The 456,367-nt window shown below is 71.0% G+C and carries 412 protein-coding genes, 2 tRNA genes, 2 pseudogenes and 2 riboswitches (2 of these 418 only partly in view); of the genes and pseudogenes, 248 read left to right on the top strand and 168 right to left on the bottom strand.

Annotated features, from left to right (window positions below; translation table 11 throughout):
• The 4 genes from ABZ098_RS02630 to ABZ098_RS02615 all read left to right on the top strand — a co-directional run.
• Nucleotides 1-590, top strand: the 3' portion of a protein-coding gene (locus ABZ098_RS02630; protein WP_356586472.1) for an ABC transporter permease subunit. 319 nt of this gene lie to the left of the window's left edge; the window shows 590 of its 909 coding nt (coding positions 320-909); the start codon falls outside the window, past its left edge; the stop codon is at nt 588-590.
• Nucleotides 591-782: 192 nt separating this feature from the next.
• Nucleotides 783-2,444: a glycoside hydrolase family 13 protein gene (locus ABZ098_RS02625; protein ID WP_356587601.1), complete on the top strand. Its 1,662-nt coding sequence runs from the start codon at nt 783-785 to the stop codon at nt 2,442-2,444.
• Between the two features lie 130 nt (nt 2,445-2,574).
• Nucleotides 2,575-3,141 (top strand): dihydrofolate reductase family protein, encoded by a 567-nt coding sequence (locus ABZ098_RS02620; protein ID WP_356586470.1) that lies wholly within the window; start codon nt 2,575-2,577, stop codon nt 3,139-3,141.
• Between the two features lie 157 nt (nt 3,142-3,298).
• Entirely contained in the window at nt 3,299-4,642 is a 1,344-nt protein-coding gene (locus ABZ098_RS02615; protein ID WP_356587599.1) for an alpha-amylase family protein, read from the top strand.
• Here the strand turns inward: ABZ098_RS02615 and ABZ098_RS02610 are convergent.
• The gene (locus ABZ098_RS02610) at nt 4,618-4,986 is read right to left on the bottom strand and encodes a hypothetical protein (protein WP_356586468.1); all 369 of its coding nucleotides are present in this window, start codon (nt 4,984-4,986) and stop codon (nt 4,618-4,620) included. The genes ABZ098_RS02615 and ABZ098_RS02610 overlap by 25 nt on opposite strands.
• A gap of 170 nt (nt 4,987-5,156) precedes the next feature.
• Between ABZ098_RS02610 and pulA the strand changes: the two genes are divergently transcribed.
• The 3 genes from pulA (at nt 5,157) to ABZ098_RS02595 (ending at nt 12,635) form a co-directional block, all read left to right on the top strand.
• Nucleotides 5,157-10,559, top strand: a complete 5,403-nt coding sequence (pulA, locus tag ABZ098_RS02605) for a pullulanase-type alpha-1,6-glucosidase (RefSeq protein WP_356586466.1) — start codon at nt 5,157-5,159, stop codon at nt 10,557-10,559.
• A gap of 74 nt (nt 10,560-10,633) precedes the next feature.
• A complete protein-coding gene (locus tag ABZ098_RS02600; RefSeq protein WP_356586464.1) occupies nt 10,634-12,253 on the top strand; it encodes a SpoIIE family protein phosphatase in 1,620 nt (539 codons plus the stop codon).
• Between the two features lie 28 nt (nt 12,254-12,281).
• Entirely contained in the window at nt 12,282-12,635 is a 354-nt protein-coding gene (locus ABZ098_RS02595) for an isomerase (RefSeq protein ID WP_356586462.1), read from the top strand.
• Here ABZ098_RS02595 and ABZ098_RS02590 read toward each other — a convergent pair.
• From ABZ098_RS02590 to ABZ098_RS02580, 3 genes are all read right to left on the bottom strand, one after another.
• A complete protein-coding gene (locus ABZ098_RS02590; RefSeq protein WP_356586460.1) occupies nt 12,632-13,321 on the bottom strand; it encodes a TetR/AcrR family transcriptional regulator in 690 nt (229 codons plus the stop codon). The genes ABZ098_RS02595 and ABZ098_RS02590 overlap by 4 nt on opposite strands.
• Before the next feature lie 95 nt (nt 13,322-13,416).
• On the bottom strand, nt 13,417-15,339 hold the full coding sequence (locus tag ABZ098_RS02585) for a hypothetical protein (protein WP_356586458.1): 1,923 nt from the start codon (nt 15,337-15,339) through the stop codon (nt 13,417-13,419).
• A gap of 49 nt (nt 15,340-15,388) precedes the next feature.
• Entirely contained in the window at nt 15,389-15,916 is a 528-nt protein-coding gene (locus ABZ098_RS02580; RefSeq protein ID WP_356587597.1) for a tetratricopeptide repeat protein, read from the bottom strand.
• Between the two features lie 112 nt (nt 15,917-16,028).
• Here ABZ098_RS02580 and ABZ098_RS02575 point away from each other — a divergent pair, with 112 nt between their 5' ends.
• Nucleotides 16,029-16,463 (top strand): hypothetical protein, encoded by a 435-nt coding sequence (locus tag ABZ098_RS02575; RefSeq protein WP_356586456.1) that lies wholly within the window; start codon nt 16,029-16,031, stop codon nt 16,461-16,463.
• 59 nt (nt 16,464-16,522) lie between these two features.
• Here ABZ098_RS02575 and ABZ098_RS02570 read toward each other — a convergent pair whose 3' ends face one another.
• The 3 genes from ABZ098_RS02570 to ABZ098_RS02560 all read right to left on the bottom strand — a co-directional run bounded on the left by ABZ098_RS02570 (nt 16,523) and on the right by ABZ098_RS02560 (nt 20,208).
• Nucleotides 16,523-18,106 (bottom strand): DUF1996 domain-containing protein, encoded by a 1,584-nt coding sequence (locus ABZ098_RS02570; protein ID WP_356586454.1) that lies wholly within the window; start codon nt 18,104-18,106, stop codon nt 16,523-16,525.
• A 183-nt stretch (nt 18,107-18,289) separates the two neighbouring features.
• Nucleotides 18,290-18,943, bottom strand: a complete 654-nt coding sequence (locus tag ABZ098_RS02565) for a response regulator transcription factor (RefSeq protein WP_356586452.1) — start codon at nt 18,941-18,943, stop codon at nt 18,290-18,292.
• On the bottom strand, nt 18,934-20,208 hold the full coding sequence (locus ABZ098_RS02560; RefSeq protein ID WP_356586450.1) for a sensor domain-containing protein: 1,275 nt from the start codon (nt 20,206-20,208) through the stop codon (nt 18,934-18,936). Before ABZ098_RS02560 ends, ABZ098_RS02565 begins: the two co-directional genes overlap by 10 nt.
• A gap of 257 nt (nt 20,209-20,465) precedes the next feature.
• On the opposite strand from ABZ098_RS02560, the gene glnII reads away from it, so the two are divergent.
• From glnII to ABZ098_RS02540, 4 genes are all read left to right on the top strand, one after another.
• A complete protein-coding gene (gene glnII, locus ABZ098_RS02555) occupies nt 20,466-21,494 on the top strand; it encodes a glutamine synthetase (protein ID WP_356586448.1) in 1,029 nt (342 codons plus the stop codon).
• A gap of 87 nt (nt 21,495-21,581) precedes the next feature.
• Nucleotides 21,582-22,535 (top strand): hypothetical protein, encoded by a 954-nt coding sequence (locus ABZ098_RS02550; protein WP_356586446.1) that lies wholly within the window; start codon nt 21,582-21,584, stop codon nt 22,533-22,535.
• A 288-nt stretch (nt 22,536-22,823) separates the two neighbouring features.
• Entirely contained in the window at nt 22,824-23,378 is a 555-nt protein-coding gene (locus ABZ098_RS02545) for a winged helix-turn-helix domain-containing protein (protein WP_356586444.1), read from the top strand.
• 64 nt (nt 23,379-23,442) lie between these two features.
• Entirely contained in the window at nt 23,443-24,450 is a 1,008-nt protein-coding gene (locus tag ABZ098_RS02540) for an NAD-dependent epimerase/dehydratase family protein (RefSeq protein ID WP_356586442.1), read from the top strand.
• Between the two features lie 27 nt (nt 24,451-24,477).
• Here the strand turns inward: ABZ098_RS02540 and ABZ098_RS02535 are convergent, their stop codons facing one another.
• Nucleotides 24,478-24,927, bottom strand: a complete 450-nt coding sequence (locus ABZ098_RS02535) for a MarR family transcriptional regulator (protein ID WP_356586440.1) — start codon at nt 24,925-24,927, stop codon at nt 24,478-24,480.
• 65 nt (nt 24,928-24,992) lie between these two features.
• Here ABZ098_RS02535 and ABZ098_RS02530 point away from each other — a divergent pair, with 65 nt between their 5' ends.
• Complete coding sequence (locus ABZ098_RS02530) at nt 24,993-25,862, top strand: alpha/beta fold hydrolase (RefSeq protein ID WP_356586438.1); 870 nt, start codon at nt 24,993-24,995, stop codon at nt 25,860-25,862.
• 2 nt (nt 25,863-25,864) lie between these two features.
• On the opposite strand, the gene ABZ098_RS02525 is transcribed toward ABZ098_RS02530, so the two are convergent.
• Nucleotides 25,865-26,539, bottom strand: coding sequence for a hypothetical protein (locus ABZ098_RS02525; RefSeq protein WP_356586436.1), 675 nt, complete (start codon nt 26,537-26,539; stop codon nt 25,865-25,867).
• Between the two features lie 107 nt (nt 26,540-26,646).
• Entirely contained in the window at nt 26,647-27,009 is a 363-nt protein-coding gene (locus ABZ098_RS02520) for an arsenate reductase family protein (protein WP_356586434.1), read from the bottom strand.
• Between the two features lie 164 nt (nt 27,010-27,173).
• On the opposite strand from ABZ098_RS02520, the gene ABZ098_RS02515 reads away from it, so the two are divergent.
• Nucleotides 27,174-27,488 carry a hypothetical protein gene (locus ABZ098_RS02515; RefSeq protein WP_356586433.1) on the top strand — a complete coding sequence of 105 codons (315 nt, stop codon included), beginning with the start codon at nt 27,174-27,176 and terminating at the stop codon, nt 27,486-27,488.
• A 48-nt stretch (nt 27,489-27,536) separates the two neighbouring features.
• Here ABZ098_RS02515 and ABZ098_RS02510 read toward each other — a convergent pair whose 3' ends face one another.
• Both ABZ098_RS02510 and ABZ098_RS02505 read right to left on the bottom strand, forming a co-directional pair.
• Entirely contained in the window at nt 27,537-28,730 is a 1,194-nt protein-coding gene (locus ABZ098_RS02510) for a winged helix DNA-binding domain-containing protein (RefSeq protein WP_356586431.1), read from the bottom strand.
• Between the two features lie 386 nt (nt 28,731-29,116).
• Complete coding sequence (locus ABZ098_RS02505) at nt 29,117-30,811, bottom strand: alpha/beta fold hydrolase (protein WP_356586429.1); 1,695 nt, start codon at nt 30,809-30,811, stop codon at nt 29,117-29,119.
• 104 nt (nt 30,812-30,915) lie between these two features.
• Between ABZ098_RS02505 and ABZ098_RS02500 the strand changes: the two genes are divergently transcribed.
• Nucleotides 30,916-31,215 carry a hypothetical protein gene (locus tag ABZ098_RS02500; protein WP_356586427.1) on the top strand — a complete coding sequence of 100 codons (300 nt, stop codon included), beginning with the start codon at nt 30,916-30,918 and terminating at the stop codon, nt 31,213-31,215.
• Nucleotides 31,216-31,239: 24 nt separating this feature from the next.
• On the opposite strand, the gene ABZ098_RS02495 is transcribed toward ABZ098_RS02500, so the two are convergent.
• From ABZ098_RS02495 to glnA, 4 genes are all read right to left on the bottom strand, one after another.
• On the bottom strand, nt 31,240-31,824 hold the full coding sequence (locus ABZ098_RS02495; RefSeq protein ID WP_356586425.1) for a hypothetical protein: 585 nt from the start codon (nt 31,822-31,824) through the stop codon (nt 31,240-31,242).
• Nucleotides 31,825-31,826: 2 nt separating this feature from the next.
• Nucleotides 31,827-32,744, bottom strand: a complete 918-nt coding sequence (gene htpX, locus ABZ098_RS02490; RefSeq protein WP_356586423.1) for a zinc metalloprotease HtpX — start codon at nt 32,742-32,744, stop codon at nt 31,827-31,829.
• Between the two features lie 210 nt (nt 32,745-32,954).
• Nucleotides 32,955-33,209, bottom strand: a complete 255-nt coding sequence (locus ABZ098_RS02485) for a hypothetical protein (protein ID WP_356586421.1) — start codon at nt 33,207-33,209, stop codon at nt 32,955-32,957.
• Between the two features lie 111 nt (nt 33,210-33,320).
• Nucleotides 33,321-34,730, bottom strand: coding sequence for a type I glutamate--ammonia ligase (glnA, locus tag ABZ098_RS02480; RefSeq protein WP_356586419.1), 1,410 nt, complete (start codon nt 34,728-34,730; stop codon nt 33,321-33,323).
• A gap of 200 nt (nt 34,731-34,930) precedes the next feature.
• On the opposite strand from glnA, the gene ABZ098_RS02475 reads away from it, so the two are divergent.
• Both ABZ098_RS02475 and ABZ098_RS02470 read left to right on the top strand, forming a co-directional pair.
• Nucleotides 34,931-35,401: an RDD family protein gene (locus ABZ098_RS02475; RefSeq protein WP_356586417.1), complete on the top strand. Its 471-nt coding sequence runs from the start codon at nt 34,931-34,933 to the stop codon at nt 35,399-35,401.
• A 162-nt stretch (nt 35,402-35,563) separates the two neighbouring features.
• Entirely contained in the window at nt 35,564-36,814 is a 1,251-nt protein-coding gene (locus tag ABZ098_RS02470; protein ID WP_356586415.1) for a lipase family protein, read from the top strand.
• 84 nt (nt 36,815-36,898) lie between these two features.
• On the opposite strand, the gene ABZ098_RS02465 is transcribed toward ABZ098_RS02470, so the two are convergent.
• From ABZ098_RS02465 to lipB, 4 genes are all read right to left on the bottom strand, one after another.
• Nucleotides 36,899-37,600, bottom strand: a complete 702-nt coding sequence (locus ABZ098_RS02465) for a DUF4191 domain-containing protein (protein WP_356586413.1) — start codon at nt 37,598-37,600, stop codon at nt 36,899-36,901.
• Nucleotides 37,601-37,666: 66 nt separating this feature from the next.
• A complete protein-coding gene (locus tag ABZ098_RS02460; RefSeq protein WP_355738052.1) occupies nt 37,667-37,867 on the bottom strand; it encodes a hypothetical protein in 201 nt (66 codons plus the stop codon).
• Between the two features lie 266 nt (nt 37,868-38,133).
• A complete protein-coding gene (lipA, locus tag ABZ098_RS02455; protein ID WP_356586411.1) occupies nt 38,134-39,099 on the bottom strand; it encodes a lipoyl synthase in 966 nt (321 codons plus the stop codon).
• 73 nt (nt 39,100-39,172) lie between these two features.
• Nucleotides 39,173-39,973 (bottom strand): lipoyl(octanoyl) transferase LipB, encoded by an 801-nt coding sequence (lipB, locus tag ABZ098_RS02450; RefSeq protein WP_356586409.1) that lies wholly within the window; start codon nt 39,971-39,973, stop codon nt 39,173-39,175.
• Between the two features lie 245 nt (nt 39,974-40,218).
• On the opposite strand from lipB, the gene ABZ098_RS02445 reads away from it, so the two are divergent.
• A complete protein-coding gene (locus ABZ098_RS02445; protein ID WP_356586407.1) occupies nt 40,219-41,655 on the top strand; it encodes a regulator in 1,437 nt (478 codons plus the stop codon).
• Nucleotides 41,656-41,755: 100 nt separating this feature from the next.
• On the opposite strand, the gene ABZ098_RS02440 is transcribed toward ABZ098_RS02445, so the two are convergent.
• Nucleotides 41,756-43,180, bottom strand: coding sequence for an NAD(P)/FAD-dependent oxidoreductase (locus ABZ098_RS02440; RefSeq protein ID WP_356586405.1), 1,425 nt, complete (start codon nt 43,178-43,180; stop codon nt 41,756-41,758).
• Between the two features lie 239 nt (nt 43,181-43,419).
• Nucleotides 43,420-44,313 carry a TIGR01777 family oxidoreductase gene (locus ABZ098_RS02435; protein WP_356586403.1) on the bottom strand — a complete coding sequence of 298 codons (894 nt, stop codon included), beginning with the start codon at nt 44,311-44,313 and terminating at the stop codon, nt 43,420-43,422.
• A 71-nt stretch (nt 44,314-44,384) separates the two neighbouring features.
• Between ABZ098_RS02435 and ABZ098_RS02430 the strand changes: the two genes are divergently transcribed.
• Together ABZ098_RS02430 and ABZ098_RS02425 are read left to right on the top strand one after the other, a co-directional pair.
• Nucleotides 44,385-44,873 (top strand): GNAT family N-acetyltransferase, encoded by a 489-nt coding sequence (locus ABZ098_RS02430; protein ID WP_356586401.1) that lies wholly within the window; start codon nt 44,385-44,387, stop codon nt 44,871-44,873.
• Between the two features lie 333 nt (nt 44,874-45,206).
• Nucleotides 45,207-46,435: pseudogene (locus ABZ098_RS02425) on the top strand (RNA-guided endonuclease TnpB family protein).
• A gap of 56 nt (nt 46,436-46,491) precedes the next feature.
• On the opposite strand, the gene ABZ098_RS02420 reads toward ABZ098_RS02425, so the two are convergent.
• The gene (locus ABZ098_RS02420) at nt 46,492-47,676 is read right to left on the bottom strand and encodes a MarP family serine protease (protein ID WP_356586399.1); all 1,185 of its coding nucleotides are present in this window, start codon (nt 47,674-47,676) and stop codon (nt 46,492-46,494) included.
• 1,652 nt (nt 47,677-49,328) lie between these two features.
• Between ABZ098_RS02420 and ABZ098_RS02415 the strand changes: the two genes are divergently transcribed.
• Nucleotides 49,329-50,150, top strand: a complete 822-nt coding sequence (locus ABZ098_RS02415; protein ID WP_356587595.1) for a peptidoglycan recognition protein — start codon at nt 49,329-49,331, stop codon at nt 50,148-50,150.
• Between the two features lie 22 nt (nt 50,151-50,172).
• On the opposite strand, the gene ABZ098_RS02410 is transcribed toward ABZ098_RS02415, so the two are convergent.
• Nucleotides 50,173-51,300 (bottom strand): peptidoglycan bridge formation glycyltransferase FemA/FemB family protein, encoded by a 1,128-nt coding sequence (locus tag ABZ098_RS02410; RefSeq protein WP_356586397.1) that lies wholly within the window; start codon nt 51,298-51,300, stop codon nt 50,173-50,175.
• Between the two features lie 159 nt (nt 51,301-51,459).
• Between ABZ098_RS02410 and ABZ098_RS02405 the strand changes: the two genes are divergently transcribed.
• Nucleotides 51,460-51,705, top strand: a complete 246-nt coding sequence (locus ABZ098_RS02405; protein WP_356586395.1) for a hypothetical protein — start codon at nt 51,460-51,462, stop codon at nt 51,703-51,705.
• Nucleotides 51,706-51,953: 248 nt separating this feature from the next.
• Here the strand turns inward: ABZ098_RS02405 and ABZ098_RS02400 are convergent, their stop codons facing one another.
• The 4 genes from ABZ098_RS02400 to ABZ098_RS02385 form a co-directional block, all read right to left on the bottom strand.
• Nucleotides 51,954-52,472 (bottom strand): DUF4240 domain-containing protein, encoded by a 519-nt coding sequence (locus ABZ098_RS02400; RefSeq protein ID WP_356587593.1) that lies wholly within the window; start codon nt 52,470-52,472, stop codon nt 51,954-51,956.
• Nucleotides 52,473-52,528: 56 nt separating this feature from the next.
• On the bottom strand, nt 52,529-53,503 hold the full coding sequence (locus ABZ098_RS02395) for a YafY family protein (RefSeq protein WP_356586393.1): 975 nt from the start codon (nt 53,501-53,503) through the stop codon (nt 52,529-52,531).
• A 93-nt stretch (nt 53,504-53,596) separates the two neighbouring features.
• Nucleotides 53,597-56,299 (bottom strand): pyruvate dehydrogenase (acetyl-transferring), homodimeric type, encoded by a 2,703-nt coding sequence (gene aceE, locus ABZ098_RS02390; protein ID WP_356586391.1) that lies wholly within the window; start codon nt 56,297-56,299, stop codon nt 53,597-53,599.
• Between the two features lie 234 nt (nt 56,300-56,533).
• On the bottom strand, nt 56,534-57,157 hold the full coding sequence (locus tag ABZ098_RS02385; RefSeq protein WP_053851708.1) for a GntR family transcriptional regulator: 624 nt from the start codon (nt 57,155-57,157) through the stop codon (nt 56,534-56,536).
• Between the two features lie 214 nt (nt 57,158-57,371).
• Between ABZ098_RS02385 and ABZ098_RS02380 the strand changes: the two genes are divergently transcribed.
• Nucleotides 57,372-58,037: a hypothetical protein gene (locus tag ABZ098_RS02380; protein ID WP_356586389.1), complete on the top strand. Its 666-nt coding sequence runs from the start codon at nt 57,372-57,374 to the stop codon at nt 58,035-58,037.
• A 58-nt stretch (nt 58,038-58,095) separates the two neighbouring features.
• Here ABZ098_RS02380 and sucB read toward each other — a convergent pair whose 3' ends face one another.
• The 3 genes from sucB to ABZ098_RS02365 all read right to left on the bottom strand — a co-directional run bounded on the left by sucB (nt 58,096) and on the right by ABZ098_RS02365 (nt 63,199).
• Nucleotides 58,096-59,898 (bottom strand): 2-oxoglutarate dehydrogenase, E2 component, dihydrolipoamide succinyltransferase, encoded by a 1,803-nt coding sequence (sucB, locus tag ABZ098_RS02375; RefSeq protein WP_356586387.1) that lies wholly within the window; start codon nt 59,896-59,898, stop codon nt 58,096-58,098.
• 73 nt (nt 59,899-59,971) lie between these two features.
• Nucleotides 59,972-61,360 carry a dihydrolipoyl dehydrogenase gene (gene lpdA / locus ABZ098_RS02370; RefSeq protein WP_356586385.1) on the bottom strand — a complete coding sequence of 463 codons (1,389 nt, stop codon included), beginning with the start codon at nt 61,358-61,360 and terminating at the stop codon, nt 59,972-59,974.
• A gap of 312 nt (nt 61,361-61,672) precedes the next feature.
• Nucleotides 61,673-63,199: a leucyl aminopeptidase gene (locus ABZ098_RS02365; protein WP_356586383.1), complete on the bottom strand. Its 1,527-nt coding sequence runs from the start codon at nt 63,197-63,199 to the stop codon at nt 61,673-61,675.
• Nucleotides 63,200-63,393: 194 nt separating this feature from the next.
• On the opposite strand from ABZ098_RS02365, the gene ABZ098_RS02360 reads away from it, so the two are divergent.
• Complete coding sequence (locus ABZ098_RS02360) at nt 63,394-64,173, top strand: endo alpha-1,4 polygalactosaminidase (RefSeq protein WP_356586381.1); 780 nt, start codon at nt 63,394-63,396, stop codon at nt 64,171-64,173.
• Here the strand turns inward: ABZ098_RS02360 and ABZ098_RS02355 are convergent.
• Nucleotides 64,170-64,952 (bottom strand): adenosylcobinamide-GDP ribazoletransferase, encoded by a 783-nt coding sequence (locus tag ABZ098_RS02355; protein WP_356587591.1) that lies wholly within the window; start codon nt 64,950-64,952, stop codon nt 64,170-64,172. The genes ABZ098_RS02360 and ABZ098_RS02355 overlap by 4 nt on opposite strands.
• A gap of 73 nt (nt 64,953-65,025) precedes the next feature.
• Here ABZ098_RS02355 and ABZ098_RS02350 point away from each other — a divergent pair, with 73 nt between their 5' ends.
• Nucleotides 65,026-65,781, top strand: a complete 756-nt coding sequence (locus ABZ098_RS02350; protein ID WP_356586379.1) for a hypothetical protein — start codon at nt 65,026-65,028, stop codon at nt 65,779-65,781.
• 257 nt (nt 65,782-66,038) lie between these two features.
• On the opposite strand, the gene ABZ098_RS02345 is transcribed toward ABZ098_RS02350, so the two are convergent.
• The 3 genes from ABZ098_RS02345 to cobT form a co-directional block, all read right to left on the bottom strand.
• On the bottom strand, nt 66,039-66,734 hold the full coding sequence (locus tag ABZ098_RS02345; protein WP_356586377.1) for a hypothetical protein: 696 nt from the start codon (nt 66,732-66,734) through the stop codon (nt 66,039-66,041).
• Nucleotides 66,735-66,758: 24 nt separating this feature from the next.
• A complete protein-coding gene (locus ABZ098_RS02340; protein WP_356586375.1) occupies nt 66,759-68,519 on the bottom strand; it encodes a phosphatidylglycerol lysyltransferase domain-containing protein in 1,761 nt (586 codons plus the stop codon).
• An 86-nt stretch (nt 68,520-68,605) separates the two neighbouring features.
• On the bottom strand, nt 68,606-69,688 hold the full coding sequence (cobT, locus tag ABZ098_RS02335) for a nicotinate-nucleotide--dimethylbenzimidazole phosphoribosyltransferase (protein WP_356586373.1): 1,083 nt from the start codon (nt 69,686-69,688) through the stop codon (nt 68,606-68,608).
• A 126-nt stretch (nt 69,689-69,814) separates the two neighbouring features.
• Between cobT and ABZ098_RS02330 the strand changes: the two genes are divergently transcribed.
• A complete protein-coding gene (locus tag ABZ098_RS02330) occupies nt 69,815-70,423 on the top strand; it encodes a MarR family transcriptional regulator (protein WP_356586371.1) in 609 nt (202 codons plus the stop codon).
• Here the strand turns inward: ABZ098_RS02330 and ABZ098_RS02325 are convergent.
• On the bottom strand, nt 70,412-71,614 hold the full coding sequence (locus ABZ098_RS02325; RefSeq protein WP_356586369.1) for a bifunctional adenosylcobinamide kinase/adenosylcobinamide-phosphate guanylyltransferase: 1,203 nt from the start codon (nt 71,612-71,614) through the stop codon (nt 70,412-70,414). The genes ABZ098_RS02330 and ABZ098_RS02325 overlap by 12 nt on opposite strands.
• A 151-nt stretch (nt 71,615-71,765) precedes the next feature.
• Between ABZ098_RS02325 and ABZ098_RS02320 the strand changes: the two genes are divergently transcribed.
• On the top strand, nt 71,766-71,981 hold the full coding sequence (locus tag ABZ098_RS02320) for a hypothetical protein (RefSeq protein ID WP_123988673.1): 216 nt from the start codon (nt 71,766-71,768) through the stop codon (nt 71,979-71,981).
• 43 nt (nt 71,982-72,024) lie between these two features.
• On the opposite strand, the gene ABZ098_RS02315 is transcribed toward ABZ098_RS02320, so the two are convergent.
• From ABZ098_RS02315 to ABZ098_RS02305, 3 genes are all read right to left on the bottom strand, one after another.
• Nucleotides 72,025-73,098 carry a trypsin-like peptidase domain-containing protein gene (locus ABZ098_RS02315; RefSeq protein WP_356586367.1) on the bottom strand — a complete coding sequence of 358 codons (1,074 nt, stop codon included), beginning with the start codon at nt 73,096-73,098 and terminating at the stop codon, nt 72,025-72,027.
• Nucleotides 73,099-73,197: 99 nt separating this feature from the next.
• Entirely contained in the window at nt 73,198-73,899 is a 702-nt protein-coding gene (locus ABZ098_RS02310; protein WP_356586365.1) for a methyltransferase domain-containing protein, read from the bottom strand.
• Nucleotides 73,900-73,982: 83 nt separating this feature from the next.
• Nucleotides 73,983-74,660 carry a DUF3043 domain-containing protein gene (locus tag ABZ098_RS02305; RefSeq protein ID WP_356586363.1) on the bottom strand — a complete coding sequence of 226 codons (678 nt, stop codon included), beginning with the start codon at nt 74,658-74,660 and terminating at the stop codon, nt 73,983-73,985.
• Between the two features lie 218 nt (nt 74,661-74,878).
• Between ABZ098_RS02305 and ABZ098_RS02300 the strand changes: the two genes are divergently transcribed.
• A complete protein-coding gene (locus tag ABZ098_RS02300) occupies nt 74,879-75,658 on the top strand; it encodes a PspA/IM30 family protein (protein ID WP_356586361.1) in 780 nt (259 codons plus the stop codon).
• A 22-nt stretch (nt 75,659-75,680) separates the two neighbouring features.
• A complete protein-coding gene (locus ABZ098_RS02295; protein WP_356586359.1) occupies nt 75,681-75,959 on the top strand; it encodes a hypothetical protein in 279 nt (92 codons plus the stop codon).
• Nucleotides 75,960-76,157: 198 nt separating this feature from the next.
• On the opposite strand, the pseudogene ABZ098_RS02290 reads toward ABZ098_RS02295, so the two are convergent.
• A pseudogene (locus ABZ098_RS02290) lies at nt 76,158-76,321 on the bottom strand (SAM-dependent methyltransferase); the annotation flags it as partial.
• A gap of 119 nt (nt 76,322-76,440) precedes the next feature.
• Between ABZ098_RS02290 and ABZ098_RS02285 the strand changes: the two are divergent.
• The 5 genes from ABZ098_RS02285 (at nt 76,441) to ABZ098_RS02265 (ending at nt 82,370) form a co-directional block, all read left to right on the top strand.
• Nucleotides 76,441-77,673 carry a histidine kinase gene (locus ABZ098_RS02285; protein WP_356586357.1) on the top strand — a complete coding sequence of 411 codons (1,233 nt, stop codon included), beginning with the start codon at nt 76,441-76,443 and terminating at the stop codon, nt 77,671-77,673.
• Complete coding sequence (locus tag ABZ098_RS02280) at nt 77,670-78,347, top strand: response regulator transcription factor (protein ID WP_356586355.1); 678 nt, start codon at nt 77,670-77,672, stop codon at nt 78,345-78,347. Before ABZ098_RS02285 ends, ABZ098_RS02280 begins: the two co-directional genes overlap by 4 nt.
• Before the next feature lie 124 nt (nt 78,348-78,471).
• Nucleotides 78,472-78,897: a YciI family protein gene (locus tag ABZ098_RS02275; protein WP_123988666.1), complete on the top strand. Its 426-nt coding sequence runs from the start codon at nt 78,472-78,474 to the stop codon at nt 78,895-78,897.
• Entirely contained in the window at nt 78,890-80,035 is a 1,146-nt protein-coding gene (locus ABZ098_RS02270) for a DUF6596 domain-containing protein (protein ID WP_356586353.1), read from the top strand. Before ABZ098_RS02275 ends, ABZ098_RS02270 begins: the two co-directional genes overlap by 8 nt.
• A 94-nt stretch (nt 80,036-80,129) precedes the next feature.
• Nucleotides 80,130-82,370: a serine/threonine-protein kinase gene (locus ABZ098_RS02265; protein WP_356586351.1), complete on the top strand. Its 2,241-nt coding sequence runs from the start codon at nt 80,130-80,132 to the stop codon at nt 82,368-82,370.
• 18 nt (nt 82,371-82,388) lie between these two features.
• Here the strand turns inward: ABZ098_RS02265 and nadA are convergent, their stop codons facing one another.
• Nucleotides 82,389-83,573, bottom strand: a complete 1,185-nt coding sequence (gene nadA / locus ABZ098_RS02260; RefSeq protein ID WP_356586349.1) for a quinolinate synthase NadA — start codon at nt 83,571-83,573, stop codon at nt 82,389-82,391.
• 265 nt (nt 83,574-83,838) lie between these two features.
• Here nadA and ABZ098_RS02255 point away from each other — a divergent pair, with 265 nt between their 5' ends.
• Nucleotides 83,839-84,195, top strand: coding sequence for an iron-sulfur cluster assembly accessory protein (locus ABZ098_RS02255; RefSeq protein ID WP_020137379.1), 357 nt, complete (start codon nt 83,839-83,841; stop codon nt 84,193-84,195).
• Nucleotides 84,196-84,275: 80 nt separating this feature from the next.
• Here the strand turns inward: ABZ098_RS02255 and ABZ098_RS02250 are convergent, their stop codons facing one another.
• Both ABZ098_RS02250 and ABZ098_RS02245 read right to left on the bottom strand, forming a co-directional pair.
• Nucleotides 84,276-86,351: a hypothetical protein gene (locus ABZ098_RS02250; protein ID WP_356586347.1), complete on the bottom strand. Its 2,076-nt coding sequence runs from the start codon at nt 86,349-86,351 to the stop codon at nt 84,276-84,278.
• A 190-nt stretch (nt 86,352-86,541) separates the two neighbouring features.
• Entirely contained in the window at nt 86,542-86,751 is a 210-nt protein-coding gene (locus ABZ098_RS02245; protein WP_356586345.1) for a hypothetical protein, read from the bottom strand.
• A gap of 151 nt (nt 86,752-86,902) precedes the next feature.
• On the opposite strand from ABZ098_RS02245, the gene ABZ098_RS02240 reads away from it, so the two are divergent.
• The gene (locus ABZ098_RS02240) at nt 86,903-87,877 is read left to right on the top strand and encodes a carbohydrate kinase family protein (RefSeq protein ID WP_356586343.1); all 975 of its coding nucleotides are present in this window, start codon (nt 86,903-86,905) and stop codon (nt 87,875-87,877) included.
• A gap of 4 nt (nt 87,878-87,881) precedes the next feature.
• On the opposite strand, the gene ABZ098_RS02235 is transcribed toward ABZ098_RS02240, so the two are convergent.
• Entirely contained in the window at nt 87,882-89,243 is a 1,362-nt protein-coding gene (locus tag ABZ098_RS02235; protein WP_356586341.1) for an aminotransferase class V-fold PLP-dependent enzyme, read from the bottom strand.
• Between the two features lie 244 nt (nt 89,244-89,487).
• Here ABZ098_RS02235 and coxB point away from each other — a divergent pair, with 244 nt between their 5' ends.
• The 4 genes from coxB to ABZ098_RS02215 all read left to right on the top strand — a co-directional run bounded on the left by coxB (nt 89,488) and on the right by ABZ098_RS02215 (nt 93,975).
• Nucleotides 89,488-90,447, top strand: coding sequence for a cytochrome c oxidase subunit II (coxB, locus tag ABZ098_RS02230; RefSeq protein ID WP_356586339.1), 960 nt, complete (start codon nt 89,488-89,490; stop codon nt 90,445-90,447).
• A complete protein-coding gene (gene ctaD, locus ABZ098_RS02225) occupies nt 90,444-92,186 on the top strand; it encodes a cytochrome c oxidase subunit I (RefSeq protein WP_125188267.1) in 1,743 nt (580 codons plus the stop codon). Before coxB ends, ctaD begins: the two co-directional genes overlap by 4 nt.
• Nucleotides 92,183-92,581: a cytochrome c oxidase subunit 4 gene (locus tag ABZ098_RS02220; RefSeq protein WP_356586337.1), complete on the top strand. Its 399-nt coding sequence runs from the start codon at nt 92,183-92,185 to the stop codon at nt 92,579-92,581. The genes ctaD and ABZ098_RS02220 overlap by 4 nt, the downstream gene beginning before the upstream one ends.
• A 131-nt stretch (nt 92,582-92,712) precedes the next feature.
• Nucleotides 92,713-93,975 (top strand): Ig-like domain-containing protein, encoded by a 1,263-nt coding sequence (locus tag ABZ098_RS02215; protein WP_356586335.1) that lies wholly within the window; start codon nt 92,713-92,715, stop codon nt 93,973-93,975.
• A gap of 77 nt (nt 93,976-94,052) precedes the next feature.
• Here ABZ098_RS02215 and ABZ098_RS02210 read toward each other — a convergent pair whose 3' ends face one another.
• Nucleotides 94,053-94,454: a hypothetical protein gene (locus tag ABZ098_RS02210; RefSeq protein WP_356586333.1), complete on the bottom strand. Its 402-nt coding sequence runs from the start codon at nt 94,452-94,454 to the stop codon at nt 94,053-94,055.
• Nucleotides 94,455-94,599: 145 nt separating this feature from the next.
• Here ABZ098_RS02210 and ABZ098_RS02205 point away from each other — a divergent pair, with 145 nt between their 5' ends.
• The 7 genes from ABZ098_RS02205 to ABZ098_RS02175 all read left to right on the top strand — a co-directional run bounded on the left by ABZ098_RS02205 (nt 94,600) and on the right by ABZ098_RS02175 (nt 103,931).
• Entirely contained in the window at nt 94,600-95,220 is a 621-nt protein-coding gene (locus ABZ098_RS02205; RefSeq protein ID WP_123988654.1) for a heme-copper oxidase subunit III, read from the top strand.
• Nucleotides 95,221-95,280: 60 nt separating this feature from the next.
• A complete protein-coding gene (locus tag ABZ098_RS02200; RefSeq protein ID WP_356586331.1) occupies nt 95,281-96,090 on the top strand; it encodes a c-type cytochrome in 810 nt (269 codons plus the stop codon).
• The gene (locus ABZ098_RS02195; protein WP_356586329.1) at nt 96,087-97,142 is read left to right on the top strand and encodes a Rieske 2Fe-2S domain-containing protein; all 1,056 of its coding nucleotides are present in this window, start codon (nt 96,087-96,089) and stop codon (nt 97,140-97,142) included. The genes ABZ098_RS02200 and ABZ098_RS02195 overlap by 4 nt, the downstream gene beginning before the upstream one ends.
• Complete coding sequence (locus ABZ098_RS02190) at nt 97,139-98,776, top strand: cytochrome bc complex cytochrome b subunit (protein WP_356586327.1); 1,638 nt, start codon at nt 97,139-97,141, stop codon at nt 98,774-98,776. The genes ABZ098_RS02195 and ABZ098_RS02190 overlap by 4 nt, the downstream gene beginning before the upstream one ends.
• A 195-nt stretch (nt 98,777-98,971) precedes the next feature.
• Nucleotides 98,972-100,036, top strand: a complete 1,065-nt coding sequence (gene trpD, locus ABZ098_RS02185; RefSeq protein WP_356586325.1) for an anthranilate phosphoribosyltransferase — start codon at nt 98,972-98,974, stop codon at nt 100,034-100,036.
• A 76-nt stretch (nt 100,037-100,112) separates the two neighbouring features.
• A riboswitch (SAM riboswitch) is annotated at nt 100,113-100,229 on the top strand.
• A 130-nt stretch (nt 100,230-100,359) separates the two neighbouring features.
• Entirely contained in the window at nt 100,360-101,721 is a 1,362-nt protein-coding gene (locus ABZ098_RS02180; RefSeq protein ID WP_356586323.1) for an aminotransferase class V-fold PLP-dependent enzyme, read from the top strand.
• Between the two features lie 68 nt (nt 101,722-101,789).
• On the top strand, nt 101,790-103,931 hold the full coding sequence (locus ABZ098_RS02175; RefSeq protein ID WP_356586321.1) for a serine/threonine-protein kinase: 2,142 nt from the start codon (nt 101,790-101,792) through the stop codon (nt 103,929-103,931).
• Nucleotides 103,932-103,961: 30 nt separating this feature from the next.
• Here ABZ098_RS02175 and ABZ098_RS02170 read toward each other — a convergent pair whose 3' ends face one another.
• Both ABZ098_RS02170 and ABZ098_RS02165 read right to left on the bottom strand, forming a co-directional pair.
• Nucleotides 103,962-104,243 carry an Lrp/AsnC ligand binding domain-containing protein gene (locus tag ABZ098_RS02170; RefSeq protein ID WP_007381475.1) on the bottom strand — a complete coding sequence of 94 codons (282 nt, stop codon included), beginning with the start codon at nt 104,241-104,243 and terminating at the stop codon, nt 103,962-103,964.
• Nucleotides 104,240-104,980, bottom strand: a complete 741-nt coding sequence (locus ABZ098_RS02165; protein ID WP_356586319.1) for a rhomboid family intramembrane serine protease — start codon at nt 104,978-104,980, stop codon at nt 104,240-104,242. Before ABZ098_RS02165 ends, ABZ098_RS02170 begins: the two co-directional genes overlap by 4 nt.
• A 171-nt stretch (nt 104,981-105,151) precedes the next feature.
• On the opposite strand from ABZ098_RS02165, the gene ABZ098_RS02160 reads away from it, so the two are divergent.
• From ABZ098_RS02160 to ABZ098_RS02140, 5 genes are all read left to right on the top strand, one after another.
• Complete coding sequence (locus tag ABZ098_RS02160) at nt 105,152-105,391, top strand: hypothetical protein (protein ID WP_123988646.1); 240 nt, start codon at nt 105,152-105,154, stop codon at nt 105,389-105,391.
• 35 nt (nt 105,392-105,426) lie between these two features.
• A complete protein-coding gene (locus ABZ098_RS02155) occupies nt 105,427-106,773 on the top strand; it encodes an NYN domain-containing protein (protein ID WP_356586317.1) in 1,347 nt (448 codons plus the stop codon).
• Nucleotides 106,774-107,132: 359 nt separating this feature from the next.
• Nucleotides 107,133-108,167 (top strand): NlpC/P60 family protein, encoded by a 1,035-nt coding sequence (locus tag ABZ098_RS02150; protein ID WP_356586315.1) that lies wholly within the window; start codon nt 107,133-107,135, stop codon nt 108,165-108,167.
• A 240-nt stretch (nt 108,168-108,407) separates the two neighbouring features.
• Complete coding sequence (locus tag ABZ098_RS02145) at nt 108,408-109,424, top strand: NlpC/P60 family protein (RefSeq protein ID WP_356586313.1); 1,017 nt, start codon at nt 108,408-108,410, stop codon at nt 109,422-109,424.
• 33 nt (nt 109,425-109,457) lie between these two features.
• Nucleotides 109,458-110,651, top strand: a complete 1,194-nt coding sequence (locus tag ABZ098_RS02140) for a hypothetical protein (RefSeq protein ID WP_356586311.1) — start codon at nt 109,458-109,460, stop codon at nt 110,649-110,651.
• Nucleotides 110,652-110,700: 49 nt separating this feature from the next.
• Here ABZ098_RS02140 and ABZ098_RS02135 read toward each other — a convergent pair whose 3' ends face one another.
• Nucleotides 110,701-111,231 (bottom strand): PadR family transcriptional regulator, encoded by a 531-nt coding sequence (locus tag ABZ098_RS02135; protein WP_356586309.1) that lies wholly within the window; start codon nt 111,229-111,231, stop codon nt 110,701-110,703.
• A gap of 87 nt (nt 111,232-111,318) precedes the next feature.
• Here ABZ098_RS02135 and ABZ098_RS02130 point away from each other — a divergent pair, with 87 nt between their 5' ends.
• The gene (locus ABZ098_RS02130) at nt 111,319-112,632 is read left to right on the top strand and encodes an MATE family efflux transporter (protein WP_356586307.1); all 1,314 of its coding nucleotides are present in this window, start codon (nt 111,319-111,321) and stop codon (nt 112,630-112,632) included.
• A 302-nt stretch (nt 112,633-112,934) separates the two neighbouring features.
• On the opposite strand, the gene ABZ098_RS02125 is transcribed toward ABZ098_RS02130, so the two are convergent.
• A complete protein-coding gene (locus tag ABZ098_RS02125) occupies nt 112,935-114,176 on the bottom strand; it encodes a glycosyltransferase 87 family protein (RefSeq protein WP_356586305.1) in 1,242 nt (413 codons plus the stop codon).
• A gap of 120 nt (nt 114,177-114,296) precedes the next feature.
• Between ABZ098_RS02125 and ABZ098_RS02120 the strand changes: the two genes are divergently transcribed.
• Nucleotides 114,297-115,439: a glycosyltransferase family 4 protein gene (locus ABZ098_RS02120; protein WP_356586303.1), complete on the top strand. Its 1,143-nt coding sequence runs from the start codon at nt 114,297-114,299 to the stop codon at nt 115,437-115,439.
• A gap of 83 nt (nt 115,440-115,522) precedes the next feature.
• Nucleotides 115,523-117,103: a GMC oxidoreductase gene (locus ABZ098_RS02115; RefSeq protein ID WP_356586301.1), complete on the top strand. Its 1,581-nt coding sequence runs from the start codon at nt 115,523-115,525 to the stop codon at nt 117,101-117,103.
• Between the two features lie 19 nt (nt 117,104-117,122).
• Here the strand turns inward: ABZ098_RS02115 and ABZ098_RS02110 are convergent, their stop codons facing one another.
• Nucleotides 117,123-118,919 (bottom strand): AMP-dependent synthetase/ligase, encoded by a 1,797-nt coding sequence (locus ABZ098_RS02110; RefSeq protein WP_356586299.1) that lies wholly within the window; start codon nt 118,917-118,919, stop codon nt 117,123-117,125.
• A gap of 338 nt (nt 118,920-119,257) precedes the next feature.
• Here ABZ098_RS02110 and ABZ098_RS02105 point away from each other — a divergent pair, with 338 nt between their 5' ends.
• From ABZ098_RS02105 to ABZ098_RS02080, 6 genes are all read left to right on the top strand, one after another.
• Nucleotides 119,258-120,013 (top strand): metallophosphoesterase, encoded by a 756-nt coding sequence (locus ABZ098_RS02105; protein ID WP_356587589.1) that lies wholly within the window; start codon nt 119,258-119,260, stop codon nt 120,011-120,013.
• An 83-nt stretch (nt 120,014-120,096) separates the two neighbouring features.
• On the top strand, nt 120,097-120,537 hold the full coding sequence (locus tag ABZ098_RS02100) for an SRPBCC family protein (protein WP_053849311.1): 441 nt from the start codon (nt 120,097-120,099) through the stop codon (nt 120,535-120,537).
• A gap of 130 nt (nt 120,538-120,667) precedes the next feature.
• Nucleotides 120,668-121,825 (top strand): ArsA-related P-loop ATPase, encoded by a 1,158-nt coding sequence (locus ABZ098_RS02095; protein ID WP_356586297.1) that lies wholly within the window; start codon nt 120,668-120,670, stop codon nt 121,823-121,825.
• A 57-nt stretch (nt 121,826-121,882) separates the two neighbouring features.
• Nucleotides 121,883-122,365: a DUF5304 domain-containing protein gene (locus tag ABZ098_RS02090; protein ID WP_356586295.1), complete on the top strand. Its 483-nt coding sequence runs from the start codon at nt 121,883-121,885 to the stop codon at nt 122,363-122,365.
• A gap of 67 nt (nt 122,366-122,432) precedes the next feature.
• Nucleotides 122,433-123,386, top strand: a complete 954-nt coding sequence (locus ABZ098_RS02085) for an ROK family glucokinase (protein WP_007381458.1) — start codon at nt 122,433-122,435, stop codon at nt 123,384-123,386.
• Between the two features lie 67 nt (nt 123,387-123,453).
• A complete protein-coding gene (locus ABZ098_RS02080; protein ID WP_356586293.1) occupies nt 123,454-124,161 on the top strand; it encodes an endonuclease/exonuclease/phosphatase family protein in 708 nt (235 codons plus the stop codon).
• On the opposite strand, the gene ABZ098_RS02075 is transcribed toward ABZ098_RS02080, so the two are convergent.
• Nucleotides 124,158-124,748: a hypothetical protein gene (locus ABZ098_RS02075; RefSeq protein ID WP_356586291.1), complete on the bottom strand. Its 591-nt coding sequence runs from the start codon at nt 124,746-124,748 to the stop codon at nt 124,158-124,160. The two genes, ABZ098_RS02080 and ABZ098_RS02075, sit on opposite strands and share 4 nt — an antisense overlap.
• Complete coding sequence (locus ABZ098_RS02070; protein WP_356586289.1) at nt 124,741-125,520, bottom strand: alpha/beta fold hydrolase; 780 nt, start codon at nt 125,518-125,520, stop codon at nt 124,741-124,743. The genes ABZ098_RS02075 and ABZ098_RS02070 overlap by 8 nt, the downstream gene beginning before the upstream one ends.
• A 144-nt stretch (nt 125,521-125,664) precedes the next feature.
• Here ABZ098_RS02070 and ABZ098_RS02065 point away from each other — a divergent pair, with 144 nt between their 5' ends.
• From ABZ098_RS02065 to ABZ098_RS02045, 5 genes are all read left to right on the top strand, one after another.
• A complete protein-coding gene (locus ABZ098_RS02065) occupies nt 125,665-126,399 on the top strand; it encodes a lysophospholipid acyltransferase family protein (protein ID WP_356586287.1) in 735 nt (244 codons plus the stop codon).
• A 38-nt stretch (nt 126,400-126,437) separates the two neighbouring features.
• Nucleotides 126,438-127,664 carry a DUF5931 domain-containing protein gene (locus ABZ098_RS02060; protein ID WP_356586285.1) on the top strand — a complete coding sequence of 409 codons (1,227 nt, stop codon included), beginning with the start codon at nt 126,438-126,440 and terminating at the stop codon, nt 127,662-127,664.
• A complete protein-coding gene (locus ABZ098_RS02055; RefSeq protein ID WP_356586283.1) occupies nt 127,661-128,335 on the top strand; it encodes a response regulator transcription factor in 675 nt (224 codons plus the stop codon). The genes ABZ098_RS02060 and ABZ098_RS02055 overlap by 4 nt, the downstream gene beginning before the upstream one ends.
• 53 nt (nt 128,336-128,388) lie before the next feature.
• Entirely contained in the window at nt 128,389-129,417 is a 1,029-nt protein-coding gene (locus ABZ098_RS02050; protein WP_356586281.1) for a 6-phosphofructokinase, read from the top strand.
• A gap of 72 nt (nt 129,418-129,489) precedes the next feature.
• A complete protein-coding gene (locus tag ABZ098_RS02045; protein ID WP_356586279.1) occupies nt 129,490-130,485 on the top strand; it encodes a 2-hydroxyacid dehydrogenase in 996 nt (331 codons plus the stop codon).
• Here ABZ098_RS02045 and ABZ098_RS02040 read toward each other — a convergent pair.
• Nucleotides 130,437-132,317, bottom strand: a complete 1,881-nt coding sequence (locus ABZ098_RS02040; protein ID WP_356586277.1) for an anthranilate synthase family protein — start codon at nt 132,315-132,317, stop codon at nt 130,437-130,439. The two genes, ABZ098_RS02045 and ABZ098_RS02040, sit on opposite strands and share 49 nt — an antisense overlap.
• A 101-nt stretch (nt 132,318-132,418) precedes the next feature.
• Nucleotides 132,419-132,475, bottom strand: a complete 57-nt coding sequence (locus tag ABZ098_RS02035) for a trp operon leader peptide (protein ID WP_071528813.1) — start codon at nt 132,473-132,475, stop codon at nt 132,419-132,421.
• A 96-nt stretch (nt 132,476-132,571) separates the two neighbouring features.
• Between ABZ098_RS02035 and ABZ098_RS02030 the strand changes: the two genes are divergently transcribed.
• Together ABZ098_RS02030 and ABZ098_RS02025 are read left to right on the top strand one after the other, a co-directional pair.
• Nucleotides 132,572-133,924, top strand: coding sequence for a class II 3-deoxy-7-phosphoheptulonate synthase (locus ABZ098_RS02030; protein ID WP_037719500.1), 1,353 nt, complete (start codon nt 132,572-132,574; stop codon nt 133,922-133,924).
• Between the two features lie 122 nt (nt 133,925-134,046).
• Nucleotides 134,047-134,265: a (2Fe-2S)-binding protein gene (locus tag ABZ098_RS02025; RefSeq protein WP_356586275.1), complete on the top strand. Its 219-nt coding sequence runs from the start codon at nt 134,047-134,049 to the stop codon at nt 134,263-134,265.
• Here the strand turns inward: ABZ098_RS02025 and bfr are convergent.
• Nucleotides 134,262-134,741: a bacterioferritin gene (gene bfr, locus ABZ098_RS02020; RefSeq protein ID WP_007381448.1), complete on the bottom strand. Its 480-nt coding sequence runs from the start codon at nt 134,739-134,741 to the stop codon at nt 134,262-134,264. The two genes, ABZ098_RS02025 and bfr, sit on opposite strands and share 4 nt — an antisense overlap.
• Before the next feature lie 177 nt (nt 134,742-134,918).
• Here bfr and ABZ098_RS02015 point away from each other — a divergent pair, with 177 nt between their 5' ends.
• Nucleotides 134,919-135,551, top strand: coding sequence for a sulfite oxidase-like oxidoreductase (locus tag ABZ098_RS02015; RefSeq protein ID WP_356586273.1), 633 nt, complete (start codon nt 134,919-134,921; stop codon nt 135,549-135,551).
• A 3-nt stretch (nt 135,552-135,554) separates the two neighbouring features.
• Here ABZ098_RS02015 and ABZ098_RS02010 read toward each other — a convergent pair whose 3' ends face one another.
• The 6 genes from ABZ098_RS02010 to thiO form a co-directional block, all read right to left on the bottom strand.
• Entirely contained in the window at nt 135,555-136,007 is a 453-nt protein-coding gene (locus ABZ098_RS02010; protein WP_356586271.1) for a DUF4396 domain-containing protein, read from the bottom strand.
• Nucleotides 136,008-136,090: 83 nt separating this feature from the next.
• Nucleotides 136,091-136,954 carry a deoxyribonuclease IV gene (locus ABZ098_RS02005; RefSeq protein WP_356586269.1) on the bottom strand — a complete coding sequence of 288 codons (864 nt, stop codon included), beginning with the start codon at nt 136,952-136,954 and terminating at the stop codon, nt 136,091-136,093.
• Between the two features lie 129 nt (nt 136,955-137,083).
• Complete coding sequence (gene pknB, locus ABZ098_RS02000; protein ID WP_356586267.1) at nt 137,084-139,021, bottom strand: Stk1 family PASTA domain-containing Ser/Thr kinase; 1,938 nt, start codon at nt 139,019-139,021, stop codon at nt 137,084-137,086.
• 146 nt (nt 139,022-139,167) lie between these two features.
• On the bottom strand, nt 139,168-139,965 hold the full coding sequence (locus ABZ098_RS01995) for a thiazole synthase (protein ID WP_356586265.1): 798 nt from the start codon (nt 139,963-139,965) through the stop codon (nt 139,168-139,170).
• A gap of 3 nt (nt 139,966-139,968) precedes the next feature.
• On the bottom strand, nt 139,969-140,169 hold the full coding sequence (gene thiS, locus ABZ098_RS01990) for a sulfur carrier protein ThiS (RefSeq protein ID WP_053846839.1): 201 nt from the start codon (nt 140,167-140,169) through the stop codon (nt 139,969-139,971).
• Entirely contained in the window at nt 140,166-141,323 is a 1,158-nt protein-coding gene (gene thiO, locus ABZ098_RS01985) for a glycine oxidase ThiO (protein WP_356586263.1), read from the bottom strand. The genes thiS and thiO overlap by 4 nt, the downstream gene beginning before the upstream one ends.
• Nucleotides 141,321-141,432, bottom strand: a riboswitch (TPP riboswitch). (Overlaps the previous gene by 3 nt.)
• A 52-nt stretch (nt 141,433-141,484) precedes the next feature.
• Between thiO and ABZ098_RS01980 the strand changes: the two genes are divergently transcribed.
• From ABZ098_RS01980 to ABZ098_RS01955, 6 genes are all read left to right on the top strand, one after another.
• The gene (locus ABZ098_RS01980) at nt 141,485-141,835 is read left to right on the top strand and encodes a hypothetical protein (protein ID WP_356586261.1); all 351 of its coding nucleotides are present in this window, start codon (nt 141,485-141,487) and stop codon (nt 141,833-141,835) included.
• Nucleotides 141,836-141,867: 32 nt separating this feature from the next.
• The gene (locus ABZ098_RS01975; RefSeq protein ID WP_356586259.1) at nt 141,868-143,082 is read left to right on the top strand and encodes an FAD-dependent oxidoreductase; all 1,215 of its coding nucleotides are present in this window, start codon (nt 141,868-141,870) and stop codon (nt 143,080-143,082) included.
• Nucleotides 143,083-143,973: 891 nt separating this feature from the next.
• Complete coding sequence (locus ABZ098_RS01970; RefSeq protein ID WP_037719469.1) at nt 143,974-144,345, top strand: Rv2175c family DNA-binding protein; 372 nt, start codon at nt 143,974-143,976, stop codon at nt 144,343-144,345.
• A gap of 95 nt (nt 144,346-144,440) precedes the next feature.
• Nucleotides 144,441-145,091: a thiamine phosphate synthase gene (gene thiE, locus ABZ098_RS01965; protein ID WP_356586257.1), complete on the top strand. Its 651-nt coding sequence runs from the start codon at nt 144,441-144,443 to the stop codon at nt 145,089-145,091.
• Nucleotides 145,092-145,214: 123 nt separating this feature from the next.
• Entirely contained in the window at nt 145,215-146,138 is a 924-nt protein-coding gene (gene metF, locus ABZ098_RS01960) for a methylenetetrahydrofolate reductase [NAD(P)H] (protein ID WP_356586255.1), read from the top strand.
• Between the two features lie 56 nt (nt 146,139-146,194).
• Entirely contained in the window at nt 146,195-147,169 is a 975-nt protein-coding gene (locus tag ABZ098_RS01955; RefSeq protein ID WP_356586253.1) for a hypothetical protein, read from the top strand.
• 18 nt (nt 147,170-147,187) lie between these two features.
• Here ABZ098_RS01955 and ABZ098_RS01950 read toward each other — a convergent pair whose 3' ends face one another.
• The 5 genes from ABZ098_RS01950 to ABZ098_RS01930 form a co-directional block, all read right to left on the bottom strand.
• Nucleotides 147,188-148,690 (bottom strand): NAD(P)/FAD-dependent oxidoreductase, encoded by a 1,503-nt coding sequence (locus ABZ098_RS01950; protein ID WP_356586252.1) that lies wholly within the window; start codon nt 148,688-148,690, stop codon nt 147,188-147,190.
• Between the two features lie 280 nt (nt 148,691-148,970).
• On the bottom strand, nt 148,971-149,585 hold the full coding sequence (locus ABZ098_RS01945) for a DUF4126 domain-containing protein (RefSeq protein WP_356586250.1): 615 nt from the start codon (nt 149,583-149,585) through the stop codon (nt 148,971-148,973).
• 384 nt (nt 149,586-149,969) lie between these two features.
• Nucleotides 149,970-150,602, bottom strand: a complete 633-nt coding sequence (locus tag ABZ098_RS01940) for a TetR/AcrR family transcriptional regulator (protein ID WP_053848170.1) — start codon at nt 150,600-150,602, stop codon at nt 149,970-149,972.
• Nucleotides 150,603-150,649: 47 nt separating this feature from the next.
• Nucleotides 150,650-152,734, bottom strand: coding sequence for a YhgE/Pip domain-containing protein (locus tag ABZ098_RS01935; RefSeq protein WP_356586248.1), 2,085 nt, complete (start codon nt 152,732-152,734; stop codon nt 150,650-150,652).
• Nucleotides 152,706-153,461, bottom strand: coding sequence for an ATP-binding cassette domain-containing protein (locus ABZ098_RS01930; protein ID WP_356586246.1), 756 nt, complete (start codon nt 153,459-153,461; stop codon nt 152,706-152,708). Before ABZ098_RS01930 ends, ABZ098_RS01935 begins: the two co-directional genes overlap by 29 nt.
• Nucleotides 153,462-153,641: 180 nt before the next feature.
• On the opposite strand from ABZ098_RS01930, the gene ABZ098_RS01925 reads away from it, so the two are divergent.
• From ABZ098_RS01925 to ABZ098_RS01915, 3 genes are all read left to right on the top strand, one after another.
• Nucleotides 153,642-154,217, top strand: coding sequence for an SAV_6107 family HEPN domain-containing protein (locus ABZ098_RS01925; protein ID WP_356586244.1), 576 nt, complete (start codon nt 153,642-153,644; stop codon nt 154,215-154,217).
• A 197-nt stretch (nt 154,218-154,414) separates the two neighbouring features.
• Nucleotides 154,415-155,185, top strand: coding sequence for a methyltransferase (locus ABZ098_RS01920; RefSeq protein WP_356586242.1), 771 nt, complete (start codon nt 154,415-154,417; stop codon nt 155,183-155,185).
• A gap of 277 nt (nt 155,186-155,462) precedes the next feature.
• Nucleotides 155,463-155,858, top strand: coding sequence for a DUF3040 domain-containing protein (locus tag ABZ098_RS01915; RefSeq protein WP_053846972.1), 396 nt, complete (start codon nt 155,463-155,465; stop codon nt 155,856-155,858).
• A gap of 184 nt (nt 155,859-156,042) precedes the next feature.
• Here the strand turns inward: ABZ098_RS01915 and ABZ098_RS01910 are convergent, their stop codons facing one another.
• The 4 genes from ABZ098_RS01910 to ABZ098_RS01895 form a co-directional block, all read right to left on the bottom strand.
• A complete protein-coding gene (locus ABZ098_RS01910) occupies nt 156,043-158,451 on the bottom strand; it encodes a DUF3488 and transglutaminase-like domain-containing protein (RefSeq protein ID WP_356586240.1) in 2,409 nt (802 codons plus the stop codon).
• Nucleotides 158,451-159,818, bottom strand: a complete 1,368-nt coding sequence (locus ABZ098_RS01905) for a DUF58 domain-containing protein (protein WP_356586238.1) — start codon at nt 159,816-159,818, stop codon at nt 158,451-158,453. Before ABZ098_RS01905 ends, ABZ098_RS01910 begins: the two co-directional genes overlap by 1 nt.
• Nucleotides 159,818-160,852: a MoxR family ATPase gene (locus ABZ098_RS01900; protein ID WP_356586236.1), complete on the bottom strand. Its 1,035-nt coding sequence runs from the start codon at nt 160,850-160,852 to the stop codon at nt 159,818-159,820. Before ABZ098_RS01900 ends, ABZ098_RS01905 begins: the two co-directional genes overlap by 1 nt.
• A 236-nt stretch (nt 160,853-161,088) precedes the next feature.
• Nucleotides 161,089-161,631 carry a carbonic anhydrase gene (locus tag ABZ098_RS01895; protein WP_356586234.1) on the bottom strand — a complete coding sequence of 181 codons (543 nt, stop codon included), beginning with the start codon at nt 161,629-161,631 and terminating at the stop codon, nt 161,089-161,091.
• 418 nt (nt 161,632-162,049) lie between these two features.
• On the opposite strand from ABZ098_RS01895, the gene rsmH reads away from it, so the two are divergent.
• The 16 genes from rsmH to ABZ098_RS01815 all read left to right on the top strand — a co-directional run bounded on the left by rsmH (nt 162,050) and on the right by ABZ098_RS01815 (nt 179,846).
• On the top strand, nt 162,050-163,006 hold the full coding sequence (gene rsmH / locus ABZ098_RS01890) for a 16S rRNA (cytosine(1402)-N(4))-methyltransferase RsmH (RefSeq protein ID WP_356586232.1): 957 nt from the start codon (nt 162,050-162,052) through the stop codon (nt 163,004-163,006).
• 51 nt (nt 163,007-163,057) lie between these two features.
• Nucleotides 163,058-163,642 carry a hypothetical protein gene (locus tag ABZ098_RS01885; protein ID WP_356586230.1) on the top strand — a complete coding sequence of 195 codons (585 nt, stop codon included), beginning with the start codon at nt 163,058-163,060 and terminating at the stop codon, nt 163,640-163,642.
• A 5-nt stretch (nt 163,643-163,647) separates the two neighbouring features.
• A complete protein-coding gene (locus ABZ098_RS01880) occupies nt 163,648-165,624 on the top strand; it encodes a penicillin-binding transpeptidase domain-containing protein (protein ID WP_356586228.1) in 1,977 nt (658 codons plus the stop codon).
• Between the two features lie 221 nt (nt 165,625-165,845).
• On the top strand, nt 165,846-167,375 hold the full coding sequence (locus ABZ098_RS01875) for a UDP-N-acetylmuramoyl-L-alanyl-D-glutamate--2,6-diaminopimelate ligase (protein ID WP_356587587.1): 1,530 nt from the start codon (nt 165,846-165,848) through the stop codon (nt 167,373-167,375).
• Nucleotides 167,376-167,379: 4 nt separating this feature from the next.
• Nucleotides 167,380-168,780: a UDP-N-acetylmuramoyl-tripeptide--D-alanyl-D-alanine ligase gene (gene murF, locus ABZ098_RS01870; RefSeq protein ID WP_356586226.1), complete on the top strand. Its 1,401-nt coding sequence runs from the start codon at nt 167,380-167,382 to the stop codon at nt 168,778-168,780.
• Nucleotides 168,777-169,850 (top strand): phospho-N-acetylmuramoyl-pentapeptide-transferase, encoded by a 1,074-nt coding sequence (gene mraY, locus ABZ098_RS01865; protein ID WP_356586224.1) that lies wholly within the window; start codon nt 168,777-168,779, stop codon nt 169,848-169,850. The genes murF and mraY overlap by 4 nt, the downstream gene beginning before the upstream one ends.
• Nucleotides 169,832-171,265, top strand: a complete 1,434-nt coding sequence (gene murD / locus ABZ098_RS01860) for a UDP-N-acetylmuramoyl-L-alanine--D-glutamate ligase (protein WP_356586222.1) — start codon at nt 169,832-169,834, stop codon at nt 171,263-171,265. The genes mraY and murD overlap by 19 nt, the downstream gene beginning before the upstream one ends.
• Before the next feature lie 20 nt (nt 171,266-171,285).
• Nucleotides 171,286-172,647 carry a putative lipid II flippase FtsW gene (ftsW, locus tag ABZ098_RS01855; RefSeq protein WP_356586220.1) on the top strand — a complete coding sequence of 454 codons (1,362 nt, stop codon included), beginning with the start codon at nt 171,286-171,288 and terminating at the stop codon, nt 172,645-172,647.
• Between the two features lie 6 nt (nt 172,648-172,653).
• Nucleotides 172,654-173,748 carry an undecaprenyldiphospho-muramoylpentapeptide beta-N-acetylglucosaminyltransferase gene (gene murG, locus ABZ098_RS01850; protein WP_356586218.1) on the top strand — a complete coding sequence of 365 codons (1,095 nt, stop codon included), beginning with the start codon at nt 172,654-172,656 and terminating at the stop codon, nt 173,746-173,748.
• A 19-nt stretch (nt 173,749-173,767) separates the two neighbouring features.
• Nucleotides 173,768-174,562, top strand: coding sequence for an FtsQ-type POTRA domain-containing protein (locus ABZ098_RS01845; RefSeq protein ID WP_356586217.1), 795 nt, complete (start codon nt 173,768-173,770; stop codon nt 174,560-174,562).
• A 287-nt stretch (nt 174,563-174,849) separates the two neighbouring features.
• Nucleotides 174,850-176,046 (top strand): cell division protein FtsZ, encoded by a 1,197-nt coding sequence (gene ftsZ / locus ABZ098_RS01840; RefSeq protein WP_356586215.1) that lies wholly within the window; start codon nt 174,850-174,852, stop codon nt 176,044-176,046.
• Nucleotides 176,043-176,771 (top strand): peptidoglycan editing factor PgeF, encoded by a 729-nt coding sequence (gene pgeF / locus ABZ098_RS01835; RefSeq protein WP_356586213.1) that lies wholly within the window; start codon nt 176,043-176,045, stop codon nt 176,769-176,771. The genes ftsZ and pgeF overlap by 4 nt, the downstream gene beginning before the upstream one ends.
• Nucleotides 176,772-176,777: 6 nt before the next feature.
• Nucleotides 176,778-177,497 carry a YggS family pyridoxal phosphate-dependent enzyme gene (locus ABZ098_RS01830; protein WP_356586211.1) on the top strand — a complete coding sequence of 240 codons (720 nt, stop codon included), beginning with the start codon at nt 176,778-176,780 and terminating at the stop codon, nt 177,495-177,497.
• Nucleotides 177,498-177,625: 128 nt separating this feature from the next.
• Nucleotides 177,626-178,267 carry a cell division protein SepF gene (sepF, locus tag ABZ098_RS01825; RefSeq protein WP_007381413.1) on the top strand — a complete coding sequence of 214 codons (642 nt, stop codon included), beginning with the start codon at nt 177,626-177,628 and terminating at the stop codon, nt 178,265-178,267.
• Between the two features lie 51 nt (nt 178,268-178,318).
• A complete protein-coding gene (locus ABZ098_RS01820; RefSeq protein ID WP_356586209.1) occupies nt 178,319-178,609 on the top strand; it encodes a YggT family protein in 291 nt (96 codons plus the stop codon).
• 52 nt (nt 178,610-178,661) lie between these two features.
• Nucleotides 178,662-179,846: a DivIVA domain-containing protein gene (locus ABZ098_RS01815; RefSeq protein WP_356586207.1), complete on the top strand. Its 1,185-nt coding sequence runs from the start codon at nt 178,662-178,664 to the stop codon at nt 179,844-179,846.
• A 163-nt stretch (nt 179,847-180,009) separates the two neighbouring features.
• On the opposite strand, the gene ileS is transcribed toward ABZ098_RS01815, so the two are convergent.
• Complete coding sequence (gene ileS, locus ABZ098_RS01810) at nt 180,010-183,141, bottom strand: isoleucine--tRNA ligase (RefSeq protein WP_356586205.1); 3,132 nt, start codon at nt 183,139-183,141, stop codon at nt 180,010-180,012.
• A gap of 590 nt (nt 183,142-183,731) precedes the next feature.
• On the opposite strand from ileS, the gene ABZ098_RS01805 reads away from it, so the two are divergent.
• The 6 genes from ABZ098_RS01805 (at nt 183,732) to ABZ098_RS01780 (ending at nt 189,637) form a co-directional block, all read left to right on the top strand.
• Nucleotides 183,732-185,069: a TraR/DksA C4-type zinc finger protein gene (locus ABZ098_RS01805; protein WP_356586203.1), complete on the top strand. Its 1,338-nt coding sequence runs from the start codon at nt 183,732-183,734 to the stop codon at nt 185,067-185,069.
• Nucleotides 185,070-185,130: 61 nt separating this feature from the next.
• Nucleotides 185,131-185,706, top strand: coding sequence for a signal peptidase II (gene lspA / locus ABZ098_RS01800; RefSeq protein WP_356586201.1), 576 nt, complete (start codon nt 185,131-185,133; stop codon nt 185,704-185,706).
• A 58-nt stretch (nt 185,707-185,764) separates the two neighbouring features.
• Complete coding sequence (locus ABZ098_RS01795) at nt 185,765-186,709, top strand: RluA family pseudouridine synthase (protein WP_356586200.1); 945 nt, start codon at nt 185,765-185,767, stop codon at nt 186,707-186,709.
• Nucleotides 186,706-187,176, top strand: a complete 471-nt coding sequence (locus ABZ098_RS01790; RefSeq protein ID WP_356586198.1) for a GNAT family N-acetyltransferase — start codon at nt 186,706-186,708, stop codon at nt 187,174-187,176. Before ABZ098_RS01795 ends, ABZ098_RS01790 begins: the two co-directional genes overlap by 4 nt.
• A gap of 92 nt (nt 187,177-187,268) precedes the next feature.
• Entirely contained in the window at nt 187,269-188,843 is a 1,575-nt protein-coding gene (locus ABZ098_RS01785) for a Na+/H+ antiporter (protein ID WP_356586196.1), read from the top strand.
• A 53-nt stretch (nt 188,844-188,896) separates the two neighbouring features.
• Nucleotides 188,897-189,637: an SDR family oxidoreductase gene (locus ABZ098_RS01780; protein WP_356586194.1), complete on the top strand. Its 741-nt coding sequence runs from the start codon at nt 188,897-188,899 to the stop codon at nt 189,635-189,637.
• Between the two features lie 131 nt (nt 189,638-189,768).
• Here ABZ098_RS01780 and ABZ098_RS01775 read toward each other — a convergent pair whose 3' ends face one another.
• The gene (locus ABZ098_RS01775; protein WP_356586192.1) at nt 189,769-190,899 is read right to left on the bottom strand and encodes a mechanosensitive ion channel domain-containing protein; all 1,131 of its coding nucleotides are present in this window, start codon (nt 190,897-190,899) and stop codon (nt 189,769-189,771) included.
• 119 nt (nt 190,900-191,018) lie between these two features.
• On the opposite strand from ABZ098_RS01775, the gene ABZ098_RS01770 reads away from it, so the two are divergent.
• On the top strand, nt 191,019-191,588 hold the full coding sequence (locus ABZ098_RS01770) for a dienelactone hydrolase family protein (protein ID WP_356586190.1): 570 nt from the start codon (nt 191,019-191,021) through the stop codon (nt 191,586-191,588).
• Here ABZ098_RS01770 and ABZ098_RS01765 read toward each other — a convergent pair.
• The 4 genes from ABZ098_RS01765 to ABZ098_RS01750 form a co-directional block, all read right to left on the bottom strand.
• Nucleotides 191,585-193,240, bottom strand: a complete 1,656-nt coding sequence (locus ABZ098_RS01765) for an alkaline phosphatase D family protein (protein ID WP_356586188.1) — start codon at nt 193,238-193,240, stop codon at nt 191,585-191,587. The two genes, ABZ098_RS01770 and ABZ098_RS01765, sit on opposite strands and share 4 nt — an antisense overlap.
• Nucleotides 193,241-193,324: 84 nt before the next feature.
• Nucleotides 193,325-194,140: a thioredoxin domain-containing protein gene (locus ABZ098_RS01760; protein ID WP_356586186.1), complete on the bottom strand. Its 816-nt coding sequence runs from the start codon at nt 194,138-194,140 to the stop codon at nt 193,325-193,327.
• Nucleotides 194,141-194,226: 86 nt separating this feature from the next.
• Nucleotides 194,227-194,919, bottom strand: coding sequence for a hypothetical protein (locus ABZ098_RS01755; protein WP_356586185.1), 693 nt, complete (start codon nt 194,917-194,919; stop codon nt 194,227-194,229).
• A gap of 91 nt (nt 194,920-195,010) precedes the next feature.
• A complete protein-coding gene (locus ABZ098_RS01750) occupies nt 195,011-196,336 on the bottom strand; it encodes a DUF2252 domain-containing protein (RefSeq protein ID WP_356586184.1) in 1,326 nt (441 codons plus the stop codon).
• Between the two features lie 201 nt (nt 196,337-196,537).
• Between ABZ098_RS01750 and dnaE the strand changes: the two genes are divergently transcribed.
• Complete coding sequence (gene dnaE, locus ABZ098_RS01745) at nt 196,538-200,077, top strand: DNA polymerase III subunit alpha (RefSeq protein WP_356586182.1); 3,540 nt, start codon at nt 196,538-196,540, stop codon at nt 200,075-200,077.
• A 104-nt stretch (nt 200,078-200,181) separates the two neighbouring features.
• Here dnaE and ABZ098_RS01740 read toward each other — a convergent pair whose 3' ends face one another.
• Nucleotides 200,182-200,346 (bottom strand): hypothetical protein, encoded by a 165-nt coding sequence (locus ABZ098_RS01740; RefSeq protein WP_356586180.1) that lies wholly within the window; start codon nt 200,344-200,346, stop codon nt 200,182-200,184.
• A gap of 220 nt (nt 200,347-200,566) precedes the next feature.
• Between ABZ098_RS01740 and ABZ098_RS01735 the strand changes: the two genes are divergently transcribed.
• The 4 genes from ABZ098_RS01735 (at nt 200,567) to ABZ098_RS01720 (ending at nt 204,472) form a co-directional block, all read left to right on the top strand.
• Nucleotides 200,567-201,784 (top strand): NYN domain-containing protein, encoded by a 1,218-nt coding sequence (locus ABZ098_RS01735; protein ID WP_356586178.1) that lies wholly within the window; start codon nt 200,567-200,569, stop codon nt 201,782-201,784.
• A gap of 106 nt (nt 201,785-201,890) precedes the next feature.
• Nucleotides 201,891-202,865 carry an ABC transporter ATP-binding protein gene (locus ABZ098_RS01730; RefSeq protein WP_356586177.1) on the top strand — a complete coding sequence of 325 codons (975 nt, stop codon included), beginning with the start codon at nt 201,891-201,893 and terminating at the stop codon, nt 202,863-202,865.
• 73 nt (nt 202,866-202,938) lie between these two features.
• Nucleotides 202,939-203,763 carry an ABC transporter permease gene (locus ABZ098_RS01725; protein WP_356586175.1) on the top strand — a complete coding sequence of 275 codons (825 nt, stop codon included), beginning with the start codon at nt 202,939-202,941 and terminating at the stop codon, nt 203,761-203,763.
• A 34-nt stretch (nt 203,764-203,797) separates the two neighbouring features.
• Nucleotides 203,798-204,472, top strand: coding sequence for an AAA family ATPase (locus tag ABZ098_RS01720; RefSeq protein WP_356586173.1), 675 nt, complete (start codon nt 203,798-203,800; stop codon nt 204,470-204,472).
• Between the two features lie 151 nt (nt 204,473-204,623).
• On the opposite strand, the gene ybaK is transcribed toward ABZ098_RS01720, so the two are convergent.
• The 4 genes from ybaK to ABZ098_RS01700 form a co-directional block, all read right to left on the bottom strand.
• Nucleotides 204,624-205,127 carry a Cys-tRNA(Pro) deacylase gene (ybaK, locus tag ABZ098_RS01715; RefSeq protein WP_356586171.1) on the bottom strand — a complete coding sequence of 168 codons (504 nt, stop codon included), beginning with the start codon at nt 205,125-205,127 and terminating at the stop codon, nt 204,624-204,626.
• 17 nt (nt 205,128-205,144) lie between these two features.
• Entirely contained in the window at nt 205,145-205,885 is a 741-nt protein-coding gene (locus ABZ098_RS01710; RefSeq protein ID WP_356586169.1) for an LON peptidase substrate-binding domain-containing protein, read from the bottom strand.
• A gap of 11 nt (nt 205,886-205,896) precedes the next feature.
• Nucleotides 205,897-206,907, bottom strand: coding sequence for a hypothetical protein (locus tag ABZ098_RS01705; RefSeq protein ID WP_356586167.1), 1,011 nt, complete (start codon nt 206,905-206,907; stop codon nt 205,897-205,899).
• Nucleotides 206,908-207,070: 163 nt separating this feature from the next.
• Complete coding sequence (locus ABZ098_RS01700) at nt 207,071-208,657, bottom strand: oxidoreductase (protein ID WP_356586165.1); 1,587 nt, start codon at nt 208,655-208,657, stop codon at nt 207,071-207,073.
• Nucleotides 208,658-208,815: 158 nt separating this feature from the next.
• Here ABZ098_RS01700 and hisD point away from each other — a divergent pair, with 158 nt between their 5' ends.
• The 10 genes from hisD (at nt 208,816) to ABZ098_RS01650 (ending at nt 216,515) form a co-directional block, all read left to right on the top strand.
• Entirely contained in the window at nt 208,816-210,141 is a 1,326-nt protein-coding gene (gene hisD, locus ABZ098_RS01695; protein WP_356586163.1) for a histidinol dehydrogenase, read from the top strand.
• Nucleotides 210,138-211,256: a histidinol-phosphate transaminase gene (locus tag ABZ098_RS01690; protein ID WP_356586161.1), complete on the top strand. Its 1,119-nt coding sequence runs from the start codon at nt 210,138-210,140 to the stop codon at nt 211,254-211,256. Before hisD ends, ABZ098_RS01690 begins: the two co-directional genes overlap by 4 nt.
• On the top strand, nt 211,253-211,846 hold the full coding sequence (hisB, locus tag ABZ098_RS01685; protein ID WP_020137489.1) for an imidazoleglycerol-phosphate dehydratase HisB: 594 nt from the start codon (nt 211,253-211,255) through the stop codon (nt 211,844-211,846). Before ABZ098_RS01690 ends, hisB begins: the two co-directional genes overlap by 4 nt.
• The gene (locus tag ABZ098_RS01680; protein ID WP_053850463.1) at nt 211,843-212,007 is read left to right on the top strand and encodes a hypothetical protein; all 165 of its coding nucleotides are present in this window, start codon (nt 211,843-211,845) and stop codon (nt 212,005-212,007) included. Before hisB ends, ABZ098_RS01680 begins: the two co-directional genes overlap by 4 nt.
• The gene (gene hisH / locus ABZ098_RS01675) at nt 211,998-212,645 is read left to right on the top strand and encodes an imidazole glycerol phosphate synthase subunit HisH (RefSeq protein WP_356586159.1); all 648 of its coding nucleotides are present in this window, start codon (nt 211,998-212,000) and stop codon (nt 212,643-212,645) included. Before ABZ098_RS01680 ends, hisH begins: the two co-directional genes overlap by 10 nt.
• Nucleotides 212,645-213,382 (top strand): bifunctional 1-(5-phosphoribosyl)-5-((5-phosphoribosylamino)methylideneamino)imidazole-4-carboxamide isomerase/phosphoribosylanthranilate isomerase PriA, encoded by a 738-nt coding sequence (priA, locus tag ABZ098_RS01670; RefSeq protein ID WP_356586157.1) that lies wholly within the window; start codon nt 212,645-212,647, stop codon nt 213,380-213,382. Before hisH ends, priA begins: the two co-directional genes overlap by 1 nt.
• On the top strand, nt 213,379-213,777 hold the full coding sequence (locus tag ABZ098_RS01665) for a RidA family protein (RefSeq protein WP_356586155.1): 399 nt from the start codon (nt 213,379-213,381) through the stop codon (nt 213,775-213,777). Before priA ends, ABZ098_RS01665 begins: the two co-directional genes overlap by 4 nt.
• Entirely contained in the window at nt 213,774-214,529 is a 756-nt protein-coding gene (gene hisF, locus ABZ098_RS01660; RefSeq protein ID WP_356586153.1) for an imidazole glycerol phosphate synthase subunit HisF, read from the top strand. Before ABZ098_RS01665 ends, hisF begins: the two co-directional genes overlap by 4 nt.
• A gap of 74 nt (nt 214,530-214,603) precedes the next feature.
• Entirely contained in the window at nt 214,604-215,191 is a 588-nt protein-coding gene (locus tag ABZ098_RS01655; RefSeq protein WP_356586151.1) for a helix-turn-helix domain-containing protein, read from the top strand.
• 70 nt (nt 215,192-215,261) lie between these two features.
• Complete coding sequence (locus tag ABZ098_RS01650) at nt 215,262-216,515, top strand: MFS transporter (RefSeq protein WP_356586149.1); 1,254 nt, start codon at nt 215,262-215,264, stop codon at nt 216,513-216,515.
• 4 nt (nt 216,516-216,519) lie between these two features.
• Here ABZ098_RS01650 and ABZ098_RS01645 read toward each other — a convergent pair whose 3' ends face one another.
• A complete protein-coding gene (locus ABZ098_RS01645; protein WP_356586147.1) occupies nt 216,520-217,155 on the bottom strand; it encodes a TIGR03085 family metal-binding protein in 636 nt (211 codons plus the stop codon).
• 83 nt (nt 217,156-217,238) lie between these two features.
• Here ABZ098_RS01645 and hisI point away from each other — a divergent pair, with 83 nt between their 5' ends.
• The 10 genes from hisI (at nt 217,239) to lgt (ending at nt 226,078) form a co-directional block, all read left to right on the top strand.
• Nucleotides 217,239-217,634: a phosphoribosyl-AMP cyclohydrolase gene (gene hisI / locus ABZ098_RS01640; protein WP_356586145.1), complete on the top strand. Its 396-nt coding sequence runs from the start codon at nt 217,239-217,241 to the stop codon at nt 217,632-217,634.
• An 11-nt stretch (nt 217,635-217,645) separates the two neighbouring features.
• On the top strand, nt 217,646-219,124 hold the full coding sequence (locus tag ABZ098_RS01635; protein WP_356586143.1) for an anthranilate synthase component I: 1,479 nt from the start codon (nt 217,646-217,648) through the stop codon (nt 219,122-219,124).
• Nucleotides 219,125-219,175: 51 nt separating this feature from the next.
• Nucleotides 219,176-219,817: a TIGR02234 family membrane protein gene (locus ABZ098_RS01630; protein ID WP_356586141.1), complete on the top strand. Its 642-nt coding sequence runs from the start codon at nt 219,176-219,178 to the stop codon at nt 219,815-219,817.
• Nucleotides 219,818-220,006: 189 nt separating this feature from the next.
• Nucleotides 220,007-220,255, top strand: coding sequence for an HGxxPAAW family protein (locus tag ABZ098_RS01625; RefSeq protein ID WP_356586139.1), 249 nt, complete (start codon nt 220,007-220,009; stop codon nt 220,253-220,255).
• A gap of 79 nt (nt 220,256-220,334) precedes the next feature.
• On the top strand, nt 220,335-220,775 hold the full coding sequence (locus ABZ098_RS01620; RefSeq protein ID WP_356586137.1) for a DUF2752 domain-containing protein: 441 nt from the start codon (nt 220,335-220,337) through the stop codon (nt 220,773-220,775).
• A gap of 138 nt (nt 220,776-220,913) precedes the next feature.
• Nucleotides 220,914-221,723: an indole-3-glycerol phosphate synthase TrpC gene (trpC, locus tag ABZ098_RS01615; RefSeq protein WP_031048148.1), complete on the top strand. Its 810-nt coding sequence runs from the start codon at nt 220,914-220,916 to the stop codon at nt 221,721-221,723.
• Nucleotides 221,724-222,047: 324 nt separating this feature from the next.
• On the top strand, nt 222,048-223,334 hold the full coding sequence (trpB, locus tag ABZ098_RS01610) for a tryptophan synthase subunit beta (protein ID WP_356586135.1): 1,287 nt from the start codon (nt 222,048-222,050) through the stop codon (nt 223,332-223,334).
• Nucleotides 223,331-224,149 carry a tryptophan synthase subunit alpha gene (gene trpA / locus ABZ098_RS01605; RefSeq protein WP_356586133.1) on the top strand — a complete coding sequence of 273 codons (819 nt, stop codon included), beginning with the start codon at nt 223,331-223,333 and terminating at the stop codon, nt 224,147-224,149. Before trpB ends, trpA begins: the two co-directional genes overlap by 4 nt.
• A 104-nt stretch (nt 224,150-224,253) precedes the next feature.
• Nucleotides 224,254-225,027 (top strand): thioredoxin domain-containing protein, encoded by a 774-nt coding sequence (locus ABZ098_RS01600; RefSeq protein ID WP_356586131.1) that lies wholly within the window; start codon nt 224,254-224,256, stop codon nt 225,025-225,027.
• Between the two features lie 82 nt (nt 225,028-225,109).
• A complete protein-coding gene (gene lgt / locus ABZ098_RS01595; RefSeq protein WP_356586129.1) occupies nt 225,110-226,078 on the top strand; it encodes a prolipoprotein diacylglyceryl transferase in 969 nt (322 codons plus the stop codon).
• A 57-nt stretch (nt 226,079-226,135) separates the two neighbouring features.
• Here lgt and ABZ098_RS01590 read toward each other — a convergent pair whose 3' ends face one another.
• Genes ABZ098_RS01590 through ABZ098_RS01560 form a run of 7 tightly spaced genes read right to left on the bottom strand, consistent with a single transcriptional unit; the run spans nt 226,136 to nt 233,977 of the window.
• Nucleotides 226,136-226,969: a CoA ester lyase gene (locus ABZ098_RS01590; RefSeq protein ID WP_356586127.1), complete on the bottom strand. Its 834-nt coding sequence runs from the start codon at nt 226,967-226,969 to the stop codon at nt 226,136-226,138.
• Nucleotides 226,966-228,156, bottom strand: coding sequence for a CoA transferase (locus tag ABZ098_RS01585; RefSeq protein ID WP_356586125.1), 1,191 nt, complete (start codon nt 228,154-228,156; stop codon nt 226,966-226,968). Before ABZ098_RS01585 ends, ABZ098_RS01590 begins: the two co-directional genes overlap by 4 nt.
• Nucleotides 228,153-229,046, bottom strand: coding sequence for a ribokinase (rbsK, locus tag ABZ098_RS01580; protein ID WP_356586123.1), 894 nt, complete (start codon nt 229,044-229,046; stop codon nt 228,153-228,155). The genes ABZ098_RS01585 and rbsK overlap by 4 nt, the downstream gene beginning before the upstream one ends.
• Complete coding sequence (locus ABZ098_RS01575; protein ID WP_356586121.1) at nt 229,043-230,401, bottom strand: ADP-ribosylglycohydrolase family protein; 1,359 nt, start codon at nt 230,399-230,401, stop codon at nt 229,043-229,045. The genes rbsK and ABZ098_RS01575 overlap by 4 nt, the downstream gene beginning before the upstream one ends.
• A complete protein-coding gene (locus ABZ098_RS01570; RefSeq protein WP_356586119.1) occupies nt 230,389-231,567 on the bottom strand; it encodes an ADP-ribosylglycohydrolase family protein in 1,179 nt (392 codons plus the stop codon). Before ABZ098_RS01570 ends, ABZ098_RS01575 begins: the two co-directional genes overlap by 13 nt.
• Before the next feature lie 8 nt (nt 231,568-231,575).
• Nucleotides 231,576-232,883, bottom strand: coding sequence for an ADP-ribosylglycohydrolase family protein (locus ABZ098_RS01565; RefSeq protein WP_356586117.1), 1,308 nt, complete (start codon nt 232,881-232,883; stop codon nt 231,576-231,578).
• Entirely contained in the window at nt 232,880-233,977 is a 1,098-nt protein-coding gene (locus tag ABZ098_RS01560; RefSeq protein WP_356586115.1) for an ADP-ribosylglycohydrolase family protein, read from the bottom strand. The genes ABZ098_RS01565 and ABZ098_RS01560 overlap by 4 nt, the downstream gene beginning before the upstream one ends.
• Before the next feature lie 284 nt (nt 233,978-234,261).
• On the opposite strand from ABZ098_RS01560, the gene ABZ098_RS01555 reads away from it, so the two are divergent.
• The 3 genes from ABZ098_RS01555 to ABZ098_RS01545 all read left to right on the top strand — a co-directional run bounded on the left by ABZ098_RS01555 (nt 234,262) and on the right by ABZ098_RS01545 (nt 241,423).
• Nucleotides 234,262-234,993: a VIT1/CCC1 transporter family protein gene (locus tag ABZ098_RS01555; protein ID WP_280894300.1), complete on the top strand. Its 732-nt coding sequence runs from the start codon at nt 234,262-234,264 to the stop codon at nt 234,991-234,993.
• Nucleotides 234,994-235,371: 378 nt separating this feature from the next.
• Nucleotides 235,372-239,970, top strand: a complete 4,599-nt coding sequence (gene gltB, locus ABZ098_RS01550; protein ID WP_356586113.1) for a glutamate synthase large subunit — start codon at nt 235,372-235,374, stop codon at nt 239,968-239,970.
• Nucleotides 239,963-241,423 (top strand): glutamate synthase subunit beta, encoded by a 1,461-nt coding sequence (locus ABZ098_RS01545; RefSeq protein WP_356586111.1) that lies wholly within the window; start codon nt 239,963-239,965, stop codon nt 241,421-241,423. The genes gltB and ABZ098_RS01545 overlap by 8 nt, the downstream gene beginning before the upstream one ends.
• 115 nt (nt 241,424-241,538) lie before the next feature.
• On the opposite strand, the gene ABZ098_RS01540 is transcribed toward ABZ098_RS01545, so the two are convergent.
• A complete protein-coding gene (locus ABZ098_RS01540) occupies nt 241,539-242,468 on the bottom strand; it encodes a chitosanase (RefSeq protein ID WP_356586109.1) in 930 nt (309 codons plus the stop codon).
• Complete coding sequence (locus tag ABZ098_RS01535) at nt 242,465-243,382, bottom strand: rhomboid family intramembrane serine protease (protein WP_356586107.1); 918 nt, start codon at nt 243,380-243,382, stop codon at nt 242,465-242,467. Before ABZ098_RS01535 ends, ABZ098_RS01540 begins: the two co-directional genes overlap by 4 nt.
• A gap of 178 nt (nt 243,383-243,560) precedes the next feature.
• On the opposite strand from ABZ098_RS01535, the gene ABZ098_RS01530 reads away from it, so the two are divergent.
• Nucleotides 243,561-245,198, top strand: a complete 1,638-nt coding sequence (locus ABZ098_RS01530) for a cytochrome bc complex cytochrome b subunit (RefSeq protein WP_356586105.1) — start codon at nt 243,561-243,563, stop codon at nt 245,196-245,198.
• Here the strand turns inward: ABZ098_RS01530 and ABZ098_RS01525 are convergent.
• Together ABZ098_RS01525 and ABZ098_RS01520 are read right to left on the bottom strand one after the other, a co-directional pair.
• On the bottom strand, nt 245,173-246,132 hold the full coding sequence (locus ABZ098_RS01525; protein WP_356586103.1) for an acyl-CoA dehydrogenase family protein: 960 nt from the start codon (nt 246,130-246,132) through the stop codon (nt 245,173-245,175). The two genes, ABZ098_RS01530 and ABZ098_RS01525, sit on opposite strands and share 26 nt — an antisense overlap.
• Nucleotides 246,132-247,262, bottom strand: coding sequence for an acyl-CoA dehydrogenase family protein (locus tag ABZ098_RS01520; RefSeq protein ID WP_356586101.1), 1,131 nt, complete (start codon nt 247,260-247,262; stop codon nt 246,132-246,134). The genes ABZ098_RS01525 and ABZ098_RS01520 overlap by 1 nt, the downstream gene beginning before the upstream one ends.
• 48 nt (nt 247,263-247,310) lie before the next feature.
• Here ABZ098_RS01520 and ABZ098_RS01515 point away from each other — a divergent pair, with 48 nt between their 5' ends.
• The 3 genes from ABZ098_RS01515 to ABZ098_RS01505 are packed head-to-tail and all read left to right on the top strand — an operon-like array spanning nt 247,311 to nt 249,908.
• Nucleotides 247,311-248,096 (top strand): SDR family oxidoreductase, encoded by a 786-nt coding sequence (locus ABZ098_RS01515; RefSeq protein WP_356586099.1) that lies wholly within the window; start codon nt 247,311-247,313, stop codon nt 248,094-248,096.
• 13 nt (nt 248,097-248,109) lie between these two features.
• Nucleotides 248,110-248,724, top strand: a complete 615-nt coding sequence (locus tag ABZ098_RS01510) for a TetR/AcrR family transcriptional regulator (RefSeq protein ID WP_356586097.1) — start codon at nt 248,110-248,112, stop codon at nt 248,722-248,724.
• Between the two features lie 26 nt (nt 248,725-248,750).
• A complete protein-coding gene (locus ABZ098_RS01505; protein ID WP_356586095.1) occupies nt 248,751-249,908 on the top strand; it encodes an acetyl-CoA C-acetyltransferase in 1,158 nt (385 codons plus the stop codon).
• A 173-nt stretch (nt 249,909-250,081) separates the two neighbouring features.
• On the opposite strand, the gene ABZ098_RS01500 is transcribed toward ABZ098_RS01505, so the two are convergent.
• The 4 genes from ABZ098_RS01500 to ABZ098_RS01485 are packed head-to-tail and all read right to left on the bottom strand — an operon-like array spanning nt 250,082 to nt 253,389.
• Nucleotides 250,082-251,131 (bottom strand): nitronate monooxygenase, encoded by a 1,050-nt coding sequence (locus tag ABZ098_RS01500; protein ID WP_356586093.1) that lies wholly within the window; start codon nt 251,129-251,131, stop codon nt 250,082-250,084.
• Nucleotides 251,131-251,847, bottom strand: coding sequence for a CoA-transferase (locus ABZ098_RS01495; protein WP_356586091.1), 717 nt, complete (start codon nt 251,845-251,847; stop codon nt 251,131-251,133). The genes ABZ098_RS01500 and ABZ098_RS01495 overlap by 1 nt, the downstream gene beginning before the upstream one ends.
• Nucleotides 251,828-252,649 (bottom strand): CoA-transferase, encoded by an 822-nt coding sequence (locus ABZ098_RS01490; RefSeq protein WP_356586089.1) that lies wholly within the window; start codon nt 252,647-252,649, stop codon nt 251,828-251,830. The genes ABZ098_RS01495 and ABZ098_RS01490 overlap by 20 nt, the downstream gene beginning before the upstream one ends.
• A complete protein-coding gene (locus ABZ098_RS01485; protein ID WP_356586087.1) occupies nt 252,646-253,389 on the bottom strand; it encodes an enoyl-CoA hydratase family protein in 744 nt (247 codons plus the stop codon). The genes ABZ098_RS01490 and ABZ098_RS01485 overlap by 4 nt, the downstream gene beginning before the upstream one ends.
• Nucleotides 253,390-253,443: 54 nt before the next feature.
• Here ABZ098_RS01485 and ABZ098_RS01480 point away from each other — a divergent pair, with 54 nt between their 5' ends.
• A complete protein-coding gene (locus ABZ098_RS01480) occupies nt 253,444-254,184 on the top strand; it encodes an SDR family oxidoreductase (protein ID WP_356586085.1) in 741 nt (246 codons plus the stop codon).
• A 1-nt stretch (nt 254,185) separates the two neighbouring features.
• Nucleotides 254,186-255,091, top strand: coding sequence for an SDR family oxidoreductase (locus ABZ098_RS01475; protein WP_356586083.1), 906 nt, complete (start codon nt 254,186-254,188; stop codon nt 255,089-255,091).
• A 49-nt stretch (nt 255,092-255,140) separates the two neighbouring features.
• Here ABZ098_RS01475 and ABZ098_RS01470 read toward each other — a convergent pair whose 3' ends face one another.
• The gene (locus ABZ098_RS01470) at nt 255,141-256,025 is read right to left on the bottom strand and encodes a hypothetical protein (protein WP_356586081.1); all 885 of its coding nucleotides are present in this window, start codon (nt 256,023-256,025) and stop codon (nt 255,141-255,143) included.
• A gap of 37 nt (nt 256,026-256,062) precedes the next feature.
• Nucleotides 256,063-257,832, bottom strand: coding sequence for a beta-galactosidase family protein (locus tag ABZ098_RS01465; protein WP_356586079.1), 1,770 nt, complete (start codon nt 257,830-257,832; stop codon nt 256,063-256,065).
• 84 nt (nt 257,833-257,916) lie between these two features.
• Here ABZ098_RS01465 and ABZ098_RS01460 point away from each other — a divergent pair, with 84 nt between their 5' ends.
• The 7 genes from ABZ098_RS01460 (at nt 257,917) to ABZ098_RS01430 (ending at nt 266,810) form a co-directional block, all read left to right on the top strand.
• Nucleotides 257,917-258,789 (top strand): AraC family transcriptional regulator, encoded by an 873-nt coding sequence (locus ABZ098_RS01460; RefSeq protein WP_356586077.1) that lies wholly within the window; start codon nt 257,917-257,919, stop codon nt 258,787-258,789.
• Between the two features lie 194 nt (nt 258,790-258,983).
• Nucleotides 258,984-259,334 (top strand): chorismate mutase, encoded by a 351-nt coding sequence (locus ABZ098_RS01455; RefSeq protein ID WP_356586075.1) that lies wholly within the window; start codon nt 258,984-258,986, stop codon nt 259,332-259,334.
• Nucleotides 259,335-259,471: 137 nt separating this feature from the next.
• Nucleotides 259,472-260,077 (top strand): response regulator, encoded by a 606-nt coding sequence (locus tag ABZ098_RS01450; protein WP_356586073.1) that lies wholly within the window; start codon nt 259,472-259,474, stop codon nt 260,075-260,077.
• A gap of 56 nt (nt 260,078-260,133) precedes the next feature.
• Nucleotides 260,134-262,620, top strand: a complete 2,487-nt coding sequence (gene pepN / locus ABZ098_RS01445; protein WP_356586071.1) for an aminopeptidase N — start codon at nt 260,134-260,136, stop codon at nt 262,618-262,620.
• Nucleotides 262,621-262,736: 116 nt separating this feature from the next.
• Nucleotides 262,737-264,131, top strand: coding sequence for an aminotransferase class V-fold PLP-dependent enzyme (locus ABZ098_RS01440; protein ID WP_356586069.1), 1,395 nt, complete (start codon nt 262,737-262,739; stop codon nt 264,129-264,131).
• Nucleotides 264,128-265,552 carry a SidA/IucD/PvdA family monooxygenase gene (locus tag ABZ098_RS01435; RefSeq protein ID WP_356586067.1) on the top strand — a complete coding sequence of 475 codons (1,425 nt, stop codon included), beginning with the start codon at nt 264,128-264,130 and terminating at the stop codon, nt 265,550-265,552. The genes ABZ098_RS01440 and ABZ098_RS01435 overlap by 4 nt, the downstream gene beginning before the upstream one ends.
• Nucleotides 265,553-265,661: 109 nt before the next feature.
• Entirely contained in the window at nt 265,662-266,810 is a 1,149-nt protein-coding gene (locus ABZ098_RS01430; RefSeq protein ID WP_356586065.1) for a GDSL-type esterase/lipase family protein, read from the top strand.
• Here ABZ098_RS01430 and ABZ098_RS01425 read toward each other — a convergent pair.
• A complete protein-coding gene (locus ABZ098_RS01425) occupies nt 266,807-268,606 on the bottom strand; it encodes a 5'-nucleotidase C-terminal domain-containing protein (RefSeq protein ID WP_356586063.1) in 1,800 nt (599 codons plus the stop codon). The genes ABZ098_RS01430 and ABZ098_RS01425 overlap by 4 nt on opposite strands.
• Before the next feature lie 152 nt (nt 268,607-268,758).
• Between ABZ098_RS01425 and ABZ098_RS01420 the strand changes: the two genes are divergently transcribed.
• Together ABZ098_RS01420 and pyk are read left to right on the top strand one after the other, a co-directional pair.
• Entirely contained in the window at nt 268,759-269,457 is a 699-nt protein-coding gene (locus ABZ098_RS01420) for an SIMPL domain-containing protein (protein ID WP_356586061.1), read from the top strand.
• Nucleotides 269,458-269,602: 145 nt separating this feature from the next.
• Nucleotides 269,603-271,039, top strand: a complete 1,437-nt coding sequence (gene pyk, locus ABZ098_RS01415; RefSeq protein WP_356586059.1) for a pyruvate kinase — start codon at nt 269,603-269,605, stop codon at nt 271,037-271,039.
• A 6-nt stretch (nt 271,040-271,045) separates the two neighbouring features.
• Here pyk and ABZ098_RS01410 read toward each other — a convergent pair whose 3' ends face one another.
• Both ABZ098_RS01410 and ABZ098_RS01405 read right to left on the bottom strand, forming a co-directional pair.
• Nucleotides 271,046-271,792 carry a helix-turn-helix domain-containing protein gene (locus ABZ098_RS01410; RefSeq protein WP_356586057.1) on the bottom strand — a complete coding sequence of 249 codons (747 nt, stop codon included), beginning with the start codon at nt 271,790-271,792 and terminating at the stop codon, nt 271,046-271,048.
• 105 nt (nt 271,793-271,897) lie between these two features.
• Nucleotides 271,898-271,970: transfer RNA gene (locus tag ABZ098_RS01405), tRNA-Leu, on the bottom strand.
• Nucleotides 271,971-272,073: 103 nt separating this feature from the next.
• Here ABZ098_RS01405 and ABZ098_RS01400 point away from each other — a divergent pair.
• Nucleotides 272,074-272,730, top strand: coding sequence for a response regulator (locus ABZ098_RS01400; RefSeq protein ID WP_031041938.1), 657 nt, complete (start codon nt 272,074-272,076; stop codon nt 272,728-272,730).
• A gap of 73 nt (nt 272,731-272,803) precedes the next feature.
• Here ABZ098_RS01400 and ABZ098_RS01395 read toward each other — a convergent pair whose 3' ends face one another.
• From ABZ098_RS01395 to ABZ098_RS01360, 8 genes are all read right to left on the bottom strand, one after another.
• Nucleotides 272,804-273,520, bottom strand: a complete 717-nt coding sequence (locus tag ABZ098_RS01395; RefSeq protein WP_356586055.1) for an ABC transporter ATP-binding protein — start codon at nt 273,518-273,520, stop codon at nt 272,804-272,806.
• Nucleotides 273,517-274,365, bottom strand: coding sequence for an ABC transporter ATP-binding protein (locus ABZ098_RS01390; protein WP_356587585.1), 849 nt, complete (start codon nt 274,363-274,365; stop codon nt 273,517-273,519). The genes ABZ098_RS01395 and ABZ098_RS01390 overlap by 4 nt, the downstream gene beginning before the upstream one ends.
• Nucleotides 274,366-274,370: 5 nt before the next feature.
• Nucleotides 274,371-276,140, bottom strand: a complete 1,770-nt coding sequence (locus tag ABZ098_RS01385) for a branched-chain amino acid ABC transporter permease (protein ID WP_356586053.1) — start codon at nt 276,138-276,140, stop codon at nt 274,371-274,373.
• A 5-nt stretch (nt 276,141-276,145) separates the two neighbouring features.
• Nucleotides 276,146-277,075: a branched-chain amino acid ABC transporter permease gene (locus tag ABZ098_RS01380; protein ID WP_356586051.1), complete on the bottom strand. Its 930-nt coding sequence runs from the start codon at nt 277,073-277,075 to the stop codon at nt 276,146-276,148.
• A 132-nt stretch (nt 277,076-277,207) separates the two neighbouring features.
• Nucleotides 277,208-278,434: a branched-chain amino acid ABC transporter substrate-binding protein gene (locus ABZ098_RS01375; protein WP_356587583.1), complete on the bottom strand. Its 1,227-nt coding sequence runs from the start codon at nt 278,432-278,434 to the stop codon at nt 277,208-277,210.
• Between the two features lie 226 nt (nt 278,435-278,660).
• The gene (locus ABZ098_RS01370) at nt 278,661-279,347 is read right to left on the bottom strand and encodes a hypothetical protein (protein WP_356586049.1); all 687 of its coding nucleotides are present in this window, start codon (nt 279,345-279,347) and stop codon (nt 278,661-278,663) included.
• Between the two features lie 478 nt (nt 279,348-279,825).
• Nucleotides 279,826-280,287, bottom strand: coding sequence for a hotdog fold thioesterase (locus ABZ098_RS01365; protein ID WP_356586047.1), 462 nt, complete (start codon nt 280,285-280,287; stop codon nt 279,826-279,828).
• Nucleotides 280,288-280,341: 54 nt separating this feature from the next.
• Nucleotides 280,342-282,621, bottom strand: a complete 2,280-nt coding sequence (locus ABZ098_RS01360; RefSeq protein ID WP_356586045.1) for an FdhF/YdeP family oxidoreductase — start codon at nt 282,619-282,621, stop codon at nt 280,342-280,344.
• Nucleotides 282,622-282,789: 168 nt separating this feature from the next.
• Here ABZ098_RS01360 and polA point away from each other — a divergent pair, with 168 nt between their 5' ends.
• Nucleotides 282,790-285,516, top strand: a complete 2,727-nt coding sequence (gene polA / locus ABZ098_RS01355; protein WP_356586043.1) for a DNA polymerase I — start codon at nt 282,790-282,792, stop codon at nt 285,514-285,516.
• Between the two features lie 918 nt (nt 285,517-286,434).
• Here polA and ABZ098_RS01350 read toward each other — a convergent pair.
• Nucleotides 286,435-287,280, bottom strand: coding sequence for a DUF4184 family protein (locus ABZ098_RS01350; RefSeq protein ID WP_356586041.1), 846 nt, complete (start codon nt 287,278-287,280; stop codon nt 286,435-286,437).
• A 308-nt stretch (nt 287,281-287,588) separates the two neighbouring features.
• On the opposite strand from ABZ098_RS01350, the gene ABZ098_RS01345 reads away from it, so the two are divergent.
• The 3 genes from ABZ098_RS01345 (at nt 287,589) to ABZ098_RS01335 (ending at nt 290,626) form a co-directional block, all read left to right on the top strand.
• Entirely contained in the window at nt 287,589-289,340 is a 1,752-nt protein-coding gene (locus ABZ098_RS01345) for a lytic murein transglycosylase (RefSeq protein ID WP_356586039.1), read from the top strand.
• A gap of 146 nt (nt 289,341-289,486) precedes the next feature.
• Nucleotides 289,487-289,621 carry an SPW_0924 family protein gene (locus tag ABZ098_RS01340; RefSeq protein ID WP_107405601.1) on the top strand — a complete coding sequence of 45 codons (135 nt, stop codon included), beginning with the start codon at nt 289,487-289,489 and terminating at the stop codon, nt 289,619-289,621.
• Nucleotides 289,622-289,642: 21 nt separating this feature from the next.
• Nucleotides 289,643-290,626 carry a DUF3068 domain-containing protein gene (locus ABZ098_RS01335; RefSeq protein ID WP_356586037.1) on the top strand — a complete coding sequence of 328 codons (984 nt, stop codon included), beginning with the start codon at nt 289,643-289,645 and terminating at the stop codon, nt 290,624-290,626.
• On the opposite strand, the gene hrpB is transcribed toward ABZ098_RS01335, so the two are convergent.
• On the bottom strand, nt 290,616-293,090 hold the full coding sequence (hrpB, locus tag ABZ098_RS01330; RefSeq protein ID WP_356586036.1) for an ATP-dependent helicase HrpB: 2,475 nt from the start codon (nt 293,088-293,090) through the stop codon (nt 290,616-290,618). The two genes, ABZ098_RS01335 and hrpB, sit on opposite strands and share 11 nt — an antisense overlap.
• A gap of 39 nt (nt 293,091-293,129) precedes the next feature.
• The gene (locus ABZ098_RS01325; RefSeq protein WP_356586034.1) at nt 293,130-294,053 is read right to left on the bottom strand and encodes a class I SAM-dependent methyltransferase; all 924 of its coding nucleotides are present in this window, start codon (nt 294,051-294,053) and stop codon (nt 293,130-293,132) included.
• 302 nt (nt 294,054-294,355) lie between these two features.
• Here ABZ098_RS01325 and rpsA point away from each other — a divergent pair, with 302 nt between their 5' ends.
• From rpsA to ABZ098_RS01305, 4 genes are all read left to right on the top strand, one after another.
• Nucleotides 294,356-295,861 carry a 30S ribosomal protein S1 gene (gene rpsA, locus ABZ098_RS01320; RefSeq protein ID WP_356586032.1) on the top strand — a complete coding sequence of 502 codons (1,506 nt, stop codon included), beginning with the start codon at nt 294,356-294,358 and terminating at the stop codon, nt 295,859-295,861.
• 235 nt (nt 295,862-296,096) lie between these two features.
• The gene (locus ABZ098_RS01315) at nt 296,097-297,035 is read left to right on the top strand and encodes a PAC2 family protein (protein WP_356586030.1); all 939 of its coding nucleotides are present in this window, start codon (nt 296,097-296,099) and stop codon (nt 297,033-297,035) included.
• Nucleotides 297,036-297,063: 28 nt separating this feature from the next.
• Nucleotides 297,064-297,672 (top strand): dephospho-CoA kinase, encoded by a 609-nt coding sequence (gene coaE, locus ABZ098_RS01310; RefSeq protein ID WP_356586028.1) that lies wholly within the window; start codon nt 297,064-297,066, stop codon nt 297,670-297,672.
• Nucleotides 297,673-297,722: 50 nt separating this feature from the next.
• Nucleotides 297,723-298,103: a tetratricopeptide repeat protein gene (locus tag ABZ098_RS01305; protein ID WP_356586026.1), complete on the top strand. Its 381-nt coding sequence runs from the start codon at nt 297,723-297,725 to the stop codon at nt 298,101-298,103.
• 22 nt (nt 298,104-298,125) lie between these two features.
• Here the strand turns inward: ABZ098_RS01305 and ABZ098_RS01300 are convergent, their stop codons facing one another.
• Nucleotides 298,126-298,392, bottom strand: a complete 267-nt coding sequence (locus ABZ098_RS01300) for a DUF6343 family protein (RefSeq protein ID WP_356586024.1) — start codon at nt 298,390-298,392, stop codon at nt 298,126-298,128.
• A 75-nt stretch (nt 298,393-298,467) separates the two neighbouring features.
• Between ABZ098_RS01300 and ABZ098_RS01295 the strand changes: the two genes are divergently transcribed.
• Nucleotides 298,468-299,367 carry an acyltransferase domain-containing protein gene (locus ABZ098_RS01295; RefSeq protein WP_356586022.1) on the top strand — a complete coding sequence of 300 codons (900 nt, stop codon included), beginning with the start codon at nt 298,468-298,470 and terminating at the stop codon, nt 299,365-299,367.
• A gap of 189 nt (nt 299,368-299,556) precedes the next feature.
• The gene (locus ABZ098_RS01290) at nt 299,557-300,024 is read left to right on the top strand and encodes a DoxX family protein (RefSeq protein WP_356586020.1); all 468 of its coding nucleotides are present in this window, start codon (nt 299,557-299,559) and stop codon (nt 300,022-300,024) included.
• A gap of 188 nt (nt 300,025-300,212) precedes the next feature.
• On the opposite strand, the gene ABZ098_RS01285 is transcribed toward ABZ098_RS01290, so the two are convergent.
• Entirely contained in the window at nt 300,213-300,971 is a 759-nt protein-coding gene (locus tag ABZ098_RS01285) for an RNA-binding S4 domain-containing protein (RefSeq protein WP_356586018.1), read from the bottom strand.
• A 108-nt stretch (nt 300,972-301,079) separates the two neighbouring features.
• On the opposite strand from ABZ098_RS01285, the gene ABZ098_RS01280 reads away from it, so the two are divergent.
• Both ABZ098_RS01280 and pip read left to right on the top strand, forming a co-directional pair.
• The gene (locus ABZ098_RS01280; RefSeq protein WP_356586016.1) at nt 301,080-301,784 is read left to right on the top strand and encodes a uracil-DNA glycosylase; all 705 of its coding nucleotides are present in this window, start codon (nt 301,080-301,082) and stop codon (nt 301,782-301,784) included.
• Between the two features lie 43 nt (nt 301,785-301,827).
• The gene (pip, locus tag ABZ098_RS01275; protein ID WP_356586014.1) at nt 301,828-302,844 is read left to right on the top strand and encodes a prolyl aminopeptidase; all 1,017 of its coding nucleotides are present in this window, start codon (nt 301,828-301,830) and stop codon (nt 302,842-302,844) included.
• Here the strand turns inward: pip and ABZ098_RS01270 are convergent.
• Entirely contained in the window at nt 302,793-303,461 is a 669-nt protein-coding gene (locus ABZ098_RS01270) for a GntR family transcriptional regulator (protein WP_356586012.1), read from the bottom strand. The two genes, pip and ABZ098_RS01270, sit on opposite strands and share 52 nt — an antisense overlap.
• Nucleotides 303,462-303,656: 195 nt before the next feature.
• On the opposite strand from ABZ098_RS01270, the gene ABZ098_RS01265 reads away from it, so the two are divergent.
• Both ABZ098_RS01265 and ABZ098_RS01260 read left to right on the top strand, forming a co-directional pair.
• Nucleotides 303,657-305,129 (top strand): NCS1 family nucleobase:cation symporter-1, encoded by a 1,473-nt coding sequence (locus ABZ098_RS01265; RefSeq protein WP_356586010.1) that lies wholly within the window; start codon nt 303,657-303,659, stop codon nt 305,127-305,129.
• 2 nt (nt 305,130-305,131) lie between these two features.
• A complete protein-coding gene (locus ABZ098_RS01260; protein ID WP_356586008.1) occupies nt 305,132-305,851 on the top strand; it encodes an aspartate/glutamate racemase family protein in 720 nt (239 codons plus the stop codon).
• Nucleotides 305,852-305,862: 11 nt separating this feature from the next.
• Here ABZ098_RS01260 and ABZ098_RS01255 read toward each other — a convergent pair whose 3' ends face one another.
• Genes ABZ098_RS01255 through ABZ098_RS01245 form a run of 3 tightly spaced genes read right to left on the bottom strand, consistent with a single transcriptional unit; the run spans nt 305,863 to nt 307,438 of the window.
• Nucleotides 305,863-306,318, bottom strand: coding sequence for a GNAT family N-acetyltransferase (locus tag ABZ098_RS01255; protein ID WP_356586007.1), 456 nt, complete (start codon nt 306,316-306,318; stop codon nt 305,863-305,865).
• Nucleotides 306,315-306,737 carry a RidA family protein gene (locus tag ABZ098_RS01250; RefSeq protein ID WP_356586005.1) on the bottom strand — a complete coding sequence of 141 codons (423 nt, stop codon included), beginning with the start codon at nt 306,735-306,737 and terminating at the stop codon, nt 306,315-306,317. Before ABZ098_RS01250 ends, ABZ098_RS01255 begins: the two co-directional genes overlap by 4 nt.
• Nucleotides 306,734-307,438: a hypothetical protein gene (locus ABZ098_RS01245; RefSeq protein WP_356586004.1), complete on the bottom strand. Its 705-nt coding sequence runs from the start codon at nt 307,436-307,438 to the stop codon at nt 306,734-306,736. Before ABZ098_RS01245 ends, ABZ098_RS01250 begins: the two co-directional genes overlap by 4 nt.
• A gap of 141 nt (nt 307,439-307,579) precedes the next feature.
• On the opposite strand from ABZ098_RS01245, the gene ABZ098_RS01240 reads away from it, so the two are divergent.
• Together ABZ098_RS01240 and ABZ098_RS01235 are read left to right on the top strand one after the other, a co-directional pair.
• Nucleotides 307,580-308,344 (top strand): nucleotidyltransferase domain-containing protein, encoded by a 765-nt coding sequence (locus ABZ098_RS01240; protein ID WP_356586002.1) that lies wholly within the window; start codon nt 307,580-307,582, stop codon nt 308,342-308,344.
• 199 nt (nt 308,345-308,543) lie between these two features.
• Entirely contained in the window at nt 308,544-310,469 is a 1,926-nt protein-coding gene (locus tag ABZ098_RS01235; RefSeq protein WP_356586000.1) for an FUSC family protein, read from the top strand.
• Nucleotides 310,470-310,472: 3 nt separating this feature from the next.
• On the opposite strand, the gene ABZ098_RS01230 is transcribed toward ABZ098_RS01235, so the two are convergent.
• A complete protein-coding gene (locus ABZ098_RS01230; protein WP_356585998.1) occupies nt 310,473-311,453 on the bottom strand; it encodes an endonuclease/exonuclease/phosphatase family protein in 981 nt (326 codons plus the stop codon).
• A gap of 136 nt (nt 311,454-311,589) precedes the next feature.
• Between ABZ098_RS01230 and ABZ098_RS01225 the strand changes: the two genes are divergently transcribed.
• From ABZ098_RS01225 to ABZ098_RS01210, 4 genes are all read left to right on the top strand, one after another.
• Nucleotides 311,590-312,942, top strand: coding sequence for an amidohydrolase (locus ABZ098_RS01225; protein WP_356585996.1), 1,353 nt, complete (start codon nt 311,590-311,592; stop codon nt 312,940-312,942).
• A 119-nt stretch (nt 312,943-313,061) separates the two neighbouring features.
• Entirely contained in the window at nt 313,062-313,277 is a 216-nt protein-coding gene (locus ABZ098_RS01220; RefSeq protein WP_356585994.1) for a hypothetical protein, read from the top strand.
• A 612-nt stretch (nt 313,278-313,889) separates the two neighbouring features.
• The gene (locus ABZ098_RS01215; RefSeq protein ID WP_356585992.1) at nt 313,890-314,579 is read left to right on the top strand and encodes a DUF899 domain-containing protein; all 690 of its coding nucleotides are present in this window, start codon (nt 313,890-313,892) and stop codon (nt 314,577-314,579) included.
• A 172-nt stretch (nt 314,580-314,751) separates the two neighbouring features.
• Nucleotides 314,752-314,937 carry a hypothetical protein gene (locus tag ABZ098_RS01210; RefSeq protein WP_356585990.1) on the top strand — a complete coding sequence of 62 codons (186 nt, stop codon included), beginning with the start codon at nt 314,752-314,754 and terminating at the stop codon, nt 314,935-314,937.
• 2 nt (nt 314,938-314,939) lie between these two features.
• Here ABZ098_RS01210 and ABZ098_RS01205 read toward each other — a convergent pair whose 3' ends face one another.
• The 3 genes from ABZ098_RS01205 to ABZ098_RS01195 form a co-directional block, all read right to left on the bottom strand.
• Entirely contained in the window at nt 314,940-316,886 is a 1,947-nt protein-coding gene (locus ABZ098_RS01205; protein WP_356585988.1) for an ABC transporter ATP-binding protein, read from the bottom strand.
• Between the two features lie 264 nt (nt 316,887-317,150).
• The gene (locus tag ABZ098_RS01200) at nt 317,151-317,597 is read right to left on the bottom strand and encodes a hypothetical protein (protein WP_356585986.1); all 447 of its coding nucleotides are present in this window, start codon (nt 317,595-317,597) and stop codon (nt 317,151-317,153) included.
• Nucleotides 317,588-318,250, bottom strand: a complete 663-nt coding sequence (locus tag ABZ098_RS01195; protein ID WP_356585984.1) for an ATP-binding protein — start codon at nt 318,248-318,250, stop codon at nt 317,588-317,590. The genes ABZ098_RS01200 and ABZ098_RS01195 overlap by 10 nt, the downstream gene beginning before the upstream one ends.
• 267 nt (nt 318,251-318,517) lie before the next feature.
• Here ABZ098_RS01195 and ABZ098_RS01190 point away from each other — a divergent pair, with 267 nt between their 5' ends.
• Together ABZ098_RS01190 and ABZ098_RS01185 are read left to right on the top strand one after the other, a co-directional pair.
• Nucleotides 318,518-319,378 (top strand): helix-turn-helix transcriptional regulator, encoded by an 861-nt coding sequence (locus tag ABZ098_RS01190; RefSeq protein WP_355745540.1) that lies wholly within the window; start codon nt 318,518-318,520, stop codon nt 319,376-319,378.
• On the top strand, nt 319,379-319,633 hold the full coding sequence (locus tag ABZ098_RS01185; protein ID WP_007381290.1) for a DUF397 domain-containing protein: 255 nt from the start codon (nt 319,379-319,381) through the stop codon (nt 319,631-319,633).
• A 165-nt stretch (nt 319,634-319,798) separates the two neighbouring features.
• Here the strand turns inward: ABZ098_RS01185 and ABZ098_RS01180 are convergent, their stop codons facing one another.
• The gene (locus ABZ098_RS01180; RefSeq protein ID WP_356585982.1) at nt 319,799-321,304 is read right to left on the bottom strand and encodes a PLP-dependent aminotransferase family protein; all 1,506 of its coding nucleotides are present in this window, start codon (nt 321,302-321,304) and stop codon (nt 319,799-319,801) included.
• A gap of 46 nt (nt 321,305-321,350) precedes the next feature.
• Here ABZ098_RS01180 and ABZ098_RS01175 point away from each other — a divergent pair, with 46 nt between their 5' ends.
• A complete protein-coding gene (locus ABZ098_RS01175) occupies nt 321,351-321,830 on the top strand; it encodes a carboxymuconolactone decarboxylase family protein (protein ID WP_356585980.1) in 480 nt (159 codons plus the stop codon).
• Between the two features lie 182 nt (nt 321,831-322,012).
• Here the strand turns inward: ABZ098_RS01175 and ABZ098_RS01170 are convergent, their stop codons facing one another.
• The 3 genes from ABZ098_RS01170 to ABZ098_RS01160 form a co-directional block, all read right to left on the bottom strand.
• Nucleotides 322,013-323,500: a glutamate synthase subunit beta gene (locus ABZ098_RS01170; protein WP_356585978.1), complete on the bottom strand. Its 1,488-nt coding sequence runs from the start codon at nt 323,498-323,500 to the stop codon at nt 322,013-322,015.
• A 173-nt stretch (nt 323,501-323,673) separates the two neighbouring features.
• On the bottom strand, nt 323,674-324,153 hold the full coding sequence (locus tag ABZ098_RS01165) for an anthrone oxygenase family protein (protein ID WP_356585976.1): 480 nt from the start codon (nt 324,151-324,153) through the stop codon (nt 323,674-323,676).
• A 429-nt stretch (nt 324,154-324,582) separates the two neighbouring features.
• Complete coding sequence (locus ABZ098_RS01160; RefSeq protein ID WP_356585975.1) at nt 324,583-325,290, bottom strand: DUF2293 domain-containing protein; 708 nt, start codon at nt 325,288-325,290, stop codon at nt 324,583-324,585.
• Between the two features lie 260 nt (nt 325,291-325,550).
• Here ABZ098_RS01160 and ABZ098_RS01155 point away from each other — a divergent pair, with 260 nt between their 5' ends.
• Nucleotides 325,551-326,183, top strand: coding sequence for a uridine kinase (locus ABZ098_RS01155; protein WP_356585973.1), 633 nt, complete (start codon nt 325,551-325,553; stop codon nt 326,181-326,183).
• A gap of 160 nt (nt 326,184-326,343) precedes the next feature.
• Nucleotides 326,344-326,775: a CBS domain-containing protein gene (locus tag ABZ098_RS01150; protein ID WP_356585971.1), complete on the top strand. Its 432-nt coding sequence runs from the start codon at nt 326,344-326,346 to the stop codon at nt 326,773-326,775.
• A gap of 34 nt (nt 326,776-326,809) precedes the next feature.
• On the opposite strand, the gene ABZ098_RS01145 is transcribed toward ABZ098_RS01150, so the two are convergent.
• The gene (locus ABZ098_RS01145; RefSeq protein WP_356585970.1) at nt 326,810-327,937 is read right to left on the bottom strand and encodes a magnesium and cobalt transport protein CorA; all 1,128 of its coding nucleotides are present in this window, start codon (nt 327,935-327,937) and stop codon (nt 326,810-326,812) included.
• Between the two features lie 241 nt (nt 327,938-328,178).
• On the opposite strand from ABZ098_RS01145, the gene ABZ098_RS01140 reads away from it, so the two are divergent.
• The gene (locus ABZ098_RS01140) at nt 328,179-328,973 is read left to right on the top strand and encodes a methyltransferase domain-containing protein (RefSeq protein ID WP_356585968.1); all 795 of its coding nucleotides are present in this window, start codon (nt 328,179-328,181) and stop codon (nt 328,971-328,973) included.
• Between the two features lie 414 nt (nt 328,974-329,387).
• Here ABZ098_RS01140 and ABZ098_RS01135 read toward each other — a convergent pair whose 3' ends face one another.
• Both ABZ098_RS01135 and ABZ098_RS01130 read right to left on the bottom strand, forming a co-directional pair.
• Nucleotides 329,388-330,329, bottom strand: a complete 942-nt coding sequence (locus ABZ098_RS01135; RefSeq protein WP_356585966.1) for a sugar kinase — start codon at nt 330,327-330,329, stop codon at nt 329,388-329,390.
• Nucleotides 330,326-331,234 carry a pseudouridine-5'-phosphate glycosidase gene (locus ABZ098_RS01130; protein ID WP_356585964.1) on the bottom strand — a complete coding sequence of 303 codons (909 nt, stop codon included), beginning with the start codon at nt 331,232-331,234 and terminating at the stop codon, nt 330,326-330,328. The genes ABZ098_RS01135 and ABZ098_RS01130 overlap by 4 nt, the downstream gene beginning before the upstream one ends.
• A gap of 99 nt (nt 331,235-331,333) precedes the next feature.
• Between ABZ098_RS01130 and ABZ098_RS01125 the strand changes: the two genes are divergently transcribed.
• Nucleotides 331,334-331,762 carry a VOC family protein gene (locus ABZ098_RS01125; RefSeq protein WP_356585962.1) on the top strand — a complete coding sequence of 143 codons (429 nt, stop codon included), beginning with the start codon at nt 331,334-331,336 and terminating at the stop codon, nt 331,760-331,762.
• A 322-nt stretch (nt 331,763-332,084) separates the two neighbouring features.
• Here the strand turns inward: ABZ098_RS01125 and ABZ098_RS01120 are convergent, their stop codons facing one another.
• Together ABZ098_RS01120 and ABZ098_RS01115 are read right to left on the bottom strand one after the other, a co-directional pair.
• On the bottom strand, nt 332,085-332,639 hold the full coding sequence (locus ABZ098_RS01120) for a methylated-DNA--[protein]-cysteine S-methyltransferase (protein WP_356585961.1): 555 nt from the start codon (nt 332,637-332,639) through the stop codon (nt 332,085-332,087).
• 52 nt (nt 332,640-332,691) lie between these two features.
• Nucleotides 332,692-333,561: a glycerophosphodiester phosphodiesterase family protein gene (locus tag ABZ098_RS01115; protein WP_356585959.1), complete on the bottom strand. Its 870-nt coding sequence runs from the start codon at nt 333,559-333,561 to the stop codon at nt 332,692-332,694.
• Nucleotides 333,562-333,841: 280 nt separating this feature from the next.
• Between ABZ098_RS01115 and ABZ098_RS01110 the strand changes: the two genes are divergently transcribed.
• The 7 genes from ABZ098_RS01110 (at nt 333,842) to ABZ098_RS01080 (ending at nt 343,488) form a co-directional block, all read left to right on the top strand.
• A complete protein-coding gene (locus ABZ098_RS01110) occupies nt 333,842-334,711 on the top strand; it encodes an MHYT domain-containing protein (protein ID WP_356585957.1) in 870 nt (289 codons plus the stop codon).
• 929 nt (nt 334,712-335,640) lie between these two features.
• Nucleotides 335,641-337,776 carry an excinuclease ABC subunit UvrB gene (gene uvrB / locus ABZ098_RS01105; protein WP_356585955.1) on the top strand — a complete coding sequence of 712 codons (2,136 nt, stop codon included), beginning with the start codon at nt 335,641-335,643 and terminating at the stop codon, nt 337,774-337,776.
• 133 nt (nt 337,777-337,909) lie between these two features.
• The gene (locus tag ABZ098_RS01100; protein ID WP_356585953.1) at nt 337,910-338,488 is read left to right on the top strand and encodes a TerD family protein; all 579 of its coding nucleotides are present in this window, start codon (nt 337,910-337,912) and stop codon (nt 338,486-338,488) included.
• 52 nt (nt 338,489-338,540) lie between these two features.
• The gene (locus ABZ098_RS01095; protein WP_356585951.1) at nt 338,541-340,679 is read left to right on the top strand and encodes a TerD family protein; all 2,139 of its coding nucleotides are present in this window, start codon (nt 338,541-338,543) and stop codon (nt 340,677-340,679) included.
• A gap of 239 nt (nt 340,680-340,918) precedes the next feature.
• Nucleotides 340,919-341,908: a TerC/Alx family metal homeostasis membrane protein gene (locus ABZ098_RS01090; RefSeq protein WP_356585949.1), complete on the top strand. Its 990-nt coding sequence runs from the start codon at nt 340,919-340,921 to the stop codon at nt 341,906-341,908.
• 131 nt (nt 341,909-342,039) lie between these two features.
• Nucleotides 342,040-342,342, top strand: a complete 303-nt coding sequence (locus tag ABZ098_RS01085) for a hypothetical protein (protein ID WP_356585948.1) — start codon at nt 342,040-342,042, stop codon at nt 342,340-342,342.
• Between the two features lie 45 nt (nt 342,343-342,387).
• A complete protein-coding gene (locus tag ABZ098_RS01080; protein ID WP_356585946.1) occupies nt 342,388-343,488 on the top strand; it encodes an ionic transporter y4hA in 1,101 nt (366 codons plus the stop codon).
• Here the strand turns inward: ABZ098_RS01080 and ABZ098_RS01075 are convergent.
• Both ABZ098_RS01075 and ABZ098_RS01070 read right to left on the bottom strand, forming a co-directional pair.
• Nucleotides 343,478-344,797, bottom strand: coding sequence for an MFS transporter (locus ABZ098_RS01075; RefSeq protein ID WP_356585944.1), 1,320 nt, complete (start codon nt 344,795-344,797; stop codon nt 343,478-343,480). The two genes, ABZ098_RS01080 and ABZ098_RS01075, sit on opposite strands and share 11 nt — an antisense overlap.
• 62 nt (nt 344,798-344,859) lie before the next feature.
• Nucleotides 344,860-345,906, bottom strand: a complete 1,047-nt coding sequence (locus ABZ098_RS01070) for a S66 peptidase family protein (protein WP_356585942.1) — start codon at nt 345,904-345,906, stop codon at nt 344,860-344,862.
• 84 nt (nt 345,907-345,990) lie between these two features.
• Between ABZ098_RS01070 and aroQ the strand changes: the two genes are divergently transcribed.
• Nucleotides 345,991-346,464, top strand: a complete 474-nt coding sequence (gene aroQ / locus ABZ098_RS01065) for a type II 3-dehydroquinate dehydratase (RefSeq protein WP_356585940.1) — start codon at nt 345,991-345,993, stop codon at nt 346,462-346,464.
• A 74-nt stretch (nt 346,465-346,538) separates the two neighbouring features.
• On the opposite strand, the gene ABZ098_RS01060 is transcribed toward aroQ, so the two are convergent.
• The 5 genes from ABZ098_RS01060 to ABZ098_RS01040 all read right to left on the bottom strand — a co-directional run bounded on the left by ABZ098_RS01060 (nt 346,539) and on the right by ABZ098_RS01040 (nt 350,720).
• Entirely contained in the window at nt 346,539-347,297 is a 759-nt protein-coding gene (locus ABZ098_RS01060) for an amino acid ABC transporter ATP-binding protein (RefSeq protein WP_356585938.1), read from the bottom strand.
• Complete coding sequence (locus ABZ098_RS01055) at nt 347,294-348,184, bottom strand: amino acid ABC transporter permease (protein WP_356585936.1); 891 nt, start codon at nt 348,182-348,184, stop codon at nt 347,294-347,296. The genes ABZ098_RS01060 and ABZ098_RS01055 overlap by 4 nt, the downstream gene beginning before the upstream one ends.
• Nucleotides 348,181-349,065 carry an ABC transporter substrate-binding protein gene (locus ABZ098_RS01050; protein WP_356585934.1) on the bottom strand — a complete coding sequence of 295 codons (885 nt, stop codon included), beginning with the start codon at nt 349,063-349,065 and terminating at the stop codon, nt 348,181-348,183. Before ABZ098_RS01050 ends, ABZ098_RS01055 begins: the two co-directional genes overlap by 4 nt.
• Nucleotides 349,066-349,367: 302 nt before the next feature.
• The gene (locus tag ABZ098_RS01045; protein ID WP_356585932.1) at nt 349,368-350,024 is read right to left on the bottom strand and encodes an MBL fold metallo-hydrolase; all 657 of its coding nucleotides are present in this window, start codon (nt 350,022-350,024) and stop codon (nt 349,368-349,370) included.
• Between the two features lie 9 nt (nt 350,025-350,033).
• Nucleotides 350,034-350,720: a maleylpyruvate isomerase family mycothiol-dependent enzyme gene (locus tag ABZ098_RS01040; RefSeq protein ID WP_356585930.1), complete on the bottom strand. Its 687-nt coding sequence runs from the start codon at nt 350,718-350,720 to the stop codon at nt 350,034-350,036.
• 228 nt (nt 350,721-350,948) lie between these two features.
• Between ABZ098_RS01040 and uvrA the strand changes: the two genes are divergently transcribed.
• Nucleotides 350,949-353,987, top strand: a complete 3,039-nt coding sequence (gene uvrA, locus ABZ098_RS01035; RefSeq protein ID WP_356585926.1) for an excinuclease ABC subunit UvrA — start codon at nt 350,949-350,951, stop codon at nt 353,985-353,987.
• Nucleotides 353,988-354,055: 68 nt separating this feature from the next.
• Here the strand turns inward: uvrA and ABZ098_RS01030 are convergent, their stop codons facing one another.
• The 4 genes from ABZ098_RS01030 to ABZ098_RS01015 form a co-directional block, all read right to left on the bottom strand.
• On the bottom strand, nt 354,056-354,967 hold the full coding sequence (locus ABZ098_RS01030; RefSeq protein ID WP_356585924.1) for a carbohydrate kinase: 912 nt from the start codon (nt 354,965-354,967) through the stop codon (nt 354,056-354,058).
• A gap of 101 nt (nt 354,968-355,068) precedes the next feature.
• Nucleotides 355,069-356,352, bottom strand: a complete 1,284-nt coding sequence (locus ABZ098_RS01025; RefSeq protein WP_356585922.1) for a LacI family DNA-binding transcriptional regulator — start codon at nt 356,350-356,352, stop codon at nt 355,069-355,071.
• 138 nt (nt 356,353-356,490) lie between these two features.
• Entirely contained in the window at nt 356,491-357,447 is a 957-nt protein-coding gene (locus ABZ098_RS01020; protein WP_356585920.1) for a hypothetical protein, read from the bottom strand.
• 404 nt (nt 357,448-357,851) lie between these two features.
• Nucleotides 357,852-358,478 (bottom strand): maleylpyruvate isomerase N-terminal domain-containing protein, encoded by a 627-nt coding sequence (locus ABZ098_RS01015; RefSeq protein WP_356585918.1) that lies wholly within the window; start codon nt 358,476-358,478, stop codon nt 357,852-357,854.
• An 84-nt stretch (nt 358,479-358,562) separates the two neighbouring features.
• Here ABZ098_RS01015 and uvrC point away from each other — a divergent pair, with 84 nt between their 5' ends.
• The 11 genes from uvrC to pgi all read left to right on the top strand — a co-directional run bounded on the left by uvrC (nt 358,563) and on the right by pgi (nt 373,085).
• Nucleotides 358,563-360,719, top strand: a complete 2,157-nt coding sequence (gene uvrC, locus ABZ098_RS01010) for an excinuclease ABC subunit UvrC (RefSeq protein WP_356585916.1) — start codon at nt 358,563-358,565, stop codon at nt 360,717-360,719.
• A complete protein-coding gene (rapZ, locus tag ABZ098_RS01005; protein WP_356585914.1) occupies nt 360,716-361,675 on the top strand; it encodes an RNase adapter RapZ in 960 nt (319 codons plus the stop codon). The genes uvrC and rapZ overlap by 4 nt, the downstream gene beginning before the upstream one ends.
• Nucleotides 361,672-362,739 (top strand): uridine diphosphate-N-acetylglucosamine-binding protein YvcK, encoded by a 1,068-nt coding sequence (gene yvcK, locus ABZ098_RS01000; protein WP_356585912.1) that lies wholly within the window; start codon nt 361,672-361,674, stop codon nt 362,737-362,739. The genes rapZ and yvcK overlap by 4 nt, the downstream gene beginning before the upstream one ends.
• The gene (gene whiA / locus ABZ098_RS00995) at nt 362,730-363,719 is read left to right on the top strand and encodes a DNA-binding protein WhiA (RefSeq protein WP_356585910.1); all 990 of its coding nucleotides are present in this window, start codon (nt 362,730-362,732) and stop codon (nt 363,717-363,719) included. Before yvcK ends, whiA begins: the two co-directional genes overlap by 10 nt.
• 146 nt (nt 363,720-363,865) lie before the next feature.
• Nucleotides 363,866-366,817 (top strand): M14 family zinc carboxypeptidase, encoded by a 2,952-nt coding sequence (locus ABZ098_RS00990; RefSeq protein WP_356585908.1) that lies wholly within the window; start codon nt 363,866-363,868, stop codon nt 366,815-366,817.
• Nucleotides 366,818-367,030: 213 nt separating this feature from the next.
• The gene (gene gap, locus ABZ098_RS00985) at nt 367,031-368,038 is read left to right on the top strand and encodes a type I glyceraldehyde-3-phosphate dehydrogenase (protein ID WP_356585906.1); all 1,008 of its coding nucleotides are present in this window, start codon (nt 367,031-367,033) and stop codon (nt 368,036-368,038) included.
• 122 nt (nt 368,039-368,160) lie between these two features.
• Complete coding sequence (locus ABZ098_RS00980; protein WP_356585904.1) at nt 368,161-369,372, top strand: phosphoglycerate kinase; 1,212 nt, start codon at nt 368,161-368,163, stop codon at nt 369,370-369,372.
• A gap of 6 nt (nt 369,373-369,378) precedes the next feature.
• Complete coding sequence (gene tpiA, locus ABZ098_RS00975; protein ID WP_356585902.1) at nt 369,379-370,155, top strand: triose-phosphate isomerase; 777 nt, start codon at nt 369,379-369,381, stop codon at nt 370,153-370,155.
• A gap of 103 nt (nt 370,156-370,258) precedes the next feature.
• Nucleotides 370,259-370,489 carry a preprotein translocase subunit SecG gene (gene secG, locus ABZ098_RS00970; RefSeq protein WP_053847429.1) on the top strand — a complete coding sequence of 77 codons (231 nt, stop codon included), beginning with the start codon at nt 370,259-370,261 and terminating at the stop codon, nt 370,487-370,489.
• Between the two features lie 214 nt (nt 370,490-370,703).
• Nucleotides 370,704-371,039, top strand: a complete 336-nt coding sequence (locus ABZ098_RS00965; RefSeq protein ID WP_003957010.1) for an RNA polymerase-binding protein RbpA — start codon at nt 370,704-370,706, stop codon at nt 371,037-371,039.
• A gap of 390 nt (nt 371,040-371,429) precedes the next feature.
• A complete protein-coding gene (gene pgi / locus ABZ098_RS00960; RefSeq protein ID WP_356585900.1) occupies nt 371,430-373,085 on the top strand; it encodes a glucose-6-phosphate isomerase in 1,656 nt (551 codons plus the stop codon).
• A gap of 66 nt (nt 373,086-373,151) precedes the next feature.
• On the opposite strand, the gene pgl is transcribed toward pgi, so the two are convergent.
• Genes pgl through tkt form a run of 5 tightly spaced genes read right to left on the bottom strand, consistent with a single transcriptional unit; the run spans nt 373,152 to nt 379,813 of the window.
• Nucleotides 373,152-373,934, bottom strand: a complete 783-nt coding sequence (gene pgl / locus ABZ098_RS00955) for a 6-phosphogluconolactonase (protein ID WP_356585899.1) — start codon at nt 373,932-373,934, stop codon at nt 373,152-373,154.
• Nucleotides 373,931-375,049 carry a glucose-6-phosphate dehydrogenase assembly protein OpcA gene (gene opcA / locus ABZ098_RS00950; RefSeq protein WP_356585897.1) on the bottom strand — a complete coding sequence of 373 codons (1,119 nt, stop codon included), beginning with the start codon at nt 375,047-375,049 and terminating at the stop codon, nt 373,931-373,933. The genes pgl and opcA overlap by 4 nt, the downstream gene beginning before the upstream one ends.
• A complete protein-coding gene (zwf, locus tag ABZ098_RS00945; RefSeq protein WP_356585895.1) occupies nt 375,046-376,569 on the bottom strand; it encodes a glucose-6-phosphate dehydrogenase in 1,524 nt (507 codons plus the stop codon). Before zwf ends, opcA begins: the two co-directional genes overlap by 4 nt.
• A gap of 4 nt (nt 376,570-376,573) precedes the next feature.
• Nucleotides 376,574-377,692 carry a transaldolase gene (tal, locus tag ABZ098_RS00940; protein ID WP_356585893.1) on the bottom strand — a complete coding sequence of 373 codons (1,119 nt, stop codon included), beginning with the start codon at nt 377,690-377,692 and terminating at the stop codon, nt 376,574-376,576.
• A 33-nt stretch (nt 377,693-377,725) separates the two neighbouring features.
• Entirely contained in the window at nt 377,726-379,813 is a 2,088-nt protein-coding gene (gene tkt / locus ABZ098_RS00935) for a transketolase (protein ID WP_356585891.1), read from the bottom strand.
• A gap of 355 nt (nt 379,814-380,168) precedes the next feature.
• Between tkt and ABZ098_RS00930 the strand changes: the two genes are divergently transcribed.
• The 4 genes from ABZ098_RS00930 (at nt 380,169) to ABZ098_RS00915 (ending at nt 383,546) form a co-directional block, all read left to right on the top strand.
• Complete coding sequence (locus ABZ098_RS00930) at nt 380,169-381,122, top strand: heme o synthase (RefSeq protein WP_356585889.1); 954 nt, start codon at nt 380,169-380,171, stop codon at nt 381,120-381,122.
• A 44-nt stretch (nt 381,123-381,166) separates the two neighbouring features.
• On the top strand, nt 381,167-381,499 hold the full coding sequence (locus ABZ098_RS00925) for a hypothetical protein (protein WP_356585887.1): 333 nt from the start codon (nt 381,167-381,169) through the stop codon (nt 381,497-381,499).
• Nucleotides 381,500-381,707: 208 nt separating this feature from the next.
• Nucleotides 381,708-382,814, top strand: a complete 1,107-nt coding sequence (locus ABZ098_RS00920; RefSeq protein WP_356585885.1) for an amidohydrolase family protein — start codon at nt 381,708-381,710, stop codon at nt 382,812-382,814.
• Between the two features lie 18 nt (nt 382,815-382,832).
• A complete protein-coding gene (locus ABZ098_RS00915) occupies nt 382,833-383,546 on the top strand; it encodes a nucleotidyltransferase domain-containing protein (protein ID WP_356585883.1) in 714 nt (237 codons plus the stop codon).
• Here the strand turns inward: ABZ098_RS00915 and ABZ098_RS00910 are convergent.
• From ABZ098_RS00910 to ABZ098_RS00895, 4 genes are read right to left on the bottom strand one after another with little or no spacing between them, the layout of a single operon-like run.
• A complete protein-coding gene (locus ABZ098_RS00910) occupies nt 383,504-384,523 on the bottom strand; it encodes a COX15/CtaA family protein (RefSeq protein WP_356585881.1) in 1,020 nt (339 codons plus the stop codon). The two genes, ABZ098_RS00915 and ABZ098_RS00910, sit on opposite strands and share 43 nt — an antisense overlap.
• 47 nt (nt 384,524-384,570) lie before the next feature.
• On the bottom strand, nt 384,571-385,341 hold the full coding sequence (locus ABZ098_RS00905) for an ABC transporter permease (protein WP_356585879.1): 771 nt from the start codon (nt 385,339-385,341) through the stop codon (nt 384,571-384,573).
• Entirely contained in the window at nt 385,338-386,261 is a 924-nt protein-coding gene (locus tag ABZ098_RS00900; protein WP_356585877.1) for an ABC transporter ATP-binding protein, read from the bottom strand. The genes ABZ098_RS00905 and ABZ098_RS00900 overlap by 4 nt, the downstream gene beginning before the upstream one ends.
• Before the next feature lie 10 nt (nt 386,262-386,271).
• Nucleotides 386,272-387,141 (bottom strand): AAC(3) family N-acetyltransferase, encoded by an 870-nt coding sequence (locus ABZ098_RS00895; protein WP_356585875.1) that lies wholly within the window; start codon nt 387,139-387,141, stop codon nt 386,272-386,274.
• Between the two features lie 161 nt (nt 387,142-387,302).
• Between ABZ098_RS00895 and ABZ098_RS00890 the strand changes: the two genes are divergently transcribed.
• Genes ABZ098_RS00890 through ABZ098_RS00855 form a run of 8 tightly spaced genes read left to right on the top strand, consistent with a single transcriptional unit; the run spans nt 387,303 to nt 393,859 of the window.
• Nucleotides 387,303-388,046, top strand: coding sequence for a metalloregulator ArsR/SmtB family transcription factor (locus ABZ098_RS00890; protein WP_356585873.1), 744 nt, complete (start codon nt 387,303-387,305; stop codon nt 388,044-388,046).
• The gene (gene sufB, locus ABZ098_RS00885) at nt 388,043-389,464 is read left to right on the top strand and encodes a Fe-S cluster assembly protein SufB (RefSeq protein WP_125190079.1); all 1,422 of its coding nucleotides are present in this window, start codon (nt 388,043-388,045) and stop codon (nt 389,462-389,464) included. The genes ABZ098_RS00890 and sufB overlap by 4 nt, the downstream gene beginning before the upstream one ends.
• A 54-nt stretch (nt 389,465-389,518) precedes the next feature.
• Nucleotides 389,519-390,700 carry a Fe-S cluster assembly protein SufD gene (sufD, locus tag ABZ098_RS00880; protein WP_356585871.1) on the top strand — a complete coding sequence of 394 codons (1,182 nt, stop codon included), beginning with the start codon at nt 389,519-389,521 and terminating at the stop codon, nt 390,698-390,700.
• Nucleotides 390,700-391,017 (top strand): non-heme iron oxygenase ferredoxin subunit, encoded by a 318-nt coding sequence (locus tag ABZ098_RS00875; protein ID WP_356585869.1) that lies wholly within the window; start codon nt 390,700-390,702, stop codon nt 391,015-391,017. Before sufD ends, ABZ098_RS00875 begins: the two co-directional genes overlap by 1 nt.
• A 7-nt stretch (nt 391,018-391,024) precedes the next feature.
• Entirely contained in the window at nt 391,025-391,789 is a 765-nt protein-coding gene (gene sufC, locus ABZ098_RS00870) for a Fe-S cluster assembly ATPase SufC (RefSeq protein ID WP_356585867.1), read from the top strand.
• The gene (locus tag ABZ098_RS00865; RefSeq protein WP_356585865.1) at nt 391,786-393,042 is read left to right on the top strand and encodes a cysteine desulfurase; all 1,257 of its coding nucleotides are present in this window, start codon (nt 391,786-391,788) and stop codon (nt 393,040-393,042) included. The genes sufC and ABZ098_RS00865 overlap by 4 nt, the downstream gene beginning before the upstream one ends.
• Nucleotides 393,043-393,059: 17 nt before the next feature.
• The gene (sufU, locus tag ABZ098_RS00860) at nt 393,060-393,530 is read left to right on the top strand and encodes a Fe-S cluster assembly sulfur transfer protein SufU (RefSeq protein WP_356585863.1); all 471 of its coding nucleotides are present in this window, start codon (nt 393,060-393,062) and stop codon (nt 393,528-393,530) included.
• Entirely contained in the window at nt 393,527-393,859 is a 333-nt protein-coding gene (locus ABZ098_RS00855) for a metal-sulfur cluster assembly factor (protein ID WP_028809645.1), read from the top strand. Before sufU ends, ABZ098_RS00855 begins: the two co-directional genes overlap by 4 nt.
• 67 nt (nt 393,860-393,926) lie before the next feature.
• Here ABZ098_RS00855 and ABZ098_RS00850 read toward each other — a convergent pair whose 3' ends face one another.
• On the bottom strand, nt 393,927-394,745 hold the full coding sequence (locus ABZ098_RS00850; RefSeq protein WP_356585861.1) for an AbfB domain-containing protein: 819 nt from the start codon (nt 394,743-394,745) through the stop codon (nt 393,927-393,929).
• Between the two features lie 256 nt (nt 394,746-395,001).
• Here ABZ098_RS00850 and ABZ098_RS00845 point away from each other — a divergent pair, with 256 nt between their 5' ends.
• The 6 genes from ABZ098_RS00845 to ABZ098_RS00820 all read left to right on the top strand — a co-directional run bounded on the left by ABZ098_RS00845 (nt 395,002) and on the right by ABZ098_RS00820 (nt 399,266).
• Complete coding sequence (locus tag ABZ098_RS00845; protein ID WP_356585859.1) at nt 395,002-395,322, top strand: multidrug efflux SMR transporter; 321 nt, start codon at nt 395,002-395,004, stop codon at nt 395,320-395,322.
• The gene (locus ABZ098_RS00840) at nt 395,322-395,858 is read left to right on the top strand and encodes a TetR family transcriptional regulator (protein WP_356585857.1); all 537 of its coding nucleotides are present in this window, start codon (nt 395,322-395,324) and stop codon (nt 395,856-395,858) included. The genes ABZ098_RS00845 and ABZ098_RS00840 overlap by 1 nt, the downstream gene beginning before the upstream one ends.
• 152 nt (nt 395,859-396,010) lie before the next feature.
• Nucleotides 396,011-397,000 carry a 2,3,4,5-tetrahydropyridine-2,6-dicarboxylate N-succinyltransferase gene (gene dapD, locus ABZ098_RS00835; protein ID WP_356585855.1) on the top strand — a complete coding sequence of 330 codons (990 nt, stop codon included), beginning with the start codon at nt 396,011-396,013 and terminating at the stop codon, nt 396,998-397,000.
• 124 nt (nt 397,001-397,124) lie between these two features.
• Nucleotides 397,125-397,334, top strand: coding sequence for a hypothetical protein (locus ABZ098_RS00830; RefSeq protein ID WP_356587581.1), 210 nt, complete (start codon nt 397,125-397,127; stop codon nt 397,332-397,334).
• A 145-nt stretch (nt 397,335-397,479) separates the two neighbouring features.
• Nucleotides 397,480-398,049 (top strand): SigE family RNA polymerase sigma factor, encoded by a 570-nt coding sequence (locus tag ABZ098_RS00825; protein WP_356585853.1) that lies wholly within the window; start codon nt 397,480-397,482, stop codon nt 398,047-398,049.
• Nucleotides 398,046-399,266 (top strand): WD40 repeat domain-containing protein, encoded by a 1,221-nt coding sequence (locus ABZ098_RS00820; protein ID WP_356585851.1) that lies wholly within the window; start codon nt 398,046-398,048, stop codon nt 399,264-399,266. Before ABZ098_RS00825 ends, ABZ098_RS00820 begins: the two co-directional genes overlap by 4 nt.
• Here ABZ098_RS00820 and dapA read toward each other — a convergent pair whose 3' ends face one another.
• A complete protein-coding gene (dapA, locus tag ABZ098_RS00815; RefSeq protein ID WP_356585849.1) occupies nt 399,267-400,160 on the bottom strand; it encodes a 4-hydroxy-tetrahydrodipicolinate synthase in 894 nt (297 codons plus the stop codon). It abuts the gene before it with no gap.
• Between the two features lie 152 nt (nt 400,161-400,312).
• On the opposite strand from dapA, the gene ABZ098_RS00810 reads away from it, so the two are divergent.
• The 4 genes from ABZ098_RS00810 to ABZ098_RS00795 are packed head-to-tail and all read left to right on the top strand — an operon-like array spanning nt 400,313 to nt 402,106.
• Nucleotides 400,313-400,441 carry a hypothetical protein gene (locus ABZ098_RS00810; RefSeq protein ID WP_256122893.1) on the top strand — a complete coding sequence of 43 codons (129 nt, stop codon included), beginning with the start codon at nt 400,313-400,315 and terminating at the stop codon, nt 400,439-400,441.
• Entirely contained in the window at nt 400,438-401,133 is a 696-nt protein-coding gene (locus ABZ098_RS00805) for a hypothetical protein (protein WP_356585848.1), read from the top strand. Before ABZ098_RS00810 ends, ABZ098_RS00805 begins: the two co-directional genes overlap by 4 nt.
• A 53-nt stretch (nt 401,134-401,186) precedes the next feature.
• Nucleotides 401,187-401,606 carry a phage holin family protein gene (locus tag ABZ098_RS00800; RefSeq protein WP_356585846.1) on the top strand — a complete coding sequence of 140 codons (420 nt, stop codon included), beginning with the start codon at nt 401,187-401,189 and terminating at the stop codon, nt 401,604-401,606.
• Nucleotides 401,603-402,106, top strand: a complete 504-nt coding sequence (locus ABZ098_RS00795; RefSeq protein WP_356585844.1) for a DUF3618 domain-containing protein — start codon at nt 401,603-401,605, stop codon at nt 402,104-402,106. The genes ABZ098_RS00800 and ABZ098_RS00795 overlap by 4 nt, the downstream gene beginning before the upstream one ends.
• A 130-nt stretch (nt 402,107-402,236) precedes the next feature.
• Here the strand turns inward: ABZ098_RS00795 and ABZ098_RS00790 are convergent, their stop codons facing one another.
• Nucleotides 402,237-403,223 (bottom strand): YihY/virulence factor BrkB family protein, encoded by a 987-nt coding sequence (locus ABZ098_RS00790; protein WP_356587579.1) that lies wholly within the window; start codon nt 403,221-403,223, stop codon nt 402,237-402,239.
• A gap of 116 nt (nt 403,224-403,339) precedes the next feature.
• Here ABZ098_RS00790 and ABZ098_RS00785 point away from each other — a divergent pair, with 116 nt between their 5' ends.
• The 3 genes from ABZ098_RS00785 (at nt 403,340) to ABZ098_RS00775 (ending at nt 405,438) form a co-directional block, all read left to right on the top strand.
• Complete coding sequence (locus ABZ098_RS00785) at nt 403,340-404,041, top strand: antibiotic biosynthesis monooxygenase family protein (protein ID WP_356585843.1); 702 nt, start codon at nt 403,340-403,342, stop codon at nt 404,039-404,041.
• A gap of 62 nt (nt 404,042-404,103) precedes the next feature.
• Nucleotides 404,104-404,700, top strand: a complete 597-nt coding sequence (locus ABZ098_RS00780; protein ID WP_356585841.1) for a helix-turn-helix domain-containing protein — start codon at nt 404,104-404,106, stop codon at nt 404,698-404,700.
• Nucleotides 404,701-404,703: 3 nt separating this feature from the next.
• Complete coding sequence (locus tag ABZ098_RS00775) at nt 404,704-405,438, top strand: SRPBCC domain-containing protein (protein WP_356585839.1); 735 nt, start codon at nt 404,704-404,706, stop codon at nt 405,436-405,438.
• A gap of 22 nt (nt 405,439-405,460) precedes the next feature.
• On the opposite strand, the gene ABZ098_RS00770 is transcribed toward ABZ098_RS00775, so the two are convergent.
• Nucleotides 405,461-407,293 (bottom strand): endonuclease/exonuclease/phosphatase family protein, encoded by a 1,833-nt coding sequence (locus ABZ098_RS00770; RefSeq protein WP_356585837.1) that lies wholly within the window; start codon nt 407,291-407,293, stop codon nt 405,461-405,463.
• Nucleotides 407,294-407,585: 292 nt separating this feature from the next.
• Here ABZ098_RS00770 and ABZ098_RS00765 point away from each other — a divergent pair, with 292 nt between their 5' ends.
• The 6 genes from ABZ098_RS00765 (at nt 407,586) to ABZ098_RS00740 (ending at nt 414,499) form a co-directional block, all read left to right on the top strand.
• Entirely contained in the window at nt 407,586-409,010 is a 1,425-nt protein-coding gene (locus ABZ098_RS00765) for a hypothetical protein (protein WP_356585835.1), read from the top strand.
• Nucleotides 409,011-409,219: 209 nt separating this feature from the next.
• The gene (locus ABZ098_RS00760) at nt 409,220-410,680 is read left to right on the top strand and encodes an alkaline phosphatase PhoX (RefSeq protein ID WP_356585833.1); all 1,461 of its coding nucleotides are present in this window, start codon (nt 409,220-409,222) and stop codon (nt 410,678-410,680) included.
• A gap of 47 nt (nt 410,681-410,727) precedes the next feature.
• Nucleotides 410,728-410,797 (top strand) — tRNA-Met (locus ABZ098_RS00755).
• 334 nt (nt 410,798-411,131) lie between these two features.
• Nucleotides 411,132-412,712, top strand: a complete 1,581-nt coding sequence (locus ABZ098_RS00750; RefSeq protein ID WP_356585831.1) for a TROVE domain-containing protein — start codon at nt 411,132-411,134, stop codon at nt 412,710-412,712.
• 84 nt (nt 412,713-412,796) lie between these two features.
• Nucleotides 412,797-413,444, top strand: a complete 648-nt coding sequence (locus tag ABZ098_RS00745; protein ID WP_356585829.1) for a GntR family transcriptional regulator — start codon at nt 412,797-412,799, stop codon at nt 413,442-413,444.
• A gap of 38 nt (nt 413,445-413,482) precedes the next feature.
• Nucleotides 413,483-414,499, top strand: coding sequence for a 1-aminocyclopropane-1-carboxylate deaminase (locus tag ABZ098_RS00740; protein WP_356585827.1), 1,017 nt, complete (start codon nt 413,483-413,485; stop codon nt 414,497-414,499).
• Nucleotides 414,500-414,619: 120 nt separating this feature from the next.
• On the opposite strand, the gene ABZ098_RS00735 is transcribed toward ABZ098_RS00740, so the two are convergent.
• The 7 genes from ABZ098_RS00735 to ABZ098_RS00705 all read right to left on the bottom strand — a co-directional run bounded on the left by ABZ098_RS00735 (nt 414,620) and on the right by ABZ098_RS00705 (nt 422,022).
• Entirely contained in the window at nt 414,620-415,849 is a 1,230-nt protein-coding gene (locus tag ABZ098_RS00735) for a TerD family protein (protein WP_356587577.1), read from the bottom strand.
• A 59-nt stretch (nt 415,850-415,908) separates the two neighbouring features.
• Nucleotides 415,909-416,898, bottom strand: coding sequence for a zinc-dependent alcohol dehydrogenase family protein (locus tag ABZ098_RS00730; protein WP_356585825.1), 990 nt, complete (start codon nt 416,896-416,898; stop codon nt 415,909-415,911).
• The gene (locus ABZ098_RS00725) at nt 416,895-417,752 is read right to left on the bottom strand and encodes a carbohydrate ABC transporter permease (RefSeq protein ID WP_356585823.1); all 858 of its coding nucleotides are present in this window, start codon (nt 417,750-417,752) and stop codon (nt 416,895-416,897) included. The genes ABZ098_RS00730 and ABZ098_RS00725 overlap by 4 nt, the downstream gene beginning before the upstream one ends.
• Nucleotides 417,749-418,687 carry a sugar ABC transporter permease gene (locus tag ABZ098_RS00720; protein ID WP_356585821.1) on the bottom strand — a complete coding sequence of 313 codons (939 nt, stop codon included), beginning with the start codon at nt 418,685-418,687 and terminating at the stop codon, nt 417,749-417,751. The genes ABZ098_RS00725 and ABZ098_RS00720 overlap by 4 nt, the downstream gene beginning before the upstream one ends.
• A complete protein-coding gene (locus tag ABZ098_RS00715) occupies nt 418,684-420,057 on the bottom strand; it encodes a sugar ABC transporter substrate-binding protein (RefSeq protein WP_356585819.1) in 1,374 nt (457 codons plus the stop codon). The genes ABZ098_RS00720 and ABZ098_RS00715 overlap by 4 nt, the downstream gene beginning before the upstream one ends.
• 78 nt (nt 420,058-420,135) lie before the next feature.
• Nucleotides 420,136-420,903 carry a DeoR/GlpR family DNA-binding transcription regulator gene (locus ABZ098_RS00710; protein WP_356585817.1) on the bottom strand — a complete coding sequence of 256 codons (768 nt, stop codon included), beginning with the start codon at nt 420,901-420,903 and terminating at the stop codon, nt 420,136-420,138.
• A 309-nt stretch (nt 420,904-421,212) separates the two neighbouring features.
• Complete coding sequence (locus tag ABZ098_RS00705) at nt 421,213-422,022, bottom strand: NAD(P)-dependent oxidoreductase (RefSeq protein WP_356585815.1); 810 nt, start codon at nt 422,020-422,022, stop codon at nt 421,213-421,215.
• 151 nt (nt 422,023-422,173) lie between these two features.
• On the opposite strand from ABZ098_RS00705, the gene ABZ098_RS00700 reads away from it, so the two are divergent.
• Nucleotides 422,174-423,118 (top strand): 5-dehydro-4-deoxyglucarate dehydratase, encoded by a 945-nt coding sequence (locus ABZ098_RS00700; RefSeq protein ID WP_356585813.1) that lies wholly within the window; start codon nt 422,174-422,176, stop codon nt 423,116-423,118.
• Nucleotides 423,115-424,275, top strand: a complete 1,161-nt coding sequence (locus ABZ098_RS00695) for a hypothetical protein (protein WP_356585811.1) — start codon at nt 423,115-423,117, stop codon at nt 424,273-424,275. Before ABZ098_RS00700 ends, ABZ098_RS00695 begins: the two co-directional genes overlap by 4 nt.
• On the opposite strand, the gene ABZ098_RS00690 is transcribed toward ABZ098_RS00695, so the two are convergent.
• Nucleotides 424,212-425,414: an MFS transporter gene (locus ABZ098_RS00690; RefSeq protein WP_356585809.1), complete on the bottom strand. Its 1,203-nt coding sequence runs from the start codon at nt 425,412-425,414 to the stop codon at nt 424,212-424,214. The genes ABZ098_RS00695 and ABZ098_RS00690 overlap by 64 nt on opposite strands.
• 134 nt (nt 425,415-425,548) lie before the next feature.
• On the opposite strand from ABZ098_RS00690, the gene ABZ098_RS00685 reads away from it, so the two are divergent.
• From ABZ098_RS00685 to ABZ098_RS00585, 21 genes are all read left to right on the top strand, one after another.
• Nucleotides 425,549-426,133: a TIGR03086 family metal-binding protein gene (locus ABZ098_RS00685; protein WP_356585807.1), complete on the top strand. Its 585-nt coding sequence runs from the start codon at nt 425,549-425,551 to the stop codon at nt 426,131-426,133.
• A 448-nt stretch (nt 426,134-426,581) separates the two neighbouring features.
• The gene (locus ABZ098_RS00680) at nt 426,582-427,337 is read left to right on the top strand and encodes an MBL fold metallo-hydrolase (RefSeq protein WP_356585805.1); all 756 of its coding nucleotides are present in this window, start codon (nt 426,582-426,584) and stop codon (nt 427,335-427,337) included.
• A gap of 161 nt (nt 427,338-427,498) precedes the next feature.
• Entirely contained in the window at nt 427,499-428,155 is a 657-nt protein-coding gene (locus tag ABZ098_RS00675; RefSeq protein WP_356585803.1) for a GntR family transcriptional regulator, read from the top strand.
• Nucleotides 428,152-429,063 carry a dihydrodipicolinate synthase family protein gene (locus tag ABZ098_RS00670; protein WP_356585801.1) on the top strand — a complete coding sequence of 304 codons (912 nt, stop codon included), beginning with the start codon at nt 428,152-428,154 and terminating at the stop codon, nt 429,061-429,063. Before ABZ098_RS00675 ends, ABZ098_RS00670 begins: the two co-directional genes overlap by 4 nt.
• On the top strand, nt 429,060-430,790 hold the full coding sequence (gene araD, locus ABZ098_RS00665) for an L-arabinonate dehydratase (protein WP_356585799.1): 1,731 nt from the start codon (nt 429,060-429,062) through the stop codon (nt 430,788-430,790). The genes ABZ098_RS00670 and araD overlap by 4 nt, the downstream gene beginning before the upstream one ends.
• A 167-nt stretch (nt 430,791-430,957) precedes the next feature.
• Nucleotides 430,958-431,893 carry a sugar ABC transporter permease gene (locus tag ABZ098_RS00660; RefSeq protein ID WP_355751587.1) on the top strand — a complete coding sequence of 312 codons (936 nt, stop codon included), beginning with the start codon at nt 430,958-430,960 and terminating at the stop codon, nt 431,891-431,893.
• Nucleotides 431,890-432,786 (top strand): carbohydrate ABC transporter permease, encoded by an 897-nt coding sequence (locus ABZ098_RS00655; protein ID WP_356585797.1) that lies wholly within the window; start codon nt 431,890-431,892, stop codon nt 432,784-432,786. The genes ABZ098_RS00660 and ABZ098_RS00655 overlap by 4 nt, the downstream gene beginning before the upstream one ends.
• Entirely contained in the window at nt 432,783-433,013 is a 231-nt protein-coding gene (locus ABZ098_RS00650) for a hypothetical protein (RefSeq protein WP_356585795.1), read from the top strand. Before ABZ098_RS00655 ends, ABZ098_RS00650 begins: the two co-directional genes overlap by 4 nt.
• On the top strand, nt 433,010-434,293 hold the full coding sequence (locus ABZ098_RS00645; RefSeq protein WP_356585793.1) for a pectate lyase: 1,284 nt from the start codon (nt 433,010-433,012) through the stop codon (nt 434,291-434,293). Before ABZ098_RS00650 ends, ABZ098_RS00645 begins: the two co-directional genes overlap by 4 nt.
• Nucleotides 434,290-435,480 (top strand): Gfo/Idh/MocA family oxidoreductase, encoded by a 1,191-nt coding sequence (locus tag ABZ098_RS00640; protein WP_356585791.1) that lies wholly within the window; start codon nt 434,290-434,292, stop codon nt 435,478-435,480. Before ABZ098_RS00645 ends, ABZ098_RS00640 begins: the two co-directional genes overlap by 4 nt.
• Nucleotides 435,477-436,322, top strand: coding sequence for a PmoA family protein (locus ABZ098_RS00635; RefSeq protein ID WP_356585789.1), 846 nt, complete (start codon nt 435,477-435,479; stop codon nt 436,320-436,322). The genes ABZ098_RS00640 and ABZ098_RS00635 overlap by 4 nt, the downstream gene beginning before the upstream one ends.
• Nucleotides 436,319-437,848 (top strand): family 43 glycosylhydrolase, encoded by a 1,530-nt coding sequence (locus ABZ098_RS00630; RefSeq protein ID WP_356585787.1) that lies wholly within the window; start codon nt 436,319-436,321, stop codon nt 437,846-437,848. The genes ABZ098_RS00635 and ABZ098_RS00630 overlap by 4 nt, the downstream gene beginning before the upstream one ends.
• A gap of 33 nt (nt 437,849-437,881) precedes the next feature.
• A complete protein-coding gene (locus tag ABZ098_RS00625) occupies nt 437,882-439,876 on the top strand; it encodes a pectinesterase family protein (RefSeq protein ID WP_356585785.1) in 1,995 nt (664 codons plus the stop codon).
• Nucleotides 439,877-439,932: 56 nt separating this feature from the next.
• Entirely contained in the window at nt 439,933-441,276 is a 1,344-nt protein-coding gene (locus tag ABZ098_RS00620; RefSeq protein WP_356585783.1) for a sugar ABC transporter substrate-binding protein, read from the top strand.
• A gap of 94 nt (nt 441,277-441,370) precedes the next feature.
• The gene (locus ABZ098_RS00615; RefSeq protein WP_356585781.1) at nt 441,371-442,171 is read left to right on the top strand and encodes a rhamnogalacturonan acetylesterase; all 801 of its coding nucleotides are present in this window, start codon (nt 441,371-441,373) and stop codon (nt 442,169-442,171) included.
• A gap of 35 nt (nt 442,172-442,206) precedes the next feature.
• Nucleotides 442,207-443,526 carry a pectate lyase gene (locus ABZ098_RS00610; RefSeq protein WP_356585779.1) on the top strand — a complete coding sequence of 440 codons (1,320 nt, stop codon included), beginning with the start codon at nt 442,207-442,209 and terminating at the stop codon, nt 443,524-443,526.
• 111 nt (nt 443,527-443,637) lie between these two features.
• Complete coding sequence (locus ABZ098_RS00605) at nt 443,638-444,768, top strand: pectinesterase family protein (protein ID WP_356585777.1); 1,131 nt, start codon at nt 443,638-443,640, stop codon at nt 444,766-444,768.
• Nucleotides 444,768-445,799: a pectinesterase family protein gene (locus tag ABZ098_RS00600; RefSeq protein WP_356585775.1), complete on the top strand. Its 1,032-nt coding sequence runs from the start codon at nt 444,768-444,770 to the stop codon at nt 445,797-445,799. Before ABZ098_RS00605 ends, ABZ098_RS00600 begins: the two co-directional genes overlap by 1 nt.
• On the top strand, nt 445,786-446,943 hold the full coding sequence (locus ABZ098_RS00595) for an alpha/beta fold hydrolase (RefSeq protein WP_356585773.1): 1,158 nt from the start codon (nt 445,786-445,788) through the stop codon (nt 446,941-446,943). Before ABZ098_RS00600 ends, ABZ098_RS00595 begins: the two co-directional genes overlap by 14 nt.
• 37 nt (nt 446,944-446,980) lie before the next feature.
• Nucleotides 446,981-448,093: a chondroitinase-B domain-containing protein gene (locus ABZ098_RS00590; RefSeq protein ID WP_356585771.1), complete on the top strand. Its 1,113-nt coding sequence runs from the start codon at nt 446,981-446,983 to the stop codon at nt 448,091-448,093.
• 77 nt (nt 448,094-448,170) lie between these two features.
• Complete coding sequence (locus ABZ098_RS00585) at nt 448,171-448,968, top strand: HAD family acid phosphatase (RefSeq protein ID WP_356585769.1); 798 nt, start codon at nt 448,171-448,173, stop codon at nt 448,966-448,968.
• On the opposite strand, the gene ABZ098_RS00580 is transcribed toward ABZ098_RS00585, so the two are convergent.
• Complete coding sequence (locus tag ABZ098_RS00580) at nt 448,965-451,163, bottom strand: family 43 glycosylhydrolase (RefSeq protein WP_356585767.1); 2,199 nt, start codon at nt 451,161-451,163, stop codon at nt 448,965-448,967. The two genes, ABZ098_RS00585 and ABZ098_RS00580, sit on opposite strands and share 4 nt — an antisense overlap.
• A 205-nt stretch (nt 451,164-451,368) precedes the next feature.
• Here ABZ098_RS00580 and ABZ098_RS00575 point away from each other — a divergent pair, with 205 nt between their 5' ends.
• Nucleotides 451,369-452,523: a right-handed parallel beta-helix repeat-containing protein gene (locus ABZ098_RS00575; RefSeq protein WP_356585765.1), complete on the top strand. Its 1,155-nt coding sequence runs from the start codon at nt 451,369-451,371 to the stop codon at nt 452,521-452,523.
• Between the two features lie 330 nt (nt 452,524-452,853).
• Here ABZ098_RS00575 and ABZ098_RS00570 read toward each other — a convergent pair whose 3' ends face one another.
• Nucleotides 452,854-453,708: a hypothetical protein gene (locus tag ABZ098_RS00570; protein WP_356585763.1), complete on the bottom strand. Its 855-nt coding sequence runs from the start codon at nt 453,706-453,708 to the stop codon at nt 452,854-452,856.
• Nucleotides 453,705-454,271, bottom strand: a complete 567-nt coding sequence (locus tag ABZ098_RS00565) for a SigE family RNA polymerase sigma factor (RefSeq protein ID WP_356585761.1) — start codon at nt 454,269-454,271, stop codon at nt 453,705-453,707. The genes ABZ098_RS00570 and ABZ098_RS00565 overlap by 4 nt, the downstream gene beginning before the upstream one ends.
• A 236-nt stretch (nt 454,272-454,507) precedes the next feature.
• On the opposite strand from ABZ098_RS00565, the gene ABZ098_RS00560 reads away from it, so the two are divergent.
• Entirely contained in the window at nt 454,508-455,911 is a 1,404-nt protein-coding gene (locus tag ABZ098_RS00560; RefSeq protein ID WP_356585759.1) for an NCS2 family permease, read from the top strand.
• Between the two features lie 13 nt (nt 455,912-455,924).
• On the opposite strand, the gene ABZ098_RS00555 is transcribed toward ABZ098_RS00560, so the two are convergent.
• A protein-coding gene (locus tag ABZ098_RS00555) for a penicillin-binding transpeptidase domain-containing protein (RefSeq protein ID WP_356585757.1) crosses the window boundary here: on the bottom strand, nt 455,925-456,367 show its 3' portion. 1,009 nt of this gene lie beyond the right edge of the window; the window shows 443 of its 1,452 coding nt (coding positions 1,010-1,452); its start codon lies beyond the right edge, outside the window; it ends in the stop codon at nt 455,925-455,927.

Raw genomic sequence — 456,367 nt, 5'->3', positions numbered from 1 at the left:
CGGTGATCGGCGTGCTGATCGCCGCGACCACCGGGTACGCGGTGTCCCGGATGCGCTTTCCGGGCTACCGCAAGTTCATGTGGGTGCTCCTGGTCACGCAGATGTTCCCGGTGGCCGTCCTCATGGTGCCGATGTACCAGATGCTCTCGGACCTCCAGCTCATCGACACCTACCTCGGACTCGTCCTCGTGTACTGCTCGACGGCGGTGCCGTACTGTGCCTGGCTGCTGAAGGGTTACTTCGACACCATCCCGTTCGAGATCGACGAGGCCGGACGCGTCGACGGGCTGACCCCCTTCGGCACGTTCGCGCGGCTGATCCTGCCGCTCGCCAAGCCGGGCCTCGCGGTCGCCGCGTTCTACAGCTTCCTCACCGCGTTCGGTGAGGTCGCGTTCGCCTCGACGTTCATGCTGTCCGACACGAAGTACACCTTCGCGGTGGGGCTGCAGAGCTTCGTGAGCGAGCACGACGCGCAGCGGAACCTGATGGCCGCGACGGCGGTGCTGATCGCGATACCGGTGTCGGCGTTCTTCTACCTCGTGCAGAAGAACCTTGTCACTGGGCTTACCGCCGGTGGCACCAAGGGGTAAGAACCGGCCGTTCTGTGGCTGCGGCTTTCGTCGTGGCTGGTCGCGCAGTTCCCCGCGCCCCTTGTGGGGGCAGGGCCCCACACCCCCAAGACCCGAGGCGGCCGTGGTCTCCATCCGACCCCGCTGTGACCACGGCCGCCTCGCCACCCTCATACCTTTGACCTGATGAACCCGTTACGTACCAAGGACGCCATGAGCCAGCAGCACTCCGCCCTCGCCCCGGCCCCCCACTCCGCCGAAGCCAAGCGCAGCGACTGGTGGCGGGACGCGGTGATCTACCAGGTCTATCCGCGCAGCTTCGCCGACAGCAACGGTGACGGCATGGGTGACCTGGAGGGCATCCGCACCCGACTGCCGTACCTGCGCGACCTCGGCGTGGACGCCGTGTGGCTCAGCCCCTTCTACGCCTCCCCGCAGGCCGACGCCGGCTACGACGTCGCCGACTACCGGGCCGTGGACCCCATGTTCGGCAACCTCCTGGACGCCGACGCGCTGATCCGGGACGCCCGCGAACTCGGGCTGCGCATCATCGTCGACCTGGTCCCCAACCACTCCTCCGACCAGCACGAGTGGTTCAAGCGGGCGGTCGCCGAAGGCCCGGGCTCACCGCTCAGGGACCGCTACCACTTCCGCCCCGGCAAGGGCGAGAACGGCGAACTCCCGCCCAACGACTGGGAGTCCATCTTCGGCGGCCCCGCCTGGACCCGCGTCGAGGACGGCGAGTGGTACCTCCACCTCTTCGCCCCCGAGCAGCCCGACTTCAACTGGGACCACCCGGCCGTCGGCGACGAGTTCCGCTCCATCCTGCGCTTCTGGCTGGACATGGGCGTGGACGGCTTCCGCATCGACGTGGCACACGGCCTGGTGAAGGCGGAAGGCCTTCCCGACCTGGGATCCCACGATCAGGTGAAGCTGCTGGGCAACGATGTCATGCCGTTCTTCGACCAGGACGGCGTCCACGAGATCTACCGCCAGTGGCGACTGATCCTCGACGAGTACTCCGGCGAACGCATCTTCGTCGCCGAGGCCTGGACCCCGACCATCGAACGCACCGCGAACTACGTCCGGCCCGACGAGCTGCACCAGGCGTTCAACTTCCAGTACCTGAGCACCGCCTGGGACGCCGAGGAACTGCGCGAGGTCATCGACCGCACCCTGGAGGCGATGCGCCCGGTCGGCGCCCCGGCCACCTGGGTGCTCTCCAACCACGACGTCACCCGCCACGCCACCCGCTTCGCCAACCCGCCCGGCCTCGGCACCCAGATCCGCACGGCCGGGGACCGGGAGCTGGGGTTGCGCCGCGCCCGCGCCGCCACGCTGCTCATGCTGGCGCTGCCCGGATCGGCGTACATCTACCAGGGCGAGGAGCTCGGCCTCCCGGACGTCGTCGACCTGTCCGACGAGGTCCGCCAGGACCCGGCGTACTTCCGGGGCGCCGGCCAGGACGGCTTCCGCGACGGCTGCCGGGTGCCGATCCCGTGGACGCGCGAGGGATCGTCGTACGGCTTCGGCGCGGGCGGCAGCTGGCTGCCCCAGCCGGCGGACTGGGCGGAGCTGAGCGTGGAGGCGCAGACCGGCGACCCCGACTCCACCCTGGAGCTCTACCGCACGGCGATCGCCGTCCGCCGCGCCCAGCCCGACCTGGGCGCCGGCGACGCGGTCGAGTGGCTGCGGGCACCCGAGGGCGTCCTCGCCTTCCGACGCGGCGAGTTCGTCTGCGTCGCCAACACCGGTGGCGAATCGGTGACGACTCCGGCGTACGGCCGCCTGCTGCTCGCCAGCGGTGAGGTCGCCGAGGTCGACGGGGACGCGAAGGTGCCGGCCGACACGACCGTGTGGTGGACGACGGCCTGAGCGCACAGCGGAATCACCGGGCCCCCGCGAAGGCCCGGTGATTTCTCCGTCGGGCGTGTCGATCGAAGGGATCCGCGTTCGACGCTTGGGTGAAAGGGCGCGCACAGCGCCCCGCACCCGAGGAGAGACCATGCAGATCCGCGCCCGCCTGAGCATGAGCGCCGACGGCTACGTGACCACCCCGAGCGGCTGGCCCGCGCTGACCGCCGACCCCGCGTTCGTCCCCGGTCAGAGCCACGGCATCCGGGAGTTCCTGGCCGACTGCGAGGCCGCCCTCATGGGCCGCACGACCTTCGAGCCGGCCCTGACCAACAGCCGCTGGCCGTGGCCCGACCTCGACGTGTTCGTCCTCGGCTCGCACCGCCCGGACGGCACCCCGGACCACGTCACCACCGACAGCGACCCGGTCCGCCTGCTGGAGAAGCTGCGCGCGGCCAACCGGGGCGGCGACGTCCACCTCGTCGGCGGCCCGCGCACGATCGGCACCTTCCACGCGCTCGGCGCGCTCGACCGCCTCGAACTGGTCGTGCTGCCCCTGCTGTTCGGCGGCGGCACCCAGCTGACCCCGGCGCTCGGCCCTGAGACCGGACTGACCTTCCTGAGCCAGCGCGCCCTGCCGGGAGGGGCGGTGGAGATCGTCTACTCCTGCGAGGGCCGTCGCGGCGACCTGCCGGGCAGGCCCGCCGAGCAAGTGTGAAAGTACTTGCCGTTGCTTTCACGGCTATTGCTGTAAACATTTCAACAGCGGTACGTTCTCGCCGGCGCCCGGCAAAGAGGCCGGGCCGTCACGTAAGGAGAACCCCCACGTGATACCGAGAAGGTCCGCAAGGGCAACCACGACCGCCGCGGCGACCGTGCTCGCCGCCACGGTCGCCGTCCTGACCCCCACCGCCGCCCAGGCCGCCCCGCCGGGCGGCAAGGACGTCACCGCAGTCCTCTTCGAGTGGAACTTCGCCTCCGTCGCCAAGGAGTGCACCCGAACCCTCGGCCCCGCCGGATACGGCTACGTCCAGGTCTCCCCGCCCGCCGAGCACATCCCGGGCTCGCAGTGGTGGACCTCCTACCAGCCGGTCAGCTACAAGATCGCGGGCCGGCTCGGGGACCGCAGTGCCTTCCAGTACATGGTGAACACCTGCCACGCGGCCGGGGTGAAGGTCGTCGTCGACACCGTCATCAACCACATGGCCGCGGGCAGCGGCACCGGCACCGGCGGATCGTCGTACACGAAGTACGACTACCCCGGCCTGTACTCCTCCTTCGACTTCGACGACTGCACGTCCCAGGTCACCAACTACCAGGACCGCTGGAACGTCCAGCACTGCGAGCTGGTCGGCCTGGCCGACCTCGACACGGGTGAGTCGTACGTCCGCGGCGCGATCGCCGGGTACATGAACGACCTGCTCACCCTCGGCGTCGACGGCTTCCGCATCGACGCGGCCAAGCACATCGACAGCGCCGACCTCGCCAACATCAAGTCCCGGCTGAACAACCCGTCGGTGTACTGGAAGCAGGAGGTCATCCACGGCAGCGGGGAGGCCGTCCAGCCCACCGAGTACACCGGCAACGGGGACGTCCAGGAGTTCCGTTACGCCTACGACCTCAAGCGGGTCTTCAACAACGAGAACCTCGCCTACCTGAAGAACTACGGCGAGGGCTGGGGCTACCTGAACAGCTCGGTGGCCGGCGTCTTCGTCGACAACCACGACACCGAGCGCAACGGATCGACCCTCAACTACAAGGACGGCGCCAACTACACGCTGGCCCACGTCTTCATGCTCGCCTGGCCCTACGGCGCTCCCGACATCAACTCCGGGTACGAGTTCTCCGACACGGACGCCGGTCCGCCCAACAGCGGTGCGGTCAATGCCTGTTGGCAGGACGGCTGGAAGTGCCAGCACGCCTGGCCGGAGATCCTGCGCATGGTCGCCTTCCGCAACGCGACCCGCGGTGAGCCGGTCACCAACTGGTGGGACAACGGGGGCGACGCGATCGCGTTCGGGCGCGGCGCCAAGGGGTACGTCGCCATCAACCACGAGTCGAGCAGCCTGAGTCGGACCTACCAGACCTCGCTGCCCGCCGGGACGTACTGCAACGTGCAGAACAACACGAGCGTGACGGTCGGCTCCAACGGCCAGTTCACCGCCACCCTCGGCGCCAACACGGCGCTGGCGATCTACGCGGGCAAGTCCAGCTGCTGAACCACCCCCGACGGCCCCTGTTCCGGCTGTTCGCGCCGGCGCAGGGGCGGTCGTCCGAGTATCTCGATGTACACGATCCGCCCGTGCACGACGTCGAGGATCAGATCGCCCGACGGAGGCAGCAGCGGCACACAGCGATGTCCCGGACCGTACGGCTGTCCCTGCGGATGCTCCGCGGTCCGGATGCTCTGGCAGAAGTCGTCCCCGCAGCCGCACTCGCCGACCAGCCGGACGTCCCGCACGCAGATGGCCAACTCGCGTTCCCCCTCCGCTTCCAGGAGGGCGACCAGTTCGTCGATCAGTTCCGGGTGGACTTCGCGCACCAAGGGAGGTTCCTGCTCCATGCGCGGGAAGGTAGTCGTGTGCCCGCTCCTGAGGCCACCAATTAGGAGCGGTCCGCGGTTCGTGAAAGTTCTTTCCGTCTGTTTCAGGACTCTTGCTGTAAGCCTTACGGCGGCGATACGGTCACGCGGGGTCGGACCCACAGAGCCGTCATCGCAAGGAGTCCACGTCAGTGATACCGAGATGGCCGGTGCCGTCGAGGCGCCGCACCACACACGCCGGACGGATCGCCGCGGTCACCGTCACCGCGCTGGCCGCGGCGCTCGTCCAGCCGCTGTCCGCCCGGGCGGACACCCCGCCGCCACCGCCCTCCGACGCGAAACTCGCCGCGGAACCGGCCCGGCACGACGACACCCGTGAGCAGTTCTACTTCGTCCTGCCGGACCGCTTCGCCAACGGCGACCCGAAGAACGACAGGGGCGGTCTCACCGGCACCCGCCTCACCACCGGCTACGACCCCACCGACAAGGGCTTCTACCAGGGCGGCGACCTCAAGGGCCTGACCAAGCGGCTCGACTACATCAAGGGCCTCGGCACCACCTCCATCTGGATGGCCCCGATCTTCAAGAACCGGCCCGTCCAGGGCACGGGGGCCGACGCCTCGGCCGGCTACCACGGCTACTGGATCACGGACTTCACCCAGGTCGACCCGCACTTCGGCACCAACAAGGACCTGGAGACCCTGATCTCCAAGGCCCACGCCAAGGGCATGAAGGTCTTCTTCGACGTCATCACCAACCACACCGCCGACGTCGTCGACTACGAGGAGAAATCCTACGACTACCTTTCCAAGGGCGCCTTCCCGTACCTGACGAAGGACGGCGAGCCCTTCGACGACGCGGACTACGCGTCCGGTGACCGGAAGTTCCCGGCGGTCGACGCCGACTCCTTCCCGCGCACCCCCACCGTCACTTCGCGGAGCAAGGTCCCCTCCTGGCTCAACGACCCGACGATGTACCACAACCGCGGCGACTCGACCTACGCCGGCGAGTCCACGACCTACGGCGACTTCTCCGGCCTCGACGACCTGTGGACCGAGCGCCCCGAGGTCGTCTCCGGCATGGAGAGGATCTACCAGCGCTGGGTCCGCGACTTCGACATCGACGGCTTCCGGATCGACACCGTGAAGCACGTGAACATGGAGTTCTGGACCCAGTGGGCCACGGCCCTCGACGCCTACGCCGCCCAGCACGGCCGGAAGAACTTCTTCATGTTCGGTGAGGTGTACTCCGCGGACACGGCCGTCACCGCGCCGTACGTCACCCAGGGCCGCCTCGACGCCACGCTGGACTTCCCCTTCCAGGAGGCCGCCCGGCAGTACGCCTCCCAGGGTGGCAGTGCACAGAAGCTCGCCTCCGTCTTCGGTGACGACTACAAGTACACGACCGACAAGGCCAACGCCTACGAGCAGGTCACCTTCCTCGGCAACCACGACATGGGCCGCGTCGGGTACTTCCTGAACCAGGACAACCCGAAGGCCACCGACGCCGAACTCCTCGCCAAGGACGAGCTCGCCAACGAGCTGATGTTCCTCAGCCGAGGCAACCCCGTCGTCTACTACGGCGACGAGCAGGGCTTCACGGGCGCGGGCGGCGACAAGGACGCCCGCCAGACGATGTTCGCGTCCCGGACGGCCGACTACCTCGACGACGACGAGATCGGCACCGACCGCACCCACGCGAGCGACGCGTACGACACGAGCGCCCCGCTGTACCGGCGGATCGCCGAACTGGCCGAGCTCCGCAGGGCCAACCCCGCGCTGACCGACGGCGTCCAGCAGGAGCGGTACGCGGCCGATGGGGCCGGGGTCTACGCCTTCTCCCGCACCGACGCCAGGAGCGGCCAGGAGTACGTCGTCGCCTTCAACAACGCGGGCGAGGCCAAGTCGGCGACGTTCGCGACCGGATCGCCGGACATGACGTTCTCCGGCATCTACGGGACGTCCGCGAAGGCGGCCTCCGGCGCCGACAAGAAGATCACCGTCACCGTCCCCGCCGGCTCCGCGATCGTCCTCAAGGCGGCGGGCAGGCTCGCCGCTCCCGCCACCAAGCCCGCCCTCACCCTCAAGGCCCCGGCCGCCGGCGCCACCGGCACCGTCGAGGTCACCGCAGACGTGGACGGCGGACAGCTCAACCGGGTCGTCTTCGCGGCCCAGGTCGGCAACGGCAAGTGGCGCACGCTGGGCTCCGCCGACCACGCCCCCTACAAGGTCACGCAGACCATCGCCAAGGACGTACCGGCCGGAACCGCCCTGCGCTACAAGGCGGTGGTGATCGACTCGGCCGGCCGCACGGCCAGTGCCACCGCCTCCTCGGAGACCGGCACCCCGCCCGCCGAGGAGACGCCCACCGCCTCGTCCCGCGACTACGCGGTCGTCCACTACAAGCGCACCGACGGCGACTACGCCGACTGGGGCCTGTACGCCTGGGGAGACCTCGCCGACGGCGAGTCCACCACCTGGCCCGACAGCCACCCCTTCGTCGGCCGGGACGCCTACGGCGCCTTCGCCTACGTCAAGCTGAAGCCCGGTGCCTCGAACGTCGGCTTCCTCGTCATCGACAAGGACGGCGACAAGGACGTCTCCACCGACCGCACGATCGACGTCACCAAGACCGGCGAGGTGTGGATCGAGCAGGGCAAGGACGCCGTACGGACCGACCGGCCCGACTACCCGGCGCAGGACAGGACCAAGGCGGTCGTCCACTACCACCGCGCCGACGGGAACTACGACGGCTGGGGTCTGCACGTCTGGACGGGGGCCGCGCAGCCCACCGACTGGTCGAAGCCGCTGGAGCCGGTGCGGACCGACGCCTTCGGCGCGGTGTTCGAGGTGCCCCTCAACGACGGTGCCACGAGCCTCAGTTACATCATCCACAGGGGCGACGAGAAGGACCTGCCCACCGACCAGTCCCTGGACCTCACGGCGAACGGCCACGAGGTGTGGCTGCTGAACGGCCAGGAGAAGTACCTGCTCCCGCAGCCCGCCGGGTCGGCCGCCGCGCTCGACCTGACCACCTCCAAGGCGGTCTGGATCGACCGGGACACGGTCGCCTGGAACGGCTCGGAGGCCGCCGCCTCCACCCAGTTGCTGTACTCCCACGACGGCTCGATCGCCGTCCAGGGGGGCGCGCTGACCAGCGACGACGAGCGATGGCTGCGGCTCACCAAGACCGCCCTCACCGACGCCCAGAAGGCGAGGTTCCCGCATCTGAAGGACTACACGGCCTGGTCCGTGGACCCACGTGACCGCGACCGCGTCCGCCAAGCCCTCAGCGGCCAGCTCGTCGCCTCCCAACGGGCCGCGAACGGCGCCGTGCTGTCGGCGACGGGCGTCCAGATCGCGGGCGTGCTCGACGACCTGTACCCGAAGGCGACGAAGGCCGACCTCGGCCCCACGTTCGACAAGGGGCGCCCGACGCTCGCGGTCTGGGCTCCGACCGCGCAGTCGGTGAAGCTGGAACTCGGCGGCTCCACGGTCGCCATGAAACGCGACTCCACCACCGGCGTCTGGTCCGTCACCGGCCCCGGGTCCTGGAAGGGCAAGCCCTACCGGTACGTCGTGAAGGTCTGGGCGCCCAGCGTCGGGAAAGTGGTGACCAACAAGGTCACCGACCCCTACTCGCTCGCCCTCACCACCGATTCCGAGCGCAGCCTGGTCGTCGACCTGGACGACAGGTCCCTCGCGCCGGGCGGCTGGACGACGTACACCAAGCCGAAGGCCGTGCCCCTCAAGGACGCCGAGATCCAGGAGCTGCACATCCGGGACTTCTCGGTGGCGGACAAGACTGTGCCCGCCGAGGACCGTGGCACCTACCGGGCCTTCACCGACAAGGACAGCGACGGCTCGAAGCACTTGCGCGAGCTCGCGAAGTCGGGGACGAGTTACGTGCACCTCCTTCCCGCCTTCGACATCGCCACCATCCCCGAACGCCGGGAGGACCAAGCGACCCCCGACTGCGAGCTCGCCTCCTACCCGGCCGACTCCGACCGGCAGCAGGAGTGCGTCGCGAAGACCGCCGCGAAGGACGCCTACAACTGGGGCTACGACCCGTACCACTACACGGTCCCGGAGGGCTCGTACGCGACCGACCCGGACGGCACCGGCCGCACCGTCGAGTTCCGGAAGATGGTCAGGTCCCTCAACGACGACGGTCTGAGGGTCGTCATGGACGTCGTCTACAACCACACCGCGGCGAGCGGACAGGCGTCCACGAGCGTGCTCGACCGGATCGTCCCCGGCTACTACCAGCGGCTCCTCGCCGACGGCTCGGTCGCCAACAGCACGTGCTGCGCCAACACGGCCACCGAGAACGCCATGATGGGCAAGCTGGTCGTCGACTCGATCGTCACCTGGGCCAGGGAGTACAAGGTCGACGGTTTCCGCTTCGACCTCATGGGCCACCACCCCAAGGCCAACATCCTGGCCGTCCGCAAGGCCCTCGACGCACTGACCCTCAAGAAGGACGGCGTCGACGGCAAGAAGATCATCCTCTACGGCGAGGGCTGGAACTTCGGCGAGGTCGCCGACGACGCCCGCTTCGTGCAGGCCACGCAGAAGAACATGGCCGGCACCGGGATCGCGACCTTCTCCGACCGCGCCCGTGACGCCGTACGCGGCGGCGGCCCCTTCGACGAGGACCCCGGCGTCCAGGGCTTCGCGTCCGGGCTGTACACCGACCCCAACTCCAGCAAGAACAACGGCACTCCCGAGGAGCAGAAGGCCCGCCTCCTGCACTACCAGGACCTCATCAAGGTGGGTCTGTCCGGCAACCTCGCGCGGTACCGCTTCACCGACACCGCCGGCAAGGAGGTCACCGGCGCCCAGGTCGACTACAACGGGCAGCCCGCCGGATACGCGGACGCGCCCGGCGACGCCCTCGCCTACGCCGACGCGCACGACAACGAGTCGCTGTTCGACGCGCTGACGTACAAGCTGCCCGCGGACACCAGCGCCTCCGACCGGGCCCGGATGCAGGTCCTCGCCATGGCCACGGCAGCGCTCTCGCAGGGACCGGCGCTCTCCCAGGCGGGCACCGACCTGCTGCGCTCCAAGTCCCTGGATCGCAACTCCTTCGACAGCGGCGACTGGTTCAACGCGATCCACTGGAACTGCCAGGACGGCAACGGCTTCGGCCGCGGACTGCCCATGGCGGCCGACAACGCGTCCAAGTGGCCGTACGCGAAGCCCCTGCTGGGCTCGGTGAAGGTCGGCTGCGCGCAGATCCAGGGGGCGTCGGCCGCGTACCAGGACCTGCTGAGGATCCGTACGACGGAGAAGGCGTTCTCGCTCGGCACGGCGGACCAGGTGCAGTCCCGGCTGTCCTTCCCGCTGTCCGGGAAGGACGAGACACCCGGCGTGATCACGATGGAACTCGGTGACCTGGTCGTCGTCTTCAACGCGACACCGACAGCACAGGACCAGCGGATCGGCACCCTCGCCGGAAGCACCTACCGGCTGCACCCCGTGCAGGCGGCGGGGGCGGACTCTACCGTCAAGCGGGCGTCCTACGAGAAGGATTCCGGTACGTTCGCCGTCCCGGCACGGACCGTGGCCGTTTTCGTGCGCCATCCATAGCTCAACGCATTACCTTGGTGGAGCAGACCCCGAACCCCGGTCTGCTCCACCGGTGTTGCCCGGAGGGGTGACGGATGGACGCACAAGGCAAGCTGACCGGCACGACCGTGATGGTCGTGGACGACGTGGAGGCCAGCCGGTACGCCGTGGGCACCGTGCTGAGCCGTGCCGGGCACCGGGTCGTTCCGGTCGCCACCGGCGGCGAGGCCCTCGCTGAACTCGACACCCGGCTGCTCAAGGGCACCCTGCCGGACGTGGCGCTCGTCGACGTCGGGCTGCCCGACATGAGCGGCTTCGACCTGTGCCGGCTGTTCAAGGAGCGCCCGCACACGGCCGGGATGCCCGTGGTGCACTTCTCGGCCGCGACCTCGCCCCCGGCCGACTTCTGCCAGGGCCTGGACGCGGGTGTCGAGGCCTATCTGAAGGTGCCCGCCGAGCCCCTGGAGATCGAGGCGGTGGTCCGGGCCGCCGTACGCAACGCGCAACTGCGGGCCGGTGACCGGGCGCTCGTACGACGGCTCACCCTGCTCTCCGAGACCATCGTCACCATCCAGTCGGCGCGCACCCTCCAGGAACTGTCCGACGCGGCCGCCGAAGGCGTCTCACGGCTCACCGGCACCCCCGCCGCGGTCTTCGTCCTCGACCAGGACGACCAGCTCTACCGCGGTCTGTCCCGCGACCGCATCCGCGTGGCGCTGCCCGACGAGGACGCCGACCGGGCCGTCGCGGGGCTGCTGCGCCGGCTCACCCGGGGGCAGGACGGGGTGCAGCTCACCACCGTGCCGGCGCCGCTGTGGCCCGCCGGGTTCTTCCGGCCCGGTGTCGAGCACGACGCCCGACTCGCGTTCGTCGTCACCCAGGACGGCCGCGCCCCGGTGTGCCTGGCCGCGCCCGCGCGCGGGATGCGCAGGGTGGGTCTGGAGGGCGAGGCCCTGCTGGCCCAGCTCGCGCAGGCCACCGCGCTGGCCGCCGAGCCGCTGCTCATGTACAAGGTCGAGCGGCACGTCGCCCTCACCCTCCAGCACAGCTTCCTGCCCCAGCCGCACCGGCTGCCCGACCTGCCGGGCATCGACGTCGTGGTCCGCTACGTCCCCGCCTCCCGGCAGACCGAGATCGGCGGCGACTTCTACGCCGCGCTGCGCGTGGACGAGGGCGTGCTGACCGCGGTCGGCGATGTCGTCGGGCACTCGCTGGACGCGGCGACCGTCATGGTCGAGCTCCGGCACGCGCTGCGCGCCTACGCCGTCGACGAGAGCGACCCGGCCGTGCTGGCCGAGCGCCTGGACCGGACCCTGCGGCGCTACCACCCCGACACCACGGCCACCGTCTGCCTGGCCCTGATCGACCCCGGCACCGGACGCACCCGGATCGCCAACGCCGGTCACATCCCGCCCCTGATCGTCCGCGACAACGGCACCGCCGACTACGCCGAGGCGGCCGGCCCGCTGCTCGGGGTCGGCCTGCCCCACCCGCCGGCCACCGAGCTGATCCTCGAACCCACCGACCGGCTCCTCATGGTCACCGACGGTCTCATCGAGACCCGGGGCACCGACCTGACGGCCTCCCTGGAACAGCTGCGCGCGGCCTCATCGGGCGCCCTGCCAGGACTGGACGCGCTGTGCGACACCCTCCTGGACACCTTCGGCCACGACCGGGAGGACGACATCGCGATGCTGGCGCTGCGGCTAGGGTGACGTGTGTCGCCCTAGCACAGGAGTGCCCATGCCGCAGATCACCATCGAACGCTCCCCGCGTCTCGACCACGTCGACTGGGAGGAGTTCGCCCTGGCGCTGCACCCGATCGTCGTCGAGACGGCGGCCGCGAAGCTCGAGGCGTGCAAGACCCGGGTGCTGCGCACCGAGGACGAGGCGGTCGGCGGCGAGAAGGAGCACCACGCGATCGTGAACGTCTCGGTCGCGCTGCTCGCCGGACGGTCCGAGGAGACCAAGGCGAAGCTGACCGAGGCCGTCGTGGAGCTGCTGCGCAAGCACGTCGGGCCCGTGGACGGCCTCAGCGTGCACCTCTCCGCCGAGGTGCGCGACCTGGACGTCTCCTACACCAAGGCCGTGCTCTAGGAGGCCAGCGTGATCAGCCGGGCCGCCAGGTCGGTGAACGGGCCGTCGTGGGGCTCGTCCTTGAGCATGTGGCGCAGCAGCGCGGTCATCTCCTCGTCGTAGGCCGCGCTCACGGCGGCCAGCGCGGCGAAGTCGTGCACGAGCTGGATCTCCAGTTCGGCACGCGGGATACGGCGGCCGTCCAGCCAGATCAGGGCCGTCGACTCGACGAGCGAGATCCAGGAGCGGATGAGCAGTTCCAGTCGCGCGGGCGGGTCCGTCACCCGCAGATGCGACAGGATCTGCTCGTAGGCGACCTGCCGTACGGAGTCGATGAGCGCGTTCGTCGCCGACGAGCCGACCGCCGGGCCGCCGCGCATCAACGCCGAGAAACCCGGGCCGTGTTCGTCCACGAAGTCGAAGAACCGCCGCATCACCCGCAGCAGTCGGCCGCCCAGCGACCCCTCGTGCGGCTCCTCGAACCGGCTCGCCAGATCCTGGGCCGCCCGCTTCAACGCGGCCTCGTACAGGCTGAGTTTGCCGGGGAAGTAGTGGTAGACCAGCGGTCGTGAGATACCGGCCGCCGACGCTATCTCGTCGATGGACACCTCGTCGGGCGAGCGGCGGGCGAACAGTTCGAGGGCGACGCCGATCAACTGCTGACGCCGTTCCTCGACTCCCATTCTTCGACGGACCCCGGTTGTCATACGAACACCTTACCGATCGAATCCGGCCTGGAACGGGCCGGTTCGACCAGCGGTGTTCACATCTCCGGCACCGGTCGGCCACTCAGGACGCGGCGCTACCGGAGCCCGCTGACCGTCCGCCCGTCCTCCAGGGTCCCCTTCAGCTCGGCCTGGGCCCCCTGCCGCGTCCGTACGGCCAGCAGGTGGCCCTGGGCGGAACCGGTCACCCCGCCCGTCGCGCTGATCGACGACGTCCCGCGGTTCCCCGCGGCCAGCAGGTACCAGGAGCCGGCCCCCGACTTCCACAGCACCCCGGCCAGCACCTGCGGATCCTTCGCCCCGCACGCCGGCACGTTCTCGGCCTTCGCCGCGACCGCCCCGTACGTCGAGCCCGGCGTGTGGAACTGGGCCAGCACCCGCTCCCCGCCGCCCTGCCAGGTCTCGGCGCGGGTGCACACCCAGTCCGCCGAGCCGCTCGCGTCGGGCAGCTGCTGCGAGGCGTAGGTCCAGGCGTTCACCTCGCGCACGCCCGAGGAGCGCATCGCCCCGAGCGAGCAGGCGTACGGCGCCCAGGCGCGCAGCGCCCCCGCTCCGGACGCGTCCTTCACGGACCCCGGGCGGCCGGTGGTGAGGCGGGCCGGGACCAGTTCGCCGAGGTCGGTCAGCAGCCGGGTGCCGGAGGCGTCCGTCACCTGGAGCACGTTCCAGGAGGTGCAGGCGCCGCTCTGCGCGGGGCCCGCCATCGGCGCGGTGGCCCCGCCGGTCAGCGGGAGGTCCATGGCGCCGGAGCCCGGCTTCAGCAGGTCCCGCTCGGCCGCCTTCGTCACCCAAGGGGCCGTCAGATAGCGGATGTTGCCGTCGGCCCGGCCCAGCACGACCGCGCTCGCCCCGGCCCGGTCCGCGCCGTCGACCCGGGCGAAGTCGAGGGCGGCGCCCGTGGTGCCGTCCCGCGGCTCGGCGTAGCGGGCGATGCGCAGACCGTCGTAGAGGAGCACCACGCGCGCGTTGTCGACGGTCCCGGCGTACAGGAGCTGCGGGGGGCCGGAGGGGCCGCCCGAGGGGGTGCCGGGGGTCGCGGAGACCTGGACGCTCTCGCCGGGGCGGGCCCAGACGGCGAGGGCGCGGCGCAGCAGGGCGCTGTCGCCGGTGAGGTCGCCGCGCGCGGGCCACACGGAGAAGTCGGTGCGCGCCGAGGACTCCCACGCGGCGGCCGGGACCTTGAGCAGCAGGGCCGGGTTCAGGGCGGCCTGGGCGGCGGGGTTCTGCGCGTAGGGGGGCGCGGCGGCGCCGTCGGGGCCCCAGCCGTCGCCGGGCATGCCGAGCAGCGCCCCGCACACGGCGACGGCCGCGGCGGCGGCGAGCGCGGCCTTCATGTGCTGCCTGCGCCGCATCAGGTCGGTGGGGCGGGCCTGGAGCGAGCAGGGGTCGAACTCGGGGGAGTCGAGGAGGGCGTACCGGTCCTCGGCACCGGCGGCCTCGTCGAGCGCCGCGTCCACGTCGGCCACGCCCGCCGCCGTCAGCAGCTCACGTACGTCACCGTCGGGCAGCTTCTCCAGGCCGCGCAGGACGTAGGCGGCGCGGGCCGCGCCGGACATGGCCGACAGGCGCTGGTCCAGGGCGAGTTCGTCGGCGCCGCCGGAGCGCGGGAAGAGCCTGAGGCCCCACACCTGGGGGAGCAGCGGCGGGAGCTGGGCGCGCTTGGGCCACGCCCTGCGCCTGAGCGGCAGACCGGCCTCCAGCGCCGTGCGCACCACCTGGAGGCGGACGAAGGCGTAGCCGGGGTCGCCCTCGCGGCCGGCCGACTGGGCCGGGATCACGGGCGTCGCCGTCCGGCCCCGCGGCAGGGCACGCTGGGTGAGGGCGTGCGCGGTCAGGACCCGCCGGCCCCGGCCCAGGCCCGGCGGCAGTACCAGATAGGCCAGCCGGACCAGCCGGGGGTAGTGCTCGACGAGCGCGGCCTCGGCCTGCTCGACATCGACGACGGGCTCGGCGGAGCCGGAACCGGGTGCGGGGCGCGGGGCGACATCCTGTGACTGCACGTTCAGCAGAACGAGCGAATCGGCAGTTGGTCACCGCCGCCCGGGTGAGTCAGCGCTCCGGGTCGACCAGTGCGCGCGCGTAGTTGGCCATCGACCGCTGGTAGCGCGGGAGATGGGGGGCGAGTGCGCCCAGGACCAGTGAGAGGCCCTCGCGGTCCCGGCCGAGGCTGGACAGGCACAGCGCGAGCGTGGCGCGTACCGCGTCGTCCAACTCGTCGGAGCGGGCGTCCAGTTCGGGTGTGAGCAGCTTGACGCCCTCCTCCGCCTGTCCGATGTTCCGCAGCGAACTGGACAGCTGGATCTTGGCGCGCCGGCCCTTGTACGGGCTTTCCCGGCTGAGCCCCTTCGCGAGCGCCTCCCGGTACAGTGGGGCCGCCTTGTCGGAGTGGCCCGTCGAGTCCCAGGCGCAGGCCCGCTCGAAGAGACCGAGCGGACTGCCCTGCGGCAGCTCGGCCACCAGCGCGTCGATCACGGCCCGGAACTCCTCCGCCCGCTCTTCCGGATACTCGTCGAAGGTGGCCCAGGCGGCCTCGACCCGCTTTTCCCAGTCGTCGTTCACCGGCACACTTTCGCACAGCCGTACCCGTGACGGCACCAGGAATTGAGCGTCCCGCGCTCCACAGCCGTATGGGGGGAGACGGACCCCCGCCGGGGCCCGTCCGACGTGACCCCCGTGACCGGAGGAACAGATGAGGTTGACCCGACCGATGCTCGCGCTGACCGGCGCGGCCGCGGTGCTGGCGCTGGCGGGCTGCGGATCCGGCGGTGACGCGAAGGCCGCCGCGGTGCCGCCGGCGGCCACCGGCAGCCTGGAGCACCTGGCCGCCGAGGTGAAGTGCACGCCCGACATCCAGATCGACGCCGACGAACTGCGCCAGGCCGTGTGCAAGAAGGCCAAGGACGCCGACGGCAAGTTCATCCTCGCCACCTTCGCCACCGACCGCGGTCAGCGCGAGTGGATCAACGGGGCCAAGGACTACGGCGGTCACTTCCTGGTCGGCCGCAAATGGGTCGCCGTCGGTGACACCACCAAGACGGTGACCGGGCTGCGCGAGACGCTCGGCGGGGACATCGAGGAGGGCACGGACCACTCGAAGATGGGCGCCACGCACTCGGCCCACTGAGGACGCGGACACACGAAAGCCGGCGGTGAGGAATCCTCACCGCCGGCTTTCTCAGTGCGTCACTGGCAGTTCTTGCCGGTGTTGATGCAGTTGACCATCTTGTTCATCGTGTTCTTGGAGAAGAAGTTGATGAAGTCGTTGTGGTCGGTGATCGGCTTGTGCAGGTTCTCCGGGAAGGTGTCCACCGCGTAGGGGTTGACGACCGTGCCGTTCTGCAGCTTCGGGGCCGGGACGTTGTAGACGAGCCGGACCTGGAGCTGGGGGATCGCCTTGAACCCGTTGGCGCAGCTGCCGTCCGCCTGGACGAAGGCCACGTGCGTGCGGTGGTTGGCGCTGTCGATGTTCTGACCGTCCCAGCAGCTCTGGAAGTTGGTCGTGCGCACCACCTGGCTGCCCTGCGGGCAGATCGGGTACTTGTCCTTGAGCTGCACCTTGTTCTCGAAGCCGGTGCAGCTCCAGTTCACGTTCGCGTTGGCGTTGCCGTTGACGAAGGCCTTCGCGTCACCGGTGATGATGCGCAGGGCCGTCGGCATCGCGACGACGTTGCCCTTCTTGTTGCCGACGAACTTCAGCTGGGCCTGGGCCGGCTGGAGGATCTTGCCGACGTTGCCCTCCTTGCCGCCGCCGTCGTTGTTCTGGTCGAAGTCCTGCTGACCGTTCTGCAGACGCAGCACCGGCCAGAAGTACGAGGACTTGTCGCCCTGGTTCTGGCAGGTGGTCGAGGCTCCCGCCAGCTCCTGGTCGCTCGCGAACGCGTCGTTGTTCTGGTTGCCGACGTAGTCGTGCAGGTGGTGGGCGCCGTTGGCGACACCCGGGGCGACGATCACGTTGTCCGTGTTGTGGTTGTCGTTCCCGTTGGTGCCGCACTTGGTGGTGAAGGTGCCGCGCGAGCCCGAGTTGCCGTTGGCCGGGAGGCCGTTCTGGCCCACACCGAGCTGGGCGTTGCCCTGGACCTTGGTGATGTCCACGAAGTCGGCCGCGACCGGGCCGTTGCCGCCCTGGCCGCCGTTGCCCTGCTGCTGGCCGCCGTTCTGCTGGCCGCCGTTCTGCTGGCCGCCGCCCTGCTGCTGACCACCGTTCTGCTGCTGGCCACCACCCTGCTGCTGGCCACCGTTCTGCTGCTGGCCGCCCTGCTGCTGGCCACCGGCCCCGCCGGCGTTCGTCTGCGCGTTCTGCGTCGTGCAGGCGGCCAACTGGCTGAGCGAGGTGTTGAACTGACCCCCGACCCGCTGGATGTCGATGCGGATCCGGTCGATCGTGGCCGCCCGCTTCTCCTTCAGGGGACCGACGATGGCGTTCTGGACGAAGCCCGGGTCACCCGCCTGGGCCTGTCGCGTCGAGGCGAGCCTGGCGTAGGCCTCGGTGATCTGCTTGTCCAGGTTGGCCAGCTCCGTGGCCACCCCCTGACGCGCGTTCTGAGGCACGTTCGTCAGCTTCTGACCGACGTCGGGGCACGAGATGGTCGCCACCTGCGCGGCGGCTGCCTTGGTCTGGTTCTGCGACCAGCCGTTGTTGTTGGACTCGTGCGCCGAGGCGTAGAAGTTCGCCCAGATCAGCCCGCCCCCACCGAGCGCTAGGGCCGCCGACGCGGCTATGGCCTTGTTGGCCATCGACGAGCGGCGTTTACGTGTATTGCGTCCCATGGAACTCCTCTGACTTCCTTTTTCGGGGCTATCGAGGCGCCCGACAGGAGTGAAGCGGCGCCATCCCATACGCATGGCGCCCCACGGGTGTTCAGCCACCCCACAAACAAATCAGAGGTTTGCCGGTCCTCGGGGCGGCAACAGTCCCCTGAGCAGCGGGAGTTACGGAAAAAGAGGGTCTGCTCACCGGCCCCGGTCCAGGAACGCGAGCACCGCCAGAACGCGGCGATTGTCGTCGTCCGACACCTCAAGACCCAGTTTGGCGAAGATGTTGGCGGTGTGTTTGGCGATCGCCCGTTCCGTGACGACGAGCTTGCCGGCGATCGCCGCGTTCGACCGCCCCTGCGCCATCAGTTCGAGCACCTCCCGCTCGCGGGGCGTGATCCGGGCCAGCGGCTGGTCGTCGGCGGCCCGCCGGGTCAGCAACTGCTGGATCACCTGCGGGTCCATCGCCGTGCCGCCCGCCGCGACCCGCCGTACGGCGTCCACGAACTGCTCGGCGTCGAACACCCGGTCCTTGAGCAGGTACCCGATCCCGCCGGTGCCGTCGGCGAGCAGCTCGCGCGCGTAGAGCTGCTCCACGTGCTGGGAGAGCACCAGCACCGGCAGCCCGGGTCTGTCCCGGCGGGCGTTCAGCGCGCACTGGAGCCCCTCGTCGGTGTGCGTCGGCGGCAGCCGTACGTCGACCACCGCGATGTCCGGTTCCAGCTCGGCCAGCGCGCGGGTCAGCTCGGGCCCGCTCTCGACGGCCGCGGCGATCTCGAAACCGTGCGCCTCCAGGAGTCGTACGAGGCCGTCGCGCAGCAGGAAGAGGTCTTCGGCGAGGACTACGCGCAAGGGATCTCCATGGTCACCATGGTGGGACCGCCCGCGGGGGAGCTGACGGCCAGGACGCCGTCGAATGTACCGAGTCGTCGCTCGACTCCGGCCAGTCCCGAACCGGCCGCGATCGCCGCGCCGCCGCGGCCGTTGTCGGTGACGGTGATCCGCAGCATGCCGGCCCCTTCCCTCACGTGATGCAGGTCGATCCAGATCCGGTCGGCGTTCGCGTGCTTGACCGCGTTGGTGAGCGCCTCGCTGACGGCGAAGTAGGCGGCGGACTCCACGGGGGCCTCCGCACGGCCCGGGAGGTCCACGCTCACCTCCGTCGGGATCGGCATCCTGAGCGCCAGCGCCCTGACCGCGTCGCCCAGTCCGCGCTCCGCCAGCACCGGCGGATGGATGCCGCGCACCAGGTCGCGCAGTTCGGCGAGCGCGTCCACCGAGGACTGGCGGGCCTGCGCGAGGAGCCGCCTGGCCTGCGCGGGGTCCTTGTCGAGCAGCACCTCGATGGTGCCGAGGTCCATGCCCATGGCGACCAGGCGGGCCTGCGCCCCGTCGTGCAGGTCCCGCTCGATGCGCCGCAGTTCGGCGGCTGAGGTGTCCACCGCGTCCCGCCGGGTCTCGGTGAGCACGCGGACCCGCTCGGCCAACTCGCCCTGTCCGGCGCCCAGTACGGTCCGGGTGAGCCGGAAATGGAGGGTCAGCACGCGCGGCGCGAGCGAGGCGAGGGCGAGCAGGGCGACACCCAGGGCGCCGGCGAGGAGCGCGGAGGCCTGGTCGGTGACGTGCACGAAGCCGTACCAGTAGCCGCCGTCCAGCTCCGAGAACGGACGCCACAGCCCGGCCGCGATCGCGAGCCCCTCCAGCGGGTAGAGGACGAGCACGGCCGGCAGCAGGGCGGTGACGAACCCCGCCGTCATGTCCACCGGCAGCCAGCGCAGGTCCCGCCAGGTCGCCGGGTCGCGCAGCATCCCGAAGGTGCGCGTCCAGGGGTTGGCGCTCTCGGGTGCCGGCCGGTACGCCGACGGGATCCGCACCCCGGCCCACTCGGCCGCCAGGACCCGCCGCCAGTCCGCGAAGGCCCGCACCCCCGTCAGCACCCACGGGGTCGTGACCAGCCCGACGCCGATCGGCACGAGTGCGATCGACACCACGGCCAGCGTGAAACCGAGCACCGCCCCCGGCAGCGTCACCAGCGCCAGTGCGAGCCCCCGCACGGCCGCGAGCCCCGTGGCCCGCACCCTCGTACTCCTGCTGCCGTCCCGCGTCTCGATGGTCATACGGTCAGTCTGGTCGAGAGGGAGACAGGGGTCACTGGGGCTGGCCGCCCGGCCCGGGGGTGGCGCCAGGTACACCCCCTCACCGCGCTCACACCGTGAATCGCGCCACAGCACCACCAGGTAACACGGGGTTCACATTCGAGCAATGACCGGGAAATCGCCTGTTGACAGGCTCGCGGGCATCAAGTGGTGGCGTTTCAGTGCCGCAGCGCCGCAGCACCCGCAGTGCGTAGACACATCCCCGAAGGAAGTGGCCCGTGACCTTCAAGGCTGAGTACATCTGGATCGACGGCACCCAGCCGACGGCCAAGCTCCGTTCCAAGACGAAGATCCTGGCGGACGACGCCAAGGGCGCGGAGCTGCCGATCTGGGGCTTCGACGGGTCCTCCACGAACCAGGCCGAGGGCCACTCCTCGGACCGTGTCCTCAAGCCGGTCTTCTCCTGCCCCGACCCGATCCGCGGCGGCGACGACATCCTCGTCCTGTGCGAGGTCCTCAACATCGACATGACGCCGCACGAGTCCAACACCCGTGCCGCGCTCGCCGAGGTCGCCGAGAAGTTCGCCGCCCAGGAGCCGATCTTCGGCATCGAGCAGGAGTACACGTTCTTCAAGGACGGCTACCCCCTCGGCTTCCCCAAGGGCGGCTTCCCGGCCCCGCAGGGCGGCTACTACTGCGGTGTCGGCGCCGACGAGATCTTCGGCCGTGACGTCGTGGAGGCGCACCTGGAGAACTGCCTCAAGGCGGGCCTCGCGATCTCCGGCATCAACGCCGAGGTCATGCCCGGCCAGTGGGAGTTCCAGGTCGGCCCGGTCTCCCCGCTGGAGGTCTCCGACCACCTGTGGGTGGCCCGCTGGCTGCTCTACCGCACCGCCGAGGACTTCGGCATCGCCGCGACCCTGGACCCGAAGCCGGTCAAGGGCGACTGGAACGGCGCGGGCGCGCACACCAACTTCTCCACCAAGGCGATGCGCGAGGGCTACGACGCGATCATCACCGCCGCCGAGTCGCTTGGCGAGGGCTCCAAGCCGCTCGACCACGTCAAGAACTACGGCGCCGGCATCGACGACCGCCTGACCGGCCTGCACGAGACCGCCCCGTGGAACGAGTACTCCTACGGCGTCTCCAACCGCGGCGCCTCGGTCCGTATCCCGTGGCAGGTCGAGAAGGACGGCAAGGGCTACATCGAGGACCGCCGCCCGAACGCCAACGTCGACCCGTACGTCGTGACGCGTCTGCTCGTCGACACCTGCTGCTCCGCCCTGGAGAAGGCCGGCCAGGTCTGATCCCCACCGCTTGGTCCCGAGGGGCGCCCACCGGCCACGGTGGGCGCCCCTCGGCGCGTTGTCAGTGGCGCCTGGCATGGTGGGGACATGGAGATCGACGGGGGCCTGGCCGTCAAGGCCGAGACGGAGTACGGCGACACGCTTATCGGGGTGAGCGAGCAGGAGCTGCGGGAGCTGGTGCACCGCATCGGAGAGAGCGGCGACCGCTGGCTGGTGCTCCAGCGGATCCCCGACCGCCCGGACGTGTTCGCGCAGGTGTGGCACGAGAGCGGTGGGGTCTACCAGCTGGAGCACCGGGAGAGCCGCGACGGCTTCTTCGGTACGGAACCCACGCATCCGGACATCGTCGCCGACGCGCTGGTCGGATGGGCCCGCGCGGAGGCGGGCTGGGACGAGGCGTTCGCCTGGACGCCGGTCGAGGTCGATCCGCCCGAGGACGTGCCCGAACTCCCCGACCAGGTGCGCGAGGAGGTCGAGGCACACGTCCGCGAGCAGCTGCGGTGCGGCTACGACACCCGCTCGACACTCGCCCGGTCAGCCGAGGAGTGGATCGCCGACGCCGATACCGATACCGACGCCGGTGACGGTGCCGACAGGCGGCCGGTGTCCGCGGCCCAGGCCCGCCTGCTCGTCGACCGGCTCTGGCTGGAGCGCCTCGCCGAACAGGAGACCTGGGAGGGCACGACCGACCCCGAGCGGCTCACCCGCGCCTTCCGGGCGCTGAACACACGGGGGGTCACCGCCCGCGAGAACTTCACCTGCTGCCGTACCTGCGGCACCGCCGAGATCGGAGCGGAGCGGGCCGAGGGCGACCGCGGTTTCGTGTACTTCCACACCCAGTGCACCGAGAGCGCCGCCGCCGGACAGGGACTCACGCTGCTGTACGGCGGTTTCGACGGATCCGCCGACACCACGGCCGCCGTCGGCCACGAGGTCGTCGACGCCCTCAGCGCGGCCGGTCTGTCCACGCAGTGGGACGGCGATCCGGGCAAGGCGATCGAGGTCAGGCCCCTGATTTGGCACAGACGCCTGGTGGGCTGAGGCACGCCACGCCGATTTCACGCCAAGGAAGTGTCCGAGCAGTGAGAGGAGGCTCCTGTTGTCGGCCGGTGTCTGCTTCAATGAGCTCATGGCCAGCTACCGGAAGTGCAGCGCGACGGGTCGCCATGACCTCGAGCCCTTCTGGCCTTCCCGTCAGCACCACGACTTCGACCGGGTGTGTTGTCGCGCGATGAACGCGCCGGCCCTCTAAAGCCGTACACCCCGGCCTTCGGCCAGCGCGCGGACGCACGTCTCCCGACGACCCTCTCGCGCGAAAGAGCTGACCTCATGGCGACCACTCGTTCCCTTTCCACCGCCACCCTCCCCACCCCGTCCGAGAACGGCGCACGGCACCGGCTCCGAGCCGTCGGCCCGGACGAGGTCCCGTACATGGCGGAGTTCCTCCCGCCGGGCGCCACCTGGCTGCCCGCCCCCCAGCACACCCTGCCCACCCTTCCGGGCCAGCCCCCGATGATCGGCTACCTGGTGCTCGTCCCGGCCGACCAGCACCCGCCGTTCCCGCAGGAGCCGGCGGTCGCGGACGCCGACGACCCTCTCGTACGGATCGACACCGTGCAGCGCACCGCCGAGGTGAACGGCCGCGACCTCGACCTCACCTACCTGGAGTTCGAGCTGCTGGCCCACCTGGTGCAGAACCCCCACCGGGTCCACACCCGCGACCAGTTGGTCACCACGGTCTGGGGCTACGGCCACGTGGGCGACGGCCGTACCGTCGACGTCCACATCGCCCGGCTGCGCCGCAAGCTGGGCGCGGAGTTCCGGGGCGCGATCCAGACCGTACGGCGGGTCGGCTACAAGTACACCCCGCCGACCGGCGGTTGAGACCGCGTCTGCCCTCGGCAGAGCGAGGTTCCCCCGGGCCGCCCCGGCGGGCACAGTCACCGGCATGAGACTTCTTCTGCTGGGCGGTACGGAGTTCGTCGGCCGGGCCGTCGCCGAGGCGGCCCTGGCACACGGATGGGACGTGACCGCCTTCCACCGTGGTCGGCACGCGCCCGTGGCCGGGGTGCGGTCGCTGCACGGCGACCGCACCGCGCCCGACGGACTCACCGCCCTCGCGGAAGGGGGCGAGTGGGACCTCGTCGTCGACACCTGGTCGGCGGCGCCCCGCGCGGTCCGGGACACGGCACGGCTGCTGCGGGACCGCGCCGACCGGTACGCGTACGTGTCGAGTCGCTCGGTGTACGCCTGGCCGCAGCCGCCCGGGTTCGACGAGCAGGCCCCGGTGGTCGAGGGGGCCTTCGCCGACGCGGACCAGACCGACTACGCCCGGGACAAGCGCGGCGGTGAACTCGCCGTCCTGGACGCCTTCGGCACCGACCGCTCCCTGCTCGCCCGGGCCGGGCTGATCCTCGGCCCGTACGAGAACATCGGCCGGTTGCCGTGGTGGCTGGGCCGAATCGCCCGCGGCGGCCCGGTCCTCGCGCCGGGGCCACGGGACCTGCCCCTCCAGTACGTCGACGTCCGGGACCTGGCGGAGTGGGTGCTGGAGGCCCATGTGACCGGCAGGAGCGGCCCGTACAACCTGGTGAGCCCACCGGGCCACACCACCATGGGTGAACTCCTCGACGCCTGTGTGGCCGTGACCGGCTCGGACGCGGAACTGCGCTGGACCGACCCGGACATCGTCCTCGACGCGGGCATCGCCCCGTGGACCGGTCTGCCGGTGTGGGTCCCACCGGACACCGACCTGCACACCACGCTCCACGACGGGGACACCTCCCGGGCCGCCGCGGCGGGGCTGCGCTGCCGTCCGGTCACCGAGACGGTCGCCGACACCTGGCGCTGGATGGGGGAGATCGGCGGGGTGGCACCGCAGCGCCCGGACCGGCCGGTGGTCGGCGTCGACCCGGAGACGGAGGCGAAGGCACTGGCGGCCGGAGCACACGGCTGAGGAACAGGAGGCGGACGGTGCGGGGGGTCAGGCCTGCTCGGCCGCCGCGTCCCGCACCCCCGCCAAGAACCCCCGGATCGCCGCCCGTTCCCGCTCGTCGTACCCCTGGAGCAGTTCCACCGTCCGCCCGATCAGCGGTCCGAAGAAGGCCTGTCCCAGCTCCACCGCCCGTTCGTCCACCTCGACGACCACCTTGCGCCGGTCCTCCCGCCCCCGCACCCGTCGCACATGACCGGCCCGCTCCAGCCGGTCCAGCAGCGAGGTCGTCCCGGCCGAGTTGAGCCCGAGCTCCGCGCCGAGCCGTCCCGCCGTCATCTCCTCGCCCGCGCGGGAGGCGTCCATCAGGGCGATCAGGGCGCGCACGTCCGTCTGATGCATGGCGTTGCGCTGCGCGAACCGGGCGCTGTGCAGGCCGAGTTCGACGGTCACCGCGCGCAGCAGATGGACGATCTCCATCTCGGGCCCCTGGGACGGCATGCGAACCCTCCAGTATTGTCTCGCTCATCGAGTATCTTGCTGATCGAGATAATACGGGAGGATCGATGGGCAGGTACGACAACGACGCGTTCGAGGCCGCCTACGACAAGGTCATGGCCAAGTGGCCCGCCGACCGGGAGGCGTTGCGGGTGCCCACCCCCTTCGGCACGACGTACGTCAACGCGTGCGGCCCGGCCGACGCGCCCCCGCTCGTCCTGCTGCCGGGCGGCGGCGGAGCGACCTCCGCTTCCTGGTACGCCCAGGCCGCCCACCTCGCCCGCACCCGCCGGGTCCTCGCCGTCGACCTGGTCGGCGCCCCGGGTCGCAGCACACCGGCCGCCGACCGTCACCCCCGTACGGTCGCCGACCTGGCCGTCTGGCTCGACGCCCTCCTCGACGGACTCGGCGTCACCCGGGCCGACTTCGGCGGACACTCCTACGGCGCCTGGATCGCCCTGCACCACGCCCTGCGCGCCCCCGAGCGGGTGCGCCGCCTGTTCCTCCTGGACCCGACCCAGTGCTTCGCCGGGTTCAAGGCGGCGTACCTGCTGCACGCCCTGCCGATGCTGCTGCGCCCCACGCCGGCCCGGGTCCGCGCCTTCCTGGACTGGGAGACCGGGGGAGCGGACGCCCTGGACCCCGACTGGCTGCGCCTCCAGGAGGCCGCCGCCGGTTTCCCCGCCGCCCGGCCGGTCACCGGTCCGCGCCCGGCCCCGGACGCGCTGCGCGCCCTGAACACGCCGGTCCTGCTGCTCGTGGCCGCGAACAGCAGGACCCATGACGACGCGTACGAGGTGACGGCCCAAGCCGGCGAACTGCTGCCGCGGGCGGAGATCGACGTGGTCCCCGGCGTCTCCCACCATGCGCTACCGCAGTCCGCACCTCCCGAACTGGCCTGCCGTCTCAGTGAGTTCCTGGGCGAACGTCCCGGATAGCCTCACCCCACCTTCTCGATCAGGGCCCGGCGGATGAGGAACTTGCCGGGCTCCCTCACCTGTTCGAAGGCCGCGTTGTTGAGCAGGGCACAGCTCCCGGAGACCGAAGTGACCTCCACCGTCGTGGACTTGTTGTTGTCCAGGTTGGTGACCTTCAGCTTCGTGCCGGCCGGGAACTGGTTGCTGGACGCGGCGGGCGCACCGGCCTCGCCGGACAGCGTGACGGTCGAGCCGTTGCACACCTGCTGCCCGGAGGCGGCGTTCCCCGCGGGCGGGGCCTGGGAAGCGGCGGGTGCCGACGGGGAGGCGGCGGGTGCCGAAGGGGACGCGGCCTGCGGAGGCTGTCCCGCGCCGGTCTGGGAGCCCTGAGCCGACTCCCCGACCACGCAACCGGACGCTTCCTGCTGCACATTGATCTGCGCGATCACCGCTTCCCGGTTGGCGATCCGGGCCGCCGACTGCGCGTCGGGTGCGGCCCGTTGCCCCTCGATGAACCGCTGGTTGTTGCCGAGCGCGGTGGCGAGGCCCTGGCAGACCGTCGACTCCGCCGCCGTCTGCGGACTCTGCGAGGCGTTCGAGGTGCCGGCCATCGCGAAGGCCCCGCCTCCCGCCACCGCCGCCGCGCTCACCAGCAGCGCGACCTTCTTCTTCGTACTGAGCGTTCTCCTGCGCGACATCCGCGCCTCCTGAGAGCTAGGGGAGCGTACGCCGCTATGTACGAGATACCGAACGAGGTTGCTCAGCGGTCGCGGGAGTCAGGTGACGTAACCTGCGTCACACTCCGCTATTTCCTGGACAGAGCTTCCTGTACGGCGTCATCGGTGCGGGCGACCAGCGCCGAGCCGTCGTCCGCGGTGATGATGGGCCGCTGGATGAGCTTGGGGTGTGCGGCGAGCGCGGCGATCCAGCGCTCGCGTGAAGTGTCGTCCCGGGCCCACTCCTTGAGGCCGAGCTCCTTGGCGGCGGCCTCCTGGGTGCGGGTGATGTCCCACGGTTCGAGGCCGAGCCGGTCGAGCACCTCGCGGATCTCGTCCTCGCTCGGGACGTCCTCCAGATAGCGGCGGACGGTGTACTCGGCACCCTCCGCGTCGAGCAGGCTGATCGCGCTGCGGCACTTCGAACAGGCCGGATTGATCCAGATCTCCATGGCACCCACGGTACGCGAAAACCCGTCTTCCACCTGCGTCACAGCACCCCCGAAAGCCCTTGTGGCCAGGGGCTTTTGTCAGTGGCGGGCGGTAGAATAAAACCAGTGTTCGAGGGCGTCGCCGGGGTCCCGGCGGCCGTCCTTACCGCGACAGGAGGATGCCTGTGCCCGCTGCCGCACTGAAGCCGAAGCCGTTGCCCACCCAGTCCACCGCGAAGCACCCCGTGCTGCTCGACCTGCCCTACACCCCCGTGGAGAAGCGCCCGTTGCCGCCGGGCCGCCCCCGCGAATGGTATGTCACCCACAACCGCCGCCTGAAGGCGATGCGGCTCGCGATCGCCCTGCTCGACTCCGGCGTCTACGTGCCGAACCAGGCCCGCAACGAGACGATCCGGGACACCGCGGAGATGATCGGCGTCCACCCACCGTCGGACACCACGTGCCACATGGTGCGGGCGCTGATGCGCTACGCGCGGTAAGCCGTGGCACCGGGCGCCCTCTTCCACGTGGGGGCGCCCGGAGTCCGGTCAGCCCGCGGGTTCGGCCAGTTCCTTCTCCAACGGCGTCCGGAACCGGGGCCGCACCCGTGTCGCCCCCACCCACTCCCGCAACCGCGCGGCCTCCACCGCGATGGCCGCCTCCGCCTCGCGCCCCACGCCCTCCGTGTCCAGCAGCCGCCAGACGATCTCCCCGTCCGGGCGCTGCCCCCAACCGCCCACCACCCGCCCGTCCCACCACACCGTCGGCCCCACGTTGCCGCTGCGGTCGAACAGGGCGGGTCGCAGAGCGGGCGCCAGATACCAGTCCCGCTGCTGCCAGCCCATCGCCGTCGGATCGAGTCCGGGCAGCAGCGCGGCCCAGGGCTCGACGGGCTCCGCGACGGGGCCGGCGTCCCCCTCGACGACGTAGGCCGGGCCCTCGTCGACGGTCACCCGCACCGCGCGGATCGCGGTGAGCGCGCGGCGCACGTCGGTCACCTTCCAGCCCGTCCACCACTTCAGGTCCGCCTCCGTGGCCGGCCCGCACACCGCGAGCCAGCGCCGCAGCAACTCCGCCTGGGCGCCGGCCGCGTCGAGCTCGGGATGCGGTGGTGCCACCGCCCAGCGGAACTGCGAGGACATCCAGGTGCCGAGCGGCCGCCCGCGGACCACCTTGCCCTCCACGCCGAGCACCTTCAGCAGGCGGCTCGCCACGGTGTGGACGCCCTCGTAGCTCTTCCCGGCCGCGTACACGAACTGCTCCCGCAGCCGCGGCTCGTCCTCGGCGAGCTCCGTCGCCGTCGCCTGCCCGCGCCGGGCGAGCGCGGCCAGCGCCGACTCCTCGACCTCCTTCAGCCAGGCGGCGTCCGGGGCACCGGCCCTCGCCATGTCCGCGAGGAGCTTGGCCCGTTCCCGCGCGGCGACCGTGAGACCGGTCGAGGCGTGCACGACCGCCGTGAGCCCGGTCGGGAACGCGAACACGGTGTGCCTCATCCCGTGCATCCGCACCAGGGACCGGTCCTCGTACAACGCCCGCTCGGTCTCGGCGACGGTCCGGGCGGGATCCGTGAGCCGCGCGCCGATGGCCAGGTAGACGGTCGCGGGATCGCTCCCGTGCAGCGCGACCAGAGCGTCGGCCACCTCCTCCGGGCTCCCCACGCGAGCCGTCCCGGCCAACTGCTGCCGCAACGCCAGCCGAGCCCGCCGCTCGCTCACCCCGATGTACCGCTCCCCGTCACCCATGGGCCCATCTTGACGCAGCCCACTGACAACGCGCCCCTCAAGGGCGCGGGGAACGGCGCGACCGGCCACGATGGCGGCACGGACGACAGCAGGCCTGCCATCACCCGATCGCCGTACCCCACATGCGCACCCCCCACCCGGGCCCTTCACTGCGATCAGGAGGGACGGCCACACGGGGGCCCGGAGGCGGACATGACGCAAAGGCAGGGCGCATGAACAGCCCCGGCACGGCAGCTGCCCCCGCCGCCCGGACCGCGTCCGACCACGCGGCCCTGTGCGCCGCCATCGCGGCAGGCGTCGTCAGGGCGGCCCCGGGGGAGTGAGCCCGGGCCCGCTCCTCGCCGGCCCGCCGCCGGTCACCCGTACCGCTCGCCTGTCGTTGCCCGTCACCCGTACCGTTTCAGCAACTCCCGCACATAGGACTCCAGGCGCCCGCTCAGCACCTCCGGGGTCAGCTCGGTCCGTCCGAGTTCGCGCCACGGTCCGGCGAGCTTGGCCGCGTCGGGGCAGTAGGCGAGCGCGTCGAGGAGACGCCAGTACAGGTGGTCCGGTCCGTCCGCGAGCCGCTGCCCGCCGTGCGCCTCGTACCGCTGCCGGAAGGCGAGGCCGTGTTCCGGTCCGTGCAGCAGGGCGAGGGCCGTGGAGCAGTGGGCGACGTCCAGGTCGGCGGGCCCCCAGGAGGTCTCCACCCAGTCGACCACCCCGCTGATGCGCAGCTCGGCGCCCGCCCCGGTGAACAGCACGTTCCCGGGGTGGAAGTCCCGGTGCAGGAAGCGGCCCTCGTACGGCGCAGGGTCCCGGCGGATGACGTCCACGGCCCGTTCCCACAGCGGGCCCCGCACTCCTCGCACCTTCTCCGGCGAGGTCCACGCCTGGTAGGTGCGCGGCCGTTCCACCGGAACCACCCGGTGGATCCTCACGAGTTGCTCCGCCAGCAGGTCCAGCCGCCGTTCGAGATCCTCCTCGTCGACGCGCACCCGCCCGGGCAGCCGGGACATCAACAGCGAGGGATGGTCGCAGTGTTCGGCCGTGGCGTCGACGGCGACGAGCCGCGGAGCCGGAACGCCTCCGGTGTCGGTGTCGGTCTCGGCCAGCAGCGTCAGGATCGACGCCTCGCGGCCCAGCAGCCCGGGGGCGTGGTGCCGGAAGAAGGGTTTCACGAACGACCGCAGGACGAGTTCGGTGCCGTCGTCGAGGGTGAGCCGTCGCATCTGGGAGCTCCAGCCACCGGACAGAAAACCCGAGTCGGCGACCGAACGGCCCTCGGGGAGTTGCTTGGCCACCCAGCCGTGTGTCGCCGTCCACCCCCGGTCGCCCAGGCCGGCGAGCAGGGCGGCGACCAACTCCCGCCGCTCCTCCGCGTGATCCCGCAGCCGACGACCCAACTGGTGATCTGCTGCGGGCAGTTCGAGACGTGTGAACTGGGACCGGCAGGCCAGCGCCTCCTGGACGGCCTCGGTCACCTCCGGCGGGATCACCGCGTCCGTGCCCGGTACGACGAGCACCGCCCGGCCCTCGTATGCCCGCAGCACCTCCAGTGCCGGCGACCGCCGCCAGCTCCCCGGCCGCCGGATGATCTCGCTGAACTCCCCGTCTCCGTGCCCGAACGGCACGTCCCAGGCCTCGGCCGCGTACACGGCGGGCGCGCACAGTCCCAGCGCCACCACCCGCTCGCCGTAGTGCCGGGCGAGGTCCGCCACCGTCTGCCCGCTCATGCTGAACCCGACCAGCACCAGCGGCCCGTCCTGCGGAACACGGGCGTCGATCACGGCGACCGCCTGCTCGAACCGGCGCCGCAGGCTCAACTCGGCCAGTTCCCCCGAACTCTCGCCGTGCCCCGAGAAGTCGAAGGCGAGCGCGCGACAGCCGTGCGCCACGAACTCGTCGAGCAGCGGCAGGAGTCGCTCCTTGCTGCCGCGGCCGGCTCCGTGCAGCAGTACGGCGGTCGGGGGCGCGGCGACGCCAGGGCCGCTCGGGTCGGTCGAGCCGCTCGGGCCGCTCGGGTCACCAGGGTCGTTCGGGCCGCCGTACTCGCCGCGAAGGCGCTCACCGGCGTGTTCCTGCGTGAAGGGCTCGGGCATCCGTCAACTCCAGAGTGCGGGGAAAAGCTGCGCGCAGGGCAGGCATCAGCACGCCGCTCCGGGACTAGTCTTCTACACCACACCCACGCACACGGAGGCCCGTCATGGGCACCATCGTCCTTTCCGGGACCGTCGTCCTGGTGATCCTGGGCTTCGGGAACCACACCTGGTGGCTCGTCGCCGTAGCCCTGCTCTTCGTGTACATGCAGTACGGCCGGGGCGGTGCCTCGGCGTCCTCTTCGGGCGGCTCCTCGGGCGGTTCGTCCGGCGCCGGTTCGGGGGCCGTGCCCGGCAGCTACCGGGCGTACCGCGCCCGCCGGGACAAGCAGGCCAAGTGGGACCGCCGTTACCGCCGCGAGCGTCCCCTGGAGTCCCGTCGGCAGGCGCGGGAGAGAAAGGGCTAGGGCTGCGCGGGAGCGAGGCCGGGCTCAGAGACCGGGTGCGCCCCACAGCGGGAACCAGCGGTTCAGGTCCTGCTCGATCCGCAGATCGTTCGTGAGCGCGGCCTTCACCCGCAGTTCCAGCGCGTTGTCGCGGCGCTGTCCCTCGCCGGGCAGCGGCGCGAAGGGGTAGAAGGTGCCGCGCTTGTACAGGTAGACCAGAGCGAGCGAACGGCCCCCGGTGTCCTGGAACCCGGCGAGCGAGCACAGCAGTTGCGGCCCGAAGCCGTTGACCTCCATCGAACTGTTCACCGCGTGCAGGTCGTTGACGAGCTGGGGGAGCTGCTCAGGTGCGCGCTCGGAGACCAGCCAGGAGTAGCCGAACTCGTCCCTGGTGAGGCGCACCGGGGGGCCGTCCCGTTCGGCGTCCGCGTCCAGCAGGGCCTGGACCTCCCGGTGCGTCTGCTCGAAGGCAGCGCCCTCGACGGTGGCGAAGCACACCGCCCCGCGTCCAGTCGGCGTGAGGGAGGCGGCCGCCTCCAGGGTGACGGCCGCCGACGGCAGCGCGAAGAGCTGGTCGAGATCGGGCGCGACGGGCTTCGTGCGCCCGAGCAGGATGTCCAGCAAGCCCATCCTCAGCCCGCCTTCCCGGGCTCCACGGGCTCACCCAACTCCGCCGAGATCCGCCCCAGCTGCTCCAGCCGCTGCTCCAGGGACGGGTGGGTCGAGAAGATCCGCTCGATGCCGGGCTCCTTGCCGGTGGCCGGGGTGAAGTAGAAGGCGTTGAAGGCCTGGGCGGTGCGCAGGTCCTTGGTGGGGATGCGGGCCAGCTCCCCGGAGACCTTGGTGAGCGCGGAGGCGAGGGCCGAGGGACGGCCGGTGAGGTGGGCCGCGGCCCGGTCCGCCGCCAGCTCCCGGTACCGGGACAGCGCCCTGATCAGCAGGAAGCTGAGCGTGTACACGGCCGCCGAGACGCCCATCACGGCGGCGAAGATCACGGCGGTGTTCTGGTCCTTCCGCCCCCCGAAGATCTGGCTGTAGAAGGCGAACCGCACGATCAGCCCGGCGATCACGCCCAGGAACGAGGCGACGGTGATCACGGCGACGTCCTTGTGCGCCACGTGCGACAACTCGTGCGCGAGCACGCCCTCCAGCTCGGCGGGCTCCAGCCGCCGCAGCAGCCCCGTGGTCACACACACCACGGCGTTGTCCGGGTTCCGCCCGGTGGCGAAGGCGTTCGGCATGTCCATCGTGGACACCGCGATCACGGGCTTGGGCATGTCCGCGATGGCGCACAGCCGGTCGACCACGGCGTGCAGTTCGGGATACTCCTCCCGCCCCACGACCCGCCCCCGCATCGCGAACATGGCGATCTTGTCGGAGAACCAGAACTGCGCCACGAACATGAGGGCGATCAGCCCCACGACCATCAGCCAGGACTTCAGCAACACGATCAGCACGGCGACGAAGGCCACGTACAGCAGCCCGAGCAGGAACATCGTGACCGTCATCCGCACGGTCAGCCGCCGGTCGCTCCGAAAACGACTCCGCATCTGCACCACCCCGCAGTCAGGCACTCGCCCCACCGTTCAGTGTGCACCTGTCCCCACCCATGAAGCGGTCCCGATCAGCCCTAGGACCAGCAAAGGCTCAGCTCGACCCAGACAGCCGGGTCGGACGGGTCGGGCATGGCTTCCCCCAGGGCGACCCCCGCCGCGAGGCGCACCGCTGCCCACGTCCCGTTCCAGACGCTGCCGCGCACGCTAGTACGGACGGAAGTCGGCGTATCCCAGCAGCAGGATGATCACCGCCACGGTCCCCAGGACGATCGCCGTCGACCGCCAGGACGAGTGGCGCGGCGCCCTCGGCCCAGGATCGGCACGGAACGGCTGCGGCTTCGGCGGGTTCTCCTTCCAACGGGCGGCCAGCATCCGGGCCCGCGCCGAGGGCTCCTTGTACTCGGCCCCGTCGGCCCACTTGATGTCGAACTCCCGCCCCATGTCGTCCTGTTCGGGCATCCCCGCATCCCCCGTCGTCTCCTGTCGAACAGTCGTGCAGGAAACGATACGACGGCGCCCCCACCCCTGGACAACAGGAGTGAGGGCGCCGCCGTACGGCCTACGCGTCGATCACACGTCGAAGTACAGCTCGAACTCGTGCGGGTGCGGACGCAGCTGCAGCGGGGCGATCTCGTTCGTCCGCTTGAAGTCGATCCACGTCTCGATCAGGTCCGGCGTGAAGACGTCGCCCTGGAGGAGGAACTCGTGGTCGGCCTCGAGGGAGTTGAGGACCGCCGGGAGGGAGGTCGGGACCTGGGCGACGTTCGCGTGCTCCTCGGGAGCCAGCTCGTACAGGTCCTTGTCGATCGGCTCGGCCGGCTCGATCTTGTTCTTGATGCCGTCCAGGCCCGCGAGGAGCAGCGCCGAGAAGGCGAGGTACGGGTTGCCGGAGGAGTCGGGCGCGCGGAACTCGACGCGCTTGGCCTTCGGGTTGGAGCCCGTGATCGGGATACGCATGGCCGCGGAGCGGTTGCGCTGCGAGTACACCAGGTTGATCGGCGCCTCGAAGCCCGGCACCAGACGGTGGTAGGAGTTCACCGTCGGGTTGGTGAAGGCCAGCAGCGACGGAGCGTGCTTGAGGATGCCGCCGATGTAGTAGCGGGCGGTGTCCGACAGGCCCGCGTAACCGGCCTCGTCGTAGAAGAGGGGCTGGCCGCCGGCCCACAGGGACTGGTGGACGTGCATGCCCGAGCCGTTGTCACCGAAGATCGGCTTCGGCATGAAGGTCGCGGTCTTGCCGTTGCGCCAGGCCACGTTCTTCACGATGTACTTGAAGAGCTGGAGGTCGTCGGCCGCGGCGAGCAGCGTGTTGAACTTGTAGTTGATCTCGGCCTGGCCGGCGGTGCCCACCTCGTGGTGCTGACGCTCGACCTGGAGGCCGGAGGCGGCCAGCTGCAGGGAGATCTCCGCACGCAGGTCGGCGAAGTGGTCGACCGGCGGAGTCGGGAAGTAACCGCCCTTGTAGCGGACCTTGTAACCACGGTTGTTCTCGACCGCGCCGGTGTTCCAGGCGCCGGCCTCGGAGTCGATGTGGTAGAAGCTCTCGTTCGCCGAGGTGGCGAAGCGCACCGAGTCGAAGACGTAGAACTCGGCCTCGGGGCCGAAGTACGCGGTGTCGGCGATGCCCGTCGACGCGAGGTACGCCTCGGCCTTCTTCGCCACGTTCCGCGGGTCACGGCTGTACTGCTCGCCGGTGATCGGGTCGTGGATGAAGAAGTTGATGTTCAGCGTCTTGTCGCGGCGGAAGGGGTCGACCCGGGCGGTCGACAGGTCCGCGCGCAGCGCCATGTCGGACTCGTGGATGGCCTGGAAGCCGCGGATCGACGAGCCGTCGAACGCGAGCTCCTCGTCCGGGTCGAACGCCTCGACGGGCAGCGTGAAGTGCTGCATGACGCCCGGCAGGTCGCAGAAGCGGACGTCGACGAACTTGACGTCCTCGTCCGCGATGAACTTCTTGGCCTCGTCGGCGTTCTGGAACATCCAGCTCCTCCTACTCCCGACCGTTCCTGGACCGGGGTGGTAGTTCGTTCGTGCGGCCAGTGCGGTGGCACACGCTGTCCACGACCCTAGGGACGGGTGGTTTCTCGGGCGTGACCCATTTGTTTCGCACAAGTTAACCGGACATCGTGGGCCCGGCCCCACCTGTCCGTATCCCGAAACGCTGGCAGTACCGTGGACGCGTGGACAAGAGGGATGCAATCGGATCGTGGCTCTCCGGCCCCCGCGCGGCCGCCGAGGATGCCGGTGTCGACTTCGGATACCGCGGACAGCAGCTCGGCCTGCCGGAGGAGGGACCGGGGTCGATCGCCCGGCCCGGACGACGGCTGGGCGCACTCGCCGTGGACTGGGCGATGAGCGTCCTGATTGCATCCCAGCTCATCACGCAGAGCTACGGCGATCCCGCGACCTCGAACTGGGCCCTGCTGGTGTTCTTCCTGATGGGAGCCCTCACCGTCGGCACCATCGGCTTCACCCCGGGCAAGCGTCTGTTCGGCCTGCGTGTGGTCGCCCTGGAGACGGGCCGCGTCAGCCCCGCACGCGCCCTGCTGCGCACGGTCCTGCTCTGCCTCGCCGTCCCGGCCCTGATCTGGGACCGCGACGGCCGGGGCCTGCACGACCGGCTGGCGAAGACGGTCGAGGTACGGATCTGACGAGGCGCCTCGTCCTGGTGGTGTCCTGAGAGCCGCTTTGTCGTGTCCTGACAGCCGCGGGCGTGAACATGCGCGGCGGCTGACTATGGGGCGGTAGGTCCGGGCTCCTAGCGTCTGGCACCCAGTGCAACCTCCCCCGTTGCGAAGGGACGCGCCGGACCGATGAAGAGATCCGCCCTGGTCACCGCTCTCACCACCGCCGCCCTGCTGGGCGGCGTCCTGGTCTCCCAGGCCCCCGCCGCGGAGCGCGCGGCCGCCTGCACCGCCGCCGACGCCGACATCTACACACCCCCCGCCACCGCCCCGGCCACCCCGGGCACCGTGCTGGCCTGCCGTTCCGTCACGTTGAGCCAGGTGCCGGGCACCATCGCCATGTCCGCCTGGAAGGTCCTCTACAGCTCCACCGACAACCAAGGCCGTCCCGTCGCCGTATCCGGGACCCTCGCGGTCCCCACGGCGCCCTGGACCGGCCCCGGCACCCGCCCGGTCGTAGCCTTCCACCCCGGCACCCTCGGCCTCGGCCCCCAGTGCGCGTTCTCCAAGCAGCTCGCCGGGGCCTACCAGGACGAGTACGAGGGCGACAACATCGCGGCCCTGCTCAGAGCCGGGTACGCCGTCGCCGCCACCGACGGTCCCGGCTACCTCGACGGCCAGACGCACCGCTACGTCGCCGGCACCGACTCCGGCCACGCCCTGCTCGACATCGCCCGCGCCGCCCCCGCCGTGCCGGGCAGCGGTCTGTCCCGGCAGGCCCGTGTCGGCCTGTGGGGTTACTCCGAGGGAGGTGCGGCCAGCCTGTGGGCGGCCCAGCTGGCGGCGGGCTACGCACCCGAGCTCGACGTGGTCGGGGACGCCTCGGGCGGCGTCCCCGGTGACCTGAAGCAGGTGGCGGCCGGGCTCGACGGCAGCGCCTTCTCAGGCTTCCTCGCCGACGCGGCCATCGGCGTCCAGGCCGCCTACCCCGCCCTGCCCCTCGACCCGCTCCTCAACGACCAGGGCCGGGAGGCCGTGAAGACCGCCAAGTCCGTGTGCCTGGTCGGCACCGTCACCGCCCTCGCGGGCAAGAGCCTCAAGGACTTCACCACGGCCGGGCTCACCCTCGACCAGCTCTACCAGCAGCGCGGCAGCGACGGCCGCACCTGGGGCCAGGTCCTGGACGCCCAGAAACTCGGCGTGAACCTCGGGGCCCACCGGATCGACTTCCCGGTCCTCCAGTACCGCGGCGCCCTCGACGAGGTCATTCCCACCGCCACCGAGGACGCCGTCCGCGCCGCCTACTGCGCGGCCGGAGTGAAGACCGGCTGGAAGATCTACCCCGGCGACCATCTGCTCACCGACAACCAGGCCGTCGGCGACGTCGTCTCGTGGCTCGGCGACCGCTTCGCGGGCCGGCCCGCCCGGAGCGACTGCTGATCGGCCCCGGACCACCGTTGATCCGATACGACGATGGGGGCGCCCGGCATCACACCGGGCGCCCCCATCGTCGTAGGAGCGAGATCAGCGGGCCTTGCCGCCGCCCTTCGGCAGCTTCATGCCCTTCGGCATCGGGCCCTTCGGCAACGGCATGTTGCTCATCAGGTCGCCCAGCGCCCGCAGCCGGTCGTTGGTGGCGGTCACCTGGGGGCCGGTCAGCACCCGCGGCAGCTTGAGCATCGTGGTCCGCACCTTCTTGAGGGGGACCTGGCCCTCGCCCGTGCCGACGACGATGTCGTGCACCGGCACGTCCGCGACGATGCGGTTCATCTTCTTCTTCTCGGCGGCCAGCAGGCCCTTGACCCGGTTCGGGTTGCCCTCGGCGACCAGGACGATGCCGGCCTTGCCGACGGCCCGGTGCACCACGTCCTGGCTGCGGTTCATCGCCACCGCGGGGGTGGTCGTCCAGCCCCGGCCGATGTTGTCCAGAACGGCCGCGGCGGCACCCGGCTGGCCCTCCATCTGCCCGAACGCGGCCCGCTCGGCCCGGCGCCCGAACACGATCGCCGTCCCGAGGAAGGCGAGCAGGAAGCCCAGGATGCCGAGGTAGACCGGGTGGCCGATCAGGAGACCGATGGCGAGAAAAACGCCGAGGATGAGGATGAAGACACCCGCGAGTACCAGGCCGATCTTCTTGTCGGCCTTGCGGGTCATCTTGTACGTCAGGGCGATCTGCTTCAGTCGCCCGGGGTTAGCGGCATCCGCCGCACTGTCACTTCTCGCCATGCCCCGAAGTCTACGTGGCCCCGCAGGCGCCGACGACGGCAGTGTCCGCCCCTCGAAAGGCGGGCTTCAGGAGCTGATGGTGAAGGTCTGGTCCAGGACGCGCTGCGCCTCGACCCGGTCCTTGGCGCGGCGGCGGTCCTCCAGGACGGAGGTCCAGGCGTTGCGCCGGGCGGTGCGCTGACCGCTGCTCAGGAGCAGCGACTCGACGGCACGCAGTGCAGTGGAGAACGACGGGATGGCGGTGGCGCGAACCGGCGCGGCCTGCATGATGGGGGTCCCCCTCGGGATGGCGGCTCTGGTGAGTGGTGCACAGGGTGTACAACGAGCGTCACTGAATGGTGTTACCAGCGCGTGACTGACCGGTCAAACGCGCATGAAGCCTTGATGCGCCGCCCGAAAACACGGACGCGGCCCCGATGACCCCCCTATCTGCGGGGATGTCCGGGACCGCGTCAATCGGCCACTACCGAGCGGTAGTTGCTTGTGCTCGGATTCACACGTTTGGCGTGGCACTCCGTGCCATCAGGAGCCGCTCAGACGGCCTGCGAGGCGACGTAGGAACCACGCTTCTCTACGGCCATCTGGTAGAGCCGGCCCGCCCGATAGGAGGACCGGACCAGCGGGCCCGACATCACACCGGAGAAGCCGATCCGCTCGGCCTCCTCCTTCAGCTCCACGAACTCCTGCGGCTTGACCCAGCGCTCCACGGGGTGGTGGCGCACCGACGGGCGCAGGTACTGCGTGATGGTGACGAGCTCGCAGCCCGCGTCGTGCAGCTGCTGGAGCGCCTCGCTGACCTCCTCGCGGGTCTCGCCCATGCCGAGGATCAGGTTGGACTTGGTCACCAGGCCGAAGTCACGGGCCTCGGTGATGACCTTCAGGGAGCGCTCGTAACGGAAGCCGGGGCGGATGCGCTTGAAGATCCGCGGGACCGTCTCGACGTTGTGCGCGAAGACCTCGGGGCGGGACTCGAAGACCTGCTGGAGCAGCTCCGGCACGGCGTTGAAGTCGGGGGCGAGCAGCTCGACCTTGGTGCGGCCGGCCTCGCGGCCCGCGGTCTGCTCGTGGATCTGGCGGACCGTCTCGGCGTACAGCCAGGCGCCGCCGTCCTCCAGGTCGTCGCGGGCGACGCCGGTGATGGTGGCGTAGTTCAGGTCCATGGTGACCACGGACTCGCCGACGCGGCGCGGCTCGTCACGGTCGAGCGCCTCGGGCTTGCCGGTGTCGATCTGGCAGAAGTCGCAGCGCCGGGTGCACTGGTCGCCACCGATGAGGAAGGTCGCCTCGCGGTCCTCCCAGCACTCGTAGATGTTGGGACAGCCGGCTTCCTGGCACACCGTGTGCAGACCCTCGCTCTTCACGAGCTTCTGCATCGCGGTGTACTCGGGACCCATTTTCGCCCGGGTCTTGATCCACTCGGGCTTGCGCTCGATGGGGGTCTGAGCGTTGCGGACCTCCAGGCGCAGCATCTTGCGTCCGTCGGGTGCGACTGCGGACACGACCGGCTCCCTAGCGTTGATTCTTCGGCGTGCTCAAGGGTACGCCCGTGGATTTGAAAGTCCGCTGCCCGTCTCAGGCCGCAGGTGTCTTCTCGATCACCCTCGGCTTGAGGTCCGCGTTCTCCAGTACGTCCTTCAGGTGCCGCTCGACGACCGGCAGGACCTCGTCGATGGTCACGTCCCGGCCGAGTTCGTCCGCGAGGGAGGCGACCCCCGCGTCACGGATGCCGCAGGGGATGATGCGGTCGAACCACTTGTTGTCCGGGTTCACGTTGAACGAGAAGCCGTGCATCGTCACGCCCTTGGCCACCCGGATGCCGATCGCCGCGATCTTGCGGTCCTCGCGGCGCTGGCCGGCGTTGGAGGGGGCGTACTCCGGCCCGTTCATGCGCGGGTCGAACTCCTCGTCCGTCAGCCGGGGGTCGAAGTCCAGGGAGAGACCGCCGAGGGACGGCCGCTGCTCGACCGGGTCGCCGAGCACCCAGACGCCGCTGCGGCCCTCGACCCGGGTGGTCTCCAGGCCGAACTCCGCGCAGGTGCGGATCAGGGCCTCCTCCAGCCGCCGTACGTGCGCCACCACGTCCACCGGACGCGGGAGCTTCTGGATCGGGTAGCCCACCAGCTGGCCCGGCCCGTGCCAGGTGATCTTGCCGCCGCGGTCGACGTCGATGACGGGAGTGCCGTCGAGGGGGCGTTCGTTGTCCGCGGTGCGCCGGCCCGCCGTATAGACAGGGGGGTGTTCGAGCAGCAGGACCGTGTCGGGGACCTCGTCCTCGAACCGCGCCGCGTGCACCCGGCGCTGCTCGTCCCAGGCCACCTGGTACTCGACCGCGTCCGCACCGAACCCCATGCGGACGAACCGCAACCCACTCACGGCAAGCGCCTCCCTAGAAGGTCGTAAGGCACGAAGGGTGCCTGTGCCACTGTACGTCCGGCCCGCGGACGTCAGCCCTGGGGGCAATCCTCACACGATCGGATGAACGAGCGTCGAAGTGTGCGATCGCCTGCTCACTCTCCGCTACATTCGCGCCGTTCGCAGAGGCCATAAGGGCTGCTCACAGGCAATCCGGGCACCACGTGACCACGTGACGGCCCGAAAGGCAGGAGACCGCACCGCAGATGACGGAACGACCCGCGCAGCGCACTCCCAACCGACAGCTCGCCGCGCTCATCGCAGAAGCGGGGTTCTCCAACGCGGGTCTCGCCCGACGCGTGGACCAGCTCGGTCTCGAACACGGGCTGGATCTCAGATACGACAAGACCTCCGTGACCCGCTGGCTGCGCGGACAGCAGCCCCGGGGCACCACACCCGCCCTCATCGCCGAGGTCTTCACCCGCCGGCTCGGACGCCGGCTCTCCGCGCAGGACCTCGGCCTCGACGCCTGCGCGCCCGTCTACGCGGGACTGGAGTTCGCCGCCGGTCCCGAGGAGGCCGTCGACATCGTCAGCGGCCTGTGGCGCAAGGACTCCGGCAGCCACGCCGAACTGCGCAAGATCGCCTTCACACCGGCCGGGCTGGTCGTACCCAGCCGTGACTGGCTGATCGGCCGCCCCGACGACCGGGTCGCCCGCGGCGAACCGCCCCTGCGGGTCCCGCCCCAGGGGCGCCCGGTGGTGCCCCGGCAGCGCGGCCAGGCCGAGCGCGGGCCCGGCCAGAAGGTCACCGGGGGCGACATCGCGGCCCTCGGCTCGGTCGGCGACCTCTTCCGCACCCTCGACGACCAGTACGGCGGCGGGCACGCCCGGCAGGCCCTGGTCCGCTACCTGGAGCACGAGTGCGAGCCGATGCTGCGCGGCACCTACGGCGAGACGACCGGACGCAGACTCTTCGCCGCCGCGGCCGACCTCACCCGACTCGCGGGCTGGACGTCGTACGACATCGCGGCGCACGGGCTCGCGCAGCGGTACTTCGTGCAGGCGCTGCGGCTCGCGCAGGCCGCGGGGGACCGGGCGTACGGGGCGTACGTGCTGGTGACGATGAGCAGGCAGGCCGTGTACCTGGGGCACGGCCGGGAGGCGATCCAGCTCGCGCGTGTGGCCCAGCAGGGTGTCGGCACGACGGCGCCGCCGGTCGTGCAGGCGCTGCTGCACTCGGCCGAGGCGCGCGGGCACGGAGTGCTGGGGGAGGTGCGGGCCTGCACGGCGTCACTGGTCCGCGCGGAACGGGCCCTGGAGGCGGCGCGTCCCGGCGACGAGGTGCCGCACTGGGCACGGTTCTTCGACGAGGCGCAGCTCGCGGACGAGTTCGGGCACTGCCACCGGGATCTGCAGCAGTTCCGGGCGGCGGCGCAGCACGCCGAGCGCTCGCTTCAGTTGCGCGCGCCGGCGTACGCGCGGAGCCGGCTGTTCTGCCGGGTGGTGCTGGCCTCTGCGAGGCTGGGGCTGGGGGAGTTGGACCAGGCGTGCGCCCTGGCCGCGGAGGCCGCCGGGCAGGCGGCCGAGATGCGGTCGGTGCGGGCGGTGGAGTATGTGCGGGACTTCGAGCGGCGGTTGGAGCCCTATAAGGACGCGGCGCCGGTTCGGGGTTACCGGGACAAGGTGGCTGCGCTGGGGTGAGCCGCCTCGCCGTAACTCCGCACCGCCGTAAGCCGACCCCGACATGCGTCGCTGGCTTGTCGCGCAGTTCCCCGCGCCCCTGAGGGGGCGCGGGTTGCCGTCAAGCTGCCTGGGCTGTGGGAGCCGGGTCTGCGCGATGCATTGAACCTGCCGCTCCCAGGTCTTTCAGGATTGCCGTCGTCGCCCGGTGTGCCGAATGCAGTGCCCCCTGCACCGTGCTGGTGTCCCGGTGGTCGCCGCAGACGTACAGGCCGGCCAGCAGGCGGACCGGGCGGCGCAGGTCGTGCGGGGCGGGCATGGCCGGGACCGCCTCCCGGGTGTGGTGGACCGCGAGGGTCTCCCAGCGGTGCGTCGACGTGCCGTAGAGGCGGGACAGGTGGGTGCGGACGGCCGCGTCCAGGTCCGACGGGGGCTCGCCCAGGACCGTCGACGACACCAGCGCCCGTCCCGCCAGGGCCCGGCTCGGGTCGACCTCGCTGATCACCGCCGTGTGGGCCACCGGGCCGCCCCGGTCGGCGTCCAGCAGCAGCGCGGAACCCGTGCGGGGCGGGTCGTCCGTGGTGTGGTGGACCACCGTCACCGGGTGGAAGTCCGGCACCCGCAGCCCCGGCAGCAGCTCCGCCGCGGCCCGCGCGTCCGTCGCCAGCAGCACCGCCCGGCACCGGATCTCGCCGTGCCCGGCCGTGGTCACCGAGGTGGTCGCCACGGACGTGACCCGCACCCCCGTGTGCACGGTCCCGGCCGGCAGCGTCCGCGCGAGCAGCTCCGGCAGCGTCTCTGCGCCCCCCTCCGGCACACACAGCCGCCCGCCCGCGAAGGCCCGCAGCGCGAGGTCGGCGCACCGGCTGGACGTCGTCAGCGCCGGGTCGCACAGCAGCGCGGCGAGCAGCGGGCGCAGGAAGCCGTCGATCGTGCGCGCGGGCAGTCCCCGGGCCGTGAGCGCCTGCATGGCGGGCAGTTCGGGGCGGGCGAGGAGGCGTTCGACGGGCACGTTGGCGAGCCGGGTGAGGGCGGCACCGAGCCGGGCCTGATCGACGGCACCGCCGAGCGGGGTGGCCCCGCGGGGAACCCGGGACACGGTCCCCTGACCGGCACCGGGCAGCACCCGGAACGCGGCCCGCCGGGACGCGGCCACCAGCCCCGGCCCCGGCACCCCCCGAGGGGCGCTCGCCAGGGCGCGCACCGCGCGCAGTGCGCCCCTCGCGCTACGGGCGCCCGCCGGAGCGTCCACCCGGTGGTGCCGTCCGTCGCCGTGCAGCAGGACCCCCGGCGCGAACGGGCGCAGTACGAGCCCGTCGAGGCCGGGAGTCAGGCGCAGTTCGGGATACGCCGTGGACAGCAACTGGCCGATCCGGTCGAGCCGGAAGCCGTCGACCTTCTCGGTCGACATGCGGCCGCCCACACCGGGGGCGGCCTCCAACACCGCGACGGTCACTCCTTGACTGGTCAGCCGATGCGCCGCGGAGAGTCCGGCGACCCCGGCTCCCACGATCACGACGTCCGCCTGGTACGCGGGCTCAAGCACGTGCCCCTCCTCGAGGTTGCGCGGCCGGTGGAGACGTCATGCCCCCAACAGGCTCCGGGGATACCCGAGTTCGGGTCGAGGGTAGGGCCGTGATCGGTCAGGAACAGTCGCGCATCGACAGGGCACGGTCGCACACCGGTCGCATGTCGTCACAGACGGCGATGTGGCGGACGGCCGCCGCGCGGCGCCCATGTGACGGACGGTCACGTCAGAGATGTCTGCGGACGGCCGGGGAAGCCTCACGCCGCCCGGATCGCCCCGTCGATGTCCGGGAACGCGAACGTGAACCCCGACTCCAGCAGCCGGGTCGGCCGCACCCGCGCGCTGCCGAGCACGTCCCCGGCCATCTCGCCGAGCACGGCCCGCAGGACCGGCGCGGGGACGGCGAAGAGCGTCGGCCGGTGCAGCACACGGCCCATGGCCTCGGTGATCTCACGGTTCGTCAGGGGCTCCGGGGCGGTCAGGTTGAACGGCCCGGACAGCCCGTCGGTCTCCAGCAGGTGGCGGATCGCGGCGACCTCGTCGTGCAGCGCGATGAACGACCAGTACTGCCCTCCGTCGCCCATCCGCCCGCCGAGCCCGGCCTGGAACAGCGGGAACAGCCTGCCCCAGGCCCCGCCACCGCGGCCGACCACCAGGCCGGTGCGGGTGAACGCGGTCCGTACGCCCGCCTCCTGCGCCGGCGCGGCCGCCCCCTCCCACTCCACGCACAGCTCGGGCAGGAACCCCTCCCCGGCGGGCGAGCTCTCGTCGACGACCCGGTCACCGGTCTCGCCGTAGTAGCCCATGGCGCTGCCGTTCACGAAGACCTTCGGCGGCTCGTCCAGGGAGGCGACGGCCCGGGCGAGGGCGGCCGTGCCGTTGACCCGGCTGTCGTGGATCCGCTTCTTGTACGCCTCGGTCCAGCGCCGCGAACCGACCCCCGCCCCGGCGAGGTTGACCACGGCGTCGCACCCTGCGAGCCCGGCCGTGTCGACCCGCCCGGCCTCGGGATCCCAGCGCACCTCGGTCCCGTCCCGGGGCTCCCGGCGCACCAGGCGCACCACCTCGTGCCCGTCCGCGGCGAGGGACCGCACCAGGGCCGAGCCGATCAGTCCGGAGGCCCCGGCCACCGCGATTCTTGAACGTTGCATGACTTCATCCTGCCTGGTGGGTGCGTAAGAGCGATGTCTGGTTCCGGTACCCCGGTCGTAGGCTGACGGTCATGTCCGAGCTGTCCATACGCCTCGCCCTCCCTGACGACGAAGAGGAACTGGCCCGTCTCGACCGTGCCGAATGGTCGCCCCTGCACGAGGTCCTGCCCGAACAGGGGCCGCCCTACCGGCCGTTCTTCGACGAGCGGCACCTCCCCGACGACTGTCTGGTCGCCGAGGCGGACCGCCGCATCCTCGGGTACGTCCGTCTCGGTTTCCCGACCGGGCTCGGCGCGAACGCCCATGTGCGGCAGATCCAGGGCTTCGTCGTCAGCGCCCGGGCGCGTGGGCGCGGTGTCGGCCGGGCCCTGGTCCGCGCGGTCACCGAGGAGGCCCGCCGCCGGGGCGCCCGCCGCCTCACCCTGCGCGTCCTCGGCCACAACACGCCGGCCCGCCGGCTCTACGAGTCCGAGGGTTTCGCCGTCGAGGGCGTGCTGCCGGAGGAGTTCCTGCTGGCGGGGGAGTACGTGGACGACGTGCTCATGGGGCGCCGTCTCTGAGAACCTGGTCGGCCGCGGCGGTCGTACGGCGTCGGCGCACCACCAGGTAGAGCGCGACCCCCGCCACGAGCAGCGAGATCAGGAAGAACACGGGCACGGGAACCTCCGGAAAGACGAAAGGGACCGCCTCTCATCATCGGGGAAGGTGTAGCGCTACCGAATTTCATTCGCGGTGCGTCGGGCTTCAACCCGGTGGCGACGCGAGTGTCGTGATTGCGGTGTGGAGGGTCACGGTGTGGTTTCGGCGGAGCCGAACACTGCGGCCCCAGGGGGTTAGGCGAGGAACACGTGTTCCCGGCGACGTCGAGTGGTGTGTGTTCGTACGATCGCCGAATGCAGCTTCGGTACGCTTTCCGCCTGTACCCGGAGCCCGGTCAACGTGCTGCGTTGGCCAGGGCGTTCGGGTGTGCGCGGGTCGTGTTCAACGATGCGGTTCGCGCACGGGAGGACGCCCGCACCGCGGGCCTGCCGTTCCCGAGCGCGGCCGAGCTGTCGAAACGGCTGATCACCCAGGCCCGGCACACGGTTGAGCGTTGCTGGCTGGGCGAGGTCTCCTCGGTGGTGCTGCAGCAGTCTTTGCGGGATGTGGATGCCGCGTACCGGAACTTCTTCGCCTCTCTCAAAGGCGATCGCAAGGGGAAGCGGGTGGGTGCTCCGCGTTTCAGGTCGCGCAAGGACGCTCGGCAGTCGATCCGGTTCACCGCCAACGCCCGCTGGAAGATCACGAGGACGGGGCGGCTGGCCCTGCCGAAGATCGGCGAGGTGAAGATGAAGTGGTCCCGGGTCCTGCCCGCCGCGCCCTCCAGTGTGACGGTGATTCAGGACGCGGCGGGACGGTACTTCGCCTCGTTCGTCATCGACACCGACCCTGCGACGGACCGGGCGCGCTGGGATGAGCCGGAGCCTGGCAGCGCCGTCGGCATCGACCTGGGACTCACCCACTTCGCCGTCCTCTCCGACGGCACGAAGATCGACTCGCCGCGGTTTCTGCGCCGCGCGGAGAAGAAGCTGAAGAAGCCCAGCGGGAGCTGTCCCGAAAGCAGAAGGGATCGAAGAACCGGGCCAAAGCCCGGCTGAAGGTCGCCCGCGCCCACGCGGGCGTGACGGACGCGCGCAAGGAGTTCCATCACCAACTCTCCACCCAGCTGATCCGCGAGAACCAAGCGGTCGCGGTGGAGGACCTGGCGGTATCCGGACTCGCACGCACCCGGCTGGCCAAGAGCGTCCACGACGCGGGCTGGGCGCAGTTCGTGGCCATGCTGCAGTACAAGTCGCAGCGGTACGGACGGACCTTCGTCAGGATCGGCCGGTTCGAGCCCACCAGCCAGACGTGCTCCACCTGCGGCCACCGCGACGGGCCCAAACCCCTGCACGTACGGGAATGGATCTGCCCTGCCTGCAACACCGTCCACGACCGTGACCACAATGCCGCGATCAACGTCAAACAGGCCGCCGGACTGGCGGCATCAGCCTGCGGAGCGCCGGTAAGACCAGAACCCGTTCTGGCGCAGCGCGAAGAAACAGGAAGCCACGGAACCCTCACCCGAACCTGTGCCGCGTAGGAGCACAGCAACAGGTGAGGACGGCCGGAATCCCGGGCTTCAACCCGAGGAGCATGTCAAGACGTGACCAGCTCGCCCGTGTCCACCGGTGACGTGGCGTCCGCCGCCTTCTCGGCGTCGCCGGCGACCTCGGCGGCGGTCAGGACGTACCCCGTCTCGTCGTCGGAGGTGGAGCGGGCGAAGACCACGCCGTAGACCTTCCCCGAGGTGGTGAGCAGGGGGCCGCCGGAGTTGCCGGGGCGCACGGTCGAGCGGATCGAGTAGATCTCGCGGGTGACGGTGGCGTCGTTGTAGATGTTCTGCCCGGTCGCCTTGACCCGGCCCGCGACCGTGGCCGCCTGGAGATTCAGGTCGCCGTCCTGCGGATAGCCCGCGACCACCGCGGAGTCGCCCCGCGAGGCGCCGTCGTCGAAACGCAGCACGGGGGCGCGGAGATCGGGGACGTACAGCACGGCCACGTCCCGGTCCGGATCGAACAGCACCACGCGTGCCTCGTACACCTGCCCGACCCCGCCGATCCGGACGCTGGGCTCGTCGATGCCGGCCACCACGTGGGCGTTGGTCATCACGTGCTGCGGCGCGTACACGAAGCCGCTGCCCTCACGGCCCTGGGTGCCGGAAGCGCCCTCGATCTTGACGGTGCTGAGCTTGGCGGCGTCGGTGGCGGCGGCGGTGACGCTGTCTCCGGTGGGCTTCGCGACCTCGGCCGTCGACTCGTTCTCGAACGGGTTGAAGACCTGCGGGAAGCCCGCCTCGGTGAGCGCGGAGGTGGCCCGGGAGAACCAGGACGGCGTGGTCTCCGGCATGGAGTCCTGGACGGCGCCGAGCAGACGGGAGTCCCGGATGGCCGTGGTGACCAGCGGGGACGAGGACGCACCGAGCACACTGGCTGCGACCCACGCCACGATCAGCACCGCCACGGAGTTGGCCACGGCCCCGCCGACCCCGTCGGCCACCCTCAGCGGTCCCTCGTCCAGCTCCCGGCGCAGCCTGAGCGCCAGGCGGCCCGCCAGCTCGTGCCCCACGGCGGCCGGGACCAGCACGGTCAGCACCGCGGTCACCGTCGCGGCCGTGCTCCCCGGTGTCACCAGGTCCATCATCCACGGCAGCACCCACACGCCCACGACCGCGCCGCCGACGAAACCGGCGAACGAGACGCAGCCGGCCACCAGGCCGCGCCGGTAGCCGGAGGCCGCATAAGCGGCGATCACCAGCAACAGCAGGATGTCGAGCACGTCCACGGAGCCGCCCTTCTCTCTCGGAACCTTCAGTACGCAGGCGAGGCGTCCAGTGATCAGCTACGCGCACGCGTGGCACAGGGAACCGGCCACGCGTGCGTGCACCTGGAAAAACGTCGCGGACCAGGACGATGGTTCCACCGGGTGGCACAGCACACATCGCGGGCGCGGCGGATCCGTCCCACAGTGGGACCATGCGTGTCCGAAGAGCCCGGGGAATACGAAGGCGCCGCCCGACCCGCATACGCCACGCGAGCGGAACAGTCCTCGCCCTGCTGCACCGACTTCCCCGCAAACCCCGCAAGCGACCGCCCCCGGCCGGTCCTACGGCCCGCGCTCCACACGTCCCCGACGCCCCCGCCCCGTCGGCGTCCGCCAGACCCACGGTTCCCGTTGCAGAGGGTGCTCAGGGAGCTGCGGCTGGGCCGAACGCGACCAGTCCTGCCGCCGCCGAGCAGGAGGCGTCCGCCGGGCATACGGTCCCTGCCGGGCCAGAGACCTCTGCCCCAACCGGGGCGCCTTCCGGCCCTTCGCAATCCGGTGAGCTTGGGGTCACTGCCGCTGGGGGCGATGCGTCTGCCGGGTCGGGGGTCCCGTCTCGCGCTGCTGGGGGTGATGTCTCTGCTGGGTCGGGGGTCCCGTCCCGTGCTGCTGGGGGTGATGTCTCTGCTGGGTCGGGGGTCCCGTCTCGCGCTGCTGGGGGTGATGTCTCTGCTGGGTCGGGGGTCCCGTCTCGCGCTGCTGGGGGTGATGTCTCTGCTGGGTCGGGGGTCCCGTCCCGTGCTGCTGGGGCTGATGCTTCCGCCGGGCCCGGAATCCCCTCTCGCCTCGCCGGAGCTGATGCCGTTAGCGGACCTACAGCCCCCTCCGGCCCCGCTGGGGGTGATGCCTCTGCCGGGTCCGGGGTCCCGTCTCGCGCTGCTGGGGGTGATGCCTCCGCCGGGTCTGGCGTCTCGTCCTCCCTCGCCGGGGCTGATGTCTCCGCCCGACCTTGGGCACGGTCCCGACCCTGGGGCCGACGCCTCCGCCGGACCCAGGGCTCCCTCCCGCCCCGCGGGGCTGATGCCTCTGCCGGGCCTGTGGTCCCGTCCCACCCCGCCGGCCCCGACACCCCTGCCGGGACTGTGGCCCCTTCCCGCCCCGCCGGGCCCGGCGCCCCCGTCGGCCCCGACGCCCCTGCCGGGCCCGTTGCCCCTTCCCGCCCCGCCGGGGCTGTCTCGGCCGGGCCTCGGGTCCCGTCCCGCCCCGCCGGGCCCGACGCCCCTGCCGGCCCCGACACCCCTCCCGGGCCCATGGCCCCCTCCCGCCCCGACGGGGCTGTCTCTGCCGGGCCTGGGGTCCCGTCCCGCCTCTCTCGGGGTGATGTCTCCGCCGGACTAGGGGGTCCCTTCCGCCCCTGGGGCCGGCTCCTCCGCTCTGCCCGGAACGCCCTCCCGCCCCGCGCCGACGCCTCCCCCGGAGCCCCCTCCCACCCAGCCGGGGTAACGCCTTCCGGGGGATCTGCCGCCTCCGCCGGGGCTTCCGCTTCCGCCGGGCTCACCGAGCCTGCCGCACTGAGCGACAAGCAACTGTCCGAACCGATCGCCGGGGCCGAGGCCGAGCAGAGCTCCCCACCCACGGCCCCCGTCCGCCCCCCTGCCCCCGCTCGCCCCGCGATCCCCTCACCCCCAGCCCGGGCCCGGACCCGCCCGCGGGTGTCCCGGGCCGGGCGGATACTGGTCGGCTGTCTTCCCGGGCTCGCCGTCGTTGTCGGGCTCGTGCTGTGCGTCAAGGGGGTGGAGCGTGCCGTTGACGGCAGGTCTGCCGGGGCCGTCGCGGCGGCACGGGAGGGAACAGTGACCGTGACGCCGGGCGCGGCCAGGCCGCACATCGTGGCCAGGGCGGTGTGGGCCCTGGGCGGTGAGGGGAACACCGCCGCCCGTACCCCGCCGCCCCCGCGCTACGACGACAAGGTGCTCGCCGTCTTCGTGCACCACACCGACTCGCCCAACGACTACGACTGCGCGGACACGCCCCGCATCATCCGCTACCTCGCCGCAGGCCAGACCGGCGCCCGGGACTGGGACGACATCGGCTACAACTTCCTCGTCGACCGCTGCGGCACCATCTACGAGGGCCGTGCGGGCGGTGTCGACCGTCCCGTCACCGGCGCCCACACCCTGGGCTTCAACCACCGCACCGCGGGCATCGCCGCCCTGGGTACCTTCACCGCCTCAGTCCCCGTCCCCCGGGCGATGACCGACGCGATCGCCGCCCTGGCCGCCTGGAAACTCGGCCTCGCCGACATCGACCCGCGCACCACCGTCCGGCTCACCTCCAGCAACAGCCTCAGCCGCTACAAAGCCGGCACCACCGCCGCGCTCCCCGCCCTCGCGGCCCACGGCGACGCCTACATGACGACCTGCCCCGGCGCCGCCCTCGAAGCCCGGCTGCCGGAGATCAGGGAGAGGGCGGCCCGCCTCCAGGGCAGGACGTGACCCACCGACCGCCCCGCCCGGGTCACCTGCGGCCGAGATACATCCCCAACGCCCGCTGCAACACCCGCCCTTGAAGCCCCACCGGCCGTTCCCACTCGCCCAGGTACTCCACGACCCGGCCCCCCGCACCCGTCTTGAAGCGGAGCCGGCCCAGCAGACGGCCCTCGCCGAGGGAGGGGGTGACGGAACGCAGGTCGTACGTCGTGGCCCCGGCCGCCCGCGCGTCGCACAGCATCCGCCACAGCAGCGCGCTGCTGGGCCGCACCTCCCGCCCCCGGCGACCGGACGCGGCGTAGGAGTGCCAGACCCGGGAGCCGACGTTGATCATCAGCGCGGCGGAGAGCACCTCGCCGTCGTACTCGGCGAGATAGAGCCGCAAGCGGTCGGGATCCTCGGCGTTCAGGGCCTCCCACATGCGCCGGAAGTAGGCGGGTGGGCGGGCCCGGAAGCCGTCGTGGGCGGCGGTCGCGGTGTAGAGGCGGTAGAAGTCGGGCAGATCGGCGGCCGTGCCCCAGGAGACCCGGACTCCCGCCGACTCGGCCGTGCGCAGGGCCTGTTCGAAGTGCGGTGCGAGGGCCTCGCGCAGTTCGTCCACCGAGCGGCCCGCCAGCGGGATCTGACAGCCGTACCGCGGCTGCCCCGGGCCGAAGCCGCTGTCCTCGTCCGCCGCGCACCGCCGCCACCCCAGCCCGCGCAGCCGCTCCCCGGCGTCCAGCGCGAACCCGTCGACGCCGGTCGCGGGCAGCTCGCGCACGTGGTGGACCTCGGGGTCGGCCATGCCCGCCGTGACCGTCCCGGCGTCCCAGTGCCGGACGACTACGGGGGGCCCGATGCGCACCGAGAACGCCCCGCGCTTCTCCAGGTGGGCGACCAGGGGATCCAGCAGGCGCTCGGGACGCGGGCCCAGCCAGTCGATCGTGGGCCCGTCGGGGAGGTAGGCGAGACAGCGCCGGGTGCCGGGCAGCGGCCGGTACAGGACGAGCGCCGTCGCGGTCAGCGTCCCGTCCTCGAACCAGCCGACGCTCTCCGCCAGCCAGTCGGGCTTCACACCGGCCCACTCGGGGATCTGGAGATGGCTCGCGTCGGGGTGCAGCCGCAGGTGGGCGAGATGTTCCTCGCGCGTGATCTCGCGCACGTACGGGCCGGTCATGGGCGGGGTGCTCCTGTTCGGGGCGGCCACGGTACGCCGGGAGTGACGGCAGGGGTCAAGAGCCCGAGCCCTCACAGGTTCCTCGTAGGCGGCTCACGGACCATGCCGAAACAGCCGCCCTATCGTCAGGCACACGCACTGACTGGAGGTGGGGAAGACATGAACAGCAGTCACATGAACACCAGAAGCGCCACGGAGAAGGCCGGCGGCTGGATCCGGACCGCCCGCGGCCCCTGGGCGGTCGTCTGCGCCGTCGCGGCCGTGCTCCTCGGCCCGGCCGCCGTCACCGCCTCCGCGCTCGACCAGGCCAACGCGGCCCCCATGCACCACGCGGTGAAGGCCGACCGGACGCAGGCGTACATCCCGGCGGACACCACCCGGCGCAGGGCCACGCCGGCGGCCTGAGGCACACGGCGGCCGGGGCCCGTCTTGCGGATCAGGACGGCCTGGAGGGACGGGCCTTCCGGCCGAGCCGAGCGGGGTCTGGTGCCTGCGGCTGCAAGGCGGAGGAGGGCGACGACGCGACGGGGCCCTCCCGCGCGAGGCTGTTCGAGCGCGGGGGAGTCGGCAACCGACGACAACGCGGCTGGGGCACCCCGCTGGGGGAGTGCGTGCCGGACCCCGCCACGCCGAGCTGATCCGAAAGCCAGGCCTTAGCCCCGGAACCGCTCCCACAGCTTGGGATACCGCTCCGCCAGCACCCGGTCGCTCTCCAGGTCGACCGGCGCGCCCAACGGCTCGGAAGGCGCGGGCGGGATGCCCAGATCGGGAGCGACGGTACCGGTGAGCTGCTCGTAGGCCTCGTCGGCCGCGTAGCCCAGTTCCTCGCCGTCGCCGTCGATCTCCTCGTCGAAGTCGGCCAGCAGGCCGGCGAGCGAGTCGGGGTCGTGCACACCGCCCTCGTACACCTCGCGGCCCTGGCCGATCAGCCAGCACCGGAAGAAGTCGAAGGCGTCGTCGCTCGCCCCGTCCAGCAGGATCCAGGCCGCACCCCAAAGGTCCCAGGTGTACGCGCGGTTGAAGCGGGCCTCGAAGTGACGGGCGAAGTCGAGGACCATCTCCGGGTCCAGCCCGAGCAGCCGGTCCACGAGCAGGTCGGCCTGTTCCTCCGGGTCGCCCTCGGCGGCCTCGCGGGTGGCGTCCACCAGCTCCCAGAACTCCGTCTCGTCCATCACGGGTCCAGCATCGTGCCTGGAGGGGTGGGGCGCACGTGGAGTGCGGCGGATTGTTATGTCCCGTACAGGCGGCCCAGCCGTCTCGCGTCGTCGGCGAACCGCGCCCGCAGACTCTCCGGAGCCAGCACTTCCACCTCCGGACCGAGCCCCGCCAACTGCGTGTGGGCGACCTCCTCGGACTCCACGGGGAGCGTCACGGTCAGCCATCCGTCCTCGTGGGCCGCTCGCGCGGACGCCAGCGCCTCCCGCGCGGACGCCGGATCGACGACGTACGGAAGTCGCCGCACCCCGTCCCCGGACAGCCGTACGACGACCTCGGCGCGCAGGATCGAGCGCGCGAACCGCTCGGCCTGCTCCTCCCAGAAGCCGGGCAGGTCGAACTCCTCGTCGCGCGCGAAACGGCCCTCGCCAGCCGTCACCGCGGTGAAACGGTCGATCCGGTACACCCGGAAGGAACCGCCGTCCGGGACCCGCGCGCACAGGTACCAGACGCCCGCCTTGAGCACGAGCCCGTGCGGCTCCAGCTCCCGCTCCACCTCGCCCTCCCGGCCGCGGTAGCGCGCGGTGACCGGCCTGTCGTCCCACACCGCGCCGGCGACTGCGGGCAGCAGGTCCGGGGACTTGGGCTCGGTGAACCAGTTGGGCGCGTCGAGATGGAAGCGCTGGGCGGCCGTACGGGAGGCGTCGCTGAGGGAGGGGAGCAGCGCGGCGGACACCTTCAGCCGGGCGGCGGAGGCGGCGTCCTCCAGCCCCATCTCACGCAGCGCCCCCGGCACACCGGACAGGAACAGCGCCTCGGCCTCGCCGCGGGCCAGGCCGGTCAGCCGGGTCCGGTACCCGCCGATCAGTCGGTACCCCCCGGCCCGCCCCCGGTCGGCGTACACCGGCACCCCCGCCTCCGACAGCGCCTGCGCGTCCCGGGTCACCGTCCGCTCCGACACCTCCAGCTCCCGCGCCAGCTCGGCGGCGGTCATGGAGGGCCGGGACTGGAGCAACAGCACCATCTTGATGAGCCGGGCAGCACGCATACGGCCATGATGCCGGGGCCCACTGACAGCGAAGGGGCACGGCAGCAGCCGTACCCCTTCACGGAATGAATCGAAGCGCCGAAGCTCAGACCCTCACAGCCCGTACTTCTCCCGGGCTTCCTTCACCGCCGTCGCCTTCACCTCACCGCGCCGGGCGAGCTGAGCCAGGGCCGCGACCACGACGGACTCCGCGTCGACGCCGAAGTGGCGGCGGGCGCCCTCGCGGGTGTCGGAGAGGCCGAAGCCGTCCGCGCCGAGCGAGGACCAGTCCTGCTCGACCCACTGCGCGATCTGGTCGGGGACCTGGCGCATGTAGTCGGAGACCGCGAGCACCGGGCCCTCGGCACCGTGCAGCGTCTGGCGGACGTACGGGATGCGCTCCTCGCCGCGCAGCAGACCGGCGTCGGCCTCCAGCGCGTCACGGCGGAGTTCCGACCAGGACGTCGCGGACCACACGTCGGACGCCACGCCCCACTCCTCGGCCAGCATCCGCTGCGCCTTGAGGACCCAGTGGATCGCGGTGCCGGAGCCCAGGAGCTGGATGCGGGGGGCGTTCGCGGCCGGGGCGAGGCCCGCGGACTCCGCGGTGTTGAAGCGGTACAGGCCCTTGACGATGCCCTCGTCGATGCCGGGAGCGGACGGCTTGGCGGGCTGCGGGAGCGGCTCGTTGTAGACCGTCAGGTAGTAGAAGACGTTCTGGTCCTCGCCGGGGGCGGCCTCGCCGTACATGCGGCGGATGCCGTCGCGCACGATCGTGGCGACCTCGTAGGCGAACGCCGGGTCGTACGTCAGCGCCGCCGGGTTCGTCGCCGCGATCACCGGCGAGTGACCGTCGGCGTGCTGGAGGCCCTCGCCCGTCAGTGTCGTACGGCCCGCCGTGGCGCCGACGAGGAAGCCGCGGCCGAGCTGGTCGCCGAGCTGCCACATCTGGTCGGCCGTGCGCTGCCAGCCGAACATCGAGTAGAAGATGTAGAACGGGATCATCGCCTCGCCGTGCGTCGCGTACGACGTCGAAGCGGCGATGAAGTCGGCCATCGAACCGGCCTCGGTGATCCCCTCGTTGAGGATCTGGCCGTTCTGGGCCTCCTTGTAGTACATGAGCTGGTCGCGGTCGACCGGCTCGTACGTCTGGCCCTTGGGCGAGTAGATCCCGAGGGACGGGAAGAGGCTCTCCATGCCGAAGGTGCGCGCCTCGTCGGGGACGATCGGCACCCAGCGCTTGCCGGTCTCCTTGTCGCGGACCAGGTCCTTGATGAGCCGGACGAAGGCCATCGTGGTCGCGACGTTCTGCGAACCGGAGCCCTTGTCGAAGGCGGCGAAGGCCTTCTCCGCGGGGGCCGGCAGCGGGGCGACCGGGTGGACGCGGCGGGCCGGGGCCGGTCCGCCGAGGGCCGCGCGGCGCTCCTGGAGGTAGCGCACCTCGGGGGAGTCGGCGCCCGGGTGGCCGTAGGGGACCACGCCGTCGACGAAGTCGCTGTCCTTGATGGGCAGTTCGAGGAGGTCGCGCATGGTCTTGAACTCGTCCACCGAGAGCTTCTTCATCTGGTGGTTGGCGTTCTTCGACGCGAAGCCCTCACCGAGGGTGTGGCCCTTGACCGTCTGGGCCAGGATCACGGTCGGCGCACCCTTGAACTCGACGGCGGCCTTGTAGGCGGCGTACACCTTGCGCGCCTCGTGGCCACCGCGGGAGAGGTGGAAGCACTCGAGGATCTTGTCGTCGGACAGCAGTTTCGCCATCTCGACGAGCGCCGGGTCCTTGCCGAAGAAGTCCTGGCGGATGTAGGCGGCGTCCCGCGTCTGGTACGTCTGCACCTGCGCGTCGGGTACCTCGCGCAGCCGTCGTACGAGCGCGCCGGTGGTGTCGAGCTGGAAGAGCTCGTCCCAGGCGTTGCCCCACAGGGACTTGACGACGTTCCAGCCGGCGCCGCGGAACTGGGCCTCCAGCTCCTGCACGATCTTGAAGTTCGCGCGGACCGGGCCGTCGAGGCGCTGGAGGTTGCAGTTGATGACGAAGGTGAGGTTGTCGAGGCCCTCGCGCGAAGCCAGTGCGAGTGCCGCGGTCGACTCCGGCTCGTCCATCTCGCCGTCGCCGAGGAAGGCCCAGACGTGGGAGTCGGAGACGTCCTTGATGCCGCGGGCCGTCAGGTAGCGGTTGAAGCGCGCCTGGTAGATCGCGGAGAGCGGGCCGAGGCCCATGGAGACCGTCGGGAACTCCCACAGCCAGGGCAGGCGGCGGGGGTGCGGGTACGACGGGAGGCCGTCGCCGCCCGACTCGCGGCGGAAGTGGTCGAGGTGGTGCTCGGTCAGCCGGCCGTCGAGGAAGGCGCGGGCGTAGATGCCGGGGGAGGCGTGGCCCTGGATGTAGAGCTGGTCGCCGGACCCGTCGGCCTCCTTGCCCTTGAAGAAGTGGTTGAAGCCGGTCTCGTAGAGCCAGGCCGCGGAGGCGAAGGTGGCGATGTGGCCGCCGACGCCGTATTTGGCGCCGCGGGTGACCATCGCGGCCGCGTTCCAGCGGTTCCACGCGGTGATACGGGCTTCCATCTCCGGGTCACCGGGCAGGCCCGGCTCGGCGGAGGTGGGGATGGTGTTGACGTAGTCCGTCTCGAGGAGCTTCGGCAGCGCGATGCCGTTGCCCTCCGCCCTCTCCAGCGTGCGGCGCATCAGGTACGCGGCACGGTGCGGGCCGGCCGCCTTGGCGACCGCGTCCAGGGAGGCCTGCCATTCGGCGGTCTCCTCGGGGTCCCGGTCGGGGAGCTGGTCGAGCTCGCTCGGCTGGATGGCGTTGGGGTCGGTCATGTCGCCGCCTTCCTCAGTCGAAGGGGGGTGCCCTTGGTCTTTGGCAGGACAGGGCAGTGGGGCCTCGGTAGAAGCCCGTCGGCGACTCTAACTCCCTGATCGATGATCGATCAAAGCATTCAGGGTAAAACTTCTCGATCACGAGAAAGTCGGCACTCGGTGCCTCCGCGGCAGGCACGCCGTGCCGACTTCAGGATGTGTTTTCGCAGGTGAGCGTGGGTGTGCTCGACTGCGTCAGGCCCGCGGCGCGCATCCCAGGACGTGCGCCTTCACGATCTCCGGGATCCGCGGGTCCCGGCGCTTGAAGGCGGCGACCAGCTCCTCGTGCTCCTCCGCGTACGACTGCTGGACCGTCCCCAGCCAGCGGATCGACAGGGCGGTGAACACCTCGATGCCCAGGCCCTCCCAGGTGTGCAGCAGCACCGAGTTGCCGGCCGCCCGCACCAGTTCGCGGTGGAAACCCACCGTGTGCCGCACCTGCCCGGTGCCGTCGGAGTCCCGGTCCGCCTCGTACAGCGCGGCGACGTGCGGCTCCAGGGCCGAGCAGTCCTGCGCCAGCTTCTCCGCCGCCAGCTCGGCCGCGATCGCCTCCAGACCGGCCCGGACCGGGTAGCTCTCCTCCAGGTCGGCCGCCGTCAGGTTCCGCACCCGTACGCCCTTGTTCGGCGCGGACTCGATCAGCCGCAGCGACTCCAGCTCGCGCAGCGCCTCCCGCACCGGCGTCTGGCTGACCTCCAGCTCGGTCGCGATACGACGCTCCACGATCCGCTCGCCCGGCTGCCAGCGCCCGCTGACGATCCCCTCCACGATGTGCTCGCGGATCTGTTCGCGCAGCGAGTGGACGACGGGCGCGGTCATGAGAGCTCCTTAAGGGCGTTTGACGTAAAGACAATAAGGCCGAGGGCCCGTCCGGGAGGGGCGCACGGGGGCGCTTTCATGCAGGTGAGACGAGGCTTACACGCTCCCAGCCGCACGCCTTCTGTCAAGACACGGAACCCCGCGGCTTCCCGGTGTGTCGCGTTGGTCAGGGGGTTCCCACGCGGGGCGCCCCATCGCACCACAGGGGGACGGCATGCACATCGGGGGACGACGGGGACTGGCCGTGGCGGCCGTGATCGGCGCGGTCGTCGGCGTGGCGGGCTGCGGACAGCCGGCCGCACGGGCGACGGCGGAGACGACACCGACCAGCACCGCAGCGATCACGGGGATGGCGGGCGCGGCGGCCGTGAGCAGGGGAGCCGCCTGCGTGTTCGTCAAACCCGACGGCGCCCAGAGGTTCGGGCACGTCGGCTGGGGCTTCAAGGTCCCGGGCACCGCTCGCTGGGTCTACGGCGCCGTCGAGAATCCCAGCGGAAAGCTGTACACCCCGCCGGGCGGCGACATCGGAGCCTGGCACGCGGAGGGGTCGTACGACCGCATGCTCGGTGAGATGTCCACGGACGCGCACTATCCCGGGACGTCGGAGCACCCGTACACCCGCTACCGCTGCACGAAGTCCTCGACCTACGACGTGAGGCGGGCCCGGAACATGATCCGTACGGTCGAGGCGCGCGGGTTCCTCGTCGGCGTGGACCCGAGGACCGGCAAGCTCACCTCGCGGGACTGCCTCGACGCCACCTACGACGTCCTGAAGGCGTACCGCACCAAGCACCTCACGCCCGCGCCCGAGCTGTCCGTCCCCAACGTGTGGGTGGAAGAGCTGTGGGGCTGGTCGGACCGGACGCTGACTCCCCGGTGATCACACGCCGGTGCCCCCGCCCGGAAACCGGACGGGGGCACCGTACGAGCGACGTGCCTTACAGGCCGAGTTCGACCTCGAACTCGCCCGCCTCCAGGATCGCCTTGACCGCGGTCAGGTAACGGGCCGCGTCGGCGCCGTCCACCAGACGGTGGTCGTAGGAGAGGGTCAGGTAGGTCATGTCGCGGACGCCGATGACCGTGCCCTCCTCGGTCTCGATGACAGCCGGACGCTTGACCGTGGCACCGATGCCGAGGATCGCGACCTGGCCCGGCGGCACGATGATCGTGTCGAAGAGCGCACCGCGCGAACCGGTGTTGGAGATGGTGAAGGTCGCGCCGGACAGCTCGTCGGGCGTGATCTTGTTGGCGCGGACCTTGCCCGCGAGCTCCGCCGTGGCCTTGGCGATGCCGGCGATGTTGAGGTCGCCCGCGTGCTTGATGACCGGGGTCATCAGGCCCTTCTCGGAGTCCACCGCGATACCGATGTTCTCGGTGTCGAAGTAGGTGATCGTGCCTTCGCCCTCGTTGATCTTGGCGTTGATCGGCGCGTGCGCCTTCAGCGCCTGGGCCGCGGCCTTGACGAAGAACGGCATCGGGGAGAGCTTGACGCCCTCACGGGCCGCGAACGCGTCCTTGGCGCGGGCGCGCAGCTTCATCAGACGGGTGACGTCGACCTCGACGACCGAGGACAGCTGCGCCTGCTCGTGCAGCGCCTTGACCATGTTGTCGCCGATGACCTTGCGGATGCGCGGCATCTTGACGGTCTGGCCACGCAGCGGAGAGGCCTCCAGCGACGGAGCCTTCTTCGCGGCGGCGGCCGGGGCGGCGGCAGCGGCCGGAGCCGGAGCAGCGGCGGCGGCCTTCGCGGCCTCGGCGGCGGCGACGACGTCCTGCTTGCGGATACGGCCGCCGACGCCGGTGCCCTTGACGCCGGCCAGGTCGACGCCGTTCTCGGCGGCGAGCTTGCGCACCAGCGGGGTCACGTAGGCGCCGTCGTCACCGGAGGTCGCGGCGGGAGCCGGGGCCGGGGTGACCGGGGCGGGCGCCGGAGCCGGGGCGGAGGGCGCCGGGTCGGGAGCCGGAGCCGTCTGCTGCTGCGGAGCCGGGGCCGAGGGCGCCTGCGGGGCCGGAGCCGGAGCGGGCGCCGGAGCCGCGGGAGCGGGTGCCGGAGCCGGGGCCTCGGCAGCCGGGGCCGGGGCGGGAGCGGCGGGGGCCGGGGCAGCGGCCGGAGCCGCACCCGGGGCACCGATGACGGCGAGCTTGGCGCCGACCTCGGCGGTCTCGTCCTCGCCGACCACGATCTCCAGCAGCACACCGGCGGCGGGCGACGGGATCTCGGTGTCGACCTTGTCGGTGGAGACCTCGAGCAGGGGCTCGTCCTCCGCGACCTCCTCGCCGACCTCCTTCAGCCACCGGGTGACGGTGCCCTCGGTGACGGACTCGCCGAGCGCGGGCAGGACGACGTCCGTGCCCTCGGCGCTGCCGCCGCCGGAAGCGGCCTCGGCGGTGGGAGCGGGCGCCGGGGCGGCCTGCTCGGTGGACGGCGCGGCCGCGGCCGGCTCGGGGGCGGGCTCGGCGACCGGCTCGGCGGCCGGGGCCTGCTCGGCGGCCGGGGCGCCCGTGCCGTCGTCGATCACGGCCAGCTCGGCGCCGACCTCGACCGTCTCGTCCTCGGCGACCTTGATGGAGGCCAGGACGCCGGCGGCGGGGGAGGGGATCTCGGTGTCGACCTTGTCGGTGGAGACCTCGAGCAGCGGCTCGTCGGCCTCTACGCGCTCACCCTCGGCCTTCAGCCAGCGGGTGACGGTGCCCTCGGTGACGCTCTCGCCGAGCGCCGGAAGGGTTACGGAAACCGCCATGGTTTCGGTTGCTCCTAACGAATTGCGGAAGTCTGTGTCGTCGCTGCGACGGAGTCGCTTCTCGACCGAGGGATCAGTCGTGCGAGTGCAGCGGCTTGCCCGCCAGGGCCAGGTGGGCCTCGCCGAGCGCCTCGCTCTGCGTCGGGTGGGCGTGGATGAGCTGGGCGACCTCGGCCGGCAGCGCTTCCCAGTTGTAGATCAGCTGGGCCTCGCCGACCTGCTCGCCCATGCGGTCGCCGACCATGTGGACGCCGACCACGGCACCGTCCTTCACCTGGACGAGCTTGATCTCGCCCGAGGTGTTGAGGATCTTGCTCTTGCCGTTGCCCGCCAGGTTGTACTTCAGAGCGACGACCTTGTCCGCGCCGTAGATCTCCTTGGCCTTGGCCTCGGTGATGCCCACGGAGGCGACCTCGGGGTGGCAGTACGTCACCCGCGGGACACCGTCGTAGTCGATCGGAACGGTCTTCAGACCGGCCAGACGCTCCGCCACCAGGATGCCCTCGGCGAAGCCGACGTGCGCGAGCTGGAGCGTGGGGACCAGGTCACCGACGGCGGAGATGGTGGGGACGTTGGTGCGCATGTACTCGTCGACCAGGACGTAGCCGCGGTCCATCGCGACGCCCTGCTCCTCGTAGCCGAGACCGGCGGAGACGGGCCCGCGGCCGACGGCCACCAGCAGCACCTCGGCCTCGAACTCCTTGCCGTCGGCGAGGGTGACCTTGACGCCGTCCTGGGTGTACTCGGCCTTCTGGAAGAAGGTGCCGAGGTTGAACTTGATCCCGCGCTTGCGGAACGCGCGCTCCAGAAGCTTGGAGGAGTTCTCGTCCTCGACCGGGACGAGGTGCTTGAGGCCCTCGATGACGGTCACGTCGGAACCGAAGGACTTCCACGCGGAGGCGAACTCGACGCCGATGACACCGCCGCCCAGGATGATCGCGGACTTCGGCACGCGGTCCAGGACGAGGGCGTGGTCGGAGGAGATGATCCGGTTGCCGTCGATCTCCAGGCCCGGCAGCGACTTCGGCACGGAGCCGGTCGCGAGCAGGATGTGGCGGCCCTGGACGCGCTGGCCGTTGACATCGACGGAGGTCGGCGACGACAGCCGGCCCTCACCCTCGATGTAGTGGACCTTCCGGGAGGCGACGAGCCCCTGGAGGCCCTTGTAGAGGCCGGCGATCACGCCGTCCTTGTACTTGTGCACCCCGGCGATGTCGATGCCCTCGAAGGAGGCCTTCACACCGAACTGCTCGCTCTCGCGGGCCTGGTCGGCGATCTCGCCCGCGTGCAGCAGGGCCTTGGTGGGGATGCATCCCCGGTGCAGGCAGGTACCGCCGACCTTGTCCTTCTCGATCAGGGCGACGTCAAGCCCCAGCTGCGCCCCGCGCAGGGCCGCGGCGTAACCGCCACTACCACCGCCGAGGATCACTAGGTCGAAAACGGTGCTGGCGTCGTTCGCCACGTCACGTCCTCCATGCATGTGCGCCGTACGCCGGTCTCCAGTGACCGGGCGGCGGCTGGTGTCCGGCCGCTCTTTCTTCGGCCCTGTGTGGGGGCCCTGTCCTGCCGAGCCCCATCTTCGCACTTGTCGGCACCGAACGAGACGCCGGGCCGGGGTGTGAGACACCACACGCTCACATGAGAAGGCAGGCCCCGGTGAGACTTTCGACAGGGGGCCCGGTGAGACACGCGAGGGGCGCGGGGAACTGCGCGACGAGCCACGACGGGCCGGCAGCCGCCCACGCCCCTCAGGAGCCGAGCTACTGGGTGACCGTCAGCCCAGGTCACCCGACGCGGTCAGCTCGGCGAGCCGCACCAGCGTGCGCACCGCCGACCCCGTACCGCCCTTGGGCGTGTACCCGAACGGCCCCCCGTCGTTGAACGCCGGCCCCGCGATGTCGAGGTGCGCCCACGGGATGCCCTCGCCCACGAACTCCCGCAGGAAGAGCCCGGCGACCAGTCCGCCGCCCATCCGCTCACCCATGTTCGCGATGTCGGCGGTGGGGGAGTCCATCCCCTTGCGCAGGTGCTCGGGCAGCGGCATGGGCCACGCGGGCTCCCCGACCTCCTCGGCGGCCTCGTGCACCGCCGTGCGGAACGCGTCGTCGTTGGCCATGATCCCGAACGTCCGGCTGCCGAGGGCGAGCATCATCGCCCCGGTCAGCGTCGCCACGTCCACGATCGCGTCCGGCTTCTCCGCCGAGGCCGCCCACAGGGCGTCCGCGAGCACCAGCCGGCCCTCGGCGTCGGTGTTGAGCACCTCCACCGTCTTGCCGCTGTACATCCGCAGCACGTCACCGGGGCGCGTCGCGGACCCCGACGGCATGTTCTCGGCCAGCGCCAGCCACCCGGTCACGTTGACCTCGAGGCCCAGCCGTGCGGCCGAGACCACGGCCGCGAACACCGCCGCCGCGCCGCTCATGTCGCACTTCATCGTCTCGTTGTGGCCCGCCGGCTTCAGCGAGATGCCGCCCGAGTCGTAGGTGATGCCCTTGCCGACCAGCGCGAGGTGCTTCTTGGCCTTGGACGAGGTGTACGACAGCTTCACCAGCCGCGGCCCCGACGCCGACCCGGCGCCGACGCCCAGGATGCCGCCGTAGCCGCCCTTCTCCAGGGCCTTCACGTCGAGCACCTGCACCTTGAGGCCGTGCTCCTTGCCCGCCGTCTGCACGATCGCGGCGAAGGCCTCGGGGTTCAGGTCGTTCGGCGGCATGTTGATGAGGTCGCGCGCGCGGTTGAGCTCCTCGGAGACCGCGACGGCCCGGGCGAGCGCGGCCTTGTACTTGGCGTCCCGCGGCTTGCCGCCCAGCAGAGCGGCCTCGGCCAGCGGCGCCTTGCCGTTCTTCGCCTTGGGGTCCTTGCCGTTCTCCTTGTAGGCGTCGAAGGAGTACGCGCCGAGCAGCACGCCCTCGGCGACCGCGCCGAGGTCGGCGGCGTCGGCCAGCGGGAGGGCGAACGCGGCCTTCTTCGCGCCGGACAGCGCGCGGGCGGCGACACCGGCCGCCTTGCGCAGTGCCTCCGGGGCGAAGGAGGAGTCCTTCTCGGGCTCGCCGCCCAGGCCGACCGCCACCACGAGCGGGGCCTTGAGGCCGGAGGGCGCGGGCAGCTTCGTCACCTCGCCCTCGGCGCCGGAGGCACCGAGCGTCTCCAGGACACCGGCGAGCCTGCCGTCGTAGGCCTTGTCCACGGATTCGGCGCCCGGAGCCACGACCGGGCCCTTCGCGCCCTTGGCGACACCGATCACGATCGCGTCGGCCCGCAGGCCGGGCGCCGCGGAGGTGCTGAGAGTCAGAGCAGTCACGGTGGTGAGTTCTCGCTTCCGATGAGAAGTTCGCTTCTGGTCGAGCGGGTGGGTCGACCGGGCCCGACGGCCGACCCTATTTCGTGTCCGAACACGGGTCCCGATCGGGGCCTTCACCCCTGTCGGCGACCACCCGGGAAGAGCCTACGCTCGGGTCGGCCGCCGCTCGTTCCGCACGCCCTGGAGCCCACCCCTTGAAGCGCCCTCTCCTGCTCGTCGCCCTGCTGCTCCTGGTGGCCGGATGCTCGACCGCTCCCGACTCCCCTCCGGCCGACGCCCGTTGGCGGCCGAGCCCCGGCACCGCCTGGCAGTGGCAGCTGACCGGCCGCGTCGACACGTCCGTGGACGTCCCGGTGTACGACATCGACGGCTTCGACCAGTCGAAGGCCGTGGTGTCCTCGCTGCACGACAAGGGCCGCAAGGTCATCTGCTACCTCTCCACGGGCGCGTGGGAGGACTGGCGGCCCGACGCAGACAGGTTCCCCGAGTCGGTGATCGGGCGCGGCAACGGCTGGGAGGGGGAGCGCTGGCTCGACATCCGCGCCACGGACGTCCTGGAACCTCTCATGGCGGAGCGCCTCGACATGTGCCGTGAGAAGGGCTTCGACGCGGTGGAGCCGGACAACATGGACGGCTACAAGAACCGCACGGGCTTCCGGCTGACGGCGGCGGACCAGCTCCGCTACAACCGCCTGATCGCGGAACTGGCCCACGACCGCGGCATGTCCGTCGGCCTGAAGAACGACCTCGACCAGATCCCGGAACTGGTCGGCGACTTCGACTTCGCGGTCAACGAGCAGTGCGCGCAGTACGAAGAGTGCGGGGACATGAAGCCGTTCATCGCGGCGGACAAGGCCGTCCTGCACGTCGAGTACGAGCTCCCCACCAGCCGCTTCTGCGCCGAGTCCCGGCGTCTGAAGCTGAGTTCGATGCTGAAGAAGTACGAGCTCGGCGCGTGGCGCGAGGCCTGCTAGAAGTTCAGCGACAGGACCACCAGGGCTGTCGTCGCCGCCGTCTCCGCCAGCCCTCCGAACACGTCCCCGGTCACCCCGCCGAAGCGGCGCGTGCAGTGCCGCAGGAGGACCTCGGCCACACCCACGGCGGCGGCGACCGCGAGGACCGCGCGGACGACGTCGTACGACCCGAGGAGCGCCCCCGCCCCGGCCGCGCCCAGCGACACGGCGGCGGCCAACAGTACCGCGCCCCGCACCGGGACGACCCCCGCCACCGCGGCCCCCAGCCCCTCCGGCCGGGCCGGCGGGACTCCCGCGCGGGCCGCCACCGTCAGGGCCAGGCGCGCGGCCGTCGCGGAGACCACCGCCGCCACCGCGCCCCGCGCCCACGAGTCGTCGTAGGTCTGCGACAGCGCGGCCACCTGGGCGAGGAGCACGAGGACGAGCGCGATGACCCCGAACGGGCCGATGTCCGACTGCTTCATGATCCGCAGGGCGTCCTCGGCGGGCTTGCCGCTGCCCAGGCCGTCGGCGGTGTCCGCGAGGCCGTCGAGGTGCAGGCCCCGCGTGAGGACGGCCGGTACGGCCACCGTGGCGACCGCGGCGAGCAGCGCGGAGGCCCCCAGGGACAGGAGCAGGAGACCCACCGCCGCGGACCCGCACCCCAGCGCCACCCCGACCAGCGGAGCGCACAGCATTCCGCCGCGTGCCGCCTCCCTGTCCCAGCGGGTCACCTTCACGGGGAGCACGCTGAGGGTGCCGAAGGCGAAGCGGAGGCCGTCGAGCGGGGGCGGGGTCATGGACACGTCGGCAGGGTAGCCCGGACGCCGTAGCCGCCGGGCGGCCCACCCCTTCCGACCGGACACTGGGTCCATGGGCCACTGGCTGCACCGCAACATCGTCGAACCCGGCAAGCTGCCGCTGCTCCTCGCCCTGACCGCGTTCGTGCTCACCTTCGTGATCACCCGGGTCATCACCCGGCTCATCCGGGCGGGCAAGGGGCCCTTCGGCAACGTCAGTTCCGGGGGCGTGCACATCCACCACGTGGTGCCGGGCGTCGTCCTCACCGTGATCGGCGGTTTCGGCGCGGTCGCGAGCGGGCGGCACGGTTTCGGGGCGGGGCTGTGCGCGGTCGTCTTCGGGATGGGCGCGGGGCTGGTGCTCGACGAGTTCGCGCTGATCCTGCACCTCGACGACGTGTACTGGAGCGAGGAGGGCCGCAAGAGCGTCGAGGTCGTCGTGCTCACCGTGGCGCTGGTCGGCCTGGTGCTCGCGGGATTCTCGCCGTTCGGCGTCAACGACGTGACGCAGGACGAGGCACAGGACCGCGGTGGCGTCATCAGCAGCGTGGTGGTCAACTTCGTGTTCGCGATGCTCGTCCTGATCAAGGGCAAGACCCGGATGGCGATCTTCAGCGTGATCGTCCCGCTCGTCGGACTCATCGGCCTGATCCGACTGGCCCGCCCCGGCTCCCCCTGGGCCCGCCGCTTCTACGCCCGCCGCCCGCGCGCCCGCGCCCGAGCCATACTGCGCGCCTACCACCACGACAGACGCTGGTCGGGCCCCCGCCGCAAGTTCCAGGACCTGATCGCCGGCAAACCGGACCCGGCCCGACCACTCGGGCGCTGACGGCCGCGGGCGTCTGTGGGGTCGGGGGCGGAGGGTTCGCTGCCGGTCTCGCAACCGACAGACACCCACAGCCCATCCGACTCCAGCCGCACCGACAGGCAACCGCCGGCCGGCCAGGACCACCAACCCCCTCCCCACCCGAAGACCCCACCACGGTTGCACGAGGCTGGGCGATCCAGCCGGACTCCGTGCCCGTTGGTCTCCAAGGGCCCTGGTCTGCCGACCGGTGCTGAGGCGGCGCGTGGGACTGTCCGGGCTCAGCCCCGCCGGGGGCGTCCGGAAACGGTCCCGGCCCGGGCCCGGTCACGGCGTCGGCGTGTGGCCGAGATCGCGCACACCAGCAGCATCGCCGCGATCGCCGCGAGGTGTTCCTTGCCGGCGAGGTTCTCCTTCACCAGCACCTCGGCCACCATCGCCGCGATCACGGCCGCCGCGGTGAAACGGGCGCCGTAGCGCCAGCCCAGGAAGACGGCGAGCCCCACCACGGCCGCCGACGGGCCGGTGTCGACGACGTGGGCGTCCGAGGCGGGCAGGCCGAGCGGGCTGTCGGGGCCCAGCCAGACGCCCACGCGCGCGTACAGCGTGCCGGCGAGCGTGGCCGTGTACGCCAGCGTGAGCGTCCGCCACCGACCCAGACAGATCTCGGCGATCCCGAACACGAACAGGATCTGCGCCAGGGCACCCCACACCGGCAGGTCCAGGGCCGGTACGAACAGGGAGAGGGGGGTGCGGAGGAGGGCCGTCCAGAGGGGATCCGCGGCGCGTACGGCACCCGCGTCCTGGACGAGGTCGTAGCCCCACGACTGGTTGTGCACGAAGTGCAGGGCCGCCGTCAGACCCACGGCCGTCAGGGCCAGGGGGACCGCCCGCCACCCGCGCCGCCGCAGTGGCCCGCGCACGGCGGCGTACAGGTCACCCCACTCCGCGCGGGCCCAGCGGGCGAGCCTCTTCATCCCAGGGTCCTCATCCGGCGGTCCTCATCTGTGCGTGCTCAAGTGCTCCCGGCGCCGCAGCCACTTCGGCAGCCCCGGCACCTCCAGGAACCCCTCCGCGCGCGCCGAGGCGATGCCGATGCGCGGCAGGTCCGCGCTCTTCTCGAAGAGCAGGAACCGCGGCTCCCAGATGGGCCGGTACTTGGCGTTGGCCCGGTACAGCGACTCGATCTGCCACCAGCGGGAGAAGAAGCTGAGCAGCGACCGCCACAGCCGCAGCACCGGTCCGGCGCCAAGACGCGCTCCACGTTCGAAGACCGAACGGAACATCGCGAAGTTGAGCGAGACCTGGGTGATCTGGATCTCCCGGGCCCGGTTCAGCAGCTCGATGACCATGAACTCCATGAGGCCGTTGTCCGCGTCGCGGTCCCGGCGCATCAGGTCGAGGGAGAGCCCGTGCGGCCCCCACGGCACGAAGGAGAGCACCGCCTTCAGCTCCCCGTCGCCGTCGCTGCACTCCAGCGCCACGCACCGGCCGTCCTCCGGGTCCCCGAGCCGCCCCAGCGCCATGCTGAACCCGCGCTCGGTGGCCCCGTCCCGCCAGTCGTCGGCCCGCCGCACCAGCGCCTCCATCTCCTCGGCGGGGATGTCCTCGTGGCGCCGGATCCGTACCGTGTACCCGGCCCGCTTCACCCGGTTGTAGGCCTGCCGTACGGTCCGCATCGCACGGCCCTCCAGAGTGAACTCGGCGACCTCGACGATCGCCTCGTCACCCAGTTCCAGCGCGTTCAGACCGTGCCGCGCGTACACCGTCCCCGCGTCCTCGCCCGCGCCCATCACCGCCGGCAGCCACCCGTGCGCCCGCGCCTCCGCGAGCCACGGCTCGATCGCCCCCGGCCAGGCCTCCGGGTCGCCGATCGGGTCGCCGGAGGCCAGCGAGACCCCGCCGACGACCCGGTAGGTCACGGCCGCCTTCCCGGTCGGCGACCAGACGACGCTCTTCTCCCGGCGCAGCGCGAAGTACCCCAGCGAGTCCCGCTCACCGTGCCGGTCGAGGAGCTCCCTGAGGCGCCGCTCGTCGTCCTCGGTGAGCGGGTCGACGGCACGCCGGGAGCGGAAGGCGGCGTAGAGGACGGCGAGGACGAGGAGCGTGCTGAGCACGTTGATGACGACGTTGACCCAGTTCGGCGTCAGGATCCCGTCGAAGCGGGAGTCGTCGGCGGCGACCGAGACCAGCCGCAGCGTGCCGTACCACCACCGCTCCCCGAACGCCGACGACCTCGACGCCTGGTTGGTGACGGTCACCAGCAGCGCGGCCAGCAGCGAGCACACGAGCAGTCCGCCCACGGCCACGACGGCGGCGAGCCGCGGGTTGGACCGGTCGCCCTTGGCGTAGAACTCCCGCCGCCCCACCAGCAGGGCCACCACGAAGGCGGCGGTGAGGAACAGGGAGATCCAGTTCTGCGCGTACCGCCGGATCTCCGGGAACGCCATCGCGAGGACGAACAGCGCGAGGAACGCCCCCGACAGCACCAGGTTCAGGATCCACGCCGCGCGCTTGCGCCGCCGCATGGTGATGGCGAGGAAGGCCGTGAACACCCCGGAGGCGAAGCCCGCCGTCAGCAGATACGGCGTGAAGTAGTCCTCCTGGTTGTGCCGCCGCACGTCCTGCCCCAGCGACACCCACACCGCACTGAGGAAGTTGACGAACGCGACGACCCGCAGGTACCAGACGGCGAAACCGGCGGCCCGCCGGGACGCGGTGGTGGACGGTCGACGGGTACCGGAGTTCAGGACATCTCCCATGAAAAGGGATCATGCCCCTCTTCTTGGCCGCGGCGGCGCTCAGCCACGACGGCGCATCCCGGCGGTGCCCGACCGGCCGAACCCGCCTACTCGTCCTTGTCCTCCGGCTCGTCGGAAGCAACGGTGGGCCTCTCCGGCAGCTCGGCGGCCAGCGCGGCCGCGGCCTGCACCAGCGGCAGCGCGAGGAGGCCGCCCGCGCCTTCCCCGACCGTCACGCCGTGGTCGAGCAGCGGCTCCAGGGCCATCCGGTCCAGCGCCTTCGACTGCCCCGGCTCACCGCTGTTCTGGCCGGCCAGCCACCAGTCCGGCGCCCGGAACGCGATCCGCTGCGCCACCAGCGCGCAGGCGGCCACGACCACTCCGTCCAGCACGACGGGCAGCTTGCGCACCGCGCTCTGGAGGAGAAAACCCGTGATCGCCGCGAGGTCGGCGCCGCCGACGGTCGCCAGCAGTTGCAACTGGTCCCCGAGCACCGGCCGCGCCCGCCTGAGCGCGTCCCGGATCGCCGCGCACTTGCGCATCCACGCCAGGTCGTCGATCCCGGTCCCGCCGCGCCCGGTCACCACGGACGCGTCGGTCCCGCACAGCGCGGCGACCAGCACCCCGGCCGCCGTGGTCCCGCCCACGCTCACATCGCCGAGCACCACGAGATCCGTACCGGAGTCGGCCTCCTCGTCGGCCACCGCGATCCCGGCCCGGAAGGCGGCCTCCGCCTCCTGCGCGGTCAGCGCGTCCTCGACGTCGATCCGACCGCTGCCGCGCCGTACCCGGTGCCGTACGACGTCCTCCGGCAGCTCGGCCGGATCGCAGTCCAGCGCCATGTCGACGACCCGCACCGGCACACCGAGGCGCCGCGCGAGGACCGACACCGGACGGCCGCCCTCCAGGACCTCCCGCACCAACTCCGAGGCACTGCCCGCGGCCCGGCCCGAGACGCCCAGTTCGGCGATCCCGTGGTCACCGGCGAACAGCACGACCCGCGGCCGTTCGATCGGCCGTACCGGTACCGCCGCCTGTGCCGCGGCCAGCCACTCACCCAGGTCGTCGAGGCGGCCCAGCGCCCCGGGCGGCACGATCTGACGCTCCCTGCGCGCCTCGGCGTCGCGACGCACCCCGCCGTCGGGGCGTTCGATCAGATCGGAGAAGTCGTCGAGATTAAGCGAGCTCATTCGCCGAACAGTACCGGCCCTGATCGAACGCGGGGGCGCCACGGGGCCATGACGTCATTGCACCAGGGATGGTGATCCCATACGTTCCGTTTTGTAGCGAATTGCCATGCGCCACCGGGAGGCCCCATGCCCGCACCGACCGCCCCTTCCGTACGGCGTCTTCGCTCCACCGCCCGCGCGATACTGCCGTTCCCCGAACCCGAGAGCTGGCTGGACGTGGACACGGGGGACGCGGACTTCCCGGAGGCGGCCAGGACGTTCTTCCCCTACACGGCCTTCGACGGCCTGGACCCCACCCCCCGGGTCCTGCACGCCCAGGCGATCGAACGCCTGGAGGAGGGCTACCAGGGCCGTCTGACGGACCCGCGGATCACCGCCCACCTGCGCGCCCGCTACGACGTGGTCAGCCTGCTCAACCCGCACGCGGACCCCGGCGAACTCCGGGCGGCCCTCGCCGTCCTGCGCCCCGGCGGCCACCTCCTGGTGGAGTCCCCGCGCGACCCCCGCCCCGAACTGGAGTCCCGGGGCTGCACGATCATCGCGACGGCCCGCAGATCCGCCCACGTCCCGGCCCGCCTGACGGCCCGTCTGCCCGGCGCCCCGGACCCGCGGGTGACGGGACCGCTGGCGGCCGCCGCGAGAGCGCTGGACCACACCCTGGCCCTGCTCCTGGCCGGCACCCGCTTCGCGAAGACCTACCGGGTGATCGCCCGCAAGGGGCCGTCAGCCCCGTAGGACCATCGCCTGCCCCGCCACCACCAGAACCACCTGCTCGCACTCGCCGGCGAACGCCGCGTTCAGCCGCCCCAGTTCGTCCCGGTAGCGGCGCCCGGACGCGGTGGCCGGCACGATGCCCGACCCCACCTCGTTCGACACGGCCACCACGGTCCGCCGTGTCTCCCGCACAGCATCCGTCAACTCCCGCACCCGCGCCCGCAGTTCCCGCTCCCCGCCGCCGGCCCACTCCGCGTCGTCCCACGCCCCCACGGAGTCCATCGCGTCCGTCAGCCACAGCGACAGGCAGTCGATCAGCAGCGGCGCCCCGTCGTCCTTCAGCAGCGGCACCAGGTCGCAGGTCTCCGCCGTACGCCAGGACCCCGGCCGCCGCTCCCGGTGCGCGGCGACCCGCGAGGTCCACTCGGTGTCCCCGTTCCGCGACCCGCCGGTCGCCACGTACAGCACGTCGGGGAACGCCTCCAGCCGCCGCTCGGCCTCCACCGACTTCCCGGACCGCGCCCCGCCCAGCACCAGCGTCCGCCGCGGCACATCCGGTACGTCCTCATAGGCGCCGACGATCAGAGTCGTCCCGTCGGGCACGGCCCGCGCCCCCGCGGCGGCCAGCCTCCGCCGCAACTCGGCGCCGGGCGGCACGTCGTGGTCGACGTGCACGGCGACGACGTCGGTCGTGGGACCCACGGCCCCCACGGCCCGCAGCCGGGCGAGCGCGTCCGGCCGCCGTACGACATCGGCGAGCACCATGTCGTACGACTCCACGGCCCCCCTCTCCAGCCCGGCGGGCGCACCCCCGGGCGGCAGATACAGCACCCGCTGCCCCTCGGGCCCGGTGACGGCGTACCCGGTCCCCGGCGCGTCCATCGCCACGGCCCGCACCCGATGCCCCGTCAGCAACGCCAACTCCCGCCCGTCCGGCACCCGTCCCGGCTGCGGAAGCCCGGCGGGCACCTCGACGGGGGGCCCGTCGTGAGGGTGCGACAGCAGCACCTGCCGTACGCCGGCGAGCGAGTGCCCGGTCCGGGCGGCGGCGAAGGCGGCCCCGGGGGTCAGATCGAGCAGCAGCGTCTCGTCGACGAGCACGGCGGTGGCGGCCCGCGCGTTCCCGCCGAGCGCGGTGGCGCAGGCGGCACAGGGACAGAAGGGCCGGGGGAGACCGGCGGGGGCGCCGGTCCCGAGCAATGTCAGTTCCACGGAACGATTCTCGCCGGTGCTTGGTGATCCAGCGCGCGCAGAGGGGCTTTCAAGGGGCGCGGGGCACAGCGCGAGCAACCCCCACGGGTCCGCGGCCCACGAACTACCGCTTAGGGTGCTCTTCGTAACGGATCAAACACGGGAGGCTCGCATGGCGACATGGACCTGGCGATTCGAGACGGCCGACGGCGCGGAGACCCAGCCGGCCGTGGAGCCCGAGGAGTTCACCACCCAGGGCGACGCCGAGTCCTGGCTCGGTGAGTACTGGAAGCCCCTGCTCGCCGGCGGCGCGGAACAGGTGCGGCTGTTCGAGGACGCCACGGAGATCTACGGTCCGATGAGCCTGAAGGCGGCAGAGGAAGCGTGACCGGGCCGGGCGAGGGCCACCGCGAGGCCCTCGCCCCGCCCCGCTACTGCTCGCCCAGCGTCACGTCCACGGTCTTCGCACTGCCGTCCCGGGTGAAGGTGACGGAGATCTTCTGGCCCGGCCGGTCCGCCGCCAGCGCCTCGGAGAGCGAGGTGATGGTCGTGATCGCGGTGTCGCCCAGCTTCGTGATGACGTCCCCGGCCTCGATGCCCGCCTTGTCCGCGGCCCCGCCGTCCTTCACGTCCACGACCGCGACCCCGGCGGCCCGGAAACTGGCGTCGACGACCGTCCGGCCGGTGATGCCGAGCGCGGCCCGGCCCGAGTCGGTGACCTTGCCGTCCCTGATGATCTGATCGGCGACCGTCCTCACCATCGAGGCGGGGATCGCGAATCCGATCCCGGGTGCCGCGCTGTCCCCGAAGGTGGGGTCGACCGCGGCGAGCGTGGGGATGCCGATGACCTGGCCGTCCAGGTTGACGAGGGCGCCGCCGCTGTTGCCGGGGTTGATGGCCGCGGACGTCTGCACCATGTTGGCGATGGTCGCCCCGGTGCCGCCCTCGTCGCCGCTCTCGCTGACGGTCCGTCCGGTCGCCGAGACGATGCCCTGGGTCACGCTGGACGACAGGCCGAGCGGTGAGCCCATGGCGAGGACGATCTGCCCCACCGCGACCTTGGTGGAATCCCCGAAGGTCGCCGCCTTCAGCCCGTCCGGCACCTTGTCCAGCTTGACGACGGCGAGATCCTGCTCGGGGTAGGAGTACACGAGCGTCGCGGTCAGCTCGCTCTCGCTGTTCGCCGTCGTCACCTTGAAGGTCTTCTCGTCCCCGACGACATGCGCGTTGGTGACGATGTGCCCCTTGTCGTCGTACACGACTCCGGACCCCAGATCACCGCGGGCCTGGATCTGCACGACCGACGGCAGAACGTCCCTGATCACCTTCTGGTAGTCGCTCTGGAGGTCACCGTCGGCGGCGGGCGCGACAGCCTGCGCGGCCTGCGCGGTCGGCGTCTCCTTCCGTCCCGAGGAACCTGACTCGGAGCACCCGGAGAGGAGCACGACGGAACACACGAGCGCCGCCAACGGCAGCCGGAGAGCACGGGTACGCGAAGCGTTCATGCCCCGAGTCTCACGTCGGGGCGCAGACCCGGGCCTGCGCTGTTCGCCCGAACGGGCGCAGCCCCGCCGCCCCCTCGCCGGTGTCGGCGAGTGGCGCGGTCAGCCTCGTACCCCGCACAGGTGCAGCAGTGCGGCGATCCCGCGGTAGGGATCCGTGCGCCCGGCCCGCTCCTCGCAGGCCAGCAGCGCCTCCAGGTCGGCCGGCGCCTCGGTGTCGTCCGCCGCCGTGTCGGTGAACACCCGCACGCCGTACCAGGCCTGGAGCGGTGCCCCGATTCCGGCGAGCGTCGCGGTCAGCGTGCTCAGCCGGTCGGCCCGCACATCCAGCCCCAGCCGGTTGCGGTACGCGGTGGTGTCGAAGGAGCCGAGCGCGCCGGCCCAGTCCCCGGCCAGGCCCGGCCGCATCGCCAGCGCGTCGCCGTTGCGCACGAGCAGCGACAGCAGCCCGCCCGGCGCCAGCATCCGCGCCAGCCCGGCCAGCAGCGGGTCCGGCTCCTCGACGTACATGAGCACGCCGTGGCACAGCACCACGTCGAAACTGCCCGGCAGGAAGTGCACCCCGGTGTCCCGGCCGTCGCCCTCGATGATCCGCATCCGCTCCCGGATGCCCTCGGGCTCGGCGGACAGGGCCTCCCGGGCCGCCGCGACCATGGTGGAGTCCTTTTCGAGCCCGGTCACCTGATGCCCGGCCCGGGCCAGCCGCAGCGCCTGCGTGCCCTGACCCATCCCCACGTCGAGCACCCGCAGCCGCTGCCCGACCGGGTACCGGCCGACTATCTGCTCGTCGAGCTGCCGGGCCACCAGCTCCTGTCGTACGACATTCCGCAGGCCGCCCAGCTTGTCCAGCCAGGCATCGGCCGCGCCCCCGGAGAAAGCCGTCGTACTCAGGGCCGCTCTCCGCGCTTGACCTGCGGCTTCGGCAGCCGGAGGCGACGCATCTGGAGGGAGCGCATCAGGGCGTAGGCGACCGCGCCCTTGCGGTTCTGGTCCGGGAAGCGCTCGGCGAGCCGCTTCTTCAGACGGAAACCGGTGAGGATCGAGTCGAGCACGATGAGGACGATCACGACGAGCCACAGCAGCAGCACGACGGTCTGGAGCGCGCCCACCTGCACCAGGCTCAGCACCAGGATGACCACGGCCATCGGCAGGAAGAACTCCGCCACGTTGTACCGCGCGTCGATGGTGTCCCGGGCGAACTTGCGCACCGGGCCCTTGTCCCGCGCGGGCAGGTACCGCTCGTCACCGCCGGCCAGCGCCTGGCGCTGCCTCTCCAGAGCCGCCCGGCGCTCCTCGCGCTGGCGCTTGGCGGCGTCCTTGCGGGTGAGCGACGTGTTGGCGACGCTGCGGCGCTGGGACTGGGCCTCACTGCGCTTGGGCGTGGGCCGGCCCTTGGGGGCCTGCGGGTCGCGGGGCTGCTTGGAGTCGGTCAGCTGCGCCTTGTCGGCGACGGCGGCCTTCTCTTCCTTGGTGGCACGGCTACGGAACACAAAACCCAAGGGTAAGGGGTGTCCGGGGTTGGACCCCAGCCCGGTGGGGAACGATCCGGCAACACCAGTCGTCATGTAGGGGGACAGAGGGGACGTCCGGTGACGGGTCGCTCACCCTGAAGACCACCTACTCCTTACGCCGGAGCAGGGGAGCGGTCACTCGTCCTTGGGGATGACCGCATCCGTCCCGGAACAGTGCGTCAATGGATGCAGGGCCCGTACTGTGGGTTCTGTCGCAGAGCTGGAGCTGGAAGTCCGTCAGAAGGGGGCGCGCGAAGCCCATGAGCGGTGTCATGAAGCGTATGGGGATGATCTTCCGCGCGAAGGCGAACAAGGCCCTTGACCGGGCCGAGGACCCGCGCGAAACCCTCGATTACTCGTACCAGAAGCAGCTCGAGCTGCTCCAGAAGGTGCGCCGGGGCGTGGCCGACGTGGCCACCTCCCGCAAGCGCCTGGAGCTCCAGCTGAACCAGCTGCAGTCGCAGTCCTCGAAGCTGGAGGACCAGGGCCGCAAGGCGCTCGCGCTCGGCCGTGAGGACCTCGCCCGTGAGGCGCTGTCCCGCCGTGCCGCGCTCCAGCAGCAGGTGACCGACCTGGAGACCCAGCACTCGACGCTCCAGGGCGAGGAGGAGAAGCTCACCCTCGCGGCCCAGCGCCTCCAGGCCAAGGTGGACGCCTTCCGGACCAAGAAGGAGACCATCAAGGCGACCTACACGGCGGCCCAGGCGCAGACCCGGATCGGCGAGGCCTTCTCCGGCATCTCGGAGGAGATGGGCGACGTGGGCCTGGCCATTCAGCGGGCCGAGGACAAGACGGCACAGCTCCAGGCGCGGGCCGGCGCCATCGATGAATTGCTGGCCTCGGGTGCCCTCGACGACCAGTCCGGCATGCACAAGGACGACATCCAGGCCGAGCTGGACCGGCTCTCCGGTGGTACGGATGTAGAGCTGGAACTGCAGCGCATGAAGGCGGAGCTGGCCGGAGGCTCGTCGTCGCAGCAGGCCATCGAGGGCGGCACCGGCCAGGCGCAGTCCCAGCAGCCGCAGGACACCCCGCGCTTCGACAAGCAGTAGGTCCCACGCCGAGGAGGGCGACATGATCGTACGGATCATGGGGGAGGGGCAGGTGAGGCTGGCCGAGAGTCACCTCGCCGACCTGAACAAGCTGGACGACGAGCTGTTGGCCGAGATGGAGAACGGCGACGGCCCAGGCTTCCGCCGCACCCTCCAAGCCCTCCTCGCCAGGGTCCGGGAACTGGGCGTACCTCTCCCGGACGACTCCCTGGAACCCTCGGAACTGATCCTCCCGTCCCCGGACGCCACCCTGGAGGAAGTCCGGGACCTCCTGAGCGACGACGGCTTGATCCCTGGCTGATCCCGCACTCCGCGAGCACCGGCCGGATGCGGGACGCCCGAGCCGGCCCGGGGACTCCACTCCAGCGCGGTCCCGCCAGGGCCGGTCGTTCATGGCAGCTCGCCCGCCGGGCGGAGCCCGCACCGCTCGGCATTGCCGACGTCGGCGGAGCCCACCGCCGTGCCCCGGTGACTCCGCTCCTCAGCCCGTGCGCCCCGAAAGGGCTTCCAGGGCACCGGGCTCGGTGTCGACGAGCACGCCGGGGACGAGGTCGGCGAAGACCCGCACGCCGTGCACGGCGCCCACGGTGAGGCCCGCCCCTCGACGAGCGCGGTGAGCTGGTCGGCGGTGAAGCGGCGCGGCACGGGGTCGCCGTCGCCCCAGCCCGCCTCCGAGGGCCGGGCAGGCCCCTGAGCGGTCACCTCGACCCGGGGTCGGCGAGTCCGGAAACACACAGGTGGCCCCCGTTCCGTCCCCGGCAGGGCCCCCGTACTGTTCAAGCGTGAGCCGCCCCCTGGACCGCGCCCGGCACCACCTCAAAGCGCACCCCCTGGCCCTGGACGCCGTCCTCGCGGCGGGCGTCCTCGCCTGCATGGTGGCCGGTTCCTTCGTCGAGCCCCATGGCAATGACGCCGTCAGCTGGAGCATCCGCACCCCTGAGCCGCTCAGCCTCGTCCTCATGGGGCTCGCCGCCCTCGCCCTGGTCTTCCGCCGCCGTGCCCCCCTCACCGTCCTCGCCCTCACCGGCACCGCCGCCGTCATCGAGTGCGTCACCGGCGACCCCCGAGCCCCCGTCGCCATGGCCGCCGTGATCGCCCTCTACACGGTCGCCTCCACCACCGACCGCCCCACCACCTGGCGCGTCGGCCTGCTCACCATGACCGTCCTCACCAGCGCCGCGATGCTCGCGGGGCCCCTGCCCTGGTACGCCCAGGAGAACCTCGCCATCTTCGCCTGGACCGGCATCGGCGCCACCGCCGGTGACGCCGTCCGCAGCCGCCGCGCCTTCGTCCAGGCCATCAGGGAGCGCGCCGAGAAGGCCGAACGCACCCGTGAGGAAGAGGCCCGGCGCAGGGTCGCCGAGGAACGCCTGCGCATTGCCCGCGACCTGCACGACGTCGTGGCCCACCACATCGCCCTGGTCAACGTCCAGGCCGGAGTCGCCGCGCACGTCATGGACAAGCGCCCCGACCAGGCCAAGGAAGCCCTCGCCCACGTCCGCGAGGCCAGCCGCTCCGCCCTAAACGAACTCCGGGCCACCGTCGGCCTGCTGCGGCAGTCCGGCGACCCCGAGGCCCCCACCGAACCCGCCCCCGGCCTGGCCCGCCTCGACGAACTCGTCGGCACCTACCGCAGCGCGGGCCTGCACGTCGAGGTCGCCCGCGCCGACCACGGCACCACCCTCCCCGCCGCCGTGGACCTGGCCGCCTACCGGGTCATCCAGGAAGCCCTCACCAACGTCCAGAAGCACGCCGGCCCGCAGGCGAAGGCCGAGGTCAGCGTCGTACGCGTCGGCCCCGACGTGGAGATCACGGTCCTCGACGACGGTGCCGGCGGCGACGACGACCCGGACAACGGCGGCGGCCACGGCCTGCTCGGCATGCGCGAGCGCGTCACCGCCGTGCGCGGCACCCTCACCACCGGTCCCCGCTACGGAGGCGGTTTCCGCGTCCATGCGATCCTGCCGGTCAAGACCCGCACCGCAGCGAGGGACCAACCGGGGGAGCCCGTATGACGATCCGTGTCCTGCTCGCCGACGACCAGGCACTGCTGCGCAGCGCCTTCCGTGTGCTCGTCGACTCGGAGCCGGACATGGAGGTGGTCGGCGAGGCGTCCGACGGCGCCGAGGCCGTCCAACTGACCCGGCAGGAGCGCGCCGACGTCGTCCTCATGGACATCCGGATGCCCGGCACGGACGGACTCGCGGCCACCCGCATGATCAGCGAGGATCCCTCCCTCGCCCACGTCCGCGTGGTCATCCTGACCACCTTCGAGGTCGACGACTACGTCGTGCAGTCCCTGCGCGCCGGCGCCTCCGGCTTCCTCGGCAAGGGCAGCGAACCCGAGGAACTCCTCAGTGCCATCCGGGTCGCGGCCGGCGGTGAGGCCCTGCTGTCCCCGGCCGCCACGAAGGGCCTGATCGCCCGCTTCCTCGCCCAGGCCGACGCGGACGACAACGACCCGGTGCGCTCCGAACGCCTCGCCGCCCTCACCGTCCGCGAGCGCGAGGTCCTCGTCCAGGTCGCCGGCGGCCACTCCAACGACGAGATCGCCGAGCGCCTGGAGGTCAGCCCGCTCACCGTCAAGACCCACGTCAACCGGGCCATGGCCAAACTGGGCGCCCGGGACCGGGCCCAGCTCGTGGTGATCGCGTACGAGTCGGGGCTGGTCCGTCCGAGGGCGGAGTGAGCCCGGAAGGCCGTGGCGGGGGTCGGAAAAAAGTTCGTCCGGCGATGTCGAGAAGCCGTGCCCCGCTCCGTCCCCGAGGTGACAGCGGCCAGAATGGGCCGCACCGGAACCCAGGAGAGACATCATGGCCAAGTACCTGCTGCTCAAGCACTACCGCGGCGCTCCCGCTCCGGCCAACGACGTGCCCATGGAGCAGTGGACGCCGGAGGAGATCTCCGCGCACGTGCAGTACATGCGGGACTTCGCGGAACGGCTGGAGAAGACCGGGGAGTACGTCGACGGGCAGGCGCTCGCCCCCGAGGGGACCTGGGTGCGGTACGACGGCGAGGGGCGCCCGCCGGTCACCGACGGGCCGTTCGCCGAGACCAAGGACCTCATCGCCGGCTGGATGGTGATCGACGTCGACAGCTACGAGCGGGCCCTCGAACTGGCCGGGGAACTGTCGGCCGCCCCCGGCGCCGGCGGGAAGCCGATCCACGAATGGCTGGAGCTGCGCCCGTTCTACGCCTCCTCGCCCACGGCCACGGACGACTGCCACGCCGGTGGATGAGGCGCTGCTCAGAAGCCTGACGCCGGGCGTGCTCGCCGTCCTCGTCCGCCGCGGAGCCGACTTCGCGGCGGCCGAGGACGCCGTCCAGGACGCGCTGGTCGAGGCCGTCCGGGTCTGGCCGGACGATCCGCCGCGGGACGCCAAGGGCTGGCTGGTCACCGTGGCCTGGCGCAAGTTCCTCGACGCGACCCGCTCGGACACCGCGCGCCGCCGGCGTGAGGACCGTATCGAGGAGGAACCGGCGCCCGGACCCGCGCCCGCCGTGGACGACACGCTCCAGCTCTACTTCCTGTGCGCCCACCCCTCGCTCACCCCGTCCTCCGCCGTCGCCCTCACCCTGCGCGCCGTCGGCGGACTCACCACCCGCCAGATCGCCCAGGCCTACCTCGTGCCCGAGGCGACCATGGCGCAGCGCATCAGCCGGGCCAAGCGCACCGTCTCCGGCGTCCGCTTCGACCAGCCCGGCGACGTCGCCACCGTGCTGCGCGTCCTCTACCTCGTCTTCAACGAGGGCTACTCCGGCGATGTCGACCTCGCCGCCGAGGCCATCCGCCTGACCCGGCAGCTCGCCGCCGCGATCGACCACCCCGAGGTCGCCGGGCTGCTCGCCCTCATGCTGCTCCACCACGCCCGCCGCGCCTCCCGCACCGCCCCCGACGGCTCTCTGGTGCCGCTCGCCGAACAGGACCGCACCCGCTGGGACACCGCGGCGATCGCCGAGGGCGTCCGGATCCTCCAGGCCGCCCTCGCCCGCGACCGGCTGGGCGAGTTCCAGGCCCAGGCCGCCATCGCCGCCCTGCACGCCGACGCGCCCACCGCCGAGGAGACCGACTGGGTGCAGATCGTCGAGTGGTACGACGAACTCGCCCGCCTCACCGACAGTCCCGTCGTCCGCCTCAACCGGGCGGTCGCCGTGGGCGAGGCCGACGGCCCCCGTGCCGGCCTGGCGGCTCTGGCCGCGGTCGACGACTCCCTGCCCCGCCACGCCGCGGCCGCGGCCTATCTCCACGAACGCGCCGGCGACCCGACGACCGCGGCCCGCCTGTACGCCGAGGCCGCCCACAAGGCCCCCAACCTCGCCGAACGCGACTACCTGACCCGCCAGGCGGCCCGGCTCAACTCCCGCGGACGGCACTGACCCAGGCGCCGGGGACCGTCCCGAGAAGGAGGCCGGTCACCCCGTTACCTATGCTGGGCGCTCGGACTGCCGCACGGGGGAAGGGGATGCGGACGTGCCGCTGCACAAGGACGACCCGAAATCGGTCGGTGGCTACAAGCTGGTCGACCGGCTCGGGTCCGGGGGAATGGGCGTCGTCTACCGGGGCAGATCCCGCTCCGGGCGCGAGGTCGCGGTGAAGGTCGTGCACGCCCAGTACGCCGAGGACCCCGTCTTCCGCACCCGGTTCCGCCAGGAGATCGAGGCCGTCCGCAAGGTGAGCGGTGCCTTCACCGCCCCGGTCGTGGACGCCGACGCGGATGCGTCACGGCCCTGGATGGCCACCCAGTACGTCCCCGGGCGCTCGCTCGCCGACCGGATGTCCGAGCGCGGCCCGCTCCGGGAGAGCGAACTGCGGCGCCTGGCACTGGGGTTGGTGGAGGCCCTGCGGGACATCCACCGGGCCGGGGTCGTGCACCGCGACCTCAAACCCGCCAACGTCCTGCTGGCCGACGACGGCCCCCGCGTCATCGACTTCGGCATCTCCCGGGCGGCGGAGAACAACCCCCTCACCGAGACCGGCCAGATGATCGGCACCCCGCCCTTCATGTCCCCGGAACAGCTCACCGACGCCCGCACGGTCGGCCCGGCCTCCGACGTCTTCGCGCTCGGCGCGCTGCTGGTGTACACCCTCACCGGCCGGGGACCGTTCGACGCGGACAGCCCCTACCTCACGGCGTACCAGGTGGTGCACGACGAACCCGTCCTGGACGGAGTGGGGGAGGAGCTGCGGACGGTCCTGCGCAGCTGTCTGGCCAAGGAGGCCGCGAACCGGCCCCAACTGGACGACGTGGCACGCGAGTTCGCGCGGGTGCTGCCCGAGGAGTCGGCCGACGGTCCGCCGACGGTGACCTCGCGCGGCGACCTGCCGGACCCCTCCGGCACCGGAGCCCCCGACCCGAGGTCGGCCACGTCGCCCGGTCGCCGGCGCCGACCCCGCCCGTTGTGGGCGGCGACGGCCGCGGTGGGCGCCCTGGCCCTCGGGCTGACGGCGTATCTGCTGAACGGCCTGGGAGGGACCGGCGGCGACGGCGGGAGCGGCGCGACCCGCGCGGAGATCGCCGCCTCCCGCTGGACGGAGCTCCCCCACGGCTGGCGGCCCTGGCGGACGACGGTGTACGCCGACGCGGAGCGCGGCCTGAAGAAGGGGATCACCCTCCAGGAGGGCGGGGGGGACAAGGGCCCGCAGTGCCGCACGTACGAGGGCTCCGTCTACTGCGCGGGCGATCCGGTTCTGCCCGTGCGCCTCGACGGCGCCACCGGACGGGTCGACTGGCGCGCCGACGGAGTGCCCTCCCTCACGACGAAGAGGGCGTACGTCTTCTCGCTCCTCGGGGTCGCGGAGGACGTCATGCTGGTCAAGCAGCAGTACCAGCCCGAGGGCGGCGACCTCGTGACCTCGGTCATCGCCCTCGACACCGCGACGGGGGAACGGCTCTGGCACCGCGTGGTGGACTCTCAGTCGACCCACGCGTACCTCTCCGGCGACCTGGTGCTCGTCCCGGACATCGGCCGTGGATCGCTGGCCGCGCGTGAGGTGCGCACCGGCGCCCTGCGCTGGACAGCACCGCTTCCGGCAGGGATGCAGTGCGATCCTGCGCACTCGAACGTGGGCCTCTACCTGGAGTGCGTTCCGGGCATGACGCCCAGCAAGGAGATCCTGGTCCTGGGTTTCGACCGCTCCGACGGCTCGGTGCGGCGCCTGAAGGTACCCATCCACGCGATCCTCGTCGGCACGGAAGACGGCCGCCTGCTCTATCTCGAGGCCGCCGTGGACGCGGCGGGGCACGTGGGCTCCGACGAAAAGGGCCCCTTCGCCCGGATGCGGCTGGTGGACCCGGACACCGGCGCCGCCACGACGACGAAGCTGGCGAAGGAGTTCGAGGGCACCGTGACGGCGGCGGACGGCACGATGTGGTTCACCGGCACCTCCGGCCAGGTGACGGCCGTGTCGGTGCGCACCGGCAAGCAGCTCTGGCAGACCCCGACGAGCCTGGAGCAGCCGGGCGGTGTGACCCGCGACTCGCGCACCGGCGTGGTGTACCTGTCCAGCGCCAGCGGCCGGGTCGCCGCCCTGGACGCCGGAAAGGGCACGCTGCTGTGGGAGACCCTGCCGCGTGCCAAGTGGGTGAACGCGCTGGCCGAACGACTGCCCGAGGTGCTCCTCGACAAGGGCGCCCTGGTCGTCACCACGCCGGCCGGCGACGTCTTCACCCTCGACCCCGCCCACCCCGACCGGACCTCCGCGTCGGGGTGAGCGCTTGCGACCGCGGTGCTACGGCAGCGCCAGCATCCGCTCCAGGGCCAGCTTCGCGAACGCCTCGGTCTCCTTGTCGACCTCGATCCGGTTGACGAGCTTGCCCTCGGCCAAGGACTCCAGGGTCCACACCAGGTGGGGCAGGTCGATGCGGTTCATGGTCGAGCAGAAGCAGACCGTCTTGTCGAGGAAGACGATCTCCTTGCCCTCGGGGGCGAAACGGTTCGCGAGGCGTCGTACGAGATTGAGCTCCGTGCCGATGGCCCACTTCGAGCCGGCCGGGGCCGCCTCCAGCGCCTTGATGATGTACTCCGTCGAGCCGACGTAGTCCGCCGCGGCCACGACCTCGTGCTTGCACTCGGGGTGGACGAGGACGTTCACACCGGGGATGCGGGCGCGCACGTCCTCCACGGACTCCAGCGAGAAGCGGCCGTGCACCGAGCAGTGCCCGCGCCACAGGATCATCTTCGCGTCCCGGAGCTGCTCGGCGGTCAGGCCGCCGTTCGGCTTGTGCGGGTTGTAGAGGACGCAGTCCTCCAGGGACATGCCCATGTCGCGGACCGCGGTGTTGCGGCCGAGGTGCTGGTCGGGGAGGAACAGCACCTTCTCACCCTGTTCGAAGGCCCACTCAAGAGCCTTCTTGGCGTTGGACGACGTGCAGATGGTGCCGCCGTGCTTGCCCGTGAACGCCTTGATGTCAGCGGAGGAGTTCATGTACGACACCGGCACGACCTGCTCGGCTATGCCCGCGTCGGTGAGCACGTCCCAGCACTCGGCGACCTGCTCGGCCGTCGCCATGTCGGCCATGGAGCAGCCGGCGGCGAGGTCGGGCAGGACCACCTTCTGGTCGTCGGAGGTGAGGATGTCCGCCGACTCGGCCATGAAGTGCACACCGCAGAACACGATGTACTCGGCCTCCGGGCGGGCGGCCGCGTCCCGGGCCAGCTTGAAGGAGTCGCCCGTGACGTCGGCGAACTGGATGACCTCGTCACGCTGGTAGTGGTGGCCGAGGACGAACACCTTGTCGCCGAGCTTCTCCTTGGCCGCGCGGGCGCGCTCGACCAGGTCGGGGTCGGACGGCGAGGGCAGATCGCCGGGACACTCGACGCCCCGCTCGCTCTTCGGGTCGGCCTCGCGGCCGAGCAGCAACAGGGCGAGCGGAGTCGGCTGTACGTCGAGCTCCGTGGTCTGGGCGGTGGTCACGACACGCACCCTTTCTACTTTTCGTCGAACTGACGTTATCTATCATAACCCGGTTCACGTCACTTTGACGATGGTCATTGCGTCGATGTGACGTGAATCCCGAAAAGGCGCTCCCGGGGCCTCGACGAGACGTTTTCTGCTCACGGCCGCATGTGCGAGCATGAAGAAGGCGCCGGAAAACCGGCGTCCGGCCCGGAATGAATCCGCGGCCTTGCCGGTTGCACCAGTCGGCAAGCAGTCTCCGTACAACCCGGGAGAGATGTAGATGTCCGTATCGGACGAGACCGGCACCGTCACCGACGGCATCATCCTGTCCGACGCCGCCGCGGCGAAGGTCAAGGCCCTGCTCGACCAGGAAGGCCGTGACGACCTGGCCCTGCGCGTCGCCGTTCAGCCCGGCGGCTGCTCCGGCCTGCGTTACCAGCTCTTCTTCGACGAGCGTTCCCTCGACGGCGACGTCGTCAAGGACTTCGGTGGCGTCAAGGTCGTCACCGACCGCATGAGCGCCCCGTACCTGGGTGGCGCGTCCATCGACTTCGTGGACACCATCGAGAAGCAGGGCTTCACGATCGACAACCCGAACGCGACCGGCTCCTGCGCCTGCGGCGACTCCTTCAGCTAGCCCGGAGTCCGCACCGGTCCCGAGCGACAGAAGGCGGCGGCCCCCTCCGACGGGGCCGCCGCCTTCGCGCGTCTCCGGGGCTAGCGGGCCCCGGAGGTCTCCGGCAGTCGCGCCCCCGCCTTCTTCAGCGGGATGGCCTTGCCGTCCGAGCCCACGACCTGGCGGTCGCCGAGCGGCTCGTCGAGCGGCACCGTCTTCTGCATCTCCTTGGCGATCATGATGCAGACCTTGTCCGGCCACGGCGTGTAGGTCACGGTGACCTTCACCTCGTCCGCGCTCTCGCTCGCCTTCGCCGTGTAGTCCCCGCACACCCCGCCCGTGAAGCTCACGGTCAGCTCGTCGCCCTCGGCGGTGTACCCGTCCACCTCGACGTCCCGCGTCTTCGGCGCGGAGGTGGGCCGGTCGGAGGGCGCGGTGGGGGAGGCGGGCGCGGTCGGCGTGGCGGTCGCGGGGGAGGCGAGGTACCTCGGGTCGACCGCCGGATACGTCACCGTGAAGGCGTCCTTCGCGCCCGTCGCCCGCACCTCGAACAGCCAGGACGGCACGAGCGCCGGCCGACCGCCGACCAAGTGCGACGCCAGCCCGAACACCGCCTTCTCGACGGTGAGCGTGCTCGTCGCCGGACTCCCCGTCGACTCCCCGCAGGGCGCCTCAAGGCGGTCCTTCAGCGGTACGGGACTGGCGCAGCCGCCGATGCCCATGCGGTGACCGGCCGCGGGCACCTTGTTCAGCAGGCCCAGCGTCTTCTCGGCGCTCAGCACGGGATACGTGGCGCTCTTCACCGGTGCCTTCAACTGGCCGGTACCGCCGACCACTTCACCCTGGCCGTTCACGGTGACGCCGGTCGCCCAGCCGTACGTGGGCAGCCCGCCCACCACCGGATCGGCGTTCACGACCCGCTGGGCGCCCATGACCTGGCTCGCGTCCAACTTCGCGGCGCCCTGGCCCACCGCCTTCAGCACCGGCGCGGCGGCCTTCTCCGCGACCGCCTCGCTCACCGGAGAGCCGGTGGAGCTCTCGGGCTTCTTCCCGCACACGGTGGCGCTCGCGCAGTTGTCGATCACGGGGGAGTAGCGCTGGAAGGTCCACGCGCCCGGCGCCAGCCGGTTCACCTGGAGACTCGGCCCCGAACCGTCCTTGACCCCGACCCGCCAGACCTGCCCCTGCGCCACCGGCGTCCCGTCCACCCCGAGCGCCTTGGCGAGCCGCGCCACCTCACCCTCGGTGACCTGCCCCTGGGCCCGGTGGACCGGCGCCGCGTCGGGTCCGTCCGGCAGGCTCCCCTCCACGCGATAGGTCGCGCCGTACGGATTCGGCTCCCCCGGCGCGATCCCGTTGCCGGAGCCACCGCTCGCGCTGTAACCGTCCAGCGCGAGCGGGGGCGGAGTGCTGTCACCGGACGCACCGGAGGTCGTGCCCTCACCGGACCCTCCGGAGGCACTGGCGGCGAGGTACGCCCCACCACCACCGACCACCAGCACGGCGGCGGCCACGGCGGCGATGGCGACGGGGGACCGATGCCGGGGCGAGCGGGGAGCCTCGGCACCCTGGTGCCGGGGGATCTCGGAGTCGGGGAGACGAGGAGCGGGGGGAGCCTGATCCTGACCGGCATCGGCGTCGGCGTCGGTGCCGAGGGTTGCGGGTACGTCGGCATCGGCATCCCCATCCGGTGCGGGGTCGACGCGGCCACCCGGTTCGGAGACCGGTGCGCCGTCCGTGCCGGCGGACGGTCGTGGGTGAGCGAGGCCCGCGGGCTCGTCGGCGGCGGCGGTCTCGGAGACCGAGACCGTGAGCCTGTCCGGATCGGTTGGGACGTCGGGGCTCTCGGAGTCCTCCGGCCCGGCGCCGGCGGCTCCGGTGCCCGAGGCCGGGACGTCGTCCGTGTCGGCGTCGGCGACTCCCCCGGCGTGTCCGGCCGAGCTTTCTTCCGCACCGGAAGCCTTCCCGGCCCCCTCGGCCTCACCGCCCTGACCTGCCCCGGCGTCGCTCGCCCCCTCGTCCGCTGAGACCTCCGAGACCTCAGAGACCTCAGAGACCTCGGAACCCCGCCCCTCCGCAGCGCTCGCTTCACCGGCACCGTGCGCTTCCGCGGCGCTCCCGTCCCCGCCGCCGGAGGCCTCGCCGGGGTCGTTGTTGTCGGGTCGCTCGGTGTTCACCGCATCGCTCCTTCTGCCGCGCAACTGTCCCTCGACCCTGACCCGACCCTGTCAAAAAGGTCGGCGAACGGGTCGTATCCCGCATCCCCTTTCCGGGGGACGGCGATGGGACGCAGCGGGGGAGCGCGCGGTTCCCTCGAACGCGCCGACGCACGCGCCGTGACGCAGCCGCGTGACTCAGCCGTGTGGCTCAGTCGCCGTACTCCGACATCGCCTCCAGCAGTCGTGCGGAGTCCTCGGGAACCGACACGCCGTGGATGAGCGAGGGAGAAACCGGAACGGCGACGATTCGGTCGGGAACCGCCCAGTGCGGGGCCATCCGGGCACAGTCGCCCCGCAGCGAGGCGAGGTCCCCGTCCAGGTCGGCCGAGGTGGACGCGTACAGCTCAAGGTTCGTCATGACGGAACCGTAAGCACGCCGGAGCTTGCGAAGAAAGATCTACTATCGGGTAGTTTTACCTGCTTCACCGCTCCGTCGGTCGCCTCGCAGTACTCCATACGGACCCGATAGCGTTAACCGTCAATACACCCTCCCTCAGGAGAGCCACGCCGTGCGTATCGCAGTCACCGGCTCCATCGCCACCGACCACCTCATGACGTTTCCCGGCCGCTTCGCCGACCAGTTCGTCGCGGACCAGATGCACACGGTCTCGCTCTCCTTCCTGGTCGACAACCTCGACGTCCGCAGGGGAGGCGTGGGCGCGAACATCGCCTTCGGCATGGGCCAGCTGGGCACCAACCCGATCCTCGTCGGCGCCGCGGGCTTCGACTTCGACGAGTACCGCGCCTGGCTCGACCGGCACGGCGTCGACACCGCGTCCGTCCGGATCTCCGAGACGCTGCACACCGCCCGCTTCGTGTGCACCACCGACTCCGACCACAACCAGATCGGCTCCTTCTACACGGGCGCGATGAGCGAGGCCCGCCAGATCGAGCTCAAGACGGTCGCCGACCGCGTGGACGGCCTCGACCTCGTCCTCATCGGCGCCGACGACCCCGAGGCGATGCTCCGCCACACCGAGGAGTGCCGGTCCCGCGGCATCCCGTTCGCCGCGGACTTCTCCCAGCAGATCGCCCGGATGAACGGCGACGAGATCCGGATCCTCCTGGACGGCGCCACCTACCTCTTCTCCAACGAGTACGAGAAGGGGCTCATCGAGTCCAAGACGGGCTGGTCCGACGAGGAGATCCTCGCGAAGGTCGGCCACCGGGTCACCACGCTCGGGGCGCAGGGCGTACGGATCGACCGGGTCGGCGAGGAGCCGATCGTCGTCGGCTGCCCGGAGGAGGAGCGCAAGGCCGACCCCACGGGCGTCGGCGACGCGTTCCGCGCCGGGTTCCTGTCGGGCCTCGCCTGGGGCGTCTCCCTGGAGCGGGCGGCCCAGGTGGGCTGCATGCTCGCCACGCTCGTCATCGAGACCGTGGGGACCCAGGAGTACCGGCTGCGGCGCGCCAACTTCATGGAGCGGTTCACCAAGGCGTACGGCGACGAGGCCGCCGAAGAGGTCCGCACCCACCTCAAGTGACCGGCTAGGAGATCCGGCGGACCACGTAAGCGGAACCCTGGTCCGCCGGCTCCTCTCCCACGTACTCCTGCTCCCGCATCTCGCACCACGCCGGGATGTCCAGGCGGGCCGCCTCGTCGTCCGAGAGGACCCGGACGGTCCCGCCCACCGGCACGTCACCGATCACCTTCGCGAGTTCGATGACCGGGATCGGGCACCGCTTGCCCAGGGCGTCCACGACGAGGGAGTCCTCGTGGACCGCGGTCGCCGGCACGGGGGCTCCCAGCTTCTCCCGTACCGCCGCCACCGCCCCCGGCAGCACCTCCAGGAACCGGTCGACCTCCTCGGAGACCGCCCCGAACGGCAACGACACCCGCACATTCCCCTCACTCAGCACCCCCATCGCCTTGAGCACATGGCTCGGCGTCAGCGTGCTGCTCGTGCAGGACGAACCGGAGGAAACGGAGAAACCCGCCCGGTCCAGCTCGTGCAGAAGTGTCTCCCCGTCGGCATAGAGACAGGAGAAGGTGACGATCCCCGGCAGTCGCCGCTCGGGATCGCCCACCACGTCCACATCCGGCACCAGCCGGGGCACACGCGAGCGGATCCGCGCCGTCAGTTCCCGCAGCCGCGCCGCCTCCTGGGCCGCCTCGGCCCGCACCGCCCGCAGCGAGGCCGCCGCCGCGACGATCGCCGGCAGGTTCTCGAAGCCCGGCGCCCGCCCCGACTCCCGCTCGTCGGCCGGTCCCTGGGGCGAGAACCGGACACCTTTTCGGACGACGAGCAGACCGACCCCCGACGGCCCGCCCCACTTGTGCGCGCTGGCGGTCAGCAGGGACCACTCGCCCTCGACCGGCCCCCACCCGAGCGACTGCGCCGCGTCCACCAGCAACGGCACCCCGGCCTCCCGGCACACCGCGGCCACCTCGGCAACCGGCTGCACGGTCCCCACCTCGTGGTTGGCCGACTGGAGACAGGCCAGCGCGGTGTCGGGGCGCAGGGCATCGGCGTAGGACCGCGCACGGATTGCCCCCGTACGGTCCACCGGCACCTCGGTCACCTCGAACAGCTCCGCCGAATGCAGGACCGAGGAGTGTTCGACGGCTGACACGATCAGGTGACGTCCGACCCGCCGACGACCAGTCATCGCCCCGGCGATCCCGCTGTGCACGGCCTGCGTCCCGGACGAGGTGAACGTCAGTTCATCGGGCCGACACCCCACTGCCTCGGCAGCGGCCTCCCGAGCAGCGTCCAGCAACAACCGGGCCCGCCGCCCTTCCCGGTACAACCGAGAGGGATCAGCCCACCCTTCGTCCAAGGACGCCAACAGCGCCTGACGGGCGACAGGATGGAGCGGAGCACCGGAAGCAGCGTCGAAGTAGGACACACGGCAACGCTAACCCCCAAGGGGCGCGGGGAACTGCGCGACCAGCCACAACAGACCCGCAGCCGCCAATCCAGCGAACCCCCGACCCAGTAGGCACCCCTCCCCGCGAACCCTCGGAGAGCGTCGGCTAGGGTTTGGTCCGCATAAACATCCAAACCCCTGCCCGACGCAGGGCGGCGACCGACCACCGAGTAGGGCCAGGCCGCAGCCGTACGCGCGGGCGAGACTCTCGGGAAGGCGCTACGTGAGTCCCAACGGCTCCGACCGCTCGCCGCGGCGCCCGATGCGGCGGAAGCTGCTGCAGGCAATGACCGCGGGCCTGGTCCTGGCGACCGCCACCGGTTGCACATACAAGGACTTCCCCCGCCTTGGTATGCCCACCCCGACCACGGAAGAGGCTCCGCGGATCCTCTCCCTGTGGCAGGGCTCCTGGGCTGCCGCGCTCGCCGTCGGCGTGCTGGTGTGGGGTCTGATCATCTGGAGCGCCATCTTCCACCGGCGCAGCCGCACCAAGGTCGAGGTACCTCCGCAGACCCGGTACAACATGCCCATCGAGGCGCTGTACACCGTGGTTCCGCTCGTCATCGTCTCGGTCCTCTTCTACTTCACGGCCCGCGACGAGTCGAAGCTCCTCAGCCTCAAGAAGCAGCCCGACGTCACCATCAACGTCGTCGGCTACCAGTGGAGCTGGGCCTTCAACTACATCGAGCCCGTCGCGGGTTCCACGGGTGACGCGAAGACGGACAAGAACCTGGCCGCGATTCCGACCCGGTTCAAGAACGCCTTCCCGGCGAACGCCGGCGGTGTCTACGACTTCGGGACGCCCGCCACGAGGAACCCGCAGACCGGCAACCCCGGCCCGACCCTCTGGCTCCCCAAGGGCAAGACGGTCCGCTTCGTCCTCACCTCGCGTGACGTCATCCACTCCTTCTGGGTGGTGCCGTTCCTGATGAAGCAGGACGTCATCCCGGGTCACACCAACGCCTTCGAGGTGACTCCGAACAAGGAGGGCACCTTCATGGGCAAGTGCGCCGAGCTCTGCGGCGTCGACCACTCCCGGATGCTGTTCAACGTGAAGGTCGTCTCCCCCGAGCGCTACGAGCAGCACCTCAAGGACCTCGCGAAGAAGGGGCAGACCGGTTACGTTCCCGCGGGCATCGAGCAGACCGCCCATGAGAAGGACCGGGAGACGACGAACCTGTGAGCATCCTCAACGAACCCCAGGGTGCCGCGGCAGCAGGGTCCCACTACACGGACGAGCTGCCGGTCCGGCGCCAGAACCGCGGCAGCGTGGTCATCAAGTGGCTCACCACCACTGACCACAAGACGATCGGGACGCTGTACCTGGTCACGTCGTTCGCGTTCTTCCTGATCGGCGGCGTGATGGCGCTCTTCATGCGCGCCGAGCTGGCCCGGCCGGGCCTGCAGATCATGTCGAACGAGCAGTTCAACCAGGCGTTCACGATGCACGGCACGATCATGCTGCTGATGTTCGCGACGCCGCTGTTCGCCGGCTTCACCAACTGGATCATGCCGCTGCAGATCGGCGCGCCCGACGTGGCGTTCCCGCGGCTGAACATGTTCGCCTACTGGCTCTACCTGTTCGGCTCGACGATCGCGGTCGGTGGCTTCCTCACCCCGCAGGGCGCGGCCGACTTCGGCTGGTTCGCCTACTCCCCGCTGTCGGACGCGGTCCGCAGCCCGGGCGTCGGCGCCGACCTGTGGATCATGGGTCTGGCCTTCTCCGGCTTCGGCACGATCCTCGGTGCGGTCAACTTCATCACCACGATCATCTGCATGCGCGCGCCCGGCATGACCATGTTCCGCATGCCGATCTTCGTGTGGAACGTGCTGCTGACCGCGGTGCTGGTCCTGCTCGCCTTCCCCGTCCTCGCCGCCGCGCTGTTCGCGCTGGAGGCGGATCGGAAATTCGGGGCACACGTCTTCGACGCGGCGAACGGCGGAGCGTTGCTCTGGCAACACCTCTTCTGGTTCTTCGGCCACCCAGAGGTGTACATCATCGCCCTGCCGTTCTTCGGCATCATCTCCGAGGTCATCCCGGTCTTCTCCCGCAAGCCGATGTTCGGCTACATGGGTCTGATCGCGGCGACCATCGCGATCGCGGGTCTGTCCGTGACGGTGTGGGCCCACCACATGTACGTCACCGGCGGTGTGCTCCTGCCGTTCTTCTCCTTCATGACGTTCCTGATCGCCGTCCCGACGGGCGTGAAGTTCTTCAACTGGATCGGAACGATGTGGAAGGGGTCCCTGAGTTTCGAGACCCCGATGCTCTGGGCCACCGGCTTCCTGATCACCTTCACCTTCGGTGGTCTGACCGGTGTCATCCTGGCCTCGCCCCCGATGGACTTCCACGTCTCGGACTCGTACTTCGTGGTGGCGCACTTCCACTACGTGGTGTTCGGCACCGTCGTCTTCGCGATGTTCTCCGGCTTCCACTTCTGGTGGCCGAAGTTCACCGGCAAGATGCTCGACGAGCGCCTCGGAAAGATCACGTTCTGGACGCTGTTCATCGGCTTCCACGGCACCTTCCTGGTCCAGCACTGGCTGGGCGCCGAGGGCATGCCGCGCCGGTACGCCGACTATCTGGCGGCCGACGGCTTCACCGCCCTGAACACGATCTCGACGATCAGCTCCTTCGTGCTCGGCCTGTCGATCCTGCCGTTCCTCTACAACGTGTGGAAGACGGCCAAGTACGGCAAGCCGGTCGGCGTCGACGACCCGTGGGGCTACGGCCGCTCCCTCGAGTGGGCGACCTCCTGCCCGCCGCCGCGCCACAACTTCCTCACCCTGCCGCGGATCCGCAGCGAATCCCCGGCGTTCGACCTGCACCACCCGGAGATCGCCGCGCTCGACCAGCTCGAGAACGCCGGTCACGGTGAGAAGGCTCTGGCCGGCAACGGCGGCAAGGAGGCCGGGAAGTGAAGATCCAGGGACGGATGTTCTTCTGGCTGAGCATCTTCATCCTCGCCATGGCGATCGTCTATGGCGTGTGGTCGAAGGAGCCGGCCGGTACCACCGCGCTCTTCCTGGCCTTCGGTCTGTCCATCATGATCGGCTTCTACCTGGGCTTCACGGCCAAGCGGGTGGACGCCGGCGCGCAGGACAACAAGGAGGCCGACGTCGCGGACGACGCCGGCGAGGTCGGGTTCTTCAGCCCGCACAGCTGGCAGCCGCTCGCCCTGGGCGCCGGCGGTGCCCTCGCCTTCCTGTCGGTCGCGATCGGCTGGTGGCTGCTGTACTTCTCGGTGCCGGTGATCATGATCGGCCTGTACGGCTGGGTCTTCGAGTACTACCGCGGTGAGAACCGCACCCAGTAGCACGAGCTGAGCTCGTCAGGAGCCCGGACACTCCGTCAGGAGCGTCCGGGCTCCTGCGTTTGCCGCAATCGGGATCCCTCGTACGAGTCACCCGGCGTGCCGTTCTTGACGCGGCTTCCTAGCGTGAAGTCATGAACCACGCACCGCGTACCCGCACCGTCGTCGGCTGCACGCTGCTGGTGCTCGCGCTCGGCGCGAGCGCCGCCGCCTGCGGGTCCGACGGGAACCCGCTGGCGGCCACGCCGTACGACGCCGCGGACCAGATCGCCTTCAACGCGCCCACGGACGACGACGAGAAGGCAGACCCGGACAAGCCGCTCGAGATCACCGCCGAGGACGACGACGGCCGCATCACCGACGTCACGGCCACGGACGCCACGGGCCGCCATGTGGCGGGCGAACTCTCCGCCGACGGCACCCGCTGGCGCAGCACCTCCCCGCTGGCCGCGAACGCCCATTACACGGTCCGGGTGAGCACCGAGGACGAGGACGGGGCACCGGGCCGCAAGGTCCTCGACTTCGACACCAGCAGACCGCTCGGCAAGACGCGCCTGAACGTCACCTTCGGCCCCAAGTCGGGCACGTACGGCGTCGGCCAGCCCGTCACCGCCAAGCTGGACAGACCCGTCAAGGACAAGGCGCAGCGGGCCGTCGTCGAGCGTGCCCTCAGGGTCGACTCCACGCCCGCCGTACCGGGCGCCTGGCACTGGGTGGACGACAAGGAACTCCACTACCGCCCCAAGGAGTACTGGCCGGCCCACGCCACGATCCAGGTCCGCAGCGACCTGGAGGGCATCAAGATCGGCGACCGGCTCTGGGGCGGCAAGGGCAAGGCTCTGAAGCTGACCACCGGCGACCGGATCATCGCTGTGACGGACGCCTCGTCACATTCGATGAAGGTCTACAAGAACAACGAGGTCATCAAGGAGCTCCCGGTCACCACCGGCAAACCGGGCTTCGACACCCGCAACGGCGTCAAGGTCGTGCTGGGCAAGGAGTACTTCGTACGTATGCGCGGCACCAGCATCGGGATCGCCGAGGGCTCCTCGGAGTCGTACGACCTCCCGGTCTACTACGCCACCCGCGTCACCTGGAGCGGCGAGTACGTCCACGCCGCCCCCTGGTCGGTCGGCTCCCAGGGCTACGCCAACGTCAGCCACGGCTGCACCGGCATGAGCACGGCCAACGCCGAGTGGTTCTTCGAGACCGTCCACGAGGGCGACGTGGTGCAGGTCGTCAACTCCGAGGGCCGCACCATGGAGCCCTTCGGCAACGGCTTCGGCGACTGGAACCTGGACTGGAAGAAGTGGCGCGAGGGCAGCGCCCTGGTGGCCGGCACCCCGGACGCCCCCAGCGCAGACCAGACGGCACGGCTGCGACCGACGTCAGTGTGACTCCCCAGGGGCGCGGGGAACTGCGCGACAAGCCACAACGGACCCGCAGCCGCCCGGCCACAGGCCCGCCCGAGCTCCTAGGCGCTCAAAGCCTTCCGATCCCGCAGCAGAGAAGCCAGCGCCGCAGCGAACTCCACCGGGTCCACCGGATGGGTCACCGCACCCTCCGCCCGGCTCCACGTCGCCAGCCACGCGTCCTGCGGCCGCCCGATCAGCAACAGCACCGGCGGGCAGTCGAACACCTCGTCCTTGATCTGCCGGCACAGGCCCATGCCCCCCATCGGCACGGCCTCCCCGTCCAGCACACAGACGTCGATCCCGCCCCTGTCCAGCTCCTTCAGCACCGCCGCGGGCGTGGCGCACTCCACGAACTCGACCAGCGGGACGTCCGGAGCCGGTCGCCGCCCGGAGGCGAGCCGCACCTGCTCGCGGGTGTTGGAATCGTCGCTGTAGACCAGCACCGTGGCGGTCGGCTGCATTGTTCCTCCGTGACGTCAGCGTCGTAAGGACAGGCCCGTTGGGCCGGATGCTACTCCCTTGAACACCACGTCAACACCGGTCCGGAGCAGCAAGACACTCCGAACGGCACCCCCCGGGGTGAGGGCGGGATAAGCGACCGACATAATGTCGGTCGTGGCGACAGCAACGACAGAGACAACCGGGCACGCGCACCCGTCGGTCAACCGACCGAACCTCACCAGCGTCGGAACCATCATCTGGCTGAGTTCCGAGCTGATGTTCTTCGCGGCCCTCTTCGCGATGTACTTCACCCTGCGATCGGTGACGGGTCCCGACCACTGGAAGGAAATGGCGCACAGCCTGAACTTCCCGTTCTCGGCGACGAACACCACGATCCTGGTGCTCTCCTCCCTCACCTGTCAGCTCGGCGTCTTCGCCGCCGAGCGCGGTGATGTGAAGAAGCTCCGGGGCTGGTTCATCATCACCTTCATCATGGGCGCGATCTTCATCGGCGGTCAGATCTACGAGTACACGGAGCTGGTGAAGAAGGACGGGCTCTCGCTCTCCTCCGACCCGTACGGCTCGGTGTTCTACCTGACCACCGGCTTCCACGGCATGCACGTGACGGGCGGCCTCATCGCGTTCCTGTTCGTTCTCGGGCGTACCTACGCGGCCAAGAGGTTCACCCACGAGCAGGCGACCGCGGCCATCGTCGTGTCCTACTACTGGCACTTCGTCGACGTCGTCTGGATCGGCCTCTTCGCCACGATCTACATGATCAAGTAGCCGGGCCCGTTCCCGACATCGCAAGCATCGACGCAGAAGATCCTGACACCGGGGTAATCCGTGAAAAAGCTCTCCGCACGACGACGCCACCCGCTGGCGGCGCTCGTCGTCCTACTCCTCGCGCTGGCATGCACCGGGGGGCTGTACGCCGTGTTCGCCCCCGCGGACAAGGCGAAGGCAGATGAAACCGCCCAGTCCCTGGCCATCGACGAGGGCAAGAAGCTCTTCGCCGTAGGCTGTGCCAGCTGCCACGGCACCGGCGGTCAGGGGTCCTCCGACGGTCCGAGCCTGGTGGGCGTGGGCGCCGCGGCCGTCGACTTCCAGGTCGGCACCGGCCGTATGCCGGCCCAGCAGCCGGGTGCGCAGGTTCCGCGCAAGAAGGTCATCTACACGCAGGCCGAGATCGACCAGCTCGCCGCGTACATCTCCTCGCTGGGCGCGGGTCCGAGCATCCCGACCGAGGCGCAGTACGGCCCCGACGGCGCCGACATCGCCAAGGGCGGCGAGCTCTTCCGCGACAACTGCACCCAGTGCCACAACTTCACCGGCAAGGGTGGCGCGCTGACGCACGGCAAGTTCGCGCCGAGCCTCGAGGGCGTCGACCCGAAGCACATCTACGAGGCCATGCAGACCGGCCCGCAGAACATGCCGTCGTTCCCCGACACCACGCTGTCGGAGCAGAACAAGAAGGACATCATCGCGTACCTGAACGCGGTCAACGGCGACGACACCGTGAGCCCCGGCGGCCTTGAGCTGGGCGGTCTCGGCCCGGTCTCCGAAGGCCTGTTCGCCTGGATCTTCGGCCTCGGCGCGCTGATCGCGGTCGCCGTCTGGGTCGCCGCTCGGACCGCAAAGGCCAAGAAGTCATGAGTAGCCAAGACATTCCAGAAGAGAACCTGCCCGCAGAGCAGGACGCGCACGGCGCGGTGGGCGTCGCGGACGAGAAGAACCCGTTCGCGGACCCCGGCCTGCCGCCCCACGAGCACCGGGTGCAGGACATCGACGAGCGGGCCGCCAGGCGGTCCGAGCGCACGGTGGCCATGCTGTTCACGGTGTCGATGCTGGCCACCGTCGGGTTCATCGCCTCGTACGTGGGCATCCCCCACGACAAGTCGATCTACGTCTTCCCGATCGGGCACATCAACGCGCTGAACTTCGCGCTGGGCCTGACCCTCGGTCTCGCCCTCTTCGCGATCGGCGCGGGCGCGGTCCACTGGGCCCGCACCCTGATGTCCGACGAGGAGATCGCCGACGAGCGTCACCCGATCGAGGCGTCCCCCGAGGTCCGCGCGAAGGTCCACGCGGACTTCAAGCAGGGTGCCAAGGAGTCGGCGCTCGGCCGTCGCAAGCTGATCCGCAACACGATGTTCGGCGCGCTGGCCCTGTTCCCGCTCTCCGGCGTCATGCTGCTGCGCGACCTCGGCCCGCTGCCCGGCACCAAGCTCCGCCACACCATGTGGCGCAAGGGCCTCCAGCTCGTCAACATGAACACCAACGAGCCGCTGCGCCCCTCCGACGTCCAGGTCGGCTCGCTGACCTTCGCCAAGCCCGAGGGCCTGGAGGAGCACGACGAGGAGTTCCAGACCGAGATCGCCAAGGCCGCCCTGATGATCGTCCGCATCCAGCCGGACAACATCAAGGACAAGCGCGAGCTCGAGTGGTCGTACGAGGGAATCGTCGCGTACTCGAAGATCTGCACCCACGTCGGTTGCCCGATCTCCCTGTACGAGCAGCAGACGCACCACGTGCTCTGCCCCTGCCACCAGTCCACCTTCGACCTCTCCGACGGTGCCCGGGTGATCTTCGGCCCCGCCGGTCACGCCCTGCCGCAGCTGCGCATCGGCGTGAACGACCAGGGTTACCTCGAAGCGCTCGGCGACTTCGAGGAGCCCGTCGGTCCTGCATTCTGGGAGCGCGGATGAGCACTACAGAGTCCACCGAGGCCCGCTCTCGCGGGAAGGCACCGGCCGGCGAGCGCGTCGCCGACTGGGCCGACGGCCGGCTGGGGATCTACTCCCTGGCCAAGGCCAACATGCGCAAGATCTTCCCCGACCACTGGTCGTTCATGTTGGGCGAAGTGTGCATGTACAGCTTCATCATCATCATCCTCACGGGTGTGTACCTGACGCTGTTCTTCCACCCGTCGATGAACGAGGTGGAGTACCACGGCAGCTACGTCCCGCTGCAGGGACAGCTGATGTCCGAGGCGTTCAACTCGACCATGCACATCTCCTTCGATGTGCGCGGTGGTCTGCTGATCCGGCAGATCCACCACTGGGCGGCGCTGATCTTCCTCGCCGGCATGTTCGTGCACATGATGCGTGTGTTCTTCACGGGCGCGTTCCGCAAGCCGCGTGAGGTCAACTGGCTGTTCGGCTTCCTGCTGTTCGTCCTGGGCATGTTCACCGGCTTCACCGGTTACTCGCTCCCGGACGACCTGCTCTCCGGCACCGGTGTCCGCTTCATGGAGGGCGCGATCCTGTCCGTGCCGATCGTCGGCACGTACCTGTCGTTCTTCCTGTTCGGCGGAGAGTTCCCGGGCGGCGACTTCGTGGCCCGCTTCTACTCGATCCACGTCCTGCTGCTGCCGGGCATCATGCTCGGCCTGATGGTGGCGCACCTGATCCTGGTCTTCTACCACAAGCACACGCAGTTCGCGGGCCCCGGCAAGACCAACAACAACGTGGTCGGCATGCCGCTGCTGCCGGTCTACATGGCCAAGGCCGGAGGCTTCTTCTTCCTGGTCTTCGGTGTCATCGCGGTCATCGCGGCGATCGCCTCCATCAACCCGATCTGGGCGATGGGCCCCTACCGTCCCGACCAGGTGTCCACGGGCGCCCAGCCGGACTGGTACATGGGCTTCTCCGAGGGCCTGATCCGTGTCATGCCGGGCTGGGAGATCAACTTCTGGGGCCACACGCTCGTCCTGGGTGTGTTCATCCCGCTGGTGATCTTCCCGCTGGTCCTGGTCGCGATCGCGGTCTACCCGTTCATCGAGTCCTGGGTCACCGGCGACAAGCGCGAGCACCACATCCTGGACCGCCCGCGCAACGCCCCGACCCGGACCGCGTTCGGTGTCGCGTGGATCACCTGGTACATGGTGCTGCTGATCGGTGGTGGAAACGACCTCTGGGCCACCCACTTCCACCTGTCGATCAACGCCATCACGTGGTTCGTGCGGGTCGCGTTCTTCGTCGCCCCGGTCCTGGCGTTCATCGCCACCAAGCGGATCTGCCTCGGCCTCCAGCGCCGCGACAAGGACAAGGTGCTGCACGGCCGCGAGTCCGGCATCATCAAGCGCCTGCCGCACGGTGAGTTCATCGAGGTGCACGAGCCGCTCAGCCAGGAGCAGCTCCACACGCTCACGGCGCACGAGCAGTACGCACCGGCGCAGATCGGCCCCACGGTCGACGAGAACGGCGTCGAGCGCAAGGTCAAGGGATCCGAGAAGCTGCGCGCCAAGCTGAGCGAGGCGTACTACGGCGAGGAGTCCCAGATCCCCAAGCCGACCGTCGAGGAGTACAAGGAGATCACGAGCGGCCACGGCCACCACTGATCCCTGCTTGTCGCTGCGCTCGCCACGCGCGGTAGAAGGGCCCGTCCGACACACCGGACGGGCCCTTCGCCGTGCCGTGCCATGGGGTGCGGGTTCGGTGGGGGCGTTCCGTCCGAACACCGGACGGGGCCCTGTGTCGTGCTCCGGGCTGGATAGGGTGTGGGCACGGTTTTCTACGACATCTGGAGCGGCCCCATGAGCGCTGTGACCCCCGCTGGAGGCGACATCGCGGCGGGCCGTTCCTGGCCCGAGGTGCTGAACGCCCTGCTGTACGGCCGCGATCAGAGTGCCGACGCGACGGCGTGGGCGATGGACCGGATCATGCAGGGCGAGGCGACCGACGCGCAGATCGCCGGCTTCGTGGTCGCCCTCCGGGCCAAGGGCGAGACCGTCGAGGAGATCAACGGGCTCGTGCGGACGATGTACGCGCACGCCAACGTGATCGAGGTCCCCGGGCGGACGGTGGACATCGTCGGCACCGGCGGCGACGGCGCCAAGACAGTCAACATCTCCACCATGTCGGCGATCGTCGTGGCCGGCACCGGTGCCACGGTCGTCAAGCACGGCAACCGGGCCGCCTCCTCCGCGTCCGGTGCCTCGGACGTCCTGGAGAAGCTCGGCGTCAACCTGGAGCTGACCCCGCAGCGGGTGGCCGAGGTGGCCGAGGAGGCCGGGATCACGTTCTGCTTCGCGATCAAGTTCCATCCGGCGCTGCGTCACGCGGGCGCCGCACGAGGGCAGTTGGGCATCCGCACGGTGTTCAACATCCTCGGCCCGCTGACCAACCCCGCCCGGGTGCGCTCCCAGGCGGTCGGCGTCGCGGACCCGCGCATGGCCCCGGTCGTCGCGGGCGTCTTCGCCGAGCGCGGCAACTCCTCCCTGGTCTTCCGGGGTGACGACGGCCTCGACGAGCTGACGACCACGTCGACCTCCCGCGTCTGGATCGTCCGCGACGGCAAGGTCACCGAGGAGAGCTTCGACCCCCGCGACGTCGGCCTCGACCTCGTGCCGGTGGAGGCCCTGCGCGGCGGTGACCCGGCGTACAACGCGGAGGTCGCCCGCCACCTGCTGGACGGCGAGAAGGGCCCGGTCCGCGACGCCGTACTCCTGAACTCCGCGGCCGCGCTGGTGGCCCTGGACCCGGGGACGGGGACGCTGGCCGAGCAGTTGCGGGCCGGGATGGACAAGGCCGCCGAGTCGATCGACTCGGGCGCGGCGAAGCGGACGCTGGAACGCTGGGTGGCCGCCAGCAACGCGTAACCGCCACCAGGGTGTCGTCCCGCGATCCGGACTCGGGTTGCGGGACGACGATCACTTCACGTACGTTCCTGTACCAGGTCATGAGTGACAGTCATGAGGCCCCGGCCGACTGTCCGGCAACCCTCCGTCCGTGGCGGGGTGCCCCGGGTGAAGACCAGGCCGTGAGCAGCGAGGTTCACGGCAAGCGCGGGCCCCTCTCGAAACCAGGGGTCCTGGTCGTTCGAGGGAGTCCTCCGTGAGCAAGCGAATGCGATAGGGCCGCCGAGCCCCGCCTCCGCGCACCCATCTCATCTTTCACCTTTCTCTTGTCACGGGAGTCCCCCATGTCTGTCTCCACCGCTGCCTCCGTCCAGACCATTTGTGCCCAGCTGCCCGTTCTGGGACGGGATGTCACCGTCCCGCTCGTCACCGGCGGCGAGGTCACCTACGCGGCCCTCGACTACGCGGCCAGCGCCCCCGCCCTCCAGCGGGTCTGGGACGACGTGGCGGCCTACGCGCCCTACTACGGCAGCGTCCACCGCGGTGCCGGCTACCTCTCCCAGCTGTCGACGGACCTGTTCGAGAACGCCCGCAAGACCGTCACGGAGTTCCTCGACTGCCGCGACGACGACCAGCTGATCTTCACCCGGTCGACCACCGACTCGCTCAACCTCCTCGCCGCCGCCCTCCCCGCCGACTGCCAGGTCTTCGTCTTCGAGACCGAGCACCACGCGAGCCTGCTCCCCTGGAAGGACGCCAGGGTCAGCTACCTCGACGCCCCGCGCACCCCGCGCCAGGCCGTGGAGACGCTGGAGAAGGCCCTCGCCGACCGGGACCCCTACGGCCCGGCCCTGGTCTGCGTCACCGGCGCCTCCAACGTCACCGGTGAGCTGTGGCCCGTACGGGAGCTCGCGGCGGCCGCTCACGCCCACGGCGCCCGCATCGTCCTCGACGCCGCCCAGCTCGCCCCGCACCACCCGGTGAGCGTCCGTGACCTCGACGTCGACTGGGTCGCCTTCTCCGGCCACAAGCTGTACGCCCCCTTCGGCTCCGGCGTCCTGGCGGGCCGCGCCGACTGGCTGAAGGCCGCCGACCCCTACCTCGCGGGCGGCGGCGCCAGCCGCAAGGTCACCCGGCGCGAGGACGGGGGAGTGGACGTGGAGTGGCACGAGAGCGCCGCGCGCCATGAGGCGGGCTCGCCCAACGTCATCGGCGCCTACTCCATCGCGTCGGCCTGCAAGGCGCTCACCGAAGCCGGCTTCGACACCCTCGTGGCCCGCGAGCAGCACCTGATCGAGAAGGTCCGCCAGGGACTCGCCGACGTCCCCGAGGTCCGCGTGCTGTCTCTCTTCGGCGACGACGCCCCCCGCGTCGGTGTGATCTCCTTCGTCGTCGAGGGCTGGAACAGCTCCCACTTCGCCGCCGCCCTCTCCGCCGAGTACGGCATCGGCGTCCGCGACGGCCTCTTCTGCGCCCACCCGCTCGTCCGCACCCTCCTCGGCAGCGACCCGCAGTCCCAGGGCGAGTGCGGCGCCCCCGAGGCGGCGCCCGGCGAGAAGTCCCTCAACGCGATCCGGGTGAGCTTCGGCGCGGGCACCCCGGACGAGCACGTGGAGCGGTTCGTGCAGGCCGTGAAGGAGCTGGTCGCGGACGGTGCGAAGTGGACGTACCGCACCGAGGACGGCCGCTGCGTCCCGGCCGTCTGAGACAGCGGCGGCCGGCGCGCGTATACGCTCCCCCTCAGCAGCCGTACGGAAAGCAGGGGGAGCACGGGGTGCAGGAGCTGCGCGAGACGGACCCGCGGACCATCGGGCCCTACGAGGTCCTGGGCAGACTCGGCTCCGGCGGCATGGGCGAGGTGTACCTCGCCGAGGCGCGCGGCGGGCTGCGGCTGGCCGTGAAGGTCGTACGGGCCGAGCACGCCGGGGACCGCACCTTCCGCGCCCGGTTCCGGCACGAGGTGCGGGCCGCGCAGACCGTCGGCGGGGCCGGCACGTACACCGCGCGGGTCGTGGACGCGGACACCGAGGCCGCGCGGCCGTGGATGGCGACCGAGTTCGTGGCGGGCCCCAACCTGCGGGACGCGGTGCTCGACCGGGGACCGCTGCCCGCGGACGCGGTACGGCTGCTGGCGGCCGCGCTCGCCGAGGCGCTCGCCGCGATCCACGCCAAGGGCCTGGTGCACCGGGACCTCAAGCCCTCCAACATCCTGCTCGCGCCGGACGGCCCCCGGGTCATCGACTTCGGGATCGTCAGGGCCCTGGAGGGCACCGCGCTGACCCGGACCGGCGTGGTCGTCGGGTCGGTCGGCTATCTCTCGCCCGAGCAGATCCGCAACGGCGCCCAGGTGGTGCCGGCCAGTGACGTCTTCTCCCTGGGCGCGGTCCTCGCCTACGCCGGCGGCGGCAAGGAGCCCTTCGGCGAGGGGCAGGACTCGGTCGTCCTGCTGCGGATCCTCACCGGTGACGTCGACCTGACCGCCGTACCGGAGGAACACCTGCCGCTGGTGGAGTCGTGTCTGCGGGACGACCCCGGCGCGCGGCCGACGCCCGCGGAGCTGGTCGCGGCCGCCGGACACACGACGGAGTCGCTGCGCGCGGGCCTGCGTCCGGGGTGGTACGCGCCCGGCTCGGCCGAGCAGCCCGAGGTCGCTGCGAGCGGGGCGCACTGGGTCCCCGCGCACGACTCGGGGGAGCGGGAGAGCCGGGTCGAGTACGTGGCGCCCGTGACCGTCACGGAGGTTCACGCGGTCACCCGTGTGCCGCCGCAGCCCGCCCCGCCGTCCCGGCGCCGGCTGCTGCGGGCCGTGACGGGCGGCGCGGGGGTGTTGGCGGCCGGAGGCGTGGGCGGATGGCTGTGGCTACGGGACGCGCCGGACGGATCCGTGACCGCCGGGGCGGGCTCCCCGACGGGCACGCCCGCGACCGGCTGGCAGTACAAGGTCGAGGGGCTCGGTGGGCGGCGCGGCCCCTGCGCGGCCGTCTCACCGGACGGCACGCGTGTGTACGTCGGCGGCACGGACGGCGCCCTGCACGCGCTGGACCTGGACGGGCGGACCGTGTGGCGGACCTCGCTCGGCGCCGAGGCCATGTCCCCGCTCGCCACCGCCGACGGCGTGTACTGCCTGCTGGAGGACGGCCAGGAGGGCGCCGCCAAGCTGTGCGCGCTCGGCCGGGGCGGCAAGGTCCGCTGGACCAGGTCGTTCGCCGCGAACAGCCAGTTCCCGGTCGCCGCCGGCCAGCTGGTCCTGGTGTCCTACGGCGACGGCTCGGACGCGGGCGGGGTGCGGGCCTACGCCCCCGACGGCAGTGTGCGCTGGTCCACGCCGACCGGTCCCGCGCCCACCGGTGAACCCGTGGTGGCGGACGGCGTGGTGTACGTCGGCACGTTCGGGGACCAGGTCCAGGCCCTGGACGCGAAGACCGGCGAGCGGCTGTGGGCGACGAAGGCCGGCTCCGACACCGGGCGGCCCGCCCTGGTCGGCGACACGCTGGTGGTCGGATCGGGCGGCGAGCAGATGCTGCACGGCATCAGCCGCACGGGCAGAGCGCTGTGGGACGTCACCAACGACAAGGTGTACGGCAGCCGTTACTTCACCTGCGTGCCCTTCGGCGGCCTGGGCGTCACCGCGTCCGACTACGAACTGGTCGCCCTTGACCCCGCCGACGGATCGACGGTGTGGTCCTTCCGGTTCACCGACGAGGGAAACCAGTACAGCGACCCCACGGTCTTCGGCGACACCGTCTACGTGCGCCACGGTTCGACGCTCTACGGCGTCAACCGCGAGGGAAAGCAGACCTGGCGCCGGCGCGTCGAGGGCGGCGCGTCCATCGGGACCCAGACCCCGGTCGTCCGGGAGGGCCGCGTGTACGCCGCGAACGCCGACGGCATCACGGTGCTCGCGCTCGACTCCTAGCCGTCGAGACCGGTCAGCCGTCGAGACCGGTCAGCTGTCGAGGCCGATCGCGAACGCGGCCTCCAGGTCGTGCTGGGAGTAGGTGCGGAAGGCCACGTGGGTGTCCGTCGCCTCGACGCCCGGGATCTTGCTGATGCTGCCGGGGATGACCTCGGCGAGGTCCTCGTGCCGCTTGACCCGGACCATGGCGATCAGGTCGTACGTGCCCGTGACGGAGAAGACCTCGCTCACGGACTCCAGCGCGGCGATCCGCTCCGCGATCTCGGGGATCCGGTCCACGCTGGTCTTGATGAGGACGATCGCGGTGATCACGGCTGGTTCTCTCCCTCGGGGGCCGGAGCTGGGGCGGCCCTCACTCTAGTCCTACGGCCGAAACGCACCCAGGCGAAGACCAGGCCCAGGCCGAAGCCCACCAGGTGGGCCAGATAGGCCACCCCGGGGCCGTCGGAGGCCCGGCCCGCCGCCAGCCATTGCAGCGCCGCCCAGAAGGGCAGGACGACCCAGGCGGGGAAGCGCAGCGGCAGGAAGAAGAGGAACGGCAGGAGACTGGTCACCCGGGCCCCGGGGAACAGCAAGAGAAACGCGCCGAGGACCGCCGAGATCGCCCCGGAGGCACCGACCAGGGACTGCTCGGAGTCGGCGTTGGCGGCCGCGTAGCCCAGCAGGGCGAGATAGCCGCAGCCGACGTAGAAGAGGAGGAACTGCACACGGCCCATCCGCTCCTCGGTCATCACGCCGAAGACGTAGAGGAAGAGCATGTTGCCCAGCAGGTGCGCCCAGCTCCCGTGCACGAACAGCGCGGTGGCCGGGGTGAGGGCGGCACCGGGCGAGCCCTCGAAGAGCTCGGCGGGGATCACGCCCCAGCGGTGGAACCAGGCCCGCTGGGCGGCCAGGGCCGCGTCCCCGGAGCCGTAGGCCGGATCGAGACCCGAGGCGGGGCCGATCACGAAGACCAGACAGCACAGGGCGATCAGACCGTAGGTGACCGGAGCCGGCCCCCGCAGCGCCCTGCCTGCTCCACCGAGTGTCACCCTCCAGTTGCGGATCATGAACACAGAGCATGACGTAACGGGACGCAACGGAACAGAGCGCCTCGCCGCGGGACGGGTCCCGTGGACGCCCGAGCGGCGAGTACCCGCCAGGCCTTAGGGTTACGAGCCACACGCACCGGGACGCCGGTGCGTCACCGACAATGGCTAGCAGGAAAGAGCACAGTCACGATGACGGTTCCCCTCCCGACCGCCTCGACGCGGTGGCGCTGCACCCTCTGCGGCAACCTCACGCGCTTCGATGTGACCCGCTCGTCGAAGGTCGTCGAGTACGTCCACCTCGACCTGGCGGGAGAGCCGAACGTCGAGGAGCGCGAGGTGGTCAGTGAGACCATCGAGTCGGTGCGGTGCCGCTGGTGCAACGCCGTGGACCAGGTGGAACTCGTGGACAGGCCGGGCGCCGGCTCCTGACAGGGCCGGCCCCGCACAGTGATGGGGTGTGACGGATGGTGGAGACACAAGGCGGGGAGCCGGGCGACGGCGCCGCCGCCGAGGTCCTCGACCGTCCGCTGCCCGACGGCGTGCGGCGCAGGGTCGTGCACATCGTCTCGGAGGGCTTCGGCGGCCTGACCGTCGGCGAACTGCCCGCACAGCTCAGACAGTACGCGCGCTTCGCGCCGAACCGGCGGGCCAAGTTCGCGGGCAACGCGATGGCGGCCGCGCTGGAGACCGATCCGCTGTTCCGCCAGCGCATCGGGGAGAAGTTCAGAGAGGTCCAGCCGGAGCTGGCCGGCGCCCTCGACTCCGGCTCCCCGCCCCCGGCCGCGGACCCGCTCGACGTGGCGGCCGCGGCCTATGTTCTGCGCCCCGCCGGCTGGGTCAAGCTGGTCACCGCGGCCGGCGAGGAGGCCCAGCGGGCGGACGCCGAGCGGGCCGACGAGGAGAACCGCGCCGAGCTGGAGCGGCTGCGCGCGGAGCTCACGGCCGCCCGCGACCAGACGCGCGCCGAGACCGAGCGGCTGCGCACCGAGCTGGATTCCGCCAAGAAGGAAGCCGAGTCGCTGCACCGCAAACTGCGGGCGGCACTCAGTGACGTCAAGCGCGGCGAGGCGGCTCTGCGCAAGCTGCAGGCCGAGATGGAGTCCGTACGCACCGAGGGGCAGACCCAGGTGTCCGCGGCCGAGAGCGAGTCCCGGCGCCTGAAGGCACGCCTCGGGGAGGCGGAGGCCGCCCTGGAGGCCACGCGCAGAGCGGCACGGGAGGGGCGCAGTGTCGAGGACATGCGCGTGCGTCTGCTTCTGGACACCGTTTTGGACGCGGCCCAGGGGCTGCGCCGGGAACTGGCCCTGCCGCCCGTCTCCGTGCGGCCCGCAGAGACCGTGGACGCGGTCGAACCGGGCCGCATGACCCCGAAGGACATCGCCGCGCGGGCCCTGTCCGAGAACGACCCGGCGATCCTGGACCAGCTTCTCGCCCTGCCTCAGGCGCACTTGGTGGTCGACGGCTACAACGTCACCAAGACCGGCTATCCCCAGATGCCGTTGGAGAAGCAGCGCCTCAGGCTCCTCGGGCAGCTCTCGCAGCTCGCCGCGCAGACCGGGGCGGAGGTGACCTGCGTCTTCGACGGGGCCGAGCTGGCCGCGCCGGTGCTGCTCGCGCCGCCGCGCGGGGTGCGGGTGCTGTTCTCCAAGGCGGGCGTCACCGCCGACGAGTTGATCCGCCAGCTCGTGCGCGCCGAGCCGCCGGGGCGGCCGGTGATCGTCGCCTCGACCGACCGCGAGGTCGCCGACGGCATCGCCAAGGCGGGGGCGCGGCCGGTGGCTTCCGCGGTGCTGCTGAAGCGGCTGTCCTGACGCGGGAGTTCCGGGTTTCGGTCCTGTTCCGAGTGGGTGGACGCGGAGGTCGGTGTGCCTCGCCGGGATGCGCGGCCCGCCGTCGCCGGGCGGCCGAGGACATGGAGAGTCCGCGTCCGACCTGTCTTTCTGCTGGGGGTCCGGGGGTTATCCCCCGGGAAGTCGCAGCACGCCCGAATTGGCCGTATCGTCACGCAACGTAGTGTCAAGCTGGTTTCACTGCACGTGAGTTATGTGCAAAGAATGCAGGGCGTGACGAGATTTTGCTCCTGAGGATTTGAACTGATCACAGGAAGGTCACTAGGGTCTGCTCTCGAACCTCCGAGCGGGTGATCACTCAAAAGAAGGAGTTCACCTCCGTGGCGTCCCACCGTCGACCCAAGCAGCCGAGCCGTACGCGCGTGACCGTGCTCACGACCGCGGCCGCTGCCGCCGTGGCCCTCAGTGCCAATGCCGCCAACGCCGCGCCGAGCGAGAAGCCGAGCAAGGACGAGGTCAAGGCGAAGGTCGACGCCCTGTACGAGCAGGCCGAGCAGGCCACCGAGAAGCTCAACGGCGCCAAGGAGAAGCAGGAGAAGCTCCAGAAGGAGATCTCCACCATCCAGGACAACGTGGCCCGCGGCCAGGACGACCTGAACGAACTGCGGGACTCCATAGGCCTCGCGGCCGCCGCGCAGTACCGCAGCGGCACCATCGACTCCTCGCTCCAGCTCTTCCTGTCGTCGAACCCGGACGACTACCTGGACCGGGCGTCCACCGCGGACCAGCTCAGCTCCCAGCAGGTCGAGGCGCTGAAGAAGATCCAGGAGAAGCAGCGCGAGCTGGCCCAGGACCGCGCCGAGGCCTCCGAGAAGCTCAAGGACCTCGCCAGCACCCGCACCGAACTGGCCAAGCAGAAGAAGGCCGTTCAGGGCAAGCTCGCCGAGGCGCAGAAGCTCCTCAACACGCTGACGGCCGCCGAGAAGGCCGCCCTCGCCGCCGCCGACGCCCGCGCCAGCCGCTCCGCCAGCGAGCGCGTGGACCTCGGTGACGCGCCCCCCGCCTCCGGCCGGGCCCTGGCCGCCTTCCAGGCCGCGCAGAGCAAGATCGGCTCGCCCTACGTCTACGGCGCCTCCGGCCCGTCCTCCTTCGACTGCTCGGGCCTGACCTCCTGGGCCTTCGCCCAGGCCGGCGTCACCATCCCGCGCACCTCGCAGGCCCAGGCCAACGCGGGTACGCGGATCTACTCCCAGAGCGACCTCAAGGTCGGCGACCTGGTCATCTTCTACGGCGACCAGCACCACGTCGGCTTCTACGCGGGCAACGGCATGGTCCTGCACGCCCCCCGCACCGGCACGGTCGTCCGTTACGAGTCGATCAACAACATGCCGTTCCAGTTCGGCGTGCGGATCTGATCCTCCGTCCCGGAGCCCCGATCACGCTCAAGATCGCGACGACTCGCCGCCCGTTCGGGCGAATCGCGACAACCACAACTGACTGCACGCCCCGCCCATGACCTGCGTCCTAGGCGGGGCGTCACGTTGTGTGCCCGCGGAGGTCGTTGGATAGGCCCCTGCCGCGGGGCTACTGTCGGCCGCGCTTCCCCCCTCGCCGGGGAGCGTCTGTGTCCGCCAGTGGAAGGAGCGCGGCTTCCCGTGGGGTCCCATCGCCGCCTTGTCCAGACGTCCGGGTTCAACCGGGGCGCCGGTGCCGCCCTGTGCGTGCTGTCCGCGGCGGCCGCCGCGCTCGGCGCCGTACCGGCCCTCGCCGCTCCGTCCGACGACACCCGGGCCGAGGTGGACCGCCTCTACGAGGAGGCCGAGCAGGCCACCGAAGCCTTCAACAAGGCCGACGAGCGCGCCGACGCGCTGCGCAAGGAGGTCCGCACCGCACAGGACGGGATCGCCCGGCAGCAGGAGCGCATCAACTCCATGCGGGACGCGCTCGGTTCACTGGCCGGCGCGCAGTACCGCTCGGGCGGCCTCGACCCGTCCCTCGCGCTGCTGTTCTCCGACGACCCGGACGACTACCTCGACAAGGCCGCCGTCCTGGACCGCATCAACGCCCATCAGGCGGGCGAGCTCAAGGACCTCCAGGAGGCCATGCGCGAACTCGCCCAGGAGCGCAGCGAGGCGGCCCGCAAACTCGGTGAACTGGAGAAGAGCCGCAAGGCCGTCGCCTCCCACAAGCGGACCGTCGAGAAGAAGCTCGCCAGGGCGCGCGCGCTGCTCAACTCCCTGCCGTCCGACGAGCGCGCCGCCTACGACCGGGCCTCCCGCTCCGGCCGCTCCGAGATGCCCGACCTCTCGGGAGCCGCGGCACCCTCGGGACGGGCGGCCGCCGCCGTCGCCGCCGCGCAGTCCGCGATCGGCAAGCCGTACGTGTGGGGCGCCAACGGGCCCAACGGCTTCGACTGTTCGGGCCTGATGCAGTGGTCGTACGCCCAGGCCGGCGTGTCCCTCCCGCGCACCTCGCAGGCCCAGCGCTACGCCGGCCGTCAGGTGCCGCTCTCCCAGGCGCGGCCCGGCGATCTGGTCACCTACCGGGGCGACGCCAGTCACGTCGGGATGTACGTCGGCAACGGCCAGGTCGTGCACGCCCCGTACCCCGGCGCCCCGGTGCGCTACGACCCGGTGGGCATGATGCCGGGGGCGACGGTCACGCGCCCCTGACCGACGGCTGCGTTGCCCGTACGATCGGGAAACATGGCTGGTCGAAGGCGGGCGTCGGGACACGGTGCGGTGGTGCTGTGCCTGCTGCTCATCTCGCTGGTGGGCTGCGGCGGCAGGCCGACGGCCACCGACACCGCCGAGGCCGACGTGCAGCACGTCCTCGACCGGCGGGCGGCGGCCGTCCTCGACCGCGACAAGGCGGCCATCGCCGAGACGGGCGCCGCGGGCTGGTTCCAGGACGTCAGCGCGGTGCCGCTCGCCTCCTGGGCCTACAAGGTCACCGGCGTCCACCGCACCGGCGCCACGGCCACCGCCGACGCCGAACTCCGCTACCAGGTCCAGGGCTACGACCAGGCCCCGGTCACCGTCGCCCGCACCCTGGACCTCTCTCTCGACGCGGCCGACCAGTGGTACGTGCGGGACGAGAAGCCGGCGAAGAAGGCCCCGCAGCAACTGTGGGACCAGGGCGAGGTGACCGTCGTCCGCGGACGGCACAGCATGGTCCTCGGTGTCGGCCAGTCCGGCGAGCGGCTGCACTCCTTCGCGGACCTGGCCGACCACGCCGTGCCCGCCGTGTCGGACGCCTGGGGCACCGAGTGGTCCCGGCACGTCGTCGTGCTCGTACCGGAGTCCCTGGACGGCATGGCCGGGCTGCTCGGCTCGCCGGCCTCCTCCTACCGCGGGATCGCGGCCGTCACCACCGGCGAGACCGGCGCCCCGGCGCGGGCGCCCGCGGACCGGATCATCGTGAACCCCGACGCGTACGGCCTGCTCGGCAATCCGGGCAGGCAGGTCGTGCTCACCCACGAGACCACCCATGTCGCCACCCGCGCCGACACCACGGCCGCGACACCGCTGTGGCTGTCGGAGGGGTACGCCGACTGGGTCGGCTACCGGGACACCGGGCGCACCCCGGCCGAGGCGGCGCCGGAGCTGGGGGAGGCCGTGTCCGCCGGCCGGGTGCCGAAGGCCCTGCCGTCCGACGCGGACTTCGGCTTCGGCGGCAGCGCGTCCGCGCTCGCGATGTCCTACGAGAGCGGCTGGACGGCCTGCCGGATGATCGCGGACCGGTGGGGTGAGGCGAAGTTGGGCGCGTTCTACCGGGCCGTGGGCACGCACAAGGAGCGGCCGGGGGCCGTGGAGGAGGCCATGGCGAAGGTGCTCGGCACCGACCTGAACGCGTTCACCGCCGACTGGCAGGAGTACCTGCGGAATCAGTTCGCCTGACCCGACTGTTCACCGGGATCAGTGCGTCCCGTCCGACCGGTCGGCGGCCTCAGTCCGCCTGGTCCAACTGCTCGACGGCCTCCGCCAGCCAGGCCCGTTCGGCCTGGCCCGTCGCCCGGGCCACCCGCAGCATGCCCTGCCGGAACAGGTCGTCCGTCTCCTCCGCGCGTACCGGTTCGCCGCCGTCGTAGAAGAAGCTGGTGGGCGTCTCCAGGAACTCCAGCCGCCGCCGCAGCACGGCCGCCTGCTCGTGCCGGTCCGGCAGGTGGCGCAGGAACGCGAGGACGGTGTTGAAGCGGACCTGGTCGGTGATCTCGGCCTGCTTCGGGTCGCGCAGCCGCTCCAGGAGGTCCTCCCGGCCCCTTTCCGTGAGCGACAGCGTTTTGCGCGGCGCCGCGCTCGTCCCCGGCTCCGTGCGCTCCTCCAGCAGGCCGGCCTTGACGAGCCGCGTGATCGCCGGATAGAGCGCCCCGTCGCTGACCGGGCGGACATGGCCGGTGAGCGCCTTGATGCGCTCCTTGAGCTCGTAGCCGTGCAGCGGCTCTTCGGCGAGGAAGCCGAGGATCGACAGCTCCAGCACTGCATTCCTCCTTGCGGGGGGCGTGACGCCATGCTACCTCTTATCGAGCTACCTCTATTCGAGGTAGCTCGTTTCGAGGGGAAGCCAGTGAACGGTCACCGCAAGCAGCTCGTCTCGCTCGCCCAGCCCGTCTACCTGGGCCTCCTGGCCTCCGTCGCCGCCGGGATCATCAACACCGTGTGGGTCTCCCGGCTCGGCGGTCCCGCCGTCGCCGCCGTCGCCGTCGCGACCAACACCGAGAACGTGCTGCTCGGTGTCGCGCTGGTCTTCGGCTCCGGTACGACCGTGCTGGTTGCGCACGCCAGGGGGGCGCGGGACCCCGGCGGGGTGCGGGCGGCCGTGCGCGGCGGTGTGGCGCTGTGGGCGCTGGTCACGCCGGTGGTCGCGGTGGGCGGTTTCCTGCTGCGGGAGCCGCTGGCCCGGCTGGTGCTCGACGGCGGGCCGGCCGTGTCCCTCGCCACCGCCTACTTCGCGGTCTCCCTGCCCGGCATCGCCGTCTTCTTCGCCCAGCAGCTCGTCGACGGCATCCTCAAGGGCGCCGGCGACACCCGCACCCCGATGCGGCTCGCCCTTCTGGCCAACGGCCTGATCCTGCTCTGCGACCCGTTCCTGATCCACGCGTACGGCGTCCGGGGCGCCGCCGTCTCGACCGTGCTGTGCCGGGGCGTGGCACTCGGGGTGGGGATGCTCGCCGTACGCCGGAACGCGCTGCTGCGCTCGTGTGCGACGGCCCCGGCGGGCGTCCCCGTGCGCGCGACGCTGGCCACCGGCCTGCCCATGGCGGCCGACTTCACCGTCCGCCAGGGCGGTGCCCTCGTCCTCGTCGCGATCGTGGCGCGGCTCGGGGTGACGGCGGTGGCCGCGTACTCCATCGCCTACAAGGTCATGTACGTGGCGACCATGGCCTTCTACGCCGTACGGCAGGCCGCCTCGATCCACACCGCGCATCTGCGGGGCGCCGGGCGGGACGCGCGGCGGGCGGTGGGGCGGGAGGCGGTGCTGGTGTCCGGGGCGGTGGGACTCGCGGCGGCCGTGCTGCTCTTCGTGACCGCCCCCTGGGTCATGGCCGCCTTCGGCGCGGGTCCCGCGGTCGCCCACGACGGCGTGCTGTTCCTGCGCTGCGTCGGTCCCTACCTGCTGTTGATGGCCTGCTTCATCGCGCTCGGCGGGGTCTTCGAGGGCAGCGGGGGAGCGCCGGCGCTGCTGCGGGTGACGCTGCTCGGCACAGCGGCCCAGCTCGCGCTGGCGTACGGCTGCTCCGGCCTCGGCCTTCCCGGCGTGTGCCTGGCCCTCGCGCTGGCCATGGCCCTTCAGTACGCAGCCGCGCTGCTCCTGTTCCGGCGGACGGGCGCCCGACCCGAGGGCGAGGTCGAGACCTGCCGGGCTGGAACGACGGCCTGAGCGGGTGCGGGGCTTGGGGCTTGGTTGCGTCGGGGGGAGGTGTTGTCCGCGACGGCCGGCGCGCGGTAGGGGCTCCATGGCGGGGGGTGTGCTGCTCCTGGTCTGCGGGCGGTGTTCGGTCTCGGGTGGGCGCGGCGGCCTGCCGGGCTGGAGCGGCGGTCTGAGTGGATGCGGGGCTTGGTTGCGTCGGGAGTGTCAGCGTCGGCCAGTGGCGGCCCCGGCGGGCCCCTGGCATCGGGGGAGGTGCTGTTCACGCGTGCCGGCACAGGCCCCGGCAGGGCTGTGACGCCGGGTGCCCCGTGTCAGGAGGAGGGTGACGGCTGTCGGGTCGGGGCGGTGGGCTGGTCCGGTAGGGCGGGTGACTGGGGCTGCTTCGGGACCGTCGCCCGCCACAGCTCGCGCATCGCGATGACCGTGGCGAGGACCAGCAGGCCGTTGCGCACGAACAGGAGGGTGATGCCGAGCGGGGTGCTGCCCACGACGTCCGCGAACCAGATCGGGAACTCCAGGACCGTCACGAAGCACGCCACCAGCACCAGGACGGCCGGCACGCCCATCCGGCTCGCACGGAAGCACAGACAGGCCGCCGCCAGACCGACCAGCCACACCATGTACTGCGGGCTGATCACCCGGCTCGTGGTGGTGAACATCAGCACCGCCACCAGCGCCGCGTCGGCCGCCGTGTGCGCCTCGAACCGGGTGGCCGTCAGCCGCCACAGCAGGAGCAGTCCGAAGGCCATGCCGGTCAGTGTGAGGGCCGCCGTGCTGACGAGGGTCACCCACGGGCCGAGGAACTCGACCGAGCCGTAGTTGAGCGAGACCGAGCCGTTCCAGCCGTGGTGGCGGGCGATGTGGAAGACCAGTGAGCCGAGCGACTCCACCTCGGTGCCCCGCTCCCGCTGGAAGGTGACGAAGGCGAAGGCCCCGGGCATCGCGAGGGAGAACAGTCCGGCCACCACGACCACGGTCACCGCGGCCGAGGCCCAGACGCTGCGCCTGCGGATCCCGACCAGGATCAGCGCCGGCCACACCTTCAGCAGCGCCCCGAAGCCCACCAGCGCCCCCGCCACCTTCGGGTGCCGGGCGGCCGCGAGCACCGCGGCGACGGCCACCGCGGTCACCATCACGTCGTAGCGGGAGTAGACGGTCGGTCCGAGCAGGGGTACGCCCGCCACCCACACCCAGGCCCCGCGCAGCCGCCGGCCGGGGCGCAGGCCCGCGTACAGCAGCAGGAGGAGGACGACCAGGTCCGCCGCGAAGGCCATGAGGAAGAAGGCCTGCGTGTACTCCAGGAAGGGCAGCAGCGCGGGGGAGAGGATCGCCAGGGCCGCTGCGGGCGGGTACTGCCAGGTCACGTCGTCCTGAGGGAACGTTCCGGTGCGCAGGACGTCGTACCAGCCCTGGTAGATCACCGACACGTCACTGGTGACGTCCGGGCCGGGGAAGACGTACACCTTGTAGACCCAGAGCAGCAGCAACAGCCTGGTCACGCACCAGGTCAGCAGCAGTCCGGTCAGGGATCGCCGCCAGGCCGTCGTCTCCACGTGATGCCCTGCCGTTCTCTTGCGGTCTTGAGGGGAACATGATGTCCCGCTCTCCTGTGAGGGTGCCATAAACCCGGCCGTGCCCGGCTGTGAGCAGCCCGTTCGGTAGGGTCGGCGGCGATGCACAAGACCCTGATCGTGACGAACGACTTCCCGCCGCGCCCCGGTGGCATCCAGGCGTTCCTGCACAACATGGCGCTGCGGCTCGACCCCGAGCGCCTGGTCGTCTACGCCTCCACCTGGAAGCGGAGCCGGGAGGGCGTCGAGGCGACCGCCGCCTTCGACGCCGAGCAGCCCTTCACCGTCGTACGGGACTCCACGACCATGCTGCTGCCGACGCCCGGGGCGACCCGGAGGGCCGTCGGGCTGCTGCGGGAGCACGGCTGCACGTCGGTGTGGTTCGGGGCGGCCGCGCCGCTCGGGCTGATGGCGCCCGCGCTCCGCAGGGCCGGGGCCCGGCGGCTGGTGGCCACGACCCACGGCCATGAGGCGGGGTGGGCCCAACTGCCCGCCGCGCGGCAGCTGCTGGGCCGGATCGGGGAGTCGACGGACACGATCACCTACCTCGGGGAGTACACGCGGTCGCGGATCGCCGCCGCGCTGACGCCTCAGGCCGCCGCGAGGATGGTCCAGCTGCCGCCGGGGGTCGACGAGAAGACCTTCCATCCCGGGTCGGGCGGCGACGCCGTGCGGGCGCGGCTCGGGCTCACGGACCGGCCGGTGGTCGTGTGCGTGTCCCGGCTCGTTCCGCGCAAGGGGCAGGACACCCTCATCCTCGCCATGCCGCGGATCCTGGCCGCGGAGCCCGACACCGTTCTGCTGATCGTCGGCGGCGGGCCGTACGAGAAGGAGCTGCGCAGGCTCGCCCACGAGACCGGTGTGGCCGGCTCGGTCCGCTTCACCGGCGCGGTGCCCTGGGCCGAGCTGCCCGCGCACTACGGCGCCGGGGACGTCTTCGCGATGCCGTGCCGGACCCGCCGGGGCGGACTGGACGTCGAGGGGCTCGGGATCGTCTACCTGGAGGCCTCGGCCACCGGACTGCCGGTGGTGGCGGGGGACTCGGGCGGCGCCCCGGACGCCGTGCTCGACGGCGAGACCGGGTGGGTCGTGCGCGGGGGTTCCCCGGAGGAGGCCGCCGAGCGGATCACCGTCCTCCTCGGCGACGCGGAACTGCGGAGGCGCATGGGGGAGCGGGGTCGGGAGTGGGTCGAGGAGAAGTGGCGCTGGGATTTGTTGGCGGAAAAGTTGAAGGCCCTGCTATAGCCGGAGGCGCATAATCCGCCGATGCTGCGCGCATGACAGCAAAACTGATGCAGCGTCAGCTGACTAGACGTCAGATCCTTGGTATGGCCGCCCTCCAGACGGCGGCCACTCTCGGCTTCACCCGCGTCGGGCTCCAGTCGGCCCGCGCGGAAGAGCCCGCCGCGGTCGAGTCCGCACCCGCCATCGTCGTCGGCTCCGGTTACGGCGCCTCCGTCGCCGCCCTGCGCCTCGGGCAGGCCGGCATCCGCACCCTCGTCCTGGAGATGGGGCGACTGTGGAACACCGCCGGTCCCGACGGCAAGGTCTTCTGCAACACCGCCAACCCCGACCAGCGCTCCATGTGGTTCCGCACCCGCACCGAGGCCCCGCTCGCCACCTTCCTGTGGCTGGACGTCGTCAACAAGGACATCACCCCCTACCCGGGCGTCCTGGACCGCGTCCGCTTCGCCGACATGTCCGTCTTCGTGGGCCGTGGCGTGGGCGGCGGCTCCCTGGTCAACGGCTCGATGGCGGTCACCCCGCTCCAGTCCTGGTTCGCCGAGCAGTTCCCGACCGTGGACGCGACGGAGATGTACTCCACGTACTTCCCGCGCGCCCGGGCCATGCTCGGCGTCAACACCATCGACCCGGCCTGGTTCGAGTCGACCGAGTGGTACAAGTTCAGCCGGGTCTCCCGGAAGCACGCCCAGAAGACCGGCCTGAAGACCACCTTCGTGCCCAGCGTCTACGACTTCGGCTACATGGAGCGCGAGGCCGCCGGCACCGCCACCAGGTCCGCCCTCGGCCAGGAGGTCATCTACGGCAACAACTTCGGCAAGAAGAGCCTCGACAAGACGTATCTGGCGTCCGCGCTCGGCACCGGCAACGTCACCATCCACACCATGGAGAAGGTCACCGGCATCAGCCGGGCGAGCGACGGCAGTTGGGTGCTGAGCGCCGAGCGCATCGACTACACCGGCGCGGTCGTGGAGACCAAGCAGTACGGCTGCGCCTATCTCTTCCTCGGCGGCGGCAGCCTCGGCACCAGCGAACTCCTGCTCCGCTCACGGCAGTCGGGCACCCTCCCGGCGCTGGACGCGAGCGTCGGGGCGGGCTGGGGGCCCAACGGCAACACCATGCTCGGGCGGGCCAACCACCTGTGGGACACCGTCGGGGCCAACCAGTCGACCATGCCGGTCATGGGCATCGACGACTGGGCCAACACCGACAACCCCGTCTTCGCCGAGATCGCGCCTTTACCCACGGGGCTTGAGCACTGGGTGAGCCTGTACCTGGCGATCACCAAGAACCCGCAGCGCGCCAGATTCTCGTACGGCAGCGGGGGGTTGAGCCTCGACTGGAGCGCCGGGCAGAGCGCGGTCTCCTCCGGCATGGCCAAGAAGCTCTTCGACCGGATCAACTCCGCCAACTCGACCATCTACCGGTACGACCTCTTCGGCTCCGGCAACAAGGTCTTCGCCGACGACTTCACCTACCACCCGCTGGGCGGCTGCGTGCTGGGCAGGGCCACCGACAACTACGGCCGGGTGAAGGGCTATTCCCGGCTGTACGTCACCGACGGCTCGCTGATCCCCGGCAACATCGGGGTGAACCCGTTCGTCACCATCACCGCGCTCGCCGAACGGACCATGGCGCGGGTCCTGGTGGAGGACACCGCGCCATGACGATCCGTCAGGAGGCGTACTACTTGGCGTAGATCGCCTCGATCTCGGCCGCGTAGTCCTTCGCCACCACGTTCCGCTTGAGCTTCAGCGACGGCGTGAGGTGGCCCGTCTCCTCCGTGAACTGGGAGGACAGAATGCGGAACTTCCGCACCGATTCCGCCTTCGACACCGCGGCGTTGCCGTCGTCGACCGCGGCCTGGATCGCCGCGTTCAGGTCCGCGTCCCCGGCCAGCGACGCCGCGGTGGAACCCGCCGGCTTGCCGTGCTCCTCGGCCCAACGGCCCAGGAACTCCTCGTCGATGGTGACCAGCGCGCCCACGAACGGCCGCCCGTCACCCACCACCATGCACTCCGCGACCAGCGCGTGCGCCCGGATCCGGTCCTCGATCACGGCCGGGGCGACGTTCTTGCCGCCCGCGGTGACGATGATCTCCTTCTTGCGGCCGGTGATCCTGAGGTAGCCGTCCTCGTCGAGGGTGCCGATGTCACCGGTGTGGAACCAGCCGTCGGTGAGCGCCTCGGCCGTCGCGGCCTCGTTGTTCCAGTAGCCCTTGAACAGGTGCTCGCCGTGCAGCAGCACCTCGCCGTCGTCCGCGATCCGGATCACCGAGCCCGGCAGCGGCTGCCCGACGGTGCCGATCTTCGTGCGGTCCCAGGGGTTGAACGCGGTCGCGGCACAGGACTCGGTCAGGCCGTAGCCCTCCAGGACCGTGAAGCCGATACCGCGGAAGAAGTGGCCCAGCCGCTCGCCGAGCGGGGCGCCGCCGGAGATGGCGTACTCGCCCCGACCGCCCAGCACGGCCCGCAGCTTGCTGTAGACCAGCTTGTCGAAGGTCTTGTACTTGATCTTCAGGCCGAGCGACGGGCCCGACGGGGTGTCCAGCGCCTTGCTGTACGCGATCGCCGTGTCGGCGGCCTTGTCGAAGATCTTGCCCTTGCCGTCCGCCTGCGCCTTGGCGCGCGCCGAGTTGTAGACCTTCTCGAAGACACGCGGGACGCCGAGGATCAGCGTCGGCCGGAAGGACGCCAGTTCGTCGGTGAGCTGCTTGATGTCCGGGACCATGCCCAGCTTGATCGGCGCCATCATCGGCGCGATCTGCACCAGCCGCCCGAAGACGTGCGCGAGCGGCAGGAACAGCAGGACCGAGCACTCGCCGGTGCGGAACAGCGGGCGCAGCCGCTCCACGATGTTGCCGCACTCCGCGAAGAAGCTGCGGTGGGTGAGCACACAGCCCTTGGGGCGGCCGGTGGTGCCGGAGGTGTAGACGATGGTCGCCGGGTCGTCGGCCTTCGCCAGCGAGCTGCGCTCCTCGACCGCGGTGTCGCTGATGTCCTTGCCCGCGCGGCCCAGCTCCTCGACCCCGCCGCCCTCGATCTGCCAGACGTGCTTGAGCGCCGGCAGCTGGTCGCGCACCGACTCGAGGGCCGCGCTGTGGCTGTCCAGCTCCACGACACAGGCGGTCGCGCCCGAGTCGCTGAGGATCCACTGGATCTGCTCCGGCGAGCTGGTCTCGTACACCGGCACGGTGACCGCGCCCGCGCTCCAGATCGCGAAGTCGAGCAGCGTCCACTCGTAGCGGGTGCGGGACATCAGACCGACCCGGTCGCCCGGCTGGACACCGGAGGCGATGAGCCCCTTGGCGGCGGCGTGCACCTCGGCCAGGAAGGCCGTGGCCGTCACGTCCTGCCACTGACCGCCCACCTTGCGGGCGATGACGGCGACGTCGGGATGTTGCGCGGCGTTTCTACGGACGATGTCGGTGAGATTGCCGTCCGCAGGGACCTCGTACAAAGCCGGAAGGCTGAACTCGCGCAAGACTGCTGCTCCTCATAGGGCGCCGGCGCCACGACGTTGTGTGATGCGACGGTCGGTCCAAGGCTCGGGCAGGTGCTCAGGGATTCAGTAATTGAATGCTGAGCACGACTGGACTGCCCGGACGTTACCCGCCGGTATGGCTTCTTCGACAGGGGGTCCCGGCGAGATGTTCGCTGCGTCACACGGATTGGGGGTTCTTTTCGCGCACAGTAGTCCACCTACTTACCGACTGGCCAGTAACCGCAGGGGCGGTCGGCACTGTTCACGTATGCCGCACAGGCCTACTCTTGATCGTCATGGCACCCACACCGGCCGGAAACCGGAAGACACGCGTCCACGTGGTCAGCGATGTGCACGGCAACGCCCGTGACCTGGCCAGAGCCGGCGAGGGTGCCGACGCCCTGATCTGTCTCGGTGACCTGGTGCTGTTCCTGGACTACGCCGACCACTCGCGCGGCATCTTCCCCGACCTGTTCGGGGTGGAGAACGCGGACCGCATCGTGGAACTGCGCACCGCCCGCCGCTTCGAGGAGGCGCGCGAACTCGGGAAGAGGCTGTGGGGCGAGATCGGCGCCGACCGGGGCTCCGTGATCGAGAAGGCGGTACGCAAGCAGTACGCCGAGATGTTCGCCGCGTTCCCGACACCGACGTACGCGACCTACGGCAATGTCGACATGCCGCCGCTGTGGCCGGAGTACGCCGGACCCGGGACGACCGTGCTCGACGGCGAGCGGGCGGAGATCGGCGGCTGGACGTTCGGCTTCGTCGGCGGCGGCCTCAGGACCCCCATGCGGACGCCGTACGAGATCAGCGACGAGGAGTACGCGGCGAAGATCGAGGCCGTCGGCGAGGTGGACGTGCTGTGCACGCACATCCCGCCGGAGGTGCCGGAACTGGTCTACGACACGGTGGCGCGGCGGTTCGAGCGGGGCAGCCGGGCGCTGCTGGCCGCGATCCGCCGCACCCGGCCCCGCTACTCGCTGTTCGGCCATGTCCACCAGCCCCTGGCCCGGCGGATGCGGATCGGAGCCACCGAGTGCGTGAACGTGGGGCACTTCGCCGGGAGCGGCAAGCCGTGGGCGCTGGAATGGTGAGTCCGTCCGCGCGGTAGCCTTCACGCTGCACAGACGTGCGCACCACCCTTCCTCACCGGACCATATCTGGAGGAGCCACGGCGATGGCGGAACACACCAGTTCGAGCATCACGATCGAAGCTGCGCCGGCCGACGTCATGGCCGTGATCGCCGACTTCGCCCGCTACCCGGACTGGACGGGCGAGGTGAAGCAGGCGGAGGTGCTCTCCACGGACGCGTCCGGCCGCGCCGAGCAGGTCCGGCTGGTCATGGACGCGGGCGCCATCAAGGACGACCAGGTCCTCGGCTACACGTGGACCGGCGAGAACGAGGTCTCCTGGACGCTGGTCAAGTCCCAGATGCTGCGTCAGCTCGACGGTTCGTACGTGCTGAAGCCGGCCGGGGCGGGCTCGACGGAGGTCACGTACCTGCTGACGGTCGACGTCAAGATCCCGATGCTGGGGATGATCAAGCGCAAGGCGGAGAAGGTCATCATCGACCGGGCCCTGGCGGGACTGAAGAAGCGGGTGGAGTCGGGGCAGTAGGGGGCGCGCAGGAGGGTGGGTACAGCTGAGCACGCGGCGACTGGACCCACTCAGGGGCGCGGGGAACTGCGCGACAAGCCCCCACCGGGCCGCAGTCGCAAGACGACCGCGTCCGTTACGGTTCACCCCTATGCGCACCATCCTGATCACCGGCCCCGGCGGCAGCGGTCGTACGACGGTCGCCGCCGCCACCGCGCTCGCCGCCGCCCGCGAGGGAACCCGCACCCTCGTGCTGAGCGCCGACCGCACCGACACCCTCGGCGCGATCCTCGGCGTACCGACGGGCGCGAACCCCGCCGAGGTCTGCGAACACCTCACCGCCTGGCGCCCCGACGCCACCACCGGTTTCCGGGACGACCTGGCCGCGTTCCAGGACCGCGCCTCCCACGTGCTCGACCTGCTCGGCGCCTCCCGGCTGGACCCCGAGGAGGTCACCCCCCTCCCCGGCGCCGAGGAACTCACCCTGCTGCGCGCCCTGCGCGACGCGGCCCTCTCCGAGCGGCACGACCTGCTCGTCGTGGACCTGCCGCCCACCCCGCAGGCCCTCGCGCTCCTCTCCCTCCCCGAGGAACTGCGCCGTTACCTGCGCCGGCTCCTGCCCGCCGAGCGTCAGGCGGCCTCGGGCCTGCGTCCCGTCCTCGGTCGGCTCGCCGGCGTCCCCATGCCCTCGGAGTGGCTGTACGAGACCGCCGCCCGCTGGGACACCGAACTCGGCGCCGTCGAGGCCGTCCTCGCCGACCGGCACCGCGTCGTACGGCTCGTCGCGGAGCCCGGCCCCGCCGGCACCGACGCCGTACGCGCCGCCGCCCTCGCCCTCGCCCTGCGCGGCCTGCGCCCCGACACCCTGGTCGCCAACCGGGTCGTACCGGAGGACTGGCCCCCCGGACTCGTGGCCCAGCAGCGCAAGGCACTGGACGAGTGGCGGGAGGAGTACGACGTCCGGACCGTCCCCCACCTCGGCCACGACCCGCGCGGCGGTGACGACCTCGACGCGCTCGGCGTCCCCGTGGTCAACGACACGACCTCCACCGTCGAGTGGCCCGTGGTCGATCACCTCGCCGAGGACGGCGTGCTCGTCTGGCACATCCCGCTGCCCGGCGCCGTACGCGACGAGCTGGACCTGATCCGGCGCGGTGACGAACTCGTCGTCAGCGCCGAGCAGTTCCGCCGGATCCTCCCGTTGCCCTCGGCCCTGCGCCGCTGCACCGTCGCCGGCGCCGCCCTGCGCGAGGGTGAGCTGCGGATCCGGTTCGCGCCGGACCCGGATCTGTGGCCCCGCACCCCGTGAACCGGGTACGCCCGTTCGGGTAACGTCGGAGGGACGAACCGTAGTCAGGAGTCCGTCATGAGCGAAGAGCTCCCCCCGTCCGACGCCGGAGACCGCGAGCCCGCGGACGCGGTGGACGAGGTACGGGCGACCGACGCCGACGCGTGGGCGACGGCGGTCGCGGAGGACCTCGCGGCGGAGAAGGCCCGCCGCCGCACCCAGTACGGCCCGCCCCCGGGCTCGGCCGCCGAGGAGCTGCGCAAGCTCGTCGACAACGTCGCCGAGAAGCTGTCCGGCCTCCAGTCCCCGCTGCTCGGGGGCATCGCGGGGCCCGCCGCCCAGCAGATGGTCAAGCAGGTCGTCCAGCAGGCCAAGGCCGCGGTCGAGCCCGTCATAGAGCGCAACCCGGACGTCTTCGACCACCTCGCCGCCGCCGGTGGCGAACTCCTCGCCGCCTACCGCTCCGCCGTCCAGGCCCAGGAACAGCGCTGGAGCCGGCGGGACGACACCCTGCGCGACAAGGGCGAGGACCCCGGCCCCGAGCGCATCGACTTGGACTGAAACCCCCTGACGGCAGGGCCTCGGGTACGGTTGGCCGTAGCGGGGCTCGACCGAAACTGAGGGATTCATGGGACTCACCATCGGCGTCGACATCGGCGGCACGAAGATCGCGGCCGGCGTGGTCGATGAGGAAGGCAACATCCTCTCGACCCACAAGGTGCCGACCCCGGGCACGGCCGAAGGCATCGTGGACGCGATCGCCTCGGCGGTGGAGGGCGCGCGCGCCGGGCACGACATCGTGGGCGTGGGCATCGGTGCGGCCGGATACGTCAACCGCCAGCGCTCGGAGGTCTACTTCGCCCCCAACATCCACTGGCGCAACGAGCCGCTGAAGGAGAAGGTCGAGACCCGTGTCGGCCTTCCGGTCGTCGTGGAGAACGACGCCAACGCGGCCGCGTGGGGCGAGTACAAGTTCGGCGCGGGCAAGGGCCACCGCAACGTCATCTGCATCACGCTCGGCACCGGCCTCGGCGGCGGCATCATCATCGGCAACAAGCTGCGTCGCGGCCACTTCGGGGTCGCGGCCGAGTTCGGCCACATCCGCATGGTCCCGGACGGTCTGCTGTGCGGCTGCGGCTCGCAGGGCTGCTGGGAGCAGTACGCGTCCGGCCGGGCGCTGGTGAGGTACGCCAAGCAGCGCGCCAACGCCACCCCGGAGAACGCCGAGATCCTCCTCGGTCTCGGCGACGGCAGCCCCGACGGCATCGAGGGCAAGCACATCTCCATGGCCGCCCGGCAGGGCGACCCGGTCGCCGTCGACTCCTACCGCGAGCTCGCCCGCTGGGCCGGCGCGGGCCTCGCCGACCTGGCCTCCCTCTTCGACCCGTCCGCCTTCATCGTCGGCGGCGGTCTCTCCGACGAGGGCGAACTGGTCCTGGACCCGATCCGCAAGTCCTACAAGCGCTGGCTGGTGGGCGGCAACTGGCGCCCGGTGGCCGACGTCATCGCCGCCCAACTGGGCAACAAGGCGGGCCTGGTGGGCGCGGCGGACCTGGCGAGAGAGCCCGACCCGATCATGTGACGACGACTTCTCCTCCAGAGGGGCGCGGGGAACCGCGCCCCTCCCTCTTGGGCGTACATTGATCCACATGGTTCCGGTCAAGGTCCTGAGCTACAACATCCGCTCCATGCGCGACGACACCGACGCCCTCGCCCGTGTCATCAGCGCCTGCGCACCAGACCTCGTACTGATCCAGGAAGCCCCCCGCTTCTTCCGCTGGCGCAAGAAACTGGCACGGCTGGCGTCGGCCTCAGGACTGGTCGTCCTCACCGGGGGCGGCAGCGCGGCCGGCCCCGCGATCCTCTGCGACCTCCGGGTCACCGTCGAGCGCACCGAGGACGTCCTGCTCCCCCTGACCCCGGGCCAGCACCGCCGAGGCTTCGCCACCGCCGTCGTACGGATCGGCGGCGCCCGGCTCGGCGTCCTGAGCTGCCACCTGTCGTTGCGGAAGGACGAGCGGTACGACCAGGCGGGCATGCTCCTCGACCGTCTCGCCGGGATGGGCGTGGACCACGCCGTGGCCGGGGGCGACCTCAACGAGCGCCCCGCCGGCCCCGCCTTCTCGCGTGTCGCGGACAGCCTTCAGGACTGCTGGGCGGGCGGCCCCACCGGCGGCGAGGACACCTGGACCCGCACCGAACCGCACCAGCGCATCGACGCGATCTTCGCCACCAAGGGCATCCAGGTGGTCGGCTGCGGAGTCCCCCACGATCTGCCCGGCATCACGGAGACAGACCTGAGGGCGGCCACCGACCACCTCCCGGTCCTGGCCACCCTCGAAGTCCCTGCCGGTTAGACGACCGCGCCCCGCCCGGGATCGCCGTCGTCCTCGTCGTCCGTCCGCATCCGCGCCACCAGTGTGACGAAGCCGCCCAGGAAGCCGCCGATCCCGACCGTGGCCAGCCACCACGTCATCTCCCAGCCGAGCAGCACCGCGAGCAGCAGCAGGACCGGCCCGCCCAGCACCCCCAGCCAGGCGAACTTCGCCGTGGGGTCGGCGGCGGGCAGCGGCGGCGGCTCCGGCGGCACGAAGTGACCCTCGTCGTCGTCCTCGAAGTCCTCCTCGGAGGGCTCCGGCGCGTTGTAGTCGCGCGGTCCGACACCGGGAGCGAAGGAGACGGAACCGCCCAGCGGCTTCGCCGGCTTCTCGTCCAGCTTCGGCTTGGGCTCCGTCTTCTCGGCCGCCGGCTCGTCGTTGGTCTCGGTCTCCAGCAGCGCGAGATCCTCCACCGACTTGAAGGGCTTGGTGCCCGGCGGGTCGGCCGGCTCCTCGCCGTACCCCGCGACGATGGCCGCCCACGCGGCCTCCTCGTCGAACGGGACGCGCTGCTCCTCCGGCTCGTGGCCCTCGCGGTCTTCGCGGTCGGAGTCGTGCTCAGCCACGGGCGGCCGTCCCTTCACTGCCGATGCCGGTGGTGTGCCGGCCGATGAACGCGAGGCTCTCGTCGAAAATCCGCTCCGCGTCATGGTCCAACGTCGCCACGTGGTAGCTCTGTTCCAGCACGATCTCAGTTACGTCCCTCGACGACACCCGGCTCAGCACGCGCGCGGAGTCGGCCGCCGGCACCACGTGGTCCTGGGTGCTGCGCAGCACCAGCAGCGGCTGCGTGACCTGCGGCAGCTCGCCGTCGACCTGGCGGAAGAAGGTCCGCAGGGAGTGCGCCGCGTGCAGCGGCACCTTGTCGTAGCCCAGCTCGACGCTGCCCTCCTTCCTGATGTCACTGGCGATCCCGGGCGCCGTACGGACGAAGTGGCGGGCCACCGGAAGGGCGTACGGCGCGAGGCCGTGCATGCGGTTCGCCGGGTTGACGACCACGACACCGCGCACCGCGTCCCCGTGCTTGGCGGCCAGCCTGAGGGCCAGGGTGCCGCCCATGGACAGGCCGGCCACGAACACGGAGGTGCAGCGCTCGGTCAGGGCGCGCAGCTCGCGGTCCACCTCGGCGTACCAGTCCTGCCAGCCGGTGAGGGCCATGTCCTGCCAGCGGGTGCCGTGCCCGGGCAGCAGCGGCAGGGAGACCGTCAGGCCGTGGTCGGCGAGGTGCTGGGCCCAGGGCCGCAGCGACTGGGGGGAACCGGTGAAGCCGTGGCACAGAAGGACACCGGCCTCCCCGCCCTCATGGCGGAACGGCTCGGCTCCGGGGAGGACCGGCACCTAGGTCTCCTGTTCATGAAAGAAGCGTGAGCAAGTCCAGGTGAGGTTCACCGTACGCGACCGCACTGACACCGACCAGGGCCGTCGGGCTGTTCGACGGGGCTCCGGGTTAAGGTCTGAACGACAGACACAGGAGGCACTCGGTTGTTGTACGGCACGATGAAGGTCGCCATCGGAGGACCGCTGAAGGTCGCCTTCAGGCCCTGGGTGGAAGGCCTGGAGAACATTCCCGCCGAGGGCCCCGCCATCCTGGCGAGCAACCACCTGTCGTTCTCCGACTCGTTCTTCCTGCCCGCGGTCCTCGACCGCAAGGTCACCTTCATCGCGAAGGCCGAGTACTTCACCACGCCCGGGGTGAAGGGCCGCCTCACGGCCGCCTTCTTCAAGGGCGTCGGCCAGCTCCCCGTGGACCGCTCCGGCGCGCGCGGCGCGGGCGAGGCGGCCATCAAGAGCGGCCTCGACGTCCTGGAGCGCGGCGAACTGTTCGGCATCTACCCCGAGGGCACGCGCTCGCCCGACGGGCGGCTCTACCGCGGCAAGCCCGGCGGCCTCGCGCGCGTGGCGCTCGCCAGCGGCGCCCCGGTGATCCCGGTCGCCATGATCGACACCGAGAAGATCCAGCCGCCCGGCAAGGTCATGCCCAAGCTGATGCGGCCGGGCATCCGCATCGGCGAGCCCCTGGACTTCAGCCGCTACCAGGGCATGGAGCACGACCGATTCGTGCTGCGCGCGGTGACCGACGAGGTCATGTACGAGATCATGAAGCTCTCCGGCCAGGAGTACGTCGACATCTACGCGACCGCGGCCAAGCGGCGGATCTCGGAAGCGGCGAAGGCAGCCAAGGCCGCTGTCGCGAAGGCCGACAAGGACAAGCCCTAGGATCCTGGGACACGCAGTCCGGGCCGGGGGTGGGGGAGATGGCCAAACAGGTACGCGTCATGCGCATGTCGGTCGAGCAGCCGCTGTGGCGTGCGCTGACCGGCTACCGGGTGCTCACCATGCTGTACGCGGTCGGCCTCTTCGCCAGCCGGTACGACGACTACGACCGGCCCGGCATCGCCATCGCCTACTACGTCGTCCTGTGCGTGTGGACGCTCGCCACCCTGCCCCGCGTCCAGAACGCGGCCGCGTGCACCAAGCGCTTCCTCGCCGTCGACCTCGCGATCGCGCTCACCGGCATCGTGCTGACCCCGCTGGTCGTCAACCAGCACCACATCGACAGCGGCGGTCCCACCCTGCCGTCGATATGGACCGCCGGTTCCGTCCTCGCCTTCGCCATCAAGGGCGGCTGGCGCTGGGCCGCGCTCGCCTCCACGCCGGTCGCCGCGGCCAACCTGATCGAGCGCGGCCACCCGGCCCGCGACACCGTCCACAACGTGATCCTCGTCTGGGTCGCCTCCATCGCCATCGGCTACGTCGTCGAGGTCGCCCGCGCCTCCGAGCGCACCCTCGCCCGCGCCCTGGAGATCGAGGCGGCGACCCGCGAGCGCGAGCGGCTGGCCCGGGACATCCACGACAGCGTCCTCCAGGTGCTCGCCATGGTGCAGCGCCGGGGCGCGGTGATCGGCGGCGAGGCGGCCGAGCTGGGCCGGATGGCCGGCGAGCAGGAAGTGGCGCTGCGCACCCTGGTCTCCGGCGGCCTGACGACCGCCTCCCGGGTGTCCGAGGACGTGACCCAGGGAGCCGTCGTCCACGTCGTCGACGACGAACCGGACGACGGGTCGGTCGACGGATCGCTCGACCTGCGCGCCCTGCTCGCCCCCCACGCCTCGGCGAAGGTCTCCCTCGTCGAGCCCGGCGCCCCCGTCCCGCTGCCCCCGCCCGCCGCGCGCGAGCTGGCCGCCGCCGTCGGAGCCGCCCTGGACAACGTGCACCGGCACGCCGGTGAGCACGCGCGCGCGTGGATCCTCGTCGAGGACGAGCCCGACGAGGTGATCGTGACCGTACGGGACGACGGGCCCGGCATCCCCGAGGGCCGGCTCGCGCAGGCCGAGGGCGAGGGGCGGCTCGGGGTGGCCCAGTCGATCCGGGGCCGGCTGCGCGACCTCGGCGGCAGCGCCGAGCTGATCTCGCCTCCGGGGCAGGGCACGGAGGTCGAGCTGAAGGTACCGAAGGTCTCACGGGGGAAGGCAGGACAGCGATGAACGACAAGGACCCGATCAAGGTGATGGTGGTCGACGACCACCCCATGTGGCGCGACGCCGTCGCCCGGGACCTGGCCGAGTCCGGCCTCGACGTGGTCGCCACCGCCGGCGACGGCGACCAGGCCGTACGCCGGGCCAAGGCGGCGAACCCCGACGTGCTGGTCCTCGACCTGAACCTGCCGGTGAAGCCGGGCGTCCAGGTCTGCAAGGAGCTCGTCGGCCACAACCCGGCCCTGCGCGTCCTCGTGCTGTCGGCGAGCGGTGAGCACGCCGACGTCCTGGAGGCCGTGAAGTCGGGCGCGACCGGCTATCTGCTGAAGTCGGCGTCGACCGAGGAACTCCTGGACGCGGTCCGCCGCACGGCCGTCGGCGACCCCGTCTTCACGCCCGGCCTCGCCGGTCTCGTCCTCGGCGAGTACCGCCGCCTGGCCTCCGACCCCGCGCCCGCCTCCGACCCCGACCAGCCGAGGGCCCCGCAGCTCACCGAGCGCGAGACCGAGGTGCTGCGCCTGGTCGCCAAGGGCCTGAGCTACAAGCAGATCGCCGAACGTCTGGTCATCTCCCACCGCACGGTCCAGAACCACGTCCAGAACACCCTCGGCAAGCTGCAACTCCACAACAGGGTCGAACTCGTCCGCTACGCCATCGAACGAGGCCTCGACGACGAGTGAGACGGGCGTCACACTGACCCTTCGTCAGGCACCTGCGGCGAAGGGACCTTTCCATGCGCGTCGGAGTACTGACCGGAGGCGGCGACTGCCCCGGCCTCAACGCCGTCATCCGGGCCATAGTCCGCAAGGGCGTACAGGAGTACGGCTATGACTTCACCGGCTTCCGGGACGGCTGGCGGGGTCCACTGGAAGACCGCACCGTGCGTCTCGACATCCCGGCCGTCCGAGGCATCCTGCCCCGCGGCGGCACCATCCTCGGCTCCTCGCGCACCAACCCGCTCAAGCAGGAGGACGGCATCCGACGCATCCAGGAGAACCTGGCCGCGCGGGAGATCGAGGCGCTGATAGCGATCGGCGGCGAGGACACGCTCGGGGTCGCCGCGGAGCTCTCCGACCGGCACGGCATCCCCTGCGTCGGCGTACCGAAGACCATCGACAACGACCTCTCCGCCACCGACTACACCTTCGGCTTCGACACCGCGGTCGGCATCGCCACGGAGGCCATCGACCGGCTGCACACCACCGCCGAGTCCCATATGCGCGTCCTGGTCTGCGAGGTGATGGGCCGTCATGCCGGCTGGATCGCCCTGCACTCCGGGCTCGCGGGCGGCGCCAACGTCATCCTCATCCCCGAGCAGCGCTTCGACGTCGACCAGGTGTGTGCCTGGATCACCTCCCGCTTCAGGGCGTCGTACGCCCCGATCGTGGTCGTCGCCGAGGGAGCCATGCCGAAGGACGGCGACATGGTCCTCAAGGACGAGTCGCTCGACTCCTTCGGACACGTGCGGCTGTCCGGGGTCGGCGAGTGGCTGGCCAAGCAGATCGAGAAGCGCACCGGCAAGGAGGCCCGCACGACCGTCCTCGGGCACATCCAACGCGGCGGCACCCCCAGCGCCTTCGACCGCTGGCTCGCCACCCGCTTCGGCCTGCACGCCATCGACGCCGTCCGCGACGGGGACTTCGGCAAGATGGTCGCCCTGCGCGGCACCGACATCGTGCGGGTGCCGATCGCGGAGGCGACGGCACGGCTCAAGACGGTCGACCCGAAGCTGTACGAGGAGGTCGGGGTGTTCTTCGGCTGAGGCCGACCCGGCAGGGCGGGGTTGTGGGCCGTATATTCGGCCCATAACCCACCAGAAGGGGAGCCGTTTTCCGTGGAGATCCTGGCGTTCGGTGTGCAGGCCGACGAGAAGCCCCTGATCGAGAACGCGTTCGCCGGGCACCACGAGGTCCGCTGCCTGGACGTCTTCCTCAACGAGGACACCGTCCCCATCGCCTCCGGTTACGAGGTCGTCTCCACGAGCGTCAACGCCGAACTCGGCGCCCGCGTCCTGGAGGTCCTCGCGGCGGGCGGCACGCGCATGGTCGCCCAGCGCTCCACCGGCTACAACAACATCGACCTGGGGGCCGCCGAGCGCCTCGGCCTGACGATCGCCCGGGTGTCGTACTACTCGCCGTACTCGGTCGCCGAGTTCGCCTGGACCCTCGCCATGGCGGTCAACCGCCGTGTCGTGCGCGCCTCCACGCGCACGCGTGACTTCGACTTCCGCCTCCACGGGCTGATGGGCCGTGACATGCACGGCCGTACCGTGGGCGTCCTCGGCACCGGCAAGATCGGCGAGGCCTTCACCCGGATCGCCCACGGCTTCGGCATGCGGCTGCTCGGCTGGGACGTCACCGAGAACCCCGTCTGCCGGGAGCTCGGCATGGAGTACGTCCCGAAGGAACAACTCCTCGCCGAGTCCGACCTCATCAGCCTGCACGTCCCGCTGATGCCGGAGACCACCCACCTCCTCGACGCCGACGCCCTGAAGGCGATGAAGGACGACGCGATCCTGGTCAACTCCAGCCGCGGCGGCCTCATCGACACCGCGGCCCTCGTCACCGAACTGCGCGCCGGCCGCTTCGCGGGCGTCGGCCTCGACGTGTACGAGGCGGAGGCGGGCCTGTTCTACGTCGACCGGTCCCTGGAGGCCATCGAGGACGACACCCTGGCCCGCCTGGTCACCTTCCCGAACGTCCTGGTCACCTCCCACCAGGCCTACTACACCGAAGACGCCGTCGGCCAGATCATCGACGCCACGGTGAAGAACGTCCTCGACTACGAGGCGGGCCGCCGCTCCGAGAACGTGCTGGTACCCCGCAGCTGAGCCACCAGCTCCCGTACGACGGCGGCGCCGTTCAGCGTCAGGACCGACTCGGGGTGGAACTGCACACCGGCGAAGCCCGGCCCGCGCAGGGCATGGACCTCGTGCGTGCCGCTCCGGCTCACCTCGATGCCGTGCGCGGCCAGCTCCCGGGCGTCCTCGTCGTCGCAGCGCGCCACGAAGCTGTTGTAGAAGCCGACGGTCTCGGGCCGCCCGAACAGGTCGACGGTCGTCTGCGCGCCCTGGTACGGCACTTCCTTGCGGACGATCCCGAGCCCCAGCTCGGCCGCAATCAGCTCATGGCCGAGGCAGACACCGAGCACCCCGTGCCGGTGGCCGCGGAGGACGTCGGCGGTCAGGGCGCGCAGGAACCGCATCTTGGGATCGTCGAGATCGGAGGGATCGCCGGGACCGGGGCCGAGCACGACGGGCCCCTCGTGCGCGAGCACGGCGTCCCTGAGGCCCGGTTCGTCGTAGCGCCGAACGGTCACGTCCAGCCCGCCCGAACGCAAAACGTGCGCCAGCATCGAGGTGAAGGTGTCCTCGCCGTCGACCACGAGGGCGTGACCTTCGAGCTCGTCCGACCGCTCCTGCATCCGCAGCCAGAACGGGGCGAGGTTCGTGCGCCGCCCGTCGAGCGCGGCACGCACGCGTGGATCGTCGGCGAGACTCACGCGCGCGTGCTCCGCACGGGGCCGCGACGGCCGTACGCCGAGAGCCGCCAGCACCCCCGCCGCCTTCGCGTGGGTCTCTGCGACCTCGCTCGCCGGGTCCGAACCGCGCACGAGGGTCGCGCCGACCGGGACCCGCAGGCGGCCGTCGCCGGCGATGTCGGCCGTGCGGATGAGGATGGGGGAGTCCAGGGTCTGCGCCCCGCCGGAATCCCGGCCGAGCAGCGCCAGCGCCCCCGCGTAGTAGCCGCGCCCGCCGACCTCGTGCCGCTCGATGACCCGGCAGGCGTTCTGCACGGGCGAGCCGGTGACGGTGGCCGCGAACATGGTCTCCTTCAGGACCTCCCGCACGTCCAGCGAGGACTTGCCGCGCAGTTCGTACTCGGTGTGCGCGAGGTGGGCCATCTCCTTCAGCCGGGGCCCGACGACCACGCCGCCCATGTCGCCGACGGTGCACATCATCTTGAGCTCCTCGTCGACGACCATCGACAGCTCCTCGATCTCCTTGCCGTCGGCGAGGAAGTCGAGCAGGTGCTCGGGGGTCGGACCCTCGGCGGGATAGCGGTACGTCCCGCTGATCGGGTTCATGACGACGGTCCCGCCGGTCATCCGGACGTGCACCTCGGGGCTCGCGCCGACCAGGGTGCGCTCGCCGGTGTGCACGACGAAGGTCCAGTACGCGCCCCGCTCGCCCACCAGGAGCCGCCGGAACAGCGCGAGGGCGTCCGCGCGGGAGAATCCCGGGATCTCACCCTCGTAGGTCCGCCGGATCACGAAGTTGGCGCCCTCACCGCGCCCGATCTCCTCGCGCAGCACGCGCCCGACGATCCCGGCGTACTCCTCGTCGGGGACGTCGAAGCCGCCGTTCTCGACGCGGACGTCGTGTGCGGGCAGCTGGTCGAGGGCCTCCCGAAGGGACAGCGAGTGCGTCTCCTCGGGCGTCAGCACCGCGAGCGGCGTCCCGTCGTCCCGTACGTCGAAGCCGCGCTCGCGGATCTGTCGGAACGGAACGAGCGCGAGGCCCTCGTCGGGCAGGTCGGCGAGGCGGTCACAGGTGCTGACAGGGCCGATGAGCAGTTCCACGGTGTTCTCGTCGTGGCCGGGGGTGCGGCGGCGGATCAGCGCGAACGGACGGTCGTCGCCCACCAGGTGTGTCAGGTCCATGGTTCCTCAGCTCTCGATGACTCGATGTCGGTGAGGAACGACCCCGGAAACGCCGAAGGCCGCCCCTCGGGCGGCCTTCGCGAAGTCTTGCGTACGCGCAGTCAGTGGGCCGCCGGATGAGCGGTCCACCACCAGTTCTGGGTCGAGTGCGCGAACATGAGCCGCACCCTACCCCATGCGCACCTGAGCGGGCCCGTGTCTCACCTGTCGAGCCGTGCGAAAACGACTCGACACGACCCCGTAATGTGGAGGGCGTGACCGTGAACGCTAAGACCAGCGCGAGCGCTGGCAACACCTGGCGAGACCTGCCCGCGGCGCAGCAGCCCGAGTACCCCGACACCGAGGCTCTGCGCGCAGTGATCGCGGACCTCGAGTCGTATCCGCCGCTCGTCTTCGCGGGCGAGTGCGACCAGCTGCGCGCCCGGATGGCGGCCGTCGCCAAGGGAGAGGCGTTCCTCCTCCAGGGCGGCGACTGCGCCGAGGCCTTCGACGCCGTGTCCGCGGACCACATCCGCAACAAGCTCAAGACCCTGCTCCAGATGGGCGCCGTGCTGACGTACGCCGCCTCGGTGCCGGTCGTGAAGGTCGGCCGCATCGCCGGCCAGTACTCCAAGCCGCGCTCCAAGGGCACCGAGACCCGCGACGGCGTGACGCTGCCGACGTACCGCGGCGACTCGGTCAACGGCTTCGAGTTCAACGAGAAGGCCCGCATCCCGGACCCCGAGCGGCTGAAGCGGATGTACAACGCCTCCGCCTCCACGCTCAACCTGGTGCGCGCCTTCACCACCGGCGGCTACGCCGACCTGCGCCAGGTGCACGCCTGGAACCAGGACTTCGTGAAGTCGTCCCCCTCCGGCCAGCGCTACGAGCAGCTCGCCCGGGAGATCGACCAGGCGCTGAACTTCATGCGGGCCTGCGGGACCGACCCGGAGGAGTTCAAGACCGTCGAGTTCTACTCCTCTCACGAGGCGCTGCTGCTGGACTACGAGTCGGCGCTCACCCGCGTCGACTCGCGCACCGGGCGGCTGTACGACGTCTCCGCGCACATGGTGTGGATCGGTGAGCGCACCCGGCAGCTGGACCACGCGCACATCGAGTTCGCCTCGCAGATCCGCAACCCGATCGGCATCAAGCTCGGCCCGACGACCACGGCCGAGGAGGCGCTGCAGTACATCGAGCGCCTCGACCCCGACCGCGAGCCCGGCCGCCTGACCTTCATCGTCCGCATGGGCGCCGACAAGGTCCGCGACAAGCTGCCCGAGCTGGTCGAGAAGGTCACCGCCTCCGGCGCGACCGTCGCCTGGATCACCGACCCGATGCACGGCAACACCTACGAGGCTGCCTCCGGCCACAAGACCCGCCGCTTCGACGACGTGCTCGACGAGGTCAAGGGCTTCTTCGAGGTCCACAAGGGCCTCGGCACCCACCCGGGCGGCATCCACGTCGAGCTCACCGGCGACGACGTCACCGAGTGCGTGGGCGGCGGCGACGAGATCTTCGTCGACGACCTGCACCAGCGCTACGAGACGGCCTGCGACCCGAGGCTCAACCGCAGCCAGTCGCTCGACCTGGCGTTCCTCGTCGCGGAGATGTACCGGGACCAGTGAGTCCTTGAGACGGCTGTGGGGCGCGGATCACATACGATCCGCGCCCCACACCACTTTTGTGGCCACCGGGCGCCGGGTAAGGTTAGGTTAGCCTTAACGATCCCGGCAGGAGGTGAATCCGCGTGTACGTCTGCAGCTGCTTCGGTGTGACCGAGACGCAGGTCAAGCAACACGCGGAGAACGGCGCCTGCACGCCGCGCCAGATAGCCTCCGCCTGCAAAGCGGGCACCGACTGCGGTTCCTGCGTACGGCGCATCCAGGCGATCCTGGGCCGGGGCGCGTGCCCGCGTCCTGAACTCGTCGAGCGTCCTGAACTCGCCGCTCTGGACGAGGCCGCCTAGCTCTCCGGCTGCTCGATCAGCTGCGCGATGTAGAGCGCCTCACCGAGCTTCTCCAGCAGTTCCAGCTGGGTGTCGAGATAGTCGATGTGGTGTTCCTCGTCGGCGAGGATCGACTCGAAGATGTTCGCCGAGGTGATGTCGCCCTTGGCGCGCATCACCTCGATACCGCGCTTGAGGCGGTCGATGGCCTCGACCTCGACCTGCCGGTCTGCCTCGAACATCTCCTTGACGGTCTGGCCCACCCGCACGTGGAACAGCCGCTGGTAGTTCGGCAGCCCCTCCAGGAAGAGGATGCGGTCGGTGAGCACCTCGGCGTGCTTCATCTCGTCGAACGACTCGTGCCGCGTGTACTTCGCGAGCTTCGTCCAGCCGAAGTTCTCCTGCATCTTCGCGTGCAGGAAGTACTGGTTGATCGCGGTGAGCTCGCCGGTGAGCTGCTCGTTGAGGAATTCGATGACCTCGGGGTCGCCCTGCATCGCAGAGGCTCCTTCCAACCGTGGGGAACTGGCAGGCTGCGCCGCATCCTTGCACCGCCGAAGAAGATCGTCCAGTAAGTCTTCACTTAGTAAGTAAGGGCATGCTTAGTCCGATTTGAGACGTGTAGGGAGGGGGTTGGTCAGGCGCATCCCCTCGGGTCTGTCAGGATGGAAGGCATGGGTCAGCCGGTGGAGCGGGAGAGTGGAGAAGCGGCGCACTCCGAGCTTCCGCCGGGGCAGCGACTGCAGCGCGGCTGGCCCGTCACGCACTACGGCCCCGTTCCCAAGTTCCGGCCCGAGCGCTGGGAGTTCCGGGTCTTCGGCGCCACCGCGGACGACGAGAAACACTGCTGGAACCACGAGGAGTTCACGGCGCTGCCGTACACCACCGTCGTGGGCGACCTGCACTGTGTGACGAAGTTCAGCATGCTCGGCGCCGAGTGGGGTGGCATTCCCGCCCGCACCATCCTGGAGATCGCCCCGCCCGCGCCCACGGTCACCCATGTGATGGTCTGGGCCGAGTACGGCTTCAGCTCCAACCTGCGTCTCGCGGACTTCGCGTCCGAGCGCACGATCTTCGCCACCCACAAGGACGGGGAGCTGCTGACCGCGGAGCACGGCTTCCCGCTCCGGCTGGTCGTCCCCCATCTGTACGCCTGGAAGGGGCCCAAATGGGTCCGGGGTGTGGAGTACATGACCGCCGACCGGCGCGGGTTCTGGGAGGAGCGCGGCTACCACAACGTCGGCGACCCCTGGAAGGAACAGCGGTACTCGTACCAGGAGGAGCCGGGGGACGGCCCCGAGCTGTGAGGCTCAGTGGCCGTGGTGCTGGTGGACCACGGCATGTCCCTTGCCGCGGCCGATCATCCACTTGTTGACCGGCACGGTGACGACGAACGCGATGACCAGCGAGATCGCCAGCGACACCCAGAACAGCAGGTCGGCGAGTTCCGCGTCCATGGCGTCCGGCCACAGGGCGATCACGCCGTTGTCGATCAGCTCCATCACGGCGATGGACAGGGTGTCGGCGGCCAGGGCCACCCGGAGCGCGGCCCGGAAGTCCAGGCCGGCCTTCAGAGCACCGCGCAGGGTGAGCGAGTAACCGAAGAAGAAGGCCAGGGCGATCGCCAGTACGGTCGTCGGCAGGTTGTCCCAGCCCAGCGCGGTACCGATGACCATGCCGAGCACCTCGCCGATGGCGCAGCCGGTGAGGCAGTGGAGGGTGGCCTGGACGGCGGTGGACCATCCGTTCGCCTGGTGCTGCACGATTGCCCCCGATGTCAGGTGCGGTTCCTGTGCCCAACACCAACCTTATACCCCCTAGGGGTATTCCCGTCAGGGCTGCCGCGTTATCCGTCCCGAAGTTTCTTCAGGCGCTCCACGTCCGCCGCATGGCCTTCCTTGCCGCCGGGCGTCTCGATGATCAGAGGGACGCCCTCGGTGGCCGGGTGGGTCATCAGGGCGCGGAACGGGTCCTCGCCGATGTGGCCGGAACCGATGTTCTCGTGGCGGTCCTTGTGCGCGCCGACCACGTCCTTGGAGTCGTTGGCGTGGATCAGCTTCAGCCGGCCCTCGCCGACCGTGTCCACCAGCAGGTCCAGTGTCTGGTGCATACCGCTCGGACCGGTCAGGTCGTGGCCGGCGGCGAAGATGTGGCAGGTGTCCAGGCAGACACCCAGCTTCGGATGGGCGTCCAACGCCTCGAAGTACGGGCCGAAGTCCCAGGTCCGGGAGCAGAGCGAGGAGCCCTGACCGGCCGTCGACTCCAGCAGCAGATACGGGTCGTCGTCATGGGTGAGCTCGTCGAGGAGCGGCAACAGGTACTCGCGCACCTGCTTCAGGGCCACGGAACGGGCCCGGCCGCCCGTCGCGCTGCCGGTGTGCACGACGACACCGAGCGCGCCGATCTCCCGCCCGCGCCTGAGGGAGTGCCGGAGCGAGTCGACCGACCTCTCCACGGTCGCCTCGGTGTGCGAGCCGAAGTTGATCAGGTACGGCGCGTGGACGTACGCCGGGATCGCCCGCTGCGCGCAGGCCTCCCGGAACGCCTCGTCCTGGCGGGGGTTTCCGGCGGGGGTGGCCCAGCCGCGCGGGTTGGCGACGAAGACCTGCACGGTCTCGGCGTCCAGGTCCTGGGCGTACGAGAGGCCCACCGAGTGGAGGCCGCCGGCCACGGGGACGTGGCCGCCGACGGGGTTGCGCTGAGTTGTCACCGGTCAAGGGTGCCATTGCCTGCGGCGCATGTGCGGGTCGCCCCAGGGTGTGGGTCGATTGGCCGGATTGCGGGTGCGGGTCGGTGGGGGCTGGCCGCGTAGTTCCCCGCGCCCCTAGGGGCGCGTCCGTCAGCGAATCGTGATCGTGATCGTCGAGCCCTTGGGGGCCTTGTCGCCACCCTCCACCGACTGCTTCTTCACCGTGTCGCCGAACAAGCCCAGCAGGCCGCGGTCCTCGTCGACCTGGAAGCCCGCTGCCTCCAGCTCGGACTTGGCGTCGTCCACGCTGTCGCCCGTGACGTCGGGGACCTCGACCATCACCGGGCCCTTGGAGACCGTCAGCGTGACGGTGTCGCCGTCGGCCGCCTGGCTGTCGGCGGCCGGGGTCTGCTTGGCGACCTGGCCCGCGTCGAACTCGGAGTTGACCCGGGTGGTGGCGACCTCGACCTTCAGGCCGGCCTCCGCCAGATCGGCCTTGGCGTCGGCCAGGTCCTCGCCGGTGACGTCCGGGACGTCGACCGGGGCGCCCTTGCTGACGGTGAACGCGATGGCCGAGCCGGCGCGCAGTGTCGTGCCGCCCTCGGGGTCGGTGCTGATCACGAACCCCTTGGGGACGTCCTCGCTGAACTCCCGGGTGACCATGCCCGGCTCCAGCCCCTCCGTATTCAGCCGGGCTCTGGCCTTGCTCAGCGTCCACCCGTCCACGTCGGGCACCTTCACCGTCCGCGGCCCCCTGGAGAGGGTGATCGACACGGAGTCGTTGTTCCGTATCCGGGCGCCCACGTCCGGGTCCGTGCTGATGACGGTGCCGCGCTTCACGGTGTCGCTGTAGGCATACGTGATCTTGCCGGTCTCCAGGCCCGCCTGGTCCAGCCGGTCCCGGGCCTGTGCCTCGGTCTTGGCGAGGAGGGGCGGGACCTGGGTGAACTGGCCGGAGTTGATGTACCAGACGCCCGCTCCGAGCCCGAGGGCCAGCAGAACGGCCGCGACGATCAGGAGCGGGCCACGTCGGAGACCGCCGGAGGAGCGGCCCCGTCGGGTCGGCGGGGGCGGGGGGCTCTCCAGGACGCTGGTGCGGTGGTACCCCTGCTCGGGTCCGTCCTCGTCGACCGGCAGCAGGCGGGGCACGGTGAGTGAGCGCGGGATCACGCTCGTACGGTTCTCGGCGCCCGCGTACTCCGTGGCGAGCGCCTGCGGCGGCACCGCGTCGAGCTGGTCGGCGCTCAGCCTCCCGTAGGCCTCGCGGGTCTGCGCGAGCAGGGCCACGGCGTCGTACGGACGCAGGTCCGGGTTGCGGGCGGTGGCCGACGCGACCAGTTCGTCGAGTTCGTACGGCAGCCCCGGGACCACCGCCGAGGGGGGAGGGACGTCCTCGTGGAGGTGCTTGTAGAGGACTATCGCGGGGGAGTCGCCCTCGTGCGGCTGGCCGCCGGTCAGCATCTCGTACAGGACGACACCGCACGCGTACACGTCGACACGGGCGTCGGCGGTGCCCGGCTGCTCGATCTGCTCGGGTGAGAGATAGGACACGGTGCCGAGGACGGCCCCGGTGGTGCTGGTCACGGTGTCGACCGACCGTACGAGACCGAAGTCGGCGACCTTGACCCGGCCGTCGTCCCCTATGAGGACGTTCTCCGGCTTCATGTCCCGGTGCACGAAACCGGCGCGGTGCGCGGCCCCGAGCGCGGCGAGCACCGGCTCCAGGATGTCCAGGGCGGCGCGCGGCTGCAGGGCCCCGCGCTCGCGCAGCACGTCGCGCAGGGTGCAGCCGGCGACGTACTCCATGGCGAGGTACACGTACGACCCGTCGGTGCCCTGGTCGAAGACCTGCACGACGTTGGGGTGGGCGAGCCGGGCGACGGACTTGGCCTCCCGGATGAACCGCTCGACGAAGGCTCCGTCCGCCGCGAGCGCGGGGTGCATCACTTTGAGCGCGAGCACGCGGTCCAGACGGGTGTCCAGGGCCCGGTAGACCGTGGCCATCCCGCCGACCGCGATCCGCGCGTCCACGCGATAACGGGCGTCGAGCACCTGCCCGACCAGCGGGTCCTGAAGGGTCGTATCCACGCAGGCGAGTGTACGAGCCGTGGCTGACAGTCCCTCCGTTTCGGCCGGAACAGGGGCGGTACTGAAGCTGACCTGTGACGCGGATCGCACCTGGCCGTCTCCGGGGGACGGGGCCGTGCCGGTGTACGGTCCCGCCCGGCGCGGGGTCACTCGAAAGCCGGTCGCTCCGGGTCCAGCGCCGCCCTGCCCTCCCGGGGTGAGGACGCCTGCGCGAAATGCCGCCGGGGGATGCGGCCCGCCAGCCGTGCCAGCCGGCCCGCCTCCACCGCGTGCCGCATCGCACGCGCCATCAGCTCCGGCTCCTGCGCCCGCGTCACCGCCGAGGCGAGCATCACACCCGCGCACCCCAGTTCCATCGCCAGGGCCGCGTCCGAGGCCGTGCCCGCCCCCGCGTCCAGGATCACCGGCACGCGCGCGTGCTCGACGATCAACTGGAAGTTGTGCGGGTTGCGGATGCCCAGGCCCGAGCCGATCGGCGAGCCCAGCGGCATGATCGCCGCGCAGCCCACGTCCTCCAGCTTCCGGGCCAGCACCGGGTCGTCGTTCGTGTACGGCAGCACCGTGAAGCCGTCGTCGACCAGGGTCTCGGCCGCGTCCAGCAGCTCTATGGGGTCCGGCAGCAGGGTGCGCTCGTCGGCGATCACCTCCAGCTTCACCAGGTCGGTGCCGAGCGCCTCGCGCGCGAGGCGGGCCGTCAGGACGGCCTCCCCGGCGGTGAAACAGCCCGCCGTGTTCGGGAGCACCCGGATGCCGAGCTTCTCCAGCACGGACAGCACCGAGCCGTGCACCGCGGGGTTCACGCGCCGCATCGCGACCGTCGTCAGCTCGGTGCCGGAGGCGACCAGCGCCCGCTCCAGCACCTCCAGGCTGGGCGCCCCGCCCGTGCCCATGATCAGGCGGGACGAGAAGGACGTACCGCCGATGACGAAGGGATCGTCGGCCATGGGTCAGCCTCCTTGGACGGCGGTGAGGACTTCCACGCGGTCTCCCTCGGCCAGGGACGTCGAGGGCCACTCGGCGCGCGGGACGACGGTCTCGTTGAGCGCGGCGGCCACTCCGGAGGGCGCCGGCGTCAGTGCCCGTACGACGGTGTCGAGAGCCGTGCCGGGGGCGAACTCCCGCGGCTCGCCGTTGACGGAGATGTTCATGCCGGCTGCTCCACGGACTCCAGGAAACGCCTCGGGGTGAACGGGCGGGCCTCCTCCGGCAGTTCACCGGTGGTCAGCGCGTGCGCCATCGCGTCCCCGGTGACCGGCGTCAGCAGCACGCCGTTGCGGTAGTGCCCGGTGGCCAGCAGGAGACCGGGAAGGTCCGTCGGGCCGAGCAGCGGGGCGTTGTCCGGGGAGCCCGGGCGCAGTCCCGCGCGGGTCTCCGTCAGCGGCAGTTCGGTGATGCCGGGGACCAGTTCGTGCGCGTCCCGCAGCAGTTCGTACACCCCGCCCGCGGTCACCGTGGTGTCCCAGCCCAGCTCCTCGCTGGTCGCGCCGATCACCAGCTCGCCGCTCTCGCGCGGCACCAGGTAGACCTGGCTGCCGCGCACCACGGCCCGCACGGTACGGCTCAGGAAGGGCGCGAGCCGCGGCGGCACGGTCAGTCTCAGCACCTGCCCCTTCACGGGCCGTACGGGGGGCAGGAGGGCCTGTGGGACCCCCTCCAGGCGGCCGCTGAGGCTTCCGGCGGCGAGCACCACCTGGTCCGCCCCCAGTTCCTCGCCGTCCGTGGTGGCGACCCCGGCCGCCCGGTCCCCCACGACGAGCAGACGTCGGGCCCAGGTGCGGTGGAACACCACACCCGCCCGCTCGCACGCGGCCAGCAACGCGCGCGTGAGCCGGCGCGGATCGATCTGGTGGTCGCCGTCCACCCGCAGCCCGCCCCGCACCCCCGGCGCGAGCATCGGCTCCAGGCGCCGGCACTCCCGGCCGGACAGCCACTCCGACTCCAGCCCCGACTGCCGCTGGAGCGCGTGCAGTTCGCGCAGGTGGGCGCGGTCGTCGGCGTCCAGGGCGACGGCGAGCGTGCCGCACCGGCGGTAACCGAGGTCGAGTCCGGTCAGCTCGGTGAGCTCGGCCGCGAAGTCGGGATAGCGCTGGGCGGAGGCGAGGTTCAGGCCCAGCAGGGTCTGCTCGCCGTAGTGCAGTTCGGTGACCGCGGCCAGCATCCCGGCGGCCACCTGGGCGGCCCCGCCGCCCGGTTCGGGATCCACGACGGCCGTGGTGAGACCGCGCTGCGCGGCCCGCCAGGCCGTGACCAGGCCGATGATGCCGCCCCCGACGACGAGGACGTCTGACGTACGTGAGGACATGGGCGTCCAGCCCCTCCCTTCGCCGGCATGACCCGGATCAGGTTCGTACGGTCGGAGGCCGCCAGCCTCCCTCTCAGCCCGGTACGTCCGGGCTCCCGCGAGTGCTCTACGTTGGCCACCCTAGCCCGTGCCCGTGCGCCTCTGTAAGGGAGCCCGCCCCCATGCCCCGCTCGCTCGACGGCCTCGTCCTCGCCCCCGTGGCCGATCAGGCCCCAGGTCAGGTGGGTACGCGGACCCGGTTCACGTACCACGAGAAGGACGGGGAGATCTGGGCCGAGTACGAGGGCGGCGACGTCGTCCGCGGACATCTGGTCGGCACGCGCGCGGGGGACCGTCTCGACTTCCGCTACGTCCAGCTCAAGCACGACGGGACGACGTCCTGCGGCCACTGCGTCTCGACGGTCGTGGAACTCCCCGACGGCCGGGTGCGGCTGGAGGAGACATGGGAGTGGGAGTCGCAGGCCGGCAGCGGGACGAGCGTTGTGGAGCAGGTCACTGCGCACGAGTCCTGACTGACTGATTGTCAGGTGACTATGGTGATCAAATGAGCGAGCAGACGCAGGCGCAGCGGCGGGTGGTCGTGGTCGGCGCGGGCATGGCCGGGGTGCAGACCGCGGTCGCGCTGCGCGAGCAGGGCTTCTCGGGAACCGTCACGATCATCGGCGCGGAACCCCACCAGCCGTACGACCGTCCGCCGCTCTCCAAGGCCGTGCTGCTCGGCAAGGCCGAGGGCTCCGCCTTCGACGTGGACTTCGAGGCCCTCGGCATCGAACTGCTGCTCGGCCGCGAGGTGCTGGGCGTGCGTCCCGACGCACACGAACTGGACACCGAGGCCGGGCCCTTCCCGTACGACGTCCTGGTCATCGCCACCGGTGCCGAACCGATCCGGCTGCCGGGCACGGAGGGCGTGCCCGGCGTGCATCTGCTGCGCACCCTGGACGACGCCGAGCGGCTGCGCCCCGTGCTCGCCCGGCAGCACGACATCGTGGTCGTCGGCGCGGGCTGGATCGGCGCCGAGTTCGCCACCGCCGCGCGCGAGGCGGGCTGCGCGGTGACGGTCGTGGAGGCCGCCGACCGGCCGCTCGCGGGCGCGCTGCCCGCCGAGGTGGCCGCTCCGATGGCCTCCTGGTATGCGGACGCGGGGGCCGTGCTGCGCACACGCGCGCGTGTGGAGCGCGTCGAGCCCGGCGCGGTCGTCCTGGACGACGGCTCCCGGGTGCCCGCGGGCGCGGTCGTGGTCGGTATCGGCGCCCGGCCCGCCACGGCCTGGCTCGCCGGTTCGGGCATCGAGCTCGGCGCCCACCGCGAGGTCCTCGCCGACGAACGGCTGCGCACCTCCGCCCCGGACGTCTACGCGGTCGGCGACTGCGCCTCCTTCCCCTCGGGGAGGTACGGCGAGCGCCTGCTGGTCCACCACTGGGACAACGCCCTCCAGGGCCCTCGCACGGTGGCCGCCGACATCCTGGGGGAGGCCCCCACGGTCTACGACCCGGTCCCGTACTTCTGGTCCGAGCAGTTCGGCCGCTTCGTCCAGTACGCCGGGCACCACGCGTCCGCCGACACCACCCTGTGGCGCGGCGAGCCGTCCGGTCCCGCCTGGACGGTGTGCTGGCTGCGCGAGAACCGCCTGGTGGCCCTCCTGGCGGTGGGCCGCCCCCGCGACCTGGCCCAGGGACGACGGCTCATCGAGGCGGGCACGGAGATGGACCCGGAGCTGCTGGTGGACCCGGCGAGGCCGATGAAGGCGGCGACGGCGTAAGCGGCGAACGCGCGACGGCTCGGGCTGCCTGCTGTGACATCTCGGGCGGAGGGCCGCCGGTGGTGGGCGGCAGGGGTCCGGCGGCGGCGCTGGAGGCGGGCGGCGGCTGGGCGGCCGCTGCCTGCTGTGGCGGGCCGGGTGGAGGTCCGGCGGTGTCTGCCCGCCCCACTGAGGCGCCGGCCGGGTGGCTCGGGTCGGCTGCTGCCTGCTGTGATGGGCCGAGTGGAGGTCCGGCGGTGCTTGGCGGCCTGGACGCGGCGAGGTTGCTGGGGGTGGCGGGTGCTGGCGGAGCGGCTCGGGCCGGTGCTGCCTGCTGTGGCGGGCCGGGGGAGTAGTCCGGCGCTGTTGGCGGCCCGGACGCGGCGAGGTTCCTGAAGGCGGCGGCGTGGGCGGCGGCTGGGCGGCTCGGGTCGGCTGCTGCCTGCTGTGATGGCCCGGGTGGAGGTCCGGCGGTGCTTGGAAGCCCGGACGCGGCGAGGTTCCTGAAGGCGGCTGGGCGGCTGGGCGGCTAGGCGGTCGGGGCGGCCGCTGGCTGCTGTGGCGGGCCGGGTGGGCGGTGTTTGGCCGTCCGGACCCGGCGAGACACCGAGGCGCCGGCCTGGTGGCTCGGGTCGGCTGCTTGATCCGCCGGGCGGAGTCCGCCGGGGCCTGGCGTCCCGGACGCGCCCGGTTACGCAGCAGTCCGTACCCGGCGATCACGCCCCGTCCCCCCGCCGGAGGCGCCCCGGGTCGCCGGGGCCCGGTGTCCCGGACGCGCCCGGTTCCGCGGCAGGCCGTACCCCGGCGATCACGCCCCCGTTCCCCCGCCGTGCCCCGGCGATCACGCCCCCGTTCCCCCGCCGGAGGCGCCCCGGCTTCCGACTGTCAGTGCGGGATGGCACGCTTAATCCCGTGACCGAGATTGACGCAAAGATCGATGCTCTCGTCCCCGCCTGGCTCACCCTCCCCGACATCGCAGAGATGCTCGACGTCGAGGTGACGCGTGTACGGCAGCTGGTCAAGGAGGGCCAGCTCATCGCCGTACGCCGTGGTGAGAACCGCGCGCTGCACGTCCCCGCCGCCTTCATCGACGGGGCTGAGCAGAAGGTCGTCAAGGGCCTGGTCGGGACCCTGACGCTCCTGAGGGACGACGGCTTCACCGACGAAGAGATGCTGGAGTGGCTCTTCACGCCCGACGACAGCCTGCCCGGCACCCCCGCGCAGGCCCTGAGCGAGAATCGCGGCACGGAGGTGAAGCGCCGGGCCCAGGCGCTCGCCGTCTGATCCGAACCACACCGGCGTACGGGCCGTGACCACCGAGGCCACGGCCGCGGTCCCGCACGGCCCGTACGCCACCGAACCCCGGGGGAGACACACGTATGCCCGACACCGCCCGCACCCAGCTCGCCGACGCCCGCGTCTACCTGTGCACGGACGCCCGCAGGCGCCAGGGCGACCTCGCCGAGTTCCTGGACGCGGTCCTGGCCGGCGGTGTCGACATCGTGCAACTGCGGGACAAGGGCATGGAGGCGGCCGAGGAACTGGAGCATCTCCAGGTCTTCGCCGACGCCTGCGCGCGGCACGGCAAGCTCCTCGCGGTCAACGACCGGGCCGACGTCGCCCACGCGGCCGCCGCCGACGTACTGCACCTGGGCCAGGGGGATCTGCCCGTCCCCGCCGCCCGCGCGATCCTCGGCGACGGCATCCTCATAGGCCGTTCCACCCACGCCGAGGCGGAGGCCGCCGCGGCCGCCGTGCAGGACGGCGTGGACTACTTCTGCACCGGCCCCTGCTGGCCGACCCCCACCAAGCCCGGCCGGCACGCCCCCGGCCTCGACCTGGTCCGCCACACCGCCGCGCTCGGCACCGACCGCCCCTGGTTCGCCATCGGCGGCATCGACCTCGGCAACCTCGACGAGGTCCTGGAGGCGGGCGCCCGCCGGGTCGTCGTCGTCCGGGCGATCACCGAGGCGGACGATCCGGGCGCGACCGCCGCGGAGTTCGCGAAGCGGTTGCGTGACACGCGGTGACGGACCGCCGGTGGCCGGTCGCATGATCGGCCCGGTGTCCGAGGGGTGGACAACAAGTCGACAAAACGGGCAAATTTCCCTGTTCTGGTTGGGTGACCGTCGCCCCCTGGCTAACCTGCCGGTATGGCCCTAGGAACCGCATCCACCAGGACTGACCGCGCACGCACCGTGCGCGACATGCTCGCCGCGGGCAAGACGACGTACTCCTTCGAGTTCTCGGCGCCCAAGACCCCCAAGGGCGAGCGGAGCCTGTGGACCGCGCTCCGGAGGGTCGAGGCGGTCGCCCCGGACTTCGTCTCCGTCACGTACGGCGCCGGCGGTTCCACCCGTGCGGGCACCGTCAAGGAGACTCAGCAGATCGTCGCGGACACCACCCTGACCCCGGTCGCCCACCTCACCGCGGTCAACCACTCCATCGCGGAGCTGCGCAACATCATCGGCCAGTACGCCGACGCGGGGATCCGCAACATGCTGGCCGTGCGCGGCGACCCGCCCGGCGACCCCATGGGCGACTGGCTGGCCCATCCCCAGGGTCTGACCTACGCCGCCGAACTCGTCCGGCTCATCAAGGAGTCGGGCGACTTCTGTGTCGGTGTCGCCGCCTTCCCGGAGATGCACCCGCGCTCCGCCGACTGGGACACCGACGTCGCGCACTTCGTCGACAAGTGCCGCGCCGGCGCCGACTACGCCATCACCCAGATGTTCTTCCAGCCGGAGTCGTATCTGCGGCTGCGTGACCGAGTCCACGCGGCCGGTTGCGACACCCCCGTCATTCCCGAGGTCATGCCGGTGACCAGCGTGCGGATGCTGGAGCGGCTCCCGCAGCTGAGCAACGCGAGCATCCCCTCCGTCCTGAAAGAGCGGATCCTCACAGCAAAGGACGATCCGGCCGCTGTACGCTCGATCGGAATCGAGTTCGCCACGGAGTTCTGCGCACGGCTGCTGTCCGAGGGAGTGCCCGGACTGCACTTCATCACGCTCAACAGCTCCACGGCGACGCTGGAAATCTACGAAAACCTGGGTCTGCACCATTCACCGCAGGCCTAGACCGGCCGCACGGATATACGACACACTGCGTAGCGGTCACTGGGAGAGGGGCGTACATGGGCTGGACGGTCCTCTACATCGCGTTCGGATTCGTCGCGCTGTGGCTGCTCGGCGAGGTGCTGCTGCAGTACAAGGCGCGGCTGCGCTGGCGGCTGCTCGCCTTCGTCGGTTTCCTCGGCGTGGTCCTCGGTGTCCTGATCCCGTCGGTGATCGTCATCGGCTTGGGCGCGATCGCCTTCGCGGTCGGCCAGACCTACGTCACCCTGTCGTTCCGCCGCGGCTTCGAGCAGGGCTGGGCGGTCAACCCGCCGGCCGCGCTGGGCGGTCTGACCGGCGGCAAGAAGAGCCGCCGGGAGCGTGGCCACGAGGAGCCCGGCCTGGAAGTCCCCGACCTGCGGACGGGTGACGCCTACGGCGACGAGGCCGGGTACGACCAGGGCCGGCCGGACACCGCCGGCTTCGGCCACGACGACGACTACGACCGCGACGACGTCTTCACGCCCGCGCGCTCCGCCGCCCCGACCGCCGCCGAGACCACCGCTGTCTACGAGCCGCAGCCCCTGCCCGACGACACCGGCTCGTACGGCGTCTACAACGACTCCGGCTACGCGGGCGACCAGTCCTACGCGGCCGCGGGCCAGACCCAGGACCAGTACGCGACGGCCGCCGCCGACCAGACCTACGGCTACGACGGCTACACCGGCTACGACCAGCAGCAGTACGGCTACGACCCGGCCGGACAGCAGCAGTACGCCGCCTACTCCGACCCGTACATCGGCACCCAGACCTACGGCGCGGGCTCGTACGACACCTCCTACGGCGGTCAGCAGCAGTTCGCCCAGCAGGGCTACGACCAGTACGGCGGGACGTACGGCGGCGAGACCCCGGCCGGCGGGGTGTGGGTGCCACAGCAGCGCACCGACGAGTCCTACGGCGGCGAACTCCCGCAGGAGCAGGGCTACTACCAGGACAACGGCGGCCAGGGACAGCAGAACCAGGGCCACGGGTACGACGAGCAGTACCGCTTCTGACGCCGGGCGGCGCCCCTCTCACTGAGAACCGCGGAACTCCGGCCCCTCCACGATCAGTCCGGCCACCAGCGCGCCCGACATGCCCGCGTGGGCGAGACCGCCGCCGGGATGCGACCAGCCACCGGCCGTGAACAGGCCCGGTATCGCCGTGCTGTTGGAGGGGTGCAGAGTGCCTTCGCCGCCCGCCAGTGAGGGCGGGGGAACGGCACCACCCTCGGCCCCCGTCTCCCGCTCGGTGTGCACGGGCGTCCGCAGCTCGCGCCACAGCACCCGCTCGCGCAGCCCCGGCATCGCCCGCTCGGCGGCGGCGACCATCTTGTCCGCGAAGGCGTCGGCGACACCGGGCGCGGCCCAGTCGTGCCCGAGTCCGCAGGGCACGGTCGCCGTCAGCACCACGGACTCGTGGTCCGCGTCGGGGCGCAGGGCGGGGTCGTCCGGCCGGTCGATCCGGACCGTGGGGTCCGGCGTCTTTCCGTGTCGGAACAGGTCCAACTCGTCCCCGGGGGCGGGGCCGTACACCACGGTGCGGTGCACGGCGTCCGGCTCCCGCGCGCCACGCAGGGCCAGGCACACCACGACCCGGCCCGGGTGCAGGTCCTCGGCGTCGGGCGGGACGTCCTTCGCGCCGTAGAGCTCACGACCCGGTACGAGCCCGCGCAGCCGCCAGGGTCCGGTGCCGACGACGGTGTCCGCCTCGACGACCGTCCCGTCGGCGAACTCCACCCCCGCCGCGCGGCCGTCCTTCTCCAGGACGCCCGTCACCTCGGCACCGAAGTGGAACTCGACCTTGCGCTGGACGCATCGCTCGTACACCCCCCGCGCCAACTCCCGCACACCGCCCCGGACATACCAGATTCCGAAGGCGTGCTCCATGTACGGGAGGATCGCGGCGCTCGCCGGAGCGGTGCCGGGGTCGACACCGTACGCGAGCGCGTGGCCGTCCAGCAGGGCCGCGAGGCGGGGGTCGCGCAGCTCCCAGGCGCCGATCTCGGCAAGGGTGCAGGCACGCCGGGTGCGCAGCAGCCGCTTGTGCGGCACCGCGGGGTAGGGCTCGCGCATCAGCACCGACCAGTTGGGCCACAGCGGCTCCTCCAGGAGCGGCCTGCGGGTGCGGTCCCAGGCCTCGCGGGCCCGGATGAGGAAGTCGCCCCAGCGATCCCCCGCGCCCTCGCCGAGGGCCTCCTCCAGAGCGGCGACCACTCCCGCGCGTGAGGCGTTCGGCAGGGACACCTCGGTGCCGTCCGTGAACACGTGCCGTGACGACGGGTCGACCTGGACCAGCTCGACGACCGACTCCAGCGGCTCCTTGCCGGTCTTGATGAACAGATCGCGGTAGACCGCGGGCAGGGTGAGCAGCCCCGGCCCGGTGTCGAACCCGAACCCGTCCCGCTCGAACCGGCGCACCGCTCCGCCGTACGTCTCCGTGCGCTCGTACACCGCCACCCGGTGGCCCGCGACGGCCAGCCGGGCAGCGGCCGCCATCGCGCCCATCCCGGCGCCGATCACCGCAATCCGTGCCATGCCTGCGACTTTATCGGCCGCCACTGACACTCCGGGCGCGGGCTGTCTCCGGCGGGGGCGGGGGCCAATGGCGGGGTGGCGGGTGGCGGCGTCGTGGTCGGTCGGGCGTAGTCAGGTCCTCGGAGGGGGGAGCCGTCTGCCGCGTGCGGTGGCGGTTGGGACGGAGGCGTTCCTGTGCCGTTTCAGTTGGTGCTGCTGGTCGCCTGCCCGCAGGAGCACTCAGTCGCCGGACGCCACCTGTGTGTTGCGGCGTACCGGCTCCTCGGCGCGCCGAAGGCAGTCAGCCGGGTGGTCGTCCCGTTCGGGCCGCGAGGCGTTTCTCCTCCCGGCGTTGGGCCCTGCGTCGGCGGAATCTCCGAATCCGGGAGATCAGGAAGAACAGCGCCAGGAGACCGGCGAGCAGCAGCGCGCCCGCGATGATCGCCGCCGCCTCCGGGTGGAACATCGCGAAGGTGACGATGCCGCCGACGCCCAGATCCTCCGCCAGGCTCAGGACGATGTTGCTGAAGGGCTCCGGGGAGGTGTTCACCGCCATGCGGGTCCCCGCCTTGACCGTGTGGCTGGCCAGCGCCGTCGAACCGCCCACCAGGCCCGCGACCACGTCGTTGAGCGAGCCGCTCTGCCCCGCGAGCAACGCCCCGACCCAGGCGCCGGCGACCGGCCGGACCACGGTGTGCACGGAGTCCCACGCCGAGTCGAGGTAGGGGATCTTGTCGGCCACCGCCTCACACAGGAACAGCACGCCGGCCAGGACGAGGACCTCGGGGCGCTGGAGGGTCTCGGGGACGTCGTCGCTCAGCCCGGTCGCGCCGAACACGCCGAGCAGCAGCACCACCGCGTACGCGTTGACGCCGCTGGCCCAGCCGCTGGTGAACACCAAGGGGAGTACGGACACGGACGCGATCGTAACCAGTCGGCCACAAGCCGTCCTGGGGATGAGCGCGCAGGACTGAGTACGCGTACCTAGGGTCTGAGATGAGTACGCGCGCGGATGGGCCCCGACCTGCGTGGACGAGAGAGTGGAGGCACGGCGAAGGGGCACGGCTCCGGCACCGGCGACACGGGGCGCCGGAACGGAGCCGCCCCGGATCCGCTCCTTCCGCCGGCCGAGGTCGGCGGGAGCGAGGCACGGGGGAACCCGGAAAGCGGGGGAACGACCGGACGGGGGCCCAACGGGGGGACACGGGGGGTACGGGGGGTACGGGGGAGAAGGCGCCGGTTCGAGGTGGCCCGCGGGGGACGCGGCCACAGCGGACCGGCGCTTTCGTGCGTCAGCGTGTCATCCCCTGCGCCCGCTCACCCGCCCCTGCAACAGCCGTGACAGCGCCGCGTGCACGTCGTCCAGGGAGCGCTCGGGCTGGAAGGACTGCCAGTCAAGGGCGGCCACCAGGACCATGCCGACCAGGGCGGCGGCGGTCAGCGGGACGTCGATCTCGTCGCTGAACTCGCCGTTCTCCACGCCCTCGCGCAGCACGTCCTCCACGACCGCCACGGCCTGCTGACGGACCACCATGAGCGTGGACTGCCAGGCCCTGTTGGTGCGCCACAGCTCGGCCACGTAGAGCTGGGTGAAGGCCGGGTAGCGGTCGATGAACACAAGACCCGCGCGGATCATCGCGTCCAGGGCGTCCACCTTGCCGCCCCCCGCGCGTGCCGTCGCTTCCGCCGCCTCCCGCAGAGAGGCGGTGAGCAGGCCCACGCCGTGCCGCAGCAGCTCCTCGAAGAGGACGGACTTGCTCGCGAAGTTGTAGTAGACCGTGCCCTTCGCGACTCCGGCGCGCTCGGCGATCTCGTCGACCGTGGTGGCGGAGAAGCCCTGCTCGGCGATGAGCGTGACGGCCGCCTCGTAGAGCTTCTGCCGGGTGGCCTCGCGGCGTGTGCTGACGCCCGCCGTGGCGCTGCTGCTTTCCATGCTCCTGATTCTCACAGGCGAGACCGGCCCTGAGGTCGTGGAAGGGCTCACAGGGTCAGCTCCGGGTGCAGCCGGTCCAGCGTCCACACCTGCCGGCGGCGGGCCGCTACGGCGGTCAGTGCGAGGGCCCCCGCGGTGAAGGCGAGGAGCACCAAGCACGCGTGCCACACCGGAGTGAGACCGCCGCCCGTGATGAGCCTCCTGAGGGCCTCGACGACGTAGCTCATCGGCAGGAAGGGGTGGATCGCGTTGAAGAAGCCCGGGCTGGTCTGGACGGGGTAGGTGCCGCCCGCGGACGTGAGCTGGAGCATCAGGAGGGCGAGGACGAGGATCCGGCCCGCCGCGCCGAAGCGTGCGTTCAGCCATTGGACGATCGCCGCGAAGCAGGCCGTCACCAGGAACAGGAAGCCCACGGTCCCGGCCGCCCGAGCCATCTGGAGGCCGATCGCCCAGTGCAGCACCGACATCAGGGACACCACCTGGAGCACCCCGATCGCCACCACGGGCAGCCATCCCGCCAGCGCTATCCGCCAGGCCCCGGCACCGGCGGCGAGCGCGCGCCGATTCATCGGCGTGATGAGCATGTACGCCACCATTGCGCCCACCCACAGCGACAGCGGGATGAAGTACGGGGCGAACCCGGTGCCGTAGTTCGGGGCCTTGTGCAGGTCCTTGGAGACCAGTTGGACCGGGTCGGACATCACGTCGGTGCGCCGGTCGCGGTCCTTCTTGTCGTAGTCCGGGATCCGCGAGGCACCGTCGTGCAGCCCGTCGGAGAGCTTCCCGGAGCCGTCGGCGAGCTTGTACATGCCGCCGCTCAGGGTGTCCGCCCCGGACTTGAGCCTGCCGACCCCCTCGTCCAGGTCCTGGGCGCCGGTCCTGGCGGTGCCGAGGCCGGAGTGGAGCGTCCTGGCGCCGGCGGCGACCTGGGAGGCGCCCTGGTTCAGCTTGTTGATCTTCGCTACGGCGTCGTCGAGGTCCTCGGACAGGCGGGGCGCCCGGTCGGCGAGGGTCCGGGCCTGCTGCTGGAGGGTGGCGAGTTGGCCGTCGAGCTTCTTCAGGTCGCCGTTCTGGTCGGCGATCAGGACGTTGACGTCGTCGGCGACCCTCGCCACGTCGGTGGCCGCCTGCCGGGCCTTCTTCAGGTCGGCGCAGGCCGCGTCCGGCAGCACAGGATCCGTGCAGCGCGCTTTGTAGACGGCGTTCAGGGTGTCGGCGGCCCTGTGCGCTCCCTCGGCGGCCGCCGGGGCGGTCCTCACCAGGGTGTCGAGGTTGTGGCGCACGGTCACGGTCGAGTCGGCGACGAGCCGGGCGGTGTCGCCGATGCTCTTCTCGTTCTCGTCGAGGAAGGGGCCCAGCTTGTCCGCGACCCCGTTGACCTTGTCGGCGAGGCTCCGGGTGCCGGCGGCGACCTGCTGGGCGCCGTCCGCGAGGTCACCCGAGCCCGTGTCGAGCTTCGCCAGCCCGTCGGAGAGCCTGCCGCTGCCCGCCTGGGCCTCCTGGAGGCCCGTGGCGAGGTCCTGGGACCCCTTCTCCGCCTTGCCGATGCCGCCCTCCAGGTCGTCGGCCCCGTTCGCGGCCTTCACCGTGGCGCCGTGGATGTCGGAGAAGGAGATGAAGATCCGGTCCAGGAAGGACCGCGACGCCTTGGTGGACGCGGCTTGGCGCACCTCGGCGAAGACCGTCCGCGAGATCTGCCCCACGATGTAGTTGTTGGAGTCGTTCGTACGGACCTGGAGCGCGCCGGTCTCGGGGGAGTCACCCGCGCTGGAGGCGATCCGTCGGCTGAAGTCGGTCGGCATGGTGAGCGACAGGTAATAGGTGCCGTTCTCGACGCCCTCGCGCGCCTCGGCGGCGCCGACCTCGTGCCACTCGAAGGTGTCGCTCTCGCGCAGCCCCTTGGTGAGGTCGTCGCCCGCGGTGAGCTTCTTCCCGTCGGCGGTGGCGCCCTTGTCGTCGTTCACGAGGGCGACCGGGATGCGGTCAAGGCGGCCGTAGGGGTCCCAGAAGGACCACAGGTACAGGGCGCCGTACAGCAGCGGCAGCACCAGCAGGGCCACCAGGGCGGCGCGCGGCAGCTTCCCCCTGCCGAAGCGGCGCAGCTCAAGCGCGGCCAGTCTCGGCGAACGCATCCGTCGTCTCCTCACTGGTCTCGTCCTTGTCGGCTTCCGGCCGCGTGGACACCTTCACCGCGTCCTCGGGGGCCGCGCTGCACACCGCCATGACCGTCGTCCCGGCCGCGGCCAGGGACCTGAGCAGCGCCCAGGCCTCGGAGCGTTCGGCGTCCGACAGCTTCAGGTCCAGGTCGTCGACGGCCAGCAGCCGTGGACGGCCGATCAGCGCCAGGGCGATCGACAGCCGCAGTGCTTCCAGACGTTCCAGATCGCGTACGGCGGTTCGCGCGCCCTTGGGCAGTGCCTCCCGGTCGAGCCCGGCGGCCGCCAGCGCGGTGTCGATCCGCAGCTCCGCCTCGGCCCTGCGCTCCTCGCGCGGCCGCAGCAGGGCGCGCACCGAGTCGCCGAACCGGCGCTGCAGCAGCGCCCGTTCGCGCAGGTGCTCCCCGACGGTCAGGGCCGGGTCGAGGTCGGTGACGCCGTCGACGTTGGCCGGCGCGCTGAACCGGCGCACCGTCGCGAGCTGCTTCGGCAGCCGTGCCCCGCCTACGGTCGCCGTCCCCTCGGTGGCCTTCATCCGCCCGGTGAGCGCGAGCAGCAGGCTCGTCCGACCGGACCCCGAGGGCCCCTCCACGGCGATCAACGCGCCGGGCTCCGCGGTGAGGTCGATCCCGCGGAACGCCCAGCCGCGAGGTCCCTTCAGACCGAAACGCTCGGCCGTGACTGCGACTCCGTCCACGGCCACCCCCTGATCTTCTTGAATCGAGAACTTTTTGAACTGACTGGTCAGTGCAAAAACTAACCCGAACCTTCGATCGAAGCAAAAGCCCAGGTCAGAACGGATTGTCAGTGGCATACCTCACGATGGGCACATACGGCACTCCGTAGCGGGAGACGCCGTCAACCAGACGACAGGAGGTTCGTCATGGCCAGCTACCACGCAGCCGCCGCCCGTCGGCGCCGCGCCACCGGCCCTGCCCCCTCACTGACCGGCCCGGCGAGCGACGTCCACCCCGTGCTGCGCCGGGCGACGGCCCCGCCCGCCGCCCTCGACCTGCTCGCCCAGGCCCGCGCCGGCCTCGACGAGGCCTCGGCGCTGGAGACGCCGAACGAGCGCTATGCGACGGCCCATCTCGCCGCCCTGCGCACCGCGGCCGCCGTGCTCGCCGCCCGGGGACGCCCGGAGCCCACGCCCCGACGCCGCGCCAAGATCCGCAGCGCCTGGGAAGTGCTCCCCGAGATAGCGCCGGAGCTCACCGAGTGGAGCGCGCTGTTCGCCTCCGGGGCCCGGCGCCGCGCTCGGGCCGAGGCGGGCATCCAGGGCGCGGCCAGCCGCCGGGACGCGGACGACCTCATACGCGACGTGGCGATGTTCCTGCGCCTGGTCGAGCGGATGCTGGTGCTCCAGCCGGTCCTGCCACAGCCACGCCAGGACGCGGACCAGCCGGAGGGCGGCGACGACGGCACCGACCGCGGCCGCGACTTTCCGGACGCCGGGTGACTGGATGAGCGGTGCACCGCGCGCCGGGGGTCGCCGGGGCAGCTGTACGAGGCCGGGGGCGCCGTACCGGAAGGGCCACCGGGTCCGGCGTTCGAGATGTGCGGCGGGCGTGCCGCCGGAGTGACCAGGTGGGGCACCGGAGGCAATAGGGTGGAGGACGCCTGAAGCCTTCCATTCGCGCCGAGGAGTCAACTGTCGTGTCGGACCCGCTGCGACCCCGCGCCTCCCTCCGTACCGCCGTGGTCTGGGAGGTCCTCCAGGACGCCCTCGACCGCCGGGTCAAGGCCACGGGACGCCAGGCGCTGGACGTCCTCGACACCGGAGGCGGCAGCGGCAACTTCGCGGTGCCCGTGGCCCGCCTCGGCCACCAGGTCACGGTCGTCGATCCCAGCCCCAACGCGCTGTTCGCCCTGGAGCGCCGCGCCGCCGAGGCCGACGTCGCCGACCGGGTGCGGGGCGTTCAAGGAGACGCGCACGGCCTCTTCGACGTGGCCGAGCGCGGCGCCTACGACGTCGTGCTGTGCCACGGCGTCCTGGAGTACGTGGACGACCCCGCCGAAGGCGTGCGCAACGTGGTGGCCGCCCTGCGCCCCGAGGGCGTCCTCAGCCTGCTCGCCGCCGGCCTCGGCGGAGCCGTGCTCGCGCGGGCCCTCGCCGGCCACTTCAAGGAGGCCCGGCAGGCACTCGACGACCCGGACGGCCGCTGGGGCGACGGCGACCCCGTGCCGCGCCGCTTCACCGCCGACCAGCTCACCGCGCTCGTCGAGGGCGCGGGCCTCACCGTGGGCGCCGTGCACGGCGTGCGGGTCTTCGCCGACCTCGTCCCCGGCGTGCTCGTGGACACCGAGCCCGGTGCCCTGGAGGCCCTGCTGAAGCTGGAGGAGGCGGCGGCCGAACTCCCCGCCTTCCACTCCGTGGCCACGCAGCTCCATGTGCTCGGTGAGACCCGGGAGGCCGCCGGGGCCTGAGTCGCCCCCTGTGCCGCAGTGCTGATCAGGTACTTGATGGCGCATGGAGTACGCCACAGGCCCCCCGATCGCGCGCTCAGCGCCGTATGATCGAGGGAGACCGCCCGGCATGACGGGACGGCCGCTGGGGAATGACAAGATTCAGCAGCCGGAGCGTTCATGGCGGAATCCGGTTGGCCAATTGGCGCAGAGGGGCGGGTTTCACGGGGGCGATTCCCTGCCTATCCTGAAGGGACCCCCCGAGTCGCCCCGGCGACTGCACGATGAGGAGGACTCCGTGCCGCTCTCGGAGCACGAGCAGCGCATGCTCGAGCAGATGGAGCGAGCGCTGTACGCCGAAGATCCCAAGTTCGCGTCGGCGCTCGAGGGAAGCGGGCTGCGTACGTACACCCGGCGGCGGGTCTACCAGGCGGTCGCCGGCTTCCTCGTGGGTATCGCGCTCCTCATGGCGGGTATGGTCGCCAAGCAGGTGTGGCTCAGTGTGGTGGGCTTCCTCGTGATGCTCGGGTGCGCTGTGCTCGCCGTGACCGGCTGGCGCAAGGCTCCCAAACCGGGCGAGCAACCTGCCGCCGGCGCCCCGCACGCCCGTCGCCAGGGACGTCAGAAGCGCTCGATGATGGACCGGATCGAGCAGCGCTGGCAGAAGCGCCGCGACGAGCAGGGCGGCCAGTAGCAGCCGCAGGTCTCACCAGGCAGACGTGAGGGGGTGAGCACCCGATCGGGTGCTCACCCCCTCACGCATGTCCTCAAGGCGTTGTCGCCCGTCTCCGCAGGGCGCTCCCACCCCTCGCGGCACGTGGCCCGGGCCTTCGAGAGGCCCGGGCCACGGTCTGCCGCCGCCTGCGCGGCGGCATTTCTCAGCCTTGCTGACCGGACGGTTTGCGCAGGGTCGGCCGTGCCGCCGTCACACGTGTCCTGACCCCCGCCCACCATTCCGAGACCGCCCACGCCACCCTGGCGGTGGAACGCGGGGCGATCAGCGCACGCGCCTGCGTGGCCCGGCCCACCGAACCGCGCAGTCCGCCGATCACCCGGTGGACGTCCTGCGCGAGACCGCCCGGCAGCCGGGGCCGCGGGGCGTACAGCACCTGCTCCACGGCGTCCGCCACCCGGTGCACCGAGGCCGCGGCCGTCGGATTGAGATGCCCGAGCCGTACGATCCGCGCTGCCGCCTTGCGCGGTGTCTGCGAGTCGTCCGGCGGGATCCCGAAGTCCCACGCCGTGTCGGTCAGCTCCTGCCAGGCCGCCAGGGTGTGCGCGGCGACGTCCGCGTCACCGCGGCCGTGCCCGCCCAGACGCACCGAACGGGTTCGCAGCCGCCACAGCATCGGCGCCAAGGGGATCGCGAGCACCGCAAGGCCGACGAACACCCAGAACAACAGCTTCAGGTACCACCAGGGGCCCTGTACGGCCCACCAGGGGCCGCCGCCGTCCTGGGCCGCCGCGGCGGCCGGGGAGGCGCTGTCGCACGCCTCCAGCTTCCGCAACTGGGCCGAGCAGCTCTCGCTCGCCGACGGCGAGGCCGACGGCGCCGTGGACGACCCCGCGGAGGGCCGCGCCACGCCCGGGTCCACGCTGCCGCCGGTCTCCGGGATGGTGTACGAGGGCACCGTGCCCCGGGTCGGGGTGGGCTCGAAGCGGGTCCATCCCACCCCCTCGAAGTACAGCTCGGGCCAGGCGTGGGCGTCCTTGAGCCCCACCGACACCGAGCCGTCCGCCTGCGGAGTGCCCGGTGCGAAGCCCACCGCCACCCGGGCCGGAATGCCCAGGGAGCGGGCCATCGCCGCCATGGCGAAGGAGAAGTGGACGCAGAAGCCCTGCTTGTCCCGCAGGAAGTTGGCGATCGCGTTGGGCCCGTCGCCGACCTCCACCTGCGTGTCGTACTCGAAGCCCCCGGTCACCGCGAAGTAGTCCTGGAGGTCGACCGCCTGCTCGTAGGGGTTCTTGGCCCCCGCGGTGACCTCTCGGGCGGTCTTGGCCACCACCGCCGGCAGCGAGTCGGGCAGGTCGGTGTACTCGCGCTCGATGACCGGCGGCGCGGCCGGTGCCGCGGCGAGCTGCTCGGCCGTCGGCTCCACGTCCAGGCTCTTCACCTCGTAGGTCAGCCCGCGCGTGTCCTGGCCGTGGTCGCCGACGAGCGCCATGCCCTCGGGTTCGTAACGCCAGTTGCCGCGGACCTGGACGCCACTGGGCGGGTAGGGCATGGGCAGATAGCTCTGCTCGTACGAGTTCGCCGCCGAGATGGTCGTCTCGACCTCTGTGCGTTTCACGTCGGGACCGAGGCCGATCGGGGTGGGGAAGTCCTTCGGTACGGCGCCGATCGACCGCTTGGACGGCTTCCAGGTCCGGCCGTCGAAGTCGTCCAGGGAGACGATCCGCAGGTACAGGTCGGAGGTGTCGTTGCTCTGGGTCCGCACGAACAGGACCTGGCGGTCCTCGTCCACGTTCAGGCTGTCGCGCAGCGAGAGAAGCGGGTTCACCGCGGAGATCGTGCCCCCGCTGCCGTTGCCGGCGCCCACGCCCGCCCCGGTGGCGTTCAGGAGGCCGCCGTTCATCGAGGGCAGGGTGGCCGACACCACGAGGGCGATGCCGAGGCTCGCCACACCGATCCGCCGGCCGGTGCGCACCGGCGCCACCGGACCGGAGTCGGCGCCCGGGGAGCGTGGCGCCCCGCCGAAGACACGGCCCCACTGCGAGAGCCGGTCGCGCCCCTCGGCCAGGAGCAGCATCAGATAGCCGATCGCCGCGACCAGGAACCAGAACCAGTCGCCGTGGCCCTCCGACAGGCCCGCGGCGACGGAGTACAGCGCGAGCAGCGGCAGACCCGCCGGTGCCGCGCTGCGGAAGGTCACCGCGAGGGTGTCCACCACGAGCCCGACGATCAGGACACCGCCGAAGACCATCAGCTTGATGCCGGCGGACGCCAGCGGGGCCGGGATCGCGTACCGCGCGATGTCGTCGCCGCCCTGCTGGAGAAGCTCCCCGAAGTGCAGGATGGCGCCGGGGCCCGGGATCAGCCCCAGGAAGGCCTGGTCACGGGCGAAGATCAGGGTCAGCATCACCAGGGTGACGAGCGCCTGGACCGCCACCGTCAGCGGACGCGCCAGCGGGATCCGCCTGGTCGCCGCCCCCACGATCGTCTGCACCCCGAGCAGGAAGGCGACCTGCACGATCCAGGTGACCGGCTCGACCAGCGGCAGCAGGGCGCACGCGGCCATCAGCGTGGCCGCCCACGCGCACAGTGCCACTCGTCCCCGCCCGCTCATCACGACGCCTCCCCGGCGCCGGCCGCGCCGACGCCCGTGCGCTCGCGGTCCGCGAGACGCCACAGCGCCTCCAGCGAGGCGCCCCGCGGCACGCCCAGTGCCGTCCAGCCCGCCTCGCGCAGCATCCGCAGCCGCTCCTCGCGCTCCTGCGACGGACCGGGCACGTCGGTCGGTTCCCGCACCCAGCTCTCGCTGTCGAGCACGAAGGCGAGCGCGCCCCCGCTGCGCTGCCGCATCTTGGCGACCACCGTGGCCTGCTCCTCGTCGAGGTCGCCGAAGAAGGCCACCAGCAGTCCTTCGTTCCCGCGGCGCAGTACGTCGTACGCGCGCGACAGGCCGGTGTCGTCGGAGTGGTCGATCACCGCGAGCGTGTCCATCATCAGCCCGGCCGCGTCCGCCGTGCCCTGGCTCGCGCCCGCGAAGCCGTCGGCGCCCTCGCCGGGCACGGAGTTGCCGGTGTCCGTCAACAGCCGTACGGAGAAGCCCCGTTCGAGCATGTGGACCAGGACGGAGGCGGCGCCCGAGACGGCCCACTCGAAGGCCGAGTCGGGGCCCGCGCCCGCGTAGGCGAGGCCCCGGGTGTCCAGGAGCACGGTGCAGCGGGCGCGCTGGGGCTGCTCCTCACGGCGGACCATCAGCTCGCCGTAGCGTGCGGTCGAGCGCCAGTGCACCCGCCGCAGGTCGTCGCCGTAGCGGTAGCCGCGCGGGATCACGTCGTCCTCGCCGGCCAGGGCGAGCGAGCGCTGCCGTCCCTCGCCGTACCCCTTGGCCTCGCCGCTCAGCCGCACCGGCGGCAGCGCCTCCACGCGCGGGATCACGGTCAGGGTGTCGTACGTCGAGAAGGAGCGGGTCAGCTCGCACATGCCGAACGGGTCCGTCAGGCGCAACTGGAGCGGGCCCAGCGGGTAGCGGCCGCGCAGGTCGGAGCGGACGCGGTAGGAGACCTCGCGGCGGCCGCCCGGCTCCACGCGGTCGAGCACGAAGCGGGGGCGCGGGCCGAGGACGTAGGGGACCCGGTCCTGGAGCATCAGCAGGCCGGTGGGCAGGCGCGAGACGTTGTCCATCCGCAGATGGACCCGGGCCTCGCTGCCGGCGGGCACGCGCGCGGGGGAGAGCCTGCGGCTGCCCGCGACCCGGTAGCGGGTGCGGTACAGCACGGTGGCGCAGACCAGGGGCAGCACGGCCAGCAGCAGGCCGACCCGCAGCAGGTCGGCCTGGCCGAGGACGTAGGCGCAGACGGCCGCGGCGATGCCGGCGGCGAAGAAGGAGCGGCCCCGGGTGGTCAGGCCGGCCAGTGCCGTGCGGACGCCGCCCTTGTCGCCCCGGTCGGCCTCGGGGCCGCCGGCCGAGGGCACGCCGGCGGACATCACAGGCTCCGCGGCGGCTGCTGCGGGTACGCGGGCGCGGTGCGGCCGATCCCGATTCCGCCCTGCTGGGGCGCTGCGGGTACCGGGGTGCGCTGGAGGATCTCCTGCACGACCTGCTCCGCGGTGCGCCGGTTGAGCTGGGCCTGGGCGGTGGGCAGCAGTCGGTGGGCGAGGACGGCCACGGCGAGCGCCTGCACGTCGTCCGGGAGCGCGAACTCGCGGCCGCTGAGGGCGGCGGAGGCCTTGGCGGCGCGCAGCAGGTGCAGCGTCGCGCGCGGGGAGGCGCCGAGTCTGAGATCGGGGTGGGTGCGCGTGGCGGCGACCAGGTCGACGGCGTACCGCCGGACCGTTTCGGCGACGTGGACGCCGCGGACGGCCTCGATGAGCTTCACGATGTCGTGCGCGTGCGCCACCGGCTGGAGGTCCTCCAGGGGGCTCACCCCGCCGTGGATGTCGAGCATCTGCAGCTCGGCCTCGACGCTGGGGTAGCCGACCGAGACGCGGGCCATGAAACGGTCGCGCTGGGCCTCCGGCAGCGGGTAGGTGCCCTCCATCTCGACCGGGTTCTGCGTGGCGACCACCATGAAGGGGCTGGGCAGCTCGTAGGTCTGCCCGTCGATGGTGACCTGGCGCTCCTCCATCGACTCAAGGAGCGCGGACTGGGTCTTCGGCGAGGCACGGTTGATCTCGTCGCCGATCACGATCTGGGCGAAGATCGCGCCCGGTTTGAACTCGAAGTCCCGGCGCTGCTGGTCCCAGATGGACACGCCCGTGATGTCCGAGGGCAGCAGGTCGGGGGTGAACTGGATGCGGCGCACCGAGCAGTCGATGGACCGCGCCAGCGCCTTGGCCAGCATGGTCTTGCCGACGCCGGGGACATCCTCGATCAGAAGATGTCCCTCGGCGAGCAGCACGGTCAGCGAAAGCCGTACGACCTCGGGCTTCCCCTCGATCACGCCCTCCACCGAACTGCGTACCCGCTCCACGACGGCGGTCAGATCAGTGAGGCTCGCTCGATCGTCATAGGTGGTCACCCGGCCCTCCTCGGCCCGAAACTTTCCGGGCCGACGCTGTGATGCGTAACCGGCCCACCCCGAATCACGGGCACCACGCGGGAAAAGTTCCGCGTGACGCCACCCCCGCATTCTTGCTGCCGTTACCGATTCGTGTCACTCGACTGTGGACAACTGGCTGCACTATGTCGGGCTTGCGGTGTTTTCGGTACCCCGAGGGTTGAAATCAACAGCGAAACGACAGCTCCTGCGGGCCGTTACGCGGGGTCGATCTCGCGCAGCAGGCCCGTCTTCACGTCGAACACGAACCCGCGTACGTCGTCGGTGTGCAGCAGGAACGGCGAGGTGCGCACCCGCTGCATGGACTGGCGCACGTCCTGGTCGACGTCACGGAAGGCCTCCACGGCCCACGCGGGACGCTGGCCGACCTCCATCTCCAGTTCGGTGCGGAAGTCCTCGGTGATCGCCTCCAGACCGCAGCCCGTGTGGTGGATGAGCACGATGCTGCGGGTGCCGAGCTTGCGCTGGCTGATGGTGAGCGAGCGGATCACGTCGTCGGTGACCACACCGCCCGCGTTGCGGATGGTGTGGCAGTCGCCGAGCTCCAGACCGAGCGCGGCGTGCAGGTCGAGTCGGGCGTCCATGCACGCCACGACGGCGACGTGCAGGACCGGGCGGGCGTCCATCCCGGGGTCGGTGAACGCGGCGGCGTACCGCTGGTTGGCGTCGACCAGGCGGTCGGTCACGGCGCCGTCGCGGGATATGGCGCCTTCGGTGGGTACGGATGCGGAAGTCGTCATAACCATGACGTTACTGGTCACCGCCGTCGCGGTCCTGCCGTGAGAAGGGAAAAAGAGCGTCATCACGTCTTGTGTGTGAGGTACCCCACAAGAGGACCGGGCGCACCCGAACGGGTGTTTTCCGTCCATATCGAGCGTCGGTTTCGCGCCGGTGCGCGACGCGCAGGCCGGTTGATTGACCGCGAGACACCGTGGACTAAAGTGACGCGAAGCGGGAGGCGAGGCCTCCCTGCTGACACTTTCCCGGAGGCCCGGGGCTAGCGCCCGGACGGTCTCCCCACGTGCGCGGCGCGTACGTACGGCTCGGCCTCCTCCCGCTCCCGGTCGGCTGACGCTTCCGGCGCCGGCAGGCCTCCCGTTCATGAGCGGGCGGGGACCCGGCGGTGCGTACGGCCCGCGCCGGACCTGAGAGGGCCCCTTGAGCCAGAGTCGACACGTCCCGGTGATGCTCCAGCGGTGCCTGGACCTGTTGGCCCCCGCGCTCGAACGGCCCGGGTCGGTGGTCGTCGACTGCACGCTCGGGCTCGGCGGCCACAGCGAGGCCCTGCTCCAGCGCTTCCCCGAGGCCCGGCTCGTCGCCCTCGACCGCGACAAGGAGGCCCTGCGCCTGTCCGGCGAGCGGCTCGCGCCCTTCGGCGAGCGCGCCACCCTCGTCCACGCCGTCTACGACGAACTCCCGGACGTCCTCGACCGGCTCGGCATCGCGCGCGTGCAGGGCGTCCTCTTCGACCTCGGTGTCTCCTCCATGCAGCTCGACGAGGCCGACCGCGGCTTCGCCTACGCCCAGGACGCCCCGCTCGACATGCGCATGGACCAGACGACCGGCATGAGCGCGGCCGAGGTCCTCAACACCTACCCGCCGGGCGAACTCGTCCGGATCCTCAGGGCGTACGGCGAGGAGAAGCAGGCCAAGCGGATCGTGTCCGCGATCGTGCGCGAGCGCGACAAGGAGCCGTTCACCAACAGCGCGCGGCTCGTCGAGCTGATCCGGGACTCCCTGCCGCAGGCCGCCAAGCGCACCGGCGGCAACCCGGCCAAGCGCACCTTCCAGGCCCTGCGCATCGAGGTCAACGGCGAACTCTCCGTCCTGGAGCGGGCGATCCCGGCCGCCGTGGAGGCGCTCGCGGTGGGCGGCCGGATGGTGGTGCTGTCGTACCACTCGCTGGAGGACCGGCTGGTCAAGCAGGTCTTCGCGGCCGGCGCCGCCACCACCGCCCCGCCCGGGCTGCCCGTCGTGCCCGAGCGCTACCAGCCCCGGCTCAAGCTGCTCACGCGCGGTGCCGAACTTCCCACCGAGGAAGAGATCGCCGAGAACCGGCGGGCCGCACCGGCGCGTTGCAGGGGCGCCGAGCGAATCAGGGAGTCCATCGAGTGAAGTGCGTGAGGCGCGTGACTGGGTTGGGAAACCGGACTCACTGGAGGGCGTGTGAGTAGGAAACCCGAACTGAGGGGGAGGGCGGCTCGTCTGGCGCGTCTCCTGCCCGGCACGGCGAGCCCCGGACAGGCGGCCCGCACCCCCTTCGTGCTCCTCGTGGTCCTCCTCCTCGGCGGCGGTCTCATCGGCTTGCTCGTGCTGAACTCCGCGCTGAGCGAAGGGTCGTTCAAGCTCACCGACCTCCAGAAGGACACCAAGAGCCTCACTGACGAGCAGCAGGCCCTGCAACGGGACATCGACGCCTACTCCGCGCCCGACGCCCTGGTGCGCCGCGCCCGGGAACTCGGCATGGTGCCCGGCGGCGACCCGGCCTTCCTCGACCCCGACGGCACCGTCAAGGGCGTCCCGTCCCCCGCCGGCGACGCCGAACCGCTGTCCTACCGGCTGCCGCTCGTCCTCGCGCCCGAGGCGTTCGACAGCGCGGCCGCCCCGACGCCGACGGTCACCCCCACCCCGACGGAGACCGTCGTACAGGCCGCCCAGGACGTCGTACAGACTCCCGAGGCCGGCGGACAGGCTCCGGAGGCCGTCCCCTCGGACGTCCCGCTCCCCACGACCCCGACCCCCGGCAGGTGACGGCAGTGTCCGACGACTTCGGCAGGCAACCACCGCGCCGCCGCGTGCCGGGACCCGCGCGCCCCGAGCGCTCCGCCCGCCCCGTCGGCCGCCCGCGACCGGGCCCCGGCGCCCGCCCGGCCCGCCGCCCGTCGGCGCCCCGCCCGGCGGCCCCCAAGACGATCCGCCTGGGCAGCCCCCGCCCCCGGCTGCGCCTGGTCGGCCTCGCCCTGACGCTGGTGCTGGCCGCCTTCGTCGTACGACTGCTCCAGGTGCAGGCCGTCGACGCGAGCACGTACGCCGCCAAGGCCGAGCAGAACCGGTACGTCGGCTACACGCTCGCCGCCGAGCGCGGCGGGATCACCGACCGCGACGGCGTGGCCCTCGCGACCAGCGAGGACGCGTACGACATCACGGCCGACCCCACGCTGTTCACCCGCAAGCAGCTCAAGATCGATGACGGCCCCGAGCAGGCCGCCGCCCTGCTCGCCCCGATCCTGGAGCAGGAGCAGGAGACGATCGTCAAGAAACTGCGGCCCAAGGACAAGAAGCTCCGCTACGTCCTGCTCGCCAACCGGCAGACCCCCCAGGTCTGGAAGCAGATCAAGGACCTGAAGTCCGCGCTCGCCACCAAGAGCGAGACCGACCCGGGCACGGCCAACGTCCTCGCCGGGGTCCTGTCCGTGCCGACGACCAAGCGCGTGTACCCGAACGGCGATCTCGCCGCCGGGATACTGGGGTGGGTCAACGCCGACGGCAAGGGCGGCGGCGGTGTCGAGCAGCAGCTCAACTCCCTGCTCGCCGGCAAGGACGGCAAGATCCGCTACGCCCAGGCCGGTGGCCGTCAGGTGCCCACCGTGGGCTCCACCGAGACCCCCGCGGTGCCCGGCAGCGACGTCGAGCTCACCATCGACCGGGACATCCAGTGGGCCGCCCAGCAGGCCATCACCGACCAGGTGAAGAAGTCCAAGGCGGACCGCGGGTACGTGATAGTGCAGGACACGCGGACCGGCCAGGTGCTGGCCATGGCGAACTCGCCCGGCTTCGACCCGAACGACCTGTCGAAGGCGCGCTCGGTGAACATGGGCAACGCGGCCCTCCAGGACGCCTACGAGCCCGGTTCCACCGCCAAGGTCATGTCGATGGCCGCCGTGCTGGAACAGGGCGTCGCCACCCCGCTCACGCATGTGATCGTGCCCAACCGGCTGCACCGCGGCGACCGGCTCTTCAAGGACGACATCGACCACGAGACCTGGTACCTCACGCTCAACGGCGTGCTCGCCAAGTCCAGCAACATCGGCACCATCCTGGCGACCGGCCAGCTCGGTAAGACCCAGGCGCAGGCCAACCAGGTCCTCTACTCCTACCTGCGCAAGTTCGGCCTCGGCCGCTACTCCGGGCTCGACTTCCCGGGCGAGACCCCGGGCATCCTGGCCAAGCCCGCGGACTGGTCGACCTCGCAGCAGTACACGATTCCTTTCGGCCAAGGCGTGTCCCTCAACGCCATGCAGGCCGCGTCCGTCTACTCGACGATCGCCAACGGCGGCGTCCGTGTCGAACCCACCCTCGTCCGCGGCACCAAGGGGCCCGACGGACGCTTCACACCCGCCGCGAAGCCCAAGGAGACACGGGTCGTCAGCGCCAAGACGGCCAAGACGCTGGCCCAGATGCTGGAGTCGGTGGTGGACGACGAGGAGGGCACCGGCACCAAGGCCCGCATCCCCGGCTACCGGGTCGCGGGCAAGACGGGCACGGCCAACCGTGTGGATCCGGCCACCGGCAAGTACAAGGGCTACACCTCGTCGTTCGCCGGATTCGCGCCCGCCGACAAGCCCCGGATCACCGTCTACTGCGCCATCCAGAACGCCACCAGCGGCAGCTACTTCGGCGGCCAGATCTGCGGACCCGTCTACAAGCAGGTCATGGAGTTCGCGCTGAAGACCCTCCAGGTCCCGCCCACGGGAGCCAAGGCCGCGAAGCTGCCCGTGACCTACAGGCCCTGACCAGCACGGCGTCCGCACCGGCCGACCGCGTCGGCACCCCACCAGCACCTCATCAGCACCTCGGAAAGGCCACCAGGAACCACCTCGTGACGACGATCACCTCCGATTCCGGGAACCAGGGCGGCCCCCGCCCCTCACTTCGCTCCGAGGCGGGTGCGCCCGGTACGCTCACCGCCGTGCCACACGCTGATCAGTCCCAAACCACCCAGAAGGGCGCACCCGTGACCTATCCGGGACCGCCCCGGCCGGTCCGGGTCTCCGCCACACCCCTCGCGGAGCTCGCCGATCAACTGGGTGCCGCCGCGCCGCAGACCTCGAAGGACACGGTCGAGATCACGGGCATCACCCATGACTCGCGTGCCGTCCGCCCCGGCGACCTGTACGCCGCCCTCCCCGGAGCCCGTCTGCACGGCGCCGACTTCGTCACCCAGGCCGTCGGCCTCGGCGCGGCGGCGGTGCTGACCGACCCGACGGGCGCCGAGCGCGCCGCCGCTACCGGGCTCCCGGTGCTGGTCGTCGAGGACCCACGCGCGCGCATGGGCGAACTGGCCACCACGATCTACGGCCACCCCGGCGAGGACCTGCTCCAGATCGGGATCACCGGCACCTCCGGCAAGACCACCACCGCCTACCTCGTCGAGGGCGGTCTCAAGGGGGTCAGGTCCACCGGCCTGATCGGCACCGTCGAGATGCGCATCGGCGACGAGCGCATCAAGTCCGAGCGCACCACGCCCGAGGCCACCGATCTCCAGGCCCTGTTCGCGGTCATGCGCGAGCGCGGGGTCGAGGCGGTCGCCATGGAGGTCTCCAGCCACGCGCTGGTCCTCGGCCGGGTCGACGGCTGTGTCTTCGACATCGGCGTCTTCACCAACCTGAGTCCGGAACACATGGAGTTCCACTCCGACATGGAGGACTACTTCCAGGCGAAGGCGCAGCTCTTCACGCCGAAACGCAGCCGTCTCGGCGTCGTCAACCTCGACGACGAGTACGGCCGCAGGCTCGTCAAGGAGGCCACGGTCCCGGTCGTCACCTTCTCCGCCGAGGGCCACCCCGACGCCGACTGGCGTGCCGAGGACGTCGAAGTCGGCCCCATGGACTCGACGTTCACCGTGATCGGTCCCAAGGGCGAGCGGATCGCCGCCAGGTCTCCGCTCGCGGGCCCCTTCAACGTGGCGAACACCCTCGCCGCGATCGTCGCCCTGGCCGCGGCCGGCCTCGACCCGCAGACCGCCGCCGACGGCGTCGCCGCCGTACCGGGGGTGCCGGGCCGCCTGGAGCGCGTGGACGTGGGGCAGCCCTACCTCGCGGTCGTGGACTACGCCCACAAGACCGACGCGGTCGAGTCGGTGCTCAAGGCGCTCCGCAAGGTGACCGAGGGCAAGGTACACATCGTGCTCGGCTGCGGCGGCGACCGTGACAAGACCAAGCGCGGGCCGATGGGCGCGGCCGCGGCCCGCCTGGCCGACACCGCCGTACTGACCTCCGACAACCCCCGCTCCGAGGACCCGCTCGCCATCCTCGCGACCATGCTCCAGGGCGCGGCGTCCGTACCGGCACACGAACGCGGCGAGGTCCAGGTCTTCGAGGACCGGGCCGCCGCGATCGCCGCGGCCGTCGCCCGCGCGCAGCCCGGTGACACCGTGCTCGTCGCCGGCAAGGGCCACGAGCAGGGCCAGGACATCGCCGGGGTGGTCCGTCCCTTCGACGACCGCCAGGTGCTTCGAGAAGCCATCCAGAAGACCCAGGGATGAACTTGTGATCGCCCTCTCTCTCGCCGAGATCGCCTCAGTCGTCGGCGGGCAGACGCACGACATACCGGATCCGTCGGCGCAGGTGCGCGGGCCCGTCGTCATCGACTCCCGGCAGGTGGCGGACGGCAGTCTGTTCGCCGCCTTCGTGGGGGAGCGCGTCGACGGCCACGACTACGCCGAACGGGCCGTCCGGGCGGGCGCGGTGGCCGTGCTGGCCCAGCGCCCCGTCGGCGTGCCCGCGATCGTCGTCGAGGACGTCCAGACGGCACTCGGCGCCCTCGCGCGTCATGTCGTACGACGGCTCGGCGCGACCTTCGTCGCCCTCACCGGCTCGGCCGGCAAGACCAGCACCAAGGACCTGATCGCGCAGGTGCTGCGGAGCAAGGCCCCGACGGTGTTCACGCCGGGCTCCCTCAACAACGAGATCGGGCTGCCGCTCACCGCCCTCACCGCCACCGAGGAGACCAGGTTCCTCGTCCTGGAGATGGGCGCCCGCGGGATCGGCCACATCCGCTACCTCACGGACCTGACGCCCCCGAAGATCGGTCTCGTCCTGAACGTCGGCTCCGCCCACATCGGCGAGTTCGGCGGCCGTGAGCAGATCGCGCAGGCCAAGGGCGAACTGGTAGAGGCCCTTCCGGAAGACGGCGCCGCGATCCTCAACGCCGACGATCCTCTCGTACGCGCCATGGCGTCCCGTACGAAGGCGAAGGTGATCCTTTTCGGAGAGTCCGGCGAAGCGGACGTTCGCGCCGAGAACGTGCGACTCACGGACACCGGACAGCCCGCCTTCAGGCTTCACACACCCTCCGGTGCAAGCGAAGTGACCATGCGCCTGTACGGTGAGCACCACGTGTCGAACGCGCTCGCCGCGGCCGCCGTCGCCCATGAGCTGGGCATGTCCGCAACCGAGATCGCCACCGCGCTCTCCGAGGCGGGCTCCCTCTCCCGCTGGCGTATGGAGGTCACCGAGCGCCCGGACGGCGTGACCATCGTCAACGACGCCTACAACGCGAACCCCGAGTCCATGCGGGCGGCCTTGCGCGCGCTCGCGGCGATGGGCAAGGGGCGGCGGACCTGGGCGGTGCTCGGCAAGATGGCCGAGCTCGGGGACGAGGCGCTCGCCGAGCACGACGCGGTCGGACGGCTCGCCGTCCGGCTCAATGTCGGCAAGCTCGTCGCGGTCGGGGGCAGGGAAGCGTCCTGGCTGCAACTGGGCGCATATAACGAGGGTTCGTGGGGTGAGGAGTCGGTGCACGTGTCCGACGCACAGGCGGCGGTCGACCTGCTGCGCAGTGAGTTGCGCCCGGGAGACGTCGTCCTCGTGAAGGCGTCCCGGTCGGTCGGCCTGGAGAGCGTCGCCCAGGCGCTGCTCGACGCCGAGGGTGAGGTTGCCGCCCGATGATGAAGCAGATCCTGTTCTCAGGAGTCATCGGCCTCTTTCTGACCCTGGTCGGCACCCCGCTGCTGATCAAGCTGCTCGCGCGCAAGGGTTACGGCCAGTACATCCGCGACGACGGCCCGCGCGAGCACGCCAGCAAGCGCGGTACGCCGACGATGGGCGGTATCGCCTTCATCTTCGCGACGGTCGCCGCCTACTTCCTGTCCAAGGTCATCACCGGCTACCCGCCCACCTACTCGGGCCTGCTGGTGCTCGGCCTGATGTGCGGCATGGGCCTGGTCGGCTTCCTGGACGACTACATCAAGATCGTCAAGCGGCGTTCGCTGGGCCTGCGGGCCAAGGCGAAGATGGCGGGGCAGCTGATCGTCGGCATCAGCTTCGCGGTGCTCGCGCTGATGTTCCCGGACTCCCACAACAACACCCCGGCCTCGACGCGGCTGTCGTTCATCACCGACTTCGGCTGGAAGATCGGCCCGATCCTGTTCGTGGTCTGGGCGCTGTTCATGATCCTCGCGATGTCGAACGGTGTGAACCTCACCGACGGTCTGGACGGCCTCGCCACCGGCGCCTCCGTGCTCGTCTTCGGTGCCTACACCTTCATCGGCGTCTGGCAGTTCCAGGAGTCCTGCGCCAACGCGCAGACCCTGACCAACCCGAACGCCTGCTACGAGGTGCGCGATCCGCTCGACCTCGCGGTGATCGCCTCCGCGCTGATGGGTGCCTGCCTGGGCTTCCTGTGGTGGAACACCTCGCCGGCCAAGATCTTCATGGGCGACACGGGTTCGCTGGCCCTCGGCGGTGTCCTCACCGGCCTCGCCATCTGCTCCCGCACCGAACTCCTGGTCGCCATCATGGGCGGTCTGTTCGTCCTCATCACCATGTCGGTCGTCATCCAGGTCGGCTCCTTCCGGCTCACCGGCAAGCGCGTCTTCCGCATGGCACCGCTCCAGCACCACTTCGAACTCAAGGGCTGGTCCGAAGTCCTCGTGGTGGTCCGTTTCTGGATCATCCAGGGCATCTGTGTGATCGTCGGCCTGGGTCTCTTCTACGCGGGATGGGCAGCAGAAAAGTGACCTCCTCGGAGCACCTCGACTGGCAGGGCAAGCACGTCACCGTCGCCGGGCTCGGTGTCTCCGGTATCCCGGCGGCCAAGGTGCTGCACGCGCGCGGGGCGCACGTCACGGTCGTCAACGACGGCGACGACGCACGCGCGCGTGAGCAGGCCGCCGAGTTGGAGGCGCTGGGCGTCACCGTGCGCCTCGGCGACGGCGCGACCCTGCCCGAGGGCACCGAACTCGTCGTCACCGCCCCGGGCTGGAAGCCGGACAAGCCGCTCTTCACGGCGGCCCGTGCGGCCGGCCTGGAGATCTGGGGCGACGTGGAGCTCGCCTGGCGGCTGCGCGGCCCCGACGCGGCCCCCTGGCTCGCGATCACCGGCACCAACGGCAAGACGACCACCACCCAGATGCTGGCGTCGATCCTGAAGGCCGCGGGGCTGCGCACCGCCGCCGTCGGCAACATCGGTATCTCCGTGCTCGACGCCGTGCTCGGCGAGGAGCAGTACGACGTGCTCGCCGTGGAGTTGTCGAGCTATCAGCTCCACTGGGCGCCCTCGCTGCGCGCCCACTCCGCCGCCGTGCTCAACCTCGCCCCCGACCATCTCGACTGGCACGGCTCCATGGAGGCGTACGCCGCCGACAAGGGCCGCGTCTACGAGGGCAATCGGGTCGCCTGCGTCTACAACGTCGCCGACAAGGCCACCGAGGACCTGGTGCGCGAGGCGGACGTCGAGGAGGGCTGCCGGGCCATCGGCTTCACCCTCGGCACCCCCGGGCCGTCCCAACTCGGCGTCGTCGAGGGCATCCTGGTCGACCGGGCCTTCGTCGAGGACCGGCACAAGAACGCCCAGGAGCTCGCCGAGGTCTCCGACGTCAACCCGCCGGCCCCGCACAACATCGCCAACGCCCTTGCGGCGGCGGCCCTCGCACGCGCTTTCGGGGTGCCCGCGCGGGCCGTACGGGACGGGCTGCGGGACTTCACCCCGGACGCGCACCGCATCGCCCACGTGGCCGACGTGGACTCGGTCGCCTACGTCGACGACTCCAAGGCCACCAACACCCACGCGGCACAAGCCTCGTTGGCGGCCTACGAGTCGATCGTGTGGATCGCGGGCGGGCTCGCCAAGGGCGCGACCTTCGACGAGCTGGTCGCCAAGTCGGCGAAGCGGCTGCGCGGGGTCGTGCTCATCGGCCAGGACCGCGCCCTGATCCGTGAAGCCCTCGCGCGACACGCCCCGGAAGTACCCGTGGTGGACCTCGACCGGACCGACACTGGGGCGATGCTCGCGGCTGTCCAGGAGGCCTCTCGCCTCGCCGTCGCCGGTGACACGGTGCTGCTGGCTCCGGCCTGTGCCTCGATGGACATGTTCGCCAACTACAACAAGCGCGGTGACGCGTTCGCGGAGGCGGTTCGCGAACTCGGCTCCTGACCGACGTAGCGGAGGCGTTGATGCCCACCAGCCGTACCGGCAGGCCGCCCGTGCAGCGGGCGTCCCGGCGTCCCACCGTTTCCCGGCCCGCGCGCGAGAACCCCGTACAACGGCTCTACACGCGCGCGCGAAAGGCCTGGGACCGGCCGCTGACCGCCTACTACCTGATCCTCGGCGGAAGTGCGCTGATCACCGTGCTCGGTCTGGTGATGGTGTACTCGGCCTCCCAGATCACGGCCCTGCAGATGTCGCTGCCGGGATCCTTCTTCTTCCGCAAACAGTTCCTGGCCGCCGTCATCGGTGCCGTGCTGCTGCTGGTCGCCTCCCGGATGCCGGTCAAGCTGCACCGGGCGCTCGCCTACCCGATTCTGGCGGGCGCGGTCTTCCTGATGGCGCTGGTGCAGGTGCCGGGGATAGGGATGTCGGTCAACGGCAACCAGAACTGGATCTCGCTCGGCGGCTCCTTCCAGATCCAGCCCAGCGAGTTCGGCAAGCTCGCCCTCGTGCTGTGGGCGGCCGACCTGCTCGCCCGCAAACAGGACAAGAAGCTACTGACCCAGTGGAAGCACATGCTGGTGCCGCTCGTCCCGGTCGCCTTCCTGCTGCTCGGGCTGATCATGCTCGGCGGCGACATGGGCACGGCGATCATCCTGACGGCGATCCTGTTCGGCCTTCTGTGGCTCGCGGGGGCCCCGACCCGGCTGTTCGTCGGGGTGCTGTCGATCGCCGGGCTGATCGGGATGATCCTCATCAAGACCAGCCCCAACCGCATGGCCCGGCTCGCCTGCATCGGCGCCACCGAGCCCAAGGCGGGGGCCGCCGACTGCTGGCAGGCCGTGCACGGGATCTACGCCCTCGCCTCCGGCGGAATCTTCGGCTCCGGGCTCGGTGCGAGTGTGGAGAAATGGGGCCAACTACCCGAAGCCCACACCGACTTCATCTTCGCCGTCACCGGTGAGGAACTGGGCCTGGCGGGGACGCTGTCGGTACTCGCTCTCTTCGCGGCTCTAGGCTATGCGGGTATCCGCGTGGCCGGACGCACGGAGGACCCCTTCGTGAGGTATGCCGCGGGAGGCGTGACCACCTGGATCACCGCTCAGGCAGTGATCAACATCGGTGCGGTGCTCGGTCTGCTGCCGATCGCCGGTGTCCCGCTCCCGCTGTTCTCCTACGGAGGGTCCGCCCTGCTGCCGACCATGTTCGCCATCGGGCTGCTGATCGCGTTCGCGCGTGACGATCCCGCTGCGCGGATGGCGCTTTCGATGCGGCAACCCCGCTTTGGTAGAAAGCGGGCGGGAGGCGCCGTGCCGGCACGGGGGCCTCGGAGATGGAACACGATGCGACGGCGCGCCCCCTCGGCGCGTACGTCCGGAGAGCGGTGAATTTCGGTGCATGTCGTACTCGCCGGTGGGGGGACCGCCGGCCACATCGAGCCCGCGCTCGCCCTCGCGGACGCCCTGCGCAGGCAGGACCCGACCGTGGGGATCACGGCCCTGGGCACGGAACGGGGCCTGGAGACCAAGCTCGTCCCGCAGCGCGGCTACGAGCTCGCGCTCATCCCGGCCGTGCCGCTGCCCCGCAAGCCCACCCCCGAGCTGATCACCGTCCCGGGCCGGCTGCGCGGCACGATCAAGGCCACCGAGCAGATCCTGGAGCGCACCAAGGCCGACGCCGTCGTGGGCTTCGGCGGCTACGTGGCGCTGCCCGGCTACCTCGCCGCCAAGCGGCTCGGCGTGCCGATCGTGATCCACGAGGCCAACGCCCGCCCCGGCCTCGCCAACAAGATCGGCTCCCGCTACGCCGCCCAGGTCGCGGTCGCCACGCCGGACAGCAAGCTGCGCAACTCCCGCTACATCGGGATCCCGTTGCGCCACACCATCGCCACCCTGGACCGGGCCGCCGCCCGCCCCGAGGCCCGCGCGATGTTCGGCCTCGACCCCAACCTGCCCACGCTGCTGGTCTCCGGCGGCTCGCAGGGCGCCCGGCGCCTCAACGAGGTCGTCCAGCAGGTCGCGCCCTGGCTCCAGCAGGCCGGGATCCAGATCCTGCACGCGGTCGGCCCGAAGAACGAACTGCCGCACGTGCAGCAGATGCCGGGAATGCCCCCGTACATCCCGGTAAGTTACCTGGACCGGATGGACCTCGCGTACGCCGCGGCCGACATGATGCTCTGCCGCGCGGGCGCGATGACCGTCGCCGAACTCTCCGCCGTCGGGCTCCCGGCCGCCTACGTCCCGCTGCCCATCGGCAACGGCGAACAGCGGCTGAACGCCCAGCCGGTGGTCAAGGCCGGCGGCGGACTGCTGGTCGACGACGCGGAACTGACGCCCGACTGGGTACGGGCGAACGTCCTGCCCGTGCTCGCCGACCCGCACCGGCTGTACGAGATGTCCCGCGCCGCCGCCGAGTTCGGCCGCCGGGACGCCGACGAGCTGCTCGTCGCCATGGTGTACGAGGCGATCGCCTCGCACCGACGCCAGTAGCCAGGAAGAGGGAGTGCGCGTGGCCGGATCGACGACCGCCGAGCGCGGTGAACGCCAGCAGGAGTCGTCCGGCCCGCCTCCCGCCCGGCGGTTGAGGGTGCGTCGGCTTCGTACGATCATCATCCTCGCCGTGGCGCTCGCGCTTCTCTCCGCGGGCGCCGTCTGGCTGTTGTACGGCTCCCAGTGGCTCCGCGTCGAACGCGTGTCGGTCTCGGGAACGTTGGTGCTGACCCCGGAGCAGGTCCGTGAAGCCGCCGACGTCCCGGTCGGCTCGCCGCTGATTTCCGTCGACACCGATGCGATCGAGGCACGACTGCGCCGGAAATTGCCCCGAATTGACTCGGTTGATGTCTCTCGGTCCTGGCCCCATGGAATCGGGCTGAAAGTGACGGAGCGTACTCCGGTTCTGCTTGTCCAAAAGGGCCGAAACTTTGTCGAAGTGGACGATGAAGGTGTCCGATTCGCCACGGTTTCCAAGGCCCCGAAAGGCGTCCCCGCGCTGGAATTGGCGCTCTCCCGGCCGGACTCCCGCGCCGCGAGCCTGCGCCGCTTCGGAGAGGGCCGGCTCGTACGTGAAGCGGTGCTGGTGGCGGGCGACATCCCGGTCGACGTCGCGCGCGCGACCCGGTCCGTCAAGGTGCGTTCCTACGACGACATCTCACTGGAGTTGAGGGGCGGTCGCACCGTCGCGTGGGGGAGCAGCGAGAAGGGTGCCGCGAAGGCCCGTACGCTCACCGCTCTCATGAAAGCCGCCCCCGATGCGCGGCACTTCGACGTCAGCGTTCCCACCGCCCCTGCGTCAGCGGGGAGTTGACGCACATCAGCGCAGGCCAGCACCCTGGTTGGGCACTGCTACGGCTGATCACATAGGGTGAAAAGAAAAACGGGAGGTTCGGCGTGTTCGTTGAACGTGCGCCACTTGTCGACTTAGTGTCCTGTTCAGAAGACTCCAGGGAACAGACACACTGGTAACCCTAAACTTCAGCGTTAGGGTTCGGGTCGGCGCTACGGACCGTCCCATTCGGCATCAGTCGGCGGATCGCGAGGCAGCAGTGCTTCGGCGGTCCGACGACACGTAACTCGAGGCGAGAGGCCTTCGACGTGGCAGCACCGCAGAACTACCTCGCAGTCATCAAAGTCATCGGTGTCGGCGGCGGTGGTGTCAATGCCATCAACCGGATGATCGAGGTCGGTCTCAAGGGCGTCGAGTTCATCGCCATCAACACCGACGCGCAGGCGCTGTTGATGAGCGACGCCGACGTCAAGCTCGACGTCGGCCGCGAACTCACCCGCGGACTCGGCGCCGGCGCCAACCCGGCCGTCGGCCGCAAGGCCGCCGAGGATCACCGCGAGGAGATCGAGGAGGTCCTCAAGGGGGCCGACATGGTCTTCGTGACGGCCGGTGAAGGCGGCGGCACCGGCACCGGCGGCGCGCCCGTCGTGGCCAACATCGCCCGCTCGCTTGGCGCCCTCACCATCGGCGTGGTCACCCGCCCGTTCACCTTCGAGGGCCGGCGCCGCGCCAACCAGGCCGAGGACGGCATCGCGGAGCTCCGCGAAGAGGTCGACACCCTCATCGTCATCCCCAACGACCGGCTGCTGTCCATCTCGGACCGCCAGGTCTCGGTGCTCGACGCCTTCAAGTCGGCCGACCAGGTCCTGCTCTCCGGTGTCCAGGGCATCACCGACCTCATCACCACGCCCGGTCTGATCAACCTCGACTTCGCCGACGTCAAGTCGGTCATGTCCGAGGCCGGTTCGGCGCTCATGGGCATCGGCTCGGCGCGCGGCGACGACCGCGCGGTGGCCGCCGCCGAGATGGCGATCTCCTCGCCGCTGCTCGAGGCGTCCATCGACGGCGCCCGGGGCGTGCTGCTCTCCATCTCCGGCGGCAGCGACCTCGGCCTGTTCGAGATCAACGAAGCGGCCCAGCTCGTCAGCGAGGCCGCCCACCCCGAGGCCAACATCATCTTCGGCGCGGTCATCGACGACGCCCTCGGCGACGAGGTCCGCGTCACCGTGATCGCCGCCGGCTTCGACGGGGGCCAGCCGCCCGCCCGCCGCGAGACGGTCATGGGTTCCTCCTCGACCACGGCCCGCCGCGAGGAGCCCACTCCGGCACGGCCGACCGAGAGCCGTCCCTCCTTCGGCTCGCTCGGCAGCGTCACGCCGAAGGAGGACCCGGAGCCCGCGCCCGAGCCGGCCGCCGACATCCCGGTCGCCCCGCCCGTCCCGCCGTCCCGGAGCTACTCGGACAGCGCGGCCGAGGAGCTGGACGTGCCGGACTTCCTGAAGTGATAGGACAGCGCGAGAGCGTGAGCGGCGCGCACTTCGCCTTCACCGACCGGTGGGGCGGGGTGAGCGCCGCTCCGTATGAGGAGCTCAACCTCGGTGGGGCGGTCGGCGACGACCCCCAGGCCGTGGGGACCAACCGCGAACTGGCCGCCAAGTCGCTCGGTCTCGACCCGGCCCGCGTGGTCTGGATGAACCAGGTGCACGGGGCGGACGCCGTGGTGGTCACCGAGCCCTGGGGCGACAACCCGGTGCCCCGGGTCGACGCGGTCGTCACCGCCGAACGCGGTCTCGCCCTCGCCGTCCTCACCGCCGACTGCACGCCGGTGCTGCTCGCCGACCCGGTCGCCGGGATCGTCGCGGCGGCCCACGCGGGCCGGCCCGGCATGGTCGCCGGAGTCGTCCCCGCCGCGCTACGCGCGATGACCGAACTCGGCGCCGATCCCGCCCGGATCGTCGCGCGCACCGGACCGGCCGTCTGCGGACGGTGCTACGAAGTGCCCGAGGAGATGCGCGCCGAGGTCGCCGCCGTCGAACCCGCGGCGCACGCCGAAACGAGTTGGGGCACTCCCGCGGTCGACGTGACCGCCGGAGTGCACGCCCAGCTCGACCGGCTCGGGGTGCGCGACCGGCGGCAGTCGCCGGTGTGCACGCTGGAGTCGGGCGACCACTTCTCGTACCGCCGCGATCGCGCCACGGGGCGACTCGCGGGATATGTCTGGCTGGACTGATGGGGCATGACGGACCGTAAGGACGAACTCGCCGCGAATCTGGCGAAGGTGGAGGAGCGCATCGCCGCCGCGTGCGCGGCCGCCGGGCGGGGGCGGGAAGAGGTGACCCTCATCGTGGTCACCAAGACCTACCCCGCGAGCGATGTGCGGATCCTCTCGGAGCTCGGCGTGCGCCACGTCGCCGAGAACAAGGACCAGGACGCGGCGCCCAAGGCCGCCGAATGCTCGGATCTGCCCCTGACTTGGCACTTCGTTGGTCAATTGCAGACCAATAAGGTGCGATCTGTCGTGGGTTACGCGGATCTCGTGCAGTCCGTCGATCGTTCGAAGTTGGTGACGGCTCTCTCCAAGGAGGCCGTGAAGGCCGAGCGTGAGGTGGGCTGCCTGATCCAGGTCGCCCTCGACGCCGGTTCGAGCGAGCGAGGGGAGCGGGGTGGCGTGGCGCCGGGCGGAATCGAGGAGTTGGCCGATCTCGTGGCCCGGGCACCAAGGTTGCGGCTCGACGGGCTGATGACCGTCGCTCCGCTCACCGGGGAGTACGCGGGGCGCGAACAGGCGGCGTTCGAGCGGTTGATGGATTTGTCGACCGACCTGCGCCGAGCCCATCCGGCTGCGAACATGGTCTCGGCAGGGATGAGTGCGGACCTCGAGCAGGCCGTGGCCGCCGGAGCGACACATGTACGCGTCGGCAGCGCGGTACTCGGAGTCCGCCCCAGGCTCGGGTAACGTCGCCAGGAAGTCGGACCACAGCAGAAAATATGGTCATTACCGCCGAAAGGCGTCATAACGACCTCGTGGATCGCGGGCACTTGGCAGTCGTCAGCCGATCCACCACAGAGCGGAGGACTCAGAGAATGGCCGGCGCGATGCGCAAGATGGCGGTCTACCTCGGCCTCGTGGAGGACGATGGGTACGACGGCCGCGGTTTCGACCCCGACGACGACTTCGAACCGGAACTCGACCCGGAGCCCGAGCGGGACCGCCGACGGCACGAGCCGTCTCATCAGTCACATCAGGCACTTCAGCCTGAAAGGGACGAATCGGTCAGAGTCGTGCAGTCCTCGGTGCCGCGCGACCCGGTGCCCCGATCCTCTTCGCTCGCCGCGGAATCGGTGCGTCCGGCGCGCATCGCGCCCGTGGCATCCATCACACAAGAGCGCGCAAGCCTGGAGAAGAACGCACCGGTGATCATGCCCAAGGTCGTGTCCGAACGAGAGCCTTACCGGATCACCACACTTCACCCCCGGACCTACAACGAGGCCCGTACCATCGGGGAACACTTCCGTGAGGGCACCCCGGTGATCATGAATCTGACTGAGATGGATGACACAGACGCCAAGCGACTTGTCGACTTTGCGGCCGGTTTGGTGTTTGGTCTTCACGGCAGCATCGAGCGGGTGACGCAGAAGGTGTTCCTGTTGTCGCCTGCTAACGTCGATGTCACGGCGGAGGACAAGGCCCGCATCGCAGAGGGCGGGTTCTTCAACCAGAGCTGAGAAGCAACAACCGGAACGAAGTACGGAACAGGGGAGAGGGAAAGACAGACCATGAGCGTGTTCGCGCAGGTGCTCTACATCGCGCTGATGGTGTTCCTCATCGTGCTCATCTTCCGGTTGGTCATGGACTACGTCTTCCAGTTCGCCCGCTCGTGGCAACCCGGCAAGGCGATGGTGGTCGTTCTGGAGGCCACCTACACTGTCACCGATCCACCGTTGAAGCTTCTGCGGCGGTTCATCCCGCCGCTGCGTCTCGGGGGCGTGGCGCTCGACCTGTCCTTCTTCGTGCTGATGATCATCGTCTACATCCTCATCACCGTCACGGGAAACCTGGCGAGGTGACTGTGGACGATACGGTCTTGCCGACTGCCGATGACTACGTTGAGGTGAAGAGATGCCGTTGACCCCCGAGGACGTGCGGAACAAGCAGTTCACGACCGTCCGCCTCCGAGAAGGCTATGACGAGGACGAGGTCGATGCCTTCCTCGACGAGGTCGAAGCCGAACTGACGCGCCTGCTGCGCGAGAACGAGGACCTGCGCGCCAAGCTGGCCGCGGCCACGCGTGCTGCTGCCCAGAACCAGCAGAACATGCGCAAGCCGCCGGAGCAGCAGGACCAGCAGCAGGGTGGCATGCCCGGACAGGGAATGCCGCAGCAGGGTATGCGTGGCCCCGGTCCCGGTGCCCCCGTACCGGCCGGCATATCCGGTCCGCCGCAGCAGCAGATGGGCGGCCCCATGGGTGGCCCGCCCCAGCTGCCGAGCGGTGCCCCGCAGCTGCCCGCCGGTCCCGGCGGTGGCCAGGGCGGCCCGCAGGGTCCCGGTCCGATGGGCCAGGGGCCCATGGGTCAGGGTCCGATGGGCCAGGGCCAGATGGGCCAGGGCACCATGGGCGGTCAGCCGCCCATGCAGCAGCAGATGGGTGGCCCGATGGGCGGCCCCATGGGCGGTCCGATGGGCGGCCCCGGTCAGGGCCCCGGTGGCGACAGCGCCGCCCGAGTCCTCTCGCTGGCCCAGCAGACCGCCGACCAGGCGATCGCCGAGGCCCGCTCCGAGGCCAACAAGATCGTCGGCGAGGCGCGTTCGCGTGCCGAGGGTCTTGAGCGTGACGCCCGTGCCAAGGCCGACGCCCTGGAGCGGGACGCGCAGGAGAAGCACCGCGTCGCGATGGGCTCCCTGGAGTCCGCCCGCGCCACGCTGGAGCGCAAGGTCGAGGACCTGCGCGGCTTCGAGCGCGAGTACCGCACGCGTCTGAAGTCGTACCTCGAGTCGCAGCTGCGTCAGCTGGAGACCCAGGCCGACGACTCGCTGGCCCCGCCGCGCACCCCGGCGACCGCGTCGCTGCCGCCGTCCCCGGCGCCTTCCATGGCTCCGGCCGGTGCGAGCGCCCCGTCGTACGGTGGCAACCCGGGCGGTATGGGCGGCGGTCCTTCGCCGGCCGCTCCGTCCTACGGCGGCCAGCAGCAGATGTCGCCCGCGATGACCCAGCCGATGGCGCCGGTGCGGCCGCAGGGTCCCGGTCCGATGGGCCAGGCTCCCTCGCCCATGCGTGGCTTCCTCATCGACGAGGACGACAACTGACGGCCTCTAGTACGCCTCAGGCGTCGGCAGCGTTCAGGGCGGGGCCCCGGATTTCGATCCGGGGCCCCGCCCTTTTACGCGTGTTGATCACGGTGTCGCGGACACGCTGACACGAAGAAGGCCCGGCTCCCCGCCTCGGGGGACCGGGCCTTCTCCGTCGGTGCTACGCCTTGCGCAGACGGAACGTCAGCGACAGGCCCTCGTCGGTGAACGGGGTGCCGTAGGTGTCGTCCGCCTCGCCCTGGGCGAAGTCGGTCGCGAGGACCTCGTCGGCGATCAGGGACGCTTGCTCGGACAGGGCCGCGAGCACGGCCGGGTCCGTGGAGGTCCAGCGCAGCGCGATGCGGTCGGCCACGTCGAGGCCGCTGTTCTTGCGGGCCTCCTGGATCAGGCGGATCGCGTCACGGGCCAGGCCCGCTCGGCGGAGCTCCTCGGTGATCTCCAGGTCCAGGGCGACCGTCGCGCCGGAGTCGGACGCCACCGACCAGCCCTCGCGCGGGGTCTCCGTGATGATCACCTCGTCGGGGGCGAGCGTGACCGTCTCGCCGTCGACCTCGACCGACGCCGTGCCCTCGCGCAGGGCGAGGGAGAGCGCGGCCGCGTCGGCGTTCGCGACGGCCTTGGCCACGTCCTGGACGCGCTTGCCGAACCGCTTGCCGAGCGCGCGGAAGTTGGCCTTCGCCGTGGTGTCGACCAGGCTGCCGCCGACCTCGGAGAGGGACGCGAGCGAGGACACGTTCAGCTCCTCCGTGATCTGCGCGTGCAGTTCGCGGTCGAGGGCGTCGAAGCCGGTCGCGGCGATGAGCGCCCGGGACAGCGGCTGGCGGGTCTTCACGCCCGACTCCGCGCGCGTGGCCCGGCCCAGCTCGACGAGCCGGCGCACCAGAACCATCTGCTTCGACAGCTCCGGGTCGATGGCGGTCAGGTCCGCCTCCGGCCAGGAGGTCAGGTGCACCGACTCCGGGGCGCCCGGGGTGACCGGCACGACCAGGTCCTGCCAGACCCGCTCGGTGATGAACGGCGTCAGCGGGGCCATCAGCTTGGTGACCGTCTCGACGACCTCGTGCAGGGTGCGCAGCGCGGCCTTGTCGCCCTGCCAGAAGCGGCGCCGGGACCGGCGTACGTACCAGTTGGACAGGTCGTCGACGAACGCCGACAGGAGCTTGCCGGCGCGCTGGGTGTCGTACGCCTCCAGGGACTGGGTCACCTGGTCGGTCAGGGCGTGGAGTTCGGACAGCAGCCAGCGGTCCAGGACCGGGCGGTCGGCGGGGGCCGGGTCCGCCTCGCTGGGCGCCCAGTTCGACGTACGGGCGTACAGGGCCTGGAAGGCGACCGTGTTCCAGTAGGTGAGGAGGGTCTTCCTCACCACCTCCTGGATCGTGCCGTGGCCCACCCGGCGGGCCGCCCAGGGGGAGCCGCCGGCCGCCATGAACCAGCGGACCGCGTCCGCGCCGTGCCGGTCCATCAGCGGGATCGGCTCCAGGGTGTTGCCCAGGTGCTTGGACATCTTGCGGCCGTCCTCGGCGAGGATGTGGCCGAGGCAGACGACGTTCTCGTACGACGACTTGTCGAAGACCAGGGTGCCGACGGCCATCAGTGTGTAGAACCAGCCTCGCGTCTGGTCGATGGCCTCGGAGATGAACTGCGCCGGGTAGCGGGACTCGAACAGTTCCTTGTTCTTGTACGGGTAGCCCCACTGCGCGAACGGCATCGAACCCGAGTCGTACCAGGCGTCGATGACCTCCGGCACGCGCGTGGCCGTCTTCTCGCACTGCGGGCACGCGAAGGTGACGTCGTCGATGAACGGGCGGTGCGGGTCGAGTTCGGAGTGGTCCGTGCCCGTCAGCTCGGTGAGCTCCGCGCGGGAGCCGACGACGGTCAGGTGGTCGTCCTCGCAGCGCCAGATGGGCAGCGGAGTGCCCCAGTAGCGGTTGCGGGACAGCGCCCAGTCGATGTTGTTCTGGAGCCAGTCGCCGAAGCGGCCGTGCTTGACCGTCTCCGGGAACCAGTTGGTGTTCTCGTTCTCCTGGAGGAGGCGGTCCTTGGCGGCGGTGGTGCGGATGTACCAGGAAGGCTGCGCGTAGTAGAGGAGCGCGGTGTGGCAGCGCCAGCAGTGCGGGTAGCTGTGCTCGTACGGGATGTGCCGGAAGAGGAGGCCGCGCTGCTGGAGGTCCTCGGTGAGCTGTTCGTCCGCCTTCTTGAAGAAGACGCCGCCCACGAGGGGGACGTCCTCCTCGAAGGTGCCGTCGGGGCGGACCGGGTTCACCACGGGCAGGCCGTAGGCGCGGCAGACCTTGAGGTCGTCCTCACCGAAGGCGGGGGACTGGTGGACCAGGCCCGTACCGTCCTCGGTCGTGACGTACTCGGCGTTGACCACGTAATGGGCCGGCTCCGGGAACTCCACGAGCTCGAACGGACGTTGATAGGTCCAGCGCTCCATCTCGGCGCCCGTGAAGGACTGGCCGGTGGTCTCCCAGCCCTCGCCGAGCGCCTTGGCGAGCAGCGGCTCGGCGACGACGAGCTTCTCCTCGCCATTGGTGGCGACGACGTAGGTGACCTCCGGGTGCGCGGCGACCGCCGTGTTGGACACCAGGGTCCAGGGGGTCGTCGTCCACACCAGGAGCGCGGCCTCGCCGGCGAGCGGACCGGAGGTGAGCGGGAAACGGACGTACACGGACGGGTCCACGACCGTCTCGTAGCCCTGCGCCAGCTCGTGGTCGGAGAGACCGGTGCCGCAGCGCGGACACCAGGGGGCGACGCGGTGGTCCTGGACCAGCAGGCCCTTGTTGAAGATCTCCTTCAGCGACCACCAGACGGACTCGATGTACTCGGGGTCCATCGTGCGGTAGGGGTCCTGGAGGTCGGTCCAGTAGCCCATGCGGGTCGTGAGCGCCTCGAAGGCGTCGGTGTGGCGGGTCACGGACTCGCGGCACTTGGCGTTGAACTCGGCGATGCCGTACGCCTCGATGTCCTTCTTGCCGCTGAAGCCGAGCTCCTTCTCGACCGCCAGTTCCACCGGGAGGCCGTGGCAGTCCCAGCCCGCCTTGCGCGCCACGTGGTAGCCGCGCATGGTGCGGAAGCGGGGGAAGACGTCCTTGAAGACGCGGGCCTCGATGTGGTGGGCGCCCGGCATGCCGTTGGCGGTGGGCGGGCCCTCGTAGAACACCCACTCGGGGCGGCCCTCGGACTGCTCCAGGGTCTTGGCGAAGATCTTCTGCTCGCGCCAGAAGTCGAGCACCGCGTGCTCGAGCGCGGGCAGGTCGACCTGGGCGGGCACCTGGCGGTACTGCGTCATCAGTCTTCCTCCGGCGGATGTGCTGCCTTCCGTCCGGAGGGACGAGAGCCGTGTCTTTCCGTACGCCGGTATCGGCGCGCTCCCGCGGTACCACCCTCCTTGGCCCGCCGCCGCCCGGTGTGCGTCGGTGAGCCCCCTCATTGGGGTCGCGATGCCGGGTCTACGGCCCTGTGGGGGCTTTCTTCCGGCGGCTCCGGGGTGATCTTCACGTCGCGCTCGCCCCCGGGCTCCCACCGTCCCCGGGTCGCTCTGGGCTGCGTACGCCGCTACTCGTCCCCATCCACGCTTTTCGCTCCGCCCAGTGTACGGCGCCGCGAGGACAGCGGCCGACCGGTTTTCCGGGGCCGGGCGCGGTGGCCGCGGCAGGGCCGGGAGTGACCCGAATGGAGCGGCACGGCTGTTCGGATCCTGGGACGGACGGTCCGGCGGATTACCCGGCGGGGAGCTGGGCACAACGCATGCATGCTTCCCGCCCCGCGCGCGTGGGGCGGGCGAATCGGGCGGCGTGCCCCGTTGCCGCGGGACTCAAGTCGATTTATCGTCCCAGCACGATTCGCGAGCAAGATCACAATATGTGAAGGGGCCGCGGCATGGTGGCGAAGAAGACCGCCGTACAGCAGTCGGCGTCGGGCCGGTCCAGCCATGCCCGTGCCTCCGGTGGCGAGGCCAAGGACGCGGGCGGGAAGAAGAGCACGCGCGGGGCGTCGTCCGGGGCGGCGGCGTCGTCCTCGTCGTCCGGGTCCTCCGGCAAGGGCGTGGCGGCCAAGGCCGTGAAGGCGGTCGGGGCGGCGGCGAAGAGCGTCGCGAAGAAGGCCGCCGTCAAGAGCACGCGTGCGCGTGCCGGGAAGGCCGTGGCCAAGAAGGAGGCGCCCCGGAGGGCGAGCGGTGCCGAGAAGGCCACGGCGTCCGGTGGGCGTACAGCCGGGGGAGGGGAGGCCTCGGTCGGGAGACGGGCGGCCGAACCGCCTGTCGGTGGCACGGCGGAGAGCACCAAGGGCGTCGGCAAGGCCTCGGTCACCAAGCAGGCCGCGGTCTCGAAGAAGGCTCCCCGCAAGAAGGCGCCAGGCAAGAAAGCGCCAGGCAAGAAGGCGGTCTCGAAGAAAGCGGCCGCCAAGAAGGCTCCGGTCGCCGAGAAGGCGGTCGGTGAGGAGTCTGCGGTCGCCAAGAAGGCCTCGGCGACGAAGAAGAAGGCGGTCACGAAGAAGAGCGCGGTCACGAAGAAGAGCGCGGCCATGAGGACGGCCGCGGCGAAGAGCGCCGCCAAGAGCACGGCTGCGACCGAGGCCGCGGGGAAGAAGACGGCCGTGAAGGACACCGCGGTCGAGGAGACGGTCGCCACGGAGGCCGGTGTCCCGCAGGGGGACGCCGGGCAGGGCACCTCCGGGAAGAGCAAGAGCACGGCCCACAAGGCGGGCGCGGCCGAGGCCGCGAAGAAGACGGGAGCCACGACGGTGGTTGCGAAGAAGACCCCTGGCACGGCCACAGCGGCGAAGACCGCCCTACCCAGCGCGCGTGTCGCCGCGGTGGAGCCCGGCGAACTCGCGGTGCGCCCCGGTGAGGACCCGTGGACGCCCGAGGAGGTCGAGGAGGCCCGCGCGGAGCTGACGGCCGAGGCTCTGCGGCTGCGCACCGAGATCTCCACGTCCGAGGAGTCCCTGGTGGGGCTCATGCGGGACTCCGGGGACGGCGCGGGCGACGACCAGGCCGACACCGGCACGAAGAACATCACGCGCGAGCACGAGATGGCCCTCGCGGCCAACGCGCGCGAGATGCTCCTGCAGACCGAGCGCGCCCTGGGGCGGCTGGACGCCGGCACCTACGGACTGTGCGAGAACTGCGGCAATCCCATCGGCAAGGCGCGGATGCAGGCCTTCCCGCGCGCGACCCTGTGCGTGGAGTGCAAGCAGAAGCAGGAACGCCGGTACTGAGGGTCCTCGGGGGCGTGTCGTACCCTCGTCCTCAGTCAGGTACCTAGGTCGAGGGACTCACGTGACAGAGGCGGAGCGCATCATCGGTACGCCGGATACCCCAGGGGCGGCGGGGGCCGAGCCGGAGCAGGACCAGACGGCGCGGCCCCGGGGCAGGCGCCGTATCGCGGTGCTGTTCACGGTGGCCGCCTTCGCGTACGCCCTCGACCTGGTCAGCAAGATGATCGTGGTCGCCAGGCTGGAGCACCACGAGCCGATCGAGATCATCGGGGACTGGCTGAAGTTCGAGGCGATCCGCAACGCGGGCGCGGCCTTCGGCTTCGGCGAGGCCTTCACGGTGATCTTCACCGTGATCGCGGCCGCCGTGATCGTGGTCATCGCCCGGCTCGCCCGCAAGCTCTACAGCCTGCCCTGGGCGATCGCGCTCGGGCTGCTGCTCGGAGGGGCGCTCGGCAATCTCACCGACCGGCTCTTCCGCTCGCCCGGCGTCTTCGAGGGCGCGGTCGTGGACTTCATCGCGCCCAAGCACTTCGCCGTCTTCAACCTCGCCGACTCGGCGATCGTGTGCGGCGGCATCCTGATCGTGCTGCTGTCCTTCAAGGGCCTCGACCCGGACGGGACCGTCCACAAGGACTGAGCCCCGGTTTTCCACAGGCTCGTTCGGGGCTGTCTCACCCGTCCGGCATACTCGACGGGTGAGCACCATTCCCGAGATCCGCACCCTGCCCGTGCCCGACGGCCTGGAGGGCGAGCGCGTCGACGCCGCCATCTCCCGCATGTTCGGCTTCTCCCGTACCAAGGCGGCCGAGCTCGCCGCCTCGGGGAAGGTCACGGTCGACGGGTCGGTGGTCGGGAAGTCCGAGCGGGTGCACGGCGGGGCCTGGCTGGAGGTCGAGATGCCGCAGGCGCCCGCGCCCGTGCAGATCGTCGCCGAGCCGGTCGAGGGCATGGAGATCGTCCATGACGACGACGACGTGGTCGTGATCGTCAAGCCGGTCGGCGTGGCCGCGCACCCCTCACCGGGCTGGACCGGGACGACCGTGATCGGTGGGCTCGCCGCCGCCGGGTACCGCATCTCGACCTCCGGGGCCGCCGAGCGCCAGGGCATCGTGCACCGGCTCGACGTGGGCACCTCGGGGCTGATGGTCGTGGCCAAGTCGGAGCGGGCGTACACCTCGCTCAAGCGGCAGTTCAAGGAGCGCACGGTCGACAAGCGGTACCACACGCTCGTCCAGGGCCACCCGGACCCGACGAGCGGCACGATCGACGCGCCCATCGGCCGGCATCCCAACCACGACTACAAGTGGGCGGTCACCGCCGAGGGCAAGCCGTCCGTCACGCACTACGACCTCATCGAGGCGTTCCGCGCGGCCTCGCTGCTCGACGTGAAGCTGGAGACCGGGCGCACCCACCAGATCCGCGTCCACATGGCGGCCCACCGCCACCCCTGCGTCGGCGACCTGACGTACGGCGCCGACCCGACGCTCGCCAAGCGGCTGCGCCTGACCCGGCAGTGGCTGCACGCGGTGCGGCTCGGCTTCGAGCACCCCGGGGACGGCGAGTGGGTGGAGTTCGCCAGCGACTACCCGGACGACCTCCAGCAGGCCCTGGACCTGGTGCGTGAGGAGACCTACGGGTGAGCACGCACGCGTACGAGGTGCGGGTCGCCGAGGACCCCGCCGACCGTGAGGCCTGCTTCACCGTGCGCAAGGAGGTCTTCGTCGGCGAGCAGGGCGTGCCCGAGGACATCGAGTACGACGCCTACGACGCCGTGGCCCTGCATGTGCTGGCCGTGCGGGAGGACGGGGTGCCGCTCGGGACCGGGCGCCTGCTGTTCGGCGAGGCGGCTGCCGGGAAGACCGGCGGTGACGTGTCCGTGGGCTCGCTGGGGCGGCTCGCGGTGACGCGGGAGGCGCGCGGGCTCGGGGTCGGGGTCGCGCTCGTGCGGGCCGTCGAGGAGGCGGCACGCGCGCGTGGGCTGACGGCCGTGGATCTGCACGCCCAGACGCACGCGCTGGGGTTCTACGAGCGGCTGGGGTACGTGGCGTACGGACCGGAGTTCCCGGACGCGGGGATACCGCACCGGGCCATGCGACGCGTTCTGTGAGGTTCGGCGGGAGCGGCGGTCGGGAGGGTTCGGGCGTTTTGCGGGCAGACTGAAGTGATAGATGTTCTGTCGATCTGCCCGGAGTTCTGACCGTGGATCAGTTGGCCCTGTTGTTCGTGTTGTTGCTGGGGGCTCTGATCAGTGTCCCGGTGGGGGACCGGTTCGGTTTGCCGGCGCCGGTGCTGATGACGCTGCTCGGCATAGTGCTCGCGGTGCTGGACTTCGTACCGAATGTCGACATCCCGCCGGACCTGATCCTGCCCATCCTGCTGCCGCCCCTTCTCTACGCGGCGGTGCGGCGCACTTCCTGGCGGCAGTTCGCGGCCAACAAACGGCCGATCTTCCTGCTCGCCGTCGCGCTCGTGTTCGTGACGACCCTGTGCGTCGCCGTCGTCGCCCACGCGATCGTGCCGGGGCTGCCGATCGCCGCCGCCGTCGCGCTCGGCGCGCTGGTCGCGCCGCCGGACCCGGTCGCCGCGACCGCCGTCGCGGGCCAACTCGGGCTGCCCCGCAGGCTGGTGTCCATCCTGGAGGGCGAGGGGCTCTTCAACGACGTGACGGCGATCGTGCTCTACCACGTGGCCGTCGCCGCGGCCGTCAGCGGCTCGTTCACGGCGGGGGAGGCCGGCCTGGAGCTCGTGCTCTCCGCGGTCGTCGCCGTCGCCGTGGGGCTCGCGCTGGGCTGGGGCGCCAACAAGCTGATGGACCTGCTGGGTGACGCCACCCTCCAGATCGGGCTGACGGTGCTCGTGCCGTACGCCTCCTACGTCCTCGCCGAGGAGCTCCACGGCTCCGGTGTGCTCGCCGTGCTGACCACCGCCCTGTTCCTCGCCGAGTACGGCACCGACGCCGACGACGTGATGACCCGGCTGGCCGGGCACACCTTCTGGGACATCGTCGACACGCTGGTCACCGGCGTGGCCTTCGGGCTCATCGGGCTCGAACTGCACAACGCGATCCGGACCGCGTCCGGGCGCTGGGGCGAGATGCTCGGCTGGGCCGCGGCGATCGTCGCCGTGGTCGTCCTCGTACGGCTGGCGTGGCTGATGCCGGCCACCTGGCTCACCAAGCGGATGCACGCGAAACGGGACTACGACGAGGAGATCCCTACCAGTTGGCGGGAGACCGTCATCATGTGGTGGTCCGGGATGCGGGGCGTGGCGTCGGTGGCGCTGGCCCTCGCCATTCCGCTGGAGACCGACTCGGGGGCGGGCTTCCCCGACCGGGACGAGATCATCTTCATCGCGTTCGGGGTGATCATGGCCACCCTCGTGCTCCAGGGGCTGACCCTGCCGTGGCTGGTGAAGCGGCTGGGGGTGCGGGCCGACACCGAGCGGGAGAAGGAGTTCGAGAAGGTCCTCGCCGTCCGGGCGGCGAAGGCGGCCAAGCGGCGGCTGCGGGAGATCGAGACCGTCGAGGAACTGCCGGAGGAGCTGTCCGAGCAGATGCAGCGGCGGGCGTTCGAGATCGGTGTGCGGATCTCTCCCGAGATGGGCGACGAGGAGCGGCGCGAGGCGCGGCGGCGGCTGAAGCGGGTGCGGCGCATCCACGGCGAGATGCTGAGCGCGGCACGGCACGAGGTGCTGGCGGCGCGGAGCGAACCGGGGGCCGACCCCGAGGTCGTGGACCGGGTGCTGCGGCACCTGGACGTCCGTAGCCTGCGGTGAGTTCACGGCACACCCGGGTGAACTCCACAAGCTGATGTTTGTAGGCTGCAGTTATGGCTCGCAACGTAGTGATCAGCGGTGGAGGAACGGGAATCGGGCTCGCGGCGGCGCAGGTGTTCGCCGCGGAAGGGGACCGGGTGCTGCTGCTCGGGCGGCGCGCCGGGGTGCTGGAGAAGGCCGGGGTGCCCGGGGCGCTGACGTACGCCGCCGATCTCGGTGACGTCGACCAGGTGCGCGGGGTCGTCGGGTTCGTGGGGCGTGAACTCGGGACCGTGGATGTGCTCATCCACAGCGCCGGGGGAACCGGCCAGCTCGAACCGCCCGTCGACAGCTCCGACCCGCTCGACGCCGTCGCCCACAACTGGACCGTGAACTTCCGGCTCAATCTGCTGACCGCGGCCCTGCTCACCGAGGGACTCAAGGACCGGCTCGCCTCACCGGGCGGGCGGGTGCTGTTCGTCAGCTCCATCGCCGCGTACCGGGGGTCCGGGAGCGGGGCGTACGGCGCGGCGAAGGCGGGGCTGCATCCGTACGCCCATGATCTCGCGCGGGAGTTGGGGCCGCGGGGGATCACGGCGAACGTGGTGGCGCCGGGTTACATCGAGGACACGGAGTTCTTCGGCCCGGCCATTGATCCCGCTCGGCGGGAGCGGCTTGTCGGTGACACGTTGAATGGGCGGGCCGGGACGCCGGGGGACGTCGCGGCCACGCTGCACTGGCTGGCGTCGGCTGGGGCCGGGCATGTGACTTCTCAGGTCGTGCAGGTCAATGGTGGTGCTGAGCGCGGGAGGTGACGGGGGCTGCGCGCGGCCGTTGGCGGGTGCGGGTCCGTCGTGGCCGGTCGCGCCCGCGCGGCGGTAGCCGCAGATTCAACACAGCCCCGCGCCCCTGGGCGGGTTCGGGGAACCCGCGCGACCATGTGCCGTCAGCCTCGGCCCGTTCGCGGGGGCTCGCTCGGGCCGCCGACGGTCGCGCCGTCGGAGTGGTGGCCGTTCCGTCGGTCGCCGTCCCGCCGGAAACCCGGCGCCAGCGTCGCGTCCGCCGTGTTCACACGCGGCAGGGCGTACGGGTGGTTGTCGGTGAGCCAGCGGATCATCTGCTCGCGGACCGTGACCCTCACCGTCCAGATGTCGTCGGCGTCCTTGGCGGTCACCAGCGCACGCACCTGCATGGTGTTCGGGGTGGTGTCGGTGACGGCGAGGCCGTAGTCACGGCCGTCCCAGGCCGGGCACTCGCGCAGGATGTCCCGCAGCCGCTCGCGCATCAGCTCGACCGGGGCGGTGTGATCGACGTGCCAGTAGACGATGCCGGTCATCTGCGGGGTGCCGCGCGACCAGTTCTCGAACGGCTTCGAGGTGAAGTACGACACCGGCATGGTGATCCGGCGCTCGTCCCAGGTGCGGACCGTCAGGAAGGTCAGGGTGATCTCCTCGACGGTGCCCCACTCGCCGTCCACCACCACGGTGTCGCCGATGCGCACCATGTCGCCGAAGGCGATCTGCAGCCCGGCGAACATGTTGCTCAGCGTCGACTGGGCGGCCACACCGGCGACGATGCCGAGGATTCCGGCCGAGGCCAGCAGGGAGGCACCGGCCGCGCGCATCGCCGGGAAGGTCAGCAGCATCGCGGCCACCGCCACCACGCCCACGGTCGCGGCGACCACCCGCATGATCAACGTCACCTGGGTGCGCACCCGGCGGACCCGGGCGGCGTCGTGGTGGGCACGCGCGTAACGGCTGTACGTCGTCTCGACTATGGCCGCCGCTATTCGGATCACCAGCCAGGCGGTCGCCCCGATCAGGACCAGCGTCAGCGTCTGCCCGACGCCGGCGCTGTGCCGTTGCAGCACCCTCGCCTCGTCATACGCTCCTCTCAGCATCGCCGCGCACAGCACGAGCATGTAGGGGATGCGGCCACGGCGCAGCAGACCCCACATGGGGGTCTCGCTGTGCCGCTCGTCGGCCTTGCGCAGCAGAAGGTCGGTGGCCCAGCCGATCAGCAGCGTGAGCAGCACCGAGCCGCCGACCACGATCAGTGGGCGGAGTACGTTCTCCATGACCCCGAACCTAACCGGCCCGGCGGGGGCATGAACATGTGACTTCCGCCGCGAAGTGGGTACGGCCCCCGCCGGGCCTGTGGAACGGCACTGTCGGTGCAGGCTGGCACCATGGCCTCATGAACATCATGCTCTTTCACTCGACCTACGGCCTCAGGCCCGCCGTCCGTCAGGCCGCCGACCGGCTGCGGGAGGCCGGGCACGAGGTGTGGACGCCGGACCTCTTCGAGGGGCGCACGTTCGAGACGGTCGAGGAGGGCATGACCTTCAACACGGAGATCGGCAAGGACGAACTGCTCAAGCGGGCCGTCCTGGCCGCCGCGCCCTACTCCGAGCGCGGCCTGGTCTACGCCGGTTTCTCGCTCGGCGCCTCCGTCGCGCAGACCCTCGCCCTCGGCGACGACAAGGCCCGCGGACTGCTCCTCCTGCACGGCACGTCGGACATCGCGCCGAACGCGACCGCGGACGAACTGCCGGTCCAGCTGCACGTGGCCGAGCCCGACCCCTTCGAGACCGACGACTGGCTCAGCGCCTGGTACCTCCAGATGGGCCGCACCGGCGCCGACGTGGAGATCTACCGGTACGCCGGGGCCGGTCACCTCTACACCGACCCCGACCTCCCGGACTACGACGAGCAGGCCGCCGAGGCCACCTGGCGGGTGGCCCTCGGCTTCCTCGACACGCTCTAGACCGGTGTGTAGGTCCGCTCGACCTTCTGCGTGCCGGTCCGGGTGCGGTACGAACGCGCCCAGGTGGAGGTCGCGTTCTGCTTGGTCTTGTCGGACAGCACGTAGTAGTCCATCTGCGCCCGGTCGGCGGTGATGTCCAGGACGCCGTAGCCGTGGCGGTCGGTGTCGACCCAGTGGACGTGCCGGTTGGCGAGCTGGATGACCGGCGCGGCGAGTGCGGTCACCGTGCCCTCGGGGACCTTCAGGATGTCGTCGAGGTTGTCGGAGGTCACCGACGTGACGACGAACTCCGTGGCGGCAGAGGGCGAGAGCGGGTAGGTACCGGCGTCCACGGGCACGTCGTTGGCCCACGCCATGTGGATGTCACCGGTCAGGAAGACGGTGTTGCGGATGGCGTTGGAGCGCAGGTGGGCGAGGAGTTCACGGCGGTCGTCCGTGTAGCCGTCCCACTGGTCGGTGTTGAGGGCGAGGCCCTCCTTCGGCAGCCCGAGCAGCTCGGCGAGGGGCTTGAGCAGGTCGGCGGAGAGCGAGCCGATCGCGAACGGCGAGATCATCACGGAGTTGCCGACCAGCCGCCAGGTGGTGTCGGAGGACTTCAGCCCCGCCTTGAGCCAGTCCAGTTGGGCCCGGCCGGTGATCGTGCGGTCCGGGTCGTCGACCGAGCCGTTGCCCACGGCGACCTGCTGCGAGCGGAAGGACCGCAGGTCGAGCAGTGAGAGGTCGGCGAGCTTGCCGAAGCGCAGCCGCCGGTAGGTGGTGCCGGCTGTCGCCGTGCGCACCGGCATCCACTCGAAGTAGGCCTGCTTGGCGGCGGCCTGACGGGCCGACCAGGAGCCCTCCGCACCCTCGGTGTGGTTCTCGGCACCGCCCGACCAGGCGTCGTTGGCGAACTCGTGGTCGTCCCAGATCGCGACGACCGGGGCGACCGCGTGCAGGGCCTGGAGGTCCGGGTCCGTCTTGTACTTGCCGTGCCGGATCCGGTAGTCGGCGAGCGTGAGTATCTCGTGGGTCGGCGCGTGCTGCCGTACGACGGTGTCGCGGGTTCCGTACTCGCCGGTGCCGTACTCGTAGATGTAGTCGCCCAGGTGCAGCCAGGCGTCCAGGTCGCCGCGGGCCGCGAGGTGGCGGTACGAGGAGAAGTAGCCGGCCTCCCAGTTGGCGCAGGAGACCACGCCGAAGCGGAGGTTCGCGACGGCCGCGTCCGCCGCCGGCGCGGTGCGGGTACGCGCCGCCGGGGAGTCGGTGCCGCCCGCCGAGAAGCGGAACCAGTAGTCGGTCGCGGGCGCGAGACCGCGCACGTCCGCCTTGACCGTGTGGTCGGAGGCGGCGGTCGCGGTCACGGAACCCTTGGCGACGACGTTCGTGAAGGCCTTGTCCCTGGCGACGATCCAGCCGACCTCGGTGTCGGGGCCGAGCCCGGAACCGGGCACGGCCTCGGGTGTCGGGGTCACCCGGGTCCACAGCAGGATGCCGTCCGGGAGCGGGTCGCCGGAGGCGACGCCGTGCAGGAAGGCGGGGGCCTCGACCGCGCCGGCCGGCCATGCGGCGGCGAGCGGAGCGGCCAGGACAGCGGTGGCCGCCGCGGCCTTGACGACCGTACGGCGGCGCGGGGACAGGGAGTTGCTGTCGGCTGTTTCGTGTCTACTAGTCACGGCCGATCAGGTTACTGATCGGTATGAACGAGAGCGGGCGAACTCGTGAAAGTTCGCCCGCTCTTCGTCCGAAGAGTGCGGGGATCAGGCCTTCAGCGCGGCCTCCAGCGCCGTGTTGAAGTCGGCGACCGTCATGGGCGCGGTCTTGCCGTCGGGGCCGGTCAGGTTCTTGCCGTCCATCCTCAGGGTCGGGGTGGCGGTCGCGCCGTCCTTGTTGAACTTCTCCGACATCTCCAGGGCCCACTTGTCGTAGGTGCCGTTCTTCACGGCGTTCTGGAAGGTCTTGTTGTCCTTCAGCTCCGGGACGGTCTGCGCGATCTTGATGAGGTAGGAGTCGTCCTTGAACTTGTCCGGGCCGCTCTCCTCCGGGTGCCACTTCGTGGAGTACATCGCGGTCTTGTACTTCAGGAACGCCTCGGGGCTGACGTTCAGCGCCGCGCCGAGGGCGCTGAGGCCGTTCTTCGAGCCCTCGCCGCCGAGGTTGCCGTCGAGGAAGCTGGCGCCGACGAACTGCAGCTTGAACTTGCCGTCCTCGACGTCCTTGTCGACGGTCGAGCCGACGGTCTGCTCGAACTGGGCGCAGACGGGGCAGCGCGGGTCCTCGTACATGACCAGGGTCTTCTTGGCGGTGCTCTTGCCGATGACGACCGTGGTGCCGTTGGCGCCCGTGCTGTTGGCCGGCTTGACGAGCTTGTCGTTCTTGGCCTCTTCCCAGTAGCTGGGCTTGTTGGCCTGGACGACCGCGTAGCTGATGCCGCCGGCTATCGCCAGCACGCCGACTATGGAGCAGGCGACGATGACCTGGCGCTTGATCTTGTCGCGTTTGGCCTGGCGCTCGCGCTCCTGCCGAAGCCGCTCGCGGGCGGCGGTCTTCGCGGCCTGGCTGTTCCGCTTGCTCATGGTGGTGTTCTCCATCAAGGGGACGCGCACACGTCGTGTGCGGGGATACGTAGGTCGGGACTGGTGGTGCTCGGGTGCTGTCCGGTTCAGGCGGCAGCGGGCGAGCACGGCGGTCCACGCCGTCCCAGGGAGTGCACGAGGAGCTCGTCGAGCACGACGGCCGTACGGCGGCCGGGGCGCACCGGGCGGGCCGGTTCCGGCGCCGACCGCACGGTCAGCGCGGCGGCCGCGAGGAGCAGCGGCCGGAAGGTCGTGGCGGCCACGGCCCGCAGCAGCTGGGCCAGGGCCCGCTCGCCGCGGCGCAGCCAGGCGGCCGCGAGGAGGCCGACGACGACATGGGCGCCCAGCAGCAGCCAGGCGGTCCGCGGGTCGGCGTGGGCGAGCAGACCGCCGAGCCGGCCGGGATCGGTGCCTGTCATCCGGGCCAGCGGCGAGCCGACGCTGGTGCCGTCGCCGCAGAACACGTCCCAGCCGACCGAGCGCAGCGGGCCCGTCACCGGGCCGCCGGCGGCGCCGTAGCAGACGTGCTGCCCGGTGGTGAAGACGGTGTCGGCGGCCAGCTCCAGGGGGATCAGCACGGCGGCGATCCGCCCGAAGCCGCGCTCCCGGCCGGCCAGCGCGAAGGTGAGCGCGAACACGGCGGCGGCGACCAACGCCACCGTGTTGAGCGGCAGGGGAGCCCGGGACAGCAGCACGTGCGACGCGGTGCTGAGCGTCACGACGAGTGCCGTGAACAGCGCCGCGCGGAGCGCTCGTAGCTGGGTCCCGGATATGTCCATAGCGTGGAGAGTGTGTCACGCGGGCCTGTAAGGGACCCCTAAAGAGTCCCTGTGAGCGGCCCTATCGTTATCGACAGTGGTGAGGGGCCTGTCACAGGCCGGGGATGCGGCCGTTGCGGAACAGGTCGACGAAGGTCTGGTGGTCGGCACGCGCGCGTGCGCCGTAGCTGTGCGCGAAGTCGACCAGGAGGCCCGCGAAGCCGTCCTCGTCGGCCGCGATCGCCGCGTCGATGGCCCGCTCGGTGGAGAAGGGCACCAGGGACTCGCCGGAGGTGTCGTCGGCCGCCGCGTGCATGGTGGCCGTGGCCCGGCCGAGGTCGGCGACGACCCCCGCGATCTCCTCCGGGTCGTCGATGTCGCCCCAGTCCAGGTCCACGGCGTACGGCGAGATCTCCGCGACCAGCTGACCCGCGCCGCCCAGCTCGGTCCAGCCCAGCCACGGGTCGGCGTGCTGCTGGAGGGCGCGCTGGGAGATCACCGTGCGGTGGCCCTCGTGCTGGAAGTAGTCGCGGATCGCCGGGTCGGTGATGTGCCGGGAGACGGCCGGGGTCTGGGCCTGCTTGATGTAGATCACCACGTCGTTCTCCAGGGCGTCGGTGTGCCCTTCGAGGAGGATGTTGTACGACGGCAGCCCGGCCGAGCCGATGCCGATGCCGCGGCGGCCGACGACGTCCTTGACGCGGTAGGAGTCCGGGCGGGCCAGGGAGGCCTCCGGGAGGGTCTCCAGATAGCCGTCGAAGGCCGCGAGCACCTTGTAGCGGGTGGCCGCGTCCAACTCGATGGAGCCGCCGCCCGGCGCGAAGCGGCGCTCGAAGTCCCGGATCTCCGTCATCGACTCCAGGAGGCCGAAGCGGGTCAGGGAGCGGGCGTCGCGCAGCGCGTCCAGGAGGGGGCCCTGGGCGGTGTCCAGGGTGAAGGGCGGCACCTCGTCGCTCTTGGCGCCGGTGGCCAGGGCGTGGATCCGCTCGCGGTACGCGCCCGCGTACACCTCCACCAGTTCGGTGATCTGCTCGTCGCCGAGCGCCTTGGCGTACCCGATGAGCGCGACGGAGGCGGCGAAGCGCTTGAGGTCCCAGGTGAAGGGGCCGACGTAGGCCTCGTCGAAGTCGTTGACGTTGAAGATCAGCCGGCCGTTGGCGTCCAGGTAGGTGCCGAAGTTCTCCGCGTGCAGGTCGCCGTGGATCCACACGCGCGAGGTGCGCTCGTCCAGGTACGGGCCGCCCCTCTTCTCCTCATCGAGGTCGTGGTAGAAGAGGCACGCCGTACCCCGGTAGAACGCGAACGCCGAGGCCGCCATCTTGCGGAACTTCACGCGGAACGCGGCCGGATCGGCGGCCAGGAGCTCGCCGAAGGCGGTGTCGAAGACAGCGAGAATCTCCTCGCCGCGGTGCTCGTCGTTGAGCTGCGGTACCGACATCGCGGGGTGCCTCCTGGTGCATGTGTACGACAGCTTTTCTGTCGTCCGTCCAACGGGCGGGCCCCGGTGAAAGTGCCCGCGACCCTCGTTGTGAAGGTACGCGGGGCGGCCCCCTGAGTGTCAGTGCCGAGGCATAGACTTCGACGCTGTCCCCGACTGTCCGTCCGCCTGTCGTCGAGTGTTTTCCATGGAGGCCACGCCGTGTCAAAGCCGCCGTTCACGCACCTGCACGTCCACACCCAGTACTCCCTGCTGGACGGTGCCGCGCGGCTCAAGGACATGTTCGACGCGTGCAACGAGATGGGCATGACCCACATCGCCATGTCCGACCACGGCAACCTCCACGGGGCGTACGACTTCTTCCACTCGGCGAAGAAGGCGGGGGTCACGCCGATCATCGGGATCGAGGCGTACGTCGCTCCCGAGTCCCGGCGCAACAAGCGCAAGATCCAGTGGGGCCAGCCGCACCAGAAGCGGGACGACGTCTCCGGTTCGGGTGGTTACACCCACAAGACGATGTGGGCCGTGAACTCGACCGGCCTGCACAACCTCTTCCGGCTCTCCTCGGACGCCTACGCCGAGGGCTGGCTCCAGAAGTGGCCCCGGATGGACAAGGAGACGATCTCCCAGTGGTCCGAGGGGATCGTCGCCTCCACCGGCTGCCCCTCCGGCGAGCTCCAGACCCGGCTGCGCCTCGGCCAGTACGACGAGGCCCTCAAGGCGGCCGCCGACTACCAGGACATCTTCGGCAAGGACCGCTACTTCCTGGAGCTGATGGACCACGGCATCGAGATCGAGCACCGGGTCCGCGACGGCCTCCTGGAGATCGGCAAGAAGCTCGGCATCCCCCCGCTGGTCACCAACGACTCGCACTACACGTACGCGCACGAGGCGACCGCCCACGACGCCCTGCTGTGCATCCAGACCGGCAAGAACCTCTCCGACCCGGACCGCTTCAAGTTCGACGGCACCGGCTACTACCTGAAGTCCACGGAGGAGATGTACGCCATCGACTCCTCGGACGCCTGGCAGGAGGGCTGCGCCAACACCCTCCTGATCGCGGAGATGGTCGACACCACCGGCATGTTCGAGGCGAAGAACCTCATGCCGAAGTTCGACATCCCCGAGGGCTACACCGAGATCACCTGGTTCAAGGAGGAGGTCCGCCGCGGCATGGAGCGCCGCTTCCCCGGCGGCATCCCCGAGGACCGTCAGCGGCAGGTCGAGTACGAGATGGACGTCATCATCCAGATGGGGTTCCCGGGCTACTTCCTCGTGGTCGCCGACTTCATCATGTGGGCCAAGAACAACGGCATCGCGGTCGGCCCCGGGCGAGGCTCCGCGGCCGGTTCGATCGTCGCCTACGCCATGGGCATCACCGACCTCGACCCGATCCCGCACGGCCTGATCTTCGAGCGGTTCCTCAACCCCGAGCGCGTCTCCATGCCCGACGTCGACATCGACTTCGACGAGCGTCGGCGCGTCGAGGTGATCCGGTACGTGACCGAGAAGTACGGCGCCGACAAGGTCGCCATGATCGGCACCTACGGCAAGATCAAGGCCAAGAACGCGATCAAGGACTCCGCGCGCGTGCTGGGCTACCCGTACGCGATGGGCGACCGCATCACCAAGGCGATGCCCGCCGACGTCCTCGGCAAGGGCATCGACCTCAACGGCATCACCGACCCCTCGCACCCCCGCTACTCGGAGGCCGGCGAGGTCCGTGGGATGTACGAGAACGAACCCGACGTGAAGAAGGTCATCGACACCGCCAAGGGCGTCGAGGGCCTGGTCCGGCAGATGGGTGTGCACGCCGCCGGCGTGATCATGTCCAGCGAGACCATCACCGAGCACGTGCCCGTCTGGGTCCGGCACACCGACGGCGTGACCATCACGCAGTGGGACTACCCGAGCTGTGAGTCGCTCGGCCTGCTGAAGATGGACTTCCTCGGCCTGCGCAACCTGACGATCATGGACGACGCCGTCAAGATGGTGAAGTCCAACAAGGGCATCGACCTGGAGCTGCTGAGCCTCCCGCTGGACGACCCGAAGACGTTCGAACTCCTCCAGCGCGGTGAGACCCTCGGCGTCTTCCAGTTCGACGGCGGCCCCATGCGCTCCCTGCTGCGCCTGATGAAGCCCGACAACTTCGAGGACATCTCCGCAGTCTCCGCGCTCTACCGTCCCGGCCCGATGGGCATGGACTCGCACACCAACTACGCGCTGCGCAAGAACAAGCTCCAGGAGATCACCCCGATCCACCCCGAGCTGGAGGAGCCGCTCCGCGAGGTCCTGGACGTCACGTACGGCCTGATCGTGTACCAGGAGCAGGTGCAGAAGGCCGCCCAGATCATCGCAGGCTACTCGCTCGGCGAGGCCGACATCCTGCGCCGCGTGATGGGCAAGAAGAAGCCCGACGAACTGGCGAAGAACTTCACCATCTTCCAGGCCGGCGCCCAGAAGAACGGCTACAGCGACGAGGCGATCAAGGCCCTGTGGGACGTGCTGGTCCCCTTCGCCGGATACGCGTTCAACAAGGCCCACTCCGCCGCGTACGGACTGGTCTCGTACTGGACCGCCTACCTGAAGGCCAACTACCCGGCCGAGTACATGGCCGCCCTGCTGACCTCGGTCAAGGACGACAAGGACAAGTCGGCGGTCTATCTCAACGAGTGCCGGCGCATGGGCATCAAGGTGCTCCCGCCGAACGTCAACGAGTCGGTGCACAACTTCGCCGCGCAGGGCGACGACGTGATCCTCTTCGGCCTGGAGGCGGTGCGCAACGTCGGCACCAACGTGGTCGAGTCGATCATCAAGAGCCGCAAGGCCAAGGGGAAGTACGTCTCCTTCCCCGACTACCTCGACAAGGTCGAGGCGGTCGCCTGCAACAAGCGCACCACGGAGTCGCTGATCAAGGCGGGCGCCTTCGACACCCTCGGACACACCCGCAAGGGCCTCACCGCGCAGTACGAGCCGATGATCGACAACGTGGTCGCGGTCAAGCGCAAGGAGGCCGAGGGCCAGTTCGACCTCTTCGGCGGGATGGGCGAGGAGGAGAGCGACGAACCCGGCTTCGGGCTCGACGTGCAGTTCACCGAGGACGAGTGGGACAAGACCTATCTGCTCGCCCAGGAGCGGGAGATGCTCGGTCTGTACGTCTCCGACCACCCGCTCTTCGGCCTGGAGCACGTGCTGTCCGACAAGGCCGACGCGGGCATCGCCCAGCTCACCGGCGGTGAGCACGCGGACGGCGCGGTCGTCACCATCGGCGGCATCATCTCGGGTCTCCAGCGCAAGATGACCAAGCAGGGCAACGCCTGGGCGATCGCCACCGTCGAGGACCTCGCCGGTTCCATCGAGTGCATGTTCTTCCCGGCCACCTACCAGCTGGTGTCGACCCAACTCGTCGAGGACGCCGTGGTGTTCGTCAAGGGCCGCCTCGACAAGCGCGAGGACGTGCCCCGGCTGGTCGCGATGGAGCTCCAGGTCCCCGACCTGTCCAACGCGGGCACCAACGCACCGGTGATCCTCACCATCCCGGCGCTGAAGGTCACCCCGCCGATGGTCAGCAGGCTCGGTGAGATCCTCAGCCATCACAAGGGGGAGAGCGAGGTCCGCATCCGCCTCCAGGGACCGAGCAAGACGACGGTCCTGCGGCTGGACCGGCACCGGGTGAAGCCGGACCCGGCGCTCTTCGGTGACCTCAAGGTACTGCTCGGACCGTCCTGCCTGGCGGGCTGAGCGGCCCGGGCGGCAGCGCACCGACACCGACATGCAGAGGGGCGCACTCCTGACGGGGTGCGCCCTTCTGTGTGCCCGGGTCTCAAGGACCCTTTGCGCGGGCGTCAGTTGTGGCCGAAGGTTTTCTGCCGGCCCTTGCGGGCCATGTCGCCGGGCGTCGTCTGCGTGACGTGCTGCTCGGTCTGTCCCTCCATCGAGGAGGGCTGGGGCTCCTGCCCGGCGCGCTCGGACTGCGACTGCTTACGGTTCTGCTTCTTGTTCTTGGCCATGGTGGTGCCTCCTGTGGGATCTAGGGGCCAGGGCCGGGATCAGATTCACATAGGCTGGCAACAGGCGCATTTCGTACAATTACCGTGCGTGACAGGGGATGTCGCCGGGCAATGCCCCGAAACGCCACGCCGAAGATCGAGTTCCGGCCGTTAACCCTCGCGTGGTCGGGCAGACTCGAAGGAAGCCCGAAGCAAACCTCCCGGAAAGAGGGTGGACCGCGTGGACCGCTGCATCGTCCTGGTGGACGCCGGGTATCTGCTGGGGGCCGCCGCCAGTCTCCTCGCCGGGGAGCCCTCCCGTTCCCGTATCACCGTCGATCACGCCGCCCTCGTCCAGGGGCTGCGCGACCGGGCCGAGTCCGACACGGAACGGCCCCTGCTGCGCATCTACTGGTTCGACGGCGCCCCCGACCGCGTCCCGCAGCCCGAGCACCGCAGACTGCGGGTGATGCCCCGGGTCACCGTCCGCCTCGGCGCCCTGACCCGCAGCGACGGACGCTGGGCCCAGAAGGGCGTGGACGCCGCCATGCACGCCGAACTCACCGAGCTGGCCCGCAACCGCGCCTGCTCCGACATCGTGCTCGTGACCGGCGACGGGGACCTGCTGCCAGGCATGATGGCCGCCAAGGAGCACGGGGTCGCCGTGCACCTGTGGGCCGTTCAGGCCGCCGACGGGGACTACAACCAGTCCGAGGACCTGGTCGCCGAGGCGGACGAGCGGCGGGTGCTGGACCGCGTCTGGATCACCAAGGCCGTACGCGCCAAGGAGCTCGGCGGGGTCTGCGCGCCGCAGCCCGTGCCGCGGCCCGAGATCGCCGCCATCCTCTCGGCGCCGCTGCCCGAGTCCGCGCTCTCGCAGGCGCCCGAGCGGACCGCGGAGGAGAGCGAGCACACCCCGGCGGCCGCCTCGGACAACGGCACGCAGGAGCGGGTGCCGGCCCCGAAGGGGGTGCCGACGCCCAAGGACCTCGCCGCGCTGCGGGCGCCCGGCACCCAGGCCGCCCAGCACCCCGCGAGCGCGACCCTGCGCTGGTCCTCCGACAAGGGCTGGGTCGACCGGCCCGGCGGGGCCGCCGAGCCGCCCGAGGTCGCCTCGATGCCGACACTCGCGCAGCTCACCACGGCCGAGCAGCGGTGGGCCGACCGGGAGGAGGACATCACCACGGTCGGCGGCGACCCCTTCGAGGTGGGCCAGGTCTTCGCGCGGCGGTGGATGGAGCGGCTGGGGGACCAGACGCATCTGCAGCGGCTGTCCGGGATGTACCCGCGGGTGCCGCACCGGATCGACGGGGAGCTGCTGAGGTACGCGGCCCGGTTCGGACTGCTCGCGCACAAGGACGACCAGATCGACGAGCACGACCGTTACGCGATCCGTGCCGGGTTCTGGCGGGAGATCGATGTGCGGACGGCGGCGGAGCACGCCCCCGCCGGGGAGTGAAACGGCACATACACCGCCCCAAGGGCGAGCAAAGCCACCCGACCCCGTAGTCTCGTCCCTTGTGAGTACGCGCGCTGCACCGGCACTTCGACACAGTGGGGATGTCGTGTGTGCGGTACGCGGGCTGACCAAGACCTATCCCGCGGTGCGAGGGCGGCGCGGGACACCGGCCACGCCCGAGGTGCGGGCCACCGACGACGTACGCCTCGACATCCGGCGCGGTGAGATCTTCGGGCTTCTCGGGCCGAACGGCGCCGGGAAGACCACGCTCGTACGACAGCTCACCGGGCTGATGCGGCCCGACCGCGGCAGCGTCGAGATCCTCGGGCACGACATCGTGCGCCACCCGGACCGGGCTTCGCGGATCCTCGCCTACCTCGGCCAGGAGTCCAGCGCTCTCGACGAGCTCACCGTTTCCCTCGCGGCCGAGACGACCGGTCGGCTGCGCGGCCTGGAGGCCAGGCGGGCGCGGGCCGAGCGGGACGCCGTACTCGACGAGCTGGGGCTCACGCCGATCGCCGGGCGGCCGCTGAAGAAGCTGTCCGGCGGGCAGCGGCGGCTCGCGTGCTTCGCGTCGGCGCTCGTGGGGGAGCGGCCGCTGCTCGTGCTCGACGAGCCGACCACCGCGATGGACCCCGTGGCGCGGCGCGCGGTGTGGTCCGCCGTGGACCGGCGGCGGGCCGAGCGGGGCACGACCGTGCTGCTCGTCACCCACAACGTCATCGAGGCGGAGACCGTCCTTGACCGGGTCGCCGTGCTCGACCAGGGCCGGGTCATCGCCTGCGACACGCCCTCCGGGCTCAAGGAACGGGTGGCGGGCGAGGTCCGCGTCGACCTCGTGTGGCGCGAGGCGGCCCCGCTGCACGTCCCCGAGGTCGCCGCGCTCCAGGACCGGGCCGTGGCCGCCGGACGCCGCTGGACGCTGCGGCTCGCACCCGAGGAGGCCCGCGCGGTCGTGGCCACCGTCACGGGCGGGGCCGCGTTCGCCGCGCTGGACGACTTCACGCTCGCCACGCCCAGCCTGGAGGACGTGTACCTCGCGCTGGGCGGGGCCGCGCAGCAGGGGCTGGTGAAGGCTTGAGCACTTTGAGTACGCGGACGGCCCTGTCCGTACGTCACAGGGCGAGTGCCGGAGCGAAGAGGAGCAGAGCCACGTGAGTGTCGTACCCGCCGAGGTTCTGCCCGGCGGCGCGCCGGCCGTCGTGGAGACGGGCCGGGACGCGGCCGCCGAGCTCGGGCCGCGCGCGCGGCTGTGGCCGTCGCTGGCGGCGGTCTACCGGGCGCAGCTGTCCCGCGCCCGGGTCGCGCGCATCCCGCTGCTGTTCGTGGCGACCTTCCAGTCGATCGGGATCATGATCCTGATGCGGGGGGTCGTGGACGGCGGGGACGAGGCGCAGTCCGTGGTCGCCGGGGCGTCCGTGCTGGTCGTCGCCTTCGTCGCGCTCAACCTGCTCGCGCAGTACTTCGGGCAGCTGCGGGCCAGCGGCGGGCTCGACCACTACGCCACGCTGCCGGTGCCGCCCGCCGCAGTCGTGCTCGGCGCGGCGGGGGCGTACGCCTCCTTCACCGTGCCCGGGACCGTGGTGACCGCCGTCTTCGGGTGTGTGCTGTTCGGGCTGCCGCTGGCGCACCTGTGGGTGCTGCTGGCGGTGATCCCGCTGGCGGGAGCCGCTCTGGCGGGCCTCGGCGCGGCCCTCGGGCTGCTCGCGCCCCGGCCGGAACTGGCCACCCTGCTCGGTCAGCTCGGCATGTCCGCCGCGCTGCTGCTCGGGGTGCTGCCCGCCGACCGGATGCCCGAGGCGGTCCGGTTCGCCCGGGACCTGCTGCCTTCGACCTACGGTGTCGAGGCCTTCGCGCGGACCTTCGGGCCGCATCCCGACTGGGCCTTCGTGCTCGGCGACCTCGCCGTGTGCGGGTGCGTGGGCGTGGTCTCGCTGGCCGTCGCCACCTGGGCGTATCGCCGGGCGGCCGTCCGGTGACGCGCCGCACAGGCGGGCCTGGCACGATGTCAGGGTGACCGCTCCGTTGACGCCTCCTCCGCCGCCCCACGAACCGTCCCCGCACGATGCGTGGCAGGCCCCTGACGCCGGCTACGCGGCCCCTGCCGAAGCCCGGTACGGGGACGGCGGACCCGGGATGAAGACCGAGCTGATCGAGGGCGCGGTGATCACTGTCGCCGTGGCGCTCGCCGGGGTGTTGCTCGGCGTCCTGTGGTGGTGGCTGGCGCCGCACATGCCGCTGGTCGGGGACGTGGACGAGCAGGGGAACTGGGCGGTCTACCTCAAGGACACCGAGGGGGAGCAGGCGGTCGGGGTGGACGGGACGCTCACTCTGCTGGCCCTGGCCTTCGGCTTCGTGAGCGCGCTCGTCGTGTTCCTGTGGCGGCGCCGGGGTGGGGTGCCGCTGGTGGTGGGCCTCGCCCTGGGAGGACTGCTGGGGTCGCTGCTCGCGTGGCGGGTGGGGATGTGGCTGGGGCCCTCGTCCGACGTGCTGGCCCATGCGAAGGCCGTGGGCAAGGGGGTCACGTTCTCGGCGCCGCTGAAGCTGGGGGCGAAAGGGGCGTTGCTGGCCTGGTCCTTGGCCGCGCTCGTCGTACATCTGGGGCTCACGGCGTTGTTCGGGCCCCGGGATCCCGAGCCGATGTACGGGGCGGTTCCCAAGGACGGGTACGGGGCGCCTGTGCAGTAGGGTTTCGCCCCCGCCGCCCCTACCCGTCCCATCACCGTGGGCGCTGCCCCTTCGACCCCGTTCCTGGGGCTGTGCCCCCAGACCCCCATCGGCCCTGAAGGGGGCTCGTCCTCAACGCCGGACGGGCTGACAGTGCGAACTCGTCGAGGGGTCAGGCGCGGGCGATGGGCGCCAGGACCGCGTTCGTGAGGTCGGCCAGGTCCTTCGGCGCGAGTTCCACCTCCAGGCCCCGGCGGCCGGCCGAGACGCAGATCGTCTCGTGCTCGGAGGCCGAGGCGTCGAGGACGGTGGGGAGCTTCTTGCGCTGGCCCAGCGGGGAGATACCGCCCCGGACGTAGCCCGTGGTGCGTTCCGCGAGGGTCGGGTCGGCCATCGCGGCTCGTTTGCCGCCCGCGGCCGTCGCCAGGGCCTTCAGGTCCAAGGAGCCCGCCACCGGGACCACCGCCACCGTCAGCGTGCCGTCCACGTCCGCCACCAACGTCTTGAAGACGCGGTCCGGGGAGACTCCCATCGCCTCGGCCGCCTCCTCGCCGTAGGAGGGGTGCAAGGGGTCGTGGTCGTAGGCGTGCACCGTGAAGGGCACGTCCGCCGACGTCAGAGCCACCGTCGCGGGGGTGCCTCCGGACTGCTGCTGTTTCTTCGTCTTCTTGGCCATCTGACGGTTCCCCGGGCTCAGTTCAGACTCGTCGGGCCGAGCGTCAGTTCCGACGCCGGCAACGACGGAAGATTACGGATGATCGCCGTCTCCGCGCGCAGGAGTTTCAGTTCGTCGCGGAGGCGGGACGCGGTGTCGGGGGCCTGGAGCAGGCGCTGCTTGGTCGGGGTGTCCAGCATCATCGCGGCCGCCACCAGGTACGAGACCACGGACGGTTCGTCCGGGAGGTCCGTACCGGACGACAGGGAGCGTTCCCTGGCCCCCGCCAGGCGCTTCTGGTACTGGCGGAAGGCCCGCAGGACCCCTTCCGCCAGGGGCCCGGACTCGTCGCCCGGTTCCTCCGGCAGTTCCTCCAGTTCGGCCGTCAGGTACGGGCCGGAGGCGTCCACGGACACGAGCCGGACCCGGGTCGTCCCGGTCGCCAGGACCTCGAACGTGCCGTCGGCCCGTTCCCGTACCGTCGCCGCGTCCGCGACGCAGCCGACGGCGTGGAACGCCTTGACCGGGTCGTCGCCGAAGCCGGCCGCGGGGCCGCCGTCGGGCACGGCCGTCGGGTCCGGCAGCCCGGGGGCGCTGGGCGCCACCTCGTGGCCGTCGCGGATCGCCACGACGGCGAACCGGCGCGGTTCCTCCTCGGGGGTCTTCAGCAGTTCGCGCATCATGGCGCGATAGCGCTCCTCGAAGACGTTGAGAGGAAGCACGAGCCCCGGGAACAGCACTGAGTTCAGGGGGAAGAGCGGGAGCCGCACGGTGGTCACGGCGCCAAAGCCTAATGGCCCCTGGAGCGGACGCGTCCCCGGTGCTCACTGATTGGATGGATCAAGGCGTGCCGGCGGACCTCCTCACGCACCTCCAGGAAGCGGCCCAGCGGGTCCTCCGACTCCCTGCCCCACGGGAACGAGGTGGCGTAGGGGCCGAGCATGCGCAGTTGCTCCAGAGCGTCCGTCCAGCGGCCGAGGCGGACCAGGACGTACACCAGCTTGTTGCGGATCTCGGCCGGCCAGGGGTCGGCCGGCGCGAACGTGGCGGACAGCTCGATCGCCCGGTCGGCCGCCGCGTCCAGCCGTTCGCGCGGCACCGCGTCGGCGCCCGCCTCGGTCAGACAGGCGAGGGCCGCGCGCGCGGGCAGCGCCTGGATGAGGGAGCCGGGCGGGGCGTCCTGGGCGGCCCGGTCGGCGAAGTCGAAGCACTCGCGGTACGAGCCGCGCCAGGAGGTCGCCAGATAGCGCAGGGCGGCGACATGGCAGCCGTAGTGCAGCGGGGCGCGCCTGAGGGCCGCCTCCCACAGCTCCCCGAAGTAGGTGTGGCCGGCCTGCGACCCGCGTGCGTGGTCCAGCGCGATCCGCCACGGCACCGGGTCGCGGTCCTCGCCGCGCGCCGCCGCCGTGATCAGCGGGCTCACCTCGCGCAGCAGCTCCGCGCGGGCCGGTGAGTCCCATCCCCGGTCCACCGCGAGCTGGGCGCCCAGCAGGAGCCGGTCCGGGTCGTACGGGGCTTCGGCGCGCCAGGCGTCGTACCACTCGGGGCGCGAGCGGGCGAAGGCGGACAGGCGTCGGACGTACCGGTCGCGCAGCTCCCAGGCGGACGTCTCGCGGGTGGCGGCGAGGAGTTCGGCCGCCCGCCCGTGCGCGCCCTGTCCGGCGGCGACCAGCGCGGGCCCGAGCCGGTCGTCGGGCGCGTCGAGCAGTACCTCGTCGTCGGCGGGCAGTCCGCCGGTGAGGTAGGGGGGCATCCGCGACGCGCGGATGAAGGGGGGCAGCAGAGCCATGGTGTCGACCATTGAAAGTCGGCGGGTCGAGGCTGCGCCAGTGCGAAGCTGCAATTCATGGAAAGTTGTACGCGCCAGGGTCAAGGGAGGTTAAAAAGGTGACCGTTGAACAACTCTCTGACCAGCGGTCTCACCGGTCCCTCCCGGCGCCCTGCCGATTTCTTCACAGGGCCCGTCAGTTCCGCCGCAGCAGTCTCGTGGCCCCCGCCGCCACGGTGGTCGCGAGGATCCAGCCGAGGAGGACCATGGCCGCCGCCAGCCACTGCCAGCCGCCCCGCAACTGCCAGAAACCGACCTGGCCCAGGTCGATCACCGGAAGCAGCAGGTCGAGGGCGAACAGGGCGGGATTCCAGGCCGGATGGTCGCCGCCCTTGAGCGGCGGATGGCTCGCGTGTGCGAACGCCACGGAGCTCGCCGCCCACAGCACCGCCATCCATACGGCGGCCCGGCCCGGCCGGTACCCGTAGGCGACCGTCCAGTCCTGGACGTACCCCCACAGCTTGGCGGCGGGCGGCAGGCTCTCGCGGCGTCGGCGCTGCTTGGCGAGCAGCACCTCGCGCGCGTCCTCGTCCTCCCCGCCGGCCCGCAGCACCGCGGCGAGCCTCTCGTACGGCTCCGGGTTGTACTCGGCGGTCGCGGCCGCCACCCACTCCAACCGCTCGGCCAGCGGGAAGGGGCCGTGCGGCACGAGGTTCTCGTAGGCGAAGCCGCCCATGTGCAGATTGCCCGGCCCCGGCCAGGCGCTCGCCCGGTCCACGAGGTTGCCGACCCGCGCGCCCGACAGCACCACCTTGCCGCGCTGCGGCCTCTCGCCGAGGAAGCGCAGCTCGGGCGCCTGGATGCGGCGCAGCGACAGCTCCTGCTCGTCGGTGAAGGTGAAGCGGGCCCGCTCCAGGTCCAGGGCGTCCCCGAACCGCCCGTCGTCCAGCCGCACCCCGCCCTGGCACTCGAAGCGCTGGATCCGCGTCCCGCGCGCGGGAGTGGCCCCGCTCAGCATGGACGCGCCGACGCCCGCCGGGGTCAGGTAGAGGGTGCGCTCGACGGTGAGCTGGGGCGCGTTCAGCGCGAGCCGGGTGTACGGGTTGTTCAGCCGGGCGCCGCGCAGGCTCAGCGAGACGCCGATGGTGGCGCTGCGCAGGCTCAGCTCGCCGTGCGACTCCAGCAGCTCGGCCTGGAGGTCCTGGCCCACGGTCATGCCGTCGGCGGCGATCGAACGGCCGCTGCGGTCGCGGTAGACGATCGCCTGGTTCATCAGCAGGTCCGTGCCGATGTGCGCGTCGGTCAGCCGTACGCCGTTGTGGAAGCGGCAGCGCGGCAGATGCAGATCGCCCTCCGTGTGCACCCGGGCGGCCTCCAGGCGCGGCACCGAGCAGTTGACGAACCGCGCGGTGGTGAAGCGGGCCTCCGGCAGCAGGATCTCCCGCTCGAAACGGCAGCCCTTCATCTCCACGTACGGCACCACCGTGCCGCCCGCGAGGTCCAGGGTGCCGCTGATCTGCACGCCGGTCAGTTTCAGGGACGACACCCGGCCCGCGAGCGCGGGCGGACCGTCCAGGAGCAGCCAGCACACGATCCGCGCGCGTACCGTCCGCTCGGGGCCCCAGGGGTGCCCGCCGTGCGGATCGTCGACGACGGTGTCGCCGCTGCTGAGGTCGTACACGGTGCCGTTGCGGAAGGCCTGCCACATGCCGGCCTCGGCGGCGGTCAGATCGTCCGGCAGGTCTCCGTCGCGGATGTCCCGGATGCCGGCCCCCTCGGTCACGGTTCGTCCAGCTCCTTGCGGCTCGTGAGATTCGTACATCCGTTCATGCCCGCTGAGTAACCCCTCGAACGCTAGACGTGAAGGGGATCTTCCGGGTTGCGTATCAGCCATTGGAATGCGCGGACGAGCCCTGATGCGGGTCTGAGAGAATTGGGAACGTGATCTCCCGAATCGATCTGCGCGGCGACGCCCTCCCCGAGGGCCCCGCCCTGCGCGACCTGCTGCCCCGAGCCGACTTCGACGTCTCGGCCGCCCTGGAGAAGGTGCGTCCGATCTGCGAGGCCGTGCATCATCGGGGCGACGCGGCGCTGATCGACTTCGCCGAGAAGTTCGACGGTGTCCGGCTGGAGCGGGTGCGGGTGCCCGCGGAGGCGCTCGAAAAGGCGCTCGAAGAACTCGACCCGGACGTGCGGGCGGCCCTGGAGGAGTCCATCCGCCGCGCCCGTCTCGTCCACCGCGAACAGCGCCGCACGACACACACGACCCAGGTCGTGCCCGGCGGCAGCGTGACCGAGAAGTGGGTGCCGGTCGACCGGGTCGGGCTGTACGTGCCGGGCGGCCGGTCGGTGTACCCGTCCTCCGTGATCATGAACGCGGTGCCCGCGCAGGAGGCGGGAGTGGAGTCCGTCGCGCTCGCCTCGCCCGCCCAGGCCGAGTTCGGGGGCCTTCCGCACCCGACGATCCTCGCCGCCTGCGCCCTGCTCGGCATCGACGAGGTCTACGCCGCCGGTGGCGCGACCGCCGTCGCGATGTTCGCGTACGGCACCGAGTCCTGCCCGCCCGCCACCATGGTCACCGGTCCCGGCAACATCTGGGTCGCCGCCGCCAAGCGCTACTTCACCGGCAGGATCGGCATCGACGCCGAGGCGGGCCCGACCGAGATCGCCGTTCTCGCGGACTCCACCGCCGATCCGGTGCACGTGGCCTCCGACCTGATCAGCCAGGCCGAGCACGACCCACTGGCCGCGGCCGTCCTGGTCACCGACTCCGTCGAGCTGGCGGACGCGGTGGAGAAGGAGCTGGAGCCGCAGGTCACGGCCACCCGGCACATCGAGGACCGGATCGTGCCCGCCCTGAAGGGCAGGCAGTCCGCGATCGTCCTCGTCGACGGCATCGACGAGGGCCTCAGGGTCGTCGACGCGTACGGCGCCGAGCACCTGGAGATCCAGACGGCCGACGCCGCCGCGGTGGCCGACCGGGTGCGCAACGCCGGTGCGATCTTCGTCGGCCCCTGGGCGCCCGTGTCCCTGGGCGACTACGCCGCCGGCTCCAACCACGTGTTGCCGACCGGCGGTTGTGCCTGCCACTCCTCCGGTCTGTCCGTCCAGTCCTTCCTCCGCGGCATCCACATCGTCGACTACACGAAGGACGCGCTCGCGGACGTGGCGCACCACGTGGTGACGCTCGCGGAGGCGGAGGACCTGCCGGCGCACGGCGCGGCGATCAAGGCGCGGTTCGGATGGAAGGTGCCGGAGAGCAAGTGAACCTCGGAATCGACGATCTCCCCGTACGGGACGAGCTGCGCGGCAAGTCCCCCTACGGCGCGCCCCAGTTGGACGTCCCCGTACGGCTGAACACCAACGAGAACCCCTACCCGCTGCCCGAGCCGCTGGTCGAGCGCATCGCCGAGCGTGTCCGCGAGGCCGCCCGCGACCTCAACCGCTACCCGGACCGGGACGCCGTCGAGCTGCGCACCCGGCTCGCCGAGTACCTGACGAACACGTCCGGGTACGAGGTCGGCCTCGCCAACGTCTGGGCGGCGAACGGCTCCAACGAGGTCATCCAGCAACTGCTCCAGACCTTCGGCGGCCCCGGCCGTACGGCGATCGGCTTCGAGCCCTCGTACTCGATGCACGCGCTCATCGCGCGCGGCACCGGCACGGGCTGGATCTCGGGCCCCCGGAAGGCGGACTTCACCATCGACGTCGACACGGCCGTGCAGGCGATCGCCGCGCGGAAGCCCGACGTCGTCTTCATCACCACCCCCAACAATCCCACGGGCAACGCGGTCCCGCCCGAGACGGTCCTCGCGCTCTACGAGGCGGCGCAGACGGCGAAGCCCTCGATGGTGATCGTCGACGAGGCGTACATCGAGTTCAGCCACGGCGACTCGCTGCTGCCGCTCCTCGAAGGGCGGCCGAATCTCGTCGTCTCCAGGACGATGTCGAAGGCCTTCGGGGCGGCGGGCCTGCGCCTCGGCTACCTGGCCGCGCACCCCGCCGTCGTGGACGCCGTCCAGCTCGTACGGCTGCCCTACCACCTGTCGGCCGTCACGCAGGCGACCGCGCTGGCCGCCCTGGAGCACACCGACACCCTGCTCAAGTACGTCGAGCAGCTGAAGGCCGAGCGGGACCGGCTGGTGAGCGAGCTGCGCGCGCTCGGCTTCGAGGTCGTGGAGTCGGACGCGAACTTCGTGCAGTTCGGGCGGTTCGACGGCCCCGGCGGCTCGCACGCGGCCTGGCAGAAGATCCTCGACCGGGGCGTCCTGGTCCGGGACAACGGCATTCCGGGGTGGCTGCGGGTGTCCGCCGGCACCCCGGAGGAGAACGACGCGTTCCTCGACGCGGTACGTGAACTGAAGAAGGAGCAGAGCACATGAGCCGCGTAGGACGCGTGGAGCGGGTGACCAAGGAGACCTCGGTGCTCGTCGAGATCGATCTCGACGGCAGCGGAAAGGTCGACGTGTCGACAGGCGTCGGCTTCTACGACCACATGCTCGACCAGCTCGGTCGGCACGGTCTGTTCGACCTGACCGTGAAGACCGAGGGCGACCTGCACATCGACTCCCACCACACCATCGAGGACACCGCCCTCGCGCTCGGCGCCGCCTTCAAGCAGGCGCTCGGCGACAAGGTGGGCATCTACCGCTTCGGGAACTGCACGGTCCCCCTGGACGAGTCCCTCGCCCAGGTCACGGTGGACCTCAGCGGCCGCCCGTACCTCGTGCACACCGAGCCCGAGAAGATGGCGCCGATGATCGGCGAGTACGACACCACGATGACCCGGCACATCCTGGAGTCCTTCGTCGCCCAGGCGCAGATCGCCCTGCACGTGCACGTGCCGTACGGGCGCAACGCCCACCACATCGTGGAGTGCCAGTTCAAGGCCCTGGCCCGGGCCCTGCGCTACGCCAGCGAGCGCGACCCGCGCGCGGCCGGCATCCTCCCCTCCACGAAGGGCGCGCTGTGAACGGCCTGTCGACCCTCCTGATCGTCGTCGGCCTCTTCCTGGCCGGCGGCATCTACTCCTTCGTCAAGCAGCAGATGCCCAAGGGCCTCATCGTGCTGCTGTCCATCGCCGCCGGGATGTGTCTGGTCGCCGGTGTCCTGAGGCTGGAGGTGTGGAATTGAGCGGCTCCAAGCGAGTGGTCGTCTTCGACTACGGCTTCGGCAACGTGAGGTCCGCCGAACGCGCCCTCGCGCGCGCGGGCGCCGAGGTCGAGATAACGCGCGACTACGACACGGCCATGAACGCCGACGGCCTGCTGGTGCCGGGCGTCGGCGCCTTCGCCGCCTGCATGAAGGGCCTGCACGAGGCCCGCGGTGACTGGATCATCGACCGCCGGCTGTCCGGCGGGCGCCCCGTCATGGGCATCTGCGTCGGCATGCAGATCCTCTTCGCGCGCGGCATCGAGCACGGCGTGGAGACCGAGGGCCTGGACGAGTGGCCCGGCGCGGTCGAGCCGCTGCAGGCCGAGATCGTGCCCCACATGGGCTGGAACACCGTCGACGCGCCGGCCGACTCCCGGCTGTTCGCCGGCCTGGACGCCGACGCCCGCTTCTACTTCGTGCACTCCTACGCCGTCCACGACTGGTCCCTGGAGACGCACAACAAGGCGATGACCGCCCCCAAGGTGACCTGGTCGACGCACGGCAAGCCCTTCGTGGCCGCCGTGGAGAACGGCGCCCTGTGGGCCACGCAGTTCCACCCCGAGAAGTCCGGCGACGCCGGTGCGCAGCTTCTGAAGAACTGGATCGGAACCCTCTGATGCCCTCGAATCCCTCACGGCTCGAACTCCTGCCCGCCGTCGACGTCCGCGACGGCCAGGCGGTCCGGCTCGTGCACGGCGAGTCCGGCACGGAGACCTCGTACGGCTCCCCCCTGGAGGCCGCCCTGTCCTGGCAGCGGTCGGGCGCCGAGTGGCTGCACCTGGTCGACCTGGACGCGGCCTTCGGCACCGGCGACAACCGCGAGCTGGTACGCCAGGTCACCGAGGCGATGGACATCAAGGTCGAACTGTCCGGCGGCATCCGCGACGACGCCTCCCTGGCCGCCGCGCTCGCCACCGGCTGCACCCGGGTGAACCTCGGTACCGCCGCCCTGGAGAGCCCGGAGTGGGTCGCCAAGGTGATCGCCGAGCACGGCGACAAGATCGCGGTGGGCCTCGACGTCCGCGGCACGACCCTCAAGGGCCGCGGCTGGACCAGCGAGGGCGGCGACCTCTACGAGGCGCTGGAGCGGCTCGACAAGGAGGGCTGCGCCCGGTACGTCGTCACCGACATCGCCAAGGACGGCACCCTCCAGGGCCCCAACCTGGAACTGCTGAAGAACGTCTGCGCGGCGACCGACCGCCCGGTGGTGGCCTCCGGCGGGGTGTCCTCGCTGGACGACCTGCGGGCCATCGCCGAGTTGGTCCCCCTCGGTGTCGAGGGCTCCATCGTCGGGAAGGCGCTGTACGCGAAGGCGTTCACCCTGGAAGAGGCCTTGGAGGCGGTGGCTCAGTGAGCGATCTGCGACGCGTCACGACCGGTTCGCCCTGGGAGGACACCTTCGGGTACTCCCGGGCGGTGGAACTCTCCAACGGCCTGGTCCTGGTCTCCGGATGCACCTCCGTGGTGGACGGCCAGATCGTCGCGGGCGACCCGTACGAGCAGACGGTCAACTCCTTCAACGTCGCCTTCGCGGCGCTGAAGGAGCTGGGGCTCGGCCGGGACGACGTGGTGCGCACGCGGCTGTACATCACCCACGCCCGGGACGTGGACGAGGTCGGACGCGCCCACAAGGAGCTGTTCGACACCGTCCGGCCCGCCGCATCCATGATCATCGTCTCCGGCTTCGTGGACCCCAGCCTGGTCGTCGAGGTCGAGGTGGAGGCGTTCCGAGGAGTGTCCGCAGCATGACCCTCGCCGTACGAGTCATCCCCTGCCTGGACGTGGACAACGGCCGGGTCGTCAAGGGCGTCAACTTCCAGAACCTGCGCGACGCGGGCGACCCCGTCGAGATGGCCAAGGTGTACGACGCCGAGGGCGCCGACGAGCTGACGTTCCTGGACATCACCGCCTCGTCGGGCAACCGCGAGACCACGTACGACGTGGTGCGCCGCACCGCCGAGCAGGTGTTCATCCCGCTCACGGTCGGCGGCGGTGTCCGCACGGCCGAGGACGTGGACAGGCTGCTGCGGGCCGGCGCGGACAAGGTGGGCGTGAACACCGCGGCCATCGCCCGGCCCGACCTGATCCGCGAGATCGCCGAGCGGTTCGGGCGGCAGGTGCTGGTGCTGTCGGTGGACGCGCGGCGCACCGCGTCGGGTTCCTTCGAGGTGACCACGCACGGCGGCCGCAAGGGCACCGGCATCGACGCCGTCGAGTGGGCGCACCGGGCCGCCGAGTTGGGCGCCGGTGAGATCCTGCTCAACTCGATGGACGCGGACGGCACCAAGGACGGCTACGACCTGGAGATGATCGAAGCCGTCCGCAAGCACGTCACCGTCCCGCTGATCGCCTCCGGCGGCGCGGGCAAGCTGGACCACTTCCCGCCGGCCATCGGCGCGGGCGCGGACGCGGTACTGGCGGCCTCGGTGTTCCACTTCGGCGATCTGCGGATCGGCGAGGTGAAGGAGACACTGCGGGGGGCGGGACACCCCGTTCGCTGAACGACCCCAAGATGCGAAAGAGAAGTTGCGCAAAATCCATTGTGCAACTTTTCTTTCCTTTCTAGGGTGAGGTCATGCCACGCGAGCAGAACCGCCCGATCACCGACCTGGGCACGCTCAAGGCCCTCGCCCACCCGCTGCGGATGCAGCTCTACCGCGCGCTGTGCGTGTCCCGGGTCGCCACCGCCTCGCACCTCGCCGACCAGGTCGACGAGGCCGTGTCCCTGGTCAGCTACCACCTGCGCAAGCTCGCCGAGCACGGGCTGATCGAGGAGGCCGAGGCGCGGAGCGGGGACGGCCGGGAACGCTGGTGGCAGCCCTCGTCGGAGGGCGTGAGCATCCGGGACCGGGACTTCCGGGACGCGCCCGAGCGGGCCGCCGCGCACCTGGCGGCCACCCGGCTCTTCCACGAGCAGCGCGCCGACATGTACCGCCGCTACCTCGACGAACGGCCCACCTGGAGCGCCGAGTGGAACGCGGCCGCCCCGGACAGCGAGTCCCTGCTCCGCCTGACCGCCGGCGAACTGGACGAACTGCGCCAGGAGTTGCTCGCCCTCGCCAGGAAGTACGACGAGAAGGGCCGGGCCGCCGAGGCCGCCGGCGACACCGAGGGGCGCGAGAACGTCGCGCTGCACATGTACGGCTTCCCGTTCCGCGTGTGACACCCCGTCCACGTCTGACTGCCGTCCGCGTCCGATGCCCGTTCCACGTCGTCCGAGAGGGCCCCCATCCGTGACCGCCACGACCGCCACGCCCACGGCCCCGGCCGACGTCGTCGACACCCCCGCCCACCGCGACGGCAACGTCCTGCGCTGGCTCGCCGCCTACACCGCCTCGATGACCGGCGACAGCGTCTACTACATCGCCCTGTCCTGGGCGGCCGTCCAGTCCGGCACACCCGCGCAGGCAGGGATCGTGATGTCGGTCAGCGCGCTTCCGCGGGCCCTGCTGCTGCTCGGCGGAGGAGTGATCGCCGACCGGTTCGGTCCGCGCAGGGTCGTCATCGGCAGTGACGCGGTGCGCTGCGCGGCCGTGCTCGCGGTGGCGGCGCTGCTGTTCCTCACCAGCCCCGGACTGTGGCCGCTGGCCCTGCTGGGCCTCGTCTTCGGGACCGTCGACGCCGTGTTCATGCCGGCCGTGGGCGCCCTCCCCGCGCGCGTGACGAGTCGCGGTCAGCTCGCGCGCGTGCAGGGCATGCGGGGGCTCGGCATCCGCTTCGCGAGCGTCGTGGGCGGCCCGCTGGGCGGCCTCGCGGTGGCGGTCGGGGGAGCGGCGGCCGCGTTCGCCCTCGCGGGAGCGCTGATCGCGATGTCCGTGCCACTGCTGATCGCCGTGCGGATACGCCCACTGCCCGCCGACGACAGGAGCAGCGACGGCAGTGCCTGGCACGACCTGCGCGCCGGGCTGGGGTACATCCGCCGCCACCGCGTCCTCGCCCCGCTGATGCTGGCCATCGCCCTCGGCGACCTCGGCTTCGTCGGGCCGCTCAACGTCGGGCTGACCCTGCTCGCCGACGAGCGGGGCTGGGGCGCCTCCGGAATGGGCTGGGTGCTCGGCGGGTTCGGAGTCGGGGCCGGTCTCGCCTCCCTGACGCTGGCGGTACGCGGGCGCGTGCCGCACGCCGGCCAGGTGATGGCGTACGCCTGTCTGTGCGGGGCGGCCGCCATCGGCGCCCTGGCCTTCGTCCCGGGCGTCGTCGCGGCCGCCGGGGTCGCCCTGCTGATCGGACTGTTCGCCGGGCTGAGCGGCGCCCTGTGCGGCGCGCTGCTCCAGACCCAGGCCGACCCCGCCCGCCTCGGCCGGGTGACCGCCGTGTCCTCACTGGTCAGCCTCGGCTTCGCACCGCTCAGCATGCCGCTGTCGGCCGCCGCGATCGGCGCCTGGGGCACCGCGCCGGTCTTCGTGACCAGCGCGGCGGTGTGCGGGCTCGGCGGGGTGGTCGTGCTGTGCGCGCGCGACCTGCGCCGCGCCGAACTCCCCACCTGACCCGTCAGATCCCGAGCTCCTTCGCCTCGTGCAGCTTGGCGATCGCCTCCTTGTCGCCGTCCAGCTCCACCTTGGCCGCGCTCTGCCGCCCGTACAGGAACAGCAGCAGCTCCGACGGCTCACCGGTCGCCGTCACGACCGGGGTGCCCCGGTGCGCCACCGCCGTCTGGCCGTCCGGGCGGCGCAGCACCAGACCGGTGGGGACACCGCGTCCCATCAGCCGGGCGGTGCGCTCCAGACGGGACCACAGGGCGTCCTGGAAGACCGGGTCCAGCTCGCGCGGAGCCCAGTCGGGGCGGGCCCGGCGCACGTCCTCCGTGTGGACGTAGAACTCCACCGTGTTCGACAGCTCCTCGACCTGCTTGAGCTGGAACGGCGAGAAACGCGGCGGGCCCGTGCGAATGAGCTGGATCAGCTCCTCGTAGGGCTTCTCGGAGAACTCGGCCATCACCCGGTCCAGGCGGGGCGCGAGCTGCTTGATCAGCAGGCCGCCGGCGGCGTCGGGACGGCGCTCGCGCACCACCACGTGCGCGGCGAGATCACGGGTGAGCCAGCCCTCGCAGAGGGTGGGGGCGTCCGGACCCTCGGCCTCCAACAGGTCGGCGAGGAGAAGTCGTTCACGCTTGGCGAAAGTCGACATGCAGTCAGCCTACGACCGCCTCGCGGGTCCGCCCAGTGGACAGGGCGCCGGTCTTGTCAGTGGCGCGCGGCACAATGGCACCCATGACCAGCACGCCCCAGCCCAGCAGCCTCGACCCCGAGATCGCCGCGCGCCTCAAGCGCAGCGCCGACGGGCTCGTCCCCGCCATCGCGCAGCAGTACGACACCGGTGAGGTGCTCATGCTCGGCTGGATGGACGACGAGGCGCTGCACCGCACGCTGACCACCGGCCGCTGCACCTACTGGTCGCGCAGCCGCCGGGAGTACTGGGTCAAGGGCGACACCTCCGGCCACTTCCAGTGGGTCAAGTCCGTCGCCCTCGATTGCGACGCCGACACCGTGCTGGTCAAGGTCGACCAGGTCGGCGCCGCCTGCCACACCGGCGCGCGGACCTGCTTCGACGAGGACGTGCTCCTCAAGGGCGGCGCCGATTCCGGTGCCGCCCTCGCGGATCAGTAAGGTCAGCCGCCATGGACCTCGAGACCTTCCGCAAGCTGGCCACCGACCGCCGTGTCATCCCCGTCACGCGCAAGCTCCTGGCCGACGGCGACACCCCGGTCGCCCTCTACCGCAAGCTCGCCGCCGAGCGCCCCGGCACCTTCCTGCTGGAGTCCGCGGAGAACGGCCGCTCGTGGTCCCGCTACTCCTTCGTCGGCGTCCGCTCCGCCGCGACCCTGACGGCCCGCGACGGCCAGACCCACTGGCTCGGCACCCCGCCCGTCGGCGTCCCCGTCGACGGCGACCCGCTGGCCGCCCTGCGCGCCACCATCGAGGCCCTGCACACCCCGCACCAGGAGGGCCTGCCGCCCTTCACCGGCGGCATGGTCGGCTACCTCGGCTACGACATCGTCCGCCGCCTGGAGAAGATCGGCCCCGGCGAGCGCGACGACCTGAGGCTCCCCGAGCTGACCATGCTCCTGACCAGCGACCTCGCCGTCATGGACCACTGGGAGGGCTCGGTCCTGCTGATCGCCAACGCGATCAACCACAACGACCTCGACACCGGCGTCGACGAGGCCCACGCGGACGCGGTGGCCCGCCTGGACGCCATGGAGGCGGACCTGTCCCGCGCGGTGGCCCAGCCCCCGGCGGTCCTGCCGCCCTCCGAGCTGCCCGAGTACACCGCGCTCTGGGGCGGCCCCGACTTCCAGGAGGCCGTCGAGGACATCAAGGAGCGCATCCGGGCCGGCGAGGCCTTCCAGGTCGTCCCCTCGCAGCGCTTCGAGACGCCGTGCACGGCGAGCGCGCTGGACGTCTACCGGGTGCTGCGGGCCACCAACCCCTCCCCGTACATGTACCTGTTCCGCTTCGACGGCTTCGACGTCGTGGGCTCGTCCCCCGAGGCCCTGGTCAAGGTCGAGGACGGACACGCCATGGTGCACCCCATCGCCGGCACCCGCTGGCGCGGGGCGACCCCGCAGGAGGACCAGGCCCTCGCCGACGAACTGCTCGCCGACCCCAAGGAGCGCGCCGAGCACCTCATGCTCGTCGACCTGGGCCGCAACGACCTCGGGCGGGTCTGCGAGCCCGGCTCGGTGGAGGTCGTCGACTTCATGTCCGTCGAGCGGTACTCCCACGTGATGCACATCGTCTCCACGGTCACCGGCAAGGTGGCGCCCGGCCGCACCGCCTTCGACGTCCTGACCGCCTGCTTCCCCGCGGGCACCCTCTCCGGCGCCCCCAAGCCCCGCGCGATGCAGATCATCGACGAACTGGAGCCGTCCCGGCGCGGGTTGTACGGCGGCTGCGTCGGCTACCTCGACTTCGCGGGCGACTCCGACACCGCGATCGCCATCCGTACGGCGCTGCTGAGGGACGGCACGGCCTACGTGCAGGCGGGCGCCGGCATCGTCGCCGACTCCGACCCCGTCGCCGAGGACACGGAGTGCCGCAACAAGGCGGCGGCGGTCCTGCGGGCGGTCCACACGGCGAACCGCCTGGGCGAGTAGGGCGATTCTCACGCGGCCCCGGGTGACCGTTCGCCCGGGGTTCGGGTGATAGTGGGGTACGTGACTGCCGTACCTCACCCCCGTTCAGAAGCCGCAGGACCCGCCAGGGCCGGCCGCCTCAGTCTCGCCGTGGCACTGCTGGCCGGTGCGCTCGGCGCGGCCGTGGCCCTGCTCGCGACCCGTCAGCGCTGGTCGGAGGGGACCGCGACGGTGGCCGGCGGCGCGTTCCCCCTGACCGCCAAGGGCAGCGACGTGACCGGTGTCCCGGCCGCGCTGGCCATAGTGGGCCTCGCCGCGCTCGTCGCCGTCTTCGCCGTACGCAAGGCCGGGCGGCTGCTGGTCGCCGGGGTGCTGGCGCTCTCCGGGGCGGGCATCGTCGTGGCGGCCCTGGTCGGCGCGGGCGACTCCGCGGCGCTGGACGAGCAGGCCGCGAAGGCGTCCGGGGACACGTCGGCGACGGTTTCCGCGCTTTCGCACACCGCGTGGCCCTATGTGGCCGTGGTCGGGGGTGCGCTGATCCTTCTGGCCGGGCTGCTCGCCCTCCGGTACGGGCGGCTGTGGCCGGCCATGTCCGGGCGGTACGAGCGGGACGGGGCGCCTCGGGTGCGTCGTAAGCCTGTTGTCGTGGATCCGGATCGGCCCGAGGACATCTGGAAGGCGCTGGACCGGGGAGAAGATCCGACGGGGGCGTAGCGGTTGCTTTTCCGCCGTCGCCCGGTGGGGGCTTGTGGCGCCCACGCGGCGGAGCCGCACATCGATACAGCCCCGCGCCCCTGTAGGGACGCGTCCAGGTGACCCCCGAATACATCGCGACCCTGCGTGCGGAACAATGGACCCCGAGCGTCCGGCTCAGTCACGTACTTCAGCACCTAGGAGCAAGCAATGGCGGGCAGCAGCCACGGTCACACCCCGGCCGCCTGGACCGGTGTCACTATCGCCTTCATCGGTTTCTGCGTCGCGGGCGCCTTCATGGTGATGGCCCAGCCGGCGGGCTTCTGGGCCGGTATGGCGATCGTGGTCGTCGGCGGAATCGTCGGCTGGATCATGAGCGCGATGGGGATGGGCATGCCCAAGGACACCCACAAGCCGCTCGCCACCTCACGGCCCGAGTCGGCGGACGCCAAGAGCTGACACGCGGACCTCGTGAAGGGGCGGCCCCGGCGAAAGTGCCGGGCCGCCCCTCACGCGTTCGACACCAGGGCGGGGGACAATGCCGGACGTGAACGCCGACACTGAGCGCGTACCGACCCGGACCGGCCTGCCGGGACGCCTGGCCGTCCCGGGCGGCATCCTCGCGGCCGTCGCCGGAGCCTTCGCGTACGTGGGGACCGTGGACCCCAACCAGCCCGGCCACTACCCCGTCTGCCCGCTCTACCGGATCACCGGCCTGTACTGCCCCGGCTGCGGCGGACTGCGCAGCGCGCACGCCTTCGTCCACGGCGACTTCCTGGCCGCGCTCCAGGACAACGCGGTGGCCGTGCTGGGCTATCTGGGCTTCGCCGTCCTGTGGACCGTCTGGGTGGTCCGCGCGGCGCGCGGCCGGCCACTGAGGCTCGGTCTCGGGCCGGTGCACCTGTGGACGGCGGGGGCATTGCTGCTGGTCTTCACGGTTGTCCGGAACCTGCCGTTCGGTGGCTGGCTTCATCCTTGATCAACTGGCGAACGTCCAGGTAGTGGGACCGGCGTCAACCGGATGCGAGGGCTACGCCCTCCTGCGGATACCATCGCAGTGACCACTTGTTCTCATCAGTCTCTGGAACTGCCGACCGTCTGGAAGGGGGCCGCTCGCGTGAGTGTGCTCGACGAGATCATCGACGGAGTCCGTGCCGACCTCGCGGAACGGCAGGCGCGCGTCAGCCTCGACGAGCTCAAGGAGCGCGCGGCGAAGGCTCCCGCGGCCAAGGACGGCGTGGCCGCACTGCGCGGGGACGGCGTCAAGGTCATCTGCGAGGTCAAGCGCTCCAGCCCCTCCAAGGGCGCGCTGGCCGCGATCGCCGACCCGGCGGGCCTCGCCGCCGACTACGAGGCGGGCGGCGCGGCCGTGATCTCCGTCCTCACCGAGCAGCGCCGCTTCGGCGGCTCGCTCGCCGACCTGGAGGCCGTCCGCGCGCGCGTGGACATCCCGGTCCTGCGCAAGGACTTCATCGTCACGTCGTACCAGCTCTGGGAGGCCCGGGCCTACGGCGCCGACCTCGCGCTGCTCATCGTCGCGGCCCTGGAACAGCCCGCCCTGGAGTCCCTGATCGAGCGCGCCGAGTCCATCGGGCTCACCCCGCTCGTCGAGGTGCACGACGAGGACGAGGTCGAGCGCGCGGTGGACGCCGGAGCGAAGATCATCGGCGTCAACGCGCGCAACCTCAAGACCCTCGAGGTCGACCGCGGCACGTTCGAGCGCATCGCCCCCGAGATCCCCGCCCACCTGGTCAAGGTCGCCGAGTCCGGCGTCCGCGGCCCGCACGACCTGATCGCCTACGCCAACGCCGGCGCGGACGCGGTCCTGGTCGGTGAGTCCCTGGTGACGGGCAAGGACCCGAAGACGGCGGTGTCGGACCTGGTGGCGGCGGGCGAGCATCCCGCTCTGCGCCACGGGCGCGGCTGATCTTTCGCTAGGCTTGCCCCGATGAACCTCACGACGACGACCACGGACAGGTACGCCCGCCTCGCGCGCGGCTGCCGCCCCCGTGGTTGCCGCGCGCCCGCACGCAGGGTGCACGGTCGTCGGGTGCGATACGTCATCGGAGACGAACCCGGACAGGTGAACGGGCGTCGATGGCAGCGCCCCATCAGGGGCGCGAGGCTCTGTTCGATGTGCGGCTACCGCCGCGCGGGCGCGACCAGCCACTGACGGCCTGCAGTCGACCAGTAAAACCTTGCCCCCACGGCGCTCAGTGTCTTTCACACGCACTCACCGTGAGGTCCAGCCATGCCCAGCGAGTTCTTCATTCCCGACCCCGAGGGTCAAGTCCCCAGCGCCGAGGGCTACTTCGGCGCGTACGGCGGCAAGTTCATCCCGGAGGCCCTCGTCGCCGCCGTGGACGAGGTCGCCGTCGAGTACGACAAGGCCAAGCACGACCCCGAGTTCGCCCGTGAGCTCGACGACCTGCTCGTGAACTACACGGGCCGTCCCTCGGCGCTCACCGAGGTGCCGAGGTTCGCCGAGCACGCCGGCGGCGCCACGGTCTTCCTGAAGCGGGAGGACCTCAACCACACCGGCTCCCACAAGATCAACAACGTGCTCGGTCAGGCCCTGCTCACCAAGCGCATGGGCAAGACCCGGGTGATCGCGGAGACCGGCGCCGGCCAGCACGGCGTCGCCACGGCCACCGCCTGCGCGCTCTTCGGCCTCGAGTGCACCATCTACATGGGCGAGATCGACACCCGGCGCCAGGCCCTCAACGTGGCCCGGATGCGCATGCTCGGCGCCGAGGTCATCGCAGTGAAGTCCGGCAGCCGCACGCTGAAGGACGCCATCAACGAGGCCTTCCGCGACTGGGTCGCCAACGTCGACCGCACGCACTACCTCTTCGGCACGGTCGCGGGACCGCACCCCTTCCCGGCCATGGTCCGCGACTTCCACCGGGTCATCGGCGTCGAGGCTCGCCGCCAGCTCCTGGAGCGGGCCGGCCGGCTGCCCGACGCGGCCATCGCCTGCGTCGGCGGCGGCTCGAACGCCATCGGCCTGTTCCACGCCTTCATCCCCGACACCGGCGTACGCCTCATCGGGTGCGAGCCCGCAGGGCACGGCGTGGACACCGGCGAGCACGCGGCGACCCTCACCGCGGGCGAGCCCGGCATCCTGCACGGCTCCCGCTCCTACGTCCTCCAGGACGAGGAGGGCCAGATCACCGAGCCGTACTCCATCTCGGCCGGTCTGGACTACCCGGGCATCGGCCCGGAGCACTCCTACCTCAAGGACTCCGGCCGCGGCGAGTACCGCGCGGTCACCGACGACGCCGCCATGCAGGCCCTGCGCCTGCTGTCGCGCACCGAGGGCATCATCCCGGCCATCGAGAGCGCCCACGCGCTGGCCGGTGCCCTGGAGGTCGGCAGGGAGCTCGGCAAGGACGGGCTGATCGTCGTCAACCTGTCCGGTCGCGGCGACAAGGACATGGACACGGCCGCGCGCTACTTCGGCCTGTACGACACCGACGCCGCCGTCGCGGCGGACGAGGCCGGTACCGGCGCCGAGATCGAGGGGGACGCCAAGTGAGCGGGAACATTCAGCTGCTGTCCGACACCCTCGCCGGTGCCAGGGCCGAGGGCCGGGCCGCGCTCATCGCCTACCTCCCGGCCGGGTTCCCGACCGTGGACGGCGGCATCGAGGCGATCAAGGCCGCCTTCGACGGCGGCGCGGACGTCGTCGAGGTGGGTCTGCCGCACAGCGACCCCGTCCTCGACGGCCCCGTCATCCAGACCGCCGACGACATCGCCCTGCGCGGCGGCGTCAAGATCGCGGACGTGATGCGGACGGTCAAGGAGACCTACGAGGCCACCGGGAAGCCGGTGCTCGTGATGACGTACTGGAATCCCATCGACCGCTACGGCGTCGAGCGCTTCACCGCCGAGCTCGCCGAGGCGGGCGGCGCGGGCTGCATCCTGCCCGACCTGCCCGTGCAGGAGTCGGCGCTGTGGAGGGAGCACGCCCACAAGCACGGGCTCGCCACGGTCTTCGTGGTCGCGCCCAGCAGCAAGGACGCGCGGCTCGCCGAGATCACCGCGGCCGGCAGCGGATTCGTGTACGCCGCCTCGCTGATGGGCGTCACGGGCACGCGTGAGTCGGTCGGGGCGCAGGCCCAGGACCTGGTCGAGCGCACCCGGGCCGCGGGCGCCGGTCTGCCCGTCTGTGTCGGGCTCGGTGTCTCCAACGCCGAACAGGCCGCCGAAGTGGCCGGCTTCGCCGACGGTGTGATCGTCGGCTCCGCCTTCGTGAAGCGGATGCTGGACGCGCCCGACGACAAGGCCGGTGTCGAGGGCGTCCGCGCGCTCGCGGGCGAGCTGGCGAAGGGCGTGCGCCGACAGGTGTAGGCCGGCCGTACGCCTGTCAGGGCGTGACGGAAACGTCGGTCACTCGAACGGGTGGACCTGGGGCCGGGGAGGCGCGGTGCGCCTCCCCGGTTCGTTCTGCGGGTGTGAGCGAGAAGAACCGTGAGGGAAAGCGCACCGCCCGGGAGCGGCTGGCGGAGGAGCGCGCGAAGCAGAAGACCGCGGAGAAGCGGCGCCGGGTGCTGATCGTGGGCGCGAGTGTCGTGTGCGTCCTCGGTCTCGCGGCGGTGGTCGGCGTCGTCGCGGCCAACTCCGGCAAGGACAAGGACAGCTCCTCGGGCCCGGTCGTGGCGCCGTCGGGGGCCAACGGCCAGGACAGTCTCGCCATCCCGGTCGGCAAGGAGGGCGCCAGGTCGACGCTCGTCGTCTGGGAGGACTTCCGCTGCCCGGCCTGCAAGGCCTTCGAGACGGCGTACCGCCCGGTCGTCCACGAGCTCACCGAGGCCGGGAAGCTCAAGGTCGAGTACCACCTGGCCACGATCATCGACGGCAACATGGGCGGCACCGGCTCGCGCAACGCGGCCAACGCGGCGGCCTGCGCCCAGGACGTCGGGAAGTTCCCGGCGTACCACGACGTCCTCTACGAGAACCAGCCCGCGGAGACCGACGACGCCTTCGCCGAGAACAGCAAGCTCCTCGAACTGGCGAAAAAGGTCGACGGGCTCGACACCCCCGCGTTCCGTACCTGTGTCGAGAAGGGCACGCACAACGGCTGGGTCGAGAAGTCCGCGGCGGCCTTCCGGGGCGGCGGCTTCAGCGGAACGCCGACGGTTCTGCTGAACGGCAAGAACATCTACCAGGACCAGACGATGACCCCGGCGAAGCTGAAGCAGCAGGTACAGGAAGCGGCCAGGGGGTAAGGATTTCAGGCCCGCCTGTTATGGACCCGTTGCCGGGCCGCCTGCCGTGGGCCCGGCCCGGCAGGGTAGCGTCGACCCTGCCATGGAACTTGCCTACATTCCCAGCCCGTCGCACGGGGTGTACCACCTCGGTCCCATCCCGCTGCGTGGCTACGCGTTCTGCATCATCATCGGCGTCTTCGTTGCCGTCTGGCTCGGCAACAAGCGCTGGATCGCCCGTGGCGGGCGGGCCGGCACGGTGGCCGACATCGCGGTCTGGGCCGTGCCGTTCGGACTGCTCGGTGGCCGCCTCTACCACGTGATCACGGACTACGAGCTGTACTTCAGCGAGGGCCGCGACTGGGTGGACGCCTTCAAGGTCTGGGAGGGCGGCCTCGGCATCTGGGGCGCGATCGCCCTCGGTGCGGTGGGCGCGTGGATCGGCTGCCGCCGCCGGGGCATCCCGCTGCCGGCCTACGCCGACGCCATCGCCCCCGGCATCGCCCTCGCGCAGGCCATCGGCCGCTGGGGCAACTGGTTCAACCAGGAGCTGTACGGCAAGCCGACCGACCTGCCGTGGGCCCTGCACATCACGTCTTCCACGGACGGCCGGGTGCCGGGCTACTACCACCCGACCTTCCTCTACGAGTCGCTGTGGTGCATCGGTGTCGCGCTGCTCGTCATCTGGGCCGACCGCCGCTTCGAGCTGGGTCACGGACGGGCGTTCGCGCTGTACGTCGCCGCGTACTGCACGGGGCGCGGCTGGATCGAGTACATGCGCATCGACGACGCCCACCACATCCTCGGGGTCCGGCTCAACGTCTGGACCGCGATCGTCGTGTTCCTGCTCGCGGTGACGTACCTCGTGGTGTCGGCGAAGAAGCGGCCGGGGCGTGAGGAGGTCGTCGAGCCGGGTGCCACCGACTCCGAGACCGAGACCGAGACCGAGGCCGAGTCCGGTGACGATGCCGAGGGCGACGAGAAGGCCGGAACCGTCGAGGTGACGGACAAGACCGACGACAAGGCCGACGACAAGACCGACGCCGAGGCCGAGTCGGCCAAGAAGACCTGACGCTCGGTCGTACGCGGACGAGGGCGCCCCGAACTGTCGGGGCGCCCTCGTCGTGTGTCAGCCGCGGTGGACCAGGGAGAGGGTGCGGTGGGCCTGGGTCACCACCGCCGCGTCGACGAAGGTGCCGTCCGGGAGGGCCTGGGCCCCCTGATGGGCCTCCGCCGCCTTGAGTACCGTCTCCGCCTGCTCGATCTCCTGCTCGGTGGGGAGGTAGGCGCGCTCGATCACCGGGAGCTGGCGGGGATGGATGGCCGCCCGGCCCAGGAAGCCCAGAGCACGGCCGTGGGCGCAGGAGGCCCGCAGGCCCTCCAGGTCCCGGATGTCGGGGTGGACCGACTGGGGTGGCGGAGGAAGGGCCGCCGCTCTCGCCGCCACGACCACTCGGGAGCGGGCCCAGTCCAGGCCCCCGTCGTGTCGTACGCCCAGGTCGGCGCGGAGGTCCGCCTCGCCGAGGGCGATGCCTCGCAGGCCCGGGTGGGCGGTGGCGATGGCGTGGGCGTGCTCGATGCCCAGGGCCGATTCCAGGAGGGCGTACAGGGGTGGTGGGGTGCCTTCTTCGCCACGGGCCGTCGTCCGCGCGACACAGGTGATCTGGCTGGGGGCGGTGACCTTGGGCAGGCGTAGACCGGCCAGGCCCGGAAGGGGGGCGATCGCTGCCAGGTCCGCTGCCGCCAGGGGGCCGGCCAGGGAGTTCACCCGGACGTGGACCGGAGTTGACTGGGGGTCGCTGAGACGTTCGGCGGTGGCCTCGCGGGCGTACCGTTTGCGGTCGGGGGCGACCGCGTCCTCCAGGTCGACGACCACGACGTCGGCGCCGGCGGTGAGGGCCTTGGTGACGGTCTCCGGGCGGTCACCGGGGACGTAGAGCCAGGTCAGAGGGTACGTCCTCACAGGGCGCCCTCCGTGCGCAGGGCCGTCAACTGGGCCTCGGTCAGGCCCAGTTCGGTCAGGATCTCGTCCGTGTCCGCGCCGTGCGGGCGGCCCGCCCAGCGGATCGCGCCGGGGGTCGAGGAGAGCCGGAAGAGGACGTTCTGCATGCGCAGGGGCCCGAGCTCGGGGTCGTCGACCGTGGTCACGGTGTCGAGCGCCTGGTACTGCGGGTCGGCCATCACGTCCCGGATGTCCTGGATCGGGGCGATCGCCGCCTCCGCCTTCTCGAAGGCCGCGAGGACGTCGGTGCGGGTGCGTGCGGCGATCCAGGAGCCGACCGCCGCGTCGAGGACGTCGGCGTGGGCGGCCCGCTGGGCGCCGGTCGCGAACCACGGCTCGTCGATCAGCTCCGGGCGGCCCACCAGGTGCATCACGCGCTCCGCGACCGACTGCGCCGACGTGGAGACGGCGACCCAGGTGCCGTCGGCCGTGCGGTAGGTGTTGCGCGGGGCGTTGTTGGCGGAGCGGTTGCCGGTGCGCTCCTGGACGTGGCCGAGCTGGTCGTACCAGGTCGGCTGGGGGCCGAGGACCGTCAGGATCGGCTCGATGAGGGCCATGTCGACGACCTGGCCCTCGCCCGTGCGGTCACGGGCCGCGAGCGCCGTCATCACCGCGTACGCCGTGGCGAGGCCCGCGATCGAGTCCGCCAGGCCGAAGGGCGGCAGGACCGGTGGCGCGTCCGGTTCGCCGGTGATCGCCGCGAAGCCGCTCATCGCCTCGGCGAGGGTGCCGAAGCCGGGGCGGCGGGAGTAGGGCCCGAACTGGCCGAAGCCGGTGACGCGGGTGAGGACAAGGCGGGGGTTGACGGCGGACAGCTCGGGCCAGCCGAGGTCCCACTTCTCCAGGGTGCCGGGGCGGAAGTTCTCGATGACCACGTCCGCGGAGGCGGCCAGCTTGAGGAAGGTGGTCCGGCCGCCCGGCTTGGACAGGTCCAGGGTGAGGGTGCGCTTGTTGCGGCCCAGGACCTTCCACCACAGGCCGATGCCGTCCTTCGAGGGGCCGTGGCCGCGGGACGGGTCCGGCTTGGCGGGGTGCTCGATCTTGACGACCTCGGCGCCGAAGTCGCCGAGCAGGGTGGCCGCGAGGGGGCCGGCGAAGAGGGTGGCCGCGTCGAGCACGCGCAGGCCTTTGAGGGGGGTCTCGGTCATGACGTGTACCGGGCCTCGATCTCGGAGCGGTAGGGCATCGACGCCGAGGCGCCTTCCCGCTGGACGGACAGTGCGGCCGCCGCGGCGGCCCAGGCCATCGCCTCCCGGATCGGCCGTTCCTCGCCGAGGGCGACGGCTAGCGTGCCCACGAACGTGTCGCCCGCACCGGTGGAGTCGACCGCGGTGACCCGCGGGGCGGGGACGACGAGGGGTTCGGCGTCCCGGGTGAGATACAGGCTGCCCGCCTCGCCCAGGGTGATCACCACGCGCGGGACCGTGTCGAGGAGGGCGGCGCCCGCGGCGAACGGGTCGGCGCGGCCGGTGAGGGTGGCCGCCTCGTGCTCGTTGGGCACCAACAGGTCGGTGGCGGAGAGGAGTTCGGGCGGCAGGGGCTGGACCGGGGCGGGGGTGAGGATCGTACGGACACCGTGCGCGCGGGCGGTCTGCGCTCCCGCGAGGACCGCTGCCAGGGGGATCTCCAGTTGGAGGAGCAGGGCGTCGGCGGAGGCGATCAGGCCCTCGTCGCCGGGGACCAGATGGTCGACGGTGCCGTTCGCGCCGGGGATGACGACGATCGCGTTGCCGCCCTCGTCGTCCACGACGATGTGCGCGGTGCCGGTGGGGCCTTCGACGGTGCGCAGGTGGTCGGTGGTGACGCCGGAGTGTTCGAGGGTGGAGCGCAGCCGGGTGCCGAAGCCGTCGTTGCCGACCGCGCCGATCATCGACACGGTGGCGCCGGCGCGGGCCGCGGCGATCGCCTGGTTGGCGCCCTTGCCGCCGGGGATGGTCCGGAACTCCCTGCCGGTGACGGTCTCTCCGCGCCGGGGCGCCTTCTCGACGTAGGCGACCAGGTCCATGTTCGTGCTGCCGAGCACGGCGATGTGGGTCATGGGCGAGCAGCCTCCCGGTGGGTGAGACGGGCCAGGGTGTCGAAGCCGGTGCCGTTGAAGTCGGCGACGGAGGTGGCCAGGCGGTTCTTGAGGGGGGTGGTCCAGCGGTCGGGGAGGTGTTCCGGGGCGCCGGCCAGGAGGGCGGCGATGCTGCCTGCCGTGGCGCCGTTGGAGTCGGTGTCCCAGCCGCCGGCGACCGCCCGGCAGACGGAGCCGGTGAAGTCGCCGTTCGCGTGGGTGAGGGCGGCGGCGATCAGCGCCGTGTTGGGGATCGCGTGGACCCAGTGGTGGGTCGCGGAGTACGTGGCGTGGAGTTCGTCCACGACCTCGTCGAAGTCGTCGTGACGTTCGGCGAGTTGGACGGCGTGGATGATCGCCCTGGTGAGGCGGGAGCGCGGGGGGATCACGCCGAGGCCGGTGCGCAGGCAGGTGTGGACGTCGGGGGTCGTCGCCGCCTGGGCGATGACGGCGGCGGTGAACATCGCCGCGTAGACGCCGTTGGCCGTGTGGGTGAGGGTGGCGTCCCGGTGGGCCTGTTCGGCCGCGGCCGCCGGGTCGCCGGGGTTGGTCCAGCCGTGGACGTCGGCGCGGATCAGGGCGCCGATCCATTCGCGGAAGGGGTTGCGGTGGCGGGCGGTTCTGGGGGGTTCCAGGCCCTGGAGGAGGTTGCGGTAGGCGATGCGTTCGGCGGTGAAGGTGCGGCCGGCGGGCAGCTCGTCGAGCCAGAGTCGCGCCACGTCCGCGGTGGTGAAGTCCTTGCCGTGGCGTCGCAGCAACAGCAGGTTCAGCAACGGGTAGTTGAGGTCGTCGTCCTCGGGCATGCCGTCGATGTTCTCGGCGAGGGAGGTCGTGGCGGAGCGGCGGTTCCAGGGGTGGGCGGCGAGGAGTTCGGCGGGGACGCCCTTCGCCGTGAAGTAGGTGTTCAGGGGCCAGTTGCCGGTGGACCGGGCGAGTTCGCGGATGGCGTCGAGGGGGAGCTTCTCCACCGGCTTGCCCAGGAGGCAGCCCACGGCCCGGCCCAGCCAGGCCGCTTCCAGGGCACCCTGGGTGAGGGTGGCCGGAGACGGGTGCGCCGGCCACGTCCGGCAGCGGGCCTTGATCCTCGCCAGGTCGGTGGGCTCGTCGTCCTCCAACGCGCTCGGCAGGTCCGCCAGTTCGTCCAGCAGGTCGTCCGCGAGCTGCCGCAGGTACCTGGACGCGGGCTGTGCCGAGGCGCCCGCCCGGGTCGGCGCCGGCCCGCCTCCCGCCGCTCGCCACCTCGCCGCGATCGCCGACGGCTCCCTGCCGTCCTGGGCCGCCTGACGGAGCTCGTGGCCGATGAGGTCCTCCGGTTGGACCCAGGTCACTCGGAGCATCTCGGACCTCCGAGTTCCGCGAAGGCCGCCTCGTGGGTCCTGCGGCGGGCCGTGTCCCGCTCGAAGATCTCCCGGGTCACGGCCGTCAGCGTCGTCGCCGGTTCCCACAGGTCCAGGCGGCTCGCCTCCGAGACCGTCTTCGACCAGTCGTCCGGGACCGGGGAGCCCAGCGCGCCCGCCATCGCCCCGGCCATCGTGGCGATCGAGTCGCAGTCCCTGCCGTAGTTCACCGCCCCGAGAACGGCCTGCCGGAAGTCGCCCGCCGCCACCAGCAACATCCCGAGGGCGATGGGGAGTTCCTCGATCGTGTGGAGGCGGGAGGGGCGCCGGGCGCCGAGGGAGGGGGCGCGGTAGTCGGGGCCGACGGTGTCGTAGGGAGCCACGGCGTCCCGCAGGGGTCGCAGGGCCGATTCGAAGTCCGTGTGGTGGGCGGCCACTTCGCAGACCTCCTCGATCGCCGTCCGCGTGCCGTCCCTCGTCAGCCGCAGACAGGCCGTCACGACCGAGTCCGGGGTCGCGCCCGGCTCGCACGCCGCCGCCACCGCCGCCGCGAAGACTCCCGCCGCCTCCCGGCCGTACGACGACTGGTGGGCGCCCGCGATGTCCAGTGCCTCGGCGTAGGCGGACCGCGGGTTCGCCGCGTTGACCAGGCCCACGGGGGCCATGTACATCGCCGCACCGCAGTTGACGATGTTGCCGACGCCCGCCTCCCGCGGGTCGACGTGACCGTAGTGGAGGCGGGTGACCAGCCATTTCTCCGCGAGGAAGACGCGGTGCAGGGGGAGGGCCTCCGTCTCCAGCTCAGGGATCCAGCGGGGGTTCGTCATCAGGTCGGGGACCAGGTGGTCGGCGATCGCGTAGGCGTCGAGGTGGTCCCTGACCCGGGCGTAGACGCGGATCAGGGCGTGGGTCATCAAGGTGTCGTCGGTGACGTGGCCGTCGCCCTTGTGGTAGGGGGCGATGGGGCGGGCGGTGCGCCAGGCGTCGCCGTTCCAGGGGCCGACGACGCCGTGGACGCGGCCGGCGTGGCGTTCGAGGATCTGGTCGGGGGAGTAGCCCTCGACCGGGCCGCCGAGGGCGTCGCCCACCGCCGCGCCGACGAGGGCTCCGGTGATCCGGTCCTCCAGGCTGCTGTCTGATGCGTTTTCTGGTTTTTTGGGCGCCATGCCCGGAATCATCCTCCTGGGAGGGGCGGTTGCGCGGCTTCCAGGAGCCCGGCGAGTTCCACCAGGTCCGTGCCGGTGAGGCGGGGCAGGGCGCAGCCGGAGAGGGTGCGGCAGGTGTCCCGCCAGGTGGAGGGGATCGCGCCGGCGCCGCCGAGTGCTCCGGTCAGGGCGCCCACCAGGGCGGGGGCCGAGTCGGCCACCCGGGAGAGGCAGGCCGCGGCGGGGATCGCCTCGGCGATGCGGCCCCGTGCGGCGGTGGCCAGGGCGAGGGCCACGGGGACGGTTTCGGCGGCGGCGATGCCGTAGCTGTAGACGTGGTCGACGATCTCGTGCTCCAGGGCGGGGATCAGGGCGAAGGCGTGGTCGGCGGTCCGGGCGAGGTGCAGGGCGTGGCGGGCGTTGCGGCCGATCTCGGTCTCCTCGGGGAGCTCGGTGAGGGCCGCGGTCACGCAGGCTTCGACGGGGGCGCCGGTCAGGGCCAGGGAGACGGCCGCGGCCATCGCTCTCGCTCCGTGCACCCCGTCGCCGTCCTGGGTGTAGTGGGCGTCGAACTCAGCGAGATCGGCGGCGAGTTCGGGGCTGCCGGGGTGGGCGACGGCGAGGACGCAGGCCCTGACGCAGGCCGCGTCGTCGAAGTAGTGCGGGTTGTCGTGGCCGGTGGCGGGAGGGCGCAGGCCGGTGGCGAGGTTGCCGAGTCCCGCTCGCACGGAGATGCGGGCGCGGAGGGGGAGGACGGCGGACTCGATCTCGGGGGCGCGGTCCGCCGCGGCGGCGACTTCTGCGGCGAGGGCGTTCCAGGCGAGGTCGATGGCGGCTCTCGTACGGCGTTCTCTCGTCAGGTCGCCCAGGGCGGTGTCGTCGCCCGCTCTGAGGAGGGCTTCCGCGGTGAACGCCGCCCATTCGGCGTCGTCGGAGGGGCCGAGGCGGAGGGGCTCGGGGGGCTGGTTGAGGGCGATGGGGACGGGGAGGGTGGTGGTGGCGTTCTGTTCGGCGAACGTGTCCAGTTCGCGGGTGAGGCGGCGGGTCCAGTCGGGCATGCGGGCGGCTCTGTGGCGGGCGGCGGGCCAGCCGGCGGCGTCGCCTGCGGCCAGGCCGAGGAGGAGGCCTTCGGTGCGTTTCGAGGCCTCGGCTTCGCCTTCGGCCTTCGTGTTCCCACCCGCACCACCCGTCTCGCTTTCGTTGTCGGGTGCGGGTGGCCCTTGTGGGGCGTTCCCGCCGTCGGCGGCCGCGGGAGCGTTCGGTTTCGCCGCGGGTGCGGGATCAGCCGGACCCGGATCGTTCGGTGAGGCCCCGTCCCACGGACCCGGCGGCCTCACCGGTCCGCTCCCGACTCGTCACCCGCCGCCAGGGTGAAGGCGTCCGGGTCGGGTGGGGGCCAGTCCTGGGCGAGACCGGTCGTCCCCCACTTCCCGTCCTCCCCCGCCACCAGCAACTCCGCCACGTCCAGCACGTGGTGGCCCGCCATCGACGGCAGGCAACTGCCCTTCGCCGGGCCGATCGCCGAGGCCCAGTCGGCCGGGATCGCCGACGCTCCCCGCGTCGCTCCCGCCAGGGCCCCCGCGACCGCCGCCGTGGTGTCCGCGTCCCTGCCCATGTTCACGGCCGTCAGCACCGCCTCACGGAAGTCGCCGTCCGCCGCCGCGTACGCGCCGAAGGCGAGGGCCACCGCCTCGGGGGCGAGGTCGGTCCACGGATAGCCGCCGATGACGACGGCGGAGCGGACCGCGCGCTCGCCCCTGTGGGCCACCGCCACCGCCCTGCGCAGGGACCTCGCCGTCCAGCTGTCGTCCGGGATCACCGCCAGCGCGGAGGCGACGACGGCGATCGTCGGGGCGCCGGCCATCGCCGCCGCCACTCCGGCCGCGACCGCCTGGCCGCCGTAGATGCCCTCGCCGTCGTGGCTCACCGAGCCGTCGATCGCCACCAGGCGGGCCGCCTCCGCGGGGCGGCCCGCCGCGAAGACGCCGAAGGGGGCCGCGCGCATGGCGAGGCCGTCGCTCCAGGCGTGGCGGTGCTGGGCCGAGATAGGGGCCGCGAGGCCGCGGCGCAGGTTCTCCAGCGTGCCGCGCTCGCTGAAGCCGGCGCCCCGGAACGGGCCCTCGTCCAGGTCCGCGATCCACTCGTGCCAGGCCGTCTCCACATGGGCTGGCGTGAGGGCCGAGCCGTGGCGGGCGAGGAGCAGGCCCGAGAAGATCGCGTACTCCGTGTCGTCCGTGCCGGTGGGCTCGTCCGTCACATAGCCCTCGATACGGCCCCAGCGGGCGCGGATCTGCGACGGCTTCATGTTCTCGGCGGGGGCTCCGAGGGCGTCCCCGACCGCCAGGCCCAGCAGGGCGCCGCGGGCCCGCCCGCGGAGTTCGGCGGTGTCCTTGGGGGCCGGGACCGAGGGAACGCGGGCGATCGATGTCATGCGCGGCCTCTCCACAACGGGGAGCAGGGAGGTTCGCGCGGGGCGCGGAACCTTTTGCCGCATATGTCCCACCGTCGGCGGTTGACCTCAGCCTCCCTGCCCTCAACGTCACCCGGTCGACATCTGAGCGGAGTCATGATCGTCTGCGCGTTCGGGGGTAAACCCGCAGGTTAGCCGAGCCTTTCCTTGCTGGCGGACGGGAATGCGCCGCCGTACTGTGGGCGTTGTTAAGAATTAGAACGTGTCCAAAGTTAGCTTTGGCTTAGCTTCCCTGGGGGACCGGAATGGCCATCATCGACATCGAAGCGCCCCTGCACGAGGCGCACCGTGACAACCACACGCACCGCGACGTGAACGGCGGCTGGCTCAGGCCCGCGGTTTTCGGTGCCATGGACGGGCTGGTCTCCAACCTCGCCCTGATGACCGGTGTCGCCGGTGGGGCCGTCGGCCAGAACACCATCGTGCTGACCGGGCTGGCCGGTCTCGCCGCCGGCGCCTTCTCCATGGCCGCCGGTGAGTACACCTCCGTCGCCTCCCAGCGTGAGCTCGTCGAGGCCGAGCTGGACGTGGAGCGCCGGGAACTGCGCAAGCACCCGCAGGACGAGGAGGCCGAACTCGCCGCCCTGTACGAGGGGCGCGGTGTCGAGCCCGAGCTGGCCAGGGAGGTCGCCCGGCAGCTGTCGAAGGATCCCGAGCAGGCCCTGGAGATCCACGCCCGGGAGGAGCTGGGGATCGACCCGGGCGACCTGCCCTCGCCGCTGGTCGCCGCCGTGTCCAGCTTCGGGTCCTTCGCCCTGGGTGCCCTGCTGCCCGTACTGCCGTATCTGCTCGGCGCGACCGCGCTGTGGCCCGCCGTGCTGCTCGCTCTCCTCGGGCTGTTCGCGTGCGGTGCCGTCGTGGCCAGGGTGACCGCGCGGACCTGGTGGTACAGCGGACTGCGGCAGCTCGCTCTCGGGGGCGCGGCGGCGGGTGTGACGTACGCCCTGGGCAGTTTGTTCGGAACGGCCGTAGGATAGGTCGGCTGCTACTTATGCGATGGGCCGCATAAGTAGCCGTTACTCGCTGGTTTCGACTGCATCACCACTGGGCATGAGCCGTAAGCACTGCGGGCAATGACGCTTGCGGCGCACTCGCGGGGTCGGCGACGACGCCTTCACCGCCCCTGGGTCGATGGACCACGATCTGACCGATCGGTCCGGCTCGACCCCCACATACTTCAGGCCACGTGTGCGGTACCCCCCTCGCACCGCGTGGCGTCCGCATGTTGGAACGGAGTATCCGGTTCCCGAGATCCGCTCCATCATGTAACCTGCACGAAATTTTGCACTCACGCAGAGGGCCAACGTCGTCCCTCGGCAATCTGAATATGCCAATTGACGACGACGGGAGAGCCGATGCGTACGCCGCGCCAGCCGTCCCAGCACTCCACGAGTGGCCAGAAGTGGTCGTTCATGGATGCTCGCCCTGCTGCGCAGGGTATGTACGACCCCCGCAACGAGAAGGACGCCTGTGGCGTCGGTTTCGTGGCCACCCTCACCGGCGAGGCGAGCCATGCGCTGGTCGAGCAGGCGCTTACGGTTCTGCGCAACCTGGAGCACCGCGGTGCCACCGGCTCCGAGCCCGACTCGGGTGACGGCGCGGGCATCCTGTCCCAGGTTCCGGACGCCTTCTTCCGCGAGGTCGTCGGCTTCGAGCTGCCGGCGGCCGGTGCGTACGCCGTCGGCATCGCGTTCCTGCCGGAGGACCGCATCGAGGACGCTGTCTCGAAGATCGAGACGATCGCGGTGGACGAGGGCCTGACGGTTCTGGGCTGGCGTGAGGTTCCCGTCGCCCCCGAACTGCTCGGCGCCACCGCCCGCTCCACGATGCCCGCGTTCCGCCAGGTCTTCGTGACCGACGGGTCTTCGGAGGGCATCGACCTCGACCGCAAGGCCTTCGTGCTGCGCAAGCGCGCCGAGCGCGAGGTCGACGTCTACTTCCCCTCGCTGTCCGCGCGGACCATCGTCTACAAGGGCATGCTGACCACCGGTCAGCTCGAGCCCTTCTTCCCGGACCTGTCCGACCGCCGCTTCGCCTCCGCGATCGCGCTCGTGCACTCCCGGTTCTCCACGAACACCTTCCCGTCGTGGCCGCTCGCGCACCCGTACCGCTTCGTCGCGCACAACGGTGAGATCAACACCGTCAAGGGCAACCGCAACTGGATGGCGGCCCGCGAATCGCAGCTGGTCTCCGACCTGTTCGGCAACGACAGCAAGGCCATCGAGCGCGTCTTCCCGATCTGTACGCCGGACGCCTCCGACTCGGCGTCCTTCGACGAGGTCCTCGAACTCCTGCACCTGGGCGGCCGTTCGCTGCCGCACTCCGTGCTGATGATGATCCCGGAGGCGTGGGAGAACCACGACTCCATGGAGCCGGCCCGCCGCGCCTTCTACCAGTTCCACTCCAACCTGATGGAGCCCTGGGACGGCCCGGCCTGCGTCACCTTCACCGACGGCAAGCAGGTCGGCGCGGTCCTCGACCGCAACGGCCTTCGCCCCGGCCGCTACTGGGTCACCGACGACGGCCTCGTCGTCCTCGGCTCCGAGGTCGGCGTCCTCGACATCGACCCCGCCAAGGTCGTCCGCAAGGGCCGCCTCCAGCCCGGCCGGATGTTCCTCGTCGACACCGTCGAGCACCGCATCATCGAGGACGACGAGATCAAGGCCGGCCTCGCCGCCGAGCAGCCCTACGCGGAGTGGCTGGAGGCCGGCGAGATCGAGCTCGGCGACCTGCCCGAGCGCGAGCACATCGTGCACACCCACGCCTCGGTCACCCGCCGCCAGCAGACCTTCGGCTACACCGAGGAAGAGCTGCGCGTCCTGCTCGCGCCGATGGCCAAGGCCGGTGCCGAGCCGATCGGTTCGATGGGCACCGACTCGCCGATCGCCGCGCTGAGCGAGCGCCCGCGCCTGCTCTTCGACTACTTCACCCAGCTCTTCGCGCAGGTCACCAACCCGCCGCTGGACGCGATCCGCGAGGAGCTCGTGACCTCGCTGCGCTCCTCGCTGGGCCCGCAGGGCAACCTGCTCGACCCGAGCGCCGCCTCCTGCCGCTCCGTCGTGCTGCCCTTCCCGGTGATCGACAACGACGAGCTGGCCAAGCTCATCCACATCAACGCCGACGGCGACATGCCCGGCTTCAAGGCCGCGACCCTGTCCGGCCTGTACCGGGTCTCCGGCGGCGGCGACGCCCTCGCCGCCCGCCTCGAGGAGATCTGCGCCGAGGCCGACGCGGCCATCGCCAACGGTGCCCGGCTGATCGTCCTCTCCGACCGCCACTCGGACGCCGAGCACGCGCCGATCCCGTCGCTGCTGCTCACCGCGGCCGTCCACCACCACCTCATCCGCACCAAGCAGCGCACCCAGGTGGGCCTGCTGGTCGAGGCCGGTGACGTCCGCGAGGTCCACCACGTCGCCCTGCTGATCGGCTTCGGCGCGGCGGCCGTGAACCCCTACCTCGCCATGGAGTCCGTCGAGGACCTCCTGCGCGCGGGCACCTTCCTGAACGGGCTGGAGCCCGAGCAGGCCATCCGCAACCTGATCTACGCCCTGGGCAAGGGCGTGCTCAAGGTCATGTCGAAGATGGGCATCTCGACCGTCGCCTCCTACCGGGGCGCCCAGGTCTTCGAGGCCGTCGGTCTCGAAGAGGGCTTCGTCCAGAAGTACTTCAGCGGTACCGCCTCCAAGATCGGCGGCGTCGGCATCGACGTCATCGCCAAGGAGGTCGCCGCCCGGCACGCCAAGGCCTACCCCGCCTCCGGCATCGCGCCCGCGCACCGCGCGCTCGAGATAGGCGGCGAGTACCAGTGGCGCCGCGAGGGCGAGCCGCACCTGTTCGACCCGGAGACGGTCTTCCGCCTCCAGCACTCGACGCGTGCGGGCCGCTACGACATCTTCAAGAAGTACACGGACCGCGTGAACGAGCAGTCCGAGCGGCTGATGACGCTGCGCGGCCTGTTCGGCTTCAAGTCGGACCGCCAGCCGATCTCGATCGACGAGGTCGAGCCCGTCTCCGAGATCGTCAAGCGCTTCTCCACCGGCGCCATGTCGTACGGCTCCATCTCCAAGGAGGCGCACGAGACCCTCGCCATCGCCATGAACCAGTTGGGCGGCAAGTCCAACACCGGTGAGGGCGGCGAGGACGCGGACCGGCTGTACGACCCGGCCCGGCGTTCGTCGATCAAGCAGGTCGCCTCCGGCCGCTTCGGCGTCACCTCCGAGTACCTGGTCAACGCGGACGACATCCAGATCAAGATGGCCCAGGGCGCCAAGCCCGGCGAGGGCGGCCAGCTGCCCGGCCACAAGGTCTACCCGTGGGTCGCCAAGACCCGGCACTCGACCCCGGGTGTCGGTCTGATCTCCCCGCCGCCGCACCACGACATCTACTCGATCGAGGACCTGGCCCAGCTGATCCACGACCTGAAGAACGCGAACCCGCAGGCGCGGATTCACGTGAAGCTGGTCTCCGAGGTCGGCGTCGGCACGGTCGCCGCGGGTGTGTCCAAGGCGCACGCGGACGTCGTGCTCATCTCCGGCCACGACGGCGGTACGGGTGCCTCCCCGCTCACCTCGCTGAAGCACGCGGGCGGCCCCTGGGAGCTCGGCCTCGCCGAGACCCAGCAGACCCTGCTGCTCAACGGCCTGCGCGACCGGATCGTCGTCCAGACCGACGGCCAGCTCAAGACCGGCCGTGACGTCGTCATCGCCGCGCTGCTCGGCGCCGAGGAGTTCGGTTTCGCGACCGCGCCGCTCGTCGTCTCCGGCTGCGTCATGATGCGCGTCTGCCACCTCGACACCTGCCCGGTCGGCATCGCCACCCAGAACCCGGTGCTCCGGGACCGGTTCACGGGCAAGGCCGAGTACGTCGTGAACTTCTTCAAGTTCATCGCCGAAGAGGTCCGCGAGATCCTCGCCGAGCTGGGCTTCCGCTCCATCGAGGAGGCCGTCGGCCACGCCGAGACGCTCGACGTCGAGCGGGCCGTCAACCACTGGAAGGCGCAGGGCCTGGACCTGTCCCCGCTCTTCTACGTGCCCGAGCTGCCCGAGGGCACTCCGCTGCACCAGGTCATCGAGCAGGACCACGGCCTGGAGAAGGCGCTCGACAACGAGCTCATCAAGCTCGCCGCCGACGCCCTGGCCGCCGACTCGGCGACCGACGCCCAGCCGGTGCGCGCCCAGGTCGCGATCCGCAACATCAACCGCACGGTCGGCACCATGCTCGGCCACGAGGTGACCAAGAAGTTCGGTGGCGCGGGCCTGCCCGACGACACCATCGACATCACCTTCACGGGCTCGGCCGGCCAGTCCTTCGGCGCCTTCCTCCCGCGCGGTGTCACGCTGCGCCTGGAGGGCGACGCCAACGACTACGTCGGCAAGGGCCTCTCCGGCGGCCGCGTGATCGTCCGTCCCGACCGGGGCGCCGACCACCTCGCCGAGTTCTCCACCATCGCGGGCAACACCATCGCTTACGGCGCGACCGGCGGCGAGCTGTTCCTGCGCGGTCGTACCGGTGAGCGGTTCTGCGTCCGCAACTCCGGTGCCACCGTCGTCTCCGAGGGCGTGGGCGACCACGGCTGCGAGTACATGACCGGCGGTCACGCGGTGGTCCTCGGCGAGACGGGTCGCAACTTCGCGGCCGGCATGTCCGGTGGTATCGCCTACGTGATCGACCTCGACCCGGACAACGTCAACGTCGGCAACGCGAACGCCGTCGAGGCGCTGGACGACACCGACAAGCAGTGGCTGCACGACGTGGTGCGCCGCCACCAGGAGGAGACCGGATCCACGGTCGCCGAGAAGCTGCTCGCCGAGTGGGACACCGCGGTCGAGCGCTTCAGCAAGATCATCCCCAGCACGTACAAGGCAGTGCTCGCCGCCAAGGACGCCGCCGAGCAGGCGGGACTCTCCGAGTCCGAGATCACCGAGAAGATGATGGAGGCGGCGATCAATGGCTGACCCGAAGGGCTTCCTGAACCACGGCCGCGAGGTCGCCAAGTCCCGCCCCGTCGACGTACGCCTGAAGGACTGGAACGAGGTCTACGTCCCCGGCTCCCTGCTGCCGATCATCAGCAAGCAGGCCAGCCGCTGCATGGACTGCGGCATCCCGTTCTGTCACAACGGCTGTCCGCTCGGGAACCTCATCCCCGAGTGGAACGACTACGCCTACCGCGAGGACTGGGCGGCGGCCTCGGAGCGCCTGCACGCGACGAACAACTTCCCCGAGTTCACGGGGCGGCTGTGCCCGGCTCCCTGCGAGTCGGCGTGTGTGCTCGGCATCAACCAGCCGCCGGTCACCATCAAGAACGTCGAGGTCTCGATCATCGACAAGGCGTGGGACAGCGGTGACGTCGAGCCGCAGGCCCCCGAGCGCCTGTCCGGCAAGACCGTCGCGGTCATCGGTTCGGGCCCGGCCGGTCTCGCCGCCGCGCAGCAGCTCACCCGGGCCGGTCACACCGTCGCCGTCTACGAGCGCGCGGACCGCGTCGGAGGCCTCCTCCGGTACGGCATCCCCGAGTTCAAGATGGAGAAGCGGCACATCAACCGCCGTATCGAGCAGATGCGCGCGGAGGGCACCCGCTTCCGTACCGGCATCGAGATCGGCCGCGACCTCAAGGCGACCGACCTGAAGAAGCGGTACGACGCCGTCGTGATCGCCGCCGGTGCCACGACCGCCCGTGATCTCCCCGTCCCCGGGCGGGAGTTGAAGGGCATCCACCAGGCCATGGAGTACCTGCCGCTGGCCAACAAGGTCCAGGAGGGCGACTACGTCACCTCCCCGATCTCGGCCGAGGGCAAGCACGTCGTGGTCATCGGCGGTGGCGACACCGGCGCCGACTGCGTGGGCACCGCCCACCGCCAGGGCGCCGCCTCGGTGACGCAGCTGGAGATCATGCCCCGCCCGGGCGAGGACCGTGCCCCGCACCAGCCGTGGCCGACCTTCCCGATGCTGTACAAGGTCACCTCCGCGCACGAGGAGGGCGGTGAGCGGGTCTACTCGGTCTCGACGACCCACTTCGAGGGCGACGAGGACGGCAACGTCCAGTGGCTGCACCTCAGCGAGGTCGAGTTCATCGACGGCAAGCTGACGTCGAAGCCGGGCACGGAGCGCAAGATCCCCGCCCAGCTCGTCACCCTCGCGATGGGCTTCACCGGCACCGACCGTGAGAACGGCCTGGTCGAGCAGTTCGGCCTGGAGCTCGACGAGCGCGGCAACATCGCCCGCGACGCCGACTTCCAGACCAACGTGCCGGGCGTCTTCGTCGCCGGTGACGCCGGCCGCGGCCAGTCGCTCATCGTGTGGGCGATCGCGGAGGGCCGCTCGGCCGCCCGCGGCTGCGACCGCTTCCTGACCGGCGCGAGCGAGCTGCCCGCGCCGATCCGGCCGACGGACCGCTCGCTGATGGTGTGATCACCGACGGTGTGATCCCACCCGCATAGACGTCCCGTACAAAGGCGTGCGGAACACAGACGGCGCCTGCCCTTCCAGTCCCCGACCGGACGCTGGGCAGGCGCTGTCGCCTTTTCTACGGCACCTTGAACGTCTCCCCGTACACCTGCCACTCCAGCGGGGTCTCAAGGGCCAGGTTTCCGTCGTCCAGGAACCGCCGTTGCGCGGTGTCGACACGGGAGGTGTCGATGCCCGCGTCCCGGGTCTTCATCGCCGCCCGGCGGATGTCCAGGAAGGCGTCCAGGTAGGCCCTCTCGGAGCCGCCCTCGGTCGGGCTGTCGGCCTTCTGGAGGGCGCGTTCGCGCATGCCGTACAGACCGGTGGGATCGGTGCCCGGGCCGTGGAAGACCATGGCGTCGTAGTACACGAACTGGCCGAGCTCGCCGAGGCCGTCGAGCTTGGCGAGGCGGACGGCCGGGTCGAAGTAGACACGGTCGCGCTCCGCGTCCTGGGCCCTCTGGAAGGCCGGCCGGGCTGCCTCCGCCTTCCACGCGGCCGGGAAGCCCGGGTCCAGACCCTCGTGGGAGTCGGTGCCGTCGACCTCGCGCAGGGCGGGGATGTACGGCGCGAGACCGTTGTCGGGGTGCACCTTCGAGTAGCGCTCGACCAGGGTGAGCAGGTCGTGGGTGCCGGTGCAGAAGCCGATGAGGCCGGCCGTGTAGCCCTGGCCGTCGCCGATGTCCTCGATGTAGGCGTAGGCGCTGCGCCAGTCGAGGGTGGAGTTCTCGGCGCTGGCCACGAGCTGCTGCGCGAGATCCTTCTCGGCGGGGGCGGCCAGGCCCGGCGGCACGTCCGTGAGCGCGTCGGCCGCTGTGCCTTTCGCCCCCTCGGCCCACTGCTTGGCACCCTCGGCTCCCCTGGCGTCCTCGGCCGCCTGCGACCGGTAGGCGGCGGAGAGGTCGGGGCCCGCCCCGCCCCCTCCGGAGTCCTCGGGCGTGAGGAGGTAGACCGACGCCGTGACGAGTGCGGGGACGGTCGCGAGGAGCAGCAGGCGGGCGCGTCTCACCGGGCTCCCGTCAGTTCGGTGACCTTGGCCCAGGCGGACACCAGCAGCACCACCAGCAGTACGGCACACACCCCTGCCTGGACCAGGGCGCGACGGCCGTCCCGGGGAGCGTACGCGTAGCCGAGGGTGACGGCGGCTCCGGCGAGCAGCCCGCCGAGGTGGCCCTCCCAGGACGTCGCCCACGCGGAGACCACCAGCCACACCAGCAGGCCCGCCATGAAGCGGTTGACCTGGGCCATGTCGGCGCCGAGCCGGCGGGCCATCACGTAGTAGGCGGCGCCGAGCCCGAAGATCGCGCCGGACGCGCCGAGCGTGGGCGTGGTGGGCGCGAGCAGCAGGACGAGGACCGAGCCGCCGAGCGCGGACAGCAGATACAGGACGACGTACCTGAGACGGCCGAGCTGGACCTCCACCACCCGGCCGATGTTCCACAGCGACACCATGTTCATCACGATGTGCAGGATCCCGAACGTGCCCCCGGTGGGCGGCAGATGGAGGAACGCGCCGGTCAGCAGCCGGTACCACTCGCCCTCCACGACCCCCTCGGCGTGGAAGTCGGCGGGGTACGCGGCCTGCCACACGTAGTGGCCGCCGTCCGGGCCCACCAGACCGACGCCCAGCATCTCGAACCGGTCCACGATCGCCGGGCGCACGAGCTCGGCGACGTAGGCGAGCACGTTGAGGCCGATGAGGACGTACGTCACCAGGGGGACGGCCGTGATCCGACCGCCGAACGCGGTCCGGGCCTGCCGCACCGACCGCGCCCCCTCCCGCACGCACTCCGGGCACTGGTGGCCCACGGCCGCCTCCCGCATGCAGTCCGGGCAGATGTACCGCTCGCAGCGGATGCAGCGGATGTGGGACTCCACCTTGGGGTGGCGATAGCAGGTGGTGACGGCGGATTCGGGTTCCACGGCCGGCTCTCCTCGGAGTGACAGGGGTTGATGATCGAGCCGGTGGGGCTGCGGCGAACAAAATAGCGAACACAGGTACCGGGAGAGCGCGCCGGGGCCGGGGTCGGCCGTCCGCCCCGTTGGCTTCGCCGTACGGCCGTGCCACCCTGAAAGTGATCCGACGGGGAGGCGACGACGTATGGACGGCGCACGATCGGTGGAGCGGACGGCCCGTGGAGAGGCCGGGGCGGGCGAGAGGCTCGCCGACTGGGCGGACGGGCGGCTCGGCCTGTACGCGCTGGCCAAGGCGAACATGCGCAAGGTCTTTCCGGACCACTGGTCGTTCATGCTGGGCGAGATCTGTCTCTACAGCTTCCTCATCCTGATCCTCACGGGTGTCTACCTCACGCTGTTCTTCGAGCCCAGCGGGGTCGAGGTCGTCTACCACGGCTCCTACGAGCCCCTCAACGGCGTGGTGATGACCCGGGCCTACGAGTCCACGCTCGACATCAGCTTCGACGTGCGCGGCGGACTGCTGATCCGGCAGATCCACCACTGGGCGGCGCTGGTCTTCGTGACCGGCATGCTCGTGCACATGATGCGGGTGTTCTTCACCGGCGCCTTCCGCAAGCCGCGCGAGCTCAACTGGGTGTTCGGCTGGACCCTGCTGTTCCTCGGCATCATCACCGGGCTGACCGGCTACTCCCTCCCCGACGACCTGCTCTCCGGCACCGGCATCCGTTTCTCGCAGGGCGCGATCCTGTCCGTGCCGATCGTCGGGACGTACCTGTCCTTCTTCCTGTTCGGCGGGGAGTTCCCGGGCCACGACATCATCCCGAGGCTCTTCCCGATCCACGTCCTGGTGCTGCCCGGGATCATGCTCGGCCTGGTGGTCGCCCATCTGATCCTGGTCTTCTACCACAAGCACACCCAGTACCCGGGGCCAGGACGCGACAACAGGTCCGTGGTCGGCATGCCGTTCCTGCCGGTCTACATGGCCAAGGCGGGCGGCTTCTTCTTCCTGACCTTCGGCGTGCTGGCGCTGATGGGCGGGCTCGCCCAGATCAACCCCGTGTGGGCGTTCGGGCCGTACAGCCCCCAGCTGGTCACCACCGGCGCCCAGCCCGACTGGTACCTCGGTTTCTCCGAGGGGCTGATCCGGGTGATGCCGGGATGGGAGATCAACGCCTGGGGCCACACCCTCCAGCTGGGCGTCTTCATCCCCTTCTCGCTCTTCCCGCTGATCCTGCTCGCTCTCGGCGTCTATCCCTTCGTCGAGGCGTGGATCACCGGCGACAGACGCGAGCACCACATCCTGGACCGGCCGCGCAACGTCCCCGTCCGCACGGGGCTCGGCGTCGCCTGGCTGAGCCTGTACGTCGTCCTGCTGATCGGCGGCGGCAACGACATCGTGGCCACGCATCTGCACCTGTCCATCAACGCGATCACCTGGTTCGTGCGGGTCTCCGTGTTCGTGGTGCCGGTGCTCACCTTCGTGATCACCAAGCGCGTCTGCCTCGGGCTCCAGCGCCGGGACCGGGACAAGGTGCTGCACGGCCGGGAGACCGGCACCATCAAGCGGCTCCCGCACGGGGAGTACGTCGAGGTCCACGAGCCGCTCACGCAGGAGCACCTCCACACCCTCACCCAGCACGAGCAGCAACCGCCGTACGAGATCGGGCCGCTGGTCGACGCCAACGGGGTGCGGCGGCCGGTCAGGCGCTCCCAGCGGGTGCGGGCCGGGCTCGCCAGGGCGATGTTCGGACCCGGTACGCGGATCGAGAAGCCGACGGTGGAGGAGTACCGGGAGCTCACCGGCGGCGACCACCACCACTGAGGACGGTGTTTCGGCACTCCTCGGGGCTGCCCCAGGCGGAGCGCAGGGCGCGGGCCCTGGTGAGCCACAGCGACAGGTCGTACTCCGCGGTGTACCCGATCGCGCCGTGGAGCTGGAGCGCGGTACGGGCCGTCCGGTACGCCGCCTCGCACGCCGTGACCTTGGCGGCGGCGACGTCGTGCGCGGTCATCGTCAGGGCGGCGCCGAAGAGCAGGGGACGCGCGAACTCCAACGCGATCCTCGCGTCGGCGAGTTGGTGCTTGACGGCCTGGAAGGAGCCTATGGGGGCGCCGAACTGGGTGCGCTGCCCGACGTAGGAGACGGTCCGGTCGAGAAGGGCGAGGCCCACGCCGAGAGCCTGGGCGGCGGTGGTGAGGCGGGCGAGGGTGAGGGCGGCGGTGACGGGCGGGTGCGCGGTGAGCAGTTCGCCGCCCGCTGCCAGGGGGGTGAGACGGCGGGCGGGGTCGAGCGAGGGGCGCACCGGGCCGTGGCCGGGGGCGAGGTACAGGCCCTCGGCGGTCAGTGAGAGGCGGACGTCCGCGGCCTCGCCGTCCAGGGCGTACCCGCCGTCGCGGGCGACGGTGGCCATGGCCTCTCCCGAGGCCAGCGCCGGGAGCAGGCGCTTCGCCGCCCCCGGTTCGGTGAGCAACGCTGCCGCCGTCACGGTCTCCACCAGGGGGCCCGGTACCGCGTGCCGTCCCAACTCCACGAAGGCGAGCGTGAGTTCCAGGGGGCGGGGGCCCAGCCCGTCGTAGGTCTCCGGGACCGCCAGCGCGAAGACCCCCGCGTCGGCGATACGGCGCCACAGCGCCCGGCCGCCGGTGTGGTCGCCGCGGCTCCAGTCCCGGACGACGGACGGGGTGTCCGCGGCCGTCAGCATCGCGTCCAGGGAGCCGGCGAAGTCGCGCTGCTCGGCGTCGAGGAGGAAGCGCATCAGCGGCGTCCCTTCGGCAGGCCCAGCAGGCGTTCGGCGATGATGTCGCGCTGGATCTCGTTGGTGCCGGCGTAGATCGGCCCGGCGAGGGCGAAGACGTAACGCTCGGACCAGTCGGGGTCCTCTGCCTCACCGAGGAGATCCAGCGCAGTCTCGGTGAGCGCGATGTCGTACTCGGACCAGAAGACCTTGTTCAGGCTGGACTCCGGGCCGAGCGTCTCGCCGTCCAGGACTCGGGCGGCGGCCGCGTAGGTGAAGAGCTGGTAGGCGCGGGCGCCGATCAGGGCGTCCGCCACCCGCGTCCGGGCCGCCTCGGGCTCGCCCTTCGCCCGCCACAGCGCGAACAGCCGGTCGGCGGCCGCCAGGAAACGGCCCGGTGAGCGCAGCTTCAGGCCGCGTTCGTCGCCCGCCGTCGACATCGCGATCCGCCAGCCCTGGCCGGGCGCACCGATGACGTCCTCGTCCGGTACGAACACCTCGTCCAGGAAGAGCTCGGCGAAGGCCGGCTTGCCGTCGAGGCGGCGGATCGGGCGGACGGTGACACCGGGGGCCCGCAGGTCGAACATCAGGTACGTCAGGCCCTGGTGGGGTCTGGGGGTGTCCGGGTCGGTACGGAAGAGCCCGAAGGCGCGGTCCGCGAAGGCGGCCCGGGAGGACCAGGTCTTCTGGCCGCTGAGCAGCCAACCCCCGTCCGTGCGCACCCCCTTGGACCGCAGGGAGGCCAGGTCCGAGCCCGCCTCCGGCTCCGACCAGGCCTGCGCCCAGACGACCTCGCCGGTGGCCATCGGCGGCAGCACGCGCGCGCGTTGCTCACGCGTGCCGTGGGCGAAGAGGGTCGGGGCGAGGAGGCTGACGCCGTTCTGGCCGACGCGTCCGGGCGCCCCGGCCGCGTAGTACTCCTCCTCGAAGACCAGCCAGCGGATCAGCCCGCAGTCCCGGCCGCCGTACTCGACGGGCCAGTCGACCACCGACCAGCGGTCCGCGGCGAGTTCGGCCTCCCACGCGCGGTGGGCCGCGAAGCCCTCCCGGGTCTCCAGGGAGGGCAGCGGGGAGGCGGGCACACGCGCGCGCAGCCACGCGCGGGCCTCCGCGCGGAAGTCATCGTCCTCCTGCGTGAACGCCAGATCCATGGACACCCGTCCTTCCCTAACAAGTGTTTGGTAGGTTAGCGTGGCGCCATGACAGGCGTCGAGAGCCCGGTCTACGAGCCGGGGCACGGGCTGCTGAAAGGGCGCACCGCCGTCATCACCGCCGCCGCCGGGGCGGGCATCGGCGGGGCGACCGCGCGCCGCTTCCTGGAGGAGGGCGCGCGCGTCCTGATCAGCGACGCCCATGCGCGGCGCCTGAAGGAGTACGAGACCGCTCTGGCCCGCGAGTTCCGGGGCGCGGTGACCTCCATGGCGTGCGATGTCACCGACGAGGCCCAGGTGGGGACGCTCTTCGACGCGGCCGTCCGCGACCACGGGCGGCTCGACATCGTCGTCAACAACGCGGGCCTCGGCGGCACTTCGCAGCTCGTCGACATGACCGACGACCAGTGGACCCGCGTCCTGGACGTCACCCTCAACGGCACCTTCCGCTGCACCCGGGCGGCCCTGCGCCTCATGCGGGACTCCGGCGGCGGGGTGATCGTCAACAACGCCTCCGTCGTCGGCTGGCGCGCCCAGGCCGGACAGGCGCACTACGCCGCCGCGAAGGCCGGAGTCATGGCGCTGACCCGGTGCGCGGCACTGGAGGCGGCCGAGTACGGCGTACGCGTCAACGCCGTGTCACCGAGCCTCGCCATGCACCCGCACCTGGTGAAGGTGACCTCGGCCGAGCTGCTGGAGGAACTCACCGCCCGCGAGGCCTTCGGGCGGTACGCGCAGCCCTGGGAGGTGGCCAACGTGATCGTCTTCCTGGCGTCCGGCTACTCCTCGTACATGACGGGCGAGGTCGTCGCCGTCAGCAGCCAGCACGCCTAGGACAATGGACGATGTGCCGACCAAGAAGAAGCCCCAGGTGAGCGCCGCCGCCCCCGCCCGCCGCCGTGAACTCCTCGACACCGCCGCCGAGGTCTTCGCCGAACAGGGCTACAACGCCACGACCGTACGCAAGATCGCCGACCACGCGGGCATGCTTGCGGGCAGCCTCTACTACCACTTCGACTCCAAGGAATCGATGCTGGAGGAGATCCTGCGGACCTTCCTCGACGAGCTCTGGGACGGCTACGACACCGTCCTGGGCGCCGAACTCGGCCCGCGCGAGACGCTGGAGGCCCTGGTCACCGAGTCGTTCCGGGAGATCGACCGGCACCGGGCCGCCGTCGCGATCTACCAGAAGGAGAGCAGGCAGCTGGTCGCGCAGGAGCGGTTCGCGTTCCTCGCCGAGTCGCAGCGCAGGTTCGAGAAGGCCTGGCTGTCCACGCTGGAGCGCGGGGTCGCGGCCGAGGTGTTCCGGGCCGACCTCGACGTACGGCTGACCTACCGGTTCGTGCGCGACACCGTGTGGGTGGCCGCGTCCTGGTACCGGCCCGGCGGACAGCACAGCCCGGAGGAGATCGCCCGGCAGTACCTGTCGATGGTGCTGGACGGGATCGCCGTACGCACGTAACTCATTGGGATGTCTGGGGAGTCGCCATGGCCGAGGCCTACATCGTCGAAGCGGTCCGTACGCCCGTCGGGCGGCGCGGGGGAGGACTGAGCGGGGTCCATCCGGCCGATCTGGGCGCGCATGTGCTGCGTGCGCTGGTGGAGCGGGCCGGGGTCGATCCCGGGGCCGTCGAGGACGTCGTCTTCGGGTGCCTGGACGCGGTCGGGCCGCAGGCCGGGGACATCGCGCGGACCGCGTGGCTCGCGGCCGGGCTGCCCGAGGAGGTGCCCGGGGTGACCGTGGACCGGCAGTGCGGGTCCTCGCAGCAGGCCGTGCACTTCGCCGCGCAGGGCGTGCTGTCCGGGACGCAGGACCTGGTGGTCGCGGGCGGGGTGCAGAACATGTCGATGATCCCGATCGCCTTCACGACCCGGCAGGCCGCGGAGCCGCTCGGGCTGACCCAGGGGCCGTTCGCGGGCAGCGAGGGGTGGCGGGCGCGGTACGGGGACCGGGCGGTGAACCAGTTCGTCGGCGCCGAGATGATCGCCGGGAAGTGGGGGATCAGCCGCGAGGACCAGGAGGAGTTCGCGCTCCGGTCGCACCGGCGGGCCCTGCGGGCCATCGACGAGGGACGCTTCGAGCGCGAGACGGTGGCCTACGGCCCCGTCGCGGTCGACGAGGGCCCGCGCCGGGACACCTCCCTGGAGAAGATGGCCGGCCTGAAGCCGGTGATCGAGGGCGGCACCATCACCGCGGCCTGCTCCTCGCAGGTCTCCGACGGGGCCGCGGCCATGCTGCTGGCCTCGGAACGTGCGGTACGCGAACACGGCCTCACCCCACGCGCGCGCGTGCACCACCTCTCCGTCCGCGGCGAGGACCCCATCCGCATGCTCACCGCCCCCATCCCGGCCACCGCGCACGCCCTGAAGAAGACCGGCCTCACCATCGACGACATCCACCTCGTCGAGATCAACGAGGCCTTCGCCCCGGTGGTGCTGGCCTGGCTGAAGGAGACGGGAGCCGACCCGGACAAGGTCAACGTCAACGGCGGCGCGATCGCCCTCGGCCACCCGCTGGGGGCGACGGGAGTGAAGCTGATGACCACCCTCCTGCACGAACTGGAACGCACGGGCGGCCGATTCGGGCTCCAGACCATGTGCGAGGGCGGGGGACAGGCGAACGTGACGGTCATCGAGCGGCTTTGACGGCGACGGGACCGCCCGCGTCGGCGGACGGAGTCCGGCGCAGGCTTCCGAAGCCCGTGAGGCCCCTGGGGCCGAGTGGTGCGAGGGGGCCGTCGGGGAGGGTGTCGATGTGCGAGGGCGGGGGACAGGCGAACGTGACGGTCATCGAGCGGCTTTGACCGCGAACGTGACGGTCATCGACAGCCTTTGAGGCCCTCCAAGGTCTCCTCCGCCTCCTTCATGATCCGCTCCACCAGTTCCGCGCACGACGGCAGGTCGTCGATCACCCCGGCGACCTGGCCGCCGGCCATGACCCCGAGGTCCGTACGGCCGTCCACCATCGCCGACTTGAGGAGCATGGGGGTGTTGGCGGCGAGGAGGACCTGGCTCCAGGTGAGGTCCTTGCCGTGGCGCATCGCGAGGCCGTCGTGGATCAATTGGCGCCAGGTCAGCCCCGACAGCCTGCGGAAGGCGGCGGCATGCCGGGTGGCCCGCAGTAGGGCGCGCGTACGTCCCGCGCTCTCCAGGGAGTGCACCAGATCCGTACGCAGCATGCGGTGCGGGAGGCCGTCCACCGCCCGGGTCACCGTCACGTCCTTCACCGTCGCCGCCAGATAGCGCGCCTTCACCGCGTCCGGCACCGTCGAGTCCGAGGTGAGCAGGAAGCGGGTGCCCATGGCGACGCCCGCCGCCCCGTACGCCAGCGCCGCGACCAGACCCCGCCCGTCGAAGAACCCGCCCGCTGCCACGACCGGGATGTCCACCGCGTCCACCACCTGCGGCAGCAGGACCGTCGTCGCCACCTCCCCGGTGTGCCCGCCGCCCTCCCCGCCCTGCACGATCACCGCGTCCGCGCCCCAGGCCGCGACCTTCTCGGCATGCCGCCGGGCCCCGACGGACGGGACGACGAGCACCCCCGCCTCCTTCAGCTCGGCGATCAGCTCGGCGGAGGGCGCGAGGGCGAAGGACGCCACCCGCACGCCCTCGTCGATGATGACCCGCACCCGGTCACCGGCGTCCGCCGCGTCGGCCCGCAGATTGACCCCGAAGGGTGCGTCGGTCCGCGACCGCACCTCCCGTACGGCGTCCCGGAGCCGGTCGAGCGTCATGGTCGCGGAAGCCAGGATGCCGAGCGCGCCCGCGTTCGCCGTGGCGGAGACCAGCCGAGGCCCCGCCACCCACCCCATCCCGGTCTGCACGATGGGATGGCGGACCCCGGCCAGCCGGGTGAGCGCGGTCTCCATCAGCCACCGACCTCCCGGGACCGGGTGTCCTGCGGATCGATCACCTCACGGATCAACTCCAGCTCCCGGTCGGTCGGTTCGCGGGTGTACGGCACCTCGTCCGGGACCACCAGATCGAAACCGGTGGCCTCCCGCACCTGGTCCACGGTGACCCCCGGATGCAGCGAGGCCAGCCGCATCGAGCGGTCCGGGGTGTCGAAGTCGAGGACGCCCAGGTCGGAGACGACCCGCGGGATACGGTGGAAACGGGCCCCGGCGGCACGGTCGTATCCGACTCCGCACACCATGTCGACCTTCTCGACGAACACCCGGCGCGAGTGCCTCGGCACCCAGTAACTGGTCGGGTTGTTCAGGGTGTTGACCGGCGCCCCCCGCACCCCGAGCAACTGCCGTCGCGGCCGCGCCCAGTCGCCGATGCAGGAGATGTTCTGGTTGCCGTACCGGTCGAGCTGGCTCGCGCCCATCATCACGTGCCGCCGTCCGCCGGTGACCAGGGCGAGGTGCCTGCGGTACGGCAGCCAGCCCTCGGGCGTGCCGTCCGGGCGGACCAGCAGGGCCTCGCCGTCGGTCAGCAGCAGGTCGGGGGAGAAGGTGAGGCGGGCGAGCCGGGCGCCGACCGAGGGGATCAGGCCCATCGGGCTCGCCAGGATCTCGCCCGCGTCCCGCCAGGCCTCGGCGCAGGCGATCACGCAGTACTCACTCCGGGTCGCGGTCACGAAGTCCTCCTCCGAGATACCGTGCGGCGAACTCCGGCCAGGGCGTGGTCGCGTACTCCCGCTGCACGGCCTCGTCCCGGCCGTAGTCGGGGGCGCAGGAGGTGAAGTGCGCGCCGCCCGGAGCCTCGACCACACCGGTGACCGTGTGCCGTCCGACCAGCAGCGACTGCGGCGGCGCCTCCTTCGTCAACTCCGCCGTGTCCACGATCCGTTCGCAGGAGACGTACGCCGTGTCGGCCGCCTCGCAGAACAGGTCGTCGAAGTACGGGTCGGGGCCGAGGCACTGGCCGTTGCCCAGCCGGTCGGCGCGGTTCAGGTGCACCAGGGCGGCATCCATGCCGAGCGCGGGCACCGCCACGAACGTCTCCCCGTCGTCGTACGGCGAAGTCACCGTCCGCAGACCCGGGTTGACCCGCATGACGTCCGAGCCGACGCCCGCCCGCACCGGCAGGAACGGCAGCCGGTTCGCGGCCGCGTGCAGGCCCCACATGAACATCGCCTCGTCGAGCTCCATGAGCTCGAAGGCACCAGCCTCGCGGGCCGCCCGGTAATGGGGTTCGAGGGGGATCGAGTCGAGGGTGACGAACGCGGCGACGAGCTTGCGGATGCGCCCCGCGGCGGCGAGCATCCCGACGTCCGGGCCGCCGTACGAGACGATCGTCAGGTCGGTGACGTCCGAGCGCAGCAGCGCGCGCACCAGCGCCATCGGCTTGCGGCGCGAACCCCAGCCGCCGATGCCGAGGGTCATGCCACTGCGCAGCCGGGAGACGACCTCGTCGGCCGTCATGGTCTTGTCGCTCACTCGGCCTCCCCGCCGAACCTGTTCCGAACCCGGTCGGCGACCCCGCTGACGCTCGCCTCGTAGGTGAAGCCCTGCTCGTAGCGGTAGGCGCGGCGCACGTCCACCGGGTCGATGCCGTTGATGGCGGCCTTGGCCAGGCGCAGCAGCTCGCCGTCCTTGGCGGCAATCTCTCGGGCCGACTCCATTGCCGTGGCGGCGAGTTCGGCCCTCGGCACGACCTTCCACACCGAACCGTGCCGGTGCAGTTCGGCGGCGGTGACCGTGCGGGAGGTGAAGTACAGGGCGCGCATGAGGTGCTGCGGCACCAGCCGGGCCAGGTGGGTGGCCGCGCCGAGGGCACCGCGGTCCAGTTCGGGCAGGCCGAAGGTGGCGTCCTCGCTCGCCACGACCACGTCCGCGTTGCCCACCAGGCCGACGCCCCCGCCCAGGCAGAACCCCTGCACGGACGCCACCACGGGCACCTCGCAGTCGTACACCGCCGAGAAGGCCTCGAAGCAGCCGCGGTTGGCACCGACGAGGGCGGCCGCGCCGCGGTTCTGGATCTCCTTGATGTCCACGCCCGCGTTGAAGCCACGCCCCTCGGCCGCCAGGACCACACACCTGACCTCCGGATCACGGCCCGCCGCGCGCACGGCGTCGGCCAGGGCGAACCAGCCGTCCACCGGAAGGGCGTTCACCGGCGGGAAGTCGACCCCGACGAGGACGATCCCCTTTTCCGGGGACGAGGTGGAGACACCCATGGCCGCATCAGCTACCTTTCCACCAAACGTTTGTTAGGTGAAGGGTAGCGGTGAATGGAGCTGAACGGGAGGGTCGTGGTCGTCACCGGCGGGACGCGGGGAGTCGGTGCCGGGATCGCCGGCTCCTTCGCGCAGGCGGGCGCGGAGGTAGTCGTCTGCGCCCGCCGACCGCCCGAAGTCCCGTCGCCGACAGCCCGGTTCGTGCCACTGGACGTCCGGGACGCCGACGCCGTGCGGGACTTCTTCGCCGAACTGCCACACCTGGACGTGCTGGTGAACAACGCGGGCGGCGCGCCCTACCGGCTGCTCACCGACGCGAGCCCCGAACGGCACGCCCGGATACTGGAGTTGAACCTCCTGGCCCCGCTCACGGTGTCCCTGGCCGCGCACGAACACCTGAGACGGACCCGCGGCTCGATCGTCATGATCGGGAGCGTCAGCGGAGGCCGGCCCTCGCCCGGCACGGCCGCGTACGGGGCGGCCAAGGCGGGCCTGGAGAACCTCGCCCGCTCGATGGCCGTGGAGTGGGCACCGGACGTCCGCGTGAACACCCTGGTCGTCGGCATGGTCCGCACCGAGCGGTCCCACCTGCACTACGGCGACGCGCAGGGCATCGCCGCCGTCTCCCGCACGGTCCCGCTCGGACGCCTGGCCGAGCCCTCCGACGTGGGCGCGGCAGCCGTCTTCCTCGCCTCCGACGCCGCCGCCTACATCAGCGGGGCCTCCCTGCTGGTGCACGGCGGCGGGGAACGGCCCGCCTTCCAGGACGCCGCAACCGCCAACAGGGAGACGTGAGATGACCGGAATCTGCGACGGCCGGGTCGTCGTCGTGACCGGCGCGGGCCGCGGTCTCGGCCGCGCCCACGCGCTCGCCTTCGCCGCCGAAGGGGCACGGCTCGTCGTCAACGACCTCGGCGTCGGCCTCGACGGCACCCCGAGCCCCGACAGCCCCGCCACCCTCGTCGCCGAGGAGATCCGCGCGGCGGGCGGCGAGGCGGTCGCCCACGGCGGCGACATCGCCACACCCGACGGTGCCGCCTCCCTCGTCCGGACGGCCCTGGAGACGTACGGCCGCCTCGACACCCTCGTCAACAACGCCGGGTTCCTGCGCGACCGGATGCTCGTCAACCTCGACGAGGACGACTGGGACGCGGTGCTGCGGGTCCATCTCAAGGGCCACTTCCTCCCCCTGAAGCACGCGGCGGCACACTGGCGGGCGGAGACGAAGGCGGGCCGTACGCCGGTGGCCAGGATCGTCAACACGTCCAGCGGGGCAGGTCTGTCGGGCTCGGTCGGACAGGGCAACTACAGCGCGGCGAAGGCGGGCATCGTGGCCCTGACCCTGGTCGCCGCCGCCGAACTCGCCCGCTACGGCGTCCAGGTCAACGCGATCGCCCCCGCGGCACGGACGCGGATGACCGAGCAGACGTTCGCCGACACGATGGCGCCCCCGTCCGACGGCTTCGACGCGATGGCCCCGGAGAACGTGTCCCCGCTGGTCGTCTGGCTGGGCTCGCAGGCCGGCGCGGGAGTGACGGGCCGGGTCTTCGAGGCGGAGGGCGGCCGCATCACGGTGATGGAGGGCTGGCGGCCGGGCCCGACCGCCGACAGGGCCGCGAGGTGGACCCCGGCGGAGGCGGGGGAGACGGCACGGAAGCTGCTGGGCGAGGCCGAGACGCCCCAGCCGGTGTACGGGGCGTGAACGGGGAACGGGACGTTACCGGGGAACAGCACCACAGCCCTACGCAGCCCTACGTGTCGCACTCCAGCACCGTCCGGCACAAAGCACACCGCGCCCGCACCCGCCCCCGCACCGGCACCCGGATCCGCTGATGACAGGTGGGACAGGGGAACGACACCCGCAGGCGCCCGGGCCCGTCGGGGGTGAACGCGTAGGGCACCCCCGGCCGCGGCCCCGGCCCCGCGTGCCGCCGGTCACGGGCGTACCGGCGCCTCCCCGCCCACCCGGCAGCGGTGAGCGGAGGCTGCTGCTCGTCCTCCCGAGCCCTGGCCATCCCCTTCTCGTACGCCGTGTACGCCTGCGCACTGGTGAACCACACCGAGGGATCCTCCCCGAACACCAGCGACCGCTTCGCCAGCACGTACCCGAACTCCTCCGGGGTGAGGTAGCCCAGCTTCTGCGACGACGCCGCGTCCTCCCGGTACGCGTCCAGCAGCAGCCAGCCGGCCCCCAGGTACGTGGCCGCCGTGTCCGTGAGGATCTCGTTCTCCCGCACCGCCGGGAAGGAGAGGTCCAGCCGGTGCAGGTACACGTGCATGATCTCGTGGGCCAGCGCCGCGCCGATGTCCCGCCGATGCGTGCGGAAGCGGTCGTTCAGCTCGACGAAGTACTCGGGGCCCGCGGTCAGTTCGACGTTGGCCGCGTACGTCATCTCCCGGAAGCCGACCACGAGCCGGGCGTCCGGCAGCCGGTAGTGCCGCACCAGCTCCCGGGCCACCCGCTGCGCGCCGAGATAGAGGTCGTCGGTGTCGCAGAACGCCACGTCCACCGGGGCCACGCTCGTCGCGAACGTCCGGACGGTGTCGTAGGAGAGCCGCTTGTAGAGCGCGTTGATCGAGGCCCGCACCGTCTCCAGGTGCGGGTAGCCGTGCTGGACCGGTCCGTCGTTCGTCACGCCCGTACCCCCAAGACGCCCTGAACCCGATTCCACTCTACGAGGTCGTGGGCGAATTCTCGTGGGTCGGATCCGGCGCACGCAGCCGCAGCACGGGCCCGTCGGCCGGCGCCTCCTCCAGCTCCAGCACCCACACGTCGTTGCCGCCCTCCCGCAGCACGGGACCGGGCACGTACAGCGACCGCTGCGGGCCCGCCGACCAGTACCGGCCGAGATTGAAGCCGTTGACCCACACGAACCCCCGGGTCCACCCCGGCAGCTCAAGGACCGCGTCCCCGGCGCCCCGCACGCTCACCTCACCCCGGTACAGGCCCGGCGAACCGTCCCCGGGGACCTCCCCGAACCCGATCCCGGTCACCGAGTCCAGCGCGTCCAGCCGCAGCGCCCGCGCCCGCACCCCGTGCAGGAACTGCCGCTCGTGCAGCAGACCCCCGGTGATCCCCTTGGCCTCCCCGCTGCGGGGCCCGTAGTTGACCCGCCCCAGCGACTCCACCCACAGCTCCACGCGCGCGTACCCCGCGACCGGCTCCTTGAGCTGGACCTCCTCCTCGGTGAGCACCCCGGCCCGCTCACCGTCGACGTACACCACCGCGAGATCCCTGAGCCCCCGCGCGATCAGCGGGTAGGGCTGCCGCGGCCCCGGCACGGTCACCTCGTACCGCACCAGCCCCCGGTCGACGTCCAGCTCCTCGAACGTCGGCGGCACCGGGGCCTCGACGGGCGATCCGCCGCGCTCCTCCAGGACGGCGGACAGGGACGCCCACTCGGACAGGTGCACGTCATCGGCCGCGCCCACCACCTCCGGTGCGGGCGGCAGGTCCGCCACCGGGCCGTACTCGGCCAGCACCTCCCTGAAGCGCCAGAACTTCTCCGTCGGCCTGCCGTACTCGTCGATCGGCGCGTCGTAGTCGTACGACGTCACGTCCGGCTCCAGCGGGCCGTCGTGCAGGGCGCCCCCGCCCCGGTTGGCGCCCGCCCAGCCCGCGAAGTTCGTGCCCCCGTGCGCCATGTACAGGTTCACCGAGGCCCCGCACTCCAGGATCTCCCGCAACGCCGCGGCCGCGTCCCGCGCGTCCCGCACGACCGGCTCACCGCCCCAGTGCTCGAACCAGCCGCACCAGAACTCCATGCACATCAGCGGGCCGTCCGGCCGGTACCGGCGCAGCGTCTCGAAGGCCGTGCGGGCGTCGGAGCCGAAGTTCACCGTGGCGAGGACGCCCGGGAGCGAGCCGCCGGTGAGCATGTGGTCCTCGGGACCGTCCGAGGTGAACAGCGGGACCGTGACACCCAGCGCGCGCAGCAGCTCGGTCAGCCGCAGCAGATACGCGGCGTCCGAACCGTAGCTGCCGTACTCGTTCTCCGCCTGCACCATGACCACCGGGCCGCCGCGGTCGATCTGCCGCTCCACGACCTGCGGCAGCAGCCGCCCGAACCAGCGCTCGACCCGGCTCAGGTACCGCTCGTCACTCGTGCGCGCATGCCCGGGGAGCCAGTGCGGCAGACCGCCGTTCTCCCACTCCGCGCAGATGTAGGGACCCGGGCGGACGACCGCCCACAGCCCCGCCTGCCGGGCCGCGTCCAGGAACCGGCCCAGCGCCTCCACGTCCCGGAACTCGCCCGGGCGCGGCTCGTGGAGGTTCCACGGCACGTACGTCTCCACACAGTTGAGACCCATCGCCCGCAGCATCGCCAGCCGGTGCCCCCACTGCGCCTCGTGCACCCGGAAGTAGTGCAGCGCGCCGGACAGCAGCCGCACCGGCCGGCCGTCCAGCAGGAAATCGGTTTCACCCACCGAGAACTCGCTCATAGGCTCCACCCTCACCACTGGCGGCGATCACGTCCATGGACAAAGATCGGCGCTGCTTGGACCGAAGCGCAGGCAAGGAGCGCGATGTACCACACCTGGATGCGGTTCCTCACGCCCAGCCCCGTCCACCACCGCCTCGGCCTGGTCTGCCTCGGCGTCGGACTCCAGTACGGCCCCCTGCCCACCGTCGGTCCCCGCACCCTCGACAGCCACGTCGCCGTCGTCATCAGCACCGGCACCGGCTGGTACGAGACCCCCGACGGCCGCCGTACGACGGTCACCGCGCCCTCCCTGCTGTGGCTCACCCCCGGCATCCCCCACCACTACGCGCCCGACCCGGAGACCGGCTGGGACGAGGGGTTCGTCGGCTTCACCGGCCCCGCGACCGCCACGTACACCGAACTGGGCTACATCGAGCCGGACCGCCCCGTGGTACCCCTGTCCGACGCCACCGGCCCGCGTTCCGTGATCGCCCGCATCGCCCGCGCCGCCCGCCGCGACAACCCCCTCCTGGAGGTGGAGACCGGCGCCGCCGTCCACGAACTGTTGGTCGCCCTGCGCCGCGCCCGCGCCGACCTCGCCCCCGACGGCGACGTCGTCCTCAAAGCGCTCGCCCGCGACGCCTGCCTGCCGCTGTCGGTCGCCGACCACGCCGCCCGGCACGGCATGACCCTCGCCGAACTGCGCACCGCCGTCCGCCGCGGCGCCGGGTGCAGCCCCAAGGACTACCTCCTCGGCATCCGCCTCGGCCGCGCCAAGGAACTCCTCGCCGCCACCGACCTCCCCGTCGCCGCCATCGCCCGCCGCGTCGGCTACGACGACCCCGCCTACTTCTCCCGCCTGTTCACCCGTCGCGTCGGCATGCCCCCCGTCCGCTTCCGCGCCCAGGAAAGCCGGACCGTGCCGGGGGGCTGGAGCAACGAGGTGCCGGATCCGGATGATCCGCCGCGGGTCTGATCGCGGGGGCTGGGGGTCGGGTTCGGGGTGGACGAGGTGGCGAGGATTTGTTCGCTGGGGCTCTGGGGCCGCCGCCGACAAGTCGATCACACAGCTCCCCGCCCCCACGCCCCTCAAGGAGCCGAGCGCCCCCCTCCCCGATCCGGCCGATCCGCCGATGAACCGGCCACCCCGCCCCCGTAGGGTTGTCGCTCATGACCACCAGCAACACCGGATCCGGTGACGTCGACCCGGCCGTCCTTGCAGAGCTCAGCCGGCTGCGGGACAGCATCGACAACATCGACGCGGCCGTCGTCCACATGCTCGCCGAGCGCTTCAAGGCCACCCAGCAGGTCGGCCATCTCAAGGCCCGCCACCAGTTGCCGCCCGCCGACCCGGCCCGCGAGGCCCGCCAGATCGAACGGCTGCGCACCCTCGCCGAGAACGCCAAACTCGACCCGGCCTTCGCTGAGAAGTTCCTGAATTTCATCATCGCCGAGGTGATCAGACACCACGAGCGCATCGCCGAGGACACCGTCAACGGCTCCACCCCCCTGGCCGATTGACCTCGCAGGACGCTCAAGGGAGGTGACACGGGCGCCCGCACCCGGCATGCTGCGCTGTGCACTCCTTGTCAGCCCGCGAGCACTCCGTGTCAACGCACGGGCGTAGGCTGGCTTCCGCGAGGGAGGGACGCCGGGCCATGCCTTCGGATGCCAAGATCCTCATCGTCGACGACCACGAGGACACGCTCTACGCCCTGGAGAGTGCCCTGGCCCCGCTGGGCTACCGGCTCGGCCGCGCCACCAGCGGGGACGAGGCCCTCAAGCAGGTGCTCCGGGGCCAGGTCGGCCTCCTGCTCCTCGACGTACGGATGCCCGGGGTCAGCGGACTCGACGTGGTCCGCTACATGCGGCGCCTGGAACAGACCCAGCACATCCCCGTCGTCCTGCTCACCGGCTTCGGCCCCGACCACGAACTCACCTCCGCCGCCTTCGGCCTCGGCGTCGCCGACCTCGTGATGAAACCCATCGACCCCTGGGCCCTGCGCACCAAGGTCCGCTACCTCTTCGACGCCCACCGCCGCCACCTCGCCCTCGAACACGAGGTGCGGGAGTTACGCGCCCTCGTCAAGGACCACACCGAGGACAAGAATCACGACGTGGGCCATGACGAGAGCCATGACGAAGGCCACGACGAGGACGAGGGCCCCGCCGCCCACCCCGCCCTGCCCCACCCCGACGCCCGGGTACCGGTCCAGCGGGGCAACGGGGCGCACACCGGGGAGCTCGAACAGGACCGGACATAAGGCGTGTACCGATCCGCCTCTGTGAGTTGCCGTTGCCATCAGGCAGCATGTCCTGCATGTCCGTACTGACGCGCGACGAAGCGCAGACCCGTGCCAAGCTCCTCGACGTTCACCGCTACACCATCGCGCTGGACCTCACCACCGGCGACGAGACCTTCGCGTCCCAGACCGTCATCCGGTTCACCGCGCGCACGGAGGCGGACACCTTTGTCGAACTCAAGCCGGCCGAACTGCGGGAGGCCACCCTCGACGGCCGCCCCCTCGACCCGGGCACCCTCGAGGAGAACCGGCTGCCCCTCGAGGGCCTGACCGCCGGCGAGCACGAACTGCGCATCGACGCCGTCATGCGGTACTCCCGCACCGGCGAGGGCATGCACCGCTTCACCGACCCCACCGACGGCGAGACCTACGTCTACACCCAGCTCTTCCTCGACGACGTCCAGCGCGTCTTCGCCGCCTTCGACCAGCCCGACCTCAAGGCCGTCTTCGACCTGACGGTGACCGCCCCCGAGGGCTGGAGCGTCCTCGCCAACGGCATCACCGAACACCTCGGCGACGGCCACTGGAAGGCCGCCACCACCCCCCTGATCTCCACCTACCTCGTCGCCGTCGCCGCCGGCCCCTGGCACTCCGTGCGCACCGAACACCGCGGCCTGCCCTTCGGCATCCACTGCCGCCGTTCCCTCGCGCCCCACCTCGACCCGGACGCCGACGAACTCTTCGAGATCACCAAGCAGTGCTTCGACCGCTACCACGAGAAGTTCGAGGAGCCCTACCCCTTCGACTCCTACGACCAGGCGTTCGTCCCCGAGTTCAACGCCGGCGCCATGGAGAACCCCGGACTCGTCACCTTCCGCGACGAGTTCGTCTACCGCTCCGCCGTCACCGACACCGAACGCCAGACCCGCGCCATGGTCATCGCCCACGAGATGGCCCACATGTGGTTCGGCGACCTCGTCACCCTGCGCTGGTGGGACGACATCTGGCTGAACGAGTCCTTCGCCGAGTACATGGGCTACCAGACCCTCACCGAGGCCACCCGCTTCACCGACACCTGGGTCGACTTCGGCGTCGTCCGCAAGGGCTGGGGCTACGACGCCGACCAGCGCCCCTCCACCCACCCCGTCGCCCCCGAAGCCGTCGACGACACGGCCGCCGCCCTCCTCAACTTCGACGGCATCTCCTACGCCAAGGGCGCCTCCGCACTGCGGCAGTTGGTGACCTGGCTCGGCGAGAAGGACTTCCTCGCCGGCATCAACACCCACTTCGCCCGGCACAAGTTCGCCAACGCCGCCCTCGCCGACTTCATCGACTCCCTCGCCTCCGCCACCGAACGCGACGTCCACGCCTGGGCCGACGCCTGGCTGCGCACCACCGGCGTCGACACCCTGCGGCCCGTCGTCACCCGCGGCGAGGAAGGCACGTACACCCTCCAGGTCGAGCACAAGGGCAGCCGCCCGCACCGCATCGCCGTCGGCCTCTACGACCAGGACGTCGCCGACGAGGGCCGCCACCTCGTCCTGCGCGAACGCCTCGACCTCGACGTCCCGCAGAACACCCCCCAGCCCATCGGCAAGCGCCCCACCCTCCTGGTCCTCAACGACGGCGACCTCACCTACGCCAAGGTCCGCTTCGACACCGACTCCTTCAAAGCACTCACCGAGACCCTCTCCGGCCTGCCCTCACCCCTGACCCGCGCCGTCGTCTGGAACGCCCTGCGCGACGCGGTCCGCGACGGCGAACTGGCGCCCACCGCCTACCTGGACGCGGCCCGCGCCCACCTCCCGCACGAAACCGACCTCGCCCTCGTTCAGGGCGTCCTCGCCTTCGCCGCCACCTACGTCACCGACCGCTACGTCACCCCCGAACAGCGCCCCGCCGCCCTCACCACCCTCTCCTCCCTGTGCCGCGACCTCATCCGCCGCACCGAGGACGGCGACAACCCCGGCCTGCGCCTGATCGCCGTCCGCCACTGCATCGACGTCGCCGCCCACCCCGACACCATCGCTGCCTGGCTCGCCGACGGCACCGTCCCCGGCGGCCCCGAACTCGACCCCGAACTGCGCTGGCGCGTCCTCGCCCGCCTCGCCGTCCTCGGCGCCACCGACGAGACCGCCATCGCCGCCGAACTCGAACGCGACCCCTCCGCCACCGGCCAGGAAGGCGCCGCCCGCTGCCGCGCCGCCCTCCCCACCGAAGAGGCCAAAGCGCGGGCCTGGGAAGCGATGTTCACCCGCGACGACCTCTCCAACTACCTGTTCACCGCCACCGCCCAGGGCTTCTGGCAACCCGAACAGACCGACCTCGTACGGCAGTACGTCCCCCGCTACTACGAGGACGCCGTCGCCCTCGCCGCCCGCCGGGGCCCCGCCATCGCCGTCGCCGCCGGCCGCTCGGCCTTCCCCGACTACGCCATCGACGAGGACAACCTGCGGCTCGGCGAGGCCTGCCTGCGCGACGCCGACCCCATCCCCGCCCTGCGCCGCAAACTGGTCGACCAACTCGACGACCTGGCACGGGCCCTGCGGGTGAGGCAGGCGTAGAGCGGATTTTCCCCGTACGGGAGTACCCCCTTTCGGGTCAGGATCGTTGAACTCTCCGGGCGCGCCCAGGCAACCGCGTCCAAGCTGGAAGTCCCCAGCGCCCCCGGAGGTCGACGATGCACACGCCGCCCCTGGCCTCGGGCCCCGAAGGCCCCTCCTCCCTGCGCCCGTTGCTGGACACGGTTCTGGAGGCGTTGGAGGAGGGGGCGCGGGGGCGGCGAGGTCCGCTGCCGGCCGGGGGACCGGACGCGGTCGCCGCCCGGATGCGAGAGGCGCTGGGGGCTGTGCTCCCTGACGACGGCGACCCTGAGGCCCTACGGCGCCTGGTACGGGCCGTGGCGGAAGGCTCGGCGGACCCGGCGGACCCGCTGTGCGCAGCCCACCTCCACTGCCCACCGTTGGCGGTGGCCGCAGCGGCGGACCTGGCCGTGAGCGCTTTGAACCCCTCGCTGGACTCATGGGACCAGGCCCCGGCAGCGTCAGAGCTGGAGGCCCAGGTAACCCGAGCACTGGCAAACGAGGTTTACGGCGAGACACATAGGGGCGCGGGGAACTGCGCGACCAGCCCCCACCGACCCGATGCCTTGGTCACGACCGGTGGCACGGAATCCAACCAACTCGCCCTCCTCCTGGCCCGAGAAACCCTGGGCCCAGGTGTCCGACTGGTCTGCGGCGAGAACGCCCACCACTCCCTCCCAAGGGCCGCCTGGCTCCTGGGCATGCCCGCCCCGATCATCGACCCCACCCCCAACGGCACCCTCGACCCCGCAGCCCTCGAAACGATCCCGCACGGCCCGCTGCTCATCGCCGCGACCGCGGGCACCACCGACGCCGGCCTCATCGACCCCCTCCCCGAGATCGCCGCCCTGTGCGCGCAGCGCGGCGCCCGCCTGCACATCGACGCGGCCTACGGCGGAGGGCTGCTCTTCAGCGCACGGCACAGAGCCAAGCTCACCGGCCTGAGCGTCGCCGACACCGTCACCCTCGACCTGCACAAACTCGGCTGGCAACCGGCCGCCGCAGGACTCCTGGCCGTCCGCAACGGCAACGACCTCGCCGCCCTGAACCAACGCGCCGACTACCTCAACGCCGACGACGACACCGAAGCCGGCCTCCCCGACCTCCTAGGCCGCTCCCTGCGCACCACCCGCCGACCGGACGTCCTCAAGGTCGCCGTCACACTGAAAACGCTGGGACGAAAGGGACTCGGCGCCCTTGTCGACCAAGTCTGCGAGCGGGCCCAGGAGTTCGCACAACTCGTCCACGACCACCCCGGCTTCGAACTCCACGCACCTCCCACCATCAGCACCGTCCTGTTCCGACCGGCGAGCGCCACCGACGACGCCGTAGCCGCCGTACGCCGAAAACTCCTCACCGACGGTCGTGCTGTCCTCGGCCGAGCCCGCGCAGCAGACCGCCTCTGGCTCAAGGCCACCCTCCTCAACCCCACCTCCGGGCCGGCCGACCTCGCCGGACTCCTGCACCTCGTGGAAGGAACCACCCCCCGATGAACCCCCACCCCCCACACCACGAGCCCGACGCACCCCGCGACCTCGTCGGCATCGGCATCGGCCCCTTCAACCTCTCTCTCGCCGCCCTCGCCCAGCCCCTCACCGCACTCGACGCCGTCTTCTACGACCAGCGCCCCGCCTTCGGCTGGCACCCAGGGCTCCTCATCGACGGCGCCACCATCCAAGTCCCCTTCCTCGCCGACCTGGTGACCCTCGCCGACCCCGCGAGCGACTGGACCTTCCTCAACTACCTCAAGGCCCGCGAGCGCCTCTTCCCCTTCTACTTCTCCGAGCGCTTCCACATCCAGCGCGCCGAATACGACGCCTACTGCCGCTGGGTCGCCGAGAACCTCCCCGGACTCCACTTCAGCCACCAGGTCGACGCCGTCCGCTTCAACCCCGAACGCGACGTCTTCGAAGTCGACTTCACCCAGCTCGACAGCGACGGCGAAGCCGAGGCACTGGGCCGCACCTACACCAAGAACATCGTCCTCGGCATCGGCACCGAGCCCTATGTGCCGGAGCCGCTGAAGCCCCTCGTCGAGGCACCCGGCGTGCCCGTCATCCACGCCACCGACTACCTCACCCACCGCCAGAGCCTCCTCGCCGCCGACCACGTCACCGTCGTCGGCTCCGGACAGTCAGGCGCCGAGGTCTTCCTCGACCTCCTGCGCAACCGCCCCACCGGCCGCGAGAAACTCCACTGGCTCGGCCGCACCGAGGCCTTCGCGCCCATGGAGTACTCCAAGCTCGGCCTCGAACACTTCACCCCCGACTACACCCGCTACTTCCACGCCCTGCCCGAAAGCGTCCGCGACCGCCTCGGCACCACCCAGTGGCAGCTCCACCGCGGCATCGACGCCGACACCATCGCCGCCATCCACGACGAGCTCTACCGCCGCACCCTGCACGGCGGCTGGCCCGACGCCGTCCTCACCCCCGGCGTCCGCGTCCGCACCGCGGGCCGGATCGCCACCACGAAGATCGAACTCCACCTGGAACACATCCAGCAGGGCACCCGCTCCCGCCTCACCACCGACGCCGTCGTCCTCGCCACCGGCCACCGCGAACGCCCCCTCGACCGCATCCTCGCCGGACTCGACCCCTACATGCGCCGCGACAGCCGCGAACGCCCCCGCGTCGACGAACACTTCCGCCTCGTCCTCGACCCGTCCGTCACCGGCGCCGACTGCCACATCCACGTCCAGAACGCAGAACGCCACACCCACGGCGTCGGCACCCCCGACCTCGGCCTCGCCGCCTGGCGCAGCGCCACCATCCTCAACGCCGTCACCGGCAAGGACGCCTACCCCCTCCCCACCCGCACCGCCTTCACCACCTTCGGCCTCGAAGACCGGCTGCCACAGATCCCACCCGCCCGCACCGCCCCCGTCCTGACACCCCTCGTCGAGGGACGGTAACCGAGGGACCGCAAGCCGAGAGACCGCAGGCCGAGGCACCGCAGGCCGGGGCACCGTACGAAACCGGCGGCGGCGGAAGAACCCGGGCACCCGGCCGGTTGGCTCCCACATGACGACCACCTGGACCGCCGCCCACCGCGCCGCCGCCATCAACCCCCACGAGAGCCCCGCCCTCTTCGAGTCCCGCGGCTTCACCGACCAGACCGTCCGCCAGTTTCTGCGCCTGGCAGGCGGCGGCGACGCCATCCGCATCCGCCTGACCAACCGCTACGGCCGAGAACCCCTGGAGATCGGCGGCGCCCACCTCGCCCTGCGCACCGAGGGCAGCGGCATCGACCCCGGCAGCGACACCCCGCTCCGCTTCTCCGGCGCACCCACCGTCACCATCCCGGCCGGCGAGGAGACCGTCAGCGATCCCGTCGAACTACCGGTGCACGCGGGAGAAGAGCTCTCGGTGAGCCTCTACCTGCCCGGCGACACCGGCCTCACCACCTTCACCGCCATCCCCTACGACACCGGACATGCCGTCCCCGGCAACCAACTGTCCGCGCAACTCCTCGAAGACCCCGAGGAGTTCGCCACCGGCCACCTCCTCGCCGGCGCCGACGTCCTCGCTCCGGCCGGCACCCGCATCGCCGTCGCCTTCGGCGACTCCTGGATCGAGGGCGCCGCCACCACCCCCGGCACCGACAACAGCTTCCCCGCACAGCTCAGCCGCCGCCTCCAGCACGGTTGGATCGTCAACGCGGGCATCTCCGGCAACCGGCTCCTCACCGACGCCATCGGAGAACACCTCCTGGCCCGCATCGACCACGACGTCCTCGCCGTCCCCGGCGTCAGCCACGTCATCGTCCACATCGGCCTCAACGACCTCGGCCTGCCCGGCCACTTCGCCCACCCGGAACCCGCCGAAGGCCCCACCGCCGCCGAGTTCAAGGCCGGCCTCACCACCCTCGCCGACCGACTCCACGCCGCCGGACTCACCGTCATCGGCTCCACCATCGGCCCCTACAAGGGCACCGTCCACGACGGCTACGACACCGAGACCGGACAGGCGGTGCGCCACGAGGTCAACACCTGGCTCCTCGGCGACACCCACCCCTTCGACGCCGTCATCGACGTCGCCGCCGCCGTCGCGGACCCGGCCGACCCCGACCGGATCCACCCCGACCACAACGCCGGCGACGGCCTCCACGTCAACGACGCCGGCGCGAAAGCCATCGCCGACGCCGTGGACGTCACCCTGCTGAACCTCTAGAAGACCGGCGTACCGCCGCGCGTGAGCTTCCAGTCCACCGACGCGAAGTCCTTCGGGTCCAGCACACCCTTCGCGGTCACCCACTCCGCGATCCGCGTCCGGATCTCCGTGGACTCCGACCACAGCTCGGGGGCGGAGGCCACGTGCGGGAACGCCCCGCCACCGTTCGCCCGGTAGTTGTTCACCGCGAACACGAACTTCTGCGCGTCGTCCAGCGCGACACCGTTGTAGGTGAGGTTCTTGATCCGCGAACCCGCCGCCTGCGCGATGTCGATCTCGTACGACAGCCCCGACACGTAGTCGTAGTTGTAGTCCGGACGGTTGCCCGCGTTCGTCAGCTTCTCCACGTCCACGACCGCGCCCGCCGCCGTCTGCACGAAGTACTCCGCCGAGTACTCCAGGTACGCCCTGAGCTGCGCACCCGTCAGCAGCTTCGCCACCAGCGTGTTGTCGTACACGTACAGACTCGACAGATCCCGGATCGTCACCTCGCCCGCCGGGATCTCCGACGTACGGGAGAAGGGGGAGGCCTGCGCGATGACGGGCAGCGAGGCGTACTCGGTCGACACCAGCGCCGCCCTCACCACGTCCTCCTGCACCTTCGTGATCAGGTCGATGATCGGCGCGTCCTTGTAGCGCGCCTCGACCGTGGTCAACGTCTCCGTCGCCGTACCGACCACCTGGTTCACATACTTCACGACGACATCGTGGTCGTCCTTCAGCAGCTTCGTGATCTTCGGGTCGTCCGCGACCGAGTTCGAGTTCAGCACCTTCGACGAGACCGACTCGACGGCCCAACGCCCCTTCTCGAAGACCAGCTCGATGTCGAACAGCGACAGCCGCTCCGCGTACGCCAACGGCTCCGACAGCACGACCGTCTTCCCGGTCTTCGCGTTGGTGACCTTCAGCTCCGGGATCTCCACGTGCGCGTGCCCCACCAGGATCGCGTCGATCCCCGGCACCTGCTGTGCCACCAGCGCCGCCGAGTTCTCCACGTACGGCAACTGGTCACCGTACGACGACGTCCCCGACGAACCCGAGTGCGCCGACACGACCACCACGTCCGCACCCATCGACCGCAGCTTCGGCACCCACTTCGCCGCCTGCTCCTCAAGACCCGGGAACGTCAGCTTGCCCTGCACATACGCCTTGTCCCAGATCGCGATACCCGGGTTGGTGAGCCCCAGCACCGCCACCTTCACCGGCGGCGCGCCCTTCACACGGAACTTCTTGATGAAGTACGGCGGGAAAGCGGGCTTCAGCGTCTTCGCGTCCAGCGCGTTGGCGCCGAGGAGCGGGAAATCGCACTGCTCCTCGAACTTCCGCAGCGTCTCGATGCCGTAGTTGAACTCGTGGTTGCCCAGCGCCACCGCGTCGTACCCGATGGCGTTCATGGCCGCCGCCATCGGATGCACCGGACCACCCTTCGCGGTGATCGGGTCGACCTTCGCGTAGTAGTACGTCAGCGGCGTCCCCTGGATCGTGTCACCCGCGTCCAGCAGCAGCGTGTTGCAACGGCCCTTCTCCGCACGCACCTGGTCCACCAGCGTCGAGATCCGCGCCAGACCCTGCGCGTTGCCCGCCGCGTCCTTGTACTCCGCGTCCTTGAAGTAGTCCCAGTTGAAGACGTGACCATGCAGGTCGGTCGTGCCCATCACCGTCAGCGAGTACCGCTTCCCGCGCCCCTTCCCCGCCTCCGCGGCCTGGGCGGCCGGAGCACCCACGGCACCGGCCAGAGCGACACCCGCACCGGTCACGGCGGACTTCTCCAGGAACTTCCTGCGGTTCAAGGCCATGTCTTGATCTCCTCGGGGAACGGTCAACAACGCGCGTAGATTCTGACCCGCACATGCCGCACGGCAACAGCCCCCACAGGTTTCGATCTGATGACCCCAACCAGCCACCGACCAGGTCCGTAACCGGCCAAGAACTGACACAGTGGGTCGTTATGGCCACCGACTCCGTTCCCTACGGCACCCCCGACGCCCCCCGCATCGCCGTCCGCGGCGAAGCCCACCTCGAAGTCGACCCCGAGATCGCCCGCCTCGGCATCACCCTCGCCTCCCGCGGCAAGGACCGCCGCACCGCCCTCGACGACCTCACCCGCCGCAACGCGAACGCCCTGGACCTGCTCAAGTCCTACGGAGACGCCGTCGAACGACTCGAAACCGGCTCCTTCTCCGTCACCCCCGAACTCAAGGAACACGGCCGCGGCGAACGCGTCCACGCCTACCACGGCCGCGTCCACATCACGGCCGAGCTCACCGACTTCACCGCACTGGGCGAACTGACGACCCGACTCGCCGACCAGGAACTCACGACGGTCGACGGCCCCTGGTGGGCCCTGCGCCGCGACTCACCCGCCCACCGCGAAGCCCGCCAGCAGGCCGTACGGGAAGCCGTCCAGCGGGCCAAGGAGTACGCGGAGGCCCTGGGCACCTCCCTCGCGCACCTGGTCGAACTCGCCGACATCGGCGCCGAGGACCCCGAACCCCGCTTCGTCGGCAAAGCCAGCCGCGCACGCTCCATGGCCTACGAGACCCAGGCCGCCGACACCGGGGCCGCCCCGCTCGACCTCGAACCCCAACGCCAGCACGTCCACGCCCAGGTCAACGCACGCTTCACGATGGCACCACCCAGACTCTGAGCGATCACTGGAATTTGCATCCGAAATGCTCATCGGAGCGGGGTGACGCACACTTCAACCCTTGTCAACAGCCCTTCACCCAACGGTTGTTGAGTCGTCATACCCGTCCAATTCGCTACCCATCGGTAAGGTCTAGGCTCGAAACATGCGCCGAGCAAAGATCGTCTGCACCCTGGGCCCCGCCACCGACTCCTACGACCAGATCAAAGCCCTGGTCGACGCCGGAATGGACGTAGCCCGCCTCAACCTCAGCCACGGCAGCTACGCCGAGCACGAGGAGCGGTACCACCGCGTCCGCAAGGCCTCCGACGAGACCGGCCGCAGCGTCGGCCTCCTCGCCGACCTCCAGGGCCCGAAGATCCGCCTCGGCCACTTCACCGAAGGCCCCGTACTCCTCGAACGCGGCGACACCTTCACCATCACCGTGGAAGAGGGAGCCGAGGGCGACCAGCGGCAGTGCGGGACGACGTACGAGGGCCTCGCCGAGGATGTCGCCGTCGGCGAGCGCATCCTCGTCGACGACGGCAAGGTCTGCCTGGAGGTCACCTCGGTGGAGGGGCCCCGGGTCCACACCCGCGTGGTCGAGGGCGGCATGGTCTCCGACCACAAGGGCCTCAACCTCCCCGGCGTGGCCGTATCGGTCCCGGCGCTGTCGGAGAAGGACGAGGAGGACCTCCGCTGGGCCCTGCGCATGGGCTTCGACGTGATCGCGCTGTCCTTCGTGCGCTCGGGACGCGACATCGAGGCCGTCCACCGCATCATGGACGAGACGGGACGCCGGCTCCCGGTCATCGCCAAGGTGGAGAAACCGCAGGCGGTCGAGGCGATCGACGACATCGTGGCCGCCTTCGACGGCATCATGGTCGCCCGCGGCGACCTGGGCGTGGAGATGCCCCTCGAACAGGTGCCGATCGTCCAGAAGCGCGCCATCAAACTGGCCAAGCGCAACGCCAAGCCGGTGATCGTCGCCACCCAGATGCTCGACTCCATGATCGAGAACTCCCGGCCCACCAGGGCCGAAGCCTCCGACGTCGCCAACGCGGTGATCGACGGCACGGACGCGGTGATGCTGTCCGGAGAGACCAGCGTGGGCAAGTACGCCGTCGAGACGGTCCGGACGATGGCGAAGATCGTGGAGGCGGCGGAGGAGGACATCCTCGCGAAGGGGCTGCCGCCGCTGACCGAACGCAACAAGCCCCGCACCCAGGGCGGGGCGGTGGCCCGTGCGGCGGCGGAGATGGGCGACTTCCTCGGCGCGAAGTTCCTGGTTGCCTTCACCCAGTCGGGCGACACGGTCCGCCGCCTGTCGCGGTACCGCTCCCCGATCCCCCTCCTGGCCTTCACCCCGGAACCGGCGACCCGCTCCCAGCTCAGTCTGACCTGGGGTGTGGAGACCTTCCTCGGCCCGCAGGTCGACTCCACGGACGCGATGGTCGACCAGGTGGACGAGGCGCTGCTCCGGTACGGCCGCTGCGAGAAGGGCGACATGGTCGTCATCACGGCCGGCTCCCCGCCCGGGGTTTCCGGGTCGACGAACCTGGTCCGGGTCCACCACATCGGCGAGGACGACAGCGCCAGGTAGGGGTGGCTAGTGCTTGGGGCCTACGTGGGTGTCCATGAGGGCTACTGAGGCTTTGCGGGCGATCGAGATGTTGCGCGCGTTCGCCTGTGTCCAGTCGATGCCTACCCGGTCGAGCGTGTCGGTGAAGAGCCGAATGATGTCGCCCGACAGGTTGGTGAAGAAGTACCGGGGGTATTCGTAGCGCTTCCGCTCACCGGCCACGAGGCGGGTCGCCCAGTTGGTGATGCGGCACCCGTCGGAGTGGATGAGGCCCCGGATGAACTCCCAGGGGTGGGCGTGGACGATGTCCTGCTGCCATGGCTCCAGGGCGATGGTGCGCTCGTGCTTCTTGCCGGGGCCGTGCTGGGGGAAGAGGCCGGGCCAGTGTCGGGAGTAGCTGGTCACCATCCTGTAGCCCTCTTTTTGCAGGGCGTAGACGCCGATGCCTGGGCGCACCTTGGTGATCGCTTCGCAGCACTCCTGGATGAGGCCGGGCCAGGCGTCGGCGCACGCGATGCGGAGGTAGTAGCCGGCACCACGCGGGTGCGCGCTGATGCAGCCGTCGCCCAAGTAGAGGCCCAGTAGGTAGGCGTAGGCCTGGTTGTCAGCGGGCGGCCCGGGGTCGGGGGACGTCATGCGCGGTAACGGCTCCAGGCGTTGCTGCCAGGAGCGGATCGCGGCTCGTGAGATTCCCGTTTGCCGACTGACCGAGTTGAGGCTGCGCCCCTGTGCGACCAGCGCGAGGGCTCGCTTGCGTGTGCTGACGTCGTACATATGGACACTCTGGGCGAGTGATCGCGAGGACACGCAGCAAAAAGCGGATGTTCACGAGAACGTGAACATCCGCTTCCATTAGAGTCCTTCGATTCGAAGGAAAAGTGCCCCGAGTCGGATTCGAACCGACGCTGTCGGTGGTTTGAGCACCGTGCCTCTGCCGCTGGGCTACCGGGGCTTCCTCTAAAACCAAGGTCAGCGGTCACCCGCCGTGCACCCACCTTACCGCAGCTAGGTACGCTCTTGTCAGCAGTACCCCTGCCCCTGAACGAGGAGCCCCCGTGACCGCCCCCGAGTCGCCCCAGCCCGTAGACGCGCCCGACGACGACAAGTCGCACGTGCCTCCGCTGACGACCCGTGTCGTCATCGCCGAGGACGAGGCCCTGATCCGGCTCGACCTCAAAGAGATGCTGGAGGAAGAGGGCTACAGCGTCGTAGGCGAGGCAGGTGACGGTGAGCAGGCCGTCGAGCTCGCCCGTGAGCACAAGCCGGACCTCGTGATCCTCGACGTGAAGATGCCCAAGCTGGACGGCATCTCCGCGGCGGAGAAGATCGCCGAGGAGCGCATCGCCCCCGTCCTCATGCTCACCGCCTTCTCGCAGCGCGACCTCGTCGAGCGGGCGAGGGACGCCGGTGCGATGGCGTACCTGGTCAAGCCGTTCAGCAAGAGCGATGTCGTGCCGGCGATCGAGATGGCCGTCTCCCGGTTCACGGAGCTCAGGGAGCTGGAGAACGAGGTCGCCGACCTCACGCTCCGCCTGGAGACGCGCAAGCTCGTGGACCGGGCGAAGTCGATCCTTCAGACGTCGTACGGTCTGACCGAGCCGGCCGCGTTCCGGTGGATCCAGAAGACGTCGATGGACCGCCGCATGTCGATGCAGCAGGTCGCGGAGGCGGTCATTCAGGACGCCGACGAGAAGAAGGCCAACAAGGGCTGAGTTCGACAGCCGTGAAAGGCCGAGGCCCGCGTCCCCAGCTGGGGGCGCGGGCCTCGGTCGTACGGCCGGAGGGTCAGTCCTCGCCGAGGTACGCCTTGCGGACGGACTCGTCGTGGAGGAGGTCCTGGCCGGTGCCGGAGAGGACGATGTTGCCGACCTCCATGACGTGGCCCTGGTCGGCCAGGGACAGGGCCGCCTGGGCGTTCTGTTCGACGAGGAGGATCGTCGTGCCCTGGGCCTTGAGTTCGACGATGGTCGACATGATCTTCTGCATCATGATCGGGGAGAGGCCCATGGAGGGCTCGTCGAGCATGAGGAGCTTCGGCTGGGACATGAGCGCGCGGCCCATGGCCAGCATCTGCTGCTCGCCGCCGGAGAGGGTGCCTGCCGCCTGGTTGCGGCGTTCTCCGAGGATCGGGAAGAGCTCGTAGGCGCGCTGTATGTCCTTCTCGATCCCTTCCTTGTCCTTCCTGAGGAACGCTCCGAGCTGGAGGTTCTCGAAGATCGTCAGGCGGGGGAAGATGTGCCGGCCTTCGGGGGAGTGGGCGAGTCCGAAGGAGACGATCTTGTGGGCGGGGACGCCGCTGAGGGGCTTGCCGTCGAAGAGGATCTTGCCGGAGGTGGGCTTCAGGAGACCGGAGAGGGTCCTGAGCGTGGTCGTCTTGCCGGCGCCGTTGGTGCCGATGAGGGTGACGACCTGGCCGGCTTCGACGCTGAAGGAGATGCCCTTGACGGCTTCGATCTTGCCGTAGGAGACCCGGAGGTCCTCGACTTCGAGGAGTGCGGTCACTGGCCTTCTCCCTTGGTGCTGGTGGTGCTCTGCGCTTCGGCCGCGTCGACCTCGGCGGCTTCCGTCGCGCCGGGGTCGCCTTCGAAGGGTTCGCCGAGGTAGGCGGCGATGACGCGTTCGTCGGCCTGGACGACCTCGGAGGTGCCTTCGACGAGTTTTTCGCCCTGGACGAGGACGGCGACGCGGTCGGAGAGGTTGAAGACGAAGCGCATGTCGTGCTCGATGAGGAGGACGGCGATGCCCTTGTCGCGGATGGCGAAGACCAGCTCCTCGGTCGCGCGCGTCTCCTGGGGGTTCATGCCGGCGGTCGGCTCGTCGAGCAGGAGCAGGCCGGGCTCGGAGGCCAGGGCGCGGGCGATCTCCAGCTTGCGCTGTTCGCCGTAGGGGAGGTTGCGGGCGAGGTGGTCGCGCTTGCCCTCCAGGCCGATGAACTCCAGGAGTTCCATGGCCCGTTCCTCGCTGGCCTTCTCCGCCTTCTTGAAGCCGGGGCCGCGCAGGAGGGCGGACCAGAGGCCTTCCTTGGTGCGGGTGTGGCGGCCGACGAGGACGTTCTCGAGGACCGTCATGTTGGCGAAGAGGCGGATGTTCTGGAAGGTGCGGGCGATGCCGGCCTTGGTCACCAGGTGGGGCTTGGGCGGGAGGACGGTGCCCTTGTAGGAGACCGTGCCTTCGGTGGGGACGTAGAGGCCGGTGAGGCAGTTGAAGAAGGTGGTCTTGCCGGCGCCGTTGGGGCCGATGAGGCCGACGATCTCGCCTGCGTTGACGGTGAAGTCGACCGAGCGGACGGCGGTGAGGCCGCCGAAGCGCATGGTGACGTTGCGGGCTTCGAGTACTGGTGTGGTCATGGTGCTCACGCCCCCGCCTTGGTGACGGCGGCCGGTTCGCCGGAGAGTGTCGTTGTTTCTGGTACGTCGAGTTGGCCGGTCTCGTGGAATTCGAGTTGGCGGCGGCGGTTGGCGATGATGCCTTCGGGGCGGAAGCGCATCAGCAGGATGAGGGCGATGCCGAAGGCGAGCAGTGACTTGTCCTGGAGGAAGACGAGCTTCTCCGGGAGCAGGTACAGGAGTGCCGCGCCGAGGATGGGGCCGGCGACCGTGCCCATGCCGCCGAGGACGACCGCGGCCAGGAGGAAGGCCGAGTTGGGGGGTGTCGAGCCCGCGAACTGGTACGGCGTCGGGACGACGCTGTAGGTGACGTGGGCGCTGACGGTGCCGGCGAGGCCGGCGAGGGTGGCGCCGAGGGCGAAGGCGATGAGCTTGACGCGGAAGCCGTTGATGCCCATGGCGGTGGCGGCGGTCTCGTCCTCGCGGATGGCGATCCAGGAGCGGCCGATGCGGGAGTCGGCGGCGCGGGTGTAGACCAGGACCACGATGGCCATGATCAGCACCATGAGCAGGTAGTAGTTGGCGAAGCGGCCGAGGGTGAAGCCGCCGATGTCGTGGGCTTCGCCGAGGTTGAACCCGAGGAGTTTGAGGTCGGGGATGGCCGGGATGCCGTTGGGGCCGTTGGTGAGGTCGGGGCCGGAGTCGCCGTCCAGGTTGTTGACGGCGATGCGGAAGATCTCTCCGAAGCCGAGGGTGACGATGGCGAGGTAGTCGCCGCGCAGTCGCAGGGTGGGGGCGCCGATGAGGACGCCGAAGACGAGCGATGCGGCGGCGCCGGTGAGGGCGGCGGCCCAGAAGGGGAAGTGGACGCCGGAGAAGCGGGAGAACTCGGAGCCGGAGACGAGGGCGGCGGTGTAGGCGCCGACGCCGAGGAAGGCGACGTATCCGAGGTCGAGGAGGCCCGCGAGCCCGACGACGATGTTGAGGCCCAGGGCGACGGTCCCGAAGATCAGGATGTTGACGCCGATGTTGGCGTAGTGGTCGTTGGTCTGGGTGAAGGGGAACGCGATGGCCGCGGCGAAGCCCATGGCGAGCGTGAAGCTGCGGTTGCGGGCGACGATGCGGGAGAAGCGGTCGTTGAGGCCGGCGGTGTGCAGGGCCCAGACGGCGAAGACGACGACGATGAGGTAGCCGACGAAGAGTTCGCCGTACTCGGTGTCGATGCCGTAGGTGAAGACCGCCAGGCCGACGATGGTGGCGACGGTGATGATCGCGCGCTCGACCCAGGGGCTGATGGGCGGGGGGGCGGGGATGCCGTCGGGCTTGGCGAGGTATGCCTTGAGGTTGCCCTTGGCGTTCGCGGTGCGGGGCTCGGGGAGGGCGAAGGCGCCGATGACGGGGAGGAGGGAGGCGATGGCCGCGACCCAGCCGCCCGGTTCGAGGTTGGCGAGTCCGCCGAGCTCGACGGCGATCGAGATGATCGTGTACCAGGTGACGCCGAAGCCGCCGAGGGCGGTGAGCACCAGGGGGGCGTTGTTCCGGGCCGGGATGAGGCCGCGCAGGCCGCGGATGTCGTAGGCGGCGAGGGCGAACACCGTGGTGAGGAGGCCGGCGATGAAGGTCAGCCACTGGAGGCCGCCGGGGTAGCCGGTGATGGTGAGGTCGCCGGGGAACTCGCTGGTCCAGGTCCAGGCGAGGAAGGCGGAGGCGGCGGTGGCGATGCCTCCGGCGAGGAGGAGTGCGCGGGCCGCGGGGAGGGGCAGCGGGATCAGGCCGCGGGTGGTGGTGTCGGTCATCGTGATCACGCCCTGTCCGCTACGCGTTCGCCGAGCAGGCCTTGTGGCCTGACGAGGAGGACGAGGATGAGCAGGCAGAAGGCCCAGACGTCCTTCCAGGAGCCGCCGCCGAAGAGGTGCATGCCGGGGATGTCGTCGATGTAGGCGGAGGCGAGGGTCTCGGCGACGCCGAGGACGAGGCCGCCGAGCATGGCGCCGTAGATGTTGCCGATGCCGCCGAGGACGGCGGCGGTGAAGGCTTTGAGGCCCATCAGGAAGCCCATGCGGTAGTCGATGCTGCCGTATTTCATGCCGTAGGCGACGGCGGCGACGGCGGCGAAGAACCCGCCGATGGCGAAGGCGATGACGATGATGCGGTTGGTGTCGATGCCCATGAGCTGTGCGGTGTCCGGGTCCTGGGCGGTGGCCTGCATGGCGCGGCCGGTGCGGGACTTGCGGACGAAGAAGGCGAGGGCGGACATGCAGACGATGGCCGCGACGACGAGGAAGATGTCGGCGTCCTTGATGGTGACGGAGCCGATCTCGTGGGTGGCGTCGAGGCCGGGGAAGGCGACGGCGCGGTCGGCGCGGGGGTAGAAGTTGCGGACGACTTCCTGGAGGGCCAGGGAGAGACCGATCGCGGTGATGAGCGGTGCGAGCCGTGGGGCTCCGCGCAGGGGCCGATAGGCGAACCGTTCCGCTCCGACGGCGATGAGGATGGCGACGAGGCCTCCGCCGATCAGCATCAGGGGGACGGCGAGGGCCATCGAGGTGCCGTCGGGCAGGATGTAGAAGTAGACCGTGAAGGCGCCGAAGGCCCCGGTCATGAAGATCTCGCCGTGCGCGAAGTTGATGAGCTGGACGATGCCGTACACCATCGTGTAGCCGATGGCGATCAGCCCGTACATCGAGCCTAGGAGCAGCCCGTTGGCCAGCTGCTGCGGCAGGGTGTTCACCGCGTGGCCTCCATTGTCGCTGGTGGTCGTGTGCACATATCGCGTGCTGGGTGGGGTGTGGCAAGGGCCGCGCGGTCGGGGTCCCCTCCCGCGCGGCCCGTCGTGGTGTTGCTGTGTGCTGCTGGGGCCTGACTAGCCGAGGTCGGCGGTGCCGGTCTTCACAGCCTTCCACGCACCCTTGGTGACCTGGTAGACGGTCAGCTGCTTGTTGGTGGTGTCGCCGTACTGGTCGAAGGCGACCTTGCCGGAGATGCCTTCGAAGTCGGACTTCTGGACGCCGTCGACGACGGAGGAGCGCAGGGCGTTGATGTCGCTGGGGACCTTGCCGCCGTTGGCGTCGACGGCGGCCTTCACGGCCTTGATGATGGCGGTGGTGGCGTCGTAGGAGTACGCGCCGTAGGCGCCGTAGTCACCCTTGTAGCCCTTGGACTTGTACGTCTCGATGAACGTCTTGGCGGCGGGCAGGGTGTCGGCGGGGACACCGACGGCCGTGGCGAGGTCGCCCTCGGAGGCCGCGCCCGCGGTCTCGATGTAGGTGGTGGCGAACATGCCGTCGCCGCCGAACAGCGGGATCTTGACGCCGCCGTCCTTCATCTGCTTGGTGATCAGGGAGGACTCGTCGTACTGGCCGCCGTAGTAGAGCAGGTCCGCCTTGGCGTTCTTGATCTTGGTGACGAGGGAGCCGAAGTCCTTGTCGCCGGTGTTGACGTGGTCGCTGCCGACGACGGTGCCGCCGAGCTTCTTGAACTGCTCGGTGAAGATCTTCGCGAGGCCGGCGCCGTAGGTCTGCTTGTCGTCGACGACGAAGACCTTCTTCTTCTTGAGGCCGTTGTACGCGTAGTCGGCGGCGAAGCTGCCCTGGAGCTCGTCGGTGGTGGCGGTGCGGAAGTACGTCTTGTACGGCCGCTTCTTGTCCGTCTGCCAGTTCTTGCCCTGGGTCAGCTGGGGGTTGGTGTTCGAGGGGGAGATCTGGACCATGTTGGCCGAGGCGAACACCTGCTGCATCGACTGGGCGACGCCGGAGTTCAGGGGGCCGACGGCGCCGACGGCGGTCTTGTCGCCGGTGATGGTGGTGGCGTTGGACTGGCCGGTGGCCGGCTGCGCCTTGTCGTCGTAGGCCTTCAGTTTGAAGGTCACGCCCGGGACGAGCTTGGCCTTGTTGGCGTCGTCGACGGCGATCTGGGCGCCGTACTGGATGCCGAGACCGGTGGTGGAGTTCTCGCCGGAGAGCGGGGCGTCCACGCCTATGGTGAGGGTGGTGCCACCCCCGTTGTCACTGTCGCCGCCCTTGTCGTCTCGGGAGCCACAGGCGGTGAGTGTGAGAGCCCCCGTCGCCATGACGGAGGTCAGGATCACCATGGAACGTCGCACAATCAGTCCTTTCCGCAGGCACGCGCGCCCTCGTGGGTGCGGCTGGTGCCCGCGCTTTACCGAACTCCCGATGGAGCGGTGACTGGCCGTGACTCTAAGCCCGGTTTGCGGGCAGGGGCATCGCTGTGAGCGGGCTTGTGACTTTCTTGTTATGACGGGGTGGATGGCGGGCTTCCGCGGAGGGGGCTCTCAGCCGGTTTGGCGGAATATCCCCTCAGTCCGCATTTTGAGAACCTGCACTTCCGGTTGGCCGTCCGGGCTGTGGCGCCGGTGTCGCGGCGCAGGCGCCCCGGAGGAGCCGGAAAAGGTCCCTGGAGTACGCCCGGCCGAAGATGAAGCTGTGATGCTGTATTGCGCGCGCGTTACGGAGCGTTACGTCAAGAAATGGTAGGTCGGCATTCCGGGGTAGGCCCGAACAGTTGGAAACCGATATCTCCACGGTGACCCGGCGGGTGGTGCCGGGGTGCACGGTGAAGGCCTCGGGCAGGGCGTGGGCGGTGAGGCCGGTGAAGGCGGCGCCGGTGACCCGGAGGGTGACGGGGGGTCCGCTGTGGACGTCGACGGCGAAGCGGAAGCGGCCGCTGGTGGGGTGGGTGCCGGGGGGTTCGGGGAGTCCGGCGGGCCCGAGGTACCGCCAGGCGGTGACGTTGGCGGGCCAGGGGACGGGGGTGCGCTCCGGCTCGGGGTGCGGGTCCTCGGAGAGGGCGCGCGGGACGAGAGCTCCGGCCGCGAGCAGGGTGATCGCCGTGGTGGCCAGGGCGGCCCGGCGGGCGCGCGGTGGCATACCGCGCCACCACGCGGCCCAGCGGTCCGCCGGCCGGGGCCCGTCGGCACCGATGACGTCGTAAGTCCCCCCGGTCTCCGGCGAGTCGACGGGCTCGACGGGGCCGATACCGGTCATGGGAGAACGGTAGGGGGTCCGGGGGGTTGTGCCCAGACGGGGCGGGGGCGGGGCCGGGTGGTTTGGGCGGGGGTGCGGATCTGTGTGTGTGGGGGGGATGGGGCATCCCGCAGCCGACCCGGCTCGCCTCGGCCGACAGGGATCCTCGCAGCGGGCCCGGACCGCTTGCCTCGGCCGACAGGCACGGATCTCCGCCGCCGGCCCGGACCGCTCGCCTCGGCCGGCGCACACCCGTCCCGCAGCCGCACCAGCCCCGCTCCTCAGCCAGCACGCACAGATCCCCGCCGCCCGCCAGCCCCGCACGCACGGATCCACGCCGCCGTACCAGCCCGCACGCACGGAACCCCGCCGCCAGCCCAGACCGCTCGCCTCTGCCGGCGCACACGGATCACACCGTCATCCTCAACCGCGGTGGGAGAGGGCGGCGCTGCCGAGGGGGGACGGCACACGTGAAGCGGGGCCGATCCGCCGGACGGCCCTAGCGGCCGGGGGCGTCGCGCAGCAGGCAGGTGAGGCGGGCGGTGCAGACCCGGCGGTCCTCCTCGTCGCTGATCACGATCTCGTACGTGGCGGTGGACCGGCCCCGGTGCACCGGTGTGGCCACTCCGGTGACCAGTCCCGAGCGCACCCCGCGGTGGTGGGTGCAGTTCAGGTCCACTCCGACCGCGATCTTGGAGCTGCCGGCGTGCAGCATGGAGCCGACGGAGCCCAGTGTCTCGGCGAGCACGGCCGAGGCGCCTCCGTGCAGCAGGCCGTACGGCTGGGTGTTGCCCTCGACCGGCATGGTGCCGACGACGCGGTCCGCGGAGGCCTCGACGATCTGCACGCCCATGCGGGTGCCCAGGTGCCCGGCCGAGAACATGGCGACGAGGTCGACGCCGAGCGCCGCGTACTCGTCGATGACCTCCTGAGGGAAGGTGGCGTGCTGCTTCTCACCCATGGGGCCGGGCTCCGTTCGTCCTGGTCTTCACGACTGCCTGCGCTGAGCAAACGCTCAGTCGGTCGCCGATTGTTCCAGACGTACGACGACGGACTTGCTGGCCGGGGTGTTGCTGGTGTCGGCGGTGGCGTCCAGCGGCACCAGGACGTTGGTCTCGGGGTAGTAGGCGGCCGCGCAGCCCCGGGCGGTCGGGTAGTGCACGACCCGGAACCCGGGGGCCCGCCGCTCCACGCCGTCCTTCCACTCGCTGACGAGGTCGACGTACGACCCGTCGGCGAGCCCGAGCCGGTCGGCGTCCTCGGGGTTGACCAGGACGACCCGGCGGCCGTTCCTGATGCCCCGGTAGCGGTCGTCGAGGCCGTAGATCGTGGTGTTGTACTGGTCGTGCGAGCGCAGTGTCTGGAGCAGCAGCCGGCCCTCGGGCAGCTCGGGGTACTCGACGGGCGCGGCGGTGAAGTTGGCCTTGCCGGTGGCGGTGGGGAAGCGGCGTTCGTCGCGCGGGGCGTGCGGCAGGGTGAAGCCGCCGGGGCGGGCCACGCGCGCGTTGAAGTCCTCGAAGCCGGGGATCACGCGGGCGATGCGGTCGCGGATGGTCGCGTAGTCCTTCTCGAACTCCTCCCAGGGCGTGTTGCTGTTCTCGCCGAGGACTCGGCGGGCCAGGCGGCACACGATGGCAGGCTCGGACAGGAGGTGCCCGCTCGCGGGCTCCAGGCGGCCCCGGGAGGCGTGCACCATGCCCATGGAGTCCTCGACGGTCACGAACTGCTCGCCGCTGCCCTGGACGTCGCGCTCGGTGCGGCCGAGCGTGGGCAGGATCAGGGCACGCGCGCCCGTGACCGCGTGCGAGCGGTTGAGCTTGGTCGACACGTGCACGGTCAGCCGGGCCCGGCGCATGGCGGCCTCGGTGACCTCGGTGTCGGGGGAGGCGGAGACGAAGTTGCCGCCCATGGCGAAGAAGACCTTGGCCTCGCCGTCGCGCAGGGCGCGGATGGCACGCACCACGTCGAAGCCGTGCTCACGCGGCGGGGCGAAGCCGAACTCCCTCTCCAGGGCGTCCAGGAAGGCGGGCGCGGGGCGCTCGAAGATGCCCATGGTGCGGTCGCCCTGGACGTTGGAGTGGCCGCGGACCGGGCAGACGCCGGCGCCGGGGCGGCCGATGTTGCCGCGCAGGAGGAGGAAGTTGACGACCTCGCGGATGGTCGGCACGGAGTGCTTGTGCTGGGTGAGGCCCATGGCCCAGCACACGATGGTCCGCTCGGAGGCGAGGACCATGGAGAGGGCCTCCTCGATCTCCTTCTGGGACAGGCCGGTCGCGGTGAGGGTCTCGTCCCAGTCGGCGGCGCGGGCGGCCGCGGCGAACTCCTCGTAGCCGTGGGTGTGTTCGGCGACGAAAGCCTCGTCGACGGCGCCCTCCGTGTCGAGGATCAGCTTGTTGAGGAGGCGGAACAGGGCCTGGTCGCCGCCGATGCGGATCTGCAGGAACAGGTCGGTGAGGGCGGCGCCCTTGACCATGCCCTGGGGGGTCTGCGGGTTCTTGAAGCGCTCCAGGCCCGCCTCGGGCAGCGGGTTGACGCTGATGATGCGCGCGCCGTTCGCCTTGGCCTTCTCCAGGGCGGAGAGCATGCGGGGGTGGTTGGTGCCCGGGTTCTGTCCCGCGACGATGATCAGGTCGGCCTGGTAGAGGTCGTCGAGCAGGACGCTGCCCTTGCCGATGCCGATGGTCTCGCTGAGTGCCGAACCGGAGGACTCGTGGCACATGTTGGAGCAGTCGGGCAGGTTGTTCGTGCCGAGCTCACGCGCGAAGAGCTGGTAGAGGAACGCGGCCTCGTTGCTGGTGCGGCCCGAGGTGTAGAAGACGGCCTCGTCGGGGGAGCCGAGGGCGGCGATCTCCTCGGCGATGATGTCGAAGGCGCGGTCCCAGGTCACCGGTTCGTAGTGGGTGCCCCCCTCAGGGACGTACATGGGGTGGGTGAGCCGCCCCTGCTGGCCGAGCCAGTAGCCGCTTCTGGTCGCGAGGTCGGCGACGGGGTGCGCGGCGAAGAACTCGGGGGTGATCCGGCGCAGGGTGGCTTCCTCGGCGACCGCCTTCGCGCCGTTCTCGCAGAACTCGGCCGAGTGCCGGTGCTCGGGCTCCGGCCAGGCGCAGCCGGGGCAGTCGAAGCCGTCCTTCTGGTTGACGCGCAGCAGTGTCAGCGCGGTGCGCTTCACGCCCATCTGCTGCTGGGCGATGCGCAGGGTGTGGCCGATGGCCGGGAGGCCGGCCGCCGCGTGCTTCGGTTCGGTGACCTGCGGAGCGTCCTGAACCGGATCACCCTTGGGCGGCTTCGTGGCCATCGGACCTTCTCCTTCGCGCGCACGTGTGAGGTACGTCTCCGATCCTCGCACGCGCCGCTGACAACGGTGTTTGCCGGGCCCGCGGGAGACGGCGGCGCAGCTCGCGCGTCGCGTGCCGTCGGCGGCGGGCGGGTCTGACTGTCAGTGGGGCGTGGCAGGATCGGGGGCGTGGCAGAGACAGCAGCGAAGAAGACCGACAACAGCCCCGGCGGCAGCCGCCCGCGTCTGATGCTCATGGACGGGCACTCGCTGGCCTATCGCGCGTTCTTCGCGCTGCCCGCGGAGAACTTCACCACCGCGACCGGCCAGCCGACGAACGCGATCTACGGCTTCGCGTCGATGCTGGCCAACACCCTGCGCGACGAGGCGCCCACCCACTTCGCGGTGGCCTTCGACGTGTCCCGCAAGACCTGGCGCTCCGAGGAGTTCACGGAGTACAAGGCCAACCGTTCCAAGACCCCCGACGAGTTCAAGGGCCAGGTCGAGCTGATCGGCGAGCTCCTCGACGCGATGCACGTCTCGCGCTTCGCGATCGACGGCTTCGAGGCCGACGACGTCATCGCCACGCTCGCCACCCAGGCCGAGGCCGAGGGCTTCGAGGTGCTGATCGTCACCGGTGACCGCGACTCCTTCCAGCTGGTCTCCGAGCACACCACCGTGCTCTACCCCACCAAGGGCGTCTCGGAACTGACCCGGTTCACCCCGGAGAAGGTCTTCGAGAAGTACGGCCTGACGCCCGCCCAGTACCCCGACTTCGCGGCCCTGCGCGGAGACCCGTCCGACAACCTCCCCGGCATCCCCGGCGTCGGCGAGAAGACCGCCGCGAAGTGGATCAACCAGTTCGGTTCGTTCGCGGAGCTGGTCGAGCGCGTCGAGGAGGTCAAGGGCAAGGCCGGGCAGAACCTCCGCGACCACCTGGAGTCCGTCAAGCTCAACCGCCGCCTCACCGAGATGGTGCGCACGGTGGAGCTGCCGAAGGCGGTCACGGACCTGGAGCGCCTGCCGTACGACCGCAAGTCGCTCGCGATGATCCTCGACACCCTGGAGATCAGGAACCCGTCCCTGCGGGAGCGGCTGCTGGCCGTCGACCCGGGCGCCGAGGAGGCCGAGGGCACCCCGGTCGCCGCGCCGGGCGTGGCGGTGGACGGCACGGTGCTCGGCACCGGCGAGCTGGCCGGCTGGCTCGCCGAGCACGGCGCACAGCCCCTGGGTCTCGCCACCGTCGACACCTGGGCCCTGGGCACCGGCTCGGTCGCCGAGGTCGCGCTGGCCGCGTCCGACGGGGCCGCCGCCTGGTTCGACCCGTCCGAGCTGGACGAGGCCGACGAGAGGGCCTGGGTCGCCTGGCTCGCCGACGCCGACCGGCCCAAGATGCTGCACAACGCCAAGGGCGCCATGCGGGTCTTCGCCGAGCACGGCTGGAGCGTCGCCGGCGTCACCATGGACACCGCGCTCGCCGCCTACCTCGTCAAGCCGGGGCGCCGCTCCTTCGACCTGGACGCGCTGTCCCTCGAGTACCTGGGCCGGGAGCTCGCGCCCGCCGCCGCGGCCGACGGGCAGCTCGCCTTCGGCGCGGACGACGGGGCCGAGGCCGAGGCGCTGATGATCCAGGCGCGGGCCGTGCTCGATCTGGGCTTCGCCTTCGAGGGCCGCCTGGAAGAGGTCGGCGCCGCGGACCTGCTGCGCGACATGGAGCTGCCCACCTCCGCCCTGCTGGCCCGCATGGAGCGGCACGGCATCGCCGCCGACCGGGCCCACCTCGAGGCCATGGAGCAGATGTTCGCCGGCGCGGTCCAGCAGGCCGTGAAGGAGGCGCACGCGGCGGCCGGGCACGAGTTCAACCTCGGCTCGCCCAAGCAGCTCCAGGAGGTCCTCTTCGGCGAGCTCGGCCTCCCGAAGACCAAGAAGACGAAGACCGGTTACACGACGGACGCCGACGCACTGGCCTGGCTCGCCACCCAGACGGACAACGAACTGCCGGTGATCATGCTCCGGCACCGTGAGCAGGCCAAGCTGCGGGTGACGGTGGAGGGCCTGATCAAGACGGTCGCCGCGGACGGCCGTATCCACACGACGTTCAACCAGACGGTCGCGGCGACGGGCCGCCTGTCGTCGACGGATCCCAACCTCCAGAACATCCCGGTCCGTACGGACGAGGGGCGGGCGATCCGGCGCGGGTTCGTGGTCGGGGAGGGCTTCGAGTCCCTCATGACCGCGGACTACAGCCAGATCGAGCTGCGGGTGATGGCCCACCTCTCCGAGGACGCCGGGCTCATCGAGGCGTTCACCTCGGGAGAGGACCTGCACACCACGGCCGCCTCCCAGGTCTTCGCGGTCGAGCCCGACGCGGTGGACGCGGAGATGCGGCGGAAGATCAAGGCGATGTCGTACGGGCTGGCGTACGGGTTGTCGGCGTTCGGGCTCTCGCAGCAGCTGAACATCGAGGCGGGGGAGGCCCGTGCCTTGATGGACGCGTACTTCGAGCGGTTCGGCGGGGTGCGGGACTATCTGCGCCGGGCGGTCGACGAGGCCCGGGCCACCGGTTACACGGCGACCCTCTTCGGGCGCCGCCGCTACCTTCCCGACCTCAACAGCGACAACCGCCAGCGGCGTGAGGCGGCCGAGCGGATGGCCCTCAACGCGCCGATCCAGGGGACGGCGGCCGACATCGTCAAGATCGCGATGCTCAAGGTGGACGGCGCCCTGCGCGACGCCGGTCTCGCGTGCCGGATGCTGCTCCAGGTCCACGACGAAATCGTGCTGGAGGTCGCGCCGGGGGAGCAGAAGGCGGCGGAGGAGATCGTCCGACGGCAGATGTCCGACGCCGTGGATCTCCGGGTCCCGCTGGGCGTCTCGGTGGGGTCGGGCTCGGACTGGGAGTCCGCCGCGCACTAGCCTCCGGCGGTTGGGCGGAGTGTGTGCGGCTTGGTGGGGGCGGGCGTTCTTTGCGCAGTTCCCCGCGCCCCTGGACGCCTGCGGCGGCCTGCGCGGGTTCGGTGGGGGCGGGTGCCTCGTGAACGCCGGTGAGCGCAACCCCCCAGGGGCGCGGGGAACTGCGCGACCAGCCCCCACCGACCCGCACCCGCCCGCCCCCTCGGATGCAACGGCTCGTCGTGGCGCAGGGTGACCGCAACCCCCTAGGGGCGCGGGGAACTGCGCGATCGGCCACAACGGACCCGCACCCGCCCACCAACCCGACCCGGCACCCCCGTAGGCACCCGGCCCAAGCCCAGCGCAGCGGCCCCGCGGGGAACTGCGCGACCAGCCCCCACGCACCCGCACCCGCCCCAAACCGAACCCGGCACCCCCCAAGCGCCCCGCCCAACCGCCGGAGGCACCGTCACTCGCGTGGCCCCCGCAGCCGCGCCCCCGCTCGCGCCCGCGGCCAGGATGCCGTCATGGGTATACGCATGCTCCACGGCCGGGCGGTCCCCGGACGGACGCAGGCGCCGGCGCACGCCGACAGGGCCCCGTCCGTACGTCCCCCGGTTCCGGCCCACGCGGCCGCCGCAAGCACCGCCCGCATCCCCTTCGACCTGGTGACACTCGTGCGCCGGGTGCGAATCAGGGCGGCACGCCCTCGCATCCCGGTCCGCCTCACCACCCTGCGCCTCACTACCCTGCGCCACACCGCGGCGGAGCTACGGCACCGTGTCACCCGCGGTGAGCGGGACGTCGTAGGCCAAGAGGAGCCGTCCGGCCCTCGGCTGTGGGCCGAACTGGCCCTCGGGCATCTCGCTCTCGCCCTCACCCTGCTGCCCCGATCCCGTCCGATGCCCACCATGACGGTGTTCATCGCGGCTGCGGACGCCGTCAGCGAGCGAGCGGGAGACCGGACTCCTCCCGGGCGTCGGACACCGGGGCCGGGCGCCACAGCCTGACCCCCGCGGCGAACAGCAGCACCCCCGGCACCAGACCGGCGCCCGCGCCGAAGCAGAGGGTCGGGATCAGTTCCCAGGGCTTCGCGGTGGAACCCCAGTACTCCCACCACCGCGAGGCCCGCTGCAACGCACCCACCGTCATGCACCCGCCGATCACGGCCACCGCCCACCACCGGTCCCGCACCGACAGCACGGGGACGCCCCGCGGCTCGCCCGCCACGGGCGCCCTTCGCAGCGCGTGAGCGCAGAACACGGCGATCACCACCGCGGCCAGCGCCGAACCGCCGTACTGCAGATACCAGTACAGAGGGGAGCCGGCCACCTCCCGGCCCAAGGCGGGGAAGAGCCGCATCCCCCACCGGTCGTGGTGCGTGAACGCGTCCCACACGACGTGGGTCAGCGCTCCCAGGACGGCGGAGGCGTACCAGCGCACGGCCAGTGCCGTACGCACGCGTGCGCGTGGGGTGCCGCAGCGCAGCAGCGTCGCCACCCTGCCCTGTCGTCTTCGGGGCAGCAGGGCCACCAGCGGCTCGCGCAGCAGCAGCCACAGGCCCACCAGCGCCCAGGCGACGAGCACGTCGATGGTGAAGACGCCCGGGAAGGAGTGCGTGACGGTGCCGAACTCCATCGCCCCGGACACGACACTTGCCGCGTAGTAGGTCATGTCGGGCGAGAAGGATCCGGCCACGAGCACGGCCGGAGCCAGTCGGCCGCGGCCCGTTCCGTCGGTGCGCACCGCGGGCAGTACCGCCGCCGCATGGCTCAGGGTGAACGGCAACGGGGCTCCTCGGGGCGGGTGTTGGCCGGGTGGCGGCCCGGGTGATGGGTTCCGTCCAGTATGGGCGACGCGAGCCCGCACCGATCGAACATGGCCAACCGGTGAATATCGGGCACGAACCGGTGTCCGAGAAAAGGAAGTTGTCGTAGGGTCACACGGGTCACCGCGCTGGGGAGCTCGGTCGAACGTGCGCATCAGGAATTACCGCGCGGCACGGGGGCAACCTCCAGGGCGGTTCGACTGTCACAACCGGACGAGAGCGACAGACGGAGAAGGGCGCTCGGGCGTCCACAGGAGGGGTTCACTTTATGGCGGCGCAATTCGGCAGGAGGCTGGCCAAAGGGGCGACGACCACCGCCGTGGCAGCACTCGCGGTCGCGGCACTGTCCGCCTCCCAGGCCCCGGGGGTCACGGCCGACGACAACGGCAGATCGACCGCCACCGGTGCCGAGGCCTCTCCCGATCCGGCCGCCGGGACCGGCGCGACCGGCAACTCGCCGTACTACACGGACCTGCCGCCGCTGAACACCCCGAGCCCCGCGCCGACGGACGGCTCCGCCATCACCCCCATCACCCCGGTCGCGTCCGAGGCGGGCATACCCGCGACCGTGCTCGCCGCCTACAAGCAGGCCGCGGCCGAACTCCAGGCGTCCAAGCCCGGCTGCAACCTGCCCTGGCAACTCCTCGCCGCCATCGGCCAGGTGGAGTCGGGCCAGGCCCGCGGCGGCCGCGTCGACGCGGACGGCACCACCACCTCCAAGATCATCGGTCCGCAGCTCGACGGCAACGGCTTCGAGCTCATCAAGGACACGGACAACGGCGTCTACGACGGCGACACCGCGTACGACTCGGCCGTCGGGCCCATGCAGTTCATCCCGTCCACCTGGAAGTGGGCCGGCCGCGACGGCAACGGCGACGGGGTGAAGGACCCGAACAACATCTACGACGCCTCCCTGGCCACCGCTCACTACCTGTGCCGCTACAACTGGGACCTGTCGAACAGCGGGGATCTGGAAAAGGCGATCCTGAGCTACAACCCCTCGCGGCACTACGTGAACACGGTCCTGTCGTGGCTGGAGTACTACCGCAAGGGCACCCACGAGATCCCCGACGGCACCGGCACCGTCCCGGGCAGCCGCAGCGACGGCAGCAGCGGCACCGGTGGCTCGACCCCCTCGGTGCCCTCGACCTCGACCCCGGGCTCCACCAGGCCGACCACGCCCGGCACCGGCTCGCCGAAGCCGAAGCCGACTCCGACTCCGCCCTCGACCACCCCGCCCTCGTCGGGCGGCCCCACCGCGCCCCCGACGACGCCGCCCGTCACGCCCACCCAGTCCGTGGACCACCTGGAGGACTCGGGCACCGGGAAGCTCGCCGCCATGGCGGGCGACGCGTTCACCGAGAAGATGAGCACCAAGGCCGAGAACGCCGCCGGCAAGGGTGTCGCCAAGGTCCGGATCCGCTACACGATCCTGGGCGACACCGACGCCACCTTCACCGGCGGCGAGAAGGTCGCCACCGCCCTGACCGACAGCTCCGGCGTGGCCACCGCGCCCGCGCTCCAGGCGGGCGAGACCACCGGCACCTTCGCCGTCAGGGCCACCCTCATCGGCCGTACGGTCACCGGCCCGATCTACTCGGCCACCGTCACCCAGCGCGTCGCCGACACCCTCGTCCGTACCAGCGACACCGCGCTGACCTGCACCCCGGGCGGCCAGTTCGCCGACGCGGTCCAGGTGAAGGCCACCTACAAGGGCGCCGTCGCCGACAAGGTCGCCGCCACCGCCACCCTGATCAAGTCGGCCGACGACGCGACCGCGAACGACAAGGGCCCCTACTTCAAGGACGCCGACGGCAAGACCGTCCGCACCCTGACGGGCCTCACCACGGACGCGGACGGCCTGCTGAAGCTGCCGCAGCTCTACTCCGACGACACCACCGGCACCTACGTGCTCCGCATCACCACCGCGGGCGGCGCGACCCTCGACGTCACGCTGACCGTGGCGGCCGCCGCGGACACCTCCGCGAGCCCCTCGCCGAGCCCCAGCGCGAGTTCATAGGCACGGGACCCACCCCTGAGGGCGTCCTTTCCGCTACGGCGGACAGGGCGCCCTCCGTGCGTGCGCGAGCTGTTCTCATCTCGCCCGGGCGTTGCTACGGTGCCGGATCTGACGATGCATCAGTTCCCGTCCGCAGGGAGGCAGTCATGCGCGCCCTGATCGCCGCCGCGACCGGTCTCGCCCTCGCGTTCGCCCTGGTCCTCACGATCACCGCGCTGGGCACGCCGACCGGCAAGACGTCCCCGAAACCGCTGCTGACCACCGTGCCCGCACACCCGTAACCGTCCGCCCGGGAGGCCGAGATGCGCCGCAAGACCAGCCTGGTCCTGCTCGCCCTCGCCGTGTTCTTCGCGGCGCTGTCCCCGCTGCTGCGCTGGTACGCCTTCCCGCGCCTCGCCAAGATCCCCGCGAACCAGTACCAGGACATGGTCCTGGAGGCCAGGGGCGCGACCCTCATCGACTACGGCTCGATGACCGCGAAGAAGGTCTCCAAGGTCACCATCGTGCAGACCCTCAAGGGCAACGTGGAGGCCTCCGAGGCGATCGAGAAGACCGCCGGCAAGGACGTCGTCGTCTGGGACGGCCTGTCCTACGTCGTCGGGCCCGACGGAAAGATGGTCTCCAAGATCCCCGAGCGCTACATCTTCGACGCCCACACCCAGGACCCCGTCCACGCCCCCGGCGAGATGGTCGACGGCGACCCCGTCAAACGCGAGGGCATCGAGTTCAAGTGGCCCTTCCTCACCGAGAAACGGGACTACGAGTACTTCGACGCCCAGGCCCGCACCTCGGCCCCCATCCACTACAAGGGCACCCAGGACTTCCGCGGCCTCGACGTCTACTACTTCGAGCAGACCGTCCCCTGGACCAAGGTGCCCTTCCCGAAGACCATGCCGGTCCAGGGCATCACCCCCGCGTCCATCGCCAAGACCGGCACCACCCGCTGGTACACCACCGTCCGCAAGTTCTGGATCGAACCCCTCACCGGCGCCCCCGTCTACGGCGAGGAACTCCACAAGGAGGAACTGCGCGGCGGCACCCTGCTCGGCGGCCGCGACAAGGTGACGGTCTTCGCCGGTGACGTGAAGATGCGCGAGGACTACATCGAGCACACCGTCGACCTCGTCAAGTCGAACCGCACCCTCGTCCTGCTCATGACCTCCTACCTGCCGTGGGGCTTCCTGATCCTGGGCGTCCTGCTCCTGGCGCTGGCCCTGCTGCTCGAAGCCCGCGGCCGCCGCCCGGCCCCCGCGAAGGCCGACGAACCCGAACCGGTCACCGCCTGAGCCGCGCGGTGGTGTACCGCGTCGGCTCCGCGCCGGCCGGGTCCTCCGGCCACGGATGCTTCGGATACCGGCCGCGCAGCTCCGCCCGCACGCCCTTGTAGCCGTCCTTCCAGAACGAGGCGAGGTCAGCGGTGACCGCGGCGGGGCGCCCGGCGGGGGAGAGGAGATGGACCAGGAGGGGCACACCGGCGATCCGGGGCGACTCCTGCAACCCGAACATCTCCTGCAACTTCACCGCGAGGACGGGCTGTTCGGGGGTGCCGTAGTCGATCCGGATCCTGGACCCGCTCGGTACGGCGATCCGCTCGGGCGCCAGCTCGTCCAGCCGCGTGGCCTCGCCGGAGGCCCAGGGCAGGAGCCTTCGCAGGGTCTGCCCGGCGTCGATGCGCGCCAGGTCGGCCCGCCGCCGGGCCCGGCTCAGCTCGGGCTCCAGCCATTCGTCCACGCGCGCGTGCAGCGCGTCCTCGGAAACGTCCGGCCACGGGTCGCCGAGGTGGTGGCGCAGGAACGCCAGCCGCTGCCGCAGGACGTCCGCGTCGGACGTCCACCGCAGCAGCCGCAGCCCCTCCTGACGGAGCCCTTCGAGCAGGGCCTCGCGTACGAGGACGGGGTCGGCGTCCCTGAGCGGCCGTACCGCGAGCTCGATCGCCCCGAGCCGCTCCACCCGCCGCGCCACCACGTCCCCGTCGGCCCAGTGCACCTCCTGGCGCTCGGAGTGGAGGGAAGCCGCCGCCGACCGGGCGGTGTCCTCGTCGATCACGGCGGCGAGCTGCACACGCGCGTGGCCCTTGCCGACGGGCCGGTCCGCCACGGCCACGGCGATCCAGGGCGAGCCCCGCAGCGGCGAGCCGTCGGAGAGTTCGGCGCGGGTGCCGGAGGCCATGAGATAGGAGCCCGAGTCGGCCTTGGCGACCCGTTCGGGGAAAGCGAGCGCGGCGACGAGGCCGTCGTCGCCGGTGTCCGTGCGCGTGAACTCCTTCGACGCCGACCGCAGCCGCCGCACCTCCGTCCGCCACCGTCCCGCGTAGGCGTCACCGCCCCGCCGAGCGGTCCGCACGGCGGCCGCCAGGTCGTCGCCGTACTCCCGCGGCGGCTGCTCCGACAGCAGTGCGACCGTCTCGACGCCCGCGCCGGAGGTGTCCAGCAGGGCCCGTCCCAGCCGGGGATGCAGGCCCAGGCGAGCCAGCCGCGCCCCCCGCTCGGTCGCCCGTCCGTCCGCGTCCACCGCCCCCACGGCCGTCAGGACGTCCCGCGCGGCGGCCATCGCCCCGCCGGGTGGCGGATCCAGCAGAGCGAGGCCGGACGCGTCCGGATCGCCCCAGCAGGCCACCTGGAGCGCGAACGCCGTCAGGTCGGCCACCTTGATCTCCGGCGCCGGGAAACGCGGCAGCCGGGCGTCCTCGGCCTCCGCCCAGCACCGGTACACCGCACCCGGCGCCTCCCGCCCGGCCCGCCCCGCCCGCTGCCGCCCGGCGGCCTGCGAGGCCCGCACGGTCGCCAGCGCGCTCAACCCGCGCGCGTGGTCGACACGCGGCTCCCGGGCGAGCCCCGAGTCGACGACCACCCGCACCCCCGGCACGGTCAGGGACGACTCCGCCACGGCGGTCGCGAGTACCACCCGGCGCCGCTCCCCGCCCGCCAGCACCGCGTCCTGCACGGCCGCCGGCGCCCGCCCGTGCACCTGGAGCACCTCCACGTCACCGAGAGCCCCCAACTGGCCGGCCACACGCGCGACCTCGCCCACGCCCGGCAGGAAGCACAGCACGTCCCCCGACCGCTCGGCCAAAGCCCGCCGTACGACCGACGCCATGTGCGTGAGCAGCGCGGGATCGACCCGCATGCCGTGTGGCGGCCGTACCGGACGGGCGGGCGGTGCCCACACGACCTCCACCGGATGCGAGACGCCCTCCGCCTCGACCACGGGCGCGTCGCCCAGCAGCCGCGCCCACCCCTGCGCGTCGGTCGTCGCGGACGCGGCCACCAGCCTCAGCTCCGGCCGCAGGGCCTGCCGTACGTCCCACAGGAAGGCCGCCGTGGTGTCCGCGTCCAGATGCCGCTCGTGGCATTCGTCGAGCACCACCACGTCGACGCCGGTCAGCTCCTGGTCGCGCTGGAGCCGTTGGAGCAGCACACCCGTCGTGACGACCTCCACGCGCGTGTGCGCTCCGACCACCCGCTCGCCGCGCACGGTGTAGCCGACGCTCGCGCCGACCTTCTCGCCCAGCAACCACGCCATCCGGCGGGCGGCCGCGCGGGCGGCGATCCGGCGGGGCTCGGCGACGACGACCCTCCGCGCGGGTGCGCCGGAGTCCAGCAGTCCCGCGAGCACCAGCGGCACGAGGGTCGTCTTGCCGGTGCCGGGCGGTGCCACGAGGACGGCCGTGCCGTGGCCTTCCAGGGCCTCGCCGAGCGCGGGCAGAGCACTGCGTACGGGAAGGGCGTCCAGGGCGTCGTAACGGATCACGCCCCTAGTGTCGTACGGCCGCCCGGACACCCTGGTGGGTCAGTCCCGTTCGCACACGAAGATCGCCGAGCCCGGGATCAGGTTGCCGCGCAGCGGGGACCAGCCGCCCCACTCCGAGGTGTTCCAGGCCGGCCACTCCGGCTCCACCAGGTCGACCAGGCGGAAGCCGCCGGCGACCACGTCACGGACCCGGTCGCCGATCGTGCGGTGGTGCTCCACGTAGACGGCGCGGCCCTCGTCGTCCTGTTCGACGTAGGGCGTGCGGTCGAAGTAGGAGGCGGAGACGGACAGGCCCTCGGGGCCCGGCTCGTCGGGGAAGGCCCAGCGGATCGGGTGCGTCACCGAGAAGACGAAGCGGCCGCCGGGGCGCAGCACGCGGCGCACCTCCTTCAGGACCAGCACCGGGTCGGCGACGAACGGCAGGGCGCCGTACGCCGAGCACGCCAGGTCGAAGGAACCGTCCGCGAAGGGCAGCGCGCCCGCGTCGGCGCACACCAGGGGGAAGGACGCACCGATGCGCAGGGCGTGCTGGAGCTGGCGGTGGGAGATGTCGAGGGCGACGGGGCGTGCACCCTGCGCGGCCAGCCACCGCGCGCACTGGGCCGCGCCGGCGCCGATCTCCAGGACGTCCCTGCCCTTGAGGTCCTCGGGCGGGCCCAGCAACTCGGCCTCCACCTCGTCGAGGCCCTCGGGGCCCCACACGAAGCGGTCGTCGCCGAGGAAGGTGCCGTGCTCGACCTGGTACTCGTCCGCGTTGCGGTCCCACCAGCCGCGGTTGGCCCGGGCACTCTCGGTGACGTCCGCGTCACGCCGGGTGGCCTGCGACTCCGCGTCCGGGCCGGACTCCTGCTGGTGTGATGCGGGCTCTTGGATGATCGGCTCCCTCGTATTAGTCTGCGGGCTCTTCCGTCCGACCTGTCGGACGGGGCGTCGCGGCGGCCGTCGTAAATGGGGCGCCGTCACGCGCGCGTGGCCTCGTGAGACAGGTTTTGTGCCGGGTATGCGGCGATCCGCCCCGGGTGTGCGCCTTCGCGCATTGACCCTGTCCGGCTGCCCCCGTATGCTACAAGTTGCGCTGCGGGCCTGCGCTCCTCAGACGTAGCAGGCTGCGCTCGCATCTGTTGTATGTCCCCTCGGTTGTCGAGGCGCCACCAGAGCTTTCTCGGTGTGGCGCTTCCTTGGCTGTCCGGCTTCTTCAGTGCGAAACGGGCTCCCGGCGTAAGCAGTACCTACGACTCACTGTCCGTACCGGAGCCCTTTCCCACATGACGAGCAGCACCGAGACCACCTCTACCACTCCGCAGGTAGCGGTCAACGACATCGGTAACGAGGAAGCCTTCCTCGCCGCGATCGACGAGACGATCAAGTACTTCAACGACGGCGACATCGTCGACGGCGTCATCGTGAAGGTCGACCGGGACGAGGTCCTGCTCGACATCGGTTACAAGACCGAAGGTGTCATCCCGAGCCGCGAGCTCTCGATCAAGCACGACGTCGACCCCAACGAGGTCGTCGCCGTCGGTGACGAGATCGAAGCCCTTGTTCTCCAGAAGGAGGACAAGGAAGGCCGCCTGATCCTCTCGAAGAAGCGCGCCCAGTACGAGCGCGCCTGGGGCACCATCGAGAAGATCAAGGAAGAGGACGGCATCGTCACCGGTACCGTCATCGAGGTCGTCAAGGGTGGTCTCATCCTCGACATCGGCCTCCGTGGCTTCCTGCCGGCCTCCCTCGTCGAGATGCGCCGAGTCCGTGACCTCCAGCCCTACGTGGGCAAGGAGCTCGAGGCGAAGATCATCGAGCTGGACAAGAACCGCAACAACGTGGTCCTGTCCCGCCGCGCCTGGCTCGAGCAGACCCAGTCCGAGGTCCGCCAGACGTTCCTCACGACCCTCCAGAAGGGTCAGGTCCGCTCCGGCGTCGTCTCCTCGATCGTCAACTTCGGTGCCTTCGTGGACCTGGGTGGCGTCGACGGTCTGGTGCACGTCTCCGAGCTCTCCTGGAAGCACATCGACCACCCCTCCGAGGTTGTCGAGGTCGGCCAGGAAGTCACCGTCGAGGTCCTCGACGTCGACATGGACCGCGAGCGTGTCTCCCTGTCGCTGAAGGCGACCCAGGAAGACCCGTGGCAGCAGTTCGCCCGCACGCACCAGATCGGCCAGGTCGTGCCCGGCAAGGTCACGAAGCTGGTTCCGTTCGGTGCGTTCGTCCGCGTGGACGAGGGCATCGAGGGTCTGGTCCACATCTCCGAGCTGGCCGAGCGCCACGTGGAGATCCCGGAGCAGGTCGTCCAGGTCAACGACGAGATCTTCGTCAAGGTCATCGACATCGACCTCGAGCGTCGTCGCATCAGCCTCTCGCTGAAGCAGGCCAACGAGGCCTTCGGTTCCGACCCGGCCTCGGTCGAGTTCGACCCGACGCTGTACGGCATGGCCGCGTCGTACGACGACCAGGGCAACTACATCTACCCCGAGGGCTTCGACCCCGAGACCAACGACTGGCTCGAGGGCTACGAGTCCCAGCGTGAGGTGTGGGAGAACCAGTACGCCGAGGCGCAGACCCGCTTCGAGCAGCACCAGCAGCAGGTCATCAAGTCCCGCGAGGCCGACGCCGCTGCCGCGGCCGAGGGCGGCGACGCTGCCGGTGCGGCTCCGGTCGCGGGTGGTGGCGGTGGCGGTTCGTACTCCTCCGAGGGTGCGGACACCTCCGGTGCGCTGGCGTCGGACGAGGCGCTTGCCGCGCTGCGGGAGAAGCTGGCTGGTGGGCAGAGCTGACGCCCACTGAGCTGTAGCTCTTGACTGAGGGACCGTACCTTTCGGGGTGCGGTCCCTCGGTGTTTTGTCTGCGGGCCGGTGGGGGCTGGTCGCGCAGTTCCCCGCGCCCCTGGGGAGTTGATGCCGCGCTTGGTCATGAAAAGCCGTGAAGAGATGGGCTGATCAGGGCCCCGGATGGGAATGCCGCTGTTCCAGGGCGTGTTGTGCTGTATGAACACGAGGAGGAGCGGTCACTGTGCTTGATCCGCAGGGTTTGTACGCATGGGAGCCCAAGGGCCTCGCCGTCGTCGACATGGCGCTCGCCCAGGAGTCGGCCGGACTGGTCATGCTCTACCACTTCGACGGATACATCGACGCGGGCGAGACCGGCGACCAGATCGTCGACCGGCTGCTCGACTCGCTGCCGAACCAGGTCGTGGCGCGGTTCGACCACGACCGGCTCGTGGACTACCGCGCCCGCCGTCCGCTGCTCACCTTCAAGCGCGACCGCTGGACGGACTACGAGGAGCCCACGCTCGATGTGCGGCTCGTCCAGGACGCCACCGGAGCGCCGTTCCTGCTGCTGTCGGGCCCGGAGCCGGACGTGGAGTGGGAGCGCTTCGCCGCGGCCGTCCAGCAGATCGTGGAACGGCTCGGCGTCCGGCTGTCGGTGAACTTCCACGGCATCCCCATGGGCGTCCCGCACACCCGCCCCGTGGGCCTCACCCCGCACGGCAACCGCCACGACCTCGTCCCTGGCCACCGCAGTCCCTTCGAGGAGGCGCAGGTGCCCGGCAGCGCCGAGGCGCTGGTCGAGTACCGGCTCATGGAGGCCGGTCACGACGTCCTGGGCGTCGCGGCGCACGTCCCGCACTACATCGCCCGTTCGCCCTACCCGGACGCCGCCCTGACCGTCCTGGAGGCCATCACCGCCGCCACCGGCATGGTCCTGCCCGGCATCGCCCACGCCCTGCGCACCGACGCCCACCGCACCCAGACCGAGATCGACCGCCAGATCCAGGAGGGCGACGAGGACCTCGTGGCCCTGGTCCAGGGGCTGGAGCACCAGTACGACGCGGCGGCCGGCGCGGAGAGCAGGGGCAACATGCTCGCCGAGCCCGTGGAGATTCCGTCGGCGGACGAGATCGGGATGGAGTTCGAGCGCTTCCTGGCGGAACGAGAAGGCGACAACTGACGCGCGCGGAGCGTCTAGGCTTCCCGACATGCTGAAGGTGGGCCTGACCGGCGGTATCGGCGCCGGCAAGAGTGAGGTGTCCAGGCTCCTCGTGGAGCACGGCGCCGTCCTGATCGACGCGGACCGCATCGCGCGCGAGGTCGTCGCGCCGGGCACGCCCGGCCTCGCCGCGGTCGTGGACGCCTTCGGCGAGGACGTACTCGCCGCGGACGGCGGCCTCGACCGCCCCAAGCTGGGCTCCATCGTCTTCGCCGACCCGGACCGGCTCGCCGTACTGAACTCGATCGTGCATCCCCTGGTGGGCGCCCGCTCCCGCGAGCTCGAGTCGGCCGCCGCCGAGGACGCCGTCGTCGTCCACGACGTCCCGCTCCTCACCGAGAACGCCCTCGCGCCGCTCTACGACCTGGTCGTGGTCGTCGACGCGAGCCCCGAGACCCAGCTCGACCGACTCGTCCGGCTGCGCGGCATGACCGAACAGGACGCACGCGCGCGTATGGCCGCCCAGGCGACCCGCGAGAAGCGCCTGGAGATCGCGGACATCGTGATCGACAACGACGTGCCCCTGGACGATCTGCGGCAACGCGTGCGGGACGTATGGGGTGATCTCGTGCGGCGAGCGCGGGCGTCCCAGGAATAGCGTCCCGGGGTCCGGGCGTTGAACCCTTCCAGTGAGGGAAGGACTTTGCCGTGCCCGAGACCAGCGGATCGACCGGACGTACTCCCGAGACGCATGTCATCGACTACCGCGCGGCCGAGCAGTTGCTCTCCGCGCGGGACCCGCGGGGCGCGGTGAAGCTGCTCGACTCCGTCATCGCCGCCCACCCCGAGAACACCGCGGCCCGGCTGCTGCGCGCGCGGGCCTTCTTCGCCGCCGCGCAACTGCGGCCCGCCGAGCTGGAGTTCACCATCGTCCTGGAGCGCGAGCCGGACAACGCCTTCGCCCACTTCGCGCTCGCCCGCACCTATGAGCGGCAGGGACGGCCCGACCAGGCCAGGCGGCACTTCCGGCTGGCGGCCGCGCTGGACCCCAACCCGGAGTTCCTGAAGGCGGCCCGGTTCGACGACTGACGGCCGCCTCGGCGTGCCGCGGCTACCGGGGGCGGTTCTCCGGCGGCCGGTACGGCGGGATGTCGGGGCCCGGCTGGTAGTGCGGGCCCTGACGGATGTGCCGGAGGATCATCGTCGTGTCGACGGTGATCACCAGCCAGAGCACCCCGCAGACGATGGCCCACCCGGGGCGGCCCGCCAGCGCGAACGCGACCGTGCCGAAGACCGCCCAGACCAGCCCCCACACGCTCAGCCAGAACCGCGCCCGCAGTGCACTGCGCGCTGTCGTCGGCTCACTGCCCGTACGCATCGGGATCACCACTCCTCCCTTGCAACGTACTCTTCGGAACGGACGTTGACCAAGGGCCGCAGAGGGGGTCACCGCGTGCTTCCGGACGCCGATGAACTGGCCGAGGTGCTGGTCGAGCTCGCCGTACCGCACGAGGACGTCAACGAACTCGTGCGGATGGGCCGCCGGGTCATGGACGACCCGGAACTGCGGCGGTTCCTGGAACACTCCGTCGACGAACTGGTCCGGGACATGGGGAGGGCCGACGACCCGGTCGTCCTGCCCGAACTCGACTGGCCGGCCGGTGCCCTCCAACGCTGTTTCCCCGCCTACGTGTTCGTCGCGGCGCTGCCCCACACGCGCGCGTACCACCGCTCACGCGGCATCCCGGACGAGGTGTCCCGGCGCACCCTCGCCGACCTCGGACGGAACATGGCCGTGCACCGCAGGCGGTACGGCAGGGCGGGCGTGCAGTCACCGCGCTGGCTGACCCGGCACTCGCGGGGCGAGCTGTACCAGTTGGGGCGACTCCAGTTCGAGCGGACCCGGTACGGGCCGTGGAACAGCAGGACGCTCGCGGCGGCCGGACTGGACCTCGCTCCCGGCACACCCTGTCTGAACCTGCACATCCCCGACTTCCTCGGGCCGCTGTCACCGGAGGCCTGCGACCGCTCGCTGGCCCTGGCCGCCGGGTTCTTCGCCCGGCACTTCGCGGACGAGCCGTACCGTGCCGCGCTGTGTCATTCCTGGCTGCTCGACCCGCAGTTGCGGGAGTACCTGCCCGCGGACTCCAACATCGTCCGTTTCCAGGAGCGTTTCCGGCGGGCGCCCGAGGATCCGGTCCCGGAGGACACCGAGCCGGTGCAGTTCGTGTTCGGCGACCCGGAGCTGGCGGTGGAGAGGCTGCCGCGGCGGACGGCGCTGGAGCGGGCCGTGGGCGACCACCTGCGGGGCGGGGGGCACTGGTACATCGGGCACGGCTGGTTCGCCCTGTAGCTCGGACGGGTGAACATGCGCGGCTCGGGAACGGCCGTGCGGACACCGGCCGTTGGACGGGCATGGAGCTCACGGACGAGCGCGACATCAGGGAGGGGGAAATCGGTCGCGTGCGGGCGATGAGTTCGGCGGCGGGTGCGGGTCTACCTCCGTGACAGCACCACGGACCGCTTCCCACAGGAGACCCCGATGTCCGAGACCACCGCCCCCGTCACCCGCACCGCTGCTTCCGCCGGCGCGTCCCCTGTCATCGCGGAGTCCCCGACCGCCCGCGGCCGCCGGGCCCGGATCGCCCTGCGCACGCTTCAGGTCGTGCTCGCCCTCTTCTACGTGATCGCCAGCGCGCTCCCCAAGCTGATCGCGCACCCCTCGGCCGCCGAGGGCTTCGACAAGATGGGCTGGGGCAGCGCCGGCATGTACACCATCGGCGTGCTCGAACTGGCGGGAGGGATCGCCCTGTTGATCCCGGTGCTGCAGTCGGTGGCGGCGGTCGCCTTGAGCGGGCTCATGGTCGGCGCGTTCGTCGTCCAGCTCACCTACTTCGACGGGGAGAACGCGGCGACTCCGCTCATCCTGATCATCCCGCTCGCCCTGATCGCCTGGGCCCGACGAGGGCACAACGCGGACCTGCTGCGGCTGGTGCGACGAGAGGCGTGAGGAAAGCGGCCCACGGTCGCTGCGCTGAGGCCGGTGCCCTGCCCTTCGGGGAGGGGGCCGGCCTCAGCGTGGTGACTGACGGGGGTCGCGTTCGGGGTCTGGGTCTGGGGCTGGGACGGCGTCCGTGGCCCGGGTGCGGGGCCGCCGGATGGCGAGTGCGGGGTGCGGCCGTTGCTCGGGCGTTCGGCTCAGCGCGAGCGTCCGCTTCTGCCCGCGTTCCCGCCCTTGTCCGAGCGGCGGGGCCGGTCCGAACGGCGTGCCTTGCCCGAGTCGCCTGGCGCGTCTGAGCCGACCGCGCCCTCCGGGCCGCCGTCGGATCCGCTCAAGCCGCTGGTTCCGCCGGGTCCGCTCGGGCCGCCGAAGCGGGTGCGGCGGTTGCCTTCCGTGAGGCCGCGCAGGCGTTCCAGTTCGCGACGGTCGCGCTTGGTCGGGCGGCCGGCGCCGCGGTCGCGGATACCGGCGGGGGCTACGGCCGCGCGGGGCGGGGGCGGGGGAGAGTTGTCGACGTAGCACTGGGCGGCCACGGGGGCACCGACCCGCTTGCGGATCAGACGCTTGACGATGACGATCCGCTCCCGGCTCTCCTGACGGACGCGCACCTCGTCGCCGACGCGCAGGGAATGGGCGGGCTTCACCCGCTCGCCGTTCACATGCACATGCCCGCCCCGGCACGCGGTGGCTCCCGCGGAACGGGTCTTGACCAGCCGCACGGACCAGATCCAGCTGTCGGTGCGCACGGTCTCGCCGTTCTGCGGCCCGGCGGCCTCCGCGGCGGCGACGGCGGCGGCGATCTTCGGGTCCGGCTCCTCGGGGACCGGGGCACCGGGAGTCGTGGCGCCCGGAGCCGTGGGGTCCGGGTCGGCGACCTCGGCGCCGGGACCACCGGCCGGCACGTCGGCCCGACCCGTCCCACCGGTCCCGTTGTCGTCCGTACGTTCCACAGCCATGGATCCGACCTTAGTACCCGGGACCGTGCCCCCCGGGGGTTTTTCCGGACGGTGGGCACCGCCATCCCGGCCACCACCACCTCGGCGACCTGCCCGTACCGTGGACCCATGGACGCCTTGGCCGATCTCGACCGCCGGATCTCGGGCTGTCGTGCCTGCCCGCGGTTGGTCGACTGGCGGGAGGAGGTGGCCCGCACCAAGCGCGCCGCGTTCGCCGACTGGACGTACTGGGGGCGGCCGGTGCCCGGCTTCGGCCCGGCGGACGCGCGGATGCTGATCGTCGGGCTCGCTCCGGCCGCGCACGGCGGGAACCGTACCGGGCGGATGTTCACCGGCGACCGTTCCGGGGACGTGCTGTACCAGGCGCTCCACGACATCGGGCTCGCCTCGCAGCCGACCGCCGTGACCGCGGACGACGGACTGGAACTGTACGGCGTACGGGTCACCTCGCCCGTGCACTGCGCGCCGCCCGCCAACAAACCCACCCCCGGCGAGCGCGACACCTGCCGACCCTGGCTGGTCCAGGAGCTGAACCTGCTGCGGCCCACGCTCCGTACCGTGGTCGTGCTCGGAGCCTTCGGCTGGCAGGCCGCGCTGCCCGCGTTCGCGGAGGCGGGCTGGAGCGTGCCCCGGCCACGGCCCGCCTTCGGACACGGGGTTCGCGTCCCGCTCGACGGACTCGAACTCTTCGGCTGCTTCCACGTCAGCCAGCGCAACACCTTCACCGGCAAGCTCACGCCCGAGATGCTGCGGGACGTCCTCAGCGCGGCGGCCGAGGCGGCGGGGCTCCAGGGGCGTGGCCGTACCGCGTGAAAAGGGCGCGACGAGGCCGCCGTACGACGGTTAGCGTCGCCGGATGCCCCTCTACCCGGAGATCGAACCGTACGACCACGGCATGCTCGACGTCGGCGACGGCAACCGCGTGTACTGGGAGACCTGCGGGAACCCGGACGGCAAGCCGGCGGTGGTGCTGCACGGGGGGCCGGGGTCCGGCTGCTCGCCGTGGGCACGTCGGCTGTTCGACCCCGCCGCGTACCGGATCGTGCTGCTCGACCAGCGGGGCGCCGGGCGGTCGATCCCGCACGCGAGCGTGTACGACACCGACATGAGCGTCAACACGACCCCGCACCTCATCGCGGACCTGGAGCTGCTGCGCCGGCATCTGGGGATCGAGCGGTGGCTGGTGTGGGGCGTGTCGTTCGGGTCGGTGCTCGGGCTGCGGTACGCGCAGACGCATCCGGACGCGGTGACGGAGATGGTGCTGACCGGGGTCGCGACCGGCTCCAATCCCGAAGTGGCCTTGCTGACCAGGGGCCTTGGGAAGATGTTCCCGGAGGCGTTCGAGCGGTTCGTGGGGGCGTTGCCCGTCGGGGAGCGGTCCGGGAATCTCGCCGCCGCCTACAACCGGTTGCTCGAATCGCCCGATCCCGAGGTGCGGGCGCGGGCGGCGCGGGCGTGGACCGACTGGGAGACCGCGATCGAGCCGGCGCCGCCGCGATCGGTGCCACGGTACGAGGACCCGGTGTTCCGCCTGGGTTTCGCCCGGACCGTCACCCACTACTGGGGCAACGACCACTTCCTGGGCGAGGGCAACGACGAGGGTGTCGTCCTGCGTGACGCGCCCTTGCTGAAGGACATCCCCGGCACTCTGGTCCAGGGCAGCCTCGACCTCGGCAACCTTCTCGGAACCGTCTGGCGGCTCCATCACGCGTGGCCGGGCAGCGAGTTGACGGTGATCGACGAGGGCGGCCACAACGCCGGGGAGCGGGGTACGGCCGCGATGGTGGCGGCACTCGACAAGTACGCCCGCCGATCGGCCCGTCAGCCGATCCCTCCGAGGTCCCCGAACAACTGCCGTACCGTCGACTCGTAGTTGGTGCGCACGTGCGCGAGGGCGTGCGTGCGGGCCCGGTCCGGGTCGCCCGAGGCGATCGCGTCGAACAAGTCACGGTGTTCGACGAGGAGTTGGGGCCACTCCTCGTTGCGCCGGGTCATCCAGCGCAGCCGTCCCGCAACCGGTTCCAGGGCCTCGACCAGCAGGCTGTTGCGGGCCATCGCCACGATGCTGTCGTGCAGACGGCTGTTGACGTCGGTGATGGTCTCCGCGTCGCCCGCCTCGGTCGCCGTCGCCGCGAGGTCGAGGAGCCGCTCCACCTCGGCGAGGTCCTCCGGGGTCGCCCGGGTCGCGGCGAGACCGGCGGCGTACACCTCCAGTGCCTCGCGCAGTTCGAAGAGTTCCTTGACGTCGTTCGGGGTCAGCCGCCGTACGACCGTGCGGCGGGGCGTCTCGAAGTGGACGAAGCCCTCGGCGACCAGCGCGCGGATCGCCTCGCGGACCGGCACCCGGGAAACCCCGAAGCGGTCGGCGAGCTCCCGCTCGACCAACCGGTCGCCCGGCCGCAGTTCGCCGGCGATGATCTCCTGCCGCAGGGTGGCCAGGACGCGTTCGCGGACGGCGCCGAGGGGCTCGGTGTTCGTCGTGGAGCTCATGGAGCCATCTTCTCCGACGTCGGAGCCGTCGTTGGCGCCGGAGCTGTTTTACGGAGCCTTGCTGTTTTACGGAGCCTTAACGAACGCGACATCGGTCGGAACTCTTGACGGCGGGACCATGGCGGCAGTTTGGTATACCAAAACCGGATGCCAGGCGGCCGCCCTCCTCCTGTCCCTCCCGTCCCTGGAGGCTCTGTGTCCCTCGCCGACCGTGCCGAAGTCACCGGCACACCAGCGTTCGTCCCCGATCCCCGGCTCACCAACGAAGACCTGGCCCCCGCCGGCAAGCGCAACTGGAAGGTCTTCGACCTCTTCGCCATGTGGATGTCCGACGTCCACAACCTGGGCAACTACACCTTCGCGGCCGGTCTGCTGGTCCTCGGCATGAACGTGTGGCAGGTCTTCACCTCCCTGCTCGTCGGCTTCGTGCTCATCTACGTCGGCATGAACTGGATGGGGAAGATCGGCCAGCGCTACGGCGTGCCGTTCCCCGTGGTCAGCCGCATCAGCTTCGGGGTGTGGGGCGCCAACATCCCGGCCCTCATCCGGGCCGTGATCGCCATCATGTGGTACGGCATCCAGACCTACCTCGCCTCCGTCGCGGTCAACGTGATGCTGCTGGCCGCCTGGCCGGGCCTGGAGTCCTGGACGCACAGCTCCTTCCTCGGCCTCGACGCGCTCGGCTGGGTCTCCTTCCTGTCGCTGTGGCTGATCCAGGCACTGATCATCAGCCAGGGCATGGAGTCGGTACGGAAGTTCCAGGACTTCTGCGGGCCGGCGATCTGGCTGGTCATGATCGCCCTCGCGGTGTGGGTGCTGGCCAAGGCCGGCTGGAGCATCTCGCTCACCACCACCCCGCACCCGGTCTCGGTCGGCGAGCAGTGGCGGCAGTGGTTCGGCGCGATCGGCCTGATCCTCGCCACCTACGGCACGCTGATGCTCAACTTCTGCGACTTCTCCCGCTTCGCGCCCGACTACAAGACGGTCCGCCGCGGCAACTTCTGGGGCCTGCCCATCAACTCCACGGCCTTCGTGGTCGTCTCCGTGATCGTCACCGCGGGCTCCCTCGAGGTCTGGGGCCAGGCCATCACCGACCCGGCCGAACTGGTCGCCAAGGTCGGCAACACCTGGGTCATGGTCCTGGGCGCGCTCACCTTCGCCATCGCCACCATGGGCGTCAACATCGTCGCCAACTTCGTCTCACCGGCGTACGACCTCGCCAACGTCTGGCCGCAGAAGATCACCTTCAAGGTAGGCGGCATGATCAGCACGGTGGCGGCCCTGGTCGTGACCCCGTGGAACCTCTTCTCCAACCCCACGGTCGTCAACTACTTCCTCGGCGGCCTCGGCGCCTTCCTCGGACCGCTGTTCGGCGTGATCATGCTCGACTACTACTGGGTCAAGAAGGGCCGCGTGGACGTCGACGAGCTGTTCAAGGCCGAGCCCGGCTCCCGCTACTACTACCGCAAGGGCGTCAACCCCAAGGCCCTGTGGGCGTTCCTGCCCGCGGCCGCCGTCGCCGGTGTCCTCGCCCTGGTGAAGGCGTTCAGCGACGTGGCCCCGTACTCCTGGTTCATCGGTACGGCCCTCGCGGCCGGCCTGTACGCGCTGCTGACCCGGAACGAGCGAGCCGCTCGTGGGGTCCCCGAGGCCGTGGAGGTCCGATAAACGTGCGGATCGTCGTCACCAACTGCAACACCACGCAGGAGATGACCGAGGAGATCGTACGAGGTGCCCGGGCCGCCGCAGGCCCGGGCACCACCGTGCTCGGACTCACCCCCGCGTGGGGCCCCGAGTCCGCGGAGGGCTGGCTCGACAGCTACCTCTCCGCGGCGGCGGTCATCGACCTGCTGCGCACGTACGAGGGTCCTTCCTACGACGCCGTCGTCATGGCCGGCTTCGGCGAGCACGGACGGGAGGGTGTCCGGGAGCTGGTGGACGTGCCGGTCGTCGACATCACCGAGGCCGCCGCCCACCTGGCCTGTCTGCTCGGCCGGCGCTACGGCGTGGTGACCACGCTGGAGCGGTCCTGCGGGCAGATCGAGGACAGCTTGGAGCTGGCCGGGGTCGGCCGCAACTGCGCGGCCGTGGTCAGTACGGGCCTCGGCGTGCTCGACCTGGGTGACGAGGAACGCACCGGGACCGCCTTCCTCGCGGCGGCCGAGCGGGCACGGGAGGCCGGCGCCGAGGTGCTGGTGCTGGGGTGCGCCGGGATGACCGGGCTTCAGCGGACGGTGGGGGAGAAGCTGGGGGTTCCGGTGGTCGACGGGGTGGGCGCGGCGGTGAAGCTGGCGGAGTCGCTGGTGGGCCTCGGGCTGGGTACGAGTCGGGTGGGCGGCTATGCGAAGCCGGTGCCGAAGAGGCGGGTGTGGGGAGCGCGGTCGGACTGATCCGATCCCGCTCAGGGACGCCAGACGTACCGCACGTCCGGCTCCCGCTCCTCGTTGCCGCTGCCGTCGGTGCGTTCGGCCTCGACGAAGCCGTGGCGTTCGTAGAAGCGGTGGGCCGGCTTGTTGACCTGGAAGGTCCACAGGGTCAGTCCCCGCGGGCTGCGTTCCTTGGCGAGCGTGACGAACCGGTCGCCGATGCCGCGCCCCCGCCAGCCGGGGTCGAGGTAGAGCTGCGAGAGCTCGTCTCCGGCGAGGACCATCAGTCCGACGATCGCGCCGGTCCCGGAGTCCTCGGCGACCCAGGTCTCCCGCAGGGGCACGACGACGTCCCGGATGTAGGCGCGCACCTCGTCGTCGGACCGCGGCCGTACCACCGTCGGCAACGCGGCGGCGAAGGAGCGCAGATACACGTCGGCCGTGGCGGAGGCGTCGGGCGCGGTCGCCCTGCGGATGACCACCGCGCTCACGGTGCCGGCACCTGCGGCACGTGCGGCACCACGGCCGTCGCCGTGATCTCCACCAACTGGCCGGTGTACCCGAGGCAGGCGACCCCGATCAGCGTCGACGAGTGCGGGCCGGTGCTCAGCCCGGACGCCTCGACGACCTCCCACACGGCGGAGAGTACCGCGGGCTCGCTGCTCACGACATGCACATCGGTCGCCAGTACATGCTCCAAGTCGCTGCCGACCGCGTGCAGTTGCTCCCGCAGGTTCGCGATCACCTGCTCGGCCTGCCACGCGGGATCCCCCTCACCCACGAGATTCCCCTCGGCGTCCAGCGGCACGGACCCGGCGAGGAAGGCCAGCTTCGTGCCGGCCTCGACGACGGAGGCGTGGGAGTAGGTCGGCGGCGGGAAGAGGCCCGGGGCGGTGACACGCTGGATCACGTGGACTCCTGTGACGGACGGCGGACAACCTTTCGATCATCGGGGGCGGGAAGGCGGGACCGCACCTGAATTTCCGGCCCCGACCGGCGTTCGCACTCCTGGGCAAGGTCCGGGTACGCCTGGGAGATGGCCGCGTGGACCCTGCGCCGCAGCAGCTCTTCCGCGGCCGCGCGTCCGGTGCGGCCGGACAGCTCGTCGAGGATGCCGTCGTAGCGGGCCAGCCGGTGGCGGAGGTAGTCCACCTTCCAGCGGTCGAGGTCGAGGTCGCGGTCGGATGTGCGGGCGTCTGGCCCGGCGCCCGACGGCCCGGGCCCGCGCCCGGCCACGCGGTCGCGGTACTCCACGGCCAGGGCCGTCAGTCTCTCCGGGTCCAGTACCGGAACCTCGATCGGCTCCGCCGCGATCCTGGCCAGCACCTCCCGCCGCCTGCGCAGCGCGGCCTCCTTCACCGCGGCGGACCGCCGGGCGGCAACCGCCGACAGCGCCCGGAACTCCTCGCTCCGCTCCGCCGCCTCGACCCGCTCGACGCCGTAGAGACGGGTCGGCGGGGCCGTACGGAAGAACGGGTTGGCCCGCCGCAGATCGGGCTCCCCGAGCAGCCGGCGAATCATCCCGGCGGTCCAGCCGCGCGCCCGCAGCCCGGCGGCGGACAGATGCGTGCGGTGCGCTCGCGGGTCCGGATCCTTCTCGTACGTCGTCATCGCAGATTCCCCCGTCGTCGTGACACTGAGTGACGACTTCATTGATAACGCGTGCCACTGACAATCGGCCCCCGTGCATCCGTGGAGCGGTCCTCCCGTAAATCCGTGGAGCGGCGCTCACGGGCTTCGTACGCTGCGCCCATGCCCCCCACGCTCACCGACGCCGTCTTCCTCGACACCACCGCCGAACGTCTCGCCGCCCTCCCCGCCGTCCGGGCCGTGGCCCTCGGCGGCTCCCGCGCGCAGGGGACCGCCCGGCCGGACAGCGACTGGGACCTGGCGGTCTACTACCGGGGCGCCTTCGATCCGGCCGATCTCCGCGCCGTCGGCTGGCAGGGCGAGGTGTCCGAGATCGGCGGCTGGGGCGGCGGGGTGTTCAACGGCGGCGCGTGGCTGACGATCGACGGCCGCCGGGTGGACGTCCACTACCGGGACCTCGACGTGGTGGAACGGGAGCTGACGGAGGCGGAGGAGGGACGGTTCCGGGTGGAGCCGCTCCTGTTCCATCTCGCGGGCATCCCCACCTACCTGATCGTCGCCGAACTAGCCGTCAACCAGGTCCTCAGGGGCGATCTGCCGCGCCCCGCGGCCTACCCGGCCAAGCTCCGCGCCTCCGCCGCCGCCCGCTGGCGGGACACCGCCCACCTCACCCTCGCCTACACCGAGACAAACCACGCCCCGGCCGCCCGCCTCACCGAGACAGCCGGCGCCCTCGCCACGGCCGCTGCCCAGATGGGCCACTCGGTACTGGCGGCCCGGGGGGAGTGGGTGACGAACGAGAAGCGGTTGCTGGAACGGGCCGGGCTGCGGGAGGTCGACCGGATCGTCGAGTCCCTGACGGCCTCGCCCGAGTCCGCCGTCCGCGCGGTCGCGGAGGTGCGCGAGCTCTTCGACAGGGTGCACTGAGCGGTCGTAGGGCCGCCGTCGGCGCACCTTCCGGGGTTGCGTTCATAAAGAACGTGGCTTTTGCATGCATCTTCACACGCGGGTAACACAACCGGTCGGGACCGTCCGAGAACGGGATCTACCGTGGAGGGCACAGCCCAGCGCCCGGCCACCGTCGCCCGGAGGCACACCCCCGCCTCGATCAGACGACAGGAGCCCCGTGTCACTCGCCCTACCGCCCTGGCTCGCTCATGCCCTCCGTGCTCAGCGGGGGCCGATCCCGTGGAACGCGGTCGCGCGGGGGGCCCTGTCCGCCGGGCCCGTCCTTCTCGTCGCCGTGCTCGTCGAGCAGACCTCGGTCGGTGTCGTCGCCGCCATCGCCGCCATGCTCGCCGGGATCAACGACCGGCCCGGGAGCCGGCGGGTCTCCGTGAAGAGGATCGGGGTGCCCGCGCTCGCGGGTGCGGTCGGGATGGTCGTGGGGACGTACGCGGGGGAGTACGTGGGGGCCGTGCGCCTCACCGTTCTGCTCACCCTCGTCGGGCTGGTCGCCGGCGGCATCAGCGCTGTCGGGCCCGTCGCCTCCGCGGCCGGTACGCAGTTGCTCGTCGCGTCGGCGATCGGGGCGGGCATGCCGCTGCCGGAGGAAGGGTGGCTGCGGGCCGTCGCCTATCTCGGCGGGGCCTGCTGGCTGCTCGCGCTGCGGCTCGTGCTGCCCACCCCCGGCGCCCTCGTCGGGGACTTCCGGTTCGACGGCGAGCGGAAGGCCGTCGCCGAGGTGTACGACGCCGTGGCCGACCTGCTCGACGCCGTGGGCACCGAACACGCCACCGCCCGCCGCGTCGCGCTGACCGCCGCTCTCGACCACGCGCAGGACGCGCTCACCGGGCCCCGGCTGCGGCGGTACGCCAGCTCGTCCGCAGAGCGGCGGCTGCACGCGCAGTACGCGGCCGCGCTGCCGCTCGCCGAGGCCGCCACCGCGCTCGCCTGGGCGGAGGAAGCGGTGCCCGGACGGGCCTCCGCGGGGCCCCGGAGGCTCGCCACCGCCGTACGGGAGAACGCGCGCACCGGGCCGTTGCCCGCGCCCGACCGGTCCGGGCCCGCGCTGCGGGCGCTCGACGACGCGTTGCTGCGGGCCGCCGAGGCGTTCGACCGAGGGCGGGGCGAGGATCTGCACACGCGCCGGCTCACCGTCCGGGACCTGCTGGGGTCCGTCTTCGGGGCCGGCGGGCGGGAGTACGGGCTGCGGGTCGCCCTCTGCTTCGGGGCCAGCGTCGCCGTCGCACAGGCCCTGCACCACTCCCACTGGTACGGGGAGCACGCGCACTGGTACTGGCTGCCCGCCACCACCGTCTTCCTCGTCAAGCCCGACCTCGGACCGCTCGTCTCCCGCGTGCTGTGCCGGGCCGCCGGAACCGTCCTGGGCGCGCTGGTCTTCGCCGGGTTCGCGCTGGTGCTGCCCCGGCCCGAGGGGCTCATCGCGGTGGTCGCCGTCAGCGGGGCGCTCATCCCCGTGGCCACCCGGCACTTCGCCGCGCAGACCGCCGTCGTCACGGTCCTCGTCCTGGCGCTCGTGATGGTCGGCGGCGAGCCGCAGGCCTCCGCCAGCCGGATCACCGAGACGCTGCTCGCCTGCGCCATCGTGCTGATCGTCGGGCATCTGCCGATGCCGGGGCAGCGGGGCGGGGCAGTACGGTCCCGGCTGGCCGCGGCGGGCGCGGCCGCGGAGGCCTACCTCACGCACGTTCTGGAGGAGACCGCGCGGTCGGGCCCACGGGCCGCCGAGTCCGCCGTACACGACACCGCCGAGGTCCCGATCGAGGGCATCCCCGCCGAAGACTCCCGTGCCCTGCGCTGGACCCTCCGTCGTGAGGCCTACCGCGCGCTCGCCGAGGCCCGTACCGCCATCGCCCTCGCCGCCGCCGAACTCCCCGCGCTCGCCGGGCACTCGGAGGGGGCCGACGAGATCGTCGCCGTGCTGGAGCGGATCGTCGACACGACCACCGCGTGCGCCGTCCACCTCGACGACTCCGGACGACTCACCTCCGAACAGGTCGACCGGCTCACCGAACTCGTCGACGAGCTCGGTCGACTCGACCAGGGGCGGGTCGGGATCCGGCTGCCCGAAGTCCCCGTCCTCCGCTAGGAGTTACACCCGTACCCACACCGGGGCGTGGTCCGAGCCGGGTGTCCCCACCCGCTTCCCGGGGTTCTCGTCCACCGACGGCAGGACCAGGGCGTCGTCCCGGTGCTCGGGCAGACCCGTGCCCGCCTCCGCGATACGACGGGCCAGACGGTGGCTCACCAGGACGTGGTCGATCAGTTCGGGGCGCCCGAAGCTGACGCGGGAGAAGCGGCGTTCCTCGGGTATGCGCGGGGCGATGTCCCACAGCCGGAACGGATCGCCCAGGTCGGGCTGTTGGAAGGCGTGAGGTCGGTCGAGCTCGGATCCTGGCGGGCCGAGCAGGATCTGTGTGGTGGCGGCGTTCACCACGTCGTTCATGTCGCCGAGGACGATCACGTCCCGTTCGGTCCCGGCGCCTTCGAGCAGGAAGTCCGCGAGGGCGCGCAGGGTCGTCGCCTCGGCCGCCCGCCGGTAGAGGGCGTAGGCGCCGAAGCGGGCCCGTTCGGCCTCGTCGTGCGGCTGGAAGCGGCTCCTGCCCCCGGCTGCCGGATACGACAGCAGCTTCGACTTGAGATGGGCGACCGCCACCTGGAGCAGCCCGTCCCCGGTCTCCGTCTCCACCGCGAGGAAGCCGCGGCTGGTCTCGCGGTCGTGCGCGTTGGGCTCGGTGCCGTCGTCGCCCTGCACGGGGCGCAGTCCGTCCGCGAACACGTGGGTGTCCCGCCGTATCCGCAGCGGCGTACGGCTGAGGAAGCCGACCCGGATGCCCCGGCGGTCCGCGTGCCGGGACAGCGCGATGTGCCACTGCCCGCCGACGGCCTTGACCAGGTCGGCGAGCGTCTCCTCCTGCCTGACCTCCTGGACGCCCAGCAGCGCCGGGTCGAGCGCGGTGATCACGGAGGCGAGGGCCTCCACTTTCGCCTCGTACTCGGCCTCGGTCCTGGGGGCGCCGTCGCCGCTGCGCGGCAGCATCAGATTCTCCAGATTCCAGGTGCCGACGAGCATGCCGAACCCCTTCCGGAAGGCGTACGACGGGCGGTGGTGAGGCCAGGGTGCGCGCGCCGGCGCCGCCGCGACAGAGCGGCGACGGGATGCGCGCTTCACCCACTGCGAGGGCACGACCGCGTCGTACGGTGCCTGTATGACGCCTTCTCCCGCAGGTCTCATCATCTCCCGCTGCACAGTGCTCACGCACGACGATCAAGAGCGGGTGGAGTTCGTGCGGGACGCCGCGATCGTCGTACGGGACGGTGTTGTCGAGTCGGTGACCAGCAGTGCGCGGGCGGAGGAACTGCCTGCCGTGGAGCGCATCGACGCGCGGGGGCAGATCGCCCTTCCCGGGCTCGTCAACTGCCACACCCACGCGCCCATGGTCGCCCTGCGCGGGATCGCCGAGGACCTGCCGACCGAGGAGTGGTTCAACGACGTCGTCTGGCCGATCGAGTCCAACCTGACCGAGAAGGATGTGGAGTTGGGGGCTCGGCTGGCCTGTGCCGAGATGATCCGGGGCGGGGTCACCTGCTTCGCCGACCACTACTTCTCGATGGACGCCGTCGCCGCGGTCGTCGAGGAGTGCGGCATCCGCGCGCACCTCGGCCAGGCGTACTTCTCCTCGCAGGGGCCCCAAGGGCGGGAGGAGTCCCTGGAGTTCGCGCTACGACACCGTGGTGCCGCCGGTGGCCGCATCACCACCGCCCTCGCCCCGCACGCGCCCTACACCGTCGACGACACCGACCTCGCCGCGACCGCCTCGCTGGCCCATGAGCACGGGCTCCCCGTCCACCTCCACGCCTCCGAGAACCGCGACCAGGCCGAGACGAGCCTCGCCCGGCACGGCGTCACGCCCGTCGAGGTGCTGCGGCGCACCGGGATCCTCGACACGGACGTCCTGATCGCGCACGGCAGCGGCATCCTCGACCGCGACCTCCCTCTCCTCGCAAGTGCCGCCGGTCGTACGGCCGTTGCCACCGCGCCCCGCGGCTACCTCAAGTTCGCCTGGCCCACCACCACGCCCGTCCGCGCCCTGCGCGACCTCGGCATCCCCGTGGGACTCGCCACGGACGGCGCCGCCTCCAACAACTCCCTCGACGTGTGGGAGTCGATGGCGCTCACCGCGCTGATCCAGAAGTCCACCACCGGCGACCCTCGCTGGCTGACGTCCCGCCAGGCACTGCACCACGCGAGCCTCCAGAGCGCCCGCGCGGTCGGACTCGGTGACGCCGTCGGCAGCATCGCGCCCGGTCGCCGAGCCGACATCGTCCTGGTCGACCTCACCGGCCCGCACACCCAGCCCGTCCACGACCTCGCCGCGACCCTCGTCCACAGCGCCCGCTCCTCCGACGTCCGCACGACGATCGTCGACGGGCGTGTGCTGATGCGGGACCGGGAGCTGCTGACCATCGATGTGGACGCCGTCGTCCGGGAGTTGGGGGAACGGATGCCGGAGCTGCTGGACCGCAGCCATGGCCGGCGGATCCAGGACTACAAGAACTGAATTCCGGTCGCGGAGAAGCATTTTGACGCCAACCGTCGGTGATCGGGCGGTCGCGTCAGGTGGTTCCGGGCTACCTATGAGAGCCGGAGCACACCTGTCTGACGGGGAGGGCCGGCCGGGTGGAACTGACGATCGACGTTGCGTTACTGCTCGCTGTCATCATCGTCGTGCGGCTGCGTCGACGGACGGAGGCACGGAGTCGGAACGACGAGAAGCTGACCGTGGCGATCGTGCTGGTCTTCGGCATTCTGATCGCTCCCACCGCCTTCGGGCACGGAGTCGTGGACGTGGTCTCCCAACTCGCTCGAGGCGTCTCCGAGTCGGGCAGCCCATGATCCCGGCACCGCTGGACCGGCGCCGGCGCCGTCGCCCGTGGACGCGGCCGATGGCCTACCTCGACCACCCCTACGGCATGTACCGGCGCCGACGCGACACGGCACGGGTCGACCGCATCGCGTCGTGGAGCCGGTCGGCGGCGTTCCGGATCGGCGCCCGCAGCCGTTCGACGCGACGCGGGGCGCAGAGCCGCTCGACCGCGCGCCCTGGAGTTGTCGTCGAGACTGTCGCGCGCGGTCGTGCGAGGGCCGGCAGGCCGCGAAGGAGCTCGCGCGGACCCCCGGCCGGGCGCCCACCGTCGCCGAGCTGGTTGACGAGGGTCGAGACGGAGTTCCCGGCCAGGTGCACGGATCCGGGTGTGGTCGGGCGGATCTGTGGTGAGCGGGTCGGCGTCGAGGGCGGGGCGGTACGGAGAAGCCCTTGCGTCCCCGCCGTGGCAGGGGCCTCTCGTCCAGCGCTCGCCGAGCCCGCTCCACGGTGGCGCACCTTCCTGCGCGCCCGGGCTGCTCACGCTGCGGGTGTCGTACGGGAGAAATCTCCCGCCCCACCGATGAGTTCCACCCCTCCCCCCGGTCACCACCTCGAACGGACCGTTGCACAGGAGGGACCCCATGGCGCTTCCGGAGATCGTCTCGCGGGACGAATGGCGCGCGGCGCGCGAAGAGCTGCTGGTCAAGGAGAAGGCGGCCACGCGGGCGCGGGACGCCCTCAACGCCGAGCGGCGCAGACTGCCCATGGTCGAGGTGGAGGAGGAGTACGTCTTCGAGGGCGGTGACGGCAAGGCGACCCTGCTCGACCTCTTCGAGGGGCGCGGCCAGCTCGTCGTCTACCACTTCATGTTCGCCCCGGAGTGGGACGCGGGCTGCCGGAGCTGCTCCGCGTTCCTGGACCAGATCGGGCACCTGGCCCACCTGAAGGCACGGGGGACGACGTTCGCGGCCGTGTCGAGGGCGCCGTACACCAAGATCCTGCCGTTCAAGGCGCGGATGGGATGGACCGTGCCCTGGTACTCGTCGTACGGCGGCGACTTCAACCGCGACTTCGAGGCCACTGTGGAGATCGACGGGGAGCCGGCCGAGCGGCCCGGCATGAGCTGCTTCCTGCGCGACCGCGACCGGGTGTTCCACACCTACTCGACCTATGCGCGCGGCCTCGACGGACTCGGCTCCACCACCAGCCTCCTCGATCTCACCGCACTGGGCCGGCAGGAGGAGTGGGAGGAACCCAAGGGGCGCGCGTCGGCTCTTGGGGCGCCTGCGGGCAGTGTGCGCATTCGTTATCACGATGAGTACGAGGACTGATACCTAAAGCGACGGAAGTGATCGGTGAGTAGCCGGAATCTCACGCTCCGCGCTGAACGCGTGTCAACTACGTCTCAGTACGGCAACTCACCGAGGCTTTCCGGCCCCGGAAGGCGTTAACTCCTACAAGTGCTCCTACGGGTGAGTACACGCTTTCTGGAGGTGCAGGGTGGTGAACGGGCGAACAGTGCTCGAACGCTTTCCCGCTGGCGGGCCGCGTGGATCGTGGCCGGCGGAGGAGTTCGCGCAGGCGAGGCGTCTTGAGGGACTTCAGGCGGAGGTCGTCATGGACCTCGCGTCCGACATGTTCCTGGTGATCGTCCGCAGTGGAGAGGCGGCGGTCGACGCCCTCGCATGAGGTCAGCCCGCCTCCTTGGCGGGCACCTTTGGCGCGAACTGCTCGGCCTGGAGCGAGTACAGCTCCGCGTAGACACCGCCGGAGGCCAGGAGCTCCTCGGGCGTGCCCGACTCCACGAGGCGGCCCTGCTCCAGGACGTGCACCAGGTCCGCGTGGCGTACGGACGCCAGGCGGTGGGTGATCAGGATGACCGTCTGACCGGTGCCGGCCAGGGCGCGGATCTTCTCGAAGACCTCCAGCTCGGCCCGGGCGTCCAGGGCGGCCGTCGGTTCGTCCACGATGAGGATGTGGCCGCGCCGGTAGGCGGCCCGCGCGATCCCCAGCCGCTGCCACTGCCCGCCCGACAGCTCGTGCCCGCCGCTGAAGTTGCGGGCCAGCAGCGTGTCCAGGCCGCGCGGCAGATCGGCCAGCACCTCCCCGGCCCCGGCCTCCGCGACCGCTCCGGACACCCGTTCGTCGGTCAGCGGCGCCGACGCGCGGCCCACCGCCACATTGACGCGGGCGGTGAACGGCCACCGCTTGAAGTCCTGGGCGACCATCGCGACCCGCTCGGCGAGCAGCCGCCGGTCCGCGTGCGCCGCGTCCACCCCGTCCCACAGGATCCGGCCCCGGTCGGGGGCGTACAACCCCGCGAGCAGCTTCACCAGGGTGGTCTTGCCGGAGCCGTTCTCACCGACCAGCGCGACGATCTTGCCGAGCGGCACGGTGAGGGTCACGTCGTCGAGGGCGGGGCGGGCCGTGTCCCCCGGGTAGCCGAAGGTGACGTTCTCGAAGCGGATCTCGCGCGGCTCTTCCGGGAGCGCGACCCCGCCCGCCGGGATCGCCCACTTGGCGGCCTCCTCGTAGAGCCGCTGGAGGTCGCCGACGAAGAGGGCCTCCTCGTGCAGCGCGTTCATCTCGACGACCAGGGTGTTCAGGCTCTGTGAGCCGGTGCGCACGGCGATCACGGCCGTTCCGGCCACCGACAGGGCCATCGCGCCCCCCAGCAGCAGCCCGCCGAGCGTCGCGTACGTCGCCACCGTGGCCAGCCCCGTCCAGGCCGCGGCGATCAGCCCGGTGCGGGCCGCGAGGCGGGCCAGCCGGGCCTGCTCCGCCTCCGCGGTCTCCGCCATCGCGCGGTAGTGCCTGAGCAGGAACGGGCCCACCCCGTGGACCCGGATCTCCGGCGCCGACTCCGGCTCGATCAGCAGGGCGCCGAGGAGCCGGCCGGCCCGTACGTGCTGCACCCAGGTGTGGAAGGACTCGTACTGGCGGCGCGCGATGGTCAGGGCGCCCCAGCCGCTCGGGATCGTCATCGTGACCAGCAGCGGCAGCAGCGCGGGGTGCAGCACGGTCAGCACGCCCGCCGCCGCGATCAGCGAGATCATCGCGTTCACCACACGGGTCGCGAACGAGATCATCCGGCGGGCCGAGGCGGCACCGTACTGCGCGGTGTCCAGCAGCTTGTGGAAGGCGTGGTCCTCGATCGCGGCCAGCTCCACGGTGGCCGCCTGCTCCAGATACCGCTCGGTCGCCACCCGCTCGACCTTGGGCTCGAGACGTCCCGTGGCGTACGTGGACGCCGCCCGCAGCAGCGCTCCCACCATCATGACGGCGGCCATCGTCACCAGCGCGGGCACGGCACCCCGCAGCCGGTCCTCCAGTGCGCCCCCGCCGATCAGCCGCCCCAGCACACTGTTGACGGCGAGCAGGCTCACGGCCTGCGTGAGCCCCCGACCGACCTCGGCGACCAGTACGATCCGCGCGGCCCGCCGGTCGGCCTGCCAGGCCAGCCGCAGACTCCCCGAGAGCAGCGAGGGCAACCGCGCCACCATGGCCCGGAACCCCAACTCCAGAAACGCGTCGGCGTGCGAGTTCCACCCCGCGTCGTACCGCAACGGCCCCCCGAACAGCAGCCGCTCGGACTCGGAGACTCCGGGTTGCTCAGTTCCGCCCCGCCGTTTCCCCACCGCAGGCCTCCCCCGATCGTGGACGGGGCAACTATGGCGGGGTGGGCAGTACGGGGGGAGGGCGCAGAGGCAAGTGCGGCGAGAGCGCGGGCGCACACCTGGGAGCGCCGGAGACGGTGACCCGCCGAGGGGCGCGGGGTTGTGCCGATGTGCGCTCCGCCGCGCGGGCGCGTCAAGCCGCCAAGGCCAGCGCGCGGCTGTGTCGATGTGCGCTCCACCGCGCGGGCGCGTCAAGCCTCCAGGAGCCCGCCCCCGGCCGACGGCCTAACCGGCGGAGCTGACCGGCCGTGACCAGCTGGGAGTGGTCCCCGTGAGGCGGCACAACGCCAGGTACAGGGGTATGGGCGGCGTGTACGGCAGCGTCCCCTCGGCCCGGTGCACGAGGGACGGCACCACCGGGGCGTCCGGAACAACCGCCCCGGTGGCGTACTGGGCGGGCGTGGGCCACTGGAGCGCGTAGTCGGAGTCGGCCGGAACGAGCCACCACCAGTGCGTGGCATCGGCGTACACGCATCCGACCCGCGGCAGCCGGGACACGAGCTGCTCGCTCAACAGCACCGGCACCCCCACCGCGTCGCAGCCCAGCGGCACGGTCATCCCCTCCGGCACGGCCAGCTTGTGCGGTGCCGCCGGCGTGCGCAGCCCGCGTCCGAGGCGGACCAGCGTGTCCAGGGTCAGCACCTGGCCGCCGGGTCCGCTCCTCACGCCCATGCGCCCGCGCCCCCCGCTCCGTGCTCGCGCGCTGCCCCCTCGGGTGCCGCTCTGTGATGCTCCTCGGCCTCGTCCCCCTGGCCGGGCTCCCCGGAGGGCACCGGCTTCGGGCGCGCCCCCCAGCCCAGGTCGTTGCGCGGGCCGGTGTCCTGGCGGGGCCCGTCCGCCTTGCGGGGCAGCTCCGCCCAGACCAGCAGCCCGGGGCCGTGCTCATGGGCGCCCCACGCGTGACAGAGGGAGTCGACGAGGAGCAGTCCCCTCCCGTGCTCCTCTTCGCCGCGCTGCGGGGACGGATGCGGTTCACCCGGCGCGCAGCCCTCGTCACGGACGGCTATCCGCACCAGGTCGTCGTTGTCGTGCAGCTCGCAGACCACACGGCTGCTCGCGGTGTGCACGATGGCGTTGGTCACCAGCTCGGAGACCACCAGGGCGGCCGAGTCGCAGGTGTCCTCACAGACCGACCAATGGGTCAGCCGCGCCCTCGTCAGGCGTCTGGCCTGCGCCGGGGAACCCGGATGCGCGGCCAGCTCGAATCGGAACCGGCGCCGGGCAGCGGCCCTGTCGGGCCCCAGTCCCGCGACAGCACCGAGACCCTGGGGGCGGTCTTCGGCAGCGTCTGTTCCTAAGGGCGGGGACGGAATCACGCTTGCCACTATCGCCCCGTCGTGAACACTTGGCAAGTGTCACTCTGAAAAATGCAGAGTGCTGTGTGACGCGGTCGGGGGCCGTGGCACACTGCTCGCAACAGCATGTCGAGCGGCGCCAGTTGGGATCACCGGAGATCCGTACGTACCGGTTTGGTATCCGTACAGATCTTCGAATCAGGTCTTCGAATGGCGCCGCTGGCCTGTCAGCATGCTGGTGACTGTGACGCCCGTACATGACGTGACGCGCCGAATGTGACTCAGTGGAGGTGGAGCGTGAGCGAACCGCGGTCCGCGCCGACGGTCGGCCAGGTCGTCCTCGGTCGGCGCCTGCTGGACCTGCGGGAACGCGCCGGGCTCAAGCGCGAGGAGGCCGCCCGCGTCCTCCGCGTCGCCCCCGCCACCGTCCGCCGCATGGAGATGGCCGAGGTCGGGCTCAAGATCCCCTACCTCCAGCTCCTGCTGAAGGCGTACGGCGTCTGCGACCAGGAGGCCGAGGACTTCGTCCAGCTCGCCGAGGACGCCAACCGTCCCGGCTGGTGGCAGCGCTTCCACGACGTGCTGCCCGGCTGGTTCTCGATGCACGTCAGCCTGGAGGGCGCGGCCGCGCTCATCCGCGAGTACGAGCCGCACTTCGTGCCCGGACTGCTCCAGACCGAGGACTACGCGCGTGGCGTCCTGCGCTCGGGCGCCATCGGTCAGACCAGCCCCGAGGACATCGAGCGCCATGTGGCCCTGCGCATGGAACGGCAGGGACTGCTCACCCGTCAGGACGCGCCCCGCTTGTGGGTGGTCATGGACGAGACCGTGCTGCGCCGCCCCGTCGGCGGCCCGGAGGTGATGCGTGCGCAGATCGACAAACTGCTCGAGGCGACGAAGCTGCCCAACGTGACGCTCCAGGTCGCCCCGTTCGCCAACGGGCCGCACCCCGGGACGTACGGGCCCTTCGTGCTCTTCCGATTCGCCGTGCCCGAACTTCCGGACATGGTCTACAGCGAGTACCTGACCGGCGCGGTCTATCTGGACGCGCGTGTCGAGGTGGCGACCCACCTCGAGGTCATGGACCGCATGGCGGCGCAGGCCGCTACGGCACATCGCACGAAGGAGATCCTGCGGGATCTCCGCAAGGAGCTGTGAATGAACCGCATCAAGCCCCGTCTCCCCGTCTACAACGGCATGCCCGCCCGGGAGCTGGGGAGCGAAGGCTGGCACAAGCCGTGGAGCGGCGGCAACGGCGGCAACTGCCTGGAGGCGATGAAGCTCGCCGACGGCCGGATCGCCGTGCGCCAGTCCACCGATCCGGACGGACCGGCGCTGATCTACACCACCGACGAGATGACCGCGTTCATCGAGGGCGCGAAGGCGGGGGTGGCCGACTTCCTGCTCTCCTGACCTCGTTGCTCAATTGGCTGGGTAAGCACTGACGGTTGACACCGACTGAAAGAGGCCTCAGAACCAGAACCAGAACCAGGACGCCACGCCTCGCGGAGCATCCACCGGCCTGCTGACGGCCACCGCCGGCAGGGGTGGATGCTCCGCCTTGTCGGGGCTGAGGTTCTACGACTCCCGCGTTCCGCCCGGCGTCAGCGCCCCGCACAGCGCCTCCAGTGCCGCGCCGTACGCATGCTCGGGGGGCGTCGCGTACCCCACGACCAGACCGTCGTCGGACGGCATGTCCGTCTCCGGGTGACGGAACTCCGCGAGTCCGTCGAGCGCGACCCCTTGCCGGACCGCTGCCTCGACGGCGGACGGTTCGGTGCCCGGCGGCAGCCGCAGCACCGCGTGCAGCCCCGCCGCGACCCCGCTGACCTCGATGTGCGGCGCACGCTCGGCCAGCGCCGCGACGAGCCGGTCCCGTCGGCTCCGGTAATGCTGCCGCATCCGCCGTACGTGACGGTCGTAGGACCCGGAGACGATCAGGTCGGCGAGGGCAAGTTGGTCGAGCACGCTCGCCCAGGCCTCCCGATCGCCCTTGGCGGCGAGTACGTCGCCGACGTACCGCTCGGGCAGCACCATCCACCCCAGCCGCACCGCGGGTGACAGGCTCTTGCTCACCGAGCCGATCAGGATCACCCGCTCCGGGTCGAGGCTCTGGAGGGCGCCGACGGGCTTGCGGTCGTAGCGGAACTCCCCGTCGTAGTCGTCCTCCAGCACCACCGCCCCACGCGCGCGTGCCCAGTCGACCACCGCGGCCCGCCGCTCGGCGTGCAGCGGACCGCCGGTGGGGAACTGGTGGGCGGGCGTGAGCAGTACGGCCCGCTCACGGGCCAACCGGTCGACGCGCGCGCCGTGTTCGTCGAGGGGGAGCGGCACGGTCCGTACACCCTCGGCCGCGAGTAGCTCCCGCTGGAAGGGCAGTCCGTACGCCTCGACGGCGAGCGGACCGCGTAGGACCTGTCCGCCTCCGCCCCGGTTTCCGGCTCGATCCACGTTTCCGGTCACGCCTCTGCTTCCGCCTCCGAAGAGCAGCCGCAGAGCGTGCGCGAACCCGGAGCAGATGACGATCCGGTTCGGCTCCGTGCGCACGCCACGCGCGCGTGCGAGATATGCGGCGAGGGCGGCTCGCAGCTCCGGCCGCCCGGCGGGGTCGCCGGGGCCGAAGGCCTCGTTGGGGGCCTGGTGGAGGGCCCGGCGGTAGGAGGCGAGCCAGGCGGAACGCGGGAACGCGGAGGCGTCGGGAGTGCCCTGGCGGAGGTCGTGCCGGGCGGACCGGTCGTGGCGCGGGGCACGCGCGCGTGGGCGAGGTGCGGATGCCTGCGCCGTCACGGCGGGGTGGAGCGGCAGGGCCCGTTCGGCGACGCGGGTGCCGGAGCCCTGGCGGGCGGTGAGCCAGCCCTCGGCGACGAGTTCGGCGTAGGCGTCGGCCACCGTGTTGCGGGCGACGCCGAGGTCGGCGGCGAGCGAACGGTACGGCGGCAGCCGCGTGCCCGGGGCGAGCCGCCCGCTGCGTATGGCGTCACGCAGCGCCTTGCCGAGAGCGGCCCGTCGGCTTCCCGGCGCGGAGAGCTCCAGGTGCAGGTCGGAGCCGATCCGCTCCGCGTAATTGACCCATGATTCCACCATGGAAATGCACCCTACAGCCGGTCTATCCGACCCGTAGATTGATCACATGACCACGACGAACCAGCATGTGACAGGTACGGCTCGACTGAACCTCGCGAAGGCCGCACCGAAGGTGTTCCGGGCGCTGCTCGGCTTCGACACGGCGGCCCGCGAGGGCCTCGACCCCACCCTCGTCGAGCTGATCCAGATCCGCGCGTCCCACCTCAACCACTGCGCGTACTGCCTCCACATGCACACCAACGACGCCCGCAAGGCCGGCGAGACCGAGGACCGCCTCCACATGGTCCCGGTCTGGCGGGAGGCCCGCCATTTCTTCACGGAGAGGGAACAGGCGGCGCTCGCCCTCACGGAGGCGGTGACGCTGGTGGCCGACGGGGGAGTCCCCGACGCGGTCTACGCGCAGGCCGCGGCCTGTTTCGAGGAGCAGGAACTGGCCCACGTACTGTCCGTGATCCTCACGATCAACACGTGGAACAGGGTGGCCCTGGCGACGGCGAAGGTGGCGGGGACGGATGAGCGGGAGTGAGCGGTCGCGGTGAGGGGCGGGGGTGAGGGTGGGGGGGAGTTGTCGGAGGGGGGCGAGGGTGAGCGGCCGGCGGTGAGGGGGGCGAGGGTGAGCGGCCGAAGGCGCGTGGCCGGAGTCGGCGGCTGAGGTCCGGGCTGGTGGCTGAGGTCGGGCCGTCGGGGAGCTCCGGGCTCCGCGCTGCCCTACACCGTCATCGGCCGGTCGTACGGCCCGATCGGGGACGGCAGTTGCGAACTCCCCGTCAGATACCGGTCGACCGCCGCCGCGACCGCCCGCCCCTCCGCGATCGCCCACACGATCAACGACTGCCCCCGAGCTGCGTCCCCCGCGGCGAACACCCCCGGCACATTCGTCCCGAACCCCGCGTCCCGCGCGACCGTCCCCCGCGGTTCCATCTCCAGCCCCAACTGCTCCACGAGCCCGTCCCCCCGATCCGGCCCGGAGAACCCGAGCGCCAGAAGTACGAGGTCGGCGGGCAGCGTCCGCTCCGTCCCCGTCACCGGCCGCCGCGCCGCGTCCACCTCGACGAGATGCAACGACCGCACGTGCCCGTCCTCGTCCCCGGTGAGGCGCAGCGTGGACGCCGCGAACAGGCGAGCGTCCGCATCCGCCGCGGGAGCCGTCGCCAGATCACGGGCCTCCTCGTGCGCCGCCGACAACCGGTAGATCTTCGGGTACGTGGGCCACGGCTCGACATCCTCGTCCCGCTCGCCCACCGGCTGTGCGTAGATGTCCAACTGGGTGACGGACGCGGCCCCTTCACGCACCGCCGTCCCCAGACAGTCGGCCCCCGTGTCACCGCCGCCCACAATCACGACATGCTTCCCGGTGGCCGACATCGGGGACACCGCCAGTTCCCCCTCACACACCCGGTTGGCCCACGGCAGATACTCCATGGCCTGCTGGACCCCGGCCAACTCCCGCCCCGGCACGTCCAGTTCACGCCACGCCGTGGCCCCCGTGGCGATCACCACCGCGTCGTACCGGGTGCGCAACTCCGCCGCCCCGACATCCCGCCCGACCGCGGTGGACGTACGGAACTTCGTCCCCTCGGCCCGCATCTGCTCGATCCGCCGCTCCAGATGGCGCTTCTCCATCTTGAACTCGGGGATGCCGTACCGCATCAGCCCGCCGAGCCGGTCGTCCTTCTCGTAGACGGCGACCGTGTGCCCCGCCCGCGTCAACTGCTGTGCCGCGGCGAGCCCGGTCGGCCCCGACCCGATCACCGCGACGGTCCGCCCGGACAGCCGGTCCGGCGGCCGGGGCGGCGCGAACCCGAGTTCCCAGGCCCGGTCCGCGACGGCCACCTCGACGTTCTTGATGGTGACCGCCGGCTGGTTGATGGCGAGCACACACCCCGCCTCACACGGCGCCGGACACAACCGCCCCGTGAACTCGGGGAAGTTGTTCGTGGCGTGCAGCCGGTCGGCGGCCTGCCGCCAGTCCTCCCGCGAGACCAGGTCGTTCCACTCGGGGATGAGATTCCCCAGCGGACAGGCCTCGTGGCAGAAGGGGATGCCGCAGTCCATGCAGCGGTCCGCCTGCTTGCTGATGATGGGCAGCAGCGCACCCGGGACGTACACCTCGTCCCAGTCCCCGACCCGCTCCTCGACCGGCCGCCGGGGCCAGTCCTTGCGCGGGGTGGTCATGAATCCCTTGGGATCGGCCATGGCCGTCTTCCTCGCTCACGCTGGTGACGCTGACGCGTCCGACGTGGCCGTGCGTCATCGGGCGGCACTCCTGCGGAACTTCTTTCGGCCACGATACGACTCCTCGGCCACTCGCGCAGAGTGCCGGCGAACCGCCGGGCCAGCGCTTTCCGGACCGGGGCTTGTGTGCGCGCTCAGGTGAGGGCCAGGACGTACGCCAGCGCTGCCGCGCCCGAGGCGACCGCGCGCACGTGGTTCCACATCGTCCACTCGCGCACGTACGTCGGCCAGTACGCCGCCGCCTCCGGGGTGCCCGGGTCCAGCTTGAGCAGGGCGTCGTTGCGAGGCACGTTCGCCACCATCGTGAGCCCGAACGAGCCGAACAGATACAGCGCGCTGCCCACCAGCAGCTCCACGGTCCCCTCGCCCGGCCACAGCACGAACGTCACCACCGCGATCACCGCGCACAGCACCGCGGAGCCGGCGAACACGGCCATGAACGGCGGCCGCACCGCGCTCACATTGATCGCGTTCATCGCGGCGACGCCCTGCGCGGGCGGCAACGCGGCGAGCCCCCTCATCACGAACGTCGAGAACGCGCAGAACACCCCGGCCACCAGCGCGGTCCCGAGCACCCCGAGCACGACCAGCACGAAGTAAGGCCCCTCGATCATCTCAACACCAGCTCCCGCTTCCGGCCCGGCACCACCCGTCCCCACCAGTGAATCCCGCCCCCGCCCCCTCGAACCATGGCCATTCCGCGCACCTCCATAAGCAGACGTCCACCTCCACGAGCCGCCCATCCCCGCGAGCCGCCCATCCCCGCGAGCAGCCCTTCTCCACGAGCCGCCCGGAGCCTCTTCACACCGGTTGCCCTGGGCGGGGACCCCGTGATGTGAGGCAGCCCGGGGTGGGCTCGGGACCCCGTGATGTGAGCAGCCCGGGGTGGGCTCGGGACCCGGTGATGTGAGGCAGCCCGGTGTGTGGCTGGGGGCCCGGTGACGTGAAGCGGCCCGGTGTCTGGCTTGCGAGCGGCCGTGTGAAGCGGCCCCGTGCGAGCCTCGCGACCGGCGATGCCGCCGAGCGGACCGGTACCGGGATCGTCAGCCCGCCTCCTCCTGTGCCACCAGCCCAGGATCCCCCCACCCCCTCAGTACCGCCTCCACTCGCCCCGAGATGCGCCGCCGAGCCTCATGCCGTGCCACCCCGCTCATCAGCAACGCGTCGTACGGAGTGTCCACATGCCGTACGGACGCCACCACCGCCGACACCACCGCCCCCTCCGACAAGGCCCGCCCCGCCGCACTCCGCCCCACTCGCCCACTGCCCCGCAGGGACGCGTGCGAGGCGATGGCCCGGGCCCGCTCGTCAGGACACCCCGGGAACAGCCGCCGTATCTCCGCGGCGAACGCCTCCGCGAACCGCACGTCCTCCACAGCCCGCCGCCGCGCGTCCCGCACCCGGCGCCGCCGTCGTGCCTCCGCGTCAGCCAGACATCGCTCCTCAGCCCGCGCCAGCCCCACCTCCTCGACCAGGACGCCCTGCCGCTCGTAACGCCCCTTGCGCCGGTTGAAACGCACGACCACCGCCGACAGCGCACTCTCCTCCCGCGACCGACGCGTGAGCGCCGTGTCCCCCCGCGGCAGGAACACCAGGTGCCCCAGGTCGGCGCAGTCGAGGCACCGAGGCGCACCGCCCTCGACGACGAGCAGCGGCAACGGCCCACCACGGCACTCCGCACAGTGCCGCCTCCTCAACGGCTGGACCACGATCAGTCCGCCACGGGCCGGGGGAGTCGCGAGGCCTGTCATGAGGGGTTCATCCCCGGCCGCACCCACCCCCGACACCCAGCACCGATACCGGTGTCCGCCACGATCTCGTCGACCGTCGCCACCGCGAGTTCCCGTACGACAGAACCACCGACGAAGCACCCCCACCCTCTCCCACCCGCACCCTCGCCCCCTGCGACGGGACGCGACGGGACCCTCCTCCCCACCGCCCGCAACTGTCCGCTGCCCTCCGGCACACAAGCACGACGCATCCCGAACATCACCTGACGCATCATGGCCGTGTGCGACTCGAAGCGATCACCTGGGACCGGCTCGGTGAGCGGCTGGCCGACCGGCTCCTCGATCTGAAGCCCGCCGACGGCAGCCCCTGGCCCCGCGTCGCCCTCGACGGTGCCCCGGCAGCCCGCCCGGGCGAACTCGCCGAACGGGTGGGCGACGCCCTGCGAATACGCGGCCGCCCTTCGCTCGTCGTCGGCACGGAGGGCTTCCTGCGCCCCGCCTCCCTCCGTCTGGAATACGGCCACCACGACCTGGAGGCCTACTACGACGGCTGGTTCGACACCGGTGCCCTCTGGCGCGAGGTCTTCGGCCCCCTCGAACCCGGCGGTGACGGCCGGGTCCTGCCCGACCTGTGGGACCCCGTCACCGACCGCGCCACCCGCAGTCCCTACGTGCACCTCCCGCCCGGCGGCGTCCTGTTGCTCCACGGCCCCCTTCTGCTGCGCCACTGGTTCCCGTTCGACCTGACCGTCCACGTCCTCCTCTCCGAGGGCGCCCTCCGCCGCCGTACCCCCGAGCCCGACCACTGGACCCTCCCCGCCTACGAGCGCTACGGCGACGAGACCGACCCGGCCGGCACCGCCGACGTCCTGGTCCGCGCCGACGATCCCCGCCACCCGGCGTGGAACGGCTGAACCGGCCGATCGTGGGTGATGGCGCCCCTGCCCGACCCCGGGGCCGCCGCTACCGCCGGGTTCCGGGTGCGGGCCCCCGTCGGCGCGGTGAGAATGAAGTGCGCCGGGACTTGCGGTGCCGCCCGCGCCGCGCCGGCCGTCCGGCACCGGGAGGTACTCCATGACCACCGCCGGAGACATCATGCACCGGGGTGCCCAGTGGATCCCCGCCCACGAGACCCTCGACCGCGCCGCCCAGTTGATGCGCGAACTCGGCGTCGGAGCCCTGCCCATCAGTGACGCGAACGAACGGCTGTGCGGCATCCTCACCGACCGCGACATCGTCATCGGCTGCGTGGCCGTCGGCCGCGACCCGGCCGAGGTCACCGCCGGCGAGATGGCACAGGGCACACCCCGCTGGATCGACGCGGGCGCCGACGTGGCCGACGTCCTGCACGAGATGCAGGAGCACCGGATCCGCAGGCTCCCCGTCATCGAGAACAAGCGCCTGGTGGGCATGATCAGCGAGTCCGACCTGGCCCGGCACCTGACGGAGGAGCAGATCGCCGGCTGGGCCGAGAGCGTCTACGCACGCTCCGCCACCACCCACTGACCCGTCCTCGCTCCCTTCCCGCGTACGACCCGGATCACAGCCAGCCGTTGCGCCGGAAACCGCGGTACAGGACACCGCAGGCGACGGCTATCACGCCCATGACCAACGGGTAGCCGAACGTCCAGTGCAGCTCCGGCATGTGCTCGAAGTTCATGCCGTAGACCCCGCAGACCATCGTCGGGACGGCGATCACCGCGGCCCAGGCCGTGATCTTCCGCATGTCCTCGTTCTGCGCGACCGTCACCTGCGCGAGGTGTGCCTGGAGGATCGAGTTGAGCAGCTCGTCGAACGCGGCGATCTGCTCCTTGGCGCGCAGCAGATGGTCGGAGACGTCCCGGAAGTACGCCTGTATCTCCGGGGCGATGACGTGGATCGGCCGCGTGGAGAGCTCCTCCAGCGGGCGGCTGAGCGGGGCCACCGCCCGCTTGAGCTCCAGGAGTTCACGCTTGAGCTGGTAGATGCGGCCCGGGTCGACCCGCGCGCCGTCGTCCGCGAACACCGCCGTCTCCACCAGGTCGATGTCCGACTGCATGGAATCGGTGACGTCCAGATAGTCGTCGACCACATGGTCCGCGATCGCGTGCAGCACCGCGGCCGGCCCCTTGGCGAGCTGCCCGGGGTCGGACTCCAGCTCCTCGCGCAGCGGGCCCAGCGATCCGTGGCTGCCGTGCCGCACCGTGATCACGAAGTCCTCGCCGACGAACACCATGATCTCGCCGGTGTTGACCACCTCGCTCGTCGCCGTGAGCTCCTCGTGCTCGACGTAGCAGACCGTCTTGAACACGGCGAACAGCGTCTCGCCGTAGCGCTCCACCTTCGGGCGCTGATGGGCCTCGACCGCGTCCTCGACGGCCAGCGGGTGCAGGTCGAAGAGGTCCGCGATGCCCTCGAACTCATGGTCCGACGGTTCGTGCAGCCCGAGCCAGACGAAACCGTCACGGCTCCTGCGTACCCGCTCCACGGTGTCGACCAGATCGCCGTCGACCGGGACCCGGGCCCCCTCCTTGTACGTCACGCAGTTGACCACCGAGGTGCCCAGCGGAGAGCGGGCGTGGTGGCTCAGGTCGACGCGCGGGCGCCGCCGGGCCAGGCGGGCCACCTTGCGCAGGCCGCCGACCCTGCCGAGGCTCGTGACCTTTCGCAGATTCCCTGCCATGGACATCTGGATCTCCTCGCGTGGATCTCCGTACGACGCGTTTCTGCGTCCTGGCGCGCCAGTTTGCCAGGTCGACGTAAGCGGTGGGTGAGCCTGTGGACAGGGGTGGTTCCGCTTGGTTCCCGCCTGTGGAAAACCGGTCCGCGCCGGCTGCGGCGCCGGTCACCCGACGGACGGACGGTGGGCTCTCCTCGTAGGAACCGCGTCGTCCGTTTCGGACGGGCCCGGTGACTGGGATCATCGCGGCATGACACGAACCGACGGGTATCTCCTCGACAACCGGCAGGCGGAGGCGGGGGAGCGCTTCGACGCCTTCGCCACCCTCTTCGACCCCACGACCTTCCGGCACATCGAAGGATTCGGCATCGGATCCGGCTGGCGCTGCTGGGAGGTCGGCGCGGGCGGCACGTCCGTGGTGTCCTGGCTGGCGAAGAAGGTCGGTCCGACCGGAAAGGTCGTCGCCACGGACATCGACACCACCCTTCTCACCGCGGCGGCCCGCCCGCCGGTGGACGTGCGTGTCCACGACGTGAGCACCGATGAACCCCCCGGGGAGGGCTTCGACCTGGTGCACGCCCGGCTCGTCCTGGTCCATGTGCCGGACCGGGAACGGGCCTTGCGATCGATGATCAAATCCCTGCGTCCCGGCGGACGGCTCCTGCTGGAGGACGCCGACCCCGCCCTGCAACCGCTGACCTGCCCCGACGAGTACGGCCCCGAGCAGCAGCTCGCGAACCGGCTGCGCCAGGGCTTCCGCCGACTGCTCGCCGAACGCGGCGCCGACCTCTCCTACGGCCGAACCGTCCCGCGACTGCTCCGCGAGGCAGGTCTGCGTCAGGTGGCCGCCGACGCGTACTTCCCGCTCGCCTCACCGGCCTGCGCCGCCCTGGAGTCCGCCACGATCCGCCAGATCCGCGACCAGTTGGTCACGGCGGGCCTCGCCACGGACGAGGAGATCGACCGCCACCTCGCCAACGTCGCCACCGGCACGATGGACCTGGCCACGGCCCCGCTGATCTCGGCGTGGGGGCGCAAGGCGTAGCAGGCAGCGGGAGCCGGTGCCGGGGAGCCTGTCTCGGGAACCGGTGTCGGCGCGGGAGCCCGGAGGAGCGGCGCCCGTCGACCACACCGGCCCACCGACCACCCGTCAGCCCGGCCCCGACGGTCCAGGGGCCGGCCATCCGCGCGGTCTGGCGACCGGCCGACCAGCCGTCAGCTCGGCACTGGCGGCCCACCGGCCGCCCGTCAGCTCGACAAGCACCGGCCCACCCATCAGTCCGCCCGGCGGTCCACCGAGCGGCCCTCTGTGCGGCCTGGGGCCCCGCCGACCGCCCTTCAGCCAGGCAACACCGGCCCCCGTCAGTTCGGCACCGCGGGCGCACCGGCCGCCGTCGCTTCGGCACCGGTGGCTCACCGACCGACCGCCAGTCCGGCAATCCGGCCCACCGGCCACCCGTCAGTCCTCCCGCCCCGGGGGTCTCCCGCCCACCCGCTCCACCGCCAGCGCGCCCGCCCGGCAGCCTTCCGTCGCCGCGTCCTCGGGTGTGGCGCCCCCCAGCAGGGCCGCGAGGAACGCGCCCGTGAAGGCGTCCCCCGCCCCGGTGGTGTCCCGGGGCGTCGCCGGTACGGCGGGCACGTGGGCGTACACGGCGCCGGACCGGGCGAGCAGCGCCCCTTCCGCCCCCTGTTTGGCGACCACCAGCGGGACGTGGCGGCTCAACTTGGCCGCCGCGTCCGCCACGTCGGGCAACCCCGTGAGCAGGCACGCCTCGTCCCGGCTCGGCAGCAGGACGTCCACTCCCTCGATCAGCGACAGAAAGCGGTCCACCCCCGCCTCCCGGAGGAAGCCCGCCGACGCAGGATCGAGGCTCACCTGCACACCACGTGCGCGTGCCGACTCCAGGGCCACCGCCACCAGCGCCCGGCTGGACTGCGAGAACAGGAGATACCCCGACAGATGCAGCCGAGCCACGCCGTCGAGCAACGCGTCCGACCAGTCGCCCGGCTCCAGCCGCAGTGACGCGCCGCTGTCCGTGAGCAACGTCCGCTCGGCGGCCTCGCCCGTGTCCACGAGGCAGATCACCGTCCCGGTCGGCGCCTCCGGATCGACGACGAGCAGCGGCCGTACCCCGCACGCGGCCATCTCCCGCTCGTGCCACGCGGCCGAGTCCGCGCCCACCCGCCCCAGCAGCCGTACCTCCGCACCGCCCCCGCGGGCGGCCCAGCAGGCCACGTTGGCCCCCGCCCCGCCCGGCACCGTACGGATCGCGGCGGCGGTGTCCGTAGCAGCGGCGAGCGGCCCCCGGTGCCGGGCGACGACATCCGTGATGACGTCACCGACGACCAGGAGGGCGCCGCCCCGGACGGCCGCGGCGGCACCGGGCCCGTCCGTCGTCACGCCCCGGCCCGGGCGGCCGCGATCCGTCCCGCCAGCCGCACGTTGCCCCGCACCGCCGCCAGGTTGGCGCTCAGGGAGGCGCCGTCGGTGTGCCGGACCAGGTAGTTCAGCAGGAACGGCGTGACCCCCTGACCGGTGACTCCCGCCTCCTCGCAGGCCTGGAGCGCTTCCGCGAGCACGCGCGCGTGCAACTCGGGATCCAGTTGCTCCTCCTCGGGCACCGGGTTGGCGACGATCAGCGCCGAGCCGGGCGCGCCGAGCGCCTCACGCGCGCGCATGACCTGCGCCACCTGCTCGGGAGAGTCCAGCCGCCACTCCACCGGGAAGCCGGAGTCGGACAGGTAGAAGCCGGGGAAGCGGTCCGTGCCGTAACCGGCGACCGCGACCCCCAATGTCTCCAGCCGCTGGAGCGTCGCCGGCACGTCCAGGATGGACTTCACGCCCGCGCACACCACGGTGATCGCCGTGCGCGCCAGCAGGCCGAGGTCGGCCGACTCGTCCTGGGTCGTTGTCCACTCCCGGTGCACCCCGCCGAGCCCGCCCGTGGCGAACACCTCCACCCCGGCCAGCGCCGCGAGCTGGGCCGTCGCCGACACCGTGGTCGCCCCGCTCACCCCGGCGGCCACCGCGAGCGCCAGATCCCGGTGCCCCAGCTTGCGGATCCCGTCCTCGTTCGCGACCCGCTCCAACTGCTGCTTGTCCAGGCCGACATGGGGCCGCCCGTCCAGTACGGCGATCGTCGCCGGTACGACACCTTCCTGCCGGACGACATCCTCCAGCTCCAGCGCCACCTGCAGATTCCGCGGACGCGGCAGCCCGTGCGCGATGATCGTGGACTCCAGGGCCACCACGGGTCGACGCGCGTCGATCGCCTCGCGCACCTCTTCGGACACCACCAGCACCACGGGCCTGCCTCCTGTCGATCGGTCTTCCCTCATCTCTGGCGGGCGGCACGTCCGGTCAAACCCTTGCGGGCTGTGGAGGAGGACACCAGCCTGGGGTGCATGACGGACAACTCGACACGTCTCGACCATGTCGTCCTCTGGGTGCGCGACCCGATGGCATCGGCCGACTTCTACGAGAAGACCCTGGGCATGGAGCCCGTGCGGCTCACCGACTTCGCCGCGGGGGTGGTGTCCTTCCCCTCCGTACGGCTCAACGACGAGACCATCCTCGACCTCATGCCGCTCACCCTGGCGGACGGCATGAAAATGGTCCCTGGCGCTGCGGAGAGCGCGGGACACCCCGTCAATCATGTCTGCCTGGCCCTGCCTGCCGACGATTTCGAGACACTCCGTGCCCGCCTCGAGGAACGGTCCGTGCCCGTCTCGGACTTCTCCCACGACTCCTTCGGCGCCCGCGGATCGGCCCGGCGCAGCTTCTACTTCCGCGACCCGGACGGGAACGTCTTCGAGGCACGCCACTACGACTGACCGCGCCAAGGGGCCACGCGCACGCGTGGCGCGCGGCCCCCTCGCACGAGATGTCAGACCGGCCGTACGCCGTCCAGCGCCCCGTGCGGATCGAGCACCTGCTTGCGGCTCGCGCCCTGGTCGAACTCGGCGTAACCGCGCGGGGCGTCCTCTCGTCGACCCCACCGGGGTCATCGGTGACATACAGGCCGGGTATACCCAGCTCCGGCTCCCCGAGGATCTGCGCGATCTGCTCCTCCACGCACGGCGGAGTCTGCTACCGCACCGGCCTGCCGGGCCGCCGTCGCGCGCGGCCCCTTTGCGACGGGCTGGGGGTCGTGCCTCAGAACAGCGGCTCGGGCAGTACGCCCTCCAGCGCGAGCAGCTTCCTCTTGGTCTCCAGACCGCCGCCGAACCCGCCGATGCCGCCGTCGCTCTCGACGACCCGGTGGCAGGGCACCACGACCGGCAGCGGGTTGGAGCCCATGGCCACCCCGACGGCCTGCGCGGCACCCGGCTGGCCGACCCGCCCGGCCAGGTCGCCGTACCCGACGACCTGGCCGAACCGCACGCCCGACGCCAGCTCGCGCAGGACCTGCCGGTTGAAGCCCGAGATCAGCGACCAGTCCAGGGGCAGCTCGAAGTCGTGCCGCTCGCCCGCGAAATAGGCCTCGACCTGGCGTATCGCCTCGGCCAGGAGCGGTGAGTCGGGCGCCTCGACGGGCTCGGTGCCCAGTCGGGAGGCGAGCCGCTCCAGCGCCTTGTCGCGGATCGCGTCGGTGGCGTGGAAGACGACGTTGACCAGGCCCTCGTCGGTCGCGGCCAGCAGCAGCGCGCCGATGTCCGTGCCGACGACGGTCCACACGACCCGCTGCTCGTCCTGCCCATGGCTGTTCATGCCCCCACCGTACGAGCCGCCACTGACACCGCCCGGTGACCTGCGCGAACGGCTAGTCGGGCAGTGCGTCCCGCACCACGTCCGGCTTGTTGGTGATGATGCCGTCGACGCCGTATCCGGCGACCCTGCGCGCGTCGGCCGCGGTGTTGACGGTCCAGGTGGAGACCTCCAACGGCTTGTCGTGCGGACCGTTGAAGGCATGGACCGCGGAGACGTAGGCCCGGGAGACGGAGGTGTACGACGGGTTGATCTGGTCCGCGAACGCCGCGTACGCGTGCAGGTCCGCCACAGGCGGCGTGCCGAGGAAGCCGGTCCTCACACCGGGCTCGAGATCGTGGACGGTCCGCAGACTGGTCGCGCTGAAGCTCTGCACCACCAGCCGACTCCGGTGCTTCCGGTCGAGCCATCCCTCGTTGCCGAGGAGCTTGAGGGTCTCTCGCTCGATGCCCGGGTACAGCTCCGGGTTCTTGAGTTCGAGGAGCAGCTTCTGACGGTGAAGATCGACGCGGTGCACATACTGCTTCAGCGTCGGCACGCGCGCGCCCGCGTAGGCGGTGCTGAACCAGCCGCCCGCGTCCAGACGGGCGATCTCGGCGGCGGTGAAGTCCTTCACCTTCCAGGGTGCCCGGCCGGGGAAGACCTGTTCCACGTCGGTCGTGCGCTGGAGGCTCTCGTCGTGGAGGACGACGAGTTGGCCGTCCCGGGTGCGCTGGACGTCGTTCTCGACCCAGACGGCGCCGAGCCGGGCGGCCTCGTCGACGGCGGCCAGAGTGTTCTCGGGGGCGTAGGCGGACCCGCCCCGGTGGGCGATGACCACGGGGGGCGTGCCGTCCTCGACGGCCCGGACGTCGGTTGCGGGAAGCAGGAGGGCGGCGGTCCCCAGGAGAGCGGTGGCCAGGGCGGCCGCGGCGCGCACGTGCATGCGTACTCCTCGCGTCGAGCGATCACGTACAGCATCACTGTGACAGCACCGGGTCAACGGCACCGGGGTACAGAATGGACACATCCTGAACGGACGTGTGCCGAGTCCGCTCACTGGTGCCGCACAACTGGGGCAAGGGCGTGTTTCTTTGCCGGAAAATCGTTCGACCATTCCGGTGGCGGTCATACTCTCTGCCTCGACCCTGACCGCTCGGGCGGTACTGGGAAGGGGCACATTTCAGGGAATTCAAGGACGTAACAGGGCGGAAGGGCAGCCGCGCATGCAAGGCACGGTCGACGGATTCAGCTACGGACTCGTCACACCGCTGGTGGCTTACCTCATGGCCTGCCTCGGCGGTGCCCTCGGCCTGCGTTGCACCACGAGATCCATGCTGGTCAGGCGGTCCTGGCGACCCGGCTGGCTGGCTCTCGGCTCGGCGGCGATCGGCTCCGGCATCTGGACCATGCACTTCATCGCGATGATGGGCTTCAAGGTCGAGCAGGCGCCGATCCACTACGACAGGTCCATCACCTTCGCGAGCCTGGGCGTCGCCATCGTCATGGTGGGCATCGGGGTCTTCATCGTCGGCTACCGCGGCGCGACCGGCACCCCCCTGATGACCGGCGGTGCCGTCACCGGCCTGGGCATCGCCTCGATGCACTACCTGGGCATGGCCGGAATGCGCCTGAACGGGCAACTGGAGTACCACACGGTCACCGTCGCCGTCTCCGTGGTCATAGCCGTCGTCGCCGCCACCGCCGCCCTGTGGGCCGCCGGACAGGTCAGGGGATTCCTGTGGAGCGTGGGCGCGAGCCTGATCATGGGGCTCGCCGTCACGGGCATGCACTACACCGGCATGGCGGCCCTCAGCGTCCATCTGCACGGCACGTCCGCCCCGGTCTCGGGTGACTCGCCCGCGTCCCTGCTCGCGCCGATGATGGTCGGCCCGCTGGCCTTCCTGCTGCTCGCGGGCGTCGTCGTGATGTTCGATCCGCTGATGGTCATGGGCAAGCCCGTGTGGTCGCCCGCAGAGAACAAGCCCGGTGTCCCCGCCCGCGAAGTCGTCCACCACCCGCACGCCCGCCGCCCCTCGCTCCGCCCCCACCGGAACGTGACCCACAGCGACTCCCGCACCCCGCAGAACCGCTGACCCCCGGGGCCCTTCGCCGCCGTCCCGCTCCGTCCCCGGTTCCGCCCGCCGTCCTTCGCTCCGGCCTCGCCGCAGCATGACGTACAGCGGCTCCCGCACCCCCACGGAACTGCTGACCCTTCGGGCTCTCGCCGCCCGTCACCGCCGCCCTAGCACTGCCCCACCTGCCCCGGCCTGCCGTCCTGCGCTCCGCCCCACCGCGACTCTCCCCAGAACTGCTGACCCTCCGCGGCCGTTGCCGCCCCTCACAGCCGCGATCCACCACCGGCCTTACCCACAGCCCATCGTTCCGCCCCCACCGCAACGTGGGCCGCCGCGACTCCCGCACCCTCCAGACTGCTGCCCTCGGGCCCCCGCGGCCCCTCACCGCCGCCCTTGCGCTGCCGCCTGGCCCCTGCCGTCCCGCGTTCCGCCTCGCCGCAACGTGCCTCATCGCGACGCTTCCCAGAACCGCTGACCCTCCGCGGCCGTCGCAGCCCCTCACTGGCGCCCCGATCCGCCACCGGCCGGCGTGCCCTCCCGCACCCCGAGAACCACTGACCCCGGCCGCCGACCGCCTCCGTTTGTCCTCCCGCTCCCCGGACCCGCCCGCCCCGCGCCCCTTCCCTCCGCCCTCACCGCGAGCCACGGCGTCTTCGGCCACCCCGCGCCGCCCGTCGCCCCCACCCGCCCCCCTCCGCCGCCGTCGCGGAGGCCGCTCCTGGTGCCCGCCCACTGCGCCCGGTCCCGGCCGCTCGCCGCCCCGCCCCCGTGCCGCCGGCCGCCCACCCGCCACCCCGGCGCCCCACCCGCCCCGCCGCCACTGCCGTGGCCGCGCCCGCAGCCCGCCAGCCCCGCCCGGCCCCGGCCACCCGCCCCCATCCCTCCGCCGGCGCCCCGAAACCCCTGATCGGGCCGCGTTGTCAGTGGGGAGTCGTACGGTTGACTCCATGCGGCCCGTTTCCCACATCGAACGTACGGTGGCGCCTTTCGAGGTCGTCAGCTCCTACCAGCCCAGCGGCGACCAGCCGGCGGCGATCGCCGAGCTGGCCAAGCGCATCGAGGCAGGTGAGAAGGACGTCGTCCTGCTCGGCGCGACCGGCACCGGAAAGTCCGCCACCACCGCGTGGATGATCGAGAAGCTCCAGCGCCCCACCCTGGTCATGGCCCCGAACAAGACGCTGGCCGCCCAGCTCGCGAACGAGTTCCGGGAGCTGCTGCCGAACAACGCCGTCGAGTACTTCGTCTCGTACTACGACTACTACCAGCCCGAGGCCTACGTCCCGCAGTCGGACACCTACATCGAGAAGGACTCCTCGATCAACGAGGAGGTCGAGCGCCTGCGCCACTCCGCGACCAACTCGCTGCTCACCCGCCGTGACGTCGTCGTGGTCGCCTCCGTCTCCTGCATCTACGGCCTCGGTACACCCCAGGAGTACGTGGACCGGATGGTCCCCCTCAAGGTCGGCGACGAGATCGACCGCGACCAGCTCCTGCGTCGCTTCGTGGACATCCAGTACACGCGCAACGACCTGGCGTTCAGCCGGGGCACCTTCCGGGTCCGCGGCGACACCATCGAGATCTTCCCGGTCTACGAGGAACTCGCCGTCCGCATCGAGATGTTCGGCGACGAGATCGAGGCCCTCTCGACACTCCACCCGCTCACCGGCGAGATCATCAGCGACGACGAGCAGCTCTACGTCTTCCCGGCCTCCCACTACGTCGCGGGCCCCGAGCGCCTGGAGCGGGCCGTCAACGACATCGAGAAGGAGCTCGGCGAGCGCCTGGCCGAACTCGAGAAGCAGGGCAAGCTCCTGGAGGCCCAGCGCCTGAGGATGCGCACCACCTACGACCTCGAGATGCTCCGCCAGATCGGCTCCTGCTCCGGCGTCGAGAACTACTCGATGCACTTCGACGGCCGCCTGCCCGGCTCCCCGCCGAACACCCTGCTGGACTACTTCCCGGACGATTTCCTGCTCGTCATCGACGAGTCGCACGTCACCGTGCCCCAGATCGGCGCGATGTACGAGGGCGACGCCTCCCGCAAGCGCACCCTCGTCGACCACGGCTTCCGCCTCCCGTCCGCCCTGGACAACCGCCCCCTGAAGTGGGAGGAGTTCACGGAGCGCATCGGCCAGACCGTCTACCTGTCGGCCACACCCGGCAAGTACGAGCTCTCGCGCGGGGACGGCGTCGTCGAGCAGATCATCCGCCCCACCGGACTGGTCGACCCCGAGGTCGTCGTCAAGCCCACCGAAGGCCAGATCGACGACCTGGTGCACGAGATCCGCACCCGCACCGAGAAGGACGAGCGTGTCCTGGTCACCACGCTCACCAAGAAAATGGCCGAGGACCTCACCGACTACTTCCTGGAACTCGGCATCCAGGTCCGCTATCTGCACAGCGACGTCGACACCCTGCGCCGCGTGGAGCTGCTGCGCGAGCTGCGCTCCGGCGAGTACGACGTCCTGGTCGGCATCAACCTACTCAGGGAGGGCCTCGACCTGCCCGAGGTGTCCCTGGTGGCCATCCTCGACGCCGACAAGGAAGGCTTCCTGCGCTCCGGCACCTCCCTGATCCAGACCATCGGCCGTGCCGCGCGCAATGTCTCCGGCCAGGTCCACATGTACGCCGACAAGATCACCCCGGCGATGGAGAAGGCCATCGAGGAGACCAACCGCCGCCGGGAGAAGCAGGTCGCGTACAACAAGGAGCGGGGCATCGACCCGCAGCCGCTGCGCAAGAAGATCAACGACATCGTCGCGCAGATCGCCCGCGAGGACGTGGACACCGAGCAGTTGCTCGGCTCCGGCTACCGCAAGGGCAAGGACGGCAAGGCGGCCAAGGCCCCCGTGCCCGCCCTCGGCGGCAAGGCGGCCGGCACCAAGGCCGGCAAGGGCAAGGCCAAGGAGACCGTCCCGACGGACCGTCCCGCCGCCGAACTCGCCGAGCAGATCGAGGAGATGACGGCACGTATGCGTGCCGCCGCCGCGGACCTCCAGTTCGAGATCGCGGCCCGGCTGCGCGACGAGGTCTCCGAGATGAAGAAGGAGCTGCGGCAGATGAAGGAGGCGGGCCTGGCCTGAGCGCATCGCGCTGTGTTGCAAGACCGACACAAAGTGCGCTTCGGGGTGCGTCACCGTCGGCGGCCCTGCGTAGGGTTCTGGACAACCGCGGGGGCCGCGGCAACAGGGGACAGCAGCGAGAGGGGTTCGGCGCGTGACCGTCAACATGACCAAGGGTCAGGCCATCAGTCTGCAGAAGAACGACGGAGGCAGCCTGACCGCGGTGCGCATGGGCCTCGGCTGGCAGGCGGCTCCCCGGCGCGGCCTGTTCGGCTCGCGCACGCGGGAGGTCGACCTCGACGCCTCCGCCGTGCTGTTCGCGGACAAGCAGCCCGTCGACGTCGTCTTCTTCCGTCACCTGGTGAGCGACGACGGTTCGGTCAAGCACACCGGCGACAACCTCGTCGGCGGTGTCGGCCAGGGCGGGGACGACGAGGCGATCCTCGTCGATCTCTCCCGCGTGCCCGTCCACATCGACCAGATCGTCTTCACCGTGAACTCCTTCACGGGCCAGAACTTCCAGGAGGTGCAGAACGCCTTCTGCCGCCTGGTCGACGAGACCAACGGGCAGGAGCTCGCCCGCTACACGCTCGCCGGCGGCGGCGCCTACACCGCGCAGATCATGGCGAAGGTGCACCGGACGGGCCCGGGCTGGAGCATGACGGCCCTCGGTACCCCGGCCAACGGCCGCACCTTCCAGGACCTGATGCCGGCGATCCTGCCGCACCTCTGACCGGTCCGCCGAGCGGCACCCGACCGACACCACGACACGGGGGGAGAAGGCGATGACGGCCGAGCTGGTGCGGGGGCAGAACCACCCGCTCTCCCAGGCCCGACTCGAGATCCGGATCGCGGCCGGCACGCCGATCGTGGCCGGAGCCACGCTCGGCGACGAGCACGGCCGGGTGCACGGCGTCGAGTGGGTCCTCCACCCGGGCGCGCCCACCCTGCCGGGTTTGGAGGTCTCCCGGCAGGCGGCCGCCGACCACCGCCTCGCGGTCGACCTCGGCGCGGTGTCCGAGGCCGTCCACCGGGTCCATGTCCTGCTCGCCCTGCCCGCGGCGGGCGGCCCGGTCCGTTTCGGCGCCGTCGCCGCCCCTTTCGTTGCGGTCACCGGCCTGGACGGCACCGAGCTGGCCAGTTACACCGTCACCGGCCTGGACGCCGAGTCGGCGGTCGTCGCGCTGGAGCTCTACCGCCGCCAGGGCGCCTGGAAGGTACGCGCCGTGGGGCAGGGCTACGCGGGCGGCCTCGCCGAACTCCTCACCGACCAGGGTCTTCCCCAGGCCCAGCAACTCGCCTACGACATCCACGAGGCGGTGTCCCGCGGCCTGGCCCGCGCGGTCCCGATGCCACCGCCCCTCACGGCGGACGGCGACCGCCCCCGGCAGACGGCCACGCCGACGCCGGGCCCGGACCAGGCAACGTCCGCGACCCAGGGCGCCCCCGGCGCCGTATCACCGCAGCCGCAGCCGCAGCCGCAGCCGCAACCTCATCCCCCAAGCACCCCGCAGCCACTGTCGCCGTACGGCACACAGCCCCCGGGCAGCCCGTCGCCGATGCCTCCGGGCGGCGGTCAGGCCGCAGGCACACCGCAGCCCACGTCCCCCTACGGCACGCAGGGCACTCCGGCGGCAGGCGCACCGCAGCCCGGATACCCCTCGGGGCTCGCGGACACCGCCCCCCAGCCGCCCACCGTCGGCGGCCCGATCGACTACAGCCACCCCCGACGGCAGAGCGCCGCCCCGCCGCCGCCCCCGCCCGCCGCGCCCCCCGCCCAGCCGGGACAGCCCGCGCAGCCCGTCGCCGGGGACGCCACCGGCTGGTCCATGGAGGAGCGGCTTTACAACCAGGTGTGGGGCATGTTCGAGGACCTGGCCCGCTCCACGGCCGCCTACCGCAGTGCCGTCGACTTCGCCGAGTCCCGCATGGAGAAGGAACTGGACGCGGCCCTCGCCGACCCGCGCAGCCGGATCGGCGGGCAGGGCGACGCCGCGCGTGAGGCGGCCCACGGCAAGTGTGCCCAGCTCGTCGAACAGGCCCGCGCGGCCTACGACCGGGACCTCGGCCAGCTCACGGCCGAGTCCGGGGTGGTCGAACCCGCCCTGCCGGCGGCGTACGCGCGCTGGGACAACCCCGTCTGGCACGGCTACCGGGTGCCGTTCGAGGTGCCGATGGCCGTGCGCCTGGGCGACCTGTCCCTGCCCGAATGCCCCGAGCTGCACATTCCGATGCTGATCCGGCTGCCACTGGAGCGCGGCCTGTGGATCGACAGCGGGGCGGCCGGATCCCTCGACGGCTCGTTCCTCGACTCCCACGAACTGCACCGCCTGGCCATGGACACGGCCGTGGCGCTCGCGGCCCGGCTCCTCGCCGTCCACCCGGCCGGGGACTACACCCTGCACGTCATCGACCCGGCCGGCTCGGGGGCGCAGGCGCTCGCCCCGCTCGTGCGGACCGGCGTGCTCGCCGCCCCGCCCGCCCTCGGCGCCGCGGGCGTGGCGGACGTCCTGGCCCGCCTCACCGAGCGCGTCGATCTCGTGCAGATGGCGGTGCGCGGCGGCGCGGCCGACGCCCTCCCGCCCGGCTTCGACACCGCCGAGCAGCTCCTGATCGTCAACGACTTCCCGCACGGCTTCGACGACCGGGCCGTGACCCAGCTCCGCTACCTCGCGGACGAGGGACCGTCCGTCGGCGTCCACCTGATGATGGTCGCGGACCGTGAGCAGGCCTCCGCCTACGGCCCCCTCCTCGACCCCCTGTGGCGCTCGCTCATGCGGCTGACCCCGGTGCCCGACGACCACCTCGCCGACCCCTGGGTCGGACACGCCTGGACCTACGAGCCCGCGCTCGTCCCGCCCGGCAGCCAGGTGCTCCAGCAGGTCCTGAACCAGGTGGCGCAGGCCCGCACCAAGTACACGTAAAGCCTGACTGACCAGGGATTTTGACCTTTCTTTTGCCAATTGCTTTACCTTTCCTTGGTGATTGGGGTACGGTTGGTTGCACGGAGGGGAGTACTCCCTGTCGACTGCGGCGTACCCGTCAATACGGATCAGGCCTGATCCCGGGGCGTCGGCCCACCGTGGGTGGAAGAGACCTCCGGCAGCGCGACGACGCTGGTTACTTGCCGTTACGTATTGCCGGAGGAACTGTGGATGTTTCCATGACCCTGTGGGTCCTGACGATCGTGGGCCTCGCCGCCCTCATCGCGGTCGACTTCTTCATCGGCCGCAAGCCGCACGACGTGTCCATCAAGGAAGCCGGTATCTGGACGGTCGTCTGGATCGCCCTGGCCGGCCTCTTCGGCCTCGGCCTGATGATCTTCGCCGGCGGTCAGCCTGCCGGTGAGTTCTTCGCGGGCTTCATCACCGAGAAGTCCCTGAGCGTCGACAACCTCTTCGTGTTCGTCCTGATCATGGCGAAGTTCGCGGTGCCCTCGCAGTACCAGCAGCGGGTGCTTCTCGTCGGTGTCCTCATAGCCCTGGTGCTGCGCGCGATCTTCATCGCCGCCGGTGCCGCGATCATCGCCAGCTTCGCCTGGGTGTTCTACATCTTCGGCGCCTTCCTCATCTGGACCGCCTGGAAGCTCATCCAGGAAGCCCGCGCCGACGAGGAGGACGAGGAGTTCGAGGAGAACAAGCTGCTCAAGGCCGCCGAGCGCAGGTTCGGCGTGGCCGACCGCTACCACGGCACCAAGCTGTGGATCGTGGAGAACGGCAAGCGGGTCATGACCCCGATGCTCGTCGTGATGCTCGCGATCGGCTCCACCGACGTGCTCTTCGCGCTCGACTCGATCCCCGCGATCTTCGGTCTGACCCAGGACCCGTACATCGTCTTCACGGCCAACGCGTTCGCCCTGATGGGTCTGCGGCAGCTCTACTTCCTCATCGGCGGTCTCCTGAGGAAGCTGGTCCACCTCAGCTACGGCCTGTCGATCATCCTCGGCTTCATCGGCGTCAAGCTGGTGCTGCACGCCCTGCACGAGTCCGGGGTCCACGTCCCCGAGATCAGCATTCCGGTCTCGCTCGGAGTGATCTGCTCGGTCCTGATCGTCACCACCGTCACCAGCCTGATGGCCTCCAGGAAGCAGGCGGAGGCCGAGGCGGCGCAGGCCAAGAGCGAAGGCGCTCCGAAGGACAGCATCGAGGCCTGACCACGGCCGACGTAGGAAGAACCACCACCGGGAGCGGTGCGCGGCGAATTGCCGGGTGCCGCTCCCGGTGCTTGTTTTGTTCCAGAGCGCGCTCCCCGGCCCGGGGGCGCCGTGGTCGGCTGGAGACACCCATGAAGTTCGTGCAGATCATCGGATTCGAGACCGAACGCCTGGACGAGATGCGGCAGTTGCTGGAGGAGGCCGGACAGCGCAACGCAGGCAGGGCGGGCGGCCCGACCCACCGCATGCTCCTGAAGGACCGGGACAAGCCGAACCACTATCTGGCGCTGATCGAGTTCGACTCGTACGACGAGGCCATGCGCAACAGCGACGACCCCGAGACGAGCAAACTCGCGGAGCAACTGGGCGCGCTGAGCACCGGTGAGCGTGTCTACACCAACTGCGACGTCCTGGATTCGGGCGAGATCAAGTAGCCCCGGGGTGGTGCGGGGCCGCTCGACCTCTGCGACGATCGCTGCATGATCGCTCGGCTCAGGTCGCTCACCACGAGCTGGACGTCCGTGGTGCCGGTGCTCGCGGTCGTCCTGCTGGTGTTCACCTGGGGCCGCGATCTGCCGGGAGCGGTCGTCGTGCTCGTGACCCTGGTGCTGGCCGGGGCCGTGCTCGCCGCCGTGCACCACGCCGAGGTGGTCGCCCACCGGGTCGGCGAACCGTTCGGCTCGCTCGTCCTCGCCGTCGCCGTCACGATCATCGAGGTGGCCCTGATCGTCACCCTGATGGTGGACGGCGGCGACAAAAGTTCGACGCTGGCCAGGGACACGGTCTTCGCGGCCGTGATGATCACCTGCAACGGCATCGTCGGCATCAGCCTGCTCGTGGCCTCACTGCGCCACGGAACCGCGGTCTTCAACCCCGAGGGCACCGGCGCCGCCCTCGCCACGGTCGCCACCCTGGCCACCCTGAGCCTGGTGCTGCCGACGTTCACGACGAGCAGGCCGGGCCCGGAGTTCTCCACCACCCAGCTCACCTTCGCCGCGCTGTCCTCGCTGGCCCTGTACGGCCTGTTCGTGGCGACCCAGACCGTAAGGCACCGCGACTACTTCCTCCCAGTCACCCGCCAGGGCGAGGCGATCACCGTCGACGACCACGCCCACGCGCCCACCGCTCGCGCCGCGCTGATCAGCCTGGGCCTGCTGGGCCTGGCCCTGATCGGGGTGGTCGGCCTGGCCAAGGGCGTCTCGCCCACCATCGAGTCGGGAGTGGCCAGGGCGGACCTGCCGCATGCCGTCGTCGGCGTGATCATCGCCCTGCTGGTGCTGCTCCCCGAGACCATCGCCGCACTGCGCTCCGCCCGCCGCGACCGCGTGCAGACCAGCCTCAACCTCGCCCTCGGCTCCGCCATGGCGAGCATCGGCCTGACCATCCCCGCGGTCGCCCTGGCCTCCGTCTGGCTCTCCGGCCCGCTCGTCCTCGGCCTCGGCTCCACCCATATGGTGCTGCTGGCCCTGACGGTGGTGGTCAGCTCCCTGACGGTGGTTCCCGGCCGGGCCACACCGCTCCAGGGCGGCGTCCACCTGGTGGTGTTCGCCGCATACCTGGAACTGGCCGTCAACCCGTGACGGGCCGGTCCAGAGCCGGCTCCGCGACCGCCGCGGACACCGGCCGCGTCTCCGGCAGCAACGCGAAACACCCCAGACTGAGCAGCGCGATCCCGGTCAGATACGCGCCCACACCCCACGGCACCCGTCCGCCGTGCTCGACCAGAGCCGTCGCCACGATCGGCGTCAGCGCGCCTCCGATCACCCCGCCGAGGTTGTAGCCGACCGCGGCTCCCGTGCAGCGCACCCGCGGCTCGTACAGCTCCGGCAGGTAGGCCGCGATCACCGCGAACATCGTGATGAACGCGACCATCGCGCCCAGGAACCCGAGGAACATCAACAGCGGCTCCCCGGTGGCCAGCAGCGCCACCATCGGGAACATCCACAGCGCGGCCGCCGCACACCCCGCGAGACACAGCGGTCGCCGCCCGTACCGGTCCCCGAGCAGTGCCGCCACCGGTGTGAGCGCGCCCTTCACCAGCACCGCGGCCATGATGCAGGTCAGCATGACGGTACGGCTCACCCCGAGCCGCTCGGTCCCGTAGGCGAGCGACCATGTCGTCACGGCGTAGAAGATCGCGTACCCGACCGCTAGCCCCCCGGCGGTGAGCAGGACGAGCCGCCCGTGGTCGCGCACCACCTCGGTTAGCGGCACGCGCGCGTGATCGTCGATCTCCAGGAACCCGGGGCTCTCCGGGAGCGAGGAGCGCAGCCACAGCCCCACCGCCGCCAGCACACCGGCCGCCCAGAACGGCACCCGCCAGCCCCACGCGGCGAACTGCGCCTCGGACAGCGTGGCCGACAGTGCCAGCACCACCCCGTTGGCGAGCAGGAAGCCCAGCGCGGGCCCCACCTGCGGGAAGCTCGTCCACAGCCCGCGCCGTGCGGCGGGCGCGTGCTCCGCGGTCAGCAGCACGGCCCCGCCCCACTCCCCGCCGAGCCCCAGCCCCTGCAGGAAGCGCAGCACCAGGAGCAGCAGCGGGGCGGCCACCCCGATCGTGTCGTACGTCGGCACGCACCCGACCGCGACCGTGGCGGCGCCGGTCAGCAGCAGCGAGGCCACGAGGACCGGCCGCCGCCCGTGCCGGTCCCCGATGTGCCCGAACAGCACCGAGCCGAGCGGCCGCGCGACGAACCCCACCCCGAACGTCCCGAACGCGGCCAGCGTCCCCGCGACCGACGAGAACGTGGGGAAGAACAGCGGTCCGAGGATCAGCGCCGCGGCCGTCCCGTAGACGAAGAAGTCGTAGAACTCGATGGCGGTCCCGGCGAGCGAGGCGGCCGCGAGCCGCGGCATGGAGGGCGCCCTTACGGTGCGTACGTCGTGCATGCCGCGTCAACTACCCACCGTGATCGGTGGTTACGGGGGCGTGCGGGCGCGCTCGGGCGTGATCAGTAGGTGACGGTGATGCGCCGGGCAGGGCCGTCGACACGGACGAGACCGCCGTAGGGGATGACGAGTTGGGGATCGGTGTGGCCGAAGTCCACGTCGAAGACGATGGTGGTGTGGGGGGCATATACACGCATGGCTTGCAGTACGGCCTTGCGCTGATCGGCGGCGTAACGGGCCGCCTGCTCCGGGCTGTTGGGCTGCTCGAAGGACCAGGACTTGGGGCGGCCCATCAGCACTGCGGAGAACCGTTGCAGCAGCCCGCGTTCGCCCATGTTGCGCAGGGTGCGGAAGACCTCGACGTCGCTCGGCATGTCCTCGGAGGTCTCCAGGAGCAGCACTCCGCCGTCGTACTCACTGAGATCGCGCGCGATCTCGCGGTCGGCCATCAGCAGCCAGCCGAGGATCTCCAGGCAGCCGCCCCAGGCGCGGCCCTCCACCGCCCGGTCGGCGTTCACCCAGGTCCAGCCGTGGCCGGGGCGGGTCTCGGGTTCCGCGTCGAAGGTGGCGGGGTCTGCCCAGTCGCGGTTGACGTCGTTCCAGCGGTCGGCGGCGGTGAGTTCGTACGGGCCGGAGGTGAACAGGGCGGCCCGCAGGGAGTCGGCGGTCAGCGGGTCCATGGCCACCGGCCGGCCGAGCGCGGTCATCACGGTCGCGCCGTGGTAGCCGACGATGCCGGTGGTGTACAGGTACGCGAGCAGGTTGGTGTTGTCGCTCATCCCGAAGAACGGCTTCGGGTTGGCCCGGATCAACTCCCGGTCCAGGAACGGCAGCACGGTGATCTGGTCGTCGCCGCCGATGGACGCCATGACCGCCTTGACGGTCGGGTCGGCGAACGCGGCGTGGATGTCGTCGGCGCGCTCCTGGGGTGTCGAGCCCATCCTGCGGGTCGACGGATACTCGACCGGCTCCAGCCCGTACTCCTTGCGCAGCCGCTCAAGACCCAGCTCGAACGGGCGCGGGAAGAGCCCCGGCAGCCCGGCGCCGGGGGAGATGACGGCTATGCGGTCGCCGGGTACGGGCTTGGGCGGGTACGAGATCGTCGTCATGCCCGGAGGGTACGGGCCGCGCCGCGCGCGGCGCACCGTGATAAACCGGGTCCGAGCAGCCCGTCTTCACCGACCGGAGGAACCGTGCCCCGCACCCTGGCCAACGCCCCGATCATGGTCCTCAACGGCCCCAACCTGAACCTGCTGGGTCAGCGGCAGCCGGAGATCTACGGCAAGGACACCCTCGCCGACGTCGAGGCCCTGTGCGCCAAGGCGGCGGCCGCGCACGGCGGCACGGTGGACTTCCGACAGTCCAACCACGAGGGCGAACTGGTCGACTGGATCCACGAGGCCCGGCTGAACCACTGCGGGATCGTCATCAACCCCGGCGCCTACTCGCACACCTCGGTCGCGATCCTGGACGCGCTCAACACCTGTGACGGGATGCCCGTGCTGGAGGTGCACATCTCCAACATCCACCAGCGCGAGTCCTTTCGGCACCACTCCTATGTCTCGCTGCGCGCGGACGGGGTCATCGCGGGCTGCGGGGTGCAGGGGTACGTGTTCGGCGTGGAGCGGGTCGCGGCGCTGGCGGGGCCGGCCCGGGCCGAGGCGTAGACCTGTAAGGGCCGCTCGCAATAGCGGGCGCCCCTTACAACGCGCCCCTTATAAGGCGCCCCTACAACGGCCCCTTACAACCGCCCCGCCTCCACGATCCGCTTCAGGAACCGCTGCGTTCGCTCCTGCCGAGGATCGCCGAAGATCTGCTCGGCGGTTCCGCGCTCAAGGACCACGCCTCCGTCCAGGAAACAGACCTGGTCGGCGACCTCCCGCGCGAAGCCCATCTCGTGCGTGGCGAGCACCATGGTCATGCCGTCGCCCTTCAGGTCGCGCACGACGTTCAGCACCTCACCCACCAGCTCCGGGTCGAGGGCCGCGGTAATCTCGTCGAGCAGCAGCAGACGGGGACGTACGGCGAGGGCCCGCACGATCGCCACCCGCTGCTGCTGACCGCCGCTGAGCCGGTCCGGGTACTCGCCCGCCTTCCCGCCGAGCCCTAGCCGCTCCAGGAGCTCACGCGCGTGCTCCTCCGCCTCCGCGCGGGCCGCGCCGTGCACCCGGCGCGGGGCCAGCGTGATGTTCTCCAGCACCGTCATGTGCGGAAAGAGGTTGTACGCCTGGAAGACCACGCCGATACGGCGCCGTACCGCGTCCTGGTCGGCGCGTGGATCGGTGATCTCCTCGCCGTCCAGCCAGATGGCGCCGTCGTCGATCTCCTCCAGGAGGTTGGCGCAGCGCAGCAGGGTCGACTTGCCGGAGCCGGAGGCACCGATCAGCGCGGTCACCGTGTGCGGGGCGACCTCCAGGTCGACGTCCCGCAGCACGACCGAGTCGCCGAAGGTCTTGCGGACGGACTCCATCCGCAGCACGGGCGTGTCCGCGTCGCTCATGTGGTCCCTCCCTGGGCCCGCTGACGGTCCATCCGTGCCGTCACCCAGTCCGTGAAGCGGGTCATCGGGATGGTCAGCGCCACGAACACCAGGCCCGCGACGATGTACGGCGTGTAGTTGAGGCTGCGTCCGACGATGATGTCGGCCGCGCGTACGGCGTCGATCGCGCCGCCGATCGACACCAGACCGGTGTCCTTCTGGAGGGACACCAGGTCGTTCAGCAGGGGCGGCACCTGGCGGCGCACCGCCTGCGGCAGCACCACGTACCGCAGCGCCTGGCGGTTGGAGAGCCCCAGCGAGCGGGCCGCGGCGCGCTGCGAGGGGTGCACGGACTCGATGCCGGCGCGGAACACCTCGGCCACGTACGCCGAGTACGTCAGCGTGAGGGCCGTGCCGCCCAGCCACACCGGGTCGACGGTCACGCCCTGGAGCCGCAGCGCCGGGACGCCCAGGACGACGATCATGAGGTTGATGATGAGCGGCAGGCCGCGGAAGAAGTCCGTGTAGGCGGCGGCCAGGAAACGCAGCGGGAAGAACACCGGGCCGCGCAGCGTGCGGGCGATGGCGATCAGCATGCCGAGCACCAGCACGGCGGCCCCGCAGATCAGCAGCAGCCGGACGTTCAGCCACAGCCCTTCGAGGACCTTCGGGAACGCCTCGCGCGCGTACTGCCCGTTGAAGAACGTCTCCTTGGTGCGCGGCCAGCCGGGCGCGTTGACGACGACCAGGTAGAGGACGACGGCGGTGACCAGGGTCGAGACGGCGGCGATGGCCGTCGCGCGGCGGGCGCGGGCGCGCTTGAGACGCTCCCGGTCGATCCGCCGCCGCGACGGCGTGTAGGAGCCGCCAGTGTCCTCCCGGCCGGCCTCGTCCTTCGTCAACGTCACTTCAGCACCGGGGCGTCGACGGCGTCCGACAACCACTCCTGCTCCAGCTTGGCCAGCGTGCCGTCCTTGCGCAGGGCGTCCACGGCGCCGGTCACGCAGGAGGTGAGCGCGCTGCCCTTGTCGAGGACGAGCCCGAACTGCTCCGGCGTGCCGCCCTGGTTCTCGAACTGCCCGACGATCGTGCCGTCCGTGACCTCGGCCGCGGTGATGTAGAAGGCGGTGGGCAGGTCGACGACGATGGCGTCCACCTGCTTGTTCTCCAGCGCGGACTTGGCCTGGTCGTTCTTGGCGTAGGCGGCCGCCTCCTGGGTCGGCTTCACCACGTCCTGGATGTAGTTCAGGCTCGTCGTGCCGACCTGGGCGCCGAGCTTGAGGCCCTTCAGGTCCGCGATGCCGGTCGCCTTGGCGGCCTTGGAACCCTTGAGCGCGACAACGGCCTGGCGCACGTCGTAGTAACCGGACGAGAAGTCGACGGCCTTCTTGCGCTCGGCGCTGATCGACACCTGGTTGATGTCGAAGTCGAAGGTCTTCTCCCCGGGCGCGAAGGCCTTGTTGAAGGGGACGCTCTGCCAGACGACGGCGCTCTTGGCATAGCCGAGCCGCTTCGCCACGGCGTACGCGACCGCCGACTCGAACCCCTTGCCGTTCGCGGGCTTGTCGTCCTTGAACCAGGGCTCGTACGCCGGCTCGTCGGTCGCGATCGTCAGCTTGCCGGAGGTCTTGGTGGCCAACTTGCCCTGGGCGCAGCTGGTTCCGGTCGACCCCGAGGCCTTGGTGTTCGCGTCGTCGTCGGGCTGCGGAGCACAGCCGGCAGCGGTGGCGAGCAGGGCCATGGATGCCGCGGCGACGGCGCGGCGCAGTACGCGAGGGGCAGGGTGCATGGCGGGAGAGTGACAGTCCACTGTCCCGTTTGTCGAGGTCACGACGGCAATCGTCCGCATATTGGGAACGGGTGTTGCATTTCTGTGAACAGTTTTCGGCCAGATTGCCGGGGCCGCCGGTCGAGGGCGGGGAATGAAAGACCGGCGGCCCTTACCGCGCAGGAGCCGTCATCCTGTGCGGGGCTGCTCCCAGTTGACTGCGCAACCATGTGCGCCGGGAGCGCGTGCGTGACACCGGCGTGTGCGAAGAGTTCACACGGGGCGCGTGCGAAGGGGTGTACGCGGGGCGCATGCCCCGGAGTTCACCACCCTCGCGCGCGCCACTCCGACAGGTGGGGCCGCTCGGCGCCCAGTGAGGTGTCGTTCCCGTGTCCCGGGTACACCCAGGTCTCGTCCGGCAGCGCGTCGAAGATCTTCGTCTCGACGTCGTGGATCAGGCTGGCGAACGCCTCAGGATCCTTGCGGGTGTTGCCCACGCCTCCCGGGAACAGGCAGTCCCCGGTGAACACATGGGGATGCCCGTGCGGGTCGTCGTAGACGAGGGCGATCGAGCCCGGCGTGTGGCCGACCAGGTGGCGTGCGGTCAGCTCGACCTGCCCCACGCGGATGACGTCGCCGTCGTCGACCAGGACGTCCGTGGGGACGGGGATGCCGTCGGCGTCGTCCCGGCCGGCGTACGTACGCGCGCGCGTGGCCGCGACGACCGCGGCGAGGGCCTGCCAGTGGTCGCCGTGCTGGTGCGTGGTGACGACGGACGCGATGCCGTCGTCACCGATCATGCCCAGCAGGGTGTCCGCCTCGTTGGCGGCGTCGATCAGCAGTTGCTCGTCGGTGGCCCGGCAGCGCAGCAGATAGGCGTTGTTGTTCATCGGGCCGACCGCGATCTTGGTGATCATCAGGTCCTTGAGCTCGTGCACGTCGGCGGGCCCGCCGACCGTCACCTGTCCGCTGTACGTCATGACGGCAGCCTATAGCGGGGGCAGCGCGGGGAGAGTGCCGCCGTGGACCGTCAGCGCCGAGCCGTCGCGGCGGCCGGCGAGCCAGCCGAGCAGGTCGGCCTGGCGGCCGGTGACGACCAGTGCGGGGTCTCCGTCGCGGCCCGTCGGGATGCGGCGGCCGTCGCCCTCCTCGATGACCAGCGCGGGTACGTCGGGATGGCCCCGGAACCGCTCCGTCAGGAAGTCGATCTCGCGCTGAGTGAAGTCCTCCGGAAGATCCTCCAGCTCGTACCCGATCCCGAGATCCACATGGTGCAGCTCCACCTCGACCCACCGCCGGAACGGCACCCGGGACGCCGAGTCGGTGACCCCGTTGCGCAGCTCGACCGTGCGCGACCAGTCGGCCGGCGCGGCCCCGGCCTCCTGGAAGCGGGCTGCGCTCTCGCGGAGGTCGGCGAGCTGGGCGTCGAGCGGGCGCGGGGCGTCGCGCTCGATGTCGGCGTCGCGCGCCTCCGCCGAGGGGTACATGGGCCGGCCCCGCAGAACGTTCACCAGGGCATCGGCATTGCGGGACAGATGTGCGAGGACATGGCCGCGGCTCCAGCCCGGCAGCCGTGACGACTCGGTCACGCCGGCGTTGTCCATCTTGGCGGCTGCGGTCAGCAGCCGCTCGGTCGCAGCACGTACAGACTCCAGGTCATGAGCGTGATCAATCATGCTGCTGACCCTAGTCCCGCCACACGTTTGGGTGAAGGTGGTGAAGCCGCGCCGTAAATCGAATGCGCGTGCTATATGGTCGGGTGCGGCGTCGGGCATGCTGGAAGGCCGGGGATTGTTATCCATCCGGGAATCCGACCGGCGTTGTCAGTGGCTCCCCCTAGTCTGAGAAAGCACGGGGGCCCCGCCCCTGTCACTCCTCTCAAGCCAAGAAAGGTGCGGACCGGCGTGGCCGACCGTCTCATCGTCCGTGGCGCGCGCGAGCACAACCTGAAGAACGTCTCGCTCGACCTGCCTCGCGACTCGCTCATCGTCTTCACGGGCCTGTCCGGGTCGGGCAAGTCCTCCCTGGCCTTCGACACCATCTTCGCCGAGGGCCAGCGGCGCTATGTGGAGTCGCTCTCCTCGTACGCCCGCCAGTTCCTCGGCCAGATGGACAAGCCCGACGTCGACTTCATCGAGGGCCTCTCGCCCGCGGTCTCGATCGACCAGAAGTCGACCTCGCGCAACCCGCGCTCGACGGTCGGCACCATCACCGAGGTCTACGACTACCTGCGTCTGCTCTTCGCGCGCATCGGCAAGCCGCACTGCCCCGAGTGCGGCCGCCCGATCTCGCGCCAGTCGCCGCAGGCCATCGTCGACCGGGTCCTGGAGCTGCCGGAGGGCAGCCGCTTCCAGGTGCTCTCGCCGCTGGTGCGGGAGCGCAAGGGAGAGTTCGTCGACCTCTTCGCGGACCTCCAGACCAAGGGTTACAGCCGCGCGCGGGTGGACGGCGAGACCGTCCAGCTCTCCAACCCGCCCACGCTGAAGAAGCAGGAGAAGCACACCATCGAGGTGGTCATCGACCGCCTCACGGTGAAGGACTCCGCCAAGCGCCGTCTCACCGACTCCGTGGAGACCGCCCTCGGACTCTCCGGCGGCATGGTCGTGCTCGACTTCGTCGACCTGCCCGAGGACGACCCCGAGCGCGAGCGGATGTTCTCGGAGCACCTGTACTGCCCGTACGACGACCTGTCCTTCGAGGAGCTGGAGCCCCGCTCCTTCTCCTTCAACTCGCCCTTCGGCGCCTGCCCCGAGTGCACCGGCATCGGCACGCGCATGGAGGTCGACCCGGAGCTGATCGTCCCGGACGAGGACAAGTCCCTCGACGAGGGCGCCATCCACCCCTGGTCGCACGGGCACACCAAGGACTACTTCGGCCGCCTGATCGGCGCCCTCGCGGACGCCCTCGGATTCCGGACGGACATCCCCTTCGCGGGACTTCCGCAGCGCGCCAAGAAGGCCCTGCTCCACGGCCACAAGACGCAGATCGAGGTCCGCTACCGCAACCGGTACGGCCGCGAGCGGGTCTACACGACCCCCTTCGAAGGGGCTGTCCCCTTCGTCAAGCGCCGGCACAGCGAGTCCGAGAGCGACGCCAGCCGCGAGCGCTTCGAGGGCTACATGCGCGAGGTGCCCTGTCCCACCTGTGAGGGCACCCGCCTCAAGCCGCTCGTCCTCGCGGTCACCGTCATGGGCAAGTCGATCGCCGAGGTCTCCGGCATGTCCATCAGTGACTGCGCGGACTTCCTGGGCGAGCTGAAGCTCAGCGCCCGTGACAAGAAGATCGCCGAGCGGGTCCTCAAGGAGGTCAACGAACGGCTGAAGTTCCTGGTCGACGTCGGCCTGGACTACCTCTCGCTCAACCGCGCGGCCGGCACCCTCTCCGGCGGCGAGGCCCAGCGCATCCGCCTGGCCACCCAGATCGGCTCCGGACTCGTCGGCGTCCTGTACGTCCTCGACGAGCCGTCCATCGGCCTGCACCAGCGCGACAACCACCGGCTGATCGAGACCCTGGTCCGGCTGCGCGACATGGGCAACACGCTCATCGTCGTCGAGCACGACGAGGACACCATCAAGGTCGCCGACTGGATCGTCGACATCGGCCCCGGCGCGGGCGAGCACGGCGGCAAGGTCGTGCACAGCGGCTCCCTGAAGGAGCTGCTCGCCAACGCCGAGTCGGAGACCGGCCAGTACCTGTCGGGGAAGAAGGCCATCCCGCTGCCCGACATCCGGCGCCCCCTCGACCCGTCCCGGCAGCTCACCGTGCACGGGGCCCGCGAGAACAACCTCCAGGACATCGACGTGTCCTTCCCGCTGGGCGTGTTCACCGCGGTCACCGGCGTCTCGGGCTCCGGCAAGTCGACCCTGGTCAACGACATCCTGTACACCCACCTGGCGCGCGAGCTCAACGGCGCGAGGAGCGTGCCGGGCCGGCACACGCGCGTGGACGGCGACGACCTCGTCGACAAGGTCGTGCACGTCGACCAGTCGCCCATCGGCCGCACCCCGCGGTCGAACCCGGCGACGTACACCGGCGTCTTCGACCACGTCCGCAAGCTGTTCGCCGAGACCACCGAGGCGAAGGTCCGCGGCTACATGCCCGGCCGCTTCTCCTTCAACGTCAAGGGCGGCCGCTGCGAGAACTGCGCGGGCGACGGCACCATCAAGATCGAGATGAACTTCCTCCCGGACGTCTACGTCCCGTGCGAGGTCTGCCACGGTGCCCGGTACAACCGGGAGACCCTGGAGGTCCACTACAAGGGCAAGTCCATCGCCGACGTCCTGAACATGCCGATCGAGGAGGCGACGGAGTTCTTCGAGGCCGTCCCCGCGATCGCCCGCCACCTCAACACCCTCAAGGACGTCGGCCTCGGCTACGTCCGTCTCGGCCAGGCCGCGACCACCCTGTCCGGCGGCGAGGCCCAGCGCGTGAAGCTCGCCAGCGAGCTCCAGAAGCGGTCCACCGGCCGTACGGTCTACGTCCTGGACGAGCCGACCACCGGTCTGCACTTCGAGGACATCAGCAAGCTGCTGAAGGTCCTGTCCGGCCTGGTCGACAAGGGCAACACCGTCATCGTCATCGAGCACAACCTCGATGTGATCAAGACGGCCGACTGGATCGTCGACATGGGCCCCGAGGGCGGCGCGGGCGGCGGGCTCGTCGTCGCCGAGGGCACCCCGGAGGAGGTGGCCGGAGTCCCGGCCAGCCACACCGGCAAGTTCCTCAGGGAGGTCCTCGGCGCCGACCGGATCAGCGACGGGACCTCGGTGAAGGCCCCGCGCAAGGCACCGGCCCGGAAGACGGCCGCGGCGAAGAAGACCGTCGCCGCCGGATCGACGGCGAAGAAGACGGCGACGGCCAGGACGACGGCGACCAAGAAGGCCGCCGAAGCCACCAAGAAGGCCACGCCCGCCAAGAAGACCACCCGGGCCCGCAAGGCCTGATCCGGACCACTGAGCGCGCGGTGCCCCGCAGGGAACTCCCCTGCGGGGCACCGCGCGTTCAGCAACCCTTACAGTTCGCCCAGTTCCGACGCGTACGGCGGCTGCGCTCCCGCCCGTGAGCACGTGATCGCCGCCGCGCGGGCCGCGAACCGCAGCAGCCGGGTCCACTCCTCGACCCCCAGACCCGCGAGCGCCTCCGGGGACAGCGCGCCGAGGCCGGCCAGGCCGTGCAGCAGGGCCGCGTTCACCGTGTCGCCCGCGCCGATCGTGTCCACGACGTCGACCTTCTCGCCCGGCACGGGGAGCGCCGCCCCGTCCCGGGTGAACACGGTCAGCCCGTCACCGCCCTGGGTGATCACGACGGCCGAGGGGCCCGCGGCCAGCCACTCATCCGGGGTGCCGCCCAGCCACAGGGCGTCCTCCTCGGAGAGCTTGAGCAGCGACACCGACGGCAGCCAGCTCTTGAACCGGGCCCGGTAGGCGTCCGCGTCGGGGATCAGCCCGGTCCGGATGTTCGGGTCGAGCGCGGTGAACACACCCTGCGCGGCCGCGGTCCGCAGCAGTTCCTCGTAGGCGCTCGCCCCCGGTTCCAGAACGAGCGAACAGGTGCCGAAGGACACCGCGCGCGTGCCGGCGGGGAGTTCGGCGGGGGCGGCGAACAGGCGGTCGGCCGTACCGTCGACGTAGAAGGAGTAGGCGGCCGAGCCGTTGGTGTCGATCGTGGCGACGGCCAGCGTGGTGGGTTCGGTACCGCGCTGCACGGCGGACACGTCCACCCCCGCCTCCCGGAGCCCGTCGAGCAGGGCCTCGCCGAAGGCGTCGAGCGACGTGCGGGAGCAGAAGGCGGTGGGGGAGCCGAGCCGGCCGAGGGCCACGGCGGTGTTGTAGGGGCCGCCGCCGAGCGCGGGCTTGAGACCCGCGAGGGCACCCGCGCCCTGCGGTACCAGATCGATCAGGGCCTCACCGGCGACGACGATCACGAAACGGGTCCTTTCTCGAACTGCGAGGACTGCGGGACTGCGGGACTGCGGGAGTTGAGCGGGCTGAGGGGGGCTGAGGGGGCCGAGGAGGCTGAGGAGGCTTAAGGGCGCCGGGAGGGATCAGAGAGCGGGTAAGGCGGACCGGACTGCGAGGGCCGTGCCCGCTCCCCGGCTCGCGCCGGCCGCTCCCCGGAAGCCGACCCCTCCCCGGATACCGCCCCCTCCCCAGAGACCGACCGCTCCCCGGCCTCGGGACACCCGCACGACGTCCGGTGCACGAACGTGCAGTCGAGGCGCACGGTGCGGGCCGGCTGGTCCGGCATGTCGAGCCGTTCCAGGAGCACACGGACCGCCTGCGCGCCGATCTCCCTGCTGGGCTGGGAGATCGCGGTGAGCCGGGGCGAGAACAGATCGGCCCAGGCGAAGTCGTCGAAACAGCACAGGGCGAGGTCGTCCGGTACCGAGAGGCCGTGCTCGCGCAGGGCGCGCAGGGTGCCGATGGTCATCGCGTTGTTGGCGGTGACCAGGGCGGTGGGGGGCGTGTCGAGGGCGAGCAGGGCGGCCGTGGCCCGTTCCGCTCCGGCCGACTCGGAGTCGCCGTGGACGACCAGGTGGTCGTCGTAGGGGAGGCGGGCGGTGGTGAGGCCCTGCCGGTATCCGGCGATCCGTTCGGCGGTGGTGCTCAGCCCGGGCCGGCCGGCCACCAGGCCGATACGCCGGTGACCGAGCCCGGCGAGATGGGTGACCAGGTCGGCCATCGGTCGGGTGTTCTCGGCACAGACCTGATCGAAGCGCTGCGGGCCGTCCACCGAGACGTCGACCGCACCACCGGCCCCACCGCCGATGGCACCGTCCACAGGCAAACCGACCGGCCCACTGACCGCGTCACCGCCGACCGCACCACCGCCGCCCTCTCCCTCCGCCCCTTCGCCCACACCGTCGATCACCCGGTCCAGGAACACCGTCGGAACCTGGTGGCGTCCGAGGTAGGAGACGAGCTCGCGCGGGTCCGCCGAGGGCGCGACGATCATGCCGTCCACCCGCCTCTCGTGCAGGAGCTGGACGACCTTGCGCTCGTGGTCGGGATCGTCGTGCGGGTCGGCGATGAGCAGGCTGTAGCCGTGTTCCAGCGCGCCCGCCTCGACGCCCTGGAGGATCTCGGTGAAGTACGGGTTGCTGATCGCCGACACCGCGAGCCCGATGGAGCGGGTGCGCGAGGTCACCAGGGAGCGGGCGAGGGTGTTGGGGGTGTAGCCGAGCTCGTCGACGGCGTCCAGCACGGCCTGGCGGGTGTGGGGCAGCACCGGCCGGGTGCCGTTGAGGACGTGCGAGACGGTCGCCACGGACACCCCCGCGCTGCGTGCCACGTCGGCCATGGTCGGCATCGGGTCCCCTTCCGGAACGGCGGGCGTGGGCACCCGGACGTCGATGGCCCACGGCCGGGAAGGTATCCCATCCGGCGGCGTACGTAAACGCTTGCGCAAACGTTTACGTGCTGTGGGCGACCCGACACCCCACCCCGCTCACTCCCAGTCCCACCCGATCCCCACCAGCCCCGACCGCACCCGCGGCTCGACCAGGTGCACCGAGTGGTGGTGGCCGGTGAGGGACAGTTCCCGGCGGCCGCTGCGGGGTGCGGCGGGGGAGTGCTGGGCGAAGCGGTGGCAGCGCAGCGGCAGGGCGTTCTCGTCGAAACGGACCTGGAGCGCGTACTGCCCGCCGGGCGAACCGAAGCCCCGGACGTACTCGCGCGACACCCCGCCGGTGCCGTCCTCGACGACGTAGCGGAACAGGAAGGTGTCCCCGGCCCGCAGCCGGGCGTCGAGGAGCAGCTCGGCCACGAGCACCCCGGTGTCGTGGTGCGAACGCACGCGTCCCGTACGGCAGTTCTCCAGGGCGTGCACGGTCATGAGCTCCGGCACGCACCCCGGGTCGCCGTGGTGGACGGCGATGAACCGGTCGACGCCCTCGCGGTGGGCGCGCACGATGTGGTGCGACTCGCGGCTGCGCAGCTCGCGGCGCGCCCCGATGTCCACGCGCTCGTGATGGCCGAGGGCGTGCAGCCCGGCGTCGGAGGGTGAGTCCAGCTCGCCCAGCAGTTGTCCGAGGACGTCCGAGGCCGCGAGGTAGGAGCGGTAGGAGCGGGCCGCGGGCCGCTCGGCGGCCGACCGGTCGTCGTCCTCGGCGAGCAGCCGGATCAGCGACTCCTCCGGCAGTTGAAGGATCTCCTCCAGCGCTCGTACGGCCCGCAGCGACTCGGGACGCTGCGGGCGTCGGGCACCCTGCTGCCAGTAACTCAGGCTGGTGACACCGACCTTGACCCCGTAGCGCGACAGATGGTGCTGGACCCGCTGTAGCGGCAGCCCCCGCGCGGCGATCGCCGCGCGCAGCGCGACATGGAAGGGGCCACCGCGCAGGGCCGAGTCCAGTTCCGCGTCGGCGACGCTCACGTCGTCCGCGTGCTGTGTGGCGTGCGGCATGCAGGGGCCTTTCTGTACAGGTCCGGCCGGCTGGTCAGGCCGTTCGCGAGGGTGTGTCGGGGCCGTCCGTGGCAGTGCCGGGGGAGGCTTCACATCCGTACGCCGTCGTTCCCGGCCCCGAGTTCCCCCGCATTGAAGCGTGTTGACCAAGTCCCGACAACACTTGTCGCCGAACGGTGGTGCACTCCCGGCCGGTCGGCGTGCCCTGCGCTCAGGTGGCGCCGGCCCGCCCGTCGCTGTCCAGCAGCTCCCTGATCGCCTGTGCCGACAGCGGCGGCTCGGGAAGGAACCCGTGGGCGGGACTGCCGGCGATGAGTTCCTCGAAGTCCTCACGCGCGTGCGTGGAGAAACAGGATGATGACGTTCCTGGAGCCGGGTCAGGGCACCTCCGGCGAAGACGGGCGTCAGAACGCGGAGATCGGGCCGGTGGCCCGTTCATGGCGGGCCAGGGCGCGCAGCACCGGAAGGCAGCCGTGACGCGCCACGGCGAGGCGGGTGAGGCAACCGGTCACGGCGTCGGTGGCCTCGGCGGGCACCGACGGCGTCGGGACCTCCAGGCTGACGGCCAGGTCGTCGAGGTGGACCACGAGTTCCACGAGGCGGGTGAGCAGGCACTGGTCGAGCGGCAGTACGTGGGTGAACACACCGACGGGCCGGTCGAGCGGCATGCCCGGCAGCCGCGCCGCCAGTCGGGCGCGAGCGGCGTCGAATGCCTCGGCCAGGGCGTCGGGCCCCTCGGCCGCCTCCTGCTCGCCCACCTCACGGATCCGCAGCGGCACCGCGTCGTCCAAGTGCGGCGCCGGGCCGGCACCGGCCAGGAAGTACGTGACCGCGTCCACGACAGGCCGGCCCGCAGGGGGTGCCTCGGCGAGCCAGCGGTCCACGTTGAGGACCGCGCGGGCCAGATGCCCGGCCAGGCCACTGACCCGAAACCGGTCCAGCGCACTCGGCCGCTCCCACCGTTTCGCCAACGCCGGGGAACGCAGCAGCACGGACACGGCCTCGGCGGTGTCGAGGAAAGCGGAGATCACACCACGAGGCTAACCTTCGGTCCCGGGTCGGCCGTAGTCCACAGGCCCACCGGACTGTCAGCCCTCGCCAGTAGGGTGTGAGACATGGCCGACCCCTCCAGCTACCGCCCCAAACCAGGGGAGATCCCTGACACTCCCGGGGTGTACAGGTTCCGCGACGAGCACCGCCGGGTGATCTACGTCGGAAAGGCGAAGAGCCTCCGTCAGCGCCTGGCGAACTACTTCCAGGACCTGGCGAGCCTGCACCCCCGCACCCGCACGATGGTGACCACGGCCGCGTCCGTGGAGTGGACGGTGGTGTCCACCGAGGTCGAGGCCCTGCAACTGGAGTACTCCTGGATCAAGGAGTTCGACCCCCGGTTCAACGTCAAGTACCGCGACGACAAGAGCTACCCGTACCTCGCGGTGACGATGAACGAGGAGTTCCCGCGCGTGCAGGTGATGCGCGGCCACAAGCGCAAGGGCGTCCGGTACTTCGGGCCGTACGGGCACGCGTGGGCGATCCGCGACACCGTCGACCTCCTGCTGCGCGTCTTCCCCGTCCGCACCTGCTCCGCCGGCGTCTTCAAGAACGCCGCCCGCACCGGCCGCCCCTGCCTCCTCGGCTACATCGGCAAGTGTTCGGCGCCCTGCGTCGACCGCGTCTCGGCCGACGAACACCGCGACCTGGCCGAGGAGTTCTGCGACTTCATGGCCGGCCGCACCGGCACCTACATCCGCCGTCTGGAGAAGCAGATGACGGACGCGGCCGAGGAGATGGAGTACGAGCGGGCGGCCCGCCTGCGCGACGACATCGGCGCCCTGAAGAAGGCCATGGAGAAGAGCGCCGTCGTGCTCGCCGACGCGACCGACGCCGACCTGATCGCGGTCGCCGAGGACGAGCTGGAGGCAGCCGTCCAGATCTTCCACGTCCGCGGCGGACGCGTCCGCGGCCAGCGCGGCTGGGTCACCGACAAGGTCGAGGAGATCACCACCGGCGCCCTCGTCGAGCACGCCCTCCAGCAGCTCTACGGCGAGGAGAAGGGCGACTCCGTCCCCAAGGAGGTCCTCGTCCCCGCCCTGCCCGACCCGGTCGAGCCGGTCCAGGAGTGGCTCGCCGAGCGCCGCGGCTCGGGCGTCTCGCTGCGCATCCCGCAGCGCGGCGACAAGAAGGCCCTGATGGAGACCGTGCAGCGCAACGCCCAGCAGGCGCTCGTCCTCCACAAGACCAAGCGCGCCTCCGACCTGACCACGCGCTCGCGTGCCCTGGAGGAGATCGCCGAGGCCCTCGACCTGGACAGCGCCCCGCTCAGGATCGAGTGCTACGACATCTCCCATCTCCAGGGCGACGACGTGGTCGCGTCCATGGTCGTCTTCGAGGACGGGCTCCAGCGCAAGAGCGAGTACCGCCGCTTCCAGATCAAGGGCTTCGCCGGCCAGGACGACGTCCGCTCCATGCACGAGGTGATCTCCCGCAGGTTCAGGCGGTACCTGTCCGAGAAGGAGCGGACCGGTGAGTGGGTGGACGACGCCTCCCAGGACGCCGCATCCCAAAGCCCGGCCTCCGAGAACCCGGCCTCCGAAAGCCTGGTCTCCGAAAGCCCGGTCTCCCAGAACCCCGCCCCCCAGGACGGCGACCCCCAGGGCCTCCCCGGGACCGGCCTCAAGGACGACGACGGCCGCCCCAAGAAGTTCGCCTACCCGCCCCAGCTCGTCGTCGTCGACGGCGGACAGCCCCAGGTGGCCGCCGCCAAGCGGGCCCTGGACGAGCTCGGCATCGACGACATCGCCGTCTGCGGCCTCGCCAAGCGCCTGGAGGAGGTCTGGCTGCCGGACGAGGACGACCCGGTCGTGCTGCCCCGTACCAGCGAAGGCCTGTACCTTCTCCAACGGGTCCGTGACGAGGCGCACCGTTTCGCGATCACCTACCAGCGCACCAAGCGGTCCCAGCGCTTCCGGTCGAGCCCGCTCGACGACGTCCCCGGCCTCGGGGACACCCGCAAGCAGGCCCTGCTGAAACACTTCGGGTCCCTGAAGAAACTACGATCCGCCACCATCGACCAGATCTGCGAGGTCCCCGGTATAGGCCGCAAGACGGCCGAGACGATCGCCGTGGCCCTCGCCCAGGCGGCCCCGGCCGCGCCCGCCGTCAACACGGCGACTGGAGAGATCATGGATGAGGAGGAACCCGGCACCACGGGTTCCGGTGGGGACCCCGTGACGGCGGGCGCCCCGGACGAACGACGGGGGCAGGAGACATGAATGTGAACGAGCACCAAGAACCACAGGACCAGGGCGGAGAAGACGCGCAGGTGAGCAAGGGCACGACCCTCGACCCGGGCGGTGTGCCGGAGGCGGCCATCCCCGAGCTGGTGATCATCTCCGGCATGTCCGGAGCCGGCCGCTCCACCGCCGCCAAGTGTCTGGAGGACCTCGGCTGGTTCGTCGTCGACAACCTCCCGCCCGCGCTGATCCCCACCATGGTGGAGCTCGGCGCCCGCTCCCAGGGCAACGTCGCCCGGATCGCGGTGGTCGTCGACGTCCGCGGCCGACGCTTCTTCGACAACCTCCGTGAGTCCCTCGCCGACCTGGAGGCCAAGCACGTCACCCGGCGGATCGTCTTCCTGGAGTCCTCCGACGAGGCCCTGGTGCGCCGCTTCGAGTCCGTGCGCCGCCCGCACCCCCTCCAGGGCGACGGCCGCATCGTCGACGGCATCGACGCCGAGCGCGAACTCCTGCGCGAGCTGCGCGGCGACGCCGACCTGGTCATCGACACCTCCAGCCTCAACGTCCACGAGCTGCGCGCCAAGATGGACGCCCAGTTCGCCGGCGAGGAGGAGCCCGAACTCCGCGCCACCGTCATGTCCTTCGGCTTCAAGTACGGCCTCCCCGTCGACGCCGACCTGGTCGCGGACATGCGGTTCCTGCCGAACCCGCACTGGGTCCCCGAGCTGCGCCCCTTCACCGGCCTCAACGAGGAGGTGTCGGCGTACGTCTTCAACCAGCCCGGCGCCAAGGAGTTCCTCGACCGCTACGCCGAGCTGCTGCGCCTCATCGCGGCCGGCTACCGCCGCGAGGGCAAGCGGTACGTGACCATCGCCATCGGCTGCACCGGCGGCAAGCACCGCTCGGTCGCCACGTCGGAGAAGCTCGCCGCGCGCCTCGCGGCCGAGGGTGTGGAGACGGTGGTCGTGCACCGGGACATGGGACGGGAATGACCGCACGTAGTCCGCGGCTGAGCAGGCTGCGACGGGCCGTCCCCGAAGATCGGGCGGCCCGGCCCGTCGAGGCCCGCGGGGCACGGCCCCGCCGGCGCGGCGCCCAGCCCAAGGTGGTCGCGCTCGGCGGCGGCATGGGCCTGTCCGCCTCGCTCGCCGCCCTGCGCCGGATCACCGGCGACCTCACCGCCGTCGTCACCGTGGCCGACGACGGCGGCTCCAGCGGACGCCTGCGCGACGAGCTGGGCGTCCTGCCGCCCGGCGACCTGCGCAAGGCGCTGGCCGCGCTGTGCGGCGACGACGACTGGGGCCAGACCTGGGCCCGCGTCATCCAGCACCGCTTCCAGTCCAAGGGCGACCTGCACGAACACGCGGTCGGCAATCTGCTGATCGTCGCCCTGTGGGAGCAGCTCGGCGATCACGTCCAGGCCCTCGACCTGGTCGGCCGACTCCTGGGCGCGCACGGACGGGTGCTGCCCATGTCCGCCGTACCCCTGGAGCTCCAGGCCCTGGTCAAAGGGCACGACCCGGCGCGGCCGGAGGACGTGGACACCGTACGGGGACAGGCGACCGTGGCCCTGACTCCGGGCGAGGTGCAGTCGGTGCACGTGGTGCCGCACGACCCGCCCGCGGTCCCCGAGGCGGTCGAGGCCGTCCGGGACGCGGACTGGGTGGTCCTCGGCCCCGGCTCGTGGTTCTCCTCGGTCATCCCGCACCTGCTGGTGCCCGAACTGCTGGACGCGCTCACGCAGACGAAGGCGCGCCGGGTACTCTCCCTGAACCTCGCACCGCAGCCGGGAGAAACCGATGGCTTCTCCCCGCAGCGTCATTTGGAGGTTTTGGGACGACACGCCCCTAAACTCGCCCTGGACGTGGTGCTGGCCGACCAGGCCGCCGTGCCCGACCGCGACTCCCTCACCGATGCCGCCAAGCGGTTCGGTGCCGCGGTCGAGCTGGCGCCGGTGGCCCGGCCCGACGGGACCCCGAGGCACGACCCGGAGCTGTTGGCCGCCGCGTACGACCGTATTTTTCGGATGCATGGAAGGATCGGCCCATGGCGATGACGGCAGCGGTGAAGGACGAGATCTCCCGGCTCCCCGTCACCCGTACCTGCTGCAGAAAGGCGGAGGTCTCCGCCATCCTGCGGTTCGCCGGCGGCCTCCATCTGGTGAGCGGGCGCATTGTGATCGAGGCGGAGCTGGACACCGCGATGGCGGCCCGCCGCCTCAAGCGGGACGTCCTGGAGATCTTCGGCCACAGCTCCGAACTGATCGTGATGGCCCCGGGCGGGCTGCGCCGCGGTTCGCGGTACGTCGTCCGGGTCGTCGCCGGCGGTGACCAGCTGGCCCGTCAGACCGGCCTGGTCGACGGGCGCGGTCGGCCGATCCGGGGCCTGCCGCCGCAGGTCGTCTCCGGCGCCACCTGCGATGCCGAGGCCGCCTGGCGCGGAGCGTTCCTGGCGCACGGCTCGCTCACCGAGCCCGGCCGCTCCTCCTCCCTGGAGGTGACCTGCCCGGGACCGGAGGCCGCGCTCGCCCTGGTCGGCGCCGCCCGCCGTCTGTCGATCCCCGCCAAGGCCCGTGAGGTCCGGGGCGTGGACCGGGTGGTCGTGCGTGACGGTGACGCGATCGGCGCGCTCCTCACCCGTCTGGGTGCCCACGAGTCGGTGCTCGCCTGGGAGGAGCGCCGGATGCGCCGCGAGGTGCGGGCCACGGCGAACCGTCTCGCCAACTTCGACGACGCCAACCTCCGCCGCTCCGCGCGCGCGGCCGTCGCCGCCGGAGCACGGGTCCAGCGGGCCCTGGAGATCCTCGCCGACGACGTGCCCGAGCATCTCGCCGCCGCCGGCCGGCTGCGCATGGAGCACAAGCAGGCCTCCCTGGAGGAGCTGGGCGCGCTCGCCGACCCGCCGCTGACCAAGGACGCGGTCGCCGGCCGTATCCGCAGGCTGCTCGCGATGGCCGACAAACGCGCCTCCGACCTCGGGATCCCTGGCACGGAGTCCAGCATCACCGAGGAGATGGCCGACAACCTGGTCGGCTGACCGCTCATCACCACGCCGGTGCCGACGCCCACTTGGGTGGTCGGCACCGGCGTTTGCGTTTCCGTGAGGCGCTCTTGACTGGATCATGGAGTGTCATGAGCCTGGCATCTGTTCGCTGCTGTGGCGGACCACCGCAAGGGGGGCTCATGAGACGAAGAGCGAGACCGATCCTCGCTGTTGGCGCGCTCCTGCTCGGCGGCGCGGGCATCGCACCCGTGGCCCATGCCGCGCAGAGCGCAGATTCTCCCGATCCGAACGAAGTCAAGGTCTTCCGCGCCGAGGTGACCAGCGGGCAGGTACCCCTGCTGCTGGCGGCCGGGCAGGACGGCCACGAACTGACCGAGCAGGTGCCGGAGAAGGGCACCGCGACGGTCGAGGTCTACCTCACCGACCAGGAGGCCCACAAGCTCGAGGCCAAGGGCGTCGAGCTCACCGAGCACACCCTGACCGCCAAGGCCGAGGCCCGGGTCGAGAAGGCCGCCGAGGGCGTGTTCCGGCCGTACAGCGGAAGCGGCGGGCTCCGGGAGGAGCTCCTCGCGACCGCCCGGGCCAACCCCGGTCTCACCAAGGTCGTCTCCATCGGCAAGACCGTGAACGGCCAGGACATCCTCGCGCTCAAGCTGACCAAGAACGCGAAGAAGTCCAAGGACGGCGCCAAGCCCTCCGTCCTCTACATGTCCAACCAGCACGCGCGCGAGTGGATCACCCCGGAGATGACCCGGCGGCTGCTCCACCACTACGTGGACGGTTACAAGACCGACAAGCGGCTCAAGAAGATCGTCGACTCCACCGAGCTGTGGTTCGTCCTGTCGGCCAACCCCGACGGCTACGACTACACCTTCCAGAACGCCGACAACCGCCTGTGGCGCAAGAACCTGCGCGACAACAACGGCGACGGCACCATCGCCGTCGGCGACGGCGTCGACCTCAACCGCAACTTCTCCTACAAGTGGGGCTACGACAACGAGGGTTCGTCCCCCAACCCCACCAGCGAGACCTACCGCGGCCCGGGACCGTCCTCGGAGCCCGAGACCAAGGCGCTGGACGCCTTCGAGAAGCGGATCGGCTTCACGTACGGCATCAACTACCACTCCGCCGCCGAACTCCTCCTCTACGGCGTCGGCTGGCAGGTGGCCACCGACACGCCCGACGACGTCATGTACAAGGCGCTCGCCGGCACCCCGGGAAACTCCGCGATCCCCGGCTACCGCCCGCAGGTCTCCTCGGAGCTGTACACCACCAACGGCGAGGCGGACGGCCACGCGTCGAACGTCAACGGCCTGGCGATGTTCACCCCCGAGATGTCGACCTGCCAGACCGCCTCGGACCTCGACCCGAACGACCAGTGGAACGCCGCCGACTGCCAGTCGGTCTTCAACTTCCCCGACGACGAGAAGCTGATCCAGCAGGAGTTCGAGAAGAACATCCCCTTCGCGCTCTCCGTCGCCGAGTCCGCGGCCAGGCCGGACCAGCCGAAGTCCGCGATCGGCCTGAAGGCCCCCGACTTCACCCCGAAGCCCTTCGCCACGTCGTACGCGCGCGGCGCGGACCAGGAGGTCTCCGTCGTCGTCCGCAAGGCGGTGCGCGACAAGGAGCTCAAGTACCGCGTCAACGGCGGCCGTACGCACGACCGGGACCTCAGGGCCTGGAAGGGCGGCGAGACCTACGGCGGTGAGGACAACCTGTACTTCGACGAGTACCGGGCCAAGGTCGAGGACACCGACCCGGGCGACAAGGTCGAGGTCTGGTTCACCGGCCGGGCGAAGAGCGGAAAGCCCACCTCCAGCACGCACTTCACGTACACCGTGGCCGAGCGGCCCCGTGCGGACGTGCTCGTGGTCGCCGAGGAAGGCGCGACCGCCGCACAGGCGCAGACGTACGTCGACGCGCTGAAGGCGGCCGGCCGCAAGGCGATCGTCTGGAACGTCGCCGCCCAGGGCGCGCCCGACGCGCTCGGGGTGCTGGACCACTTCAAGTCGGTCGTGCACTACACGGGCGCGACCGTCCCGGGCAACCCGACCCAGCTCCAGCTGCGCGCCTTCCTGAACGAGGGCGGCAAGCTGATCGAGGCGGGCGAGCGGGCCGGCGGCAGCGTCGACCTGGGCGGCGGCACCCTGTCCAACGACTTCAGCCAGTACTACCTGGGCGCCTACACCCGGACGACCCTGCCGGGCGCCACCGCCTTCCAGGGCACCGGAAAGCTCGCCGGGGCCTCCGGAGCCCTCGGCGCCGCCCCCGGCAACCCGCTGGACGCGGCCGGATCCTTCAGCGTCACCTCGGACAACCTGCCCGTGGCGACCTTCCCGCAGTTCGCGAGCGCGGGTGCCGGCACGTACCCGGGCACGCCGAACCCGTACGGGCCGTACGCGGGCTCGTACATGGCTGCCGTCACGCACAGCGACTACGCCTGGAACCGGCTCACCCGCACCGTCGACCTCACCCAGGTGACCGCCGCGCAGGCACCCACCCTGCGCACCCGGCTGCTGTGGGACACCGAGGAGGGCTACGACCACGCCGCCCTGGAGGCGCACACCGCCGGGGCCGACGACTGGACCACGCTCCCGGAGAAGAACGGCGCCACCAGCAACGCGGTGCCCGCCGAGTGCGAGGCCGGGTTCTTCATCGCGGCCCACCCCGCGCTCAAGCGGTATCTGACGCAGGGCGCCGACGGCTGCACGGCCTCCGGCACCAGCGGCCAGTGGAACAGCCTCACCGGGGCGTCGGCCGGCTGGCAGGAGGTCTCCTTCGACCTCTCCGCGTACGCGGGCAAGAAGGTGGAGGTCTCCCTCAGCTACATCACCGACCCGGGTTCCGGCGGTCGCGGCGTCCTCGCCGACAACGCCTCCGTGGTCGTCGGCGGCCAGGCCACCGAGACCGAGGGCTTCGAGACCTCGCTCGGCGCCTGGAGCGTGCCAGGACCGCCCGCGGGCAGCCCCGCGGTCGTCAAGGACTGGGGACGCGCCGGAGAGCTGTTCAAGACGTACGGCGCGGTCACCACGGGCGACACCGTGCTGCTGGGCTTCGGCCTGGAGCACGTCACCGCGGCGGCCGACCGCGCGGCCCTCGTCAAAAAGGCGCTCGCGTCCATCGGCGGGTGAACCGGACGTGACTCGACGTAGTCATTCCGGGTGACCGGAGCTTTCGGTCCGGGACGGTCCGTACCCCTACTGGCGGGTACGGACCGCCCTGCCGTGTATGGGGCATCTCGATGTCACTCCGAAAGCCTCAGGGAGGTAGGGTCGGGGGTGGTCGGGGACATCCCATACAGCTCGCCGGTCTCACAACCGGCGTACCAACGAGGAGATCGGTTCGTGACGATCCGCGTAGGCATCAACGGCTTTGGCCGCATCGGTCGTAACTACTTCCGCGCGCTGCTGGAGCAGGGTGCTGACATCGAGATCGTGGCTGTCAACGACCTGGGTGACACCGCGACCACCGCGCACCTGCTGAAGTACGACACCATCCTGGGCCGCCTCAAGGCCGAGGTGTCGCACACCGCCGACACGATCACCGTCGACGGTCACACCATCAAGGTGCTGTCCGAGCGCAACCCGGCCGACATCCCGTGGGGTGAGCTGGGCGTCGACATCGTCATCGAGTCGACCGGCATCTTCACGAAGAAGGCCGACGCCGAGAAGCACATCACCGGCGGCGCCAAGAAGGTCCTCATCTCGGCTCCGGCCAAGGACGAGGACATCACCATCGTGATGGGCGTCAACGAGAACAAGTACGACGCGGCCAACCACCACGTCATCTCGAACGCCTCCTGCACCACCAACTGTGTGGCGCCGATGGCCAAGGTCCTCGACGAGAACTTCGGCATCGTCAAGGGCCTGATGACCACGGTCCACGCGTACACGAACGACCAGCGCATCCTGGACTTCCCGCACTCCGACCTGCGCCGCGCCCGCGCCGCCGCGGAGAACATCATCCCGACCACCACGGGTGCCGCCAAGGCCACCGCGCTGGTCCTGCCGCAGCTCAAGGGCAAGCTCGACGGCATCGCGATGCGCGTCCCGGTCCCCACCGGTTCCGCCACCGACCTGGTCGTGGAGCTGGAGCGCGAGGTCACCAAGGACGAGGTCAACGCCGCGTTCAAGAAGGCCGCCGAGGGCGAGCTCCAGGGCTACCTGTCCTACACGGAGGACCCGATCGTCTCCTCCGACATCGTCAGCGACCCGTCGTCCTGCACCTTCGACTCCTCCCTGACCATGGTCCAGGAGGGCAAGTCGGTGAAGATCCTCGGCTGGTACGACAACGAGTGGGGCTACTCCAACCGCCTCGTCGACCTCACGGTCTTCGTCGGCAACCAGCTCTGATCGACCGATCAGGCACCTAGGTGTGCGAGCAGGGCTCGGGCAGCGCGAGGACGCGTTGCCCGAGCCCTGACTCGCGTGATCAGCTCTCCTACGATCCAGAGCCCTCCTCAGGAGTCCCCTTCATGAAGACGATCGACGAACTGCTCGCCGAAGGCGTGGCCGGCAAGCGGGTCTTCGTCCGCGCCGACCTCAACGTCCCGCTGGACGGCACCACCATCACCGACGACGGCCGTATCCGCGCCGTCCTGCCGACCGTGAAGGCCCTCGCCGAGGCGGGCGCCCGCGTGGTCGTCGCCTCCCACCTGGGCCGCCCCAAGGGCGCCCCGGACCCGGCCTTCTCGCTCGCCCCGGCCGCCGCCCGCCTCGGCGAACTCCTGGGCGCCTCCGTGGCGTTCGCGACCGACACGGTGGGCGAGTCCGCCACCGCCACGGTCGCCGGCCTCACCGACGGCCAGGTCGCCGTCGTCGAGAACCTCCGCTTCAACGCCGGCGAGACCTCCAAGGACGACGCCGAGCGCGGCGCCTTCGCGGACCAGCTCGCCGCCCTCGCCGACGTCTACGTCGGCGACGGCTTCGGCGCGGTCCACCGTAAGCACGCCTCGGTGTTCGACCTCCCGGCCCGGCTGCCGCACTACGCCGGCTACCTGATCGCCACCGAGGTCGGCGTCCTGAAGAAGCTCACCGACGACGTCCAGCGGCCCTACGTGGTCGTGCTCGGCGGCGCCAAGGTCTCCGACAAGCTCGCCGTCATCGACGAGCTGCTCGGCAAGGCCGACCGCATCCTCATCGGCGGCGGCATGGCCTTCACCTTCCTCAAGGCCAAGGGCCACGAGGTCGGCGCCTCCCTCCTCCAGGAGGACCAGATCCCGGCGGTCCTGGAGTACATCGAGCGCGCCGAGAAGACCGGCGTCGAGCTGGTCCTGCCGGTGGACGCGGTGGTCGCCCCCGCCTTCCCGGACCTGAAGACCAAGGCCCCGGCCGACTCCACCACCGTGGCCGCCGACGCCATCCCGGCCGACCGGATGGGCCTGGACATCGGCCCGGCGTCCGGCAAGCTGTACGCCTCGAAGATCACCGACGCCGCCACCGTCTTCTGGAACGGCCCGATGGGCGTCTTCGAGCACCCCGAGTTCGCCGAGGGCACCAAGGCGGTCGCCCAGGCTCTCCTCGACTCCTCGGCCTTCACGGTCGTCGGCGGTGGCGACTCCGCCGCGGCCGTCCGCATCCTGGGCTTCGACGAGAACGCGTTCGGACACATCTCGACCGGTGGCGGCGCCTCCCTCGAATACCTCGAGGGCAAGACGCTCCCCGGCCTCGCCGCACTGGAGGACTGACCCCGCATGACCACTCGCACGCCGATCATGGCGGGTAACTGGAAGATGAACCTCAACCACCTCGAGGCCATCGCACACGTCCAGAAGCTCGCCTTCGCCCTCGCGGACAAGGACTACGAGGCCGTCGAGGTCGCCGTCCTGCCGCCCTTCACCGACCTGCGTTCCGTGCAGACCCTGGTCGACGGCGACAAGCTCAAGATCAAGTACGGCGCCCAGGACCTCTCGGCGCACGACTCCGGTGCCTACACCGGCGAGATCTCCGGCTCCATGCTGGCCAAGCTGAAGTGCACGTACGTGGCGATCGGCCACTCCGAGCGCCGCCAGTACCACGCCGAGACCGACGAGATCGTCAACGCCAAGGTCAAGGCCGCCTACAAGCACGGCCTGACCCCGATCCTGTGCGTCGGCGAGGAGCTGGAGGTCCGCGAGGCGGGCAACCACGTCTCCCACACCCTCGCCCAGGTCGAGGGCGGCCTGAAGGACATCCCGGCCGAGCAGGCCGGATCCGTCGTGATCGCCTACGAGCCCGTCTGGGCCATCGGCACCGGCAAGGTCTGCGGCGCCGAGGACGCCCAGGAGGTCTGCGCCGCCATCCGCGCCAAGGTCGCCGAGCTGTACTCGCAGGAGCTGGCCGACCAGGTCCGCATCCAGTACGGCGGCTCCGTCAAGGCCGGCAACGTCGCCGAGATCATGGCGCAGGCCGACATCGACGGCGCCCTGGTCGGCGGTGCCTCGCTGGACGCCGACGAGTTCGTCAAGATCGTGCGCTTCCGGGACCAGTAAGTAGGCCCTGGCGGCGATCCGTCGTACTCTTGCGGGGGCATGGCTCTGAAGGCCGTGCCCCCGTCGTTCATCCGAATCCGAGAGAGTTGGTCCAGCCGTGGTTTTGGGGTTCTCGATCGCCCTGATCGTCTTCAGCGGGCTGCTGATGCTGCTGGTGCTGATGCACAAGGGGAAGGGCGGCGGCCTCTCCGACATGTTCGGTGGCGGCATGCAGTCGTCCGTCGGTGGTTCCTCGGTCGCCGAGCGCAACCTCGACCGCATCACCGTGGTGATCGGTCTGCTGTGGTTCGCGTGCATTGTCGTACTCGGTCTTCTCATGAAGACGAACAACTGAGCGGGCACGCCCCACACAGCACGTCCATTCCGCACGTAAGGCCCCATGTTCGGTACGCGCACCTGAGCGCGGCCTATCATGGGGCTTGCGTCTTGATGTGGGGGCTGTAACTCCAATCACTGGACGCGCGTTGGGCCTTACGTAGACTGAGGCGCTCGCAACGAAGCGACACGTCGACTCGCTTCGCGGCACCATCACGCAGGGAGTTACGACCGTGGCAAGTGGCAACGCGATCCGAGGTAGCCGGGTCGGGGCGGGGCCGATGGGCGAAGCCGAGCGGGGCGAGTCCGCGCCCCGTCTGCGCATCTCCTTCTGGTGCTCCAACGGGCACGAGACGCAGCCCAGCTTCGCCAGCGACGCGCAGGTCCCCGATACCTGGGACTGCCCGCGCTGCGGCTTTCCCGCCGGACAGGACCGGGACAACCCACCGGACCCGCCGCGCACCGAGCCGTACAAGACGCACCTCGCGTACGTACGGGAGCGGCGCAGCGACGCGGACGGCGAGGCGATCCTCGCCGAGGCGCTCGCCAAGCTGCGGGGCGAGATCTAGAAGTCGATGACCGGCCGGGTACCGAGGGGTGCCTGGCCGGAGCCGTTTCACGGCGGTGAGACCGGCCGTACGGGTCTGCTCGGTGCGGGGTTCGGACGGCTGTGCACCGCCGGTGCCCTGCGTTCCGGTGACGCGTGACGGGCGTCCGGGTTGCCCCCGCTCACGGCCACGGGGGACGGGCGGGGTGCCCCGGGCTCGGTAACTGCGTGGCCGCGGGACGCTCTTCTCGCGGTTGCCCCTCCGTGCCGTCCGCCGTCCCGCTGATACTCCCGCTCCACGCGGACGTACCTGTTGTCGCGCGGGGCGTCGGCGCCGGCACGGCTCGTGTCCCGCGGTGATCAACTAGGTTGGAACCGCTGGCACAGGCACGAAAGAAGGCTGAAGTCGGACATGAACGCAGACGGCCGTACCAGGCTCGACCGCAGGCCCGAGTGGACCGCGCTGACCGAACACCGCGAGGAACTCGGCGAGGTGCACCTGAGGGAGCTGTTCGCCGCGGATCCCGGGCGCGGCACCGGCTACACCCTGCGGGTCGGTGACCTGTACGTCGACTACTCCAAGCACCTGGTGACCGACGAGACGCTGCGGCTGCTGCGCGAACTCGCCGCCGCGACCGACGTGTTCGGGCTGCGGGACGCCATGTTCCGCGGCGAGAGGATCAACACGACCGAGGGCCGGGCCGTGCTGCACACCGCCCTGCGCGCCCCACGCGACGCGGTGATCGAGGTCGACGGGGAGAACGTCGTCCCGGGCGTCCACGCGGTCCTCGACAAGATGAGCGACTTCGCGGGCCGGGTCCGTTCGGGAGAGTGGACCGGGCACACCGGCAAGCGGATCAAGAACGTCGTCAACATCGGCATCGGCGGCTCCGACCTGGGCCCCGCGATGGCGTACGAGGTGCTGCGCGCCTTCGCCGACCGCGACCTCACCGTCCGCTTCGTGTCGAACGTCGACGGCGCCGACCTGCACGAGGCCACCCGCGACCTGGACGCCGCAGAGACGCTGTTCGTCATCGCCTCCAAGACCTTCACCACGATCGAGACGATCACCAACGCCACCTCGGCCCGCTCGTGGCTGCTCACCGAGCTGAAGGCCGGTCAGGAGGCCGTCGCCCGGCACTTCGTGGCACTGTCCACCAACGCCGAGAAGGTCTCGGACTTCGGCATCGACACGGCCAACATGTTCGAGTTCTGGGACTGGGTCGGCGGCCGCTACTCCTACGACTCGGCCATCGGTCTCTCCCTGATGATCGCCATCGGCCCGGACAGGTTCCGGGAGATGCTCGACGGCTTCCAGCTCGTCGACGAGCACTTCAGGACCGCGCCCGCCGAGTCCAACGTGCCGCTTCTCCTTGGCCTGTTGGGCATCTGGTACGGCAACTTCCACGACGCCCAGTCGCACGCCGTGCTGCCGTACAGCCACTACCTGTCCAGGTTCACCGCCTACCTCCAGCAGCTGGACATGGAGTCCAACGGCAAGTCGGTGGACCGTGAGGGCAACCCGGTGGAGTGGCAGACCGGGCCGGTGGTGTGGGGCACGCCCGGCACCAACGGGCAGCACGCCTACTACCAGTTGATCCACCAGGGCACGAAACTGATCCCGGCGGACTTCATCGGCTTCGCCGAGCCGGTCGCCGAGCTCTCCGAGGGGCTCAAGGCCCAGCACGACCTGCTCATGGCCAACTTCTTCGCCCAGACCCAGGCGCTCGCCTTCGGCAAGACGCCGGACGAGGTGCGGGCGGAGGGAGCGGCCGAGGAACTGGTCCCGCACAAGACGTTCCGGGGCAACCACCCGACGACCACCATCCTGGCCCGCGAGCTGACCCCGTCCGTCCTCGGGCAGCTCATCGCCCTCTACGAGCACAAGGTGTTCGTCCAGGGCGCGATCTGGAACATCGACTCCTTCGACCAGTGGGGCGTCGAGCTCGGCAAGGTCCTCGCCAAGCGCGTCGAACCCGCGCTCACCGAGGGCGCCGAGGTGCCGGGCCTGGACGCGTCGACCAAGGCCCTGGTGGCGACGTACCGGGAGCTGCGCGGACGGCAGTGAGAACGCGGGACGCCGGGTCCCTCCCAGGAGGGGCCCGGCGTCCAACAGCCTTGTCGCAGGCGGGTGTTACGGCGACGCCGGCGGATACAGCGACCTCGGCAGCTGGGAGGCCGCCGCCGAGTCCAGCAGCCACAGGGTGCGGGCGCGCCCGCGGGCGCCTGCCGCCGGGGCCTGGATCTCGCCCGCGCCGGACAGGGCGATCGCCACGGCCTGTGCCTTGTCCTCACCGGCCGCCAGCAGCCAGACCTCGCGGGCCGCGCGGATGGCCGGGAGCGTCAACGACACCCTCGTCGGCGGGGGCTTCGGCGCCCCGTGGACGCCGACGACCGTGCGCTCGGTCTCCCGCACCGCGGGGAGCTCCGGGAACAGGGACGCCACGTGGGTGTCCGGGCCGACGCCCAGCATCAGGACGTCGAAGGTCGGGACCGCGCCGTGGTTCTCGGGTCCGGCCGCACGGGCCAGCTCCTCGGCGTAGGCAGCCGCCGCGGCCTCCACGTCGTCCCCGTGCGGACCGTCCGACGCGGGCATGGCGTGCACGCGCTTCGGGTCCAGCGGTACGGCGTCCAGCAGGGCCTCGCGGGCCTGCGTGACATTGCGCTCCGGATCGCCCTCGGGCAGGAAGCGCTCGTCGCCCCACCACAGGTCCAGGTGGTTCCAGTCGACGGCGTCCCGGGCGGGCGCCGCGGCCAGGGCGGCCAGCAGGCCGTTGCCGTTGCGGCCGCCGGTGAGGACCACCGACGCCGAGCCCCGGGATGCCTGCGCGTCCACGATCTTGGTGATCAGACGGGCCGCGGCGGCCTGCGCCATCAGCTCCTTGTCGTGGTGCACGACCAGCTGCGGGGTGCTCACTTCGCCGCCTTCCCGTTCCCGGAGAGGCCGGAGGGGACCGGCTTCAGCGATGCCGACGGCGCCGCTTCCTCCCCGGGAGCTTTCGCAGGGCCCTCGACAGGGGCTTCGGAGACGGGTTCTCCTTTGGCGTCGGAACCCTCGCCGTCTTTGGCGTCCGAACTGTCGTCACCTGCCTCCGGAAAGGGCGCCGACGGGTTCAGCCGTTCCACCCCGAACCGCAGCGCGGAGGCGTATGTGTCGTCGGGGTCCAGCCTGCGCAGCTCCTCCGCGATCAGCTCGGCCGTGTCCCGGCGCTTGAGCGCCACCGCACGGTCGGGCTGGCCCTGGATGGAGAGCGTGGCGAGCGAGCCGTCCGCGCGGTCCAGGACGATCGGACCGCTGTCGGTGTGCATGCGGACCGCCGTCAGGCCCGGACCGCTCGACAGCGACCGCTTCACCGGCACGTCCAGCCGGTCCGCCAGCCACATCGCCAGCAGCTCGCAGCTCGGGTTGAACTCCTCGCCCTCCACCTCGACGGCCTCCACCTTGCAGGTGACCTGGTCGAGCGCGGCGGCCAGCATCGAACGCCACGGGGTGATCCGGGTCCACGAGAGGTCGGTGTCGCCCGGGGTGTAGGTGTCGGCGCGCGCCGTCAGCTCGCGCACCGGCTGCTCGGAGGAGTAGGTGTCGGTGACCCGCCGCTGGGCGAGTGCCCCGAGCGGGTCCCCGGCCGGGTCGAGCGGCGCGTCCACCGGCCACCAGACGACGACCGGCGCGTCCGGCAGCAGCAGCGGGAGGACCACCGACTGGGCGTGGTCGACCACATCGCCGTACAGCCGCAGCACCACCGTCTCGCCGGTGCCCGCGTCCGCGCCCACCCGCACCTCGGCGTCGAGGCGGGACTGGGTGCGGTCACGGGGACTGCGCGACACCCGCTTGATGACCACCAGCGTGCGCGAGGGGTGTTCGCGGGACGCGTCGCCCGCGGCCTTGAGGGCGTCGTAGGCGTTCTCCTCGTCCGTGACGATGACCAGGGTGAGCACCATACCGACGGCCGGTGTGCCGATGGCCCGGCGGGCCTTGACAAGCGCCTTGTTGATCTTGCTGGCGGTGGTGTCCGTGAGGTCTGTCTTCATGGCCGGCGCCAGCTCCGTCCCTCTCGTGCGAGCATGTCGTCCGCCTCGACCGGGCCCCAGGTACCGGAGGGGTACTGGGCGGGCTTGCCGTGCGTGTCCCAGTACTCCTCGATCGGGTCGAGGATCTTCCAGGACAGCTCGACCTCCTCCGTGCGGGGGAAGAGGTTGGAGTCGCCGAGCAGGACGTCGAGGATCAGGCGCTCGTACGCCTCGGGCGAGGACTCCGTGAACGACTCGCCGTAGGCGAAGTCCATGGACACGTCCCGGATCTCCATCGAGGTGCCCGGCACCTTGGAGCCGAAGCGGACGGTGACGCCCTCGTCGGGCTGGACGCGGATGACGATCGCGTTGGAGCCGAGCTCCTCGGTGGCCGTCGTGTCGAAGGGGGAGTGCGGGGCCCGCTGGAAGACCACCGCGATCTCGGTGACCCGGCGGCCCAGACGCTTGCCGGTGCGCAGGTAGAAGGGGACGCCCGCCCAGCGGCGGTTGTCGATCTCCACCTTGATGGCCGCGTACGTGTCGGTCTTGGACTGGGGGTCGATGCCGTCCTCTTCGAGGTAGCCGACCGCCTTCGCGCCGCCCTGCCAGCCGGCCGCGTACTGGCCGCGCACGGTGTCCCGGCCCAGGTCCTTCGGCAGCTTCACCGCGCCGAGCACCTTGGTCTTCTCCGCGGCCAGCGCGTCCGCGTCGAAGGAGGCGGGCTCCTCCATGGCGGTCAGGGCCAGCAGTTGGAGCAGGTGGTTCTGGATGACGTCACGGGCGGCGCCGATGCCGTCGTAGTACCCGGCCCGGCCGCCGATGCCGATGTCCTCGGCCATCGTGATCTGCACGTGGTCCACGAAGGACCGGTTCCAGATCGGCTCGAACATCGTGTTGGCGAAGCGCAGCGCCAGGATGTTCTGGACGGTCTCCTTGCCCAGGTAGTGGTCGATGCGGAACACCTGGTCCGGGGCAAAGACCTCCTCGACGGTCGCGTTGAGCTCCTCGGCGGACTTGAGGTCGTGACCGAAGGGCTTCTCGATGACCGCGCGCCGCCAGGAGCCGCTCGACTGGTCGGCCAGCCGGTGCTTCTTCAGCTGCTGGATGACCACGGGGAAGGCGGACGGCGGCACGGACAGGTAGAAGGCGAAGTTGCCGCCGGTGCCCTGTGCCTTGTCGAGTTCGTCGATGGTGTCGCGCAGCCGCTCGAACGAGTCGTCGTCGTCGAAGGTGCCCTGGACGAAGCGCATCCCCTGGATGAGCTGCTGCCAGACCTCCTCGCGGAACGGCGTCCGGGCGTGTTCCTTCACGGCGTCGTGGACGACTTCCGCGAAGTCCTCGTTCTCCCAGTCCCGCCGGGCGAAGCCGACCAGTGAGAAGCCCGGCGGCAGCAGACCCCGGTTCGCGAGGTCGTACACGGCGGGCATGAGCTTCTTTCGTGACAAATCGCCCGTGACGCCGAAGATGACCAGGCCCGACGGCCCCGCGATACGCGGGAGCCGTCGGTCGGCAGGGTCACGCAGCGGATTGCTGCTCGACAAGATCTCAGCCCTTCGAGGGGGCGAGGCGCTGAAGCTCCGCCTCGGTCGACTTGAGCAGGTCGTTCCAGGACGCCTCGAACTTCTCGACGCCCTCGTCCTCAAGGAGCTGCACGACCTCGTCGTACGAGATCCCGAGCTTCTCGAGCGCGTCGAGGTCGGCGCGCGCCTGCTCGTAGGTGCCCGCGACGGCGTCGCCGCGGATCTCGCCCTGCTCCTCGGTGGCGAACAGGGTCGCCTCCGGCATGGTGTTCACCGTGTTCGGCGCGACCAGTTCCTCGACGTACATGGTCTTCTTGTACGCGGGGTCCTTGACGCCGGTCGAGGCCCACAGCGGACGCTGCTTGTTCGCGCCCGCGTTCTCCAGCTTCGCCCAGCGCTCGCCCGAGAAGACCTCCTCGTACGCCTGGTAGGCCAGACGCGCGTTGGCCACGCCGGCCTTGCCGCGGGCGGCCTTGGCCTCGTCGGTGCCGAGCGCGTCGATGCGCTTGTCGATCTCGGTGTCCACGCGGGACACGAAGAAGGACGCCACGGAGTGGATCTTCGACAGGTCCAGACCCCGCTCCTTGGCCTTCTCCAGGCCGGCCAGGTAGGCGTCCATGACCAGGCGGTAGCGCTCCAGCGAGAAGATCAGCGTGACGTTGACGCTGATCCCGAGGCCGATGACCTCGGTGATCGCCGGGATGCCCGCCTGGGTGGCGGGAATCTTGATGAGGGTGTTGGGGCGGTCGACGAGCCAGGCGAGCTGCTTGGCCTCGGCGACGGTCGCCTTGAGGTTGTGCGCCAGGCGCGGGTCGACCTCGATGGACACCCGGCCGTCCTGGCCGTTCGTCGCGTCGAAGACCGGGCGCAGGATGTCGGCGGCGTCCCGGACGTCCGCCGTCGTGATCATGCGGATGGCCTCTTCGACGGAGACCTTGCGGAAGGCCAGGTCCGAGAGCTGCTGGTCGTAGCCGTCGCCCTCGGAGATCGCCTTCTGGAAGATCGAGGGGTTGGTGGTGACGCCCACGACGTGCTGCTGGTCGATCAGCTCGGCGAGGTTGCCGGACGTGATCCGCTTGCGCGACAGGTCGTCCAGCCAGATCGCGACGCCTTCCTCGGAGAGGCGCTTGAGTGCGTCTGTCATGGAATTACATCTCCTACGTGTCGTATGTGAGCGTCAGCGCTGGGCGGCGGCGAGAGATTCCCGCGCCTTGGCGGCCACGTTCTCGCCGGTGAAACCGAACTCCTGGAAGAGGACCTTGCCGTCCGCGGAAGCACCGAAGTGCTCCAGGGAAACGATGCGGCCGGCGTCCCCGACGTACTTGTGCCAGGTGAGACCGATACCCGCCTCGACCGCGACACGGGCCCTCACGGACGGGGGCAGGACGCTGTCCCGGTACCCCTGGTCCTGCTCCTCGAACCACTCCACGCACGGCATGGAGACGACTCGGGTCGGCACACCGTCGGCCTGGAGCTGCTCACGCGCCTCGACGGCCACGTGCACCTCGGAACCGGTGGCGATGAGGATGACCTCCGGCTCACCGCCCTCGGCCTCGAACAGGACGTAACCGCCCTTGACCGCGTCCTCGTTGCCCTCGTACGTCGGCACGCCCTGACGGGTCAGCGCGAGGCCGTGCGGGGCGCCCTTGCCGAACTCCTTCGTCCAGCGCGTGAGGATCTCGCGCCAGGCGATCGCGGTCTCGTTGGCGTCCGCGGGGCGGACCACGTTCAGGCCGGGGATCGCGCGCAGCGAGGCCAGGTGCTCGACCGGCTGGTGGGTCGGGCCGTCCTCGCCGAGGCCGATGGAGTCGTGCGTCCACACGTACGTCACCGGCAGGTGCATCAACGCCGAGAGCCGGACGGCGTTGCGCATGTAGTCGGAGAAGACGAGGAACGTGCCACCGTAGATACGGGTGTTGCCGTGCAGCGCGATGCCGTTCATCTCCGCGGCCATGGAGTGCTCGCGGATGCCGAAGTGGATCGTGCGGCCGTACGGGTCCGCCTCCGGCAGCGGGTTGTCCGCCGGGAGGAACGAGGAGTTCTTGTCGATCGTCGTGTTGTTCGAGCCCGCGAGGTCGGCGGAGCCGCCCCACAGCTCGGGGATCACGGCGCCGAGCGACTGGAGCACCTTGCCGGACGCGGCACGGGTGGCGACACCCTTGCCGGGCTCGAAGACGGGAATCGCCGACTCCCAGTCCTTGGGCAGCTCACCCGCGGCGACACGCTCGAACTCGGCCGCGCGCTCGGGGTTGTTGTTGCGCCACTCCTGGAAGGACTTCTCCCACTCGGCCCTGGCCTGACGCCCGCGCTCCAGCGCCTGGCGGGTGTGGCCGATGACCTCGTCGGAGACCTCGAAGGACTGCTCCGGGTCGAAGCCCAGCACCCGCTTGGTCGCCGCGACCTCGTCGTCGCCGAGCGCCGAGCCGTGCGCGGCCTCGGTGTTCTGGGCGTTCGGGGCGGGCCAGGCGATGATCGAGCGCATCGCGATGAAGGACGGCTTGTCCGTGACGGCCTTGGCCTTCTGGACGGCGTCGTAGATCGCGACCGGGTCGAGGTCGCCGTTGGCCTGCGGCTCGACACGCTGGACGTGCCAGCCGTACGCCTCGTACCGCTTGACGGTGTCCTCGGAGACGGCCGTCTCGGTGTCGCCCTCGATCGAGATGTGGTTGTCGTCCCACAGCAGGATCAGGTTGCCGAGCTTCTGGTGGCCGGCCATCGAGGACGCCTCGGCGGAGATTCCCTCCTGGAGGCAGCCGTCACCGGCGATGGCGAACACGAAGTGGTCGAAGGGCGAGGTGCCCTCCGGAGCCTCCGGGTCGAACAGACCGCGCTCGTAGCGGGCGGCCATCGCCATGCCGACGGCGTTGGCGACACCCTGGCCGAGGGGACCGGTGGTGGTCTCCACGCCCTTGGTGTGGCCGTACTCCGGGTGACCGGGGGTCTTCGAGCCCCAGGTGCGGAAGGCCTTGAGGTCGTCCAGCTCCAGGCCGAAACCGGCCAGGTAGAGCTGGGTGTAGAGGGTCAGGGACGAATGGCCGGCGGACAGCACGAAGCGGTCGCGCCCGACCCAGTCGGGGTCGGCCGGGTCGTGCCGCATCACCTTCTGGAAGAGGGTGTAGGCGGCGGGAGCCAGGCTCATCGCCGTACCGGGATGGCCGTTACCGACCTTCTGTACGGCGTCGGCGGCCAGGACGCGGGCGGTGTCGACGGCCCGCTGGTCCAACTCGGTCCACTCGAGGTCTGTGGTGGTCGGCTTGGTGCTCACCCTGGGTCAGGGCTCCTCTCCACATGTCACGCATGTCGAAATGCCGGTGCACGGGACGCCCGGCCGTTGTCGAGCCTACCCCCGCAAGTACGTGCGTTTTTTCGAGTCATTCCAGACTGCCGGGCCCCACGGGGATCCGCCTCCCGACCGGGTCGGACCGGCACTTGGCAAGTGAATACGCAGCCGCTCGTCCGAGTGCTCAACCGAGTGGGAACGAGCTCTTCCGGGACCCTCCTCGGACACGACCCGACCCCCGCGAATGTCGGGGTATGGGCAACGTCTACAGTGGCGTGGTACGCGCGAGCCTTTACCGGGACTTCACACGGGTCAGGCTTGCTGGGATGTCTCTGTAGGGGTGTGCGTGACGGCCGTCGAATCCCGTCCAGCCGGAGTGCTGGGGGAGAGCAAGAGCTCGAGTCACCGGCCGTTCGGGGCCCGTGTCAAGGCATTCGTGGCGCTGACCAAGCCCCGGATCATCGAGCTGCTGCTGATCACCACCGTTCCGGTGATGTTCCTGGCGCAGCAGGGCGTGCCGGACCTGAAGTTGGTCCTGCTCACCTGCGTCGGCGGCTACCTGTCCGCGGGCGGCGCCAACGCGCTCAACATGTACATCGACCGCGACATCGACGCGCTCATGGACCGCACCTCGCAGCGCCCCCTGGTGACCGGCATGGTGTCGCCGCGCGAGTGCCTGGCCTTCGGCATCACGCTGGCGGTGGTGTCGACACTGCTGTTCGGCCTCACCGTCAACTGGCTGAGCGCCTGGCTCTCCCTCGGCGCGCTCCTCTTCTACGTCGTCGTCTACACGATGATCCTCAAGCGCCGTACCTCGCAGAACATCGTGTGGGGCGGCATCGCCGGCTGTCTGCCGGTACTGATCGGCTGGTCATCGGTCACGAACTCCATGTCGTGGGCGCCGGTCGTGCTCTTCCTCGTCATGTTCTTCTGGACGCCGCCGCACTACTGGCCGCTGTCCATGAAGGTCCGCGAGGACTACGCGCGCGTGGGCGTGCCGATGCTGCCGGTGGTCGCCTCCAACAAGGTGGTCGCCAAACAGATCGTCATCTACAGCTGGGTGATGGTCGCGGTCTCGCTGCTGCTCACACCGCTCGGCTACACCGGCTGGTTCTACACGGCGGTCGCGCTGCTCGCCGGCGGCTTCTGGCTGTGGGAGGCGCACGGCCTCCAGAACCGGGCCAAGGCCGAGGTGACGGGCGCGAAGCTCAAGGAGATGCGGCTGTTCCACTGGTCGATCACCTATGTGTCGATCCTCTTCCTCGCGGTGGCGGTCGACCCCTTCCTGAGGTAAGGGTCACGTCGCCGTCCCCTCTACCCGTCGGTAGCATCCTGGTCATGGCAGACACGCAGCAGGTTGACGCGAAGGCCGAGCGCAAGGTCGCCCGGCTCGCCAAGCAGATCAGCGCCTTCTCCAAGGAGCACGGCGGCGCCGAGGGCCAACTCGCCTACATCGGCGAGCGCGGCACCCGGATCGTCCTCGTCGGCGAGGACGGCGGCTGGGGCGACCTGGTGGCCCCCTCGCACGAGATCGCCGAGAAGGCCGTCGAGAAGTCCGGCATCACCGTTCACGAGGAGTTCGACGGCGAGTTCGCCGCGAAGGTCAAGACCGGGCCGTACGAGTGGAGCCGGATGGCGGGCATCCAGGTCGGCGGACCGAGCAACGGCTGATCCGCCGTGCCCCGCAAGGGGCGCGGGGAACGGCGCGATCAGCCACGACGGACCCGCGGTCGCGCGAAGCCCCGTGTCGTTCCCACGGCGGCGAAAGGGCTCGACCCGCGGAGCGTTTCGCACGGGGTGTGCGACACCAACACCTGACACCCGGTTCACCCGTTAGGACCTGTGAGCAGCGACACGGTCCAGAACACGGGGAGCCCGGATGATCGAAACGCCGTCCCTGGTGGACCAGTACTGCCACGGCGTACTGAGGACGGAGCTGGGTCTCGGCACCTTCGAGGCCCAGCTCGCCCGCACCGAGGGCCCGCCCGCCCCCGGGACCACCCTGTTCGACACCCAGACGGGCTTCGCCGTACGACGCTGGTGCCCGCCGCTGCTCGGACTCGAACCGCACTGTCCGCCCGCCCGCTATCTGGCCCGGCGCCGTGAGCTGGGCGTGCTGGAAGCCGGCCGCAGGCTGCTGCGCGGCAGCGGGATCACGACCTACCTGGTGGACACCGGGCTGCCCGGCAACCTCACCGGACCCACCGAGCTGGCCTCCGCGGCGGCCGCCGAGGCCCGCGAGATCGTGCGCCTGGAACTCCTCGCCGAACAGGTCGCCGACACCTCCGGCACCGTCGAGTCCTTCCTCGCCAACCTCGCCGAGTCGGTGCACGGAGCCGCCGCGAACGCGGTCGCCTTCACCTCCGTGGCGGGCGTACGGCACGGACTCGCGCTCGCGCCCGAGCCGCCGGGGCCCGGAGAGGTGCGGGGCGCGGCGGGCCGCTGGCTGGCGCGCCGCCGGGTGGGCGGCGAGCTGTCCGACCCCGTTCTCCTGCGGCATCTGCTGTGGATCGCGGCCGCCTCGGGCCTGCCGCTGCAACTGCACGCCGGGCTCGGTGAACCCGGCCTGCGCATCGACCGCACGGACCCCGTCCTGCTCACCGACTTCGTGCGGGCCACCGCGGGGCTCGGCACCGACCTCGTCCTGCTGCACAGCTACCCGTACCACCGGCACGCCGCCCATCTCGCCGGTGTCTTCCCGCACGTCTACGCCGACTCCGGCGCCGCCCTCGTCCGCACCGGCGCCCGCGCGGCGACCGTCCTCGCGGAGATCCTGGAACTGGCCCCCTTCGGCAAGATCGTCTTCTCCAGCGGGGCGCACAGCCTGCCCGAACTGCATGTGGTGGGCGCCCGCCTGTTCCGCGAGGCGCTGGCCCGGGTGCTGGGCGGCTGGGTCGCCGAGGGATCCTGGTCGCTGGCGGACGCACAACGGGTGGCCGGGCTGATCGCGGCGGGCAACGCGCGCAGGGTGTACGGGCTGGACTGAGCTGTACAGGATGGGCGCATGCAGACCGACGCCTTACTGGACCGCTTCCTCACCGCACTGGCCCCGCTCGCCCCCGTCGCCGTCTGGGCCCACGGCTCGCTGGCCGGCGGCGACTACCAGGAGGGCCGCAGCGACCTGGACCTGATCGCCGTACTCCCCTCGATCACGCCCCGTACGGTGTGGCGGCTGGCGAAGCTGCACGCGCGGCTGCGGGCCGAGCCGTTGTCCGGGCGGCTGCACTGCACCTACCTGACGCCGTCGGCCGACCTGGGCAGCCGCCACCTCACCTGGGCCCACGAGGAGCTGTTCAAGCGGCCGGTCTCGCCGGTGACCCGGCGCGAACTGCACGCCTTCGGGCGGGTGCTGCACGGGAAGCAGCCCGCGGACCTGCTGCCGGCGGTCTCGGACCGGGATCTGGCCGACTTCGTGGTCCGCGACCAGCGTGACTTCTGGCGGCCGGCCCTCGACAACGCCGCGCTGTGGGAGCGGGACGTGTGGGTCGACCTGGGGCTGCTGACGTTCGCCCGCGCGACCGCGACCCTGCGCGAGGGCCGACTGATCTCGAAGGGTGAGGCACTGGAACTGCTGCCCCGGCTGGGGGCGCCCGTGGAGCTCGTCGAGGACGTCCGGGGGCGCCGCTACGGCGATCCCGGGCCCGCCCTCGAGGACAGGGCGGCGCTGACGCGCGGCTACCTGGGCCCGGCGATCGACGAACTCGTGGCGGCGTACTGAGCCGGCACCTCGGGCTGCTCGCCCTCGGGCCGCTCCCGCAGGGCCAGCAGGACGCGCAGCACGCCGATCCACACCAGGGCCGAGCCGAGCATGTGCACGCCGACCAGGAACTCCGGCAGGTCGGTGAAGTACTGGACGTAACCGATGACGCCCTGGGAGAGGAGGACCAGGAAGAGGTCCCGGGTGCGGTGCAGGGGGCTCTTGGGGGCGTCGACCGCCTTGAGGATGAACCACAGGGCGAAGGTCAGCGACACCACGATCCAGGCCAGGACCGCGTGCACCTTGCTGACGGTCTCCCAGTCCAGCGGCATCCGCTCGACCTCGCTGGAGTCACCGGCGTGCGGCCCGGCGCCGGTCACGACGGTGCCGACCAGGATCAGCAGGGCGGCGGCCGCGACCATGAACCACACGAGCTGCTGCACCGGCTTGCCGACCAGCGGGCGCGGTGCAGTGTCGCCCTCACGGGTGCGCTGCCACATCACGGCGGCGACGGTGATCAGGGCCGTCGTCGCCACGAAGTGGGCGGCGACCGTGTACGGGTTGAGACCCACCAGGACGACGATCCCGCCGAGGATCGCGTTGCTCATCACGATCCAGAACTGCGCCCACCCCAGCCGGGTCAGGCTGCGCCGGTACGGCTTCTCGGAGCGCGCGGCGATGATCGCCCACCCGACGGCGGCGCACAGCACGTAGGTGAGCATCCGGTTGCCGAACTCGATGGCACCGTGGAAGCCCATCGCGCTGGTCGCGGTCAGCGAGTCGTCCGTGCACTTGGGCCAGGTGGGGCACCCGAGTCCCGACCCGGTCAGCCGCACCGCCCCGCCGGTGACCACGATGACCACCGCCATGACGAGCGCGGAGAGAGCCGCCCGTTGAACCGTCCGGGGGGTCGGGGTCCAGCGTGCGGCGATGAAGGCGAGCGGGTTGCGGACGGCCGCTACGGCGTCGGCGCGGGTCAGGTTCGGCACGCCTTCCATCGTAGGGGGCCGCTTGTGCACGCGTTCACGAGGGCCCCTCCTCCCGCCTATTCCCAGCGGAAGAAGCATCCGGCCGCGGCCAGGAGCGCCACCGCCCACCCCGCCAGGAGGCCCAGGTCGCCCCACGGCACCCCGGCGCCGTGCTGGAGCACGTCCCGCAGGCCGTCCGACAGGGCGGTGATCGGGAGCAGGCCGAGCACGTCCTGCGTGCTCCGGGAGAACTGGTCCAGGGGGATGATGATGCCGCCGCCGACCAGGAGGAGCAGGAAGACCAGGTTGGCCGCGGCCAGCGTGGCTTCCGCCTTCAGGGTGCCGGCCATGAGGAGGCCGAGGCCCGAGAAGGCCGCCGTGCCGAGGACCAGGAGCAGGAGGACGGCGAAGGGGTTGCCGTGCGGGGACCAGCCCAGCGCGAAGGCGATCACCGTCAGGAGGATCACTTGGAGGACCTCCGTCACCAGGACCGACGCCGTCTTCGCCGTCATCAGGCCCCAGCGGGGGAGCGGGGAGGAGGCCAGGCGCTTCAGGACGCCGTAGCGGCGTTCGAAGCCGGTAGCGATCGCCTGGCCCGTGAAGGCCGTCGACATGACCGCGAGGGCCAGGACGCCGGGTGTGAGGAAGTCCACCGCCTTGCTCGCGCCCGTGTCGATGATGTCCACCGAGCTGAACAGGACCAGCACCAGGGTCGGGATCACCACCGTCAGCAACAGCTGCTCGCCGTTGCGCAGGAGCATCTTCGTCTCCAGCACGGCCTGGGTGGCGATCATGCGGCCCAGGGGTGCCGCCCCCGGCTTCGGGGTGTACGTACCGGTGGCGGTCACGCGCGCAGCTCCTTGCCCGTGAGCTCCAGAAAAACGTCTTCCAGGGTGTGTCGTTCCACCGAGATCTTCTCCGGCATCACGCCGTGCTGGGCGCACCAGGACGTCACCGTCGCCAGCAGTTGCGGGTTCACCTTGCCGACCACCCGGTAGGAGCCGGGGGTCAGTTCCGCCGCCGTGCAGTCGGCGGGGAGGGCCTTCAGGAGGGACCCCACGTCGAGCCCGGGACGGCCCGTGAAGCGCAGGGTGTTCTCCGCGCCGCCCCGGCACAGCTCCTCAGGGGTGCCCTGGGCGATGACCCGGCCGCCGTCGATGATCGCCACGTCGTCGGCGAGCTGCTCGGCCTCGTCCATGTAGTGCGTGGTCAGGACGACCGAGACGCCGTCGGCGCGCAGGTCGCGGACCAGGTCCCAGGTCGCGCGGCGGGCCTGCGGGTCGAGCCCGGCGGTCGGCTCGTCCAGGAACACCAGTTCCGGGCGGCCCACGACGGCCATGGCGAGCGCCAGGCGCTGCTGTTGGCCGCCCGACAGCCTGCGGTACGTCGTCCTGCCGCAGCTCTCCAGGCCCAGGCGCTCGATCAGCGCGTCCACGTCGAGCGGGTGCGCGTGCAGCTTCGCCATGTGGCGCAGCATCTCGTCGGCCCGGGCGCCCGAGTACACGCCCCCGGACTGGAGCATCACGCCGATCCTCGGATGCAGCTCACGGGCCTGGCGCACCGGGTCGAGGCCCAGGACCCGTACCGTGCCGGAGTCCGGCTTCCGGTAGCCCTCGCAGGTCTCCACCGTCGTCGTCTTGCCGGCGCCGTTGGGCCCGAGCACTGCGGTCACGCCCGGCCGGGTCACCAGGTCGAGGCCGTCCACGGCGGTCTTCGTGCCGTACCGCTTCACCAGGGCGTGGACCTGGACCACGGGCTCACTTCGCATGGGCCCGAGTCTAGGTTCGGCGCCCGGGCCGCAGACGGGCGGGTGCAGGATCTCCACCCGGATCTCCACCCAGCGCGTGCACGGGGGTGTCCTCCCGCGACCGGTGCAGCGCCAGCCAGCGCTCCGCGTATCGCACGGCGTCCGCCACCGGGAACAGCCGGGCGTCGGCGGCGCCCACCTTTCCCCGTACGACGACGCCGCTGTCCCGTTCGAAGTCGTGGCCCAGTTCGTCGAAGCGGTCCGAGGTGATCGAGACCTCCGTCACCACCTCCCAGCCGTCCGGAGCCGGGCGGCCGACCCTCACCAGCGGGGTCGGGACCCGGTACTCGGCGAGATGGAAGCTCGTGCAGGTGTCGTAGCCGGCGCCGAGGAGCAGCACGCGCGCGTGGAGGGCCTCCAGCCTGGCCAGGGGGCTGCGCTCGCCCAGGCGGCAGTCGGGGGCGTGACCGTCCAGCACCGCACGCGCGCGCGGGCCGATCGCCGCGAAGGAGGTCTGCGGGTGGGCGCTGCGCAGGGCGCCGGGCCAGGTGCGGACGGTCTCCGGGATCACGCCGACCCCGCGCGAGGGCGTGACGAGGGGGTCGTAGGCGGGCATGGTCGCCCGGATCGTCTCCCACCAGTCCTCGGGCACGGGCGGGTTGCTCCACACCGCCGGGTCCGAGAGGTCACCGGTCTGGGTGGGGACCACGAGGGTGCCGTCCGGGCCGAGGGCGTCCAGGAGCCCCTGGACCACGGCGACCGGGCCTCCGCAGACCCAGCCGAGGGCGCTCAGGGAGGAGTGCACGAGCAGGATCTCGCCGCTTCTGACACCGAGCTCGCGCAGCTGTCCGGTGAGGGTGTCCCGAGTGACAAGTGGGCCGGTGGGAGGTGGTGTCGGCATGGTTCGGGAGTGTCCCTGACAGGGCGGCCGAATGCCACCGGTTTGATCGATCAAAGATCGTTTCCCCAGGTCAGGTTAGGTGTGCCTAAGTGACGCAGGGCACCGTCCGTCGGAGCGGACGCGGCTTGCCCGGTCCTGAGGAATTACGCAACAATGGCGTTGTGAAAAACGTCGGCGAGGTTCGGGAGACCCCCACGGGGGCCCCTCAGGAGGAGCTCGCGACCGGTGAGCGGTCCACCCGCAACCGCGTCGCGCGATCCATCCTGGACCACGGCCCGTCGACCGTCGCCGAGCTGGCCGGACGGCTGGGGCTCACCCAGGCGGCCGTACGACGTCATCTGGACGCGCTGGTGGCCGACGAGGTCGTCGAGGCGCGGGAGCAGCGGGTCTACGGCGCGCGGACGCGCGGCCGCCCCGCCAAGGTCTTCGCGCTCACCGACTGCGGCCGGGACGCCTTCGACCAGTCGTACGACAAGCTCGCCGCGGACGCGCTGAACTTCATCCGTGAGCGCTTCGGCGGGGACGAGGCGGTCGTCGCCTTCGCGCGCGCGAGGATCGCCGCACAGGCCGAGCAGTACCGCGAGGCCGTCGAGTCCGCCGCCCCCGAGGAGCGCACCGAAGCCCTGGCCAAGGCGCTGAGCGCGGACGGGTACGCTGCTACGGCGCGGAGCGCACCGGTCGGCGAGCAGCTCTGCCAGCACCACTGCCCGGTGGCCCATGTCGCGGAGAAGTTCCCGCAGCTGTGCGACGCCGAGACGGAGATCTTCTCCCAACTCCTCGGCACGCACGTCCAGCGACTTGCGACCATCGCGCACGGCGACGGCGTCTGTACGACGTTCATCCCCAAGATTTCCCACATGTCTCATAACGCATCTGCAAGCACGGCCGGGAGGAACCCCGCATGACTCTCCCCACGGAGACTGCCCACCCCGAGCTCGAGGGCCTGGGCAAGTACGAATACGGCTGGGCCGACTCCGACACGGCCGGCGCTTCCGCGCGGCGCGGTATCAACGAGGACGTCGTCCGCGACATCTCCGCGAAGAAGAACGAGCCGGAGTGGATGACCAAGCTCCGCCTCAAGGGTCTGCGCCTGTTCGACAAGAAGCCCATGCCCAACTGGGGTTCGGACCTCTCCGGCATCGACTTCGACAACATCAAGTACTTCGTGCGCTCCACGGAGAAGCAGGCGGAGTCCTGGGAGGACCTGCCCGAGGACATCAAGAACACGTACGACAAGCTCGGCATCCCCGAGGCGGAGAAGCAGCGCCTCGTCGCCGGTGTCGCGGCCCAGTACGAGTCCGAGGTCGTCTACCACCAGATCCGTGAGGACCTGGAGGAGCAGGGCGTCATCTTCCTGGACACCGACACCGCTCTCAAGGAGCACCCGGAGCTCTTCAAGGAGTACTTCGGCACCGTCATCCCGGTCGGCGACAACAAGTTCGCGTCGCTGAACACCGCGGTGTGGTCCGGCGGCTCCTTCATCTACGTGCCGAAGGGCGTGCACGTGGAGATCCCGCTCCAGGCCTACTTCCGTATCAACACGGAGAACATGGGCCAGTTCGAGCGGACGCTGATCATCGTCGACGAGGACGCCTACGTCCACTACGTCGAGGGTTGTACGGCCCCGATCTACAAGTCGGACTCCCTGCACTCCGCGGTCGTCGAGATCATCGTGAAGAAGGGCGCCCGCTGCCGTTACACGACCATCCAGAACTGGTCGAACAACGTCTACAACCTGGTCACCAAGCGCGCCGTGGCGTACGAGGGCGCGACCATGGAGTGGATCGACGGCAACATCGGCTCCAAGGTCACCATGAAGTACCCGGCCGTCTACCTGATGGGCGAGCACGCCAAGGGCGAGACCCTGTCCATCGCCTTCGCGGGCGAGGGCCAGCACCAGGACGCCGGCTCCAAGATGGTCCACATGGCGCCGAACACCTCCTCCAACATCGTCTCCAAGTCGGTGGCGCGCGGTGGCGGTCGTACGTCCTACCGCGGTCTCGTCGAGATCGGCGAGGGCGCGCACGGCTCGAAGTCCAACGTGCTGTGCGACGCGCTGCTCGTCGACACCATCTCCCGCTCCGACACGTACCCCTACGTGGACGTCCGCGAGGACGACGTGTCCATGGGCCACGAGGCGACCGTCTCCAAGGTCTCCGAGGACCAGCTCTTCTACCTGATGAGCCGTGGTCTGAGCGAGTTCGAGGCGATGGCCATGATCGTGCGCGGCTTCGTCGAGCCCATCGCGAAGGAGCTGCCCATGGAGTACGCGCTGGAACTCAACCGGCTGATCGAGCTCCAGATGGAAGGCGCGGTCGGCTAGGCAACGGCCGCCCCCATCAAGTCACTTACGTAGGAAGAGAGCAGACCGACAGCCATGGCTGAGGCTCAGAACATCCCCGTGGGGTCCACCACCGCGGGCCAGATCGCGGTGGCCGCCGAGTCGACCGTCGCCACGCGCATGAGCGCGCCCCCGTCCTTCGACGTCGCGGACTTCCCGGTCCCGCACGGCCGCGAGGAGGAGTGGCGGTTCACCCCGCTGGAGCGCCTGCGCGGGCTGCACGACGGCACCGCGGTCGCCACCGGCGCCGGCGTGACGGTGGACGTGCAGGCCCCCGAGGGCGTCACCGTCGAGACCGTCGGCCGTGACGACGCCCGGATCGGCAAGGCGGGCACCCCGGTGGACCGCATCGCCGCCCAGGCGTACTCGGCGTTCGAGAAGGCCGGCGTGGTCACCGTCCCCAAGGAGACGGTGCTCACCGAGCCGATCCGTATCGCCGTGCACGGCGAGGGCGGCACCCGCTTCGGCCACCAGGTGATCGAGCTGGGCGCCTTCGCCGAGGCCGTCGTCGTCATCGACCACACCGGTGACGCGGTGCTCGCCGCCAACGTCGACTACATCCTGGGCGACGGCGCCAAGCTGACCGTCGTCTCCGTCCAGGACTGGGACGACAAGGCCGTGCACGTGGCCCAGCACAACGCGCTGATCGGCCGGGACGCGTCCTTCAAGTCGGTCGTCGTCACCTTCGGCGGCGACCTCGTACGGCTGCACCCGCGCGTGTCCTACGCCGGCACCGGCGGCGAGGCCGAGCTGTTCGGGCTGTACTTCACGGACCAGGGTCAGCACCAGGAGCACCGCCTCCTGGTCGACCACAACACCCCGCACTGCAAGTCCAACGTCGTCTACAAGGGCGCGCTCCAGGGCGACGGCGCGCACGCGGTGTGGATCGGTGACGTGCTCATCGAGGCCAAGGCCGAGGGCACGGACACCTACGAGATGAACCGCAACCTCGTGCTCACCGACGGCGCCCGGGTCGACTCCGTGCCGAACCTGGAGATCGAGACCGGCGAGATCGTCGGAGCGGGACACGCCTCGGCGACCGGCCGCTTCGACGACGAGCAGCTCTTCTACCTGATGGCCCGTGGCATCCCGGCCGACGAGGCCCGGCGTCTGGTCGTCCGCGGCTTCTTCGCCGAGCTGGTCCAGCAGATCGGTGTCGACGACATCGAGGAGCGCCTGCTCGTGAAGATCGACGAGGAGCTGGAGGCCACGGTCTGATGGCTTTCCTACGCGCCTGTGGGCTGAGCGAGCTGGAGGAGGACACCCCGAAGCGGGTGGAACTCGACGGCACGCCGGTCTCGGTCGTGCGGACCGAGGGTGAGGTGTTCGCCATCCACGACATCTGCTCCCACGCCAACGTCTCGCTCTCCGAGGGCGAGGTGGAGGACTGCCAGATCGAGTGCTGGCTGCACGGCTCCAGCTTCGACCTGCGCACCGGCAAACCGTCCGGCCTTCCCGCGACGCGCCCCGTCCCCGTATACCCCGTAAAGATCGAAGGGGACGATGTGCTCGTCTCCCTTTCCCAGGAGTCCTGAGGCACCCATGGCAACGCTTGAAATCCGAGACCTGCACGTCACCGTCGAGGCCGACAACGCCACGAAGGAGATCCTCAAGGGTGTCGACCTGACCGTGAAGCAGGGCGAGACGCACGCCATCATGGGCCCCAACGGCTCCGGCAAGTCGACGCTCGCCTACTCCCTCGCGGGTCACCCGAAGTACACGATCACCGGCGGCACCGTCACCCTCGACGGCGAGGACGTCCTGGAGATGGAGGTCGACGAGCGCGCCCGCGCCGGCCTGTTCCTCGCGATGCAGTACCCGGTCGAGATCCCGGGCGTGTCCGTGTCGAACTTCCTGCGCACCTCCGCCACCGCCATCCGTGGCGAGGCCCCCAAGCTGCGCACCTGGGTGAAGGAGGTCAAGGAGACCATGGAGCGTCTCCACATGGACTCCTCCTTCGCCGAGCGCAACGTCAACGAGGGCTTCTCCGGCGGTGAGAAGAAGCGCCACGAGATCCTCCAGCTCGAACTGCTCAAGCCGAAGATCGCGATCCTCGACGAGACCGACTCCGGTCTCGACGTCGACGCCCTTCGCGTCGTCTCCGAGGGCGTCAACCGCGTCCGCGAGACCGGTGAGGTCGGCACCCTGCTGATCACGCACTACACGCGCATCCTGCGCTACATCAAGCCCGACTTCGTCCACGTCTTCTCCGGTGGCCGGATCGTCGAGTCCGGCGGCGCCGAGCTCGCCGACAAGCTGGAGAACGAGGGCTACGAGGCCTACACGAAGGGTGGCGTATCCGCGTGACACAGTTGCCGGGCCTCCTCGACACCGAGGCGATCCGCAAGGACTTCCCGATCCTGGACCGCCTGGTCCACGACGACCGGAAGCTCGTCTACCTGGACAACGCGGCGACCTCGCAGAAGCCGCGCCAGGTACTGGACGCCCTGAGCGAGTACTACGAGCGCTACAACGCCAACGTCCACCGCGGTGTGCATGTGCTCGCGGAGGAGGCCACGGCGCTGTACGAGGGCGCGCGCGACAAGGTCGCCGAGTTCATCAACGCGCCCTCGCGCAACGAGGTGATCTTCACCAAGAACGCCTCCGAGTCGCTCAACCTCGTGGCGAACATGCTGGGCTGGGCCGACGAGCCCTACCGCGTGGACTCCGAGACCGAGATCGTCATCACGGAGATGGAGCACCACTCCAACATCGTGCCGTGGCAGCTGCTCGCGCAGCGCACGGGCGCGAAGCTGAAGTGGTTCGGGCTGACCGACGACGGCCGGCTCGACCTCTCCAACATCGACGAGGTCATCAACGAGAAGACGAAGATCGTCTCCTTCGTGCTGGTCTCCAACATCCTGGGCACGGTCAACCCGGTCGAGGCGATCGTCCGCAGGGCGCAGGAAGTCGGCGCGCTGGTCTGCATCGACGCCTCCCAGGCCGCCCCGCACATGCCGCTGGACGTGCAGGCGCTCCAGGCCGACTTCGTGGCCTTCACCGGCCACAAGATGTGCGGTCCGACGGGCATCGGCGTGCTGTGGGGCCGGCAGGAACTCCTGGAGGACCTGCCCCCGTTCCTCGGCGGCGGCGAGATGATCGAGACCGTGTCGATGCACTCGTCGACGTACGCTCCCGCCCCGCACAAGTTCGAGGCGGGCACCCCCCCGATCGCGCAGGCGGTCGGTCTGGGCGCGGCGATCGACTACCTGAACTCGATCGGCATGGACAAGATCCTCGCCCATGAGCACGCGATCACCGAGTACGCGGTGAAGCGCCTCACGGAGGTCCCGGATCTCAGGATCATCGGCCCGGCCACGGCCGAGGACCGGGGCGCGGCGATCTCCTTCACGCTCGGTGACATCCACCCGCACGACGTGGGCCAGGTCCTCGACGAGCAGGGCATCGCGGTCCGGGTCGGCCACCACTGCGCGCGGCCGGTCTGCCTGCGGTACGGAATTCCCGCGACCACGCGAGCGTCGTTCTATCTGTACTCCACTCCGGCCGAGATCGACGCACTGGTCGAGGGCCTGGAGCACGTACGGAACTTCTTCGGCTGACGGGAACGGGCTATCGCATGAAGCTGGACTCGATGTACCAGGAAGTCATCCTGGACCACTACAAGCACCCGCACGGGCGTGGTCTTCGGGATGGCGACGCCGAGGTGCACCACGTGAACCCGACGTGCGGCGACGAGATCACCCTCCGCGTGAAGTACGACGGCACGAGGATCGAGGACGTCTCGTACGAGGGCCAGGGCTGCTCGATCAGCCAGGCCAGCGCGTCCGTGCTGAACGATCTGCTGGTGGGCAAGGACCTGTCGGACGCGCAGCGGATCCAGGAGACCTTCCTGGAGCTGATGCAGTCCAAGGGCAGGATCGAGCCCGACGACGCGATGGAGGAGGTGCTGGAGGACGCGGTCGCGTTCGCCGGTGTCTCCAAGTACCCGGCCCGGGTCAAGTGCGCCCTCCTGAGCTGGATGGCGTGGAAGGACGCGACGGCCCAGGCGATGGACGCCGGAGCCGACGCCGAAAGGAAGACGGCATGAGCGAGACCGTTGAGATGAAGCCGGCCTCGGAGGAAGAGGTCCGCGAGGCGCTGTACGACGTCGTCGACCCCGAGCTGGGCATCGACGTCGTCAACCTGGGCCTGATCTACGGCATCCACATCGACGACGCGAACATCGCGACCCTCGACATGACCCTGACCTCGGCGGCCTGCCCGCTGACGGACGTCATCGAGGACCAGGCCAAGTCCGCCACGGACGGCCTCGTCAGCGAACTGCGCATCAACTGGGTCTGGATGCCGCCGTGGGGACCGGACAAGATCACGGACGACGGACGTGAGCAGCTCCGGGCGCTCGGGTTCAACGTCTGAGAGACGTGTAGGTGGGAAAGCGGCGGCACCTTCCGGGTGCCGCCGCTTTCGCGTGCCCGGGCGCGGCTCAGGCCAGTCCGCCCACGAGCTGGAACGACGCGTCCGACAGGAACTGCGAGCTGTACTCGAAGCGTTCCAGACGGACCACGAAGTTCTGGTGGCGGAGGAAGTAGCCGGGGTAGTTGACCGACTCCAGCATCGTGGCGCCGGAGGAGTAGGGGGCGTCGCGGGGGCAGAAGGTGGCGTCCTGCCGGAAGAGGGGCGAGCCGTCGTCGCGCTCGGCGCGCAGGACGAAGTTGCGGTGGCGCAGGTACGTGCCGTCGTGGGTGACGAAGGAGTGACACGAGGCGTTCGCCAGGCCCTTGACCTGCTTGAAGGTGGAGTCCTCGCGGGATTCCGAGCCGCGGACGGGGTCCAGGCCCACATAGCCGTCGTCCACGTGCCAGTAGCGGTCGGGGTAGTTGACCGAGCGGATCGAACGGTAGGTCGCGGAAGGCTTCGGCTTCGCCGAACCGCCCTTGGACGCCGTCGACTTGGGCGGCTTCGGTGTCGCCGTGACCGTGACGGTGGGGTCGGCGCCCTGCTGCCGGGGGCCCTGGGGAGTGGGGGACACCGACGAGAGGCCGCTGTCGCCCTGCGGCGGGACGGTCGTCGCGGGCTGCGAGGAGAAGGAGATCAGACCGGATCCCTCGGCCCGCGCGGTTTTTGACGGCTCGTCGGCTTCGTGGTCCGTAGCGGCGATCGCCGCGACACAGGCGATGATCGTGGCCACCGCCAGCGCCCCGGCCAGATAGAGGCGGCGGGTGCCGGGTGTGCGGGAGGTGTCCAACGTCCAGCCGTTCTCCCAGGGGCGGTCCTGGGGCGGCCGGGACTTGTCTGCGGGCATGCGCTGTTCCTCCGGCGCGGCGCGAGGCGACGTGCCGTTTCTGTGGTGGCGCGGTATGTGAATGGTGAACCACAAGTGGCTCCGGGGGAACACTAGTGGTTACCGGTGTTCCCCAGCAGCCCTTTGAACCGGCTGGTTTCCACTTTTCCTCTCGCACGGTGACGGCAGTGTGGCGGTGTGGTCACCTCTGCGCCGCTTGTCCTGGCCCCCGGTCGGCGGCTGCCGCCGGAGCGGGCCGTTATGTACGCTTGTACACATGGGATACCTGCTGCTCGCCGGAGCCATCGCCGCCGAGGTCGGAGCGACCACGGCCATGAAGTACACCGAGGGCTTCAGCAGGCTCGGACCCTCGCTGCTGACCGTGCTCGGATACGTCCTCTCCTTCCTGCTGCTCGCCCAGACGCTGAAGACGGTGTCGGTCGGCACCGCCTACGCGATCTGGGCCGGGGTGGGCACCGCGGCCATCGTCGCGATCGGCATGGTCTTCCTCGGGGAGTCGATGACCGTCACCAAGGCCGCCGGGATCGCGCTGATCATCGTGGGCGTCGTGGTCCTGAACCTGGGCGGGGCGCACTGATGGCCCGCAGACACGACCCCGAGCGCCGGCAGCGGATCATCGACGCGGCCATCCGGGTCGTGGGGGAGAAGGGGCTCGCGGGGCTCAGCCACCGCAGCGCGGCCGCCGAGGCCGACGTACCGCTCGGCTCGACGACGTACCACTTCAACAGCCTCGACGAGCTGATGGTCGCCGCGCTGCGCCAGGCCAGCGAGGGCTTCGCCAAGGCGGTCGCCGCGCACGGCGCCCTGGACGACCCCGGCGGTGATCTGGCCGCCGGCCTCGCCCGCGTGCTCGGCGACTGGCTCGGCGGCGACCGCACCGGCGTCGAGCTGGAGTACGAGCTCTACCTCGCCGCCCTGCGCCGCCCGGCCCTGCGCCCCGTCGCCGCCGAATGGGCCGACGAGCTCGCCGAACGCCTGGCCCGGCGCACGGACCCGGTCACGGCACGGGCGCTGGTCGCGCTGATGGACGGGATCTGTCTCCAGGTGCTGCTGACGGGGGCGCCGTACGACGAGGGGTACGCGCGGGAGGTGCTGGGGCGGGTGATTGCGTGAGGGGCGCGGGCGGGGTGCTGAGGATGGGGCGCGCGGTCGGTGTGCGCATGTGCCCCCGAACCCGTGGCACGGGGGAGTGCGGGCCGCCCACCACCCGAGACGCCCCGCGCACGGGTTCGCGTCCCGCGCCCCGGGCCGGTTAGGTTTCCCCCATGACCGACACGACTGCCCCGCGCACCACCGGCGCCATCGCCGCAGGCCTCGCCACCGTCGCCGCCGACGGCACCGTTCTCGACACCTGGTTCCCCGCTCCCGAACTGTCCGCCGAGCCCGGCCCGGCCGGCACCGAGCGGCTCTTGGCCGACAGGGCCGTGGAACTGCTCGGCGAAGGCGCCGCCAAGGCGATCGGCCCGGACGCCCGCCGTGGCGTCGAGGTGATCGCGGTCCGCACGGTCATCGCCTCCCTCGACGACAAGCCGCTCGACACGCACGACGCCTACCTGCGGCTGCACCTGCTCTCGCACCGCTTGGTCCGGCCCCACGGCCAGAGCCTGGACGGCATCTTCGGCCTCCTGCCCAACGTCGCCTGGACCTCGCTCGGCCCGGTCGCCGTCGACGAGATCGAGAAGGTGCGCCTCAACGCCCGCGCCGAGGGACTGCACCTCGCCGTGACGAGCGTCGACAAGTTCCCGCGCATGACGGACTACGTCGCCCCCAAGGGCGTCCGCATCGCCGACGCCGACCGGGTCCGCCTCGGCGCGCACCTGGCCGCGGGCACCACCGTGATGCACGAGGGCTTCGTCAACTTCAACGCGGGCACGCTCGGCACGTCGATGGTCGAGGGCCGTATCTCCGCGGGTGTCGTGATCGGCGACGGCTCGGACATCGGCGGCGGCGCCTCCACCATGGGCACGCTCTCCGGCGGCGGCAACGTCCGCATCACCATCGGCGAGCGCTGCCTGATCGGCGCCGAGGCGGGCGTCGGCATCGCGCTCGGCGACGAGTGCGTCGTCGAGGCCGGTCTCTACGTCACCGCGGGCACCCGGGTCACCATGCCCGACGGCCAGATCGTCAAGGCCCGAGAGCTGAGCGGCGCCTCGAACATCCTCTTCCGCCGCAACTCGGTCACCGGCACGGTCGAGGCCCGCCCGAACAACGCGGTCTGGGGCGGCCTCAACGACGTCCTGCACAGCCACAACTGAGCCCACGAAGATCACGTACGGGTTGCTCGGCGTGACCTCGGGGTCGTTTCGGCAGATGAACGGGTGGACGCAGAGTCCGATCAGACGCCGAAACGACGAACGAGGGGTCACAGCGATGAGGGCGATGAGGAACAAGCGGGCGTGGGCCGGGGCACTGCTCCTGGCGGGGGCGTCCTGCTGGATGTCGGCCGGGACCGCGAGTGCCGACGAGACCAACACCGCCTCCCACAACGGCCCCCGGGTCGGCCTGGTCAACATCGGCCAGGTGGACGACCCGATGGAGGACGTCCTGGAGCACCTGCTGCTGATCGGCGACGGGTACTCCTGGAACTGACCCGCGTGACAGGAAGTCGCCGCGGAGGACACGTGTCCTCCGCGGCGACTTTTTTTCGCGGGGGTGGCATAGCGGCGGCCACCCGCAGGCGTCACAAGGGTCGGAGGGGCGGCGCACAGGTGTCGCCGGGGAAGAGAAGGTGACGATGAATGCCGAAGGGCTGGAGAGTTTCCGGGACTTCGTGGACAGCAGGTCGTCCGCCCTGCTGAAGACCGCTGTGCTGCTGTGCGGGGGAGACCGGCACGCCGGTGAGGACCTGCTGCAGAACGCCCTGGTGAAGGCGGCCGGGCGGTGGCAGAGGATCGACGAGCCGGAGGCCTACGTACGGCAGGTCCTCTACCGCCAGCAGGTCAGCCGCTGGCGGCTGAAGTGGCCCCGGCGGGAGGTCAGCGTCGCCGAGCCGCCCGAGCCGCCGGGAGCCTTCGAGCCCGGCGCCGACACCGCCGCCGCGGCCGAACTGCGCCTCGTGATGCGCCAGGCCCTGTCCCGGCTCACCGCACGCCAGCGCACCGTCCTGGTGCTGCGCTACTTCGAGGACCTGCCCGAGGCCGACGTGGCCCGTCTGCTGGGCTGCTCGATCGGCACCGTGCGCTCGACGACCCACCGTTCGCTGGCCCGGCTGCGTCAGCTCGCGCCCGAACTGGCCGCCCTCGGGCCCGCGGAGGCCGAGCGGTCGGACGCCCGTGACTACTCGCCCGTGGAGGTGCGTCCGTGAACGTCGACGACATCGTGCGCGACGCCCTGCGCGAGCAGGCCGCCGAACAGCTCCCGGCGGCAGGGGGATTCGCCGACCGGGTGCTCGCCGTCCGGCGCCGCCGCCGGAACCGTAGGGCGGCGGCCGGCGCCGTGGCCGCCGTGGTGGCGGTCGCCGTGGGCGTGGGTGTACCCCTGCTGGACTCCGGCAAGGAAGACGTACGGCCCTCCGGCGGCATCGTGACCCCGAAGAAGGTCGAGTCCCACCCCGACCAGTCGCCGCCGCGCGACGAGATCTCCGTCGGGGGCACCACCCTGGCCGCGTACTTCATCCCGGAGACGGTGAAGAAGACCGCGGACACCGCCGTCTACGAGCGCACCTACCACCTGCTGAACCCGAAGACCGGCAAGTACACCGAGGCCGCGGACTGGTCCTGGGTCGCCGTCGCCCCCGGCGCGAGGACCGCCGCCGTCCTCGAACGGGACCTGCCCGCCTCCCGGATCGGCATGCTCGACCTGGCCACCGGCAAGGTCGAGCGGTGGATCCCGGTCGACCACGGCGTCGGCGGGCTCGCCTTCTCCCGCGACGGCCGCAAGCTGGTCGCCACGACGTACACCAAGAACCCCGATCTGCGGATCAGGACGCAGGACGCCGACGACTGGGTACAGGAGAGGAGGTCGAGCCGCACCGGCTTCTACGTCCTCGACGTGGCCTCCGGGAAAGGCGCCTGGAACGAGGTGAAACTCGCCTCCGACGACGGTGAGTTCGGGGCCGGCTTCCTCAACTCCCGCCAGGACTTCGCCCTCACCGACGACGGCCGGCACATCTGGGCCGGGAACCCCATGCAGGACATCGGCAAGGAGTTCTGGGACCTCAAGGGCGTCAAGGCCCCCACGCCGGCGAACGACAAGCACTCGGAGTGGTTCGTGGTCGCGGGGAAGTCGCCGAACGGCAAGCTCGTCGCCGGTGACTTCGCGGGTGGGAAGTGGAAGACCTCCTCCTGGGTCCGCGACGCCATGACCGGCGCCAGGACCGAGGTGCGTGGCCAGCAGCTGCTCGCCTGGGTGGGCGACAAGCAGCTCATCGCCTGGGACATCGGCAAGAACGACAAGAACGAGTTCCACCAGCGGCTCGTGCTCGTCACCATCGGCAGCGCCAAGGAGGTCCCGCTCAGCGGCTTCCGAGCGGGCAACGACGGAGACGCCGGGCGCTGGGAGCCGGTCTTCGCCCAGCCCTGATCAGGCGGCCACGAGGCGTTCGTACTCCGCCAGCAGCCCGTCGGCCGCCTCCCGGCCGGCGGGCCGCAGCGGGGCGCGGACCGGGCCCGCGGGCAGACCGAGCGCGTGGAGGAGGGCCTTGGCAGTGACCGTGCCGGGCAGGCCCGCCGACATCATCGCCTCGATCAGCGGCGTGGCCCGTTGTTGGAGGCGGGCGGACACGGGGGTGTCGCCCGCCTCGAACGTGTCGAGGACCGCACGGAGTTGAGCGGGGACCACGTTGGCCACCGTGCTGACGTAACCCGCCCCGCCCACCGCGTACAGGGCGAGGATGTGCTCGTCGCAGCCCGCGTAGTACGCCAGCTCCGTGCGGTCCAGGACCTTCTGGGCGCCGAGGAAGTCGTAGGAACAGTCCTTGACCGCGACGATCCGGGGGTGCTCGGCGAGCCGGAGCATCGTCTCCGGTTCGATGCGGGTGCCGGTGCGGCCCGGGATGTCGTAGAGCATGACGGGCAGTCCGCAGGCGTCGGCGATCTCGCGGAAGTGCGCCTCCAGCGCGTCCTGCGGCGGCTTGCTGTAGTACGGGCTGACCACCAGCACCCCGTCCGCGCCCGCCCGTTCGGCGGCCAGGGCCAGTTCCACGGTGTGCCCGGTGTCGAAGGTGCCCACCCCCGCCACGACCGAGGCCCGCCCGGCCACCGCCTCCCGCACCGCCCTGACGAGCGCCGACTTCTCGGTGTCGGTCGTGGTCGGCGACTCACCCGTCGTGCCGGACAGTACGAGTCCGTCGCAGCCCCGCGTCACCAGGTGGTCGGCGAGCTTCTGCGCGCCGTCGAGGTCGAGGGCGCCGTGCTCGTCGAAGGGCGTGATCATGGCGCAGAGGGCGCGGCCGAAGGGCGGGGCAGCAGAGGTCATACGGGTAGTCTCGACAGCTCGACCGTGAAGCTCCACTTAATTCTCCTACGAGATATCGCTAAGGGATGCTGCGAAAAGGCGCTATGTCCAAATCGGGCCCGCATGGGTCACCATGGTCAGGACGGTGCACGACCCCTGGTCCTGGAGGCGTCATGAAGCTCGGCAAGGCACTCGCCACCGGAGTCGCGGAAGAGCGGCCGGAGATCCACGAGGAGGAGCTCGAGCTCCCCGAGGAGATCAAGGAACTGAAGGCCCCCGAAGAGGTTCCGGCGGCCCGATGAGGCTGCGGCTTCCGGAGGAACGCCCGACGGAGCCGCCGACCGGATACAAGATCGCCCACCCGGTGCTGTCCCAGGACGGCACCCGGGCCGGGTTCACCGGTGTCTCGCTCGGCGGTGCGCTGCCGTACGGCGTCCTGGCCGACGCGTCCTGCGTCTACGGCCTGCGGCACCGGGCGCCGAACCGCCGCTGCGACTGCGGCTTCCACTGCGTGCACGACCGCGCGGCGGCCGAGGCGCTGCTGTGCACGGCCGAGCACCGCACGGCCGTCCTCCTCGACGTCCTGGTTCTCGGCCGCTACCTCCGCTTCGAGCTCGGCTTCCGCTACGCCCGCCAGCGGGTGCGGACCGCCACCGTCGGACCCTGCGCCTGCGGCACGGTCGCGGCGGCGCTCGCCGACGCCGGCTGGGGCAGACCCGGCTGGCGGGCCCTGGCCCCCTCCTGCGCGGGCTGCCTGCGCGGACGTACGGCCGTCTCGCTCGCCGGGTTCGCCCGGCTGGCCGGAGAGGGGCTGCGGGTGGTGGCACGGCCGGCCGCCGCCCCCGCGCTCGGTGATCCCGGCCTGCCCGGGGAGCTCGGCGTGCCCGAACTCGCCGCCGAGGCGGCTCTGTTGCAGGCCCGGCTCGACTGGTTCCAGAGCCAGTTGGCCCGGCTCGGGGAGCGCGGTCCGGACGGCGGTCCGCGGATGGGGTAGCGGGGGGCGGGGCCGGGTACCCGGGTGTTCCGACCGAGAGGAGGCGGAACACCGTGACCGGAACCACGGCCCCCAGGCCGGCGCACGACGAACATCACTCGGTGGGCGAACTCGTCGGACAGGCCACCGAACAGGTCTCCAGGCTGGTGCGGCAGGAAGTCGCCCTCGCGAAGGAGGAGCTGGCCGAGAAGGGCCGGCGGGCCGGGAAGGGCGGCGGGCTGCTCGGCGCGGCCGGCGCCTTCGCCTACGCGGGACTGCTCGCCCTCGCCGGAACGGCCACCGCCGCGCTCTCCCTGGTGCTGTCGGTGTGGGTCTCGGCACTGATCGTGACGGCTGTGCTGTTCGTGATCGCGGGAGTGCTCGCCGCCACCGGCCGCGCCCAGCTCCGCCGTGCCACACCCCCGACGCCCGAGGAGGCCCTCGGCAGCGTCAAGGCGGACGTCGAGGAGATCAGGGAAAGGGCGCACCGATGACGGACAGGAAGAGCAGCGAGCCCTCGGCGACGGGGGCCAAGGGACCGGATGAGCTGCGCCGCCAGATCGCGCGGACCCGCAGCGAACTGGGCGACACGGTGGAGGAGTTGGCAGGAAAGATGGACGTCAAGGGCCGTGCGCAGGCCCGTGCGGCAGACCTCAGGGACAAGGCCGGCGCGATGACCGTGCAGTTGCGCAGCAGCGCCGCGCAGGCCGGTCACACGGTGCACGAAAAGGCCACGCAGGCCGGCCACCTGGTCCAGGACCGGGCGGCGAAGACCGGACACCGGGTCCAGGACCGGACGCAGCGGGCGGGCCGGATCACCCAGGGCACGGCCACGCGGACGAGTGCCGCGCTGGAGCGCAGGGCGGAACACAGCGTGCCCCGGCCGGCCCGGCCCCTGGTCATGGCGGCGGTACGGCATCCCCGGCCGGCGCTGATCGTCGGCGCCGCCCTGGCCACGATCGTCGTCGTGTCCTGGCGGTACCCGAAGAAGTAGGCCGCGGTAAAGGGCCGGAAAGCAGGCCGCGGTAAAAGGCCGGACGCGGTGCACCGAAGGCCGTACGTGGGCGGCACCCGGAAGCACGGGTGCCGCCCACGTCCGTGTGTGCCGTCGGGCCGCTGCGGGGTCACTTCTCCCGTGACGCCCGCAGCCATGACGCCCGCAGCCTCGGCGGCCACTTCCGTGTGTCCCGGGGCTCCACGTACGGCTCCTCCGCCGACTCGGCCGCGCCGGAGGCGATCGCCCGCTCCCGGGCCAGCTCTGCGTCGAACTCCAGACCCACCAGGATCGCCATGTTCGTCAGCCAGAGCCACACCAGGAAGACGATGGCGCCGGCGAGGGTGCCGTACGTCTTGTTGTAGGAGCCGAAGTTGGCGGCGTACAGGGCGAACCCGGCGGAGGCGGCGAGCCAGACCAAGGTGGCGAGGACACTGCCCGGGGAGATCCAACGGAAGCCGCGGCCGCGGACGTTGGGGGCGGCCCAGTACAGCAGCCCGATCATCACGACGACCAGGAGCAGCAGCACCGGCCACTTGGTCACGCCCCAGATCGCGATCGCCGCGTCACCGAACCCCACCGCCCTGCCCGCCCGTTCGGCCAGCGGACCCGTGAACACCACGATCAGCGCGCTCGCCGCCAGCATCAGCATCAACGTCACGGTCAGCGCCAGCCGCAGCGGCGTCAGCTTCCACACCGGGCGCCCCTCGGGAAGGTCGTACACCGCGTTGGACGCACGGATGAAGGCGGCGACGTACCCGGAGGCGGACCACAGTGCGGCGAGCAGTCCGAGGATCGCGAGGACGCTGCCCGTGCCGCCGCTGTCGCCGAGCTGGACGACCGCGTCCCGCAGGATGTCCCGGGCCGGACCCGGCGCGAGGCTCCCGATGTTGTCCAGGATCTTGTCCGTGGCGCGCTGCCCCACCACACCCAGCAGGGACACCATCACCAGCAGGGCGGGGAACAGCGAGAGAACGCCGTAGTACGTCAACGCCGCCGCCCGGTCGGCGAGTTCGTCGTCCAGCAACTCCTTCGCCGTACGCCCCAGCACCGCCCGCCAGGCTCGCGCGGGCAACTTGACGGGACTCTTCGGCTGCTCGTCGGCCTGCTCCTCCATGCCGTGGCGGGTCTCCCGAAACCACCTGCTCAACCGCCGACTTGACCTGAATCCTGGTTGAGGTTGAAGGGTGGGTGCCAGGACACATCGAGCAGCGATCCGAGGAGGCCTCGCGCATGACCCGCCGAACCGACACCCATCCCGACCTCACCCGGCCCGAGGTGGGCGCGTCCCTCTTCAGCACGTGGCGGGTCGGCAACCCGCTGCGGCAGCGGCAGACCGTCGAGGCCGTCGCCGGCGCCTGGGAACGCCGGCCGTGGCCCGCCGACGGACTCCTCGGCTACCACGTCTACACCGGACACGACACCGCGAGCCTTCTGCACTACTCGCAGTGGACCGACGAGCAGGCCTACGAGGCCTTCGCGCGGACCCAGCGGCTGGAGCGGGTCGACGAGATCGACACCGCCGTGCCCCACATCGAGCGGATGGGCCTCGGCCGGTACCGGCACTACCGCAGCGTCGTCCAGGACGGCGACCCGCGGGTCCCGGGGTGCGTCGTGATCGTCGACATCGAGTTCGAGGGCCCCGACCCCGAGCGGCAGCGCGCCTGGGTCGACGCCGTCGTCGAAGCGCTGGAGAACGAACCGAACCCGCACCCCGGCGGCATCGGTGCCCACTTCCACCTCAGCACCGACGGCACCCGCGTCCTCAACTACGCCGAGTGGGAGAGCGCCCAGGCACACCTCGACGCCCTCGCCGCACCGGGGAACGGGATCGGCTCGGCCTCGGAGCGCTGGGAGCGCGTGCAGACCTGGCCGGGGCTGAAGAGCAGCGTGGTCAGCCGGTACGACCACGCGCTGGGCCTGCTTCCCGGGTAGGCACCCGCACCGAAAACTCTGATCGTCTGGACAAAAAAAGTTTTCGGTGAGACGGTGGACCCATGCTGGACGTCACCGTGATCGAGGACCCCGAGGCCGCAGCCGCCTCCCTGGACCCCATACGGGCGAGGCTGCTGGCCGAGCTGGCGGCCGGCCCCGCGTCGGCCGCCATGCTGGCAGGCAAGGTCGGACTGCCCCGGCAGAAGGTGAACTACCACCTCAAGGCGCTGGAGCGGCACGGCCTGGTCGAGCTCGCGGGGGAGCGCCGCAAGGGCAACGTCACCGAGCGGCTGATGCGGGCGACCGCGGCCTCGTACGTGATCTCACCGCTCGCCCTCGCCTCCGTGCAGCCCGACCCGGACCGCTTCCGCGACCAGCTCTCCGCACGCTGGCTGCTCGCGCTCGGGGCCCGACTGGTGCGGGACGTCGGTTCGCTGATCACCGGCGCGGCGAAGGCCCGCAAGCGGCTGGCGACCTACGCGCTGGACGGCGAGGTGCGCTTCGCCTCGGCCGCGGAACGCGCCGCGTTCATCGAGGAGTTGACGGCCGGAGTCACCGGCCTGATCCGCAAGTACGACGCTCCGGACGCCGAGGGGGGCCGTGACCACCGGATCGTGGTCGCCGTCCATCCCACGCTGAAACAGACCGAGTTGGAGTAGATCATGTCCAAAGAGTTCGAGATCGCCCGCGAGTTCGAGGTCGACGCCACCCCGGAGCAGGTGTGGGAGGCCATCACCACCGGAACCGGCGGCTATCTGTGGCCGATGGAGCCGCCCGAGCCCCGTGTCGGCGGCACCGGCCCCTTCGGGTCCAAGGTCACCGCCTGGGACCCGCCGCACCGCTACACCAACCGGGTCGAGGACGTCGAGGGCATCTCCCAGCAGACCCTCAACCAGCTCGACTACACCGTCGAACCCCGTGACGAGGGCCGACGGGCCTGGGTGCGCTACGTCCACAGCGGGATCTTCGTCGACGACTGGGACAACCAGTACGACGGCGCCGCCAAGCACACCGACTTCTATCTGCACACCCTGCGCGAGTACCTGACCCACTTCGCGCCCCGCCCGGCCGCCTTCGCGACCTTCGACGGACCCGAGGCGTCCAAGGCGCCCGACGCCCTCGCCGTCGTGGGACGGGCGCTCGGCGTCGGCGAGGACGTGGCCGCCGGTACGCGCGTGACGGTCCACGGCCCCGACACCTTCGAGGCCGTCGTCGACTACCGCGACCCCTACTTCATCGGGCTGCGCACCGAGCGGGGCCTCACCCGCGTCTTCGGACGCAACCACTGGGGCCACCCGGTCGGCATCTCCCTGCACGACTTCTCGGCGGACACCGACATCAAGGAGTGCGAGAGCGAGTGGCAGGCCTGGCTGAACGGGGTGTTCAACCAGGCCTGACCGGGCGGGAGTTCAGCGGGTACTACGGCTTGAAGCGCAGCACCTGCGGGTCGTGGTCGCTGATCTGGTCGTTGAACTCCGAGTTGATGTGCACGCTGTCGTACTCGAAGTCACAGCCCCGCCGGATCGACGGGCTGACCAGGATCTGGTCCAGGACCTGCTGGTTGCCCTGGTAGTCGTAGGTGTAACGCTCGCTCCTGGGCAGCGACTTGATCGCCGACCAGAGTTCGCCGTCACCCTCCAGGATCTTCGCGGTGTCGGAGAACTCGAAGTCGTTGATGTCGCCGAGAGCGATGACGTCCGCGTTCTTCTGGGTGTCGAGGATGTCCTTGACGAAGGCGTTGACCAGGGTCGCCTGCTGGTGGCGCTGGATCTCCGAGCTGCGCGGCACCGGCTGGACCGCCGAGGTCAGACCGTAGTCGCCGCCCTTGGAGTTGAAGTGGTTGGCGATCACGAAGACCGTGCGGCCACGGAAGACGAACTCGCCCGCCAGCGGCTTGCGGCTGGACTTCCAGGCGTCGTCCGTGGGGGCGACACGGCCCGGGGAGACCGTCAGCTGCGCCTTGCCGTGAACCTTGGTGACCCCCACCGCCGTGGTGGCGTCGCCGCCGGCGCGGTCGGTGAAGGAGACCCGCTGCGGGTTGAAGAGGAAAACCTGGCGGATGTTGCCGCCCGGCTCGCCGCCGTCGGTGTCGTTGGCCGGGTCGATCGAGCGCCAGTCGTACCTCGGGCCGCCCGCCGCGGCGATCGCGTCGATCAGCTTGGTCACCGTCAAGTCGGCGGCGGTCGTGCCGTCGTCCTTCGCGCCGTTGTTGTCCTGGATCTCCTCCAGGGACACGATGTCGGGCGACTTCAGGTTGTTCACGATCGCGGAGGCGTGCTCCTCGAAGGTGGCGTCGGACGGGTCGAGGTTCTCGACGTTGTACGTCGCGACCGCGAGCTCGCCGTTCTTCTGCTTCTGCGTGGTCTCCCGCGCGAGACCGGCGCTCTTCAGTGTGCCGATCTCGTTCGCGACCAGGGTGTAGCCGCCGAACTGGTTGAAGTCCAGCGGGCCCGCGGTGGAGCCGGTGAGCACGTCGCCGACGTTCGCGACGGGGAAGGCGGAGGTCGAGCCCAGCGACTGGATCTGGAGTCGGCCGGTGTTCTGCGAGTCGTAGGAGCCGTAGAGCGTGCCACCGCGGCGAGTGGCGTTCTCGCGCGGCTTCACCGTGACCCACAGCTCGGTGTACGGGTCCGTCGCGCCGACCACGCGAACGTCCTTGACCTGGACGTTCATGCCCTCCAGGGACTCGTAGAAGTCCAGGGCGTACTTCTTCGGCTGCAGGGTCAGGCCGTTGATCGAGTTGCCCGCGGCGGGGTCGCCCGCCGGGACGTACGCGGCCGGGACCGACCTCGCGTCGACCACCGTGGCCGCCGGGACCGCGTTGCCGCTGGAGACGACCGTGACCGTCGGCTTGGTGATCTCGGTGACCGACTGGTTGCCGCTCGACGTACCGCCCGGGACGTACTCCGAGACCGTGCCGGTGACCGTGACGGCGTCACCCACGGCGACCTTCGGGACGGAGCTGGTGAAGACGAAGACGCCCTCACTGGTGGCCGGGTCCGCGTCGGGGTTCGGGTCCTGGATCCAGAAGCCTCTGGAGGAGCCGTAGGTGCGCACGCCGGTGACGATTCCGGCCACATCCGTGACCTTCTGACCGGCGTACGGGGATATTCGGGTCGCGCCCTGGATGTCATGGATGCTGACGGCTGCCGCGTGCGCGGGCGTAGGCAGGACAACGACCTGAGAGGCGGTGGCCGCCGACAGGGCGGCGACGGTGAGCGCGGCGAGACGCGCGGACTTCTTGCTCGGCAACGGGATCCCTCCGGGGACGAACGTAGGCGCCGGGACGAGGGTGAACGTGGAACGGTGGGAGCCGCGACCTGTGGGGGCGGTTGCGACGCGCGTAGAAAATACCGTGCGCAAAAATACAGTGAACAGGTGTCCGCCGGGTTTCTACGCGCGTCAATCTCCTGCCTGGTCAGCCCAGTTGTCAAGGTTTCAGCCATGTACGGACCCTGTCGGGGAGATGAACCGGGCGGCATAGGTGGATATCCGTCTACGCTGAGCGGCTGAGTGGCACGACGCGTCCTAGGAGAACCAGCCGATGTCAGACAGCTCCCCCCTGCCGCCGGTGCGGCTGCACCCCGAAGCGGAGCTGGCGCGGGACGCCCTGTCCACGCCGCTGCTCGCCCGGGCCGCCCGGCTCGCCCGCTGGGCCGGCGAGGACACGCGGGTCGACGCCGGGGGCGGACTCGTCGAGGAGCAGCTGCCCGCGGCGGCCGCTCACCTCGGACTGACCGGGGACGAGGCGGCGGCCCACGCGAGCGAGGCATGGCGGGTCGCCGTCGACACCGGGCTCGTCGAGATCGTCGACGAGGAGGAGGGCACGGTCACCACCGGCGAGGACCTGGCCCTGCTGTCCGGGTCCCCGCAGGACGTGCTCGGCGTGTGGCTGACGGCGCTGGAGACGGCCCTGGCCGACGCGAGCGTGCCGGATCTCGACGACCTGGTCGACGCCCTCGACGAGCGGGGGGAGGTCGACTTCGCCTCCCTGGACTGGGACCCGGAGGCCGAGCAGGAGTTCCTCGACGGGGTGCTCGGCAACCTCTACCTGCTCACGGTCAGTGAGGACGGCCCCGGCGACGGACCCGTGCCGCTGCCCGCCCTCGCGGCGTCGATGATCGTGCCGAGCGACATGGGCGAACCGACCAACGACGTCCTGGAGCAGGTGTCGGACGCGATGATGCGGCTGGACGACCAGTTCCGGGTCCTGGAACCGGTGGGGCTCGTCGAGTACCAGCCCGTCGACGAGGCCCTGATGGCCGACGCCGACGAGGAGCCCGCCGCGGCCGTCGACGACACCGACGTCTCCCGGTACGGCATGGTGCGGCTGACCCCGCTCGGCCTGTACGGGCTGCGGTCACGGCTGCTGGAGGCGGGCATCCCGGCGCCGGCCGTCGGCGACCTCGCCGACAAGGGGGCGGACGCGCTGCTCGACGGGACCGCCGCGTTCCCTCCCTCGGCGGCCCAGGCCGAGACCGAGCAGTGGCTGGACCGGCGCGAACCCCTGGAGGCCGCACGGGAGTTGCTGGCGGCGGCCCGGGGGAGCGACACGGGGGCGCCCCTGCGCAGGCTGCGCTGCCAGCAGGCCCTGTCGCTGGTCGGCACGGTCGCCGAACCGGCACTGCGGGAGGTCCTCGACGACCCCGAACTGGGTGGGCTCGCCCGGGTCTGGCTGGTCGAGCGTGGCTTCGGGGACGTACCCGCGCCCTCCGAGGACATGGTGTTCTGGCTGACCGTCGACACGATCGCCGCGCAACTGGCCGCCGAGGGGAACTCCGAGGAGCTCCAGGGGCTGGTGGAGGGGCTGGCCCAGCAGCACGGAGGGTTCTTCGCGGCGGCCTGGAAGGTCGACCACCCCGCCACGGCGGACGTGCTGGAGGCGATGGGGCGGTTGCATCCCGACAAGAAGGTGGCCAAGGAGGCCCGGAAGGCGGCGTTCAAGGCGCGGTCGCAGCAGGGGGGTTGAGGCCGTCGCGGGGTGCGGCTGGGTGGGGGTTGCTCGCGCGGTTCCCCGCGCCCCTGAAGGGTCGCTTCCCCTGCCCTTTGTCGGTTCATGGAACCGGGTGCACTGAAGCCTCCTGGCGTTCAACCGGTGTTCAGGTGTGGGCGGGACCGTAACGCCGACCCGAGGTCCCCCACCCTCCACGGCGTTCACCCACCGTCTCAGGAGACACCATGTCGCTCACCCGCAGGGACTTTGCCGCCAGAACCGCGCTCACCGGTGCCGGTGTCGCGCTGGCGGGCACCGTCGGCGCCCTCGCCACCGCACCGAACGCGCTCGCCGCCACCGACGTCGACAGCGAGGGCGCGGAGGCCGCGGGCGGGGAGTCCGCGGGCGCCCACCGCGGAGTCGGCTACGGGCCGCTGATCGCCGACCCCGACGGCCTGCTCGCGCTGCCCGCCGGATTCACGTACAAGGTCATCACGTACAGCGGCCGGACCAAGCTGGAGTCGGGTGAGTTCACCCCGTCCAACCACGACGGCACGGCCGCCTTCTGCGGCCCCCGCGGTGCGACCCTCCTGGTCAACAACCACGAGCTCAAGGGCCCGCGCGCCAACTGGCCCCACCCCGTGCCGCTCACCGAAGGCCTCGTCTACGACCCCGCCGCCTCCGGTGGCTGCACGGTCGTCGAGGTCCGCCACGGGCATGTCGCCGAGTGGGTCGGCATCGCCGGCACCTCCACCAACTGCGCGGGTGGCACCACCCCCTGGGGCACCTGGCTCACCGGCGAGGAGACCGAGGACAAGGCCGGCCAGAACGGCATGACCAAGGACCACGGCTACATCTTCGAGGTCGACCCCGAGGACCGCCGCGCCAACCGCGACCCCAAGCCCGTCAAGGCGTTCGGCCGGTACGCCCACGAAGCGGTCGTCATCGACCCCAAGCGCGGCCACGCCTACCTGACCGAGGACGCCTCCGGCCCCAACGGCCTGCTCTTCCGCTGGACCCCGCCGGCGGGCTTCCGCCACGGCCGCGGCAAGCTGCGCACCCTCGCCGACGACGCGGGGGTCCTCCAGGCCTTCAAGTGCTTCGACTCCGGCGGCAAGTTCGTCGACGACCTCTCCCGCGCCACGAAGATCGGCACGGTGTACGGCGTCGACTGGGTGGACGTGCCCGACCGCGACGCCAAGGCGGTCTCCGTCCGCAAGCAGTTCACCGACGGGCAGGTCACCCGCGCCCGCAAGCTCGAGGGCATGTGGTGGGGCGACGGCGGCGCGTACGTCGTCTCCTCGTACGCCCGTGAGGAGAGCCCCGTCCAGCACGACGGCCAGGTCTGGTTCTACGACCCCAAGCGCCGCACGCTGACCCTGAAGGTCCTCCTCGGCGTCAACCCCGACCCCTCCGTCGACGGCGCCTTCGACGGCCCCGACAACATCACCGTCTCCCCCTACGGCGGCCTCGTCATCGCCGAGGACGGCGAGGGCGTCCAGCACCTGTTCGGCGCGACGGAGAGCGGCCGCACCTACCCGATCGCCCGCAACGAACTCAACATCGGCACCGAAGAGGAGCCGGAGTACAGCGAGTTCACCGGCGTCACCTTCTCGCCCGACGGAAAGACCCTGTACGCCAACATCCAGACCCCGGGGATCATGCTGGCGATCACGGGGCCGTGGAAGCGCCAGAAGCGCGGCTGAACTTAATTCGCTCGCCCGGCCCGCGGTACGCCTCCTAGAGTGATGAACGTCCAGGTGCGAAGGCAGGACCTACTTCCACTCATAATGGGGCGGCCGCGGGTTCGAGTCCCGCCACCGGCACAACTCGCCGGTGTAGCTCAGGGGTTAGAGCACCTAATGTCGGTTCCGCCGACCTGAACTCTGGACACCACAACTTCACGCACCTCCCGGTGCGAGCATTTTGATCTCGGGAGGCGCAGCTCATGGTGGGTGCCCGGTGCGCAGGCAGCGGATACTTCGGGAACTGATGAGGGAAAGCCCTCGTGCGGGTTCGAATCCCGTCATCGGCTCGGGCCGATGTGGCGGAACGGAAGACGCGCCAGTTATAAGCACCGCAGCCGACTTCGACCTCGGGCACCCTCCATTTGCTGCGCCTCCCTCCGAAACGGAAACGAATTCGGGGGAATTCACCATGGCGCGATTCAACAAGAAGGCCGCACGGGCCCGTCCCACTTCGCGGGTCACCTCGACGGGACGCGTCCTGCGGACCTACGAGGGCGGCCGCGGACACGAGCGGGACGCACGCTCCGAGCTCTTTCTGCTCGCGGTCTCCAATTTTGTCTCCCAGCAGACCTTCTACGAATCCGGCGCGGACCGCGACGACCGGTTCGCCGCACTCGTACGGCGGCTCGCCGTCACCGACCCGACCTGGACCGCGGGCCTGCTCGGCTGGCTGCGCGGCGAGGGCAACCTGCGCACCGCCTCGCTCGTGGGCGCCGCCGAGTACGTGAAGGCGCGTCTCGACGCGGGCGTCACCGACGGCCCCTCGAACCGGCAGGTCGTGGCCTCCGTGCTCCAGCGGCCCGACGAGCCCGGAGAGCTCCTCGGGTACTGGACGGCTCGGTACGGCCGCAACATCCCCCAGCCCGTCAAGCGCGGGGTCGCCGACGCCGTACGACGGCTCTACAGCGGCAAGTCGCTGCTGAAGTACGACACCGCGTCCAAGGGCTACCGTTTCGGCGACATCCTCAACCTCGTGCACGCGGCCCCGGACCCGGACAAGCCGTGGCAGGGCGAGCTGTTCCAGTACGCCCTCGACCGCCGGCACCACCCGGACACGGCCGTGCCGCCGGAGTCGAGCCGCGTCCTGACCGCGCACCGCGAGCTCATGGCGCTGCCGGTCGAGCGTCGCCGCGCCATGGTCATGTCCGGGGGCGGGGCCGAGCGGCTGGCCGCGGCCGGGATGACGTGGGAGGCGCTGGCGGGCTGGCTCCAGGGCCCGATGGACAAGGCGGCCTGGGAGGCCGTGATTCCGTCCATGGGCGCGATGGCCCTGACGAGGAACCTCCGGAACTTCGACGAGGCCGGGGTCTCCGACGAGGTCGCGGCCCAGGTGGCGGCCCGGATCAGCGACCCGGCGGAGGTGGCCCGGTCGCGGCAGTTCCCCTTCCGGTACCTCGCCGCGTACCAGCACGCGCCCTCGCTGCGCTGGGCGTACCCGCTGGAGAAGGCGCTCGGCCACTCGTTGGCCAACGTGCCAGCGCTGCCCGGCCGGACCCTGATCCTGGTGGACCGCTCGGGCTCGATGTGGGCGCGGCTGTCCGACCGCTCGCAGCTCAACCGGGCCGACGCGGCGGCGATCTTCGGTACGGCGCTCGCGCTGCGGGCGGCGGACGCGGATCTCGTCGAGTTCGGCACCACGAACCGGCGCCTGTCGTTCGGCAGGGGCGAGTCGGTGCTGAAGATCCTCGGCCGCTTCGGCGACCTGGGCGGCACCGACACCACCTCGGCGGTCCGTGCGCACTACCGGGGCCAGGACCGGGTGCTGATCGTCACGGACGAGCAGTACACCCACCACCGTCGCGGCGGCCCGACCGAGCAGGTCCCGGCCGACGTGCCGGTCTACACCTGGAACCTCGCCGGCTACCGGGCGGGCCACGGCCCCTCCGGCACCGGCAACCGGCACACCTTCGGAGGCCTCTCGGACGCGGCCTTCCGGATGGTTCCGCTGCTCGAGGCGGCCCGGGACGCCGACTGGCCCTGGGCGGCCTGAGCCCCGAGCGTGTGACCCGCACTTCACGGGGGTGCGGGTCACACCCTTGTCCGTCCCCACTACTGACATCTAACATTTCAGTTCATGGACGCCATACGGCCGCTGGGCCGCACCCTTCTCCGGGACCGTGCCTACGCGTCCATCCGGGACGCCATCGTGGCCGGGGAGATCGCGCCCGGGGCGGTGGTGCGGGACGCCGAGCTCGCCGAGCGGCTCGGGCTGTCGCGGGCGCCGGTGCGGGAGGCCTTCTCGCGGCTGGTCGACGAGGGGCTGCTGGAGAGCAAGCCGCAGAGCTACACCCGGGTGACGCAGGTCGTCGCCGCCGAGGTGCGGGACGCCGCCGCCGTGGTCGGGGCCATGCACGAACTGGTCACGCGGGTCGCCGTGCCACGGCTGTTCGCCGCCGACATCGAGATGATGCGCGCGGCCAACGAACGGTTCGCGGCCGCCGTCACCGCCGGTGACGTCGACGAGGCGCTGCGCGCCGACGACGAACTGCACGACGTCCTCGTCCGCGTCAGCGGCAACCGCGCGGCCGCCGCCACCGCCGCCCGCTACACCCCCCTGATCCGGCGGCTGGAGCGCAGGCGGTTCGGCGAGGGCGGCAGCTGCCGTTCGGCCGGCCTGCACGACCGGCTGATCCAGGCCTGCGCGGCCGGTGACGTGGACGAGGCGGTGCGGGTCACCGCGGAGATCTGGCGGGGACTGGCCGAACTCGCCGACAGCGACTGAGCCCACAGCGCCCACAGCGACTCACCCGGGAGGACCCCGTGCCCCTTTCGTCCTACGACCGCTACCCGCTCCTCTTCGGGCCGTCCCCCGTCCACCGCCTGGAACGCCTCACCGCGCACCTCGGCGGTGCCGCGCTGTGGGCCAAGCGCGAGGACTGCAACTCCGGGATCGCGTACGGCGGCAACAAGACCCGCAAGCTGGAGTACCTGGTCGCCGACGCGCTCGCCAAGGGCTGCGACACCCTCGTCTCGATCGGCGGCGTCCAGTCCAACCACACCCGCCAGGTCGCGGCCTGCGCCGCCCGGGCCGGGCTCAAGTGCGTACTGGTGCAGGAGAGTTGGGTGGACTGGCCGGACGCCGTCTACGACAAGGTCGGCAACATCCTGATCAGCCGGCTCGCCGGGGCCGACGTACGCCTGGTGAAGGCCGGGTTCGGGATCGGGTTCAAGGAGAGCTGGGAGCAGGCGCTCCGGGACGTCGAGGAGGCGGGCGGCACGCCGTACGCCATCCCCGCCGGAGCCTCCGACCATCCGCTCGGCGGGCTCGGCTTCGCCGCGTGGGCCTATGAAGTGGCCGACCAGGAACGCGAGTTGGGCGTCTTCTTCGACACGGTCGTGGTCTGCTCGGTGACCGGGTCGACCCAGGCCGGCATGGTCGCCGGGTTCCGGGCGCTGGAGGAGGCGGGCGGCCGGCCCCGGCGCGTCCTCGGCGTCGACGCCTCCGCCAAGCCGGTCACCACCCGGGAGCAGATCGCCCGGATCGCCCACCGCACCGGGCAACTCATCGGCGTGCGGAAGGAGTTGACCGAGGAGGACGTGGAGCTGGACGAGCGGTATCACGCGGGCGTCTACGGCATCCCCGACGAGACCACCCTGGAGGCGATGCGCCTCGCCGCCCGCACCGAGGGGATGGTGACCGACCCCGTCTACGAAGGCAAGTCCATGGCCGGGATGATCGACCTCGTCCGGCGCGGGGAGATCGGCGCCGACTCCACGGTGCTCTACGCCCACCTCGGCGGACAGCCGGCGCTCAACGGGTACAGCGCGCTGTTCTAGCCCAAAGGCGACGGCGAATGGCCGAGCGGGGGGTGAGGCCGGCTGGATCCACCTCGGCGGCGCCGGGAAGCGCGCGGCCGGCCTCCACTCACCCGCCCTCGGGCCACTGCCCGGCGCTGCTCAGAGCGCCTGGGCCGCCGGCTTCACCATGCCCCTCACCGTGCGGGACTTCACGAAGTCGCCGATCGCCGTCATCTCCCACTCGCCGGAGAACTGCTTGATCAGCTTGGCCATCATCACGCCCGTCTGCGCCTCGGCGTTCGTGAGGTCGAAGCGGACCAGTTCCTCACCGCTCGCGGCGTCGATGAGGCGGCAGTACGCCTTGGCGACCTCGGTGAACTTCTGGCCGGAGAAGGAGTTGACCGTGAAGACGAGACCGGTGACCTCCTGGGGGAGCCGCCCGAGGTCCACGACGATCACCTCGTCGTCACCGCCGCCCTCACCCGTGAGGTTGTCGCCGGAGTGCTTGATCGCGCCGCCGACGATGGACAGCTTGCCGAAGTAGCAGCTGTCGATGTGGTTGCGCTGCGGGCCGTAGGCGATGACGGACGCGTCGAGGTCGATGTCCTTGCCGCGGTACGCCGGCTCCCAGCCGAGACCCATCTTGACCTGGGAGAGCAGGGGACGCCCGCCCTTGACCAGGGAGACGGTCTGGTTCTTCTGGAGGCTGACGCGGCCCTTGTCGAGGTTGATCTTCCCGGCACCCGGAGCGGGCGGGGCCGGCGGGGCCGGGGGAGCGGCGGGCGCCGGCGGCGGCGCGAGCCGGGGGTCCATGGCCGGCGCGGGCGGGGCCACCGGGGTCTGTACGGTCGGCGCGGCCGGCGGAGCCACCGGTGTCGGGGCGGGCGTGGGTGCCGGTTCCTCCACCGTCACGCCGAAGTCCGTCGCGATCCCGGCCAGGCCGTTGGCGTACCCCTGCCCCACCGCCCGGGCCTTCCAGGCGCCGTTGCGCAGGTAGATCTCCACGACCACCAGTGCCGTCTCGGTGCCGAGCTGCGGCGGGGTGAAGGTGGCCAGCTCGCTGTTGTCGTCCGCGTTGCGGATCGTGGCCGTCGGCTCGATGCCCTGGAAGGTCTGGCCCGCGGCGTCGGGGCTGGCGGTGACGACGATCTTCTCGATGCCGGGGGGCAGGGCGGCGGTGTCGACGCTGATCGCGTCCGGCGCCGTACCGCCGCCCGACCGGTAGGTGACCCCCGGTCCCGTCGGCTGGTTGTAGAAGATGAAGTCGTCGTCGGAGCGCACCTTGCCGTCGGCGGTGAGCAGCAGGCCCGAAACGTCGAGCCGCACCGGTGCGGAGACGTCCACCGTCACTCGGGCGACGGGGAGGGGGATGTTCGAGCCGGGGGTCATAGCTGTCATGCCCGGTGAACGAGCGACACCGCTTTACCGTTCCCTTAATCTTCCGCGGCCTACGGCACCACCACGATCTTCCGCCCCACTCCCGCCGCGAACTGCTCCAACGCCTCCGGATACCGCTCCAGCGGGACGCGGTCGCTGATGAAGACGTCGGGGTCGAGGACTCCGTTCGCGAACAGCTCCGCCGCCCGCTCGAAGCTGTGCAGGACCGCCATGGAGCCGGTGATGGTGATCTCCTGGTTGTAGACGCGGTACGGGTCGATCGTCACCCGCGTCGCGTAGTCGGCCACCCCGAACTGGAGGAAGGTGCCGGCCTTGGCCACCCGGTCCAGGCCGTCCTGGATCGCCGCCGCGTTGCCCGTCGCGTCGATGACCAGGTCCCAGCCCTGCGGGCGGTCCAGCTCGTCCGGGTTCGCGGCGGACGCCGAGACGCCGAGCTTGCGGGCCGTCTCCAGGCGGGCCGGGTTCACGTCCACCACGTCCACGCTCGCCGCGCCGGTCCGTTTGGCCAGCTCCAGCATCATCAGGCCCATGGTCCCCGAGCCGTAGATCAGCACATGGGCGCCGAGGCGGGACCGGAGGACGTCGTAACCCCGGACCGCGCAGGACAGGGGCTCCACCAGCGCCGCGTCCTGCGTACGGACGTGTTCGGGCAGCCGTACGCAGTTGGCGACCGGCGCTACGGCGAACTGCGCCGCGCCTCCCGCCGTGGTCACGCCGATGGCGGCCCAGCGTTCGCAGAGGTTGTTGTGGCCCGTACGGCAGTACCGGCACTCGTGGCAGTACAGGGACGGGTCCACCGCCACCCGGTCGCCGACCGCGAGCTCGGTGACCCGGGTGCCGACTCCGACCACCTCGCCCGCGAACTCGTGGCCCGGCACGATCGGCAGTTCGGGGGCGAACTCGCCCTGGAGGATGTGCAGGTCGGTGCCGCACAGGCCGCACGCGGCGACCTCGACGACGACCTCGCGCGGGCCGGGTGTCGGGTCCGGGACCTCGGCGACGACGGCGCGGCCCACGGACTCGATGACGGCGGCCTTCATTTCACGGCTCCAAGGGACAGGCCCTGGACCAGTTTGTCCTGGGCGGCGAACCCCGCGGCGAGCACCGGCAGGGAGATGACGAGCGACGCGGCGCACACCTTCGCCAGGAACAGGCCCTGGCTGGTGATGAAGCCGGTCAGGAAGACGGGGGCGGTCTCGGCGACCACACCGGTGAGCACCCTCGCGAAGAGCAGTTCGTTCCAGCTGAAGATGAAGCAGATCAGGGCGGTCGCCGCGATGCCCGGCAGGGCGATGGGGGCCACCACGCGCGCGAGGATCGTCGGAAGGCGGGCGCCGTCCACGCGCGCGGCCTCGATCACGGCCACCGGGACCTCGGCGAGGAAGGACTGCATCATCCAGACGGCGATCGGCAGGTTCATCGACGTGTAGAGGATGACCAGCAGCCAGATGTTGTCGAGCATGTCCGTGTTCTTGGCGAACAGGTAGATGGGGAGCAGGCCCGCCACCACCGGGAGCATCTTCGTCGACAGGAAGAAGAACAGGACGTCCGTCCACTTCCTGACCGGGCGGATGGAGAGGGCGTACGCCGCCGGGAGGGCCAGGAGCAGGACGAAGAGGGTCGAGGCCAGTGAGGCGACCGTCGAGTTGACCAGCGCGGGCCAGGGGCTCGCGCCGCCGCCCGTGCCGAAGAACTCGCGGTAGCCGTCCAGGGTGAGGGCGGCGCCGAAGGAGGGCGGGTTGGTGGCCGCGTCCGTCTCGGAGTGGAAGGACGTCAGGGCCATCCACGCGATCGGCAGGAAGAAGACGATCCCCAGCAGCCAGGCCACCAGGCCGAGGCCGAGTCCCTTGCGCGGTACAGCTCCTTTGCGCTTCACGGCGATGGTGTTGCTCATGCCCGGCCCGCCTCCTCACGGAACAGGGACGACACCACGCGCAGGGCGAAGGTCGCGATGATGATGGAGCCGATGACGACCAGGACGCCGGCCGCCGAGGCGAGGCCGTTCTCGTGGGCCTGGTAGAAGCTCTGGTAGACGGTGTAGGGGAGGTTGGCGGTCCCGAGGCCGCCCGAGGTGATCGTGAAGACCGCGTCGAAGTTCTGGACGATGTAGATCGAGCCCAGCAGGGCGCCCAGCTCCAGATAGCGGCGCAGGTGCGGGAGCGTCAGATAGCGGAAGACCTGCCAGTCGCTCGCGCCGTCCACCCGCGCGGCCTCCATCTGCTGCTGGTCGCGGCTCTGGAGGCCGGCCAGCAGGATGAGCATCATGAACGGGGTCCACTGCCAGACCAGGGAGGCCTCGACCGCGAGCAGCGGGGTGTTCGAGATCCAGTCCGGCTGTGGGCCGCCCACATAGTGCAACAGCCCATTGAGCAGACCGTATTCAGGGTTGTAGAGCACGTGTTTCCAGAGCAGGGCAGCCGCCACCGGGACCACCAGGAAGGGGGCGATCAGCAGGGTGCGGACCACGCCCCGGCCCTTGAAGCGGCGGTCGAGGAGGAGGGCCAGGAGCAGTCCGAGGACCAGGCTGACCAGGACCACCGTCACGGTCAGCAGGATCGTCGTCCACACCGAGTGGCGCAGGTCCGCGTCGGTGAGGACCTCCTGGTAGTTGTCGACGCCGGTGAAGTGACGGGCCTTCGGGTAGAGGGAGTTCCAGTCGAAGAACGAGATCACCACCGTGGCCACGAAGGGCAGTTGGGTGACCACGATCATGAAGATCAGGGCGGGGAGCAGCGGGGCGCGGGTGGCCCAGGCGCGCAGCCGCGGCTTCGAGGGGTCCGCGGTGCGTACGGTCGGGGTGGCCAGGGGGGCCGTGGTGGTGGCGGTCATCGTCCCTCGTACTCCTCGGAGATCTTCTCGGCGATCCGCTGGGACCTCTTCAGGGCCGACTCGACGGACTGGCGTCCGGCGATGGCCGCGCTGATCTCCTGGGAGACCCTGGTGCCGAGGTCGGTGAACTCGGGGATGCCGACGAACTGGATGCCGGGCGCGGGGCGCGGCTGCACTCCCGGGTCGTTGGGCCGGGCCTGCTCGATGGCCTGCTTGGTCATCTCCTGGAAGGCGGCGGCCTCCTTGGCGTAGGCCGGGTTGGTGTACGTCGAGGCCCGCTTGCCGGCCGGGACGTTGGACCAGCCGATCTGCTCGCCCACCAGCTGCTCGTACTGCTTGCTGGAGGCCCAGGAGACGAACTTCCAGGCCTTGTCGGGGTTGCGGGAGGCGTCCTGGATGCCCCAGGCCCAGGTGTAGAGCCAGCCGGAGGACTTCGTCTCCTCGACGGGGGCGGGGGCGTAGCCCACCTTGCCCTTGACCGGGGAGCCCTTCGCCTCCAGGGAACCGGCCGCGGAGGTGGCGTCGTACCACATGGCGACCTTGCCCTGGGTCATGTTGTTGAGGCACTCGGCGAAGCCGGACTGGGCGGCGCCTGACTCGCCGTGTTCGCGGACCAGGTCGACGTAGAACTTCGTCGCCTTCTCGAAGGCCGGTGAGTCGAGCCGCGCCTTCCAGCTCTTGTCGAACCAGGTGCCGCCGAAGGTGTTCACGACCGTGGTGAGCGGGGCCATGACCTCGCCCCAGCCCGGCAGGCCGCGCAGGCAGATGCCCTTCATGCCGGGCTCGGCGCCGTCCACCTTCGCGGCCAGGTCGGCCACCTGGGTCCAGGTGGGGCGGGCCGGCATCGTCAGGCCCTTCTGCTCGAAGACGTCCTTGCGGTACATCAGGAAGGACGACTCGCCGTAGAAGGGCTGGCCGTAGAGCTTGCCGTCGTCGCCGGTCAGCGACTGGCGCATCGGGGCGAGGACGTCCTTCTCGTCGTACGACGGGTCCTTGGCGACGTACGTGTCCATCTCGTGCAGCCAGCCGTTGCGGGCGTAGATCGGGATCTCGTAGTTGGACAGGGTCGCCACGTCGTACTGGCCGGCCTGGTTGGCGAAGTCCTGGCTGATCTTGTCGCGGACGTCGTTCTCGGGCAGGACGGTGAAGTTGACCTCGATCCCGGTCTCCTTGGTGAAGTGGGCCTTGGTCAGCTTCTGGAGTTCGGTCATCTGGGGGTTGTTGACCATCAGGACGTTGATGGCGTCGCCGCCCGACCCGGCCCCGCCCGCTCCGACCCAGCAGCCGGAGAGCAGCGGGGTGAGCAGCGTCCCTGCGGCGGCCATGGCGAGCGTGGCTCGCGGTGGCCGTCGTCGGCTCTGGGTTCGCATGGATCGCTCCTGGACATAGAGGGATATAAAGGGCGCCTCGGGGGCGCGGAAGTCCTACTGGTCGCGTGGGCCGGAGAGTCAGACGCGGATGACCTGGGGTCCCAGCAGTGAGTACCGGTGGGCTTCGGACGAGGGCAGCAGCGTGCTCGTCACGATCGCCTCCAGGGCGCCGATCTCCGCGAACCGGCAGAAGCTGACCGCTCCGAACTTGGTGTGCACGCCGGCGAACACCGTGCGGCGCGCGGCCCGGATGGCCTGCGCCTTGACCTCGCTGACCGCCGGGTCGGGGGTGGTGAGCCCGTGTTCGCGGGAGATGCCGTTGGCGCCGATGTAGGCGAGGTCGAGGACGAAGCCGGCCAACATCCTGGTCGTCCAGTGGTCGACGGTGGCGAGGGTGCCGGGGCGGACCCGGCCGCCGAGCAACAGGACGGAGGTGTTCTCGGTCCCGGCCAGTGCGCCGGCGACCGGAAGGGACGCGGTGACCACGGTCAGCGGCCGGTCCCGGGGCAGGGCCTCGGCGATGAGCTGCGGGGTGAAGCCCTCGTCGACGAAGACCGTCTCGGCGTCCCCGAGCAGCTCGGCCGCGGCGGCCGCGACCCTGCGCTTCTCGGGCACGTGGCTGGTGGCACGGAAGGCGAGCGTCGTCTCGAACCCGGCGCTCTCCACGGGGTAGGCCCCGCCGTGCGTACGTCGGACCAGGCCGTGGTCCTCCAGGGCGCGGAGGTCTCGGCGCACGGTTTCCTTGGCCACGCCTAGTTGGGTGGCGAGGGTGTTGACGTCGACGGAGCCGGTGGTGCGGGCGGTCCTTACGATCTCCCGCTGGCGTTCTTCCGCGGTTCTGGTCATTCGGTCACCCGCCCTCCTGTCGTGCGCTGCCCGTTCGGGCCGTCTGGAGGAAGTTGTACAGCCGGTGGGGTGCGGTGACCAGGTCTGTTGCTCGGGTGATAGTGACCGCGTGTGCCCGTTCGGGCGGAGTGCGCCTACGGGCTCGGGTGGTGCGGTCGTATGGCGGCTGCGGATGTGTTGTGGCTGGTCGCGCAGTTCCCCGCGCCCCTGATGGTGCGCTGGCGCGCAACCATCCACAGTCGGTACCCATGCCCGGACACGGCTGCGGGCGGGCCCGTTCGGTGCCCGCCCGCCTCCGCGTCGGATGTCTCAGTACGGCCAGATCGGCGGATCGGTCACGAACTGGCCGCCCAGGTAGGCGTGTGCCTCGTTGCCGTCCTGGAGTTCGCCCTGTTCGGCGATCAGCTTCTCCGCGTAGGGCTCGGAGTCGTCCTGCGGGTCGTAGCCGAGCGCCCGCGCGGTGCTGAGGTCCCACCACAGGCGGGTGTTGGCGGAGGAGCCGTAGACCACGGTGTGGCCGACCCGCTCGGCGGTCAGGGCCGCGTGGAAGAGGCGGGCGCCGTCGGCCGGGCTCATCCAGACCGAGAGCATGCGCACGCTGGTCGGCTCGGAGAAGCAGGAGCCGATGCGCACGGAGACGGTCTCCAGGCCGTGCTTGTCCCAGTAGAACTGCGCGAGGTCCTCGCCGAAGGCCTTGGACAGGCCGTAGAAGGTGTCCGGGCGGTGCGGGGTGTCGACCGGGATCAGCGGGTCGTCGCCCTGCGGGCGCGGGGTGTAGCCCACGGCGTGGTTGGAGGAGGCGAAGACGATCCGTCCGACGCCCTCCTCGCGCGCGGCCTCGTACAGGTTGTAGGTGCCCTCGATGTTCGCCTTGAGGATCTTCTCGAAGGGGGCTTCCAGGGAGATGCCCGCGAGGTGGATGATCGCGTCGACACCGCGCACGGCCTCGCGCACCGCGACCTTGTCGGCGAGGTCGGCGACGACCGCGTCGGGTTCGCCCTCGATCGGCCGCAGGTCGAGCAGGCGCAGCTCGTAGCCGTAGGCCGGGAGCAGATCCCGCATCAGGGTGCCGAGCCCGCCGGCGGCACCGGTGAGCAGAACGGTACGGGGAGCGGGCATCCGCGGGTCTCCTTGAACGGCCTCTTGAGCACGGTATTCACATTCGTGGACAAGTTAGGGATCGTGTCGTGGCTTCGTCAAGGGTGGCGCGATGCGAGTTCAGAAACATAAACTCTGATCAGTATTCTGCATGCCACCTTAGGGAGAGCCTGTGACGCCGTCCGCCGACCTCGCCTACCGACTCGGCATCCCCAGCGGGCCGCTGTTCTTCCCCGTCACCGCCTACGGCCCCGACGGATCCGTCGACCTCGATGTGTATCGCGCGCACATACGCCAGGGCGTGGACGCGGGGGCCGCGGCCGTGTTCGCGTGCTGCGGCACCGGGGAGTTCCACGCGCTCACGCCCGAGGAGTTCGAGGCGTGCGTCCGGGCGGCCGTCGAGGAGACGGCGGGGCGCGTGCCGGTGGTGGCGGGCGCCGGATACGGCACCGCGCTCGCCGTCCGGTACGCGCGGCTCGCCGAGGCGGCCGGGGCCGACGGGCTGCTCGCCATGCCGCCCTACCTCGTGATCGCCGGACAGGAAGGGCTGCTGCGGCACTACCGCGAGGTCGCCGCCGCGACCGCGCTCCCGGTGATCGTCTACCAGCGCGACAACGCCGTCTTCACCCCGCAGACCGTCGTCGCACTGGCCCGCACCGAGGGGATCATCGGCCTCAAGGACGGCCTCGGCGACCTCGACCTGATGCAGCGGACCGTCAGCGCGGTGCGCACCGAGGTGCCCGGCGACTTCCTCTACTTCAACGGACTGCCGACCGCCGAGCAGACCCAGCTCGCCTACCAGGCCATCGGCGTCCCCCTGTACTCGTCCGCCGTCTTCTGCTTCGCCCCGGAGATCGCCCTCGCCTTCCACCGCGCGCTCGTCGACGGCGACCGGGCCACGGCCGAGCGCCTGCTCGACGGCTTCTACCGCCCCTTCGTCGAACTGCGCGCGCGTGGCCGCGGATACGCGGTCTCCCTGGTGAAGGCCGGCGTCCGGATGCGCGGCCTCGACGTGGGGGAGGTCCGCCCGCCGCTGCACGAGCCGGAGGAGGATCATGTGAAGCAGCTCGCGGAGATCATCGAGCGCGGTTACGCGCTGCTGGAGGAGGCACGGTGAAGGCGTCGACGTTCGTCTACCCCTGGGACGTCAACGGGGACCCGGAGGCCGCGGCCCGCATCGCCGGGCTCGGCGTACAGCAGGCGACCCTCGCCTCCGCCTACCACTCCACGCGCGCGCTGACCCCCCGCCACCCGCGCCACCGCATCGTCACCGCCGAGCACGCGGCCGTGCTGTACCCGACGGACTCCCGCTGGGAAGGGCGTGCGCTGCGTCCCTACGCGGCCGGCGACTGGGCCCCCGGGGACGCCTTCGGGGACGCTCTGTCGGAACTCACCCGGGCCGGCCTCGACGTGCACACCTGGGTCGTCCTCGCGCACAACTCCCGCATGGGCGCCGAGCACCCGGAGACCTCCGTCGTGAACGCCTACGGCGACCGCTACCCGTGGGCCCCCTGCATCGCACAGCCCGCCACGCGCGCGTACCTCGTCGACCTCGCCGTCGAGGCGGCGGTGCGCCCGGGCGCGGCCGGCACCGAACTGGAGTCCCTCGGCTGGTACGGACTCCAGCACCTGCACGCGCACGACAAGACCGGCGGGGTGCCCCTCGGCGACGCCGGGATGTACCTCATGGCGCTCTGCTTCTGCGGGACGTGCCGCGAGGGCTACGGCGATCAGGGACTGGACGCCGACGCGCTGGCCGCCGCCGTACGGGCCGCGCTGGAGCCGCTGTGGCAGGGCGCGCCCGACGACGGGGGCTGGGCCGGGGTCGAGAAGCTGCTCGGCGCCGGGACGGCGGCGGCCACGCGCGCGTGGCGCGACGGGACCGCCCGTACGCTCCAGGAGACGGCGGTCCGCGCGGTCCGCGCGGCCGCCCCCGAGGGCTTCCAGATCCTGCTGCACGCCGACCCCGTGACGTACCACGTCGGTGCCAACCCGGGCGTCGACCCCGAGCACATCCTGTCCGTCGCGGACGGTGTCGTCGTGCCCTGCGCGGGCGGCCCTGACCTGCTCACGCCCTTCGCGCGGGCCCGCGAGGACGCGGTGATCGCCGCCAACTTCCCCGTCGTCGCGCAGATGGGCGGCAGCCCCGGCACCCTCGCGGCGGACGTGGCCCGTGCCCGGGAGTGCGGGGCGAGCGAAGTGCGGCTGTATCACGCCGGGTTGGCGTCGGACGGCGACCTTGACGCGATCCGCTCGGCGCTGGCCCGCCGCTGAAGCAGGGGGATCGTCGCGGCGAGCCAGGCCACGCCCAGGAGGGCCGACAGCGGCCGCTGGTCGACCAGTTCGACCAGGGCCGCGCCCGCCGCGAGACCGAGCACGTTCGGGGTGTACACCAGGGTGTTGGCGGTGGCGACCGTACGGCCCAGCAGCGCGTCGGGGGTCTCGCGCTGGACGGCGGTGAGCGCGGCGATCAGCACACAGGGCAGCCCCGCGCCGACGGCCGCGCTGCACGCCAGGGCCAGCGGGTCGGACGGGACCGCCCGCAGCCCGGCGGCCACGGCGGTCAGGGCGATGCCGTACGCGGCGAACCGGCGCTCGCCCAGTCGGCGCAGGGCGGGCCCGGAGAACAACCCCACCGCCACCGAACCGGCGCCCTGGACGGCGTACAGCACGCCGGCGTAGGCGGGGGAGTGGCCGAGTCCGTCGATCACGGCGTACAAGAGCGCGCCGTTGATCCCGGCGCAGAGCATGGTGGTGGCGCCCGCCAGGATCAGGGGGCGCAGTGTGGGGTGGGCCCCTATGTGGCGGGCGCCTTCGACGAACGGGGTGCGCCGGGACGGCCCGGGTCCCTCCTCCCGGACGCGCAGGCCGCGGTACAGGAGCGCCGCGAGCAGGAACGTGGTCGCGTCCAGGAGTGCCACGGCGGGGCCGCCGCAGAGGGCGTAGAGGCCGGCTCCCGCCAGCGGGGCCACCAGTTTCATGCCCTCGTTGACCGCCGTCCGCAACCCGTTGAAGTCGCCGAGCAGGGAGGGGGCGACGGCGCCGGCGACCAGGGCCGACTCCACCGTGTCGAGGACGACGCCGGTCGCGCCGTAGACGAGGAGGACCGCGAGGACGACCGGCACCCGTTCGGTGAGCAGGAGCGGCAGCAGGGCCGCCGGCAGCAGGTTGCCGCCGATCAGCAGCGGCCTGCGGCGGACCCGGTCGGCGATCGTGCCGAGCAGCGGGCCCGCCAGGGTCGGTGCCCACATCGCGAGCATGCACAGCGCCGCCAGGCCGTCCGAGCCGGTGAGGTCCTTGACCCAGACGCCGGCCACCAGCCACAGGGCCGAGGTGCCGAAGCCGGAGACGAGCGCTGCGGTGAGACAGAGTCTCGCGTTGCGGTCGTGGAGCACCGCCCTTGTCGTCGTCATGCCTGCACATCGTGGGTCTAAGGCCACCGGGGCGGGATGGGGCAGGTGCCCTAGATCTCCGGACGGCGAGCGATGAGTTTTCGCGGCGGTGAGGGTCAACCCCTCATCACACCGTGCACCGTGAGGAGCCCCGCATGACCGTCCCGCCCCTGGACCTCGGACCGCAGACCCGCGTCATCGCCCTGCTGGCCGAGCGCGTCACCGACGAGCAGCTCGGGAACACCACACCGTGTCCCGAGTACCCGGTGCGCAACATGCTCGGCCATCTGCTCGGCCTCGCCGCCGCGTTCCGGGACGCCGGCCGCAAGGATCTCGGCGCCACCACCGACACCCCGCCGACCGACTCCGTCCCGGACATCGGCCCCGACTGGCGCGAGGAGCTCCCCAAGGTCCTCGACGAACTCGCCGAGGCCTGGCGCGACCCGGCCGCCTGGACTGGTATGACCCGCGCGGGCGGCGTCGACCTGCCCGGCGAGGTCGCCGCCGCCGTCGCCGTCGACGAACTGGTCGTCCACGGCTGGGACCTGGCCGTCGCCACCGGCCAGCCGTACGACCCCGACCCGGCCGCGCTCCGGGCGGCGCACGACTTCCTCCAGGCCAGCGCCGACGACCCGAGCCGGGACGCCATCTTCGGCCCGATCGTCCCGGTCCCCGAGAACGCGCCGCTCCTGGACCGGGCCCTGGGCCTCAGCGGGCGGAAGCCGGGCTGGACGCCGTAGACGCCGGTGCCGTCGTGGAACCGGTCGGGTCGTCCACGGCTGGTCGCCACCGGCCAGGCGTACAACCCCGACTTCGTGGGCGGCGTACGACTTCGTGGGCTTGCGCCGGCGACCCGGGCCGCGCCGCTGATGGACCGGGCCCAGAGCCTGAGCGGGCGGAACCGGGGCTGGACGCCGTAGACGCCGGTGCCGCCGGGGAAGCGGTCGTCCACGGCTGGGAGCTGGCCCGCGCCACCGGCCGGTCGTACGACCCGGACCCGGCCGCGCTCCAGGTGGCGTACGACTTCCCGGGCTTGCGCCGACAACCCGAGCCGCGCCGCTGCTGGACCGGGCCCTGGGCCTCAGCGGGCGGAACCGGGGCTGGATGTCGTAGACGCCGGTGCCGCCGTGCCGTAGACGAACGGAAACGGGCGGCGGGCGCCCAGGTCCGGACCGTACGCTCCCCACCATGCCGCCCCTCAGCCTCACCGTCCTCGGTACCGCCTCCCCGCACCCGGCGCCGGGCCGCCCCTGCTCCGGCTATCTGCTGCGCGGCGGGGGCGCCGAGGTGTGGGTGGACGCCGGGCCCGGCACCTTCGCGGAGTTGCAGCGGCACACGGATCCCTCCCGGCTGACGGCGATCTGGATCTCCCACCTTCACGCCGATCACAGTGCGGATCTACTCTCCGCCGTCTACGCCTTCGCGTACGGCGGACTCACCCCGCCCGCCCCGATCCCGGTGTACGCGCCGCCCGGCTGCGCCCACCGGCTCGCGGGGTTCCTCGGACGCTCCGACGTGCGCTTCCTCGACGGCATCCTCACCTTCCATCCCCTGTACGACGGCCATGACGTCCGGCACTGGAACCTCCGGCTCGCCGCCCGGGCCGTCGCGCACGACACCGAGGCGTACGGGCTGCGCGCCGAGTGCGCCGGACGCGTCCTCGCGTACTCGGGGGACAGCGGGCCCTGCGCGGCCCTGGTCGAACTCGCCGCGGAATCCGACGTGTTCCTGTGCGAGGCGGACATCGACCGGCATCGCGAAGGCGAACAGGTCCACCTGACCCCCGAGGACGCCGGCGACATCGCCCGCAAGGCCGGGGCGCGCGAGCTGATCGTCACCCACGTCGGACCCACCCTCACCAGGGAGGCGGCGACCACACGTGCGGCCGCCGCCTTCACCGGGCGCACCAGTACGGCCTTCGAGGGTGCCACCCGGCTCGTCTGACCCTCGTCTTCACCGCAACTTCAACTTCCTTTGCCAGAAGCATTGACGAAACATCACGCCCCTCCCTACCTTCAACGCGTCGTACTTCGTACGTCATATATGAGACGCGATATGCGAGATCAGATACGCAAGATCCGATACGCGAGATCCGAGAGGCGCGCATGACCTCTGTGCCCACGCCGATCCCCTCCCGCACGCAGTACGTGCTGGAGGAGATCAAACGCCGCATCCTCACCGGGCGCCTGACGCCTGGTCAGGCCCTGGTGGAGACCGAACTCGCCGCACAGTTCGGGGTGTCCAAGACCCCGGTGCGCGAGGCGCTCAAGACCCTGGCCGGGACCGGGCTCGTCGTGATGAGCCAGTACAAGGGCGTCACGGTGCGCATGGTGGACGCGGACATGGCGCGCGAGGTCTACGACGTCCGGCTGCTCCTCGAACCCGAGGCGCTCAAGCGGGCCGTGCGGCGCGGGGCGTCGCTGGATGCCGCCCGCGACGCCCTCACCCGGGCCGACGACGCCACCGACACCGCCGAACGCTCCCTCGCCAACCGGGAGTTCCACCGCGCCCTGTACCTGCCCTGCGGCAATCCGCTGCTCGGCCGGATGCTCGACGAGGTCCGGGACCAGGCCGCCCTGGTCTCCGCCGTCGCCTGGGCCGCCTCGCCCTCCTGGGACCGGGAGGCGGGCGAGCACCGGGAGATCCTGCGGGTCGCCCTGGACGGCGACGCGGACGGCGCGGCCCGCGCCCTGCACGCCCACATCGCGTCCTTCGTGGAACGAGCGTTCCCCGGAGTGCTGGACCAGGAAGGCCAGGAATGAGCAGCGAGACCTTCGAGACCCAGCGGGCGGCCCTGGCCGACGTGGTGGCGATCCCGGTGACCCCGTTCGCCGAGGACGGCACCGTCGACCAGGACACCCACCGGGCACTGCTGCGTCGGCTGCTCGACGGGGGGATCACCACCCTCACTCCCAACGGGAACACCGGCGAGTTCTACGCCCTCAGCCCCGAAGAGCGCCGCCTGGTCACGGAGTTGACCGTCGAGGAGGCCGGGGACCGGGCGGACGTCCTGGTCGGCGTCGGTCACGACGTTCCCACCGCCGTCGCCTCCGCCCGGCACGCCCGTGAGCTCGGCGCCGGGATGGTCATGGTCCACCAGCCCGTCCACCCCTACGTCTCCCAGGGCGGCTGGATCGACTACCACCGCGCGATCGCCTCGGCCGTCCCGGAACTCGGGGTCGTCCCGTACATCCGCAACGCGCAGCTCAGCGGCCTGAGGTTGGCCGAACTCGCCGACGCCTGCCCGAACGTGATCGGCGTGAAGTACGCCGTCCCGGACGCGGCCAAGTTCGCCGCCTTCGCGCGGGACGCGGGACTCGAACGCTTCGTGTGGGTCGCCGGGCTCGCCGAGCCCTACGCCCCCTCCTACTTCTCCGCGGGCGCCACCGGCTTCACCTCCGGACTCGTGAACGTCGCCCCCGCCGTCTCGCTGAACATGATCGAAGCGCTTCGATCCGGTGACTACCCGGCCGCCATGAAGGTCTGGGAGCAGATCCGCCGCTTCGAGGAACTCCGCGCAGCGAACGGCTCCGCCGACAACGTCACCGTCGTCAAGGAGGCCCTCGCCTCCCTCGGCCTGTGCCGCCGCGAAGTGCGCCCGCCCAGCCGCGAGTTGCCCGAGAGCGAGCGCTCCGAGGTCGCCGCGATAGCCGCCGGGTGGTCCATATGACCGACAGGAAACGCCCCGAAGAGCTCCGAAGCCACCAGTGGTACGGCACCGAGGGCCAGTTGCGCACCTGGTCGCACAACGCCCGGATGCGCCAGCTCGGTTACGAGGCCGAGGAGTACCAGGGGCGGCCGGTGATCGCCGTCCTCAACACCTGGTCCGACATCAACCCCTGCCATGTCCACCTGCGCGAGCGCGCCGAGGCGGTCAAGCGGGGAGTGTGGCAGGCCGGGGGCTTCCCGCTGGAATTCCCGGTCGCCACCCTCTCGGAGACCTACCAGAAGCCCACCCCGATGCTCTACCGCAACCTCCTCGCGATGGAGACGGAGGAGCTGCTGCGGTCGTACCCGATCGACGCGGCGGTGCTGCTCGGCGGCTGCGACAAGTCGACGCCCGCGCTGCTCATGGGCGCGGCCTCGGCCGACGTCACCTCGCTCTTCGTGCCCGCGGGGCCCATGCTGCCGGGGCACTGGCGCGGTGAGACCCTCGGGTCCGGCACCGACATGTGGAAGTACTGGGACGAGCACCGGGCCGGCAACCTGACCGACTGCGAACTGCGGGAGCTTCAGGGCGGGTTGGCGCGCTCCCCGGGTCACTGCATGACCATGGGGACCGCGTCCACGATGACCGCGGCGGCGGAAACCCTTGGCATGACCCTGCCCGGGGCGTCCTCGATCCCGGCCGTCGACTCCGCGCACGAGCGGATGGCCGCGGCCTCCGGGCGCCGCGCGGTCGAGCTCGCCTGGACCGGGCTCAAGCCGTCCGAGATCCTCACCCGCGAGGCCTTCGAGGACGCCGTCACCACGGTGCTCGGGCTCGGTGGCTCCACCAACGCGGTCATCCACCTGATCGCGATGGCGGGACGCTGCGGGGTCACGCTCACCCTCGACGACTTCGACCGCATCGCGCGTACCGTGCCGGTGCTGGCGAACGTTCGGCCCGGCGGACAGACGTTCCTGATGGAGGACTTCTACTTCGCCGGCGGCCTGCCCGCCTTCCTGTCCCGTATCACCGACCTGCTCCACCTGGACCGGCCGACCGTCAACGGCACCCTGGGCGAGCAGATCGAGGGGGCCGTCGTCCACGACGACGACGTCATCCGCACCCGTGAGAACCCGGTCGCGAGCGAGGGCGGGGTCGCCGTCCTGCGCGGCAACCTCTGCCCGGACGGCGCCGTCATCAAGCACATCTCCGCCGAGCCGCACCTGCTCAAGCACACCGGACCCGCGGTCGTCTTCGACGACTACAAGACCATGCAGCGCACCATCAACGACCCGGAGTTGGGGATCACCGCGGACAGTGTCCTGGTGCTGCGCAACGCCGGTCCCAAGGGCGGCCCGGGCATGCCCGAGTACGGGATGCTGCCCATCCCGGACCACCTGCTCAAGCAGGGCGTGCGCGACATGGTCCGCATCTCCGACGCCCGGATGAGCGGCACGAGTTACGGCGCGTGCGCGCTGCACGTGGCGCCCGAGTCGTACGTCGGCGGACCGCTCGCCCTGGTGCGCACGGGGGACAGCATCACCCTCGACGTCGAGGCGCGTGCCCTCCAACTCAACGTAGACGACCAGGAGTTGGAGCGCCGAAGGGCGGAGTGGACGCCACCGCCCACCCGCTACGAACGCGGCTACGGCGCCCTCTACAACGACCACATCACCCAGGCGAACACCGGCTGCGACTTCGAGTTCCTGGCCAGGCAAGGCAAGGTCCCCGACCCGTATGCAGGGTGACCGCTCCCACCCTTAGGGGCGCGGGGAACTGCGCGACCGGCCACAACGCACCCGCACCCGCCACTCAACAGCAAGTGGCACCCCACGCACAGCGAGAAAGCGCTTACCGCACCACGTACGCAAGCCGCACCACGAACGCAAGCCGTACCGAGAACGGAGCCCCTGTCATGGCCCAAGCCGCAGCCGTGGCGAAACCGCCCGCGCCACCCCGGCGACGCCGTGCCTCCGCCACGCCGCGCAGGCTGCCGTACCTGCTGATCGCGCCGGCCGCCCTGCTGATGCTGGGCTTCATCGCCTACCCGGTCATCAGCGTCTTCTACTACAGCCTGCAGAACTACAACCCCACCAAGCCGTGGCGCAACGGCTACGCGGGCTTCGACAACTTCGTCCAGATCTTCACCAAGGACCCGCAGTTCTGGGACACGCTGACCTTCAGCGCCAAGTGGGTCTTCGTCGAGGTCGGACTCCAGCTCCTGTTCGGCCTGGCGCTCGCCCTGATCGTCAACCAGACCTTCGTGGGCCGGGCGGTGGGCCGCGCGCTCGTCTTCTCCCCGTGGGCCGTCTCCGGCGTGCTGACCTCCGCCATCTGGGTGCTGCTCTACAACTCCCAGACGGGCGTCACCCGTTACCTCGCCGACATGGGCATCGGCTCCTACGGCACGAGCTGGCTCTCGGACACCTCCACCGTCTTCTCGGCGGCGGTCGTCGCCGACCTGTGGCGCGGTGTCCCCTTCTTCGCGATCCTCATCCTCGCCGACCTCCAGTCCGTCTCGAAGGATCTGTACGAGGCCGCCGAGGTCGACGGGGCCAGCACGATCAAGCAGTTCTGGCACATCACGCTGCCCCACCTGAAGGACGCGATCATCCTCTCCACGCTGCTGCGCGCGGTGTGGGAGTTCAACAACGTCGACCTGCTCTACACCCTGACCGGCGGCGGACCCGCGGGGGAGACGACCACCCTCCCGCTCTACATCGCCAACACCAGCGTCGACGCCCACAACTTCGGCTACGCGTCCGCCCTGACCACGGTCGCGTTCGTGATCCTGCTCTTCTGCTCGATGGTCTATCTGCGGCTGAGCAAGTTCGGAGGCGGTTCCAAGTGATCACCAAGGAGGCCACCGAGACGGCGCCCGCACCGGTGCGCGACGAGATCGAGCCGCCGCGTCCCACCAAGCGCCGCCGCTCCTGGGACGAGGTCCCGCGCTGGCACATCTACCTGCCGCTGTCGATCTACCTCGTCTTCACGCTCATCCCCTTCTACTGGATCCTGCTCTTCGCGCTGCGCCCGGCCGGCTCGACCTCGCTCGTGCCCTGGCCGATCACCTTTGACCACTTCGAGAAGGTGTGGACGGAGCGGGCCTTCGGCACCTACTTCGAGAACAGCGTCTACGTCGGCCTCGCCACCCTGGTGATGACGACCCTGGTCGCCCTGGCCGGCGGCTACGCGCTCGCCCGGTTCGACTTCAAGGTCAAGAACGCGTTCATGCTGGCGCTGCTGTGCTCGCAGTTCGTGCCGGGCGCGCTGCTCCTGGTGCCGCTCTTCGAGATCTTCGCCGAGCTGCAGATGATCAACTCGCTGGGCAGTGTCATCATCGCCGAGACGGTCTTCCAGTTGCCGCTGTCGATGATCCTGATCAGCAACTTCATCAAGAACGTGCCCTACTCCCTGGAGGAGGCGGCCTGGGTCGACGGCTGCAACAGGCTGACGGCCTTCAGGATCGTCGTCCTGCCCCTCCTGCGGCCCGGTCTGATCGCCGTCGGCTCCTTCGCGTTCGTGCACTCCTGGAACCACTTCCTGTTCGCCCTGATGTTCCTCAACAACCAGGACAAGCAGACGATCCCGGTCGGCCTCAACACCCTGATGAGCGCGGACAGCGTCGACCTGGGCGCGCTGGCCGCCGGCGGCATCATCGCCGCGGTGCCCGTGGTGATCGTGTTCGCCTTCATCCAGAAGTGGCTGATCACGGGCTTCAGCGCGGGGGCGGTGAAGGGATGAGACTCCGTCGGGTCGCGATGGGCGGCTTGGTGCTGGGCCTGATGGGCGTCGCCGTCCGGGCCGAGGGACGTGCCGTCGGCCGTGTCCTCCTGGGGATGGACGACGCCCGGACGCCCGGGGCGGTGGGCGCGGCGGTCCGACGCGGTCGTGCCGAGGCCGCCGTGCTCGGGGCCGCGGGTGCGCGGAGCCAGCCCGTCTGCGGGCCCGGTGCGGAGGGGGCGATATGAGGCTTCGTCAGATCACGGTGTTCACCGCACTGTTGGGACTCCTCTGCATCCCCGCTCACGCCGACGCCCGCGACATCAGCCGGGACACCCTGCCCGTGAACGACGGCTGGGCCGCCGAGGGAGAAGGCACCACCGGCGGCTCCGCGGCCGACGCGGACCACGTGTACACCGTCACCGACCGGGCCGGGCTGGTCCGGGCACTCGACGGCGGCAGCGACGCGCCGAAGATCATCAGGATCGCCGGCACGATCGACGCCAACACCGACGACGACGGCGACCACCTGGACTGCGCCGACTACGCCACCGACGGGTACTCGATCAAGAAGTACCTCGCCGCCTACGACCCCCGCACCTGGGGCTCCGCCAAGCCCGGCGGACCGCAGGAGGAGGCCCGCCAGGCCTCGGCGAGGAAGCAGGCCGAGCGGGTCGAACTGCTCGTCGGCTCCAACACCACGATCGTCGGGCTCGGCAAGGCGGTCCTCAAGGGCGGCAGCCTCCAGGTCAGGAACGCCACCAACGTCATCATCCGCAACCTCGACATCCGGGACGCCTACGACTGCTTCCCCGTCTGGCAGCCCAACACCGGCGGCCTCGGCGACTGGAAGACGGCGTACGACACCATCTGGCTGGCGGGCTCCACCCATGTGTGGGTCGACCACGTGACCCTCAGCGACAAGGGCCACCCCGACTCCGCCGAACCCACCTACTTCGCCCGCAACTACCTGCGCCACGACGGACTCCTGGACATCACGAGCGGCTCCGACCTGGTCACCGTCTCCTGGAGCCGGTTCGCCGACCACGACAAGGCGATGCTCATCGGCAACAGCGACTCGGCCACCGGCGACCGCGGGAAACTCCGGGTCACCCTGCACCACAACGCGTTCGAGTCCGTCGTACAGCGCGCGCCCCGTGTCCGCTTCGGCCAGGTGCACGTCTACAACAACCGGTACGACGTCCCGGGCGACGACTACCGCTACTCCCTCGGCGTCTCCACCGAGTCCGCGATCTTCGCCGAGAACAACGCCTTCCACACCCCCGGCCACATCGAGGCCGCCGACCTGGTCAAGAGCTGGAACGGCAGCGCCCTGCACCAGACCGGCACCGTCTTCAACGGCTATCCGGTGGACCTGCTCGCCATCCACAACGCCTACAACTCCGGCAGCGAGCGCGACCTCACGGCGGACGTCGGCTGGACGCCTACCCTGCACACAAAGATCGACAGCGCCGAGGCGGCCGACCGACAGGTGGCGCGCGGCGCGGGCGCAGGGAGGATGCCATGAACACCGTGGACACCAGGAACACCGAAGACACCCCGGGCACCGTGGACATCGTCCTGGCGGGCGCGCGCGGCCACGGCCGCTGGCACCTGGAGAACATCCGCCGGCTCCAGGACAAGGGGATCGTGCGACTGGCGGGGATCTGCGAGCTGACCCCGCTGACCGGCGACGAGATCCCCGACGGCCTGGGCACGCCCGAGCAGTCCGCCGACTTCGGCGCGCTCCTCGACTCCACCGGCGCCCGGATCGCGGTGATCTGCACGCCGATCCCGACCCACACGGACCTGGCGCTCGAAGCGGCCCGCCGAGGCGTGCACATCCTGCTGGAGAAGCCGCCGGCGCCGTCGTACGCCGAGTTCCGCCGCATGGCCGACGGGGTCGCCGCGGCCGGGGTCGCCTGCCAGATCGGCTTCCAGTCGCTGGGCTCGCACGCCGTGCCCGCGATCCGCGAGCTGGTCGAGGAGGGCGCGATCGGCGAGGTGACCGGGATCGGCGGGGCCGGTGCCTGGGCGCGTGCCGAGGCGTACTACCGGCGTGCGCCCTGGGCGGGCAAGCGGTGGATGAACGGCGTCGACGTGATCGACGGAGTGCTGACCAACCCCCTCGCGCACGCCGTCGCCACCGCGCTCGCCCTGAACGGCAGCACCCGCGCCGAGGACGTCACCCGTATCGAGACCGAGCTGCTGCGCGCCAACGACATCGAGTCCGACGACACCTCCTGCGTCCGCGTCACCACCGCCAACGGCCTCCCGGTCACCGTCGCCGCGACCCTGTGCGCCGAGGACCCCGACGACCCGTACGTCGTCGTGCACGGCAGCCACGGCCGGATCACCTACTGGTACAAGCAGGACCGCGTGCTGCTCCAGCGGGCCGGCCACGGCCCCGAGGAGTACGAGTACGGCCGCACCGACCTGCTGGAGAACCTGGTCGACCACCTCACCGACGGCGACGAGCTCCTGGTCGTCCCGGAGGTGACCGGCGCGTTCATGAAGGTCGTCGAGGCGATCCGGACGGCCCCCGACCCGACCCCGCTCCCGGCCGCGGCCTGGCATCTGCTCCCCGACGAGGGCCGCCGTGTCGTCCCCGGCATCGACGGACTCGTCGCGGCCGCCGCCGACAACCTCGCCCTCTACTCCGAGCTGGGCGCCGACTGGGCCCGGCCACACGTCGCGAACGAGGTGAGCACATGACGACCCCCGATTCCCCGGTCCTGCGTGTCGCGGGCCGCCCGGTCGGCCGCTACGTCACCCGGCCCGAGCTGCCCGCCCGGCTCTCCCCGCGCCCCTACCTGCACCCGGTCACCACCCTGGCCGGCACGGCTGTCACCGAACTCAGCCCCGCCGACCACATCCACCACCTCGGCGTCGGTGTCGCCGTTCCCGACGTCGAGGGGCACAACTTCTGGGGCGGGCGCACCTACGTCCGCGACCGGGGGCCGACCGAGCTCGACAACCACGGTGCCCAGCGCCACAGCTCCTTCCAGCTCCGCGACCCGGACGGCTTCGTGGAGGAGCTGCGCTGGGTCGCCTCGGGAGCGGAGCTGCTGCGCGAGCGCCGTACGGTCGCGGCCACCGAACTCACCGGTTCCGCCTGGGCGTTGGACTTCACCTTCTCCCTCACCAACGTCACCCAGGACCCCCTGTCGATCGGCAGTCCGGCCACCAACGGACGTCCGGGCGCGGCCTACGGCGGCTTCTTCTGGCGGGCCCGCAAGGAACAGAACGCGCCGGACGTCTTCACCGCCGACCGCGAGGGCGAGGCGGCGATCCACGGCACCCGCGCCGACTGGGTCGCCCTCACCGGCACCGGCTGGACCCTCGTCTTCGCCGGAGCCACCGACCGGACCCGCCGCGACCCGTGGTTCGTGCGCGCCGACGAGTACCCCGGGGTGGGCTCCTCCCTCGCCCACGAGGAACGGCTGCCGATCCCGCCCGGCGAGACCGTCGTACGGCGCATCGTCACCGTCGTGGCCGACGGACGCCTGCCCAGGCTCGAAGCGGCGGCCCTGGTGCGGAAGGCGGTCAGCCAGTGACACCCACGAACTCGTCGGTGACCTACACCAACCCCGTCCTGAACGCCGACTGGTCCGACCCGGACGTCCTGCGCGTCGGCGACGACTTCTACCTCACCGCCTCCAGCTTCGGCCGGGTCCCCGGCCTGCCGCTGCTGCACTCCCGCGACCTGGTCAACTGGACACTGATCGGCCACGCCCTCGAACGCCTGGAACCGGCGGGGGAGTTCACCAAGCCACGGCACGACTGCGGGGTCTGGGCGCCTTCTCTCCGGTACCACGACGAACGGTTCTGGATCTTCTGGGGCGACCCGGACCAGGGCATCTTCCAGATCAACGCGCCCGGGATCAGGGGCCCTTGGACCCGCCCGCACCTCCTCAAGTCGGGCAAGGGCCTGATCGACCCCTGCCCGCTGTGGGACGAGGAGAGCGGCGAGGCCTATCTGGTGCACGCCTGGGCCAAGTCCCGTTCCGGCGTCAAGAACCGTCTCACCGGGCACCGGATGGACCTCGACGGCCGCGAACTCCTCGACGAGGGCAAGGTGATCGTCGACGGCGACCGGATCCCCGGCTGGTTCACCCTCGAAGGGCCCAAGCTCTACCGGCACGACGGCTGGTTCTGGATCCTCGCACCCGCCGGGGGAGTCGAGACCGGCTGGCAGGGCGCCTTCCGCTCCCGCGGCTTCTTCGGCCCGTACGAGGAGAAGGTCGTCCTGGAACAGAAGGACACCGACGTCAACGGCCCCCACCAGGGCGGCTGGGTGCGCACCCCGTCCGGTCAGGACTGGTTCCTGCACTTCCAGCAGAAGGGCCCCTACGGCAGGGTCGTCCACCTCCAGCCGATGCGCTGGGGCGACGACGGCTGGCCGGTGCTCGGCGAGGGGGGCGCCCCCGTCGCCGTACACGAGAGGCCCGATCTGCCGCCGCAGCCGGACGCGGCGCCCGCCACCGACGACGACTTCCCCGGCGGGCGCTTCGGCCGCCAGTGGCAGTGGACCGCCAACCCGCAGCCCGGCTGGGCCACCCACCACTCCGGTGACGGACTGCGGCTCACCTGCGTCCGCTCGGCCGACGCGCACGACCTGCGCAAACTGCCGAACGTCCTCACCCAGCGGCTGCCCGGCACCCCCTCGGCGGTCGAGGTGGAACTGCGACTGCACAGTGAGGAACCGGGCGCACGGGCCGGACTCGCCGTCCTCGGGGACGCCTTCAGCTGGATCGGGCTCCAGCGCGGGGCCGACGGGAACGTCCATCTCGTGCACCGGTTCGCCGAGGGCGTCGCCGAGCAGGAGCGGGACGCCGACCATCCGCGACTCGTCCCCGAAAGCGCCGGGGGACGGGTGCGGCTGCGGATCGAGATCGGCGCGGGGGCCCGTTGCCGGTTCTTCTACGACCTCGGCGACGGTCCGCGCCCCTCCGGACCCGTCTTCGCCGCCACCCCCTGGCGCTGGGTCGGAGCCCTGCTCGGACTGTTCGCCCTGGCGCCCGTCGCAGGAGGACACGCCGGGGCGGCAACCTTCTCGCACTTCAGGATCGACCACCTGTAACGCACCTAACCCGTAAGCCTGTTGGGAGCCGCAATGACGCAGCACCTTAATAGCAAGCGCTTGCAGAGACCGGGATCCGGCAAGGTCCTGGCCGCCGTGCTCGGCCTGGTGGCCGCGCTGAGCCTGGGGGCGATCGGGCAGGCGAAGGCCGCCACAGTCCAAAAGGCCCCGGCCGGTCAGGCCCACGCCGACCGCTGGAGCGACCGGGCGCACGGCTTCGCCTCCCTCGCCGGCGGCACCACCGGAGGGGCCGGCGGCAAGGTCGTCACCGTCACCGACCAGGCCTCGCTTGCGAAGTACGCGGCGGCCGAGGAGCCGTACGTCATCCGGGTCTCGGGCGCGATAGCCGTCGAACCCTTCGGCTCGGACATCGTCGTGACCTCGAACAAGACGATCATCGGCGTCGGTGCCACCGGCGAGATCGTCCACGGCGAGCTGCACCTCAACCCCGGCACGCACAACGTGATCATCCGCAACCTGACCATCCGCGACTCGTACGTCGAGGGCGACTGGGACGGCAAGACGACCGACTTCGACGCGATCCAGATGGACACCGTCGACCACGTCTGGATCGACCACAACCGCTTCGAGCACATGGGCGACGGGCTGCTCGACATCCGCAAGGACAGCCAGTACGTCACCGTGTCGTACAACCAGTTCCGCAGCCACAACAAGGCGTTCGGGATCGGCTGGACGACCAACGTCCTGACCCAGATCACCATCGACCACAACTGGTTCACCGGGACCAAGCAGCGCAACCCGTCCGCCGACAACTGCGCCTACGCCCACCTCTACAACAACTACCTCTCGGCGCAGGTGGCCGACGGCGACCCGGTGTGGACGTACGGGAACTGGTCGCGCGGCCGGACCAAGATGGTCATCGAGAGCAGTTACTACGACGGCGTCCAGCATCCGTACCAGGCCGACGCCACCGCCGAGTTGGTGCAGCGTGGGTCGATCCTGAAGCACACGAGCGGGCGAACGGACGCGTGGGGCAAGGCATTCGACCCGCGGTCCTTCTACGACTACCGGCTGGACCCGGCCGCCGCCGTGCCCGCGCTGGTGTCGCGGTTCTCCGGCCCGCAGCAGCGGATCGGGGTGACCCTGCACGTCCCCGGCGACTACCCGACCGTGCAGGCCGCCGTGGACGCCGTGCCCGACCAGAACGCCGTGCCGGTGACGATCGCCGTCGCGCCGGGTACCTACCGGGCCAAGGTGTACATCCCGGCGACCAAGCCGAAGATCGTGCTCCAGGGGACTGGACAGGACCGGTCCGACACCGTCATCGTCTACGACACCCCCGCCGAGTACGGCGGTTCGACGGGCAGTGCGACGGTACGGATCGCCGCGAACGACGTCACCGCCCGCCACCTCACCTTCAGCAACGACTTCGACGAGGCCGCGGTCGAGCTGAAGGGTGAGCAGGCCCTCGCGATGAAGACGACCGGCGACCGTATCGTCTTCGAGGACACCGCCTTCCTGGGCAACCAGGACACCCTGATGACCGACAGCCCCAAGCTGGACGTGATCAGCCGGGTCTACATCCGCGACTCGTACATCGAGGGCGATGTCGACTTCATCTACGGCCGTGCGACGACGGTGATCGAGCGGTCCGTGATCCGGGCGCTGAGCCGGGGCTCGGACTCCAACAACGGCTACATCACGGCCGCTTCGACCTGGACGGGCAATCCGTACGGGTTCCTGATCACCCGGTCGAGGATCGTGAGCGACGCGCCGGACCGGACCTTCCACCTGGGGCGGCCGTGGCACCCGGGTGGTGAACCCGCCGCCGTGGCGCAGGTGTTGATCCGCGACACCGAACTGCCGGCCGCGGTGAAGACCTCGCCGTGGACCGACATGAGCGGGTTCTCGTGGAAGGACGCGCGGTTCGCCGAGTACCGCAACACCGGACCGGGTGCGGCCCCGAGCGCCGACCGGCCGCAGCTCGCCGCCGCCGACGCGAGGACGTACACCGTCACGAACTACCTCAAGGGCACGGACGACTGGGCCCCCCACGCCCGCCGCTGACTTCCCCCCACAACTTCATATCTCCGCTGGAATCAGAAGAAGAAGAGAGCCGATCAATGAAGATCAGTATCCGCAGAAGCAGGCGCGCTGCCATAGCCGTCGCCCTCGGGTCCGTCCTGGCGCTGACCGCCACCGCCTGCGGTGACGACGGCAGCGGCGCCGGCGGTGACAAGGGCGACGAGGGCAGCGGCAAGGGCAAGATCGTCTTCTGGGACAACAACGGCGGTGTCCGCACCGACATCTGGAAGGAGATCATCGCCGACTTCCAGAAGGCGAACCCCGACATCAAGGTCGAGTACGTCGGCATCGCCTCCACCGAGTACCAGTCCAAGGTCGACACCGCCATCCAGGGCGGCGGCCTGCCGGACGTCGGCGGTGTCGGCGCGGCCATGCTCGCCGGGTTCTCCGCCCAGAACGCGCTGGAGCCGCTGGACGGCCGGCTCGAGAAGTCCTCGCTGAGCGGCAAGCTCAACAAGGACATGGTCGCCTCGCTGAAGGCGGCCGGCGGCGGGGACGGGACCCTGTACTCGATCCCGACCTCCGCCAACAACGGTGTGCTGTACTACCGGACCGACCTGTTCAAGAAGGCCGGCCTGGACGAGCCGACGACCTGGGACAAGTTCTACGAGGCCGCCGACAAGCTCACCAACGCGAAGAAGAACGAGTTCGGCTACACCATCCGCGGTGGAGCCGGTTCCATCGCGCAGGCCCTGGACGCGATGTACGGGCAGAGCGGGATCACCTCGTTCTGGAACGGCGACAAGACCACGGTCAACGACCCGAAGAACGTGGCGGCCCTGGAGAAGTACGCGGCGCTGTACAAGAAGGACACCCCCGCGGCCGACCTCAACAACGACTTCACCAAGATGGTCGCGCAGTGGGACTCCGGCACCATCGGCATGCTGAACCACAACCTGGGGTCGTACCAGGACCACGTGAAGGCGCTCGGTGTCGAGAAGTTCCGCGGCATTCCGCAGCCGATCGGGGCCGCCGGCAAGCGGGTCCAGGTGTCCAACCCCGTCGACGGGCTCGGAGTGTTCAAGAGCTCGAAGAACAAGGACGCCGCGTGGAAGTTCATCGAGTTCGCGACCTCGGCCGCGGAGAACTCGAAGTTCAACAAGTCCGCCGGACAGGTGCCGTCCAACAACGACGCGGCCAAGGACGCGTGGGTCTCCGAGGCGGAGCCCACGAAGCTGGCGGCGGCCGCGCTGAGCGACGGTTCCACGACCATCGTGCAGCTTCCGTACTACCTGCCCGACTGGAACACCATCTCGAAGGCGGACAACGAGCCGAACTTCCAGAAGGTGCTGCTGGGGGACATGAGCGCCAAGGACTTCCTGGACACCATGGCCGACCAGCTGAACAAGGCCCAGGCCGAGTGGAAGGAACAGAACGGCTGAGAAGTCGGGTGGTTCCGGTTGTGGGGAGCTGCCGGCCGGTTGTGGCTGGTCGCGCAGTTCCCCGCGCCCCTGAAGTCAGAAAGGTGCACCTGAGATGGCTCTTACCCGTAGACAAGTCACCGTGGCGGCGCTCGCCGCCGTGCCCGTCGCCCTCGCGGCGACCGGTACCGCACAGGCCGCTCCTCGTAGAACCCGCACGCTCTACATCGCCGGTGACTCCACCGCCGCCCAGAAATACTCCGACGCCGCCCCCGAGACCGGCTGGGGAATGGCTCTTCCCTTCTTCCTGAGCAACGACCTGGCCGTCGCCAATCACGCGGTGAACGGGCGGAGTTCGAAGTCCTTCATCGACGAGGGACGGCTCGACGCGATCCTCCGGCTGATCAAGCCCGGTGACTTCCTCCTCATCCAGTTCGGGCACAACGACGAGAAGACCGCCGACCCGACCCGCTACACCGAGCCCTGGACGACGTACCAGGACTACCTGCGGCGGTACGTCGACGGCGCCCGTGCGAAGGGTGCCCGGCCGGTGCTCGCCACCTCCGTCGAGCGGCGGAAGTTCGACGCGAGCGGCAACGCCCTGCCGACCCACGGGGAGTACCCCGCGGCGATGCGGGCCCTCGCCAAGGAGGAGGGCGTCGCGCTGCTCGACATCCAGACGCTGTCCCTCGCCCTGTGGCAGAAGCTCGGCGTCGAGAAGACCAAGAAGTACTTCAACTGGACCGACACCGAGCAGGACAACACGCACTTCAATCCGCCCGGTGCCATCGAGGTGGCGCGGCTGGTCGCCCGTGAACTGCTGCGGCACCGCGTGCTGGCGTCCCGGGACGTGCGCCGGCTCGACGCCGAGATCCCGGTGTCCTGGATCACCTGGCCGTCGCCGGCCACCGTCTGACCACTCCTTCCTCGCAGGTGAAAGAGAGCCGCACCATGAACGCACAGACATGGCATGGGCATGTCATAACAAAGGCGGCAGCGGTGGCGGGCTGCGCCGCCCTCGTCCTCGCGGTCACCGGCACCACCGCCCAGGCCAAGGGCCACGACACGGCCCGCGAGGCCCTCGCCGCCGGTGACGGCTGGGCCTCCGAAGGCACCGGCACCACCGGAGGCGCGGCCGCCGACGCCGCCCACGTGTACACCGTCACCGACTGGGCCGGCTTCAAGGCCGCCCTCGCCGCGGGCGGTACCGCACCGAAGATCATCAAGGTGAAGGGCACGATCGACGCCGTCTCCGAGGGCTGCGACTCCCTCGCCGCACCCGGCTACGACTTCGACGCCTACCTGGCGAAGTACTCGCCCGAGGCCTGGGGCCTGGACACCGACCTGAGCGCCGAGCCCGCCGACAGCCCCGAGGGCCTGCGCCGCGCCTCCGCCGCCAACCAGGACCAGACCATCAAGGCGAACGTCCCCGCCAACACCACGATCATCGGCATCGGCAAGAACGCCGGGTTCAAGGGCGCCAGCCTCCAGATCAAGGCCGTGGACAACGTCATCGTCCGCAACCTCACCTTCGAGAGCCCGATCGACTGCTTCCCGCAGTGGGACCCCACCGACGGCGCCAAGGGCAACTGGAACTCCGAGTACGACACCGCCGTCGTCTACGGCTCCACCCATGTCTGGCTGGACCACAACACCTTCACCGACGGCAGCCACCCCGACAGCGCGGCGCCCACCTACTTCGGCATGCTCTACCAGCAGCACGACGGCGAGCTGGACATCGTCCGGGGCTCGAACTACGTCACCGCCTCCTGGAACGTCTTCACCGAGCACGACAAGACGATCCTCATCGGCAACAGCGACAGCGAGTCCACGGCGGTCGGGGACCGGGGCAAGCTCAAGGTCACCTTCCACCACAACCTGTTCTCGAACCTCGTCGAGCGCGCACCCCGCGTGCGCTTCGGACAGGTGGACTCCTACAACAACCACTTCGTCGCGAACAGTGACTACGCCTACAGCTTCGGCATCGGCAAGGAGTCCCAACTCGTCGCCGAGCACAACGCGTTCACGCTGCCGACGGGGGTCAGCGCGGCCAAGGTGCTCAAGCGGTGGAACGTCTCCCCGCTCACCGCCACCGACAACTACGTCAACGGCAAGCCCACCGACCTGATCGCCGTCCACAACGCCGAGATCCCCGCCGAGACCCTGGAGTCCGGCGCGGGCTGGACGCCGACCCTGCGCACCGACGTCGACCCCACCAAGAAGGTCCCGGGGATCGTCGGCCGCGGCGCGGGCGCGGGCCGGGTCTGCTGACACCGGCCCCTTCGACCGGCCGGGGCGGAATCCAGCGGCCGCCCCGGCCACCCACCTCACCCCCCACGCGAGGCACCCCACCACAGAGCCGCATGCCCAAGGAGCACCCGCATGTCCTCGCACCACGCTCAACTCCCCGTGTCCAGAAGGGGATTCCTGCTCGCGAGCACCGGAGCGGCAGCAGCGCTCGCGCTCACGTCGAGCCCCGCCCGGGCCGCCGGTGGACGGCGTCCGTTCGGCCGCTTCGGATCCCCCACCGCCCGGCTCACCCCCCAGACCCTCTACGTCGACCCACGGGGCCGCGGCGACCACACCACCGTCAAGGACGCCGTCACCGCCGCCACCGGCAACGGCTGGACCCTGGTCCTCGCCCCCGGCACCTACCGGGAGACCGTCGCCGTCGACGCCACCCGCACCGAGACCACCTGGATCGGCGCCTCCGAGGACCCCCGCGACGTGGTGATCGTCTACGACAACGCGGCCGGCACCCCCAAGCCCGGCGGCGGCACCTACGGCACCACCGGATCCGCCACCACCACGGTCCAGGCCGACGGCTTCACCGCCCGCTGGATCACCTTCGCCAACGACTGGCTGCGCGCCGACCACCCCGGCGTCAGCGGCACCCAGGCCGTCGCCATCAAGGTCCAGGGCGACCGCTCCGCCTTCCACCACTGCCGCTTCCTCGGCCACCAGGACACCCTGTACGCCGACTCGATCGCCCTGACCTCCTTCGCCCGCCAGTACTTCTCGCACTGCTACGCCGAGGGAGACGTCGACTTCGTCTTCGGGCGGGCCACGGCCGTCTACGAGCACTGCCACTTCCGGACCCTGAACCGGACCGACCTGGCGGCGGCACCGTACGGCTTCGTCTTCGCGCCCTCCACCGCGGGCGCCAACCCGCTCGGTTACCTGGTCACCAGGAGCCGCGTCAGCAGTGAGGCACCGGACGCCTACTACAAGGTGGCGCGGCCCTGGGTGCCCAGCTCCGACACGACCGCGAAGCCGAGTCTCACCGTCCGCGACACCTGGCTCGGTCCCGGCATCGACGCGGTCGCGCCCTACACGAACATGTCGGAGACCTTCCCCTGGCAGAACCAACGCTTCGCCGAGTACCGCAACACCGGCCCCGGCGCCCGGATCACCGTCCCGGAGAACCGGCCCCAACTCACCCGTGAACAGGCCGAGTCGGCGACCCGGGAGGCCTACCTCGGCGACTGGCGCCCCTGGAAGGAGACGTGCTGATGCGCAGACGCACCCTTCTGACGGCCGGTCTCGGACTCGCGGTGGCGGGATCGACCCCGGCCTTCGCCACCGGAGGTCACCGTGTCCTCCACGTCCGCCCCGGCGACTCCGTCCAGGCCGCCGTGGACGCGGTCACCGGCCCCGGCTGGACGATCGTCGTGCACCCCGGCACATACCGCGAGGTCGTCAACATTCCCGCCACCGCGGCGGAGTTGACCGTGCGGGGCGCCGTCCGCGACCCCCGCGCCGCCGTCATCGTGTACGACAACGCCAACGGCACCCGCAAGCCCGACGGCTCGGGCACCTACGGCACCGCCGGCTCCGCCACCTTCACCTCCGCGGCCCCCGGCCTCACCGTCCGCGACCTCACCCTGGCCAACGACTGGCTGCGCGCCGACCACCCCGACATCACCGGCACCCAGGCGGTCGCCGCCTACACCTACGGCGACCGCACGCACTTGGAGAACGTCCGGCTCCTGGCCCACCAGGACACCCTCTTCGTCGAGACGACCGCGCTCGCCTCCTTCGACCGGCAGTACTTCCGCCGCTGCTACATCGAGGGTGACGTGGACTTCGTCTTCGGGCGGGCCACCGCCGTCTTCGAGGAGTGCCACTTCCGCACCCTGCGGCGGGACGTCGACTTCACCCCCAAGGGCATGGTCTTCGCCCCCTCCACGGCCCGCGCCAACCCGTACGGCATCCTCGCCGTCCGCTCCCGCGTCACCTCCGCCGCCGAGGACGGGGCGTACAAGCTGGCACGGCCCTGGGTGCCCTCGTACGAGACGACCGCCCGGCCCTCCCTCGTCGTGCGGGACTCCTGGATCGGGCCGGGCATCGACCCGGTCGCGCCCTACACCAACATGCGCGAGGCCTACCCCTGGCAGACCATGCGCTTCCGGGAGTACGCCAACTCCGGCCCCGGCGCGGTGATCTCCGTCCCGGACAACCGGCCGCAGCTCACCCCCGCCGAGGCCGCCGTGCACACCCGGCGCACCTATCTCGGGGACTGGAGGCCCTATGGGCGCCGGTGACCCGGTGGGGCGGCGGGCGTTCGTGGTGGGCGCCGGGGCGGCCGCGCTGGCCGGGGGAGCGGTGGGCCCCGCGGAGGCCGGGGTCGTGGACGGCCCGCTGCCCGACTTCCACCCGGCGCTCAAGGCCGCGCTGAACTTCCCGCTGGCCTGGGGGACTTCACCGGTCCGTGACTTCCGTACCTGGCGCCGGCTGGCCCGTGCCAAGGTCGAGGAGCACCTGCTCGTCGACCGCGAGGACGGGACGCCGTACGCGCCCGAAAGCACCGACCGAAGTCAAGGCGACGGCTACACACGGGAGTTGGTCACCCTCTCCCTCACCCGCCACGAACGCGTCCGCGCCGCCCTGCTCACTCCCGACGGCCCCGGACCGTTCCCCGCCGTGCTGCTGCTCCACGACCACGGGGCGAAGTTCGACATCGGCAAGGAGAAACTGGTCCGGCCCTGGTACGACGACACCCGGCTCACCTCCGCGCAGACCTGGACGGACAAGTACTTCAGCGGCCGGTTCGTCGGCGACGAGCTGGCCCGGCGCGGCTATGTCGTCCTGTGCGCGGACGCCCTCGGCTGGGGCGACCGCGGTCCGGTCACCTACGAGCAGCAGCAGGCTCTGGCCAGCAACTTCTACCACCTGGGCTCCTCGCTCGCCGGACTCATGGCCCGCGAGGACGCCCGCGCCGCCGAGTTCCTCGCCGGCCTGGACCGGGTGGACGCCGGGAGGGTCGCGGCCGTCGGGTTCTCCATGGGCGCCTACCGCGCCTGGCAGACGGCCGCGCTGACCGACGCCGTCCGGGCCACGGCCGCGGTCTGCTGGATGACCGGCCTGAAGGAAATGATGGTGCCCGGCAACAACACCCTGCGCGGGCAGTCCAGTTACTACATGGTCCACCCGGGGCTTCCCCGGTTCCTCGACTTCCCCGACGTGGCGAGCATCGCCGCCCCCAGGCCGATGCTCTTCTTCAACGGCGGCCTCGACCCGCTGTTCCCCGCCGACGGCGTCCGCGTGGCGTACGACAAGCTGCGCGCCGTCTGGCACTCCCGCCACGCCGAGGAGCGGTTGCGTCTGAAGACCTGGCCCGACCTCGGCCATGTCTTCGTCGACCGCATGCAGGACGAGGTCTTCCACTGGCTCGACTCCGTCCTGTGAACCATCCCCCACCCGCACACGAAGGGACCCGCTCCCCATGTCTCGTCGTACCGCTCTCCTCGCCACGGCCGCCCTCGCCCTCGGTTCCGGTCTCGCCGTCCTCCCCACCCAGGCGCAGGCCGCGACCGTGGTCGTCAGCAACTCGACCGACCTGTCCAACGCCATCAAGAACGCCACCGCCGGCACCGTCATCCAGGTCCGCGGCGGCACCTACTACCCGACGGCCACCCTCCAGTCCACGGCCAACGGCAGCTCCTCCGCGCCGATCACGCTCACCGCGTACGGCTCGGAGACCGTGAAGATCGACGGCTCCTCCCTGCCCGCCGGCGCATGGATCTTCAAGCTGACCGCCGACTACTGGAACGTCTCCAACCTCACCTTCCAGAACTCCCCGGACAGCGCGGTCGTCTGCACCTCCTGTACCGGCACCAACTGGAACAACGTCAAGACCATCAACGGCGGCGACTCCGGGTTCACGCTCACCGGCGACGGGACCGTGAACAACACCGTCAAGAACATCGACTCCTACGGCAACTACGACGCAGCGAACCACGGCGAGAACGCCGACGGCATCGCCGTGAAGTTCGGCTCCGGCACCGGGAACCTGATCACCGGGGCCCGCCTCTACAACAACTCGGACGACGGGATCGACTTCTGGTCCTTCTCCTCGCCGGTCACCATCGAGCACACCTGGTCGATGGGCAACGGCGTCAACCGCTGGTCCGACTCCGCGTTCGCCGGCGACGGCAACGGCTACAAGCTCGGCGGCGACGGCGAGGTCGTCGCGCACATCATCAACAACTCCGCGGCCTGGGGCAACGCCGGCAACGGCTTCACCGAGAACTCCAACACCGGCGCGATCGTCATCAACCGCACCACCGCCTACGCCAACAGCAAGTGGGGCTACTACTTCGCCACCAGCTCCGCGAAGCTCGGCAAGAACCTCGCGGTGAGCAACGGGAGCGGCTCGGTCAACAAGGGCTCCAAGGTCAGCTCGTCCGGCAACAACTGGGACAGCGGGATCGGCACCCCCGCCTTCAAGTCGACGGACGCCTCGACGACGTACAACGCCCGTTCCTCCAGCGGCACCCTGCCCGCCACCACGTTCCTGACGACGGGCAGCACCACCATCGGCGCGACCATGAACTGACCCCTCCAGGGCGCTTGACCCGTTTTTTACCGGGCGGGTCTCGCGCCTGGCATGGTGACGCGCGTAGAACCTCTGTCATGCATAAGTCACTGCGTATCGCAGCCGTCGCCACCGCATGTGCGGTCGCCGGCGTCGCCCTGTACGGCGCCGGCGCGGCCACTGCCGGCCAGTCCACGGCGAACTCCACGCACGAGCCCTACAACATCGGGCTCCTGGTCAAGGACATCGACACCTACTACGGCACCACGGCCGACGCGAACGGTGTCTACCAGGCGTCGCCCACCAGCCCGTACGCCAAGGACCTCGCGAGCATCGACAAGGCCGCGAGGAAGTACATCGACCAGGCCGCCCGCAAGGCGCACCACAAGGGCGAGAAGCCCGCCGTCGTCTTCGACATCGACGACACGCTGCTGCTCAGCCTCGACTACGAGAAGCGCTACAACTACACGTACAACGCCACCACGTGGGCCGACTACGTGAACAGGGCTGATCGCCCGGGGGTCTTCGGCAGCGCCGAGCTGGTGCGGTACGCCGAGAAGAAGGGCGTCGAGGTCTTCTACAACTCCGGTCTGAGCGAGGCGCAGCGCACCGCCGCCGTCGAGAACCTGAAGAAGATCGGCGCCGATGTGAACCTCGACGCCGACCACATGTTCCTCAAGGACAAGGCGAACCCGCCGTCCTACCTGAACGCCTGCGCCACGCCCGGTACTTGGACCTGCACGACCGTGCAGTACAAGGGCGGCACCCGCAAGCACATCGAGCAGGACCTCGGGTACGAGATCATCGCCAACTTCGGCGACCAGTACTCCGACCTCGACGGCGGTTACGCCGACCGGACGTACAAGCTCCCGAACCCGACGTACTTCGTCAGCTAGTTCTTCACCGGCCGGATCCCCTGGAGAGTCGGCACGACGGGCTTGATCGTGCCGTCCGCCGCGAACTCCATCCGGTCGACGGTGGTTTCGCGGTGCATTCCGTCGCCGCCGGGCCTCCCCGGCCCGTTCAGGGCGAACCGGTGATAGACGATGTACCAGTCGTCGGTGCCGGGGACGTTCACCACGGAGTGGTGACCGGTGGCGAGGATGCCGTACTCGGGACGCTTGGACAGGATCGTCCCCTTCTTGGTCCACGGACCGAGCGGGGACGGTCCCGTCGCGTAGGCGACGTGGTAGTTCTCGCTGCGGGTGTCGTCCTCGGACCACATGAAGTAGTACGTGCCGTTCCGCTTGATCACGAACGACCCCTCGCGGAAGTTGTCCGGGGTGATGTCCTCGATCTTCGAGGCGTCGTACGACACCATGTCGTCGTTCAGCGGCACCACGTACCCGTGCCCGTTGCCCCAGTAGAGGTACGACGTCCCGTCGTCGTCCGTGAAGACGGCAGGGTCGATCATCTGGCCCTGAAGCGACCCGCCCTTGGCCACCAGCGGCTTGCCCAGCGCGTCCTTGAAGGGCCCGGCGGGGGAGTCCGCGACCGCCACGCCGATCTGCTGCTCGGCGCAGAAGTAGAAGTAGTACTTCCCGTCCCGCTCGGCGATCGCCGGAGCCCACGCGTACGTGTCGGCCCACGACACGTCCGCGCCGAGGTCGAGGATGACCCCGTGGTCCTTCCAGTGGACCAGGTCCTTCGACGAGTACGCCTTGAAGCGGGTGCCGCTCCAGCCGTTGAAGCCGTCGGTGGTCGGGTAGATCCAGTACTCGCCGTTCAGGTAGTGCACGTCGGGGTCGGCGCTGAGGCCGGGCAGGACGGGGCTGCCGGTGGGCACGGCCTCGACGGTCCATCTGCGGGTCGCTCCGTCGGCCGCCGTCACGGTGTACGCCTGCGGCTTGCGGAAGTCACGCCGGGTGCCGGAGGCGGGACTCACGCGGGCCCCCTCGCCGACCGCCAACTGCGGTGCCAGACGGGTGAGATCGGTGCCGGGACGCATCGGCAGCACGACCTTCGAGGCGGCCTCCGTGACGATCGCGTACCCCTTCTGGCCGGCGGCCGTCGCGTCCACGACCGAGGCCGGGGTCGCCGGGTACGCGCCGAGCAGCCGGTCGTACTCCTTCTGCGTCACCGGAAGTACCGTGCCGTGCCGGGGACTCGCGGGCAGCTGGTAGTTCGTGGACGGCGTCCACTTCCCCGAGCCGAGGTCGGTCGTCTCGAAGGGGACGTACCCGCGGCCGCCGTACTCGTCGATGAACAGGTACCACTTCTTCTCGGTGTTGGACTTGAACACCGTCGGGCCCTCGCCGCGGTCCATCGCCCCGCTGCCGATGCAGTCGGCGACCAGGTCGTACTTGGTCGAGGTCAGGCTCGTCGACTTCTCGCCGGTGATGAACTTGGCGCAGGGCGAGCTGGAGGTGGGGTCCCGCTCGTCCTTGGTGTAGCGGTAGTAGGTGTCCTTGTACTTCACCACCGTCGAGTCGATCACCGAGTAGCCCGGGTCGTCCCAGACCTTCGGCTCGCTGAAGGCGCGGAAGTCCTTCGTGGTCGCGTACAGCATCTTGTTGTACGTCGAACCCGTGTGGTCGGGGTCGTCGTCGGCGTACAGCTTCGAGGCCCAGAAGACGACGTACTCACCGAGGCTGTCGTCCCAGTAGGCTTCCGGCGCCCAGGTGTTGCCCGCGTTGTCCGGGGCGACCTTCACCAGGCGCTGGTCGGTCCAGTGGACCAGGTCGGTGGACTCCCAGATCATGATCGACTTGCTGCCGTGCCGCTGGACCTCATCCCAACTGCCGCTGCTGTTCCGGTACATGCGCAGGTCGGTGGCGATCAGGAAGAACTTGTCGCCCTTGGGGGAGCGGATCACGAACGGGTCGCGCAGCCCCTTCTCGCCGGTCGTCGACGTCAGGACGGGCTTGCCCTGGTTCAGCTCGCGCCAGTGCAGGGGGTCGTTGCCACGGCTGAGGGCGTAGCGGATCTGCTCGCCGTCGGCGGTGCCCTCGCCGGTGAAGTAGGCGAAGAGATAACCGGCGTACTGGGGGTGGCTCACGGGTGCTGCTCCTGAGTGGGCGGAACCGGGCGGTGCGGTGAGAAGGGCGAGCAGTAGCGAGAGACAGGCGAGGAGGAGGATACGGGGGCGCATGTCGCTCCTGGAGTGTGGGGGTGTGGGGGTTTCTGTTGGGGGCTGTGTGCGCCTTCGGCGTGTTGCGAGCGGGAAACAGCACGTCAATCGGTGAGCGCGTGAGGAGCAGCAGCGAAAGTTTCGGTTGCTGTCGTCGAGGCGCGGCAACCTCACCGGCCAGGGCGGCGACTTCAGGGCGTCCCGTCGCCGAGGAAAGGAACGCCCTGTGCGTCACAGCACCGGACGCCATCGCCGGACCCGCACGCTCTCCATCGCCGCGGCGGTCGCCGTGGCCGCGGGCGCGGGCGGTGTGTACCTCGGCCTGTCGGGCGGCGGGGCCGAGGCCGCGTCGACGACGGTCACCGTCGCCGGCACGGCCGGGTTGGAGGCGGCGGTGAGGAACGCGACCGCCGGTACCGTCATCGAGGTCCGCGGCGGTACGTACACCCCGAAGGCCACTCTCAAGTCGACGGCCGACGGCACGCGTTCGGCACGGATCACGCTGCGGGCGCACGGCGGTGAGAAGGTGCGGATCGACGGGTCCGAGCTGCCCGCCGGGTCCTGGCTGGCCGGGATCCACGGCGACTACTGGACCGTCCAGGACCTCACCTTCCAGAACGCACCGGCGCAGGGCCTCGTCGTCACCTCATCCGTCGGCGGTGTCTTCAAGAACCTCGTCACCGCGGACAACGGGGACTCCGGCTTCACCCTCCGAGGGGACGGGACCAGCGACAACCTCGTGCAGAACCTGGACAGCCACGGCAACTACGACCCCGCCGGGCACGGTCGGAACGCCGACGGGATCGCCGTGAAGTTCGGCTCCGGGACCGGCAACAGGATCACCGGGGCGCGCCTGTACGACAACTCGGACGACGGGATCGACCTGTGGCAGTTCTCCTCGCCGGTCACCGTCGAGCACAGCTGGGCCTTCGGCAACGGCCGCAACCGGTGGCGGGACTCCGCCTTCGAGGGCAACGGCAACGGGTTCAAGCTGGGCGGCGGGGGCGTCACCGTGGCACACGTCGTCAACGACAACGCGGCCTGGGACAACGCGGCGAACGGGTTCACCGAGAACTCCAACACCGGGGCGATCGCCCTGAACCGCAACACGGCGTACGCCAACGCCGAGGCCGGGTTCCACTTCACCGCGGGCAGGGCCCGGTTGGCGCGCAATCTCGCGGTGGCCAACAAGGGTGGCCTGTCGAAGCTGGGCCCGTCCACGGTGTCGGCGGCGAACAACTGGGACAGCGGCGTGCCGACCCCCGACTTCAGATCGACGGATGCCACCACGGCGTCCGGCGTCCGGGGTCCGGGCGGTTCGCTGCCCTCGACGACCTTCCTCACCACCGGTTCCACCACCGTCGGCACCACCATGAACTGAGCGGCGAAACGACGAAACGCCCCGCCTGTCGTCACAGGCGGGGCGTTCCTCGTGCCGGCCCGAGGGGGGCTCCAGCCGGCAGCTGCCGGCCGAGGGGGGCTCAGGCCGGCAGGTCTCTGCGCACTACTAGGGACGTCGCAGGTGACCGAATGGTTGTTCCCCTGCGCTGAACCAGTGGTGAAAAAGCGGGTGTTGGGCTGGGTGGGAGCCATGGGAACGGCCGAGACCCAGGTGGTGGCGGTGGTGCGGACTGTCACCCTGTAAGTGGCCGCCGAGGAGGAAAGGGTTGCCGCGCCGCGGAGGATTCTCGGTAAGACTTCGGCAAGAGCCCTACGAGTCCCCTTCGTCCGCGGACGCGTCGTCCTGGGCCGCGAAGTCGCCCCGTACGGCGAGGTCCCCGGACCGCGCGGTCGCCGTCGCCGTGTAGCCGTCGTCCTTCGCGTCCCGGCCGCCGCGCTCGTGGCTGTACTGCCCGGCGAACACCCACTGGCCTTTCGGGACCGTACGGCCCGCCTTGAGCACCCAGGTGTAGACGAGGAAGCCGTCCCGCTCGGCGACCGTCAGCGTGAAGTCGTCCTCGGGCAGCGAGCGCCAGGCACCGGCGTTGGTGACACCGCCGGTCTGCGCGATCCGCAACTCGACCGTGAGCGCGGTCAGTTGCTCGGAGGTCTTGAAGGTCAGATTGCTCTGCGCCCAGAACTCGTTGCTGTGCGGGTCCACCGAACCGTCCGACCACAGCGGGCCGTCCTCGACGCCGGACGCCGACACCTCCGTGGAGGCGCTCGGTGTGTGCGAGGGGGTACCGCTCGGCTTCTCGGCCCGATGTGTCGGGGTGCCGCTCGGCGTCGGGTCCGCCGACGGGGCGGGCGGACGGCTCGTCGCGTCGGGGGAGGGGGTGGGCGAGCCCGTGGCGGCGACCGACTTCTGCGCGGGCGGTTCGTCCTTGACCGCGGACGCCACCGCGTAACCGCCGAGGCCCAGCACACAGGCGACCGCGGCCGTGGCGCTCACCACCCGCACCCAGCCGTAGACCGGCGGCCGGGTCGCCCGGTGGTCGGGGCGGGCCTCTTCCGACATGCCGCGCTCGATCCGGGCGAGGATCCGCTCGCGGTTCGGTTCGTGTGCCCTGGCCGCGTCCTGCAGTTGGGCGCGCAGTTCGCCGTGCACGTCCCGCTGCATGGTCATCGGTCCCTTCCTCCGGCCTCACCGGTACGCGCCATCGCCGCGTGCATCCTCAACGGAGCCTTCTGTGGGCCGAGCAGCTTCTGCAACTCGGCCATCCCCTTGGAGGTCTGGCTCTTAACCGTACCGACCGACACCCCCAGGGCCAGCGCGGTGTCCTTCTCGGAGAGATCGAACGCGTGCCGCAGCACGACACACGCCCGCTTGCGGAACGGCAGCCTGCGCAGCGCCTCCTGGACGTCGACCGCGCCCGCCACGTCGGGGTTCTCGACCTTCTCCTCGCGCTGGGACCAGAAGAGGGCGACGCGGCGGCGCTCGCGGACCGCGCTGCGGATACGCGTGCGGGCCAGGTTGGCGACCACTCCGCGCGCGTACGCCGCCGGGTGGTCGGCCGCGCGCACCCGGTCCCAGCGGTGCCACAGCGCCAGCAACGCGTCCGCCGCCAGGTCGTCGGCGGCGTCCGGCTCCCCGGTCAACAGGTGGGCGAGGCGGGACAGTTCGGTGTAATGGCGTTCGAAGAAGGCGTGGAACTCCACGGAGGCGGCGTCGTCGACGACTGTGCCCACGGGCTCCCTCTCCTTTGTGTGTCATGTGAATGACATGCGATCGTCCGGGGGAGGCCGGACGGAGATCCGGAAGCGTAGCAGTGATCGAGTACGTGTTCTCGTACGGGTCTTCGAACGGTGTATGACAGGGCGACCCCCGAATCCGTAACACGGGGAAAACCTGAAGCGCGTTCAACACAGGAACAATCCAGCCAGCATCCGCACACCGATCATTCAGGCACCAGGGAGCAGCGAGCATGTCCGTCGACCGGTACTTCAGGATCTCCGAAAGGGGATCCACCTTCGCCCGTGAGATACGCGGCGGCTTCGCCACGTTCTTCACGATGGCCTACATCCTTGTCCTGAATCCGATCATCCTCGGCAGTGCGAAGGACAAGTTCGGACACCAGTTGGATGCGGTCCAGCTCACCACCGCGACGGCTCTGGTGGCAGCCGTGATGACGATCATCATGGGCGTGGGCGGCAACCTGCCCCTCGCGCTCGCCGCCGGGCTCGGGCTGAACGCGGTCGTCGCCTTCCAGATCGCCCCGTTGATGAGCTGGGACGACGCGATGGGCCTGGTCGTCCTGGAAGGTCTGCTCATCTGCGTGCTGGTGGTGACCGGTCTGCGGGAGGCCGTCATGCACGCCATTCCGCAACCCCTCAAGCAGGCGATCAGCGTCGGGATCGGGCTGTTCATCGCGTTCATCGGCTTCGTGGACGCGGGGTTCGTGAGCCGTATCCCCGACGCCGCGAACACCACCGTGCCGGTTCAGCTCGGCGGCACCGGCGCGCTCACCGGCTGGCCGATCCTCGTCTTCTGCCTCGGCGTGCTGCTGACGATCGGGCTGCTCGCGCGCAAGGTCAAGGGCGCGATCCTGATCAGCATCGTGACCATGACGGTCCTCGCGATGATCATCAACTCGCTGGCAGACATCAAGACCTGGGGGCTCACGACACCGCAGTGGCCCGACAAGATCGTCGACGCCCCCGACTTCGGACTGATCGGCCACTTCAGCCTGTTCGGCTCCTTCAGCGCGCCCGGCGTCGGGGTCGTCACGGTCGTCCTGCTGATCTTCACGCTGATCCTGTCCGACTTCTTCGACACGATGGGCACGGTCGTCGGGATCAGCGCGGAGGCCGGGCTCCTGGACGAGGAGGGCAAGGTGCCCAACCTCGGCCGGGTGCTGCTGATCGACGGGGCGGCGGCGGTGGCCGGTGGCGCGGCCTCGGCCTCCTCCGCCACGTCGTACATCGAGTCGGCGGCGGGAGTCGGTGAGGGCTCGCGCACCGGCTTCTCGAACCTGATCACCGGCGGGATGTTCGCCCTGGCCCTGTTCCTGACCCCGCTGCTGACCATCGTCCCGCTCCAGGCCGCCGCCCCCGCCCTGGTGGCCGTCGGCTTCCTGATGATGACGCAGGTCAAGCACATCGACTGGGACCGCTACGACATCGCGATCCCGGCGTTCCTCACCATCGCCGTGATGCCGTTCACCTACTCGATCACCAACGGGATCGGGGCCGGGTTCCTCGCCTACGTCGTGATCAAGGTGGTGCTGGGGAAGGCCAAGGAGATCCACTGGCTGCTGTGGGCCGCTTCGGCGCTGTTCCTCGTGTACTTCGCGATCGATCCGATCGAGCAGCTGCTCGGCGCCAAGTAACCCCCGGGAAGGCTCAGTTCTTCAGGGCCGCCTCCATCATGGCCTTGGCCACGGGGGCGGCCAGGCCGTTGCCGCTCACCTCCGAGCGGGCCGCGTTCGACTGCTCCACGACCACCGCCACGGCCACCTCCTTCCCGCCGGCCTTTCCGTAGGACGTGAACCAGGCGTACGGCGTCTTGCTGTTGTTCTCGCCGTGCTGGGCCGTGCCCGTCTTGCCGCCCACCGTGACCCCGTCGATCCGGGCGTTGGTGCCGGTGCCGTCCTGGATCACCGACTGCATCGCCGACTGGAGCTGCTCCGCCGTGTCCGAGCTGACGACCTGTGTCGTCGTCGCCTCGTCGTCGTAGTCCTTCAGGACGTCGCCGCCGTGGTTCGTGATCGTCGACACCATGTGCGGCGAGACCAGCTTGCCGCCGTTGGCTATGGCCGCGGAGACCATGGCCATCTGGAGCGGGG

The organism is Streptomyces sp. NPDC006335, assembly GCF_040612795.1.
In the GTDB taxonomy this organism is placed as follows: domain Bacteria; phylum Actinomycetota; class Actinomycetes; order Streptomycetales; family Streptomycetaceae; genus Streptomyces.
This window is presented reverse-complemented; position numbering and strand designations above follow the sequence as displayed.

What these genes read in the sequence shown, in the direction of transcription:
- ABZ098_RS02625 (WP_356587601.1), top strand. Translation starts at nt 783, where the DNA reads ATGAGCCAGCAGCACTCCGCCCTCGCCCCGGCCCCCCACTCCGCCGAA.
- ABZ098_RS02620 (WP_356586470.1), top strand. Translation starts at nt 2,575, where the DNA reads ATGCAGATCCGCGCCCGCCTGAGCATGAGCGCCGACGGCTACGTGACC.
- ABZ098_RS02610 (WP_356586468.1), bottom strand. Translation starts at nt 4,986, where the DNA reads ATGGAGCAGGAACCTCCCTTGGTGCGCGAAGTCCACCCGGAACTGATC.
- ABZ098_RS02600 (WP_356586464.1), top strand. Translation starts at nt 10,634, where the DNA reads ATGGACGCACAAGGCAAGCTGACCGGCACGACCGTGATGGTCGTGGAC.
- ABZ098_RS02595 (WP_356586462.1), top strand. Translation starts at nt 12,282, where the DNA reads ATGCCGCAGATCACCATCGAACGCTCCCCGCGTCTCGACCACGTCGAC.
- ABZ098_RS02590 (WP_356586460.1), bottom strand. Translation starts at nt 13,321, where the DNA reads ATGACAACCGGGGTCCGTCGAAGAATGGGAGTCGAGGAACGGCGTCAG.
- ABZ098_RS02575 (WP_356586456.1), top strand. Translation starts at nt 16,029, where the DNA reads ATGAGGTTGACCCGACCGATGCTCGCGCTGACCGGCGCGGCCGCGGTG.
- ABZ098_RS02570 (WP_356586454.1), bottom strand. Translation starts at nt 18,106, where the DNA reads ATGGGACGCAATACACGTAAACGCCGCTCGTCGATGGCCAACAAGGCC.
- ABZ098_RS02560 (WP_356586450.1), bottom strand. Translation starts at nt 20,208, where the DNA reads ATGACCATCGAGACGCGGGACGGCAGCAGGAGTACGAGGGTGCGGGCC.
- ABZ098_RS02550 (WP_356586446.1), top strand. Translation starts at nt 21,582, where the DNA reads ATGGAGATCGACGGGGGCCTGGCCGTCAAGGCCGAGACGGAGTACGGC.
- ABZ098_RS02545 (WP_356586444.1), top strand. Translation starts at nt 22,824, where the DNA reads ATGGCGACCACTCGTTCCCTTTCCACCGCCACCCTCCCCACCCCGTCC.
- ABZ098_RS02540 (WP_356586442.1), top strand. Translation starts at nt 23,443, where the DNA reads ATGAGACTTCTTCTGCTGGGCGGTACGGAGTTCGTCGGCCGGGCCGTC.
- ABZ098_RS02535 (WP_356586440.1), bottom strand. Translation starts at nt 24,927, where the DNA reads ATGCCGTCCCAGGGGCCCGAGATGGAGATCGTCCATCTGCTGCGCGCG.
- ABZ098_RS02530 (WP_356586438.1), top strand. Translation starts at nt 24,993, where the DNA reads ATGGGCAGGTACGACAACGACGCGTTCGAGGCCGCCTACGACAAGGTC.
- ABZ098_RS02525 (WP_356586436.1), bottom strand. Translation starts at nt 26,539, where the DNA reads ATGTCGCGCAGGAGAACGCTCAGTACGAAGAAGAAGGTCGCGCTGCTG.
- ABZ098_RS02520 (WP_356586434.1), bottom strand. Translation starts at nt 27,009, where the DNA reads ATGGAGATCTGGATCAATCCGGCCTGTTCGAAGTGCCGCAGCGCGATC.
- ABZ098_RS02510 (WP_356586431.1), bottom strand. Translation starts at nt 28,730, where the DNA reads ATGGGTGACGGGGAGCGGTACATCGGGGTGAGCGAGCGGCGGGCTCGG.
- ABZ098_RS02505 (WP_356586429.1), bottom strand. Translation starts at nt 30,811, where the DNA reads ATGCCCGAGCCCTTCACGCAGGAACACGCCGGTGAGCGCCTTCGCGGC.
- ABZ098_RS02500 (WP_356586427.1), top strand. Translation starts at nt 30,916, where the DNA reads ATGGGCACCATCGTCCTTTCCGGGACCGTCGTCCTGGTGATCCTGGGC.
- ABZ098_RS02495 (WP_356586425.1), bottom strand. Translation starts at nt 31,824, where the DNA reads ATGGGCTTGCTGGACATCCTGCTCGGGCGCACGAAGCCCGTCGCGCCC.
- htpX (WP_356586423.1), bottom strand. Translation starts at nt 32,744, where the DNA reads ATGCGGAGTCGTTTTCGGAGCGACCGGCGGCTGACCGTGCGGATGACG.
- ABZ098_RS02485 (WP_356586421.1), bottom strand. Translation starts at nt 33,209, where the DNA reads ATGCCCGAACAGGACGACATGGGGCGGGAGTTCGACATCAAGTGGGCC.
- glnA (WP_356586419.1), bottom strand. Translation starts at nt 34,730, where the DNA reads ATGTTCCAGAACGCCGACGAGGCCAAGAAGTTCATCGCGGACGAGGAC.
- ABZ098_RS02470 (WP_356586415.1), top strand. Translation starts at nt 35,564, where the DNA reads ATGAAGAGATCCGCCCTGGTCACCGCTCTCACCACCGCCGCCCTGCTG.
- ABZ098_RS02465 (WP_356586413.1), bottom strand. Translation starts at nt 37,600, where the DNA reads ATGGCGAGAAGTGACAGTGCGGCGGATGCCGCTAACCCCGGGCGACTG.
- ABZ098_RS02460 (WP_355738052.1), bottom strand. Translation starts at nt 37,867, where the DNA reads ATGCAGGCCGCGCCGGTTCGCGCCACCGCCATCCCGTCGTTCTCCACT.
- ABZ098_RS02445 (WP_356586407.1), top strand. Translation starts at nt 40,219, where the DNA reads ATGACGGAACGACCCGCGCAGCGCACTCCCAACCGACAGCTCGCCGCG.
- ABZ098_RS02435 (WP_356586403.1), bottom strand. Translation starts at nt 44,313, where the DNA reads ATGCAACGTTCAAGAATCGCGGTGGCCGGGGCCTCCGGACTGATCGGC.
- ABZ098_RS02430 (WP_356586401.1), top strand. Translation starts at nt 44,385, where the DNA reads ATGTCCGAGCTGTCCATACGCCTCGCCCTCCCTGACGACGAAGAGGAA.
- ABZ098_RS02410 (WP_356586397.1), bottom strand. Translation starts at nt 51,300, where the DNA reads ATGACCGGCCCGTACGTGCGCGAGATCACGCGCGAGGAACATCTCGCC.
- ABZ098_RS02405 (WP_356586395.1), top strand. Translation starts at nt 51,460, where the DNA reads ATGAACAGCAGTCACATGAACACCAGAAGCGCCACGGAGAAGGCCGGC.
- ABZ098_RS02400 (WP_356587593.1), bottom strand. Translation starts at nt 52,472, where the DNA reads ATGGACGAGACGGAGTTCTGGGAGCTGGTGGACGCCACCCGCGAGGCC.
- ABZ098_RS02395 (WP_356586393.1), bottom strand. Translation starts at nt 53,503, where the DNA reads ATGCGTGCTGCCCGGCTCATCAAGATGGTGCTGTTGCTCCAGTCCCGG.
- aceE (WP_356586391.1), bottom strand. Translation starts at nt 56,299, where the DNA reads ATGACCGACCCCAACGCCATCCAGCCGAGCGAGCTCGACCAGCTCCCC.
- ABZ098_RS02385 (WP_053851708.1), bottom strand. Translation starts at nt 57,157, where the DNA reads ATGACCGCGCCCGTCGTCCACTCGCTGCGCGAACAGATCCGCGAGCAC.
- ABZ098_RS02380 (WP_356586389.1), top strand. Translation starts at nt 57,372, where the DNA reads ATGCACATCGGGGGACGACGGGGACTGGCCGTGGCGGCCGTGATCGGC.
- sucB (WP_356586387.1), bottom strand. Translation starts at nt 59,898, where the DNA reads ATGGCGGTTTCCGTAACCCTTCCGGCGCTCGGCGAGAGCGTCACCGAG.
- ABZ098_RS02355 (WP_356587591.1), bottom strand. Translation starts at nt 64,952, where the DNA reads ATGACCCCGCCCCCGCTCGACGGCCTCCGCTTCGCCTTCGGCACCCTC.
- ABZ098_RS02350 (WP_356586379.1), top strand. Translation starts at nt 65,026, where the DNA reads ATGGGCCACTGGCTGCACCGCAACATCGTCGAACCCGGCAAGCTGCCG.
- ABZ098_RS02345 (WP_356586377.1), bottom strand. Translation starts at nt 66,734, where the DNA reads ATGAAGAGGCTCGCCCGCTGGGCCCGCGCGGAGTGGGGTGACCTGTAC.
- ABZ098_RS02340 (WP_356586375.1), bottom strand. Translation starts at nt 68,519, where the DNA reads ATGGGAGATGTCCTGAACTCCGGTACCCGTCGACCGTCCACCACCGCG.
- cobT (WP_356586373.1), bottom strand. Translation starts at nt 69,688, where the DNA reads ATGAGCTCGCTTAATCTCGACGACTTCTCCGATCTGATCGAACGCCCC.
- ABZ098_RS02330 (WP_356586371.1), top strand. Translation starts at nt 69,815, where the DNA reads ATGCCCGCACCGACCGCCCCTTCCGTACGGCGTCTTCGCTCCACCGCC.
- ABZ098_RS02320 (WP_123988673.1), top strand. Translation starts at nt 71,766, where the DNA reads ATGGCGACATGGACCTGGCGATTCGAGACGGCCGACGGCGCGGAGACC.
- ABZ098_RS02315 (WP_356586367.1), bottom strand. Translation starts at nt 73,098, where the DNA reads ATGAACGCTTCGCGTACCCGTGCTCTCCGGCTGCCGTTGGCGGCGCTC.
- ABZ098_RS02305 (WP_356586363.1), bottom strand. Translation starts at nt 74,660, where the DNA reads ATGACGACTGGTGTTGCCGGATCGTTCCCCACCGGGCTGGGGTCCAAC.
- ABZ098_RS02300 (WP_356586361.1), top strand. Translation starts at nt 74,879, where the DNA reads ATGAAGCGTATGGGGATGATCTTCCGCGCGAAGGCGAACAAGGCCCTT.
- ABZ098_RS02295 (WP_356586359.1), top strand. Translation starts at nt 75,681, where the DNA reads ATGATCGTACGGATCATGGGGGAGGGGCAGGTGAGGCTGGCCGAGAGT.
- ABZ098_RS02280 (WP_356586355.1), top strand. Translation starts at nt 77,670, where the DNA reads ATGACGATCCGTGTCCTGCTCGCCGACGACCAGGCACTGCTGCGCAGC.
- ABZ098_RS02275 (WP_123988666.1), top strand. Translation starts at nt 78,472, where the DNA reads ATGGCCAAGTACCTGCTGCTCAAGCACTACCGCGGCGCTCCCGCTCCG.
- ABZ098_RS02255 (WP_020137379.1), top strand. Translation starts at nt 83,839, where the DNA reads ATGTCCGTATCGGACGAGACCGGCACCGTCACCGACGGCATCATCCTG.
- ABZ098_RS02245 (WP_356586345.1), bottom strand. Translation starts at nt 86,751, where the DNA reads ATGACGAACCTTGAGCTGTACGCGTCCACCTCGGCCGACCTGGACGGG.
- ABZ098_RS02215 (WP_356586335.1), top strand. Translation starts at nt 92,713, where the DNA reads ATGAACCACGCACCGCGTACCCGCACCGTCGTCGGCTGCACGCTGCTG.
- ABZ098_RS02210 (WP_356586333.1), bottom strand. Translation starts at nt 94,454, where the DNA reads ATGCAGCCGACCGCCACGGTGCTGGTCTACAGCGACGATTCCAACACC.
- ABZ098_RS02205 (WP_123988654.1), top strand. Translation starts at nt 94,600, where the DNA reads ATGTCGGTCGTGGCGACAGCAACGACAGAGACAACCGGGCACGCGCAC.
- ABZ098_RS02195 (WP_356586329.1), top strand. Translation starts at nt 96,087, where the DNA reads ATGAGTAGCCAAGACATTCCAGAAGAGAACCTGCCCGCAGAGCAGGAC.
- ABZ098_RS02190 (WP_356586327.1), top strand. Translation starts at nt 97,139, where the DNA reads ATGAGCACTACAGAGTCCACCGAGGCCCGCTCTCGCGGGAAGGCACCG.
- trpD (WP_356586325.1), top strand. Translation starts at nt 98,972, where the DNA reads ATGAGCGCTGTGACCCCCGCTGGAGGCGACATCGCGGCGGGCCGTTCC.
- ABZ098_RS02180 (WP_356586323.1), top strand. Translation starts at nt 100,360, where the DNA reads ATGTCTGTCTCCACCGCTGCCTCCGTCCAGACCATTTGTGCCCAGCTG.
- ABZ098_RS02165 (WP_356586319.1), bottom strand. Translation starts at nt 104,980, where the DNA reads ATGATCCGCAACTGGAGGGTGACACTCGGTGGAGCAGGCAGGGCGCTG.
- ABZ098_RS02160 (WP_123988646.1), top strand. Translation starts at nt 105,152, where the DNA reads ATGACGGTTCCCCTCCCGACCGCCTCGACGCGGTGGCGCTGCACCCTC.
- ABZ098_RS02155 (WP_356586317.1), top strand. Translation starts at nt 105,427, where the DNA reads ATGGTGGAGACACAAGGCGGGGAGCCGGGCGACGGCGCCGCCGCCGAG.
- ABZ098_RS02140 (WP_356586311.1), top strand. Translation starts at nt 109,458, where the DNA reads ATGGCTGGTCGAAGGCGGGCGTCGGGACACGGTGCGGTGGTGCTGTGC.
- ABZ098_RS02120 (WP_356586303.1), top strand. Translation starts at nt 114,297, where the DNA reads ATGCACAAGACCCTGATCGTGACGAACGACTTCCCGCCGCGCCCCGGT.
- ABZ098_RS02115 (WP_356586301.1), top strand. Translation starts at nt 115,523, where the DNA reads ATGGCCGCCCTCCAGACGGCGGCCACTCTCGGCTTCACCCGCGTCGGG.
- ABZ098_RS02100 (WP_053849311.1), top strand. Translation starts at nt 120,097, where the DNA reads ATGGCGGAACACACCAGTTCGAGCATCACGATCGAAGCTGCGCCGGCC.
- ABZ098_RS02095 (WP_356586297.1), top strand. Translation starts at nt 120,668, where the DNA reads ATGCGCACCATCCTGATCACCGGCCCCGGCGGCAGCGGTCGTACGACG.
- ABZ098_RS02090 (WP_356586295.1), top strand. Translation starts at nt 121,883, where the DNA reads ATGAGCGAAGAGCTCCCCCCGTCCGACGCCGGAGACCGCGAGCCCGCG.
- ABZ098_RS02085 (WP_007381458.1), top strand. Translation starts at nt 122,433, where the DNA reads ATGGGACTCACCATCGGCGTCGACATCGGCGGCACGAAGATCGCGGCC.
- ABZ098_RS02080 (WP_356586293.1), top strand. Translation starts at nt 123,454, where the DNA reads ATGGTTCCGGTCAAGGTCCTGAGCTACAACATCCGCTCCATGCGCGAC.
- ABZ098_RS02060 (WP_356586285.1), top strand. Translation starts at nt 126,438, where the DNA reads ATGGCCAAACAGGTACGCGTCATGCGCATGTCGGTCGAGCAGCCGCTG.
- ABZ098_RS02055 (WP_356586283.1), top strand. Translation starts at nt 127,661, where the DNA reads ATGAACGACAAGGACCCGATCAAGGTGATGGTGGTCGACGACCACCCC.
- ABZ098_RS02050 (WP_356586281.1), top strand. Translation starts at nt 128,389, where the DNA reads ATGCGCGTCGGAGTACTGACCGGAGGCGGCGACTGCCCCGGCCTCAAC.
- ABZ098_RS02040 (WP_356586277.1), bottom strand. Translation starts at nt 132,317, where the DNA reads ATGGACCTGACACACCTGGTGGGCGACGACCGTCCGTTCGCGCTGATC.
- bfr (WP_007381448.1), bottom strand. Translation starts at nt 134,741, where the DNA reads ATGCAGGGCGACCCCGAGGTCATCGAATTCCTCAACGAGCAGCTCACC.
- ABZ098_RS02015 (WP_356586273.1), top strand. Translation starts at nt 134,919, where the DNA reads ATGGGTCAGCCGGTGGAGCGGGAGAGTGGAGAAGCGGCGCACTCCGAG.
- ABZ098_RS01995 (WP_356586265.1), bottom strand. Translation starts at nt 139,965, where the DNA reads ATGGCCGACGATCCCTTCGTCATCGGCGGTACGTCCTTCTCGTCCCGC.
- thiS (WP_053846839.1), bottom strand. Translation starts at nt 140,169, where the DNA reads ATGAACATCTCCGTCAACGGCGAGCCGCGGGAGTTCGCCCCCGGCACG.
- thiO (WP_356586263.1), bottom strand. Translation starts at nt 141,323, where the DNA reads ATGTCCTCACGTACGTCAGACGTCCTCGTCGTCGGGGGCGGCATCATC.
- ABZ098_RS01980 (WP_356586261.1), top strand. Translation starts at nt 141,485, where the DNA reads ATGCCCCGCTCGCTCGACGGCCTCGTCCTCGCCCCCGTGGCCGATCAG.
- ABZ098_RS01975 (WP_356586259.1), top strand. Translation starts at nt 141,868, where the DNA reads ATGAGCGAGCAGACGCAGGCGCAGCGGCGGGTGGTCGTGGTCGGCGCG.
- thiE (WP_356586257.1), top strand. Translation starts at nt 144,441, where the DNA reads ATGCCCGACACCGCCCGCACCCAGCTCGCCGACGCCCGCGTCTACCTG.
- metF (WP_356586255.1), top strand. Translation starts at nt 145,215, where the DNA reads ATGGCCCTAGGAACCGCATCCACCAGGACTGACCGCGCACGCACCGTG.
- ABZ098_RS01955 (WP_356586253.1), top strand. Translation starts at nt 146,195, where the DNA reads ATGGGCTGGACGGTCCTCTACATCGCGTTCGGATTCGTCGCGCTGTGG.
- ABZ098_RS01950 (WP_356586252.1), bottom strand. Translation starts at nt 148,690, where the DNA reads ATGGCACGGATTGCGGTGATCGGCGCCGGGATGGGCGCGATGGCGGCC.
- ABZ098_RS01940 (WP_053848170.1), bottom strand. Translation starts at nt 150,602, where the DNA reads ATGGAAAGCAGCAGCGCCACGGCGGGCGTCAGCACACGCCGCGAGGCC.
- ABZ098_RS01935 (WP_356586248.1), bottom strand. Translation starts at nt 152,734, where the DNA reads ATGCGTTCGCCGAGACTGGCCGCGCTTGAGCTGCGCCGCTTCGGCAGG.
- ABZ098_RS01925 (WP_356586244.1), top strand. Translation starts at nt 153,642, where the DNA reads ATGGCCAGCTACCACGCAGCCGCCGCCCGTCGGCGCCGCGCCACCGGC.
- ABZ098_RS01910 (WP_356586240.1), bottom strand. Translation starts at nt 158,451, where the DNA reads ATGAGCGGGCGGGGACGAGTGGCACTGTGCGCGTGGGCGGCCACGCTG.
- ABZ098_RS01905 (WP_356586238.1), bottom strand. Translation starts at nt 159,818, where the DNA reads ATGTCCGCCGGCGTGCCCTCGGCCGGCGGCCCCGAGGCCGACCGGGGC.
- ABZ098_RS01895 (WP_356586234.1), bottom strand. Translation starts at nt 161,631, where the DNA reads ATGACGACTTCCGCATCCGTACCCACCGAAGGCGCCATATCCCGCGAC.
- mraY (WP_356586224.1), top strand. Translation starts at nt 168,777, where the DNA reads ATGATGAAGCAGATCCTGTTCTCAGGAGTCATCGGCCTCTTTCTGACC.
- murD (WP_356586222.1), top strand. Translation starts at nt 169,832, where the DNA reads ATGGGCAGCAGAAAAGTGACCTCCTCGGAGCACCTCGACTGGCAGGGC.
- ftsW (WP_356586220.1), top strand. Translation starts at nt 171,286, where the DNA reads ATGCCCACCAGCCGTACCGGCAGGCCGCCCGTGCAGCGGGCGTCCCGG.
- ABZ098_RS01830 (WP_356586211.1), top strand. Translation starts at nt 176,778, where the DNA reads ATGACGGACCGTAAGGACGAACTCGCCGCGAATCTGGCGAAGGTGGAG.
- sepF (WP_007381413.1), top strand. Translation starts at nt 177,626, where the DNA reads ATGGCCGGCGCGATGCGCAAGATGGCGGTCTACCTCGGCCTCGTGGAG.
- ABZ098_RS01820 (WP_356586209.1), top strand. Translation starts at nt 178,319, where the DNA reads ATGAGCGTGTTCGCGCAGGTGCTCTACATCGCGCTGATGGTGTTCCTC.
- ABZ098_RS01815 (WP_356586207.1), top strand. Translation starts at nt 178,662, where the DNA reads ATGCCGTTGACCCCCGAGGACGTGCGGAACAAGCAGTTCACGACCGTC.
- ileS (WP_356586205.1), bottom strand. Translation starts at nt 183,141, where the DNA reads ATGACGCAGTACCGCCAGGTGCCCGCCCAGGTCGACCTGCCCGCGCTC.
- ABZ098_RS01805 (WP_356586203.1), top strand. Translation starts at nt 183,732, where the DNA reads ATGGTGGCGAAGAAGACCGCCGTACAGCAGTCGGCGTCGGGCCGGTCC.
- ABZ098_RS01780 (WP_356586194.1), top strand. Translation starts at nt 188,897, where the DNA reads ATGGCTCGCAACGTAGTGATCAGCGGTGGAGGAACGGGAATCGGGCTC.
- ABZ098_RS01775 (WP_356586192.1), bottom strand. Translation starts at nt 190,899, where the DNA reads ATGGAGAACGTACTCCGCCCACTGATCGTGGTCGGCGGCTCGGTGCTG.
- ABZ098_RS01770 (WP_356586190.1), top strand. Translation starts at nt 191,019, where the DNA reads ATGAACATCATGCTCTTTCACTCGACCTACGGCCTCAGGCCCGCCGTC.
- ABZ098_RS01760 (WP_356586186.1), bottom strand. Translation starts at nt 194,140, where the DNA reads ATGAGCAAGCGGAACAGCCAGGCCGCGAAGACCGCCGCCCGCGAGCGG.
- ABZ098_RS01755 (WP_356586185.1), bottom strand. Translation starts at nt 194,919, where the DNA reads ATGGACATATCCGGGACCCAGCTACGAGCGCTCCGCGCGGCGCTGTTC.
- ABZ098_RS01750 (WP_356586184.1), bottom strand. Translation starts at nt 196,336, where the DNA reads ATGTCGGTACCGCAGCTCAACGACGAGCACCGCGGCGAGGAGATTCTC.
- ABZ098_RS01740 (WP_356586180.1), bottom strand. Translation starts at nt 200,346, where the DNA reads ATGGCCAAGAACAAGAAGCAGAACCGTAAGCAGTCGCAGTCCGAGCGC.
- ybaK (WP_356586171.1), bottom strand. Translation starts at nt 205,127, where the DNA reads ATGGCCAAGAAGACGAAGAAACAGCAGCAGTCCGGAGGCACCCCCGCG.
- ABZ098_RS01705 (WP_356586167.1), bottom strand. Translation starts at nt 206,907, where the DNA reads ATGGTCGACACCATGGCTCTGCTGCCCCCCTTCATCCGCGCGTCGCGG.
- hisB (WP_020137489.1), top strand. Translation starts at nt 211,253, where the DNA reads ATGAGCCGCGTAGGACGCGTGGAGCGGGTGACCAAGGAGACCTCGGTG.
- priA (WP_356586157.1), top strand. Translation starts at nt 212,645, where the DNA reads ATGCCCTCGAATCCCTCACGGCTCGAACTCCTGCCCGCCGTCGACGTC.
- hisF (WP_356586153.1), top strand. Translation starts at nt 213,774, where the DNA reads ATGACCCTCGCCGTACGAGTCATCCCCTGCCTGGACGTGGACAACGGC.
- ABZ098_RS01655 (WP_356586151.1), top strand. Translation starts at nt 214,604, where the DNA reads ATGCCACGCGAGCAGAACCGCCCGATCACCGACCTGGGCACGCTCAAG.
- ABZ098_RS01645 (WP_356586147.1), bottom strand. Translation starts at nt 217,155, where the DNA reads ATGTCGACTTTCGCCAAGCGTGAACGACTTCTCCTCGCCGACCTGTTG.
- hisI (WP_356586145.1), top strand. Translation starts at nt 217,239, where the DNA reads ATGACCAGCACGCCCCAGCCCAGCAGCCTCGACCCCGAGATCGCCGCG.
- ABZ098_RS01635 (WP_356586143.1), top strand. Translation starts at nt 217,646, where the DNA reads ATGGACCTCGAGACCTTCCGCAAGCTGGCCACCGACCGCCGTGTCATC.
- ABZ098_RS01625 (WP_356586139.1), top strand. Translation starts at nt 220,007, where the DNA reads ATGGCGGGCAGCAGCCACGGTCACACCCCGGCCGCCTGGACCGGTGTC.
- ABZ098_RS01620 (WP_356586137.1), top strand. Translation starts at nt 220,335, where the DNA reads ATGCCGGACGTGAACGCCGACACTGAGCGCGTACCGACCCGGACCGGC.
- trpB (WP_356586135.1), top strand. Translation starts at nt 222,048, where the DNA reads ATGCCCAGCGAGTTCTTCATTCCCGACCCCGAGGGTCAAGTCCCCAGC.
- lgt (WP_356586129.1), top strand. Translation starts at nt 225,110, where the DNA reads ATGGAACTTGCCTACATTCCCAGCCCGTCGCACGGGGTGTACCACCTC.
- ABZ098_RS01585 (WP_356586125.1), bottom strand. Translation starts at nt 228,156, where the DNA reads ATGACCGAGACCCCCCTCAAAGGCCTGCGCGTGCTCGACGCGGCCACC.
- rbsK (WP_356586123.1), bottom strand. Translation starts at nt 229,046, where the DNA reads ATGACCCACATCGCCGTGCTCGGCAGCACGAACATGGACCTGGTCGCC.
- ABZ098_RS01575 (WP_356586121.1), bottom strand. Translation starts at nt 230,401, where the DNA reads ATGCTCCGAGTGACCTGGGTCCAACCGGAGGACCTCATCGGCCACGAG.
- ABZ098_RS01570 (WP_356586119.1), bottom strand. Translation starts at nt 231,567, where the DNA reads ATGGCGCCCAAAAAACCAGAAAACGCATCAGACAGCAGCCTGGAGGAC.
- ABZ098_RS01560 (WP_356586115.1), bottom strand. Translation starts at nt 233,977, where the DNA reads ATGACATCGATCGCCCGCGTTCCCTCGGTCCCGGCCCCCAAGGACACC.
- ABZ098_RS01555 (WP_280894300.1), top strand. Translation starts at nt 234,262, where the DNA reads ATGGCCATCATCGACATCGAAGCGCCCCTGCACGAGGCGCACCGTGAC.
- gltB (WP_356586113.1), top strand. Translation starts at nt 235,372, where the DNA reads ATGCGTACGCCGCGCCAGCCGTCCCAGCACTCCACGAGTGGCCAGAAG.
- ABZ098_RS01545 (WP_356586111.1), top strand. Translation starts at nt 239,963, where the DNA reads ATGGCTGACCCGAAGGGCTTCCTGAACCACGGCCGCGAGGTCGCCAAG.
- ABZ098_RS01530 (WP_356586105.1), top strand. Translation starts at nt 243,561, where the DNA reads ATGGACGGCGCACGATCGGTGGAGCGGACGGCCCGTGGAGAGGCCGGG.
- ABZ098_RS01525 (WP_356586103.1), bottom strand. Translation starts at nt 246,132, where the DNA reads ATGCGCTTCCTCCTCGACGCCGAGCAGCGCGACTTCGCCGGCTCCCTG.
- ABZ098_RS01520 (WP_356586101.1), bottom strand. Translation starts at nt 247,262, where the DNA reads ATGGATCTGGCGTTCACGCAGGAGGACGATGACTTCCGCGCGGAGGCC.
- ABZ098_RS01515 (WP_356586099.1), top strand. Translation starts at nt 247,311, where the DNA reads ATGACAGGCGTCGAGAGCCCGGTCTACGAGCCGGGGCACGGGCTGCTG.
- ABZ098_RS01505 (WP_356586095.1), top strand. Translation starts at nt 248,751, where the DNA reads ATGGCCGAGGCCTACATCGTCGAAGCGGTCCGTACGCCCGTCGGGCGG.
- ABZ098_RS01500 (WP_356586093.1), bottom strand. Translation starts at nt 251,131, where the DNA reads ATGGAGACCGCGCTCACCCGGCTGGCCGGGGTCCGCCATCCCATCGTG.
- ABZ098_RS01485 (WP_356586087.1), bottom strand. Translation starts at nt 253,389, where the DNA reads ATGGGTGTCTCCACCTCGTCCCCGGAAAAGGGGATCGTCCTCGTCGGG.
- ABZ098_RS01480 (WP_356586085.1), top strand. Translation starts at nt 253,444, where the DNA reads ATGGAGCTGAACGGGAGGGTCGTGGTCGTCACCGGCGGGACGCGGGGA.
- ABZ098_RS01475 (WP_356586083.1), top strand. Translation starts at nt 254,186, where the DNA reads ATGACCGGAATCTGCGACGGCCGGGTCGTCGTCGTGACCGGCGCGGGC.
- ABZ098_RS01465 (WP_356586079.1), bottom strand. Translation starts at nt 257,832, where the DNA reads ATGAGCGAGTTCTCGGTGGGTGAAACCGATTTCCTGCTGGACGGCCGG.
- ABZ098_RS01460 (WP_356586077.1), top strand. Translation starts at nt 257,917, where the DNA reads ATGTACCACACCTGGATGCGGTTCCTCACGCCCAGCCCCGTCCACCAC.
- ABZ098_RS01455 (WP_356586075.1), top strand. Translation starts at nt 258,984, where the DNA reads ATGACCACCAGCAACACCGGATCCGGTGACGTCGACCCGGCCGTCCTT.
- ABZ098_RS01450 (WP_356586073.1), top strand. Translation starts at nt 259,472, where the DNA reads ATGCCTTCGGATGCCAAGATCCTCATCGTCGACGACCACGAGGACACG.
- pepN (WP_356586071.1), top strand. Translation starts at nt 260,134, where the DNA reads ATGTCCGTACTGACGCGCGACGAAGCGCAGACCCGTGCCAAGCTCCTC.
- ABZ098_RS01440 (WP_356586069.1), top strand. Translation starts at nt 262,737, where the DNA reads ATGCACACGCCGCCCCTGGCCTCGGGCCCCGAAGGCCCCTCCTCCCTG.
- ABZ098_RS01435 (WP_356586067.1), top strand. Translation starts at nt 264,128, where the DNA reads ATGAACCCCCACCCCCCACACCACGAGCCCGACGCACCCCGCGACCTC.
- ABZ098_RS01430 (WP_356586065.1), top strand. Translation starts at nt 265,662, where the DNA reads ATGACGACCACCTGGACCGCCGCCCACCGCGCCGCCGCCATCAACCCC.
- ABZ098_RS01425 (WP_356586063.1), bottom strand. Translation starts at nt 268,606, where the DNA reads ATGGCCTTGAACCGCAGGAAGTTCCTGGAGAAGTCCGCCGTGACCGGT.
- ABZ098_RS01420 (WP_356586061.1), top strand. Translation starts at nt 268,759, where the DNA reads ATGGCCACCGACTCCGTTCCCTACGGCACCCCCGACGCCCCCCGCATC.
- pyk (WP_356586059.1), top strand. Translation starts at nt 269,603, where the DNA reads ATGCGCCGAGCAAAGATCGTCTGCACCCTGGGCCCCGCCACCGACTCC.
- ABZ098_RS01410 (WP_356586057.1), bottom strand. Translation starts at nt 271,792, where the DNA reads ATGTACGACGTCAGCACACGCAAGCGAGCCCTCGCGCTGGTCGCACAG.
- ABZ098_RS01390 (WP_356587585.1), bottom strand. Translation starts at nt 274,365, where the DNA reads ATGACCACACCAGTACTCGAAGCCCGCAACGTCACCATGCGCTTCGGC.
- ABZ098_RS01385 (WP_356586053.1), bottom strand. Translation starts at nt 276,140, where the DNA reads ATGACCGACACCACCACCCGCGGCCTGATCCCGCTGCCCCTCCCCGCG.
- ABZ098_RS01375 (WP_356587583.1), bottom strand. Translation starts at nt 278,434, where the DNA reads ATGGTGATCCTGACCTCCGTCATGGCGACGGGGGCTCTCACACTCACC.
- ABZ098_RS01370 (WP_356586049.1), bottom strand. Translation starts at nt 279,347, where the DNA reads ATGACCGGTATCGGCCCCGTCGAGCCCGTCGACTCGCCGGAGACCGGG.
- ABZ098_RS01365 (WP_356586047.1), bottom strand. Translation starts at nt 280,287, where the DNA reads ATGGGTGAGAAGCAGCACGCCACCTTCCCTCAGGAGGTCATCGACGAG.
- ABZ098_RS01360 (WP_356586045.1), bottom strand. Translation starts at nt 282,621, where the DNA reads ATGGCCACGAAGCCGCCCAAGGGTGATCCGGTTCAGGACGCTCCGCAG.
- ABZ098_RS01345 (WP_356586039.1), top strand. Translation starts at nt 287,589, where the DNA reads ATGGCGGCGCAATTCGGCAGGAGGCTGGCCAAAGGGGCGACGACCACC.
- ABZ098_RS01340 (WP_107405601.1), top strand. Translation starts at nt 289,487, where the DNA reads ATGCGCGCCCTGATCGCCGCCGCGACCGGTCTCGCCCTCGCGTTCGCC.
- ABZ098_RS01335 (WP_356586037.1), top strand. Translation starts at nt 289,643, where the DNA reads ATGCGCCGCAAGACCAGCCTGGTCCTGCTCGCCCTCGCCGTGTTCTTC.
- rpsA (WP_356586032.1), top strand. Translation starts at nt 294,356, where the DNA reads ATGACGAGCAGCACCGAGACCACCTCTACCACTCCGCAGGTAGCGGTC.
- coaE (WP_356586028.1), top strand. Translation starts at nt 297,064, where the DNA reads ATGCTGAAGGTGGGCCTGACCGGCGGTATCGGCGCCGGCAAGAGTGAG.
- ABZ098_RS01300 (WP_356586024.1), bottom strand. Translation starts at nt 298,392, where the DNA reads ATGCGTACGGGCAGTGAGCCGACGACAGCGCGCAGTGCACTGCGGGCG.
- ABZ098_RS01290 (WP_356586020.1), top strand. Translation starts at nt 299,557, where the DNA reads ATGTCCGAGACCACCGCCCCCGTCACCCGCACCGCTGCTTCCGCCGGC.
- ABZ098_RS01285 (WP_356586018.1), bottom strand. Translation starts at nt 300,971, where the DNA reads ATGGCTGTGGAACGTACGGACGACAACGGGACCGGTGGGACGGGTCGG.
- ABZ098_RS01280 (WP_356586016.1), top strand. Translation starts at nt 301,080, where the DNA reads ATGGACGCCTTGGCCGATCTCGACCGCCGGATCTCGGGCTGTCGTGCC.
- pip (WP_356586014.1), top strand. Translation starts at nt 301,828, where the DNA reads ATGCCCCTCTACCCGGAGATCGAACCGTACGACCACGGCATGCTCGAC.
- ABZ098_RS01270 (WP_356586012.1), bottom strand. Translation starts at nt 303,461, where the DNA reads ATGAGCTCCACGACGAACACCGAGCCCCTCGGCGCCGTCCGCGAACGC.
- ABZ098_RS01245 (WP_356586004.1), bottom strand. Translation starts at nt 307,438, where the DNA reads ATGACGACGTACGAGAAGGATCCGGACCCGCGAGCGCACCGCACGCAT.
- ABZ098_RS01240 (WP_356586002.1), top strand. Translation starts at nt 307,580, where the DNA reads ATGCCCCCCACGCTCACCGACGCCGTCTTCCTCGACACCACCGCCGAA.
- ABZ098_RS01230 (WP_356585998.1), bottom strand. Translation starts at nt 311,453, where the DNA reads ATGCTCGTCGGCACCTGGAATCTGGAGAATCTGATGCTGCCGCGCAGC.
- ABZ098_RS01225 (WP_356585996.1), top strand. Translation starts at nt 311,590, where the DNA reads ATGACGCCTTCTCCCGCAGGTCTCATCATCTCCCGCTGCACAGTGCTC.
- ABZ098_RS01215 (WP_356585992.1), top strand. Translation starts at nt 313,890, where the DNA reads ATGGCGCTTCCGGAGATCGTCTCGCGGGACGAATGGCGCGCGGCGCGC.
- ABZ098_RS01200 (WP_356585986.1), bottom strand. Translation starts at nt 317,597, where the DNA reads ATGGGCGTGAGGAGCGGACCCGGCGGCCAGGTGCTGACCCTGGACACG.
- ABZ098_RS01185 (WP_007381290.1), top strand. Translation starts at nt 319,379, where the DNA reads ATGAACCGCATCAAGCCCCGTCTCCCCGTCTACAACGGCATGCCCGCC.
- ABZ098_RS01180 (WP_356585982.1), bottom strand. Translation starts at nt 321,304, where the DNA reads ATGGTGGAATCATGGGTCAATTACGCGGAGCGGATCGGCTCCGACCTG.
- ABZ098_RS01175 (WP_356585980.1), top strand. Translation starts at nt 321,351, where the DNA reads ATGACCACGACGAACCAGCATGTGACAGGTACGGCTCGACTGAACCTC.
- ABZ098_RS01170 (WP_356585978.1), bottom strand. Translation starts at nt 323,500, where the DNA reads ATGGCCGATCCCAAGGGATTCATGACCACCCCGCGCAAGGACTGGCCC.
- ABZ098_RS01165 (WP_356585976.1), bottom strand. Translation starts at nt 324,153, where the DNA reads ATGATCGAGGGGCCTTACTTCGTGCTGGTCGTGCTCGGGGTGCTCGGG.
- ABZ098_RS01160 (WP_356585975.1), bottom strand. Translation starts at nt 325,290, where the DNA reads ATGACAGGCCTCGCGACTCCCCCGGCCCGTGGCGGACTGATCGTGGTC.
- ABZ098_RS01150 (WP_356585971.1), top strand. Translation starts at nt 326,344, where the DNA reads ATGACCACCGCCGGAGACATCATGCACCGGGGTGCCCAGTGGATCCCC.
- ABZ098_RS01145 (WP_356585970.1), bottom strand. Translation starts at nt 327,937, where the DNA reads ATGTCCATGGCAGGGAATCTGCGAAAGGTCACGAGCCTCGGCAGGGTC.
- ABZ098_RS01140 (WP_356585968.1), top strand. Translation starts at nt 328,179, where the DNA reads ATGACACGAACCGACGGGTATCTCCTCGACAACCGGCAGGCGGAGGCG.
- ABZ098_RS01125 (WP_356585962.1), top strand. Translation starts at nt 331,334, where the DNA reads ATGACGGACAACTCGACACGTCTCGACCATGTCGTCCTCTGGGTGCGC.
- ABZ098_RS01120 (WP_356585961.1), bottom strand. Translation starts at nt 332,639, where the DNA reads ATGAACAGCCATGGGCAGGACGAGCAGCGGGTCGTGTGGACCGTCGTC.
- ABZ098_RS01115 (WP_356585959.1), bottom strand. Translation starts at nt 333,561, where the DNA reads ATGCACGTGCGCGCCGCGGCCGCCCTGGCCACCGCTCTCCTGGGGACC.
- ABZ098_RS01110 (WP_356585957.1), top strand. Translation starts at nt 333,842, where the DNA reads ATGCAAGGCACGGTCGACGGATTCAGCTACGGACTCGTCACACCGCTG.
- uvrB (WP_356585955.1), top strand. Translation starts at nt 335,641, where the DNA reads ATGCGGCCCGTTTCCCACATCGAACGTACGGTGGCGCCTTTCGAGGTC.
- ABZ098_RS01095 (WP_356585951.1), top strand. Translation starts at nt 338,541, where the DNA reads ATGACGGCCGAGCTGGTGCGGGGGCAGAACCACCCGCTCTCCCAGGCC.
- ABZ098_RS01090 (WP_356585949.1), top strand. Translation starts at nt 340,919, where the DNA reads ATGACCCTGTGGGTCCTGACGATCGTGGGCCTCGCCGCCCTCATCGCG.
- ABZ098_RS01085 (WP_356585948.1), top strand. Translation starts at nt 342,040, where the DNA reads ATGAAGTTCGTGCAGATCATCGGATTCGAGACCGAACGCCTGGACGAG.
- ABZ098_RS01080 (WP_356585946.1), top strand. Translation starts at nt 342,388, where the DNA reads ATGATCGCTCGGCTCAGGTCGCTCACCACGAGCTGGACGTCCGTGGTG.
- ABZ098_RS01075 (WP_356585944.1), bottom strand. Translation starts at nt 344,797, where the DNA reads ATGCACGACGTACGCACCGTAAGGGCGCCCTCCATGCCGCGGCTCGCG.
- ABZ098_RS01070 (WP_356585942.1), bottom strand. Translation starts at nt 345,906, where the DNA reads ATGACGACGATCTCGTACCCGCCCAAGCCCGTACCCGGCGACCGCATA.
- ABZ098_RS01060 (WP_356585938.1), bottom strand. Translation starts at nt 347,297, where the DNA reads ATGAGCGACGCGGACACGCCCGTGCTGCGGATGGAGTCCGTCCGCAAG.
- ABZ098_RS01050 (WP_356585934.1), bottom strand. Translation starts at nt 349,065, where the DNA reads ATGCACCCTGCCCCTCGCGTACTGCGCCGCGCCGTCGCCGCGGCATCC.
- ABZ098_RS01045 (WP_356585932.1), bottom strand. Translation starts at nt 350,024, where the DNA reads ATGACGTACAGCGGACAGGTGACGGTCGGCGGGCCCGCCGACGTGCAC.
- ABZ098_RS01040 (WP_356585930.1), bottom strand. Translation starts at nt 350,720, where the DNA reads ATGATTGATCACGCTCATGACCTGGAGTCTGTACGTGCTGCGACCGAG.
- ABZ098_RS01025 (WP_356585922.1), bottom strand. Translation starts at nt 356,352, where the DNA reads ATGCCGACCATGGCCGACGTGGCACGCAGCGCGGGGGTGTCCGTGGCG.
- ABZ098_RS01020 (WP_356585920.1), bottom strand. Translation starts at nt 357,447, where the DNA reads ATGCCGCACGCCACACAGCACGCGGACGACGTGAGCGTCGCCGACGCG.
- uvrC (WP_356585916.1), top strand. Translation starts at nt 358,563, where the DNA reads ATGGCCGACCCCTCCAGCTACCGCCCCAAACCAGGGGAGATCCCTGAC.
- rapZ (WP_356585914.1), top strand. Translation starts at nt 360,716, where the DNA reads ATGAATGTGAACGAGCACCAAGAACCACAGGACCAGGGCGGAGAAGAC.
- yvcK (WP_356585912.1), top strand. Translation starts at nt 361,672, where the DNA reads ATGACCGCACGTAGTCCGCGGCTGAGCAGGCTGCGACGGGCCGTCCCC.
- whiA (WP_356585910.1), top strand. Translation starts at nt 362,730, where the DNA reads ATGGCGATGACGGCAGCGGTGAAGGACGAGATCTCCCGGCTCCCCGTC.
- ABZ098_RS00990 (WP_356585908.1), top strand. Translation starts at nt 363,866, where the DNA reads ATGAGACGAAGAGCGAGACCGATCCTCGCTGTTGGCGCGCTCCTGCTC.
- ABZ098_RS00980 (WP_356585904.1), top strand. Translation starts at nt 368,161, where the DNA reads ATGAAGACGATCGACGAACTGCTCGCCGAAGGCGTGGCCGGCAAGCGG.
- tpiA (WP_356585902.1), top strand. Translation starts at nt 369,379, where the DNA reads ATGACCACTCGCACGCCGATCATGGCGGGTAACTGGAAGATGAACCTC.
- pgi (WP_356585900.1), top strand. Translation starts at nt 371,430, where the DNA reads ATGAACGCAGACGGCCGTACCAGGCTCGACCGCAGGCCCGAGTGGACC.
- opcA (WP_356585897.1), bottom strand. Translation starts at nt 375,049, where the DNA reads ATGAAGACAGACCTCACGGACACCACCGCCAGCAAGATCAACAAGGCG.
- tal (WP_356585893.1), bottom strand. Translation starts at nt 377,692, where the DNA reads ATGACAGACGCACTCAAGCGCCTCTCCGAGGAAGGCGTCGCGATCTGG.
- ABZ098_RS00925 (WP_356585887.1), top strand. Translation starts at nt 381,167, where the DNA reads ATGGCAGACACGCAGCAGGTTGACGCGAAGGCCGAGCGCAAGGTCGCC.
- ABZ098_RS00920 (WP_356585885.1), top strand. Translation starts at nt 381,708, where the DNA reads ATGATCGAAACGCCGTCCCTGGTGGACCAGTACTGCCACGGCGTACTG.
- ABZ098_RS00915 (WP_356585883.1), top strand. Translation starts at nt 382,833, where the DNA reads ATGCAGACCGACGCCTTACTGGACCGCTTCCTCACCGCACTGGCCCCG.
- ABZ098_RS00910 (WP_356585881.1), bottom strand. Translation starts at nt 384,523, where the DNA reads ATGGAAGGCGTGCCGAACCTGACCCGCGCCGACGCCGTAGCGGCCGTC.
- ABZ098_RS00900 (WP_356585877.1), bottom strand. Translation starts at nt 386,261, where the DNA reads ATGCGAAGTGAGCCCGTGGTCCAGGTCCACGCCCTGGTGAAGCGGTAC.
- ABZ098_RS00895 (WP_356585875.1), bottom strand. Translation starts at nt 387,141, where the DNA reads ATGCCGACACCACCTCCCACCGGCCCACTTGTCACTCGGGACACCCTC.
- sufB (WP_125190079.1), top strand. Translation starts at nt 388,043, where the DNA reads ATGACTCTCCCCACGGAGACTGCCCACCCCGAGCTCGAGGGCCTGGGC.
- sufD (WP_356585871.1), top strand. Translation starts at nt 389,519, where the DNA reads ATGGCTGAGGCTCAGAACATCCCCGTGGGGTCCACCACCGCGGGCCAG.
- ABZ098_RS00875 (WP_356585869.1), top strand. Translation starts at nt 390,700, where the DNA reads ATGGCTTTCCTACGCGCCTGTGGGCTGAGCGAGCTGGAGGAGGACACC.
- sufC (WP_356585867.1), top strand. Translation starts at nt 391,025, where the DNA reads ATGGCAACGCTTGAAATCCGAGACCTGCACGTCACCGTCGAGGCCGAC.
- sufU (WP_356585863.1), top strand. Translation starts at nt 393,060, where the DNA reads ATGAAGCTGGACTCGATGTACCAGGAAGTCATCCTGGACCACTACAAG.
- ABZ098_RS00855 (WP_028809645.1), top strand. Translation starts at nt 393,527, where the DNA reads ATGAGCGAGACCGTTGAGATGAAGCCGGCCTCGGAGGAAGAGGTCCGC.
- ABZ098_RS00850 (WP_356585861.1), bottom strand. Translation starts at nt 394,745, where the DNA reads ATGCCCGCAGACAAGTCCCGGCCGCCCCAGGACCGCCCCTGGGAGAAC.
- ABZ098_RS00845 (WP_356585859.1), top strand. Translation starts at nt 395,002, where the DNA reads ATGGGATACCTGCTGCTCGCCGGAGCCATCGCCGCCGAGGTCGGAGCG.
- ABZ098_RS00840 (WP_356585857.1), top strand. Translation starts at nt 395,322, where the DNA reads ATGGCCCGCAGACACGACCCCGAGCGCCGGCAGCGGATCATCGACGCG.
- dapD (WP_356585855.1), top strand. Translation starts at nt 396,011, where the DNA reads ATGACCGACACGACTGCCCCGCGCACCACCGGCGCCATCGCCGCAGGC.
- ABZ098_RS00830 (WP_356587581.1), top strand. Translation starts at nt 397,125, where the DNA reads ATGAGGAACAAGCGGGCGTGGGCCGGGGCACTGCTCCTGGCGGGGGCG.
- ABZ098_RS00825 (WP_356585853.1), top strand. Translation starts at nt 397,480, where the DNA reads ATGAATGCCGAAGGGCTGGAGAGTTTCCGGGACTTCGTGGACAGCAGG.
- dapA (WP_356585849.1), bottom strand. Translation starts at nt 400,160, where the DNA reads ATGACCTCTGCTGCCCCGCCCTTCGGCCGCGCCCTCTGCGCCATGATC.
- ABZ098_RS00810 (WP_256122893.1), top strand. Translation starts at nt 400,313, where the DNA reads ATGAAGCTCGGCAAGGCACTCGCCACCGGAGTCGCGGAAGAGCGGCCG.
- ABZ098_RS00805 (WP_356585848.1), top strand. Translation starts at nt 400,438, where the DNA reads ATGAGGCTGCGGCTTCCGGAGGAACGCCCGACGGAGCCGCCGACCGGA.
- ABZ098_RS00795 (WP_356585844.1), top strand. Translation starts at nt 401,603, where the DNA reads ATGACGGACAGGAAGAGCAGCGAGCCCTCGGCGACGGGGGCCAAGGGA.
- ABZ098_RS00790 (WP_356587579.1), bottom strand. Translation starts at nt 403,223, where the DNA reads ATGGAGGAGCAGGCCGACGAGCAGCCGAAGAGTCCCGTCAAGTTGCCC.
- ABZ098_RS00785 (WP_356585843.1), top strand. Translation starts at nt 403,340, where the DNA reads ATGACCCGCCGAACCGACACCCATCCCGACCTCACCCGGCCCGAGGTG.
- ABZ098_RS00780 (WP_356585841.1), top strand. Translation starts at nt 404,104, where the DNA reads ATGCTGGACGTCACCGTGATCGAGGACCCCGAGGCCGCAGCCGCCTCC.
- ABZ098_RS00775 (WP_356585839.1), top strand. Translation starts at nt 404,704, where the DNA reads ATGTCCAAAGAGTTCGAGATCGCCCGCGAGTTCGAGGTCGACGCCACC.
- ABZ098_RS00765 (WP_356585835.1), top strand. Translation starts at nt 407,586, where the DNA reads ATGTCAGACAGCTCCCCCCTGCCGCCGGTGCGGCTGCACCCCGAAGCG.
- ABZ098_RS00760 (WP_356585833.1), top strand. Translation starts at nt 409,220, where the DNA reads ATGTCGCTCACCCGCAGGGACTTTGCCGCCAGAACCGCGCTCACCGGT.
- ABZ098_RS00750 (WP_356585831.1), top strand. Translation starts at nt 411,132, where the DNA reads ATGGCGCGATTCAACAAGAAGGCCGCACGGGCCCGTCCCACTTCGCGG.
- ABZ098_RS00745 (WP_356585829.1), top strand. Translation starts at nt 412,797, where the DNA reads ATGGACGCCATACGGCCGCTGGGCCGCACCCTTCTCCGGGACCGTGCC.
- ABZ098_RS00735 (WP_356587577.1), bottom strand. Translation starts at nt 415,849, where the DNA reads ATGACCCCCGGCTCGAACATCCCCCTCCCCGTCGCCCGAGTGACGGTG.
- ABZ098_RS00730 (WP_356585825.1), bottom strand. Translation starts at nt 416,898, where the DNA reads ATGAAGGCCGCCGTCATCGAGTCCGTGGGCCGCGCCGTCGTCGCCGAG.
- ABZ098_RS00725 (WP_356585823.1), bottom strand. Translation starts at nt 417,752, where the DNA reads ATGAGCAACACCATCGCCGTGAAGCGCAAAGGAGCTGTACCGCGCAAG.
- ABZ098_RS00720 (WP_356585821.1), bottom strand. Translation starts at nt 418,687, where the DNA reads ATGACCGCCACCACCACGGCCCCCCTGGCCACCCCGACCGTACGCACC.
- ABZ098_RS00715 (WP_356585819.1), bottom strand. Translation starts at nt 420,057, where the DNA reads ATGCGAACCCAGAGCCGACGACGGCCACCGCGAGCCACGCTCGCCATG.
- ABZ098_RS00710 (WP_356585817.1), bottom strand. Translation starts at nt 420,903, where the DNA reads ATGACCAGAACCGCGGAAGAACGCCAGCGGGAGATCGTAAGGACCGCC.
- ABZ098_RS00705 (WP_356585815.1), bottom strand. Translation starts at nt 422,022, where the DNA reads ATGCCCGCTCCCCGTACCGTTCTGCTCACCGGTGCCGCCGGCGGGCTC.
- ABZ098_RS00690 (WP_356585809.1), bottom strand. Translation starts at nt 425,414, where the DNA reads ATGACGACGACAAGGGCGGTGCTCCACGACCGCAACGCGAGACTCTGT.
- ABZ098_RS00685 (WP_356585807.1), top strand. Translation starts at nt 425,549, where the DNA reads ATGACCGTCCCGCCCCTGGACCTCGGACCGCAGACCCGCGTCATCGCC.
- ABZ098_RS00680 (WP_356585805.1), top strand. Translation starts at nt 426,582, where the DNA reads ATGCCGCCCCTCAGCCTCACCGTCCTCGGTACCGCCTCCCCGCACCCG.
- ABZ098_RS00675 (WP_356585803.1), top strand. Translation starts at nt 427,499, where the DNA reads ATGACCTCTGTGCCCACGCCGATCCCCTCCCGCACGCAGTACGTGCTG.
- ABZ098_RS00670 (WP_356585801.1), top strand. Translation starts at nt 428,152, where the DNA reads ATGAGCAGCGAGACCTTCGAGACCCAGCGGGCGGCCCTGGCCGACGTG.
- araD (WP_356585799.1), top strand. Translation starts at nt 429,060, where the DNA reads ATGACCGACAGGAAACGCCCCGAAGAGCTCCGAAGCCACCAGTGGTAC.
- ABZ098_RS00660 (WP_355751587.1), top strand. Translation starts at nt 430,958, where the DNA reads ATGGCCCAAGCCGCAGCCGTGGCGAAACCGCCCGCGCCACCCCGGCGA.
- ABZ098_RS00650 (WP_356585795.1), top strand. Translation starts at nt 432,783, where the DNA reads ATGAGACTCCGTCGGGTCGCGATGGGCGGCTTGGTGCTGGGCCTGATG.
- ABZ098_RS00645 (WP_356585793.1), top strand. Translation starts at nt 433,010, where the DNA reads ATGAGGCTTCGTCAGATCACGGTGTTCACCGCACTGTTGGGACTCCTC.
- ABZ098_RS00640 (WP_356585791.1), top strand. Translation starts at nt 434,290, where the DNA reads ATGAACACCGTGGACACCAGGAACACCGAAGACACCCCGGGCACCGTG.
- ABZ098_RS00635 (WP_356585789.1), top strand. Translation starts at nt 435,477, where the DNA reads ATGACGACCCCCGATTCCCCGGTCCTGCGTGTCGCGGGCCGCCCGGTC.
- ABZ098_RS00625 (WP_356585785.1), top strand. Translation starts at nt 437,882, where the DNA reads ATGACGCAGCACCTTAATAGCAAGCGCTTGCAGAGACCGGGATCCGGC.
- ABZ098_RS00620 (WP_356585783.1), top strand. Translation starts at nt 439,933, where the DNA reads ATGAAGATCAGTATCCGCAGAAGCAGGCGCGCTGCCATAGCCGTCGCC.
- ABZ098_RS00615 (WP_356585781.1), top strand. Translation starts at nt 441,371, where the DNA reads ATGGCTCTTACCCGTAGACAAGTCACCGTGGCGGCGCTCGCCGCCGTG.
- ABZ098_RS00610 (WP_356585779.1), top strand. Translation starts at nt 442,207, where the DNA reads ATGAACGCACAGACATGGCATGGGCATGTCATAACAAAGGCGGCAGCG.
- ABZ098_RS00605 (WP_356585777.1), top strand. Translation starts at nt 443,638, where the DNA reads ATGTCCTCGCACCACGCTCAACTCCCCGTGTCCAGAAGGGGATTCCTG.
- ABZ098_RS00600 (WP_356585775.1), top strand. Translation starts at nt 444,768, where the DNA reads ATGCGCAGACGCACCCTTCTGACGGCCGGTCTCGGACTCGCGGTGGCG.
- ABZ098_RS00595 (WP_356585773.1), top strand. Translation starts at nt 445,786, where the DNA reads ATGGGCGCCGGTGACCCGGTGGGGCGGCGGGCGTTCGTGGTGGGCGCC.
- ABZ098_RS00590 (WP_356585771.1), top strand. Translation starts at nt 446,981, where the DNA reads ATGTCTCGTCGTACCGCTCTCCTCGCCACGGCCGCCCTCGCCCTCGGT.
- ABZ098_RS00585 (WP_356585769.1), top strand. Translation starts at nt 448,171, where the DNA reads ATGCATAAGTCACTGCGTATCGCAGCCGTCGCCACCGCATGTGCGGTC.
- ABZ098_RS00580 (WP_356585767.1), bottom strand. Translation starts at nt 451,163, where the DNA reads ATGCGCCCCCGTATCCTCCTCCTCGCCTGTCTCTCGCTACTGCTCGCC.
- ABZ098_RS00570 (WP_356585763.1), bottom strand. Translation starts at nt 453,708, where the DNA reads ATGACCATGCAGCGGGACGTGCACGGCGAACTGCGCGCCCAACTGCAG.
- ABZ098_RS00560 (WP_356585759.1), top strand. Translation starts at nt 454,508, where the DNA reads ATGTCCGTCGACCGGTACTTCAGGATCTCCGAAAGGGGATCCACCTTC.